Here is a 461,373-nt window from a genome sequence, read left to right as displayed (position 1 = left end):
GTGCGACCTGGCGAGTGGGTGCCATCCGCTGTGGATAACTCTTGGCGTGCCCCTGATCGGGGTTATCCACAGGGCCAACCGGAACTCGACGATCCGCGGGAGAGTCGGCGCATGACGAAGAACCACAGCGAAGCAACCGGCCCGATCGACCCCAACAACACCGCCCGCGCCACGGGTTCGTTCGACGCGCCGGTGGTCACCCTCCGCTCTCCGGCCGAACTGGCCGACGCCTTGCCGTATCTGCTCGGCTTCAAGCCCGAGGAGAGCATCGTGCTCATCGCCATGCACGGCGAGCACGGACGGTTCGGCGGCCGCGTGCGCCTCGGGGTCCCCGAGCGCGCGGAAGACTGGCCGTGTGTGGCGGAACAACTGGCCCAGTGCCTGGTGGTCGGCTGCGAGCGGAGGGGAGCGCGGCCGGACGGCGTCGTGGCCTTCCTCTGTCAGGAGCCGGTCGGCGAGGAGTCCGGCCGGCAGGTGAGGGAGCGCCTGCGCCCCCTGGCCCAGGAGTTGCGCATGGCGTGCGGTCGTCTTGACGTCCCGGTGATCGAGGTCGTGTGCATCTCGGAGGGCAGCCTCTGGACCTTCTGCTGCCCGGACACCCGGTGCTGCCCACCGGAAGGCATGCCCCTGCTCAGGCCCGGCACGTCGGTCCTGGCCGCGGCCGCGACCTATATGGGAATCCCGGCGGGCGTCACGCAGAGCGCTCTGCGGGGGCGGCTCGCGCCCTGGCAGACCGCCGCGTCGGCGGACCAGGAACGCGCACTCGACGCGGCCGCTCTCACCCTCATCCCTCGGATGCTGACGGACATGGACCTGAATGACGCGGGTCCGTGCGACGACAGCAGGGGAGGCGCCGGCACGGCCAGCGGCCGGAGCGCGAAGGAGCAGGGCGCCGACCATCACGGGCTCGTAGCGGCCGAGACGCTCGACCTGGCCCGCCGCATCATGACGCGCCTGGCCGCTGAACCCCCGCTCACGGACGCGCTCGAAGCGGATTGCAGGGACGACGAGTTGATCGCGCACGACGAAGCGGCCGCCCTGATCTTCGGCCTGCAGGACCGCACAACCCGTGACCGTGCGGCGGAGTGGATGGAGGGAGCCGCGGCGCGGCCCGCGCTCCGGCTCTGGAGGAGCCTGTCCCGACGCTGCGTCGGGGCGTACGCGGAACACGCGGCGGCACCCCTGTCCCTCGCCGGCTGGGTCGCCTGGTCCCTGGGCGACGTTGCGGAAGGCCAGGAGGCCCTGGACTTGGCGCTGCGCGCCGACCCCGGGTACGCCTTCGCGCTGCTCCTCAACCAGGCCTGCAACGAGGACCTGGACCCGGAGGCGATCCGCCGTTGCTTGCGCAGGGAGCGGGACAACCGCGAGAGCGATGAGGAGGGAGAGGTGCGCGGGGGAGAAGGAGAGGTAGAGGGCGCAACAGAAGGCCAGAAAGTGACCGCCGGCCAGGGCGACGCCGAGACCGAGGGAGGGGGCGAGGGTCAAGGAGCCTCAGGCTGTGCCGACGAGGCACCAGTCGACACCCCTCCGCGACGCCGCCGCCGACGTCTGCCGCGCCCGACCGGCAGCGGCGACGCACACCGCCCCCGCACGCCCGGCGGCTCCCGGGCGCCCAGCGGCCCAGCCTTCGGAGGCGCACGGGCCGCCGGCGCCTCGGGCACCGGACCGCGGAACCGCCGCCGCACCCTGCGGCGCAACACACGGGACGACCGATGAGCGGCTGGCTCCGATGGCCGGCCGGGTGGGCGGCGCGACTACGACAGGGGTCGGCGAGGTTGACGGGCCTGGTGAGCCTGATGCTTCTGGAGGTCCTGGTGAGGATGGCAGGCCGGGGCCATCCGGTCGGCTGCCCGCCGCGAGGGCGTGACTTGGAGCGGGGTCGGCCCGTTCACCTGTGTGGCGGTACCCGCCTCCGGGCCGCGCCGCCGCACATCCTCCGACTTCCCGTAGCGCAGACAACGCAGAAGAAGCTGCCCCATGTCTCTCCCCGCTCCGTCTTCCGTCTCCGACAGAGAGGGGCCCCGGCGGGCCGTGCAGGCCCGCCCGCCCCTGCCCGGCGGCCCGGCCCGGAATCCGACTCCGGCACCGTCCCGTCCCGTGGAACTCCCGCCCGCGCACACGGTGCTGACCTGCGTCGCGTTGCCCGCCCTTGCGATCTCGACGGATCAGGGGCAGTTGACCGGGCGGGGGCTGGAGGGGTTCTACCGCGCCGGGCGCCGGACCCTGTCGCGGTGTCAGGTGCGGGTGGCGGGACGCGAACCGGTGGCCGTACAGGCCCGCATGCTGTCGGCCGACAGCGCGCGGTTCGTTGCGACGCTGCGACTGCCGGCCGATCGTGGCCCCGACCCGGAGATCATCGTCGAACGGATCCGTCACGCGGACGGCACGGAGCGGATCACCCTGCACAGTGCGGCCGCGCGACCTCTCCGACTCCCCGTCGAGATCTCGCTCGGCACGGACCTGGCCGACGTGGGCGCGGTCGCTTCCGGCCGGGCCGGCCCCGAACTCCCGGCCAGCGTGCACGACTCCGGAATGCGGTGGTCCACCGCCACGACCCACTGTGTGGTGACGGCCGACCCCGCGCCCGACGACGCCATGGCCTCCGCGGGCCTGCTGCGCTGGGAGACGGATCTGCCGGCCGGCGCCTCATGGAGTGTCGAGCTGCGGGTACGGCCCGAGGGAGCCGGACCGGTGCGGGCGGCGGGGCACGGTGGGATGAGATCCGTCGCCGGAGCGCGGGCGGTCGGCGACGACCCACGGGTCCAGCCGCTCCTCGATCGATCCGTGGAGGATCTGCAGGCACTGTTGCTGCGCGACCCCGAACACCCGACCGACATGTACCCGGCCGCGGGGGCACCGTGGCGCTGTGGACTTGCCCCGGCCGAAGCGCTGGCCACGGCCCGTATGGCGCTGCCGCTGGGCACCCGGATCGCCGCGGGGACATTGCGCGCTCTCGCCCGCAGCCAGATCACCGGCCCCGGGCACCGCGCGGGCATGATTCCGGGGCCGTTGCGGGACGCGGGCCCCCACCTGCCCCCGGGTTGCACGGGCACCGAGGCGACGCTGCTCTTTCCGGTGCTCCTGGCGGAGGCCTGGCGCTGGGGAATGCCCGCACAGGAGGTCGAGGAGCTGCTGCCCGCGGCCCAGCGGTGTCTGCGGTGGCTGCAGGCAGCGGTCGACGACGGCGTGTTTCTGTCCGACGTTCTTCCAGTTGGCCGCCCGGGTGCTGGCCAGGCGGGTCACGCTCACCGCGACGGGCAGGGAGCGGCGGGCGGTCCCGGAGCCCGACGAGCCCGTCCCGGAGGGATCGCGCGGGGCGAGGTCCAGGCGCATGCGCACCGGGCCGCACTGCTCGGTGCCGATCTGCTCGACGCGCACGGCGGTGGCGACGCGGCTGGCCTGCGCGAGTGGGCGGCGCGGCTGCGGTCCGCGTTCCGGGAGGAGTTCTGGGTGGAGGACCGGGCCGGTGGCAGACCGGCCGCCGCCCGTCTGCCCGACGGACGGCCCGTGTCGCACCTCACCGGTGGCGCGGCCCACCTCCTGGACACCGGCCTGCTCGGGTCCGGCACGCTCGCCCCCGGTCTGCTCGACAAGGTCAGGACCGAGCAACTCGCCCGGCTGCTCGGCGGCCCCACCATGGACTCCGGCTGGGGGTTGCGCAGCCTGGGTGCGAAGGAGACCGCGTACAACCCGTTCGGACACCGGGGCGGGTCGGTCCGGGTGCAGGAGACGGCGGTCGCGATCACCGGTCTGGTGGCAGCCGGTTATGAGAAGGAGGCGAGCGCGCTGCTGCACGGCATGCTCTCCGCGGCCGAGTCCTTCGACCACCGGCTGCCCGAGATGTTCGCGGGAGAGCAGCGCACCGCGGGTGGGGCCCCGCTGCCGCACCCCGCCGCCTGCCGTCCGGCGGGGGCCGCCGCTGCCGCCGGGATCCACGTCCTTGTGGCGGTCGCCGGGATCCGGCCCGACGCGCCGGCCGGCACGGTCACGCTGCGCCCGGTCCGCGGCGCCCCGTTGGGGGAGCTGGAACTGCACGGCTTGAGTGTCGCGGACGCCCCGTTCTCCGTACGGGTGAGCCGGCTCGGTCTCGCCATGGTCGAGGAGGCGGCCGACGGGCTGCAGTTGGGGGTGTGACTCCGCCGCGCCACCGAGCGGAGGGGCAAGAGGTGCGGACAGCCGGTCCTGGTGACCCGGACCGGGAGGCAATGGGTGAAGGAGGTGTTTATCGTCAGGCAGACGACTATGATCGCGGCATGTCGCCCTACGACCCGTCGGCCTTCCCGCCCTTCGCAGTCACCGTCGACCTGGTCGTGCTGACCGTGCGCCGTCACGCGCTCTGCGCGCTGGCCGTGCGGCGTGGTGAACAGCCGTTCCAGGGTCGTTGGGCACTCCCCGGAGGCTTCGTACGGGCGGACGAGGACCTCTCGGCGGCGGCGGCGCGCGAACTGATCGAGGAGACGGGCCTGTGCGCCCACGACCCCGGCGCCCCGGCGCAGGCCAACGGAGCGCACCTCGAACAGCTCGCCACGTACGGCGACCCCAAGCGTGACCCGCGTATGCGCGTCGTCAGCGTCGCCCACCTCGCCCTGGCCCCAGACCTGCCCGCGCCCCGGCCCGGCGGCGACGCGCACAGCGCGCGCTGGGCGCCCGTCGAAGCCCTGCTCCACCAAGGGGGCTACGGCCGCGAGGACGAGCAGGCGGCACCGCTCGCCTTCGACCACGCCCAGATCCTCGCGGACGGCGTGGAGCGCGCCCGATCCAAGATCGAGTACTCCTCGCTGGCGACCGCCTTCTGCCCGCCGGAGTTCACCGTCGGCGAGCTGCGACGCGTGTACGAGGCGGTCTGGGGAGTCGTCCTCGACCCGCGCAACTTCCACCGCAAGGTCACCGGCACCCCGGGCTTCCTCGTGCCCACCGGGGGGACGACCACCCGTCAGGGCGGCCGCCCCGCGCAGCTCTTCCGAGCGGGCGGCGCGACGCTTCTTAACCCTCCGATGCTGCGCCCCGAAGTCTGACCCTCGAGCTCGCCAGGAACCGCTGAACCCGTAAACGGTCGTCGGCGGGCGGGTCGCCGCGCCCGCACCCTGACCGAAAAGCCGTAAATGTCGCGTTATCTTGCTGCAGTACCCACGGGGCTCGTCCGTCCCCGACCGGTGGACGGGCCCCGGCCGCCGAGCGGTCGCACATCCTGCGAGAGAAGCGATGATCCAGGCCATCGGACTGACCAGCAATCCCCGCGAGGAGCTCCCGCCCGCCGTGGACGACGTGTCCTTCGAGGCGCGCAACGGCCGTGTCACGGCGCTGCTCGGCGCCGACACCACCAGCACGACCACGGCGCTGCGGCTGATGCTCGAACTCGAACAGGGCCGTGGAATCACGTACTTCAGAGGCCGCCCGCTGCATCGCATCACCCATCCGTCGCGCGAGGTGGGCGTGCTCCTGGGGGAGGTCCCGGGGCATCCCGCACGTTCGGTCCGCGGCCATCTGCGCATGCTGTGCGCGGCCACCGGCGTGCCCGTCCAGCGCGCCGACGACGTCCTGGAGGTCGTCGGGCTCGTCAGCCTGCGGGATCAGCGTCTGGGCACCCTGTCGCGCGGCATGGACCGCCGCCTCGGGCTCGCCTGCGCGCTGCTCGCCGACCCGCACACGCTGGTCCTGGACGGACCGGGCGACGGCCTTTCGGCCCGTGAGGCCGCGTGGCTGCACGGGATCCTGCGCGCTCACGCGCACGAGGGCGGCACCGTCCTGTTCAGCACGGATGATCCGAAGGAAGCCGCCAAGGCTGCCGACCGCGTCGTCACGCTGGAAGAGGGACGGCTCGTAGCCGACCAGGGAGCCGCGGACTTCGCCCGTACCAGGCTCCGCCCCCGCGTCGCCGTCCGCAGTCCGCACGCCGCCCGCCTCGGCGCGCTGCTCGCCAAGGAGGCCCGCGCGAGCCGGCGCGCCATCGAGGTGGTGCGCGAGGACGGCAACAGGCTGTCCGTGTACGGAAGCTGCTGTGCCGACGTGGGGGAGACCGCGTACCGCCACGGCATCCTGGTCCATCAACTCGCCGACGAGGTCGGGGACGCGGGCCCGCTGCCGCCATCGGAACCCACGGCAGTCCTGCTCGACCGAGAGAAGCCGGACGAGCCCCGCCCGGCCGCCTCACTTGTCGTTGCCTCTTCCCCGGCTCCCGCTCTGGCCTCGATCATCGAGTCCGGTAATCCCGGCGCGGATGCCCCGGCCGCCTCGACCCCCCAGGCCCCACGCCAGGCCGAGGACTCCCTTCCGCTCGAAGTCGGCTCCACGCACTCCGAAGCGTCCTCCTCCGCCCCGCCGGCCCTGCCGGCCCCGCGAGGCGGGCTCTCCTCCCTGCCGCCGCCCATCACCGTCCGCCCCAGCCGGAGCCCCCTGCGCCCGTTGCGCTACGAGCTGCGCCGCCTCACGGGCGTCGGCACCGGCTACCTCACCCTGGGCCTCGTCCTCGCCGCCTCCGCCGTGCTCTGCGTCTTCCTCGCGCGGGCCGGACACACGCCGCAGCAGCGACTCCTCGCCGCCTGGCCCGAGGAACTCCCCCTGCCGCCCGCGGCACTCGGCGCCGGGCTGCTCGGCGCCCTCGCCTTCGGCGACGAGTTCCGCCACCCCGCACTCGCCACCGACCGGGGCACCGTGCCGCGCCGCCTCGGACTGCTCGGCGCCAAACTGCTCGTCGCCGCCGCCACCGCTCTGTTGCTGAGCACCCTCGCGTTGGTCTCCGATGCCGCGCTGCTCCACCTTGTATACGGAGAAGAGCTCACCAGAGTTCCCGCGGACTGGCTTGCGCAGGGCGCCAGTTGGGCCGCCCTGGTGACGGGGTGCGCCTGGGCCGGCGTGCTGGCCGCGGGCGTTTTCCGGTCCACGGCCGCGGGGCTCGCCGCCGTGCTCGCGGTGCCGATCCTCGTCGTACCACTCGTACAGAAGGCCGTTGAGGGACCGTCTGTGCGATCGGCGGCCGGGCTGCCGGGCCGACTCCGGGACCTCGCCCTGGTGCAGTGGCCGTTCGGTGCCGAGCGATATCTGGCCGTCGGGGTACGCATGATCGCCCAACCTGTGGGCAGTGCACTGATGTTGTCCCTGACCGCCCTGCTCTGCGCGTATCTGCTCACAGCAATGCGCACGCGCGTCCGTTGAGGTCCGTCCGCCGCCTTCCGTCTCCAGGGTGTGCGCAACTCCCCGGTTGACGTCCATTTCTTTCCGATAAGGCGTCAATTGCGGTGGGGTAAGCGATCACCCTTTCGTGTGCTTTTCACCAAAGACCTCAAGGGAGTTGAAGGCAGAGCCGACAACTGATCCGTGAGTACCCTTGCGCACACCATGATGACCACCGCCCGCTCCGCCGACTCCGGTCTCGCCGGCCCGGGTGACCTCGACCGATACCCCTACGCCGACTCCCCCGGCGGCGAGCGCGCCGCCGCGTCCATGTGGGACGGCGCCGACCAGGATTTGGGGCGTGTGGGACGCCGCGCCGCCGGGAACCGCGGCCGCGGGCTGCACGGCCAACTCGTCCAGCAACTGGGGCAGATGATCGTCTCCGGCGACCTCGGCGCCGACCGCCCGCTCGTCCCCGAGGAGATCGGCCAGCGCTTCGAGGTCTCCCGCACCGTCGTCCGCGAGTCGCTGCGCGTGCTCGAGGCCAAGGGCCTGGTCAGTGCCCGGCCCAACGTCGGCACGCGCGTGCGCCCCGTAAGCGACTGGAACCTCCTCGACCCGGACATCATCGAGTGGCGGGCCTTCGGTCCGCAGCGCGACGACCAGCGGCGCGAGCTCGGTGAGCTCCGATGGATGATCGAGCCGCTCGCCGCGCGCCTCGCCGCCGGGCACGGCCGCGAGGAGGTGCAGCAGCGCCTCGCCGACATGGTCGAGATCATGGGGCACGCGCTGGCCCAGGGAGACGTGATCACCTTCTCCCGCGCCGACGCGGAGTTCCACTCGCTGCTCATCCAGGTCGCGGGCAACCGCATGCTGGAGCACCTCTCCGGAATCGTCTCGGCCGCCCTCCAGGTCTCCGGCGGACCGACCACCGGCTGCGACCGCCCCACCGAGGCCTCCCTCGTGCACCACTCGCGCGTCGTCGACGCCCTCGCCGCAGGCGACGGAGCGGGCGCCGAAGCCGCCATGAGGCAGCTGCTCACCGTCCACCCCGAGGTCGAGCGCGTCGTGCCCGCCCCGCGCGAGCACTGACCGCGGCCCCGCCGACGCCGCGACCGTGCACGCGCCCCGCGGCAGCGCCGATCCGTCCGCGTACCTCGATCCGTACGCCGTGGACCGCTTCGCCGCCGCTCCCCGTGTCGCCGGACCCCCACGGGCTCCTCGAGAGCCCGGCGGGGTCCGGCGACACGACCGTGGGGGGTTTCTTCACGGGGCATCGGGGGATCATTCGTGCATGCGTATAGGACGCTTCTGACCGTATCTGCGTGCTTTTGAGCGCTTACGGGGTGTGACTCGGGCCACGTAGATTGGGCGTAACGCTCCAAGGAACAGCGCGATGACCTAAGAGGTGATAGCCGAGGAAGGAATACAGACGTCGTTCGCGACGCTGTGCAGCTCCCAGGCGACGCCCGCGCCGTCGGCACAATCCCCAGCCGCCGGTCGTCGGCTCCGGTCCACAATGGACGGGGCCGGAAGCCGTTTTCCAACGTTCCGAGAGGTTGTTCGTGTCGGCCAGCACATCCCGTACGCTCCCGCCGGAGATCGCCGAATCCGTCTCTGTCATGGCGCTCATCGAGCGGGGAAAGGCTGATGGGCAGATCGCCGGCGATGACGTGCGTCGTGCCTTCGAAGCTGACCAGATTCCGGCCACTCAGTGGAAGAACGTTCTGCGCAGCCTCAACCAGATCCTCGAGGAAGAGGGTGTGACGCTGATGGTCAGTGCCGCGGAGCCCAAGCGCCCCCGCAAGAGCGTCGCAGCGAAGAGTCCGGCCAAGCGCACCGCGACCAGGACGGTCGCGGCCAAGGCCGCCACGGCGAAGCCCACCGCCACCGCCGCCACTGAGGCGCCGACCGCGGACGGCGTCGCCGAGGACGCGCCCGCGAAGAAGGTCGCTGCCAAGAAGACGACGGCCAAGAAGGCCGTCGCCAAGAAGACCACCGCCAAGAAGACGGCGGCCAAGAAGACCACCGCCAAGAAGGACGCCGACGAGCTCCTGGACGAGGAGACCACCGAGGAGGCACCCGCCGCCGCCAAGCCCGGCGAGGGCGAGCCGGCCGAGGAGGGCGCCCAGGGCTTCGTCCTGTCCGACGAGGACGAGGACGACGCGCCGGCCCAGCAGGTCGCCGCCGCCGGTGCCACCGCCGACCCGGTCAAGGACTACCTGAAGCAGATCGGCAAGGTCCCGCTGCTCAACGCCGAGCAGGAGGTCGAGCTCGCCAAGCGCATCGAGGCCGGTCTGTTCGCCGAGGACAAGCTGGCCAACGCCGACAAGCTCGCGCCGAAGCTCAAGCGTGAGCTGGAGATCATCGCCGAGGACGGGCGCCGCGCCAAGAACCACCTCCTGGAGGCCAACCTCCGCCTGGTGGTCTCCCTGGCCAAGCGCTACACCGGCCGCGGCATGCTCTTCCTGGACCTCATCCAGGAGGGCAACCTCGGTCTGATCCGCGCGGTCGAGAAGTTCGACTACACCAAGGGCTACAAGTTCTCCACGTACGCCACCTGGTGGATCCGTCAGGCGATCACCCGCGCCATGGCCGACCAGGCCCGCACCATCCGTATCCCGGTGCACATGGTCGAGGTCATCAACAAGCTCGCGCGCGTGCAGCGCCAGATGCTCCAGGACCTGGGCCGTGAGCCCACCCCGGAGGAGCTGGCCAAGGAACTCGACATGACCCCGGAGAAGGTCATCGAGGTCCAGAAGTACGGCCGTGAGCCGATCTCCCTCCACACCCCTCTGGGTGAGGACGGCGACAGCGAGTTCGGTGACCTCATCGAGGACTCCGAAGCGGTCGTGCCCGCTGACGCGGTCAGCTTCACGCTCCTCCAGGAGCAGCTGCACTCCGTCCTGGACACGCTGTCCGAGCGCGAGGCGGGCGTGGTCTCCATGCGCTTCGGCCTCACGGACGGCCAGCCCAAGACCCTCGACGAGATCGGCAAGGTCTACGGGGTGACGCGTGAGCGCATCCGTCAGATCGAGTCGAAGACGATGTCGAAGCTGCGCCACCCGTCGCGTTCGCAGGTCCTGCGCGACTACCTGGACTAGTCACGGGACCCGGCGCCGACACGCGGCCGGATCGCTCGTACGAAAGGCCCGAAGCCGGCGATACACGGCTTCGGGCCTTTCGCGTGCGCGGGTGCGCGGTGGGCGATACTGAATCACTCTGGGTACTCGATGGCAACCCAGAGTGAGGAGATCGCATGCGTCGTTCCTTCGCCCGAGTGTGGACGGGGGCCCTGGCCCTTGCGGCCGGTGCCGCCGTCCTTCCGTTGGCTTCCCCGCTGCCCGCCGCCGCCGACAGCGTGGTGGTCGGGGGCCACCCGGTGGACGTGTCCGCCAGTCCATGGGTGGTGGCGCTCTCCAGCCGTGCCCGGTTCGGGAATGCCCGCGCGGGACAGTACTGCGGTGGGGTGGTCGTCGGGCGCTCCACGGTCCTGACTGCGGCCCACTGCGTGAGCAAGGACGTACTCGGCGTGTCCATGGGGCAGGTGTCGGACCTGAAGGTCATCGCCGGCCGCGCGGACCTGCGTACGACGGAGGGCTCCGAGACCAAGGTCAGCGACGTCTGGGTCAACCCGGCGTACGACAGCTACACCAACTCCGGCGACGTCGCGGCACTCACCCTGGCCGAGCCGCTGTCCAAGGAGTACACGATCCCCATGGCGGGTGCGGGCGACTCGGCGTACGCACCGGGTACGGACGCCGCCGTGTACGGCTGGGGGGACACCTCGGGTACGGGTGACTACGCCAAGACGCTGCATTCGGCCCGTGTGGGAGTGCTGGCCGACTCGGTGTGCGAGAAGGCCTACCCGGGCAGTGCCGACGGGCGCTACATCGCGCGGACCATGGTCTGTGCCGGTGAGATGCAGGGCGGGCGGGACGCCTGTCAGGGGGACAGCGGCGGGCCGCTCGTCGCCCGGGGCAAGCTCATCGGCCTGGTGTCCTGGGGGAGCGGCTGTGGGCGCGCGGGGAGCCCTGGCGTCTACACACGGGTTTCGGGTGTGACCAAGGAGCTGCGCCACCGCCACTGAGGTCCGTACGTCCGGGCGGGCCGCGCCCGTCGGCCCAGGAGGGCTCCTGAAGGGCCTCAGAGGCCTCTGTGGCGCGAGACGAGAGCGGGCGACCGTCCCTGCCTGTCGGCTGGGACGACCGCCCGTTCACCGGCCTGGTGTGCCGGAGCTGGCTCGTCGTGGGTGCGAGGTGTCAGCGTTCCTCTTCGGTGGCGCTCTCGGGAACGGCGGTCAGGCGCTCCGTCTCGTCCTGTATCTCAGCGGCGATCTTCTTGAGTTCCGGCTCGAACTTGCGGCCGTGGTGGGCGCAGAAGAGCAGTTCACCGCCGCTCAACAGGACGACGCGCAGGTATGCCTGGGCGCCGCAGCGGTCGCAGCGATCAGCGGCCGTCAGGGGGCTCGCGGGGGTCAGAACAGTAGTCACGTCGCCTCTTCTCTAGCTCGACGAGCTGTCGTACCAGGGTCAACATCCAACCAGGCCGAAAACGTTCCCGCTCGTGGCTTTTCCTCGAAGTTTCTTTTTGAGGAGGTTGTCCGTTGCCGGTTGGCGGCGAATGTGCCGTATTGCGTCTCTTACGTGTCTTACGGTTTCGCGCTGTCTGTCAGGTCGGGGTCCGCCCGGCTGGCTTGCCGGGTTGTTCATGAGGACGTGCCCGGAGCCTAAATGGTTCATGCCTCAAAGGGAACGTGACGTGCGCTTCACTCCATCGAGGGATCGAACATGCATACGAGTGTGGACTAGTCTGAGTTGAGACGAGGGTGGCGTTACAACGGCTCTACCAGGCCTCGGTACCCTCTCACCGGTAACCGAAGCCGCGTCCTTACCCCAAAGGACCCCCTTTGAAATTCAGCGAGGAGCGAACCGCGTGACCGCCGATACGTCCGTGCCGTCGACAGCATTGCTGACAGGAGCAGACCGGGACGGTTCCAACTACACCGCGCGGCACCTGCTCGTCCTGGAGGGGCTCGAGGCGGTCCGCAAGCGCCCGGGCATGTACATCGGGTCGACGGACAGCCGCGGCCTGATGCACTGCCTCTGGGAGATCATCGACAACTCCGTCGACGAGGCCCTGGGCGGGTACTGCGACCACATCGAGGTCATCCTCCACGACGACGCGTCCGTGGAGGTCCGGGACAACGGCCGTGGCATCCCGGTCGACGTCGAGCCCAAGACCGGCCTCTCCGGGGTCGAGGTCGTCATGACCAAGCTGCACGCGGGCGGAAAGTTCGGCGGCGGCTCGTACGCGGCCTCCGGCGGTCTGCACGGCGTGGGCGCCTCCGTGGTGAACGCGCTCTCCGCGCGGCTCGACGTCGAGGTGGACCGCGCGGGACACACCCACGCGATCAGCTTCCGCCGCGGCGTTCCCGGCGCCTTCGCCAAGCCGGGGCCCGAGGCTCCCTTCGACTCCTCGGCCACTCTGAGCAAGGTCAAGAAGGTCCCCAAGAGCCGCTCCGGCACGCGCATCCGCTATTGGGCGGACCGCCAGATTTTCCTCAAGGACGCCAAGCTCTCGCTGGAGAACCTGCACCAGCGCGCCCGGCAGACCGCGTTCCTGGTGCCGGGCCTGACGATCGTCGTACGGGACGAGCTCGGTCTCGGCGACGGCGGCACGAAGGGCGAGGAATCCTTCCGCTTCGACGGAGGCATCAGCGAGTTCTGCGAGTACCTGGCGCAGGACAAGGCCGTCTGCGACGTTCTGCGCCTGTCGGGGCAGGGCACTTTCAAGGAGACGGTGCCGGTCCTGGACGACCACGGCCAGATGACGCCCACCGAGGTCACGCGTGAACTCGGCGTGGATGTGGCGCTGCGGTGGGGCACCGGTTACGACACGACGGTCAGGTCGTTCGTGAACATCATCGCCACCCCTAAGGGCGGCACCCATGTGAGCGGTTTCGAGCGCTCGCTGACCAAGACGATGAACGAGGTCATGCGCAGCCAGAAGGTGCTGCGGGTCGCCGAGGACGACATCGTCAAGGACGACGCCCTGGAAGGCCTGACCGCCGTGGTCACGGTCCGCCTCGCCGAGCCGCAGTTCGAGGGGCAGACGAAGGAGGTGCTCGGCACCTCCGCGGCCAACCGCATCGTGGCCAATGTCATCGCCAAGGAGCTCAAGGCGTTCCTGACGTCCACCAAGCGGGACGCGAAGGCGCAGGCCCGCGCGGTCATGGACAAGGCCGTCGCCGCAGCCCGCACCCGTATCGCGGCCCGCCAGCACAAGGACGCGCAGCGCCGCAAGACGGCTCTGGAGTCCTCGTCGCTGCCGGCGAAGCTGGCGGACTGCCGCAGCGACGACGTGGACCGCAGCGAGCTGTTCATCGTGGAGGGCGACTCCGCGCTGGGCACGGCCAAGCTGGCCCGCAACTCCGAGTTCCAGGCGCTGCTGCCGATCCGCGGCAAGATCCTCAACGTTCAGAAGGCGTCCGTGTCGGACATGCTGAAGAACGCCGAGTGCGGGGCCATCATCCAGGTCATAGGAGCGGGCTCGGGCCGGACCTTCGACATCGACGCGGCCCGCTACGGGAAGATCATCCTGCTCGTCGACGCCGACGTCGACGGCGCCCACATCCGGATCCTGTTGCTCACGTTGTTCCAGCGGTACATGCGGCCGATGGTGGAGGCGGGACGCGTGTTCGCCGCGGTCCCGCCGCTGCACCGGATCGAGCTGAGTCAGCCCAAGAAGGGCCAGGACAAGTACATCTACACCTACTCCGATCGTGAGCTGCGCGAGACGCTGCTGGAGCTGCAGCGCAAGAACGTGCGCTACAAGGACTCCATCCAGCGGTACAAGGGTCTGGGCGAGATGGACGCCGACCAGCTGGCCGAGACCACGATGGACCCAAAGTTCCGTACGCTGCGCCGGATCAACATCACCGATCTGGACTCGGCGGAGCAGGTCTTCGATCTGCTGATGGGCAACGACGTCGCCCCGCGCAAGGAGTTCATCACCAGCTCCGCGGCCACGCTGGACCGCTCGCGCATCGACGCCTGACACGGGCCCGAGCGCCTCGGGAGCCGTGCTCGAACATTCAGGAGCCGGGTGCTCCACCCACGGGTGGAGCACCCGGCTCCACCCGTGTTCCACCCCTGCTCCGATCCCATGACCTGGAGATTTCCGTAGCGTCGAAGCCGTCGATCCCTCTCGGATCGGCCTCGTCCCGCTCGTCGTACGGAGGCACACATGTCTGGGCTCACCAACGCGCTGGTGATCTGTGCGGTCGTGGTGCTGGTGGTCGTCCGCCAGTTCAAGGCCCAGCAGATCGGCACGGACCGGCGCTGGTGGCTCATACCGGCGGTGCTGGTCTTCATGGCCGTACGCGAGCCAGACCTGATCGACCCCCACCACCGCACGGCGTCGGTGACCCTGCTCGCCGCCGAACTGCTCGTCGCCCTGGCCATGGGAGCCGGCTGGGCGCGGACCTCCCATGTGTGGAGCGATCAGGACGGCACCGCGTGGTCCAAGGGCACCAGGGCCACCGCCATGGTCTGGGTCGTCGGCATCGCGCTGCGCGCCGGGCTGTACGGGATCGGCTCGTTGCTGCAGGTGCGCCAGGGCAGTGCCACGCTGATGCTGGCCCTCGCGGCCACCCTCCTGGTCCGCAGCGGCCTACTCCTCCTGCGCTCCGGGGCGGTGTCTGGGGTCGGGGCCGGCGTCGGGACCGGGGCCGAGCGGGCGACGTACGGTAGCGCGCACGCGGCGCGTGAGTCGGTGCGGAAGGGAGCCGTGTGAATCGGGACCGCTGGACGAGATGGCCCTCCCGGGAGGCGCTCACCTGGGCAGGCCTGAGCCTTGCCCGGCTCTGGTTCGTCAGGGTTCTGCGGGTCGTGATCCTTGGCAGCCTGCTGTGGAACGCCTTCCACGCGGACCGTGGCTGGCGCCTGATCGACGGAGTGGCGCTGGTCCTTGCCGTCGCCTGGGCGGGGTGGGCCTTCTTCCGCGTCTCCTACGCCCACCGGCTGTGGCCCTCCCTGGCGCTGATGACGCTGCTCATGGGGGCGGCATTCACCGCGCAAATCGCCGACTGGCGCCTGCTGGCCCTGGTGTTGTGGTGCGGGACGGCGGTCTCCGCCCTGGAGCGGCTGCCGCTCATAGCGGCGGGACCCTGCGTGCTGGCAGCGATGACCGGTTACGCCACGTACAACAACGACAGCTGGCTCATCACGGCGCTCACCGGCATCGGCCTGGTGCTCGCCGGGTACACCCTGCGCCTGGACGCGGAGGCACGGGGGAGCGCTCTGCGGCTGCTCACCCAGGAGCGGGCGGCGCGTGCCGCCGAGGCGGAGTCGGCCGCCCTCGCCGAGCGGGCCCGCATCGCCCGCGAGATCCACGACGTGCTCGCGCACAGCCTCTCCGCGCAACTCGTCCACCTGGAGGCGGCCCGGCTGCTGATCGAGAGCGACGCGACGAAGGACCAGATCCTGGACCGGGTGGTGGCCGCCCGCTCCATGGCGAGGGAAGGGCTCGCCGAGACGAGACAGGCGCTGTCCGCGCTGCGCGGGGAGATGACCCCGGTCGAGGACTTTCTGCGCGAGCTGGTCACGACGGACCGCGCGTCGGTCACCGTGACGGGGGACCGCCGCGCCCTGCCCGCCGAGGCGTCCCAGGCGGTGCGGAGGGTGGCGCAGGAGGCTCTGACCAACGTCCGCAAACATGCGCCGGGCGCGAAGATCCAGGTGTGTCTGCGCTACGGGGAGGGTGAAGTACGGCTGGACGTACGGGATTCAGGTGGGCGGTCGCCGGGGGAACTGGCCGCGTCCGGCGCCGGGTACGGTCTGCTCGGGATGCGGGAGCGCGCCGAGCTACTGGGCGGGTCCCTGGAGGCAGGACCGGGTGAGGAGGGCTTCGTGGTGACGCTGAGGGTGCCGGGATGACGGGTGAGGAGGGCGCCGCCGGGGTCGCGGGCGAGAGCCCGGTGGGGTCCGCCGCGGGCGGAGGAAGACCACCCGCGCGGGTGGTCGTGGTCGATGACCAGACCGTGGTGCGTGAGGGGATCGTGATGCTCTTGGGGCTGCTGCCTGGCATCGAGGTCGTGGGTGCGGGTGCCGACGGCGAGGAGGCCGTCCGCCTCGTCGCCGAACTCTCCCCGGACGTGGTCCTGATGGACCTGCGCATGCCCCGCTGCGACGGCGCGGAGGCCACGCGGCGCATCCGCGCCCAGTATCCCGGGACGCAGGTCGTCGTGCTCACCACTTATGCCGACGACGACTCGCTGTTCCCGGCGCTCAAGGCGGGGGCGCGCGGCTATCTGACCAAGGACGCCGGTGGGGACGAGATCGTCCGGGCCGTCGAGGACGTGCTGTCGGGCGACGCGGGGCTCTCCCCGCGGATCCAACGGCGCCTCCTCGAACGACTGTCGGAGCCGGAGGCCACCGCGGCCGCGGAGCCGCCCGACGGGCTCACCGTCCGCGAGACCGAAGTGCTCGTCCTGATCGCCGAGGGGATGTCGAACCACGAGATCGCCCGCTCACTGCACGTCTCCACCGCGACGGTGAAGACCCACATCAACAACCTCTTCGCGAAGGCGGGGCTCAAGGACCGGGCGCAGGCCGTTCGTTACGCCTACCGACACGGGCTCACCAAGCCGGAAGGGAGCCCGCGCACCTGACGTGGACGCACCTGACGTGGGCTGCACCTGACGTGGCTTCACCTGATGGGGTGAAGAGCGCGGGGAGAAGAGTCACGGGTCTCCCCGTTCTGCCCATCCTTGGGCACGCGGCCGAACACGGCTGCGGACTAAGGAGAGTTCGGTGGAGAAGCACGACGGGCCCGATGTGGTGCCGGGCCGGGCCGATGCCGACCGGAGCCGGTCTGGCGACCCGAGGGACCCCTGGTACGACGCGCTCGCCTCCGGCTGGGGAGAACTGGACGGTGCGGGGGCGCCCGCGACCGTGGTGCCGCCCCGCCCCGCGCCCCCGCAGCGGAGCACCGACCCTGCCGACATCTACCTGGCGGTGCAGCGCAGCGACGCCTTCCAGGAGGTGCGCAGCCGGTACCGGCGCTTCGTCGTCCCGGCCGTGGTCGTCTTCTCCGCCTGGTACATCGCGTACGTGGTGGCGGCGACGACGGCGCCGGGGCTGATGGCGCGGCCGGTCACCGGCGCTGTGAACGTGGCGATGCTGGCGGGGCTCGGACAGTTCCTGTCGACGTTCCTGCTGACGTGGGCGTACGCGCGGCATGCGCGGTTGCGGCGGGACAGGGCGGCGCTCGACCTGCGCTGGGCCGTGTTCGAGCAGAAGAGGGAGCAGGAGCGGATTCAGGGGGTGGAGCGCTGATGGGTGATCACCAGAACCTCGCCCTGCTGCTGTTCGGTGTGTTCGTGGCGGTCACGCTGGCGATCACCACCTGGGCGAGCCGCAACCGGCACGGCTCGGCGGAGGAGTTCTACGCGGGCGGCCGGCTCTTCTCTCCCATGGAGAACGGTTTCGCCATCGCCGGTGACTACATGTCGGCCGCATCCTTCCTCGGCATCTCCGGACTCATCGCGCTCTTCGGGTATGACGGGTTGCTCTACTCCGTGGGCTTCCTCGTCGCGTGGCTGGTCGTGCTGTTCCTGGTGGCCGAACTGGTGCGCAACTGCGGCAAGTTCACGCTCGGCGATGTCGTCGCCGCGCGGATGAGGGAGCGGCCGGTACGGATCGCGGCGGGAACTTCCTCGGTGACCGTGTCCGTTCTCTATCTGGTGGCGCAGATGGTGGGGGCGGGCTCACTGGTGGCGCTGCTGCTCGGCGGGACGAGCGGAGCGGCGCAGACCTGGACGGTGATCGGCGTCGGCGCGCTCATGGTGATCTATGTGTCGTTGGGAGGGATGCGGGCCACCACCTGGATCCAGATCGTCAAGGCGGTCCTGCTGATGGGCGGGGCGATCGTGCTGACCGTGCTCGTCCTGGTGCATTTCCACGGGGACTTCAATCAACTGCTGCGCACGGCCGCCGACCGCAGCGGTCACGGCGACCGGTTCCTCGCGCCCGGCCTGCGGTACGGCGGTGACTGGACCGCCCGGCTCGACTTCATCAGCCTGGGGATCGCGCTGGTGCTCGGCACCGCGGGGCTGCCGCACATCCTGTCGCGCTTCTACACGGTGCCGACCGCGCGGGCCGCACGCCGTTCGGTCATCTGGTCCATCGGCCTCATCGGCAGCTTCTATCTGATGACGATCGTGCTCGGCTTCGGGGCGGCCGCTCTCGTCGGCTCGGACGCGGTGCGCGGTTCGAACGCGGCCGGGAACACGGCGGTTCCCTTGCTCGCGCTCGATCTGGGCGGCGGTGCGAATTCCACGGGCGGAACGGTTCTGTTCGCGGTCGTCGCCGCCATCGCCTTCGCCACGATCCTCGCCGTGGTCGCCGGCATCACGCTCGCCTCCTCGGCGTCGGTGGCTCATGACCTGTACGCATCGCTGCGGCGCCGGAACGCCAAGCCGCGCAGCGAGGTGGCGGTGGCCCGTCTCGCCGCGGCAGGGATCGGCGTGGTCGCGATCGGTCTCGGCCTGCTGGCCCGCGACCTCAACGTGGCGTTCCTGGTGGGCCTCGCCTTCGCGGTCGCGGCCTCCGCCAACCTGCCGGTGCTGCTCTACTCCCTGTTCTGGCGGAACTTCACCACGCGGGGCGCGGTCTGGTCGGTGTACGGGGGGCTGTTGCCGGCGGTCGCGCTGGTGATCCTGTCGCCCGTGGTCTCCGGGGGCCCCGACTCGCTCTTCCCCGGCATGGACTTCCAGTACTTCCCCCTGGAGAACCCGGGCCTCGTCTCCATCCCGCTGGGGTTCCTCGCGGGCTGGCTCGGCACGGTGACCTCGCGCGAGGAGGCCGACGAGGTCAAGCACGCGGAGACGGAGGTGCGTTCGCTCACCGGGGCGGGGGCGGCGTAGCGAGCCCTCGTGGCCACGGCACACCGCGGAGGGCTCGGGGCGAGGGTGATCAGATGCTGGTCGCCCACTCGTAGCGGTGCTCGGGGCGGCCCGTGTCGCCGTACTTGAGGCTCAGCCTGACCCGTCCCGTGCGCTCCAGAAGCTTCAGATAGCGCTGTGCCGTCTGCCGGCTCAGTCGGGTGCGGTCCGCCAGCTCCTGGGCCGAGAGCGGCCCCTCAGCGCCCATCAGTGCCCGCCGCACCAGCTCCGCCGTGGTGGGTGAATGTCCCTTGGGCAGGTCGGGGGCCACGGTCGCGGAGAGAGCCCCGAAGATGCGGTCGACCTCGGCTTGTTCGGCCTCGCCTCCGCCGTCCAGGGTGCGGCGCAGTGTCGCGTACGCGTCGAGTTTGGCGCGCAGGCCGGCGTACGAGAACGGCTTGACGAGGTACTGGAGTGCGCCGTGCCGCATCGCCGCCTGCACCGTGGCGACGTCGCGCGCGGCGGTCACCATGATCACGTCGGTCTGGTGGCCCCGCTCGCGCAGGCTGCGTACGACCGACAGCCCCGTCTCGTCGGGCAGGTAGTGATCCAGCAGGACGAGGTCGACGGGAACGTCCTCGATGAGGCGCAGGGTCTCGGCGGCGTTGTGTGCCTTGGCCGTCACCCGGAAGCCGGGGATTTTCGCCACGTAGGCGGCGTTGACGTCCGCGACGCGGGTGTCGTCGTCCACGACCAGGACGTCGATCATCGCGACTCCCTCAAAACCCTGGTCATCGTGGCTCCTTCATGGCGTCGGTCGTCGTGTCGTCCGCTGCGGCGAGTACGGGATCCGTCAGCGCCTCCGGCAGGACGACGGTGAACTCCGCTCCTCCGTCCGGTGTTTCGGCGACCCGCGCGCTGCCGCCCTGCCGTTCGGCGAGCCTGCGGACCAGGGCGAGGCCGATGCCGCGCTTGCGGTGGGCCGGAGGCTCCTTGGTGGTCCAGCCCTCCGTGAAGATCGTCTCGCGCTGCACGACAGGGACGCCGGGACCGGAATCGCGCACCTGGAGGACCACGGTTCGTCCGTCGGAGCGCAGATCGACCTCCACGCGCGCGTGGCGGGTGCCCGCGGCGGCGTCGAGGGCGTTGTCGACGAGGTTGCCGACGATCGTGACGAGTCCGCTCGGGTCGACGAGCCGGTCGGGCAGTGCGGCGTCGTGCGGCACATGGAGGGCGACGCCCCGTTCGGCGGCGACCGTGGCCTTGCCGACGAGCAGGGCCGCCAAGAGCGGGTCGCGCACCTTCTCGGTGATCTGTTCGGCGGTCACCCGGTGGGCGTCGGCCACCTCGCCGACGAACTCCGCCGCCTCCTCGTACATCTCCAGTTCGAGCAGGCCGAGGAGCGTGTGCATGCGGTTGGCGTGTTCGTGGTCCTGGGCGCGCAAGGCGTCGATGAGACCGCGGGTGGAGTCCAGTTCGCGGCCGAGCTGTTCCAGTTCGGTGCGGTCGCGCAGGGTGGCGACGGCGCCTCCGTCGTCGGTCGGCATGCGGTTGGCGACCAGGACCCGCTGTCCGCGGACGGTCAGCAGGTCGGTGCCGGTGACCCGTCCTGCGAGCACGTCGGTCGTACGTCCCGGGCCGAGGGCCGCGTGCAGCGGCTGCCCGATCACCTCCGCGCCGAGTCCCAGGAGGCGCTGGGCCTCGTCGTTGAGCAGTCGGATCCGGTCGCGGCGGTCCAGAGCGACCACCCCCTCGCGGATGCCGTGCAGCATCGCCTCACGCTCGGCGAGCAGCGCGGAGATGTCGGAGAAGGCCAGGTCACGGGTCTGCCGCTGCACCCTGCGGGAGATCAGATACGCGGCGAGCGCGCCGACGGCAAGCGCTCCGCCCGCGTAGGCGAGCAGCCCGGGGATGGAGTGGATCAGGCGGGCCCGCACGCTGTCGTACTCGATGCCTACAGAGACGGCGCCCACGATGTGCCCCTCCCCGTCCCGCAGCGCCACCTTGCCGCGCGCGGAGCGGCCCAGGGTGCCGTTGTCGATCTCCATGACGTCGCGGCCCGCGAGGGCGTCGCTGGGGTCCGTCGAGACGACCTTGCCGATCTGGCCGCGGTCGGTATGGGACCAGCGCACGCCGTCCTTGTTCATGATCACGACGTACTCGGCGCCGCTGGCCCGCCGTATCCGCTCGGCCGTCGTCTGGACGGGGCCCTCGGGCGTCGGCCGGGAGGCCGCCAGCTCATCGGCGATCTCCGGCTGTGCGGCCGTCGTCTGCGCGATGGCGAGCGCGCGCCGCATCGCCTGGTCGTCGAGCTGGTCGCTCAGCGGTGCGAGGAAGAGCCCGGTGGCGAGCACCGCGACACCCGCGGCGACGGCCAGCTGCATCAGCAGCACCTGCGAGAACACGCGCCGCGGCAGGCCGAGGCGGCGACGTCGCACAGGGGAGGTGGGGCTCATGTGTACGAACGGTACGGCGGCCGGTGGGCTACTTCGAAGTCACTGTGGCGGGGATCTCGTCCGTGGACGTCCGCTCAGTCGGTGATCGCCCGCACCGCCGTCACGTCCATCCGCGCGGGCGACGCCAGGGCCGCCCCGCAGCTCTCCGGACGGGGCGGGACCGATGCGCCCTGGACGATGGTGACCCGCCACCGGCGGCCGTCGGTGTGGGCGACGGTCACCTCCCAGTGCGGGGCTGCATCATCCGTACGGATGACGCTCAGGGCTCCCGCGGTGTCCTCGCCGGTCGCGGAGCGCACCGCCAGCTCGGCGGCCTGTCCGGGACGCTCCCAGGCCGAATTGCCCCGGCAGCCCTCGGTGACGACGCGCCCCGCGCGGGCGGCGTCGATGATCTCTTTGACGCCAGCGGCCCGCACCCGGCCGTACGCGTACCCGTGGGGCAGCACGAGCATCGTGGGGGAGAAGCGGTGGCCACCCAGATGAGTGATTTCCCAGACGTCGGTTTCACCCGAGTCGGCGAGCTCGGCGGCGAGGGGCCTGCCGAGCAGGGCGCAGCACCGGTCGCGCTTGCCGTTGGTGCAGACGAGCGCGAGAGGGGCGCCGGTGTGCACGGTGCCGAAGCCGCCGTGATCACCCGCACCGAGCGCCGCGAAGTCGAGGTCGAGCAGCCGGCGCGGATCGCCGGTCACCGCGCCGCGCAGCCAGGTGCGGCCGGGGACGGTGTGGGCCACGTACACCTGCCGGCGGGCGGGTGCGTGAGCGTCCGCGTGGCGCCCGGGGCGGCGGATCAGGGCGACGCGTACGCCGGTTCCCTCGGCGGCCTTCTCCAGGGCGCGGCCGACCTCCGGGTCGAGGTGGCTCGACCGCAACGCCTTGGCGCCCCAGGGGCCCGGCTGTTCCAGCAGGAGCCATGTCCTGGCGGTCGCCGCGGTGCCCACGAGAGGCTCGTCCAGGTCCCGCGATGCGGTGGCGCACGTACTCACACAGGTGAGCCTAACTCGCGCCCCGCATCAGCTCTTTCACCCCTAGGCCGGCAGCGGCTGGGGCGGGCGCAGGCCGACGTACTGGCCGCTGGGGCGCATGCGCAGCGGACGCTCCCCGTACTCCTCCAGGGCATGGGCGATCCACCCCGCCGTGCGCGCCACCGCGAAGATCGTCTCGCCTGCCTCCGCCGGCATCCCTGAGGAGACCGTGAGGACGGCGAGCGCGAGGTCGACGTTGGCGTGCAGGTCGGTGTGGCGGGCGGTGGTGGCCACCACGTCGCGGGCCGCGGCCAGGGCGGGGCCGGCCTTCGGCATCACCTCCAGGAGGGCGAACAGCGCCTGCGCGCGCGGGTCCTCGCCGGGGTAGAGGCGGTGGCCGAGCCCGGGGACGCGGCGGCCCGCGCGGAGCTCGTCGGCCACCACGGGGCCGGCGCTGCCCCGGTCGAGCACGTCGATCAGCATGCGGTGGGCGAGAGCGCTCGCCGCGCCGTGCAGCGGGCCCTCCAGGACGCCGAGTCCGGCCGAGACCGCGGCGTAGGGGTGGGCGCGGGCCGAGGCGGCGACCCGGACGGCGAGCGTCGACGCGGCGAGGTCGTGGTCGACCAGCAGCGCGAGGGCCGTGTCCAGGGCGTGCAGCGCGGCGTCGTCGGGCTTGCGGCCGGTCAGCCGGGCCCACAGGCGCCGGGCCAGGGGGCCATCGTCCCGGCGGCCGGGCAGGACTGGGGGGAGGGCGGCCACGAGGGTGGGGATCAGGGTGCGACCGGTGCCGATGACGGCCTCTTCGGAGAGGTCGAAGCGGAGCGGGTCGGCGGTGGCGGCGGAGATCGCCGCGACGCGCAGCCGGTCGGTGGGGCCGCTGTGCTCGGGCAGCGCGTCGACCGCGCGGCGGGCCGCGGCGGTGGTCTCCTCGGGAGCGGTGAAGCCGATGCCGGGACGCAGGGTGCCCGTCCAGAGCCACTCGGCGACTTCTTCGTAGGAGTGGTTGAGGGCGAGCTCCGTCGCGTCGACGCCGCGGAAGTAGTAGCGGTCCTTGTCGATGAGGGTGATGCGGGTGCGTACGGAGAGTTCGTTGCCGGTGGTGGGCGCGGCCGGTTCGCGCCTGTTCCTGCGGGCCAGCGCCTCCACCTCCTTGGCGTCGAACGTGCTGCCCCGCGCCCCGGGGCCGCGGCGGCTGCTGAGCTGACCGCGGCTCACGTACGCGTACACGGTTTCGGGCTTCACGCCGAGCAGTTCGGCGGCTTCCTTGGTGCTGAGCCGTCGGTCTCCGTGCGTGGCTCCTTGATCCGTCATGGGCGTCACCGTATCCGCATCCCGACATGTGCATCTTCATATTGATCGAATCAATATTGACAGGACTTCAGTCAAGCATGGACAGTCGAATCAAGTCCAGGGAGGAAGTCGAGGAAGAACATGCCGATCAATGGCTCAACCACCGGCACCAGCGGCCCCACCAGCACCGGCACCAGCGGCCCCACCAGCACCACCGGCCCCACCGAGCCCGCAGAGGTCCCACGAGGGCTCGCCGGCGTCGTCGTCACCGAGACCGAAGTCGGAGACGTCCGGGGACGCGAAGGCTTCTACCACTACCGCCAGTACTCGGCGGTCGAGCTCGCGCAGAACCGCAGCTTCGAGGACGTATGGCATCTGATGTTCCACGGCGAGCTGCCGGACACCGACCGGAGCGCCGCCTTTGCCGTACGGACGGCGTCGCTGCGTCATCTGCCCGACGAGGTGCGGGAGGCGCTGCCCGCCATCGCGCGCGCCAGTGTGCTGTCGGGGCCGCTCTCCGGGCTGCGCACCGCGCTCTCGCTCTTCGGGGCGTCGAAGGGCTTCCGGCCGGTGTACGACATCGACGACGAGCGGCGCCGCGCGGACGCCCTCGCCGCGTCCGCCGTGGTGCCGACGTTGCTCACCGCGTTGTACCGGCTCGGTCAGGGCCTCGACCCCGTCGAGCCACGCGACGACCTGTCGTACGCCGCCAACTACCTCTACATGCTCACCGGTTCGGAACCGGATGCCGCGCGGGTCCGGGCGATCGAGCACTACCTGATCTCAACCATTGACCACGGGTTCAACGCGTCAACGTTCACCGCGCGGGTCATCACGTCGACCGGTGCGGACGTGGCGGCCTGTCTGGTGGGTGCGGTCGGGGCGCTGTCGGGGCCGCTGCATGGTGGTGCGCCGAGCCGCGCGCTCGACACCCTTGACGCGATTGGCACGCCCGACCGCATCGACGGCTGGATCCGCGAACGGGTCCTCGCCGGGGACCGCATCATGGGCTTCGGGCACCCCGTCTACCGCACGGAGGACCCGCGTTCGCGCATGCTGCGAGGCATCGCCCTGGAGTTCGGCGGGGGCCTGGTGGAGTTCGCGGTCGAGGTCGAACGGCACGTCGAGGCGATCCTGGCGGAGCTGAAACCGGGCCGTGAGCTGCACACGAACGTGGAGTTCTACGCCGGCGTCGTCATGGAGCTGTGCGGGCTGCCCCGCGAGATGTTCACGCCGACGTTCGCGTCCGCGCGGGTGGTGGGCTGGAGCGCGAACATCCTGGAACAGGCCAGGGACTCGAAGATCATCCGCCCGGCGGCGCGGTATGTGGGGGAGGCCCCGCCGGTTCCGGTGCCGCCGCTCGTGCGGCGGGGCGATGCGGTGGCCTAGGCCGGCGCGAGAACACTGATCCTCTGGTGCGTCTCCCGAATAGTCTCGGCCCTGACATCAGTACAAGCCGCGCCCTACGGACGGGGATCTCGTGCCCGCTTACGTCATCGTCAACGTCGATGTGCTCGACGAGGAGGCCGGCTTGGCCTACGCCCCCGTGGCGCGGGAGTCCATCCTCAGCCACGGCGGCCGTTACCTGGCCGCGGGCCCGACCCCCGAGCCCGTCGAAGGCACCTGGGACTCCTCTCGGTTCATGGTCATCGAGTTTCCCCACATGGACCGAATCCGGGAGTGGTACGACTCCCCGGAGTACCGGCGCGCCCGGGCGATACGTGAGGGCAAGGTTCGTGTGGGGATGCTGTTCGTCGAGGGCGCGTTGCCCGAGGGCTTCTCGCTCCCGGCCTAGATCCCTTGCGGTGGCTCCTGGACGGTGTCGCGGAGCCGGATGACGATCGCCGCAACGGCCAGGGTGACGTTGCCGCGTGCTGGTGGGCCCGGCAGGACGTGGAGTCGACGTTCACCACCCATTCCCGCCCCCTGGACCGGCGTCGTCTCAAGCGGCCGGAGGGGGCGTGCGACGGCGTTCCTCCTCCAGGGCCGCCTCGAACACGCGGAACACCCGCCCTTCGGCGCTTTCCGGCGGGAGGTCGCTCTTCACGGCCCGCGCGGCGTCCCAGTAGCGGCGGAACGCGGCTCCGGCCAGCATGCTCCGTGCGTGCACGAGCAGCTCGGCGTCCGAGTAGCCGCCCCAGGTGTGCATGAGCACGAAGTGTTGGAACGTCAGGTTGGAGAAGAGGTTCTGGCGTTTGGTGACCTCGGCCTCCCCGCGGTAGTCGTTCCATACGTCGGCCAGGGCGGGGTCCTCCATGGCCATCTGGGTCAGCTGGATGTGCAGCGTGCGCAGGTCCGCCTCCGCTGCCCGGTGCAGAGCCGTGCGTGAGGCGGCCAGTTCGGCGCGCTGGAGCGACAGCTCCTGGCGCTGAAGACGCAACTCCCGCTGCTGAATCAGCAGAGTGACGATCAGAAGGAGCAGCGCCAGTCCGGAGAAGGCGGCACTCACCCCGCCGAAGTAGTCACGGAGCGCGCTGCGCTCCTGTGCCGTGCGACGGCTGTCGTTGGCCGCTTCCACCCCGCGTATGAGCCAGCCGCTGATGACGACAGAGGCTGCTCCGGTCGCGGCGATCCCCGCGGTGATCGCCGCCGCCCACGCGGCGACGGACAGTGCTGAACGTGCTGCATCACGACGCGACATGGCACCCCCGGCAACCGCGGCTTGCGGCTCATGAGTCCGTATCCGGACCGGGGAGGCTAGCGCGGTCGGACCGCGGTGTCGCTGTTGCCGCAAGGCATTGGCCGAGGAGAGACGCGGCATTCCGAGCCGAGCCGAACCGAGCCGAGGCGGGTGCCGGCACCGGCACCGGCACGTGTGCGGGCCCGGCTCGGCCGGCGCTGGGAAGACCGGGAGACCGAGAGACCGGGAGGCCGGGGCCGGCGGCCGCCTCAGTTCTCCGGGATGTCCGCCCGCGCGCGGATCAGGGTCTCGCGGGTGATGACGACAATGCGTTCGTAGTCTGCTCGTGCGGCATCGGCGGGCAGTTCGCTGTCCAGGGTGTCGGTCCTGTCGGTCCCGATCACTGCGAAGTTGCCGTCGGTGAGTTCGAAGATGTCGGGGCAGGTCTGCCCCGTCTGGCTGCCCCGCTCGCGCGGAGACACACCGATGCGGCGCACGATCTTCAATGCGATCCCGGTCCTTGGGGTCAGTAGAGGCGAAAACGGGGCCAGCGTACCGGGCGATGTCGGTGAGGTTGGCTTGAACTAATCCAACTGGCCCTACTCGGTGGGAGGTTCGCCGACCACCCACCACTCGTCCGTCTCGGCGCTGTCCAGCTCCTGGACCAGTCGGTCCATCACCCGCCCCACCTTGGCCTCATCGGACGAGCGGTCCAGGCTCGCGCGATGGTGCCGGGTCGCGTCCCAGTACTGCCGGAAGATTTGGTTTTGGCACATCACCCGAAGGTGTCCATGGAGCTCCTGCAGGGTCATGGCGCCGATGCGGTGGGCGTGCAACGCGTTGATGTAGAGCGCGTTGGCGAAGAGGAACTGCCGCTGCCGCTCGGGCGGTACGTCCTCTTCGTAGGTGTTCAGGACCGCCGCGAGCGAGGCGTCCCCCATCGCCTTGCACAGGAGGTCGAAGTGGAGCCGATGCTGTTCGGTGAGCGCGGCGTTCCGGCGCTGGACGGCCAGGGCCGCACGTTCGCGCTCGGCCTCCCGGCGCTCGCGTTCCGTGGTGCCCGTGGTGAGTGGCGTGTCCGTGGTGCCTGCGATGCCCGCGGTCCCTGCGGTGTCCGTGGTACCCGTGGTGTGAGCCGAGTGACGCCGGTCGATGGACCGGAGCAGCAGATACGTTCCTGTCGCGAATGAGAGCCCCGCCATGGCGGCCGGACCCACCCCCCGTATCGACATTTTCTGTGTGGTCATGTCAACCCCCGAATCGGCGACCGTCCGCCGGTCGTCGGATGTGGGTCGACAGGGAGCGGACCGGCGAGCGGTGGGCGGTGCGCTTGCCGTCTCCCAGGGTGCCGAGCGGCTCTGATCGGCGGGGAGGCGGAGAGGAGGCGCACGGAAGGAAGCAGAGGTCGCACTTACCGGCGCCGTGCCTAACGTGTGCCCCGCGAGCGCCGCTAACAATCGTTCACTTCGCGGCCCGACCACGCCCACCTATCCTGGAGCGGTCTTCATTCGTCGTACGGATCCCACCGAGGTCCGTACCAGCGTCGGCACGAGAGGTCCGCGTGAACAAGCAGCAGATCCCGGTCGTCGTCCTCACCGGGTTTCTGGGCTCCGGCAAGACGACCTTGCTCAACCATCTGCTGCACCGCAGCGGCGGCACCCGTATCGGTGCGATCGTCAACGACTTCGGGTCGATCGAGATCGACGCGATGTCCGTCGCGGGACAGCTCGGCGACTCGACCGTCTCGCTCGGCAACGGATGCCTGTGCTGCGCCGTGGACGCGAGCGAGCTCGACACATACCTGGAGCGGCTTGCCGCGCCCTCCGCCCGTATCGACGTCATCGTCATCGAGGCCAGCGGGCTCGCCGAGCCGCAGGAACTCGTGAAGATGGTGCTCGCCAGCGAGAACCCGCACATCGTGTACGGGGGACTCGTCGAGGTCGTCGACGCCGCCGAGTTCGACGCCACCAGGGAGCGCCATCCCGAGGTCGACCGGCACCTGGGCATCGCCGACCTCGTCGTCGTCAACAAGGCCGACCGGGTGGCCGAGCAGGAGCGTGAGCGCATCCTCGACGTGGTGCGCGGGCTCGCGGGGCGCGCGGCCGTCGTCGCCGCCTCCTACGGACGCGTCGACGTGGAACTGTTCTTCGACCGGGCGCCGGTGGGGGAGCGGATCGGGCAGCTCTCCTTCGACGACCTGCACGACAGTGCCGGCACCGGTGCCGGGCACCACAACGACGGGCACCACAACGACGGGCACCACAACCACCTGCACTCCGCCTACGAAAGCCTCTCCTTCACCTCTGACGTGCCGCTCGGGCCGCGCCCTCTGATGGCCCTGCTCGACAGCAGGCCCGAAGGGCTGTACCGCATCAAGGGGTACGTCGACTTCGGCCCGGCCGACCCGAGGAACCGGTACGAGGTACATGCCGTGGGGCGGTTCCTGCGCTTCTACCCGCAGCCGTGGGCCCCGGGAGAGGCGCGGCTGACCCAGCTCGTGCTCATCGGGTCGGGCATCGACGTGTCGGCGCTGGAGAAGGAGCTTGGGGCCTGTCGCGACGACGCCCCACACGCCGACGAGCACGGCATGTGGGGCGTCCTGCGGTACGTCCAGGAGGCGCGGGACGAGGAGCCCCGCGAGCCGGACGAGGAGCCTCGCGAGCCGGACGAGGACGCCGGCTCCGAAGACTGACCCCGACTACACCGGCCCCGCCACCGCCGCCACCGGCTTGCCGAGTGATACGCCCGAGCCGTCGCGGCGCGGGTCGATCTCCGGCAGCTCCGCCGGGGAGCCGTTGCGCTGGGCCGCGTGTGGTGGCGTCGGGCCCGCCCAGGCGAAGCTCAGGCAGTCCTCGCCCTTCAGGAAGCGCTGTACGCGTACACCGCCCGTCGCGCGCCCCTTGCGGGGGTACTGGTCGAACGGGGTGACCTTGGCCGTCGTCTGCACGGAGTCGTCCAGCGTGCCGCGCGAGCCCGCGACCGTGAAGACGACCGCGTCGACCGCCGGGTCCACCGCCGAGAAGGAGATGACCTTCGCGCCGTCGGAGAGCTTGATGCCCGTCATGCCGCCCGCGGGACGGCCCTGGGGGCGCACCTGCGAGGCCTGATAGCGCAGCAGCTGGGCGTCGTCCGTGACGAAGACCAGGTCCTCCTCGCCGGTGCGCAGCTCGGCCGCGCCGACGATCCGGTCACCGTCCCTGAGGGTGATGACCTCCAACTCCTCCTTGTGGGAGGGGTAGTCGGGCACCACGCGCTTGACGACGCCCAGCGCCGTGCCGAGCGCCAGGCCCGGCGAGGACTCGTCGAGCGTCATCAGGCAGATCAGCTTCTCGTCCTTCTCCAGGCTGAGCAGCTCCGAGACGGGCGCTCCTCCGGAGAGGTTGGGTGCCGACGCCGTCTCCGGGAGCTGGGGAAGGTCCACTACGGAGAGGCGCAACAGCCGCCCCTCGGAGGTGACCGCGCCCACCTCGCCGCGCGCCGTCGCCGGCACCGCCGAGACGATCACGTCGTGCTTGACCCGCTTGCTGTCGCCGTCGGCGAAGGGCTCGCCGTTGGCCGTACGCGCGAGGAGGCCCGTCGACGACAGGAGCACCCGGCACGGGTCGTCCGCGACCTGCAGCGAGACCGTGGCGGCCGGGGAGCCCGAGGACTCCAGGAGCACCGTGCGCCGGTCGGTGCCGAACTTCTTGGCGACCGCGGCCAGTTCCGACGAGACCAGCTTGCGCAGCTCCGCGTCCGACTCCAGGATGCCGGTCAGCTCGTCGATCTCGCCGTTGAGCTTGTCGCGCTCGGACTCCAGCTCGATGCGGTCGAACTTGGTGAGGCGGCGCAGCGGGGTGTCCAGGATGTACTGCGTCTGGATGTCGCTCAGCGAGAAGCGCTCCATCAGGCGCTCCTTGGCCTGCGCGGAGTTGTCGCTGGAGCGGATGAGGCGGATGACCTCGTCGATGTCCAGGAGCGCGACGAGGAGGCCCTCGACCAGGTGCAGGCGGTCGCGCTTCTTGCCGCGGCGGAACTCGCTGCGGCGGCGCACCACGGTGAACCGGTGGTCGAGATAGACCTCGAGGAGCTCCTTGAGGCCGAGCGTGAGGGGCTGGCCGTCGACCAGCGCCACGTTGTTGATGCCGAAGGACTCCTCCATCGGCGTGAGCTTGTAGAGCTGCTCCAGGACGGCCTCGGGGACGAAGCCGTTCTTGATCTCGATGACCAGGCGCAGGCCGTGGGCGCGGTCGGTGAGGTCCTTGACGTCGGCGATGCCCTGCAGCTTCTTCGAGCCGACCAGGTCCTTGATCTTGGAGATGACCTTCTCGGGGCCCACGGAGAAGGGCAGTTCGGTGACGACCAGGCCCTTGCGGCGCGCTGTCACGTTCTCCACGGAGACCGTCGCGCGGGTCTTGAAGGTGCCGCGACCCGATTCGTACGCGTCCTTGATGCCGTTCAGGCCGACGATGCGGCCGCCGGTGGGCAGGTCCGGGCCCGGCACGTACTTCATCAGCGTCTCGAGGTCGGCCCCCGGGTGCTTGATGAGGTGGCGGGCGGCGGCGATGACCTCGCCTAGGTTGTGCGGCGGCATGTTCGTCGCCATGCCGACGGCGATGCCCGACGCGCCGTTGACCAGGAGGTTCGGGTAGGCCGCCGGGAGGGCGGAGGGCTCCATCTCCTGGCCGTCGTAGTTCGGCTCGAAGTCGACGGTGTTCTCGTCGATCGACTCCGTCATCAAAGAGGTGGCGTCGGCCATCTTGCACTCGGTGTACCGCATGGCGGCCGGCGGGTCGTCATTGCCGAGCGAGCCGAAGTTGCCGTGGCCGTCCACCAGGGGCAGGCGCATCGAGAAGGGCTGGGCCATGCGCACCAGGGCGTCGTAGATCGACGCGTCGCCGTGCGGGTGCAACTTACCCATGACCTCGCCGACGACACGGGCGCACTTCACGTAGCCGCGGTCGGGGCGCAGGCCCATCTCGTTCATCTGGTAGACGATGCGGCGGTGCACCGGCTTCATGCCGTCCCGGGCGTCCGGAAGGGCTCGGGAGTAGATGACCGAATACGCGTACTCGAGGAAGGAGCCCTGCATCTCGTCGACGACGTCGATGTCGAGGATCTTCTCCTCGTACGAGTCGTCGGGCGGCGGGGTCTTCGTGCTGCGGCGGGCCATCGCTGCTGCGGCTCCTTCACCAACAAGTGCGGGTTCTGACGCCGACCATTGTGGACTGTCCCACTGACAACGCAGACCACGACCCGTGCACCGGAGCCGTCACACGCGACTACGCCGTGGGCGGAGCGGGAACTTCGTCAGGTGCTGACACGCTTGCATACAGTGGCAGGACTGGCAGCAATGGTTCTGATCCAGCGATGATCCAGCGATCGAAGGGACGTACATGCCCATGGGTCACACGGCCACGGCCGAGGCCGGCTCCGGCGGCCTGACAGCGACCGAGCACCGGCTGGCCAACGGCCTGCGCGTGGTGCTCTCCGAGGACCACCTGACCCCGGTCGCCGCGGTCTGCCTCTGGTACGACGTCGGCTCACGCCACGAGGTCAAGGGGCTTACCGGCCTCGCCCACCTCTTCGAGCACCTCATGTTCCAGGGCTCGAAGCAGGTGCACGGCAACGGCCACTTCGAGCTGGTCCAAGGAGCGGGCGGCTCGCTCAACGGCACGACGAGCTTCGAGCGCACCAACTATTTCGAGACCATGCCCGCGCACCAGTTGGAGCTGGCCCTGTGGCTGGAGGCCGACCGGATGGGCTCGCTGCTCACCGCGCTCGACGAACAGTCCATGGAGAACCAGCGCGACGTCGTCAAGAACGAGCGCCGCCAGCGCTACGACAACGTCCCGTACGGCACCGCCTTCGAACGGCTGACGGCCATGTCGTACCCCGAGGGCCACCCGTACCACCACACGCCGATCGGCTCCATGGCCGACCTGGACGCGGCCACCCTGGAGGACGCCCGTGCGTTCTTCCGTACGTTCTACGCGCCGAACAACGCCGTCCTGTCGGTCGTCGGCGACATCGACCCGGAGCAGACGCTCGCCTGGGTCGAGAAGTACTTCGGGTCGATCCCGGGCCACGACGGCAAGCAGCCGCCGCGCGACGGCTCTCTGCCGGAGCGCATCGGCGAGGAGCTGCGCGAGGTCGTCGAGGAGGAGGTGCCGGCCCGTGCCCTGATGGCCGCCTACCGCCTCCCGGAGGACGGCACGCGCGCGTGCGACGCGGCCGACATCGCCCTCACCGTCCTCGGCAGCGGCGAGTCCTCCCGGCTCTACAACCGCCTGGTGCGCCGTGACCGTACGGCGGTCGCCGCCGGGTTCGGCCTGCTGCGGCTCGCAGGCGCGCCGTCGCTCGGCTGGCTGGACGTGAAGACGTCCGGCGACGTCGAGGTGCCCGTCATCGAGGCCGCCGTCGACGAGGAGCTCGCCCGCTTCGCCGCGGAGGGCCCCACCGCGGAGGAGATGGAGCGCGCCCAGGCACAGTTGGAGCGCGAGTGGCTCGACCGGCTCGGCACGGTCGCGGGCCGCGCCGACGAACTCTGCCGGTACGCGGTCCTGTTCGGCGACCCGCAGCTCGCCCTCACCGCCGTGCAGCGCGTCCTCGACGTCACCGCGGAGGAGGTCCAGGAGGTCGCCAAGGCCCGCCTGCGCCCGGACAACCGCGCGGTGCTCGTGTACGAGCCGACGGCCCCGGCCGACGCCGACGCGGACGACGAGGAAGAAGAGGAGGCGGCGAAGTGACCGAGGCCGCGACCATGCAGTTCCACCCCCAGCCCCAGGCGGGCACGGCCAAGCCCTGGGCCTTCCCCGCCCCCCAGCGCGGCACCCTGCCCAACGGCCTCACCGTCCTGCGCTGTCACCGCCCCGGCCAGCAGGTCGTCGCCGTCGAGATCCACCTCGAAGCGCCCCTGGACGCCGAGCCCGAGGGCCTCGACGGCGTCGCCACGATCATGGCGAGGGCCTTCAACGAGGGCACCGACAAGCACTCCGCCGAGGAGTTCGCCGCCGAGCTCGACCGCTGCGGCGCGACCCTCGACGCGCACGCCGACCACCCGGGGGTCCGCGTCTCCCTGGAGGTTCCGGTCTCCCGGCTCCCCAAGGCGCTCGGCCTGCTCGCCGACGCGCTGCGGGCCCCGGCCTTCGCCGACAGCGAGATCGAACGGCTCGTACGCAACCGCCTGGACGAGATCCCGCACGAGGCCGCCAACCCCGCGCGGCGCGCCGCCAAGGAACTCTCCCGGCAGCTCTTCCCGCCGACCGCGCGCATGTCGCGGCCGCGCCAGGGCACCGAGGAGACGGTCACCGCCATCGACTCGGCGGCGGTGCGGGCCTTCTACGAGAAGCACGTCCGGCCCGCCACGGCCACCCTCGTGGTGGTCGGCGACCTGACCGGCACCGACCTCGACGCCGTCCTCGCGGACACCGTCGGCGCCTGGACCGGCTCCGCGGGCGAGCCGCGCCCGGTGCCGCCGGTGACCGCCGACGACCGCGGCCGCGTCGTCATCGTGGACCGCCCCGGAGCGGTCCAGACGCAGCTGCTGATCGGCCGCATCGGCCCCGACCGGCACGACCGCGTCTGGCCCGCCCAGGTGCTCGGCACGTACTGCCTGGGCGGCACCCTCACCTCGCGCCTGGACCGCGTCCTGCGCGAGGAGAAGGGATACACCTACGGCGTCAGGGCGTTCGGCCAGGTGCTGCGTTCGGCGCCGGACGGCACGGGCGCCGCGATGCTCGCCATCAGCGGCTCCGTGGACACCCCGAACACCGGCCCGGCGCTCGACGACCTCTGGAAGGTGCTGCGCACCCTCGCGGCCGACGGGCTCACCGACGCCGAGCGTGACGTCGCCGTGCAGAACCTGGTGGGCGTCGCCCCGCTCAAGTACGAGATGGCGGCCTCCGTCGCGGCCACCCTCGCCGACCAGGTCGAGCAGAACCTGCCGGACGACTTCCAGGCGCAGCTGTACCGGCAGCTGGCGGCCACCGGCACCGTGGAGGCCACCGCTGCCGTCGTGAACGCCTTCCCGGAGGACCGTCTGGTGACGGTCCTCGTCGGGGACGCCGCGCAGATCGAGGAGCCCGTCAGGGCCCTCGGGATCGGTGACGTGAGTGTGGTCACCGGCTGAGTGACCGTCAGGCCGGACATATGAGGACCCTGGTGACCGCTTCGGGCGCCAGGGTCCTCATATGTCCGAATTCATATGGAGGTTGCCCGTCTGCCCTGTGGCGTGCGCTACAAAAGTCGAGTTCTGTTTGTCGATTGAAAGTGCGCCCGTTTAGCGTCGGTCCGGCTGTTCGTCGCGCAGTACGCCGCATCCGCGGCACCGGACAGTCATCGCCGAGTCCCCGTACGGCGCGAGCCAGGGGAGCCGGGGACCCACATGTCCCCTGGGGTGAATCGGGCACCTTGCCGCGAGGCGAGGAACCTGTAGGAGACCTTCCTGCTCCGAACCCGTCAGCTAACCCGGTAGGCGAGAGGGAAGGAAAGGATCAGCCGCTTCATGGCGTTCACCCGTGCCACCGGGAAGCACCGTCGTCCGAGCCGCCTCACGCGTACCACCGCGAACGTCGCGGGCGTCGCAGCGCTCACCACCACCGGTGTCATCGGAGGCCTCGCCGGTCCGGCGCTCGCCGCCGCCGATGACGCGGCCCTCGAGCACACCGGCTTCACCCAGGCCATCTCCGTCGGCGACTCGCTCGCCGAGAACATCGACGCGCAGGCGGCCGCCCAGCGCCAGGCCGCCGACGACGCCGCTGCCGCCCAGAAGGCCGAAGAGGCCGCCAAGAAGAAGGCCGCCGAGGAGAAGCGCAAGGCCGAGGCCGAGGCCAAGGCGAAGGCCGCGAAGGAGCGCGAGGCCAAGGAGCGCGCCGCCCGCGCGGCCGAGCGCAAGCGCCTGAACAGCTACGTCGCCCCGATCTCCGGCTCGTACGTCTCCACGGGCTACCAGACCGGCGGCGCCATGTGGTCCTCCGGCAGCCACACCGGCATCGACTTCCACGCCGCGTCCGGCACCTCGGTCCACGCGGTCGGCGCCGGCACCGTCGTCGAGGCCGGCTGGGGCGGCGCCTACGGCAACAACGTGGTCATCAAGATGAACGACGGCACGTACACCCAGTACGGCCACATGTCCTCCCTCGGTGTCTCCGTCGGCCAGACGGTCACCCCGGGCCAGCAGATAGGCATCTCCGGCGCCACCGGAAACGCCAGCGGCCCGCACCTGCACTTCGAGGCCCGCACCGGCCCGGACTACGGCTCGGACATCGACCCCATCGCGTACCTGCGCGGACACGGCGTCAACGTCTGACGGACGCGGATTCCACAGCACCGCTTCGAAAGCCCCGGCTCCTGATGAGCCGGGGCTTTCGCGTTGCCGCGGCGGCGCCTCGTCCCGCAGTGGCCAAAAGATATCCATGAATTCCCGGACGCCATCGGAAATCGCGGCACTCTGCAATAGAGTCACCGGACGAGCGTCGGCCGACGGCGGGGCGCGGGGAATTCAATGGAGGTCCGGTCAGTGGGCGGAGGTCCGGTCACGCGCATTCCTGCGCATTCGGTCAGCACGGCCATCCGGGACGACATCGTCGCCGGAGTCCACGCGCGGGGCGGCCGGCTCACCGAGGAGCTCCTCGCGCGCCGCTACGGCGTCTCGCGCGTCCCCGTACGCGAGGCGCTGCGCACCCTGGAGGCCGAGGGTTTCGTCGTCACGCGCAGGCACGCGGGCGCGTGCGTCGCGGAACCGACGGAGCAGGAGGCCGCGGACCTCCTGGAGATGCGGTCGCTGCTCGAACCGCTCGCCGCGGCACGCGCCGCACAGCGCCGTGACGACGCGCACCTGAAGGTTCTGCGCGGTCTCGTCCGGCTGGGCCAGGAACGCGCCAGAGGCGGCCTGGGGGAGGACCTGCGGGCGCTGGGCGGCTGGTTCCACGAGACGCTCGCCCAGGCGTCCGCGAGCCCCGGCCTCGGCACGCTGCTCACCCAGCTCCGCCACAAGGTCGCCTGGATGTACGTGGTGGAGTCCCCGGCGGCGCCGGCCGAGACGTGGTCCGAACACGCCGCGATCCTCGACGCGGTGGCCCGCAAGGACGCGGGACGGGCCAGGACGCTCGCCGCCGCGCACGCCGAGCGGACGGCGGCCGCCCAACGGCTGCGTCCCGCACGGCGGGCGGGGCGCGGCGGTGTGAGGGACCCGCAACATGCCGTCAACACGGTGAGCCTCCGGAATTAACGGAGGAGCCGTATAAAAGGGAGACCCTCGCAAAAGAGGGGACTGAGTGAAAAGGCGGGAATTCCGGTATCTGTCTTTTTGGCGTCAGTCCTGAAGTGCGTCGAACGTCAGGCCTGGAAAACGTCGAAGGGGTCACCCGGAATATTCCGGGTGACCCCTTCGACGTTTTCCAGGAACGCGTCCTAGACCGTCTCCGGAAGCTCCTCGAGCCCCTCCGCGACGAGCTTCGCCAGCCGGTCGAGGGCGGCGTCGGCACCCTCGGCGTCGGAGGCGAGCACGATCTCCTCGCCGCCCTGGGCGCCCAGGCCGAGCACCGCGAGCATCGACGCGGCGTTGACCGGGTTGCCGTCGGCCTTGGCGATCGTCACGGGAACGCCGGCGGCCGTGGCCGCGCGGACGAAGATGGAGGCGGGTCGGGCGTGAAGGCCCTCGGCCCAGCCGACGTTGACGCGGCGCTCAGCCATGTGTTGCTGCCCTTCCAGGTGTCTCACACTTGTCTAGACCAGTGTCTCATGCCGTCACGGGTGCTCCGTCGGACATACGTCCTGGTCCCGGTGGCCGTTCGACCCGTCCCAGCCTGCCCCGGCCCGAGCGGCCGCGCGACCCGTACCCTGGCCCCATGCAGACCGCGTCGGATCGGCAGGATCGGCACGACTACCCCGCCCACTGGGAAGCCGATGTGGTGCTGCGCGACGGAGGGACCGCCCGGATCAGGCCCATCACGGCCGAGGACGCGGACCGTCTCGTCAGCTTCTACGAACAGGTGTCGGACGAGTCGAAGTACTACCGCTTCTTCGCGCCCTATCCGCGGCTGTCCGCCAAAGATGTGCATCGTTTCACCCACCACGACCAGGTCGACCGGGTGGGGCTCGCGGTCACGGTGGGCGGCGAGTTCATCGCGACCGTGCGCTACGACCGCATCGACGAGCGCGGCATGGCCGCCAGTGCGCCCGCCGACGAGGCCGAGGTCGCCTTCCTCGTGCAGGACGCCCACCAGGGCCGCGGCGTGGCCTCCGCGCTCCTGGAGCACATCGCTGCCGTCGCCAGGGAGCGCGGCATCCGCCGCTTCGCCGCCGAGGTGCTGCCGGCCAACACAAAGATGATCAAGGTCTTCACGGACGCCGGCTACCAGCAGAAGCGCAGCTTCGAGGACGGCGTCGTCCGTCTCGAGTTCGACCTGGAGCCCACCGACCGCTCGCTCGCCGTGCAGCGCGCCCGTGAACAGCGTGCGGAGGGCCGCTCCGTGCAGCGCCTCCTGACGCCCGGCTCGGTGGCGGTGATCGGCGTGGGGCGGGCCGCGGGCGGCGTGGGCCGCAGCGTGCTGCGCAACCTCAGGGACTCCGGCTTCACCGGGCGGCTTTCCGCGGTGAACAGCGCGTACGACGAGGAGACCGACGGCCCGGACATCGACGGGGTGACGGCGTACCGCTCCGTCGCGGCCATCGAGGAGCCCGTCGACCTCGCGGTGATCGCCGTCCCCGCCGACCGGGTGCCCCAGGTCGTCGCCGAGTGCGGCGAGCGGGGCGTACAGGGCCTCGTGGTGCTCTCCGCCGGGTACGGCGAGAGCGGCCCCGAAGGACGCGAGCGACAGCGCGAACTGGTCCGCCAGGCCCGGTCCTACGGGATGCGGATCATCGGCCCGAACGCCTTCGGGGTCATCAACACCGCCCCGCGGGCGCGGCTCAACGCCTCGCTGGCCCCGCAGTCGCCCACGCGCGGGCGGATCGGCCTGTTCACCCAGTCCGGCGCGATCGGCATCGCCCTGCTGTCCGGACTGCACCGGCGGGGCGCGGGGCTCTCCACCTTCGTCGGGTCCGGCAACCGCGCGGACGTGTCCGGCAACGACCTCCTCCAGTACTGGTACGAGGATCCGGACACCGACGTCACGCTGATGTACCTGGAGACCATCGGCAACCCGCGCAAGTTCACCCGGCTCGCGCGGCGTTCGGCGACCACCAAGCCGCTCGTCGTGGTCCAGGGCGCCCGGCACAGCGGCATCGCGCCCACCGGCCACGCCGTGCAGGCCACCCGGCTGCCGCACGCCACGGTCTCGGCGCTGCTGCGCCAGGCCGGCGTCATCCGCGTCGACACCGTCACCGAGATGGTCGACGCGGGGCTGCTGCTCGCGGGCCAGCCGCTGCCGTCCGGGCCCCGGGTCGGCATCCTCGGCAACTCCGAGTCGCTCGGCCTGCTCACGTACGACGCGTGCATCGCCGACGGACTGCGGCCGCTGCCGCCCCGCGACCTCACGACCGGCGCCGTCCCGGCCGACTTCCGCGCGGCGCTCGCCGAGGCGCTCTCGGACGACGGCTGCGACGCGGTCATCGTCAACGCGATCCCCTGGGTGGGCGAGGACGGGGCGACCACCGACCCCGAGACGCTGGCCACGGAGTTGCGGGCGGCCGCCGCGGGGTGCCCCGCCAAGCCCGTCGCCGTGGTCCACGTGGAGCTCGGCGGCCTCGCGGAGGCGCTGGCGGCCGCCACCAGTACCCGGCCGGACGCGCCCGCCCCCGTACCCGCAAAGCCCTCGGCCGGCCCCGCGGCAGCCCCCGCCGCCCAGCCCGCGGAACCCACGCAGCCCGCCGAGCCCGCCGAACCCACCGACCAGTACCGCATTCCCGCCTACCCCGCCGCCGAGCGCGCCGTGCGGGCCCTCTCCGAAGCGGTCAAGTACGCGCAGTGGCGGCGCGAGGCCGATGAGCCGGGGCGGGTGCACGAGTACGACGACATCGACGAGAGCGGGGCCGCGGGACGCATCGAGGAGCTGCTCGCCAAGGACGGCGATCCGCGAGGCGCCACCCTCGCCCCGGACGACGCCCACGAGCTGCTCGCGCGGTACGGCATCCACGTACGGCAGGCGCTGCCCGCGCCCGATCCGGACGCGGCGGTGGCGGCCGCGCGGGCGATCGGCTATCCCGTCGCCCTGAAGACCACCGCCCCGCACCTGCGGCACCGCGCGGACCTCGGCGGGGTCCGCCTCGACCTGACCGGTGAGGAACAACTGCGCCGGGCGTACCAGGAGTTGACGGACCTCTTCGGAGGGCCCGCCGAGCTGCGCCCCGTGGTGCAGGGGATGGTCCCGCGCGGCGTGGACACCGTGGTCCGCGCGGTGATCGATCCGGCGGCCGGCGCGGTGCTCTCCTTCGGCCTCGCGGGCGCCGCCTCGGAGCTGCTGGGCGACACCGCGCACCGCCTCGTCCCGGTCACCGACCGCGAGGCGAACTCCCTGGTCCGATCCATCCGGACCGCGCCGCTCCTGTTCGGCTGGCGCGGCTCCGCGCCCGTCGACACCCCGGCCCTCGAAGAGCTGCTGCAGCGGGTCTCCCGGCTCGTCGACGACCACCCGGAGGTGGTCGGGGTCTCCCTGGAGCCCGTGGTCGTCGCCCAGCGCGGCCTCTCCGTGCTCGGCGCCTCCGTACGGCTCGCGCCGCCGCCCGCCCGCGACGACCTCGGCCCGCGCACCCTTCCGGGGTACTGAGCCGCCCTTTCCGGGTACCGGAGCGTCCGGCTCCCGGCCGAGGCGGCCACGGGGCACCGTGCGCCCCGCACCGGGCCGTAGGATGGACGGCATGGCAAAGACCGGTACGACGACCCAGGGGCTGCGCGCGGCGATCGAGCGCAGCGGCTACTACCCGGCCCTCGTGGCCGAGGCGGTGGAGGCCGCGATCGGCGGCGAGGCCATCGGGTCCTACCTGGTCCACCAGGAGACGACGTTCGACGCCAACGAAGTGCGCCGGCATGTCACCGTCCTCGTCCTGACCGGCACGCGCTTCATCGTCAGCCACACCGACGAGCAGGCGGCGGACAGCACCTCCCCGACGCCGTACGCGACCACCTCCACCGAGTCGGTCAAGATCGGCCGCATCTCCTCGGTCGTGGTCAGCCGCGTCGTCGCCAACCCGGAGAAGTACGTGCCGGGGACGCCACCGCGCGAGGTCGTCCTGACCATCGGCTGGGGCGCGGTGTCCCGCATCGACCTGGAGCCCGCGGCCTGCGGCGACCCCAACTGCGAAGCGGACCACGGCTACACGGGCAGCTCGACCGCCGACGACCTCAGCCTCCGCGTCAGCGAGGCGGGCGACGGCCCCGACACCGTGCGGCAGACCCTCGCCTTCGCCCAGGCGCTGTCCGAGGCGACCGCGGACGCCGCCCGCTGATGTCCCTTCCTGCCTGGGACGACGTGCAACCCCTCGCCCTCGACACCGCCCCGGTGCCCGCGTACGGCGCGGGCTCGCTGGCCGACCTGCTGCCCACCCTCGTCGCCCACCAGGGCGTCGACGGCTTCGCACCCGTCATCCCCGAGCTCGCCCCGGCCGACCGGAACTGCGTCTTCCTGATCGACGGCCTCGGCTGGGAGCAGCTCAAGGCGCACCCGGACGAGGCGCCCTTCCTGAGCTCGCTCCTGCAGAGCTCGCTGGGCGGCACCGGCCGGCCCCTGACCGCGGGCTTCCCCGCCACCACGGCGACCTCGCTGGCCTCGGTCGGCACGGGACTGCCGCCCGGCGCGCACGGCCTGCCCGGCTACACCGTCCGCGACCCCGGCACCGGGGCGCTGATGAACCAGCTCCGCTGGAACCCGTGGACGGACCCGCACGCCTGGCAGCCCTACCCCACGGTCTTCCAGCGGGCCCACGACGCCGGCGTGCACACCGCGCAGGTATCCTCCCCGACCTTCGAGCACACACCGCTCACCAAGGTCGCGCTGAGCGGCGGCACCTTCCGCGGCCGGCTCTCCGGGGAGGACCGCATGGACCTCGCCGCGCGGCAACTGGCCGCCGGGGACCGGTCGTTGGTCTACACGTACTACGCGGAAGTGGACGGCAAGGGACACCGCTTCGGCGTCGACTCCGACGCCTGGCGCGGTCAGCTCATGTACGTCGACCGGCTGGCCCAGCGCCTCGCCGAGCAACTGCCGCCGCGCAGCGCCCTGTACGTCACTGCGGACCACGGCATGATCGACATCCCGTTCGACGAGCGGTCCCGCATCGACTTCGACGAGGACTGGGAGCTGCGCGCCGGTGTCGCCCTCCTCGGCGGCGAGGGCCGTGCCCGGCACGTCTACGCGGTGCCGGGTGCCGAGAACGACGTCCTGACGGTCTGGCGCGAGGTGCTCGGCGAGCAGTTCTGGGTGGCCTCCCGCGACGAGGCCATCGAGGCGGGCTGGTTCGGTCCACACATTGATCAACGTGTGTACGGGCGTCTCGGCGACATCATCGCGGCCGCCCACGACGACGCCGCGATCATCGCCACGGAGCGCGAGCCCAACGAGTCGGCCCTGGTCGGCATGCATGGCTCCATGACCCCCGTCGAGCAGCTCGTCCCGCTGCTCGAAGTACGCTCCTGAGCGTCCCCCTCCCTTGCCCCGCACTCCCTTGAAAGGTCCGCGACTTCGCATGTCCGAGCTGGTGTTCTTCTCCGGGACGATGGACTGCGGAAAGTCGACCTTGGCCCTGCAGATCGTCCACAACCGGTCCGCTCGTGGACTCCAGGGCCTGATCTTCGCCCGGGACGACCGCGCGGGGGAGGGCAAGCTGTCGTCGCGTCTCGGCCTGGTGACGGACGCGGTGGAGGCGCGGCCCGGCCTCGATCTGTACGGCCGTGTGGTGAGGGAGCTGTCGCAGGGCGGCCGGGTCGACTACGTGATCGTGGACGAGGCGCAGTTCCTGGCCGCGGAGCAGATCGACCAGCTGGCGCGCGTCGTGGACGACCTCGACCTCGACGTGTTCGCCTTCGGCATCACCACGGACTTCCGCACCAAGCTGTTCCCCGGCGCCCAGCGCCTGATCGAACTGGCCGACCGACTTGAGACGTTGCAGGTCGAGGCGATGTGCTGGTGCGGGGCGCGGGCCACGCACAACGCCCGTACGGTGGGCGGGCAGATGGTGGTCGAGGGCGAGCAGGTCGTCGTCGGGGACGTCGACCGGTCGGCCGAGGAAGTCGGCTACGAGGTGCTGTGCCGACGCCACCACCGCAACCGGATGACGAGCGCGACGGCCCACGCGGCGGCGCTCTCCCCGGACGTCCTGCCCGTCGCCTCCGCCTGACGACGGCACGCCGGACGCGTACACCTGCATGTACGTGTACATGTGTACAGCTGCGCGTACACATGTACATCGCGGTACACATGTACTCGCGGTACACATGCGCACGCGTCCGGTCGGCAACCAACGCCCCAGGCGGTCAGTCCGCGTCGGTGGTGTGCACGACGGAGAACACCGCGCCCTCCGGGTCCGCCACCGTCGCCGTCCTGCCGTGGTCACCGTCGCTCGGCGGCTCGACGACGTGGCCGCCGAGCTCCACCACCCGCTCGACCGCCTCGTCCACGTCGGCGACCTCGAAGTGCGTCATCCAGTGCGGGCCCCGGTCACGCGGCAGTGCCTGGCCCAGGCCGTGCACAGAGGCCACCGGGCGGCCCGCCACGCACATCGTCGCGTGGTCGGCGCCGGAGCCGGCCGAGACGACGGCCTCGTCCGTGCCGAACACGGACTGGTAGAACTTGAGCACGCCCGCGGTCTCCCGGGTCAGCAGCTCGTTCCAGACCGGCGTGCCCGGCCTGCCGAACACCGCGGTGCCCAGGTGGGCCACGGCCTGCCAGACGCCGAAGACGGCCCCCGCCGGGTCGGAGGCGATGGCCAGCCGCCCGGCGTCCTCGCCCGCGTCGAGCGGACCGACCCCGACCGTGCCGCCGCAGTGCCGCACCGCGTCGGCCGTGGCGTCCGCGTCGTCCGACGCCAGGTACGTCGTCCAGGCGATCGGCAGATGACGGTCGGCCGGCAGCCGGCCGATGCCCGCCACCTCACGGCCGTCGAGAAACGCCCGCACATACGGGCCGAGCTGCTCCGGGCCCGGCCGGAACTCCCAGCCGAAGAGCGCTCCGTAGAACTCCTGAGTCGCGGTCAGGTCGTGCGTCATCAGGCTCACCCAGCAGGGCGTGCCCGGCCTGCGCCGACCGGTCCCCGCGCCCTCGCGCCGCGCCTTCCCCAAGGACTGCGACCAGTCCTCACCAGGGGGGACCCCATTCGCCCGCGCCTCGGTCATCGTCACCCTCTCCTCGGCCGTCGTGACGGCCGGTCAGCTACCACTCTCGACTGCGCACACGACCGCCGCACGGTCGCCGCGCGTGCTCGCGCCCGTGCAGATGCTCGCACCGCCTTCCACACCTTGCGTCCCGGCCGCGCCGCGCTGTCCGGCTTCCCGCGGAAGATGCCCGATTTCCGGTTGCTCATCCGTGACCGCGCGAGGACCGGGAGATGTTCATCGGGCGTACAGGGTGTGCATGGTTCCGTACGCCCCGTGTTCGGTGTGGTCCGGGCGGCAGGGTAGCCGGACCTTGGCGACACGACCACCCCGTACGCAAGGATGGGCCCATGAATCCCATCATCTCCGCATCCCAACTCGCGGGCGAGCTGGCAGGCCAGAACCCGCCGGTCCTTCTCGACGTCCGCTGGCAGCACCAGGGCTCCCAGCGCTCCGGCTACGAGGAGGGGCACATTCCGTCGGCCGTCTTCATTGATCTGGACGCCGACCTGGCGGGTGCCGCGGGCGCGGCAGGCCGGCACCCCCTGCCCGACCTGGGCCGGTTCGGCGCCGTGCTGCGCGCGGCGGGGGTCTCGGCTGACCGGGACGTCGTCGTGTACGACGGTGGCCAGAACTGGGCGGCGGCGCGGCTGTGGTGGATGCTGCGTTGGACGGGGCACACGTCCGTGCGCGTCCTGGACGGCGGCCTCGCCCTGTGGACCGGCCCCCTGGAGCAGGGGCCCGGCGAGGCCCCCGCCGAGGGCACCTTCGAGCCGGAGCCGAACAGCACCGACCTGCTGGACGCGGACTCGGCGGCGGCCCTGGCCCGTTCCGGTCTGCTCCTGGACGCCCGCGCGGGCGAGCGCTACCGCGGCGAGGTCGAGCCGATCGACAGCGTCGCCGGGCACATCCCGGGTGCGGTGTCGGCGCCGACCACGGAGAACGTCGCGGAGGACGGCCGTTTCAAGCCCGCCGCCGAACTCGCCGACCGCTTCAAGGCGCTGGGCGCGTCCGGCACGTCGGAGATCGGCGTCTACTGCGGCTCCGGAGTCTCGGGCGCCCACGAGGTGCTGGCGCTCGCGGTGGCCGGAATCCCGGCCTCGCTCTACGTCGGCTCCTGGTCGGAGTGGTCGGCCGACTCCTCGCGTCCCGTGGCGACGGGCCCGGACCCGCGGTAGCGCCTACGGTGCGCAGACGCGCAGGCGCGCACATCGCAGAGGGGCCCCACTGGTGCGGTGGGGCCCCTCTGGGTAGCGGGCCACTCTGGCCGGCTGCTCGGCTGCTCGGTTACTCCTGCTTCTTGCGGCGCGTGCCGAAGACGATCTCGTCCCAACTGGGCACCGCCGCACGGCGTCCCGGCCGCACGCCGTCGGCCTCGGCCTGACGGTCCGTGGAGCCGACGAGGCGGTCACGGTGGCTGGCCACCGAGCGGGGCATCAGCACGTCCGCGTAGGCCGCACCGGCGCCCGCCGAGGCCGCGGGCGGCTCCTCGGCGTCCGGCTCCTGCTCGTCGGGCTCCTCCTGGGCGGCCGGCGGCAGTTCCGTGGTGGTGGCGGCCGTCGGGCGCTCGGGCACGATCATGTCGCCGCGGAAGCTCGGCACCGCCTCCAGGAGGCTCGTCAGCGAGTCGCGCTCCTGCTCGGCGACCGCGGAGCCCGCGCCGGTGGCGCCCTCCTCCGGCGGATCGGCCGGCGGGGCGGGGATGCTCGGGCGCTCCAACTGGCGTTCGAGGGCGCGGTCGAGCGGCCGGTCCACCGGGCGGTCCCGGGGCAGCCGGGCGATGCGCGGCACGAACGGGAAGCTGGGCTCGGGCGCGGAGATGTCGTCCGTCTCGCCGATCAGCGAACGGGCCTCGTCGTCCACGGCCTGGACGAGCCGCCGGGGCGGGTCGTACGTCCAGCTCGCAGAGTGCGGCTCGGTCGCGACACGGTAGACGAGCAGGACCTCCCAGGTGCCGTCGTCGCGGCGCCAGGAGTCCCACTGGACGGTGTCCTTGTCGACGCCCCGCATCATCAGACGCTCCTGCACGGCCTCGCCGAGCTGGGGTCCGGTGTTCTCGCCGGGGCGGCGGACGGGGGTCTTTCTGGCGCGCTCGGCCATGAAGGCGCGCTCCGCGAGGACGGGTCCTTCGAAGCGGCGGACGCGATCGACGGGGATGCCGGCGAACTGGGCCACTTCTTCCGCGCTGGCGCCGGCACGTATCCGTGCCTGGATGTCGCGCGGGCGGAGGTGGCTCTCCACCTCGATCTCGATCTGTCCGAGTCGGGGCCGGTCGCCGCGGACGGCCGCACGCAGCCGCTCGTCGATCGGAAGCGTGTACTCCGTGCTGTCCGCAGCCTTCAGCACCAGCCGTGTGCCGTCGTTGCTGACGGCCACGACACGCAGTTCGGGCATGGGGACCTCCCGGGTGGTGCCTGCCGACGTCACGTGCGTCGCTGCTTCCGCTAGTCGAGTGTGGCCTGCCCGGGTGCAGCCTGCCACAACCTTGCCGAGTTGCCCGGCGTGTCGGGCATGGGCCCTGGATCGCCGTTATGGCACGGTTACCTTTTTCGCAACGCTAAGTGACGAGGTTCGTCACCCTGTGCAGCGAGCCCCCCACCCGGCGGTCCTGGAAGGCCCCGGGCACCCTGGCGGGAGACCGGACCCAGGGCTCGCAACAGTACTCCATTCGGGCCATGTGGGTGGACCGCCGCGCCGCCGAACTTCTCGTACCGGACGGGAGTTGGCCCCCGCCTCCGCTGTGCCGCGCCCGCGCGCGGGTGGCGCACTTCACTGAATGTCCCGAACCGGAACTAAACACTTCGCCCATACGTCCCTGTCTCGTGTGGTCAGTTGAGAAAGGTCGAGAAAGGCAGGCAAGGGTCGGAGATGCGTGAAAAGCCGGATTCCGGCAAGGAGTCGAAGGACCAGCCGAAGGGGCCGAAGGGGCCGGAGGAGCCGGGCGAGAAGCGGCGCCTGGATCTGAGTCTGCCGCAGGTGGCGGGGAGCGCCATCGCCGCGGTCGTGGCGGCGAAGCTCGCCTCGAACCTCGGTGTCTACGGGACGATCCTCGGCGCCGGTGTCGTGAGCGCCATCGCGACCTGTGGCGGCACCGTCTTCCAGCACTTCTTCAAGCGTACGGGCGAGCAGATACGTGACGTCACGGTGCAGGCCAAGCCGAGGGCGCGGCAGGTCCCGGTGCCCGCGGCGCCGCCGGTGCCCGAGACGTTCAGGTCTCCCGCGTACACGGGAGCCATGCGGGCCACCGGGCCGGTGACCACGAGCTGGGGGAGGCCGCAGCAGCCCGCGGAGGCAGCGGCCGAGACCGACGCGGAGGCGACCACCCTGCTGCCGACCGCCGAGGGCGCGGACCCCACCACGGTGCTGCCCGCCGCGGGTACGGACCCCACTACGGTGCCGCCCGCCCCCGGGGACGACGACGCGACGACGATGTTGCCCTCCGTGGCACCCGGCGCGGACACCGAGCGGACCCAGCTGCTCGGAGCGGTGGACGCCACCCGGGCGGTGCCGCGCGACGACGCCACCCGCGTGCTGCGCACCACGGGTCCGGGCGCCACAGGTCCGGGCGCCATGGACCCGGCCCCGACGACCGCCTTCGCGCCGCCGCCGCTCCCGCCGGAGGAGTTCACGGCCGGCACCACACACCGCTCGCAGGTCCGCAGCTGGAAGCGGCCGTTGATCGCCGCGGCCGTCGTCTTCGGCGTCTCGATGGCGGGGATCACCACGTACGAGGTGGTCTCCGGGACGAACCTCAGCGGCGGCGAGGGCACCTCGATCGGCAACGGCTTCTCGGGGCACAACTCCTCGCCGAGGAAGCCGTCCACGCCGTCCGACGACGAACCCGCCGGTGAACCCTCGGGCAACGGCACCCCGAGCACGGGCGACGGTTCCCAGAAGGGCGACGGCAACGCCACGCAGGACCCGGACGGGACCGGTCAGACCCCGGGGAGCGGTAACGGCAACGGCACCGGCTCCCAGGACGACCCGGACAAGGGCACGGGCTCGGACACCGACAAGGACAACGGCTCCGACTCCGGGGACGACGGTTCCAAGACGGACCCGACCCCGACCCCCACGCCCACCCCGCCGACCCCGACGCCCACGCCGTCCCACGGCGGCGGGTCGGGCGCCGGTGACGACGCCAAGGACGGCGGAACGCCCACTCCGTAGTGGACGTCGACACGTCGACTCCGTAGCGGACGCCCGTATCCCGGAGTCCGGTCAGGCGCCCAGGACCCGCCGCAGGTAGTCGTTGCCGAACAGGCGGTCCGGGTCGAGTCGGTCGCGCAGGGCCGTGAACTCGCCGAAGCGGGGGTATGCCTTGGCGAAGTACTCCGCGTCGCGCGTGTGCACCTTGCCCCAGTGCGGCCGCCCCTCGTGCGCGGTGAAGATCCGCTCGGCGGCCGCGAAGTACGCCTGGTAGGGCGTGCCGCGGTACATGTGGACGGCGATGTACGCGCTCTCCCGGCCCGAGGCCGTGGAGAGCGCGATGTCGTCCGCGGGGGCGGTGCGCACCTCCACCGGGAAGCTGACGCGCAGCGGGGAGCGGTCCACCATGGCCTTCAGCTCCCGCAGCGTCTCCACGAGGGCCGCGCGGGGCACCGCGTACTCCATCTCCATGAACCGCACGCGCCGCGGGCTGGTGAAGACCTTGTAGGGGATGTCCGTGTACGTCCGCGCGGAGAGCGCCTTGCTGGAGATCTTCGCGATCCCGGGGATGGCCGCGGGGACGGCGCGGCCGAGGGAATTGACCACCTGGAAGAGGCCGTTGGAGAGCAATTCGTCCTCTACGAAGGCGCTGATCCTGCCGGGCTGCGCCGCGGGACCCGGGCTGCGGTTGTTGCGCTTGGTGTTGCAGTTGCCGGTGTGCGGGAACCAGTAGAACTCGAAGTGCTCGTTCTCGGTGACGAGCGCGTCGAAGTCCTCGGTCACCCGGTCGAAGGTCATCGGCTCCTCACGGGCGGTGAGGAAGAAGACCGGCTCCACGGCGAAGGTGATCGCGGTGATGACGCCGAGCGCGCCGAGCCCTATGCGGGCGGCGGCGAAGACGTCGGGGTTCTCGTCGGCGGAGCAGTTCAGGACCGTGCCGTCCGCGGTGACCAGCTCAAGGCCCGTGATCTGGGCGGCGATCGAGGCGGAGTCGCGGCCCGTGCCGTGCGTGCCGGTGCTGACGGCGCCGGAGACGGTCTGCTCCATGATGTCGCCCATGTTGGTGAGCGACAGGCCCTCGCGGGCGAGCGCCGTGTTCAGGCGCTTCAGCGGGGTGCCGGCCTCCACGGTGACGGTGCCCGCGGCGCGGTCGACGGCGCGGATGCCGGTGAGCAGGTCGGGACGTATCAGGACGCCGTCGGTCACGGCGGTGGCGGTGAAGGAGTGACCCGCGCCGACGGGTTTCACCTTAAGGCCGTCCTCCTTGGCCCGGCGCACCGCCGCGACCAGTTCGCCGACCGAGGCGGGGGTGGCCTCGCGGACCGGCCGCGCGGTCACGTTCCCCGCCCAGTTACGCCACGTCGCTGTGCTCTTCCCGCTGCCCGTGCCCGTACTCATGGGTCCCTCCCCGTCGCGGAACCGGCCGCTTCAGCCGGCGATATCCCAGGAAGCCGACCGCGACCGCGACGGCTCCGGATATCCCCGGTACCGCGTACCCGGCGTCCGAACCGGCGGCGTCGATGACCCAGCCGGCCGCTGAGGAGCCGAGCGCGACGCCGACCGCGAGTCCGGTGCTCACCCAGGTCATGCCCTCGGTCAGTTTCGCGCGTGGTACGTGCTGCTCGACGAGGGCCATCGTCGTGATCATCGTCGGTGCGATGGAGAGGCCCGCCACGAACAGCGCCACGGCCAGCAACGGAAGGTTCCCGACCAGTTGAAGCGGGATCATACTCACGGCCATCGCACAGACGCCCAGCAGCCACCGGGGGGCCGGCGCCCCCTTGAAGTGCAGCAGCCCGAAGGCGGCACCGGCCAGGCAGGAGCCGAGCGCGTACACGGCGAGGACCAGGCTGGCCGCGGACTTGTGGCTCTGGTCCTCCGCGTACGCCACGGTGACCACGTCGATCGAACCGAAGATCGCGCCGGTCGCGGCGAAGGTGGCGACGAGGACCTGTAGCCCCACCGACCGCAGCGCCGACTCCTTGGTGTGGTGTTCGTGCGGATGCGGCACTGGTTCGGTGGCCCGCTGGGAGGTCAGCCAGAAGACGCCGACGGCGAGGAAGACGCCGGCCAGCAGCGGTCCGGCCTCGGGGAACCACACCGTGGAGAGCCCGATGGAGATGATCGGCCCGAAGATGAAGCAGGCCTCGTCGATCACCGACTCGAAGGAGTACGCGGTGTGCAGTTGCGGGGTGCCGCGGTAGAGCGCCGCCCAGCGCGCCCGGATCATCGAGCCCACGCTCGGCACGCAGCCGACCAGGGCGGCGAAGACGAAGAGCGTCCAGTCGGGCGCCTCGAACTTGGCGCAGAGCAGCAGCCCGGCGACGGCGGCCAGGGAGACCAGCGTCGCGGGCCGCAGCACCCGGCGCTGGCCGTGCCGGTCCACGAGCCGGGAGATCTGCGGGCCGATCGCGGCGGCCGACAGCGCGACCGTCGCCGACAGGGCGCCCGCGAGGCCGTAGCGCCCGGTGAGCTGCGACACCATGGTCACGATGCCGATGCCCATCATCGACAGCGGCATACGGCCGAGGAAACCGGCCCCGGCGAAGGCTTTGGTGCCGGGGGCGGCGAAGATGGCGCGGTAGGGGCTGGGCACGGGGGACTCCGCTGGGGCTCCGGGCGGCTTCCGTGGGCGGAGGCTCCGGGTAAGGCGTAAAGATGGCTGATACAGCTTACGGCCGCGGGGTGGCCCGGCGCACCGGGTTTTCCGATCGGCGGAGGCCGTTTTCCGCCTGTCGGTGGCGGGTGGCAGGATCGGATGCATGTCCGACGCGCTGGATTCGACTCCCTATGACGCCCTGCTGTTGCTCTCGTTCGGTGGCCCGGAGGGCCCGGACGACGTCGTCCCGTTCCTGGAGAACGTGACGCGCGGGCGCGGCATCCCCACGGAGCGGCTGAAGGAGGTGGGGCAGCACTACTTCCTGTTCGGCGGGGTCAGCCCGATCAACGACCAGAACCGTGCGCTGCTCGACGCCCTGCGCAAGGACTTCGCGGAGCACGGCCTGGACCTGCCGGTCTACTGGGGCAACCGCAACTGGGCGCCCTATCTGACCGACACCCTGCGCGAGATGGTCGCCGACGGCCGCCGCCGCATCCTGACCCTCGCCACCAGCGCGTACGCCTCGTACTCGGGCTGCCGCCAGTACCGCGAGAACCTCGCGGAGTCCCTCGCCGTCCTGGCGTCCGAGGGCCTGGAGCTGCCGAAGGTCGACAAGCTGCGGCACTACTTCAACCACCCGGGCTTCGTCCGCCCCATGATCGACGGCGTCCTGAAGTCCCTCGCCGAACTCCCCGAGGACGTACGGGAGGGGGCGCACCTGGCCTTCACCACGCACTCCATCCCGACCGCCGCGGCGGACACCTCCGGCCCGGTGGAGGAGCACGGCGACGGCGGCGCGTACGTCAGGGAGCACCTGGACGTGGCCCGGCTGATCGCCGAAGCCGTCCGCGAGGAGACCGGCGTCGCGCACCCCTGGCAGCTCGTCTACCAGTCGCGCAGCGGCGCCCCGCACATCCCGTGGCTGGAGCCGGACATCTGCGACCACCTGGAGGAGCGGCACGCGGCCGGCGTCCCCGCCGTGGTCATGGTCCCCATCGGCTTCGTCTCGGACCACATGGAGGTCCTGTACGACCTCGACACCGAGGCCGAGGCCAAGGCGGCGGAGCTGGGGCTTTTGGTGCGCCGCTCGCCGACCGTCGGCGCCGACCCGCGCTTCGCCTCGGCCATCAGGGAACTGGTCCTGGAGCGGGCCGCCGCGGAGAGCGGCGCGGCCGTCACCCCGTGCGCCCTGGGCTCCCTCGGCGCCAGCCACGACCTGTGCCCGGTGGGCTGCTGTCCCGCCCGCGCCCCCAAGCCCGCGGCCGCGGGTGCCGACAGCCCGTACGCGTAAGGAACCCCGAGGTAACGCTGTGACCGACGTGACCGCCCTCAAGGCAGAACTCCTCCGCGTCGCCCTGGAGGCCGCCCACCGCGCCGGCGCCTTCCTGCGCGACGGCCGCCCCGACGACCTCGGCGTGGCCGCCACCAAGTCCAGCGCCGTGGACGTCGTCACCGAGATGGACATCGCCTCCGAGAAACTGATCACCGGCTTCCTCGCCGAGCACAGGCCGGACGACGGAGTGCTCGGCGAGGAGGGCGCGAGCTTCGAGGGCAGCAGCGGGATCCAGTGGGTCGTCGACCCCATCGACGGCACCGTCAACTACCTGTACGGGCGTCCCGACTGGTCCGTGTCCATCGCCGCCCGCAAGGACGGCGAGACCCTCGTCGGGGTCGTGCACGCCCCGATGCGCGGGGAGACGTGCCGCGCGGTGCTCGGCGAGGGCACCTTCCTCAACGACGCGCCCGTCCGCGTGCGCCCCGCGCCCTCCCTCGACCAGGCGCTGGTCGGCACCGGCTTCGGGTACATCACCGAGCGCCGCGTCCGGCAGGCCGAGGTCGCCCGGCAGCTGATCCCGCGGGTGCGGGACATCCGGCGCGCCGGCTCCGCCGCGATCGACCTGTGCGACGTGGCGGCCGGGCGGCTCGACGCGTACTACGAGCGCGGCCTCAACCCCTGGGACTACGCGGCCGGTGAGCTCGTCGCCCGGGAGGCGGGCGCGCTGACCGGTGGCCGCCCCGGAGAGGCCCTCTCGGGCGAGCTGGCCGTCGCGGCCCCGCCCGCCCTCTTCGAGACGCTCCAGGGCCTCCTGGAGGACCTCGGCGCCTGGCACGACTGACCCACACAGGATCCCCGCACACACGAGCGGAGGCTCCCCGCACACACGAAAGGGCCCCGACACCTCGTCCCACAGGTGTCGGGGCCCTTCCGCGTGTGTAGCGGGACGTCGGTCAGGCCTGCAGAGCGCCCACCTCGACGCCGTGCTCGGCCGCCAGGCGGTGGAGATCTTCCAGCTCCGCCAGCTCGACCTCGGCAAGGAAGTCGTCGCCCGTCTCACGGGCCTTCGTGAGGTCGGACTCCGTGGCCTCTATGCGCTGCAGCAGTCCTGCGGTGAATGCGTCCATGGTTGCGCCCCCTCGGCTGGGTCGTGGGTCGTCGGCACGGGGGTGTGCCTCAAAGAAGGGGCGATCACGTCTCAAGCCGCTCTGCGGAAAGCAGTTTGGGCGTGCCACATACAAAGCGTGATCGCGGGTGTAAAGCCGTCCTCCCCTCGCTCCCTTCCGCAGAAACCTCAACCGCCGGAGAAAATCCGGCATTCCCCGCTCCGGACGCGATGACAGGCCGTCTTACAGCCGGTTTATGGCCGAAAGGGGCAGGATGGAGCCCTACCCCCGAGAGACCGACAGACAGACATGCCCGCAAGGGGCACAGAGGAAGGACAGCGACGTGCGCGTACTCGTCGTCGAGGACGAGCAGCTGCTCGCCGATGCGGTGGCCACCGGACTGCGCCGGGAGGCCATGGCCGTCGACGTCGTGTACGACGGAGCGGCCGCCCTGGAGCGCATCGGCGTCAACGACTACGACGTCGTGGTGCTCGACCGGGACCTCCCGCTCGTCCACGGCGACGACGTCTGTCGCAAGATCGTCGAGCTCGGCATGCCGACCCGCGTCCTGATGCTCACCGCGTCGGGCGACGTCAGCGACCGCGTCGAGGGCCTGGAGATCGGCGCCGACGACTACCTCCCCAAGCCCTTCGCCTTCAGCGAGCTCACGGCACGCGTGCGTGCCCTCGGGCGGCGCACCAGCGTGCCGCTGCCGCCCGTCCTGGAGCGCGCCGGGATCAAGCTCGACCCCAACCGCCGCGAGGTCTTCCGCGAGGGCAAGGAGATCCAGCTGGCCCCCAAGGAGTTCGCCGTCCTCGAAGTGCTGCTGCGCAGCGAGGGCGCCGTGGTCTCCGCGGAGCAGCTCCTGGAGAAGGCCTGGGACGAGAACACCGACCCGTTCACCAACGTCGTCCGGGTGACCGTCATGACGCTGCGCCGCAAGCTCGGCGAGCCCGCCGTCATCGTGACGGTGCCGGGCTCCGGCTACCGGATCTGACCCCCGGTGGCCGCGACCCCGGCGCCACCAGGAGCGCCTCCGAAGCCCACGTGGGACCCGCGGAAGGTCGAACCGCCCTTCCCGTGGCTGCGCCCCACCATCCGTATACGGCTCACCCTGCTCTACGGCGGGATGTTCCTGATCGCGGGCATCCTGCTGCTCTCGATCATCTATCTGCTCGCCGCCCAGGCGCTGAACGTGGGCAGTGAGCTGCCCTTCACCGTCACCGGCAACAGCCAGGTGAGCAGCAGCACCTGCGCGAGCTTCCACGGGCTGCCCGAGCGTCCCTCCGAGGTACAGCTCAACGACGCCCTGAACGAGTGCGTCAACCAGGTGCGCCAGCACGCCCTGGACAACCTGCTCAGCCGCTCGCTGCTCGCCCTGCTCGGCCTCGCCGTGATCGCCTTCGCCTTCGGGTACGCGATGGCGGGCCGCGTGCTCTCGCCGCTCGGCCGCATCACGCGCACCGCGCGGCGGGTGGCCGGCACGGACCTGTCCCGCCGCATCGAGCTGGACGGGCCCGACGACGAGCTGAAGGAGCTCTCGGACACCTTCGACGAGATGCTGGACCGCCTGGAGCGGGCCTTCACCGCCCAGCAGCGGTTCGTGGGCAACGCCTCGCACGAGCTGCGCACGCCCCTGGCGATCAACCGCACGCTTCTGGAGGTGTCGCTCTCCGACCCGGGGGCGCCGCCCGAGCTCCATCAGCTCGGCAAGACCCTGCTCGCCACCAACGAGCGCAGTGAGCAGCTCGTGGAGGGCCTGCTGCTGCTCGCCCGCAGCGACAACCAGATCGTGGAGCGCAAACCGGTCGACCTCGCCGAGGTCGCCGACCGCGCGGTCGACCAGGTGCGCGCCGAGGCCGACGCGAAGGGCGTGGAGATCCGCGGGGAGCGCGCTCCGGCCGTCGTGCAGGGCAACGGCGTCCTCCTGGAGCGGATCGCCCTGAACCTCGTCCAGAACGCCGTGCGGTACAACGTGCCGGACGCGGGATGGGTCGAGGTCACCACGGAGGCCCAGCACGGCCAGGCGGTCCTGGTGGTGTCGAACACGGGCCCGGTGGTGCCCGCGTACGAGATCGACAACCTCTTCGAGCCGTTCCGGCGGCTGCGGACCGAGCGGACGGGCAGCGACAAGGGCGTCGGTCTCGGCCTGTCGATCGCCCGGTCGGTGGCGCGCGCCCACGGGGGCCGTATCATCGCGGAGCCGCGCGAGGGGGGAGGGCTCGTGATGCGAGTCACCCTTCCTCTCTGAGATGCTGCCGCGGACGCGCCGCGATGTTCGCTTTACGCGGAATTTTCGGACCTGTTCCCGGAGATTTCATGTGTGATCGATCACAGGGGCGAATTTTCGGCCATCTACTCTCCGTGATCGTGAAAGTCGTCGGAAAGCCGGGAAAATCCGGGTTTTCAGGGGTCTTGATCACGGGAAGTACACGGGGTGGCGCCTGTGAAGTGCGACATTCGGACCGTGTACGGTCCCGATCGCCATCCAAACCGATCACCTCTTCAGGGGTGCGGTTGGGTGTCGATTGAGTAACAGACCTTGATGTGAGGCAAAATCTCCGCCTCAGGTCGGGCACAAGTCCGGCCTCTCACGCGTTACGAGCGCTTGAGACACCGCAGACACCCAGAGGGGGAGAGCGACATGGCAACGGACTACGACACCCCACGTAAGACCGACGATGACGTCAACGAGGACAGCATCGAGGAACTCAAGGCACGGCGGAACGACAAGTCGACCTCGGCTGTCGACGTCGACGAGTTCGAGGCCGCCGAAGGCCTCGAGCTGCCCGGCGCCGACCTTTCCAACGAGGAGCTCGCGGTCCGCGTGCTCCCGAAGCAGCAGGACGAGTTCACCTGCATGAGCTGCTTCCTGGTGCACCACCGCAGTCAGCTGGCCCGCGAGAAGAACGGCCAGCCGATCTGCCGCGACTGCGACTGAGGCGGGGTCGGCCGTGACTGGCTCGACCCCGTCAAGGAAGCGCCGCTTCCGTAAGCGCGGAGCGGACATGGCCGGCGTCCCGGACGCCGGTGTGCGTGATGACGAGCGGGGCTCTTCCGAGCCCGGAGCAGCCTCGCTCGAGCCGGCGGACGCCCCTGTGGCGCTGCCGGACGAGGCGGCGGCCGGCAGGGCGCCCAGGACCACCCGGAAGGCGGGCGAGGCCACTGAGGCCGGGTCCAGGGGCCGCGTTGCCGCCGTCACGAGCGGAGTGATGCACGGCGTGCGCAAGGGCGGGCGCGGTGCCAAGGCCGGCATCGGTTATCTCGCCGACCGGCTCATCGAGAACGCCCCGCGGATCCCGGTCCGCGATCTGGCGACCCTCCGCAAGCAGTTCCCGGGCCTCGGCCCCGAGCAGCTCGCGGACAAACTCGTCGCGGGCGCCGCCAACGCCACGTCCACCGTGGGCGCGGGTGTGGGGGCCGCCGCGATGCTGCCGGTGCCGCCCGCGATGCCCGCCGAACTCGCGGCGGAGATCACCGGCGTCGCCGCCATAGAGCTGAAACTCATCGCCGAGCTGCACGAGGTCTACGGCCGACGGCCCGAAGGCAACCTCAAGCAGCGCAGCACGGCCTATCTGAACTCCTGGTCGGAGGAGCGTGGCGTCGAAGTCACCAAACCGGCCACCTTCAACACCGCGCTCGGCGGCCAGATGAAGCGCGAGCTGCGCCAGCAGATCATGAAGCGGATGGTCCGGAACCTGCCGAGCCTGATGCCCTTCATGGTGGGCGCCGCGGTCGGAGCGGTCATGAACCGCCGTGACACCAGGAAGCTGGCCGAGCGGATCCGCCGTGACCTGCGCAAGACCCAGGTGCCGTGGGACGCGCTGCCGGAGCTGCCGCCCCTGGAAAAGCCCGACGACCCGCTGCGGATGGGGGAGAGCCCCCGGGAGCTGGGGCGCTGACCGCGTCCGGCCTTGCGCCCTAGGCGCTCTCGCGCACCGACTTCAGCGCCGCCGCCAGCTCTTCCGGGTGGCGTGTGGAGACGTACACGTACGGGGTGGGGTCCTCCGGGTCCGTGATGTCCACGCGCAGCGCCGTGGGGATGTAGGCGCGCAGCAGCATGTAGGCGCGCGGGTCCGCCTTGTACGTGCGCCAGGCGCGCGTCTCCTCGCCCGTCAGGACCTCCGCGTCCCCCAGGGCCGACACCGGGATCTTCGCGTCCCCCGCGACCAGCGAGCCCGCCACCACCCGGATCCGCACCGCGCCGTACGCGCTGGTGACGACCGCTGCCACGGCCGTGCCGCCGACCAGGCCGCCGAGCAGCGGCAGCGTGCCGAACGGCAGCAGGATCAGGGCCATCGCGACGCCCACCAGGACCGAGGTGAACCACCACGAACGGGGCGCGGTCAGGCGTTCTTCATAAGGCTGCATGCGACCAAGCTTGGCACGGTGCGGTCGCCGCGCTGACGCGGAGGTAAGGTCTGCGCCTGTGAGTGGTACATCTGCAGCTCTGAAGCCCCCGGCCGACGCGACAGCGCCCGTCCGCCACCCCGACGCGCCCGCTCCCGGCGAGCTGATCGGCGCCCACTACGAACACTGTTTCGGCTGTGGCGAGGGCCAGGCACACGGACTGCACCTGGCCACGCGGGCCGGCGAGGGCGTGGCCGTCACCGCCGAGTTCACCGTGCGCGAGGCCCACCAGGGCGCGCCGGGCCTCGCCCACGGCGGCGTCCTCGCCACCGCGCTCGACGAGACGCTGGGCTCGCTGAACTGGCTGCTGCGGGTGATCGCCGTGACCGGCCGCCTGGAGACCGACTTCGTGCGGCCGGTGCCGCTCGGCACCGTGCTGTTCCTGGAGGCCGAGGTCACCGCCGTCGCCGGCCGGAAGATCTACTCGACCGCCACCGGCCGGCTCGGCGGCCCCGAGGGTCCCGTCGCGGTCCGCGCCGACGCCCTCTTCATCGAGGTGAAGGTCGACCACTTCATCGACAACGGCCGCCCGGAAGAGATCCAGGCCGCCATGAACAACCCGGACCAGGTCCGGCGCGCCCGCGCTTTCGAGGTGAACCCGTGACGTACCCGCACGAGCTGAACGTACTGATCAGGCGCGTCGACCCCGACGTACCGCTGCCGGCGTACGCGCAGCCCGGCGACGCGGGCGCCGATCTGCGGACGACCGAATCCCGCGAACTGGCGCCGGGTGAACGAGCGGTGCTGCCGACCGGGGTGTCCATCGCGCTCCCCGAGGGGTACGCGGCCTTCGTGCACCCCCGTTCGGGGCTCGCCGCCCGCTGCGGTGTCGCTCTGGTGAATGCCCCGGGGACGGTGGATGCCGGGTACCGTGGAGAGATCAAGGTGATCGTGGTGAATCTCGACCCGCGCGAGGCAGTGCGGTTCGAGCGCTTCGACCGGATTGCCCAACTGGTCGTCCAGCAGGTCGAGAAGGTTCGCTTCCAGGAGGTGGCGGAGCTTCCCGCATCGGCGCGGGCCGAGGGGGGCTTCGGGTCCACCGGTGGCCATGCTGCCGTGGGCGTCGGCTCGGGCGTGAGCCCGGTCGAACAAACGGGTGGGAATCGATACGCATCGGTCGTATCCGACCGGGAAGGACAGTGACGTGTTCGGACGTCGCAAGAAGGACAGCGCCGCCGAGGATGCGGCGGGCGCGGACGAGCAGGTCGTCGACGGCGTGGACAGCGATGACTCCGCTGACGCCGGCGCCGCGCGCTCGCGCGTGAGGCTCGAGCCCGAGCCCCGTCCCGACGGCCCCTGGGACCTCGCGGAGGTCCGTGAGCCCGGCGAGGGCCGGGTGGACCTCGGCGGGCTCTTCGTGCCGGGCGTCGAGGGCATGGAGCTGCGGGTGGAGGTCGCGGGCGACGCGATCGTCGCGGCCACCGTCGTGCTCCAGGACAGCGCCATCCAGCTGCAGGGCTTCGCCGCCCCCAAGAAGGAGGGCATCTGGGGCGAGGTCCGCGAGGAGATCGCCTCGGGCATCACCCAGCAGGGCGGTGTCATCGACGAGGTCGAGGGCCCCCTCGGCTGGGAGCTGCGCGCCCAGGTTCCGGTGCAGCTGCCCGACGGCACGGGTGGCGTGCAGGTCGTGCGCTTCATCGGCGTGGACGGCCCGCGCTGGTTCCTGCGCGGTGTGATCTCCGGCCAGGGCGCGGTGCAGCCGCAGGCCGCGGGTCTGCTCGAGCAGATCTTCCGGGACACGGTCGTGGTGCGCGGCGAGGGCCCGATGGCACCCCGCGACCCGATCGTCCTGAAGCTGCCGGACGACGCCCAGATGGTCGCCGAGAACGTGCAGCAGGAGCAGCAGGAGGGCTCGCGCTTCTCCGGTGGCATGGGGCAGCTGCAGCGCGGCCCCGAGATCACCGAGGTGCGCTGACCGCTCCTCGAACTCCCTTGTGGCCCGCGGCGGTTCCGGTTCATCCGGTGCCGCCGCGGGCCACATGTGTGTACGCCCGTGCGGTGTGCGGGTTCTCCGACGCCATGTCTTGACGGACGTCAGGTCCGTACCTATGGTCACGGGCCAACGCGCGTGTTCATAAAGGCGCTTGACGTTCACATACGAGAACCCGAGCTCTCTCATACGAGAACGGATGGTCCCCCCATGCCGTACGCCCCCGCCCCCGCACGCCTCCGCCGCCGCAGAGCCCGCCGCACCGCGGGCGCCGCCACCGTCGCCGCGGTCACCGCACTGATCGCCGGGTTCGTCGCCTGGCCCGGCGCCGACCGGGCCGAGGCGGCGCCCTCGGCTTTCGTCCACCCCGGAGTCACCGTCTCCCGCGGCCAGTTGGACTTCGCCCGCGAGAAGGTCGACGCGGGCGCCCAGCCCTGGAAGTCCGCCTACGACCAGATGATGGGCAGCAAGTACGCCTCCCTCTCGCGCACCCCCAAGCCCCGCGCGGTGGTGGAGTGCGGCTCGTACTCCGACCCCAACTACGGCTGCACGGACGAGCGCGAGGACGCGATAGCCGCGTACACCACCGCCCTCGCCTGGTACATCACGCGCGACGAGCGGTACGCGAAGAAGTCCATCGAGCTGATGGACGCCTGGTCGGCCACCCTCAAGGACCACACCAACAGCAACGCGCCGCTCCAGACCGGCTGGGCTGGCTCCAGCTGGCCGCGCGCCGCCGAGATCATCAAGTACACGTACACGGGGAACTGGGCCAACTCGGGCCGCTTCGGCACCATGTTGCGCACCGTCTACCTCCCCGAGGTCATCAACGGCTCCAACTCCAACGGGAACTGGGAGCTCTCGATGATGGAGGCCGCCGTCGGCATCTCCGTCTTCCTGGAGGACAAGGCGTCGTACGACAAGGCGATGGCGACGTTCCGCACGCGCACGGCCGCGTACGTCTACCTCGCCTCCGACGGCGCGCTGCCCAGGACCGTGCCCGGTCAGCACCTCGACACCCGCGACAAGATCGTCAAGTACTGGCAGGGCCAGGGCACGTTCACCACCGGCCTCACCCAGGAGACCTGCCGCGACTTCACCCACACCGGGTACGGCCTCTCCGCGATCTCCCACGTGGCCGAGACCAGCCGCATCCAGGGCCAGGACCTCTACGGCACGGACGTCGGCGAGCGGCTGCGCCAGGGGCTCGGCTTCCAGGCCAGGTACGAGCTGGGGGAGGCGCCCCCGGCCTCACTCTGCAAGGGCACCGTCCACCGCGGCCTCGGGCCCGTCACCGAGGTCGGCTACAACGCCCTCGCCGGCCGCCTCGGCCAGCCCATGACCAACACCCAAAAGCTCACGGAACAGAATCGTCCGGCGGGCTCCAACAACCTCTTCGTCGCCTGGGAGACCCTGACGCACGCCGCCAATCCGCGCTGACCCCGCCGCGTACCGCCGACCCTGATGCGGGCACCCCCGCCCGCATCAGGGTTGTGTCAAGGACCGCACCCCCGTGCCCCCTCGCCCGTAATGCCGGAATTGTTGGCCGTAAGGTCGACGCTGCGTACACAGCAGTTTCGGGAAGACAATGAGGCCATGGCACGCGGCAAGCTACGGATCTACCTCGGTGCGGCACCGGGCGTCGGCAAGACGTACGCCATGCTCTCCGAGGCGCACCGCCGTACCGAACGCGGCACCGACTGCGTCGTCGCCTTCGTGGAGCACCACGGCAGGCCGCGCACCGAGGTGATGCTGACCGGCCTCGAACAGGTGACCCGCAGGGACCTGGAGTACCGCGGCACGGTCTTCACCGAGATGGACGTCGACGAGGTCCTGCGGCGCGCCCCCGCCGTCGCCCTGGTCGACGAGCTCGCCCACACCAACGTCCCCGGCTCGCGCAACGCCAAGCGCTGGCAGGACGTCGAGGAGCTCCTCGCGGCCGGCATCGACGTCGTCTCGACGGTCAACATCCAGCACCTGGAGTCCCTCGGCGACGTCGTCGAGTCGATCACCGGCGTGCGCCAGCGCGAGACCGTCCCCGACGAGGTGGTGCGCCGGGCCGACCAGATCGAGCTGGTCGACATGTCGCCCGAGGCGCTGCGCCGCCGCATGGCGCACGGCAACGTCTACCAGTCCGACCGCATCGACGCCTCCCTGTCCAACTACTTCCGGCCCGGCAACCTCACGGCGCTGCGCGAGCTCGCGCTGCTCTGGGTCGCCGACCGCGTCGACGAGTACCTCCAGCAGTACCGGGGCGAGCACAACATCCGCTCCACCTGGCAGGCCCGCGAGCGCATCGTCGTCGGCCTGACCGGCGGACCCGAGGGCCGCACCCTGATCAGACGCGCCTCCCGGATGGCCGCCAAGGGCTCCGGCAGTGAGATCCTCGCCGTCTACATCGCCCGCAGCGACGGCCTGACCGGCGCGTCCCCCAAGGAACTCGCCGTCCAGCGCACCCTGGTCGAGGACCTCGGCGGCACCTTCCACCACGTCATCGGCGACGACATACCGGCCGCGCTCCTGGACTTCGCGCGCGGCGTCAACGCCACCCAGATCGTCCTCGGCTCCTCACGCCGCAAGACCTGGCAGTACGTCTTCGGGCCCGGCGTCGGCGCGACCGTCGCCCGCGACTCGGGGCCCGACCTGGACGTGCACATCGTCACGCACGGCGAGGTCGCCAAGGGGCGCGGGCTGCCGGTCGCCCGCGGGGCCCGGCTCGGCCGCTCCCGGGTCAGCTGGGGCTGGCTGGTCGGCGTCGCGGGACCGGCCCTGCTGACCGTGCTGCTCACCCACGTCGACGCCGACCTCGGCCTCGCCAACGACATGCTGCTGTTCCTGACGCTGACGGTCGCCGCGGCGCTGGTGGGCGGGCTGCTCCCGGCGCTCGCGTCCGCGGCGTTCGGTTCGCTGCTGCTCAACTACTACTTCACGCCACCGCTGCACCTGTGGACGGTCTCCGACAACAACAACATCGTGGCGATCGCCGTCTTCGTGGGCGTCGCCGTGTCGGTGGCGTCCGTGGTGGACCTCGCCGCCCGGCGCACCGCCCAGGCCGCCCGGCTGCGGGCGGAGGCGGAGATACTGTCCTTCCTCGCCGGCAGCGTGCTGCGCGGCGAGACCAGCCTGGAGGCCCTCCTGGAGCGGGTCCGGGAGACCTTCGCCATGGACTCCGTCGCCCTCCTGGAGCGCGCGGGCGACAACGACCCCTGGACCTGCGCCGGCAGCGCGGGCGACGGCCGCCCGCTGACCCGCCCCGAGGAGGCCGACGTCGACATGCCGGTCGGCGACCACATGGCGCTCGCTCTCTCCGGCCGCGTCCTGCCCGCGGAGGACCGCCGCGTCCTCGCCGCCTTCGCCGCGCAGGCCGCCGTCGTCCTGGACCGTCAGCGCCTGCAGTCCGAGGCCGACCAGGCCCGCACCCTCGCCGAGGGCAACCGCATCCGCACCGCCCTGCTCGCCGCCGTCAGCCACGACCTGCGCACCCCCCTCGCGGGCATCAAGGCGGCCGTGTCCTCGCTGCGCTCCGACGACGTGGAGTGGTCCGAGGAGGACGAGGCCGAGCTCCTGGAGGGCATCGAGGCGGGCGCCGACCGCCTGGAGCACCTCGTCGGCAACCTCCTTGACATGTCCCGCCTGCAGACCGGCACCGTCACCCCGCTGATCCGCGAGGTCGACCTCGACGAGGTCGTCCCCATGGCGCTCGGCGGCGTCCCCGACGGCAGCGCGGACCTCGACATCCCCGAGACGCTGCCGATGGTCGCCGTCGACAAGGGCCTCCTGGAGCGGGCGGTCGCCAACGTCGTCGAGAACGCCGTGAAGTACGCCCCCGACGGCGCCCCCGTCAAGGTCTCCGCCAGCGCCCTGGGCGAGCGCGTCGAGATACGCGTGGTGGACCGCGGGCCCGGTGTCCCCGACAGCGCCAAGGACCGCATCTTCGCCCCCTTCCAGCGCTACGGTGACGCTCCGCGCGGTGCCGGGGTGGGCCTCGGCCTCGCCGTCGCCCGCGGCTTCGCCGAGGCCATGGGCGGCACTCTCGCCGCCGAGGACACCCCCGGCGGCGGCCTGACCATGGTCCTCACCCTGCGGGCCGCGACCGGGCGGCCGACGGCCCGTCCCGAGCTCTCGGCCCAGGTCACCTCGTGACCCCGACGGGATGCTCGTGACCCCGAAGGGATGCAGGTGACCCCGAACAGATGCCAGAAAGGCAGGTACGCATGACCCGGGTGCTCGTGGTCGACGACGAGCCGCAGATCGTACGCGCCCTCGTGATCAACCTGAAGGCGCGCAAGTACGAGGTGGACTCGGCCCCCGACGGCGCCACCGCGCTGCAGGTCGCCGCCGCCCGCCACCCCGACGTGATCGTGCTCGACCTCGGTCTGCCCGACATGGACGGGGTGGAGGTCATCAGGGGGCTGCGCGGCTGGACGCGCGTGCCGATCCTGGTCCTGTCCGCCCGGCACAGCTCGGACGAGAAGGTCGAGGCGCTGGACGCGGGCGCCGACGACTACGTGACCAAGCCCTTCGGCATGGACGAGCTCCTCGCCCGGCTGCGCGCCGCCGTGCGCAGGGCGGAGCCCACCGGGCCCGGTGAGGGCGACGTGCTGGTCGACACCGGGGACTTCTCCGTCGACCTCGCCGCGAAGAAAGTCAACCGCGCGGGCCGCGACGTACGCCTCACGCCCACGGAGTGGCACCTCCTGGAGGTCCTGGTGCGCAACACCGGCCGCCTGGTCAGCCAGAAGCAGCTGCTCCAGGAGGTCTGGGGGCCCTCGTACGGCACGGAGACGAACTACCTGCGCGTCTACATGGCGCAGCTGCGCCGCAAGCTGGAGACGGACCCGGCGCACCCGCGCCACTTCATCACGGAGCCCGGCATGGGATACCGGTTCGAGAAGTGACGGGCTGAGAAGTGGCGGGCTGCGAGGTGACGGGCTGAGAAGTGACCGGATTAATTGCTTCAGCGGGGGTCGCAGCGGGTACTGAGCGGACATAAGCACAGATGAGCGCACCGCTTACCGCAGTGTCGGCGCCCCCCGGTACGCTTCTTGTATGAGTGCTGTTCCTGGTTCCGAAAAGCCGGCGGGCCGTTTCCGGCGCATGCTCGACCGGCTCTCCTCCTCCCAGGAGGACCTGGAGTCGGAGGAGCTGCGCGAGGACGCCGAGACGGCCGGGTGCGTCCGTATCGGCGACTGCCAGGACCGCCAGATCGTCACGGTTACTGGTACCTTGCGCACGGTCACTCTGCGGCCACGCGCCGGGGTCCCCGCCCTGGAGGCCGAGCTTTTCGACGGCTCGGCGGCGTTGGACGTGGTGTGGCTGGGCAGGCGCTCCATCGTGGGGATAGAACCGGGGCGCAAGCTGATCGCGTCGGGCCGGATCTCGATGAGCCGGGGCCGCCGGGTGCTCTTCAACCCCAAGTACGAACTCAGACCCCTCGGACGGGAGTAGCCGGTGACGTCCCTCGACAAGCCGACGGACCACGGGAAGACGGATCAGGACGCCGATTCCCGGGCCGTGACCGAGGCAGCGCTCTTCGAAGCCTTCGGCGGCGTGCGGGGCATGGTGGAGACGGTCGTTCCCGGCCTGCTCTTCGTGACCATCTTCACGATCAACAAGGACCTGCACATGTCGGCCATCGCGGCCCTCGCGGTGTCCCTGGTGCTCGTGGTGGTCCGCCTGGTCATGAGGGACACCGTCAAGCACGCCTTCAGCGGTGTCTTCGGCGTCGTCTTCGGTGTGGTCTTCGCGATGATGACCGGCAACGCCAAGGACTTCTACCTGCCGGGCATGCTCTACACCCTGGGCCTCGCCCTCGCGTACATGATCACGACCCTTGCGGGCGCCCCGCTGATCGGCCTGATCCTCGGCCCGGTCTTCAAGGAGAACCTCTCCTGGCGCACCCGCAACCCCGGCCGCAAGAAGGCCTACGCGAAGGCCAGCTGGGCCTGGGGCCTGATCCTGCTCGCCAAGTGCGCGATCCTCTTCCCGCTGTACTGGTGGGGGGACACCACGCAGTTCGGCTGGGTCCTGGTCGCCCTGAAGATCCCGCCGTTCCTGCTCGCCGTCTACCTCACCTGGGTCTTCCTGGCGAAGGCCCCGCCGCCCATCGACGTGTTCGCGGAGATGGAGGCCGAGGAGGAGGCCCAGAAGGCCCGCGAGGCGGAGCGGGAGCGGGAGCGCCGCGAGGTCTAGGTCCGGCTCACCGGACCGGTTCCGTCCGCCAGGTGACCGGCAGTTCGCGGACCCCGTAGATGTTCATGTCGGTCCTGAGCCGCACCTGGCCGGCGGGGACGGCCAGCTCCAGGTCCGGGAAGCGGCGCAGCAGACTCCGCAGACCGACGCGCATCTCGACGCGGGCCAGTTGCTGGCCGAGGCACTGGTGGACACCGTGACCGAAGGCGAGGTGGCCGCGGGCGGTGCGGTGGATGTCCAGGGCGTCGGGAGCGTCGAAGCGCTTGGGGTCACGGTCGGCGACCAGCAGTGAGACGACGACGGTCGATCCCTTCTTGATGATCTTTCCGCCGAGCTCGATGTCCTCCGTGGCGTAGCGGTAGAAGATGTCGGCCACGGAGAGGTGGCGCAGGAGCTCCTCGACCGCGCCGGGCAGCAGGCCGGGGTCCGCGCGCAGGTCGGCCAGTTGGTCGGGGTGTTCCAGGAGCGCGAAGGTGCCGAGGGCCAGCATGTTGGCGGTGGTCTCGTGGCCGGCGAGGAGCAGCAGGAAGGCCATGCCTGTCAGTTCCTCGACGCCGAGGTCGTCGTGGCGGGCCAGGTCGGACAGCAGGTCGTCGCCGGGGTCGGCGCGCTTCGCGGTGACCAGCTCGGCCAGGTAGGCCATCATCGCCCCGTACGCGGCCATCTTCGTGTCCAGCTCCACCTCCCGCTCCATGAACGTGGCGGAGTGGGCCCGGAAGCTCTCCCGGTCCTGTGCGGGGACGCCGAGCAGTTCGCAGATCACCAGGGACGGCACCGGCAGCGCGAACTCCTTGACCAGGTCGACGGGCGGGGCCAGCCGCGCCATCTCGTCCAGCCGCCGCTCGGCGATGCCGACGACGCTCTGCTCCAGCTGCTGCATGCGCCGGACGGTGAAGGCGCCGGTGAGTCTGCGGCGCAGCCGGGTGTGGTCCGGCGGGTCCATGGCGATGAACACGCCGGGAAGCTGCGGCGAGGGCTCGGTCACGGCGGGCATGCCGGGTATTCCGTACGGGACGTGGAGCGGGCCGATGTCCTGGCGGGAGCTGAACCGGTGGTCGGCCAGGAGCCGGCGTACGGCGTCGTGGCCGGTGACGAGCCAGCCCTCGTGACCGTCGGGGAACAGCAGGGGGCTGACCGGGCGGGCCTCGCGCAGCCGGGTGATCGCGCGGGGCGGGGCGAAGGGGCCCGCGTCGCGCTCCATGGGCAGACCGCGCGGCACGGGGACCGGATCACTCATCGGGCTTCCTTTCGGGGCGGGGCCGCCGGCGGTGGCTGCGGCGGTGGTGCGGCTCCGGTGTCCGCCCGGGACTGCGCGTCGCGGTGGGGCGACCGGTGTCGCACGGCAGGCTAGTGCCATGCCATCGCCCGGTGGGCCCCCTCGGACATACGCGGAGGGGGCGCCCGAAGTCTCCGGGCGCCCCCTCCGTACGTACCGCCGAAAAGCCTCAGCCCACCGCGTCCTCGCGGCGTACCGACAGCAGGTCCTCCAGCTGTTCCTCGCGGGCCTGGGCCGCGACGAAGAGGAGTTCGTCGCCCGCCTCCAGGGAGTCGTCCGCGGTCGGCGCGAGGACGCGGGTGCCGCGGATGATCGTGACCAGCGAGGTGTCCTCGGGCCACTGGACGTCGCCGACCTGCGTGCCCGCGAGCGCCGACTCGGGCGGCAGCGTCAGCTCGACGAGGTTCGCGTCGCCGTGGCTGAAGCGGAGCAGGCGCACGAGGTCGCCGACGCTCACCGCCTCCTCGACGAGCGCGGACATCAGACGCGGCGTGGAGACCGCGACGTCGACGCCCCAGGACTCGTTGAAGAGCCACTCGTTCTTGGGGTTGTTGACGCGGGCGACGACGCGCGGGACGCCGTACTCGGTCTTCGCGAGCAGCGAGACGACGAGGTTGACCTTGTCGTCGCCGGTGGCCGCGATGACCACGTTGCAGCGCTGCAGCGCCGCCTCGTCCAGGGACGTGATCTCGCAGGCGTCGGCGAGCAGCCACTCGGCCTGCGGCACGCGCTCGACGGAGATGGCCGTCGGCGCCTTGTCGATGAGCAGGACCTCGTGGCCGTTCTCCAGGAGCTCACCGGCGATGGAGCGCCCCACGGCGCCGGCTCCGGCAATGGCGACCCTCATCAGTGACCGCCTTCCTCGGGGCCTTCGGCGAACGCCGCTTCGACCTTGTCGACCTGGTCGGTGCGCATCATGACGTGCACCAGATCGCCCTCCTGCAGGACCGTCTGCGAGGTCGGCAGGACCGCCTCGCCCAGCCGGGTGAGGAAGGCCACGCGTACGCCGGTCTCCTCCTGGAGCTGGCTGATCTTGTGCCCGATCCAGGCCGACGACGCGTGCACCTCGGCGAGCTGCACGCCGCCGGTGGGGTCGCGCCACAGCGGCTCCGCGCCGGACGGCAGCAGCCGGCGCAGCATCTGGTCGGCGGTCCAGCGGACCGTGGCGACCGTCGGGATGCCCAGGCGCTGGTAGACCTCGGCGCGGCGCGGGTCGTAGATGCGGGCCGCGACGTTCTCGATGCCGAACATCTCGCGGGCCACCCGGGCCGCGATGATGTTGGAGTTGTCGCCGCTGGAGACGGCGGCGAAGGCGCCCGCCTCCTCGATGCCGGCCTCGCGCAGGGTGTCCTGGTCGAAGCCGACGCCGGTCACCCGGCGGCCGCCGAACCCGGAGCCGAGCCGGCGGAAGGCCGTGGGGTCCTGGTCGACGACGGCGACCGTGTGCCCCTGTTGTTCGAGATTCTGGGCGAGCGCGGACCCGACTCTGCCGCAGCCCATGATGACGATGTGCACCTGTTTCTTACCCCGCACTCCTGGTCATCCCGCTGACCTGCGAAAACATCGGGCTCACTCTTCTCTCTCAGTCTGCTGGCACGAACGGGGCAACAGCGTGCGGCGTTGCCAAGAGACGAGCTTAAGCCGCAACCCCTCCCGCGCACTCACCCACGGTGGGCGCGGGGGACGCGGAGGGGTACGCGGGGGCACGGGGGTGCTCGGTCCGGGTGCTCGGTCCGGGGGCTCAGTCCACGCTGCGGAGCAGACCCTCGACCTTCTCCAGGCGGTGGCCGAGCTCGACGAGCTGCAGACGGTTCGCCTCCTGCTCGGACCTGGCCCGCTCGACGGCCTCGCGGTAGCCGTTCATGGCGTCTGCGTACTGCCGGTCGCGTTCCTTGTTGCGCTGCGTCTGGAAGTACGCGACCGAGACGACCGCGCCGGCGAGTATCAGGAAAAAGGCAACCGGGATGATCACGTCGCCCACTAGGACGTCCCCCTCGATGAGTGCTGCTCGTCCGCTCCCGGCGGCTGCTGCCGCAGGGCGGCGACGATCGTATCCACGTTCAACCGGACGTCGAACGGCGCCAGTTCGAAGTACTTGAGCGCCTTGCCGTCGTCGGACAGCTCCAGGCGGCCGACGACGAGGCCGGCCTTCTCCATGCGTTCGAGATGCATGTAGAGCAGCGGGCGGGACACCCCGAGCCGCCGGGCCAGCTCGCTGACGTACAGCTGGCCGCCGGAGAGCTCGTTGATGATCCGGATGCGCTGCGCGTGACCCACCGCAGCGAGAAAAGCGAGCAGCTCCTCGCTGTCCATGGCCCGCCTTCGCGCTGGTCCCGAAACCTGTCAGCCAAGGCTTACGCATGGCGGGATCCGCTGTCAATCCGCTCTTGCCGGATGCGAATGACAGTTGACGGCTCATTCCTTCACCTGTCAGTCTCCGCTTACACATGAAGCATGGAGGGGGAACGAAATGAGAGAGCGATCGGTGACGGTCCGCGTGGCCCGCTGGAGCGCGCTGCATCCGGGGCTGGCGGTCATCGGCTGGCTGGTCTTCGTGGTGCTGTGCCTCGGCGCGGGGACGGCCGCCGGCATGAACAGCGCCACCTCGAAGGACTTCCGCGTCGGCGAGGCGGGCCGCGCCGAGGCCCTGGCGACGGACGGCGGTCTACCGCTGCGGTCCACCGAACACGTCCTGATCCGGGCCGCGAAGGGACCGCTGGACAAGAGGGCCACCGCGGCCGCCGTGCGGGACGTCACCGACCGGATGGAGGCCCTGCCCGAGGTGGCGTCGGTGGCGCCCCCGGCGCGCTCCGCCGACGGCCGCGTCCTGCGCGTCCAGGTGGAGCTGCACGGCTCCGAGCAGGACGACCAGAAGAACGTCCCGCCGCTCCAGGCCGTGACCGAGAAGGTCAAGAAGGCCCACCCGGACCTGGTCATCGAGGAGACCGGCGACGCCTCCGTGAGCAAGGGCGTCGACGACCAGCGCGACAAGGACCTTCAGTTCTCCGAGGCGATCACGCTGCCCGTCACGCTGATCACCCTCGCCGTCGTCTTCGGCTCGGTCGTCATGGTCGGCGTACCGGTGCTGCTCGCCGTCACCTCGATCATGGCGACGATGGGCCTGGCGATGCTCGCCTCGCACCTGCTGCCCGACACCGGCGTCGGGATGAGCATGATCCTTCTCATCGGCATGGCCGTCGGCGTCGACTACACGCTCTTCTACCTCAAGCGCGAACGCGAGGAGCGGACCAGGGCCGGCGGCCGCCTCACCTCCGCGGCGGTGGTCGAGGCGGCCGCCGCGACGGCCGGCCGCGCCATCGTCGTCTCCGGCCTCGCCGTGATCGTCTCCACCACCGCGCTCTTCCTGGCCCGTGACGTCATCTTCGACTCGCTCGCCACCGGCACCATCCTGGTCGTCGCCGTCGCCATGGTCAGCTCGGTGACCGTGCTGCCCGCCCTGCTGGTCGTCCTCGGCCGCCGTGCCGAGCGCCGCGCGGCCAAGCGCCAGGCCCAGGGCAAGCCGGTCCGGACGCGCGGGATGCGGGGGAGGAGCGAGACGCACGGCGAGCGTGAGTCGGGCCGCGTCTGGTCCGCCCTGCTCGCCCCGGCCCGCAAGCACCCCGCGCTCACCCTGTGCATCGCCGTCCTCGCCATGCTGGGCCTCGCGGTGCCCGCCCTCGACATGCACCTCAAGAACCCGGCGCGGGACAGCTTCTCGCGCGACATCGACGCCATGAAGGGGTACGACCGGCTGCTCGACTCCTTCCCGGAGCTGCGCGTACGGCACTTCGTGGTGGTCCGCGCCGACGCCGCGCACGCCGGTGACGTCCGCAAGGCCCTGACCGACCTCGACCGCGCCGCGCAGGACGACCCGCTCTTCGCGCGCGGCTCCGACGCCCCGCTCCTGCGCTCCGCCGCGGACCACCGGACGACCCTGCTCGAACTGAACGCCGCCGACCCCACGTACTCGAGAAACGCCGAAGTCTCACTCGAACATCTCCGGAAGGACCTGCTGCCCCGGACCGTCGGCCAGGTGCCCGGCGCAGAGACGGCCGTCACCGGTGAGGTCGCGCGCGGCGTCGACTACGTCGGACACCAGAACGACAAGCTCCCGCTGGTCCTCGGCTTCCTGCTCCTGATGACCTTCGCCATGACGGTCCTCGCGTTCCGCTCCGTCGTCCTCGGAATCCTCGGCGCCCTGCTCAACCTGCTCTCCGTGGGATCCGCGCTCGGCCTGCTCGTCCTCGTCTTCCAGGGCGACTGGGCCGAGGGACTGCTCGCCTTCGACTCCCTGGACGGCATCTCCTCGCGCGTCCCGCTCTTCCTCTTCGTGATCCTCTTCGGGCTCTCGATGGACTACCAGGTCTTCGTGGTCAGCCGGATCCGTGAGGCGGCCCTGAACGGCGTGCCGACGCGGCAGGCGGTCCTGGACGGCATCGCGTCCTCCGCCAAGGTCGTGACCAGCGCGGCGATCGTCATGGTCACCGTCTTCGCGAGCTTCGTGATGCTGCACATCCTGGAGATGAAGCAGATGGGCTTCGTGCTCGCGGCGGCCGTCCTGCTCGACGCCTTCGTGATCCGCGTCATGATCCTGCCCGCGGCGCTGCTCCTGCTCGGCCGCGCCACGTGGTGGCCGTCCCGTGCCTTTCGCGGGCCGGTAAACCCGGCAATAGGAGGAGCGCAGGATCGCACAGGACCGATAACCGGTGAAGTTGGGGGTGGTGGGTGGGCGCGCCCCCAATCGAACGCTTACGATCCTCTGCGTGTCCAAACTGACCGACGTGCCCAAACGGATCCTCATCGGGCGCGCACTGCGCAGTGACCGGCTGGGAGAAACGCTCCTGCCGAAGCGCATCGCACTCCCCGTCTTCGCGTCCGACCCACTCTCCTCCGTGGCGTACGCGCCGGGAGAGGTCCTTCTCGTCCTCTCCATCGCGGGTGTGTCGGCCTACCACTTCAGCCCCTGGATCGCCGTCGCGGTCGTCGTGCTGATGTTCACGGTCGTGGCGTCCTACCGACAGAACGTGCACGCCTACCCGAGCGGTGGTGGCGACTACGAGGTCGCCACCACCAACCTCGGCCCCAAGGCCGGCCTCACCGTCGCCAGCGCCCTGCTCGTCGACTACGTCCTGACCGTGGCCGTGTCGATCTCCTCGGGCATCGAGAACCTCGGCTCCGCGGTCCCCTTCGTGGTCGAGCACAAGGTCCTGTGCGCGGTGGCCGTCATCGTCCTCCTCACGCTGATGAACCTGCGCGGCGTGAAGGAGTCCGGCAAGCTCTTCGCCATCCCGACGTACGTCTTCGTGGCGGGCGTCTTCATCATGATCGCGTGGGGCGCCTTCCGCGGCCTGGTCCTCGACGACTCGATGCGGGCGCCCACCGCCGACTACGAGATCAAGCCCGAGCACCAGGGCCTGGCCGGTTTCGCCCTGGTCTTCCTGCTGCTGCGGGCCTTCTCCTCCGGCTGTGCGGCGCTCACCGGCGTCGAGGCGATCAGCAACGGCGTCCCGGCCTTCCGCAAGCCGAAGTCCAAGAACGCCGCGACGACGCTGGCGCTCATGGGCGGCCTGGCCGTCACCATGTTCTGCGGCATCATCGTCCTCGCCATGGTGACCAAGGTCCGGATGGCGGAGATCCCCGGCAAGGACCTGTTCCACAACGGCGTCCCGGTCGGCTCGGACTACGTGCAGAACCCGGTGATCTCGCAGGTCGCCGAGGCGGTCTTCGGCCACGGCAGCTTCCCGTTCATGATCCTCGCCGCGGCGACCGCGCTGGTCCTCTTCCTCGCGGCCAACACCGCGTACAACGGCTTCCCGCTGCTCGGCTCGATCCTGGCCCAGGACCGCTACCTGCCGCGCCAGCTGCACACCCGCGGCGACCGCCTCGCGTTCTCCAACGGCATCGTGCTGCTCGCGGGCGCGGCCGCGCTCCTCGTCGTCATCTACGGCGCGGACTCCACCCGCCTCATCCAGCTCTACATCGTCGGCGTCTTCGTCTCCTTCACGCTCAGCCAGATCGGCATGGTCCGGCACTGGAACCGCCACCTGGCCAAGGAGAAGGACGCGAACAAGCGCCGCCGCATGATCCGCTCCCGCGCGATCAACACGTTCGGCGCCTTCTTCACCGGCCTGGTCCTGGTCGTCGTCCTGCTCACGAAGTTCACCCACGGCGCCTGGGTCGCGCTGCTCGGCATGTGCATCTTCTACGCGACGATGACGGCCATCCGGCGCCACTACGACCGCGTCGCCGAGGAGATCGCCGCCCCCGACGCCCCCGGCGACGAGAGCGTGCGGCCCTCCCGCGTCCACTCGATCGTCCTGGTCTCCAAGATCCACCGCCCGACGCTGCGCGCCCTGTCGTACGCGAAGCTGATGCGCTCGCACGACCTGGAGGCGCTCAGCATCAACGTCGACCCGGCGGAGACCAAGGCCCTCAAGGAGGAGTGGGAGCGCCGCGGCATCACGGTCCCGCTGAAGGTCCTCGACTCGCCGTACCGCGAGATCACCCGCCCGATCATCGAGTACGTCAAGAACCTGCGCAGGGAGAGCCCGCGCGACGTGGTCAGCGTGATCATCCCCGAGTACGTGGTGGGCCACTGGTACGAGCACCTGCTCCACAACCAGAGCGCGCTGCGCCTCAAGGGCCGCCTGCTGTTCACGCCGGGCGTGATGGTGACGTCGGTCCCGTATCAGCTGGACTCCTCCGAGGCCGCGAAGAAGCGGGCCCGCAGGCGCTCGGAGTGGAACGCGCCGGGCGCGGTGCGCAGGGGCCCGGTGGAGCGGACGAAGCGACCGAAGGAACAGGGCAAGAAGGAGCCGAGCAAGAAGTAGCCGAGCAAGAAGTAGCCGAGCAAGAAGGGCCAGGGGTATCTGCCCCGTCCTGTCCGGTTCCGTGGCGAGCGGCCGGACGACACCCACGTAGACTGGTGGGCTGTTGTCCGGCCGTTCCCCTTTTACGTTGTGGAGTCACCCCGCCATGCAGGCAGAACCGAAGAACGAGCAGGCGGGGAACTCGCTGGTCGGCCAGGAGTACGAGGTCGAGATCGGCCCCGTCGCGCACGGCGGCCACTGCATCGCCCGTACGGCGGAGGGCCAGGTCCTCTTCGTACGCCACACGCTGCCCGGCGAGAAGGTCATCGCACGCGTGACCGAGGGCGAGGAGGGCGCGCGCTTCCTCCGGGCCGACGCGGTGACGATCCTCGACCCCTCCAAGGACCGCGTCGAGGCCCCCTGCCCGTACGCGGGACCCGGCCGCTGCGGCGGCTGCGACTGGCAGCACGCGAAGCCGGGCGCGCAGCGCCGCCTCAAGGGCGAGGTCATCGCCGAGCAGCTCCAGCGGCTGGCCGGGCTGACCCCCGAGGAGGCGGGCTGGGACGGCACGGTCATGCCGGCCGAGGGCGACAAGCTGCCGGCGGGCGAGGTCCCGTCGTGGCGCACGCGCGTGCAGTACGCCGTGGACGCGGACGGCAACGCCGGCCTGCGCCGCCACCGCTCGCACGAGGTCGAGCCGATCGAGCACTGCATGATCGCGGCCGAGGGCGTCTCCGAGCTGGGCATCGAGGAGCGCGACTGGTCGGGCATGGCGTCGGTCGAGGCGATCGCGGCGACGGGTTCGCAGGACCGCCAGGTGATCCTCGCCCCGAAGCCGGGCGCACGCCTGCCGATCGTGGAGCTGGACAAGCCGGTGTCGGTCATGCGGGTGGAGGAGAAGGACGGCGGCATCCACCGCGTGCACGGCCGCGCGTTCGTGCGTGAGCGCGCCGACGGCCGCACGTACCGGGTGGGCAGCGGCGGCTTCTGGCAGGTCCACCCGAAGGCGGCGGAGACGCTGATGCTCGCCGTCATGCAGGGCCTCACCCCGCGCAAGGGCGACACGGCCCTCGACCTCTACTGCGGCGTCGGCCTCTTCGCGGGCGCGCTGGCGGACCGCGTCGGCGAGAAGGGCGCGGTGCTGGGCATCGAGTCCGGCAAGCGGGCGGTGGAGGACGCGCGCCACAACCTGGCGTCCTTCGACCGCGTCCGCATCGAGCAGGGCAAGGTCGAGGCGGTTCTCCCGCGCACGGGCATCACGGAGGCCGACCTGATCGTCCTGGACCCGCCGAGGGCGGGCGCGGGCAAGGCGACGGTCCGCCACCTGGCGAGCCTGGGCGCGCGACGCATCGCTTACGTGGCGTGCGACCCGGCGGCGCTGGCGCGGGACATCGGGTACTTCCGGGAGGGCGGGTACCGGGTGCGGACGCTTCGGGCGTTTGATTTGTTTCCTATGACGCATCATGTGGAGTGTGTGGCGATTCTGGAGCCAGCAGCGAAGGGCGTCTGACCTGCGCTTTTCTGGTTTTTGTGAACCTGCTCGACATTCTTGCGAAGCTGGGACGGGTACACCGTGTGGAAGTGCGTTGAGCTCCCTCGATGACTCAAAACAGCGGCGGTGGTGCGATGCCCCGGGGCCGGTAGGTGTGATTGGGGACCGTCGGGCGGACCCCTTGGCTGTATGGCGGTGGGTGCCGTGAAGCGGTGCTGGGGCACTGACCGCACTGTTAGCTTCTCTGCCCAATCGCCTCTCGGTTGTGCCGTTTCGTGGCGCTGGGTGGTGTCCGATGCCTGTGGCGTTTGGGCCGCAGGGGCAGGTGCGTGGTAGACGTGACGCTCGTGGCGATCAATTCATTGCCCCTCCACCGGATGCCCGCTGTCCGACGTGGGTATCGCCACCCGAGGCCAGAGCGAGGCAGTCAGCGGCTTCCTCCATGATGCACGCCGTGCCGGCGGGGTCATCGGAGAGCAGTGCGACCGCCCGTTCGTAGCAGCTCAGGGCCTCTGCGCAGCGGCCTTGGGCGCACAGGCATCGGGCGTTCCAGAGGGGGACCGTCCACAGGGGCACCGTGCCTCTGTCGGCTGCGGTTGCAGTTGCGGTTGCGGTTGCGGCATTCTCGGCCAGCTCCAGCTGCTCCTCGGCTTGCGCGAAGTCCTCCTGCGCGATGAACAGACGGGCGAGCGCGATGTGCAACTCGACGATGAGCAAGCCGATGTTTCCGCTCACGCTCAGCTGATCGCGCAGCAACCTCCGCAGCTCGTCCTCGGTGCCGCTGGACTCCGCCAGCTCCAACTGAAGGTCACGCCGGGTTTGGATGAGGTCGGCGAGGCTCGCGGGGTCTACCGGAGAGTCGCTCCCGGCCGGCATGTAGAGACCGAGGAGACGGCTGATCAACGCGATGGCCGGGCGTTCACCTTCCCCGTGCAGCAGCAGGCGCACCACATGGAGTGCGTCGCGATCCTTGAGCCTGTCCCGAAGGACGCCTGAGCTGCGATCCCTCGGTCCAGCAGTCCCCGCTGTAGCTTCGCGCCAGCCTGCGCGGTTGCCAGGTCGTCGAGGGCAGGCGGCAGTTCGTCCTGCACAGCTCTTCACAATGTGCTTTCACGTTCTTACATTCAGTAAGAGTCTGACGTTGGGGAGCGTCCTCGGCGCATTCGAAGGCGTAGCGCGGCCGTGAGGCCCTGCGGTAGTGCCGTCGGCCGTTCTTGCTGACTGGGGGACGGCATGACGGCGAAGCCAGGTAAACGTGAGTCCTACGAACAAGCCGTGCGGTCGGCCGTCTCGGCCTTCGGAGCTGAAGCCACTCCGAAACTGCGAGGCGATGGTTGGCCGGAGGATCAGCTTCGGGGCCCGCTGGAGACTCTGATCCGAGCGGTCGGGGCACGTCTGGGACTTGACCTCACGCTGACTGGTGAGGTCCCGCTCGTCGAGCTGCGCGCCAGGCCCGACTACGCCGTTTCGGTCGACGGTGCGTCGGTTGGATACATCGAGCTGAAGCGTCCGGGGCGTGGAGCCGACCCCTCGCATTTCACAGGGGACAGCGCGGTGCAATGGGAGAAACTCCAGCTCCTGCCCAACGTTCTGTACTGCGACGGCGACGAGTTCGGGCTCTATCGCAGCGGCCGACGCATTGGGGAACTCGCTCAGACGAAGGGGTCTGTTCTCTCGTCAGGGTCCCGTCTCGCACCCGCCGATGGGGCCCTGGCGCGAGTGCTGAACGACTTTCTCACCTGGCAGCCCGAGTCGCCGCGTACTACCAAACAGCTGGTTCGATCCGTCGCACGCCTGTGCCGCCTGCTGTGCGACGAGGTGGCCGAGGCAATGGTTCTGGAGAAAACAGGCAGGCGTCGGCGCCTATTCACGGAGATCGCGGAGGAATGGCGACGGCTGCTCTTTCCTGAGACCAGCGACGAAGAGTTTGTGGAACAATTTGGGCAGACGGTGGTGTTCGCCCTGCTCCTTGCACGGGTCGAAGGCATCGCTTTCGAAGGCGAATCGGTGCATGCGATCGCCGCCAAGCTCGGCAAGCGGCACTCATTGATGGGCAAAGCTCTCGACGTTCTCACCGAGGAAGCTGCCTCAACAGGCCTGTCCACCACTCTCGACACGTTGTTGCGGGTGGTCGGGGCTGTCGATTGGAGCAGGCTCGATGACGGCACTGGCGACTCGTACCTCCTTCTGTACGAGGACTTCCTACAGATCTATGACCGTGACCTACGGATGCGCACCGGTTCCTACTACACCCCGCACGGTGTCGTCGAAGCCATGGTCCGTCTGACCGAAGCGATCCTGAACAGGTCTTTCGGGATCGAGGCAGGGTTCGCATCGCCCGAAGTGGTCGTGGTGGATCCTGCCATGGGCACCGGCACGTTCCTGTTGTCCGTCCTGAAACGGGCGGCTGCCACGATCACGGAAGACGAGGGGCCCGGCGCGCTCGGTCCCAGGCTAAGGCAGATGGTCGGACAGCGAATCATCGGTTTTGAGCGGCAGATCGGCCCGTACGCCGTAGCGGACCTTCGTATGCACGCGCTGTTGAAGGACTACGGATCCGCTGCGCCCAAGCAGGGCCTTCGACTTCTGGTGGCGGACACCCTCGACAATCCCCGGGCTGAGTTCAACTGGATCCCGCACACGTACCGTCCGCTCGCGGAGTCCCGCCGGCAGGCCAATAACGTCAAGCGCGACGAGCGCGTCATGGTGGTCATCGGTAACCCGCCTCATGACGCTGTCTCCCGAGGAGCGGGAAAATGGATCGAGGCAGGAGATCCGGACGTCGGTGAGGCGCCCCCACTCGATGCCTTTCGCTTGCCGGGCAATGGAACCTACGAGTCGAAGATGTCCAACCTGCATGTCTTCTTCTGGCGTTGGGGGACGTGGAAAGTCTTCGATGCACATGAAGATGCGCCGTTCGGAGTGGTCGCCTACATCACTCCCAAAGCGTGGTTGAAGAGCCGTGCGTTCGCCGGTATGCGCAGCTACCTACGCAACTCGGCCGACGAGGGATGGATCATTGATCTGTCTCCTGAAGGCCAGCGATCCGAAGTTGCGAGACGTCTCTTCCCGGATGTCGCCCAGGAGTTGTGTATAGCGGTGTTCGTTCGTCGTCGTGACGCCCTTCGGGGAGCTTGCCCTGGCGAGCAGCCGGGCGCAGCGATCGTGCACCACCTCAAGGTGCATGGCCGCCGGGGCGAGAAGACCCAACGGCTGCTCAATCTGACGCTGGACGATCCTGACTGGCAGGACTGTATTGCCGGCCCGGCGGATCCGTTTCTGCCGCAAGGCAGTGATCTGTGGACGAGCGCGCCGGGGCTGGGGGACTTGATGCCCTGGTCGTCGCGCGGTGTGACGCCTGGCCGAGTCTGGGTCTACGCACCGGACGAGGCGACGCTCCGCACCAGGTGGCGCATCTTTCTGGGTGCCGACGAGTCGGGTCGAAAGGATCTGTTTGGCGAGGCCCGAGACCGCACCGTTGACAGCCGTGTCACGCCGCTTGCCGGAATGACGGGGTATGACACGACCCCGCTGCGGCGGGAACAGCGGCCTCAGCCAGAGGCCGTACAGGTCGGATACCGGTCCTTCGACCGGCAGTTGATCATGCCGGACCACAGGTTGATGGTGGTTGCTCGTCCGGACCTCTGGCGCGTGCGGGGCGACAGTCAGGTGTTCACCGTAGAACAGAACGCACATCAGATCGTCAACGGACCGGCCCTCACCTTCAGTGCGCTGATCCCGGACATGGACTACTTCAACGGACGCAGCGGGTGCGTCCGACCTCTGTACCGCGACATGCGGGGTGACACTCCGAACGTCGCCCCTGGCCTGCTCGAACTGCTCGCGCGGAGGCTCGGAGGACGTGTCAGTGCGGAGGACTTGCTGGCGTACGTCGCCGGCGTGGTGTCTCATCCGGCCTATACCGAGCGGTTCCGCGCAGACCTCGAAGATCCAGGCGTCCGCGTCCCTCTGACCAGTGACGCCCAGTTGTGGTGCCGCGGCGTCGGCATCGGCCGCCGAGTGCTCTGGCTGCACACCTATGGTGATCGCTTCGCAGACCCCGTGGAGGGGCGCTCGCGTGAAAAGTTACGTCTCTCGACGCACCGCCCGCGTTGCGTCGTGGAAATACCCGACACCAAGGACCAGATGCCTCAGGTTCTCCGCTACGAGCCGGAGGACCAGAGACTGTGGATTGGCGAAGGGTGCATCGCCCCGGTTCCGCCGACCACCCGTGCGTATCAGGTCTCCGGGATGAACGTGCTGGACAAGTGGTTCGGTTACCGCCGACGCGAACCCGCGGGGAAGCGTCGGCTGGAGCTCGACCGTGTGGTGGCCCAGCGGTGGTCTCCGGAATGGACCACGGAGTTGCTCACTCTGCTCAACATTCTCGGGCTGCTGGTGCAAGGAGAGCCGGCGCAGCGTGCGCTTCTGGAGGATGTCTGCTCCGGGCCTCTTATCTCCGTTCAGGAGCTGACAGAACTGGGGGTTCTTCCTGTGCCGCCGTATGCGCGCAGACTTTCCAGGTCTTCAGGAGAGGATGACGGACTCTTCGGGAGCTGAGTCAAGGCGCCCAACTCTGATACTCGCCGCCCTGTAACCGGTTCAACGCGCTTCGTTTCCAGGGCTGTTCGGAACGAGAGGTCGGCTACCAGCCGCGGATCTTGCGCCCGTACTCGCTGTCAGGCGGCTGACCACGGCTGGGTCGCGGTGGTCGAAGGACGTCGATGTTCTCCCCCATGCGCCCGGCACGGACCGATTTGGAGATCGCTACGACGCCGCACCGGGAGGCGATCGTGCTCAGGAGCAGGTAGGGGAAGAGGTAGTTCCTGCCTTCGGCGAAGCCGTCCCAGCACCGGATCTGGACGCCGTATTCGCGCATGACCTACTGGTCAGTGGTGCGCTGGTGGAACGGGTGGGTCTCGATCAGCTCGTCCATGCTGTCGTGCTCGATCTGCCGCTTCGCAGCCTTCTCCGGACAGGTGGACATGCCCTGCTTGCCGACCCGTTCCTGGATCGCCTGCTGCGCCCTGGCGCTGGACGGCTTGGGGGTCATCGGGTACGTGACCACGGGTACGGCGAACCGGAAGGAGCGCGAGCCTTCGCTTGCACGCGCATACATCGGATTGGTACATACGCTAGTCTCGGTACATGTCCATGAAGCGAACCAACGTCTACGCCGATCCCGAGGACCTCGCCATCATCAAGGAGGCTGCCAAGCGACGGGGCATCAGTGAGGCCGAGATCATCAGGCAAGGCATCCACCTCGCGGCCATGGCCAATCGCGTCTGGGACGAGCCCCTCTTCTCCCGCACTTTCGAGGGATCCGGTCGCACTCCCAGTAAGCGCGGGGTGCGTGACACCGTAGCCGACGCTGTACGCCGTGAGACCGGGACCGGAACCGCTGCGTGATCATCGTCATCGCGGACACGTCCGGCCTCCTCGCGGCACTCGACTCCACCCACCCCGAGCACCAGGCGTCCAATGAAGCGATCATGGCCGCCGGTCTACTGGTGATGTCGCCTCTGCTGCTTGCGGAGATCGATCACGTGGCCACCCGGGAGCTCGGGCGCGAAGCTGCGCTCAGCGCGGTCGACGACATCCGAAACTGGATGCGGCGCGGCCGTGTCGCTGTCCCTGAGATCACGGAAGACCATTTGGGGGTTGCTCAGTCCGTGCGTGCCCGCTACCGCGACCTCGACCTGGATCTGGCGGACGCCGTGAACGTGGCCCTCGCCGTCGACTACGACACTGACGCTGTGCTCACTCTCGACCGCCGTGACTTCCGCGCGGTGCGCCCGCTGGGTCGCTACAAGGCGTTCCGAGTTCTTCCCGATGATCTTCCTCTCTGAAGCCGGTAACGCCTGTCGAGGGTTTCGCCTTTGCCGGTCGTGACGCTGGTTTGACGCTCTGGGCGCCTGCGTGACGAACGACGGCCCGGGAGGCTGGCTTTGACCTGGGATTTTCCGGGACCCGTCCAGGCCGACACCTTTCCGATGACACATCATGTGGAGTGCGTGGCCATCCTTGAGCCTGCCGAAAAGGGCGCCTGACCTGCGGCTTTGTCGATGTGCAATATGTGCGGTGCGGTCGTTACGGTTCGTGCTGGTCGAGCGGGGTGGGGCGCGCGTTCTCGCGGGCTGGCTTTGCGGGAACTTGAAGGGAAGGCGGCCGACCCCGCCTGTCGCATTTCGGCGGGCCCGGTCGTTGGCGGAGCGGGCGCTCAATGGTTCGGTCCGTAAGAGCTCCAGTGCATGAGGAAGGGGCTCAGCGGGTCGAGGCCCTCGGCGGGGGCCCCTGCCCGCCTGGTGGCGGAGAGCTGCACAGGGTCGAGGGTGTGGACCCTCGACTCGGCCGCCGCCCCTTCTCGCGTGGTTCGCCCCTGGCGGGCAAGCGCCGGTCGGTGACGCCGCCTCCGCGTAATCGCACTGTGGAGGCCAGGGCCGGGTGTGATGGCGTGCGTCGGCGGGGGAAGCTGCAGGGCCGGCTACGCGTCGGCGCTCAACATGTCCATCAGTCCACCGGTCTCTGGTCGCCCCTATGACCCCCTGCTGGGGGCCGCCATCAGCCGCCGCTGCCGGATGGCGAATACCTCGCTGTCGAGACCGCGAAAATCTGTGTTGGCCGGAGTAGACATTCGGTGGCGGTGTGGTTATGGTTTCTGCTGTAGCCGAGATCGAGCGAGGCCCGGCAGAGACGAACTGCCGGGCAGCAGTACCCGTAAGTGCAGTTGCAGGACGGTGCGGTGGCGGAGTTTCGGAGCCAGGGTTGTTGCAGGACGGCGACGGGGCTGGTGACCGGACCGGGTGGCCCGCAGTGATCAGGGGCCGCCAGGCAGTACCGCAGTGGCAGTACAGGTAGATGCAGTACGCAGTAACAGCAGTACGCAGTTTGAGGTAAGTGATTCCACCCAGAGGGAAAGAACGGAGGAATCGAGCATCATCAGGATCGCCGCGCGTTCCGCGGCGGTGTGAACAGAGAATGCCGGCGCAAGATCAGGGCCGGCGGATGGTGTAGCTGTTCCTTCGGGGCCCGGGTGTCAGTGGTACGGCACCCGGGCCCCTCCATGCGTGCCACAGACAGTGCGGTGACAGTCGGCGGCTTTTCCTCACCGTCTTCTCACCGTCTCCTCGCCGTCTCCTCGCCGTCTCGTGAACGAATGGGTGGGAGAGTCGAAGGGGGCGAATCAGCGCTCTGCCAGCTGAACTGCCCCGGCAGGGGCGGAGGTGGCGACGAGTTTTCGCTCAAGGGTCGGCATCTTGACCTTGGGCTTCTTGTTCGGCAGCGAGAGTCGGAAGACCTTGCGCCACGCGGAGAACACCTGCTTGGGCAGCGGGCCCGTGACGTAATCCAGCTCGTACTTCTCGAACAAGGCGCGCACTTTCACCGCGACCTCGGCGTACCGGTTGCTCGGCAGGTCCGGGAACAGGTGGTGCTCGATCTGGTGTGACAGGTTGCCGGTCATGAAGTGCATGGCTTTGCTGCCGCTGATGTTCGCCGAACCCATCATCTGGCGCAGGTACCACTGGCCGCGCGTCTCGCCGTCGATCGACCGGCGCTCGAAGACCTGTACGCCCTCGGGGAAGTGGCCGCACATGATCACCGAGTGGGACCAGAGGTTGCGGACCAGGTTCGCGGTGAACGTGGCGGCGAGCGTGCTGAGGGACGACGGGCCCGACAGCAGGGGGTGGACAACGTAGTCCTTGAGCACCTGCTTGCGGATCTTGCGGCCGACGGCTTTGGCCCGCGCGCGGAACTCCGGGTCCTTGCGGCGGTGCTTGTCCAGGTTGTCGCCGAGCTCCAGGTCGTAGGCGGCGATGCCGTACTCGAAGAAGCAGGCGTTGAGGAAGTTCCACAGCGGCTGGCCGAGGTGGAGCGGGTGCCACTTCTGGTCCTCGTCGACGCGCATGATGCCGTAACCGAGGTCGTTGTCCTTGCCGATCACGTTGGTGTACGTGTGGTGCAGCTCGTTGTGCGAGTGCTTCCACTGCTCGGCCGGCGAGACGTGATCCCAGTCCCAGGTGGTGGAGTGGATCTTCGGATCCCGCATCCAGTCCCACTGGCCGTGCAGGACGTTGTGGCCGATCTCCATGTTCTCCAGGATCTTCGCCACGGACAGACCGGCGGTGCCGATCAGCCACGCGGGCCGGAAGGCCGAGAACAGCAGCACGCCCCTGCTGGCCAGTTCGAGCTTGCGCTGGGCGGAGATGACCTTGCGGATGTAGGCGGCGTCCTTCTCGCCGCGGACGGCGATCACCCCGTCGCGGATCGCGTCCAGCTCTCGGCCAAGCTCCTCGATCTGCTCCCCGCTCAGGTGGGCGGTGGGGTCAATGGCGGTCAAGGTTCTCCTACCGTTCGATGTCGCACGGGCCCGCCGCGGCGGACACGCAGGTCTGGATGAGGACGCCCGGCTCTGCCTCGGTGATCTCGCCGGTGCGCAGGTCGCGGACGGCTCCCGCCTTGAGCGGTGTGACGCAGCCGTAGCAGATGCCCATGCGGCACCCGGACGGCATGAGCACACCGGCCTCCTCGCCGACGTCCAGCAATGGCGTGGCGCCGTCCGCGTCGACGGTCTTGCCCGTGGTGCGGAACGTGACCTCGCCGCCGCCGTCCCCGGAGACGACGATGCTGGGGCGGAAGCGTTCGGTGTGCAGGCGCTCTTGGACGCCGTGCTCGATCCAGTGCGCCTCGGCGGCGTCGAGCAGGCCCGCGGGCCCGCAAGCCCAGGTCTCCCGCTCGGCCCAGTCGGGCACGAGCTCGTCGAGGCGGGCGATGTCGAGCATGCCGTGCGTGTCGGTGTGCAGCTCGGTGAGGCGCAGCTTCTTCTCCGCGACCAGGTCGTGCAGATCGTCGCGGAAGATCACGTCTTGTGGCCGCGGTGCGGAGTGCACCATGACGACGTCGTCGAACTCGGTGTCGCGCAGCATGCCCATCACCGGCGTGATGCCGCTGCCGGCCGTCAGATAGAGCACCTTGGCGGGTCTGGCCTCCGGCAGCACGAAGTCACCGGTCGCCTGGTCGAGCTGGATCAGCGTGCCCGGTTTCGCCCTGCGGACCAGGTGGTTGCTGACCTTGCCGTCCGGGATCGCCTTCACGGTGATCGTGACGCGGCCGTCCCGGCGGTCCGTCGGAGAGGTGAGCGAGTAGGCGCGCCACAGGCGCACCCCGTCGACGTCGACCCCGATCCGCATGTACTGACCGGCCGTGTGGCCGCGCCATCCCCGCCCCGGTCTGATCACGAGGGTCGCGGCGTCACCCGTCTCGGGGTGCACGGCCTCGATGCGCCCGCGCAGGTCAGCGCCCGCACGCAGCGGACTGACCAGGTCGAGGTAGTCCGACGGCAACAGCGGTGTCGTGACCGTCTCCAGCAGTTTCCACGCCCTGCCGCGGAGGGCCGCACTCCTCATGACTCCACCTTGATGCGCCTCAGGGCGTAAAGTCCTGTCTCCAGAACGTGAATCTGGGCTGCCGAATTGTTCGCAGGGAACAAAGTATGAACCATGCCATCCGGAGAGCCAGCGAACTGACCCTCGACGAGTCGACGGTCAGCGCACTGCGGGCCGCGCTGAAGGACACCGCCGACGAGATCGTCCAGGCGATCATCGACGAGGTTCCTTCCTACGCCAACGCCCTCTCGGGCCGCATGGGCGGCATCATCCGGCGCGCCGTACGCACCGCCCTGGGGCACTATCTGGACCTCGCGAGCGGCAACGCCACAGGCGGCGACGCCGGTGACGCGGCGTACGAGCTGGGCCGCGGCGAGGTCCGCGAGGGCCGTTCGATGGACGCCCTGCTCAGCGCCTACCGCGTCGGCGCCCGCGTGGCCTGGCGATGCCTGGCCACGGGTGCCGTACCCGCAGGGTTGCCCGCCGCCGAGGTCGCCAAGTTCGCCGAGCTGACCTTCGCCTACATCGACGAGCTCTCCGCCGCGAGTGCCGCGGGCCACGCCGACGAACTGGCCGCCCAGGGCCGGGCCCACGAGCGTCACCTGGAACACCTGGCCCGCGACCTCCTCGCCGACGCGAGCCCGGACGTGCTGCGGGCCTCTGTGCAGCGGGCCGGGTGGCAGCCTCCGGTGTCGCTGACCGCGGTGCTGCTGCCCGCCGGCCAGGCCCGGCCCGCGTACCGCACGCTCAATCCCAACACTCTCGTCCTCGACGATCTGCCGGACGCCTGGGGCGTGCTGCTGGTCCCCGATGCCGACCGGGCACATCTCCTGAGACAGCTGAACCACCGCGCCGCCGTGGTCGGCCCGACCCGGCCGTGGACTCGTGCGTCCGCCTCGTACGCACGAGCCGTACGTGCGCGCTCCCTCTCCCGCGACATCCGCGATACGGAGGACCACCTGCCCGAGCTGGTACTGAGCGCCGACGCGGACGCGTTCGCCGACCTGCGTGCCCGAGCGCTCGCGCCCCTGCGGGCCCTGCCTGCCGCGACCGCGCGGCGACTGGAGGAGACGTTGCGGGCGTGGCTGCTGCACCAAGGGAGGCGGGACGAAGTGGCAACGGCATTGTTCGTCCATCCCCAGACCGTCCGGTACCGGATGTCACAGCTGCGAGAACTGTTTCCGGACCTCGCATCGCCGCACCGCGTCCTTGAGTTGACGCTTGCGCTCGGTCTCCAGGTCGGCTGACGCACGCCCCAACGTCCACCCGGACCGCCATATCCGAGCGCCCGGTGTGCCGGCGCCTCCACCTGGACATTCGTCGTGGCCGGCCCGGCTCCCGCCTCGGATACCGTGTTCCTCTACGGGGTGCCATTACGGATGTGACGCCCCCCACCGGAGGTAGTCAGCGTATGAGTTCAAAGCGCAGCAAGAATCCAGCCCTGCCCGTACTTGACGACGCATACCGGCTTGAGTCGGTCAAGAACGCCGAAGAGTCCACCCGTGACGTGACCGCGCGGCTGGCCACCACCGAGCTGCGCCGCGCCTCCCACCCGGGCCGGGTCACCTGGGAGCCCATCGATCAGGCCGAGCCCGTACCGGTCCCGCCGAGTGTGGTCGACGGTGACGGGGACCTGTGGCTGCGGGACCGGGGCACCGGCACCTGGACCATGCCCGAGTTCAACCCGAAGGAGTTCCCGGCCCGCTGCGGCGAGGTCCTGACGTGGAACCAGCTTGCCTGCGAGTTCGGCCCGCTCACCGCACTGGCCGACGACCGCCGCATCGGCGGCCGACGCTGACCGCGCAGCCTTCTGGGATGACCGCGCCCTGCGGCACCCGTCACGGGTAGGCGGGAGCTCCAGCTCACCGCCGGTTCCCCTGGGCCTGGCGCCGCTCAGACGTCGTCGCCCGAGGCGTTTGCGTGGCGCGGTGGCGGAGGTGGAGGGGGAGGGCGTACCAGCAGACGGCGAACCACAGCATCACGCCGGCGGCCAGGGCCTCGGCCAGGGGGCCGGGGACGACTATGCGCAGTATCAGCAGGAGGGTGCAGCCGATCGTCAGGGCGAGGAGGACCATGCCGAGCGTCATCAGGCGCCCTGCGGTCTCCACCACTTCGTCCTTCATGCGCTGTCCGGACAGGCAGCGGTGGATGGAGACGGGGGCGATCAGTGCTCCCGTGGCCGACGCGCCGAGTACCACCGTGATGACGTAGACCACCCGGTCGAATGTGCCCAGCTCCCGGAACATGGGGGTGAACGCCACGCTCAGCAGGAAGCCGAAGAGGATCTGCACGCCGGTCTGGGCGACCCGCGTCTCCTGCAGGATCTCGTGCCAGCGGCGGTTGACCCTCTCCCGTGAGGTCTCCGGCGCCTCGGCAGGTCTCTCCTCAGGGTCACGGGCGGGGCTCTCCTCCTTCTCCGTCGACTCGACCTCCGTCGACTCGGCCCGTCGCTCGGTCATGGTCATGGCATCCTCCCCGGTTGGTGGGAACCAAATGCCCCACCCGGGGCCTTCCATGCAGGTCGACGCCGCGGGCGTACCTCTACATCTGGGCTCTGTACACCGTGTTGGTGGCGTCCCCGCCCTGCAAGGGGTTGGGGAAGTCGACGACGTGGCTCCCCGTCTTCGGGAAGACCTCGGCCAGGACGGCCTGGAACTCCTCGTCGGGCGGGTCGTTCGACCACAGGGCGAAGACGCCGTCCGGGTGGAGCCATCGGGCGAGCGCCCGCAGCCCGTCGGGGCGGTAGAGGGCCGCGTGCGCCGGGTGCAGTACGTGGCGGGGGGAGTGGTCCACGTCGAGCAGGACCGCGTGGAAGCGGCGGCCCGGTTCGTGCGGGTCCAGTCCGCCGCCGTCACCGGCCAGCGCGAAGAAGTCCCCTTGGACCAGGCGGCATCGGGAGTCCGACGTCAACTCGGTCCCGAGGGGCACGTATCCGCGTTCGTGCCATTCGATCACCTCGGCCAGCGTCTCGATCACCGTCAGGGAGCGCACCCGTGGGTCGGCCAGCGCGGCCTGCGCCGTGTATCCGAGGCCCAGGCCGCCCACGACGACATCGAGGCCGGTGTCCGGAAGAGGCGCGAGGCCGAGGCGGGCGAGTGCGATCTCGCCCGCCGTGAAGAGGCTGGACATCAGGAACTCGTCCCCGAGCTTCACCTCGTACACATCCGCGCCGGAGCCCGGGTCCCGGCGCCGCCGCAGGCTGATGTCCCCCATCGGGGTGGGGCGCCAGTCGATCTCTTCGAAACGCGTGCTCATGTGTCGTCTCTTCTGCGGCTGTGCCGTCTCTTGTGCGGTGGGAGGTGTGCGGGTGATGGTCGGGTGGGTCAGACCGCCGGTGCCAGCAGGTCCGCGGGGATGCCTCCCTTGTCCGGCGCGTAGAAGTTCTTGATCTCGGCTTCCCAGGCGTCCACCCTGATCCGGTCGGCGTCATCGGGCCCGAGGGCCTCGAAGAGGGCCTGGATGTTGGGCAGTTCGAACCCGACCCCCCTCAGCATGCCGGTGAAGACCGGCCGGGTCACCGTACCGGTGCCGTCCAGGTCTCCGAAGCGGGCGAAGCCGGCCGCGAACTCGTCGATCGCCCCGCTGAAACGCTCGGGCGACAGCACGCACGCCTGGTACTCGTCGTACGTGATCCGGCCGTCACGATTGGTGTCGAGTTCGCCGGCCAGCGTCTTCCAGTAGCGCGTGAACGCCGCTCGCATGGCCCGTTCGCTCTCCTCGTCGGCGCCGGGTGCGGCCGCGGCGACCCGGTCGCTCATCAGCTCGAAGTCGTCCGATTCCAGAACTCCGTTGCCGTCGGCGTCAAACAGGGTGAAGACGAGTCGAACGCGGTTGACCGCTTCGCTGCGCATGGGCTCCTACCTTTCGTTCAGGCCGGTTGACGGATGGCCGTGTCCGCGGTGGGCGGGTGGCACGGCCGTCGCGTTGTCACTATGCGGGCACCGGAACGCCGTGTCCCGGGGCGATCTGACCGGTCAACAGAAAGAGTGAAAGCGGCGCCGCTCCGGCATGAACCGTCGCCCTGCTAGGGAATGAACCGCGCCCCACTAGGGCGTGAACCGCCGCCGCTCCGGCATGAACCGCCCGCGATCCGACGCAGTACGTGGACCGGCGTGCACGGCGCACCGGGGAGATCGCCGGCGCCTCGTTCGGTTCGCGTGCGCCCTACCCGTGGTCGCGGGGCGCACTCGATGATGAGCGCACCGCACGGATCCCGAGTGACTCCGCACCCCCTGCCCACCCCTGCCCCTGCCCACCCCTGCCCCTGCCCACCCCTGCCCCCTGGGCACCCGTGGTACCCCGGCGCCCCGTCAGGCTGATCTGCGAAGAAGGAGCCCACATTGCTGCTGCTCATCTCCCCGGACGGCGTCGAGGAAGCCCTCGACTGCGCGAAGGCGGCGGAACACCTCGACATCGTGGACGTCAAGAAGCCCGACGAGGGCTCGCTCGGCGCCAACTTCCCGTGGGTCATCAGAGAGATCCGTGACGCGGTCCCGGCCGACAGACCGGTCTCCGCCACCGTGGGCGACGTGCCGTACAAGCCCGGCACCGTGGCCCAGGCGGCCCTCGGCGCGGTGGTCTCCGGAGCCACCTACATCAAGGTCGGCCTGTACGGATGCACCACACCCGACCAGGCCGTCGACGTCATGCGCGGAGTCGTCCGGGCGGTCAAGGACCACCGGCCCGACGCCCTCGTCGTCGCCTCGGGGTACGCCGACGCCCACCGGATCGGCTGCGTCAACCCGCTCGCACTGCCCGACATCGCCGCGCGCTCCGGCTCCGACGCGGCCATGCTCGACACCGCGGTCAAGGACGGGACGCGGCTGTTCGACCACGTTCCGCCGGAGGTCTGCGGGGAGTTCGTGCTCCGGGCCCACCGGGCCGGTCTGCTCGCCGCCCTCGCGGGCAGCGTGCGGGTGGAGGACCTCGGAGTGCTCACTCGTATCGGCACGGACATCGTGGGCGTACGCGGGGCGGTCTGCGAGGGCGGCGACCGCAACGCCGGAAGGATCAAACCGCAGTTGATCGCCGCCTTCCGTGCGGAGATGGACCGGCATGCGCGGGACCACCGCACGGCGGCCGTGACCGCCGCGGGGTGAGTGCCGGTACGTCGTGAGTTACGGCCCGCCCTGCGCGCCGCCACCGCCACACGCCTGAGTCCCCGCGCCACCCGTGACCTTCGATGCCCGCAGGAGGCGTGACGATGAGGTTCGGCGCGGCGGTACTGCGTTCGTACGACGGGCCGTTCGCCGTCGAGGAGGTGCACCTGGACACGGGGCCGGCCGACGGCGAGATCCTGGTCGAGATGGCGGGCTGCGGGATGTGCCGGACCGACCTCGCGGTCCGGCGTTCTGCGGGCCGCTCACCGTTGCCCGCGGTGCTCGGCCACGAAGGGGCCGGAGTCGTGGTGGAGACGGGCGGACCGCGCACCGGCCTGAGCGAAGGCGACCATGTCGTCCTGAGCTTCGATTCCTGCGGACACTGCCGCAGCTGCCTGGCCGCCGCCCCCGCCTACTGCGACTCCTTCGCCTCGCTCAACCTCTTCGGCGGGCGCGAGGACGAGGGGAACGCCGCGCGGTTCACCGACGCGGCCGGGGAGAAGCTGGCCCCCCGGTGGTTCGGTCAGTCCTCGTTCGCCGAGTACGCGGTGGCCCCGGCCCGCAACGCCGTACGGGTCGATCCCGCGCTGCCCCTCGAACTGCTCGGGCCGCTCGGCTGCGGGTTCCTCACCGGCGCCGGCGCGGTCCTCAACTCCTTCGGCGCCGGGCCCGGCGAGACCCTCGCGGTCTTCGGCGCGGGAGCGGTGGGCTTGGCGGCGGTGATGGCGGCCACCGCCTCCGGAGCGGTCACCGTGGCCGTCGACCGGCACCCCGAACGGCTGGCCCTCGCCGAGCGCTTCGGAGCGACCGCGGTGAGCGCCACGACATCCGACCTGCCCGCCCGCATCCGGCGACTGACCGACGGCGGCGCGTCCTACGCGCTGGACACCACCGCCTCCCCTCGGTTGATCAACGACGCGCTCCTGTCGCTGCGTCCGACCGGGCGCCTCGGCCTGGTGGCCCGGCTGCACAGCGCGCTGCCGCTCGAACCGGGGGCGCTGGACCGGGGCAGGAGCATCTCGCACATCTGTGAGGGGGACGCCGTGCCGGGAGTGCTGGTCCCGCGGCTGATCGGGCTGTGGCAGGCCGGGCGGTTCCCCTTCGACGAGCTGATCCGCACCTATCCGCTCACCGACATCAACGAGGCCGAACGGGACTGCGAGGCCGGCCGCGTGGTCAAACCCGTCGTGGTGCCGGAGCGCGGGAGCCGGTGAGGGAGGACTTCGAGGCCTCGCTCCCTTTCGTTCGTACGTACTTCTCGCTCTACGGGGACCGCATCCGCCAACGGAGGAAACGTGGCCGGCACAACGCATCACCCCACTCACCCCACTCACCCCACTCACCCCACTCACCCCTCTCGTACGGACGGCGTGGAAGGAGGTGTGGGCGCGACCGCTCTGCTGGTCGCCGCGGCGCGGGCGATCGAGACCCACCGCCCCGACCCCCTGGCACGGGACGTCTACGCGGAGCACTTCGTGCTCGCCACACCGGCGTCCGCCGGCTGGCCGGTCCGGATGCAGCAGGTCGCGGACGGTGACGCGAACCCCCTGTGGGGGAGGTTCGCGCGGTACTTCGGGCTGCGGACGAGGGTCCTCGACGACTTCTTGCTCCGGGCGGTGCACACGGAAGGCATCCGCCAAGTGGTGCTGCTGGGCGCCGGGTTGGACTCGCGGGCCTTCCGCCTCGACTGGCCCTCCGAGTGCGTGATCTTCGAGATCGACCGGGAAGGAGTGCTGAAGTTCAAGCAAGAGGTGCTCGACGGGCTGTCGGCCGCTCCGAGGGCGGCGCGCGTACCCGTCCCTGTCGACCTGCGCGCCGACTGGGTCGCGGCGCTGGCCGACGCCGGCTTCGACCCGGCCGCGCCGAGCGCGTGGCTCGCGGAGGGGCTGCTGTTCTACCTGCCACCCGCCGCGGAGACGTACCTCGTCGACAGGGTCGACCAACTGAGCGCGACAGGCAGCGCCTTGGCCTACGAGGTCAAGCTCGAGAAGGACCTGCTCGCCTACCGCGACAGCCCGCTCTACACCGCGACGACGCGGCAGATCGGCATCGACCTGCTCGACCTGTTCGACACCGGACCGCGCCCCGACTCCGCCGGCGACCTCGCGGGCAAGGGCTGGTCCACGACGGTCCGTACCCCCTTCGACTTCACCCGCCGGCACGGACGCGGCCCGCTGCCCGAGCCGAACGACGCGCTGGCGGGCAACCGTTGGGTGTTCGCCCACAAGCCCCGGCCGTGACAAGCCTCCGCGGGCAACAGGATCACGGTGCCCGTACCGGTAGCGATACGGAAAGCGACCGGGAGACCGTCGTCAGCTGCTGGGCGTCGGCGTTCAGCGTGTCCTTGGCCGGGAGGATGATGCCCACCGCGCGGGACGTGGCGGGCTCGCCGGCCGCTTGGGCGGCGAGGGCGCGGGGGAGGAGCGTCGCCACCGTTTCGGGCGGCGCGCCCTCCCGCAGGCCCACGGCCGTCAGGTGGGGGCTGAGCCGGACGAGGCCGTCGCGGCATTCGATGACGCGCCGGTAGTAGCGGCGGTGCATGCGGCGTACGTGCAGGGCTTCTCGCCAGGGCGCGGCCGGGGTGCCGGCGTACAGCGTGCTCTCGGGAAAGGCGGCGTGCAGCACGCTCCAGAGCGGGCGGAGCTGGCGGTACGCCCTGCGGTGGCGGCGCCAGATCCGCCAGGTGGCGAGGCGGGTCGCGATGCCGGAGTAGCTCAGGCCCACGGCGAAGAGGGGGATCGCTCCGACGACTGGAGTGCGGGTGACGCCGAAGCCGGCCGCCGCCCAACAGGTCCGCGCGCTGACGCGGGCCCTCCTCGGGTGGGTGGGCAGGCGGCCGCTCGACGGCGCGTCCGAGGCCGAAGGGACGACACTGATCCGCCACTCCGCGGAGGTCCGGCAGATGGTCATGGCCCTGACGCTGTGTGAGATACCGGTTGCCTTCCTGGTGTCGTCGATCCTGCCGGTGCCCGCGCGGTTCCCCCACGCGCTGCTCGAAGGGGCGCTGATCCTGCTCGGTTTCAGCGTGCTCGCGGCCATGGCCCGGCATCCGCACGGCGTGTCCGCGTCCCGGGTCGTCCTGAGCACCGGATTCATGGGGGAGATCTCCCTGCCGCGCGAGAAGGTCCGCTCGGCCAGCCGGTCGATGCGCACGATCCCCGGCCGCGGCCTGCGGCCCGTGCCCGACGAGCCCGGGTCCCTGGCCTGCTCGGTCGGCGGCTCCGTCAGCGTCTGCGTCCACCTCGAACCGCAGGTCCTCGTCGACCTCGGGAAGGACGGGACGATGGAGGTCACGTCGGTCTACGTCTCGGCGGACAACCCGGACGCGTTTCCCAGAGCCCTGAAGATCTGAAGCCGTGAACAAGGAGTCGTCTGTGAACCGCGAGAGTGTCTCCACGGGGGCCGAGGGTGACAAGCGGCAGGCCCTGGAGGAGCTACTCGGCTGTTACGCCGAGTCGGTGGGGTACGTACGTGGGTTCAGGCCGCGGTGAAGCCGCCGTCCGCGGCGAGTACGGCGCCCGTGACGAAGGAGGACCGCGGGGAGACCAGGAAGCACAGGACTTCCGCGATCTCGCGGGGCTGCGCCACCCTGCCCACCGGGTGGACGTCCGCGAAGGACGCGAGGTAGGCGCGGCTGTCGGGGCGGAACGTGTCGAGGAAGTCGGTCTCGACCACCCCCGCGGCGACGAGGTTCGCGCGGATGCCGAGGGGGCCGCCCTCCAGTGCGAGGACCTTGGTCAGCTGGGCGAGGGCCCCCTTCGACGCGCTGTAGGCGGCGCCCTCGGGCAGGCCGACGGTGGACGCGTACGAACCGGTGCTGACGATGGCGCCGCCGACGCCGCGCTCCTCCATCGCCCGGAAGGCCTCGCGGGCGAAGAGGAAGGCGCCGCGGGCGTTGACGGCCATCACGCTGTCCCAGTCCTGTGCGGTGGTGCGCGTGACGGGCTTGTTCAGGGTGCGTCCGGCGTTGTTGACCAGGATGTCGAGACCGCCGAAGGCGTCGACCGCGGCGCCCACCGCGCGGGTGGCGGTCTCCTCCGCGGTGACGTCACCGGTCACGGTCACGACACCGGGCAACTCCGCTGCGAGGGCGTCCAGTTCGGGGCGTGTGTCCAGGGCGACGACGTGGGCGCCGCGGGTGTGGAGGAGGGCGGCGGTCTCCTTGCCGATGCCGCGGGCGGCGCCGGTGACGAGAGCCGTTTTTCCGGCGAACTCGGGGGAGGCAGCGGCTTCGGTGGCTTCGTTTGACGGGGTTCGGGGCGTCATGTGGGTGCTCCTTGGTGGGGTCGGGGGTCGGGGGGTTGGGTCGGGTGTCCGGGTCAGTGGTTCCGGCCGTCGGTCGGGCTCGCGCGGCGGATGAGCGTGGCGCCGGTCAGGCCCGCGAGCACCGTGGCGACGATGACGCCCGTACCGAGGGCGTAGCCCGCCAGGGGGTCGCCCCGGTCCGTCCGCTGTCCGGCCTCGACGACGGCGGTGACCAGGGCGAGGACGACCGCGCCGCCGATCTGCATGAAGGTGTTGAGCAGGGCACCCGCCAGCCCCTGGTCCCGGTCGGGCACCCCGGCCACCGCGCTCATGTTCAGGGCGGGGAACGTCGCCGCGGTGCCGATCCCGTTGACGACCATGACGGGCAGGACCACCGTGAGGAACGGGCTGTCGGGGCCGATGCGGAAGAACAGCGCGTAGGACAGCGCGAGGAGCAGCATCCCGGCGGCGATCATCCTGGGCGCGCCGAACCGGGCGGCGAGCCGTCCCGCGAACGGTGCAAGGGCGCCGTTGGCGAGGCCCAGCGGGACGAAGGCGCCGGCGGTCTGCAGCGGCGTCCAGCCCAGCACGTTCTGCAGGTAGAGCGTGGCCAGGAACGCGAACGACGTGTAGGCGCCCCACATGGCGAAGATCGTCAGGTTGGTCGCGGCGGTCGTGCGCCGGGTGAGGAAGGACAGCGGGACCAGGGGCGTGCGGGCGCGGGACTCGGCACGTACGAACAGGACGAGCAGGGCGGCCGCCACGCAGAAGAGGACGAGGGTGCGGGCGGACAGCCAGCCGTGCGCGGGGGCCAGGGTGAGGGCGTAGACGAGGACCACCAGCGCCCCGGTGGCCGTCAGCGCGCCGGGCACGTCGAGCTTCCCGCGGGCGCCGCCCCGGGGGTCCGCCGGGAGCAGGCGCGGTCCCGCGAGCAGGGCCGCCGCGGCGATGGGTACGGGGAGCGCGAAGACCAGCCGCCACGACTGTTCCGTCAGTACGCCGCCGAGGATGAGACCGCCGACGAAGCCGCAGGCGCCGGCGGTGGCGTACCAGCCGAGGGCCCGGCCGCGGCGTGGCCCCTCCGGCCAGTTGGCGGTGATCAGGGAGAGCGCCGCCGGGGCCAGAAAGCCCGCCGCGACGCCTTTCACCAGGCGCGCCGCGATCAGCAGACCCCCGGTCGGGGCGAGCGCACCCAGCACGCTGACCACGCCGAATACGGCGACCGCGGTCAGGAACGCGCGCCGTCGGCCGAACAGGTCGGCGACCCGCCCGCCCAGGAGCAGGAACCCGCCGTAGCCGAGGGCGTACGCGGAGACGATCCACTGCAGGGAGCCCGAGGTCAGGCCGAGGTCGCGCTGGATCGCGGGCAGGGCCACGCCGACGTCGGACAGGTCGATGGCGTCCATGAAATGGGCCGCGCACAGCACGAGGAGGGCCGGGGTGCCGGGGGGCGGGGAGACCTCCGCGGCGGCCCGGGGGCTGTCGGCGGCAGCTCCGGGTCCGTCGACGCCCGTGGCGCCCTCGTCGGCATGTCCGACATCGCGGCCGCCGCTCCGTGCGTCGCCTGCATCGCCCGCGTCGCCTGCATCGCCTGTCATCAACGTGGCCTTCCTCGGTGGGGTTCAGGTGTCGTGCCCGACCGAGTCTGCGCAGGTCAGCGAGGGGGTACCAGGGTGTTCGTTGCCTGGGTGCGGCACACCCAGGCAGGGGGAGCGGGCCACGGCCTAGCCTGGGCGTCATGGACGACAACCACCTCGGGGAGTTCCTCCGCGCGCGCCGCGCCGGCCTGCGGCCGCAGGACGTCGACATGCCGAGTCACGGCGTACGCAGGGTCGCGGGACTGCGCCGCGAGGAGGTCGCCGTCCTGGCCGGCGTGAACGCGGACTACTACACCCGGCTGGAGCAGGGCCGTGAGCGCCGTCCCTCGCCGCAGGTGCTTGGCGCGCTCAGCCGTGCCCTGCGGCTCGACCGGGACGCCCGCGACCACGTGCACCGCCTTGCCGGTGTCTCACCGGACGGCCAGGACTGCCTCCACGCCGGCGAACACGTCAGCCCCGCGCTGCGTCAGCTGATGGACGGCTACCCGCACACCCCGGCGTTCGTGATGAGCCGCACGCTCGACCTGCTGGCCGCCAACGCCCTGGCCGACGCGCTGTACGCCCCCTTCACCCCGGCGGACAACCTGGCCCGCATGACCTTTCTCGACCCGGCCGGACGGCAGTTCTACCGAGACTGGGACCGGGCCGCCGAGGCCGCCGTCGCCAACCTGCGCCAGGCGAGCGGCTTCGACCCCGAACACCCGCGTCTGCGGCACCTGGTGGACATGCTGACCGAGCACAGTGCGGCGTTCCGGCGGCTGTGGGCGCGGCACACGGTGCGGGGGAAGACCCGGGACGCCAAACAACTCCTCCACCCCGACGTGGGACCTCTCTCCCTGACGTACCAGTCCTTCGACGTCAGGGACGCCCCGGGCCAGCAACTCGTCATCTACCACGCCGAACCGACCGGCCCATCGGCCCAGGCCCTGACCCTCTTGGGCTCCCTGCACGCCGTGGGCAGACCGGAACCGTCCCGCTCGGGCGGGCAGTGAGTCACGAGCCGGGGGAGTTGTCATGAGGGCCAACGCGCGCATGTCTCGGTTGCTCTCGGCGGTCCGCGCCGATGCCGAAGAAGCCGATGTCGAAGAAACGGACGCCCCGGAGGCCTTCCGTGCCGTCGCGGCGGAGGGCTGGGTCGTCGGGCGCGACGGAGCTCAGTTTCTGAGTGCGCTCCGTGCCGGGTACGCCGGTGCCGGGCATGGTGACGGGTTCAGGGACGTCGTCCGGTACGAAGCCACGGTCAACGGGCGCGGGATGATGGACCACGACCTTCCGCTCGCGGGCCCCAAACGCGAGGCGCTGCTCGTGCGTCGATGTCTCGGCTACGCGTACGCCGCGCTGCGGACCGTGCCGAGTTCGTGTGCGTGGCCCATGTTCGGCTACGTCTCGTTGTCGCACGGAGGCGTGGACGACGGGGCGCTCACCGCGAACGTGACGTTCTGCAGCCGGCGGGCGGACGTGCTTCCTTACGTGGGCGATGTGGACGCGTACGGAGACGAGGCCTTGCTGGAGATCGCGGCGGTGGACGTCGTCCGTCGGTGAAAGCCCCACCCCGCCGGCCGGTGAGTACGCACGTGCCGCGCCCCCCTCCCCTGTCGTACCCCCCGATCCCCTACCCCCGCCGATCCCCTACCCCCGCCGGTCCCTCCACCGCACCCCCGCCCCGAACCACCGCGCCAGTTCCTGTGCGTTGCGTTCGATCTCTTCGTCGTCCGCTCCCGTCAGGACGTAGGCCGCCAAGTAGTGGGCGGACTTCACTCCGCCCTCGTACGGCGCGCCGATCGTGGCGCGGAGGCGTTCCTCCGCCACGAACGGTGGGGGGTTCTGGGGCAGGGCCGCCAGCGTGGCGCGCTCGGGGTAGAAGACGACCCAGCCCGCGCTCCGGCCGGGGGCGACGCCGTGCGGGCGGGCGGTGCTCAGGGTCCTCGGGGCGACCTGCGCCCGGAACCACTGCTCGTCGAGGCTGAAGCCGGTCGCCGCGTGGATCGCGGGTGAGGTGAGCGCGCCACCCGTCCTGCTGCCGACCTCGCACAGCACGAGGCGGTCGTCGGGCGTGTGGAAGACCTCCAGGTGGAACGTGGTGCACTCGGGGGTGGGGAGGGAGGCCAACACCGTGTGGGCGTAGGTGATCAGACGGTTCGTCAGGGGGTGGTTTGATGCCAGTTGGGCCGAGCCCAGGTACACGCCGTCGTGGAACGACAGGCAGTCGTTGAGGTAGCGCGAGGCGAACGTGGCCACCGGCGCGCCCTCCGCCACCAGCCCGTCCACCACGTACATCCGGCCCTCCACGAACCGCTCCACCTCGGCCTGTTCGGGCAGGCCGTCGGCGAGGAGCCGGGCCAGGTCCGCGGGGCCGCGCAGCACCCGGGTGCCCGTGGAACCGGAGCCGAGGGCCGGCTTCACCACCACGGGGTAGCCGTGGTGGCGGACGAAGCCGAAGAGGTCGAAGGCCACCCGGACCGGGGCGAACTCCGGTACCTCCAGGCCGCTTCGGCGCACCAGGTCCTTCATGTGGACCTTGTCGCGGAACGCGAGCGCGCCGGCGAAGTCCTGGCCCGGCACCCCGAGCAGTTCCCGCAGCCGCGCGGCGCGCAGCAGGTCGCCCTCCATGCGGGCGATCACCGCGCCGATCGGCGTGCGCCCGGCGAGGTCGAGGGCCAGCCGCTCGGCCTCGCCGCCCTCGCGGAAGTCGGCGACGGAGACGGCGTCGGGGATGTGCCGGTACTGCGGGAATTTGGCCGCGGAGACCAGAAGGTACGGCCGTACGCCCGTATCGGCCGCCCACTTGTCGTACGGAGTGTCCGCATAGTCGCTGTCCACGAAAGCCAGAACATTCCGTGCCGCGCCGGAACTCATCGACATCTCCGCGCCCCCTCTCGCCACGCGCACCGGCTGTGCGCGGCCCTCAGGCTAGGGGCGTGAGCGCAGGTCAGGGCCGTCCTGGCGGATACCTCGGCTTTACCTCGGAAAGATTGTTCTGCTCATTGCGCCCGTGTAGGAAGAACGGAGACCGGAAGTATTTGATCTTGCACAGGAAACGGGGGGGAAGTTGAAGAACCAACGAATTCTCGCCGCATCGCCATCGGTTCACGACCACGGGCCGGTGAATTGCCCGCATACCCGCGCGGGCTCGTCCGACCGGGAAATGCACGGGCAGGACGGACCGGGGGCAGGCGCCGTCCTCGCGGTGCCGCTGCCCCGGAACACGCCCGCGGCGACGGGAGCCGCGCCGTGATCGACGTGCTGGTCGTCGACGACGACTTCCATGTGGCCGAGATCAACTCCCGGTACGTCTCCCGCATTCAGGGCTTCCGCGTCATGGGCCGGGCCCACACGGCCGCCGAGGCGCTGCGGGCCGTCGAGCGCGGCAGCGTCGACCTGATGCTGCTCGACCACTACCTCCCCGACGAGGACGGGCTCCAACTGGTGCGCAGGTTAAGGCGGCTCGGCCACGAGACCGACGTCATCATGATCTCGGCGGCGCACGGGGCGGAGCAGGTGAGCTCGGCGCTGCGCAACGGTGTTCTGCAATACCTCGTCAAGCCGTTCACCTTCGCCGCGCTGCGCGCCAAGTTGACCTCGTACGCGCAGATGCGGGACCGGCTCGACCGCTCGGACTCCCTGGGCCAGGGCGAGGTGGACGAGATCTTCGGCACGCTGCACACGCCGGTCCGGACGGAGCTGCCGCCCAAGGGCTACTCGGCGGCGACCACCGAGCACATCCGCGACGTACTGCTGCGGGCCGGCAAGGCGCTGTCCGCGCAGGAGGTGGCCGACCTCACCGGGGTGAGCCGCTCCACCGCGCAGCGCTATCTCAAGCACCTCCAGGAGTGCGGCACCGTCCAACTCGCCCTGAAATACGGGGGAGCGGGGCGACCCGAGCACCACTACGAGACCGCACACGGCGTCTTACGCCCACGCCCCCGCTGACCGTGGCAGCCAAAAGAAGCGGCAGAGAAGCGGTAGTCAAAAGAAGCAGAAGGGGTTTTCCGCAGTAAAGCCACAGTGCCCGCTAAACCGTGTCCGCCCCCGGCTCCTGATCTAGTGTCCGACTCGATCGAAAAGCTCCTCACCTGCAAGGACACCGGAGACCTGCTATGGGCGTGACACGCCGTACGCTCCGCCTCGGAGCCTTTCTCCTGGCCCCCGGCTACCACGTCGCCTCCTGGCGGCACCCGACGGCCCGCGCGAACGGCGGCCTGGACTTCGCCCACTACCGCGAGCTCCTGCACACCGCCGAGCGCGGCAAGTTCGACATGTTCTTCGTCGCCGACGGGGTGGGCATCCGCACCCCGTACCGCGACGCCGACGACCTGAGCCGCTGGGGCCGCTTCCTCCAGTTCGACCCGCTGACGCTGCTGTCCGCCCTCGCCGTGCACACCACGCACATCGGTCTCGCGGCGACCGCGTCGACGACGTACAACGAACCGTTCCACATCGCGCGGAAGTTCGCCTCGATCGACCATCTGAGCTCCGGCCGCTCCGCCTGGAACATCGTCACCTCGGTCACCGACGCCGAGGCGAAGAACTTCAACCGCGACTCCCAGCCCGACCACGCCGCGCGCTACCACCGCGCCCGGGAGTTCATGGAGGTCGTCACCGGCCTGTGGGACAGCTGGGACGACGACGCGTTCGTCTGTGACAAGGAGTCCGGGCGTTACTTCGACCCGGCCGGGCTGCACGTCCTGGACCACAAGGGCGAGCACTTCTCGGTGCGCGGACCGCTCAACGTGGCCCGCCCGCCGCAGGGTTACCCCGTCCTCGTCCAGGCGGGCGCCTCCGCGGACGGCCAGGACTTCGCCGCACGCTGGGCGGAGGTGATCTTCACCGCCGCCCAGACCCTGGACGAGGGGCGGACGTTCTACCGCGGCATCAAGGAACAGGCCGCAGCCTACGGACGCGACCCCGACCAGATGAAGGTCATGCCCGGCCTCTTCCCGGTGATCGGCCGCACCCGCGCCGAGGCCGAGGACAAGTACGCCGTCCTGCAGGAACTCGTCGACCCCGTCGTCGGGTTGGGGCTGCTCACCCAGCTCCTCGGCGACATCGACATCTCCGGCCTCCCGCTGGACGAGCCGCTGCCCGAACTGCCGCCCACCGAGGGCAGCACCAGCCGCCGGCAGCTCGTCTACGACAAGGCGCGCCGCGAGGGCCTGACGGTCAGGGAGCTGTATCAGTCCCTGACCGGGGGCCGCGGCCACCGCATCGTCATCGGCACCCCCGACGACGTCGCCGACCTCATGGAGGAGTGGTTCACCGGCGGGGCCGCCGACGGCTTCAACGTCATGCCGCCCGTACTCCCCGACGGCCTGGACGACTTCGTCGACCTCGTCGTGCCCGAGCTGCAGCGCCGCGGCCTGTTCCGCACCGAGTACGAGAGCACCACCCTGCGCGGAAACCTCGGCATCGACCGGCCCGCCCGGGGTGCCGCGGCCCGCGTCCCGCTGAAGCCGGGCCCGTCCCGAGTCCAGGAGTGAGCACCGCCATGCCGTCGTTCGCCAGAACCCTCAGTGAGATACCGCCCTCCCCGCTGGTGGCCGTCGACCGGCTGCTGCGCTCCTCGGCGGTGGCCGACCCGGTGCCGCTGCAGCAGGGCAGGACGGTCTTCGAGCCGTGCGCGCGGCCGGGCACCTGGGACCGCGCCGAGTTCGGGATCGCCGCCCACGAGCACGCGCCGCCCGCCGGTGTCCCCGCGCTGCGCTCGGCCTTCGCCGATGCGGCGGGCCGGCGCCGCCGCACCCCCGTCGACCCCGGGCAGATCCTGGTCACCAGCGGCGCCACCCACGCCATCGCGGTGACCCTGCACGCCATCCTCGACGCGGGCGACGAGGTCGTCGTCCTCTCCCCGCAGTGGCTGTTCGCGACCGGCCTGGTGTGGGCGGCCGGCGGGATCCCGCGCGAGGTGCCGGTCTTCCTGGAGCTCAGTGCGGACCCGGACTTCGACTTCATCGCCGCGATCGAGCGGGCGGTGGGGCCGCGCACCCGGGCGATCTACTTCAACAACCCCAACAACCCCACGGGCTTCCGCCTCGACGCACGCGCCCTGGCCGCGCTCGCCGACCTCGCCGCCCGGCACGACCTGTGGCTGATCGCCGACAACGCCTACGAGAACTACGACTTCGGCGACGGCGGCTTCCTCGACACGGCGAGTGTCCCCGGCGCCGCCGAGCGCACCTTCTCGGTGCACAGTTGCAGCAAGACGTACGCCATGCCCGGCGCCCGCGTGGGCCACCTCATCTCGCCGCCCGGCGCCGAGGAGGTCCTCACCAAGTGGTCGCTGCACACGCTGTACTCGGTCTCCACCGCCGCGCAGTACACCGCCTTCCGCGCGCTGGCCACCCCCGCCGACGAGCTCGCGCGGCGCCGGGCGGCGGCCGAGCGCGCCTGGCGGCTCGCCGACGCCGCCCTGGAGATCCCGCACACCCGCGTCAGGGGCGGCCTCTACACCTTCCTCGACCTCGGCGGGTACGGCGACGGCGCGGAGTTCGTGCGGCGCTGCGCCGAGGCGGGCGTGGGGCTCGCGCCGGGCCGGGTGTTCGGCGCGCACTGCGACGGCTGGGCCCGGCTCTGCTTCACCGCGGCGCCCGAAGAGGCCGTCACGGACGCCATCGGCCGTATCAACAAGATCTACTGGGAGGGCGGCCGTGACCGTTGACACCACCACCGCGAGGCCCACGGCGGCCGCCGCGCTGACCCCCTACCTGCACCGGTACGACAGCCCGGCCCAGTTGGGCCTCAAGATCAACGCGTACCGGGGTTACGAGGTGGAGGGCCTGGCCGAGGCGCTGCGCGCGCCGGACCTCCTCGACGCCCCCGTCGAATGCGTGATGGTCGGCGACTCGTACTTCATGACCCACCTGGGCCGCACCGGCACCGCCCTGACCGGCGACGCCGAGCAGGAGTGGGGCCTTGCCACCCTCACCGGCCTGGTGGCCGAGGTGCGCGAGACGCTGGACGCCGCATTCCCCGCCGCCCGGCGACCGTTCCTCCTCGCCGACCTGCCGGACGGGACGACGCGCAGCCCCGCCACGGCCCGTGCCGCCGCCGACCGGTTCGTCGCCGCCGGCGCGGACGCCGTCAAGATCGAGGTGGCGGGGGAGGGCGAGTTCGACTGCGTCGAGGCGGTGGCCGCGGCCGGCGTCCCCACCCTGGCGCATCTCGGCTACACCCCGCAGAGCGGCGGCCTGGCCCGGCACGGCGACGCCCTGGACGGCGCGCTCACGCTCTTCGCGCAGGCCCGCAGGGCCCGGGACGCGGGCGGCTGCGGGCTGATCGTCGAGATGGTCAGCGAGGCCGTGAACCAGGCGCTGAGCCGCCCGCACCCCGCGGGCCTCCCGCTGTACTCGGTGTTCAGCGGCCGGGCCCGCTGGGGCGGCCAGAGCCTCAACCTGTGGGACGCCGTCGTGCGCCCCGTCCCCGGCGGCCGTTACTTCCCGCCGACCCCGGTCATCGACGCGGCCGAGGTGCCCGAGCGGTACACCCCGGAGTTGATCGCCCACCGCATGCGCGAACTGCTGCGGCTCAGCGTCGCCGGCTGGTTCCCGCTCTCCCCACGCACCGCCCTGACCCCCCGTGAGACGGCCGAGATCACCGGCATCGACCCCTGGAGTGCCTCATGACCACCGCCGAACCGGTCACCACAGGGCTGGCAGCCGCAGAGCCGGTCACCACGGAGCCGGTGACCGCCGGCTCGGACACGGCCGTCTTCGACGAGCTCGAATCGGCCGTGCGCACCTATTGCCGGCGCTTCCCCGCCGTCTTCACGCGGGCGTCCGGACACCGCATGTGGGACGCCGGGGGCCGCGAGTACATCGACTTCCTGTCCGGCGCGGGCGCGCTCAACTACGGGCACAACCCGGCCGACCTGCGCGCCGCCCTCATCGCCTACCTCCAGGCCGACGGGCCGGTCCACGGCCTCGACCTGCACACCGGCGCCAAGGCCGCGTTCCTGCGCCGCTTCCGCGAGGTGGTGCTCGCGCCGCGCGGGCTCGACCACCGGGTGCAGTTCACTGGGCCGACCGGCACCAACGCCGTCGAGGCGGCGTTCAAGACGGCCCGCAGGGTCACCGGACGCACCGACGTCATCGCCTTCACCGGCGGCTTCCACGGCCTCTCGCTCGGCGCGCTCGCCGCGTCCGCCACCTCGTTCAAGCGCGGGGCGGCCGGCGTGCCGCTCGGCCACGTCACGCGCATGCCGTACGAGGGGTACGCGGGCGAAGGCGTCGACACCATCGACTATCTGACCCGGATGCTCGACGACCCGGGCAGCGGCATCGACCTGCCCGCGGCCTTCGTGGTGGAGACCGTGCAGGGCGAGGGCGGCCTCGCGGCGGCGAGCCCCGTATGGCTGCGCAGGCTCGCCGAGGTGGCGCGCGAGCGGGGCATCCTGCTCATCGTCGACGACATCCAGGCGGGCTGCGGGCGCACCGGCACCTTCTTCAGCTTCGAAGAGGCGGGCATCGTCCCGGACTTGATCTGTCTGTCCAAGTCCATCAGCGGCTTCGGCATGCCGATGGCCCTGGTCCTGGTCCGCCCCGAACTCGACCAGCTGGGCCCCGGCGAGCACAGCGGCACCTTCCGCGGCAACAACCTCGCCTTCGTCACCGCCACCGCCTGCCTGGACCGCTGGGCGGACCCGGAGTTCACCGCGCAGGTGCGGCGCAACGCCGCCGCCCTCGAAGACCGCCTCACCGAACTGGCGCACTCCTTCGCCGAGTTGGGCTGCACCGTCCTCGGCCGCGGGCTGATCCGCGGCCTCGGCTTCACCGACCCGGAGCTCGCGGACCGGGTGTCGCGGGCCGCCTTCACGCGCGGGCTCCTGGTGGAGACGTCCGGCGCCCGCGGCCAGGTCCTCAAGATCATGCCGCCCATCGTGGCGGACGCCGACGAGCTCGCGCCCGGCCTCGCCCTGCTCGCCGACTCCATCGCGGCGGCGGCACGACAGCACGTATCCGAAGGGGACCTGAGTTGAGCATCGCCGAACACGAGCACACCGTCGAGGACGACGTCGAGGGCGACTTCGACGGCGCTCACGGAGACGGCCACGAGGATGGCCACGGGGATGGCCACGCGCACGGCATCGACGAGACCGTGCTGCGCCGGATCGCCGACTCCTGGCCGCGGCGCGCCACGATCCGCACCGACCTGGACCAGATATCCGAGCCCGAGGAGTACGACGAGCGGCTGCCGGACTACCCCGAGCACCTGCTGCCGTTCGCCGACCACCCGCTCTACCTCGCGGCCGCGCCCGAGCAGCGCCAGAAGGTCCTCACCCTGGCCTGGCTCGTCTACAACGAGCGGGTCATCGCGGCCGAGGAGCACGTCGCCAACCCGACCTTCGCCATGATCATGCACGGCGCCTTCCCCGGCGCCGACAGCGTCCAGCTCAAGCGTGCCGTCCAGCAGACGCACGTGGACGAGGTCTGGCACACGTACATGCACATGATCGCGATGCAGCGCACCCGCGAGGTGCGGCAGGTCACCGGCGAGCCCGCCTACCCGCACACCGTCACCTACCGCCGCCTCCTCGAAGCCGACGCGAAGGCGTCGGAGCGCTGGGAGCGCGATCTGCTGAAGCTGGTGTGGACGACCGTCTCGGAGATCAGCGTCAACGCCTATCTGGAGCTGCTCTCCCGCGACAGGAGCGTCCAGCCGCTGCACGCCCTGGTGCCCCGGCTGCACGCCCGCGACGAGTCCGCGCACTCCTCCGTCATGGTCGAGGTCGCCAAGGCGCTCTACGTGCACATGAACACCGAGCAGCGCCGCACCTTCGTCGACTCGCTGCCCACGGCACTGCACGCCTTCGTGGAGCAGGACTTCGCGGTGTGGCCCGGCATCCTGCGGGCCGCCGGGTTCGAGAAGGCCGACGAGATCGTCGAGGACTGCCGGCGCCAGGCCGGCACCGGCCTGCTGGTGCGCGACTTCTCCGGGGTGCGGCGCATCGTGCGCGAGATGGAGCTCGAGGACCAAGTCGACTTCGACTTCGGGACCGAGTGACGTGAAGCTCACCGCGGGCGGGCGCAGGCTCGCCGCCGCAGCCCTCGTCCAGTCGCTCGGCATCGGCCTGTTCATGGCGAGCTCCATGGCGTACTTCACCCGGCAGGTGGACCTGTCGGCGAACCAGGTGGCCTCCGGGCTCGCCATCGCCGGCGTCGTCGCCCTCGGGATCTCGCTGCTCGGCGGGGTCCTCGCCGACCGGTACGGGGCGCGGCGGGTGCTCGCCGCGGTGTATCTGGGGCGGGGCGTGTGCTGTGCGGCGTACGTCTTCGTCACCGGTTTCTGGCAGTTCATGGTGGTGACGCTCTGCGCGGTGGCGTGCGACAGGGCCGGGCCCCCGGTGCTCCAGGCGCTGGTCGCCGTGGCCGTGCCGGAGCGCCGGGAGCGTACCCGGCTGCTCGCGGTGGTCAACGTCGTACGCAACTGCGGGCTCGGCGTCGGCGCGATGGCGGCCGGTGTGGCGCTCGTCGGCGACACGCAGGCCGCCTACCGGGTCACCCTGATCGCCATCGGGCTGGCCTTCCTCGGCGGGGCGGTGCTGGTGCTTCGGGTGGACGAACTGGCCGCGCCTGAGAGCGGTTTGGATGCTGATACGGATACCGATACCGATGCCGATACCGATGCCGATTCCGAACCGCGGGAGACGGCTGAACGTGCCGTCACGGCACGGGTGTTGCCCGACGCGCGCTATCTGACGCTGACCGCGCTCAACTTCCTGCTGTTCTCCTTCGACACGATGCTGCTCGTCGCGATGCCCGTGTGGATCCTGGAGCACACGGACGCGCCACGGGCCACCGTGTCGGTCCTGTTCACGCTGAACACCGTGCTCGTCGTGGTCCTGCAGATCCCGGTCAGCAAGCTGGCCACCGGCCGGCGGCGCACCACCCGGATGCTCACCTGGACGGGCGCCGTGCTCGCGGTGAGCAGCCTGTGCTTCGCCGCGTCCGGCGCGGTCGCGGGCGGGTCCGCGGTGGCATGGCTGGCCGCCGCCGTGGTGACGCTGTCCCTGGCCGAGGTGACCGCCAACTCCGCGGTGTGGGACCTCTCCATCGCCCTGGCACCCGAGGAGCGGCGCGGACGGTACCTTTCCGTGTTCAACCTGAGCGTGGCCGGCCAGCGCGTCCTCGGACCCGTCATGGTCACCGGACTGCTGCTCGGCTCCGGCGCGCTCGGCTGGGTGGTGGCCGCGGCGGTCCTCGTGGCCGCGGGCTTCGCGGCCGAGCGGGTGGCCCGCGCGGCGGGGCGGCGCATCAGTGAGAAGGGGCTCGTCGATGCCTGAACTCTCCGTCCTCCTCTTCGCGTCCGTCGCCGTCTTCCTCGGCGCGCTGGTCCAGGGCAGCCTCGGCGTGGGGCTCGCCCTGGTGTCGGCGCCGGTCGTGCAGATCGCCGCGCCGGACCTCATGCCGGGCTCGCTGCTCCTGGTCGCCGCGGTCCTTGCCGCGCTCGGGGCGGTGCGGGAGATCTCCCACACCGACTGGTACGGCGTCTCCTGGGCGATGGCAGGGCGGATCGTCGGCACGGTGACGGCGTCGTACGTCATCCTCGTCGTCTCGGTGCCGACGCTCGACCTGCTCTCCGCGGGGATCACCCTGGGCGTCGTCTCGCTGCTCGCCTTCGACCCGGCCAGGCTGCCCAGGAACCGGAGCACGCTGATCGCCTCCGGCGCCGTGGCGGGCCTCACCGGCACGACCTCGTCCATCGGCGGGCCGTTCATCGCGCTCGTCTACAGCCAGGAACCCGGGCCGAAGGTCCGCGGCACCCTCAGCGTCTTCTACACGGCGGGCACGCTGCTCTCGCTCGTCTCCCTCACCGCGGTGGGCCGGCTCTCGGGCGACCAACTGTCGTTCGGCGCGATGCTGTTGCCCGCGGTGGTGGCCGGGTTCGCGCTGTCGGGTCCGGTCAGGAAGCGGGTGGACGGTGGCGGCCGGCTGCGCGGCGCGGTGCTCGTCCTCGCCGTCGTCGCCGCGGCCGTCCTCGTCGTCCGGGGCCTGACGGCCCTCGTCGCCGGGTGAGCGCATGGAGCGAGACGAGCTCACGTACCGAGATGACCACACGCACCGAGAAAGGAACGGTTCAATGAGAGTGGGGTTCGCGGGACTGGGATCCATGGGCGGCGGGATGTGCCGCCGCCTCGCGGAGCGCGGGTTCGACGTGGTCGCGTACGACGCCGATCCGGGCGTCGCCGCCGCGGCCGGGGAACACCCGGGCGTGCGCGCGGCGCGGGGCGTCGCGGAGCTGGCCGCGCCGGTGGTGGTCACCATGCTGCCCGACGGCGCGGCGGTCCGGCAGGTGGCCGACGAGCTGCTCCCGCACCTCGACGCCGGCTCGCTGATCGTCGACACGGGCTCCTCGGCGCCCGGGGACACCCTCGCCCTCGGGCGCGCGGCCGCCGCGTACGGCGTGGCCGTGGTGGACGCGCCGGTCTCCGGCTCGCCGGCCGCCGCGCGCGCGGGCGAGCTGACGCTGATGGCCGCGGGCGGAGCCGAGGACGTCGTACGGGCGGAACAGGTGCTCGGCGTGCTCGGCCGGGTCCACCGGGTGGGCCCGGCGGGCGCGGGCCACGCGCTGAAGGCGCTCAACAACCTGCTCTCCGCGGTCAATCTGGCCGCCACCGCCGAAGTCATGCTCGCCGGGCGGGCGTTCGGGCTCGAACCCGCGGCGATGCTGGAGGTGATCAACGCGTCGACCGGGCGCAACCACGCCTCGCAGACCAAGCTGCCCGACCATGTGCTGTCCGGCACCTTCGACTCCGGGTTCGCGCTGCGGCTGATGCTCAAGGACATCCGCATCGGCACCTCGCTGCTCGACTCCGCGGGCGGCCCCGCCGCCTTCGGCCACGCCTGCCAGGAGCTGTGGGAAAAGGCGCACGACGACCTGCCGGCGGGCGCCGACAACGTCGAGGTCGTGCGCTGGCTGGAGAACGCATCGGGACGGGAGCTGCGCGCATGACGCACGAGTACGAGAGCGACAACAACCCCCGGCGCGAGAGCGACGGTCCCGCGCACGAGAGCCACCACGGCGGGTGCGAGGCCGCGCCGCGGATCGCGGTCATCGGGGGACAGGTCGCCGCCCTGAAGAAGGCCCGCGCGGCCGGGTTCGACGTCGTCTGGCTGCACGGGCCGCACGAACTCGACCCCGCAGGCCTCGCGTTGGTGGCCGAGGCCCACCTCACCGACTACCGCGACCCTGCGGCCGTCGCCGACCTCCTCGCCGCCGTGCACCGGCACCGTCCGCTGACCCGGGTCGTCTCGATCATCGAGGACGGCCTGGAGTCGGCGGCGGCCGCGACGACGGCGCTCGGCCTGCCCGGCACCGGCCTCGACACCGTCCGCCTGTTGCAGGACAAGCTGGCCTTCCGGGAACTGCTCGCCGAGCGCGGCATCGAGGGCGTCGCCGCACGCCTCGGCCACGGCGAGGCCGACATCCGCGCCTTCGTCGACACGTACGGGGCCGCGGTGATCAAGCCCCGGTACGGCTCCGGCAGCCTGGGCGTGCGGCTGGTGCCGGGGCCCGAAGCGGTGGCCGAAGTGGCGTCCTGGGCGGCGGAGTTCGGGCTGCACACGTTCGTGATGGAGCAGTATCTGCGCGGCCCGGAGTTCAGCGTGGAGGCGTTCAGCTTCGCGGGCGAGCACGTCGTCGTCGCGTACACCGCCAAGGAGAAGCTCGACTCGTTCGTCGAGGTCGGGCACGTACAGCCGGCCGGACTCGACGCGGCGGACACGGCCCGTGTCGACTCGCTGGTGGGCAGGATGCTGGACGCCGTCGGGGTCACGGACGGCCCCTCGCACACCGAGGTGATCCTCACCGCCGAAGGGCCCCGCCTGGTCGAGTCCCACAACCGGCGCGGCGGCGACCGGATCACCGACCTGGCCCACGAGGTGTACGGCACCGACATCGACGCGCTGGGCTTCCTCTGGTACGCGGGCCGCACCGAGCCTCGCACGCCGGGCCCGGCCAGGGGCGGCGGCGCCATCCGGTTCCTGACCGCCGAGCCGGGCGTCATCGAGTCCGTCACCGGCGCCGACGAGGTGCGCGCCGACCCGCGGGTGGTGGCCCTGCAGCTCTCCGTCGCCCCCGGCGACACGGTGGACCCCATCGCCTGGTCGTACGACCGGTCCGGGCTGCTCATCGTCCGGGGCGACTCGGCCGACGAGGCGCGCGACGCGGCCCGTGAACTGGCCGCCCGGATCACCATCAGGACCCGGCCCGGCACGGCGCCCGGCACGCCCCGGCCCATCACGGCGGTGGCCCCCCGGCCCGAGCGGCTGATCGGCACCACGCCCCCGGCGGCGCACTCGTGACCACGGCGCCGCCCACGGTCGGAGCGGGTGAGCTGCGCGCCGCGCTGCGGGGGCACGCCTCGGGCGTCGCGGTGCTCACCGCGGCCACGCCCGACGGCCCCGCCGGGGTGACGATCACGTCGTTCACCTCGGTGAGCGCCGAACCGGCGCTGGTCTCCTTCGCGCTCGCCGGGACGTCCTCGACGTGGGCCAGGATCAAAGGCTGCCGGCGGTTCGGGATCCAGCTGCTCGGTGCGGGGCAACGGGAGGTGGCGGAGCGGTTCGCGGCGCGCGGCGTCGACCGGTTCGCCCCGCCCACCCGCTGGCACACCGGCCCGCACGGGGTGCCGCTGCTCGACGACTGCGCGGCCTGGCTGGTCGGCGCCCGCCACCGCCAACTTACTTTGGGCGACCATGAGTTGATCGTGTGCGTCGTGGAGCACGTACGGATCGGCGCGCCGGGCGGAGGTCTGGTCCATCTGCACGGAGGCCTGCACGCCGCGCCGGGTTCACCCGCGGTGCCCGGTGGCCGACAGAGCTGACTCCCTGTGCGGGACGGCCGCTTGCCGTGCCGCATTGTTGGTTAGGGTGACGGGCAGAGACCGATTGCCGATGCTCGTGGCCAGGCGGGAGCCGGGAAACTGACGGGACACGACCGAAAGCGGACCGGGCGGCCCGCAAGTGCGCCTGGAGTGACGGCGCCAGCCCCCGCCCTGCCCCCTTCGCTGCGCGGCCCGCTCGGGCTGATCGCGCTCCTCGCCACGCTCGTGGTCGGCGCGATCGGGGCCTTGTACGCGGGGCACGGTGAGCCCGGCCGGGTGGACCGGTGGTTCGTCGACCCGACGGCGGACAGCGTGCGGTCGCCGTGGCGCGGCATCGCCCTGGCCACCGACTTCCTGGGCGAGCCCGCGGGCGCGGCGCTGCTGATCGTGGCGGCCGTCGCAGGCTGCCTGCTCCTGCGGCAGCCGCGCGGGGCGGCGCTCGTCGTGACCTCCGCCGCCCTGGCCGTGGGCGCGGCGACGCTGCTCAAGCACGTGGTGGGGCGCACCATTCACGGCGCGGGCAACCTGTCCTACCCGAGCGGCCACACGGCCTTCTTCACGGCGCTCGCCCTCGCGGCGGCGCTCCTCGCGGCCGGCCGGCTCGGCCTCGGCAGGGGAGCCGGTCTGCTCCTCGTGCTCGCCACGGCGCTGGTGGCGGGCGCCGCGATGGGCTGGGCGCAGGTCGCGCTCGGCGCGCACTACCCGACGGACGTCCTCGGCGGCTGGTGCGTCGCGCTCGCGCTGGTGCCGGTGGCGGCGTGGCTGCTCGACGGGGCGGCCGACCGGATGGCATCCCGGCCGGCGGACTCCCGCGAGGGGGAACTCGCCTGACGTTACGTCAGGCGCAGGTACGGGGATCAGGCGATACGGTCCCGCCGGTCCCGTCGGCCTGCTGGCATGCCCACCGGCCCCGCCTGCCCCGGCCCCCTAGCCCCGGCGGGCCGGAACCCGCGCTCAGGTCGCGTACCGCCTCACCCCACCCGTCGGAACGCCAGCCGCGCCGGGCGGCTCCCAGTCAAGGGGTGGGGTCGCCCGGGGGCCAGTGCCTCCGGCCAGGTTGCGTACCGCCTCACCCCACCCGTCGGAACACCGGCCGCACCGGGCGGCCCGTCAGCCATGGGGTGGGGTCGCCCGCGTCCAGTGCCTTTCGGTAGGCCGCGCACGCCTGTGCCACCGTCTCCACCGTGTGGTCGATGTCCGCCTCGGTCAGGGCGCTGCTCACCACGAACGACGGGGCCAGTACCCCGCCTTCCAGGAGTCGGCGCAGGAACAGGGTGCGGTACTCCTGTGACGGGTGGCCCTCCGCGTCCAGCGTGGCGAAGACCAGGTTGCTCGCCCGGCCCCGGACCACCACGTGGTCCGCGACGCCCATCCCCGCCGCCGCCTCGCGGACCCCCGCGGCCAGGCGGTCGCCGAGCGCGTGCAGGTGCGCGGTGACGCCCTCCTCGACGTAGACGGCCTGCACGGCCATCGCCGCCGCCAGCGAGTGCGTCTCCGCCCCGTGCGTCGTGGAGAGCAGGAACACCCGCTCGCCGGAGTGCCGGAAACCGCCCCGCTCCATCAGCTCCCTGCGCCCGGCCAGTGCGGAGACGGCGCAGCCGTTGCCCAGCGCCTTGCCGAAGGTCGAGAGGTCCGGCACCACGCCGTACAGCCCCTGGGCGCCCGCCTCCGACCAGCGGAAGCCGGTGATCATCTCGTCGAAGATCAGCACGCAACCGTGCCGGTCGGCGAGTTCGCGCAGGCCCGCGAGGTAGCCCGGAGGAGGCTCGGTGTGGGTGGCGGGCTCCAGGATCAGGCAGGCCACCTCGTCCCGGTACCGGGTGAGCAGCTCCTCCGTGGCGGCCAGATCCCCGTACGGGAACGTCACGGTGAGCTCGTCCGTCGCCGCCGGGACGCCCGCGGACATCGGCGTCGTCCCGATGAACCAGTCGTCGACGGAGAAGAACGGGTGATCGCTGCAGAGGGCCACCCGGGCCCGCCCGGTGACGGCGCGGGCCAGCCGTACCGCGGCGGTGGTGGCGTCGGAGCCGTTCTTCGCGAACTTCACCATCTCGGCCGTCGGCACGGTGGCCAGGAACCGCTCGGCGGCCTCGACCTCCACGACGGAGGGCCGCACGAAGTTGCTGCCCCGGTCGAGCTCCCGCCGCACCGCCTCGACGACCCGCGGGTGGGCGTGGCCGAGGCTGACCGAGCGAAGTCCCGACCCGTACTCGATGTAGCGGTTGCCGTCGACGTCCCACACGTGGGCGCCGCGGCCGTGGCTGATGACCGGCGCGAGGTGCTCGGGATACTGGTCGTCGCCCTTGGCGTAGGTGTGCGCGCCGCCGGGGACCAGCGCGTGCAGCCGCTCGTTCAGCGCCCGCGACTTCGGGAGCCGCAACTCCCCGGCGCCCGCGGTGTTCTCGGTGTCCACGTCACCCCTCCCGCTGCTTCAGGACCTCGGCGAGGCTCGGCGCCGTCCGGTCCCGCGGGGACACCGACGTCACCGGCAGCGGCCACGGAATGGCGAGCTCCGGGTCGTCGAACGCGATCGTCACGTCCTCGCTCGGGTCGTGCGGCCGGTCGATCCGGTACGAGGTGTCCGCGGTGTCCGTCAGGACCTGGAAACCGTGCGCGCACCCCGCCGGGATGTACACCGTCGTCTGCGTCTCGCCGGACAGGTCGAAGAAGGCCCGGCCCAGATAGGTCGGCGAGTCCTTCCGCAAGTCCACGGCGACGTCGAAGATCCGCCCGTACGAGCACCGCACCAGCTTGGCCTCACCGGCACCGGAGCGCAGGTGCAGGCCGCGCAGCACGCCCCGGACCGAACGGGACACGCTGTCCTGGACGAAGGCGTCCGGGTCGAGCCCCACCGAGCGGATCACGTCGGCGTCGAACGTCCGGCAGAAGAAGCCGCGTTCGTCGGCGTGCCGCTCCGGCTCGAACTGGTACGCGCCGGCGATCGCCGGGACTTCGGTCACTTTCATGGTGCCTCCTGCCGGGGGCGGGACCCGGCGTGTTCGGTCTTCGACTTCGACGTGGTCTTCGACTTCGGCGTGGTCTTCGTCTTCGTGGGGAACAGGACGGCGGTCAACTCCGCCCACTGGTCGGCCAGTTGCGCGGTGGCGGTCCGGTTGCGCTCGGCGAGGGTCCGGCGCAGCCCGGCCGCCCGCTTCTCCAGTTCGCGGAACTGCTCCAACAGCCGGCCGGCGTCGACCTCGCGGGCCGGGTGGCAGTACGCGCCGAGGCCCATCCGGTCCATCAGCGCGTCGCTCTTCGCCGCGTAGCTGAGGGCGAGCGTCGGGGTGCCGGACTTCAGGGCGCAGACCAGGTTGTGGTACCGGGTCGCCACCACGGCGTCGGCCGCCGCCGTCTCCCGCATCAGATCGGCGAGCGAGGCCGCGTCGGCGGCGGTGACCAGCGGCGAGGCGACCGCGTCGAGGATCGCGGTCACCACCGCCCCGTCGACGTCGTCGCCGGTGAGCAGCCGGACCGGCCTGCCCTCCTCGGCCAGCGCGCGGACGAACGCGGTGACCCCGTCGATATAGCGCCGGTGGATCTCCTCGGCCCGGTCGCGGTCGGCGTCGCTGCCGTGGAAGGCCATCACGCCGACACAGACCGAGCCGGGAGCGTCCGGTGCGTCCGGTGCGTCCGACGCCGCGTTCGCCGCCGCCGTCGGCAGGGCGAACGCGAGGTCCGGGTAGACACGGTCGCGCCCGGTGTCCACGCCCATCGCCCGCATCGCGTCACGGGACAGGTCGTCACGGTACGAGCGGTACGCCGCGAGCCGCGCCGACCAGCGGACCAGGGCGCGGGTCGACCGGTTGCGGATCGTGTCCGCGCCGACGCCGACCAGCGCGACCCGGGTGCCGACCAGCCGGCCGCTCGCGCAGAGCAGGAACAGCGCGTACGGGAAGCCCCAGGGCCGCAGCGGCAGCGTGGCCTCCAGGACGCCCATGCCCGGCACGATCACCACGTCGTGGCGGCGCACCCACGCGGCGGTGCGGAACGCGTCGACGAGCTTGCCGAGCCCCTTGCCCGCGACGGCGCCCGCGCGCGAGGCGGTCCGGTACTCGCCGCGGTACCAGTGCAGCCGCGTCGCGCGGATCCCGTACCGTGCGGTGACCGCGTCGGGTCCGCCGCACAGCGCGTCCACGACGGCCTCCGGGTGCGCGGTGCGCAGATGGCCGAGCACGGCTTCGAGCGACCCGTCGTTGCCGAGGTTGCCGGAGCCGAGAAGGCCGAACACCCCGATGCGCACCGGGGGTTGGCCGGTCGACGTCATGCCTGGCGCCCCTCACGGCCTGCGCGCCCCTCGCGTCCTGCGACGAGGTCGTCCACGGAGACGGTGTGCGCGCCCGGGTCGACGGGGGCGCGGTCCTCCACCCGCTCGCCGGCGCCGGGGCGGGCCCGGCTCGCCAGCCACGCGGCCACGTGGCGGTGGCAGGCGCGCCGGTCCGCGGCGGACAGCGGCGCCCGCTGGATCGCCGAGGTGAACCCCAGGACGTACTCGGCGAGCAGCCGGGGCGCCGGGTGCAGCCGGCCCGCACGGCGCGGGTCCAGGTTGACGCACCTGGAGCGCAGCGAGGGGTTCGCGCGCTCGGCGCGGGTGGGGTGGTCGCGGCGGAAGTACAGCAGCTCCGGCACCTGGTGGAAGGGCCCGTGCAGGGTGATCTCGGCGACGAACGTGCGGTCCGCGTGGTGGTAGCTGTCGTGCGGCTTCACCCGGCGCAGCACGTCGGCCCGCATCACCCCGTAGAAGTCGTCGCCGCCCGGCTCGAAGAGCAGACTGCGAAAGCGCTCCGGGGCGCGCGGCGAGTCGGTGGCGAGCCCGTAGGCGTAGGGGACCTTCACCGTGCCGTCGCCGTCGATGACCGCCTGGCCGCTGTGCGCGAGGATCACCTCCGGGCGCTCGTCCAGCGCCTCCACGCACCGCTTCAGCAGGTCGCGCGCGTACAGGTCGTCGTGCGAGGCCCACTTGAACAGCTCGCCGCGGCACTGCGTGAACACGTAGTTGTGGTTGGGCGCGGCGCCGATGTTCCGCGGCAGCCGGAGGTAGCGGATGCGCGGGTCCTTCGCGGCGTACTCGCGGCAGATGTCCTGGGTGCCGTCGGTCGAGGCGTTGTCCGAGATGACCAGCTCGAAGTCCTCGTAGGTCTGGCCGAGCAGGGCGTCGAGCGCCTCGGCGAGGTACTCCTCGCCGTCGTACACGGGCAGGCCGATGCTCAGCCGGGGATGCGCGGTCATGACGTCCTCACTTCGGTAATGGAGTTCTGGTGGTGCTCGCGCAGCGCGGCGCGCAGCTGCAGCCACCACACGGCGGAGCCGCAGACGGTGGCGGCGGCGACGCCCCAGGCCGAGCCGACCGTGCCGGCCGCGACCGCACCGCCGAGCCCGCCGGCGACGTAGCAGGTGGAGGCGAACAGCTGGCTGCGCAGACTGCGCCGGGCCAGGCCGAGCGCGCGCAGGCCGGCCGCGGCGCCGGTGCCGAGTCCTGCGCCCGCGACCCCGAGCGTGGCCGGCACGATGAGCTCGGAGGCGGCGCCCCAGACGTCGCCGAGGGTGAGCTCGCCGAGCCGGTCCGGCATCAGGAGCAGCGCCGCGCCCCAGAGCAGCGCGGCCACCGCCTGCGCGCCGCCCAGCAGGAGACAGAAGGTGCCGAGGCGGTGCGGGGCCCTGCGCAGCACCCGCGCCGCCTCCGCCACGGTGACCAGCGACAGGCCCATCAGCACGGCCATGAACGGGCCGAGCAGGAGTTCGGCGCCGCGGACCACGCCCACCGCGCTGACGCCGACGATCGCGCCGAGGCCGTACGCCCGCAGCTGGGCCGCGCCGCTGGTGCTGACGTTCTCGACCAGGTACCGCAGGCCGAGGTCGTGGTGGTCGTGGAGCCACGCCCGCGCCCCGGTGAGCCGGGGCCGGATGCCGGACTGCAGACACCCGTACACCGCGGCGACGGCGGCCGACGCGCCCCAGGCGAGGACGAACGCGGCCACGCCGCCGACCCGGGCGGCGACCACCAGGGCGGGGACGAGCGCGATGCCCCACACCAGGTCGTTGACGAAGGCCTTGCGCCCGGCGCCCGCCGCGAAGAACGAGTACCGCCAGGCGTCCTGCATCAGCAGCCCCGGCAGTACGACGCCGAGGCCGGCGAACGCGGGCCCCACGCGGCCGCCGACCGCCAGGCCGACCACCAGGCACACCGCGCCGACGGCGGCGCCGACGCCGAGCGCGGTGCCCGACGAGCGGGCCACCGCGGTGCGCCAGGCGGCTTCCGGCACACCGCTGAAGCGCACCACGAGCGGGTCGGTGGCGAGCCCGCGGGAGACGCTGAGCACCACGCCGTAGGTCACCCAGGCGAGACTGAACACGCCGAACGCGGCAAGCCCGAGCGAGCGGGCCACGTAGATCCCCACCACGAAGTTGGAGATGCTGGAGGCCGCCTGGTCGGCGAGGCCCCAGGAGAGCCGGCCGAACATGGCCCGCTTGGCGGTCCGTCCGGTGCTCTGCGGCGGGGCCTGCGGCGTCGTCGTGTGCTCTCCCTCGGTGGCCATCGGCGTCATGCCTTGATCAGTCCGGCGCCGTGCAGGGCGTCGGCCGCCGCGGCGACGGTGTCGAAGGTGAGCCCCGACCGCGCGGCGACGTCCAGCAGGCTGTGCCCGCCGTCGGAGAGGCTGAGCACCCAGAGCATCGCCATCTGCGCCTCCTTGGCGTCGCTGCGGCCACCGAGGGACTCGTACAACCCCCGCCGCCCCAGCTGCGGTTCGCCGTAGGGGCTGAGGTTGACGTAGCGCCGGTTGCGGTCGAGGACGCCGAACGCCGTACGGCAGACGTCGAGCGTGTCCGCCATCGCCTCCGCGGAGACGAAGTCGGGGTTGTCCGCCGACGTGTGGTACTCCGGATAGCTCGCGTACGGCGTCCGGCTGAGCGAGCCCACCCCGAGGTCGAACCCGGGCGAGCAGAACTGCCGCTCGTCGTATCCGTACGGGGTGAACTCCTTGACCTGGTGCGGGCGTTCGGACGCGGCGAGCACATGCCGCAGCACCCGGTCGATCTCCGCGTCGCCGCGCCTGCTCTGCTTGTACGTCAGTTGGCCCGCGTCACCGGCGCAGGCGAGCACGAGCCCGTGCTTGACCCGGTCGATCCGCTCCGCGTTGCGGGCCAGCCAGGTGATGGCGCCGATGGTGCCCGGCGCGAAGATGAACCGGTAGGTGTAGTACGGCGAGGTCCCGGCCAGTGACCGGGCCAGATACGTCGCCACCGCGATGCCGGCCAGATTGTCGTTGGCCAGCGACGGGTGGCAGACGTGGCAGGAGACGATCACCTCGTCCGGCACCTGTCCGGGGATGACGTGCTCGGCGTAGGTCAGATGACCGTCGGCGAGCGTGGAGTCGACGCGCACCTCGTAGTCGCCGTCCGGCAGGGCGTCCAGGGTCTCCTGGGCCAGACAGAACCCCCACTGCGGCTGGTAGTAACTCGTGCGGTACGGCACCCAGTTCGGGTGGTCCGGCAGCGTGTGCAGATGGCTGCGGAGCTCGGCGAGCGGCATCGTCGCCGACACCGGCACGCTGTAGCCGAGCACGTGCAGGCTGGACGCGGCGAAGTCGACGACCCGGCGGCCGGAGGCGTCGGCGACGTACGCGTCCCGGATGTTCCACTCCTGCGGCACCGTCCAGTCGAGGACCTGCGTCCCGGTCGGCACCTCGTGCATGTCCAGCGGAAGATACTCGTCGACGATGCGCAGGGTGGCGCGCACACCGTCGCCGGTGATGCTCCGGCAGAGCGGGTACAGCCGCTCCACCAGTGCGTGCATCTCCTCGCCGACCGCCGTCACGGGCGCCGCCGCAGGGTGTCGTCGACGGTGCCCGCTCCGGAGGCCGCGCGCAGCACGGCGAGACGCGTGAAGCGCTGCTCGAAGTCCTCCTGGGTCAGGCCGTGTTCGCGGTAGGCGTCGGCGAGTTCGAGGGCGCCCTGCCGCACCGTCCACGTGCAGTCGAAGCCGGGCACCGCGGCGCGGAACCGGGAGAAGTCCACCCGGTAGGAGCGCGGATCGGCGCCGTTCTCGCCGGTGATCACCACCTTCGAGCCGGGCACCGACGCGGCGACCTGCTCCGCGATCTCCGCGACCGTGACGTTGTTGGTCTCGCTGCCGATGTTGAACGCCCGGTCGTGCACCGCATCCCGGGGCGCGCCCAGCGCGGCGGTGAAGGCCCGCGCGATGTCGGCGGCGTGCACCAGCGGCCGCCACGGCGTGCCGTCGGAGAGCACAAGCACCTCGCCGGTGAGCAGCGCGTGGCCCACCAGGTTGTTCAGGACGATGTCGGCGCGCAGCCGGGGCGAGAAGCCGAAGGCGGTGGCGTTGCGCATGTACACCGGGCTGAAGTCGTCGTCGGCCAGCGCGTGCAGGTCGTCCTCCACCCGCACCTTGGACTCCGCGTACGGGGTCACCGGGCGCAGCGGGGCGTCCTCGCCGACCAGCTCACCGCCGCCCGCGGCGCCGTAGACCGAGCAGGTGGACGCGTACAGGAAGCGCCGCACCCCGGCCTCGCGGGCCAGCCGGGCCAGCCGCACGGACGCGTGGTGGTTGATGTCGTAGGTGAGCTCGGGCGCCAGCGAACCCAGCGGGTCGTTGGAGAGCGCGGCCAGATGGATCACCGCATCGAACCCGGCCACGTGGTCGGCCGTGACGTCCCGCAGGTCCACCCGGTGCCCCGTCGGGTCGGCGGGCCGCGGGCCGAGGACGCAGTCGGCGAACAGGCCGGAGTCGAGGCCGGTGACCTCGTGCCCCGCGGCCGCGAGGACCGGGGCCATCACGGTGCCCAGGTAGCCCTGATGTCCGGTCAGCAGTACGCGCAAGGTTCAGTCCCCCTGATGGGCGGTGCCCAGATCGAGCGTGAGTTTGGTGACGGCGAACGCCTCGGCGTACCGCGCGTGGCATTCGATGCCGCGGATCCGCGCGAGGCCGAGGAAGGCCTCCCGGTCGTACCAGGGCCGGTGCCGCTGCGAGGGGTAGTGCTCCTGAAGGAGCCGCACCTTCCGCTCGGCGGTCTCCGGCGAGAGCGGCTGGTACGCGGCCATCCGGCCGAGATCGCCGTCCCACTTGACGATCTCGTAGCCGAGTACGAGGTGGTCGCGGAAGGCGGTGGGCACGAGCTGGGCGAGGCCCCGGTGGTCCTGGTGCGCGTCGTCGGTGCGCGGGGCGAGGACGAGGTCGGGGTCGCTCTGCGCGCGCAGCTCCTCGACCGCGGCCTTGGCCTCCTCCCAGTGCGTGGGGAGCCGGCCGTCCGGCAGCTTGAGGACGGTAAGCCGCAGGTCGGCGCCGGGGCAGAACGCGGCGAGCGCGGCCCGCTCCTCCTGCTCCCGCTCGCCGCCCCCGCCGGAGAGCACCAGCGCGTCGACGCGGACGCCCGGCCGGGCCAGGCACAGCGTGAGCAGCGTGCCGCCGGCGCCGATGGCGATGTCGTCGCAGTGCGCGCCCACCGCGACGATCCGTTCGAGGCGCCCGGCCCCGAGCCGGATCACGCGCGCACCCCGGCGTCCGTCGGTACGCCGTCGCGCTCCCACACGGCCCACGGGCGCTCGCCGCGGGTGTACGCGGCATCCAGCGCGGCCCGCTCCTTGACCGTGTCGGTCGGCTTCCAGAAACCGCGGTGCTGGTGCGCCACCAGGCGGCCCTGCTTGGCGAGTTGGCCGCATCCGTCGGCGACCAGGTCGCCGTTCTCCGGTATGTGGTCGAAGACCTCCTGGCGGAGCACGAAGTAGCCGCCGTTCTCCCACAGCGGCAGTTCACTGACCGCCGTGATGCCGCCCACCAGGTTGTCCTCGCCCAGCTCCACGCAGTGGAAGGACGACTGCGGCGGCACCACCATCATCGAGGCGCCCGCGTCCCGCCGGGCGAACCGGTCGATCATCTCCGGCAGCGGGGCGTCGGTCAGCACGTCCGCGTAGTTGGCGAGGAACATCTCGTCGCCGTCCAGGTGGTGGCGGACCCGCCGCAGCCGCTCGCCGATCGGCGACTCGATGCCGGTCTGCGCGAACGTGATCGTCCAGTCGGCTATGTCGGTGGACAGCAGCTCGGTCCTGCCGCCGCGCAGCACGAAGTCGTTGGACGTCGTCTCCTCGTAGTTGAGGAAGAAGTTCTTGATGTGGTGCGCCCCGTACCCCAGGCACAGGATGAACTCCTTGTGCCCGAAGTGCGCGTAGTAGCGCATGACGTGCCAGATCAGCGGCCGCGGGCCGACCATCGCCATCGGCTTGGGCATGTCGTCGGCGGCCCCGTCGCGCATCCGCATCCCGTAACCGCCGCAGAACAGAACGACCTTCATGCTGTGGCCTCTTTCGAAGACGTGGCGTCGACGACGCTCAGTTCCGGGACGGGGAAGACCAGGCGGCCGCCCCACTCGTGCACGTAGGACAGCTGCTCGACCAGCTCGGCCCGCAGGTTCCAGGGCAGGATCAGGACGTAGTCGGGCCGGTCGGCGGCGATCCGCTCGGGCGGCAGGATCGGGATGCGGGTGCCCGGGGTGAACCGGCCGTGCTTGTACGGGTTGCGGTCGACCGTGTACGCGAGCAGGTCGGGCCGGATGCCGCAGTGGTTGAGCAGGGTGTTGCCCTTGCCGGGGGCGCCGTAGCCGACGACCGTCTCGCCGCGCTCGGCCGCCTCGATGAGGAATTTCAGCAGGTCCCTGCGGACCTTGGCGACCCGGGCGGAGAACTCGGTGTACCCGGAGAGGTCCTGGAGCCCGGCGGCCTTCTCCCGGTCCAGGACCTCGGCCACCTGCCGTGACGGCTCGCCCGCGACCTCGGCGGGGCGGGCCCACAGCCGGATGGAGCCGCCGTGCGTGGGCAGCAACTCGACGTCCACGAGGGCGAGTCCACCGCTCGCGAGCGCCCGCGCCGCCGAGGCGACCGTGTAGTACTGGAAGTGCTCGTGGTAGATCGTGTCGTACTGGTTCTCCTCGATCAGGGTCAGCAGGTGCTGCACCTCGATGGAGACCCAGCCGTCGTCGGCGACCAGGGCGCGCAGCCCCTCGGTGAACCCGACCACGTCCGGGATGTGCGCGTACACGTTGTTGGCCACGACCAGGTCGGCCGGACCGTGCTCGGCGCGGACGGCCGCGCCCGTCTCGGGGCTCAGGAACTCCGTGACCGTGGGCACGCCCGCCTCCCTGGCCGCCGCACCGACGTTCACCGACGGCTCGACGCCCAGGCAGCGGATCCCCCGGTCCACCACGTGCTTGAGCAGATACCCGTCGTTGCTCGCGACCTCGACCACGAAGGCGTCGGCGCCGAGCCCCACCCGCTCCACGGCGCCGGCGACGAAGGTGCGCGCGTGCTCCACCCACGACGTCGAGAAGGAGGAGAAGTACGCGTACTCCTTGAACGTCTCCTCCGGCGTGATCAGCGGCGGGATCTGCGCGAGCCAGCACTCCGTGCAGACCCGCAGGTGCAGCGGGTACGCGGGCTCCGGCTCGTCCAGCCGGTCCGCGGCGAGAAAGCTCTCGCACGGCGGGGTCGCCCCCAGGTCGACGACGCTCTCCAGCGCCGCCGAGCCGCAGAGTCGGCATCGTGTCATCTAACTGCCCCCATCCCTGCCCGTACGGGTGTCCCCGCCACGAGCCCGTGTTTCCGTTCCCCCTGCCGGCGACGGACCGTTCCCGTCTCCGGCCCGCACCGCGATCGCGGCGCGATACCCCTCCACCAGGCGGTCCAGGCCGACGGCGGGGCTGAACCCCTGCTCGTACCGGCCGCGGGCCGCCCGGCCCATCTCCCGGTTGCGGTCCCGATCGACCGCGATCCGGCGTATGCGGGACGCGAGCGACGCGGCGTCGCCCGGCCGGTGCAGCAGCCCGGTCACCCCGTCCTCGACGAGCTCGACGAAGGCGCCGTGACCTGCGGCGACGGCCGGCACGCCGGCCGCCATCGCCTCCACGACGACCAGGCCGAAGGCCTCCAGCCAGGTCGAGGGGGCGACCACGGCGACCGAGCGTGCGAGCGCCTTGCGGCACTCCGCGGTGTCGTACAGGCCGACGTAGCGCACGTCGTCCCGGCCCGCCGCCCACGCCGTCACCTCCGGCTCCAGCGGGCCCGTCCCGGCGATCACCAGCGGGACGCCCACGCCGCCGTCCGCCGCGAGCTCGTCCCACGCGGCCATGAGCAGCCGCACGCCCTTGGCCTCCGCGAGGCGGCCGAGGTAGAGCAGGTGCTCGCCGTCGCCCGCCCGGCGCTCCTCCGGCTCCGGCACGAAGTTGTGCTTCACGGCGAGGCGTTCGGCGGGCATGCCGGCCGCCACCAGGACCTCGCGCTGCGCCGCCGAGATGCAGAAGAACCGCTCCACGCCGGTCCACCACCGGCGCCGGTTGACCGACAGGCTGACCGCCAACGGCACGGTCGCGAGGCGGGAGTTCCGGTAGCAGCCGTGCCGGACGGCGGGCAGCGGCGAGGCGCCGACGCACTCGGTGCAGGGCTTGCCGTCGCGTTGCAGGGTGCCCGGCGGGCAGATCTGCGTGTAGTTGTGCAGCGTGGCCACGGCGGGCACGCCCGCGTCGGCGCAGGCGGCGATGACCGCGGGCGAGAGCAGCGGGAAGACGTTGTGGACGTGCACGACGTCCGGGCGCTCGGCGCGCAGCCGGGCGGCGAGCTCCGAGCGGACCGCCGGGTTCCAGGGCACGAGCAGCGGCACCGCGACCTTGCCCGGCAGGGACCGGGCGGCGATGGTGTCGCTGCGCCGCTCGAACAGCTCGACATGGTGGCCGGCCGCGCGCAGCAGCTCGATCTCCTGGTCGACGACCTTGTTCTCGCCGCTCGGCTGCGCCGAGGCGTAACGGTTGTGCACCACGAGGATGCGCACGGTCAGATCACCTCCGAACCGCGCGCCCAGCGCGGGACACGTCGTCGGGGGGCCGCGGGCGCCGGGAGCGGCGGGGCCGCGGCGGGCGCCGCCAACAGCGAGGCAGCCACGGCCAGATGGAGCAGATACGGCGAGGCGTCGCCGAGACCGGCCTCGGTGTACGAGGCGATGGCGCAGTAGCTGATCAGGAAGATGGCGCAGGCCCGCTGCAGCGACGGCGGCCGCAGCAGCGCGACGCCGCCGAGCACGAGGATGATCGCCGCCACGATGGCCGTGCCGGTCAGGCCCTGCTCCTGGTAGACGGCCAGCCAGCTGTTGTCGATCGGCAGGCCGCCGAACGACTTGTCGCCGAGGCCCATCCCGAACAGCTGCTCCGAGGTCGACCGGGGGGCCGCGAGGAGGGCGTCCCAGACCTTGGCGCGGCCGGTGAGGTTGGCGAAGTTCTCCTCGGTCTGGCCGCGCAGGAACCACGCCTGCAGCGCGGAGCTGAACGCCACCGCGGCCACCGTGGCGGTCAGCACCGCCCAGGTGAAGAACCGGCGGGCGGCGGAGCTGGTCAGCAGCAGCGAGCAGATCGCGAGGGCGAGCCCGGTGAACAGGCCGAGCGTGGCCGTCCGGGTGTGGGTCAGCGCGAGCAGCACGAAGGACGGCACGATGACCAGCGCCGCGCTGGTCCGGTCGGTCCTGCGGCCCAGGAGCAGCAGCACGGTGAGCCCGATGATGACCGCGGCGTACTGCCCGATCTGCGGCGGCGTGAGCGGCCACAGCGCGCCGACGAGACGCCCGCCGTAGAGGTCGGGCAGGGCGGCGCCCGGCGAGACGACCAGTCCGGCGGCGACCGACCCGAGGACCACGAAGTACATCCGGATGTGGTGTCTGACGAAGCCGAGGCCCCCGTCCCACCAGCGGCTGAGCAGCCACAGGGTGGCGACGAAGAGCGCCAGCCTGCCGCAGCGGAACAGCGCGCCGAAGCCGGAGTCCGGGTTGACGCTGGAGATCAGGCTCGGCACGAGCAGCAGGGTGAGCAGGAAGACGTACGCGCCGGGGCGGATGCGCAGCGTGAGGTTGACCGCCAGCGCCAGCGCGAACGCGAGCACCAGCGCGCCCATGGTGGCCATCTGGATGAGGGAGCGGGGCAGCGGCACGATGGTCTTCGCCCCGGCGGAGCCGAGCGTGTTGAGGACAAGGAGTCCCCAGGCGACGGCGACCGTCCGCGATGTGTGGTCGGCGGGCATCTCAGTCACCCGCCCGGGTACGGAGGGTGCTGCGGTCGTCCTGCCGGTACGGGGCGGCCTGCCACTGCCCGAAGTCGAGGACCCGGCTCGGGTCGTGGGCCACGAACCTCCACGGCCCGACGTAGGTGTTGTGGCGCCAGCGGTTGTGCTGCTTGCCGGTGATCGACTCGGCCACCCGCTCGCCCATGTAGGGCGACCAGTCCGGATAGGTGCCGTAGTTGGCGAGGACCGCCATCCGGTCGCACTTCGTCGTGCACTCCACGACCGCCTTGTCCAGGACGAAGCGGTTGTCGTGGATGTCGACCCGCTGGGTCTTCCAGCGGCAGTCCGCGTAGAGCGGCTCCTTGGTGATGCCCGGCCGCTTGCACCGCTTGGTGTCCTTGACCAGCAGCGTGCAGTCGCCGGACGAGGTGTTGGCCGGGCTGTTGCAGAACCGGTCGGCGTTCTCCCACAGAGTGATCCCGGACCAGTTGTCCTCCAGCGTGTTCCGGTCGATCTCGATCTCGTCCGTACGCGCCTTCACGCGCGGCTCGCCGCCCGACTCCGAGATGTAGACGGTCGCGAGCGGGAAGGAGTCGCCCCGGTCGGCGTACCGGCGCCCCTCGACCCAGTTGTTCCGCCGGATCGTGTTCTTGCGGATGACCGCGTTGTAGCTGGTCTCGTAGATCAGCGCCGCCCCGTCGTTCTTCTCCAGGACGTTGCCCTCGATGCGGAAGTCGTTGTTGTTGGTGTCCGCCCACAGGCCGGTGCCGCGGTTGTCGTGCACCCAGTTGCCGCGCACGTCGGCGCCGTCGACCGCCCAGAACTTGACGCCTCCGGTGCAGCCGCAGCCCTTGCGTTTGCGCTCCCAGTCGCCGGTGTTGTTGCCGACGATCTCGTTGCCCTCGACGACCAGGCCGCTGATCCGTCCCTTGGCCTTGTACGCGTTCATGCCGTACTGGCCGTTCTCGCGCAGGCAGTTGGCGCGAACGCGCTGGCGGGCGCCTGCCATCAGACCGGCTCCGGTGTTGTGCTGGATGGTCGCGTGTTCGATCACCCAGCCGTCGGCCGAGTCGTGGTTGACCACGCCCTCGTCGGGCGGCGCCACGAAACGCTGCACGGTCAGATGGCCGATGGTGACGTCGCGGGCGGTGCCGCCGAACGCGTACTGGTTGCGCTTGCCGCCGTCGAGCACCGCGCCCGGCGCGCCCAGATAGCGGTTCCCCTTCTTCGGGATGACCTGGGCGAACCGGTCGGACGCGAGGCGGTGTTTGCCGGGACCCAGCCAGAACGTGGTGTGCGGCGGGCTCTTCTTGGTCTTGGCGACCAGGTCGCCCACCTTGGCGGGGTCGACCTTCACCGCGCCCGCCGGTGCCTTCGCGGGACCGGACGCGGGCTTGGCGCACACCCGGGCCACGGGGGTGGCGGGCGCGGCGGCGGTCGGCTCGGCCCGCGGCGCGGGCGCGTCGTCACAGCCGGCCGCCGTCAGCAGGACCACCACCAGCGGTGCCGCCGACCACACCCCGAACCGCCTCTTGATCACCACGTCGACTCCCTAACCCCGGAACGTGAGGACGGTGGTGAACTCCTGCACGCCGTCGACCAAACCGGCCTCCGTGGAGGCGGTGCCGATCAGCGTGGTGGCGGGCTCCTTGCGTCCGAAGCCGGGGGAGTACCAGCCGAGCGGCGGCTCGCTCTCGCCGCGGTGCGCCCGCCAGGAGAGCTCGGCGGGCAGGTCGAGCACCGCGGAGCGGTCCTCGCCGTCCCGGCTCCAGGTCAGCACGGCCCGGCTGTCCACCAGGTCCACGGCGACGGCCGGGCCGAGGTGGAAGGCGAGGCGCACGGTCCGGCGCGGGCCGCGCACCTCGTCGGTCACCTTCAACTCCCGGCGCTCTTCCGTGAGTTCGACCTTACGGCGGTGTGTGGCGTCCTGGTAGCCGTCGTGCTCGGCACACCAGCGGGCGCTCACCCCGTCCGACGCCGCGCCGGTCTCCGCGATCAGGACGCGGCTGCGGGCGTGCCGGGTCCACAGGAACGGGCCGCCGGACACGGACTGGTCGGCGTCGTCCAGTTGCAGCGTGTTGTGGCCGAGCGTCGAGCGGAAGTACTGCCGCCACTCGGGCTGCCCGTGGTAGCAGAACGTCCCCGGGTCGGCGAGCACGTCGACCCCGTCGTGCCGGACCTCCACGGAGAGCGCGTCGGCGTGGGCGTGCGCGGCGATGGACAGGAACCCGTGCGGGCCGCCGTCGCAGCGGCACCAGATCTCCTCCGGGCCGCGCAGGATCGTCAGGCCCGCGTCGGCGAAGTGGGCCGGCCTGCTCTCCGGCCGGGCCACGGCGTGCGCGGTCCCCGGCTTCCCGTACGGCCGCAGGAGCGCGGCGAGCAGCGGCGTGCGCACATCGGTGCCGGTGACCGTCGGCCACCAGTCGAGCCGCCCGAACACGGCGTCCCCGGTGGCGAGGAGCGAGCCCCAGCGGTCGGTGCCCGCGCCGTCCACGACCAGACCGTGACCGTCGTCCGCGTCCCCCTGGCGCGGCGGCCGCAGCCGGTTGTCGACGACGGCCGCGAGCGCGTCGGTCATCCGCAGCAGCACCGCCCGGACCGTCGCAGGGACCGGCACGCCGGCCGCGTCCGCCTCGGCGACCGCGGCGAGCCCCAGTTCGAGCACCAGGCCGTGGTACTCGGTGGCCAGCTCCCGGTTGAGGCCGGAGGGATACGTGTTGCCGCGCAGGTGCCGCTCCAGCGAGCGCAGCGCGTCGTCCCGCCAGCGCGCGGACGCGGGGAACCACCCGAAGGCGCAGGCCGCGGCGAACTGCCCGGCGGCTTCGGCGATGACGTGGTTGTTCGCCGAGGAACCCCGGCTGGGAAAGGCGGCCAGCCAGCGCTGGTGGTGCCAGATCTGGTGCAGCGCCGCCGGGTTGTCCTCGAACAGGCCCCGCGCGCCGGACCACCCGTCGAGCAGCCGGCGCACCCACACCCAGGAGAGCAGCCGGATGCCCAGCTCGATGCCGCTGATCCAGTGCACCCCGCGCAGCGGCGGATTGGCCGCCCACCAGGACCGCAGGTGATCGGCCACGCGCTCGGCGTACCGCTCGTCGCCGGTGACCGCGTAGGCCGCGGCGAGCACGGTCAGGTACTGGTGCCGGGACAGCTCCCAGATCTGCTTGACGTCCCCGGCCACCTCCTCGTCCCGGTACGGCACGTCGAAGGCGTACTCCCACGGGGCGCTGAGCCCGGTCTTCGGGTCGGACCACCAGTCCGGGTCGGCCAGGTCGTCGCGGTCCACGCCGAAGAACGTGACGTGCCCGGCCATCAGCCGGTCCGCCTCGGCGACCAGACGCTTCGCGGCGTCCGGCGGTATCGCGGCGATCGCCTCGGCGGGCAGCGCCGCGGTGAAGCGGGCGCCGGACACGGGCGGACCGTACGGCAGCTCCGAGCGCCACCGCCGTCTGCGCACCGCGTCGACCGCCCGGCCGCCGACCTCCCGCGGCTCCATCCGGGACAGCCGCCGCAGGTACCAGCCCGCGCTCAGCGTCATCGCTCTCCCGCCAGCGTCACCGGCGCGCCACCGGCCAGGCCGGTCCGCACGGCGAGGGTGGCCGCCGTGGTGGCGACCAGCGACTCCAGCGGCACCGGCATGGGTCCGCCGGAGCGCACGGCCCGTACGAACGCGGCCAGTTCGGCGGACTGGCCCTTGTCCCTGGCCTTGGGCAGCCGTGAACTGACCCACTTCTTGGGGCCGTGGACCGAGGCGCGGACGAAGTCGTCGAGGCGCAGGGCGCGGCCGTCCGCGACCAGGTCGAGGGTCTCCTTGGGGAAGCTCGACGGGCCGGTGGTGACGTAGCTGATGGTGGCCGTCGAACCGTCGGGGTAGCGCAGGACGACCTGGAGGTCCTCGTGGCCCGAGGTGGCGACCGCGTACACCGAGACCGGGTCGGCCCCGAGCAGCCAGCTCGCCGTGTCGATGAAGTGCCCGCCCTCCCCGGCGAACCGCGAGCCCTCGGTGCCCTGTTGGAGGTACCAGCTGCCGTGCTGCAGCCGGCCCGCGTTGACCAGATAGCGCAGGTGGGCCGGGCCGCTGCGGGCGCCGAACCGCTGCTTGGCCTCGCGAAGCAGCGGCGAGAAGCGGCGGTTGAAGCCCACCTGCAGCCGGTCGTTGCCGGACTCCTCCACCGTCGCGACCACGCCCGCCAGCTCGTCCTCACTGAGCGCCAGCGGCTTCTCCACGAACACGGCCTTGCCGGACAGGAGCGCCTTGCGGGTCAGTTCGGCGTGCGAGCTGTGCCGGGTGACCACGAACACCGCGTCGACGGACTTGTCGCCGAGGACCGCGTCGAGATCGGTGGTCGCCTCGGTGAAGCCGAACTTGCGCTGCGCGTTGGCCGCGGAGAGCGCGGTCGTGGTGACGACGGTGGACAGCTCGACGCCCTCGCGCCCCTGGAGGTGCGGGAGCAGCATCGACGTCGCGTAGTTCCCGGCGCCGACGAACGCGAGGCGTACGGGTGTGTTGGACGCCCGGACCGGGGTGGGCGCACCGCCGGAGCTCCGCTTCACGGCGGGCACGGTCACCGAGGGTGCCGCCTCGCCCGATTCCGTCAACTCGGCGGAGCCCGCGACGGGTTCGGGGTAGCGGAACAGCACCGCCACCGCCTTCAGGTCGCCGTCCTTCAGGCGCTGGTACGTCTCGACGGCGTCGGCGAAGTCGGCCGTGTGGGAGACCAGGGGCTCCACGTCGACGCGGCCCCGGGCGACGAGGTCGAGGAAGCACGCCAGGTTGCGGCGCTCGGTCCAGCGCACATAGCCGATCGGGTAGTCGCGCCCCTCCAGTTCGTACGCCGGGTCGTAGCGCCCGGGGCCGTAACTGCGGGAGAACCGTACGTCGAGCTCCTTCTCGTAGTACGCGTTCCACGGCAGGTCGAGCCGGCACTTGCCGATGTCGACCACCCGGCCGCGGTCCCGGCAGAGCCGGGCGGCCAGCTCGACCGGCTGGTTGCTGCCGCCGCCGGCGGCCAGATACACCTGGTCCACACCGTGGCCGTCGGTGAGTTCGGCGACGGCGTTCTCCACCGCTGAGGACTCGGGGTCGCCGCACGCCGCGGCGCCGAGCCGCTCCGCGAGCTCGCAGCGCACCGGGTCGGGGTCGACGCCCACCACGCGGGCCCCGGAGGCGGTCAGGAGCTGCACCACCAGCTGGCCGATCAGGCCGAGGCCGATGACCAGCGCCACGTCGCCGAGCTGGGGCTCGCCGCGGCGGACGCCCTGCATCGCGATCGAGCCGACGGTGCCGAAGGCCGCGTGCCGGGCCGCGAGGCCGTCCGGAACCGGGGCGTAGAGGTTCTGCGGCACCCAGTTCACCTCGGCGTGCAGCGCGTGCTCGTTGCCCGCGCAGGCCACCAGGTCACCGACGGACACGTCGTCGATCCCGGCGCCGACCTGCTCGACCACCCCGCACAGCGAGTAGCCGAGCGGCGTGTACGAGTCCAGCTTGCCCATCACCTTGCGGTAGGTGGCGGGCACCCCGTTGGTGGCCACGCTCTGCATGACCTTGGCCACCTGGTCGGGGCGTGAGCGGGCCTTGCCGACCATCGACATGCCGGCCTCGGAGACCTTCATGAGCTCGGTCCCGGTGGAGATCAGCGAGAAGGCGCTGCGGACCAGCACACCGCCCGCCTTGCACCCGGGAACCGGCACGTCGAGGACCGCCAGCTCGCCGCTCTTGTAGTTCTGAACAACCTGCTTCACCCGTACTCCTCTGAATTCCTAAGCCGTTTGCCGAGTGCTCCGGTCGGACCCAGAGGTCGCGCCGCGATACCAGTACTCGAGGGTCAGCACATGCCACAGATGTTTGGAGAAGTCCCGCTGTCCGGCGGCGTCCTCGGCGACCATGCGCGCCAGCGCGTCGCGGCGCAGGATCCCCGAGGTGACAAGGACCCCGTCGTTCACCACCTCGCGCACCAGCGGCGCCAGGTCCCGGCTCATCCAGGCCCGCAGCGGGGCGCTGAACAGGCCCTTGGGCCGGTACACGATCTCCCGGGGCAGGACGGAGGTGGCCGCCTCCTTGAGGACGGCCTTGCCCTGCCGTCCGACGATCTTGCGGCTGCCCGGCACCGCGAACGCGGCCTTGACCACCTCGACGTCCACGTACGGCACCCGCACCTCGGTCGACGCGGCCATGCTGGAGCGGTCCGTGTAGGCGAGGTTCAGACCCGGCAGGAACATCCGGGCGTCGCCCAGGCACATCCGGTTCACGAAGTCGTCGAGGTCGTTGTCCTCGTAGACGTCCGCGTGCTCGGTCAGCACGTCGTCCACCGTCCCCGCCAGGTCCGGGTCGACCAGGGCGAGCAGCTCCTCCTGGTCGTACATGGTGTAGCTGCGCCGGAACGCGGTCTCCTCCGGCAGTTCGGCGAAGGAGAGGAACCGCTTGGCGAACCGCACCGACCGGTACCCCCGCCGGGCCGTGGCGACCGGCAGCCGGTCCACGGCCCCCGACACCGCGCGCCGCAGCGGCCGCGGGACGCGCTGGTAGCGCAGCGCCAGCGTGTTGGCCAGGTGCTTGCGGTACCCGGCGAACAGCTCGTCGGCGCCCATCCCGGAGAGCATCACCTTGACGCCGGCCTCCCGGGCCGCCGAGCAGATCAGATAGGTGTTGATCGCGGCGGGGTCGCCGATCGGCTCGTCGAGGTGGTACGTCATCTCCGGCAGCAGGTCCAGGACGTTCGGCGCGATCTCGATCTCGTGCAGGTCGACGCCGTAGCGCGCGGCCACCTGCCGGGCGTAGCGCAGGTCGTCCGGCATCGCCTCGAACTTGGCGTCCTCGGCGCGGAATCCGATCGTGTACGCGGAGATGCCGGGCTGGTGGCGGGCGGCCAGGGCGGTCAGATAGCTGGAGTCGAGACCGCCGGAGAGGAACGTCGCCACGGGCACGTCGGAGAGCATGTGCTGCCGTGTCGACTCCGCGACGACGCCGGCGATGTCCGGCGACTCGCCCGCCCTGGCCCGCTCCTGGCCCTCGGCGGCGACGTCCTTGAGGTTCCAGAACCGCCCCCGGTCGACCCGGCCGTCGGCCCTGCACCGCAGCCAGCTCCCCGGCGGCAGCTTCTCCGCCTCGCGGTACGCGCAGCGCGAGTCCGGCACCCAGTAGTACAGCAGCGACGCCACCAGCGCCCCGGGATCCACGTCGAGGGAACCGCCGGTCACGGCGGCGAGCGCCTTGAGCTCGGAGGCGAACACCAGGCCGGGGCCGCGGCGGAGCAGGAACAGCGGCTTGATGCCGAGCTGGTCGCGGGCGAGCACCAGCTCGCCGGTGCGCTCGTCGAAGACCCCGAACGCGAACATGCCGCGCAGCCGGGGCAGACAGTCCGTGCCCCAGCGCCGCCACGCCTCCAGGACCACCTCGGTGTCGGAGGTGCCGCGAAAGCGCACCCCGGCGGCGGCCAACTCGGCCCGCAGTTCGGGGGCGTTGTACAGCTCGCCGTTGTACGTGAGGGCGAGGCCGTCGGAGATCATCGGCTGGGCGCCGGTCTCGGACAGGTCGATGATGGCGAGCCGGCGGTGGCCGAGCTGGACGTCGCCGTCACCGACGGGACGGCTGTAGCGGCCCGCGCCGTCCGGGCCGCGATGGGCGAGGGTTTCGGTCAGCCGGTCGGTCACGGCCTTTCCGTCCGGCCACCGGTACGTGCCTGCGATGCCACACATGTGCTACCTCGCCTCCTTGTCACTGTCGGGAACGCGTACCGCTCTCGATGAACGCTCGGTGCGCGCCCGGCCCCGCACGCTCTCCCGGGCCAGCCGCTCGCCGTGGCCGCGCAGCGCGATGTGCAGCCCGTCCCAGAGCGTGCCGTCGGTCCGGTCGCGCGGGTCGGGGTCGACGAGGACCACGCCGAGCACCGGGATGTTCTGGTCCGCGAGCTGCCGCGCCACGGTGTGCAGCCAGCCCGCGCTGCCGTGTCCCGCGCGCACCACGAGCACGGTCTGGCCGCCGAGGTACTGCAGGTCGGTCCAGGCGGTGCCGGGCGCGACCGAGCCGACGCCGATCCTGCGCACCTGGCGCGGCAGGGCGGCGGCCTGCTCGCCGCTGACCACGTCCGGGTCACCGGGCCCGCGGCGGGCCTCGGCGAGGTGCGGGCCCGGCAGACCGTCGACGAGGGCCACCGGGCCGTCCGCCGCCAGGGCCGCGGCGACGTTCCGGGCGAGCACGCTCGTGCTGCGCGCGCATCCCAGTTCGAGCAGCGACACGGGTTCCGACGCGCCGCGCACGGTGCGGGCCAGCGTCGTGGTGACCCGCTCGTGGGCCGCCCGGGTCCTGCGCAGCCGCCACGGCCAGGAGAAGCGCCGGGGCTGACCGCCCAGTTCCGCGATGACGGAGGCACCGAGGTTCGCCGCGATCTCCCGGCGCAGCACCGGGCGGTCCGCCACCACCGAGCCGACCGCGGCCACCGCGAGCCCGAGGAAGAGCCCGAGGAAGAAACCGATCCCGGCGTTGGTGACGGCCGACTTCGCCAGGGAGTGGTGCACGGCGCGCGGGGCGTCCACGATCTGGGTGCCCGCGACGAGCTTGGGCGTGCCGATGCGCGCCTCCTCGGCCCGCTGGTCGAAGTCGGCGATGCGCGAGTTCAGTTCGGCGCGGCGGGCGTAGAGCGACTCGATGCTCGCCGAGCCCTGCGGGTCGCTCTCCGGCGAGCGGGTCCCGATCGAGTCGTTGATCTGCCCGAGCTCCTTGCGCATCCGGTCGCGCTGCGCGATCAGCGCCTTGGCCTCGGCCTTGGCGCTCTCCCGCATCCGCCGTACGTGGTCGGCGACGAACGCGTCGGCCAGCGCCTTCACCCGGGCCACCGCGTCCGCGTCGCTCGCACCCGTCACGTCGATCTGCAGCAGGTTGTTGGTGACGCCGGTTCCTCGGTAGTCCGCCATGAAGTCCTCGGGCTTCTCGGTGGACTTGAGGGCCTTCAGGGCCTGGCCGGCGATCCGGGTGGTGCCGAGCAGCTCGACGTCGGTGCGGATCAGCGTGCCGGTGTCGTTGGGCTGGTCGTCCTGGTGGGTGACGAGCACCTTCGTCACCGCGGCGGGCGGCGGCGGGCGCAGTACGGCGAGCGCGGCACCGGCGAGGAGCCCGAGCAGCGCCAGGGCGCACCAGAAGCGGCGGCGTCTGCGCACGGCGACCACCAGCGCGTGCAGGTCGAAGAGGGGAGAGGACCCCGGCTCCGATGTCCCGTCCGTCGTCACACCGCACCTCCTCGCGCGTCGTCCCCCACGGCGACCGCCCGCGCGTGAGGTGGCCGAGGGGCCTCGGCGGCCCGCTCCGAGCGGGCGGCCCGGACCGGGTCGGCGACGACGACGCCCACGACCTCGTGTCTGCCGTCCGCGCACGCCTCGGCGACGCCGGCGAGCTCTCCCGCGCTCCAGCAGCCCGCGCTGAGCACGACCAGGGCGCCGGACTCGGCGCCGCGGTCCGGCACCAGCGGCCGGGTCACCGAGACCTCCACCACGCGCAGCAGCGGATCGTTCCCGGCCTCGGCGGCGAGCTGCCCGGCGGCCCGCAGGGCGATCTCGTCACCCTCCGGTACGACGGCCAGAATCCGTCGGGGGGAGGGGAGTTGGTTGCGCAGGCGGGCGCACACCCGCCGGTACCGGGTCTGTCGTCCCGCCGCGCCTGCGGACGGCCGGGGGGCCGGCAGGTCCCACCGGGCGTCGGCGCCGAGGAGCCGGCGCAGCCAGCGCGGGCCGCGGCCCCGCGAGCGGGGCAGGCCGCGCCGGCCGGGCACGTCGACGGTGCCGATCAGCGTCGAGCCGAGCGCCGCGGTGATCTCCGCCTCGGTGCGCAGACCGCGGTTGCTCCGGGCGGTGGCGAGGTGGCCGATGACGGCGAACAGGAAGAACAACACCGCGCCGGCGACCGTGAGTTGCGTCCGCGTCGGCGGCGCCTCGCCGCTGGGCCGGGCGGCGGGGCCCATGACGACCATGTTGGCCTTGTTGGTCGCCGGGTCCGCGTCGTCCAGCTTCTTCATGGCCTGCTGCAGCGCGGTGCGCAGCTTCTCCAGCTCGGTGCGGGCCTGCACGCCCTCCACGGTCCGCCCCGGGTCGGCCGAGTCGGCCAGGTCGGAGATGCGGCGGTTGGTCGTCGCCACCCGCTCGCGCAGCGCCTCGGGCCCCTCCTCGTCGTCGGCGTTGGTGCCGTCGCCGGCGATCCGCGCGGCGAAGGTGACGAACTCCTGCGCCACCTGGTCGGAGAGGCGCTGGGCGCGCCCCGGCGTCTCGGCCGTACCGGAGATCTTGATGATGTTCCCGTCGGCCGCCTTGGCGCTCACCTGGTCGCCCAGGTCACCGGCGCCGACCCCGTCCCATTCGAGCGCGACGGCCGCACGGTCGACCACCGCCGAACTGGACGCGATCTCCGCCTGGGTCAGCAGCTCGCGCTCCTCCCACTGACCGGCCAGCAGGACCGAGGTCGACGTCGTGTAGGTCGGCGGGAACAGCAGTGAGGCGCCGTAGCCGACCAGGGCGCCCAGAACGGCGGCGACGGCGAGGAGCCGCCAGCGCCGCCGGAAGATCCGCCCGATGGTGACCAGGCGTATGACGTCCTCACTCAACTGCGCTGCCTCTTCCCTGTACGGACTCGGGGGGCCGCCGACACCGGGGCGCGGCCCCGGACGGCGGCGGCGTAGGCGTCGAGCAGCGCGCGCTGGGAGTTCCGCCAGGAGAGCTGTCCGCCGATCCGCTCCTGGCCGAGCTTGCCCATCTCGGCCCGCTGCTCCGGGTCGTCCATGAGCAGCGCGACGAGCCGGGCGAACTCCGCCTCGTCGTTGGCGGGCGCGTAGAGCGCCGCCTCACCCGCGGAGACCCGCGCCTCCCGCAGGTCGAAGGAGACGATCGGGCGGCCCATCACCATGTACTCGAGGACCTTGTTCATGGTCGACACGTCGTTGAGCGGGTTGCGCGGGTCGGGGGAGAGGCACACGTCCGCCGTGGACAGATAGCGCGCCAGGTCCGCGTCCGGGATGCGCCCGGTGAACTGCACCTGCTCCGACAGGCCGAGCCGCTTCGACAGCTCCACCATCGCGTCGAAGGCGTCACCGGCGCCGACGAACACCGCGTGCCAGTCGGTCCGCCCGAGGTCGTCGCGCAGTTTGGCCAGCGCCCGCAGGGCGTAGTCGACACCGTCCTGCGGGCCCATCACACCGAGATAGCACAGCAGATGGGGCTTGCCCCGTTTCAACTCCGGTTCGGCGGGCACCGGGTGGAAGCGGTCGGTGTCGGGCGCGCTGCGCACCACGAAGACATCCTCCGGGCGCTGCCCGCCGCGGCGCACCGCGACGTCCCGGTAGCTCTCGTTGGTGGCGAGCACGACGTCGGCGGCCCGGTACGTCATCCGTTCCAGCGCGCACACGCCCCGGTAGAGCAGGTCCTTGCCCCGGTCGAACCGGGAGAGGTACAGCTCGGGCACCAGGTCGTGCTGGTCGAAGACGAACCGCGCGCCGCGCCGCTTCAGCCACAGCGCGGGCAGGAACAGCAGGTCGGGCGGGTTGCAGGCGTGGACGACGTCGACCGGTCCGACCGCGCGGGCCAGCCGGGCCGTGTGCCACAGCGCCGTGCCGTACTCGCGGAGATAGCCGGCCGGGCCTCCGGTGGCCGCGCGCAACGGGTAGCGGTGGATGCGCACCCCGTCGATCAGGGCGCGCGCCTCCGTGTCCCGCTTGGTCCCCCGGGGGCAGATGACGTGCACCTCCCACCCGGCGTCGCGCAGCGTGGTGCACTCCTGCCACACCCTCCGGTCGAAGGGCACGGACAGGTTCTCCACCAGGACCAGCGCGCGCCGGCCCGCACCGGCCGTCGCTTCGTGGGCCGTCGCCTCGTCGGACGCCGTGTCGTCGGACGTCGTGTCACCAAGCAAGGCCCATGTACCCCGGTTCGTTCCGGCGCGCATCGGCGTCGGGAAGGTGGATGAGGTCGACGATCACCGGCGCGGCGCCGTGCGGCAGCGCGGCAAGGACGGCCGGGTCGCTGCTGCCGACGAGGCACACCTCGGCGTGGTCGAGCACCTCGTCGACGGAGTCGGCGAGCAGCTGCGCGAGGTGCGGAAGGCGGGTCTCGATGTACTCGCGGTTGGCGCCCATGAGCCGGGAGAGGCTCACGTTGGCGTCGTAGATCCGCAGGTCGTACCCCTTGCCGAAGAGCCGCTCCGCCAGCTCGACGAGCGGGCTCTCGCGGAGGTCGTCGGTGCCCGGCTTGAAGGAGAGCCCGAACAGGCCGACCCGCCGCTTGCCGGTGCGCTCGACGAGGTCCACCGCGCGCTGCAGGTGGTCGGCGTTGGAGGCGAGGACGTGGGACAGGATCGGCACCGAGACGTCCGCGCGCTGCGCCGCGTACACCAGGCTGCGCAGGTCCTTGGGCAGGCAGGAGCCGCCGAAGGCGAAGCCGGGCCGCAGATAGGCGGGGCTGATGTTCAGCTTGCGGTCGGCGAGGAACACGTCCATCACCTGGTGCGAGTCCACCCCGAGCGCCTGGCACACCGAGCCCAGCTCGTTGGCGAAGCCGATCTTGAGGCCGTGGAACGCGTTGTCGGCGTACTTGATCGCCTCGGCCGCCGGGACGGGCACCCGGAACACCTCGCCGGGCAGGCCGTCGTAGAGCGCGGCGACCACGTCGCCGCTGGCCGGGTCGAGTTCGCCGATGACGGTCTTCGGCGGGTCGAAGAAGTCCCGCACGCTGGTGCCCTCGCGCAGGAACTCCGGGTTGACCGCGACCCCGAAGTCCGTCCCCGCGGTGCCGCCGGCGTGCTTCTCCAGGATCGGCACCAGCAGGTTCAGGCAGGTGCCGGGGAGCATGGTGCTGCGGAAGACGACGGTGTGCCGGCCGCCCTCCTTTCCCCGCTCGGCCAGCGCGGCGCCGATCTGCTCGGTGACCCGCTCCAAGTAGGTGGTGCACAGGCTGCCGTTGGGCTCCGACGGGGTGCCCACACAGATCAGCGACACGTCGCTGTTGAGGACCGCGTCGCGGACGTCACGGGTGGCGCGCAGCGCCCCGGACTCCACGACGCCGGCGACGAGTTCGCCGATCCGCTCCTCGACCACCGGCGCCTTGCCGGCGTTGACCAGGTCGACCTTGGCCTGGTTGACGTCGACCCCGATGACCTCGTGGCCCTGCCCCGCCAGGCACGCGGCCGACACGCAGCCCACGTATCCGAGCCCTAAGACGCTGACTCTCATGACGCTCTCCTCCCCCCCAGGCAGGCCCTGGCGGCCTGCGCTTCCTGCGCCGACGAAGCGGCGCCCCCCGGATATCGATGGCCTCCCGGACACCGGTGACCCCCCGTACATCAGTAGGCCCCCATCAGTAGGCCCCCTGTCCCTTGAGCACCGCGCGCAGCGTCTTCCACAAGATCACCGAGTCGAGCGCGAGCGACCAGTCCTCCACGTACCGCAGGTCGAGCCGGACCGCCTCCTCCCACGGCAGGTCGCTGCGTCCGCTGATCTGCCACAGGCCGGTGAGGCCGGGCTTGACGAGCAGCCGCCGGCGGATGTCCGGGCCGTACGCGGCGGACTCCTCCGGCAGCGGCGGCCGCGGGCCGACGAGCGACATCGACCCGGTGAGTACGTTGAGCAGCTGCGGCAGCTCGTCGATCGAGTACCGGCGCAGCACCGTCCCCACCCGCGTCACCCGCGGGTCCCTGCGGAGCTTGAACAGCAGCCCGGCGCCTTCGTTGTGATCGGCCAGCGCGGCACGCGCCGTGTGGGCGCCGGTGACCATGGTGCGGAACTTGAAGATGGTGAACTCGCAGCCGTCCTTGCCCACTCGGCGCTGGCGGTAGAGCGCACCGCCGCGGCTGTCCGCCATGACGAGCAGCGCGACGACCACCATGAGCGGCGCGAAGAGCAGCAGCAGGACCGCGGCGCCCAGCCGGTCGACGATTCCCTTCACCATCCGGCGCCCACCGGTGAAGGTGGGCATGCTGACCCGAAGCAGCGGGATCCCGAGCACCGCGTCGACGTGCAGCCGCGGCCCCGCCACCTCCATCAGGACGGGGGCGACGACCATTTCGGCGTCGCTGCCCTCCAGGTTCCAGGCGAGGCGCTGCAGCCGGTCCGGCGACCAGTGCGGATCCGGGGTGACCGCGACCACCCGGTAGCCGTCGCCGCGCACATGGCCCGCGACGTCCGCCAGCCGCCCGACGACCGGCACACCGTCCACATGGTCGGCGTCGAGCCCGTGGTCCTCCGGCATGCACACCGCCTCGACGCGCCAGCCCAGGTGCGGGAACTTGCGGGTCCGCATGATCAGGTCCCGTACGGTGGCCGGGCTCCCGGCGGCGAGCACCGGGCGCAGACACCGCCCCTCTTTGCGCTGCTTGTGCAGCCAGAGGCGGAGCAGATACCGCTCGGTCATGGTGACGAGCGCGATCGCCGGCAGGGCGACGAATATCCAGAGCTTGATGTTGCGGGAGGCGAGCGCTATCCCGCCGAGCGACAGCACGACCGCCGCCGTGAACAGCGAGCGTCCGAGCCTGCGGAACTCCTCCGCGCCCTGGCCGAGCACGGCCGGAGCCCACGCCTTGCTCACCGCGAGCGCCACAAGGACCAGCAGTTCGGTGCCGAAGGCGAGAATCCTCCACTTCTCGTGCCAGTTTGCGGCGTCCCTGACTCCGAAGAACCCGCCGATCGATGCCACGACGAAGGCGGTGGCGACCGTATCGCTGGTGATCACGATGCGGCGGTACCGCTGCTCCCACTCCATGGCGGGCCGGCTGATGACCCCGTTCGTCAGACGCCCCCGCGCCGACGGAAACGGGTTGACTAATTCCCCCTGCTGCACAGGACCCCCCAGGTCTGCAGTGGTTCGTGTTCAACTCGCACTGGTGCCCCGGAAGGCACCCCAGCCTCCCGCTCCGCGCTGTTCTTCCCCCCGCGGAAGGCTCAGCCTTCCGCGCATCACGTGCCGGCCCCTGCCGCGTTGGTGGATGTGGTGCACGCAGGCGGCAGCGGACGCGTGGTCCTTTTGCCGGCCTTGGGTGCACACGGGAACCCGTCTCAACCCCGGGTGCTCCCCACACCCGAGGACCCCTCTCGGGCTCCAGGAACCGGTTCGCTTCAGTTCTGAACCGCTGAAGCACGGTCAATCTAGACCATCGAGCCCGCTATGGAGAGGGGATGTGTGGAATTTGTGCCCAAGCTTGCCGACCGGCCGCTGGAAAGGCTTATTCGCGTCGCTTGGCGACAAATGGAGGGCCCCGCAACGGAGTTGAAACCGGCGGGGCCCTCGGGGTTGTGACGGGTGGGACGGGGTCAGTCCCGTGTCGCGTACGAGAGGAAGCGGAGCCATGCATCGGGCGCGACGGCGAGCCGCGGACTGCGCGGCAGCTTCGAGTCCCGCACGTGCACCGCCCCGTCGGGCGTCGTGGCCGCTCCGGACAGCGCCACCTCGACACAGCTGTCACCCTGCGAGCCGCTGTAACTGCTCTTGAACCAGGCCAGTTCGGACGTGCTCATAGCGCTCCTCGCATCCGCTTCAGCAGGCCCAGGGAGTCCTCGGGGATCAGGGCCTGTGTGCGCATCTTGGCATAGCGCTGGTGGAGGCGGCTGATCTCTTTCGGGTCGTGGATCAGCCGGCCGTTCTCCTGCCCCTCCGAGTACCCGAACCACCGGTGGTCCGGCGTCTCCGCCAGCTGGAGCGGACCGTCGAGCCCCGCGTGCTTCGGCTGGCGCAGCGGCATCAGCTGGAACTCCACGTTCCAGTGCCGGTCGATCACGCCGAGCAGATGGTCGTAGAGCTCTCGCGTCACGTCGTCGCCGCCCGTGCGCCGTTCGAGCACCGCCTGCTCCACGATGAAGCTGAACGACGTCGGCGGCCTGCGGTTGGTGGCCAGCAGGTCCTGGCGCGCGAGCCGCGCGCCGATGCGCTCGCTCAACTGCTCCTCGTCCGGCAGCGGCGGCACGCTGAACGACACCGCCCGCGCATACGACTCCGTCTGCAACAGGCCCGGCACCACCCGGCATTCGTACGTGTACAGACTCATCGCGTCCGCCTCGAACTGCGCCCACCGACGGAACCAGCTCGCGAGACCCGGCTGCCGCGACAGATGCCGCGCCGCGCCCCGCAGCGCCCCGAACCCGTCGAGGACCTCCTCGGCCCGCTCCACGAAGTCCGGCTGGGGGAAGCGGCGGCCCTGCTCGATCTTGGCGACCGTCTGCACCGAGTACGGGACCCGTTCGGCGAACTCCTCCTGGGTCAGGCGCGCCCGCTTGCGGAACGCCTTCAAGACCTCGCCGAACGTCCTGAGGCTGTCCGACACCTCCGGCTCGCTCCCGCCGGACGAACCACCCGTACCGCCCTTGCCGTCCGTACCGTCCGCCATGCGAGGACACCTCCCGTACGCCCGCCCCGCGACCCACTTCCAACTCGGCCATGGTTACGTTCCGTTGCGGGGCTGTCCACCCTCCGTACTCGTACTCCGTCCCGGAGTACCAGTCGCCGACCTGGTGGCTACGTCGCCTCCGCGGCCCGGCGCAGGGCCGCGATGAGGGTCCGGTTGCCGGTCCCCTTCAGCACGTACTCGCGGGCGCCCGCGAGCGTCATCTGCTCCACCGAGGTCTTGTCGTCGTAGGCGGAGAACACCACGACGCGGCTGGCCGGCGAGCACTTCGCGATGCCCCGCGCGACGGAGGGGCCGCCGCCGGGGAAGCGGACGTCCAGGACGACGAGGTCCGGCCGGTGCAGCGCCGCGAGCCGCAGCGCCTCCTCGCCCTCGCGCGCCAGGCCCACGACCTCCATGTCGGGCTGGGCCCGCACGACTTCGTCCAGTGTCTCCAGGAGCAGTGCGTTGTCGTCGCACAGGAGTACCGAGAAGGGTGAACGGGGGGAGCCGTTCTCGGCCGCAGCGGTCACGGTTCGTCGCTCTTCGGTTCCGGTCCGGGAGCCGGTGCCTCGGCGGGAAGCGGGTTCGGCACCCAGAACTCGACGGTCGTCCCCGTACCGGGGCGGCTGTGCATGGACCACCATCCTCCTGCCGTCTCGGCCCGCTCCCGCATCTCGATCACCCCGAAGTGGTCGCGGGCACCGACCTGCGACACCGGGGTGCCGGTTCCGTCGTCCACGACCCGCGTCACGATGCCTTCGTCGGCCGACGCGACCCGCACGTCGACCCGGTTGGCGCGCGCGTGCTTGTGCACGTTCAGCAATGCTTCCTGGACGATACGGAAAATGGTGATGGCTGTCTCGGGGGTCGGCTCACGCTCCAGTTCGTGGGACAGCGAGTAGGCCATCCCCCAGGAGGATCCCACCATGTCCTCAAGGTGGCTGGCGAGCCCCTCGACCAGGCCGTGCCGGTCGATGCCGGGCGGGTGCAGCCGGAAGGTCAGACTGCGCAGGCGGCCGATCGCCTCGCGCACCGACGTGTCGAGCCGCTGGAGTTCGGCCGCGTACTCCTCCGGCACCCGGTCCGCGAGGAGTTCGAGCCGCATCCCGACGGCGACCATCGCCTGGATCGAGTCGTCGTGGACGTCCCAGGCGATGCGGCGCCGCTCCGTCTCCTGTGCCTGGACCAGGTGGTCGAAGAGCCGCCGGCGCTCACTGAGGGCGTGCTGCGCGGCCCGCCGCTCGGACATGTCGCGGGTGACCTTGCCGAACCCCTGCAGCACGCCTTGGTCGTTCCAGAGGGCGGTGATGACGACGTTCGCCCAGAACCGGGAGCCGTCCTTGCGGACGCGCCACCCCTCGTCCTCGAGGCGGCCGTCGGCCACGGCGGTCTCCAGCTCCCACTGCGGCTTGCCCGAGGCCTGGTCCTCCGGCGGGTAGAAGACGGAGAAGTGCTGTCCGACGATGTCCTCGGCGCGATACCCCTTGATCCGCTCGGCGCCGGCGTTCCAGCTGATGATGTAGCCCTGCGGGTCGAGCATGAAGATGCCGTAGTCGAGGACGCCCTGGACCAGCAGCGTGAAGGCGGCGTCCGACATCGGGGCCGCCCGCCTCTGTACCCCGTGCTGCTGTTCGCCCTCGTCGCGCGTCACGTGAGGAGCCCTTCGCGGCGCGCGATCGTCACGGCCTCCAGCTGGGAACGCGCGCCCAGCTTCTCCAGCACCCGCTGGACGTGATTGCGCCCGGTGTTGAGGGCGACGCCGAGCTGGGCGCTGATCTCCGCGGTGGTGCGTCCTTCTCCCAGCAACTGCAGGGCCTCCCGCTCGCGCCGGGTCAGATTGGCACCGACGTCCGGTGTCCGGCCGCTCAGGCGCTCCAGCACGTCGCCGAGGAGACCGGGGCTGAACACCACCTCGCCGGCCGCCACCCGGCGTACGGCGTCCTCCAGTTCGTGCAGTCCGCGGGCCTTGAGGATCAGTCCGGCGCCGCCCGTCTCCGCCACGCGCGCGGCCACCGATCCGTTGCCCTCGCCGGTCAGGATCAGCACCCGGACATCCGGTATCAGGGCCAGCAGATCCGCGATGGCGGTGACCCCGTCGCCGTCCGGCAGGCGGCGGTCCATCAGGACGACGTCGGGAGCGCACTGCCGCGCCGTGTCCAGGGCCCCTGCCACCGACGGCGCACGTCCCACGACCCGCAGATCGGGTGACCGCTCCAGGGCGAGGCGGATCGCCTCGGCCACCATGTCGTGGTCCTCCACCAAGAGGACTCTGACCGGGGGGCGCTGGGCGGACGGGGCAGGCATGGAGACATCCTCGCAGGTGGCGGACCGCACGATCATGCCAGAAGGTCCCGGAGCGGCGACTCGGCGGCCGCTGCGGGGGCCCTCTCACCGAGGAACAGGGACTCGGCCCCGATCAGCGCGAGCAGCCGCGACAACTGCTCGCCGATCCCTTCGACGCGGAGGTCCACACCCGCCCAGAGCACCGAATTCCGGGCCACAAGGAGGGAGTTCAGGCCGGCGCAGTCGCAGAAGGAGACGCCGGTCAGATCGAGGTCCAGGCTGGTCGGGCGTTTCACCAGACAGGCCGCGACGGCGTCGCGGACGTAGGGGGCGGCGTCCAGGTCGAGTTCGCCGACGAGCGTCACCCGGGCGGCGCCCGCGTGGACGTCCGCCCGCGACGTGAACGGATGAACGGTCACAGTGTCCCGCACCTCTCCGTGCTCACGCGCGGCATGTGCCGACGCTGGTGGGCCTTGGGAACGCTTCCTGGGGGAGGGAAGGCCCGTGTGGTCGGCCACGACATCGCTACCTCATAGTGCGAGGGCATCAGTTGAGCTCTAGTGAATCTGCACTAGTCGTGGAAGTCAACACGCGCCTACGGAGGTTGCCGCCCGGCTCCGGTCCGTCAGCGTGCGCGGCGGATACGGATGGGGCCGCGGGCCTGCGTGGCGTCGACGGTCTTGCCGCCCTGAGTGATCTCCACCTCGCCGGCGTCGACCAGGCGCCAAGCGGCTCGGCGGGCGGGTTCCATGAGCGCGCGCCAGCCGTCGTCGTCGCCGGTGTGGACGGCGCGGGCGGCGTCGGAGGGGCAGATCGAGGAGCTCGGGTCACGGCGTGCCAGGAGGTCCAGGATGGCGCGCTCCAGGCGGCGGTCGGTGGGGGTGAGGTCGTCGTTCTCCGTCACGCGGTCAGTGTCGCACCGGTGGCCGGTGGCCGCGCGGTGGGCGGGGCGCCCGGCGCGGTCCCGCGCGCGGGGTGATCGGATGCCGCCTGACCTGCGAGTTGACCCGCCTCTCCGGCCAGTGGCTTGACCTTGACACGATGTTAAGGTCTCCCCTTGGCGCAGGAGGTGGTCCCGATCAACGACTTGAACCAGGTGACCCCGCAACACGCCCGTGTGATCAACGCCTTGAATGCCGACGACTCGTCCGTGCGGCTGCAGGCGGCCATGACGGTGGGCTCGCGCCCCGACCCCGTGTTCCTGGAGGCGCTCGTCGAGCGGTGCGGGGTCGAGCCGGACTTCTTCGTACGGGACATGCTGACGTGGGCGCTGACCCGTCTCCCGGCGGAGAGCGCGCTGCCCCGGATCCGCCGGGAACTCGACGCGGAACACCCGCAGGCCCGCGGCCAGGCGCTGCACTCGCTCTCGAAGATCGGCGACGCCAGGGCGTGGTCCTGGATCACCGGCGACCTGCTGAGCGACCCCGACGACGAGGTGGCTCGGACGGCGTGGCGCGTGGCGGTCGCCCTGGCGCCGCAGGACGAGGGGGAGAGGCACGGCCTGGCCGAGGCCCTGGCCCGGCAACTGGCCCGCGGCGACCACGAGGTACGCCGCAGCCTGAGCCGCGCGCTGGTCGACCTGGGAGACGCGGCCCACCCCGTACTGGACAGATCCACGAAGTCCCCCGACCCGAAGGTGGCCACCCACGCCCACGCGACGCAGCTGCTCCTGCGCGACCCGGAGACGGATTTCGACGCAGCGGTGGAGGAGGCGAAGCGCCAGGTCGCGCTGGGTCCGGGGGCCGGGGATTGTTGATCGGGGAGGTGGCGCGGCGGTCCGGGGTGAGTGCTCGGATGCTCCGGCACTACGACGCGCTCGGTCTTGTACGGCCCACGGGCCGTACCGTCGGCGGCTACCGCGAGTACTCCGCCGCGGACATCCGCAGGATCTTCCACGTGGAGAGCCTGCGGTCCCTCGGGCTCTCGCTCAAGCAGATCGGGCGCGCGCTCAAGGACCCGGACTTCACGCCGTCCGCACTGGTCGGCGACCTCATCGAGTGGGCCGAGGACCGCCTGGCGCGGGAGCGGGAACTGCTCGCGAGGCTCCGCGCGATCGACGCGTCCGCGCCCGCGGGCTGGCAGGACGTCCTGCGCGTGGTGGAGCTGATGCGGGAGCTCGACTCGGGCGGCGCCGCACGCCGGCAGCAGGCGGTCCTGGCCCAGCCGGCGGACGTGCCGGTCCCCGCCGAGGTGCTGGCCGGCGCGGTCCTCGCCGAGGCCGACCCGTACGTGGCGGGCGCGCTGCGCTGGGCGCTCGCCCGTGCGGGGGACGACGGGGTGGCGGCACTGGCCGCCGGCGCGCACGACCCGGACGTCGACGTCCGGCGGCGCGCGATGCTGGCGCTCGCCGGGATGCCCGGGGCCCCGGGCGCCACCGCCGTGCTCGCGGCGGCGCTCGGCGACGCCGACACGACGGTGCGCCGGCAGGCCGCGCTGGCCCTGGGCCGGCACGGCACCGCCGCGACCGCACCGGCCGCCGTACCGGTCCTCGTCGACATGGTGGTCGAGGGCGCGAACGACGTGGACGCGGCGGAGGTGCTCGGCGCGCTGTCCGGCGACCCGGAGTGCGCGCACCGGATCACGACCGCCCTCGCCGAGGAGCTTGCCGCGCCGGCCGCGGACTCCGCGACCCGGATCCGCCTCACCCAGGCGCTGGTGGAGATCGGGGGAGCGGCGGCGCGCGAGACCCTGCGGGGCCTGACCGGCGACCCCGACCCGGCCGTGGCCCTGGTCGCCACGGCCCTGCTCGGAGTCCTCCCGGACGACACCCCGCCACAGGGTCCGCGGGGCTGACGGCTCACGCCTCGACCGGCACCAGTTCCCAGGGGTTCGGTCCTGTGCCGTCGCACCACGCCTGAAGGTCCGCGCCGTTCACGCAGACTATGCCGCACTGCTCCGCGTACTCCAGGGCGGGCGCGGTGAAGTCGCTCGTCGTCACGAGCGCCGCGACGTCCGCCTCGTGGACGGTGAAGCACGTGCCTCCGAAGCGCTGCAGATCCTGGGAGCCGACCTTGTGGTCCGCCCCGTACCGCTTGCACTGGATGACGACCCTGCGGCCGTCCGGGGCCACCGCCACGACGTCGGCGCCCAAGTCACAGGCCCCGCCCACGACTTCGGTGTCCCGGCAGGCGTCACGGGCGCACAGGTCGGCTATGGCCTGCTCGAAGGCGTCGGGGTCGAGGGCGGCGTAGTCGACCGGCGCGTCGAGCACGACGGTCGTCGCGGCCTCCGCCCCGTCGTCCGGTACGAGCGTCTCGGAGGCCGGCTCGGACACCGTGTACGTCGTCTCGGCCACGTAGGTGTCGGCCATGTCCGTCCGGTCCACGTACGTCTGGTCCACGTACGTCTCGTCCCGCGGACCCCACCCGCCGGCCCCGCGCAGGTCGGCCACCCCGGCGACGGCGGGTGCCGGCCCCGCGGGCGCGGTGGCGTCGAGGCTCGCCGAGGCCCGCTCGGCCGCCTCCTCCAGGACCTCGGCCGCGCGCCGCGCATACCGCGCCGCGGAGAACCGGCGCCACCGGGACCGTCCCAGATAGGCGGCCGCGAGTCCCACGACGACGAGCGAGCCGACCCACAGCGGACGGGTCTGCGCCATCTGCGCGGCGGTCCTGACCAGGAACACCGTGCCGCACAGGGCGACGGCGACGAGGACGAAGAACAGGGCGGTCGTACGGAGATCGAAGCGCCGCTCACGATCCTTGCGGCGCACCGGGCGCGAGGGCACGGTCATTCCCTCCCTCATGGTGGACGACAACCAAGATCACGCATCCCCGGGTGCCCAAGATCGGCAACGCTAAAAGGGATGGTCAGGAGGGGGGAACGAGCGAGGGCCGGCGCGACAGGTGTCGACGCCGGCCCTCACGGGTCCGAAATGCGGTGTCACCGGAACGAGGTGCTCCGGAAACGACGTGTCACTCGCCCACGACGCCCGAGGACGCGACGACGACCTTCGCCTTCGTGGCACCGGAGCGCGAGCCCAGGGACTCGATCTTCTTCACCAGGTCCTCGCCCTCGACGACCTCGCCGAAGACGACGTGCTTGCCGTCGAGCCACGGGGTGACGACGGTGGTGACGAAGAACTGCGAGCCGTTGCTGTTCGGGCCCGCGTTCGCCATCGACAGCAGGAACGGCTTGTCGTGCTTGAGCTTGAAGTTCTCGTCGGCGAACTTCTCGCCGTAGATGCTCTTGCCGCCCGTGCCGTCGCCGCGGGTGAAGTCGCCGCCCTGGAGCATGAAGTCCGGGATGACGCGGTGGAAGCCGGAGCCCTCGTACCCGAAGCCGTGCTCGCCGGTGGCGAGCTCACGGAAGTTCTGCGCCGTCTTGGGGACGACGTCGTCGTACAGCTTGAAGACGATCCGGCCTGCGGCCTCGCCATCGATGGTGATGTTGAAGAATACGTTTGTAGCCATGAGGGGATCCTGTCATGACCCCGGGGCGCGGCGCGCCGCGGACATGCTTTACGGCGCGCGGACCCGCCCCGGGGCGGGTGGTCGGAACGCGGTGCTCAGTGGTCGGAGTAGCTGAAGTCGCCCATGGTCCAGGCGCTGACGTCGTCGATCGCGACGCGGTACATCCCGCCGGTCTCCGGGATCCCCACCGTGCCCTGGAGGATCCTGGCGACGTGGAAGTGCAGGTGGGTGGGCGGATCGCTCTTCGTGGGGGTGTCGAACACGGCGGAGAACTCGCCCAGGCGGACCGAGTCCGTCAACACCTCGGACACCCGCTGCCTCCACACCACCTCGGGAGCCAGCCGGCCGGTGATCACGGCGCCACCGGCGACCACGGTCAGGGACATCTGGTTGCTCTGCCCGGACTCCACCAGGGCGGCGACGTCAACGAGCAGTTCGTCAGGCTTCGACATGAGTCAGATTCTATGCAGCGGTCGGCCGGGTGGACACGGAGCCGGCTGGAGCTAGAGACGGATGAGCCGCTGGATGGTCTCCCGGTACTGGCGCAGGGCGAGCCGGGCCTCGGCGGACTCCGTCGCGAGGTCCTGCTCCTGCCAGCCGGCGCGCAGGGCGCGCCGCCGTTCCGCGATGGCCTCCACCAGCTTGGCGGACGCCTCGTCCAGCAGGGCGTCCGCCTCCTCCAGCGCCTCGCGCGGGGTGTCCGCGAAGGTGTTGACCGAGTGGCCGAGGCGCCGCGTGATGCGGTCCCGCTCGTCCGGCGGGAGCAGCGGCTCCGGGCCGGCGGCGGGGCGCTCCGCACGGGCGCCGGGCTGGTCGGCGGGCTGCTGGGCGCGTGTCTGGTCGTACATCAGGTGCCGTATCCGTTCCGCAGGTTGGTGTGACCGGTGGTGCTCGGTGTCCGGTGCACGTGCGCCGGGCCTGTCAGTCAACGTCCGGCCACGGTCCGTGTCAACGCGGTTGCGGGGCGGCGGCGCCTTCTGCGGCGGCCGCCGCCCCGGGGGTCGGGGTGCTGGGGGCCGGTGTCCTCAGCGCCGGCGTCCGCGGCCCCGGGCGGACCAGCCCGAACCGAGTCCCGCGGAGTGCAGGGCGAGGAGCGCGAGGCCGACGAGCATGAGGCTCGTCGGGCTGAAGACGGCCTCCGTCGACGTCTCGGTGGCGTGGATGAGGAAGGCGACGACGAAGAGCACGGCTGCCGCGATTGCAAGCATGGGTCTTCTCCTGCCGGGGGACGGCGGACCATGGATGGTCCCGGTGGACGCACTGCTGACTGCCGTGTTCCCCGGCATGCGGTGATCAGACAGAAGTCGCGGCGGTTCAGCCGCGGAGCTCCGGGGGGAACCCCGTCCAGCGCAGCTCCTTCGGCAGGTGGCGCATGTCGTTGAAGAAGACCACCGTGGCGGTGCGGCCGGGGGTGTACCGCAGCAGGGTCAGCGCCGCGTTGCCGTGGTTCAGGCCCAGCCAGCGGGCGGGCGGGGCGTCGAGCGCGGCCCGGACCAGCCAGCCGATCAGGAAGTTGTGGGTGACGAGGAGTTCGTGCCGGGGCTCGGTTCCCGCGACGGGGCCGGTGAACCGGGCGACGGCCTCGCGGGCCAGGGCAGGCCCGCCCGCGCGCTCCGCCTCGGGGAACTCGGCGAGACGCGCCAGGGTGGTGTCCGCCGTCTCCGGCGGCAGTTCGTCCCGCGCGGGCAGGTACGGGAGGTAGTCGCCGGCCGGCTCCGAGCGGTGCAGGGGGACGCCGGCCAAGCGCTCGCCGATCAGCTGGGCGGTCTGCGCGGCCCGGGGGAGCGGGCCGTGGTGGATCGCCGCGAGCGGTATCTCCCTGAGCCGTTCGCCGAGCAGCACCGCCTGGCGCAGGCCCGCCTCGGTCAGCCCGCTCTCGTCGGGCGTGGCCTCGGCGTGGCGGGCGACGTAGAGGTGGCGGGTGGCGGTCGGGGTGGCGGGTGTGGCGGGGGGTGGGGTCATGGGGTGCGGTCCCTTTCGATCTTCGGTGGCGGCAGGCGGGGGGACGCGTCGGGCTCGCGGTCCGGTTCCTGGGGTTCCGGCGCGCGGTTCCGGCGGTTCCGGCGGGCCGGTCCCGATCACGACCCCGTACGTTGGACGGCGGGAGCGCCACAGACGAGGAGCGTGAGATGACCGCCGCCGAACCGAAGTCCGCCGCCACGGGTGAGCTCAACAGCACGTCGCGACCCGCCGCCCTGCGCGGCCTCGACGCCATCCGGGACGACCTCGCCGACCTCTACCGCGATCTGCACGCCCACCCGGAGCTCTCCTTCGAGGAACACCGCACCGCCGCCGAGGTCGCCCGCCGCGCCGCCTCGTACGGCTACGAGGTCACCACCGGCGTCGGCCGCACCGGCGTGGTCGCCGTCCTGGCGAACGACGGCACGAAACCGGCCGCCGGCCCCATCGTCCTGCTCCGCGCCGACATGGACGCGCTGCCGGTCGCCGAGCGCACCGGGCTGCCGTACGCCTCCCGCACCGACGGCGTCATGCACGCCTGCGGTCACGACATGCACGTCACCTGTCTGCTGGGCGCCCTGAAGCTGCTGGCCGACGCCCGCGGCGACTGGTCCGGCCGGATCGTCGCGGTCTTCCAGCCCGCCGAGGAGGCCGGGCAGGGCGCGCAGGAGATGGTCGACGACCGTTTCTACGAGCGGTTCGGCACGCCCGACGTCGTGCTCGGCCAGCACGTCGCGCCGCTGCCCGCCGGCATGATCGGCGCGCACCCGGGCGCGGCCTTCGCGGCGACCGACGCGCTGCGGGTGCGGCTGTTCGGCAAGGGCGGACACGGCTCGCGCCCGGAGACGACCATCGACCCCGTCGTGCTCGCCGCGTCGACCGTGATGCGGCTGCAGACGGTGGTGTCCCGGGAGATCGCGGGCGGGGAGACGGCCGTGGTCACCGTCGGCTCGGTGCGGGCGGGCACGAAGCACAACATCATTCCCGACGAGGCCGAGCTCCAGCTCAACATCCGCACCTACACGCCCGAGGTCCGCACCCGCGTCCTCGCCGCCGTCGAGCGCATCATCAGGGGCGAGGCCGCCACGGCCGGGGCGGAGAAGGAGCCGGAGATCACGGAGATCGACACCTTCCCCGTCGTCATCAACGACGCGGACGCCGTCGACCGGACGATGGCCGCGATCAGCGCGGTCCTCGGCACGGAGCGGGTCGTCGACCCGGGACAGGTCACCGGCAGCGAGGACGTCGGGATCTTCGCCACCGCCGCGCAGGGCCACGTCCCGCTCTGCTACTGGCTGTTCGGCGGCGCCGACGCGGACGAGGTGATTGCCGCGCAGCGCGCGGGCACCTTCGAGCGGGACATCCCCTCGAACCACTCGCCGTCCTTCGCGCCGCTGGTCGAGCCGACGCTCACCACCGGTGTCACCGCGCTGACGACGGCCGCGCTGGCCTGGCTGGACGGCGGCCGGCCGGCGCGGTGAGGGCCGGCCGCCGTGGCGGGCGAGGGGCTCAGCCCTCGTCCTCCAGGTTGCCCTCGGTCTCCAGGTAGGCCTGGCGCAGCGCTTCGAGCACCGCCGGGTCCGGCTTCGCCCACATGCCGCGCGACTCCGCCTCCAAGAGGCGCTCCGCGATGCCGTGCAGCGCCCAGGGGTTGTTCTCCTGGAGGAACTGACGGTTCGTCGGGTCGAGGACGTACGTCTCGGTGAGCTTGTCGTACATCCAGTCGGCGACGACGCCCGTCGTGGCGTCGTACCCGAACAAGTAGTCCACGGTCGCGGCGAGTTCGAAGGCACCCTTGTAACCGTGGCGGCGCATCGCCTCGATCCACTTGGGGTTGACGACGCGGGCCCGGAAGACCCGCGAGGTCTCCTCGACGAGGGTGCGGGTCTTGACCGTCTCGGGGCGCGTGGAGTCGCCGATGTACGCCTCCGGGGCGGTGCCCCGCAGCGCGCGCACGGTCGCCACCATGCCGCCGTGGTACTGGAAGTAGTCGTCCGAGTCCGCGATGTCGTGCTCGCGGGTGTCGGTGTTCTTCGCGGCCACCGCGATGCGCTTGTACGCGGTCTCCATCTCGGCGCGCGCCGGGCGCCCTTCGAGCCCGCGGCCGTACGCGTAACCGCCCCACACCGTGTACACCTCGGCGAGGTCGGCGTCGGTGCGCCAGTCGCGGGAGTCGATGAGCTGCAGCAGGCCCGCGCCGTACGTGCCGGGGCGGGAGCCGAAGATGCGGGTGGTGGCCCGGCGTTCGTCGCCGTGCTCGGCGAGGTCGGCCTGGGCGTGGGCGCGGACGTGGTTGCGGTCGGCGGGCTCGTCCAGGGCGGCGGCGAGCCGTACCGCGTCGTCGAGCAGGCCGATGGTGTGCGGGAACGCGTCGCGGAAGAACCCCGAGATGCGCAGCGTCACGTCGATGCGCGGGCGGCCCAACTCCTCGTACGGGATGGCCTCCAGGCCGGTGACGCGGCGCGACGCGTCGTCCCAGACGGGGCGGACGCCGAGCAGCGCCATGGCCTCCGCGACGTCGTCGCCCGCGGTGCGCATCGCGCTCGTGCCCCACAGCGACAGGCCGACGGAGGTGGGGTACGCGCCGTTGTCGGACTTGTACCGCTCCAGCAGGGAGTCGGCCAGCGCCTGGCCGGTCTCCCACGCGAGGCGGGACGGGACGGCCTTGGGGTCGACCGAGTAGAAGTTGCGGCCGGTCGGCAGGACGTTGACCAGGCCGCGCAGCGGGGAGCCCGAGGGGCCCGCGGGGACGAAGCCGCCGTTCAGGGCGTGCACCGCGTGGTCGAGCTCGGCGGTCGTGCCTGCGAGGCGCGGGACGACCTCGCGGGCCGCGAACTCCAGGACGGCGGCGACCTGTTCACCCTGGTCGGTGGGGAGCGCGGCGAGGTCCCAGTCCGCGTCGTCCATCGCCTGGACCAGCGCGCGGGCCTTCTCCTCGGCCTCGTCGGCGCCGGTGCGGGTCGCCGCGGACTCGTCGAGACCGAGGGCCTCGCGCAGACCCGGCAGTGCGGTGGTGCCGCCCCAGACCTGGCGGGCCCGCAGGATCGCGAGGACGAGGTTGACGCGGTCGGCGCCGGCCGGGGCCGCGCCCAGCACGTGCAGACCGTCGCGGATCTGCATGTCCTTGATCTCGCAGAGCCAGCCGTCGACGTGCAGCAGGAAGTCGTCGAAGCCGTCGTCGTCCGGACGGTCCTCCAGACCCAGGTCGTGGTCGAGCTTGGCGGCCTGGATGAGCGTCCAGATCTGCGCGCGGATCGCGGGCAGCTTCGCCGGGTCCATGGAGCTGATCTGGGCGTACTCGTCGAGGAGTTGCTCCAGGCGCGCGATGTCGCCGTAGGAGTCGGCGCGCGCCATCGGCGGCACCAGGTGGTCGATGAGCGTGGCGTGCACGCGGCGCTTGGCCTGTGTGCCCTCGCCCGGGTCGTTGACCAGGAACGGGTAGATCAGCGGCAGGTCGCCGAGTGCGGCGTCCGGGCCGCAGGCGGCGGAGAGGCCCGCGTTCTTGCCGGGCAGCCACTCCAGGTTGCCGTGCTTGCCGAGGTGGATCATCGCGTCGGCGCCGAAGCCGCCGTCGGAGTCGGCGGCCGCGATCCAGCGGTACGCCGCCAGGTAGTGGTGCGACGGCGGCAGATCCGGGTCGTGGTAGATCGCGATCGGGTTCTCGCCGAAGCCGCGCGGCGGCTGGATGAGGATGAGCAGGTTGCCGCGGCGCAGGGCGGCGAGCACGATGTCGCCCTCCGGGTCGCCGCCGTCGCCCACCCGGGACCTGTCCAGGAACATCTCGCCGGGCGGCGGCCCCCAGTGGCCCTCGACGGACTCGCGCAGCTCCGCGGGGAGCGTCGCGTACCACCGCTTGTAGTCGGCGGCCGGGATGCGCACCGGGTTGGCGGCGAGCTGCTCCTCGGTCAGCCACTCCTGGTCGTGGCCGCCCGCGTCGATCAGGGCGCGGATCAGCTCGTCGCCGTCGCCGGAGACCAGGCCGGGGATGTCGGCCTCGGGCCCGAAGTCGTACCCCTCGGCGCGCAGCCTGCGCAGCAGCGCCACGGCGGAGGCGGGGGTGTCGAGGCCGACCGCGTTGCCGATGCGGGAGTGCTTGGTCGGGTAGGCGGAGAGGACCAGCGCGAGGCGCTTGTCGGCGGCCGGGATGTGCTTGAGGCGGGCGTGCCGCACGGCGATGCCGGCGACGCGGGCCGCGCGCTCGGCGTCGGCCACGTACGCGGGGAGCCCGTCCTCGTCGATCTCCTTGAAGGAGAAGGGCACCGTGATGAGGCGGCCGTCGAACTCCGGCACCGCGATCTGGCTCGCGGCGTCGAGCGGCGAGACGCCCTCGTCGTTCTCCTCCCAGGCGGAGCGCGACCCGGTCAGGCAGAGCGCCTGGAGGATCGGCACGTCCAGGCCGGACAGGGCGCCCGCGTCCCACGACTCGTCGTCGCCGCCCGCGGAGGCCTCGGCGGGCCTGGTGCCGCCGGCCGCGAGGACGGTGGTCACGATGGTGTCGGCGGCGCGCAGCGCGTCGATCAGCTCGGGCTCGGGGGCGCGCAGCGAGGCCACGTACAGCGGCAGCGGGCGGGCCCCGGCGTCCTCGATCGCGCCGCACAGGGCGTCCACGAAGGCGGTGTTGCCGCTCATGTGGTGGGCGCGGTAGTAGAGCACCGCGACGGTCGGGCCCTCGACGTCCGCGCGGGCCGTGCGCTCCAGCGGGCCCCAGGACGGGGCGGGCGCGGGCGGCTCGAAGCCGTGGCCGGTGAGCAGCACGGTGTCGCAGAGGAAGCGGGCCAGCTGCTCCAGGTTGGCGGGGCCGCCGTGCGCCAGGTAGGCGTGCGCCTCGGCGGCGATGCCGACCGGCACGGTGGAGGACGCCATCAGCTGGGCGTCGGGTGCCTGTTCGCCGGTGAGCACGACGACCGGGAGGCCGGTGGCGATGAGCTGGTCGAGGCCGTCCTGCCAGGCGCGGACACCGCCGAGGAGGCGTACGACGACGAGGTCGACGCCGTCGAGCAGGGCGGGCAGCCCGTCGAGGTCCAGGCGCGAGGGGTTGGCGAACCGGTAGTCGACCGGGCCTCCCGCCGCGCGGGCGCTGAGCAGGTCGGTGTCGGAGGTCGACAACAGCAGAAGCATGCGGGCGCAGGCCTTCCTCGGGGTGTCCGCGCCCCGGGTGGTCGTATGGACGGCGGGAGTTCCTGGCTCACCCCACGGGTGGGGCTCACAGTGGCGGGACCGCGCCGGATTCGCACCGGGCTTCCTCCCTCGGGTCCTGGTGGACCCACGCCGTCGCTGGCGTCGACGGGCTCGGCGCCCGCCGCCTGCATAGTAAGTCCTGCCCGCCGCGAGCGGGGCGGCCACCTGCCGGGACGGCCCGTCTCGGGAGGCGACCGGCCGGATCGGCGTGGGTATGCTCGCCGCCATGCCGCCCACCCGAGCACCCTCCCCAGACCAGGGCGAATACCCCATACGTGACCGGGGTGACGCCTGCCCCGGAGCGCTCCGCCTGCACCTCGCCGACGACGGCCGCCTGGCCCGACTCCGGCTGCCCGGCGGCCTCTTGACGGGCCATCAGGTCGAGGTGCTCGCCGACGTGGCGGAGCGCCTGGCGGACGGCAACCTCAGCATCACCTCGCGGGGCAACATCGAGCTGCGCGGGCTCGGCGAGGCCTGCGGCGGCGAACTCTCCCGCCTGCTCACCGGGGCGGGCCTGCTGCCCTCGGAACGGCACGAGCGCGTCCGGAACGTGGTGGCGTCCCCGCTGGCCACGACGGACGGACTCGGCCACGCCGACGTGCAGTTGTGGGCCCGTGAGCTGGACGGACTCCTCTGCGGGGCGGAGTGGGCGACGCAGCTCTCCGGCCGCTTCCTGTTCGTCTTGGACGACGGCCGCGGGGACGTGGCCGGGCTGGGCGGCGATGTGACCTTGATCGCAGAATCGGGGGGTACGGCGGTCGTACGGGTCGCGGGGCGCGCCGTCCGCATCGCCGCGACCGACGCACCGCGCGCGGCCCTCGCCGCCGCCGGCGCCTTCCTGGACGAGGCCCGCGAGGCGGGCAACGGCGCGTGGCGGGTACGGGAGCTGCCGGCGGGGCGGGACGTGGATGTGGCGGGGGCGTTGAAGGGGGCGGGGGTTGCGGTGGCCGCTGCGGCGGGGGCGGGGGTCGGCTTGCCGGACGCGTTGGTCGCCACCGGGAAGGCGCCCGCCGGCCCGTCGGACGTGCCGGTCGCCGCTGGTGAGGCACCGGCCGGTTTCCCGGACGTGCCGGTCGCCGGCGCTGAGGCGCCCGTCGGCCTCCCGGACGTACCCGTCACCGGTCCGCCCGTACCCGTACCCGTCGCCATCCCGGACGTACCCGTCACCGGTCCGCCATCACCCGGCGTCCACGGGCGGGCCGTCCTCGTCGGTGCGCCGCTCGGGCGGGTGAGCGTCGACGCGTGGCGGGCGCTGTTGCCGTTGCCCGGCGACGAGCTGCGGGTCACGCCCTGGCGCGGCTTCGTGCTGCCCGGCTTCGCCGACGACGTCGCCGCCCGGGAACGGCTTGCCGCGCTCCGCGGCGCCGGATACCTCACCACCCCCGACGCGCCCTGGCTCGGCGTCGGCGCCTGCACCGGCCGCCCCGGCTGCGCCAAGTCCCGCGCTGACGTCCGCGCGGACGCCGTGCCGGGCCCCGGCGGCCTTCCCGTCCACTGGTCCGGCTGCGAACGGCGCTGCGGCCACCCGCACGGGGCGTGGGTCGACGTACTCGCCACCGGCGAAGGGCGGTACGAGGTCACGGTGCACGCCCCCGGCGAGGAACCCGCACGGGTCACGGGCACAACCCTGACCGAGACGGTCACCACCGCACGTACCACCACGAAAACCACGGCCACGAGATGAGCGAGAGCACAGTGTTCGACTACGAGAAGGACGGCGCGGCGATCTACCGCGAGTCCTTTGCCACCATCCGCGCGGAGGCGGACCTCAAGGGTCTGCCCGCCGACGTCAGCCAGGTCGCGGTCCGGATGATCCACGCCTGCGGGATGGTCGACCTCGTGCGCGACCTCTCGTACAGCCCGCGCGTGATCGCCGACGCCCGCAAGGCGCTGCGCGACGGCGCGCCGATCCTGTGCGACGCGAACATGGTCGCGAGCGGCGTCACGCGCAAGCGGCTGCCCGCCGGCAACGACGTGATCTGCACCCTCGCCGACCCGTCCGTGCCGGATCTCGCGGCGCGCCTCGGCACCACCCGCAGCGCCGCCGCCCTCGAACTCTGGCGCGACCGCCTCGAAGGGGCGGTCGTGGCCATCGGCAACGCGCCCACCGCCCTCTTCCGCCTCCTGGAGATGATCGAGGAGGGCGCGCCCCGCCCGGCCGCCGTCCTCGGCATCCCGGTCGGCTTCGTCGGCGCGGCCGAGTCCAAGGACGCGCTCGCGGCCCACCACGCGGGCCTGGAGTACCTGGTCGTACGGGGACGTCGCGGCGGCAGCGCGATGGCCGCGGCGGCGATCAACGCGATTGCGAGCGAGACGGAATGAGCGGCGTGCCCACCGAACAGGCCCCGCGGGGCCGCCTCTACGGGGTCGGGCTCGGCCCCGGCGACCCGTCCCTGATGACGTTGCGCGCCGCCGAGGTGATCGCGGCGGCCGACGTCGTGGCGTACCACTCGGCGCGGCACGGCCGTTCCATCGCCCGCTCGATCGCGGCCGCGCACCTGCGCGCCGACCACATCGAGGAGGCGCTGGTCTACCCCGTCACCACGGAGCGGACCGACCATCCCGGCGGCTACCGGGGCGCGCTCGACGCGTTCTACGAGGAGGCCGCGGCCCGCCTCGCCGCCCACCTCGACGCGGGCCGCACGGTCGCCGTCCTCGCCGAGGGCGACCCGCTCTTCTACGGCTCCTACCAGCACATGCACAAGCGCCTCGCGCACCGCTACCCGACCGAGGTGATCCCCGGCGTCACCTCGGTGAGCGCGGCGGCGGCCCGGCTCGGCGAGCCGCTGGTGGAGGCCGAGGAGGTGCTCACGGTCCTGCCCGGCACGCTCCCGGAGGAGGAGCTCGCGGCGCGTCTCGCGGCGACGGACTCGGCGGTCGTCATGAAGCTGGGCCGCACGTTCGGCAAGGTGCGGGGCGCGCTGGAGAGCGCGGGCCGCCTCGACGAGGCGCGCTATGTCGAGCGGGCCACCATGGCGGGCGAACGCACCGGCCGGCTGGCCGACGTGGACCCGGAGTCGGTGCCGTACTTCTCCGTGGCGGTGCTGCCGAGCCGGGTGGCGCCGCTGACGGGCGGCCCCGCGCCGGAGCCGGCCGCCGGGTCGGCGCGCGGCGAGGTCGTGGTGGTCGGCACCGGCCCCGCGGGTCCGCTGTGGCTGACCCCCGAGTCGCGCGGCGCGCTCGCCGCCGCGGACGACGTGGTCGGCTACACCACGTACGTCGACCGGGTGCCGCACCGTCCCGGCCAGCGCCGGCACGGCTCCGACAACCGGGTCGAGTCCGAACGCGCGGAGTACGCACTGGAGTTGGCGCGCCGCGGTCGACGGGTGGCCGTCGTCTCGGGCGGCGACCCCGGCGTCTTCGCGATGGCCACGGCGGTCCTGGAGGTCGCCTCGCAGGACGCCTACGAGGACGTCCCCGTACGGGTGCTCCCCGGGGTGACCGCCGCCAACGCGGCCGCCGCCCGCGCGGGCGCCCCGCTCGGCCACGACTACGCCACGCTCTCCCTCTCCGACCGCCTCAAGCCCTGGGAGGTCATCGCGGAACGCCTGGCCGCGGCGGCCGCGGCGGACCTGGTCCTCGCCCTCTACAACCCCGGCTCGCGCAGCCGCACCTGGCAGGTGGGCAAGGCCCGCGAACTGCTCCTGGAACACCGCACCCCCGACACCCCGGTGGTACTGGGCCGGGACGTGGGCGGCCCCGAGGAGAGCGTCCGGATCGTTCGCCTGGGCGACCTGGACCCGGCGGACGTGGACATGCGCACACTCCTGATCGTCGGCTCCTCCCAGACCCGGTGGGTCAGGCGGCGCGGGGGCAAGGAGCAGATCGTGTGGACACCGCGGCGGTATCCCGAGGGCTAGCCCCCTGGTGTGTCGCCTGCGGGCGCGCCGTGGCCGATCGCGCAGTTCCCCGCGCCCCTGAAAGCACGGGTCCGCGCCCCTTAAGGGGCGCGGGGAACTGCGCGCCCAGCCCCCACCCAGGGTCAGCCGCACACGTCCCGCACCGGGTGACGGGCGCCCGTCGTGTGGCACCCGCCCGGGCCCACCTAGGGGCGCGGGGAACTGCGCGACAAGCCCCCACCCAGGGTCAGGCGCACACGTCCCGCGCCGGGTGACGGGCGCCCGCCGTGGGGCGTCCGCCCGGGACCACCTCAGGGGCGCGGGGAACTGCGCATTCAGCCCCCCCAGGGTCAGCCGCACACGTCCCGCACCGGGTGACGGGCGCCCATCGTGGGGCACCGGCCCAGGCCCACCTCAGGGGCGCGAGGAACTGCGCAATCAGCCCCCACCCAGGGGCAGGCGCACACGTCCCGCACCGGGTGACGGGCGCCCATCGTGGGGCACCGGCCCAGGCCCACCTCAGGGGCGCGAGGAACTGCGCAATCAGCCCCCACCCAGGGGCAGGCGCACACGTCCCGCACCGGGTGACGGGCGCCCGCCGTGGGGCGTCCGCCCGGGACCACCTCAGGGGCGCGGGGAACTGCGCATTCAGCCCCCCCAGGGTCAGCCGCACACGTCCCGCACCGGGTGACGGCCGCCCGTCGTGGGGCACCGGCCCAGGCCCACCTCAGGGGCGCGGGGAACTGCGCGACCAGCCACGAGCGACCCGCTCCTCACCACGCAGGCTCACCCACGCAAGCGCCTCCTCCGGCGTGGCGACGGCGGTGACCCCCTCCGGCCCGGGGGGACGCCGGACCACCACGACGGGAACCCCCACCTCCCGCGCAGCAACCAGTTTCGGCGCAGTCGCCCAACCCCCGCTGTCCTTGGTCACCACGACGTCGATGCCATGGGAGCGCAAGATCTCCCGCTCCCCGTCGAGCGTGAACGGGCCCCGGTCGAGGAGAACCTCCATCCGGGCCGGACACGGCGGCTCCGGCGCGTCGACCGAACGTACGAGGAACCACAGACCCGCCAGATCCGCCCCCGAGAACGCCGCGAGCCCCATCCGCCCCGTGGTCAGGAACACCCGCTCCCCGAGCCCGGGAAGCACCCGTGCCGCCTGCTCCAGGGAGTCGACCGGGTGCCAGTCGTCGCCGACACCGGCGACCCACCCGGGCCGGCGCAGGGCGAGCAGGGGAACATGGGCGGTGGCGGCAGCCGTCGCCGCGTTGAACGAGATCGTCCCGGCGAAAGGATGGGTGGCGTCGATGAGCGCGTCCACGTGGTGCTCGCGGAGCCACGCCGCCAGCCCCTGCGCCCCGCCGAAGCCGCCGACGCGGACCTCGCCGGGCGGCAGCCGGGGCGCGGCCACCCGCCCCGCCAGGGAGCTGGTCACCCGCAGCCCCGCCTCGTCCACGAGGAGCTCCGCCAGCCTGCGGGCCTCGGTCGTCCCACCCAGAATCAGTACGTGCACGGAGTTCGGTTTCCTTCATGAGTGAGGCAAGTGCGGCAAGCGAGCCGAGCGCGGCAGGTGAGCCCAAGGGCGGACGCGGCGCCCAACTCAAGCACACCGGTCTGCGGCCCGGCTGGACGACCGGCGCCTGTGCGACCGCCGCCACCACCGCCGCGTACACGGCGCTGCTGACCGGCGACTTCCCCGACCCGGTGACCATCACCCTGCCCAAGGGCCAGACCCCCGCCTTCGCGCTCGCCACCGAGGAGCTGACGCCACCGGGCGCGCACGACGCGCGCGACGCGTACGCCATGGCCGGCGTCGTCAAGGACGCCGGCGACGACCCCGACGTCACCCACGGCGCCCTGCTGCGGGCCACCGTACGGCTGCTGCCCCCCGGCGCCGGCGTCGTCTTCAAGGCGGGCCCGGGCGTGGGCACCGTCACCCGCCCCGGCCTGCCCCTGGACGTGGGCGAGCCCGCGATCAACCCCGTGCCCCGGCGGCTGATGCGCGACCACGTGGCGGCGGTCGCCGCGGCGCACGGCGGCACCGGCGACGTCGAGATCACCGTCTCCGTCGACCACGGCGAGGAGATCGCCCGCTCCACCTGGAACCCGCGCCTCGGCATCCTCGGCGGCCTGTCGATCCTCGGCACGACCGGCATCGTCGTCCCCTACTCCTGCTCGGCGTGGATCGACTCCATCCGGCGGGGCGTGGACGTGGCGCGGGCGGCCGGGCGCACCCATCTGGCCGGGTGCACGGGGTCGACGTCGGAGAAGACCGTCGTCGCCGAGTACGGCCTGCCGGAGGACGCGCTCCTGGACATGGGGGACTTCGCGGGCGCGGTCCTGAAGTACGTGCGCCGGCACCCCGTCGACCGCCTCACCGTCTGCGGCGGCTTCGCCAAGCTGTCGAAGCTCGCGGCGGGCCACCTGGACCTGCACTCGGCCCGCTCCCAGGTCGACAAGGGCTTCCTGGCCGAGCTCGCCCGCAGGGGCGGCGCCGACGCCGGCCTGGCCGCCCAGGTCGCCGAGGCCAACACGGGCCTCGCCGCACTGCAGTTGTGCGCGGCGGCGGGCGTGCCGCTCGGCGACCTGGTCGCCGAGACCGCCCGCGACGAGGCGCTCGCGGTGCTGCGGGGCGCCCCGGTCCAGGTGGACGTCATCTGCATCGACCGGGCGGGCACGGTGGTGGGGCGCAGCGGGGTCCGCGCCCCGTAAGGGGCGCGGGGAGCTGCGCACCCGGCCACGGACGGGGCCGCGGTCTGCGCACGGCCGTGTGGACGAGAGGGCGCGGGTTGCTGTGTAAGGGGCGCGGGGAACTGCGCACCCAGCCCCGGACGAGCCGCGGTCTGCACACGGCCGTTGTGGCTGCGCCCGTAAGAGGCGCGGGGCGCTGTGTAAGGGGCGCGGGGAGCTGCGCACCCAGCCCCGGACGAGCCGCGGCCACGGACGAGCCTGGCCACGGAGTACCGTACCGTCCCCGCAAGCCCGAGCTCAGCACTCGTGGCGGTCCCGCTCCGCCGAGTACAGATGGCTGTCGCGGAACTGCGAGGCCCCCAGCGTCCGCCCCACCATGATGACGGCGGTCCGTACGATGTCCGCCTCCTTGACCTGCCCCGCGATGGACTCCAGCGTGCCCCGCAGGATCACCTCGTCGGGACGGCTCGCGAGGGCGACCACCGCCGCGGGGCAGTCGGCGCCGTAGTGCGGCAGGAGCTCCTCGACCACGCGGTCGACGTAGCCCGCGGCCAGGTGCAGGACGAGCAGCGCGCCGCTGCGGCCGAGCGTGGCCAGGTCCTCGCCCTCCGGCATGGCGGTCGCGCGCTGGGCGATGCGGGTGAGGATGACGGTCTGGCCGACGGTCGGCACCGTCAGCTCCCGCTTCAGCGCGGCCGCCGCCGCGGCGAACGCCGGGACGCCCGGCACCACTTCGTACGGCACCCCCGCCGCGTCGAGCCGCCGCATCTGCTCGGCGACCGCGCTGAACACCGACGGGTCGCCCGAGTGCAGCCGCGCCACGTCGAGCCCCTGCTCGTGCGCGTGCACCAGCTTCTCGGTGATCTGGTCCAGGGTGAGCTGCGCGGTGTCCACGAGCTGTGCGCCGTCCGGGCACTCGGCCAGCAGCTCGCGCGGCACCAGGCTGCCCGCGTACAGGCAGACCTGGCAGGCGGCGATCCGCCGCGCGCCGCGGACCGTGATCAGGTCGGCGGCGCCGGGACCCGCGCCGATGAAGTACACGGTCATCGTTCTTGCTCTCCAGACTTGGTGACGGACCATTGGGTGACCGGCATGGCCTGCCGCCAGCCGGTGAAGCCGCCCACGGGGACGGCCTGCGCGACGGCGAGGCGCACCAACTCGCCGCCGTGGCGCCGGTACCACTCGGTGAGCAGCGCCTCCGACTCCAGCGTGACGGTGTTGGCGACCAGGCGCCCGCCGGGCGCCAGCGCGGCGAACGCGCCGTCGAGGAGGCCGGGCGCGGTGAGGCCGCCGCCGATGAACACGGCGTCCGGCGCGGGGAGTCCGGCGAGCGCGGCGGGCGCGGCGCCGGTGACGACGCGCAGCGCGGGCACGCCGAGCCGTTCGGCGTTGCGGGTGATCCGCTCGGCGCGCACGGGGTTCTTCTCGACGGTGACGGCACGGCACGACGGGTGCGCCCGCAGCCACTCCACGGCGATCGACCCCGAGCCGCCGCCGACGTCCCAGAGCAGCTCGCCGGGTGCGGGCGCGAGGGCGGCGAGCGTGGCGGCACGCACGTACCGCTTGGTGAGCTGGCCGTCGTTCTCGTACGCGGCGTCGGGCAGGCCGGGCACCACGCCGAGCCGCAGCGCGTCGGGGGAGCGGCGGCACTCGACGGCGACGACGTTCAGCGCGTCGCCGGGCGGGTGCGCCCAGGTCTCGGCGACCCCGTCGTACGTCGACTCGCCCTCCCCGCCGAGCTGTTCGAGCACCCGCAGCCCGCTCGGGCCGAAGCCGCGCTCGCGCAGCAGGGCGGCGACCTCGCCGGGCGTGGCCGCGTTCGCGCTGAGCACGAGGAGGCGGCGCCCGTCGTGCAGCGACGCGGCGAGCCGGGCGGCCGGGCGCCCGACGAGCGTGACGACCTCGGTGTCCTCCACCGGCCAGCCGAGACGCGCGCAGGCGAGGGAGACGGAGGACGGGTGCGGGAGCACGCGCAGCGCGGCGGCGCCCAGTTCCTCGGTCAGGGCCCGCCCGATGCCGTAGAACATGGGGTCGCCGCTGGCGAGGACGGCGACGCGGCGCCCCGCGTGGGCGGCGAGCAGGCCGGGCACGGCGGGCCGCAGCGGTGCGGGCCAGGCGACGCGCTCGCCGGCGCAGCGGTCGGCGGGCAGCAGGTCGAGCTGGCGCGGGCCGCCGATCAGGACCTCGGCCGCGCTGAGCGCCGTGCGCGAGGCGGCCGGAAGCCCCTCCCAGCCGTCGGCACCGATCCCGACGACGGTCACGGCCGGGGTGCCTGCGGGGGGTGCGGGGGTCACTGCGGGTACCTGACCTCGGGGTTCGGGAGAAACTGCGCAGCCGCACTCTACTGGTGACCCAGCGGCTACCCTTATTGCGAACTACTTGCAATAAGCCGCGCGGCCGTCCCGCGCGACCCCCCTGGGCAGAAAGGCCACCCCGCGATGGGCTCTCCTGTGGTGCTCGGCATCGAGTCGTCCTGTGACGAGACGGGTGCGGGCCTGGTCCGCGAGGGCCGGCTGCTCGGCCACGCGGTCGCGTCGAGCATGGACGAGCACGCCCGCTTCGGCGGGGTCGTTCCGGAGATCGCCGCCCGCGCCCACCTCCATTCCTTCACCCCGGTGGTCCGCCGGGCGCTCGACGAGGCGGGCCTGCGGATGTCCGACGTCGACGCCGTCGCCGTGACCACGGGACCGGGCCTGTCCGGCGCGCTCCAGGTCGGCCTCGCCGGCGCGAAGAGCCTCGCGTACGGCCTCGGCGTCCCGCTGTACGGCGTGCACCACCTGGCCGGGCACGTCGCCGCCGACACCCTGGAGCACGGCCCGCTGCCCGACCCCTGCATGGTCCTGATCGTGTCCGGCGGCCACACCTCGCTGCTGCTCGTACGCGACCTGGCGCGCGACCCGATCGTCCACCTCGGCGACACCCTCGACGACGCGGCGGGGGAGTGCTTCGACAAGGTGGCGCGGGTCTTCGGCCTGCCCTACCCGGGCGGCCCGGCCGTCGACCGGGCGGCGCGGGACGGGGACCCGGCCGCGGTGTCCTTCCCGCGCCCGCTCACCGGGCCGCGCGACGCCCCGTACGACTTCTCCTTCTCCGGCCTGAAGACGGCCGCCGCCCGCTGGGCCGAGAGCCACGCGGGGCGCGAGCTGCCGGTCGCCGACGGGGCGGCCTCGCTCCAGGAGGCCGTCGCCGACGTGCTGACCCGCAAGGCGGTGGCCGCCTGCCGCGAGCACGGCGTCGGCACTCTGGTCGTCGTCGGTGGCGTCGCGGCCAACTCCCGGGTGCGGGCGCTCGCCGAGGAACGCTGCCGGCAGGCCGGCATCGCCCTGCGGGTCCCGCCGCTGCGGCTGTGCACGGACAACGGCGCGATGATCGCGGCCGTCGGCGACCTGCTGGTGCGCGCGGGCGCGGAGCCCGCGCCGCTGGACGTCTCCATCGACCCGTCGGCGCCGCTGGAGTTCGCCTCGCTCAACCCGGTGGGGGCGTTCGGCGCGCGTGCGGCGGCCGGTGCGGGCCGGGGCGCCGCCGCGTGAGCGAGGGGGCGGGTCTGCGCGTCCGGCACGGGCTGGCCGGCGCCGAACTGCTCGGGTACGCCGAGGGCGTGCGCTCCGTGTACGCCGAGGCGTTCGGGCAGCCGCCCTGGAACGAGGACCCGGCCCAGGCCGACCGCTACCTCGAACGCCTCGCGGACGAGGCCGGGTACACCGGCTTCACGGGAGCGGTCGCGCTGGAGGGCACGGCAGGCCGGGGGCCCGGCCCGCGAGGCCGCGAACCCCGCGTCCTCGGCTTCGCGTCCGCGTGGCCGACCGGATACCCGCTCCCTGACACGCGCTCCTACCCGCTCGTCACCGCCGCCCTCGGCGCCCGGCGTACGGAGGAGTGGCTCGGCGGCGCCCTACAGGTCGACGAGCTCGCCGTCCGGCCGTCCGCGCACGGCCGCGGCGTCGGCCGCGCGCTCCTCGCCGCGGTGACCGGCGGTGCGCCCGAGGGCCGTTGCTGGCTGCTGACCTCACCGCTGGCCGCCGCCGCGGTGCGCTTCTACCGGCGCGCGGGCTGGCACCAGGTCACCCACCCCGGCGAGGGCGGCCCGGGGCCGGTGCTGTTCCTTGGGCCCGGCCATCCGGCCGCGCCACGGGGAGCGGAACGTCTGGACTTGGCCTAGCCAGGCCGAGTTGGCGCCGGTGCGCCTGTCGGCCCCGCCGACCGAAGGTGGCGAACCTCACGGAGCCGACAGCCCCGAAACGCGGCCCCCACCCCCGTCCGGGCCCCGTTTCCGGGCCCGCGCCGACGGCGCCGACCGTGTCGCTGTTGGGCTGAACGGGTGACTTGGCGTAAGAATTGGCCGGTGCAGAGAACAAGTGCGAGCCAGGACGGGGTGGGCAAGTGAGCAGTAGTCAGCGCCACGACGTCACCGATGAACAGTGGGAAGGGCTCGCCCAGGTCGTACCGCTGCGCAGCCGCAACGAATGGCCCTCGTGGCCGGGGCACCGCGCGCTGCCCGACGCGGAGACCGAGACGCGGCGCCGCTTCGTCGTGATGCGGGTGAACGTCTTCGCGGACGCCCGCGAGGTCGCCGAGACCGTGATGGCCCAGATCCCGGTGCTGCTGGACCTGACCGGGGCGGAGACGGAAGTCGCCAAGCGGGTACTGGACTTCAGCAGCGGCGTGGTCCTCGGCCTCGGCTGCGGCATGCACCGGGTCGACAAGAACGTGTTCCTCCTCGCGCCGCCCGGCACCGAGGTGCAGGGCTTGGTGGACGCCGTCGCGCAGTCCTAGGCGCGGCCCTGGGCGGTGCTCCGGGTGCGGCCGGGACCCGGCGGATCATGGGCGGGTGACCCGCACTTGGTCCGCCGGGGCGGCGCGCGCCGGACGCGCCGGGCCGGTCAGGAACCGGACCGGCACAGTTCCCGGTCGATGAGCGCGGTCATGGCCTCCTCGGTGTCCTGGCCGCCGTTGCGGGTGACGTACACCACCGCGGTGCGGTCCCCGTCCGGGGTGGTGCCGGCCCAGGTGACGTAGCCGAGCAGTTCGCCCCGGTGGCCGAAGTAACTCCCGCCGCACGACAGCGGGATCTCGGCGATCCCGAGCCCGTACTCCGCGTTCAGCGCGGGCGCGTCCACGGTGGACTTCATCTCGTCGAGCTGTGCGGGCTCCAGGAGACGGCCGCCGAGCAGGGCGGCGTAGAAACGGTTCAGGTCGTGGGCGGTGCTGACGACCGAACCGGAGCCGACGGCCATGCTCGGATTCAGGACGGTGACATCGGTGCCGACGGTGTCGGTGCCGGTGCTGTCACCGGACCGGCCGTCGTCGAACGTGGCGTACGCGGCCGCGTGCCGCCCCGCGATGAACGGATAGGTGCGCGAGACGCCGGTGTCCCGCAGGCCCAGGGGGCGGATGATCCGCCGCTCCACCTCGTGTTCCCAGCTGTGGCCCGTGACCTTCTCGACGATCATCGCGGCGAGCACGTAGTTGGTGTTGGAGTACGCCCAGCCCGGCACCCCCGGCGCGGGGCGCGACTCCCGCAGCCCCATCTCCACCATCTGCCGGGGCCGGTACGTGCGGAAGCGCTCGGCCCGATAGCCTTCCGCGCTCTTCAGTGCGGGCGGCGGCGGAGGGTCGGTGATGCCGCTGGTGTGCCGCAGCAACTGCCGTACGGTGATCCGCTCGCCGTCCCAGCCGTTGCCCCGGACCACGCCCGGCAGCCACCGCTCCACGGTGTCGTCCAGCGACAGGCGCCCCTCGCCGACGAGACGCAGCACGACCGACGCCGTGAGCGTCTTCGTCGTACTGCCGATACGGAAGCGACCGTTCCGAGGCATCGCCCTCGGGCCACCCGCCTCGGCCGTTCCGGCGCGCGCCGTGTCGTGTCCGCCCGTCGAGGTCACGTCGGCGGCCACGCCGACGGCTCCGGTGCGGTGGATCGCCTCGACCTCCCGTTGCAGGGAATCGTCCGGTCCCGGTCCCGGTCCCGGCTCCGCGTTTGCGGTCGCCGCCGCCCCCGTCGACACGGCGAGCAGGGCACCGACCACCCCGACCAGCCCGGCCGGACGGACCGGCCCCCGTCTATTGCGTGACGCCACCAGCATGATGAGCTCCTCGGCACAGAGAGACGACGTTCGGCGACCACCTCACCAGCCCGACGGGAAACGGCCCATCCGGCTGCCCACAGCAGCGCCGGTGTGCTGGCCCTATGGCGGCTCCGGGGGTTGCCCCCCGAAACCCGCCAACCACCGCAGCCAAAACGGGCGCTAGCCGTTCGCCGACCGCCGCGGGGAACGTTCCGGGGGAATCCCTCGATCGGGGGAAGGTCGGCCGGGCGTAACGGTTCGGCGCGTTCGCCGCCGCTTACCTTCCGGACATGATGGTGCATTCCCGGGTGTCGGTCCCAAGGCCACCGACGGGCCAGGACCGGCCGCAGGTCATCGAACTGCGCCTGTCCGCCTTCGCCGGGCACCGCGCCACGGTGCTCCCGCTCGGCCCGCTGACCCTGCTCACCGGGCCGAGCGGAAGCGGCAAGTCCAGCGCCCTCGGGGCGTACGAGTCGCTGGCGCGGCTCTGCGCCGGGGAGGAGCTCGCCGAGGTCTTCGCCGACCCCGTCGCGTGCGTGCCCGAACGCGCCCGCGCCGACCGGCAGCGACGGCGCGGCTTCCGCATCGGCTGCACGGTCGACGGGCCCGCCGGGGCGATCCGCCTCGACCTCGCCGTCCAGGCCGAGCCCGAACTGCGCGTCGTGGGCGAGCGGCTGACCCGGGACGGCCTCGTCCTCCTGGAGACCGCGCTGCGCGACCCCGGCCGGCGCGTGGTCCAGGCGGCCTGGCACACCGCGGGCTCGGCGCCCGTGACGCGCGCGCCGCTGCCGGACGACCGGCTCGGCACGGCGCTCGTCCCGCTGCGGGTGGCCGGGAAGACCGAGGGGCAGCGGCTGGTGCTCGCGGCGGCGGAGCAGGTCGTGGTCGCGCTGCGCTCGGCGTTCGCCTGCGACCCGCGGCCCAGCCGGATGCGCGCGCCGGTCCCGGCGGGCCTGATCGGCGCGGGCCGGCTGCGGGGCGGCTGCGACAACCTCGCCGAAGTGCTGTGGCGTACGAGGTCGGAGTGCACGGTGCGGCACGGGATGCTCGTCTCGGCGGTACGGACCGGGTGCGCGGGGCCGGTCGCCGACGTGCGGGCCGAGGAGGTGGCGGACGGCGCGGTGCACGCCTTCATCGACCGGGGCGCCGGGGTGCGCACGCCGCTGGGGCGGCTCGGGGACGGCGAGTTGAGGTATCTGGCGCTGGCGCTCGTGCTGCTCACCGGGCCCGGCGTGCTCGCCGTCGACCCGGCGGCCGAGGTGCCGCAGGCCTACCAGACCCTCACGGTCCTCGCCGACGGTTTCGACCGGCGCCTGGACGCCCGACAGGCGCGCGCCCTCGGCGAACTGGCGGCGCGCACCTGCGAGCGCGGGCACATCCGCCTGGTGGGGGTGGTGGGGGACGCGTCCTGGGCCCCGCACGCCACGGGCGCCTCGGTGGTAGACCTGGAGCCGTGACGGAACGACTTGATGTGGCGGTGCTGCAGCGCAGGCTGGCCGAGTTCGCGGCGGCGCGCGACTGGGAGCAGTACCACACCCCGAAGAACCTGGCCGCGGCGCTCAGCGTCGAGGCGTCCGAACTCGTCGAGATCTTCCAGTGGTTGACACCGGAGGAGTCGGCGCGGGTGATGGCGGACCCGGACACGGCGCCCCGGGTGGCGGACGAGGTCGCCGACGTCCTCGCGTATCTGCTGCAGTTCTGCGAGGTCCTCGGCATCGACGTGCTGGCGGCGCTCGCGGCGAAGATCGAACGGAACGAACGCCGCTTCCCGGCGCCCGGGGGGCCCGGGGCGCCCTGAGCCGACCGCACGGAACCGGACGTACGGAATCGGCCGCGTGGCACCGGAGGCCCTGAGCGGCTGCCCGGAACCGGAAGCACGGCACTCGGAACCTCCGATTCCGATCATTTCGTCACTCTCCGGAGTGGATGGCTTGGCCATGCCGGGCTGGTTGTCCACAGATTTCCGGCTACCCCTGGCTTTTCGCCCGGATGAGTATCACTCTGGGTAGTGGACAGGGGAGTTCGGGCAATCGGGCGGCGCGTGCGCGCGGGATGGAGGGGGCCGGCATGGACGCGATGCGGCTCATCGAGGCGAACCGCCGCGCTCTGGCGCGCAGTCAGGAGCCCGCGGACATCGTCGTGGAGGTCTGGCAGTCGCAGGCTCTCGCGCAGGCGATCGGCGTCCGCCTCGCGGTCGCGGGACCACCGGAGTTACGGGGGGAGGCGCTGGGCCTGAGCGAGGTCGGCGGCAGATCCTGCGGGGTGCTCGACGCCCCGCGCCTCGGCACGGAGGAGATACGGGCGGCGCGGCTGACGGAGACCGGTGACGCGCAGCAGGTCCTGCTCGGGCTCGACCGGCTCCTGGGCGAGGTCGGCATCGCGCTCGTGGGCGTGGCCATGGGCGCCGAGGAGGAGGGGGTGTACTGGCAGTGCATGGAGGCGATCGACGCCGCCGACGAGTCGCGGGACCGGGTGTTGGAGATGCTGCGCAGACTAGCGGTGCGGGAGGAGAGCCTGCCCGGGGCGGACTCGAGGGCGGGGCCGTCATGAGGCGGCTTCGCGGTGGCCTCCCGCCGTGGGGCAGGGCCGCGCGGGTTCCCGGCGGATGAGGGTGGCAGGTTTCCGGCGGACGCCGGTGGCAGGTTCCCGAGGGGCGCCGGTGCCGTCAGAGGAGGCCGGGTCCGTCGCCGCCCGGCGGACGGGTGCCGCCGACGATCACCCGGCGGACGGGGTCACTGGAGCGGGCGCGGCTCCCGCCGCGTTGACGGATTTTCACCCGACCGGGGCGGTGCCGGATCGGCGGGACCGGCGGGGTTGACGGGCGTTCGAGCGTGCAGGATGGAGCCATGGATCTTCGAATCTTCACCGAGCCCCAGCAAGGGGCCACCTACGACACCCTGCTCACCGTCGCCAAAGCCACCGAGGACCTCGGTTTCGACGCCTTCTTCCGCTCGGACCACTACCTCCGCATGGGCACGGCCGACGGTCTGCCGGGGCCCACGGATGCCTGGATCACCCTGGCCGGTCTCGCCCGCGAGACGAAGCGGATCAGGCTCGGCACCCTGATGACGGCGGGCACGTTCCGGCTGCCGGGCGTCCTCGCGATCCAAGTGGCGCAGGTCGACCAGATGTCGGGCGGGCGGGTCGAACTGGGCCTGGGGGCAGGCTGGTTCGAGGACGAGCACCGGGCGTACGGCATTCCCTTCCCCAAGGAGAAGTTCGCCCGCCTGGAGGAGCAGCTGGAGATCGTCACCGGGCTGTGGTCGACGGAGATCGGCCGGACCTTCAGCCACGACGGGAAGCATTACCAGCTGACCGATTCCCCGGCGCTGCCCAAGCCCGCCCAGGCGAAGGTGCCGGTCCTGATCGGCGGCCACGGCGCGACCCGCACCCCGCGCCTCGCCGCGCAGTATGCCGACGAGTTCAACATCCCGTTCGCCTCGATCGAGGACAGCGAGCGGCAGTTCGGGCGGGTCCGCGCGGCCGCCGAGCAGGCCGGGCGCCGGGGCGACGACCTGGTGTACTCCAGCGCGCTGGTGGTCTGCGTGGGCAAGGACGACGCGGAGGTGGCCCGCCGTGCCGCGGCCATCGGCCGTGACGTGGACGACCTGAAGGCCAACGGCCTGGCGGGCTCGCCCGCCGAGGTCGTCGACAAGATCGGGCGGTACGAGGCGATCGGCGCGAGCCGCGTCTACCTCCAGTGCCTGGACCTGGCCGACCTGGACCACCTGGAGCTCATCTCCTCGCAGGTGCAGTCGCAGCTGTCCTAACCGCACGGTCGACGGCCGGCCGCCGGCCCGCGTGCGTGGCCGCCGGGCTCACCCCTCCGGTGCCCGGCGGCCACTTCTCCCTCGGCTACTGCCCGGTCGACCGGCCGAAGAACTCCAGCTCGGCGATGGCCACCTGGCGGTCCTTGCCCGTGCCGTAGGCGGAGCGCAGCACGAGCCGGGCGTTGACCGCGTCCCGTACGCGCACGTCGACCCGCTGCACGCCGCCGTCGTTGATCCGGCGGTGCATGGTGTGCACCTTGCCCGAGGAGTCGCTGACCACCAGGTCGAACTCCATGGGCCTGGCCTGCTCGGCGGCCTGGGCGCTGCGCGGCGAAGTGCCGGGCGTGATCAGCAGGTTGAGCAGGTCGGTGGGCTGGCCGAAGTCGGCCTGCACCCACTGGCCCGCCGAGTCGCCCGCGTAGCCGGTGCCCCACCAGGTGTTGGCGTAGCCGTCGAAGGCGAGCTTGGCCGCCTGCTTGGGGGCGGCGTGCGACGCGCTCCAGTCGTTGGGGTGGACCGGGACCCGCTTGGCGAAGTGGTCCTGGATCGCCCGCGCGGCAGGCGGCCCGCCGAAGATACCGCCGACGATCAGGCCCGCGACCACCACGACGCCCACGGCACGGGCGATCCAGCGGGTACGGTCCCGGTGCAGCCGAGGCCGCTGACCGGCGTACGGGCCCTCGGCGGCCGGGGCCATGGAGTCCCTGAGGGGGCTCGCGCAGCTGCGGCAGAAGTGCCGGCGGGGCGCGTTGGGCGTCCGGCAGCTCGGGCACGGCGGGCCGCTCTCCGGCTCGACCGGCACGGCGGCCTGCCGTACGCGGGGCCGGGCCGCCTCGGGCCTGCCGGGCAGCACGCCGCCCGGGGTCTCCGGCGCGACGGGCTCGGCGTCCGGCACCGGCACGAGCAGGGACCGTATCGCCGTGTCGGACGGCGACGGCGAGGAGGGGGCGGGAGACGGCGCGTTCGTGGTGGCGGCCGACGGCGGGGTGGCGGGCGGGTCCTGGGGGCCGCTCGACGGGAGCGGCACGGTGGTGTCCGTGGAGCCCGCCGGACCCGGCGAGCCGTGCCGCACCCGGGGATCGGCGGTCGGGGCAGGACCGTTGCCGCCACTGTTGTGGCTGCCGCCGCCGCCGTGGGGCTGGCCCGCGGGAGGTGTGGGGCGCGGGCCGGGGGCCGCGGCGTCGGGGGCGCTCGTAGGGCCGACCGGTGTGGCCGGGGTGTCCCAGCGCAGGAAGGCGCCGCACGAGTCGCAGAAGGACTGGCCGTGCTGGCGGGCCGGGGTGCCGCACTCGGGGCACGGGGGTGTGGTGGCGGGGGAGTTCGACATTCCGTCCATCTCGGGCTGCTCGGGCATTGCTAGGTCCCTTCGGGGGAAGGTGTGGCGGTCACCTCGGCCGTGAAGGGGAGGTGGGCGGGGCGGGCCGCGGCGACGACGGCGCGCAGGCGGTGCGGGTCGACCGTCGCCGGGTCGTGCACGCGCAGGGCCACGTGCAGTCCGGGGCGCGGGGTGCCGGGGAAGGCGCCCAGCGGCCGCGCGGACCAGGTAGCGCCGCCGCTCTCGGTGATCTCCGGGCGGATGCCGAAGGCGAGTTCGACGGCGGCGGCCAGACCGCGCCGGGTGCCGCGGACGCGGTGCAGGGCGACGGCGGAGGCCACGGCGTGGCGGCGCATCGCCGCGGGCTCCGTGCCGTCGAGCTCCGTACCGACCCAGTCCGTCAGCCAGCCGACGAAGTCCTCGGGCGCGAGGGAGGGCGTGAAGTACGCCTCCAGGCAGTCGAGGACCGTGAAGACCGGCGCGAGCACCACGTCCAGGCCCGAGACGAAGCGCAGTATGAAGTCGTCGTCGGCGAAGACGCCGGGCAGCTGCTCCGCGAGCGGATGGGCCGAACCGAGCGTCGCCAACGACCCGCGGCGCGAGCCCGACGAGGACTGCGCCGGCGAGCCCGGCTTGCGCAGGCCCACCTTCTCGGCGCGCCCCCGGTCGGTGAGCGCGTCCGGGGCGTGCCCCTCGGTACCGGCGGTCATCGTGCCTCGATGACGCGGACGCGGTGGTCGAAGGAGAAGAGCAGCGCGGACGGCGCGAGTTCGATGCGGTCGGTGGCGTCGCCTCGGCGGCCGGTGAGCGGGTCGGCGGGGTGCAGGAGGACCTCGTCGACCAGCTCCACGCCGGGCACCCGCTGCAGCGCGGCGAAGATCTCGCCGGCCCGCAGCGGACGGCCGAACGGCCAGCCCTCGCCGTGCGCCCCGCCGGTCAGCGGGTCGAGGTAGGCGTACAGCGCGTCGAGCGCCTCGGCGCGCACCCGCTCGGCCTGCGCGGCGCGGAAGGAGTGCAGCGTGGCGACGACCGTGACGCCCTGGTAGTAGGGCGGCCCGACCGACAGGCGGGTGCCAAGGGGGCGGCGCTCGTCGAGGAAGTCGGTGACGCGCGAGAGGAGTTCCTGCCCCGGCACCAGCTGCTCGAAGCGGAGCCGGCCGCCCCGGTCCGCCACGGCCTGGGGGACGACGAGGACACGGACCGCGTTCTCGCCGACCTCCGCGGACTCCGCGGCCAGACAGTGGATCCGGGCCGTCTCGGGGGCCGCCCTGCGGGCCAGCTCCTCGTAGTCGCGTGCGGTCACCGCCCGTTCCTGCGCGCGCAGTGCGATGGGCGCGCGGACCTTGGCCTCCTGCACGGTCTCGCCGTCCACACCGCCGCGCGCCGCTTCCCGGTTCTCCACCCGGGCGACGTACGGGATGGAGCTGCGAAGCACCTGGATCGCGCCCCGGGCCACATTGCCCGCGCGGCCGCCACCGGTGCGGTAACGGGTCGCGCGGATCGCCGACCCCTTGGCCGGCACCGCGCCGAACTGCCGCAGCGTGCCGTCCGGTTCGCGCACCGCGGGCCCGAAGGCGATCTCCCCGGTCGTCGCGTCGAGCGTGACGTGCGGGTCGTAGGGGCCGGACGCGGCGAAGTGCTCCACGACCTGCCACGCGTGCCAGCCCGAGTCCTCGCCGTCGGAGACCTCAAGGACCAGCGGCGGCCGGTCGGCGACGACCGGCGCCTGGGCGAGCCGGACGCGCTGTCCCGGCACGCCCGTGGAGTCGCCGAGCATCTCGTCGCGCACCACGTCCGCGTGGGCGACGGCGGTCGTGCCGCCGATGGTGAACGCGGCCGCGGAGCGCACGGTCGGCGACGCGCTGTAGAACGGCTGGCCCTTGACGGCCTCGACGACCCGGCAGCGCACCCAGCCCGCGTCCTGCCGGCCGATGCGGGAGACGATGTGCCCCGCCGGGATGTGCAGGACGACCTCGCCGGGACGGTTGAGGCCACCGGTGGAGTCGGAGTCCACCTCGCACTCGGTCCAGCCCTCCGCGGTCCACGCCTCCCACACCAGCGGCGGCTGGCGCGGGTCGACGCCGACGCCGTCCACCCGGCTGTCCAGCTGCAGGACGGCCGCGCAGTGCGGCACCGCGGCGCTGAGCCCGAAGAGCAGGGTGTCGCCGGGGCGCGGCGAGGTCGCGAAGACCGCCACGTCCCGGCCGCCGAACACGTCCTGCCCGCAGTCCTGCGGGGTGCCGCCCTCCTCCTGGCGCAGCACGGCGTCCAGTTCGCAGGGGACGACGGTCAGGTCGCCCTCCGTCGCGAAGGCCACCGCCTCCTCGGTCTCGGTGCGGCTGGTCGCCACCTCCGTCCCCGCGGGCAGCACCACCGGCTCGGGCTGCGGCGCCGACAGCCAGAAGGTGACGTCGGCGCGGGCCGCGGAGGGCGGGAAGAGGGTGACGCCGAGCAGATCGAGGAAGGCCAAATGGTTCTTCTCCGGCACACGGTTGAGGCGGTAGACGATCTGGTCGGCCATGTGCGCGACCGCCTCGACGAGGGTGACACCCGGGTCGGAGACGTTGTGATCGGTCCACTCCGGGCAGCGCTGCTGGATGTAGCGCTTGGCGTCGTCGACGAACTGCTGGAAGCGCCGGTCGTCGAGGTGAGGGGCGGGCAGGGCCATCGGACTTCAGACTCCGCTCTCTGATTCCGTGGACGGGATCACATAGAAGGGGAAGACGAGACTGCGCGGATTGTTGGTGCCGCGCACGCTGTAGCTCACGTCGATGAACAGGACGGACGGATCGTCCGGCGCCGGGCTGACCTCGACGTCGAGGACGTCGATGCGCGGCTCCCAGCGGTCGAGCGAGGACCGCACCTCGTACCGGATCCGGCCCGCCGTCGCCTCGTTGACCGGCGCGAACACCATGTCGTGGACGGCGCAGCCGAATTCGGGCCGCATCGGCCGCTCGCCCGGCGCGGTGGCGAGCACGAGCCGGATCGACTCCTCGATCTCGCGCTCGCGCCGGGCCAGCGCGATGCCGCCGCCCGCGTCCGTGCGCAGCGGGAACGTCCAGCCCGCGCCGACGAACTGCTCACTCATGTCCGGTGACCCCCTTGAGGCACATGTCGTTCCACTCCCTCAAGTCCGTTAGAACGGGATGCCGTTGCGCAGCACGGCCGGGGCCGTCAGCGCGACCGTGGCCGGCGAGGTGATGGCGGCCGCGGCGCCCGCGTTGACGGCGACGGCGCCGGCCGCGGTGACGGAGACGGCGCCGACCGCGTTGACGGCGACCGCACCGGCCGACTTGAGGCTGACGGCGCCGGTCGCGTTGATGTCGGCGACGCCGCCCGCGGCGACCCCGAACTTGGCGCCGGCCTTGATGTCGACCGCGCCGCCCGCGCTCATCGTCAGCGAACCGCCCGCGGTCAGCGACAGGTTGCCGCCCGCCCGGATGCTGACGTTGCGTGTCCCGGAGATGGACACCGAGCCGTCGCTGCGGATCGTGACGCTGGTGCGTGTCTCGTCCATGTGGACGGTGAGCCTGCCGTTGCCGGTCTGCAGCCGGATCCCGCTCTTCATCCGGGACTTGGCGTCGACGAGCTCCATGGTGTGGCCGCTGCGCGAGGAGATGGAGCGCCAGTTGACCCGGCCGCTCGTCGGGTCGATCGGCTGCAGCCCGTCGGTGTTGGGCGTCGGCTTGTCGCGGCCGTTGTACAGCCCGGCCAGGACGTACGGGTGCTCCAGCGAGCCCCGGTCGAAGGCGACGAGCACCTCGTCGCCCACCTCCGGCAGCATCAGACCGCCACCGCGTACGCCGCCCATCTGGGCGATCCGGCACCAGTCGCTCTCGTAGGTGTCCGAGAGCCACGGGAAGCGCAGCTTGACCCGGTTCATCTTGAGCGGGTCCTTGGCGTTGCTGACCAGCGCCATGGCGACGCCCGGCATCGGCGGCGCGGCGTCCGCGCCGCCGGAGGCGAGGCCGTACAGCGAACGGAACTGCCGCCCCGACACGGTCAGCCAGGTCATGAACTGCCGCCCGGACTCGAAGAGATGGCGCACCCCGGTCGCCGTGTACTTCCCCTCGAAGGGGAACCCGGCGCCCTTCAGCGCCACCGGCTGCCCCGGCCGCAGATCGGGGTTGCCGGTGACCGCGACCTCGATCTCCGCGAAGGACCCCGCCACGTCGTCGGCCAGCGCCTTCGCCGCGTGCGTCACCTGGGCCTGCGTGGTGTACGGCGTGCGGGTCTCCGTCAGCTCGGCCTTGCCGAACGGCGTGGAGAGCTGCCCGGGGGTGATGTCGGCGACGATGTCCTTGCTGGTGACGGCCGGCGACTGGGCGGACAGGGCGCGCTTGGCCCGCATGTCCCAGCCGCGCACCCCGGCCTTGGCGACCTGCCCCGCGGCGGTCACCGCGACCCGGCTGTGCAGCGCGTTGTGCCCGAACTCGAGGACGTACGGGCTCTGCGCGGCCGGCGTGGAGTCGGACGGGGCGCCCGCGGCGGGCTTGAGCTTGCCGAAGCAGAGCTTGCCCTTCTCGTCGAACGACAGATGGGTGTCGTTCTCCTGGGCGAGCCGGGAGAGGAAGTCCCAGTCGGTGATGCCGGGTTGGGTGGCCAGTTCGTAGACCGTCGGCGTCGACTCGATCTTGCCGAGCTTGAGGCTGTTCAGGGAGGCGACGCGGCGCACGATGTCGGAGGCCGTCATGTTCTTGTAGCCCTGCACACGGCGGTTGCGCAGCAGCCGGTGGCCGGGGTCGTAGCCGCGGACGACCAGCGACTTGCCGCCGCCGTCGGCGTCCACCTCCAGGGCGGTCACCTCGCCGGTGAGCATGGGCTTGCCGCGCACGCCGTCGGTGAACGGCGAGAGCACCGCCTTCGCGCCCACCTTGATCTGCGGGAACTTCTCCAGGATGTCCCCGCCGGTGTCGGCGAAGGTCAGCTGGAAGGCGGACGGCACGTTCACGCTGGAGTCCACCCAGCCCTCGACGAGCAGCATGGCGAGCTTGTCGGGCAGGACGGACCCGCCGATCTCGGCGTGCAGGACGCTCGTGTACGTCTTCTCGGTCATGCGGACTCCACGTGCGCGGTGGCGGGGGCGGGGTGCGCCTCGTCGGCGGCGGGCAGCAGCAGTTCGGTGCCGGGTCTCAGCCGCATCGGGTCGTCGATCTCGTTGGCCTCGGCGATCAGCCGCCAGCGGGTCGCGTCGCCGTACTCCTGCCAGGCCAGCGACGCCAGCGAGTCACCGGCGACGGTGCGGTGCACGCGGCGGGCGGAGAGCGCGCCGGACGTCGGGTTCTGCCCCTTGGTGGGCATCGCCACCTCGGTCAGCGACAGCGAGCAGGTGGCGCGGATCGGCTCGCCGGTCGGGTTGAAGAGGGTGTACGTGGCGCTGACGTTGGTCACGTACGCGACGAACTGCACGGTGTTGAACGACCCCCAGGAGAACCGCACCCAGGGCGGCGAGGGCCGCTTGGAGGTGAGGCTCTGCGGCGTCACCTCGCAGCAGGAGAGCAGCAGCTCCACCTGCTTCTGCACCTTCCCCGAGTTCGGGGTGCCCGAGGAGTCGAGGAAGACCTCCAACTGCAGGGTCGCGGGGGCGGCGCCGGTGAACTTGGGCGGCGCGCCGCGCGTGTAGGCGACGGCGTGCTGCGTGCGCCACTCGGCCGAGCGGCCCAGCTGCAGCTGCGTCGGGTTGAACTGGAACTCCACCTCGCCGATCCGCCCGCCCATGGACCCGCCGAGGTCGGTGGGCGGCTGGTGGATGGCGAGCGCGGCACGCACCAGGCTGGCGCCGGCGCGGCCGCCGGTCGGCGCGGCCATCTCAGGCACCTCCCGCGTCGGTGAAGCCGTGGTGCGCGATCTCCAGCGTCTCCGTCGCCACGGCCGGACTGTCCGGACTCAGGCTCGGCCCCTGCCAGCGCACCGGCAGCACCTCGACGAGCCCCCACTGCGCGACGATGGAACCGTCCGCGCGCAGGGCCGCGATCTGCGCGGTGGGCCGCGTGATCCCGGTCGCGATGGACGAGATCCAGGACGCCACGCGCGAGGTGTCCTTGGTCAGCGGCCGGGTGAGCCGGATGGTGGAGAAGGTGACGCGGGTGGGCAGCTGCCAGACGAATCCGTTGTTGCCGCCCTCCTGCCGCTGCTCGACCTCCACCTCGGAGGCCAGGCCCTCGCAGCCGTTGAACAGGCCGAGGTCCTGGCCGTCGATGGTGAGCTTGAAGAAGACGGTCGAGCCTGGGTCCAGGGGCGAGGGCATGGGATGACTTCCTGGGTTCTTGGGCGGTGGCGGTGGCGGTGGCGGTGGATGCGGTCGGGGACGGGGTCGGGGTCGGTGCCGGGTCAGCGGCCGTGGTCGCGGATCCGCCCGATCCGCTCACGGTCGCTGCGGAGCTCCGCGCGGAGCAGCCGCGACAGCGGGGCCAGCAGCCGCCGGGCCAGGTCGTCGAGGTCGGCGGGGGTCGCCTCCGGGGCGGCCACCGAGTCGGCGGGGGCCTGCGCGGCGGGGGCCTGCGCGGCCGGGGCGGAGGTCTTGGCGGCGCTGCTCGGCGCGGTCCCCGATCCGCCGCCGGTACGGGCGACGGTGACGGGCTTCTGCGGCGCGGGCGGGGGCGCGGGCGCCGGGGGTGCGGGGGCGGCTGCCGCGGCGCGTTGGACGGGGGCGGTCGGGGCGGTACGGCGTACGGGTACGGGAGTCGGCGTAGCGGCCTGCGCGCGGCGGGCCGCCGGGCCGGACGGCTGCGCGAGCGGTACGACGACGGGAGCGGCCGACGCGGATGCGGGGGGCGCGGGCTGCTGGAGGGGTACGGGTACGGATACGGGGGCGGGCGTCGGGGTGGCCGCCGAGGGGCGCCGCCCGGCGGGGGCGGGGGCGGTGGCGGACGCGGGCGCCGGTGAGCCCGTCGCCGGGCCGGGGACGGAGAGTCCCCGGGAGGGGGCGAGGGGGCGCGGGTGCGTGGCTCCGGGGGCGGCGGGACGGTAACTGCCGGGGGTGATACGGCGGTTGACCGGGACGACGGGGAGCGGGTGCGGGTGGGGGTGCGGGTGCTGCTGCCTCTGCGGCTCGGGGGCGGGGACCGGGGCGGGTGTGGGGGCCTCGACGGGCTCGGGGGCGGGGGGTGCCACGGGGGTGGGCGTGGGCGTGGGGGTGGGCGTGCCGCCGGGGGCCTTCTGTACGGGGGTGATGGGCGCGCCGATCGGGGTCCGGCGCGGGCGGCCCTGCGGCGCCGGGACGGGCGGGACCGCGGGGGCGAGCGGGTTCATGGCCCGGCTCGCGGGCGGGTTCACCGGCTGGCTCATTGGCTGGCCGAGGCCCGGGCGGGGGGCGCCCGCCGAGGCGGCGCCGTTGTCCTGCGCGCGCCGGACCCGTCGTACGTGAGGCCGTCGCTGTACGGGCTGAACGGGGGAATTCGCCCGTACAGCGACGGAGTCGGGGGCCGCGGGGGCGGGGGGAGTCCCCGGGCCGGCGGGGGAAGCCGACCCGGGGACGTCGGTGGGCCGGCCACCGCTCGTGGCGGCGTCGGGCGCGGCGGTGGTGCTGGGATTGGGCGTGGGCGTGGCGTCGGGTGCGGGGGTGGTACGGGGGGTCGTCCCGACGGGGAAGAGTTTCCGCTGCGGCACGACGGCCGGGACCGCCGACACGAGCGGGGACCGGGCCGTCCGCGCCCGCTGCACCACGGGCACGGTGGGCTCCGCCCCGGTGACGGGCGGCTGAACCTCCGTGCCGGTGAGCGGAGTTGAGGCTCCGGTCAAAGGCGCGGTCGCGGAGGCGTTCGTACGGTTGCCGGGGGCGGCGGACGCCGCGGAGTCGCCGCCAGGTGCGGGGCCGGCCGACGGGGCGTCGGATCGCGACTCTCCGGAACGCCGGGGGGCGGGGCCGGTCGGCGTGCCGGTGGCCGGGGAGGTGGCGGCGCGCTGAACTGCGGGGCCTGCCGGTGCGGCACCTGCGGCCGGGGTGCCGGGCCGCGAGGCGTCGGGCTTCCGAGTCGGGGGGCCCGAGGGGGTGACCCCGGCTGTTGCGGTACTGGGCGCGGGGTCACCGGTGGGCCGAGCCGTGGTGGCGGCGCGTTCGGCTGCGGAACTCAGCGGGGCGGTGCCGGCCGACGGGACGTCGGATCGCGACTCTCCGGTACGCCGGGTGGCGGGGGCGGTGGGTGCGCTGCCGTTGGTCGGAGAGGGGGTGGCGGCGCGCTGAATTGCGGAGCCTGTCGGCGCCGCTTCAGCGGCCGAGGTGTCGGGCTTCCGAGTCGTGGGGCCGGAGGCCGAGCCCGGGGCGTGTCGCACCGTGGGGCCCGAGGGGGCGGTCCCGGCCGCTGCGGTGCCGGGCGCGGGGTCGGCGGGGTCACCGGAGTCACCGGTGGGCCGAGCCGTGGTGGCGGCGCGTTCGGCTGCGGAACTCAGCGGGGCGGTGCCGGCCGACGGGGCGTCGGATCGCGACTCTCCGGTACGCCGGGTGGCGGGGGCGGTGGGTGTGCTGCCGCTGGTCGGAGAGGTGGAGGTGGTGGCGGCGCGTTGAACTGCGGGGCCTGGCGGCGTGGCACCAGCGGTCGAGGCACCGGTCCGTGAGTCGCCGGACGACGAGTTACTGGGGGGTGTGGCGGCGGCCCGCCGACCCGCGGGGCCCGAAGGGGCGGCACCTGCGGCTGAGGCGCCGGGCCGTGAGTCTCCGGACGACGAGTTACTGGGGGGTGTGGCGACGGCCCGCCGACCCGCGGGGCCCGAAGGCGCGGCACCTGCGGCTGAGGTGCCGGGCCGTGAGTCTGTGGAGCGTCGAGCCGTGGAGCCCGACGGGGTGGCGCCGGCCGCGGAGTCGCCGGACGGTACGGCGGCGCGCTGCACCGCGGGGCCTGACGGCGCGGCACCTGCGGTCGAGCCACCGGGCGGTGTGGCGGCGGCGCGCCGAACCGCGGGACCCGAAGGGGCCGAACCAGCGGCCGAGGTGCCGGGCCCCGGAGTCGTGGGGCCGGAGGGCGAACCGGGGGCGTGTCGCACCGTAGGGACCGTCGGGGCGGTCCCGGCCGCTGCGGTGCCGGGCGCGGAGTCGGCGGGGTCTCCGGAGTCACCGGTGGGCCGAGCCGTGGTGGCGGCGCGTTCGGCCGCGGAACTCAGCGGGGCCGTACCCGGCGACGGGGCGCCGGAGGGCGCGTCACCGGCACGCTGTGCCGCCGAGCCGGACGGCGACGCACCGGTCGGCGGAGTCGACGAACCCCCGGCACGTTGCGCCGCGGAGCCCGAAGAAGCCGTGCCGGGAGCGGAAGGTGAACCTCCGGACGGCGAGGCCACGGCACGCTGCACCGCGGGGCCCGACGGCGACGTACCAGACGTACCGGACGTGCCAGTCGAGGCGGACCCTGACGAGGCGGACCCGGACGACGAGGCCGCGGACGGCGACGTACCGGCGGACGGCTTGCCCGCCGGCGCAGGGCGCACCCCGGACGCCGAACGCGACGACGTACGGGAAGGTCCCGCAGCCGTCGACCGGGAGGCCGGCGTCGACGGAGCCGACGGGAAGAACGCGGGTGCAACCCCCGCCTCCGCCCCCGGCTCCTCGGGCCCCGCCCCGTCCGTCCGCCCCCGCACGGGCAACCGCAGCGACGGCAGGTCGAGGTTGCCCGGGTTGCCGGCCACCGGGGTGAGGACGTCACGCAGCAGGCCCCCGGGCGCAGAGGAACGCACCGCGTGGCCCAACTCGCCCCCGAAGGACGGGTTCTGGTGCGTCGCGAGCATCGCGCCGAAGCCCTGCTCGGCGACCGTCCGAGGCGCCGCGAGCACACGCTGGACCGGCGGCATGCCGACCCACCCGTCGCCACGGGAAGCGCCACCAGAACCGGTACCGGCACCGACGATCGCCGAATCCGCGCCCGGAGCCGCCCCCGGACCCGCCGCATCCGGCACCACCGGCACCGCCGACACCGCCGGCCCGTCGCCCCGCGACCCCCGCCGCCACCTGAACAAGCCCATCACTTACCTCGACTCACCGACCGACTGCCCACCTCACCGACCTGTCACTGCCTCGCCTCCGCCTGTTCCACCAACGTGGCGGTCCGGGCCACGTACGCGCGCCGGTCCGCGTGTTCGAGGTCGAGGATGTCGTTCATGCCCCAGTGGAAGTGGTAGGCGAGGTACGCGACTTCCTCCTCGATGCGGTCGGCCGCGTACGTCACGATTCCCCCAGGCGGCTCCCGGCCAGCTCGACCTCGAAGGACTCCGAGCAGTGCGGGCAGGCCACCGCCGCGCGGGTGTGGCCCTCCGCGTTGATCTGCCGGTAGAAGTCCTGCAGGAAGGCCAGGTCGGAGGCGAACATGTTCTCCACCGTGCCGTCGTGGACGGAGCCGAGTGTGCCGAGCCGGGTGATGACCCGGCCGAGCAGCACGACGGACAGATACGCCGGGTTCTCGCGCACCCGCACGTCCCGCAGCGGGACGAGCTCGTCGCGCGCCGTCGCCAGCCGCATCGCGCCGTTGCGGTGCACGGTGCCGGACTCGTCGACGAAACCGCGGGGGAGCTCGAACTCGAACTCCGTGCGCAGCGGTTCGCGGGTGTCCGGCACGGCGCCGGGAACCGCTCCCGCCCCTGCCCCCGGCGCCGCCGGGCCTTCGCGCCGCATTATTCGATGACCAGCTCTTCGAAGACGATGGTGACCTGCTCGGTCAGGGCGGCGGCGTCGCCGGCCTTGACCCCGCTGGTCTCCACCTTGCTGCACCAGGCGTTGCGCAGGTTGTACCGCTTCACCGGGTTGTTCTGGTAGTCCATCATCATGATCGTGGCGTTCTTGCGCGCCGAACCCATGTCGCCCGCGATGGACTTGTTGATCCACTCGCTGAAGACCGGGCTCTGCGTCATGCCGCGGGTGACGGTGCACTCGCCGGCCTTCTTCACGCCGGGCATCTTCTTGACGACGGGCTTGCCGTCCGCCGAGACCTGCTGGTACTCGATGACGTCCTGCTCCATCGAGAGGCCGCTGACCTCCTGCAGGTACTCGACCATGACGCCGTCGATCTGCAGGCCGAAATTGTGGGTGGTGAGGGCGTCACCGGGCTGAAGGGACAAGGAAATTCACTCCTGAAACGGTTCTTGCGGGTGGCTGAAGGGGACGGTTCGTGCGGGCGTGCCTACTCCTCCAGCTCGCCGCCCCCGCCGGAGAACTGCGCGAGCCGGAAGACCACGAACTCGGCGGGCTTGACCGGCGCGATGCCGATCTCGCAGACGACCCGGCCGAGGTCGACCGACTCCGGAGGGTTGGTCTCGTCGTCACACTTCACGTAGAACGCGTCCTCGGGGCGCTGGCCGAACAGGGCGCCCGAGCGCCACTCGTTGACCAGGAACGCGGAGACGTTGCGCCGGATGCGGGCCCACAGCGCGTGGTCGTTCGGCTCGAAGACCACCCACTGGGTGCCGATCAGGATCGACTCCTCGAGGTAGTTGAAGTAGCGGCGCACGTTCAGGTAGCGCCAGGCCGGGTCGGACGCCATGGTGCGCGCGCCCCACACCCGGATGCCGCGCCCGGGGAAGGCACGGATGCAGTTCACGCCGACCGGGTTGAGCAGGTCCTGCTCACCGCGGGTGATCTGCAGGTCCAGGTCCACGGCGCCGCGCACGATCTCGTTGGCCGGGGCCTTGTGCACGCCGCGCTCGGCGTCGTTGCGCGCCCAGACACCGGCCATGTGACCGGACGGCGGCACGACCACCGACTGCCCGGAGGCCGGGTCGAAGGACTTGATCCACGGGTAGTACAGGGCGGCGTAGCGCGAGTCGTAGCCGGCCAGCTCCTGACGCCACTGCCGGACCTGGCGGGCGTTCAGCGCCGGCGGCGGGTCGATGATGGCCATCCGGTCGCCCATCAGCTCGCAGTGCGAGATGAGACCGAGCTGGACCGCCTTGACCTGCTCCTCGTCGATCAGACCCTGCTGGTAGGCGCCCATCAGGTCGGGCACCGCGACCATGTTGACCTCGTCGAGGGCCTCCAGGCCGCCGAAGCCGGTGCGGTCCGCGGAGTCGCCGATGAACTGGGCGGTCTCCACGCGGGACACGGCGCCGTTCGACGCGGGCACGGCCGGGGCCGCGGGGGCCGGCGGCGCGAGGGACACCGTCTGCGCCTCGGGCTTGGCGAGCTGCGCGGAGGCCGTGGCCTCCTCCAGGACGATGGTCTTGGAACGCTGCTTGACCTGGGTGACGACGTAGTTGCGCGCGGTCTTCTTCGCGCTGACGTCGAAGCTCTCGACGACCTTCTCGCCGTCCTTGACGATCAGCTTGAAGCGGTCTGCCGCGCCCTCGCCCTCGCCGTCCTGCACCTCGACGGTGAGCGCGCCGCCGTCGGTGCTGCCCGAGGTGATCGCCGACACCGTGAAGGTGCCGAGCGCGGCGGGCGCGCCGGCGGTGAGCTCCTTGGGGGACCGGTCCTGCGCGGGAGCGGCCTGCTGCTGCGGCTCGTCGCCGTCGGTGCCGCCGACGCGCACGACGTACGCCGCGGAACCGCCGTTGTTGAAGAAGCCGTACACGGAGTGCGCCAGGTAGTACCCGTCCGTGAACTCGCCGAACGCGGCCACGTACTGCGACCAGTTGGTCACCAGCGTCGGCTCGTTGAGCGGTCCCCGCGGCGCGAGACCGACGAAGGCCGCCACGGAGGTGCCGACCCCTTCGATGGGGCGCGAACCGCTGGCGACTTCCTCGATGTAGACGCCGGGGGACAGGTAGTTGGGCATGCTGCTGTGCTCCAAGGTTCGAGGGCGAGCGGGACCGGCGCACAGCCGGCACGGGTTCGTACCGTGTCGACGATGTCCCACGCGCGCACCGGTGCGTAGAGACGGACGGACGTCAACGAGGGCAGATGCCACTGCCCGTTCAGACGCCCGTGAACACCTTCCGGCCAGAATCCGCCCGCCGGAACCTGGATGTGGCGCGGCGGACCGCCGCCCGTTGCCCTTCCGGTCACCGGAGTCGGGCACGGTGCGGGGGCGTGGCGCGGGGTGCGGGCCCGTCGGCGGCCGGATGTGGCCGCTCGGTGGCGCATATGCCCCGCACCGCGTGTCCGTGGCGTCAACACCTGGTCAACATGGCCGTACGGGAACCACACGATGCGGGACGACGTCTGTGGCTGACGTAACGTTTGGTGCGGATGGCCATCCGTGGCCAGTACGAACGGGCACGTCGAAGTGCGTCACGGGGCAAGGAGCGCGGGCTGACGATGCGGGGCGACGCGGAGCACGCGGGCGGCGGTCCTGGCCGCGACGGCAACAGCGGAACCGACCCGGACGACCTGGGCGGATCGCTCTGGTTCCAGGTCCTCGGGCCGGTGCGCGCCTGGCGGGACGGACAGCCCCTCACGCTCGGCCCGCCGCAGCAGCGCGCCACCCTGGCGGCCCTGCTGCTGCGCGACGGACACCCGGTGTCTGCGGCCGAACTGGTCGACGCGCTGTGGGGCGAGGACCCGCCGCTGCGCGCGGTCGGCACGCTGCGCACGTACGTCTCCCGGCTGCGCGCCCTCCTCGAACCGGACCGGCGCGCCCGCAGGCCCGCCCGGCTCCTGGTGTCGTCGGGCGACGGCTACGCCCTGCGGGTGCCGCGCGCCTGTCTCGACGCGTGCGAGCTGGAGGACCGGGTGGCCGCGGCGCGCGCCCTGCGCGCCGCCGACGAACACGCGCAGGCCCACGCCGAGTTGACCGCCGCGCTCGCCCTGTCGGACGGCGCCCCGCTGGCCGGCCTGCCGGGCCCGTACGCACGGCGCCAGCGGGACCGGCTCACCGAACTGTCCGTGGCCGCCCAGGAGGAGTACTTCGGCTGCGCGCTCGAACTGGGCCGGCACGGCGAGACGACCGCGCCGCTCAGCGTCTTCGCGGCCGAGCACCCGCTGCGCGAGCGCGCCCAGGCGCTGCTGATGCTCGCCCTGCACCGGGGCGGCCGGCGCGCCGACGCGCTCGCCGTGTACGAGGCCACGCGCCGCAGGCTCGCCGCCGAGCTGGGCGTCGACCCGGGCAGGGAACTCACCGCCCTGTACGAGGGGTTGCTGAAGGGTGCCCCGCTCCCGGAGGCCGGCGCCCCGCGCCCCGGCCTCCGCGCCGCACCGCACGCCCTGTCGCCGCCCCGCACCGGCGAGCAGCGCGGGCGGATATCCGGGCCGCGCCGGACCGGACGCGGCCCCGACCCCCAGGAGACGTCCGCCTCCTCGCGGGGCGCCGCCTCCCGTACGTACGGGCACCTGGCGGTGGCGCGGCAGGGCGAGGCTCCGACGGGCGGCGACACCCCGACGGGCGGCGCCACCAGTGCCGGCGCCGCTTCCCCGGCCCGCCCGGCCCCGGACCGTACGGCCGCCACCGCCCCGGACCGCCCCCTGGACCTCCCCCTCGACCTCCGCCGCCTCCACCCCCTGCGCACCCCGGCCCCCGCGCCCCTCACCCCCGCCCAACTCCTGCCCGACGTACCCGACTTCACCGGGCGTGAGGCGGAGGCGCGGCTGCTGACGGAGACGTTGCGCGCCGCCGCGTCCGGCAGCGCGATGGCCGTCGCCACCCTCACCGGCCTCGGCGGCGTCGGCAAGACCGCGCTCGCCGTACACGTGGCGCACGCCTTGCGGAGCGAATTCCCCGACGGGCAGTTGTACGTGGATCTGCGCGGCGCGGATCCGGCGCCCGGCGTGGACAGCGGCAGGGCGCTCACCGGGTTCCTGCGCGCCCTCGGTGTACCCGAGAGCGCCGTGCCGGACGGCCTCGACCAGCAGACCGCGCTGTACCGCTCGCTGCTCGCCGGGCGCCGCGTGCTCGTACTCCTCGACAACGCCCGCGACACCGCGCAGGTACGGCCGCTGCTGCCCGGCACACCGGGCTGCGCGGTCCTGGTGACCAGCCGCTCGCGGACCATCACGCTGCCCGGCGCGCGCCTGCTCGACGTCGAGACGATGGACGAGGCGCAGGGGCTCGGCCTGCTCTCCGCCATGGCCGGCGCCGACCGGGTGGCCGCCGAACCGGCCGCCGCCCGCGAACTGGTCGCCACCTGTGGCGGACTGCCGCTGGCCGTCCGGATCGCCGCCGCCCGCCTCGCCGCCAGGCCGGGCCGCTCCGTCGCCGACCTCGCCGCCCGGCTGCGCGACGAGCACCGCAGGCTGGACGAGCTGCGGGTGGACGACCTGAACGTCGAGGCGAGCTTCCGGCTCGGGTACGAGGCGCTGGAACCGGGCCTCGCCCGCGCCTTCCGGATGGTCTCGCTCTGCTACATGCCGTCCTTCTGCCGGGGCGCCGCGGGCGCGCTGCTCGACGTGAGCGACGAGGAGGCGGAGACCGCGGTGGAGCGCCTCGTCGACGCGGGGCTCATGGAACTGCACGGCGAGGACCGCTACCGCTTCCACGACCTCGTACGGCTCTTCGCGCGCCGTCAGTGCGAGCGTCGCGAGAGCGCCCGGGAGCGCGCCGCCGCCCGGCTCCGCTTCCTCGACTACGTGCTGGCCACCGTCATCACCGCGATCCGCCGCACCAAGCCGCACAGTGTGTTGCCACAGCTCCTGCACACCCCGGCCTCCGCCGGCAAACCGCTGCCGGACGAGGCCACCGCGCACGACTGGCTGGTCGTCGCGCACTCCCGGCTGTGCGCCGCCGCGGAGAACGCGCTGCGGCACGTGCCGGACGCGGTGGACGCCGAGGCCGGGGCCCCGGACGCCGGGATCGCAGACGCCGGAATCACAGGCGCCGCGGCGCCGGGCGGGCCGCCCGGTCTGCGTCCCACCGTCGACCTGCTCACCGCGTGGTCCCACCTGGTGGCGGGCACCGCCCGCCACCGCGACCTCGAACCCCTCGCCGAACTCGCCCTGCGGACCGCGCGCGCCCACGGCGACGACCGGTCGGCGGCCCGCGCCCTGCGCCTGCTCGGCGCCCCGCACTACGGCACCGAGACCTACGGCCGCGCCGAGCGCGCGCTGCGCGAGAGCCTGCGCCTCGCCGCGTCCGCCGGCGACCCGCTGGTCGGCGCGGAGGGCAGCCACGAGCTGGGCATCGTCCTGATCAGCATGGGCCGCCACGAGGAGGCGCTCGACCAACTGCGCCTGGCGTACGCGCGGTTCGGCGCGCTCGGCGGCCACGGCGACCGGATCCGCATCCTGTCCCACATGGCGCGGGCGTACATCGGCCTCGGCCGGCGGGCCGAGGCGGACACCGCCGTCGTCGCGGCCGAGCGCCAGGCGCGCGGGTCGGACTCCACGTCCACGCTCGCGCACGTCCTCTACCAGTCGGGCTGCACCCTGCTGCGGGACGGCCGCGCGGGCGCGGCGGCGGAGCGGCTGCGCGAGGCACAGCGGCTGCACGGCAGCGCGCACAACCCGCGCTGGGAGGCGCTGTGCTGGGCCCGCCTCGCCTCCTGCGAACTGGAGCAGGGCAGACCCGTCGAGGCCATGGAGTGCGCGGACACGGCGCTCGCGGTGGAGGCCGAGCTGGGCGACGCGTTCTGCCACGCGCTGGCGATGGCCGCGCGCGGCCGTGCGCTGCTCGCCCTCGGCGACATCGACCGGGCCCGGGCCGCGCTGCGCATCGCCCACCGCGGCATGGACCGCCGCGGTGCCCTGGAGGCCGCCGAGATCGCCGGATTCCTGTCCGGCGGGCCACCCTGCCCCGACGCCCCGAGCCCCGCCCTGTCGGCCCACGGCTGAACCCCGCACGGGCGGGCCCGCGGTGTGCGCGGGGGCCGCGATGTCCCCTTCGTGCGTCCTTGAACCCGCCCCGCACACACCGCCGTTGCGTGGAGTGACGGCGAAGGCCGTACGGGAGGGCAGGACGGGCTGCCCCTGACGTCGCCCTTTCGTACAAGGCGACACCTGGGGGTGCGCTCTACCGTGCCCGTATGACGTGGTGGAACTCCCTTGACCCGGCCGCGGTGACCGTTGATGCCGGTGGCCGCGCGACCGTACGGTTTCGCGTACGCAACACGGGAGACACCGTCGAGGAGTACCGGCTCGCGGTGGTCGGCGCCACGTCGGGATGGGCCCGCGTCGAACCGGACGTGCTGCGGCTCTACCCGGGCAGCGAGGGCACGGCCGAGATCTCGTTCGCGCCGCCCCGCTCACCGGACGCGCCGGCCGGACCCACCCCGTACGGCATCCGCGTCGAGCCCCGGGAGAACCCCGAGGCCCGCGACGTCGTCGAGGGGCAGGTCACCGTCGCGCCCTTCGCGGAGCTGCGGGCCGAACTGCTTCCGCCCACCCTCGTGGGCCGGCTCCGGGGCCGCGCCTCGGTCGCCGTCGACAACCTCGGCAACACCCCGCTGACCGCCACCCTCTCCGTCCGCGACGACGCCGGGCGGCTGATCTGCGAGGCCACCCCGGTGGCCGTCCAGGCGGCCCCCGGCCGCGCCGCGTTCGCACGGCTCACCGTGCGCCCGCAGCGGCTGCTGTGGACGGGCACCGCCCAGCCGCACCCGCTCACCGTCTCCGTGCGCCGCTCCGGCGACGAGCAGGCCCTCGAACTGCCCGGCAGCTTCGACCAGCGGCCGGTCCTGCCCCGGTCGCTGCTGGCGCTCGGCAGCGTCGTCGCGGCGCTCTGCGTCGCGCTCCTCGTGGCCTGGTTCTCGTACGCGCCCGACGTCACCGGATCGGCGCGCGAGAACCAGGCGGGCGCCGCGCCCGCCGCCGTACCGCAGGGCGGCGAGAAGGACGAGCTGATGGACGCCCCGAAGGACGCCAAGGACAAGGGCGGCGACGGCGGCGGCCACGGCGACGGGGGAGCGGGCGGCAGCGGCGACGGCGCGGGCGCGGGTCCCGCCGACGCGGACAAGGCCGGCTTGTCCGACGCCTCGTCCGGCAGGGGCGGTGGCGGTGGCGGCGCGGACACGAAGGCCGGGTCGGCCCGCGGCTCCGGGCCCCGTTCGGGACCGCCCTGGCGGCGCGGCTACAAGGCGGACGTCGTGGTCGAGTACGCCCAGCGCCGCCTCGCCGCCCTCGGCTCGAACAACCCATGCACCCTCGCCGGGCACTACTCGCCCGGCGTGATCGACGCCAACACCGAGGCCAAACTCATCTGTTACCAGAAGGCCGTCGTCCGCAGCGGACGCGACTCAGGGCGCAACACCGCGCAGATCTTCGAGACCGACCCGGAAGGCACGCTCGGCCGGGCCACCCTGACGTCCCTGTGGGCCCAGGGCATCACCCCCGACGATGTCCGTTCCGGCGCCGACGGCTGGGAGGTCGTGCAGTTGCAGGCCGCGTTCTGGTGGGCCTCGCAGGCCGGCATCAGCGACAAGGACCTGAACCGCGACCGGGAGTACGCCGCACACGGCGTCGCCTACTTCAAGAACGGGCGCACGCCCCCCACGACCGCCCGTTACAGCAGCAATACCGCCACCCACATCAAGGAGTACCAGGTGTCCGTCGGCCTTCCGGCGACCGGCACCGCCGACAGCGCCACTTTGCGGGCGCTCGTCGGCGGCAGCGTCAACAACCCCGGCGTGGCGGGGCGGTGAGCGGCATGTGGACCTCACTCGAACCGTCCGCGACCTCCGTGGACCCCGGCTCCACCGCGAGCGTACGGCTGCGCGTGCGCAACACCGGCGACACCGTGGAGGAGTACCGCCTCCAGGTCGTCGGCGCCGCCGCGGGCTGGTCCCGCGTGCAGCCCGACGTGCTGCGCCTGTACCCGGGGGCCGAGGGCACCGCGGAGGTGTCGTTCGCGCCGCCCCGGACCTCGGACGCGATCGCGGGACCCACGCCGTTCGGCGTCCGGGTCATGCCCCGGGAGAATCCGCAGACGGCGGGCGTGGCCGAGGGCCAGGTCACCGTCGGGCCGTTCGCCGAACTCCGCTCGGAGCTGCTGCCGTTGATCGTGCGCGGCCGGCTGAGCGCCAAGGCTTCGGTGGCCGTCGACAACCTCGGCAACCAGCAGCTGACGGCGTCCCTGTCCGGGCGTGAGAACGGCGAGGAGCTCGAGGTCGAGGCGGAGCCGGGCTCCGTCCAGGTGGCCCCGGGCCGCGCCGGCTTCGCGGACCTGCGCATCAAGCCCGGCGCGGTCAGCTGGGTCGGCGGCACCCGCAAGCACCCGTTCACCGTCTCCGTGCTGCGGGCCGGGGTGCCCGAGCCGGTCGAGCTGCGCGGCACCTACGTCCAGCCCTCGGTGATCCCGCGCTGGGTGATGGCGGTGCTCTCGGTCCTCCTCGCGGCGGCCGTCGCCTTCGCCGTGGTGTGGTTCCAGCACAAGCCGACCATGGCCACGGCGGCCAGGGAGAAGCCGGGGCGGCAGGAGGTGCTCCCGCACGACGACGGCATGAAGAAGGCGCCGAGCCCGTCGCCGAGCGAGGAGAAGAAGGAGGAGAAGCCCCCGCCCGCGGACAACGCGAAGGACGACGCGCCCGCGTCCAAGCCGGGCGGCGGCGGGAAGAAGGACGACAAGCCCAAGGGCCCCGAGACGCACACCATCCGCAGCGACGAGGGCAGCGGCTGGTACCTGGAGGTCAAGAAGGGCGAGAAGGCCGACGGCACCTACGTCGGGCAGAACCCCAACCAGAGCGACGAGTTCGGCAAGAACCAGGAGTGGATCCTGCACCACTACCCGGAGTCCGACACCTACGCCCTGGAGTCCGCCAACGCGCCGGGCACCGTCCTGGACCAGAAGGTCAACACCAACATCGCCCAGATCTTCCACGCGCCGCCGGAGAACATCAGGAGCGGCCGGCTGCCGGACAACCAGAAGTGGAAGCTGGAGCGGCGCGACGACGGCCTGACCCGGATCGTCGGCGTCGGCAACGGCGAGTGCCTCGTCGACATGCAGAACGACACGAGCGCCGTCACCTGGAAGTGCGACGACCGCAAGAGCATGGGCTGGACGATCTCCGACTGGCCCGAGTAGACGACGGACACGCGAATGCGGGCGGTGCCGGTACGGCACCGCCCGCATTCGCGTGTCCCCGGCTCACTGCCAGGGCAGGGACGTACCCGGCTCCAGGCGGCCCATCTTGCGGTACTCCCGCCGCGCCCCGGCCAGCACGTCGTCCCCCGAGACCGGGCCGCCGTGCCCCGCCGCCAGATAGGCGGCCGTCACCGCGGCCGACCGGATGGCGCCGCCCGCCAGCTCGAACTCCTTGGCGCACCGCGCGAGTTCGTCCTCGATGTCCGGCGCGCAGGGCGTGTCGGCGAGGCTGGTCCGCCACAGCGCGAGCCGCTGCTCGACGTCCGGGAACGGGAAGTCGACCACCAGGTCGAGCCGGCGCGTGAACGCGTCGTCGATGTTGGCCCGCAGGTTGGTGGTCAGCACCGCGATCCCGTCGAACGCCTCAAGGCGCTGCAGCAGGTACGCGCTCTCCAGGTTGGCGTACCGGTCGTGCGAACTCTTGACCTCCGAGCGCTTGCCGAAGACGGCGTCGGCCTCGTCGAAGAGCAGCACCGCGTCCGTGCGGTCCGCCTCCACGAAGATCCGCTCCAGGTTCTTCTCCGTCTCGCCGACGTACTTGTCGACGACCGCCGACAGGTCCACCACGTAGAGGTCCAGGCCGAGTTCGCCGGCCACCACCTCGGCCGACAGTGTCTTGCCGGTGCCGGAGTCGCCGGCGAACAGCGCGATCACGCCGCGCCCGCGCCCGCCGCCGGTGCGCAGCCGCCACTCGCCGAGCACCTTGTCGCGGTGCCGGGCGCGCAGCGCCAACTCGTGGAGCAGGCCGAGCGGTTCGGCCGGCAGGACCAGGTCGCCGAAGCCGACCTCGGGCCGGATCCGCCGGGCGTGCTTGTCGAGCAGCGGCGCGGACTGCAACCGGGCGTTGCGTTGCAGGTGGGCCGCGGTCGGCGCGGTCCCGTCGAACGCGGCGTGCTCCGCGGCGCCGCGCGCCGCGCGCCGGATCTGCGCACCGCTGAGCCGGTAGGGCGCGACCGCCTCGCCGAGGTCGAAGTCCGGCGCGTACGCGGGGGTGTGCCGGGCGAGTTCGCCCTGCCAGGCCCCGGCCGCGTCGACGCCGTCCTGCGGCGCGTCCAGGGCGAGCAGCCCGGCGTCCGGCGCCCACCCCGGGTCGTACGGCTCACCGCCGAAGAAGACTACCGGCACGTCGCCGGTGGCCAGGGAGCGCACCAGCGGGCCCGCGTCGGCGGGCAGCGGCCCGACGACGAGCGCCGCCCGCCGCAGCCGCGCCTCACGGACGAGCGCGGTGGCGGCGCCCGTCGCGGAGGCGTCGTCCCCGGTACGGGCCGGCGGGCGGTACCGCAGCACGGGCAGCCCGGCCGCCCGCAGCGCCTCGGTCACCGGCCCCGCTGCGGTGCCCTCCCTGCGCTCGCGCAGATGGACCAGGAGCGGCCGTTGGGCGGCGAGTTCCGCGATCCGGGCGGCGAGCGGGTGCGCGGGCGCCGCCGCCTCACCGCCGACCCGCAACTCCACGTTGTGGCCGACCAGTTCGGGGTCGAGGGTGTCGTCGCCGAGCAGCTGCGCGACCACCCGCTCCGGTACGCGCAGGGCGCGCCCCGGCAGCGGCCGGTCCTCGTCCTCGACGACGATGAGGCCCCCGGCGCGCAGCGGCGACCGGGGGTGGAAGCGGGTGCGGGCGAACGGGTCGTGCGGCCCGGTGCCCGCGAGGTCGAGGGCCAGCGCGACGGTGGCCCTGCGCCGCCCGACGTCGTCGTTGAGGTAGCCGTACAGCGGCTCGAAGCGGCGGTCGACGTCGGGCGCGAGGGCGGCCAGGAGGATCTCCCGGTCCAGCGCGCCGAGTCCGAACCGGCGCGCGAGCTCCGCCAGCGGGTCCTGCGCGTCGTCGCCGTCCGCGCCCGCCGGGTCCCGCGCGGGCGAAGGCGGCTCGGGCGGGGGAGCGGTGGCCAGCCGGTGGGCCGTCTCGCGCGTCACGTACAGGCCGCGCAGCGGGTCCGCGGCCGTGGGGTCGTCGGCCCCGCGCCGCTCCACGAGCTCGGCCACCCGGCCGCGCAGCGCGTCCAGGCGCGCAAGGATCGCCTCGGCGGCGCTCACCGCTGCCCCGCCCCGTCGCCCCGCTGGGTGCGCAGCATCCGGGGCTTCGCGTCGCCGGGCACGCCGTCGATGCCGCGGACACCCACGACCGCGCCCTCGGTGACCGGCGGCGCCACGTCGTACGTCGGCGAGACCGGGAACGGCACGGTGATGACCACGTCGAGGGACGGCTTGAGCTCACCGCCGAGCGCCGACCAGATGTCCGCGATGGAGCGGGACTCGGGCGGCGGCACCGCGACGGTCAGCGGCAGGGTGGCGCGCAGTGCGGCGAGCGCGTCGGGCAGGTTCTCCGGCGGCAGCAGCTCGTGCGCGAGCAGGGTGCCGAGGGCCGCGGAGAGGAGCCGGTGCTCGTCCTCGGGGCGGTTGGTCCACGCGGTGAGCAGGTAGGAGAGCCGGAACCAACGCGGCGGCTGGCGCCTGCGCAGCACCGTGCCGTCGGGACCGCGCTCGGCGTAGGCGCCGCGCTCGCGCCGGGCCACGTCCTCCCGGATGTCGTACAGGTACGAGTTGAGCGTCGGGGCGTTGCGGCGCGCGGCCCAGTCGCGGGTCGGGGCCTCGAAGACCACCTCGCCGGTGCCTTCGGGGAGCGCGCCGCGCAGCAGCCCGCGCAGCGCCTCGTCGACTTCGTGGATCACGGCCGGACTCCCCGCGGGGACGGTCCGCGCCCGGGGGCGCGGTGAGGAGGCTGGTTCGGTCGCATCAGATGTATCCCTCCCGCAGCGCGTACGCGACGGCATGCGCGCGGTTCTGCAGCTGCAGGCGCGTCATCAGCGCGTGCAGGACGTTCTTGACGGTGCGTTCGGAGTAGGCGAGCTTCTCCGAGATCTGCTTGGTGTCCAGACCCTCCGCGATCAGCCGCACCACGTCCACCTCGCGGGGCGCCATGCCCAGCGTGGGCACCAGGGTGCCGGCGCCGGACGGCGGGCCGTCGAGCGCCGAGAGCCGCAGGCGGCCCAGCTGGGTCATGAGCCGGTTGATGAGGTCGGGCGGCAGCTCCCCCTCGCCGCGCGCCGCGCTGTGCACGGCGCGCAGCAGCTTCTGCGGGGTCGCCTGGTGCCGCCAGAGGATGGCGCGCACGCCGTACTCGACGACCGAGAGGAGTTCGGGCTCGCGCAGTTCGCTCGCGATCAGGACGACGCGCTGTTCGGTGGAGCGGGCCAGGCGCCGCAGCTCGGCGCCGGCCGTGTCGTCGAGCCGGTCCACGAGCATGACGGCGACCCGGTCGGGGGCGGACGCGGGGGAGCGGGCCGGTTCGGGGGCCGGCGGGCCGTCTCCGGCCCTGTCCACCAGTTCCACGGTGGGTTCGTGCCGGAGATGGCTGATCACTCCGGCCCGGCTGAGGGGGTCGGCGGCGTGCACGGCCACCGATATGCGTGTATCGGACACTGAAATTCCCTGTCTTCCCCCGAATAGCGACAGGACAGGGTGACCCGACCCGATCAATAAACGATTGCCGACGGATCAACGCGGACGTTTACCGACACGTCCCGGTCGCTTTCCGTCAGTCGCGCCGACTCCGCCGCTCTCCCGTACCGTCGCTTCCAGGGCGCGTGCCGACCCCCTCCAGGCGTGTGACCTGGTGGTGCGTGGCGGCGGCCGGCCCGGGGTACCAGGCCCGGGCGGATCGGCGAGCCGACGGAAAGGAGCCTGCCGTGAGCGAGAAGGACCGACTGCGGACCTACCGGGGGAAGCGGCACTTCGACCGCACGAAGGAGCCGAGCGGCGACCGTACGGACGAAGCTGCCGGCGACCGTACGGATGAGCGCGCCGGCAACCGTACGGAAGAGCCCACCGGCGAGCGCGCCGCGCGGGGCGACGAGCCCGTCTTCGTGGTGCAGATCCACGACGCGAGCACCATGCACTTCGACTTCCGGCTCGAGGTCGACGGCGTGCTCAAGTCCTGGTCGGTCCCCAAGGGCCCGTCCACCGACCCGCAGGACAAGCGCCTCGCCATCCCCACCGAGGACCACCCCATGGACTACCGGGACTTCGAGGGAGTGATCCCCGAGGGCGAGTACGGCGGCGGGACCGTCATCGTCTGGGACCGCGGCACCTACACCCCGACCAGCCACGACAAGCAGAAGCGGCCCGTACCGTTCGGTCGGGCTCTGGAGAACGGCCACGCCACCTTCGAGCTGCACGGCGAGAAACTGCGCGGCCCGTACGCGCTCACCCGGTTCCACGGCCGCGAGGAGCAGGACGGTGGCTCCGCCAAGCCCACCTGGCTCCTGGTGCGGGCCGGGTCCGGGGGCGCGAAGAGCGGCGGCACCCCCGACCCGCGGCGGGCCCGCTCCGCGCGCAGCGGCCGCACCCTGCGCCAGGTCGCCGAGGCCCCGGACGCCCCCAGATGGCAGCCGGAGGGCGGTGGGAAGGGGTGACCGGCCTCCTCGACACGCTGGCGGCCGACGAGGCCGGGCGGCTGCGCGAGGCGGCGCCCGGCGTCGAGCTGGCCGCCGCACCGATGCTGGCGCGGCTCAGCGACCGGCGCGACTTCCCGGCGGGCTGGATCTTCGAGCGGAAGCTGGACGGCATCCGCGTGCTCGCCGTCCGCGAGAACGGCCGGGTCACCCTCCGCTCCCGCTCCGGACGACGGCTCGACGCCACGTACCCGGAGATCGTCGACGCCCTCGCCGCCCAGGACTGCGCCGACTTCACCGTCGACGGCGAGATCGTCGCGTACGCGCACGGCCGGACCGACTTCGCGCGGCTCCAGCAGCGCATGGGGCTCACCCGGCGGGCCGACGTCGAGGCGAGCAAGGTCGCCGTCACGTACTACGTCTTCGATTTGCTGCGCCTGGACGGCACGGACGTGCGGCGGCTGCCGCTGCGCACCCGCAAGTCCCTGCTGCGCCGCGCCCTCACCTTCGCGGCCCCGCTGCGGTTCTGCGCGCACCGCAACGAAGGCGGCGCCGAGCTCCTCGCCGACGCCTGCGCGCGCGGCTGGGAGGGGCTGATCGCCAAGCGGGCCGACAGCGCCTACCGGACGCGGCGCTCCGACGACTGGCTCAAGCTGAAGTGCTCCCAGGGCCAGGAGTTCGTGGTCGGCGGCTTCACGGAGCCCGCGGGCAGCCGCGTGGGCATCGGCGCGCTGCTCATCGGCCACCACGAGGGCGGGCGGCTGCGGTACGCGGGCAAGGTCGGCACCGGCTTCGACCGGCGCGCCCTCCTCGACCTGCGCACGCGGCTCGACGCGCTGGAGACCTCCGGTTCGCCGTTCGACGGCCGGGTCGCCGAGCGGAGCGCGCACTGGGTGCGGCCCCGGCTCGTCGCGCAGATCGCCTTCACCGAGTGGACGCGCGACGGGATGCTGCGCCACCCGCGCTACCAGGGGCTGCGCGACGACAAGGACCCGGCGGACATCGTCCGGGAACGCCCGCAGGCCTGACCTCTTCCGCGACGCGGGCACACCCCCCGCCCCCGCTCGCCGCCCACAGGTCCCGGCCCAGCTGAGGACCTTCGCCCCCGAGGTGAGGGCGGAAGGTCCCGGTATGGGGGGTTCCTTCTGCGGAACCACACGGCTGACGCCCGGAACCGGATGAGGGAGAAGGCTGTGCCACGGGACATGAGTGTGGGCAACGAACGGGAGCGGACGGCACGCCGGGAGGAGGCGGTGCCCCACGCGCCGACCGGGGGCCGGGAGGTGGTGCGGCGCCCGCGGGCCCTGCGCAGGACCTTCTGGAAGACCAGGGCGCTGCGCCTGGTCCCGCCCGGCGAGCGCGGGCCCGCCGCCCCCGCGGCCGCGGACGCCCCGCCGCCGGGCGGTGCGGGCCGGGCCCTGGGCGCGCCCTGCTGGCTGAGCCTGGTCACCCGCGACATCCGGGCCGCCGAGGAGTTCTACGGCCGGGTCCTCGGCTGGTGCCACGTGCCGCTGCTCGGCTCGGCGGGCCGGGCCCGCTCGCTGGTCCTGAAGGGTGGGGAGCCGGTGGGGACCATCAGCGAGACCGCCGGCGACCTGGGCGGTTACGCGAGCTGGATGCCGTACTTCCTCGTGCACGACGTGGACACCGCCGTCGCCCGGCTGCGCGAGCGCGGCGCCACCGTGGCGGTCGGGCCGCTGACCACCGGCGCCGGCCGGGTCGCCGTGGTGGCGGGCCCGGAGGACGCGGTGTTCGGCGTCCGCCAGAAGGCCCCCGACCTGCGCTGGAGCGTGGGCCGTGCCCCGACGGCCCGGCTCGAACTGCACACCCGGGACATCTTCGCGGCCGCCCTCTTCTACGGGGGCGTCCTCGGCTGGGCCGGCGACCCGGAGACCAGCTGTGACGTGGAGTACGTGAACGACCGGATAGCGGTGCTCGACGGCCCGCGCAGGGTCGCCGCCCTCCGGGGCGGGACGGCGCCGGGCTCCGGGGGCCGCCACCGCTGGCACACGAGCTTCCGGGTGGCCGACGTCGACGCGGCCGCCGCCGCGGCGCTCGACCGGGGCGGCCGGGTGATCACGCCGCCGTACGGACCGCCCTCCCGGCGGGAGGCCGTCCTGTGCGACCGCGAAGGCATCCCCTTCACGGTCGTCGCGACCTGACGGCGCGGATCACGAACCACGCATCACGACGGACGAGTACGAGTACGAGTACCGGGCGCACAGCGCCACTCAGACTAGGGGTTGGACGATGTTTCTTCGGGCAGTCGGCGTGGACGAGGCCGCTGAGCCGAACGCGGGGACGCGCGCCGAGACCCTCGGCATCCCGCGGAACGAGGTGGTCGCGCCCCGGCGTGCCGAGGCCGTCGAGTTCCTGCGCGGCGAGGCCGTGGAGTTTCCGCGCGGCGAGGCGGTCGGCGCACTGCCGCGGATCGAGGCGGACCAGGTCGCGCCGAAGGACGCCCGGGAGCTGTCGAAGCTCTTCTTCGAGCAGCTGAGGACGCTGGAGGAGGGCTCGCCGGAGCACACGTACACGCGCGACACCCTCATCGAGATGAACCTCTCCCTGGTCCACTACGTGGCGGGCCGCTTCCGCAACCGCGGCAACGGCCAGCTGGAGGACATCGTCCAGGTGGGGACCGTGGGGCTGATCAAGGCGATCGACCGGTTCGACATGGGCCGCGGCTTCGAGTTCGTCTCGTTCGCCGTCCCCTGCATCCTCGGGGAGATCAAGCGGTACTTCCGGGACACCAGCTGGGCCGTGCACGTCCCGCGCAGACTGCAGGAACTCCGCATCGAACTGACCAGAGCGCAGGAGCGGCTCTCCTCCGTGCTCGGCCGTGAGCCCACGGTCAAGGAGCTCGCCGACGACCTGAAGGTGAGCGAGGAGCAGATTTTGGAGGGGATCGTGGCCGCCAACGGCTACGCCGCGGGCTCCCTGGACGCCCCGCACGACACGGGCGACGAGGGCGAGGCGCACCGGAGCGGGCGTTCGCTGGCCGAGGTGATGGGCGACGTGGACCCCGCCATCGAGGTCGTCGAACAGCTCCACGCCCTGGCCCCGCTCCTCGCGGAACTGGACGAGAGGGAGCGCCGCATCATCGAGCTCCGCTTCGGCCAGGAGATGACACAGGCCGACATCGGCCTCGTCCTCGGCATCTCGCAGATGCACGTGTCCCGGCTGCTCGCGCGGACGTTGGCGCGGCTGCGGGCGGGGATGCTGACGCGCGAGTAGCGGAGGGGCCGGGGTGGCCGAGGGGTCGGGTGGCCGGCGGGTTGAGGGGCGCGTCCGCGTGCCGTCAGTCCAGTACGCCGAGTTCGGTGTCGGGGCGGCAGTGCGGGCACGGGTCGACGTTCTCGGCGAGGGCGCGGCGCGCCTGGTCGCGGGGGACGCCGCGCCACCGTTTGCCCGCCATGTGGCAGCCACCGACGTGCACGTACACCGGGGCGCGGCCACCGAGGCCCTGTTCGATCACCCAGTCGGGGACGGGCGGCCTGGCCTGGGCGCCGCGGAGCCGTTCGGCCTCGCGCCGCTCCTCGGCGGCGATCCAGCCGCGCGTGCGCTCCAGGTCGCCGAGCTGCACGCGCTCCAGGAAGCGCAGCAGGTCGAGACGGGTCAGCGGACGCGGTTCGTTCACATGTTCGAGTCTAGACGTCCGGTCGCGCGGCGCGCGGATCGAGGGTCTGTGCGGTCACCGGGCGGACGGTCTGCTCGGGAATCACGTGCAGCGGTCTGCCGACGAAGCGTTCGGCGGTCCTGCGGGCCACCTCGCCGACGATGTTGGCGGCGGGCTGGATCTCCTCGCGCGGCGTGCTGTGCGGCACGGTGGACGGCACATGGGGCTGGGTGGCGAACGCGACGACGGTTGGCAGCGCCGTGGCGGCGAGGGCGGCGACGACGATCAGGAGGGCTCGCAGGCGCGCGGGCACGGGACCGGATCCTTTCGGCTCGGGCGGTGAGGACGGTGAGGGGTGAGGGGGGCGGGAGGCGGGGCGCGCCCGGATGAGTCCCATGCATCCGGGCGGGCCCCGCCTCCCGTTCGAGGGGCGGCGCCGTCAGGCGACGGGCGCCGGCGTGACCGCGCCGGGGTCGGTGCTCGGGACGATCGGGGAGACCGGGGAGACCGGGGCGGGCGCGGGCTTGGTGTCGTCGGGCTTCGGCGTGGGGGCCGGGGCCGGCGCCGGGTCCTGGTCGGGGACCGGGGCCGGGTCCGGGGTGGGCTCCGGGTCGGGGTCCGGCGTCGGCTCGGGGTCCGGGACCGGCGCCGGGGTGGGGTCCTCGACCTGGTCCACCCAGGAGCGGAACTGGCCGTCGGGCGAGAGCACGACGTGCAGGCCGTTGTCCTCGCCGGTGGCGGCGCGGCCGTTCGCGTCGAGGGTGCCCAGCTTGGCGCCCCGGCCGAAGAGGTCGGCCTGGAAGTGGTTGGTCGACAGCTTGTAGACCTTCGCGGTGCCGAGGCCGTCGGCCAGGGTCTGCGTGGAGACCAGGACCCGCTTGGCGGGCTTGGGCTTCGGCTTGGGCTTGGGGGCCGGCTTGGCGCGGTCGACCCAGGAGGTGACCGCGCCGCGCTGGGTGAGCTTGACGTGCAGGCCGTTCAGGTTGGCCGAGGCCGCCTTGCCGGACGCGGTGAGGGTGGCGATCTTGTGGCCCTTGTGGACTACGTCGGCCTGGAACTTGGCGGCGCCGAGCTTGTAGACCTTGGCGGTGTGCCCCTTCGAGGCCAGCTTGACCGTCCTGACGTAGACGCGCTTTGTCTTGTCGGTCTTGCCGTTCTGCTTGGCGTGGGCCACGGCCTCGACCGTGACGCCGGCCGGGGCGTGCTGGGTGGCGGCGAGGGCGCCGGAGGCGGCGCCGAGGGTGATCGCGGAGGCGGCGGTGGCGGTGATGAGGCCGGTACGCAGGGCGCGGGAGGTCATACGCATGGGAAAGAGGGCCCTTCAGGGTCTCGGTTTCTCTGGGGTGCCGCCCCGTTGCGGCGACATCTACGAAGCTACGCACCCTGCATCAAGTCCACCCATAAAGGATGTAACAACCTAAAGGCGCAAAAGCCACAGAACCCTCACAGGGGCCCGAGGCCCGCTGTCCGGCACCCCTCAGCCCCCGGCACCCCTCCGCCCCGGCGGCACCCCGCAAACTCCGTGGCCTTCCCCGCGTCCGACGGCGATACTCAGCCGTGTGTTCTTGACGATCTCGACTACAGGCGATGCGCGGAACCCGGCCACTGACCTGGGATTTCTGCTGCACAAGCACCCGGACAAAGCGCAGGCGTACCGCACGGCGCACGGCGTCGCGCACGTCCTCTACCCCGAGGCGACCGCCGAGCGCTGCACCGCCGCGCTGCTCCTGGAGGTCGACCCCGTCGCGCTCGTGCGGCGCGGCAAGGGGAGAGGCAAGGGGCGCGGCGGTGCGCCCGACGCGGCCCTCGCGCAGTACGTGAACGACCGGCCGTACGCGGCGTCGTCACTGCTCGCCGTGGCGCTGAGCGCGGTGTTCTCCAGCGCGATGCGCGGCGTGTGCGCGGCGCGCCCCGAGCGGGCCGCGCGGCCGCTGCCGCTGCGCGTCGAGGTGCCCGCCCTGCCCGCCCGCGGCGGACCGGACCTGGTGCGCGCGCTCTTCGAGCCGCTGGGCTGGACGGTCGAGGTCACGCCGGTGCCCCTGGACGTGACGTTCCCCGAGTGGGGCGACTCGCGCTACGTCCACCTCGTCCTTCGGGCGGACGACGGGAAGCTGACCCTGGGCGAGGCGCTGCGCCACCTCTACGTTCTGCTGCCGGTCCTCGACGACGCCAAGCACTACTGGGTCTCGCCGGACGAGGTCGACAAGCTGCTGCGGGCCGGCGACGGCTGGCTCGCGGACCACCCCGAGCGGGAGATCATCACCAGCCGCTACCTCGCGCGGCGCCGGTCGCTGACCCGGGAGGCCGCCGAGCGGCTCGAACTGGTGCGGCTCGCCGACGCGGACGACACCGACGTCGAGGAGATCGACAACGCCGTCGACGAGAACGCCGACACCGAGGAGAAGCCGGTGCCGCTCGCCTCGCGGCGCCGCGAGGCGATCCTCGCCGCGCTGACCGCCGCCGGGGCGTCGCGCGTGCTCGATCTGGGCTGCGGGCAGGGCCAGTTGGTGCAGGAGCTGCTCAAGGACGTGCGGTTCACCGAGATCGTCGGGGTCGACGTGTCCGTACGCGCGCTGACCGTCGCCGCGCGACGGCTGAACCTCGACCGCATGGGGGAGCGCAGGGCGCAGCGCGTCACGCTCCTTCAGGGCTCCCTCGCGTACACCGACAAGCGACTCAAGGGGTACGACGCCGCGGTGCTCAGCGAGGTCGTCGAGCACGTGGACGTGGCGCGCCTGCCCGCCCTGGAGTACGCCGTGTTCGGCTCCGCGCGCCCCCGCACCGTCCTCGTGACGACGCCGAACGTGGAGTACAACGTCCGCTGGGAGTCGCTCCCCGCCGGGCACGTGCGCCACGGCGACCACCGCTTCGAGTGGACCCGCGAGGAGTTCGCCTCGTGGGCCCGCGCGGTGGCCGAACGGCACGGCTACGACGTGGAGTTCGCGCCCGTCGGCGACGACGACCCCGAGGTGGGGCCGCCGACCCAGATGGCCGTCTTCACCCGGAGCGAGCGCACCCCGCAGAGCGCCCTGACCGGAACCACGACCGACACACCCAGGACAACCGGCACGACCGGCACGACCAAGACCACCAAGGAGGTGCGGGCCGCATGACCACCGACAACGGCGCCACCCCCGCGTCCGCCCAGACCGCCCGGACCACCCGCACCCTGCCCGTCACCGACCTCTCCCTCGTCGTCCTCGTCGGCGCCACGGGATCCGGCAAGTCGACCTTCGCGCGCCGGCACTTCACGCCCACCGAGGTCATATCCAGCGACTTCTGCCGCGGGCTCGTCGCCGACGACGAGAACGACCAGAGCGCGAGCGGCGACGCCTTCGACGTGCTCCACTACATCGCGGGCAAGCGCCTCGCCGCCGGCCGCCGCACTGTCGTCGACGCGACCAGCGTGCAGAGCGACAGCCGCAAGCAACTGATCGACCTGGCCAGGGCGCACGACGTGCTGCCCATCGCCATCGTGCTCGACGTGCCCGAGGAGGTCTGCGCCGAGCGCAACGCGGCGCGCGCGGACCGGGCAGGCATCCCGCGCCGCGTCATCCAGCGCCACCGGCGCGAACTGCGCCGCTCCCTGCGCCACTTGGAGCGCGAGGGGTTCAGGAAGGTGCACGTCCTGCGGGGCGTCGAGGAGATCGAGGCGGCCACCGTCGTCACCGAGAGGCGCTACAACGACCTGTCGCACCTCACCGGCCCGTTCGACGTCATCGGCGACATCCACGGCTGCGCCGCCGAGCTGGAGACCCTGCTCGGCAAGCTCGGTTACGTCGACGGCGCGCACCCGGAAGGCCGTACCGCCGTCTTCGTCGGCGACCTCGTCGACCGCGGACCCGACACCCCGGGCGTGCTGCGCCGCGTGATGGCGATGGTCGCCGCCGGCACCGCCCTCTGCGTGCCCGGCAACCACGAGAACAAGCTCGGCCGGTATCTGAAGGGCCGCGGCGTTCAGCTCACCCACGGCCTCGCCGAGACCGTCGAGCAGCTGGCGGCCGAGAGCGAGGAATTCCGCGCGCAGGTACGGGAGTTCGTGGACGGCCTCGTCTCGCACTACGTCCTGGACGGCGGCAACCTCGTCGTCTGCCACGCCGGTCTGCCCGAGAAGTACCACGGGCGCACCTCGGGCCGGGTGCGCTCGCACGCGCTGTACGGCGACACCACGGGCGAGACCGACGAGTTCGGGCTGCCCGTGCGCTACCCGTGGGCGGAGGACTACCGGGGCAGCGCCGCGGTCGTCTACGGCCACACCCCGGTGCCCACCGCCACCTGGCTGAACAACACCATCTGCCTGGACACCGGCGCCGTCTTCGGCGGCCGGCTCACCGCGCTGCGCTGGCCGGAGCGCGAACTCGTCGACGTACCCGCCGAGCGGGTCTGGTACGAGCCGGCCAAGCCGCTGCGCACCGAGGCGCCCGGCGGGCACGAGGGGCGCCCCCTCGACCTCACCGACGTGCACGGCCGCCGCACCGTCGAGACCCGGCACATCGGCCGGGTCGCCGTGCGCGAGGAGAACGCGGCCGCGGCCCTGGAGGTCATGAGCCGCTTCGCGGTCGACCCGCGGCTGCTGCCGTACCTGCCCCCGACGATGGCGCCGACCGCCACGTCCCGCCTCGACGGGTACCTGGAGCACCCGGCGGAGGCCTTCGCCGCGTACGCGCAGGACGGCGTCGCCCGCGTCGTGTGCGAGGAGAAGCACATGGGCTCGCGCGCGGTGGTCCTCCTCTGCCGCGACGCCGAGGTGGCCCGGGAGCGCTTCGGCGTGACGGGCGGCCCGACCGGCTCCCTCTGCACCCGCACGGGCCGCCCCTTCTTCGACGACCCCGAGGCCACCGAGGAGATCCTCGGCCGGCTGCGCGAGGCCGTCACCGAGGCGGGCCTGTGGGAGGAGCTGGCGACGGACTGGCTGCTGCTCGATGCCGAGCTGATGCCGTGGTCCCTGAAGGCGTCCGGGCTGCTCCGCACCCAGTACGCCGCCACGAGCGCCGCGGCCGGCGCCGCCCTGCCCGGCGCGATCGCCGCCCTGGAGGCCGCGGCGGCGCGCGGCGTCGACACCGGTGACCTGCTGCGCGGGCAGCGCAGCCGGGCCGCGGACGCCGCCGCGTTCACCGCGGCCTACCGCCGCTACTGCTGGCCGACCGACGGCCTGGAGGGCGTGCGGCTCGCGCCGTTCCAGATCCTGGCCGTCCAGGGCCGCAGCCTCGCCGACCTCCCGCACGACCGCCAACTGGCCCTGCTCGACCGCATGGTGGAGCACGACGGCGGCCAGGGCTCCGACCTGCTGCAGACCACCCGCCGCCTGTACGTGGACACCGGTGACCCGGCGTCCGTGCGGGCGGGTGTCGACTGGTGGCTGGAGATGACCGGGCGCGGCGGCGAGGGCATGGTCGTCAAGCCGGTCGGGGCGCTGGTCAGGAACGGACAGGGGCAGCTCGTCCAGCCCGGCATCAAGTGCCGGGGCCGCGAGTACCTGCGGATCGTCTACGGCCCGGAGTACACCCGGCCGGAGAACCTGGCGCGGCTGCGCGACCGCTCCCTCGGCCACAAGCGCTCGCTCGCCGTCCGCGAGTACGCGCTCGGCCTGGAGGCGCTGGACCGGCTCGCGGACGGCGAGCCGCTGTGGCGCGTGCACGAGGCGGTCTTCGCCGTCCTCGCCCTGGAGTCGGAGCCGGTCGACCCGAGGCTCTGACGCGCCGGGGCATTGCCCGCAATGACGGGCGTCGGCCGTCCGGCCGGGGAAAGATGGGCTCCATGGGATTCCATGTCGACTCCGAGGCCGGGCGGCTGCGCCGCGTCATACTGCACCGCCCCGATCTGGAGCTCAAGCGGCTGACTCCGAGCAACAAGAACGCCCTGCTCTTCGACGACGTCCTGTGGGTGCGCAGGGCCCGTCAGGAGCACGACGGGTTCGCGGACGTGCTGCGCGACCGGGGGGTGGCGGTCCACCTCTTCGGTGACCTGCTGACCGAGACCCTGGACGTGCCCGCGGCCCGCCTGCTCGTCCTGGACCGCGTCTTCGACGAGAAGGAGTACGGCCCGCTCGCCACCGACCACCTGCGGGCCGCGTTCGAGACGATGCCGTCGGTGGAGCTCGCCGAGGCGCTGGTGGGCGGCATGACCAAGCGGGAGTTCCTGGCGGCGCACCCCGAGCCGACGTCGGTGCGCTTCCACTGCATGGACCTGGACGACTTCCTGCTCGGCCCGCTGCCCAACCACCTCTTCACCCGCGACACCTCCGCCTGGATCTACGACGGGGTCTCCATCAACGCGATGCGCTGGCCGGCCAGGCAGCGCGAGACCGTGCACTTCGAGGCGATCTACCGCCACCACCCGCTCTTCAGGGACGAGGACTTCAACGTCTGGTCCCAGGGGCAGGCGGACTACCCCTCGACCATCGAGGGCGGCGACGTGCTGGTGATCGGCAAGGGCGCGGTGCTCATCGGGATGAGCGAGCGCACCACCCCGCAGGCCGTGGAGATGCTCGCGCACAAGCTGTTCGCGGCGGGGTCGGCGCAGACGATCGTGGCCCTCGACATGCCCAAGCGCCGTGCCTTCATGCATCTGGACACGGTCATGACGATGGTCGACGGCGACACCTTCACGCAGTACGCGGGCCTCGGCATGCTCCGCTCGTACACCATCGAACCGGGCGTCGGCGACCGGGAGTTGAAGGTCACCGACCATCCGCCGGAGAACATGCACCGGGCCATCGCCGCCGCGCTCGGCCTCGACGCGATCCGGGTGCTCACGGCCACCCAGGACGTGCACGCGGCCGAGCGGGAGCAGTGGGACGACGGCTGCAACGTCCTCGCGGTCGAGCCCGGCGTCGTCGTCGCGTACGAGCGCAACTCCACGACCAACACCTTCCTGCGCAAGCAGGGCCTGGAGGTGATCGAGATCCTGGGCAGCGAGCTGGGGCGCGGCCGGGGCGGCCCACGGTGCATGAGCTGCCCGGTCCAGCGGGACCCGGTGGCCGGCGCGTAAGCGGGCGCGGACCGCCCCGCACGGGCACGGACCGCCCCGCACGGGGACGGCCTGTATATAAATGTGGAGGGTCGTATATAGTTTCAAGGTCACCTCGCGGGGTGACCCCTGCCCGCACACCTCCTCCGCATCCCTGGAGCGCCTCATGGCCACAGACCTCACCGGCCGCCACTTCCTCAAGGAGCTGGACTTCACCGCCGACGAGTTCCGCGGCCTGGTCGAGCTGGCCGCCGAGCTGAAGGCGGCCAAGAAGGCCGGGGCCGAGACGCCGCGGCTGCGGGGCAGGAACATCGCGCTGATCTTCGAGAAGAGCTCGACGCGGACCCGCTGTGCGTTCGAGGTGGCCGCCGCCGACCAGGGCGCGTCGACGACGTACATCGACCCGTCCGGCTCGCACATCGGCAAGAAGGAGTCCCCCAAGGACACCGCCCGGGTGCTCGGCCGGATGTTCGACGCCATCGAGTTCCGCGGGGACGCGCAGGAGACGGTCGAGACGCTCGCCGCCCACGCGGGCGTGCCCGTCTACAACGGCCTGACCAATGACTGGCACCCCACCCAGATGCTGGCCGACGTGCTCACGATGACCGAGCACACCGCCAAGCCGCTGCACGAGACCGCCTTCGCCTACCTCGGGGACGCCCGCTTCAACATGGGCAACTCCTACCTGGTCACCGGGGCGCTGCTCGGCATGGACGTCCGTATCGTCGCGCCCCGCGCCTACTGGCCCGCCGACGACGTCGTCGCCCGCGCCCGTGCGCTGGCCGAGGCGAGCGGCGCCCGCCTCACCCTCACCGAGGACATCGCCGAGGGCGTCCGGGGCGCCGACTTCGTCGGGACCGACGTCTGGGTGTCGATGGGGGAGCCGCAGGAGGTCTGGGCCGAGCGGATAGCGGCCCTCGCGCCGTACGCGGTGACGATGGACGTGCTGCGCGCCACCGGCAACGCCGACGTGAAGTTCCTGCACTGCCTGCCCGCCTTCCACGACCTGGGCACCCAGGTCTCCCGGGACATCCACGCGAGATTCGGCCTGGACTCCCTGGAGGTCACCGACGAGGTCTTCGAGTCGGCACACTCCGTCGTCTTCGACGAGGCGGAGAACCGGCTGCACACGATCAAGGCGGTCCTGGTCGCCACGCTCGCCTGACCTGCCGCACGCCCGCCCTGCGTACGGCCGCCCTGACCTGCCGTACCCGCTCCACCGGCACAGACTGGTGGGACCGGAGCACCACACCCGGCCCCACCAGAAACGAGAACCACCTCATGAGCCCCTCGCGCACCTCCGGGCTTCGCATCAAGTCCCCCGACCGGCTCGTCGCCGAGTCGGGCGCCGACCTGGAGGGCCATGGCCTCAGGCGCAGCATGGGGCTCTTCCAGCTCGTCTGCTTCGGGGTCGGCGCGATCGTCGGCACCGGCATCTTCGTCGGCCTCTCCGACTCCGTCGCCAAGGCCGGGCCCGCCGTCGCCGTCTCGTATGTCCTCGCGGCCGTGACCTGCGTCTTCACCGCCTTCTCGTTCGCCGAGCTGGGTGGCGCGATCCCGGTCTCCGGCAGCTCGTACTCCTTCGCGTACGCCTCGCTGGGCGAGCGGACCGCCTTCCTCGTCGGCTGGTGTCTGCTCCTGGAGTACGGCGTCTCGGTCTCCGCCGTCGCGGTCGGCTGGAGCCAGTACCTGAACCAGCTGCTGCACAGCCTCACGGGCTGGGAGCTGCCCGCCGCGCTCTCCGCGGGGCCGGGGGAGGGCGGCGCGGTGAACCTGCCCGCCGTCCTCGTCATCCTGCTCGCCGCCGTGCTGCTGGTGCGCGGCATCCGGGAGAGCGCGGGCGCCACGGCGGCCATGGCGGTGCTGAAGATCGCCATCCTGCTGTTCTTCCTGGTCATCGCGTTCACCGCGTTCGAGGACGGCCACCTCACGCCCTTCGCGGGCGCGGGCGCCTCGGGCATCACGGCCGGCGCCTCGCTGGCCTTCTTCTCCTTCATCGGCTTCGACGCGGTCACCACGGCAGGCGAAGAGGTGCGCGACCCGCGGCGCAACATCCCGCTCGCGATCCTGATCTGCATCGGGGTCGTCACGCTGCTCTACGTCGCCGTGGCGCTCGCCGCGATCGGCGCGCTCGGCCCGGACGCGGTCGCCGACAAGCCCGCCGCGCTCTCGCTCATCGTCGACCAGGTGACCGACTCGACCGTCGGCGGCGGCATCATCGCCTTCGGCGCGGTCGTCGCCATCGCCTCCGTGGTGCTCGCGGTGATGTACGGCCAGACCCGCATCCTGATGTCGATGTCCCGCGACGGCCTGATGCCGCGCGTCTTCGAGAAGATCTCGCCGCGGACCGCGACCCCGGCCGCGGGCACCTGGATCGTCGCGGCGGTCGTCGCCGTGCCCGCCGCCTTCTCCTCGCTCGACGTGGTCGTCAACCTCACCACCATCGGCACGCTGGCGATCATGGTGGTGGTCAACGTCGCGGTCATCGTGCTGCGCCGCTCGTGCCCGGAGCTGCGCCGCACCTTCCGGGTGCCGTTCTTCCCGGTCAGCCCGCTCCTCGGGGTGGGCTTCTGCCTGTATCTGATCTGGGGCACCGGGTGGACGACGTGGCTGCAGTTCGCCGTGTTCCTCGTGGTGGGCGCCGTGGTCTACGCGCTCTACGGCCGCGGGCACTCGCGGCTCGGCCGGGGCGAGGGGCCCGTCAGTGCCGGTGCGGGGGCAGCGCGGGGAGCGTGAACCAGACGGCCTTGCCGGACGCGGTGGGGCGGTGGCCGCAGGACGAGCTGAGGGTGCGGATCAGGAGCAGGCCGCGGCCGTGCTCCTGCCAGGGGTCCGGCTCCACGGGGCACGGGTCGGTGAGGTTGCCGGGCGGCAGCGGGTTGGAGTCGTGCACCTCGACCTGACAGCCGGTCGGCAGGAGCTCGATCACCAGCTCTATGGGCTCCTGCCCGCCCGTGTGCTCGACGGCGTTGGCCACCAGCTCCGCGGTGAGCAGCTCCGCGGTGTCGGAGTCGGCGGAGAACTCGATGTCCGTGAGTGCCGTACGGACCAGTGCGCGCGCGACGGGCACGGCTGCCGTGGTGTGCGGCAGCGCGATGCGCCACGAGGCGGGGGAGGAAGGTTCGTACAAGGCGGGTCCGTTCACAGCAGCAGGCGGCGGTCCTGCTTTCAACCGTACGAATCCTAAGCGCCATGTCGACAGGGGCGACGGTCGGGCATGTCCGGGACGTCCGTCCCTGTGGTGCCGGGGGAGACAAGACGTGCATGTCGGGACTTCCGCGACAGGGATGTATCGCGTACTCCTGACGACGGTCACAGAACAGTGATAACTTCGTGGGGCAGTCCAGGCAGTCCACGCCAGCGAACTCCAGCGCCCAGGCCGAGGAGGCCGCACGTCATGAGTCCCTTCACCGGCTCCGCGACCCGCACCCCCGACTGGCGGCATCTGCGCCTGACCGTCGACGCGGGGGTCGCCACGGTCACCCTGGCCCGCCCCGACAAGCTCAACGCGCTCACCTTCGGCGCCTACGCCGACCTGCGCGACCTGCTCGCCGAGCTGTCCCGCGACAAGTCCGTGCGCGCGCTCGTGCTGGGCGGCGAGGGGCGCGGCTTCTGCTCCGGCGGCGACGTCGACGAGATCATCGGCGCCACGCTCGCCATGGACACCGCCCAGCTCCTCGACTTCAACCGGATGACCGGACAGGTCGTACGGGCCGTCCGCGAGTGCCCCTTCCCGGTGATCGCCGCCGTGCACGGGGTGGCGGCGGGCGCCGGCGCGGTGCTCGCCCTCGCCGCCGACTTCCGCGTCGCCGACCCCTCCGCCCGGTTCTCCTTCCTCTTCACCCGGGTGGGCCTCTCCGGCGGCGACATGGGCGCCGCCTACCTGCTGCCGCGCGTCGTCGGGCTCGGCCACGCCACCCGGCTGCTCATGCTCGGCGAGCCCGTGCGCGCCCCCGAGGCCGAACGGATCGGCCTGATCAGCGAGTTGACCGAGGAGGGCAAGGCCGCCGAGGCCGCGCGGACTCTCGCCCGCAGGCTCGCCGACGGACCCGCCCTCGCGTACGCGCAGACCAAGGCGCTGCTCACCGCCGAACTCGACATGCCGCTCGCCGCCTCCGTCGAGCTCGACGCCTCGACCCAGGCGCTGCTCATGAACGGCGCGGACTACGCCGAGTTCCACGCGGCCTTCACGGAGAAGCGCCCGCCGAAGTGGCAGGGACGGTGACGACGATGACCGCCGTGCCGTCCGCCCAGCCGCCCGCCGTACCGTCCGCCCGGCCGCCCGCCCAGCCGTCCGCCGGGGGCGCCGCCGCGGCCCACCGGATCGCCGTCATCGGCGGCGGCCCCGGCGGCCTCTATGCCGCCGCCCTGCTCAAGCGCCTCGACCCGGCCCGCGAGGTCACCGTCTGGGAGCGCAACGCCCCCGACGACACCTTCGGCTTCGGCGTCGTCCTCTCCGACGAGACCCTCGGCGGAATCGAACACGCCGACCCGGCCGTCTACGCCGCCCTCCAGGCCGAGTTCGTGCGCTGGGACGACATCGACATCGTGCACGGCGGCCGGCGCCACACCTCCGGCGGCCACGGCTTCGCCGCCCTCGGCCGGCGCAGGCTCCTGGAGATCCTGCACGAGCGCTGCCGCGGCCTCGGCGTCGAGCTGCGTTTTCGCACCGAGGCGCCGCCCGCCGCCGAGCTCGCCGCGGCGTACGACCTGGTCGTCGCAGCGGACGGCGTGCACAGCCTCACCCGCGAGGCGCACGCCGACGTCTTCGGGCCGAGCCTGACCGCCCACCGCTGCCGCTACATCTGGCTCGCCGCCGACTTCGCCTTCGACGCCTTCCGCTTCGAGATCGCCGAGACCGAGCACGGCGTGATGCAGCTGCACGGCTACCCCTTCTCGGCGGCCGGTGCCGGCGCCTCGACCGTCATCGTCGAGATGCGCGAGGAGGTCTGGGAGGCCGCGGGCTTCGCCGACCTCGACGAGCAGGGCTCCACCGAACGGTGCGCCAAGATCTTCGCGGACGCGCTCGGCGGCCGTCCGCTGCGCTCCAACAAGTCCTCCTGGACCACCTTCCGCACCGTCGTCAACTCCCGCTGGTCGCACGGCAACACGGTCCTGCTCGGCGACGCGGCGCACACCGCGCACTTCTCCATCGGCTCCGGCACCAAGCTCGCCGTCGAGGACGCCCTCGCCCTCGCCGCCTGCCTGGAGGAGCAGCCCGACATCCCGGCCGCGCTGCGGGCGTACGAGGAGGAGCGCCGCCCCGTCGTCGCCTCCACCCAGCGCGCGGCCCGCGCCAGTCTGGAGTGGTTCGAGCGGCTTCCGGACCACCTCGGCCAGCCGCCGCTCCAGTTCGCGTTCAACCTGCTCACCCGCAGCCGCCGCGTCACCCACGACAACCTCCGGCTGCGCGACGCCGGCTTCACCCGCTCCGTGGAGCGCGAGTTCGGCTGCCCGGACGGCACACCCCCGATGTTCACGCCCCTGCGTCTGCGCGGGCTGACGCTGCGCAATCGCGTCGTCGTCTCCCCGATGGACATGTACTCGGCCGTCGACGGCGTCCCCGGCGACTTCCACCTGGTCCACCTGGGCGCACGGGCACTCGGCGGGGCGGGTCTGGTGATGACCGAGATGGTCTGCGTCAGCGAGCGCGGCCGCATCACGCCGGGCTGCGCCGGGCTCTACACCGACGAACAGGCCGACGCCTGGCGCCGCGTCACGGACTTCGCGCACGGCCAGGCGCCCGGCACGGCCATCGGCCTGCAGCTGGGCCACTCGGGCCGCAAGGGCTCCACCAAGCTGATGTGGGAGGGCATCGACGATCCGCTGCCCGACGGCAACTGGCCGCTGGAGGCCGCCTCCCCGCTCCCGTACAAGCCGGGCGGCCAGATTCCGCGCGAGCTCTCCCGCGCCGGACTGACCGCGATCCGCGACCAGTTCGTCGCGTCCGCCCGCCGCGCCGAGCAGGCCGGCTTCGACCTGCTCGAACTGCACTGCGCCCACGGCTACTTGCTCTCCGGCTTCCTCTCCCCGCTCACCAACCGCCGCACGGACGCGTACGGCGGTGACCTGCCCGGAAGGCTGCGCTACCCCCTCGAAGTCTTCGACGCGGTGCGGGAGGTGTGGCCGGCGGACAAGCCCATGACGGTCCGCATCTCCGCCACCGACTGGGCCGACGGCGGCACCACCGCCGAGGACGCCGTCGAGATCGCCCGCGCCTTCGCCGCCCACGGCGCCGACGCCATCGACGTCTCGACGGGCCAGGTGGTCTCCGACGAACGCCCCGCGTACGGCCGCTCGTACCAGACGCCGTACGCCGACCGCATCCGCAACCTGACCGGCATCCCCGTCATCACGGTCGGCGCCGTCTCCTCCTGGGACGACGTCAACTCCCTGCTGCTCGCCGGGCGCGCTGACCTCTGCGCCCTGGCCCGCCCGCACCTGTACGACCCGCACTGGACCCTGCACGCCGCCGCCGAACAGGGCTACACGGGTCCGGGCGCCGCCTGGCCGCAGCAATACCGGGCGGGCAGCAGGCGCCCCCAGACGGGACGCACGGACGCGCCCAAGCCCAGGCTGACGTTGAGTCAAGGGTGAGCCGAGGCTGAGGAGAGGTCAGGCGTCCGGGTGCGCGAACCGGGCCCCGGCCTCCCGCAGCCGCTCGTCCAGCGCCGCGAACACCGCGGCGGAGCGGGCGCCGGGCCAGTCGGCGGGGAGCAGCTCCGCGGGCAGACCCGGGTCGGCGTAGGGGAGTTGGCGCCAGGAGTCGAGCGCGAGGAGGTAGTCGCGGTAGGCCTCCTCCGGGCGCGGGGGCTCGTCCGCACGGGCCTCCCAGGAGCGCAGCACCGGTTCGTGCCGGTCCAGGAACGCCTCGTGCTGCTTGGCCAGGGACGACAGGTCCCACCAGCGCGCGACCGCCTCGGCCGTCGCGGCGAACCCCAGGTGCTCGCCGCGGAACAGGTCGACGTACGCGGCGAGTTGGAGCCGCTCCAGGGTGTGCCGGGTCTCCTCGTAGAGGTGGGCGGGGGCGATCCAGACGCCCGGGGCCGCCGTGCCGAAACCCAGGCCCGAGAGGCGCGAGCGCAGCACGTGCCGCTTGTTGCGCTCCGACTCGGGCACGGAGAAGACGGCGAGGACCCAGCCGCCCCGCTGCCGCGCGGCCTCGGTGCCGTAGATGCGGCGGTCGCCGTCCTCCAGGAGCTGGCGGGCGTCGGGCGAGAGCGCGTACCCCGCCGCGCCCGCCCCGGTGCGCGCGGGCACGAGGAGTCCGCGCCGCTTCAGCCGGGACACCGAAGAGCGGACCGACGGCGCGTCGACGCCGACCGGCGCGAGGAGGCGCACCAGCTCGGCCACCGGGACCGGGCCGGGGGCGGCCCGCCCGTAGGCGCCGTAGAAGGTGACGATCAGGGACCGTGGAGTGTGCTGCTCGGACACGTGATCACTCTACGGCTCCGGCCGGTCCTGCCGCCCGCCGCGCAGCCGGAACCGTTGGAGCTTCCCCGTCGCCGTCCTCGGCAGCGCGTCCAGGAAGACGATCTCGCGGGGGCACTTGTACGGCACGAGTTCCGCCTTGACGAACGCGCGCAGCCGCGCCGCCGTCTCCTCGTCCCGCGCCGCCCCCTCGCGCGGCACCACGAACGCCACCGCCACCTGGCCGCGCAGCGCGTCGGGTCGGCCCACGACCGCCGTCTCCGCGACGTCGGGGTGGCGCAGCAGGGCCTCCTCCACCTCGGCGCCCGCGATGTTGTACCCGGCCGAGATGATCATGTCGTCCGCGCGCGAGACATAGTGGAAGTAGCCGTCGGCGTCGCGGACGTAGGTGTCGCCGGTGACGTTCCAGCCGTGCCGTACGTACTGCTGCTGGCGGTCGTCGGCGAGGTAGCGGCAGCCCACCGGGCCGCGCACGGCGAGGAGCCCGGGTTCGCCGTCCGGCACCGGGGCGCCGGAGTCGTCGACCACGCGCGCCTGCCATCCCGGCACGGCCCGCCCGGTGGTGCCGGGCCGGATCGCGTCGTCGGCCGCGGAGACGAAGATGTGCAGGAGCTCGGTCGCGCCGATGCCGTTGATGACGCGGTGGCCGGTGCGCTCGTGCCAGGCCCGCCAGGTGGCCGCGGGCAAGTTCTCGCCGGCCGAGACGCAGCGGCGCAGCGAGGAGACGTCGTGGCCGTCGAGCTGGTCCAGCATCGTGCGGTAGGCGGTCGGCGCGGTGAAGAGCACGGATATCCGGTGGCGCGCGATGGCGGGCAACAGGAGCTTGGGACCGGCCTGTTCGAGCAGGACCGAGGAGGCGCCGAAGCGCAGCGGGAAGATGACGAGGCCGCCGAGGCCGAAGGTGAAGCCGAGCGGAGGGCTGCCCGCGAACACGTCGTCGGGCACCGGCTTCAGGACGTGCCGCGCGAAGGTGTCGGCGATGGCGAGCACGTCCCGGTGGAAGTGCATGCAGCCCTTGGGGCGGCCGGTCGTGCCGGAGGTGAAGGCGATCAGCGCGACGTCGTCGGCGGCCGTGTCCACCGCCTCGTACCGGTCGGGGCTGCGGGCGGCGCGCACCAGCAGGTCGTCGGGCCCCTCGCCGCCGTACGTGGTGACGCTCAGCCCCGGCACCCCGGCCTTGATCAGGTCGTCCACCACCCGGATGTCGCACAGCGCGTGCCGCACCTCGGCGATCTCGCACATGGTGGCCAGCTCCTGCGCCCGCTGCTGGGCCAGCACGGTGACGGCGACCGCGCCCGCCTTCATCACGGCCAGCCAGCAGGCCGCGAGCCACGGCGTGGTGGCCCCGCGCAGCAGGACGCGCTCGCCGGGGCGCACGTCGAGCTCGTCGCTCAGCACGTGCGCGACCCGGTCCACGTGGCGCCGCAGCTGCCCGTACGTCCACGTCTCGCCGGAGGCGGCGTGGAAGGCGGGGCGTTCGGCGCCGAACCGTCTCAGGGAACGGTCCAGGAGCTCCGCGCCGCAGTTGAGGCGGTCGGGGTAGCGCAGTTCGGGGCGGTCGTGCACCAGCGCGGGCCACTGTTCGCGCGGCGGGAGGTGGTCCCGGGTGAACGTGTCGACGTGGCCGGATGCGGTCATCACTGGGTTGCCGGTGGAGTCCATGGCGGCTCTGCCCCCTTGCCTGCCGGTCGGGCGCTGTGGTGGGCTCGCGGGACGAGCGTATCGTGATGGTGACGACAGTCAACGGTGCGCGATAAAGGAGGGGCCCGGGATGACGGCATTCTCGCTCGATCCGGCACGAACCGCCCGTTGCGCGGAGCTGCGCGCGCTGGCCGCCGAGCGGCTGCGACCGCTGGCGGAGAAGGGCGAGCCGGGCCGCGTGAACCGGCCACTGGTGGCCGAGCTGGGCCAACTGGGCCTGCTGGACGCCCTGTTCGAGGAGCGCGGGGAAGCGGGTGCGGGCGCGGGTGCAGGTTCGGGTGCGGGCGGGGGTGGGTCCGGCGCCCTCGACCTCTGCCTGATGCGCGAGTCCCTCGCGTACGCCTGTACGGAGGCGGAGACCGCCCTCGCCCTGCAGGGGCTGGGCGCCCATCCCGTGCACGCGCACGGCACGCGGGCGCAGCGCGCGCGCTGGCTGCCGCCGGTGCGCGCCGGGCAGGCCGTCGCGGCCTTCGCGCTCTCCGAGCCGGGCGCGGGATCGGACGCGGCGGCGCTCGGCCTCGCGGCGGAGCCGGACGGATCCGACGGGTGGCGCCTCACCGGCGAGAAGTGCTGGATCTCCAACGCCCCCGAGGCCGACTTCTACACCGTCTTCGCCCGTACGGCCCCGGGTGCGGGCGCGCGCGGCGTCACCGCGTTCCTGGTCCCGGCGGACCGGGCAGGTCTCACCGGCACCCCGCTCGACATGCTCTCCCCGCACCCGATCGGCGCCCTCGACTTCGACGCGGTGCGGGTCGGCGGGGACGATGTGCTCGGCGAGGTGGACCGCGGCTTCCGGGTCGCGATGACCACGCTCAACCGGTTCCGGCCGAGCGTCGGCGCCTTCGCGGTCGGCATGGCGCAGTCCGCCCTCGACGCCACGCTGGCCCACACCGCCGAACGGGACGCCTTCGGCGCGAAGTTGAAGGACCTCCAGGCCGTCGCCCACCAGGTCGCCGAGATGGCCACGCGCACCGAGGCGGCCCGCCTGATGGTGTACGCGGCGGCCGCGGCGTACGACCGCGAGGGCCCCCGGGGCGACGGCATCGCCCGGCGCGCCGCCATGGCCAAACTCATCGCCACCGAGACCGCGCAGTACGTCGTCGACGCGGCCGTCCAACTGCACGGCGCCCGCGCCCTGCGCCGCGGCCACCTCCTGGAACACCTCTACCGCGAGGTGCGCGCGCCGCGCATCTACGAGGGCGCGAGCGAGGTCCAACGGACAGTCATCGCCAGGGAGTTGTACGCGCCCCTGGCGCCCACCCCTTCAACCGCCCCGACCCCGACACCCGGCGAGGAGCCCTCCGCATGAGCAGCCTGCACCGCGTCAACCCCGCCGAACTCTCCCCGCCCACCGGCTTCTCGCACGCCGTCACCGCCACCGGCTCGCGCCTTGTCTTCCTCGCCGGGCAGACCGCCCTGGACGGCGAGGGCAAGGTCACCGGGGCGACCCTGCCCGAACAGTTCGAACGCGCCCTGACCAACCTCCTCACCGCCCTGCGCCACGCCGGCGGCACCCCCGCCGACCTGGCCCGCGTCACCGTCTACGCCACGGATGTCGCCGACTACCGCGCCCACGCCGCCGAACTCGGGCGCGTATGGAAGAGGTTGGCGGGCCGCGACTACCCCGCGATGGCGGTGATCGGCGCGGTCCGGCTCTGGGACGAGCAGGCGCTGGTGGAGCTGGACGGCGTCGCCGTACTGGAGTGACGGGGGCGGGTCAAGGCGGAATGACCGGTACCGGGTGAGCTCGGCGGATCGCGGGGTACTGGATCACGACCGCGGCCACCGGGGTCGTGGAGTACGGGACGGAATGACGTTCCGCAGGAGGGGTGACCACGTGCGTGCGAGCAAGGTTACGGGCGTTATCGGCATGGTCGGACTCGGCGCGGCTCTGCTGACGGGCTGCGGCGACAGCGACGACGGAGGCGACTCCAAGCCGTTCGCCAAGGACAGCGCGGACCAGATCGCGGCCAAGGCGGTGGAGGCCACCAAGGGCGCCGAATCGATGCGGCTCAAGGGCGACATGCAGCAGGCCGACGGCAAGTCGGTGAGCCTGGACCTCGCGGTCGACCAGGAGAAGAACTGCGAGGGGACCGTCGACACCGCGGGGACCAAGGCCGAACTGCGCCACACGAACGGGACGTTGTACGTGCGCGGCAACGAGCAGTACTGGAAGAGCGCTCTGCAGAACAAGCCCGGTTCGCAGAAGGTGCTGGACAAGGTGGTCGACAAGTGGGTCAAGATGCCCGCCGACGACGCGCAGACCGCCGGCATGTGCGACAAGCAGGGCCTGGTGGCGTCGATGGACGAGGACAAGTCCACGCGCAAGGGCATGAAGAAGGGCGACACGACGTCCGTCGACGGGAAGGAGGCCATCACGCTGACGAAGAAGGCCTCCGGCGGCGAGACGCACACCCTGTACGTGGCCACGGAGGGCAAGCCGTACATCCTGCGCAGCTCCGTGAAGGGCGGCGACAAGCCGAACGAGGCCACCTTCACCGACTACAACAAGCCCGTGAAGCCCGAGACGCCGGCCAAGGGCGAGACGGTTGACCTCAAGGAACTGGCCGCCTCCGGGCGGTAGTCGGGGCGCAGGGCCCCACGCGGGACAGTGGCGCGGCGCAGGTCCGAGGAGGACCGGCGCCGCGCTCGCGTGCCCGGACGCGAACGCTTCCTTCCGCCTCTCCGGTTCCGCCTCTGCGGCCACCTCCCTTGTTACCAAGTACGGACAGAAACCGGTGAACAATATCCGCACGGGTGCCATCTGACGGGGTGCAGCCAACAGCAGATCCGGCCCGCCGCCTGCGGGGAGCAGGCGCCGGAACCGCATCCCGATCACCCGTGGGGGGATTCCCGTCATGACCACTCGCCGTTCGCGCGGTACCGTCCGTTGCGCCTCGCTGCTCGCCGTCGCGGCCGCCGCGGTGCTCTCGCTGACCGCCTGCCAGACCGGCGGTGACGACGACACAGGACCGGACGGCAAGGCCGGCTCCGTCATCACCCGCTCCATCGGTGACGGCGTCACACCCGACGCCACCCGGGCCGACGTCGACCGCGTGTCCGTCGTGCTCGGCTCCGCCGACGTGATCGACGCCCACACGTGAGTGCCGGCGCCTTCGGGGAACGTCCGACGGGAAGGGAGCAGGTGCGGATGGCGTCGCTCGCGGAGCTGCTGAGCGAGCTCAAGGAGCGGTCCGGGCTCAGTTACGGGGTGCTGGCCAAGCGGCTGCACATGAGCACGTCCACGTTGCACCGGTACTGCAACGGGGACGCGGTGCCCACCGAGTTCGCACCGGTGCAACGGCTCGCCCGGCTCTGCAGGGCAACGCCGGAGGAGATGGTGGAGGTCCACCGGCGGTGGATCCTGGCGGACGCGGACCGCGGACGGAAGCCGGGGCGCGCCGCGTCCGGCGCCTCCACCGCTACCGCCGCCCGTGCACCGGGCAACCACGGTGCCGGGCCCACGAGTTCGGCCACCGCGAACCCCGCACCCCTGCCCGAACACGGCGCGGAGGCCACGCCGACGGCCGAGCCCGGAACACCCTCGGGCCCGGGCCGCGTGACCGCCGCCTTGCCGCTGTCCCTCTCCCGCAGACGGCGCACTTTCGCCCTCGCGGCCGCCGTGGCCGCGGTCGTCGGCATCGGTTCCGCCGCGCTCGTCCTGCACGGCGGCGCCGGCGACGGACAGCGGCGCGACACCGGCCGGACCGCGGTCTCCTCGGACGCGAGCGTCCTGCGTTCACCCGGCGCGGGGCACGGGAAGGGCGACGGCAAGGACGACGCCGGGAAGAAGAAGGGCGCCGCCTCCGCCCCGCCCACCCAGGAGAAGTCCCCGTCGTCCGGTGCCTCGCGGAACTCAGGGACGGGCACCGCGCCCGGCGGAGTGCGGGGCGAGCCGGACCTGGTGACGACGCGCACCAAGCCGTACGTCTACGAGGACCCCTGCGCCAAGGACTTCCTGGTCAACCGCGCCCCCGGCGACATGCCGCAGCCACCCGCCGCCGACCAGGACGCGCCCGGCTGGGTCGGCGACCTCGGCGCGGTCTCGTCCCGCGACCAGTTCGTCGAGGTCACCGTGCAGGGCGTGGGCAGGCAGCCGGTCGTCCTGGAGCGGATGAACGTCCGCGTGCAGAGCACCGGCGCCCCGCTCGCCTGGAACAACTACCAGATGCACACCGGCTGCGGCGGCGACGTGTCCACCAAGTCCTTCGCCGTCGACCTCGACGACTCGGCGCCGCGCGCCGCCCCCGAGCACGGCCAGCGCGACTTCCCGTACAAGATCAGCGAGACCGACCCCGAGGTCTTCTACATCAGCGCCAACGCCGAAGCGCACGACGTCCGTTGGTACCTCGAACTGGAGTGGTCCAGCGGCGAACGGCACGGCGTGACCCGCATCGACGATCAGAGCAAGCCGTTCCGCACCAGCGGCAGCGCGGGACGCCCCACCTACGGCTGGCCGCCCGGCGCCACCCACTGGGAACGCCAGCTCCAGGACGGCTGACGGCGACGCGGCACCGGGGCATCGGCGCCGGGGCGGCCGGTCACTCCTTGTTGTGCTGGTTGTGCTGCAGCAAGCAGTCGTAGCCGAGTTGCATGGTGTCGGAGAGCGCCAGCGCGGTGAGGCCGCCCGTGACGGCCCGGGTGGCGTCCGGCCACAGCAGGCGGGCCCCGGTGAACGTGGTGGTCAGCCAGACGCTCAGGCAGAACGGGCAGGTGACCAGTTCACCCACGGTCGACCTGACGGCGCCGCCGCGCGGGCTCTCGTGCACCTCGGCGGGGCCCGACGCCTCCTCGTACCGGGTGAACGGCGCCCGCAGCGGGCTCGTCACGGACCCCTTGCTGAGCAGCCGGCTCAGCCGGAACACGGCGGCCGCCGTCAGCACGATGTCCCCCGGCCCGCAGCGGGCCGGCAGCTTCACCTTCCGGCGGCCCAGCACGGCGCCCCAGGCGGCCGCGTACGCCCCGAAGGCGACCACGGCCCCGGCGTGCCCGCCGACCTTGTGCTCCCCTCGCGGGTCATAGGCCCGCCCGACCCGGCGGAGGAGGGCCCCCATCCGGTGCGTACGGCCATCTTCCTGAGGTGCGTCATCCGGCTCATCGACCATGCCCCACAAGTAACCGTTTGCCACGAGAGGAAACGAAGGTCCACCTCCATGGGCCCGTATGCCGCACCCTCGGGCGCGGTGCGTCGGCCGTCCCGCTAGGCGTACACCTCTGTCTCCAGGACGATCTGGTCCACCAGCGCCGCTTCCTGGCCCGTGAAGTAGAAGTGGCCGCCGGGGAAGAAATGCTGGCCGACGACGCGGTCGGCGACTTCGTCCCAGGCCGTCAGGGCGTCCGGGGTGACCATCGGATCGTCGAGGCCGCCGAAGAGGGAGAGCGGTGCGCGAAGGCGCCCCCTCTCCCCGAGCCAGGGGTGCCAGTTCTCGACCAGCGTGAAGTCCGCGCGGACCCGCGGCGCCAGGCGTGCCCACAGCTGGTCGTCATCGAGGAGGGCGGGGGGCAGTACTCCCATCCGGCCGAGTACTGAACGCAGTTGCTGGTCCGGCAAGGTGTGGAAGGGAGGCTCCGCGCCGGGGCCGGGGCAGGCGGTGTCCGCCGCGCCGTCGTCTCGGGGGGAGCCGCAGGCGGAGATGCCGACCCAGACGGGAGCCGGAAGGGCTCGCTCGGCCAGTCGCAGTGTCGTCTCGTACGCGATGAGGCCGCCCATGCTGTGGCCGAAGAGGGCGAAAGGGGCGTCCAGGAGGCCGTGCAGGTCGTCGATGAAGCGGTTGGCCAGCGTCGGTGCGCTGTCGCACGGCGCGAGATGGCCGAGTCGGCCGCGGCCGGGAGCCTCGAGGAGGCAGATGTCCCAGTCGGCGGGGAACAGCGTCAGCCAGTTGGTGAAGGCCAGGTGGGAGCCCGCGGCATGGTGCAGCAGGAAGAGCCGCAGCACGGGATCCTCGACGGGGCGGGGGCGGATCACCGACCCCGTCAGGAGCGCTCCCTCACATAGCGGCCGTGATCTTCCGAGGAATGGCCCGACTCCAACTCCCGCCGCAGAGCCGTATGGTCGATCTTCCCGTTGGCGCTGTGCGGGAAGCGCTCCCTGTGCGCGAACCGCCGGGGCACCATGTGCACGGGGACGCGTTCGCGAAGCCAGTGGATGAGCCGGGACGGTGACTGTGCCACGCCCGTGTAGCAGGCGATGAGTTCGGTCCCCCTCGCGCCGGGCGCGGCGAGGACGACCACGCCGGTGATCTCGGGGTGCCCGCGCAACTGGTTCTCGATCTCGCCGGGCTCGATGCGGTAGCCGTGCACCTTCACCTGCTGGTCGAGGCGGCCGAGATGGACCAGGTTCCCGTGCTCGGAGCGGACCCGGTCGCCGGTGCGGTAGTAGTGCGCGGCCGTCACCTCTTCCCCGCTCGCGTGCGGAGCCGTGGCGGGCGGCCTCCCGGAGTGGTGGGACAGGAAGCGGCCCTTGTCGTCCTCGGGATCCAGATACCCGTCGAAGCGCTGAGGTCCCCGGACGCAGAGTTCGCCCTCGACGGCGGGCCGGCCCTCCTCGTCGAGCACGACGTGTTCCAGATGGTCGTGGACCGCTCCGATCGGAACCGTGCCGTTGGACGTCTCCGGCCAGGCCGCCGGGTCGCCGGGCAGCCAGAACGCGGTGCAGGTGACGGTGAGCTCGGTGGGGCCGTAGGCGTTCTCGATGGCCGCGTTCGGCGCCGCATCGTGCCACAAACGGGCCTGGTCGTACGTCAGTTGCTCGCCGAGGAAGACCGCGTGGCGTAGCTCGGTGGCGCACCCCCCGGGCAGGTTGCGCAGCTCCGCCGCCACGGACACCACCGACGGCACCGAGACCCAGTGCGTGATGTTCCGGCCGACGACGTAGTCCACCGGCGTGAGCAGTTCGCTGCGCCGAGGTGCGACCAGCGTCGCTCCGGCGCCCCAGGTCACGAACAGGTCGAAGACCGAGGGGTCGAAGGTGAAGTCGAAGGTGTGCGAGACACGGCAGCCGGGCCCGACGTCGTAACGGTCGATGGTGTGGGCGATGTACGGGGCGAGGTTGCGGTGCCGGATCGGCACGCCCTTGGGGCGCCCGGTGGAGCCGGAGGTGAACAGGATGTACGCGAGGTCGTCCGGACCGGCGCGGTGGGGCGGGACGTCGGGGGCGGTGAGCGCGTCGGTCCTGTCGTCGTCCAGGCGCAGAACGGTGATCCCGGAAAGCCCTTCGACGGCGCCGAGTTGAGGGGCACCCTCGGCGTCGGCCAGGATCGCTTCGGCTCCGGCGAGGGCGACCACCGCGCGGTTGCGGGAGAAGGGGTAGGCCGGATTCAGCGGGACGACGGCAGCGCCGAGGCGGAGCACCGCCAGGTAACCGGCGAACGCGGTCAGCGTGCGGGAGGCGAGCAGGGCCACCCGGCGGGGGCGGCCGCCGTGGGCCCGCACGAGCTCTTCCGCGACGGCGGCCGCGCGACGGTCGAGCTCCCGATACGTCAGGACCCGGCCGGCCACCTCCAGGGCGACGGCGGACGGAGTGCGGCGCACCGAGCGGTCGAACCAGTCGTACAGAGAAAGGTCGGTCATCAGCGGCCTCCTTGCGGCGGTCGGTCGGTGAGGAGCCCGGCGAGTGCGGAGTTCCGGGCGGCGGCGAACTCCAGGCCGCGCCGCAGCCGTTCGGCGGTGGGTGCGACATCGTGGCCTGCTCCGCGGAGCCAGCCGGACCAGCCCTCGGCCTCGAACCGGGTGCCACCGGGGGCGTACCGACGCAGCTGGACGTCCGCCGGTTCGGGCACCTCGCCGGAGCCTTCACGGGGGTACGAGGCCAGGGCCTGCCGCCACTCCGCATCGGAGACGCCGGTCGTCTCCCGGCCCGTCGCACGGCCCACGAGGGCGCAGAGCTGACCGGGAGTGAGGGTGTCCGCGCCGCACAGGTGATAGGCGCGGCCCACCGAGCCGGGCGCGCGCGAGAGCCGGGCGACGGCCCGGGCGACCAGATCGACGGGGGCCATGGCGAGACCGCCGCCGTCACGCGGATGCACACCGGTGGCCAGAGCCTCGGCCAGAAACCGCCACAGCGGGTCCGTCGCATCGCATGCACCGGTGTCCGAGGCGCCCAGCAGGAGCCCGGTGCGGAACACGCGGACGCTCATGCCGTCGCGCTCGGCGCGTTCCAGCAGCCGTTCGGCCACCCATGCGGCCGTGGCCGCCCCGTCCGCATCCGGGCGCAGCGGCTGCTCACGCAGTTCCTGGACCGTGCTCATGGCGCCGAGCGAGGGGCCGCACGCGGACACGGAGGACAGGCAGCTGAACTCTCCGACGCCCCTGGCGCGCATCCACGTCAGCAGGTCGGCGAGCGGCACCACGGACGTGCCGCGCAGCTGGGGGTACGAGCGGCTGTGTGCGGTGGGTTCGGCCCGGTGGACGACATGGCCGATACGGCGATCGTCGTGGTCGGCGAGCAGTTTGCCCAGTGCCGTCGGCTCGCCCAGCAGCAGCGGGACGCGCGAGGGAGCGGGCTCCGGCAGACCGAGCGCCAGTGCGCGAGAGCGAAGCAGGGCCCGTGCCTCCTCCTCGGTCGCTGCGTGCACGACGCAGTGCACGTCCGCGTCGGTGGCCGCGAGCAACTCGTGCAGGACGAAGGTGTCCAAGGTGCCGGTGACGGAGGTCAGCAGGGTGTCCGGTGCGGTGGCGCGCGGTGTGCCGTCACCGCGGCCGAGGCCCAGGGCGAGGTCCGCGTCGATCACGTCGGCCGCGGGCGGCGTCGGCGTGGCCCGCGTGGTCTCCCCGGTCCCGGACCGCAGGCCCCGCACCGTCGTGGCCAGTCGGCGCACGGTGACCTGGCCGCCGCCGACGCGATGCAGGTCAACCGTGACGCCGTACAGCCGTTCGATGTCCGTTTCCAGGCGCAGGGAGGTGAGCGAATCGCCCCCCAGAGCGCCGAACTCGTCGTCCAGACCGATGGCGCCCTCCCCGAACAGCTCGCGCCACAGCTGCAAAAGGCCCTGCTCGATCGGGTCGGCGCTGCCGGGGACAGGGGGCGCGGGTGTGCTGCGGGACGGCTGCGCGGATTCCGGCGGCGAGACGGCTTTCGCTGTCAGGGGAGGCAGCCGGTCCAGCGCCCAGTGGCGGGTGCGGGTGAACGGGTAGACGGGCAGGCGGACGCGCCGGCCACGCCCCCGCGCCAGGACCCCCCAGTCGACGGTGGCGCCGTGCAACCAGGCGGCCGTGACCGCAAGCTCCACCTGGTCGGCCAGCTCCGCCGGGCCCGCGAGCGGGGAGATGACATGCCGGCCGGGCGCGGCGTCGGCGGCGCCGACCACGATGGTGAAGCAGTCGTCGGGGGCGTGCCCGTCCGCCGGCCCTGCCACCGTCTCGCAGAGCCCGGTGAACGCCTCCGTCAGTCGAGCGACGACTGGCCGCGCCGCCTCCTCGTCGCCGTGCACCTGCACGCGGACCCGGCGTACGGGCCGCGGCGTGCCGGGAGCCGGCCGGCGCAGTGCGTCGGGCAGGAGCCCGGGTGCGGCGCTCACCACGCGGCGGTGGCCGAAGGACGTCCTGCCCACCCGGAGCGTATGAGCGGCGTCCGCCGCGAAGGCCGCGCCGTCTTCGTGGGCGAGCGTGTCGGCCAGCAGGGCGGAGAGGGATGCGAGCTCGTCGGGTGTGCGGGCCGAGAGCAGGAGGTGTTCCCGCTCGCGTTCGGGTGCCCGCGGGCGGGTGGGCGCGGGCGGCGGGCCGAGCACGACGGCGGCGTTGGTTCCGCCGAGCCCCATCGAGTTGACGAGCACGTGGCGCTCGCCGTCCGCGATGGCGCCGCCCTCGGCCGAGATGGTGAACGGGCTCTCCGCGAGCACTCCGGGGCTGCGTGGACGTCGGAAGAGGGGGTGCGGCGGCAGCAGGCCGGTACGGGTCACCTGGACGGCCTTGATGAGCCCGGCGATCCCCGCGGCCGGTCCGCAGTGCCCGATGTTGGCCTTCACCGAGCCGAGGCCGCAGTAGTTCACGGGCCCGCCCGCCCCGGAGCCCGCCCCGGAGCGCAGGCCCGTGGTCAGACCGCGGAGTTCTATCTGGTCGCCGAGCGGTGTTCCGGAACCGTGCGCTTCCACGTAGCGCAGCCGTGTGCCGGGGACGTTCGCGACGTCCAGCGCCGTGCCGACCACCCGCGCGACACCGGCGGGGCTCGGGGCGGTGAATCCGGAGCGGGCCGATCCGTCGTTGCCGACCGCGGTGCCGTGCACGACGGCCAGCACCGGATCGCCGTCGGCCAGGGCATCGTCGAGTCGCCGCAGGGCCACCACGCCCACGCCCGAACTGAACGACGTACCCGTGGACATGGCGTCGAACGGGCGGCAGTAGCCGTCCCGGGACTGGAGGCCACCGGGTTGGTACCGGTAGCCGAGCAGCGGCTCGCCGACGCACGCGCCGCCCGCGAGGGCCAGGTCGCACTCGCCGGACAGCAGGCTCAGCGCGCCGTAATGGACGGCTGTCAGCGCGGAGGAGCACGCCGTCTGGACGCCGATGGACGGGCCGCGCAGACCGAGCTTGTACGCGACGCGGGAGGGCAGATAGTCGGCGAGGCCGCCCAGATGAAGGGGGATGTCGTCGACGCTCGCGAGGACGCCGCCCTCGCGGGCGCGGTGGACCTGGAGGGCCGTCATGTAGGTGCTCGGACCACCGCCCGCGAAGACGCCGGTGACCAGCGGTGTCTCCAGGGGCGCGTGCCCCGCTGCTTCCATCGCGCCCCAGCAGGTCTCCAGGAAGATCCGCTGCTGGGGATCGGTCGAGTCGGCCTCGCCGGGCGAGTACCCGAAGAACTCGGCGGCGAAGTCCTCGGCGCCCGTGATCCCGGCGGCCCGTTTCACGTAGTCGGGCGCGGCGATCTCCTCGTCGCTCAGACCGGCGGCACGCAGCCGGTCCACGTCCACGTCGTGGACGGAGACACGGCCCTCGCCGATGTTCCGCCAGAACTCCTCGGCGTTCCGCGCGTCGGGGAAACGGCAGTCGACGCCTACGACGGCTATCGCGGTGGCGTCACTCATGCGGGTACTCCCCGGCGCCGGGGGCCGCGAGCCGTCTGGACCGGTCGAGCAGACGCGTGCGGTCCGTCGTGCGCGGGGAGGGCCCGCTGCTCCCCGGCCCGGATGCGTCGAGCTCACCCGACAGGAAGGCGGCCTGTGCCCGCACGGTGCTGTGCTCGAACAGGTCGGCGGCTTCGATGTCCCGACGGGTGAGCCCGGACAGCCGATCCACGAGGAGGACGAGCAGCAGCGAGTCGCCGCCGACGTCGAAGAAGTTGACGTCGTGCGGGACGGAGGGCACACCGAGGATGTCACACCAGATTGCGGCGATGTCGGCGGTCGGGTCCGATGCCGGCGACTGCATGGGCTGCAGCACGCTTACCTCCAGGTCGGTGGTCAGATCACGGGCGGCGACGGCCAGTTCGGCGAGCAGAGCGTCGACCGTCGAGGGGTCGAAGAGAGCGGTGGCGTACGAGAGGGTCAGCGTCAGGCCCTCCGCCGTGTCGGCCGCGACGAACTCCAGCTCGTACTTGCCTCTCGGCCGCGGCGGCGTCAGATGGCGGGCGGTGATGGAGGCGCCCAGAGCCGGGACGCGAGGCGGGTCCGCCACCGCGTCGACGAACACAGGGGTCACGGGCGGGCGGCTGAGGTCCCGACCGGGATGCAGCTCGGCCGTGAGCGCGTCGAAGGGGGTGTCCGCGTGCCGGTAGGCGGTCATGGCGGAGGCGCGGACCCGCGTCAGGAACTCCCGCCAGGTCGGCTCGTCGGTGAGATCGGCCCGTACGACCAAGGTGTTGACGAACATGCCCACGGCGGCGCCGCTGCCCGCCGCGTCGCGCCCGGCCCACGGGAAGGCGAACAGGAAGTCGCGCTGGCCGCAGCGCCGGGACAGGACAGCGGCGACCAGCGCGGTGAGCGTCATGAACGTCGTGCAGCCGAGCGCACCACCCGTTTCCCGCAGCCGTTCCGACAGTTCGGACGGCAGGAGCAGCTCGCGGCTGTCCGCCGTCACGTCCTGGACCCTGCCGCGGGCACGGTCGTGGGGGAGCACGATGTCGGTCGGGGCCCCGGCGAGAGCGGTCAGCTGCGCCTGCGTACCGCCCGACGGCGCGACGGCCGCCAGCGCCGCCGGATGCACGGGCGGGGGCAGCTCGGGGTCGGTCCCCTCGCACAGGGCCCGGTAGGTGGCGGCGAGTTGGTCCATGACGATGCCCAGGGACCAACCGTCGCTGACGATGTGATGCACCCCGTACACCAGGAGCGTGCGGTCGGCGGACAGGGCGATCACCGCACCTCGCGCGGGCGTGCCCCGGGCCAGGTCGAAAGGGGCCCAGCACAGCTCGGTGACCAGTTCATCGACCTGATCGGCGCTCAGGCCACGGGCGTCGAGCGCGCGGACGGCCGGGGGAGCCGCGTCGGTGCGGCAGAACACCCGCCGCTGCCGGGCGTCGACGTGGAAGCGGGAGCGCAGCGCCGGATGGCGGGCGAGCACCGCGGCGAACGCCGCACACAGCAGCGCCCGGTCGACGGGCCCCGTGAACTCGACCACGCTGGGTGCGAGGTACGCGGAGCGCAGCGGGGACAGCCGGTCGATCAGCCACAGCCGCTGCTGGATCGCGCTCGCCGGATGGAGTGCGTGTTCGTCGACCGGAACCGGCCGGCTGTCGGCGGGGGCGCCGTCCACCGTGCCGAGGCACCGCGCGAGCCCCTCCACGGTGGGGGAGGAGAGGAAGGACCGCAGGGAAATGGGGCGCCCCCACTCCTGCTCGGCCGCCGCCAGCATCCGCACGGCGAGCAGGGAGTGACCGCCCAGGGCGAAGAAGTCCGAGTCGGGGCCGAGATCACCGGCCTTCGGCGCGTCGCCCGCGCGCGCCGACTCGGCGAGCCAGTGAGCCATGAGCTCTGCCGCGCGCCGGTGGGCGGCGGTGCGGGCGGCCGTACGGGGCTTCGCGCGGGCCAGCGGCCTGGCCCGCATGGTGGCCAGCGTCGCGAAATCGACTTTGTCGTTCGCGGTACGGGGCAGGGAGCCGACCTCGTACACCTCGGCGGGCAGCGCGGCGGGCGGCAGCCAGCTGCGCAGGGGGCCGAGCAGGTCCTCCCGGGTGGGCGGTGCGGCGGCTGTCTCCACCAACTCCACATGGGCGACCAGCCGGGCCGGTTCGCCCTCGGCGTGCACGGCCGCCGCGCGGACGGCGGGGTCCGCTTCGAGCAGGTCGCGGACCTCGCCGGGGTTGACCCGGTGGCCCAGGATCTTCACCTGGTCGTCGATCCGCCCCAGATACCGCAGTCGGCCGTCGGGCCGCTGCTGTACGAGGTCACCGGTGCGGTACATCAGCGCGTCGGGGTCCGCGCCGAACAGGTCCGGCAGGAAGGCCGCCGCCGACTGCTCGGGCCGTTTCCAGTACCCGAGGGCGACACCGGCACCCGCCACGTACAGCTCCCCGGGAGTGCCGGGCGGCAGCTCCTCGCCGTGCGGTCCGAGCACATAGACATCCGTGCCGGGCAGCGGCGACCCGATGGACGGGTCCCCCTCAGCGGCCGGATCGACGTGGGCGCACGTGCTGTTGCAGGACGCCTCGGTCAGGCCGTACACGTTGCGCACCTGGACGTCCCAGCGTCGCGCGCACGCGGTGGCGAGCCGGCGCGGCAGTGGTTCACCGCCGACGTACACGACGCGCGGCGTGGTCGGCGCACCCTCGGCGCACGTGTCGCCGTCGAGCATCGCGTGCAAGAGGGTGGGCGTGAGCGAGCCCGCCACGGTGACGCCTTCGGGGCCTCGGAGATATCTGAGCAGGGCGCGCGGGTCGCGGCGTTCGGCGTCGTCGGCGATGACCGCACGGGCCCCGGCCAGCAGCGCCTCCATGACGTTGAACGGGGCCGGGTCGAATCCCGTCCCGGCCGTGACCAACAACCGGTCCTCCGGGCCGAGTCCGCAGTCCTCCGCCCACCACAGTGCGGTGTTCAGCAGGCCACGGTGCGGCACGACCACCCCCTTGGGGAGGCCCGTCGTGCCCGAGGTGTAGATCAGGACCGCGGGATCCTCGCCGTCCGGGGCGACCGGCTCCGCCGGGGCGTGGCCATCGGCTTGGGTGCTCCGGTCGCGAACTCCCTCCAGCCGTACGGGCGTTACGTCGACACCGAGGGTGTCCAGAAGCCGCGCCCCGGCCTCGTCCACCAGCACGACGGACGCCTCCGTCTCCCGCAGGACGAACGCGAGCCGCGCCGCGGGGGTGTCCAGGTCCAGAGGGACGAACGCGGCGCCGGAGCGCAGAGTCCCCACCCATGCGGCGACCAGGGCGCCGCCCCGCGCACACAGCACGGGGACGAAGCGGCCACGGCCCGCGCCGCTCGACCGCAGCCGCTGGGCGACCGCGGCCGACCAGGAGTCCAGCTCCCGCCAGCTCAGCAGCGCCCCGCCCGAGGACACCGCCGTCCCCTCGGGCGGGACTTCGGCGAGCCGGGCCGCGAACGCCTCGACGACACTGCGCCGCCCCGCCGCGAGGTCGCGCCGCTCACCGTGGACAACTCCCGCAGGGGCGGCGCCGGTTGGCCGACGGCTCACAGGGTGGTCACGCAGTGGTGTACCGGGGGAGCGTACGGCTGCTTCGAGCAGGGCTCCGTAGCTCTTGGCCAGGGCCCGTGCCGTGGCGGGGGCGCACCGGTCGACGTCGTACTCGACGGTGCCCGCCACACCGTCCTCGTCGTACTCCAGGACGAACGAGACGTCCCGCTTGGCGGTGCCGGTGGGCAGCATCACCGGCGGCTCCCACCGGGACGGGCCGTCGGGTTCGGCCGACGGCGCGTTCTGGAGGATGAAACCGATGTCCGAGAGCCCGCTGTACACACCCGGGGCCCGCTTGGCCACCTCGGCCGTGAGCCCGTCGAACGGCAGCGCTTGATGGCGGTGGAGGCCGAACGCCTCGGCGCGCGCGGCGCCGCACAGTTCCTCGAAGGTGGCCCGCGGGTCGGGGCGGCAGACGAGCGGCACGGTGTTGGCGAAGAGCCCGACGGTCTCCTCGACGTCCGGTCCCTGCCGGCCGGCGGCGACGGTGCTCACGACGAACTCCGTCCGCCCGGACCACCGTTGGACGACAGCCTGGAACGCGGCGAACAGCACCGTGAACGGAGTGGCCCGCAGCCGGGCCGCCAGCCGTGCCACCTCCGGCACCAGGTCGGCGGCGAGCCGGAACTCGTACTGCTCCCCCCTGCGCGCCCCCTCGCGAACGGGCGGCCGCGGCTGCGCGGGATCGAGCACGACCTCGCCCAGGGCGGGCAGCAACTGCGTGACGCGCGCGTCGAGGTCCGCCCGGGCCTCGGGGGAGGTGAGCGCCGCGGCTTCCCGGGCCGCGAAGGCGGAGTACTGCAGGGGGAGGTCGGGAAGGCGCACCGGCCCGCCCCGCAGTGCCTGTTCGTAGGCGTCCGCGAGATCCCCGTACAGGGAGGGCAACGACCAGCCGTCGACGGCGATGTGATGCAGCGTCAGCAACATGTGGTCCCGCCCGTCGCCGCCTCGCCACACCGTGCACCTCACCGGTGGCGCGGCCGAGAGGTCGAACCCGGCTCGGGCCGGGCGGGCCAGCTCTTCGGGACCGGGCGCCGCGCCTGTGACGACATCGACGGGTACGGGGGCAGGCGGGTGCACGAACTGGACGGGGCGGCCCTCGTGCAGTCCGTAGGTGGAGCGCAGCACCTCATGACGGGTGACGAGCGCTTCGAGTGCGTCGGTCAGGGCCGGTACGTCCACTCGCTCGTGCCATCGGGTCAGCAGAGGGACGTTGTAGGCGGCCGTGCCCGGCGAGATCGTCGCGACGTACCAGAGGCTTTCCTGTGCGCGGGACAGCGGGGCGACGGACGTATGGGGCGGGCGCCGCCCGGCAGGCTGCTCGTGATCGCCCATGTCAGCCGCGTGCGCCCAGGTCGACAGGGCGCAGGGTCAGGAACTCCCGGAGCTCGGCGAGGTACAGCAGTGCCACACCGGACAGGACGGCGGGTCCGGTCATGACGGCGTACTCCAACGCGTGGCTCCACAGCGGGACATGGGGTGCGAAGAGCCCTCCGGCAGCCAGCGTCAGAGCGATGCCGTTACGGACCAGGTGGATGCCCGACACGTCCGCTCCGGAGGATCCGGTGCAGCCGCAGGAGACCGCGCGGCCCGAGCGCATCACGTGCGCGAGATAGCCGGTGAAGCCGATCAGCACGGCGGCGGCGACGAGGAAGCCGGCGCGATCGCTCAGCAGGAGCCCGAGGACGGCCGCCGCCTCCGCCACCACCACCGACCAGGCCACCGCCGACGACCGCAGCGGCAGGCTGACCGTCGACCCGATGTGCTCGGCCAACGCCTCGATGTCGCGCAGCTTGGTGACGGACGAGAAGACGAACATGGCTGCAAGCGAGAGCTTGCAGAAGATGAGCACGAGGTCCATTTCCCCTGCCTGCGGTTTCTGGAGTCGATGACGGTTTCTAGAGTCGATGACAGACGGAACCGAGCACACGGTCGGCCTCGAAGGGGCCCATCTGCCGGGAGTCGAAGCTCAGTCGGGCGTTGTCGCCCAGGAGGAAGAGGTGCCCCGGGGGCACCTCCACCGGCTCTCCGGAAGGCGGCGACCAGATGTCCCCCGGCGTGCCGACGACCCGCTTGATCAGCCAGCGCCGGCGTGCGACGTCGACACCCGGCGCCCCGAGGCCCGCCGCCGGGGACGGCCAGGCCCGGTCCTCGATCGACGGCATCTCGACGACCACTTCGCCGCCCTTGGCCGGAACCCGGCCGCGCCGCACGATGACCCGGTCGCCGGGTTCGTAGGCAGGGCGCATGCTCAGCCCGGTCACGGTGACGACCACGAAGGACCGGCGGAGCCCCCACAGGAGAGCCGCCGTGCCGACGACGGCCGCGGAGACCGAGAGCGCGACCGTGACGGTCGCATCATCGAGATCCTTCAGCATGGTCTGCCCTTTGCCGCTGGTGGAGGGGCCCGGTCGGCCGCCCTCACGCAGTGTGTCCCCGCGCGCGGTCGTCGGCCTTTCGGCGATCTGTCACCGCTCTGCCGCCGGATCCGCCAGAAAGATCCGGGACCGAACGGCGAGATGTCGGCCCACCACAGTCGTCCTCATCGACAGCGGCGAGAGGAGGTGGACCCCTTGCGAGAACAGGGAGCGGAGGGGCCGAAGGGCTCGGGCGGCACGATCGTGACCGTGCGGCGGGCGCTGGCCCTGGTGTTCGGTACGGCGCCGTGGCTGACGGCACTGTACGTGGCGGGGGCTCTGGCCGCCGGAGTCGTCCCGGTCCTCGTGGCCTGGTGCACGAAGGGGTTGCTGGACCGCCTGATCTCCGGGGCCCCGTTCTCCGCCGTCGTCCTGCCCGCGTCCGGAGTGGTGGCGACGGGAGTGCTGATGGGGGTGCTGCCGCACCTGAGCAGTTTCGCCGGTGCCCGGCTCGGCCGGGCCGTCGCGCTGAAGGCACAGACGGATGTCTTCGCGGCGATGGAACGAATGGCCGGCCTGGCCCGCTTCGAGAGTCCTGCCTTCCTCGACCGGCTCCGGCTGGCCAAGCAGGCCGGCAGTGGCGGCGCCGTCCAACTGCTCGAGAGCGCTCTGGGGATGGCGCGGGCGGTCCTGACGATCCTCGGGTTCATGGGCTCGCTCCTTGCGGTGGCCCCGGTCCTCACCCTGTTCGTGCTGCTGTTCGGAGTCCCGGTGCTGGCCGCGGAGCTGTCGATCGCCAGGTCGCGCGTCGGACTGGCCTGGAACCTGAGCCCGAGCGAACGGCGGGAATTCTTCTTCGACCAGTTGTTGTCCAGCGTCGAGGCGGCGAAGGAGATCCGGCTCTTCGGCCTCGGGGGGTACTTCCGTCAGCGCATGCTCGCCGACCGCGGGACGATCAACGCGGCCCGCGACAAGCTGGATGTCAGGACGCTGCGCATACAGGCGGCCCTCGGCCTGGTCGCCGCGGTCGTCTCGGGCGCCGGACTGATCTGGGCGGTCTGGGAGGCGCACCGGGGCAGGGTCTCCGTCGGCGACGTGACGATGCTCGTCGCCGCGGTCGCCGCGATCCAGGGTGCGTTGGCGGAGTTCGCGGTCCGGGCGGCGTCCACGCACGAGGTCATGCTGATGTTCCAGCACCTCCTGTACGTCCTGGAGGCCGACGGTGATCTTCCGATCGCCGCGGAACCGCACGAGGTGGCACCGCTGACGGGGTCCATCGAACTGCGCGACGTGTGGTTCCGGTACGGGGAGGACAAGGACTGGGTGCTGCGCGGCGCCAGTCTCGAGATCGTCGCGGGCCGCGCGACAGCACTGGTCGGACTGAACGGTGCGGGCAAGAGCACGCTCATCAAACTGCTGTGCCGCTTCTACGATCCGACCCGCGGCCAGATCCTCTGGGACGGAGTCGACATCCGCACCATGGACCCGGCGGAGCTCCGCGAGCGCATGGGAGCCGTATTTCAGGACTACATGGAGTACGACCTCACGGCGCAGGAGAACATCGGCCTGGGGGATCTGTCCGCCATGGAGAATTTCCCGAAGGTCCGGCACGCGGCGATCCGCGCCGGAGTGCACGAGAAGCTGGACTCCCTGCCCCGGGGGTACGACACGCTCCTGTCCCGCATGTTCTTCAGCGAGAGCGACAAGGACGACGACGAGACCGGTGTCGTGGTCTCCGGCGGGCAGTGGCAGCGTCTGGCCCTGGCGCGGGCCCTGCTGCGGGACGACCGGGACTTCCTGATTCTCGACGAACCCTCCTCCGGCCTCGACCCCGAGGCCGAGCACGAGATCCATCAGACCTTGGCCATGTACCGCAAGGGACGTACGAGCCTGCTGATCTCGCACCGGCTCGGTGCGGTCCGGGAAGCCGACCACATCGCGGTTCTGGAGAGCGGGCGCATCACCGAGAGCGGCACCCACGACGAACTCATGTCGGCGACCGGTGTCTACGCCCGGCTCTTCACGACACAGGCGGCGAACTACCAAGTCTCGGCTTGAAGTTCGCCCCACCCACAGTCTTGGCCCCGCGAATTCTCCGGAGCCATGGTGAAACACATCAAGAAATCCCGGCGAAGGCCGGGGAGAAGGAGAAAAAATGTCTCAGGTTACCCGCAAGGCGTGGACGAAGCTGATGGACCGCGTTCTGCCGAGCACCACGGCCGCGGCCGGCTGCGCCCCGGGCTGCGACAAGGTCTGGAAGACTTCCGGTGGCCAGGCCTACCAGGTGACGTGCTGCTACCGCCCGAACTGCTCGTACTACTGCTACTGATCGAGCCGAGTCGAAGGGCCGGTCCGTTCCCACGGACCGGCCCTTCGGCCGGTACGCGACCGGTCACGGCCGGCGAGAAAAGGGGCCCGCATCCGGGATGCGGGCCCCTCCTGCCGTCCGGTGGGCATCATGGGACCGGAACGAAGTCCCCGGAGCGCAGCGACGAGTCGCGCTTCAGTATTTGCGCGTGCAGGGTGCGCAGTTCCTGGCCCGGCTCGTCCCCCAGCCTGGCGATCATCTGCCGGCGTATCGCCCGGAAGCAGTCGAGGGCCTCGTTCTGCCGCCCGCTCCGGTACAGCGTGATCATCAGCAGCCCGGCGATCCTCTCGTCCAGCGGGTGGTCCGCCGAGAACCGGTGCAGGACGGGCAGGTGTTCGTCGCAACTGCCGCTGGTCAGGTTCACGTTGACCAGGCTCACGATGGCCGCACGGTACTCGTGTCCGAGTGCGGTGCGCACGGAATCCGCCCAGCTGGAACTGTGCCCGTTCATGGGCGTCCCGCGCCACAGGGACAAGGCCTCGTCGAAGAGCCGCAGGGCCTCGGCCGGTTCACCGGCGCGCGCGTGGTGCTTCGCGCGCTGGACGGTCTCGCGGAAACGGAACAGGTCGATGGCGTCGTCGTCGCAGGACAGCAGATAACCGCCGCGTCGTCTGTTCACCTCGATGGGCGCACCGCCGTCCGCGGCCTCCCGAAGGGCCTTCCTGAGCCGTGCGGCGTGTGTGTACAGCGTCTGCCGGGGGTGCTGGGGCCAGGCGGAATCCCATATGCGGTCGACCATCGTGTCGTCCGACACCAGATCGTTCGGGTTCCATGCCAGGGATGTGAGCAATCGACGGGCCCCTTCGGGTATGTCGACGGGCTCCCCTTTGCTCGTGCGCACTTCCACACAGCCCAGCAATTGAATTCTCATGGTGTGACCCGCCATTTCCATGGGGAGTGGGAACGGCCTCATTGTTGTTCGTGGTGTGCATGGCGGCTGCATGGAACGTGCATGGGCGGCGCCGGCGTAGCACGCACAAGAAAATGCCCACCCCCTCGACAGGAGGGGGCAGGCATACGGAGTCCGGCTGGATGGGGAAAGCGTGGCTCAGGCCGGGGCGGGCTCCGGCGCGGAGGGTGCCGGACGGCGTGGATCGATCGCCATCAGCCGGGACACGCTCTGTGTCGCGTACGAGACCGTCCCGTCCCCGCCGACGACAAGGTAGGTGGGCCAGGACGAGACCTTCAGCCGCGCGACGAGCGGGGAGGTGGCCGAGGCCGGAAGGACCCGGGTGAACCGCAGCAGCTCCGCGGGTACCGAACCGCGGGTCACCTCGTCAGCGATGACCACCGATACGGCTCGCTCGGGCGGAATGGCGTTCCGCCGCAGATACCGCACATACCGCGGAAGCTGTTCCTTGCAGCCGCCGCAGTCCAGCGACATGAACGTCAGCAGCCACGGTTCGCCGCCGCCCGTCGGGGCACGCCACGGGGCGCCGTCGAGGTCCATCAGATCGAGGTCGTCGGGTACGGTCGCGCCCGCCTGCACGTCCGTACCGCGCGGCGCACGGACCTCGGCGCCCGCCAGCACCTGCCGCACCCGGAGCGTGAGCGCCACCGCCACCGCACAGCCGCAGCACGACAGGAGAAGGGCCACCAGGGCGAACGCGATCAAGACACCACCTCGTCGAGCCGGGTGGACAGGGCGAGTTCGGGAAGCGAGCCGACGGACTCGGTGGAGTGGCCGACGGTGCCGTCCGGGGAGACGACCAGGTACGTGGGCCAGATCCGCACACCGAGGCGATCGGCGAGCGACTTCGCCTCGTCGTCGTGCACGATCGTGGCCAGATCGCCAAGGGCGGCCGCATACGGGCCGAGTTCCGCACGGGCGCCGGAGATGACCGAGATCACGCGCTCGCGAGGCAGCCCGCTCTGCTGCAAGTACTGGCGGTACGCAGGCAGTTGGGCCTCGCACCCGCTGCAGGTGACCGATTGGAAGGTGAGGATCCAGGGACCGTCCTGCGCGGTGGGCAGGGTGACGGGCCGCCCTTCGGAGTCCAGCATTTCCCCGACGGCCGGCAGCGGCGTGCCCGTCGGTACGGTCGGGGGCGCTTCGGGTGCGGCGCCCGGCTGGAACATCCCCTCCTCGATGAGGGGATCCAGGGTCTTCTTCACGCGCAGCGCCACGCTCATCGTGAGGGCGACGCTCAGACAGGAGACGACGATCGCTGTCAGGGCGATGGAAACAAGCACGTCGTGCCCCTCTCACCCGTGGATGCGGCGGTGGTCGCCGCGGTTGGGCAGGGCAGGCCGGCTCAGCCGGCCGATCGCGTGTTTGATCATCGAGACTCCCTTTTTCGCTTCCGGGTGGCTCATGGAGCCCGGAACTCATCATGGGGACGGCGCATGTCCCGGACCTTTCCGCGGTATTTCCATGCCTTACGCCCGGGGCGGACCCGCCCTCAGATGCCGTCGCCGGAAGCCGACTTGCGGAAGGTGATCTCGCAGGCGCGCAGGGTCAGTGCCGCCGCACAGGAGAAGACGAGGGTCTTGGCCAGCTCCCTCAGGACGGCGCGCGGCAGGTTGGCGCCGCTGTCCGAGATCACGGCTCGTGCTGCCTCGATGCCGTCGCTCATCGGCATCACGTGACCGATGGCCGCGAGCCAGCCTGGCAGCGCGTCCAGCGAGATGTTGACACCGCAGACGAGCAGCATCAGATAGGACGCGAAGTTCGCCATCAGCATGGCTTCCTTGGACAGCAGCCCCACCGCCCCGATGAGCAGGCCGAACGCGCCGCATGAGGTCGCCGACACCAGCATGACGAGCAACAGCGCAGGAGCCTGCGCCGCCGTGACCTCGACATCCGTGAAGAGCATGCCCACCCCCAGCATCAGCAGGCTCGTCAGAAACCCGATGCCGATGGCGGGGAGGACCCGGCCGACGAACATGATCGTCCGGTTCGCCGGGGTCGCGAGGACCGCGCTCAACGTCCCGTTCAGACGCTCGCCCTGGATCGACATGGCAGGCGCGAACAGGCCCGCGATCGCACAGGACTGCACCGCGTTGCCCACGGCGTAGTACGAGGTGGGGTGCACACCGGCGTAGTGGCCCAGGTGGACGAACCAGAGGAGCTGGACCAGGGGGACCCCGACGACGGTGGGCAGGAAGGCCGAGGGCCGCATCCAGCTGAACAGGGCCAGGTGGGACCGCCAGCCCGCGACGAGGAGGAGCCGTAGATTCATCGCAGCGAGAGCGTTCCTGCGGATCGTGCCAGCCATTCGAACCTCCTCATGAGGAAGTAGGTGAGGACGCCGTACAGCAAGGCGAGGGCCAGGCACAACGCCGCGCCGGGCAGCACGCCGGACGCGCCGGTGGCAGCGCCGGTCAGCGCCTTGACGCCCCAGGTGGGGGCGAGGGCGTAGGAGACGTACCGCAGAGGTTCCGGCAAGGCGGTGACGGGGACCAGGATTCCGCTGAGCATCCAGACCGGGTACTCCAGCAGGTTGGCGAGCGACTGGGCCGCCGGGTACAGGACGAACAGAGAGGCGAGCAGGAAACCGAGCAGCCCCAGCGAGAGGGTGGTCACGGGCAGGGCGATCAGGAATTCGGCCGGCGAGGCGATGTGCGGCTGCATGCCGAAGAACAGCGCGCTGCACAGGAGCGTCGCGACCAGCGAGTAGAGACCGAGGGACGCCGTCGCCAGGGAGAACGGCAGTACGGTGAGGAAGCTCGCCGCCGGGCTCGCCACCAGGAGTTCCAGGACTTGCATGTGCCGGAGCCGGTTGATCGAACTGCCCGAACCGGTGACCGTCGCCGACCACATGCCCATCAGACCCGCGCTGAGCGCGATGACCAACGGACCCTGGCCGCGCGGGGAACCATGGAACATGAAGTGCGCGATCGACGCGAAGATCAACGGCAGCACGATCACCGTGAACAGGTAGATGCGCGAACCGGTCAGCTGCCGCACCTCGAACCACCAGGCGCGCAGCAGCCGGAAGCCGGCTTGGCGCACCGAACCGGCGGTCTCTGCCGCCCTCACCGTGGTCCCTCCCGTCGCCCGACGAGGGAGATGTAGGCGTCCTCCAGGGTCGGCTCCCGCTGTGAGAACTGCAGGATCGACAGGCCGTGCAGCTCGGCCAGAACCGCGTCGACGTGGTCCGAAACCCGCGTGCAGTACACCTCGAGGCCATGGCTGCCGTCCTGTTCGGACACGCTCAGGGACTCCACCGCGGCCAGCCGCCGCAGACGTTCCGTGTGCGTGTCCTGAAGGCCCACCACCCGCAGGGACAACACGCTCTGCTCCTCGGTCTGCTTCTTCAGCGATTCCGGGGTGCCCTCCGCGATCTTCACGCCGTCCTTCAGCACGGCGACCCGGTCGCACAGCTCGTCGGCCTCGAACATGTAATGCGTGGTCAGCAACACCGTGCGACCGGTCCTGACCTGCTCACGCACGAGGTCGCGCAGCTGGCGCGCACCGACCGGATCGATGCCGTTGCTCGGCTCGTCGAGGATCACGACATCCGGATCGTGCAGCAGCCCGCGGGCGATGTGCAGGCGCTGCTTCATGCCGCGGGAGAACGTCTCCACCCGCTTGCGCTCTTTCCCGGCGAGGCCGACCGTGTCGAGGAGTTCGGGGATCCGCCGACGTTGTACGCGGTGGGGTATCCCGTACAGGTCGGCGAAGAGGGCCAGGTTGTCCCGCGCCGACAGACGGGCGTACAACCCCGCGTCGCCGCCCAGGATCACCCCGACGCGGCGGCGTACGCTCTGCGCGCGTGCCACCACGTCCTCGCCCATCACGCGTGCGCTGCCGGACGTCGGCAGCAGCACCGTCATCAGCATCTTGACGGTGCTGGTCTTGCCCGCGCCGTTGGGCCCGAGCAGTCCGAACATCTCCCCGTGCCCGATCCGCAGGGTGAGCCCGTCCACGGCTCTGTGCCGGTCGCGGCCGTAGACGCGGGTGAGTGCTTCCGTCTCGATGGCGTACGGAGCTGCCCGATGGTCTGCCATGGTTCCTCACGGTCTGAGCGTCAGGGGGAGTGTTTCGAATCCGCCGTACAGGGAGTTGGTGCTGACCTCGGCCGGGTTGCCGGTGCCCGTGAGCGCGGCCTTCGGGCAGCGCGCCCTGAACTCCTCCAGGAAGACTCTTGCTTCCAGGTGGGCCAGGCCCGCCCCGAGGCAGAGGTGGCGCCCCGCACCGAAGGCGAGCACCGGCGCCGCGGGGGAGTCCGCGCTGCGCAGCGAGATCAGGAGCAGCTGATGGGCCCGTATCCGCGCACCGAAGAACTCCGTGTCGTGCTTGGCCATGCGCGCCACGAAGTTGATGGGCGGAGACCTGCGCAGGGTGGCCTCGATGAGGAGGGCGTCGTCCTGCGGGGCGTCGGACGTGACCACGGCGTGCATGAGGCTGCCCAGCAGACGCGCGGAGGTCTCAAGACCGCCGAACAGCATCATGGTGTGCGCGGCGACGTCCTCGCGCAGTGACTGTTCGAAGTCGTGTCCCGGACCACGAGCCGGATGCGCCCGCAGTGCGGCTTCGACGAACTCCGCCATCTCCCGCACGGACCGCTGGGCCGCCGTCGCGTGGTCCGGCCGGTACACCGCGCCGACGAACCGGGCGATGTCCACGGACCACCGGCGCAGGTCGTCCGGCGCCGCGTCCTGAAGACCGAGGGCCTGCCCGATCACGGTCGCGGCAACGGGGTGGGCGACGTCCCGCATGGCCTCGACGCTCGACGGGAGGCGGTCGAGCAGGTCACCGACCGCGCTCCTGATGCCGGGTTCCAGCCCTGCGAGCACCGCGCGGGTGAACCGAGGCCGACATGCGCGTCGCTCGGCCGTGTGCTCGGGAGGGTCGTGGTCGACGAACCACCGGCGCAGTATGTCGAGCAGGAAGCCGCACTCCTGCTTCGTCCGCTCACTGACGAACATGCTGAACGAGGGCCCCAGCGTCGCGGAGCCGAAGACATCGTCGATCAGTGCGCGACGGCTCGCCTCGGGGGCGTCGATCAGCCAGTACTCCCCTTCGTCCACCCAGGTCACCGGCTGCCGAGCGGATGTGGACGCCTTGTCCCTCACCGGCGCTCAGCGCTCCCGGGCGGCGGTGACCCGCCGCGTGAAGTCGGACAGGCGCGGGTGGGCGAACACCTCGGCCAGGCCGATGTCGATCCGGAACCGGGAACGAATCTCGCCGACCATCCTGGCGGCCAGGATGGAGTGCCCGCCGATGCCGAAGAAGTCGTCGTCGGGGCCGGGGGAGGTGCCGGTCAACTCCGCCCAGACCCCGGCTATTTCCTGCTCCGCCGCGCCGAGCGGCACGCCTTCCGGCGCCGGGGCGGCCCGCCCTGCCGCCGCCAGTTCCAGGAGCGCCCCGCGGTCGGTCTTGCCGTGCGGTGTCAGGGGGAGCGCGGCGATCCGATGGATCTTGGTCGGCACCAGGTGGCCGGGCAGTTGGGCCCGTGCCGCGGTGCGCACCTCGTCCTCGGTCGCCGTGCCGGTGCAGAAGGCGTACAGGGTGGTGCCGGTGACGTCCTCGACCGGCAGACAGACGGCGTGGGTGACACCCGGCACGCTCAGCAGCGTCTGTTCCGTCTCGGCCGGTTCGACGCGATGGCCGCGGATGCTGACCTGTTCGTCGGAGCGGCCGACGAACTCCAGGTCGCCTTCGTCGTTCCAGCGGCAGATGTCGCCCGTCGCGTACCGGCGCAGTCCGTCGGCGTGGACGCGGAACCGCTCCCGGGTCAGGTCGGCGTCGAGCCAGTAGCCGTCGGCGAGCTGGACGCCCCCGATCAGGAGCTCCCCCTCTTGCCCCGCACCGGTGATCACGGCCCCCTGCTGGTCGACGAGCTGTACGGTCACGCCGGGCAGGGGCCTGCCGATCGAGGGCAGGCGCGCGCCCTTCTGCGTGCGCAGGTCCTCGCTCGCGGTGGTCACGACCGTGGCCTCCGTCGGGCCGTAGTGGTTGTGCACGGCTGCCGGGTAGTCCGCCGGCGGGCGGACACGCAGCCGGTCCCCGCCGGTGAACAGCTTGCGGAGAGGATCGGGCGCCCGTTCCATGGCGAGGAGTTGTTCCGCCAGGGGCGTGCTGAGGAAGCACTGTTCGATCCGGTGCTCCTCCAGGAACCGGTGCACGGCTGCGATGTCCCCGTACAGAGGCGGCCCGTCGGGCAGGCAGAGGGTGGCGCCATGCCCCAGGGCCGCCCAGGTCTCCCACACATAGGCGTCGAAAGCCAGACCCGCGAACGCGGCGACCCGCACTCCGGGCGCTGTCCCATAGGTCCGGCCGTGCCAGGTCAGCAGATGCCCGAGGCCGGTGTGCGGGACGGCCACCCCCTTCGGCTCGCCCTGGGAGCCCGAGGTGAAGAGGACGTAGGCCGTGTCGCCGCTCTCCGGCCGCAGCGGTGCGTGCGCCTGCACGTCGGAGGCGTCCACGGTCCGCACGCCGTCGAAAGCGGCACGCTCCGGGCCCTGCTGGGTGAGGACGACCTCGGTGCCGGACTGCTCCAGGAGCTTTCTGATGCGTTGGTCGGGCAGCGCCGGATCCAACGGCACGAAGAAGCCGCCGGCCCGCCAAATCGCCAGTTGGGCCACGAGACCGGTGATGCCCCGCTCGAAGTGGGTGCCGACCGGGCGGTCCGTCCGGAACTCGCGGGTGTCCTGTATCCGGCCCGCCAGTTGGTGGGACTCCTCCCACAGCTCGCCGTAGGTGAGGGTCCGCGGACCGCACTCGATCGCGGGGCGGTCCGGCTGGGACACGGCTCTCTGCCGCACCAGGTCCAATACGGTGCGCGCGCCGGTGGTTTCCACGGCTCTTCCCTTCAGTCTCTGGTGAACAAGGGCTGGACCACGAGCTCGATCGCGTACTCAACAGGGGCGATCGCCCAGCTCCACGAGCAGTGACCGGTAGTGCTCGGCCACCGTCCTCGCCGTCTCTCGGGTGACGTGTCCGGGCTTGTGCCGGATGTCGATCAGCAGCCGGGCGCCGTCCAACGGCCAGACCTCACAGGACAGTTCGTGCATCGCCGCGTTCGGTGCGACCCGGAGGGGTGAGACCGCGCAGCCCCCGAGACGGAGCGGGGCGGGCGGGGTGTTCTGATACGCGAACATGGTCTGGAACAGCGGATTCCGGCCCGTCTGCGGTGGGCGCACGGCGCGTACGACGTCGGAGAACGAGGCCTCCTGATGGTGGAAGGCCGCCTCCACCGCACGGCGCACCGCGGGCAGCAAGGCGGAAGCCGGCCGGGCCGCGTCCCCGAGCGGCAGGCGCAGGCACAGGACATCGATCAGGCAGGAGAGGGCACGCAGGGAGAGCGGGCCCGGACGCCGGACCACGGGCACCCCGATGCCGAAGTCCCGCTGTCCCGTGCTCCGCGCCACGGCCTCCGCGTAGCAGGCCAGCAGAGCGGCGAAGTCCGTGCTCCCCGCCGCGGCGGCCACCGCGCGGATGCGAGCGGTCACCTCGGGGCCGACCACGAACTCCACTGCTTCGGCCGCCTCGCACCCACCCGGACCCGGCCGGGCCGCGGACAGATCGGGAATGCCGGTCAGGAGCTCTTTCCAGTACGCCGTCTGCGCGCGCCAGTACGCCGTCTGCGCGCCGTCCTCGCCGGGCCGCCCGGCACGCAGACACTCGTCGTGGATCTCCCCGAGGGTGGGGGCCGGGTGCCGGAAGCGGGGGCTCCGGCCGCGCGCCCTCGCCCGGTAGGCACGGGTGATCTCGGACAGGAGCAATGCCTGGGACCAGCCGTCGACGGCCACATGGTGAACGGAGATGCCCAGGAACCCCTCCCGCTCGTTCACGGGCGCGTAGACGCATCTCCAGATCTCCCCGCGGCCGAGGGCGAACGGCCGGAGCAGCGTCTCCTCCACGAGGGACCGGGCATCGTCCGCGGACTGCGGCCCGGCGGTGCCAGCCGGAAATTCGACCCGCAACTCGACTGCACCATCGCCCACTTCGGCCACCGGGTGAGGGGCCAGCCGGTAGACGGTGCGCAGCGACTCATGCCTGCGCTGGACGTCGTTGAGCGCACGTTCCAGGGCCGGGACGTCGAGAGGGCCGCGCACATGCCACAGCAGCGGGCAGACGGTGGACGAGTCGGAGGGATCCAGCTCGTGCTGAAGGACGAACGCGGCCTGCTGCGGGGTCAACGGCACGCCGGTGCCACTGGACAAGGGGGGCGAGGGAGATACGGCCGTGCGTGTCGGCGGCCGCCGGTGCGCGTCACTCAGCAGCCGGGCGAGACCGTTCGGCGTGGGGTCGAGGAGGAACTGCGCCACGGACAGCGGGCGTTCGAGCCCGCTCGACAGCCGCGAGCACAGTCGAATGGCGTCCAAAGACGTGCCGCCGAGGGAGATGAGTGTGGAAGTGGCACGGGCGCCGGAACCGAACAGCGAGCGGAACTCCGCCAACGCGAGTGAGTCCCAACCACCCGACGGAACACCGTCGTTGGGGCTGCACGCCGACGCCTCACCGGCCTCCGCCGCGTGCGGACCGTGCGCCGAGCCGGCCAACAGGGCCCGGAAATCGGCTTTTCCCTGCGGCGTCAGCGGGATGGCGTCGACCAGTTCGACCCGGTCCGGCACGCTGTACGGAGGCAAGGTCCCGGCCAGCAGCGTGCGGACCTCCGCGACCCCCTCGCGCGGTCGCACGGCGGGCGCGGCCGCACAGAACAGGACGACTGAGTCGTACGCCCCGCCGTCGCCCCGAACCGGCACGGCGACAGCGCTGCCGACCCACGGCAGCGACAGGGCGACCTCTTCGACGGCGGCGGGCTCGATCCGGTGGCCGCGCACTTTCACCTGCCGGTCGACCCGTCCCACGTAATGGAGGATCCCGTCGTCGGTGGTGAAGCCCAGGTCGCCCGTCGCGTAGAGGCGTACGTCCTGCCCCTCGACACGCCGGACGGGGAAGTGCGCGGCGCTCTTCTCCGCATCGTCGAGGTACCCGAGGGCGAGCCCCTCCCCGCTGACGCAGATCTCACCCGTCTCACCGGGGCGGCACGGCCGCGCTCCGTCCAGCACATGGACGCGGGTGCCGGGCACGGCCCTGCCGATGGGGACACCGCTGCCGCGCTCGCAGTCCGCGGGGCCCACCCGGTGCGTCGTGACGAACACGCACGACTCGACCGGGCCGTATCCGTTGGTCAGTCGCACCGTCGGGTGGGCGCGCAGGAAGAGGCGCACGTGGTGCGGCGAGAGCCGCTCGCCGCCGGTCAGCACGTGGCGCAGGCCCCCGAAGACGGGCAGGCACTCGTCGATGAAGGCGTTGAACAGCGACGCCGTCAGCCAGAGAGTGTCCACGCCCTGGTCGCGCACCATGCGTGCCAGAGCGGGCGTCGTGAGGTAGTGATCCTCCACCAAGGCGACGGTGCCCCCGGTGGTGAGCGGGCCCCAGATCTCCAGCGACGCGGCGTCCCAGTGCAGCGCCGCGCCGCCGGCCGTCACATGACCGGGGCCGAAGTCGGCGAAGGTGCCGGGCCCGAACAACCGGGTCGTCGCGCGATGCGGTGTCACCACTCCTTTGGGCTCGCCCGTGGTGCCCGAGGTGAAGAAGACCGTCGCGGCGTCGTCCGGACGGCATGCGACGCGGGGCGCGTCGGTCCGGTCCCGGCGTCCGGGTGTCCAGACCGGAACGGGGAGATCGAGCGGGACGTCGGCGACGGCCAGCGGCGCCCGCAGGCGCTCCACCGCCCCGTGCAGCCGCCTTTGCGGCCACCGCGCGTCCAGGGTGGCGTAGGCGGCCCCACAGGTGAGCACGGCGAGTACGGCCGCCACGTAGCGCGGACTCCGCGCCATGACGACGGGGATGTGCTGGCCCGGACGCACACCGTGCTCGCTCAGTGCCGCGGCGTACGCGGCGGTGAGGCCGGCCAGTTCGCGGTACGTGACGCGTTCGTCCCCCTGGACGATGGCCACCGCGTCCGGTCGAACGCGGGCCTGATGCGCCACCGACTCGTGGATCAGGGGACTGTGCGGGTGCCCGGACACCTCAGATGCCGGCTGCGGCATGACGCGGTTCACCTCGTACGTGCAGATGCGCGAGCCCATGACCCGCGTCGAGGGCCGGTGCCGACGGTGGCCGGACGACGGCCGCGCTGCGCCACACGGCGTGCAGCCGGCCGAGAACGGCCCCCGTCTCCAGCCGCGCCAGCCCCGCGCCCAGGCAGTAGTGGGCGCCGTGACCGAAGGCGAGGTGGCGCTTCACCGCCCGGCCGAAGGCCAGATGATCCGGGTCGGCGAACACGTGCGGATCGCGGTCGGCGGTCCCGAGCATGAGCAGCACCAGGTCGCCCCGGCCAATGGTGCGGCCCGGGACCTCGACGTCCGCCAGGGCCAGTCGTGCCACCTGCCCGACCGACGTGTCGAAGCGGAGCAACTCCGTGACCAGGGCGTCCGGTTCGACCTCACCGAGGCGTGACCACGCGTCGGCGTGCAGCAGCGAACGCACCGCCTTGCCGATGAACGTCGACGTGGTCTCGAAGCCGGCGTAGACGAGCAGGGCCGCCGTGTCGGGGACGTCGGCGGCCTCGATGGCTCCGCGGCGGTGCGCCGTGTGCAGCACGTCCAGCCCCGATCCCTCGGGGAAGTCCCCTGCGGAGCCGGCCTCGGCGACCACGGCGGCGATCTCGGCCAGGGCGCGGCGCCCCCGCTCGACCACGTCGGGCCGGTAGTCCGCGACGAGCAGCGCCGCCAGGTCGTCGGCCCAGCCGCTGAGCAGGGGAGCGACACCGGCGGGCAGCCCCAGGAGACGGCAGATGATGCTGCTGGAGAGCGGGACCGCGACGTCGGTCACGATGTCGAGCGTGCTCCTGCCCTCCGGCACGAGTTCCGCCACCCGTTCCATGACGTACGGGCGCAACTCCGCCAGGCGTTGTGCGGAGAACAGCGGCGCGACGAGCCTGCGCATGTCCGCGTGGCCGGGCCCGTCACGGAACATGAACCATCCCCGGACCAGCTCGGCGGCCCGTGCGCCCGAGGCGGAGGACGCCGACCCCGATTCCTCGTGCAACCGGGTCCTGCCGCCCTGCTGCCAGGCCGATGACAGTGCCGGGTGGCCCAGGAGGCGCCGTACCTCGTGATGACCCGTCACGAACCAGACGCCCAGGACGTCGTCGCGGCGCACCGGCTCCTCGTCGCGGAGAAGCAGATAGTCGCGGCACGGGTCGGGGGTGCGGGGGGAGGGTGCGGCCTCTTCCGAGTGTGCCTGGTACGGGCATCCGGATGTCCGGTCGCTGCCGTCACGCATGCCGCAGCACTCCCGCCACGGACCGGACGACCTCGGCCTCCGCCGCCGCCAGGAAGAAGTGGTCCCCGGCTATGCGCACCGATCGGAAGCCACCGGTGGTGTACTGCGCCCACTCCTGGACGGCATCGGCCCCGACACTGTCGTCCAGCGTTCCGGTCAGTGCGAGGACGGGGGCGGAGATCTTCGCCTCGCGGTCGGCCCGATAGGTGTCCAGGATCTTGTAATCCGCCCTGAGCGACGGCAAATAGAGCGCGAGCAGCTCGTCGTTCTCGAGCAGTTCGGCCGGGGTCCCCTGGAGAGCACCGAGATGCCGCTTGAATTCCTCGTCGGAAAGAGTGTGCACCGGCGGGCCCTGCGGCACCTGGTGCGGCGGTAGGCCGGCGGAGACGATGACGGCGGCGGCGGGGGGCGCCCCGCGTGCCTGCAGCGTTTTGGCCAGCTCGAAACCGAGGACGGCGCCGAAGCTGTGGCCGAAGATCGCGTAGCTGTCGGTCCCGCTCTCGGCCCCGCTCTCCTTGACGGCCGTGGCGAGATGGTCCATCAGTTCGTCCAGCTCGGAGATCGGAGGGCGGGTGCACAGGGTGCCCCGGCCGGGCAGCTCCAGCGGAACCAGCTCGATCGAGTCGGGGAGGCGGGCGCTCCAGCCGCTGTACATGCGCGCGGAACTTCCCGCGTAGGGAAGGCAGTAGAGCTTCATGAGGACCCCCGCCGTATCGCTCTTTCGGCAATTCCGGCGATGGTGGGGTTGTCGAAGATGTCCTGCATGGCGAACCGGAAGCCATATCCGACCGTGAGCTGCTGTTGCAGCTCGGCGAGGAGAATTGAGTTCCCACCGGCCTCGAAGAAGTTCTCCGTCCGGTCCGGATCGGTGGTCGCCAAGGTTTCGCACCATGCCCGGGTGGCGATCGCCTCCGCCCGCGTCGGTGAGAGGTCAGGCATGAACGCCCCCTTCCGTCGTGGCGTTTCCGACAGCGAGTATCCGCCACTTGAAGTGGGCCGGAAAGAGAGGGAAAGGCGGAGAGAGACGGCGGACAGGTCACGGGCATTTCCCGGAAATCCGCGGGAAAGAATTCAGAAAGGCCCGTGCGGGAGAGTCGGCGGAGCGAGAGGGTCCGGCAGCAGGAGGGCGTCCGCCACCGGCCGGACGCCGCGCGTTCCCGTCGACGGGGCACCGGAGGTCAGGGCGCGTCGATGGAGGCGATGACTTGGAGGGCGCTCTCATGGACGAGGCGTTCGCCGGACGCCCGGGCGAGACGCCGCGCGTCCTCGGCGGCCTCGCGGGCCTGCTCGAGAGCGCCGAGCGCCTGATGGGAGCGGGCCGTCAACAGACGCAGACGGGCCAGGAGGAACTGCGCCCCCTTGAGCGCGACCGTCTCGGCCTTGGCCGCCTCGCGAAGGGCCGCTTCGGGATCCCGGTTCGCGAGATGCCATTCCCCCGTTCCCCACGACACGGTCGTACGGCCGATGGTCTCCCCGGTCCGCTCCACGATGCGGCGCGCTCGCGCCAGATGAGCCGCCGAGTCCTCCAGGCGTCCGTCGGCCCGGTCCACCGCCGCCAGGCCCACGAGACACGCCGTGCGGCAGTTGTCGTTCTCCACCTGATCGGCGATCTCCAGGGCCCGCGTGAACATCTCCGCTGCCTGTGCGGACCTCCCCGCATCGGCGTGCACCATGGCCAGCGTCTCCAGCGAAATGGCCCGCGCATAGTCCGAGTCGGCGGCCGACGCGGTCTTGAGGGCCTCGCTGAGCACGGACTCGGCCTCGTCGAGCCTGCCGATGCGCTGGCACACCAAGCCGCGGTTGACGAGCACCAAGGCGTGGAAGTGGGGCGTGCCGCAGGCCAACGGAAGGGCCTCGTCGAGCGCTTGACCGGCTTTCTCCGGTTCGCCGAGGACCAGGTAGGCGGAGCCGATGTTGCTCAGCGCGGCGGCCTGGTCCGAGACGCGTCCCACGACCTTGAACAGCGCGACCGCCTGCCGGTAGTAGACCAGGGCCTCGCGAGGTCGCCCGAGCTGCTTCGTCCCGACACCGATGCCCTGCAGTGCCACGGCCTCCCCGTACGGCCACTCCACCTGGCGCGCCAGATGCCGGGCCGCACCGTACTCGGCCAGTGACCCGGGCAGATCTGCCGCGCGCCACCGGGCCGCTCCCAGGGCCAGCCGCATGGACGCACATCCCAACAGATCGTCTTCCCGCTCCGCGGCCTGCACCGCGAGCTCCGCGAGCCGGATCCATTCGGCGAGCGAGCGACGACGTTGCAGCAGATCGTGCAGGGTCGCCACGAGCTGCCACGCGGCACGGGCGGGGCCGTGCTTGGCGGCGTGGCTGATGGCCGCGGCCAAGTCCTCCCACTCCTGATCGAACCACGCGAGTGCGTCGGCCCGGTCGGCGAAGGCGGGCGGGTCGGCGTGGTCCGCGGGGGGCCCCAACGGCGTACGGGCCGTGCGCAGTCCGCACGCTTGAACCGCGTGGAAGCAGCCGTGCAGATAGTGGTCGAGCACCCGGCGGGACGCCGCCCGCGCTTCACCCGGCGGGTCGTCCTCGTGCAGATGGGCCGCCGCGAACTCGTGCACCAGATCGTGCCAGGCGAAGCGCCCGCCGCCGACCTCCCGGACCAGGTGCACCCTGGCCGCCGCCATCAGCGCGTCCTCGGCCTCATCGCGCGTCATGGCGGCCCCGGCGGCGGCGGCCGCGGTCGACCGGCCCGTGCTCGCGACCGCGCCGAGGCGGCGGAAGGCCACCTGGGCGGCCGGCGGCAGCTTCGAGTAGGTGAGGTCGAGGGCCGCCCGGACCGCGAGGTCACTGTCGCCCTCGACCCGCAGCCGCGTCAGCCGGCCACGGTCGCTCAACTCCTTGACGTACTGCGCGATGGAGCCGCCGGGCTGCTCGGCGATGCGGGACGCGGCGATGCACAGTGCGAGCGGCAGCCGCCCCGAGAGTTCGACGAGTTGTCCGGCCGCGGCGGATTCGCAGGCCACCCGCTCCGTGCCGACGACGCGTTCGAGATAGGCGTACGCGTCATCGGGGGAGAGCATCTCGCAGGTGATCCGATGCGCCCCCACACCCGCGGTCAGCCCGCTGAGCCGATCCCGGCTCGTGACGAGGACCAGCGACTCGGAGACACCGGGACACAGCGGGCGCACCTGCTTGGGGGCGGCCGCGTCGTCGAGCACGATCAGCACCCGCCTGTCGGCCAGCAGCGTCCGCAGCAGGGCGGTCTGCCCGTCGGTGGAAACCGGGATCTCGGGAGCCGGACACCCCAGCCCCTGCAACATGATCGGCAGGGCCTCCTCGACCGGCATGGGGCCCGCCCGGTCGAAGCCGCGCAGATCCAGGAAGAGCTGTCCGTCCGGGAAACGGTCGGCGACCCGGTGCGCCCAGGACACGGCAAGGGCGGTCTTGCCCGCGCCGGCGGCGCCGGCCAGCACGATCAGCTTCTCGGAGCGGTCCAAGGCGGCGTCGAGCTGTGCCAACTCGGTGTCGCGGCCGCCGAAGTGGTGGGTGGACAGCGGGAGCTGGCGGGGCACCCTGACCGCTTTGTCGGTCGCCGTCTTCGGAGCCGCCGTCTCGGGCGCCGCCGCGCGGGCCGGAGACGGGAGGCCGGACAGGAGCGAACCGTGCAGCGCCGCTGTCTCGGCCGAGGGCTCGACGGCCAGCTCATCGACAAGCCTGCTGCGCAGCTTTCGGTAGACCTCCAGGCCTTCCGCTGTGCGGCCTTCGCGGTGCAGGGCCCGCATGAGCAGGGCGTGCGGGCGCTCGCGCAACGGATGTTCGCGCGTGAGTTGGGTCAGCTCGGCCACCGCGGTGCCGGCCTGGCCGCACTCGATGGCCGCTTCCCAGCGGGCTTCCACGGAGGTGTCGCGCAGCGCGATCAGACGCTGTTTCTCGGGCACGGTCGGCAGATCCTGCAGAGGAGCACCGCGCCAGAGGGCCAACGCGCTGTCGAAGCGCCGCAGGGCGAGGCTCCAGGCTTCGTGCGCCAGCGCCGATATCCCGGCCGCGGTGTGGGTCTCGAACCCGATGATGTCGAGGTGATGAGGGTCGATGCGGAACACATACCCCGACGGCCGTGTCTCGATGGCCGCACGGGCGTCGGGGCCGAGGGCGCGGCGGACCTCCGTGACGAGCGCACGCAACCGGGCGGCCGACGTGGCGGGCGGGGTCTCGCCCCACAACCTGCGCTCCAGAGTCTCGACGGATACGGGACGGTTCGCATCCAGGAGCAGCGCGGCGGACAGCCCGCGCTGGCGTCCGGTCAACTGCACCGGTCGGTCGCCGACAGCCAATTCGAAGGGCCCCAGCAAACGGGCTCTCACCGAAGCATGATGCATGGGTGAACCGTAACCCCGGGCCCGGACCGGCTACCTGTGCAGGTCAGCCCGGCCTGACACGGGCTCGGCCCGGTGCGGAAAGGGCCGTCCCCGGGGCGGCTCGGACGCCGTGATCGCACCGGCCCCGGAGTCCCGAAGTCTCGGAGTCCCGGAGACGCCGCCGCACCCCATCCCGACCCGCTGAGCGGCAGGTCTGACGGGGGCGGCGGCATGCGCACATCAGATATCCCGGAACGTCTCGATCTGCGCGCCCACCGAGTTCAGGCGCTCCGCCAGGTCCTCGTAGCCGCGGTTGATCACGTACACGTTCCGCAGGACCGAGGTGCCCTCCGCCGCCATCATCGCGAGCAGGACGACCACGGCGGGGCGCAGTGCCGGCGGGCACATCATCTCGGCGGCGCGCCAGCGGGTGGGGCCCTCCACCAGGACCCGGTGCGGGTCGAGGAGTTGGAGGCGGCCGCCGAGGCGGTTGAGGTCCGTGAGGTAGATCGCCCGGTTGTCGTAGACCCAGTCGTGGATCAGCGTCTTGCCCTGCGCCGCCGCCGCGATGGCCGCGAAGAAGGGGACGTTGTCGATGTTCAGGCCGGGGAACGGCATCGGGTGGATCTTGTCGATCGGCGCCTCCAGCTTGGAGGGCCGCACGGTGAGGTCGATCAGGCGCGTACGGCCGTTGTCCGCGGGGTACTCCGCGGTGCGGTCGTGGTCCAGGCCCATCTCCTCCAGGACAGCGAGCTCGATCTCCAGGAACTCGATCGGCACCCGGCGGACCGTCAGCTCGGACTCCGTGACGACCGCGGCGGCCAGCAGGCTCATTGCCTCGACCGGGTCCTCGGAGGGGGAGTAGTCCACGTCGACGTCGATGGTGGGGACGCCGTGCACGGTCAGCGTGGTCGTGCCGATGCCCTCGACCTCGACGCCGAGCGCCTCCAGGAAGAAGCACAGGTCCTGGACCATGTAGTTCGACGAGGCGTTGCGGATGACGGTGGTGCCCGCGCTGCGCGCCGCGGCGAGCAGCGCGTTCTCGGTGACGGTGTCCCCGCGCTCGGTGAGGACGATGGGGCGGTCGGGGCTGACGTCGCGCGACACCTCGGCGTGATACAGCCCCTCGGTCGCCGCGATCTCCAGACCGAACCGGCGCAGCGCGATCATGTGTGGCTCGATCGTACGGGTGCCCAGGTCGCAGCCGCCCGCGTACGGCAGCTTGAAGTGGTCGAGGCGGTGCAGCAGCGGGCCGAGGAACATGATGATGGAGCGGGTGCGGCGCGCGGCCTCCGCGTCGATGGCCTCCATCTCCAGGCGGGCGGGCGGCACGATCTCCAGGTCGACGCCGTCGTTGATCCAACGGGTGCGTACGCCGATGGAGTTGAGGACCTCCAGGAGGCGGTAGACCTCCTCGATGCGGGCGACGCGGCGCAGCACCGTACGGCCCTTGTTGAGGAGGGACGCACAGAGCAGCGCCACGCACGCGTTCTTGCTCGTCTTGACGTCGATGGAGCCGGAGAGCCGGCGGCCGCCGACCACCCGCAGGTGCATCGGCCCGGCATAGCCGAGCGACACGATCTCGCTGTCGAGCGCCTCGCCGATCCGGGCGATCATCTCAAGGCTGATGTTCTGGTTGCCGCGCTCGATGCGGTTCACGGCGCTCTGGCTGGTGGAGAGCGCCTCGGCGAGCTGCGTCTGTGTCCAGCCCCGGTGCTGCCGGGCGTCACGGATGAGCTTGCCGATGCGTACGAGGTAGTCGTCTGCCATGCGTCGCAGGCTATCTCAGATATGAGATGAAGAGCGCGCCAGGGTGGGCCAGATGGGGAGCGGCCGTCCGGTGGGTGTTCCGCGGGCCGTCCCGCGCCCGGCAGTTCGGCCGCACCCCTGCCCGGCCATGGCGCCCGGGGCGGTCAGCCGCACCCGCACGAGGCGTGCCGGCCGCCGTGCACCGACGCGTACGACGTGGGCCGGGGCCCCGCCGCCGCCCGCGTCACCCGGGCGGCGGCCGCGCGTCCTGCCGACGACTGCGCGTCGTGCACCACTGTGCCTCCCACCAGCGTCATGCGCACGTCGACAGAGCTGATATCGGCCACCGGACACCGCGTCACATCGCGGTCGAGGAGCACGAGATCGGCCGCCTTCCCCCTCTCCACGGTGCCCGTGAGGTGGTCGGAACGCAGTTGCCGCGCGGTGCCCAAGGTGTGCATGAGCAGGGCGGACGTCCGGCTGATCCCTTCCTGGGCGCGGTAGAGGTCGCCCTCGCCCTCCATGCCCTCGCGGTCGGTCGCGGTGCGGATCTGGTTCCAGACCTGCAGGGGGTCGACCGGCCAGTCCGAGCCACCCGCGAGCGCCGCGCCCCGCTCGCGCAGACTGCGCGCCGGGTACAGCCATCGGTGGCGTGCCGCGCCGATGTAGGGCCGCAGCGCGTCCATCGTCCAGATGTTGCGGGTGGCCCACTGGAGCTGCATGCAGGCGACGACGCCGAGCGCGGCGAAGCGGGGGAGGTCGGCGGGGTCGACCAGTTGGAGGTGGGCAGTGGTGTTGCGCAGATCGCGGCGGCCGGTCTTGCGCAGGGCGTACGCGTATCCGTCGAGGGAGGTGCGCACGGCGCGGTCGCCGATGGCGTGGGCGTGCATCTGCCAGCCCTCGGCGTTGAAGGCGGCGCTCAGCCGGCCGTAGTCGGCGGACGACACGTACAGGTCGCCGCGGTGGCCGGTCGGCCTGCCGTCCTCGTCCAGGTAGGGCGCAAGGAGCGCGGCGGTCTGGGCGGGATACTCGATGACCCCGTCGAGGAAGACCTTGACCGTGCCGAAGCGCAGTCCGCGTACGTCCTTGAAGTCCGCCCGCAGCTCCTTCGCGTACGCGAGCGCCGCGGCCGGGTCCTTCGTCAGCTCGGTCCCGATGCGCAGGGCGGGCACGATGCGCTGGGGCAGCCGCCCGGACTCGGCGAGCCGCTGATAGACCTTCAGCTCGTCGCGGCCCACCACGGCTTCCATGAAGGTGGTGATGCCGGACGCGGCGGCCTCGGCGAAGATCTTCGCGGCGGCGTCCGCGAGGCGGGTCGCGTCCGGCTCGGGGATGTGCCGGGAGACGAGCGGCTGGGCGTCGTCCTTGAGCACGCCGGTGGGCTCGCCGTCCGCGCCCCTGACGATCGTGCCGCCGACCGGGTCGGGGGTGGCCGCGGTGATCTTCGCGATGTCGAGGGCGCGCTGATTGGCCCAGAGGTTGTGGCCGTCGCCGCCGCGCAGGGCGATGGGACGCCGGGTCGGCAGGGCGTCCAGCAGGGAGTGGTGCGGGGCCGTGCCGCGGGGGAGCAGCCCGACCGGGTTCCAGTCCTCCACCACCAGCCAGCCGTCCGGCTCCTGCTCCGCGGAGTCCGCCAGGAACCCGGTCAGGGTCTTGCGCAGCTCTTCGACGGTCTGCTCGGCGCTCGCGAGGGAGGGCCGCAGGGAGCGGTTCGCGGCGTCCATCGGGTGGGCGTGCCCGTCGTGGACGCCGCTCATGAGGGTGCCGCCCCGGGCGTCGACGACCTCGGTGTCGCGCCCGGCGAAGCGCTTGACCACGGCGTCCGTGCCGACGGCGAGGATCCGCCCGTCGCGGCCCACGGCCACGGCATCGGGCCTTCCGTGGCCCGAAGTGCCGGTGAAGACACGGGCGTTGTGTACGACGAGGGCGGCGGACCTGCGCCGTGTGGACGCCGGGGCGGGTGCGGGTGCGGAGGCCGCGGCGGGCCCCGCGGCGGCGACGAGCCCGACGGCGCCCGCGGCGGTCGCCGCACCGGCCGCCGTGAGCAGGCCGCGCCGGGAGAGCGGGGGGACGGGCGGCTGGGACGGCTGGGACGGCTGGGACGGCTGGGACATGGCCACACTCCAACGCGTAGGGGAAGCGAGTGGAGGGAACCCTCGACGAGTAATCCGTTAACCAGAACCCGCCGCGAGCCACGGATTCCGTACGATGAGCCGCGTGCCAGGGCCGACTCTCGCCGACATAGCCCGCGCCGCGGAGGTTTCGACGGCGACCGTCTCGCACGCCCTCAACGGCACCGGCCGGATCGCCGACGCCACCCGCCGCCGGGTCCGCGACACCGCGACCCGGCTCGGCTACGGCACCCCGGGGCCGCCGCGCTGCCGCACTCTCGGCATCGCCGTCACCACGTTCCCCGCCGCCTGGAACTACACCGAGATCGCCTACTTCTCCCGTGCCGTCACCGCGGCCACCTCGGCGGCCCACGCACGCGGTTACGCGCTCACCACGCTCCCCGCCGACCGCGCCGCCGACGACTCCTGGCACGGTCTCGCCGTCGACGGCATGCTGATCGTGGACAGCCCGCCCGGCGACCCGATGGTCCGCGCCCTGCGCGCCCGCGGCATCCCGCTCGTCTTCGACGGCCTGCCCGGCGACCCGCGCCCCGGCGACCACTGGGTCGACAACGACCACGAGGCGACCACCCGCACGGTCCTCGACCACCTCGCCGCCGCCGGCGCGCGCCGCCCGGCGCTGCAGGCGGGCAACGGCGACGAGCACTACGCCCGCGCGGTGACGGCGGCCTACGTGCGGTGGTGCGCGGAGCGCGGCGCGGCCCCGCTGATCGTGCCCTTCGCCCCCGCCGACGACCGGGGCCACGCCTTCGACCCGCTGCTGACGGGTGCGCACCGCGCCGACGCGGTCTACGCGGCGTACGACCCCGGCGGCCGCCAGCTCCTGGCCGCGGCGGCCCGGCACGGCCTGCGCGTCCCGGACGACTTGCGCCTGGTGTGCGCGAGCGAGGACCTGGCCTACGCGACGACCGACCCCCCGGTGACCACGGTGACCCTCGCCCCGGAACGGGCGGCCCGCGCCGCGGTGGCGACCCTCGTCGACCTGATCGAGGGCACGGGCACGCCGCCCCCGGGGCTGGTGGTCGTACCCGCCGGCCTCGTGGTCCGCGCGTCCTCGGTCCCGTGGGTAACCACGGTGACCCACGCCCCCGGAACGGGCGGCCCGCGTCCTGGCCCCACCGCCCGACGGAAGCGCTGACGCCTCAAGATCATTACATTGCCGGGCGTGTCTGTGCCCGTCACAGCGTCATCCACCCGACGGGTGCCGGGCTCGACGCGCCGCGAGTCGCACTGACACAAATCGTCAACTGATTGATTCTCACGGCTCTGGTCGCTGTCCCGGTCCTGCGTAGGGTTTCAAGAAGACGGCAGTGCGGCATTTGCGCACTCGATCTGCTGCAGCGCCGAGTGTTCAGGCGTACCCACGAGAGAAGGAAACACATCCCTTATGCGCGCCCTTGTGGTCGATCACAGTGGGGCCGGACCCGTCCGGTTCGCCGATGTCGATGAGCCCGTACCGTCCGCCGGTGAGGCGCTGGTGGAGATACGGCACATCGGTCTCAACTTCGGAGAGCTGAATTACGTGGACCAGTGGCCGGCCGGCGCCGTGCACGGTCACGACGCGGCCGGCATCGTGGTGCGCGCCGCATCCGACGGCTCGGGGCCGCCCGAAGGTACGCGCGTCGCGGTGGGAATGGCTCCCCACGCGTGGGCGGAGCGGGTGGCAGTCGGTCCCGCCTCGCTCGGCACCGTCCCAAAGAGCGTGGATCTGGCCGACGCCGCCGCGCTGGGGATCGCCGGCGTCACCCCATTCCGGGTGCTGCGCACGCGTTCCCTGCTGGCGCGCAACGTGCTGATCACCGGCGCCAGCGGGGGCGTGGGGCACTTCGCCGTCCAACTGGCAGCGCTGGCGGGCGCCCGGGTGACGGCACTCGTCGGTTCGCCGGAGCGGACCGCCGGACTCCGCGAACTCGGCGCCGACAAGGTCCTGACCGACCTGGCCGAGACCGGGGACCGGTTCGACCTCGTCCTGGACACGGTCGGCGGACCACTGGTGGCCCAGGCGTGGAGTTCCCTCGCCGAGGGCGGCACCCTCCACCTGGTCGGTTACTCCTCGGGACAGGAGACCACGTTCCCGTCAGGTGCCTTGTTCGGCTTCGGCGAACCCCGCAGCATCGCCACCTACGGCGACATGACACCGACCGGCGGGGAGCTGACGGACCTGCTGGGCCTCATGGCCGCCGGGAGGCTCTCGGCGCCGGTCGGACTTCGAGGCCACTGGCACGAGGTGGGCGACGCCGTCCAGGCGCTGTTCGCGCGGAAGGTGCACGGAAAGGTCATTCTTGACGTGGCCTGACGCTGTGGACCAGGACACATGCGCCGTCGCCCGCCGGGGGCGGCTCGCGGCGGCGGACGAGAATGGACCCATGGATGTACTGGCGGAGGTCTTGCGTGTTTCGGGTGCGCGTGGGGCGCTCGGGGTCATGCTGAAGGCTGGAGGAACCTGGGGCCTGTGGCTGGACTCCTCTCCAGGAGCGGCACTGCACGTGGTGTCCCGCGGCACCATGTGGCTCCACGTCACGGGCGAGAAACCTCTTCAGGTGCAGGCCGGGGACGCCGTCCTGGTGCCGCCGGGCACCGCACACGGGATAGCCGGCGGCGCCGGCGTGACGATGGGCTCCTGCGACCGTGAAGAGGCGGCCCGGGCTTTTGGCGATGGCCGTGCCCTGAGGCTGGGCTCGGCGCCGGTGCAGACGGAAGTGATCATCCTGCACTACGAGCAGGACCCGGAGGTGCGCACACCGGTGCTTACCTCCTTCGCTCGGCCGATGCACGTCACAGCCCGGGAGAACGCGCAGTTCAGAAGGACCGTCGAACTTCTCGCTGCTGAGCTCGCACAGCCGCAGTTCGGCACCACCGCCGCCATCAACAGCATCGTCGACCTTCTGCTCGTCCAGTTCGTACGTGCCTGGCTTGACCGCCATCCGCAGGAGCAGTCCGGCTCATGGCTGGGAGCGATGCGTGATCCGGTCGTGCGCGACGCTCTCGCGTGTGTCCACGCCCAACCGGGACACCCCTGGACCACGGAGACCCTGGCCGCCGCGACGAGCGTCTCCCGGGCGACGCTGTCCAGGCGTTTCCGGTCCGCCCTCGGACAGACGCCGGGCGCGTACGTGACGCAGTGGCGCATCGACCTGGCGTCCGTCCGGCTCCGAGATACCGATGAGCCGGTCGAGTCGATCTCCGGCGCGGTCGGATACGGCTCTCCGCACGCTTTCAGCCGTGCCTTCAGACGTGTCCGAGGCACGGCCCCGGGCGAGTACCGCTCTCGACTTCGCAAGTTGCGCGACCGGCCTCGGACTGGTGGGCTCGCATGTTGAGGTGACGCGTATTGGCTGACCGGGTTCATCGGCTGTCCGGGCTGGCGGCCGGGGAAGAGCCACGGTGAGCTTCTGCTGCCGGCGTAGGGCAGGTGCTGGCACGACTGGATGTATGCCCGCATGAGGTCAGCGACGGGCTCCGGAAGCGGGGACGGCGGATCTCCCAGCCGGACGGCGCCGGTGGCGCCGTCGTCGAGGATGTCGTCAACCGTGAGGCGGACGATGCGGGTGACGGGTTGGGCGTAGAGGAGGACGAGCGCGGCGGCGATCCGGGCCCGCAGGGGCAGGGAGTCGGCGTTGAGGGTCCGCCGGAGAACTGCGAGTCGGCGATGCTGGTGCAGCGGCGCCTGGTCCTGGTTGATGACCTGGTAGTCGTACCCGCCGGCCTCGTGTTCCGCGCGTCCTCGCCCCGGCGGTCGAAGGCGCCCTGAGCGGACGGACACGCCCCGGGGCTCACCCCTCGCGCACAGCCCCGCCGATCACCGAGACCACGACCTTGCGGACCGCCTCGGGTTCCGGGGGTCCGTTCTCGTGCCCGGCGAAGAGCAGGTGTCCGGCGCCGGTCAGGGTGAGGGCGAGGGTGTCGACGTCGGCGTCCGGGGCGAGCCGGCCGAGGTCGCGCTCCGCCGTGAGGTACGCGATGAGGACGGCGGCGGCCTCCGTCAGCAGGGGGATCCCGATCGGCGTGGTGCGGCGCAGCCGCGTCCGCAGCGCGTCCCGCGAGGTGATCAGGCCCAGGACGCCGAGGGCGACGGGCCCGAACAGCTCCGTGAGCGCGTCGGTGAGCCGGCCGGTGACGGAGCCGGTCCCGGCGACGGCGCACAACGTGGCGCCGCGCGCGTCGAGCCGGCCGATGCGGTCGAGCACCAGCTCGGCGAGGAAGGCGTCGAAGTCGGCGAAGTGCCGGTGCAGGACGCCCTTGGCGCAGCCCGCCTCCTCGGTCACCGCGCGACTGGTCAGCGCGTTCGGTCCGGCGCGGAGCAGGACGCGTTCGGCGGCGCCGAACAGCTGCTCGCGCACGTCGCGGAGGGCCACCCCGGTCGGCGCCATACGTTCTCCTCTGCCCTGTAGCCGTCTTGCTCGTCCGACGGTTCGTGTCCGCATGACCTTGCTGATTGTGCCGCCCGCGCTGACCGCGCTGACCGCGCTGACCGCGCTGACCGCGCTGACCGCGCTGACCGCGCCGCCCGCGCCCGACCCGTTGACGAGTGGGCACGTGCCCACTCACAGTGGGCGCATGCCCACTATCCCGGAGAACGAACCCCACCGTCAGCGCGGTATCGCCGAGTCCTTCGGCGTGGACGCCGAACGGTACGACAGGACCCGGCCCCGCTACCCGGACGCCCTGATCCACCGGATCGTCGGCGACGGCTCCCCGCCCGCCGTCCTCGACGTCGGCTGCGGCACGGGCATCGCGGCCCGCCAACTGCGGGCCGCCGGCTGCTCCGTGCTGGGCGTCGAGCCCGACGGGCGGATGGCCGAACTGGCCCGGCGGCTCGGCGTCGAGACCGAGGTGGCGACGGTCGAGGAGTGGGACCCGGCGGGCCGCCGCTTCGACGCGGTGGTCGCGGGCCAGGCCTGGCACTGGGTGGATCCGGTCGCGGGGGCGGCCAAGGCGGCGCGGGTGCTGCGGCCCGGCGGGCGCCTCATGGCGTTCTGGAACGTGCACGAGCCGCCGGCCCCCGTTGCGGACGCGTTCGCCACGGCCTACCGGGAGGCGGCGCCCGACTCACCGCTCGCCGCCCGGGCGACGACGACGGCCACCACGACCGCGACCGCGACAGCAACCACGACCGCGACGGCCACCGAGGACGCGTACCGGCTCATCCTCGGCAAGGCGGCCGACGGAATCCGGCGGGCGGGCGGTTTCACGGAACCGGAGGAGTGGCGCCTGACCTGGGAGTGCACGTACACCCGGGACGCCTGGCTGGATCAGCTCCCGACCCAGGGCGCGCTCACCCGCCTGCCCGCGGAGGCCCAGTCCCACGTGCTGGCCGCGGTGGGCAGGGCCGTCGACGCGATGGGCGGCAGCTTCACGATGCGGTACGTGACGGTGGCGGTGGCGGCGGAGCGTAGGGGCGAGGCCTGACGGGCGGGTCGGCGGACGACCGTCATCGGCCGTCCGTCATCCGCTGTCCGTATCCGTCACCCGCCATCCGTCACCCGTGATACGTCATCCGTCAGGGCGTCGGCGCCGTGAGATACCGCTGGACCGTGGGCCCGAGCCAGTCCACGATCTCCTCGCGGTCGAGCGCCACGCTCGCCGGGAACCGCAGCACGTAGCGCGTCAACGCGAGCCCCAGCACGGTCGAGACGCACAGTGCGGCCCGCGCCCGCGCCTGCTCGGGGTCGTGGCCCAGCCGCTGGGCCAGCGGGATCATCTGGTCGCGCAGCACGCTCTCCATGCGAGCGGCGGCGGCCGGATCGGTGGCGCCGACCCGCATCAGCGCGGTGAGCTCACCGTTCTCCTCCCACAGGGTGAGGAAGTGCCGGACCAGCGTGCGGCCGATCTCCTCGCGCGGTTCGAGGGGCAGGCCCGGCAGCCCAGGATCGATCGCGACGGCCGCCGCGAACAGGCCCGCCTTGTTGCCGTAGTAGCGCATCACCATGGACGGGTCGATCTTCGCGTCGCGCGCGATGGCCCGGATGGTCGCCTTCTCGTAGCCGTCCGCCACGAACCGCTCGCGGGCCGCGTCGAGGATGGTGGCGCGGGTGGCGTCGGAACGCCGTGCGGCCTGCTGGTTCTCCGTGGTGCCGGTCATGCCAACAACGTAGACCAACGGGTGTTGACAGTCCAGGGCGGCGGCTCTACGTTTGCCAACGCCGTTGACCAACAGTGTTGGCAAACGGACGTTGGCGAGATCGTGCTCGCCCAGGTCTCGCCCGCCGAACCGTCAGCTGGAGTTTCACCCGTCATAGGAGAAGAACCATGTCGCTGAAGCACGTCAACACCGTCCTGGCCACCGTCTGCGCCCTGTTCGTCCTCTGCCTGGGGTCGTTGTTCATCCTGGCCCCGGAGGCGTCCACGCAAGGCGTTGGTCTGCCGACCTGGCCCACCGGCAACGGCGGCCGTCGCCCCGTTCGGCGACATGATCAACGTCCTGGCCCACCACGGCCCCCTCGCCACCGCGCTCGGCGTCCACGGCCTGACCTCGGCGCTGATCGCGGCCACCGGCCTGCTGACCCTCCGGGAGACCGGCGCGGCGCACAAGGCCACCGCCCCGGCGCACTCACGGACCGCGGTCATCGGCAGTGGAGCGTGACCTCACGCGGCCCGCACCGGCTCGGCCGGTACCGTCCACCGCTCGCTCACCCACGCGTCCAGGCTCGTCAGGCCGGGGTGGCGCTCGCGCAGCGCGGGCAGGTCGGCTCGGAAGCCCACCGTGTTGAACCAGTCGAACATGGCCCCCATCTCCGCACTGTGCGCCCGCACCTGCTCGACCGGCAGGGCGTCGAAGCGCACCGGCCGACCCGCGGCGCGACCGAAGATCTCGGCCATCTGGGGGCCGGTCACCTCGTCCCCGGCGATCTCGATGGTGCGCCCCAGATAGTCGGCAGGCGCGTCGAAGGCGGCCGCGGCGATGACCCCGATGTCCCCGGGGGCGATCATCTGCAACCGGGTCTCCGGTGCGAGCGCCAGTGCGAGCACCAGTTCTCCCTCGCTCCACTGCGGGCCGAGCCCTTCGAAGTTGGTGATGAAGAACGACGGGCGCAACACCGTGGCCGGCAGCCCGAGCGCCTCGATGTGCCGCTCGACCTCCCCCTTGCTCGCGAAGTGCCGCACTTCACCGGGCCGGTCGGCACCGTCCACGGAGCTGTAGACGAAGTGCGCGACGCCCGCCCGGACCGCCGCGTCCGCGAGGGCCTTGCCCTGCCGCGCCTCGCCGGCGAAGCCGTCGGACCCGGCGAAGGTCTGCACGCTGAACACGCCGTACGCCCCCGCCAGTGCCGCATCCAGCGAGGCCGCGTCGTCGAGATCGCCGCGCACCAGCACGGCCCCGGCCTCCTCCAGCGCCAGTGCCTCCGCCTTGCCGGGATCACGCACCAGCGCATGCACCGCCCAGCCGCGGGACAGCAGAGCGCGGGCGGTGGCGCCGCCCTGCTTGCCGGTCGCGCCGGTGACCACCACGACACGGTTGTCAGCCATCACAGACTCCTCAATGAGCGCAGGTCCCGGGCGACCGCGAAGCGATCGCCCCGATGACCGGAAGCCTGCTTGTTCAACCACGGTTGAGGTCCGGCAGATGTGACCCGCCTCACGGGCCGCATGGTCACCCCCGGGCAGGAGCCCGATCGGCTCCAGGTCATGTTGATCTCGCGCCCGAAAGTGACGTACCCGGCGCGGTGGAAGGCGTTCGCCATCGGCACGTTGCCCAGGTCCGTGGACGCGCGGACGCGCGGGACATCCTGCTCGGCAAGGACGCGGGTGCCCTCGGCGAGCAGGTCGTCGATGTAGCCGTTGCCGCGGTGCGGGGGAAGGACCGCGATGTAGGCGATGATCGCGTTGTGGCCGTTGTGGCCGTTGTGGCCGTTGTGGGCCGGCAGGACGAATCCCACCGGCTCTCCGTCGGGCAGCGTCGCGACCCGCCACCAGTCGCGTGGGCTCGGGTAGCGCGCCAACTCGTCCTCGTAGTGCTTGACGGCCGCCTCCTGGGCGGACATCCGAGTCAGGTCGGCACGGCCATGTGCGTCCAGAGTCCCGTCCATGGCCGAGGCCATCAGCGCCACGAGTTCGTCGCCGCTGCGGACCGGCCGGAACGCAAGGCGCTCGGTGGGCCCGGGAACCGGCGATCCCGGATGCCACTCCAGGCGCAGCCGCTCGGCGAAGAGCCGGGCGCCGGTCCGTTCCAGCACCGTCATGCGGTGCTCGACGGCTGCTCGGTGCCGTGTGTGCTCACGCCAGTCCGGCGGGACGAAACGGCTGTACTCAGGCGCTGCCGGGCCGGCTCCACCAGGCGGCTCTGGCCAGGAGGCGGTCACCGCGCAGGGCGACCCACATCCATTCCGGGCGTCGGCGGCCGAGGGTGAGGTCGTCCGCCAGTTCCTCGTTGAGGACGTAAGGCAGTCGGGAGAAGAGTTCGAGCTCTTCCGGTCCGTTGACCGGACGTAGGGTCAAGTCGTTCTGTTTCACGGTTCTGGCACCCCTTTGTGCGATCCGTGAACGAGTCTGCCCCGGCTCCGCCGGGGCAGGACACAGCGGACGCGCCTCGTCGCCCGCGCGGGTCATGTACTAGAGTTATCTCGACATCGAGATATCTGCCGAGGCGCACCAGAGGCCGCCACTCGGTAAGGGTTACCTAACTAAGCCTTACCTTAGCGGATCGACGAGGAGTCGTGGCGGCAGGATGTGAGCGAACGCGCACAAATATGAAGGAGACTGTCGTGTCGGCGAACAGCTTCGACGCCCGCAGCACGCTGCGCGTGGGCGACGAGTCGTACGAGATCTTCAAGCTGGACAAGGTCGAGGGCTCCGCACGGCTCCCTTATAGCCTGAAGGTCCTCCTTGAGAACCTGCTCCGTACCGAGGACGGCGCGAACATCACCGCCGACCACATCCGCGCGCTCGGCGACTGGGACTCCCAGGCTCAGCCGTCGCAGGAGATCCAGTTCACGCCGGCCCGCGTGATCATGCAGGACTTCACCGGCGTGCCCTGCGTCGTGGACCTCGCCACCATGCGTGAGGCCGTGAAGGAGCTCGGCGGCGACCCGGCGAAGATCAACCCGCTGGCCCCGGCCGAGCTGGTCATCGACCACTCCGTGATCGCCGACAAGTTCGGCACCTCGGACGCCTTCGGCCAGAACGTCGAGCTGGAGTACGGCCGCAACAAGGAGCGCTACCAGTTCCTGCGCTGGGGCCAGACCGCCTTCGACGAGTTCAAGGTCGTCCCCCCGGGCACCGGCATCGTCCACCAGGTCAACATCGAGAAGCTGGCCCGTACGGTCATGGTCCGGGGCGGCCAGGCCTACCCCGACACGCTGGTCGGCACCGACTCGCACACCACGATGGTCAACGGCCTGGGCGTCCTCGGCTGGGGCGTCGGCGGCATCGAGGCCGAGGCCGCGATGCTCGGCCAGCCGGTCTCCATGCTCATCCCGCGCGTGGTCGGCTTCAAGCTGACCGGTGAGCTGCCCGCCGGCACCACCGCCACCGACCTGGTGCTCACCATCACCGAGATGCTGCGCAAGCACGGCGTCGTCGGCAAGTTCGTCGAGTTCTACGGCGAGGGTGTGGCGGCCACGAGCCTCGCCAACCGCGCCACCATCGGCAACATGTCGCCGGAGTTCGGCTCCACCGCCGCGATCTTCCCGATCGACGACGAGACGCTGAAGTACCTGAAGCTGACGGGCCGCGACGCGCAGCAGGTCGCGCTCGTCGAGGCGTACGCCAAGGAGCAGGGCCTCTGGCTGGACCCGGCCGCCGAGCCGGACTTCTCCGAGAAGCTGGAGCTGGACCTCTCGACGGTCGTCCCGTCGATCGCGGGTCCGAAGCGTCCGCAGGACCGCATCGTCCTCGCCAACGCCGCCGAGCAGTTCAAGATCGACGTCCGCAACTACGTGGACAGCGTGGACGAGGCGGGCAAGGAGTCCTTCCCGGCCTCCGACGCCCCGGCGACCACGAACGGCGTCCCGTCCAACCCGGTCCAGGTGACCGCCCCCGACGGTTCGACGTACGAGCTGGACCACGGCGCCGTCACCGTCGCCGCGATCACCTCCTGCACCAACACCTCGAACCCGTACGTGATGGTCGCCGCCGCGCTCGTCGCGAAGAAGGCCGTCGAGAAGGGCCTGACCCGCAAGCCCTGGGTCAAGACCACCCTCGCGCCCGGCTCCAAGGTCGTCACCGACTACTTCGACAAGGCGGGGCTCACCCCCTACCTCGACAAGGTCGGCTTCAACCTCGTCGGCTACGGCTGCACCACCTGCATCGGCAACTCGGGCCCGCTGCCCGAGGAGGTCTCGAAGGCCGTCAACGACCACGACCTGGCCGTCACCTCCGTCCTCTCCGGAAACCGGAACTTCGAGGGCCGCATCAACCCCGACGTCAAGATGAACTACCTGGCGTCCCCGCCGCTGGTCGTCGCGTACGCCCTGGCCGGCTCGATGAAGATCGACATCACCACCGAGGCCCTCGGCGTCGACCAGGACGGCAACCCGGTCCACCTCAAGGACATCTGGCCCTCCGAGGCCGAGGTGAACGACGTCGTCGCCAACTCCATCGGCGAGGACATGTTCAACAAGTCCTACGAGGACGTCTTCGCGGGCGACGCCCAGTGGCAGGCGCTCTCGATCCCCACCGGCAACACCTTCGAGTGGGACACCGAGTCGACGTACGTCCGCAAGCCCCCGTACTTCGAGGGCATGGCGCACGAGCCGTCCCCGGTCGAGGACATCACCGGCGCCCGCGTCCTCGCGAAGCTGGGCGACTCGGTCACCACCGACCACATCTCCCCGGCCGGTGCGATCAAGGCCGACACCCCGGCCGGCAAGTACCTCACGGAGCACGGCGTGCAGCGCCGCGACTTCAACAGCTACGGCTCGCGCCGCGGCAACCACGAGGTCATGATCCGTGGCACGTTCGCCAACATCCGCCTGCGCAACCAGATCGCGCCGGGCACCGAGGGCGGCTTCACGCGTGACTTCACGCAGGAGGACGCGCCGGTCTCGTTCATCTACGACGCCTCGCGCAACTACATCGACCAGGGCATCCCGCTGGTCGTCCTGGCCGGCAAGGAGTACGGCTCCGGCTCGTCCCGCGACTGGGCCGCCAAGGGCACCGCGCTCCTCGGCGTGAAGGCCGTCATCGCCGAGTCGTACGAGCGCATCCACCGCTCGAACCTCATCGGCATGGGCGTGCTTCCGCTCCAGTACCCGGAGGGCCAGACCGCGTCCTCGCTCGGCCTCACCGGTGAGGAGACCTTCTCCTTCTCCGGCGTGACGGAGCTGAACGACGGCTCCACGCCGCGCACGGTCAAGGTCACCACCGACTCCGGTGTGGAGTTCGACGCGGTCGTCCGCATCGACACCCCCGGTGAGGCGGACTACTACCGCAACGGCGGCATCATGCAGTACGTGCTGCGCTCGCTGATCAAGAAGTAGGTCTGCGAGCCGCAAGTACGCCGCCCGGTAAGGCCAGTTGGGCCCGTACTCCCTGCGAAGGGGGTGCGGGCCCTACGCTTTGTGTGCCGGGTACGGGTATGAGTACGAGTACGGCTGCGAGAGGGCGGGGGCTGCGCGTGGACGTGGGAGCGGTGGGGCTCAAGGTCGCGTCCTCGGTCGTGGTGCCGCTGCTCAAACGGCTGGTCCTGCCGCCGCCCAAGGCACCCGGCGCCGAATTCCGCGAACGGCCCGTGCGTATCACGGGGTTGCTGTCCTTCGCCGGGGACCACCCCGCGCTCAGCAAGGACGACATGCACCGGCTCGCGAGCGAACTGGTGCGCCGCGCCGTACGGGCCACGGGCCCCGGCGAGCGGCCCATCGAGGACGACGAGCACGACGCCGTCGGCCAGGCCCTCACCCGTACCCTCTTCGCGCTCGGCGAGCTCGACATGGACGACGTGCAGGTCTTCGTGCTCGGGCCCGAGCGGCTCGCGGAGCGGCTGTCCCGGCAGGCCGGGCCCGACACCCGCAGGCTCCTCACCCGCGACGCCGCGCTCTTCCACGACCAGCTCCTGCAGACGGCCTGCGTGCACCTCGTCCGGTTCTTCACCCAGCGCCCCGGCTTCGCCGCCCGCGCCCAGCTGGAGGAGATGCGCGAACTGCGGGAGCAGAGCGAACAGTTGGAGATCATCCGGCGGCGCGTCTCCGGCGACGACTGGACGACGGCGGACGCCCGCTTCGAGGAGAGCTACGCGCACTACGTCGTCAAACGGCACGGCAGCCTCACCATCTACGGCGTCGACCTGCGCGACCCCGGCGGCCAGGAGTGGTCCCTGGAGAGCGCCTATCTGAGCCCGCGGGCCGTCGCCGCCCCCGCCGCGGCCGCCGAGGAGTCCGACGCCGTGGAGGCGGTACGGGACACGGAGCTGGAGGAGAGCGTCGAGACCGCCCTGGCCGGCCGCGGCCGGGTGCTGCTGCACGGGCTCGCCGGCACCGGCAAGACGACCCTCGTGCAGTGGCTGGCGATCACCACCGCCCGCCAGGAGAAGGTGCCGGGCCATCTGCCGCAGCTCCTCGGCCGCGTCCCCTTCGTCCTGCCGCTGCGCACCCTCGCCCGCGAGGGCACCGAACTCCCGCTGCCCCAGGACTTCCTGCGGTGGATGGGCTGCCCGCTGGTGGGCACCGAGCCGGACGGCTGGGCCGCGCGCGTGCTGCAGAACGGGCGCGGGCTGCTGCTCATCGACGGGCTCGACGAGATCCCCAAGGGCGACCGCACCCGCACCCGCGTCTGGCTGCGCGGGCTCCTCGCCGCCTTCCCCGGCAACCTGTGGCTCGCCACCACCCGCCCCTCCGCGCTCGACCCCGGCTGGCTGGCCCGCGAGGGCTTCCACGAGCTCACCCTGAACGCGCTGCGCCCCGCCGACCTGCGCGTCTTCATCCAGCGCTGGCACACCGCGGCCGGCGCGCGCGAGGGGCTCGGCGACGAGCTGACCGAGGCGCTGCGCGCCGGCCCGGAGCTGAGCAGACTCGCCACCAACCCGCTGATGTGCAGCCTGATCTGCGCCCTGCACCGCGAGCGCCGCGGCTTCCTGCCCCGGGGCCGCGCCGCCCTCTACAAGGCTGCCCTGTCGATGCTGCTCGAACGGCGCGACATGGAACGGGAGTTGTTCGGCCGGGGCGGCCACGCCGAGCTGGACGAGGAGGCCGCCACCGAGCCCCTCAAGCGCCTCGCGTACTGGCTGATCCGCAACGAACGCACCCAGATCGAGCGCGCCGACGCCGTCGACGTGGTGCGCAGGCTCCAGCCCCAGGTCCCCAGCCTGCAACAGCTGGGGGAGCCCGAGGACGCCCTGCAGTACCTCCTGGAACGCTCCGGTCTGCTCCGTGAACCCTCCGTGGGCGCCGTGGACTTCGTCCACCGCACGTTCCAGGATTATCTGGGGGCCAAGGCCGTGCTGGAGGAGCGCGACTTCGGCATCCTGGTGAAGAACGCGCATGTCGACCAGTGGGAAGATGTGGTGCAGATGGCCGTGGCACAGAGCGACCACAACGGACGCGCCGACCTGCTCATGCGACTCAGCGACCGCGGCAACCGCGAGAAGGACCCGACCGTTCAGGCCCGCCTGCGGCTGCTCGCCCTCGCCTCCCTGGAACAGGCCACCCGCCTCGACCCCGCCGTGCGCAGGACCATCGAGACGGAGGCGGCCCGCATGCTGCCGCCGCGCAGCCTGCGCCAGGCCCGGGTGCTCGCCCGCACCGGCCCGCTGCTCCTGCAGATGCTGCCCCACGCCGGCGAGCTGTCGGGCGACGAGGAGCTGGCGACCGTGCACGCGATCTGCCAGATCGGCGGGGACTCCGCCATACCCCGGCTGCGCGAGTTCCTCGACACCCGCCAGTGCGTCGTACGGGCCCAACTCCTCGGCCACTGGGACCGGTTCGACACCCGTGTCTACGCCGAGGAGATCATCGGACCACTGCTCGCCGCCGACCCCACGCAACCCGTCACCGTACGCTCGCGGGCCGAACTCGACGCGCTCGCCGTGCTGCCCGGCTGCGAACGGGTCGGCATCCACGGCGACTTCGACCCGGCCGCCGTGCGCGCCGCCCTCGACCCGACCCGGCTGCGCGAACTGCGCCTGCGCGGCGCCCTCCAGCTGGACGACCTCGGCCCGCTCGCGGACTTCACGCACCTGGAGAGCCTCACCCTGCAGGGCTGCCGCAACGTCAAGGATCCCGCGCCGCTCACCCTCCTGCCCGCCCTGCGCACCCTCGTGCTGGAGGACCTGCCGCAGTTCGAACCGCTGGCCCGGCTCGCCGACTGCCCGCGCCTGACCGAGCTGCACCTGGGCGCGCAGGTGCCCTGGCGCGGCCTCGCCGACCTGCCGCACCCCGAGCGCCTGCGCGTCCTCGCGCTGCCGCCGGGCACCGTGGAGATGGCCGAGATCACCCGCTGCACGGCCCTGGAGGAGCTGCGCCTGCACGACGCCGGTGAGCGCCTGATGCCCGACCACTGGGCGGGCCTGCTCGCCGCGCGCGAGGGCGCGGAGCCGAGGCTGCCCGCGCTGCACACGCTGACCCTCTCGCCCGAGCAGCTGAGCATGCTGCTCTTCTTCGGCCCGAGCACCGGGATCCCGCAGATCAAGTACCTGTACGTGTACGCCAAGCCGGGCGCCCCCGTGTCGCTGCGAAGGATCGCGGGACGGCTGCCCGGCCTCGCGGAGATCCACCTCACCCAGGGCACCGACATCCACCTCCGCTCGCTCAAGGGGCTGACCGGACTGCGGCGGGTCAGGCTCGCGTATCCCGGTGAGGTGCAGGGGGCGTCCGACCTTCCGGACGGGGTGGACCTGGAGATATATCCGCACCCCTGAGCCCCTTGTTCCGCTGGCGGGAGACGGGATGCGCAGGTAAGTTCTGCCGTCCGTAGAGGAGTTGACGCACACAGCCAGCGGCCGGACGCGGCCGATGAATCGCAACGGAAGCGGGACGTCGTCGGATGGGCAGGCCGCAAGCGCCACTGCTGTACGGTCGCGACCCGTTGGTGGGCTCGCTCGTCCCCTCGCTCACCGGCCTCGCCTACGAGGAACGGGCGCGCAGGAAGCGGGCGTTCGCCGACGACCCGCCGGTCGTCCTGCTCACCGGCCAGCACGGCCTCGGCCGCAGCGCCGTCCTCGACGGCCTCGCCCGCGCCTACGACACGAGGCTGCCGCTCGCCCACATCCGCGTCGCGGTGGCCGGGGCGCGCGACCCCGCCGCGCCGCCCGGCGGTGTCCCCGCCGCGCCGGCCGCCGACCTGGTGCAGATCCTGGAGCGTCTGGTGTGCGCGTTCGCACCCGGACTCGGGCACTTCCCCGTCCTGCTGCCCGGCCTGTTCGCCGTCTCCGGCTGGTACGTGGACGACGCCGACGGGCGGGACGCCGTCTGCGGACGACATGCCCGACTCCTCAACTCCTGCGGCCTGTTGACCGGGCCCGAGCGGGATGTGGCGCGGCAGTGGTCGGAGCGGGTCCAGGCCTCCATCGAGGAGGCCGCGGGCGCGGCCGCCGCCGGGATCGAGGTGCAGGACGACGACGGCTCGCAGCCGGTCACCGCGGCGATCCTGCGCGAACTGCAGTCCCTGCGCTCCCTCGACCCGGCCAGGAACTGGTACGGGCAGCGGCACACCGCCCCGGCAGGCGCCACCGCCCGGCCCGACGCCCTCCTGGAGCTCGGCCGCCGCTTCCACCGGGGCGGCGACTACCAACACGCCGTGGAGAACACCCTCATGGCCGCCTTCCTCCACGAAGTGGCCGCCGCCTACGGCCGGGTGCGCCGCTGGAACCGCGAACCCTGGCCGCTGATCCTCCTCGACGACGCGCACACCCCCGCCGGGCGGCGCTTCCTCGAACTCCTCCTGGAACACCGCGCCACCGCGCAGCGCACCGACCGGGACCGGATCACCGTCGTCGCCACCCGCCTCGGCGACCTGCCGCCGGACGAGGCCCCGCACGCGGTCCGCCGCGAACTCGCCGACCTGCTGCCCGTCGTCGGCGGCGCGCACCGCAAGGACGCGGCCCCCCTGTGGGAGCGCGCCGGGCACGACCCGTCCGCCGGGCTGCTCGTCGTGCCGCTCACCCCGCTGGGCCGCGACGACATCCTCTCCCTGCTCGACCGGGCCTCCTCCCGGCTGCTCCACCCCCACCTGGCGACCGCCCTGCACGCGCTGACCGGGGGGCATCCGTCGGCCAGCACCGTGCTGTGCGACGCCGTGGTGCACGCCGCGGGCCAGAACCGCGCCGTCACCCCCAAGGACCTCCTCGACCTGCCCACCGCCGCGGGCCGGCCCGTCACCCACGTACTCCTGGAGGATCTGCTGCCGGACCGGCGCCAGCGCGACCGGCTCGTCGTGCTGTGTCTGGCGCGGGACAACGCGGCCGCCGAGGCGCTCGCCGAGGACCTGCGACTCGACGGGCCCGAGCAGCTGCCCGCGAACGCGGCGGCCCAGTACCTGGTGGAGCGCCAGTGGCAGCAATCCGTTTCCGTGGAAGGGCCGTTGGTGGAGAACCGGCTGCTGCAGACGCTGCTCGTGCACGAGGCGCGCCGCACCTCGCCGCCCGCCGACGACCCGCACAGCTGGTACCAGATCCACCGCTTCCTGCATCTGCACCACGTCCAGCGCGCCGACACCGAGGAGGCGGACGCGCTGCGGCACAGCCTGGCCACCGGCAACGCGGCGCAGGTGGTGGACATGTTGGCGGACGAGTTCGGCGCCGAGGAGGCCGAGCAGAGCGTCGAGCACTGGCTCATCTGCCTGCGCCACTGCGCGACCGCGCCGACCCCGCCGGTGGGCAGCGCCCCGTCGGGCGCCTTCTACGGGGGCGCGGGCGAGGGGTGGAGCGATCAGCGGGTGGAGATCGCCCTCGGCGAGCACGCCTCCCGCTACACCCACCTCGACGAGGCGGGCCGGTGCGTCAACCGGCTCCTGCACGCGCTGTGGTACCTGTCCGAGCCGTACGCCGACCCGGCCATCGACCCGGACGCCGAGACCCTCTGCCAGGCGGTCGGCGACGAGCTGGGGTTCCTGTCCCGGCGCCACCCCGCCTGGTACGCCGCCCTCGGCAGGGCCGCCCGCGACTGGCCCGCCGCCGCCCGCAAGCGCCACGTCCTGCCCGTCCCCGCCAGTGAGGGGTCCTGATGTTCAACCACCCGCCCAAGGAGTGGGGTCCGCTCGAATGGCTGGTGGCCGCGGTGGTGGCGGCCGCGCTGGTCGCGGGCTCGCTGGTCTGGGTCAACTCCCGGCCAGGACCGTGCGGTGACGGTCTGTCAAAGCTCAACGGCGAGTGTGTCGGGGTCGCCGACCACACCTTCGACGCGGACGACGGCATCGCCTCCCTCATGAAGGCCGTGGCGGACGAGAACGCGCGCGTCGAGCAGGACTGGAAGAACCCGAAGGGCAACGGGCACCGCATTCCGTACGTGCGCATCGCGCTGATGATGCCGTTCACGTCGGACGAGTCGAGCGTGATGACCGGGGACATGATCCGGCGGGCGCTCGCGGGTTCGCTGGCGGCGCAGCAGGAGGCGAACCGCGCGAGCGGGCCGCACTACCAGCTCCTTTTCGCGCCCGACGGCCGCGACCTCGGCCAGTGGAAGACCGTCGTCGACCAACTGGAGGGCCTGACGAAGGAGACCGAGGCGCCGCTGGTCGGGGTGACCGGGCTGCCCAGCAGTACGGAGGAGACCCGCGCGATGGTCGCCGAGCTGTCCGCGCGCGGCATCCCCACGGTCGGCCCCGTCCTCACCGCCGCCTCCATGAACTCCCGCTACCTCTTCAAGACCTCGCCCAACAACGAGGAGTTCGCCCGCGCCCTGGCCCGCTACCTCGACCGCTATCCGCAGAAGGGCAAGGGCCTGCTCCTCTGGGACAGCCGTGAGGGCGACGTGTACTCGAAGAACCTCCGCGAGGTGTTCGAGCGGCACTTCGGCAAGAAGTACGACCTTCGGGACCACACCTCCCACTACATCGGCTCGTCCGGGAACGACCAGGGCATACCGCAGCGATTCGCCGACGCGGTGGCGAAGATCTGCCGCGACCGGGTCGACACGGTCTTCTACGCGGGCCGCGACCAGGACCTGCCGGCCTTCGTCAACCGCCTTGCCGACGAGGCGGGTTGTGACCGGAGCCGCAAGCTGCGGATCATGAAGGTGGCCATCGGTCTGGAGCCGACGCTCACCACCGCCGACGCGGAGCGCAGCCTGCGCACCGCCAACGCGACGATCGTCGACGCGGCGGCGTACGACCCCCAGTGGGCGAAGGGCAAGAACGCGCCGCCCCAGGGGTCGGCGGAGTTCCTGGCCCGCTTCCAGAAGATCGCGCGCGCCCACCCGCTGGGCGCGAAGCCCCTGGACGACGGCTACGCGTCCCTGTACCACGACGGTTTCGCGCTCCTCGCGGACGCGGTGGACCGCACGTACAGCGAGGTCAACGAGGGCGGCAAGACGACCCCGGACCCGGCGAAGCTGCCGAGCACGAAGGACATCTACAGCACGCTGACGACGTCGACGGTCAACGGCAGCGAGTGCCTGGGGTGTCTGGCCGGCTCCAGCGGGACGTTCGGCTTCACGGGCCCCGGCGTCAACGACCAGTGGGCGGTGTGCAAACCGGTCCCGGTGATCGAGTTCCCCCCGGTGAACCACCGGGACGACGGCAAGGGGGAGTTGCCGCTGTACCGGACGTACCGGGGGGAGGGGGCGAAGAGCTGCCCGTCGTGAACCGTGCGGGCGGTCGGGGCGCGCGCTACTCGGGGGAGCCGGGGAAGCCCCCGTACGGCACGGTGATGATCTCCATCCCGTGCCCGGCCGGATCCATGAAGTACAGCCCACGGCCGCCGTCGTTGCGGTTGATCTCGCCGGGCTGCTTGCCGTGCGGATCGGCGTAGTACGTGAGCCCGCGCTCGCGGATCCGTGCGAAGGCCGCGTCGAACTCGGGCTCCGAGATCAGGAACGCGTAGTGCTGCGGGGTGATCTTCTCGGCGGGGATGGCGGCGAAGTCCAGGGTGACGCCGTTGCTCAACTGGACCGCGACGAACGGCCCCCACTCAGCGGTGATTTCGAGCCCCAGAACGTCCGAGAGAAACTCGGCGGACTCCCGGTTGTCCCGGGCGTGAATGATGGTGTGGTTCAACTCGACGGACAAGGAATGCCTCCAGAAGGCATCTCCCGACACCTCCATGCCTCACCCGGTCGGTGACCGGCACGCGATGTCGCCGTGGATCATAGAGGGCGGGGCGGGGTGGTGTCGAGGCAGAGCGTTGTCACCGTCACTTCCTGCGCTGCCAGATCATGGCGAAGGCCACGACGACGAGACCGCCCACGATCATGCCGACCGTCCCGGCCAGGTCGTCGGTGATGGCGGCCGCGGTTGCGATCATGTGTTTCTCCCCCTTCCGCTTTCTCCGGGCATCGGAGCGCGCTCCGTCAACGCCGGTCGCGGCGTCGCGTGAAGTACGGGACGCCCCCGGACCACCCGGGTGAGACGTTCCGTGTTCCCCGCGCACGAAGGTCAACACGGCGTAAATGACCCCCAGTTGCCGGAGCGGCGGCACGGGGGAGGCGAGCGGCAGGTCTGGACTTGTCCCACAAGGATCCCTACGCTTCCCCGCGGCACCTGAGAGCGCTCTCACGCACTCGACTCCGTTCCACCACCCCCGCTGGTACGACGAGAGGACCCCCCGGTGAGACGCAAGACCCGCACGAGTCTCGGACTGTCCGCCCTGCTGGTCGCCGCCGCCTGTGTCGGCACCGGCTTCACCCCCGCCGCCGCGAGCCCCGCCCCCGTACCCGGCCCCAAGGCCCAAGCCCCCGCCACCGGCGCCCAGTTGCAGGCCATGCAGCGCGACCTCGGCCTCACCCCCGCCGCCGCGCGTGACCGCCTCGCCGACGAGCGCAAGGCCACCAAGACCGAGCGCGCGGCACGCAAAGTCGCGGGCGCCGCCTACGCCGGGTCCTGGTTCGAGGCCGACCCCGGACGGCTCACCGTCGCCGTGACCCAGCGGACGGCCGCCGCCGCCGTCCGCGCGACCGGTGCCGACGTCCGTGTCGTCCGGCACAGCGCCCGCGCGCTGGACGCGACGAAGAAACGGATCGACAAGATCAAGGCCCCCGCCGACGTGGCCAGTTGGCGCGTCGACCCCCGCAAGAACCGCGTCGTCGTGGACGTCGTCGCGGGCCACCGTTCCGACAACGATGTCAGCACCTTCCTGCGCCGCGCCCGCGCCGCCGGGCCCGTCCAGGTCGACACGGTCGCCGCCCGGCCCAGCACCTTCGCCGCCGGAACCGTCGGTGGCGACCCGTACTACACCGGCAACGTCCGCTGCTCCATCGGCTTCTCCGTGTACGGCGGCTTCGTCACGGCCGGCCACTGCGGCGGCGCGGGCCAGGCGGTGCGCGGCTGGGACAACTCCGCCGTCGGCTCGTTCCAGGGCTCGTCGTTCCCCGGCGACGACTACGCCTGGGTCTCCGTCGGCAACGGCTGGTGGACCGTGCCGGTCGTCCTCGGCTGGGGCACGGTCTCCGACCAACTGGTCCGCGGCTCGGCCGAAGCGCCCGTCGGCGCGTCCATCTGCCGCTCCGGGTCCACCTCGCACTGGCACTGCGGCCAGCTCCTCGCCAAGAACGAGACCGTCAACTACTCCGACGGCAGGACGGTGTACCAGCTGACCAAGACCAGCGTCTGCGCCGAACCGGGCGACTCGGGCGGCTCGTTCATCAGCGGCGACCAGGCGCAGGGCGTCACTTCCGGCGGCTGGGGCGACTGTTCCGGCGGCGGCGAGACGTGGTTCCAGCCGGTGAACGAGATCCTTCAACGGTATGGGCTCACGTTGCACACCGCCTGAGCCGGGCGGGGTGGGGCGCCCGGCGATCGCCGGACGTCCCCCTCGCGTGCGTCAGGCGCGGGCGCCGTCCCGGGGCAGGGACAGGAACGCGGTCCAGGTGGCCGGGGCGACCGTGAAGTGGGGGCCCGCCGGATTCTTGGAGTCGCGGATGTGGATGGCGGCGGGGTGAGCGGCGACCTCTAGGCAGGCGCCGCCCTGTTCACTGCTGTAGCTCGACTTGCGCCAGGCGTACGCGACTTCGAGGCATTCGCCGCCCTCGCTGCCGCTGTAGTTCGACTTGAACCAAGTAAGCGCGATGCCGCTCATTGCTCTCCTAGCAGACGGTCCAACAGGCCCAGAGTGAGCTCTACGTCAAGGGCCTGTGTTCGCAGCATCGCACACTTGCGTTCCAGAATGGACACCTCGTCGGGGTCGGCGATCAGCTGGCTTCCACGTTGCGCTTCCGTGTACCCGAGCCGTTGGTGTTCGGGGGTTTCGATCAGGATGAACGGCCCGGAAAGCCCGGCGTGAGACGTGCGGCCGATCGGCATGACTTGGAGTGTGATGCCCGGCAGCGACGCCGTTTCTCGCAAGCGACCCAGTTGCTCGGCACGGACCTGATCGCCTCCGAGGCGATCCAGCAAGGTCACCTCGGAGATGATGAAACAGATCGTCGGGGGCTCTTTCCGGTGCAGGATGTCCTGGCGCTCCATGCGTGCCGTCACGCGGAGTTCGATCTCGTCCGCGGTAAGCGCCGGAACCTCGTTCTGGAAAACGCCCTGCGCGTAGGCCGGAGTCTGGATCAGTCCCGGCAGCACCTGGTTGTCGTACCAGGAAAGCGAAACTGCCTCACGCTCCAGGTCCATGTACTCCTCCGCCCACCGGGGAACCAGATCCACCTCCGGCATATTGGCGACCGCAGTCTCCAACGTGCCGTGGGTGCACAACAGGTCGTCCAACTGCACCGCCAAATCCATCTTCAGGGACCGCCGCCCCTGCTCGATGGAGGCGATCTGCTCCTCACTCACGACGAACCGCTCCGCCAGCGACCGCTGCGTGTACCCGGCCGCCTCCCGGTGGACGGCGAGCAGCGCCCCCACCATTTTCATCGCCGACGCGTTCCTGCGAGACCGCCGCCTAGGGCTGTTCATACGGTCCAACTCCCCACCCGATGCCGTGGCTTCACACGATGAACCCGTACAGCTCAGCCGTACGGGCTCACGTACTGCTTCATCATGGCCACGGAGCGTGACTCTCGTCACGTGAACGACGAAACTCCACCCCTCACCCCCCACGCCCCGCGTGAACGCTTCTACCGGCGCGAGCGCCGGTCCGTCCCCGTGGCCCGCGCCTTCACGGCCGCCGCCCTCGCGGATTGGGGGATCCGCGGCGAGCGCGCGGACGACATCACCCTCTGTGTCGACGAGTTGGCGACCAACGCCCTGCTGCACGGCGTACCGCCCGGCCGCGGATTCCGGCTGCACCTGCGCCACGCGGGCGGCGCCGTCCGTGTCGAGGTGCACGACAGCGGGGGCGGCCGGCCCGTGCTCGACCTGCGCGAGGACGGTGACGCCGAGTCGGGCCGCGGGCTCCTGCTCGTGGCGGCGCTCGCCGACAAGTGGGGCGTCGGCGAGCGGGACCCCGGCAAGGTGGTGTGGTGCGAGTTCGTCATGCAGAGGCACGCGTCGGACACCTGAACCGGCACCCGCACCCGCACCCATACCCGCACCGCCCCGGCGCGGACACATGAGGGGGCCGTGCGGTGCCGGACGACTCACGGCACCGCACGGCCCCGGTCAGGCGCCCGCGCCAGGCTCAGCTCAGGAGTTCCACCTCCGCCAGCGTCGCCGAGCCGGTCGGCGCGAGTCGGTAGTGCGTGTACGAGCCGGGGTGGGCCACCGTGAACGCACGGGTCTGGTGGTCCCAGGCGAACGACTCACCCGAACGCCGGTCCAGCGTCCGCCACTTCTTGCCGTCGGCGGAGCCCTGGAGCGTCCAGCCGCGCGGCGCCTTCGCCTTGTCGGACGACGACGTCAGCGTGTACTGCACCGCCTTGGTCCTCTTCTCCACCGGCAGGGTCACGGGGGCCCCGGCGTCCGAAGTCGCCTGCGTGGACGACGTGTTGTCGAAGAGGGCACCCCCTGCCTTCAGGGAGTCCTTCCGCGGCGACGGCACCTTGTCGTCCTTCGTGACCGACGTCGGCTGCGTGTTCTTGCCGGAGCCCCACGCCGACGGCTTCGGGCCCATGTCGAACTCCAGGACTCCGCCGCGCGCCACGATCCCGTGCGGCAGCGCGGTCGACTTCCACGCCTTGCCGTTGACCTTGAGCCCCTGCACGTACACGTTCTTCGCGCTGTTCTTCGGCGCCTTGACGACCAGGTCGCGGCCGTTGTCCAGGTGCAGGGTCATCTTCGTGAACTGCGGCGACCCGATGGCGTATTCGCCGCTGCCCATGACCAGGGGGTAGAAGCCGAGCGAGGAGAACAGATACCAGGCCGACTGCTCGCCGTTGTCCTCGTCGCCGTGGTAGCCCTGGCCGATCTCGCTGCCGGTGTAGAGGCGGGAGAGGACCTCGCGGACCTTCTCCTGCGTCTTGGACGGCTGCCCGGCCGCGTCGTACATGTACGCCACGTGGTGGGCGACCTGGTTGGAGTGGCCGTACATGCCCATGCGCACGTCGCGCGCCTCGGTCATCTCGTGGATGACACCGCCGTACGAGCCCGCGAACTCCGCGGAGCCGGTCTCGGGGGTGGCGAAGTACGTGTCGAGCTTGTCGCCGAGCCCCTTCCGCCCGCCGTACAGGTTCGCCAGGCCGCGCGAGTCCTGCGGGGCGGTGAACGCGTAACCCCAGGCGTTGGTCTCCGTGTAGTCGTAGCCCCACACGCGCGGGTCGAACTTGTCCGACTTCACCCGCCAGTCGCCCTTGGCGTCCTTGCCCTGGAAGAAGCCGGGGGAGGTGCCGGCGCCTGCCGCCTTGTCGTCGAAGAGGTTCACGTAGTCACGGGCGCGGTTGAGGAAGTACTCCGACTCCTCCTTGTAGTGCTTCTTGCCCGTCTTCTTGTAGAGGGCGGCGCCCATGCGGGAGATGCCGTAGTCGTTGAGGTAACCCTCAAGGGCCCACGACAGGCCCTCGTGCGTCTCGCTGGGCGTGTAGCCGAGGAACGGCGAGGTCTCCATGCCCTTGCGGCCGACACCCGAACTCGGCGGCACCACCGTGGCGTTCTTCAGCGCGGCGTCGTACGCGTCCTCCGCGTCGAACTTCACGCCCTTGACGTACGCGTCGGCGAACGCGACGTCCGACGACGTGCCCGTCATCAGGTCCGCGTAGCCCGGCGAGGACCAGCGCGAGGTCCAGCCGCCGTCCTTGTACTGCTGCACGAAGCCGTCGACCAGCTCACCCGCCTTCTTCGGGGTGAGCAGGGAGTACGCCGGCCACGTCGTGCGATAGGTGTCCCAGAAGCCGTTGTTGACGTACGGCTTGCCCTCGACGATCTTCGCACCGGTGTGGGTGGGGGTGTCCGGGCCCGTCTGCGGCGAGAAGGGGGAGGCGTACTTGTACGTCGACTTGCCGCCCGCCGAACGCACCTTCTCGAAGCCCGAGTTGGGGTACAGGTAGAGGCGGTAGAGGGAGGAGTACAGGCTCGTGCGCTGCCCCTCGCTCGCGCCCTCGACCTCCACCTTGCCGAGGATGTCGTCCCACGCTTTCTGCGCGCGGTTCTCGACGCGGTCGAAGGAGGTGCCGGACGGGATCTCCTGGGCGAGGTTGGCCTTCGCCTGGTCCAGGCTGATCAGCGAGGTGGCGAGCCGCAGGTTGACCGTGCGGTCCTTCCCCGGCTTGAAGCGGAGGTAACCGGTGACGTCGCCGCCACCGCCGCCCTCCAGCTTGCCGCCCGCGGTGACCGGCGCGTCGAAGACCCCGTACACGAAGAGCCGCGTCGCGCCCGTCGACAGGCCCGACTTGACGTCCGAGAATCCGGAGACGACGCCCTTGTCCTTGTCGAGGGTGAGGCCGCCCTTCTCCGAGACGTTGTCGAATATGACGCTCGCGTCGTCACCGGGATAGGTGAACCTCATCATCGCGGCGTGGTCGGTCGGCGCCATCTCGGCCTTCAGGCCGTTCTCGAAGGTCACGCCGTAGTAGTGCGGGCGCGCCGTCTCCTTGTCGTGCCGGAAGGGCAGCGCCCGCTTGGTCCGGGAGGCGTCCGGGGTGCCCGTGGCGAGCGACGGCATCAGCTGGAACGTCTGCCGGTCGCCCATCCACGGGCTCGGCTCGTGGCTCGCGCTGAACGCCTGCATGGTCGGCAGGTTGTCGTCGTTGTTGCCGCGCGCGTAGTCGTACAACCAGCTGAGCGAGCCCGCGTTGGTCACCGGCGTCCAGAAGTTGAAGCCATGCGGGACCGCGGTGGCCGGGAAGGTGTTGCCGCGCGAGAAGCCGCCGCTGGAGTTGGTGCCGCGCGTCGTGTCGGCGTAGTCGGAGAGGTGCGCCTTCGGCTTCGCCGGTGCCTTCTCCTTCAGGGACACGTCGTCGAGCCAGCCGCGGAACTTGGCCGGGCCCTTGGGCGCGTCGTACGCCACGAGGATCCGGTCGACCGTCTTGCCGCCGGCCACCTGCCCGATCCGCGCCGCCACGTCGTTCCACTGGTTGACGTAGAGCGCCTTGGCCGCGCCCTGCCCCTGCGGGGTCAGCGAGAAGCCGTGCTGGTCGACGGCCTTGAGGTCGCTGAGGTACGTGCCGTCGGTGAAGGCGAGGTCCACGGAGACGTTCGTGGCGGCGTAGTCACGGTCGCCCTCGGCCATGGCGGGGAAGATCCGGTAGCCGAGCTCGGTGTTCCGGTCCACCTTGACGTCGACGTCGAAGACCTTGTTGTACGAGTAACCGCGGCCGTCCGCCTTGTGGCTGCCCGCATAGCGCAGCGCCTGCTTTCCGGTGAACCCGGCGCGGGACTTGGCGGTGGGGGAGCCGCTGGGGCCCCGGTCCACCAGGCTCAGCATGTCCTCGGGGGCCGGGGCGTCCGCGCCGCCCACCGACAGCTGCACGTCTGCCAGTTGCAGGGCGTCGTCCGCGCCGTTGTTCGCGGTGACGTCGAGGCGGTAGTGCGCGTACGCCGTGGCGTTGTCGATGTCGTACTTCTCGGTCTTGTGGCGGCCGTCGAACGTCTCGCCCGTACGCTCGTCGAGGACCTTCCAGTCCTTGCCGTCCGTCGAACCCTTCAGGGTCCAGTCCTTGGGGTCGCGCTCCGCGTGGTCGTTGGCGGAGGTCAGCGCGTACGTCACGACCTTCGCGGGCTCGTCCAGGTCGAACTCGGCCCAGCCGTCCTTGGCGAACGTCAGCCATTTGCTCGTCGCCTCGCCGTCGACGAGGTTCGCCGCGACCTCGCCCGAGCCGCTGTTCTCGCCGCTCGCGCGGACCTCGGTGACGTGGTCGTTGACGCTGCCGGGCAGACCGGAGCTGAACTCGCCGTTCACCCCGGCGGCCTTCTTCTTGCCGTCGGGTCCGGTCTCGACGGTGTTCAGCCAGTCGGGTTGCGCTTCCCCCTTCTCGAAGGAGGACGAGAACTCCCGCTCCGAGCGGGGCGGTTGCTCGGGCCCGGCGACGGCGGCCCCCTGTGCCGCCGCGACGAGCGAGAGCACCAGCGCCCCGACGGCCGCGGCCGAACGGGGGACCGGTCCGAGCGGACGATGGTGTCTGAGACGAGGTCTGCGTGCCGTGTACGGCATCCCCGAGCCCCTCCTTGCGGGTTGGACAACGTTGTCACGATCGCTGCGCAAGGTCTAGTAGGGCGTCAAGTGGTGATGGGTGTCAAGGTTGTTGACGGGTGTCGTGGGTCGTTCGGGCGTGTCCGTGTCGCGGGACCGCCACCCATGCCGCCGCCGGTACCTTGCGGGAAAGTCCATGGAAACCGGCGCGAAAGTCCAGGGGTTGCGGCAACGATCTGCGAGAGGTTCTCACCAGGGATCTTCGCAGGTCTCAACTCGGAAAAGGGGCGGGGCAAAGCTGTATTCGATCTTGCCCAGCCGACCGCGAGTGGACTATACCTGTCGGCGTCCGCGCGGGCCGTCCGGCCGGTCGCGGGCCGGTCCACCGCATCCTGCTGCTTCACCGATGTATCCGCACGACCCCAGCTTCACACCACCGCGGTGCCGGGGAGGGTCCGGTTCACCGCCTGAGTCCTGGAGAAGGCGAGGACTTGAGCATGGGATCCACCAGCGTCAACCGTCGTGATGTCATGAAGCGGGCGGCTGTCGCCGGTCTGCTCGCGGTGCCGGCCGTGGGGGCACTGAGCTCCTGCGCCAGCGGAGGCGGCGACGAGAACAAGGCCGAAAAGGGCGAGAAGACCAAGAAGAACCCGCTCGGCGTCAAGGAGGACGCGGGGCTCACGGTCTACATCTTCAACGGCGGGTACGGCGACAAGTACGCCCAGTTCGTCACGGACATGTACGGCAAGAAGTACCCCAAGTCCGACACGGACCAGAAGCCCACCGAGAAGATCGCCACCCAGGTCCAGCCGAAGATCGTCCGGGGCAAGCCCACGGCGGACGTCGTCAACAACTCCGGCGCCGACCAGATGAACATCGGCAAGCTCGTCCACAACAAGCAGGTCGCCGACTTCAACGAGATGCTCGCGTCGCCCTCCTGGGACGACCCGAAGGTCACCGTGCGCGAGACCCTGGTGCCGGTCGTCGAGCAGATGGGCCGCTTCGGCGGCAAGGAGTGCTACCAGCTCAACATCGCGATGACGGTGTACGGCAACTGGTACTCCCAGAAGCTCCTGGAGGAGGGCCTGGAGGCGGAGTACCCGAAGACCTGGGACGAGATGCTCGCGGTCTGCAGGAAGGCCAAGGCCAAGGGCATCCACGGCTGGAGCTACCCCGGCGGCCACCCCCGCTACATGTTCTTCAGCATGTACGCGATGTTCGCCCAGCGCGGTGGCCGCGACGTCACCACGGCGATGGACTACCTGGAGCCGGACGCCTGGAAGCACGACGCGGTCAAGGACGTCTTCGAGGCCTGGGAGGAGCTGGTCGCCAAGAAGTACGTGCTGACCGGCTTCGACGGCACCGAGGCGCACACCGAGATGCAGACCGCGTGGACGAAGGAGGGCAAGTGCCTCTTCGTGCCCAACGGCTCCTGGGTGGAGAACGAGGCCAAGGACACCACGCCGAAGGACTTCCGGATGGCGGTGGGCGCGACCCCGTCGCTCGACTCGGGCGACAAGATGCCGTTCGGCACGCTCTACGCCCCGGCCGGTGAGCCCTTCATCGTCCCCGCCAAGGCCAAGAACGTGCAGGGCGGCCTGGAGTGGATGCGGATGATGTACAGCAAGGAGGCCGCGGTCAACCTCTTCAAGGAGGTCGGCTCGATGCCCGTCGTCAAGGGCGCCATCGACGGCCTGAAGCTGCCCTCGGGCACGGCCAGCGCCCAGGCGGCGATCAAGGCGGCCGGCGAGAACGTCGTCATCCCGCAGTTCATGGACTGGTACAACGAGCTGTTCCGCGAGGACTTCAACAACATGATCCACAAGTTCATGCAGGGCCAGATCGGCGCCCGGCAGGCGATGGACACCATGCAGAAGGCCTCCGACCGGATCAAGAACGACCCCGACATCACGAAGATCAAGAAGGCCTGACCGGGTCCGTTCGGACCCGGCCTTCCCGATCCTTCCGATCCTCCTGATCCGCCCGACGGTCCGGGGCCCGCACGGCCCCGGACCCGGGCACGCAACCGAGCACCCAGGCATGTGAAAGAGCGGCGGGGCTGAGCAGCGTGAAGACCGACACCCTGGTGGAGAACTCCCCACCTCCGAAGAAGCAGAAGAGCGGCCCGCGGCCCGCACCGGGCGCACCGAGCCTGCCGTTGTTCCTCCTGGCGGTGGTGTTGCCGCCCCGCTTCACCCCCGAGCGGGTGCGCTACGACCGGCGCTACCGCACGCTCGACAAGTACCGCTTCATCGTCGGCTTCCTGGCCGTACCGCTGGCGTTCTACGCGCTGTTCGTCGTCTCGCCCTTCCTCCAGGCGATCTACTACTCGTTCACCGACTGGTCCGGCGGTCCCGTCGCGCACTTCGTCGGGTTCGACAACTACCAGAAGATGTGGAACGACGAACGCTTCTGGGACTCCCTGCAGGTGAGCGCGCTCCTGCTGCTCATCGCCCCCGTGATCACCCTGATCCTCGGCATGTTCTTCGCCTACATGATCACCTCGGGCGGCCGGCACCGCAGGGGACAGGCCATCGCGGGCGTCGCGGGCTCCTCGGTCTACAAGGTCGTCTACTTCTTCCCGCAGGTGCTCTCCGTCGCCATCATCGCCGTGGTGTGGGGCCGCGTCTTCAACACCAACAGCGGCCTGATCAACGGCGGTCTGGACAAGGTCGGCATCCAAGGCCCCGCCTGGCTGGGCGGCGGCGAGACGCTCGGCATCATCTCGCTGCTCACGGTGATCAGCTGGAGCTTCATCGGCTTCTACGTCGTCCTGTTCTCCGCCGCGATGGGCGCGATCCCCAAGGACATCTACGAGGCCGCGCTCCTGGACGGGGCGGGCCGCGCCCGCACCTTCTTCAACGTGACGCTCCCGCTGATCTGGGACACGGTGCGCACCGGCTGGATCTACATGGGCATCCAGGCCCTGGACACCTTCGCGATCTGCCTGGTCATGGTCCCCCCGCACGTACTGAAGGTGACCCCGGTCTTCCTCTACGAGCGGTTCCGGGACGGCCAGTACGGCTACGCCACCTCCATCGGCGTCGTCCTGCTCTTCCTGAGCATGGCGTTCTCCCTGATCGTCATGCGGGTCGGGAACCGCGACCGGATCGAATACTGAGACCGCGGGAGCCACTGCATCATGACCACGACCACCACCACCGCGCCCCGTTCCGAGACCACCGCCGCGCCCCGCCGTGAGAAGGAGGCGGGCGGCGCGACCCTCAACGTCTTCTCGCACGCCTTCCTCGTCCTGTGGGTCATCCTGGCCGCAGGGCCGCTGATCTGGGTCGCGCTCACCGCGTTCCGCCCCTCGGCGGAGATCCTCAGCGACCCGATGGGCTGGCCTGCCTCCTTCCACTGGGAGAACTTCTCCAACGCGTGGAGCAAGGCGAGCATCGGGCAGTACACCCTGAACTCGCTGATCATCCTGGCGGGTTCGCTGACCGGCACGATGCTGCTCGGCTCGATGGCGGCCTACGTCATCGCCCGCTTCACCTTCCCCGGCAACCGCCTCATCTTCATGCTGTTCGCGGGCGGCATGATGTTCCCGGTCATCCTCGCCCTCGTGCCGCTCTTCGCGGTCATGGAGAACTTCGGCCTCCTGGACACCCGGCCGGGCCTGATGATCGCGTACATCGCGTACTCGCTGCCGTTCACCACCTTCTTCCTGACCTCCTTCTTCCGCACGCTGCCGACCGGCGTGCAGGAGGCGGCGATGGTCGACGGGGCGTCGCACACCCGGACGTTCTTCCAGATCATGCTGCCGATGGCCAAGCCAGGCCTGGTCAGCATCGGCATCTTCAACTTCCTCGGCCAGTGGAACCAGTACCTGCTCCCGCTGCTGCTCAACAACGAGGACGAGCAGAGTTACGTGCTGCCGCAGGGGCTCGCCTCGCTCGCCGTCTCGCAGGGCTACCGCGGCGACTGGGGCGCGCTCTTCGCGGGCCTGACCATCGCGATGCTCCCCGTGCTCGTCGTCTACGCGGTCTTCCAGCGACAGGTACAGGCCGGTCTCACCGCGGGGGCCATCAAGTGACGTGGTGAGGCAGGTGATTTCAGGTTGGCCACGAAAGTGGTCTAGGCCTGTCGAGGCGAATCGGGCGGTGAGTAGTGTCGGCGCAACGGGCCGCGGGGGGCGACTGGACGCGCTCAAGTCGACACCGATGTCGAAGGGTTGAACCATCATGAGGAATCGAATAGTCGCCACCGGTGCGGCAACGCTCGCCATGGCGCTGAGCCTTACCGCCTGCGGGGGTGACAGCGACAGCGGGGACGGCAAGACCATCAAGCTCGTCGCCGCCGACTACGGCGACAAGGCCTCCAACGCCTCCAAGGTGTACTGGAACCAGGTCAAGAAGGAATTCGAGAAGGCCAACAAGGGCTACAAGGTCGACGTCCAGGTCATCAACTGGAACGAGATCGACAAGTCCGTCAAGAACATGATCCAGGCGGGCAACGAGCCCGACCTGCTGCAGACCGGCGGTTACGCCGACAAGGTCGCCGACGACCTGCTCTACAAGGCGGACGAGGTGATGTCGCCCGCGACGCGCGAGAACCTCATCCCCACCTTCGCCAAGGCCGGCGAGGTCGACGGCACCCAGTACGGCATCCCGTGGGTCTCCTCCAGCCGCGTGATGTTCTACAACAAGTCCGTCTTCAAGAAGGCCGGCATCAAGAGCCCGCCGAAGACGTGGGACGAACTGGCGGCCGCCGCGAAGAAGATCAAGGACAAGAAGGCCGCCGACACCCCCTACGCGCTGCCGCTCGGCCCCGAGGAGACCCAGGGCGAGTCGATGATGTGGGAGCTCGGCAACGGCGGCGGCTACACCGACGCCGGCGGCAAGTACACGATCGACAGCGCCAAGAACGTCGAGACCTTCGACTGGCTCAAGACCAAGCTGGTCAAGCCCGGCCTGACGTACGCCAACCCCGCCTCCACCGACCGCAAGACGGCCTTCGCCGACTTCGCGGCCGGCAAGGTCGGCATGCTCAACGGCCACCCGAGCCTCATCCAGATGGCCAAGGAGGGCAAGGTCGACTACGGCGTCGCGCCCATCCCCGGCAAGGAAGGGCCGCTGAAGTCCACCCTCGGCGTGGCCGACTGGATGATGGCGTTCAAGGACGGCGGCGCGAAGAAGGAGGGCGTGAAGAAGTTCCTGGACTTCACGTACTCCAAGAAGATGCTGGCGTTCGACGAGATGTACAACCTGATGCCGGTCACCCAGGACGCCCTCAAGACGATGCAGGGCAACGGCAAGCACACGGACCTCGTGCCGTTCTTCCAGGTGCTGCCGAACGCCAAGTTCTACCCGCTGGGTGACACCACCTGGGACGTCGTCTCGGCCGAGATCAAGAAGACCGGCGGCAAGGCCGTATCCGACGACCCCAAGCAGGTCCTCGGCGACCTGCAGAAGAAGGCGGAGTCGGCGGCGGCCGAGGCCAAGTAACGCCCGGCCGGGCCCCCTTCACCCACGCCACCCCGTCCGCAAGGAGTCCTTGTGTCCCTGAAGGCCCCTCCGTCCCCGGCCGATTCCGGCCGGGGACGGGGCGGGCGCGCACCCAGGCCGGTGAGCCGCCGCAGCGGTCTGGCCCGGCTCGGTCCGCTGCCCTGGATAGCGCCCGTCATCCTGCTGATCCTCGCCGTGGTCGTCTGGCCCGTCGTCGAGCTGATCCGCACCTCGTTCCTCAACATCTCCATCGCCGGCAAGGTGCGCGGCAGCGCCGGGACCGACAAGTTCAAGAAGCTCTTCGAGGAGAGCGACTTCGGCTCCGTCCTGCTCTGGACGGTGCTGTGGACGGTCGTCGTCGTCACCGCGACGATGCTGCTCTCGCTGGCCCTGGCCCAGCTCTTCAACCAGAAGTTCCCGGGCCGCCGCATCACCCGCTGGGCGCTCATCGCCCCGTGGGCGGCGTCCGTCCTGATGACCGCCATCGGCTTCAAGTGGATGCTCAACCAGACCGCGGGCGTGCTCAACACCTTCATGCTCGACCTCGGTCTGATCGACAGCTCCAAGGACTGGCTCGGCAAGCCGGAGACCGCCTGGCCGTGGATGATGGCGGTCGCCGTCTTCGTCTCCCTGCCCTTCACCACGTACACGCTCCTGGCCGGCCTGCAGACCATCCCCCAGGACGTCTACGAGGCCTCGCGGATCGACGGGGCCGGCCCCTGGCAGACATACCGCCACATCACGCTCCCGATGCTGCGGCCCGCCTTCCTCGTCGGTGTGGTCATCAACCTCATCAACGTCTTCAACTCCTTCCCGATCATCTGGGCCATGACCCAGGGCGGTCCGGGCTACGACACCTCCACGTCGATGGTGTTCATGTACAAGCTGAAGGAGACCGACATCGGCGAGTCCGCGGCCATGTCGGTCGTCAACTTCCTGATGGTCGTGGTGCTCGTGCTGATCTTCCTGAAGGTCAGCCGGTGGAACGAGGAGGACTGATGGCCACCGCGACGGCGACCCGCCCCGCGCCCCACAAGAACGGCGGCCCCGCGAAGGCCCGGCGCGCCTTCCGGCCCCGCACGCTGGTCGTCACGGCCTGCGCCTGGCTGCTCGCCGCGGTCTTCCTCGCGCCGTACCTGGAGATGGTCGTCACCGCGCTCCGCCCCAAGGAGGAGCTGCGCGACCGCACGTACCTGCCCGGCAAGCTGGAGTGGGCCAACTTCATCGACGTCTGGAAGGAGTCCGAGCTCGGCCAGAACCTGCAGGTGACCCTGCTGGTCGCGGGCGGCGCCACGCTCCTGGTCCTGCTCGTCTCGCTGCCCGCCGCGTACTACACGGCCCGTATGCGCTACCGGGGCCGCAAGCTCTTCCTGCTGCTCGTCCTGGTCACCCAGATGTTCCAGCCCACCGCGCTGCTGGTCGGCCTCTACCGCGAGTTCCACGAGCTGGACATGCTGAACTCGGTCTGGACCCTGATCCTCACCAACGCGGCGTTCAACCTCGCCTTCGCGGTGTGGATCCTGACGGCCTACATCAGCTCCATCCCGCCGGAGCTGGAGGAGGCCGCCATGGTGGACGGCACCAGCCGCTTCGGCGCCATGATCAAGGTGACCCTGCCGCTCGCCCTGCCGGGCGTGGTCACGGCCGTGATCTTCACCTTCATCACCTCGTGGAACGAGTTCGTGATGGGCCTGACCCTCACGACGGAGCCGGAGAAGCAGCCGCTGACGGTCGGCATCAACAACTTCATCGGCAACTACACGGTGCAGTGGAACTACCTCTTCGCCGCGTCGGTCGTCGCCATCGTGCCGGTCATCGTGCTGTTCGCGTTCATCGAGCGGCATGTGGTGTCGGGACTCACGGCGGGCTCGGTGAAATAGCCGGGAGGACGGGCGTGCGGCCCGTCGGAAGGAGTACGGAGGCGGTCGCTCCCGGTACGGGGCGGCCGTTTCCGGTATTCGCTGGGTGGAGGGTCCGGATTTCCCTCAACGACTTGACTACAGCGAGTCCTTCAGCAGAGTTTGGAGTTCATAACTTGTACATGGCCCGGTAGGCGTTTCCGAGGCCGGTGTCGCGGGGGGCCCACGGGCCGCCCGAAAGAGGGCAAAGGGTGAGAGTCAATGGAGACTCCGGGGTCGCAGTCGTCTCTGCACCGGGCCAATCTCGAACGGGTCGTGCGCGCCGTACGGCTCGCCGGGTCGCTCACGCAGGCGGAGATCGCGAGGACGACGGGCCTGTCGGCCGCGACCGTCTCCAACATCGTCCGGGAGCTCAAGGACGCCGGGACGGTCGAGGTCACGCCCACCTCGGCGGGCGGCAGGCGGGCCCGCAGCGTCTCGCTCAGCGGTGACGCGGGCATCGTCATCGGGGTCGACTTCGGCCACACCCATCTGCGTGTGGCGGTCGGCAATCTCGCCCACCAGCTGCTCGCCGAGGAGTCCGAGCCGCTGGACGTCGACGCGTCCGCCGCGCAGGGCTTCGACCGGGCCGAACAGCTGGTCAGCCGCTTGATCGCGGCGACCGGAGTGGACCGTACGAAGATCGCCGGGGTCGGGCTCGGCGTGCCGGGACCCATCGACGTGGAGTCCGGCACGCTGGGCTCCACGTCGATCCTGCCGGGCTGGACCGGCACCAAGCCCGCCGAGGAGCTGCAGGGCCGCCTCGGGGTGCCCGTGCACGTCGACAACGACGCCAACCTCGGCGCGCTCGGCGAGCTGGTCTGGGGCAGCGGCCGCGGCGTCAAGGACCTCGCGTACATCAAGGTCGCCAGCGGCGTCGGCGCCGGGCTCGTGATCAGCGGGCGGATCTACCGGGGGCCCGGCGGCACGGCGGGGGAGATCGGGCACATCACGCTCGACGAGTCGGGCCCGGTGTGCCGCTGCGGCAACCGCGGCTGCCTGGAGACCTTCGCCGCCGCCCGGTACGTGCTGCCGCTGCTGCAGTCCAGCCACGGCACCGATCTGACCATGGAGCGGGTGGTCGGGCTCGCGCGGGACGGCGACCCGGGGTGCCGGCGGGTGATCGCCGACGTGGGCCGGCACATCGGCAGCGGCGTCGCGAACCTCTGCAACCTCCTCAACCCCTCCCGTGTCGTGCTCGGCGGCGATCTCGCGGAGGCCGGCGAGCTCGTGCTCGGGCCCATCCGGGAGTCGGTCGGGCGGTACGCCATCCCCAGTGCGGCGCGCCGACTGTCCGTGCTGCCGGGGGCGCTCGGCGGGCGTGCCGAGGTGCTCGGCGCGCTGGCCCTCGCGCTCAGCGAGATGGGGGATTCCACCCTTTTGGACGGAAGCCTCCCCGCGCAGGCGCCTGCCTTCACTTAGATAACGCATGGCACCGTTGTCATCTCGTTAAGGATTTACTCCTTGACGCTGGTGTGGCGGCCGAGTTGACTTCGAGCCACCTCGGCCGCAACGTCGCGGCCTCGTCAGGGAGGCACCCCAATGAACGCAATGACGCGTCGCGTCGTCATAGGCACCGCAGCGGTTTCGATGGCACTGGCCATGACCGCGTGCGGCAAGGCCGGCGACGACGACGACAAGGGCAGCGGCGGCGACACCAAGACCATCGGTCTGCTGCTCCCCGAGAACAAGACCACGCGCTACGAGACCTTCGACCGCCCCTTCATGGAGGCGAAGATCAAGGAACTCTGCTCGGACTGCAAGGTCAAGTACAACAACGCCGCGCAGGACATCGAGACGCAGAAGAAGCAGTTCGACGCGCTCGTCACCCAGGGCATCAAGGTCATCATCCTGGACGCGGTCGACTACAAGTCGACCAAGTCGTGGGTCAAGCAGGCCGACAAGCAGGGCGTGAAGGTCGTGGCGTACGACCGCCTCGCCGAGGGCCCGCTCGCCGCGTACGTGAGTTACGACAACGAGAAGATCGGCCGGCTGCAGGGCGGGGCCATGGTCAAGGCCCTCGGCCCGAAGGCCAAGGACGCCAACGTCGTCATGCTCAACGGCTCTCCGACCGACCCGAACGCCCCCTTCTTCAAGAAGGGCGCCCACTCGGTGCTCGACAAGAAGGTCAAGAAGATCGCGTACGAGCAGGACATCCCGGACTGGTCGCCGGAAGAGGCGAGCCGCAAGATGTCCTCCGCGATCGACAAGCTCGGCAAGGACGGCATCCAGGGCGTCTACGCCGCCAACGACACCATGGCGGGCGCGGCGATCACCGCACTCAAGGGCCGCGGCATCAAGGTCCCGGTCGGCGGCCAGGACGCCGAACTCGCGGGCGTGCAGCGCCTGTTGGGCGGCACCCAGGACTACACGATCTACAAGCAGATCAAGCCGGAGGCCGAGACCACCGCCGAGATCGCCGTGCGGCTACTGAAGGGCAAGGACATCGACGCCCTCGCCGACCGCAAGGTCGACTCGCTCAGCGGCGACGTCAAGGGCATCCCGGCCAAGCTGTACGACGCGCAGGCGATCACCAAGGACGAGGTCGCCGACACGATCATCAAGGACAAGGTGTACAAGGCCAGCGAGATCTGCACGGCCCAGTACAAGAAGGCCTGTGACGCCGCGGGTATCAAGTAACGCCCGTCTGCGGTAAGCCCGTTCGTACGAAGTGGGGCCCGGTGGCGCGTGAGAGCGCTCCCCGGGCCCGTACGGAAGGGAATCCCGGTACCGGTCCGGTGCCCGCCCCATCAAACCGCCCCGCAAACGGGGGGCGGGCACCGGACTTGCCCGCGGAAGGCTGATTTTTCCCGGGCACTGTCCTTGCTGCACCACCATCCCCGCCGGTCAGGCGGCGAAGGAGCTGATTCACGTGTCCGCTACGCCCGTGCTGGCGTTGCGCGGGGTCTCCAAGCGGTTCGGCGCCGTCCAGGCGCTCACGGACGTAGACCTCGAAATCCACACCGGTGAGGTGGTCGCCCTGGTCGGCGACAACGGCGCCGGCAAGTCCACGCTCGTCAAGACGATCTCGGGCGTCCACCCGATCGACGACGGCACCATCGAGTGGGAGGGCAAGGGGGTCCGCATCGGACGCCCGCACGACGCCCAGAACCTCGGCGTCGCCACCGTCTACCAGGACCTCGCGCTCTGCGACAACCTCGACGTCGTGGCCAACCTCTTCCTCGGCAGCGAGCTGAGGACCGCGTCCGTCCTGGACGAGATCAAGATGGAGAAGCGGGCCAAGGAGCTCCTGGACACCCTCTCCATCCGCATCCCCAGCGTCCGCATCCCGGTCGCGGCGCTCTCCGGCGGTCAGCGCCAGGTCGTTGCCATCGCCCGCGCGCTGGTCGGCGACCCCAAGGTCGTCATCCTCGACGAGCCCACCGCGGCCCTCGGCGTCGAGCAGACCGCCCAGGTCCTCGACCTGGTGGAGCGGCTGCGCGAGCGCGGCCACGGCGTGATCCTGATCAGCCACAACATGGCCGACGTGAAGGCCGTCGCGGACCGGGTCGCGGTACTGCGGCTCGGCCGCAACAACGGCACCTTCACCGTCGCGGACACCACCAACGAAGAGATCATCGCCGCCATCACCGGCGCCACGGACAACGCCGTGACCCGCCGCTCGGCGCGCTCGGCCTCGGTCACGAAGGAGGACGCGAAGTGAGCGACCTCGCCAAGAACCCGAAGCCCGCCGCGGACGCCCCCGCCACGGACGCCTCCGCCCCGGGCACCGGCAGCGGCACCGTGCCGGCCCAGGTGGACAAGTCGGCCGCGCCGGTCCCGGTCGTCGACCCCCGGCTGCTCGTCCGCGAGGAGGGCCTGGCCGGCTACTGGACCGAGTTCAAGCGCAAGATGCGCGGCGGCGAGCTCGGCTCGCTGCCGGTCGTCGTGGGCCTGATCGTCATCGCGATCATCTTCCAGCTGAAGAACGAGCACTTCCTGGACGCGAGCAGCCTCGCGAACATCGCGGTCTTCACCTCCGGCCTCGGCATCATGGCCGTCGGCATCGTCTTCGTCCTGCTGCTCGGCGAGATCGACCTGTCGGTCGGTTCCGTGGCCGGCATGGGCGCGGCGGTCTGGGCCGTGCTGAACGTCACACACGAGATGAACGACTGGCTCTCGGTGCTCATCGCCGTCCTGACCGGCCTGGTCATCGGCGCCCTGCACGGCTTCTTCTTCGCCAAGATCGGCGTGCCGGCCTTCGTCGTCACCCTCGCGGGCTTCCTCGGCTGGAGCGGCGTACAGATCTGGCTGATGGGCGGCGAGGGCAGCATCAACACGCCCGAGGGCAGCGTCGTCGAGAATCTCACCGGGCACTTCTTCGCGGAGAAGGGCGCGGCCTACGGACTCGCGGCCGTCGCGATCGTCGCGTACGCGGCCTCCCTGCTGCTCGACAGCAAGCGCCGCAGGTCCGCCGGGCTGCCGTCCCGGCCGGTCAGCGAGATCGTGCTGCGCACGGTCGTCGTCGCCGTCCTCGCGGGCGGCGCGGCGTACGAGCTGAACGAGCCGGACGGCGCCCGCGGTCTGCCGCTGGCCCTGGTGCTCTTCCTCGCCGTCCTGGTGATCGCGGACTTCGTGGCGCGGCGCACCACCTTCGGCCGCCAGGTCTTCGCGGTCGGCGGCAACGCGGAGGCCGCGCGCCGGGCCGGCATCAACGTCGACCGGGTCCGGATCATCGTCTTCGCCATCTCCGGCATGCTCGCGGCCTTCGGCGGCCTCTTCATCGCCAGCCTCTCGGGCGGCGCCACGAAGAGCCTGGGCGGCGGCAACACGCTGATGATGGTGATCGCCGCGGCGGTCATCGGCGGCACGAGCCTCTTCGGCGGGCGCGGCAAGGTGTGGTCCGCGCTGCTCGGCATGCTGGTCATCCAGTCGATCCAGCAGGGCCTGAACATGCTCGGCATGGCGAGTGAGATCCAGTTCATGATCACGGGTGCGGTTCTGCTCGCCGCGGTGGTCATCGACTCTATTTCGCGGCGGACCCAGAAGTCGGCGGGGCGCGCCTAAGGGTGCCCCTTCGGGGCTTGGGGTGGTTTCCCAGGTCTTGTGCCTGCCGGCCGCCTGTGGCTGAGCGCGCAGTTCCCCGCGCCCCTTACGGGGCGCGGGGTTCCGCCGTTTGTGTGACCCGGAAAACTACTCCCGGACGCCGTTGCCGGTTCCGGAACATTAGACTCGGCAGACCCGGCAACGCTCGAACAGCACATCTCAGCTCTACTGCAAGGAGGCACGGGTGCCGCTGCTGAACCGCATCACGGGACCGCGCGATCTTGACCGGCTCAGTCCCGAGGAGCTGAACCAGCTGGCCGGAGAGATCCGCGGCTTCCTCGTCGACGCAGTCTCCAAGACCGGCGGCCACCTCGGCCCCAATCTCGGCGTGGTCGAGCTCACCATCGCCCTGCACCGCGTCTTCGAGTCCCCGCAGGACAAGGTCCTCTTCGACACCGGCCACCAGAGTTACGTGCACAAGCTGCTCACCGGCCGCCAGGACTTCGAGAAGCTGCGCACCAAGGGCGGTATCTCCGGCTACCCCTCGCGCGCCGAGTCCGACCACGACGTGATCGAGAACAGCCACGCCTCCACCGTCCTCGGCTGGGCCGACGGCCTGGCCAAGGCCAACGAGGTGCGCCGCAGGGACGACCACGTCGTCGCCGTCATCGGTGACGGCGCGCTGACCGGCGGCATGGCCTGGGAGGCGCTGAACAACATCGCGGCCGCCAAGGACCGCCCCCTCGTGATCGTCGTCAACGACAACGAGCGGTCGTACGCGCCGACCATCGGCGGCCTCGCCAACCACCTCGCCACCCTGCGCACCACGGATGGGTACGAGCGTTTCCTGGCCCGCGGCAAGGACCTCTTGGAGCGCACGCCGGTCGTCGGCAGGCCGCTCTACGAGACCCTGCACGGCGCCAAGAAGGGCCTGAAGGACTTCATCGCCCCGCAGGGCATGTTCGAGGACCTCGGCCTGAAGTACGTCGGCCCGATCGACGGCCACGACATCGAGGCCCTGGAGTCCGCCCTGCAGCGCGCCAAGCGTTTCGGCGGCCCGGTCATCGTGCACTGCATCACCGAGAAGGGCCGCGGCTACAAGCCCGCCGAGGAGGACGAGGCCGACCACTTCCACGGCATCGGCCCGATCCACCCCGACACCGGCCTGCCCATCGCCTCCGGCGGCATGGACTGGACGTCCGTCTTCGGCGAGGAGATGGTCAAGCTCGGCCACGAGCGCGAGGACATCGTCGCCATCACGGCCGCCATGCTCCAGCCGGTCGGCCTGGCGAGGTTCGCCAAGGCCTTCCCCGACCGCGTCTACGACGTGGGCATCGCCGAGCAGCACGCCGCCGTCTCCGCGGCCGGCCTCGCCACCGGCGGCCTGCACCCGGTCTTCGCCGTCTACGCGACCTTCCTCAACCGCGCCTTCGACCAGCTCCTGATGGACGTGGCGCTGCACAAGTGCGGCGTCACCTTCGTCCTGGACCGGGCGGGCGTCACCGGTTCGGACGGCGCCTCGCACAACGGCATGTGGGACATGTCGATCCTGCAGTGCGTGCCGACCCTGCGGATCGCCGCGCCGCGCGACGCCGACCAGGTCCGCCTGCAACTGCGCGAGGCCGTCGAGGTCGACGACGCGCCGACCGTGGTGCGCTACTCCAAGGGCGCGGTCGGCCCGGCGGTCAAGGCCGTCGGCAAGGTCGGCTCGATGGACGTGCTGCGCGAGGCGTCCGCCGACAAGCCGGACGTGCTGCTGGTCTCCGTGGGCGCGCTCGCGCCGATGTGCCTGGAGATCGCCGGCCTGCTCGACAAGCAGGGCATCACCACGACCGTCGTCGACCCGCGCTGGGTCAAGCCGGTCGACGAGGCGATGGCCCCGCTCGCCGAGAAGCACCGCGTCGTCGTCACCGTCGAGGACAACTCCCGTGCGGGCGGCGTCGGTTCGGCCATCGCCCAGGCGCTGCGCGACGCCGGCGTCGACGTACCGCTGCGCGACTTCGGCATCCCGCCGCGCTTCCTCGACCACGCGTCCCGCAAGGAGATCATGGCGGAGATCGGCCTGACGGCGCCGGACATCGCCCGGCAGGTCACCGGCCTGGTCGCCAAGCTCGACGGCAAGTACGAGCGGAACACCGCCGCCGCGGTCGACGCGGTGGAGCCCGCCCGCGACTGACGTCAACGCGCACCGCCGATGGGCCGGTTTCAGCACCCTGTACGGGTGGTGGGACCGGCCCATTCGCGTGAATCGGCCCGCGCCGGGGCTTTCGGGGTACTCGGTCTCTCGATCATGTCGGGGACGACAAGCGTGGAGGTACGCCCGTGAGCAACACCCTCTTCAGGACGAAGAGCGTCGAGCGGTCCATCAAGGACACCGAGGAACCGGAGCACGCGCTCAAGAAGTCGCTGTCCGCCCTCGACCTCACGGTCTTCGGCGTCGGCGTCATCATCGGCACCGGAATCTTCGTACTGACCGGAAAAATCGCCAAGGAGACGGCCGGGCCCTCGGTGGCCCTGGCCTTCGTCGTCGCCGGACTCGTGTGCGCCCTCGCGGCGCTCTGCTACGCCGAGTTCGCCTCGACCGTGCCGGTCGCCGGGTCCGCGTACACCTTCTCGTACGCCTCGCTCGGCGAGTTCCCGGCCTGGATCATCGGCTGGGACCTGGTCCTCGAACTCGCGCTCGGCTGCGCGGTGGTGGCGGTCGGCTGGTCCGGCTACCTCCGCTCGCTCCTCGACACCGCGGGCGTGCATCTGCCGCAGGCGCTGAGCGGCACGCACGAGGGGAAGTTCGGCTTCGACCTGCTGGCCGCGGTGCTCGTGCTGATCCTGACCGGCATCCTCGTCGCCGGGATGAAGCTGTCCTCGCGGGTCACCAACATCATCGTCGCCGTCAAGGTCACCGTGGTCGTGCTCGTCATCATCGTGGGCGCCTTCTTCATCACCGGCTCCAACTACGACCCGTTCATCCCGCCGAGCAAGCAGGTCGAGGGCGGCGGCGGCATCACGGCGCCGCTGGTCCAGCTGATCTTCGGGTTCACCCCGGGCGACTTCGGCGTCATGGGCATCTTCACCGCGGCGGCCGTCGTCTTCTTCGCGTTCATCGGCTTCGACATCGTCGCGACCGCCGCCGAGGAGACCCACAACCCGCAGCGCGACGTGCCCCGCGGCATCCTCGGCTCGCTGCTCATCTGTACGGTCCTGTATGTCGCGGTCTCCGTCGTCGTGACCGGCATGCAGAAGTACACCGACCTCTCCACGGACGCGCCGCTCGCGGACGCCTTCAAGGCCGTCGGGCACCCCTTCTGGGCGGGCCTGATCAGCTTCGGCGCCGCCGTCGGCCTCACCTCCGTCTGCATGATCCTGCTGCTCGGCCAGACCCGGGTGTTCTTCGCGATGAGCCGGGACGGGCTGCTGCCGAAGACCTTCTCCAAGGTCCACCCCAAGTTCGGCACGCCGTACCGCTCGACGATCCTGCTCGGGCTGATCGTGGCGGTCGTCGCGGGCTTCACCTCCATCGACGAGCTGGCCGAACTGGTCAACATCGGCACGCTGTTCGCCTTCGTCGTGGTCGCCCTCGGCGTCATCCTGCTCCGCAGGCAGCGCCCCGACCTGCCGCGCGCCTTCCGCACCCCGCTGGTGCCCTTCGTGCCGATCCTCTCGGTGCTCGCGTCGCTGTGGCTGATGCTGAACCTGCCGGCCGAGACCTGGGTGCGGTTCGGCGTCTGGATGGTGCTCGGCGTCGTCATCTACTTCGCGTACGGACGCTCGCACAGTCGTCTGCACGTCCGTGACCGGCAGGCCGGCGACGCACGGTAGTCACCCGCCGTTCGGCAGGTATGACGCCCCGGCCCCGTATGTCCCGATCCGTCGGGGCGTGCGGGGCCGTTAGCGTGCCCGTATGCTCGCCCCGCCCTCCGCGTCACCACGCTCCGTGCCCGGCCTCCGGGTGCCGGGCCCGCGTACGGAGCCCGCCCCCGGAAGGGGTGCACGGGCCGCGTACTGGGCGCGGCTGCTCCCGCTGCTCGCCGCCCTGGCGTGCGCGACGCGGCTGCCCTCCTTCCGGTGGCCGCTGTGGAGCCCGGACGAGGGCTATCTCGCCGTCCAGGCACGGATGTTGGCGGACGGCGGCGAGCTCTACGAGACGGTCGTCGACCGCAAGCCGCCGCTCGTCCCCTGGCTGTACGCGGGCGCGTTCGCGCTCTTCGGCGACGACTCCCTGCTGCCCCTGAAGCTCCTCGCCCTCGCCGCGCAGCTCCTGACGGCGGTGCTCCTGGTCTCACTGGCCCGGCGCCGCTGGGGGGACGGCGCGGGCCGCACGGCGGGCGTGCTGTACCTGCTGATCTCCGTGGGCCTCAACCCGGAGGACGCCCAGGCGGCCACCTTCGAGGTCTTCATGCTGCCGTGCACGGCGGCCGCCATGTGGTGCGCGGACCGCCGCAGATGGGGCGCCGCCGGGGCCGCGGTGGCCTGCGCCTTCCTGGCCAAGCAGACCGGCGGGGCGGTGCTGCTCCCGGTCGGCTGGCTGCTGTGGCGCGGCGGGGCCGCCCGGCGGGACACCGGGCGCCTGGCGTGCGGCCTCGGCCTGCCGGTGCTGGCGGCCGCGCTCCTGACGACACCCACCGGCTTCCTGTTCTGGACGGTGACGGGCTCCGGCGCGTACGCCTCCTTCACCGGCTCCGAACTCCACGTACTGGTACGGGGGTTGATCAACGCGGCGCTGCTCGCGGCGGCCTGCGCGGGAATCCTCCCGCCGGTCGTGCGGGTGCTGCGGATCGCCCGCACGGGTGCGGCGGAGCTGTGGCTCTGGCTCGCCTCGTCGGTGGCCGCGGTCCTGCTCGGCTTCCACTTCTTCGGCCACTACTACCTCCAACTCATGCCGCCGCTGGCCCTGTTGGGAGCGGCCGCGCTGCAGATCCTGCCGCGCGAGCGGACGGTACGAGCCCTTGTCGCCTCCGGGTGCGCGTGCGCCGTCTTCCTCGCCTGGGGGCTGCTCGCGCCCCGCCCCGAACTGGCGCACGCCACCCGCCTGGCGCAGGTGGTCAGGGCCGACACGGGGCCGCGCGACCGGGTGCTGTTCTGGGGCATACACCCGGAGACGTACTGGCTGGCCGACCGTCCCCCAGCGAGCCGCTACCTCACGGCGGGGCTGCTCACGAACTACAGCGGGGGCCGGGACGGGCCGCAGGTGGGCGAGAAGTACGCGGTCGAGGGCGCCTGGCCGGTCTTCCGCCGGGAGATGCGGCGCGACCCGCCTGCGGTCGTGGTCGACGACTCCCGGGGCAAGCCGTTCGCCCCGGACCGGGTGCCGTCACTGCGCCGGATCCTCTCGGTCGGGTACGCGCCGGTGGCGCGGGTGGAGGGGGCGGTGGTGTACGTGCGGGTGGGGCGGTGAGGGCGGCGCCCGGGTGTGTCACCGGGCGCGCTTGTACGTCAGCGTGTTCTCGCCGGCGATGCGCCGCAGCGTGTTCTCACCCACCACGAGCACCGTGGATGCGCCGCCCGGACTGCACGACTGGGGCGGACGGCCCCGGGCCACGGTCGACTCGCCCAACTGGATGCCGTCGAGGACGACGGCTTCGAGCCGGGCCCGGAAGACGCAGTGGTACTCGGGGCCGTCCGCCGTCAGGGTCATCACCGTGTCGCCCACCTCGCCCTGCCGGATCACGAGCGTCCTGGTGTTGCCGGGCTTTCCCGGGACCGCGGTCTTCCAGGTGCCGATGTACCTCTGTGGCAGCGCGCCCGCCGGGGGCGCGGTGTCCACGAAGGCGTCCTCGCGGTAGGCGCTGAAGGCGCCGAAGGCGATGGCGACGACGGCGGCCACCGCGGCCAGGACGAGAGCGCGGCGCTGCCGTGTCCGGGGCGAGGGGCCTCCGGTGGGCGTGAGGAACGGACCGGACGGCGCGCTCCTCTCCACGCGCCCCGCCGTCGCGTTCCGCGCCGGCTCCTTCCCGGCGCTCGCCCCGGGCGGTCGCCGGGTGCGGACCCCGATGGTGGCGGCGGCCGCCCTGCGGGCCAAGGTGAGGTCGTGGCGCGGGGGCAGGGAGCGGGCGCGGTCGGGACGCCGGTCGACGCCGATGGTGGCCGCGGCGGCCCGGCGCAGCAGGGCGGGCCGGCTCATTCGGCACTCCTGCGCTCGGCGGCCGGTGGCCGTGGGCGCGGCAGGGGCCCGGGATCGCGGGCCTGCGGCTCTCCCTGGGGCGGCGGCACCGGCTGCACCGGCTGCACCGGCTGGCCGGCCTGCGCGGCGCCCGCGTCACCGAGGACGACGTCCGCGAGCCGGGAGTTCTTGAGCTGTACGAGGACCAGGGGCGCCGAGGCTCCCGCGGCGAAGGTCGCGAAGCCGCCGCTGATCTGCCCCGAGGCGCCGAGGAGCACCGCCACCCCGGCTCCCAGCGTGATGTGCACGGCGGCGGCGACGCACTCGCCCGCGATGTCGTAGAACGCGCCGAACGCGGGAGGCCCCGCGCCCTCGGGGTGTCCGGAGAGCCGATGCTCCCGGCGCCGGGCGAGCCACTCGGTCATGCAGTCGTAGGCATGCACGATCCCGCGCACCGCTCCGCCGGCCGCGCCGAGCAGAAGCAGGGTCGCAGTGTCCACGTGTCCTCAGCCAACGCAGGTGTGACTTCGACGAGTTGGTGTCACAGGCTACGGACCTCCCCGGCGCCTGAGAAGAGCACCTTCGGGCCAGGTGGGCGGGGGCGGAGGGGGGTGCCGGGGCGGCCCTGCGGGGGCTACGAGCGGCGTTGCCAGCTGCGGGTGACGTCCGTGAGCGCTCCCACGGCCGCTCGGGTGCGGTCGCGGTCCTCGCGGATCCGGGGGCCGAACTCGACGTGCAGGAACGGCACATCGCGGGCCGACGCGGCCCGGCCCTGCACGTTGGAGCGGCCCGCGAGCGGGCAGGACCTGGCCCAGGCGCGGCAGACGTCCCAGCCCCGCCCGCGCAGGGCGTCGGCGAGGGCGCGGCCCTCGGTGACGGCCTCCCGGCCGCGGCCCGTGGAGGCGACGACGTCGTGCCGGGGCGCCGAGTCGTCGGCCATTCCGTGGAGTTGGACGCCGGGCAGGCCGCGCCGGACGAGCTCGTCGCAGACGGCGTGGAACACGGTGTCCCTGCGGTGGGCGACGTCCGCCTCGTCGCCGCGCCCGGCGTCGCGGTGTGCGCCCGCGAGCACGAGCACGCCGCCGGGGGAGCGGCGCATCAGCTCCGCGCCGAGCCGCTCGGTGTTCCGGTCGGCCACCGGGTGCGGGACCTGCACGGACCAGCGGGCCGGGGCGTCGAGGTCGACGTAGACGCGGCCCCAGCCACGCGGTGCCGCGCCGTCCTCGGAGCGGTCGGCGATCTCCGCGTACCGCCGTCCCGCGCTCTTGTCGGTGACCGTGCGCACCGCGAGATCCACGTCCGCCAGCCGGCGTTCGGCCTGCGGGCGCCGGTGGTCGAGGAGCAGCGCGACGCCCTCGGCGACGGTGTTCCGGTCGGTGCGCGAGGGGTGGCGGTACCCGCTGTCCTCGTGGAACCCGTCGGTGTACGCGGTGATCATTCCGGTCAGGCCCTCGGCGGCCTTGTCGTCCTCGCCGGCTCCGCCGCCCCTGCCGGTTCCGCCGCCCGGCGTCGAAGGGGCGTGGCTCGCTTCGGGGCCGGACCCGTCGTCGTCCGGGGAGGAGCCCGCGCCGCACTGCGCGAGGCTGAGGACGGCTGCGGTGACCAGGCCGAGAGCCGCGGCCTTCCGTGCGATCGGTTTCGGCCGGGTGCGGAAGATCTTCATGGTTGTATAAAGATAGCCCTGTGATGACACGTCCCCTTCGCAGGCAACTCGTGACCTGTGCAGCCTCCTCGCTCCTGCTGACCGGCACCGCCTGCGGCCCCTTCGGCGGCGACGACAAGCCCGCAGCCGACGGCCCCTCGTTCACCGTCGCCGCCGCGGGCGACATCCTCATCCACCCCCAGCTGACCGAACAGGCGCGCAAGGACGCCAAGAAGACGGGCAAGGGGGAGAAGGGCCTGGACTTCCGGCCGATGATGGCGGGCGTCAAGCCGGTCATCAGCAAGGCCGACCTGGGCATCTGCCACTTCGAACCGGTGGTCGGCAAGCCCGGGGGACCGTTCCGGAGCTACCCCGACTTCCTCGTGCCGCCGCAGATCGCCACGGCGGTCAAGGACGTCGGCTACGACCAGTGCTCGAGCGTCTCCAACCACACGCTCGACCACGGCCCCGCCGGGGTCACCCGCACCCTGAACACGCTGGACAAGGCGGGCCTGCGGCACACCGGTTCGGCGCGCAGCGCGGCCGAGGCGGCGAAGCCGCTGATCACCGAGGTGAAGGGCGTGAAGGTGGCGCAGATAGCCTTCGCCTTCGGGTTCAACGGCCGCGAGGTCCCCAAGAACAAGCCGTGGATCGCCAACAAGAACGACTTCGACGCGATCGCCGCCGCCGAGAAGAAGGCGCGCGCGGCCGGCGCCGAGGTCGTGATCCTCAGCATCCACTGGGGCCGCGAGAACCAGCCCAACGCCAGCGGCCCGCAGCTGAAGCTGGCCCGCAGGATCGCCCGGGAGACCGGCATCAACCTGGTCATCGGCCACCACGCGCACGTCGTCCAGCCGATGGAGAAGGTCGACGGCACCTGGATCGCGTACGGGCTCGGCAACCAGATCGCCCGGCACGACGTGCCCAACGGACTGACCGAGGAAGGGGTCATCGGCTGGTTCGAGTTCGTCAAGCGCGGCGGTAAGTGGGACGTCGACGCCAAGTACGTCCCCACCTTCGTGGACATCCCGCCGGACCCCGACGAGACCGGCGCCCTGCCGAAGAACGCGGTCGAGGACCACCGGCTCGTCGACGTCGCCACCGCGCTGCGGGACGACAAGAACCTCAGTGAGCAGCAGCGGTCCCGCTACCGCCTCGCCTTCGAGCGCACCCAGGGCACGCTGCTGAACCGGGGCGCGAGCCAGGACGGGCTCGTACCGCTCCAGGGGCTGCCCGACTGAGGGCGACAGGTGGGGGAATCCCGACAGAGGGACCGGGCCAAGCGGAATGATCATGACCGGGTTTTGGCCCAAACACCCTCTTGACGCGATCTAGGTCACATTTGTGGCCGCTCGTACATCCCTCCCGGCGTGACACGGGTCAGACCTCTCCGGAACGCATCACTTTGCGTGTTCGACACCCCGCGTCACTCCAGGAGAGGAGCCCCCCTTGGCCGCTTCGCGTTCGAAGCGGCGGCACAAGGTCCGCCGAAGGACCGACATGTCCCTGCTGGGCGGCATACGGCCGCCCATCGCCGTGCTGTCGGTCCTGCTCCTCGCCCTCGCGGGCATCACCGCTCTGACGCTCGGCAGGGTCGGCCAGGAAGCCGTACCCAAAGCCGTCCAGTCGTCCCAGCAGCACTTCGCCGAGGACGGCGCCATCGCGCTGCGCGCCTCCATCGACGAGTCCGTCACCGACCTGACCCGGACCGCCGAGCTCTTCAGCGCCGGTGACCCGGTGCCCGCAGACGCCGTCCTCGACAAGACCGGCAGCGTCTACCAGAAGTGGATGGGCACGGCGATCGTCGAGATCGCCTCGGGCAAGCTGCTCGCGGCCCGCGGCGAGAACCTCCCGCTGACCGCCGTCGACCGCGGCGAGCTGGCGGGCAAGGACGGTCTCGCCCCGCGCATGGTGCGCCTGGAGAACGGCGAGACCCGCCTGCTCTCCTTCGCCCTGCTCACGTGGAAGGGACAGCCGCAGCAGCTCCTGATCGCGTCGAGCAGCCTGCGCTTCCCCGGCATCAGCCTCGGCAAGTTCCGCTCCATCGCCGTCGTCGACCAGGACGGCGACGTCCTGAGCACCGACGGCATTCCCGAGCCCGAACAGGTCCTCACCGATCTGCAGCGCGACGAGGTCAAGCAGTCCAACAAGCAGCTCAAGTCCTTCGCCGAGGCGGCCGCCAAGAAGACCCGGGGGCATCCCCTGATGTCCAAGGAGCCCGGCTCGGGCGGCTTTCTCGGCATCAGCGGCCACCTCACCGGCGAGCGCTACCTCGGTGAGCGCGCCGTCGCCGGGTACGCGAACATGGCGGGCCCCGAGGCGGGCGAGGCCACCGTGGCCACCCGGCTCGGCCTCACGGTCGTCGCGATGGTCCCGGTCGCCGAGGACCCGACGGCCAAGAGCGACTCCGCCTTCGGGCTGATCGCGGCCGGCGCCCTGCTGCTGATCGGCGGGCTCACCGTCTTCGTGCTCCTGCGGACCGTGCAGCGGCCGCTGATCCAGCTCTTCCTGGAGGGCCGCCGGCTCACCCGCGGCGACGTCGACCGGCCGGTCTCCGTGCCGCGGCACGGCGAGGCCGCCCGCATCGGCACCGCCCTGGAACGGCTGCGCCGCCAGCTCACCGGCGAACCCGCCGCCCCCGAGGACAAGCCCCGGCGCCGCAGGTTCGGCACCCGCACCCTGCTCGCCGTCTGCGCCGTGCTGCTGCTCGCCTGGTCCGCGCCGCTGCTGTTGCTGCTCAACCGGGCGGGCGACACCGTCGTCATACCGCAGCAGATGGTCAACGACCAGCGCGAGCGCACCGACACCCTCACCGACCGGGTCCGCCGCGCCCTCAACGAGGGCCAGGCCGACCTCACCTCGGTCGCCACCCTGATGGGGGACCGCACCGAACCCTCCGACATGGCCAAGGTCCTCGACAGCACCCTGAACCAGCACGGGCGCTACCAGTCCCTGTACGTGCTCGACGCCGACGGCAAGATCCTCGCCGAGGCGGGCCACGACCCCCGCAGCCCCTCGGGCAAGGGGCCCTCGACCAAGCCCATCCGGGTCATCGACGAGGGCGGCAAGGAACCGGTGATCATCGGCACGGCCGAGGTGCCGGGCCGCGAAGGAGCCGCCGTCGTCGGCGAGTTCCGCATCGACTTCCTCAACTCCCTGCTCAAGCGGCCCGGCCTCGGCGAGGTCCGCGTCGTGGACGACAAGCGCAGGGTGATCGGCGCCAACACCGGCTACCGCGAGTTCGAGAGCCTGCCGGGGGGCCGCCTCAACGCCCTCGCCGACGGCACCGGGCAGAAGGTCGGGCTCAGCCCCCGGCCCAGCGGCGTCCTCTACCGCGACGGCGACGACATCCAGATCGCGGCCGCGGCCCCGTTCGTCGGCGGCGGCGCGGCCGGCTCGCTCGGCTGGACGGTGGTCAGCTGGCAGCCCGCCTCCGGGCTCGCCATCCCCGAGTACAGCTACCAGAACCGCACCGTCCTCGCGGGCCTGCTCGGCATCACCGCGGCCGCGGCCTGCCTCGGCTGGCTGCACATCATCGTCGTACGGCCGCTGCGCCACCTCGCCGACCGGGCGGAGGCGCTCGCCGACGGGGACCGCCGCACCGTCCTGTATCCGCAGCACCACGACGAGGTCGGCGCCGTCACCCGCAGCCTCGAACTCATCAGGCAGCAGCTGCCGACGGGCACGCAGCGCAAGCGGGACGGCGTCACGGCCGGCCTCGCCGGAAGGAACTGAACCCCCGTGCTCTTCCTCTACACCGTGCTCGTGGTGTGCTGCGCGATCCTGCTGGCCGCCGGCGTCGTCGAACAGCGGCGGCACTTCGCCGGCCTGGAGCACATCCCCACCCGGGTGCTCGTCAACGGCATCCGCGGCAAGTCCTCCATCACCCGGCTGTGCGCGGGCGCCCTGCGCGGCGGCGGGCTCACCACGGTCGCCAAGACCACCGGCACCGCCGCCCGGTTCATCCACCCGGATGCCACCGAGGAGCCCGTCTACCGCAAGTTCGGCATCGCCAACGTCGTGGAGCAGATCGGCATCGTGCGGCGCGCCGCCGCCTACGACCCGGACGCCCTGGTCATCGAGTGCATGGCGGTCATGCCCGCGCTCCAGGAGATCAACCAGTCCAAGCTGATCCGCTCCACCATCGGCGTGCTCTGCAATGTCCGCGAGGACCACCTCGCCGAGATGGGCCCGACTCTCGACGACGTGGCGCGCTCGCTCTCCCGCTCCATGCCGGAGGGCGGCATCTGCGTCACCGCCGAGAAGGACCGCTACGACATCCTCAAGGAGGAGGCCGACGCGCGGAACTGCGAGCTCATCTACGCCGACCCGGAGACGGTGACCGACGACGAGCTGCGCGGCTTCAGCTGGTTCACCTTCAAGGAGAACGTGGCGATCGCGCTCAAGGTCGCCGAGCTCGTCGGCGTCGGCCGCGAGGTCGCCCTCCAGGGCATGTACGACGCGCCGCCGGACCCCGGTGTCCTCTCCGTCGAGCGGTACGCCACCGAGAACGGCAAGAAGCTCCGCTTCGCCAACGTCTTCGCGGCCAACGACCCCGAGTCGACGCTGATGAACATCAACCAGCTGCTCGACCTCGGCGCCATCCACCGCCCGCTGAACGTCGTCATCAACTGCCGCCCCGACCGCGTCGAGCGCAACGGCCAGATGGGCGAGATCATCCCCGACCTCCGGCCGGAGAAGGTCTTCGTCATCGGCCAGCCGGCCAAGTCCGCCATCGACGCGATCCCCGCCGACTGGCGCTCGCGCGCCGTCGACCTCGGCGGCGACCGGCGCGACCCCGAGGAGTTCATGCGCGAGATCCTGGCGCAGCTCGGCGCCGACTCCTCGCTCGTCGCGATCGGCAACATCCACGGCCAGGGCGAGCTGCTCCTGGAGCACCTCGCCGAGCTGCCGGCCGACGAGAGCGAGGAGCAGGCCCCCGAGGAGCCCGCCCCGTTCTACGAGCCGCATGTCGACCCGTACCAGCACTACCCGGAGGCGTACGAGACGCGGTACGCCCCGGCCCACACCCAGCCGATCCCCGTCGTACCGCAGCAGCACGAGTACCAGCAGTACGAGCAGCAGCACGCGTACCAGCAGTACGAGCACCAGCAGTACGAGCAGTACGAACACCAGCAGCACCAGCACCAGCAGTACGAGCAGCACCACCAGCAGTACGAGCCGTACCAGCCATACGTGTCCCACGAGGGCTACGCGCCACAGGAACCGAGTCCTCAACCTCCCGCGCCCCGCGGCCTGTTCGAGCCGCGCGTACCCCCCGCACCGCCCGCCGCAGACGACACCCCGCAGTGGCACAGCCCAGGAGAGCCCCGTTGATTCCCTCCGTCCTCACTCCTGAGATCGCCGCGGTCGGCATCGCGCTCGGGCTGCTCTTCTCCCTGGTCTGCTACCTGACGACCAACCTCTCGCCCGGCGGCATGATCACACCGGGCTGGCTCGCGCTCACCCTCGTCGAGGACCTGCAGCGCGCCGCCATGGTGGTGGGCGTCACTGTCCTCACGTACGTCTGCACGCTCCTGATGCAGCGTTTCGTGATCCTCTACGGCAAGCGCCTGTTCGCCGCGGTCGTGCTGACCGGCGTGGTGCTCCAGGCCACCGTGATGATCGTGCTCTCGCTCGAGTTCCCGCTGATGTACAGCAACCAGACCCTCGGCTTCATCGTCCCAGGCCTGATCGCCTACCAGCTGGTCCGCCAGCCCAAGGGCCCCACCCTGCTCGCCACGGGCTCGGTGACCCTCATGGCCTACGTCGTCCTCACCGCCGGGATCCTCCTCGGCTTCATGCCGTCCGCCTGATTCGCAGGAGCCATTCATGCCGCCCAAGAAGAAGCGTCCCGTCGTGCACGCGGCGACCGTGCTCGCCCTGCTGGCGGGCAGCGCCTACCTGACCGTGGAACTGCGCAAGGACGAGGAGGCCAAGGCGCCGAAGGTGCAGGCCGTCACCGACACCCCCGGGTTGCACAGCAGCACCGGGCAGAGCGACGGGAAGCAGAAGTGGGAGCGCCTGAAGGGCCCCGACCGCTCCGTGCTGCGCACCGAGAGCGGCAAGGTCCTCGCCACGTTCACCGACGGCGCCCGCACCGCGACCCTGACCGGACCGAGCCGCACCTTCTCCGAGCCCGCCAACACCAAGTCCCGGGTCGTGACCAACGACTGGGTGCGGCTGATGCCGGAGAACTGGCGCGAGGGCGCGGAGAAGGAGAAGTGGTTCAAGGACTGGTACAAGGAGTTCTCCGGCAGCGAGGAGGACGACATCTTCGCGATGGCCTTCCAGTACGTGGAGGGCGCCCCGGTCAAGAAGGACGACGAGGGCATCGCCTACGCCGGCGACGCCAACTTCGGCCCGCTCAACCCCGAGGGCAGCTCGGGCAACGACCTGCGCCTCGAACAGTCCGACTTCTTCGACTACCTCGGCATCCCGTACACGTTCCGCAACGGCACGACCATGCAGCCGGAGAAGGCGCGGGCCCGGTCCATGGACTGCTCCGGCTTCGTCCGCACGGTCTTCGGCTACCGCGCCCGCTACCCCCTGATGGTCAACGACCAGGCGGGCGACGGCCTGCCCCGCACCGCCAACGGCATGGCGCGCGGCAAGGCGGGCACGGACGTCATCGCGCTCAAGGGGATCGGTGCGGCCGACCGCCCCAAGTCCATCGACGTGGTGCAACCCGGCGACCTCGTCTTCTTCAAGCTCGACGCCCGCACCAAGCAGCGCCTGGACCACGTCGGCATCTTCCTCGGCCACGACGCGGACGGCCACAAGATCTTCATCTCGAGCCGCGAGGAGGTCAACGGGCCGACGATCGGCGACAAGGGCGGCACGTCACGCCTGGACGGCAACGGCTACTACGCCTCCACCCTGCGCAGCGCGAAGCGCCTCTGACGAGCCCTCAGGAGCCGGGTGATCCGGGACGTACGGTACGGGGGCCCGCGCACTCGGCGCCCACCTCGCCCACCCTGCGCCGCAGTTCGCGGTCGGCCGTGACCACCACGCACGGCCGGCCGGCCGCCTCGGCCGCCACTTCCACGATGCGGTCGTCGCCGCTGCCGGGCGCGCTCTCCACCCGTACGCCGGGCACCGACTCCACCCCTCGGGCGGCCCCCTCGACGACGAGCACCAGGTCCACGGGGCCCGGGTGCCCGGGCAGTCCGTCCGCGGCGTACGGGACGAGGGAGTCCCGCAGCCGCTCGGCGGCCCCGCGGCGGTCCTTCCACCAACCGTCGGGCACGGATCCGACGACGTTCGCGGCATCGACGACGACGAGAGTTCTCATGCGGCAAACGTAAACTAATAGGCAAAACGCTGTGCGTCCCGACCGTGGACGTGGACGTGACCGTGGAAGGGGAGGCGCCGCACCATGCCGTCGAGGCCCACCAGCACCGGTGCCCCGGACACCGCCCGCTGGCTGCTGCGCGGCCGGGACGGCCGGCTGACCGCCTACGCCCGTGCCGGGGGAGGGCTGCTGCGCTGGACGGAGGAGCGGCCCGGCGGCCCCGCCTTCAGCGGCCCCGACTTCTTCGAGGCGCCCGACCTGACCTACCTCACCCTCGCCCAGGGCAGCGACGGCTACGTGCACTTCCTGGGCCGCAGGGAGCGGCGGGACGCGGCGGGGGAGCCCGTCGTCGAGATCATGCACTCCCTCCAGTACCAGTCGGGCCGGCCGCTCATGGACTGGCGCTCGCTCGGCAACCCGCACACCAAGCGCCTCGACCGCGCCCCCTCGCTCGGCGCCCCCGCCGCCGCGGTGGACGCCGCGGGCACCGTCCACGTCTTCGTGCGGGACGCGATCGGCAGCGTCCGGATGCGCCGCGAGGGCAAGGGCGGCAGATGGGAGGGGTGGAAGGACCTCAAGGTCCGCGACACCCTGGACGGCATGGCCGCGCTCGCCACCTCGACGGGCCGCGTGGAGCTCCTCGCCCCGGCCGGCAAGGCCACCCTGCGCTGGGCCCAGGAGAGCCAGGGCGGCGAGCTGCTGCGCGCCGACGACGTCCCGCTGGCCCCCGCCCCCGGCTCCGGCACCGCCCTGGAGACCGGCCCCGACCGCCTCACGTACTACGCGGCCGACGCCCTCGGCGCCGGCGTCCTCGCCCACCGCCCGGCGCACGGCGGCCCCGCGATACCGCTCGGCGGCGCGCCGGGCCCCGGCCCCACGGCGGCCGTGCGGACCACCGTCGACGGCCACGACTGCACGGTCCTCGCGCACCGCACGGCCGGCGGGCGCCCGGCGCTCGCCGCGTTCCCCACGGAGGACGAGGAGGCGGGCCTGTGGTGGGCCGAGACCGGCGAACCGTGCCTGGGCGCACCGTCGTTGGCGCTCGACGCGCGCGGCCGGGTGGTCATGGCGGCGATCGGACTCGACGGCACGCTGCGCCTCGCCCGCCAGAAGGCGGAGCCGGGCCTCGCGCTGGAGGCGTGGGCCACGGCGTGAACAGACGGCAGTGGGCCGTACGGGACAACTCCCGTACGGCCCACTGCCGTTGCTGCGTGCGGCGAAGCGTTACGCCGGAACGCTCGCCACGCCCGGCGCGAGGAACCGCTTGCCGGTGACGCGCTCGCTGACGCCCTCACGGTCCAGGTACGGCGTGATGCCGCCCAGGTGGAAGGGCCAGCCCGCGCCGGTGATCAGGCAGAGGTCGATGTCCTGCGCCTCGGCGACGACACCCTCGTCGAGCATGAGCCCGATCTCCTGCGCCACCGCGTCGAGCACACGGTCGCGGACCTGCTCCTCGGTCAGGACGGAGTCGCCCTGCTTCAGGAGCGCGGCGACCTCGGGGTCCAGCTCCGGCTTGCCGGAGTCGTACACGTAGAAGCCACGCTTGCCGGCCTTCACGACGGCCGCGAGGTTCGGGGAGACCGTGAAACGCTCCGGGAAGGCGCGGTTCAGGGTCTCGGAGACGTGCAGACCGATGGCCGGACCGACCAGCTCCAGGAGGACCAGCGGCGACATCGGCAGACCGAGCGGCTCGACGGCCTTCTCGGCGACGGCGACCGGGGTGCCCTCGTCGATGACGTTCTGGATCTCGCCCATGAAGCGGGTGAGGATGCGGTTCACGACGAACGCCGGGGCGTCCTTGACCAGCACCGCGGTCTTCTTCAGCTTCTTGGCGACACCGAAGGCCGTGGCCAGCGAGGCGTCGTCGGTCTGCTCGCCGCGCACGATCTCCAGGAGCGGCAGGATCGCGACCGGGTTGAAGAAGTGGAAGCCGACGACCCGCTCGGGGTGCTTCAGCTTCGACGCCATCTCGGAGACCGAGAGCGAGGAGGTGTTCGTGGCGAGGATCGCGTGCGCCGGGGCGACCGCCTCGACCTCGGCGAACACCTGCTGCTTGACGCCGATCTCCTCGAAGACGGCCTCGATGATGAAGTCGGCGTCGGAGAAGCCCTCGGCCTTGTCCAGGACACCGGAGACCAGCGCCTTGAGGCGGTTGGCCTTGTCCTGGTTGACGCGGCCCTTGAGGAGCAGCTTGTCGATCTCCTCGTGGACGTAGCCCACGCCCTTGTCGACGCGCTCCTGGTCGATGTCGGTCAGCACGACCGGCACCTCAAGGCGGCGCAGGAAGAGCAGGGCGAGCTGCGAGGCCATCAGACCGGCGCCGACGACGCCGACCTTGGTGACCGGGCGCGCCAGGTTCTTGTCCGGGGCGCCCGCGGGACGCTTCGCGCGCTTCTGCACGAGGTTGAACGAGTAGATGCCCGCGCGCAGTTCACCACCCATGATGAGGTCGGCGAGCGCGACGTCCTCGGCGTCGAAGCCCTTCTGCAGGTCGCCGTCCTTGGCGGCCGCGATGATCTCCAGGGCGCGGTAGGCGGCCGGAGCGGCGCCGTGCACCTTGGAGTCGGCGATGGCGCGGCCGCGCGCGACGGCGGCCTCCCAGCCCTCGCCGCGGTCGATCTCGGGGCGGACGACCTGGACCGAGCCGTTCAGGACGGAGGCCGTCCAGATCAGCGACTGCTCCAGGAAGTCCGCGCCCTCGAAGAGCGCGTCGGCGATGCCGAGCTCGAAGACCTGCTTGCCCTTGAGCTGACGGTTCTGGTTGAGCGAGTTCTCGATGATGACCGAGACGGCCTTGTCGGCGCCGATCAGGTTCGGCAGCAGCGCGCAGCCGCCCCAGCCCGGGACCAGACCGAGGAAGACCTCGGGCAGCGAGAACGCGGGCAGCGCCTTGGAGACGGTGCGGTAGGAGCAGTGCAGACCGACCTCGACGCCACCGCCCATCGCGGCGCCGTTGTAGTACGCGAAGGTCGGCACGGCCAGGCCGGAGAGGCGCTTGAAGACCTCGTGGCCGCCCTTGCCGATGGCCAGCGCGTCCTCGTGGTGCTTGAGGAGCTCGACGCCCTTGAGGTCGGCGCCGACGGCGAAGATGAACGGCTTGCCGGTGATGCCGACGCCGACGATCGTGCCTTCGGCCGCCTCCTTCTCGACCTGGTCGATGGCGGCGTTCAGGTTCGCCAGCGAGCCGGGCCCGAAGGTGGTCGGCTTGGTGTGGTCGAAGCCGTTGTCCAGGGTGATGAGGGCGAAGCGGCCCGCACCCCGGGGGAGGTCGAGGTGGCGTACGTGCGCCTGCGTGACGACCTCGTCAGGGAACAGCTCGGCCGCACCCTTCAGAAGCTCAGCGGTCGTGGTGCTCACTTGTCGCCTCCGGCGTCCTTGTGGTTCGGGTTCTCCCAGATGACCGTGGCGCCCATGCCGAAGCCGACACACATGGTCGTGAGGCCGTAGCGGACCTCCGGCTGCTCCTCGAACTGCCGCGCCAGCTGCGTCATCAGGCGTACGCCGGACGAGGCGAGCGGGTGGCCGTACGCGATGGCGCCGCCGTACTGGTTGACGCGGGCGTCGTCGTCGGCGATGCCGTAGTGCTCCAGGAAGGCGAGCACCTGCACGGCGAAGGCCTCGTTGATCTCGAAGAGGCCGATGTCGGAGATGGCGAGGCCCGCCTTGGCGAGCGCCTTCTCGGTGGCCGGGATCGGGCCGTAGCCCATGACCTCCGGCTCGACACCCGCGAAGGAGTACGAGACGAGCCGCATCTTGACCGGCAGGCCGTTCTCCCGCGCGAACTCCTCGGAGGCGATGAGGGAGGCGGTGGCGCCGTCGTTGAGACCGGCGGCGTTGCCCGCGGTGACGCGGCCGTGCGTACGGAACGGCGTCTTCAGCCCGGCGAGGCTCTCCAGGGTGGTGCCCGGACGCATCGGCTCGTCGGCGGTGGCGAGGCCCCAGCCGGTCTCACCGGCCTCCTCGTTGGTGCGCCGTACGGAGATCGGCACCAGGTCGGCCTGGATCTTGCCGTCGGCGTACGCCTTGGCGGCCTTCTCCTGCGAGCGCACGGCGTACTCGTCGGCGCGCAGCTTGGTGATGCTCGGGTAGCGGTCGTGCAGGTTCTCGGCGGTCATGCCCATGAACAGGGCGGACTCGTCGACGAGCTTCTCGCTCACGAACCGCGGGTTGGGGTCGACGCCCTCACCCATGGGGTGGCGGCCCATGTGCTCGACGCCGCCGGCCACGGCGATGTCGTACGCACCGAAGGCGACGCTGCCCGCGACCGAGGTCACGGCGGTCAGCGCGCCGGCGCACATGCGGTCGATGGAGTAGCCGGGCACGGACTGCGGCAGCCCGGCCAGGATGCCGGCGGTGCGGCCGATCGTCAGACCCTGGTCGCCGATCTGCGTGGTCGCGGCGATGGCGACCTCGTCGATCTTGGCGGGGTCGAGGTCAGGGTTCCGGCGCAGCAGCTCCCGGATGGCCTTCACGACGAGGTCATCAGCACGGGTCTCGTGGTAGATGCCCTTCGGGCCCGCCTTGCCGAACGGGGTGCGGACGCCGTCCACGAAGACGACGTCCCTGACGGTACGAGGCACGATGGCTCTCCTCCAGGGTGCGGTTGCGCCACACCTGCGGCGCGCTTCCTCAGGTCATGCTACTTGTCGGTAACTATGTGGCCAAGGGCTGCCCCGTGCCGCCTCGGGGAGGCGAAGGTCACACGCGCCCGGGGCGACCGGTTCCACGGCTCCCACTTGGGCCGACAACCGGTGGTTGTCGGCCGTCTCGTCCCGTTGTTGGCCGAGGGGACGGCTCCCGGGATTGCATCGCCGTCATGCGATCCCTGCCCCCCGTCACCGAATTCGCCGCCGCCCAGTGGACGCGTGCCACCGGCGCCGGCGTGGACCCCCACGCGTACCGGCGCGTCACCGACGGCCTGACCTCGGTCGCCGACTGGGGTCCTGCCTTCCTCCGCACCGGTCGGGAGCACCTGCGGCGCGCCCGGGACGCCGGCTCGTCCCGCTCGGCGGGGGAGCACCTGCTGGCCGCCGCCCGGTGGTTCCACCTGGCCACCCTCGCGCCGTACGAGGAGGCGCACCGCGCCGCCGCCGCGGCCGACCAAGCCCTTGGCGAGGCTCTCGCCCTCCTGGAGCCAGGCGCGCGGCGGGTGAGCGGCGAGGGGTTCACCGGCCTGCTGCGGGGGCCCGTCGACGCGCCGGGGACCGTCGTGATCGTCCCGGGCCTCGACTCGGCCAAGGAGGAGTTCCTCGATCTGGCGTCCGCGCTGCTGGCCAGGGGGCTCGCGGTCTTCGCGATGGACGGCCCCGGCCAGGGCGTGCTCGCGGCGGATTCGGTCTTCGAGGCGGAGTACGAGCGGGTCGTGGCCCGTGTCGTCGACGCCCTCGGAGCTCTGGCCGGCCGCGGGGACCTCGTCGTCGGGCTCGTCGGGATGAGTCTGGGCGGCTATTTCGCGGCGCGGGCGGCGGCGCTGGAGCCGAGGGTGGCGGCCCTCGCCACCGTCAGCGGTCCCTCCCGCCTCGACTGGGACGAACTGCCGCAGCCGGTACGGGACATCATGGCCCGCCGCACCGGAGGGACCGACGCCGCCCGCGCGTTCGCGCACCGGGTCGACCTCGCCCCGCTCGCCCCGCGCATCGCGACACCGCTGCTGGTCGTGGACGGCGCACAGGACGTCATCCCGGGCGTGACGAACGGCGAGCCGCTCGCGAGGTCGGCGCCGCACGGCACGTACCTCCGCGTCCCGCACGGCGACCACCTGCTCGGCAACGCGCGCCCCGACTGGCTGCCGCACCTGGCCGACCACGTCACCCAGACCCTGACGGCGGGCAACAACTGATCCGCACACCGAAGCCGATCCGTACGCCGGACGGCCACCCTGCGTCGCGAGGTGGCCGTCGGGTGCGTCCCGGGGTCAGGACAGGGTCGTCACCAGGGCCGTGACCAGGGCCGGCGTCACCAGCGTGATCTGCCACCGGCGGGCGCCGTGCGCGGCCAGGGCCGACGCCACGGACTCCTCGTCCACCCGGGCCGGCGGCTCCCAGCAGACGCGGCGGACCGTGTCCGGAGTGATCAGGTTCTCCTGCGGCATGTTCAGCTGCTCGGCGAGGGCTGAGACCGCGGCCCGCGCGGCGGAGAGCCGCGCCGCGGCGGCCGGGTCGCGTTCCGCCCAGGAGCGGGGCGGCGGCGGTCCCGTGACCGCCTGGCCGGGCTGCGGAAGCTCCACGTCCGGCAGCTCCTTGGCGCGGTCGACGGCGGCCTGCCACTGCTCCAGCTGACGCCGCCCCATGCGGTGCCCGAAGCCGGTGAGCCCGGCGAGCGCGTGCACGTTGGGCGGCAGCGCGAGGGCGGCCTCGACGATCGCCCCGTCGCCGAGCACCTTGCCGGGCGAGACGTCGCGGCGCTGCGCGATCCGGTCGCGGGCGGTCCACAGCTCACGGACGACGGCCATCTGCCGGCGCCTGCGCACCTTGTGCATGCCGGACGTACGGCGCCAGGGGTCCTTGCGGGGCGGCGCGGGCGGCGCGGAGGCGATGGCGTCGAACTCCTCGCGGGCCCACTCGAGCTTCCCCTGCCGGTCGAGCTCCTTCTCCAGGGCGTCGCGCAGGTCGACGAGGAGCTCCACGTCGAGCGCGGCGTACCGCAGCCAGGGCTCGGGGAGCGGCCGGGTCGACCAGTCGACGGCGGAGTGGCCCTTCTCCAGGACGTAGCCGAGGACGCCCTCGACCATCGCGCCGAGACCCACCCGCGGGAACCCGGCGAGCCGGCCCGCGAGCTCCGTGTCGAAGATCCGCGACGGAACCATGCCTATCTCGCGCAGACACGGCAGGTCCTGGGTGGCGGCGTGCAGCACCCACTCGGTGTCGGCGAGGGCGGCGCCGAGGCCGGAGAGGTCGGGGCAGGCGACGGGGTCGACGAGAGCGGTGCCCGCGCCCTCCCGGCGGAGCTGGACGAGATAGGCGCGCTGGCCGTACCGGTAGCCGGACGCGCGCTCGGCGTCGACGGCCACGGGGCCGGTGCCCGCGGCGAAGGCGGCCACCGTCGCGGCGAGGGACTCCTCGTCGGCGATCACCGGCGGAATGCCGTCGCGCGGCTCGAGGAGGGGGATCGGCAACCCTTCGGAAGAGAGGCCGTCGTCGTCCGGAGGGGCGCCTCCGGTGGTGCGCAGTGAGCTGTCTGCTGCGGTCTCTTGGGCGTCGGTCACCTGTCAAGGGTATCTGTGTATGGACAGCGCCCGTCGACGGAACGTTCCGTCGACAGGCGCCTGAGGGGTGTAAATGAGTCAGTGGATGATGCCGGTACGCAGCGCCACCGCCACCATCCCGGCTCTGTCACCCGTGCCGAGCTTGCGCGCGATCCTCGCGAGGTGGCTCTTCACGGTCAGGGCGGACAGGCCCATCGAGACGCCGATGGCCTTGTTGGACTGGCCCTCCGCGACCAGGCGCAGCACCTCGACCTCGCGGCCGGAGAGCTCGCGGTAGCCGCCGGGGTGGCTCGGGGCGCCCGGAGGGCGGCGGTGCATACGGGCGGCGGCCGAACCGATCGGAGCCGCGCCGGGGCGGGTGGGGAGTCCGACGTTCGTACGGGTGCCGGTGACGACGTAGCCCTTGACGCCGCCCGCGAGGGCGTTGCGCACGGCGCCGATGTCGTCGGCGGCGGAGAGGGCGAGGCCGTTCGGCCAGCCCGCGGCACGGGTTTCGGAGAGGAGCGTGAGGCCGGAGCCGTCGGGGAGGTGGACGTCTGCGACGCAGATGTCCCGGGGGTTGCCGATGCGGGGACGAGCCTCCGCGATCGACGAGGCCTCGATGACGTCGCGTACACCGAGCGCCCACAGGTGGCGGGTGACGGTGGAACGGACGCGGGGGTCGGCCACGACGACCATGGCGGTCGGCTTGTTCGGGCGGTAGGCGACCAGGCTTGCGGGCTGCTCGAGGAGAACGGACACCAGGCCTCCTGGGTGGGGGGACGGGAGGGACCGGCTCGGGGATGAAGCCGGGACGAACCGTGCTTTCAAGGTCACAAACCTCTTCGGCACCAATCGCATCCGCCTTTAGGGAATGATCACGATTTGGTGAGAGAGAATTGGGGCAATTCGGACATGCGCTCGATCATCCGAAGATCAAACCGAACACGCCCTCTTACGGGTGACCCCCACGCGGACAAACCCCGCGGCGCCCGGCCGCGGGGGAGAGAGACGAGTGACGGAGGCTCAGGGGGAGAGCGGCCCGCGCCGCTGGGGCAGCGAGACCACCGAGCCGTCGCCGCCCGGGCTCGCCGGCGGCAGCCCCGCGATCTGGCAGAGCAGATCGCACCACGCCGCCAGATGGGCGCCGGTGTCCGGCACCCCGCCGGCCGCCTCCCGCGGCGTCCACGAGGCGCGGATCTCGATCTGCGATGCGGGCGGCCGCTCCGACAGGCCGCCGAAGTAGTGCGAGCCCGCCCGGGTCACCGTGCCGCTCGCCTCACCCGCGGCGAGCCCGCGCGCCTGCAACGCCCCGGTCAGCCACGACCAGCACACCTCCGGCAGCAGCGGATCCGCCGCCATCTCCGGCTCCAGCTCCGCCCGCACCAGCGTGACCAGGCGGAAAGTGCCCTTCCATGCGTCGTGCCCCGCCGGATCGTGCAGCAGCACGAGCCGCCCGTCCGCGAGGTCCTCCTCGTCCTCGACGACCGCCGCCTCCACCGCGTACGCGTACGGCGCGAGCCGTTTCGGCGGCGGGGTCGGATCGATCTCGATCTCCGGCCGAAGCCGTGCCCCCCGCAGCGCCTCGACCGCCGCGCGAAAGGGCGGCGGAGCCGAATCCGCCACCTTCCCCTCCGAACTCTCCATCTCGCCAGCGCCGTCCGACCGTTGTCCCTGAGCCGCAGCCATGCGGGGAAGGTTAAGGGGAACGGCGCCTTCGCGCAGGGAGAGACACCCGTGAGGGCGTTCCCGGTCGACGTGCGAGACTTTCCGCGTGAGTGCCAATGACAGCCGAGGCCCCGCGGGCCGGCAGAACGCAGCGACGTACGACTCCCCCTTCATGAAGGCATGCAGGCGCGAGGCCGTGCCGCACACGCCGGTCTGGTTCATGCGGCAGGCGGGGCGCTCACTTCCCGAGTACCGCAAGGTGCGCGAGGGCACTGCCATGCTGGAGTCCTGCATGCGCCCCGACCTTGTCACCGAGATCACGCTGCAGCCGGTGCGCCGCCACAACGTGGACGCCGCGATCTACTTCAGCGACATCGTCGTCCCGCTCAAGGCGATCGGCGTCGACCTCGACATCAAGCCGGGCGTCGGCCCGGTCGTCGAGAACCCGATCCGTACCCGCGCCGACCTCGCGCAGCTGCGGGACCTCACGCCCGACGACGTCCACTACGTCACCGAGGCGATGGGGATGCTCACCGCCGAGCTCGGCTCGACGCCGCTCATCGGGTTCGCCGGCGCGCCCTTCACCCTGGCGAGCTACCTCGTCGAGGGCGGCCCGAGCCGCAACCACGAGCACACCAAGGCGCTCATGTACGGCGACCCGCAGCTCTGGGCGGACCTGCTCGACCGGCTCGCGGAGATCACCGCCGCCTTCCTGAAGGTGCAGATCGAGGCGGGCGCGAGCGCCGTGCAGCTCTTCGACTCGTGGGTGGGCGCGCTGTCGCCCGCCGACTACCGCCGCTCGGTGATGCCCGCATCGACGAAGGTCTTCGACGCCGTCGCCTCGTACGGCGTGCCCCGCATCCACTTCGGCGTCGGCACGGGCGAGCTGCTCGGCCTCATGGGCGAGGCGGGCGCCGACGTCGTGGGCGCCGACTGGCGGGTGCCGGTGGACGAGGCCGCGCGCCGCGTCGGGCCCGGCAAGGCGATCCAGGGCAACCTCGACCCGGCCGTCCTCTTCTCCACCCGCGAGGCCGTCGAGGCCAGGACCGACGAGGTGCTCGCCGCCGCGAAGGGTCTCGAGGGGCACATCTTCAACCTCGGGCACGGCGTCCTGCCGACGACGGACCCGGAGGCGCTGACCCGCCTCGTGGAGTACGTGCACACGCGCACGGCGGTCTGAACGGCACCCGTCCGAAAGATGTCCGAAAAGGGTCCCTGCCCAGGTGGGCGGGGACCCTTTCCGTACTCCGCTTCCGTACGCGGCTCCCGTACGCGGCTCCCGTACTCCGCGGGACTCCGCTTCCGTGCTCAGCGGTCGGAGCGCACCGCCGCCACCGCCTTGCGCGCCGCCACCAGGACCGGGTCCCACACCGGGGAGAACGGCGGCGCGTACCCCAGGTCGAGCGCCGTCATCTGCTCGACCGTCATCCGCGCCGTGAGCGCGACGGCCGCCACGTCGACGCGCTTGCCCGCCCCCTCGCGGCCGACGATCTGCACACCGAGGAGGCGCCCGGTGCGCCGCTCGGCGAGCATCTTCACCGTCATCAGGGCCGCGCCCGGGTAGTAACCGGCCCGGCTCGTCGACTCGATGGTCACCGTGACGAAGCGCAGCCCCGCGGCCCGCGCGTCCTTCTCGCGCAGTCCGGTGCGGGCGATCTCCAGGTCGCAGACCTTGCTGACGGCCGTGCCGACGACGCCCGGGAAGGTCGCGTAGCCGCCGCCCGCGTTCGAGCCGATGACCTGGCCGTGCTTGTTGGCGTGGGTGCCGAGGGCGATGTGCCGCTCGCGTCCCGACACCAGGTCGAGGACCTCGACGCAGTCCCCGCCCGCCCAGATGTCGTCGTATCCGCGCACCCGCATCGCCAGGTCGGTGAGCAGCCCGCCGTACGCGCCGAGCGGGAGGCCGGCCTCGCGGGCGAGCGTGGTCTCGGGGCGCACGCCGATGCCGAGGACCACCACGTCCGCCGGGTACTCGGCGTCCTCGGTGGCGACCGCGGCGACCCGCCCGTCGTCGCCGGTGAGGATCTTGGTGACCTCGGCGCCGTTCACCATGGTGATGCCCAGGCCCGTCATGGCGTCGTGCACCAGGCACCCCATGTCCGGGTCGAGCGTCGCCATCGGCTCCTTGCCCCGGTTGACGACGGTCACCTCGTAACCCCGCTTGATCAGTGCCTCGGCCATCTCGACGCCGATGTATCCCGCGCCGATCACCACGGCCCGCCGCCCGGAGGTGCCGGCCAGCGTGTCGAGCAGGGCCTGGCCGTCGTCCAGGGTCTGCACGCCGTGCACGCCGGGCGCGTCGATGCCGGGCAGCGGCGGGCGGACGGGGCGCGCGCCGGTCGCGATGACGAGCTTGTCGTACGAGGTCCAGTACTCCTCGCCCGCGTCGAGGTCACGGGCCAGGACGCGGCGGCCCGGCACGTCGAGCCGCACCACTTCCGTGCGCATCCGCAGGTCGATCGCGCGCTCGCGGTGCTGCTCGGGCGAGCGCGCGACGAGATCGTCCCGCTCCGGCACGTCGCCGCCCACCCAGTAGGGGATGCCGCAGGCGGAGTACGAGGTGAAGTGGCCCCGCTCGAACGCCACGATCTCCAGCTCGTCGGGGCCCTTGAGCCTGCGCGCCTGGGACGCGGCGGACATGCCCGCCGCGTCGCCCCCGATGATCACCAGTCGTTCCCGTGTGCTGCTCATACGGACACGCTACGGCGCGGGGGCCGGCGGGGCGGCCCTCAACCCTGGTCGTCCTGACGGCCGGTGGCGGGCCGCGGAGCGGGCGGGGTGAGGGGAGCCGGGGCCGGCGTCGCCCGGCGGGTGACGCGCGGGCGGACCACCCGCAGCCACAGCAGGAACAGCAGCGCGGCGATCGCCGCGAAGGGCAGCACCGCGGCCAGGACGACGCCGATCCACCGCAGCGTCGTGACGAAGGCGTCCCAGCCGCCCGCGAGCGCGTCCGTGAACGACGGGTCGTCGTCATCGGCGGCCGCCTTCGCCGCCGCGTCCTCGGTGAGCGAGAGCGTGATCGTCGCCATGCTCGTGCGGTCCTTCAGGGAGGAGCGCCGGGCGAGCAGCGCGTCCAGGTCGGACTGGCGGGTGCTCAACTCGCCCTCCAGGGCGACCACGTCGCTCAGCTTCGTCGCCTTGTCCATCAGCTCCCGCACCCGGGCCACGCTCGCCCGCTGCGACTTGACGCGGCTCTCCACGTCGACGACCTGGTCCGTGACGTCCTGCGCCTTCGCCTCGCGCTGGATCAGCCTGCCGGTGCCGGAGAGCGCGTCGAGGACCTTCTCGTACGTGTCCTGCGGGACGCGCAGGACGACACGGGAGCGCTCGCGGCCCTCGTCGTCGCGGCTGGTGTCCTCGTCGCCGACGATTCCCCCGGCGTCCTCGGCCGCCGCACGCGCGCGGTCGAGCGCCCGGGGGACGTCCTTGACCCGGACGGTGAGCCGCGCGGTGCGGATGATGTGGGTACCGGCGGGCGCGGCGGTCTTCCGGCCACCGGGACGCTGCCGCGCCTCGGCCCCCTTCCCCCCGCCGGCCGAAACCCCCGCCGCCTTGCTGTCCCTGTCGCCCCCGCCGTCATCACCGTCACCACCCGCGCTGCACCCGGTGACGGCGAGCGCGACCGCCAACAGAAGACCGGAGACCGCCCGGACGGTACGAGGACGGGAACGGGAGCGGGAACGGGACTGGGACTGGGACTGGGACAAGGAGAGGGACCTGCTGGACGAGCGCATCGACGTACCCCCGAGAGACGTGGTGACCGACGCTTCTTTGACGCCGCGCAGCCCCGGAACGGTGGTTGCCGACGGGTCCCGATGCGGTCACGGTCGGGACTCGCCGGTCTGAGAGAGTGGGGTCATGCGCGCAACGGACACACGTACGGGGATGGGCCACGCCGTCGTCATCGGGGGTGGGATCGCCGGGCTTGCCGCCGCGCATCGATGGCTCGCCTCGGGTCCCGGGCGGCGGGTCACCGTGCTGGAGGCCTCCGGGCGGGTCGGCGGCAAGCTGCACGCCGACGAGATCGCCGGTGTCCGCGTCGACCTCGGCGCCGAGTCGATGCTCGCCCGCCGTCCCGAAGCCGTCGCCCTCGCCCGCGAGGTGGGCCTCGCCGACCTGCTGGAGCCGCCCGCTACCGCGACCGCGGCGATCTGGACCCGGGGCGCCCTGCGGCCGATGCCCAAGGGGCACGTCATGGGCGTGCCCGGCGACGCGTCGGCGCTCGCGGGGGTGGTCTCCGAGGAGGGGCTGCGGCGCATCGGGCGGGACGCCGAACTGCCGCCCACCGAGGTCGGCGACGACATCGCCGTCGGTGAGTACGTCGCCGCGCGCCTCGGCAGGGAAGTCGTCGACCGGCTCGTGGAGCCGCTGCTCGGCGGGGTGTACGCCGGGGACGCGTACCGCATCTCCATGCGCTCGGCCGTCCCGCAGCTCTTCGAGGCGGCCCGCAGCCACGCCTCCCTCACCGAGGGCGTCCGCGAGATCCAGGCGCGCGCCGCGCGGAACCAGCAGACCGGGCCCGTCTTCATGGGCATCGACGGCGGCATCGGCCGCCTCCCGCTCGCCGTCGCCGCCTCGCTGCGCGCACGGGGCGCCGAGATCCTCACCGACACGCCGGTCACCGAGGTGCGGCGGAGCGCCGACGGGTGGGTCGTGACCACGCAGAGCGGCCGGTACGAGGCAGACGCCGTCGTCGTCGCGCTGCCCGCGCCCGCCGCAGCGAAGCTCCTGGACACCGAGTCGCCGGGCGCCGCGGCCGAGCTGCGCGCCGTGGAGTACGCCTCCATGGCGCTCACGACCCTCGTCTACCGCCGCGCCGAGACCGACCTCCCCGAAGGCAGCGGTTTCCTCGTGCCGCCCGTCGACGGGCACACCATCAAGGCGTCCACCTTCGCCGGCCGCAAGTGGGGCTGGATCGACCGGCAGGACCCGGAGCTGGTCGTCCTGCGCACCTCCGTAGGACGCCACCGCGAGACGGAGATCCTGGAGCGCGACGACGCCGAACTCGTCGCGCTCTCCCGGCACGACCTGCGCGCGGCCACCGGCCTGACCGCCGAGCCGGTCGCCACCCGCGTCACCCGCTGGAACGACGGCCTGCCGCAGTACCCGGTGGGCCACCACGCGCGCGTGGCCCGCGTCCGCGCCCACGTCGCCGCCCTGCCCGGCCTCGCGGTGTGCGGCGCCGCCTACGACGGCGTGGGCATCCCCGCCTGCATCGCGAGCGCCAACGCCGCCGTCGACCAACTGGGCGGGCACCTCGCCGGTGTGGAGGAGCTCACCCGCAACCCGGTGCAGAGCCTGCACGGCGGCGGAGGAGAATAGCCCCATGAGTGACGACGCCCCCGCCAAGACGCCCAACGCGGGCAAGAAGGCCAAGGACCTCAACGAGGTCATCCGCTACACCCTGTGGTCCGTCTTCAAGCTGCGAGACGTGCTGCCCGATGACGGCACGGTTCGTGCGGGCTACGCCGAAGAGGTCCAGGACCTCTTCGACCGGCTCGCCGCCAAGGACATCACCGTCCGCGGCACCTACGACGTCTCCGGCCTGCGCGCCGACGCCGACGTCATGATCTGGTGGCACGCCGAGACCTCCGACGAGCTGCAGGAGGCCTACAACCTCTTCCGGCGCACGAAGCTCGGCCGCGCCCTGGACCCGGTCTGGTCGAACATGGCGCTGCACCGCCCCGCCGAGTTCAACAAGTCGCACATCCCGGCGTTCCTCGCCGACGAGACGCCGCGCAACTACATCAGCGTCTACCCCTTCGTGCGCTCCTACGACTGGTACCTGCTGCCCGACGAGGACCGCCGCCGCATGCTCAAGGACCACGGCATGATGGCCCGCGGCTACCCCGACGTGCGCGCCAACACGGTCGCCTCGTTCTCGCTCGGCGACTACGAGTGGCTCCTCGCCTTCGAGGCCGACGAGCTGTACCGCATCGTCGACCTCATGCGTCACCTGCGTGCCTCCGAGGCCCGGATGCACGTCCGTGAAGAGGTGCCGTTCTACACCGGCCGCCGCAAGTCCGTGGCGGACCTGGTGGCGGGCCTGGCGTAGGGCTCGACGCTGTAGGGGTCAGCGCTCCCGGGGGAGTTCCGCCGCGCGGATCCCGGACGTCGGCGAGGGCTCCTTGTGCGGTGCGCACGCCGCGCGCCGCCCGGGGAGCTCGCCGTGCAGGAGATACGCGTTCAGGTGCCCGTTGACGCACTGGTTGGGGCCGCCGCCGATGCCGTGCGTGCCGGCGCCCCGCTCGGTGACCAGGACGGACCCTTCAAGGCGGCGGTTCAGCTCCCGCGCCCCCTCGTACGGCGTCGCCGCGTCGCGCTCGGCGGCCAGGATCAGGGTGGGGGGCAGCTCGCCGCCGGCCGCGCGCACGTCCAGGGGCTGCTGCCGGGGCGCCTTCCAGTAGGCGCACGGCAGGTTCATCCAGGCGTTGTCCCAGGTCTCGAAGGGTGCGGTGCGCGCGAGCCGGGTGTTGTCGTGGTCCCAGGTGGCGAAGTCGGTGGGCCAGTCCGCGTCGTTGCACTCCACGGCCGTGTAGACGGCGTTGCCGTTCTCCTCCTCCGCGGCCCCCTTCGGCTCCGGCGCGGCCTGTTCGATCAGCGGCTTGGGGTTGCCCTTGAGGTACGCGGAGAGCGCCGCCGCGCGCATCGGCCAGTAGTCGTCGTAGTACCCGGCCTTGAGGTAGGCGCCCTGCAGCTGACCGGGGCCGACCTTGCCGCCCGCGGGCTTGCGGACCAGCTCGGCGCGGACCTTCTCGTAACTGCGAAGCACCTGCTCGGGCGTGCCGCCCAGGTGGTAGGTCTTGTCGTGCTTGGCCACCCAGGCGCGGAAGTCCGCCCAGCGCCGCTCGAAGGCCGCCGACTGGTCGAGGTTGTTGCCGTACCAGATCTGCCGCGGGTCGGGGTTGACCGCCGAGTCGAAGACCATGCGGCGCACGTGCGAGGGGAAGAGCGTGGCGTAGACCGCCCCGAAGTACGTGCCGTACGAGGCGCCCATGAACGTCAGCTTCCGCTCACCGAGGGCCGCCCGCAGCACATCCAGGTCACGCGCGTTGTTCAGCGTCGTGTAGTGGCGCAGGCCGGGGTTGCGGGCCGCGCAGCCGCGCGCGTACGCCTTCGCCCGCGCGATGCGCTCGCGCTTGTACGCCGCGTCGGGGTGGGTCGGCGACTGCGTGGGCGCCTTGATGTACGACTTCGGGTCCTCGCAGGACAGCGGCGCCGAGCGGCCCACCCCGCGCGGGGCGTAGCCGACCAGGTCGTAGGCGGCGGCGATGTGCTTCCACTCGGGCATCATGCCGACCATCGGGAAGTACGTGCCGGAGGCGCCGGGTCCGCCGGGGTTGTAGACGAGCGAGCCCTGCCGGGTGACCTTCTTGTCCGCCTTGTCCGCCGCCTTGCCGGTGGCCTTGGTGCGGCTGACGGTCAGTTTGATCTGCTCGCCGCCGGGGCGGGCGTAGTCGAGCGGCACGGAGACCGTGCCGCACTTGATGGACGGCGGGAGGCCCTCGGCCTTCGCGCAGGTGCCCCAGTGGATCCCGGCGGCCTCGGCGCGCTGGGCCGCGACGGCGGTGCCGAACGTCTCGGGGGAGGGCGGGGCGCCGCTCGCGCTCCCCGCGGGGGCGGCGACGAGGGCGGTCAGGACCAGGGATCCGGCGGTTCCGTAACGGACGGCTGCTGCTCTCATCGCGCGTGCATACCCCTTTTGTTCGGTTGTGCCTGCGGAAGTGCTCGAACAAAAGGGATGATTCGTGTGGTAATTGACGAAGTAAAGCACCGGCCCCCCGGTGTCGGCTCAATGACCCCGTTGCCCCGCATCCCGGTGCGGCCGCTGCGCGAAGGCCGCCCGCAGTCCGGGGTCGCCGGTGGCGCGGACCCCGCGCACCGCGACGGCGGTGAGCCCCTCGCCGCGCGCGGGCAGCGCGCCGAGGAGCCGCTGGCCCGCCGGGGACGCCCACCGCGTGTACGGGTGGATCTCGACGCGGGCGATGAGCAGACAGCCCGCGCACACCAACAGGGGCAGCGCGAACCAGACCGCGACGGGCACCTGCCCGGCGACGCCGGGACCCTGCCCCGGCAGCAGCACCGCGACGGCGCCGAGGGCGAGCACCGCCACGGCGGCGGCCCGCACCTGGCGCACCGCGGCCGCGACGCCCGTCCCGGTGTCCTCCGGGAACGCGAGCCCGGCCGCGACGAGCCGGTCCGCGAGCGCCCGTACCGGGTCGGCGGCGGCCGCGGCCCGGCGTATCTTCGCTATCCGCGACTGCCCGTCCCGGCCGATCGCGCCGAGCACCGAGCGCTCCATGGCGTCGCGGCCCACCGGGTCGACGACGGTCGCCCATCCGGTGTGGGCGATCAGCAGCCGGCGCGCCCCGGCCATCGCGACGAGCGTCACGTCGGCGACGCGGACCGGGCCGCCGGACAGGAACGCCGTCTCGTAGAGGGTGAGTTCGTGTCCGCGGGCCGCGGCCTTCTCCTGGGTGGCGGCGCGGCTCGCGGCGAGGCAGAGTCGGCCGCAGGACAGCCCGGCGGCGGCCCAGGCGAGGAGGAACAGAGGGACCCAGAACATGGCGGTTTTCTATGCGAAGGCGCCGCATTCCGCCATGGCTTATTCACCATGCGGACACCCGGTGACGGGTAGGTAACGTTCCGCTTGGCGTCGCTCCCGGTCACCGGGTGGCGGGTGCGGGCCGGGAGACGGCAGGGGGCAGCGGGTAGGTGGGCGACGGTGTGACGGGTGCGGCGGGATCGGGGGAGTCGGTAGGGCCGGGCGGCGGCGGTGTCCGGGTCACCGGTCCCGCGGGGCCGGACGTGGCCGCGTCCTTCGCCAGGCCGTCGAAGTCGACGAGGCCGGTGCCCTCCAGGGCCTTGATGTGGTCGAGGACGGTCGTGTTGGCGTCGTCGGCCAGGCCGCGCACGAGCGAGTTGCGGGTGTTCGCGCGCACCAGGGCCACCAGGGAGAAGACCGTGCCGTGGGCGCGCCGCAGGAGGTTGGCGAACTTCTCGTCGTACGTCTCCCCGCGGGCGGCGCTCAACTCGGCCAGCCAGGCGCGCTGTTGGGTGTTCGGCTGACTGGGCAGCTCAAGGCTGAGCCGGGCCGCGACCTCGCGTACCCGTGCGTCCAGGAAGGTGTGCCCCTGTACGAGATGTTCGCCCGCCGTGCGCACGGCGCGGGTGGTGCCGCGCTCCTCGGCCTGCTGCCCGGCGGGCAGCTCCCACAGCCCGGCGAGACGCACCTTGGTGAGGAACTCCCGGTCCTGGGCCGACAGCGGCCCGAAGTCGGTCGGTACGGACTCGGCGTCGAGCCGGTCGAGCGCGGTGCCCGAGCGGTCCTCGTAGGACCAGAGCGGAAAGATCAGCGCGGTCAGGGTCGCGACGAGACCCGCCACGATGAGGCCGGTGCCGTTGATGGTTCGGGATCGCATGACGCCTCCTGGTGCGCCACCGCACGTTAGTGCGCGCCGGGCGGTGCACGGCACGATACGGCGGGGAGTACGTCAACTGCCTTACGCGGCGGCCGGGTTGCCCGGTGCGGAGGGCGCCCGCAGACGGCGGACCCTCGTCTGCACCACCTGGCCCGCGACTCCCGTCACCTCCGCAGCAGGACCCGGCGGGTGGCCCGGCGCAGGCGGGCGGCGGGGCGGTGCGACAGGGGGGCCGGGCCCGAGCGCTCCCGCCACCAGGTCCGCAGCTCTTCGCGGGCGGCCGTGTCCTCGGGCCGGCCGGTGGACAGCAGGTGGGCGGCGAAGTGCAGCGCGTCGTGGCGGTAGCCGGCGGTCATGGGGCGGGAGCGGGCGTAGGCCAGGAAGTGGGTGCGGTACGCGGGGCCGAGGATCCCGGGCAGCTCCGGGGCGACCTTCGCCACGACGTCGGCACGCTTGGCGGCCAGGGCGTGGCTCTGCACCTTCAGCCGCGCGTGGTCGAAGCCCTCGGGCGCCGGGGTGCCCGCGACGAGCGCGGAGAGCAGCGAGGCCTGGGCGAGCGCGGTCCGCTGCCGGGCGGCCGGGGCGGCGGGCGCCACCTCGCGCCGGGCGGCGGGCTCCGGCACGGGCAGCTCGCCCGACACCTTCACGGTGGCCCGGATGGCGTCCAACTCGCTCTCCAGTTCAGCGGGTTCGGGGAAGTTCTCGTCGCGCTCAAGGAGGACGCCCGGCGGGGACACCCGCGACGCCAGGTCGGCGAGGATCGCGAGGACCGGCTCGGGCACCGGGTGCGCGTGGCTGTCGTGCCACACCCCGTCGCGCTCGAAGCCGCCCGCCACATGGACGTACGCGATGGCCTCGACGGGCAGCTCGTCCAGGGCCCTTGCCGGGTCCTCACCGCGGTTGACGTGGTTGGTGTGCAGGTTGGCGACGTCGATGAGCAGCCGTACGCCGGTCCGCTCGACGAGCTCGTACAGGAACTGCCCCTCCGTCATCTCCTCGCCGGGCCAGGCGACCAGCGCCGCGATGTTCTCCACGGCGAGCGGCACGGGCAGCGCGTCCTGGGCGACGCGGACGTTCTCGCAGAGCACGTCGAGCGCGTCGCGGGTGCGCGGCACGGGCAGCAGGTGACCGGCCTCCAGCGGCTGCGTCGCGGTGAGGGCGCCGCCGGCCCGTACGAACGCGATGTGCTCGGTGACCAGCGGCGAGCCCAGGGCCTCGGCGCGCTCGGCGAGCGCCGTCAGCCGCCCCTCGTCGGGGCGGTCCGCGCCGCCGAGCCCCAGCGAGACGCCGTGCGGCACGACGGTCACCCCGCGCTCGCGCAGCCGCAGCAGGGAGTCGGGCAGATGGCCCGGGCAGAGGTTCTCGGCGACGGCCTCGACCCAGTCGATGCCGGGCATCGCCTCCACGGCATCGGCGATCTCGGGCCGCCAGCCGATCCCCGTACCCAGTCGTGCGATCCCCGTACCCAGTCGTGCCGGCCGTCCCAGGTGCCTCTCCTGACGCGTCATGCCGCTCCCCTTCGTCCCGCGGGCCCCCGTACCCCCGGCCCTCCGTCCTCAGGGCATGACCGGGACGGAGGCGGGCGAACCCTCCGGGGAGGACGTTCAGAGCTACATTTGAGGTTCCGGCCGGCCCGTGTTGACCTGGCCGGGCGGCGCGGGCGAGGGGCGGGACGTGGCCGACACGTCGCCGCTGGGCCCGGCGGGCGGCGCCTGCGGGGGCGCGACACCGGACGGCGGGGGAGGTCCGGTGGGGCTGGCGGTCGCGGTCGAGGCGGCGCCGTTCGCGATCCCGTCGAAGTCGACCTCGCCGGTGGCCTCCAGCATCGTGATGTGGTCGAGGACGGTCTGGTTGGAGTCGGTGGCGAGCTGCCGCACGAGCGAGTTGCGGGTGCTGTCGCGGACCAGCGCGATCGCGCCGAAGACCTTGCCGTGCGAGGCGCGCAGCAGATTGGCGAACTTGCGCTGGTACTCCTCGCCGCTCGCCGCGGTCAACTCGTCCAGCCAGCCCTGCTGTTGCTCGGTGGGCTGGTTGGGCAGCTCGACACCGAGCTGCGCCGCGACGCCGCGCACCCGGCGGTCGAGGTCGGTGTGGCCGACGATCAGATGGTCGCCGGCCTCCTTGACCGCCTTGGTCGGCGCCCGCTCGACGGCCTGCTGGCCCGCGGGTATCTCCCACAGCCCGGCGAGCCGCACCTTCACCAGCAGGTCCCGGTCGGCCGCGGAGAGCGGCCCCCACCGGGTGGCGACGGAACCGGCGGCCAGATTGGCCTGCCCGGTCCCGGCCCGGTCGGCGTAGGACCACACGGGGAACGCGATCGCCCCCAGCGTGGCGACGAGTGCCGCGATGATCAGAGCCGTGCCGTTGACGCGCCGCAAGGTGCCTCCCGTGGTGCTCCGGTGTCGCCGGTGATACCGGGGAGTACGGAAGATACGGGCGGGGCGTTCAACCGCGCGAGATGTCGGACGCGAACGGTACGGGGGAGCGGCCCAGGTGGGTCAGCACCTGGTCCAGGGCGCCGGCGTCGGGCGGAGCGGGCAGCGCGGGCGCGAACGCGGCGCCGGGGCCGCGGAGTTCGGGCGTCGCGGGCACCCGGCGGGCCACCGCCAGCGCGGCGGCGACCACCTCGTCGGGGAAGGCGACCGGGACGTCGAGGGTGACGGCCACGTCCCAGGCGTGCACCACGTAGTCGAGGAGGTGGAACCCGACGGCGGTACGTCCGGAGAAGCTGCCGCCGAGCTCCGGCAGCACGAACTGCCGCTCCCTGCCGTCCTGGTCGTACCCGGCTCCGTACTCGGCGAAGGCGGCGACGACGTGCCGCACGGACTCCTCGTAGCGGGCCGACGGGTCGCTGCCCAGGTCGAGTTCGAGCCAGAACGTGCGGTCGTCCCCGGCCCCGCGCGCGGCCGCCGCGAAGCCGTGGTGCTGGGCGGTCATATGGGTCACGAGGCGGCGCAGGGTCCAGCCCGCGCACGGGGTGGGGCGCTCCCAGTCCGCCGCGTCGCGGGCGAAGGAGAGCACGTGCAGGGAGGTCTGGACGGCGGTGCGGTCGAGGGCGACGAGATCGGTCACGGTGTGCCTGCTTTCCGGGTCGGGGTTCCGGGTGGGGCGGGAAGCCGTCGAAGGCATGCAGCAAGCATAAAACTAAACGAACGGTCGTGCTAGCGGGTTTCGGTGCCGGGTGGGCCAGTGCCTCAGGGGGCGGATGCGTCAGTGCCTCAGGGGTGGATGGGCCAGTGCCCCACGGGGGCGGATGGGTCGGCGCCTCAAGGGAGTTGAGGCACTATCCCCGGATCCGTGGCCGCCGCCCGCAGCCGCGCCGTGATGCCCGAGCTCGCCCGCCGGTACGCGTCCGGCGAGCCGTGCAGCACCGAGTGCGCGTTGGCCGTCTCCATCAGGGCGATGAGTTCGAAGGTGAGCTGCCCGATGTCCGTGTCCGCCCGCACCTCACCGGCGTCGCGCGCCTCGCCGACGCAGCGCTCCATCTGCCCGGTCCAGCCGCGGGCGGCGTCGACGACGGCGTCGTGCACGGCCCCTTCGCGCGCGTCGTACTCGGCCATCGCCCCGTAGAAGAAGCAGCCGCCGGGGAAGACCCGGCGCTCCGAGTACTCCAGCCAGTTCGCGCAGAGCCGTGCCACCTGCCCGAGGCCGGGCGGCTCCTCGCGCGCGGGCTCCACCACCGTGTCGAGGAAGATGCGCCCCGCCGCCCTGACGGTGGCCAGCTGCAGCTCCTCCTTCGAGCCGAAGAGCGCGAACACCCCGCTCTTGCTGAGGTTCAGCTCGGCGGCGATGCGTCCCAGCGACAGGGCGTCGAGCCCCTCGACGGAGGCGATGTCGACGGTGCGGCGCAGCACGAGGCGGCGGGTCTGGTTGCCGCGTTCGACCCGCCCGTCCAGCCGCCCGCCGGCCCCCGCGGTGCCGCCGCTCACGACCGCCCCCGGGGCCGGCCCGACGCCACACGTTCGCGTTCCGCTCTCACCCGCATGTCTACCCCTGCTCCTGTGCCCCTGCGCTCCTGGCTCTGCGCCCGGCTCCCGCTGCCGGCCGGGTCCGTCCGTGCCCGCACCTTAGTGCCCTGGGAGCCCTTGATGCCCGGGGTGGCGCCCGGCACCGATGGCGTACGACGGACACCGTGGTCGCCATCCGCGCTGCTCAGCCCGGTCATTCCACTTTGAGCAATGATCCCGTGCCGAAGTTCCCCTTGTCGCAATGACCTGGCGCTCCACAGGATGAGGACCTACCGAAGCCGCACCGAGCCGCGAGGTTTTCATGATCGTCATCACCGCTCCCACCGGGAACATCGGCCGCCAACTGCTGCCCCTGCTCCTGGAGTCCGCCCCCGCCCACGGCGAGCGCCTGCGCGTCGTCGTACGCGATCCGGCCCGCCTTCCCGACGCGCTGCGCGACCGGGTCGAGGTGGTCGTCGGCTCGCACGGCGACGCCGATGTCGTCGACCGGGCCTTCGCCGGCGCGGACGCCGTGTTCTGGCTGGTCCCGCCGGACTCCGCACGGACGCCGGACGAGGGCTTCCGGGGCTTCACGCGTCCCGCCGCGCAGGCGCTCGTCACCCACGGCGTCCCCCATGTGGTCGGCGTCTCCGCGCTCGGCCGCGGCACGCCCGTCGCGGGGCGGGCCGGACTTGTCACGGCCTCGCTCGCCATGGACGACCTCATCGCCGAGACAGGCGTCGCCTACCGCGCGCTGGCCAGCCCGTCGTACTTCGAGAACTTCCTGGAGGACGCCGAGGAGATCCGGGATAAGGGCGTCTTCACGGACGTCGTCGACCCCGACCGCAAGACCCCCCTCGTCGCCGTCGCCGACATCGCGGCCGTCGCCGCCGGGCTGCTCCTGGAACGTACGTGGTCCGGCGTCGACAGCGTCCCGGTCCTCGGACCGCAGGACCTCTCCCCGAACGACCTGGCCCGCATCATGACCGAGCGGCTCGGCAGGCCCGTGCGGTACGAGCGCGGGACGTTCGACGAGCTGTACGCCACCCTCGTCGGTTACGGGCTCGACGAGACGTTCGCGCGGGGCGTCTGCGACATGAAACGGGCCAAGGACGCGGGCCTCGACGCCGGCGTCGCCCGCACGCCGGCCACCGCCACGCCCACCACGTTCGAGCAGTGGTGCGACCGGGTGCTCAGGCCCGCCGTCGAGACCTCGCCCGCGGCCTGACCTTTTCCGCGACCCGACCCGCACCCGTATCCGTAATCCCGTCATTGACACACCTCCCGGAGGCCCGTCCCATGTCCGCACAGGAAACCGCCCTGCCCGTCACCGCGTTCATGCTCGTCAAGACCACGCCCGAATGGCTCGCCATGACCCCGCAGGAACGGGTGGAGGCGTTCACCACGCAGGTCGTCCCCATCGTCAAGGCCGGGACCACCGGCGTCCGGTCGCGCTTCTACGACACCGAGTTCTACTCCACCCGCGTCACCGACGTCTGGGTCTGGGAGGCCGTCGACCACGCCGCCTACCAGCGCCTCGTCGACGCCCTGCGCGAAACCCCGTTCTGGGACCGCTACTTCGAGGTCGTCGACCTCCTGGTCGGCACCGAGAACGGCTACGCCCGTACGTACGGGGTCGAGGCCGTCACCTCGATCAGCACCTGAGCCTCAGCACCTGATCCGCAGCACCTGATCCCTCAGCACCCGATCCCTCAGGGGCCGAGGAGTCCGATGCGGTTCACGCCCTCGACCGCGACGGTCGGGCCGGGGGCGATCTCGGTGAAGCCCGCGTCGCGGACCACCGGGTTGTCGCCGGCGCACACCACGCGCCAGTGGTCGGCGTCGGCGGTCCGCACGGAGAGCGGGAAGCCGGCGTCGCGCCAGGCCGCGCGCTCCTCGTCCGAGAGGTCCCACCAGGCGAGTTGGGCGCCGTGGCCCGCCTGGGCCATCGTCTTGCCCGCCGTCATCTCGACGTGGGGGTTCAGCCAGAGCACGGGGTGCGTCGGGTCGGCGCCGGCCGGCGGCTCCGGGTCGTCGAGTTCGGTGCCGGAGACCTGGAGCCGCGCCAGCTCCTTGGGCCAGCCGTCGAGCGGTACGGGAGGGAAGACGCGGACCTCCGCCGACTTGCCGGTGACCGTGATGCCGGGCAGCGCCTCGGCCTTGCGCCACTCGGCGCCCCTGGCCCGCCGCACCACCTTGCGGATACGGGCGTCCTGCCAGTCCCGCACGGCCTGCGCCCACTCGCCGTCGCCGAGGGAACGCGCGTCGCTCAGCATCACCAGGACGGCGCGGGCCGCGGTCTCCAGGGCGTCCGTGCGGGCCGGCGGAGTGGCGCGCTCGATACGGGCGACGAGGGGCAGCACGAACTGCGGCGCCTCGTCGCGCGAGGTGATCTCGTGCCGGAACGGGCTGTCCTGCGCGGCAGGCCCGTCGGGGGCGCTGGCGGGGGTGCTGTCGGGGGTGGTCGTCTCTTCGCTGCTCACGCGGCAAGTCTGCCAGCCTCCCGGCCGACGGGCCGTGCCCGGCCCCGGCCCGTACGTGGATCGTGTCTGCCCCGGCCTATACGTGGATCGTTACCGCCCCGGCCCGTACGCGAGGATGGCCCGCATGGAACGTGAGCACGCCGTACGGCTCGACAAGGTGGGCCGCCGCTACGGCATGCGCGGCCCCTGGGTGCTGCGCGAGGTCGACCTCGGCATACCGGCGGGCGCCCTGGTGCGCGTCGAGGGCGGCAACGGCACAGGAAAATCAACCCTGTTGAGGCTGCTCGCCGGGATCGACGCGCCCTCCGAGGGGCGGGTGACCGGGCGTCCGCGCACCGCGTTCGTGCCCGAACGGTTCCCCGCCGCACTGCCGTTCACCGCGGTCGGCTACCTCACGCACATGGGGTGCGTCCACGGTCTCGCACGCGGTACGGCCCGGCGCCGGGCGACGGAGTGGCTGGAGCGCTTCGGCGCCGACGGGTACGCGCGGACGCCGCTGTCGGAGCTCTCCAAGGGCAGCAGCCAGAAGGTCGCCGTGGCGCAGGCGCTGCTGGCCGACCCCGAACTCCTCGTCCTCGACGAGGCGTGGACCGGTCTGGACGCGCCCGCCCGCGGCGAGCTCGACCGCGCGGTGGCCGAGCGCACCGCGGCGGGCGGCTCCGTGGTCTTCGTGGACCACGACCCGCTGCGGCTGCGGGGCCTGGCGGAGGCGACATACGCGGTGACGGGCTCGACGCTGAACCGGCGTACGGAACACGTGACTTCGGGGGAGTGGGAGGGGCCCACGGTGCTCATCGAGGTGCAGGGGCCCACGGGGGTGCGCGGGACCGCGCTCCCCGCGCCGGTCGCGGCGGCGGTCGTGGCCGAGGCGGAGGGGGTCGAGGCGGAGGGGGCCGCGCCAGGTCTGCTGCGACTCACCGTGCCCGCGCCCCACTCGGACCGGGTCCTGCGGGAGCTGCTGACGGCACGACCGCCGTGGCATGTGGTGCGGGTGCACGCCGCGGCCGCCGACGCCCATGCCGCGGTGCGGGCGGCCACGGACGAGGAGGTGCGGTGATGCGTGCCGCGCTGCGCTACCAGACCGCCCTGCTGGTGCGGTCCCAGCGATGGCTTCCGCCCGTGATCCTGTACGCCGTGTTCCTCGGCGTCGGCGTACAGGGCGGGCAGCCCATCCTGGACTCGCTCGCGTACGCCGCCGGGGGCCTGCTGCCCGTGGCGGGCTGGCTCGCCCGTATCTGCGTGTCCAACGAGCCGCCGGCAGCGCGCAGTTGCTCCGCCGCGGCCATCGGCCCCGGTCGGGCCCACCTCGCCTCGCTGCTGGCCGCGCTCCTCACCGCCGCCGCGCTCGGGGCCGCGGCGGTGTGTGTCGTGACGGCCATCAGCGACGCGACGAGCACGAACGCACGGGTGCCGGTGGAGCGGCTGCCCGCGGGCGCGGCCGGATTCCTCGCGATGCTGGTCAGCGCGTTGCTCGGCACCGCGCTCGGGGCGCTCGCCTCCTGGCCGCTGCTGCGCTCCGCGGGCCGCGCCGTGCCCGCGCTGCTGCTCGGCGCGCTGTTCCTGCTGGTCACCACGGGTTCCCCGGCCAAGTCGGTCCTGACGGACCTGACCACGGGGTCGCGGGAGGGCGCGGTGCCCGCCCCGCTGGGCGCGCTCGTGGCGGCGCTTGCCCTCACGGCGGCGGCGCTGTGGGGGGCGTGCGCGCTCAGCTCGCGGCGCGGTTGACGGAGCGACGGTCGACGGATCGATTTGTCGACCGGCGCCGGGGTCCCGCTCAGCCCGAACAGGCCGAGCGCTGCGCCTCCTGCCACTCGCACACCGGGCAGAGCGTGACGCCCCGCCGGGACTCCGGGTACTCGGTGGTCGCACGACAGAGCACACACTCGGCGAGGGGCTCGTCCGGCCGGGGCTCCGACGGGGCCGCTGTGCGGTGCTGGTCATCCGTCATGCGGACCAGCCTAGTCGGGCCGGTTCAGGACCCGCCGCCCCGGTTCAGGACCTGTTGGACGCGTCCCGCCCCGCCGAGTCCGCCGCGTCCCCCGCACCCGTCGCCCGGGGCGTCGCCCCCGTCGTCCCCGGCGCCCCGGACGACCGGATCTGCTCCGAGACCCGGACGAACCGGTACCCGCGCTCGCGCAGGCCGGGGACGATCGTGCGCAGGGCCCGCTCCGTCGCGGGCGCCGCGCTGCGCGTGCAGTGCAGGACGACGACCGAACCCGGCCGCACCCCGTCGAGCACCTGCCGGGCGACCGCCGAGGAGTCCGTGGCGAAGGCGTCGCCGCCGACCACGTCCCACTGCACGGCGGTCACGCCGCCGGGCGCCAGCGCCCGCAGCGCCTGCCGGTCGTAACAGCCGCCGGGGAAGCGGAAGTACGGCACGCGGCGCTCGACGCCCGCCGTGCGGAACGCGGCGAAGGCCCGCTCCATGTCGGCGCGCATACGGGCCGAGGGCACGGTCGGCAGTCCGTAGCAGTCGCCGGTGTAGGCGTGGTGGCTGTACGAGTGGTTGGCGACCTCGAAGAGCGGGTCGCGGCCGATGTCCTTGGCCTGCTTCGGGTACTCCTCGGCCCACCGGCCCGTCATGAAGAACGTGGCGGGCACCTTCAGCCGCCGCAACGTGGCGACCAGGGCCGGATTGTCGAACCGCTCACCGGCCGCCGCGCGCGGCCCCTGGTCCGCGGTCATGTCGGCGTCGAAGGTGAGGGCGACGGTACGGCCGTGCTTGCGGGACCCGTTGGTGAACACGGGGGTGATCCCGGCGGGGCCCGGCGCGAGGGTCGGGGGAGCGGACGAGGAGGGGGCGGTCGGCGCGGGGCGGGCGGTGTGGCCCGCGTGACCGGACGTGGCGGTGCCGGCGCCGCAGCCGGCGAGGGCGACGGTCAGGGAGCCGAGGGCGCAGAGCGCGGCGCATCTCCGTACGAGAGTGATCACCCGCGCGACAATATAGGCATTAATACGCCAAATAGGACAACGGGCCCCAGAGGTCGCGAGGTCTCACTCCACCGCCACGCCCGGCCCTCAGAGCCACCCCTCCAGCGAGCCCATGAACGCGTCGAAGTCGTCCCGGTACATGGTGTGCCCGGCGCCCCGGACCGTCCGCACCTCGAACCCGCGCCGCACCAGCTCCTCCTGGAGCGCCGCGTCGACGACGGGGCTGGGGTCCGCGACCTGGACGAGCGAGGGGACGACCGGTGCGGCGGGCGTGTGGTCGGCGGCGTGCGGGCCGGACAGCGACAGCGCGGAGTCCGGGTCCCAGGCGGCCAGCGTGGCGACCTCGACGTCCACGTCGGCCGCCTCCCAGCGCGGGTTGAACTTCGCTATCACCTGCCGCGAGAGCCGCTGGAACGCCACGAACGCCGCGGGGTCGACCGCGCCGTCGGTGCCGAGCGCCCACGCCGGATCGCAGTAGACGGCCCGCGCGGGCGCGAGCCGCTCGGCCGCGAGGGACAGGGCGAGACCGCCGAGTGAGTGCCCGAGCGCGAGGTCGGCGCCGGCCGGCAGCGTGTCGACGAGGTCGTCGGCGAAGAGCCGCGCGCCGTACGTGCCCCGCCCGCTCGCGCCGTGGCCGCGCAGATCGACGGCGATCACGCGGTACCCCCGGTCCGCGAGGGCGGGCCCCACGCGCCGCCAGGTGCGGTGGTCCGACATCATCCCGTGGATCAACAGGGCGATCCGGTCGCCGGTTCCCCACTCGTGGGTGTGCAGCTGCATCGTGGTGCCTCTCTCCTGCGTCCCCTGCGTCCCCCGCGCGCCCGCGGACGGCCGGACGGTCTCCAAGGATCTTGGTATCAGGAGCTCGTGTACCTCCGACGACCGGGTGAACCGGAACGGAACGCCGCCCCCGCCCCTCTTCCCCTACGGCATGGCCGTCCGCTCACCGACGCACTCCGGATATGCCCGGCATAGCCCATCACCTGGCCGTTTATCGGTTGTTGATCGGGGACGGAGATCCTCCGCTCGTCCGTGTCCGGCACGGACGAACGGAAACGACCGGAGGTATGCACATGAAGGTTGTCCGCTCCCTCAAGAAGAAGGTCACCGGAGAGAAGAGCCTCAAGTCCTACGCCTGGTACATCTGGTACTAGGCCGCAGGCAGGACACCGCGCGCATCCCGCGCGGACGCACATTCCGTAGGGACGCAACGCGCCGTCGAGGCCCGCGCCCGGTGTGCCGTGAACCGGCCGCCGGGTGCGGGCCTCCCGCTCCTGGAGACTCCCGATGTCCATATCCGGTACCGCCGGGCTCGCACGGACCACCCTCCTCACGCCCCGGCTCGACGCCCTGCTGCGCGACCACCGCGGCGAGGACCTGTTCCGCCTGGACGCCGACACGGTCGGCGTCGCAGGACCCGCCCTGACCGACCAGATCCTCGCCGCCCGGCCGGCCACCGAGCGCGAACGCCCCACCTTCAAACCGCTGCAGGGGCGTTCCATCCCGCGTACGGAGGCGGCCTCCGTCATGCAGGCCATCGGCCGCGACGTACGGGCGGCGCTGAAGAAGCCGGTGCCGGGCCGCCTCGACCTCTCGGGGCAGTGGCCGCACGTCGGCCACGTCTACCTGCGCGACCTGATCCTCGGCGCCGACCCGTACCGGCTGCGCATCCTCATGGACCGCACCCTGGAGCTCACACCCAAGCTGACCTGGGCGGTCATCGCCACCGGCGCCGCCCTGCCCGGCAGGCTCCGTCCCGGCGCGCCCGCCACCAGCATCGCGGGCCCGACCGCGAACGCCGCGAACTACAGCGAACGCCGCTACGCCATGGGCATGTACCGGCGCGCCGCCGCGCCCGTCTGCTTCACCGTCTCCACGCTCGTCGCCAACGCGTACTGGCTCGGGGCGCCGTTCGACGACGACACGCCGAACGAACACATCCTCTACGAGTCGATGCGGCTGCTCCCGCCGTCCTGGAACCTCCTGCGCAACGCCGGCCCCGAGTACCCCGCCCTCGACGACCGCATCGGCCCGGGCGACGACGTGCTGCTGCTGCCGCTGCTCAGCCACCGCGACCCGGCGCTCTGGGACGACCCGGACGTCTTCCGCCCCGAGCGCTGGGACACGCTCGACCCCGACGACCACCCGGGCTACCTCCCCTTCGGCCACGTCTCCGAGCGCTGCTGGGGGCGGCACATGGTGATGCCGCTGGCCGGCATGCTCCTCGACATCCTGCGCGCCGAGGGCGTGACGGTCGACCCCCGGCAGACCACGGCGAAGGTGCCGCTCGCGGGGCTGCTGGGCGTCGACAAGGTGCGGCTGGTGCGCGGGGGCGGCGGGACCAGGCCTTAGGCCTGCCCGTCCGCCTGGTCCGCGTCGTCCCGGCGGAACAGCGCCGCCCAGAGGAACGGTTCGCCGAAGCGCGGGGAGCCGGGTGGCTCGTCGTGCATGCGGCGGAGCTCGACCTCCGTCAGACCGGCGAAGATGCGGCGCAGCGACTCCGCCGAGTAGGCCAGGCCGCCGTGCAACCCGCCCCGCCGGTAGAAGTCCGCGTCGGAGAGCTCCGAGCCCATGCCCGCCTCGCCCGCCGCGAAGCAGCTGAGGGAGAAGTGGCCGCCGGGGGCCAGGAGTTGGTCGAGCAGGGCGAGATAGCTGACGCGGCGGTGCGGCGGCAGATGGTGGAAGCAGCCCGAGTCGTGGATCAGGTCGTACGGGCCGCTCAGCTCCGCCCCCACGAGTGCGAAGGCGTCACCGTGGTGGAAGCGCACCTCGGCCCCCGCCGCGCGGGCCCGGTCCGCCGCCCAGGCGAGGGCGCCCCGCGACAGGTCGACGGCGTCCACCGCGTAGCCGAGCGAGGCGAGGTGCAGGGCGTTGCGCCCCGGGCCGCAGCCCAGGTCGAGGGCGCGCCCCGGGGTGAGCAGACCTCGCTCCCCGTACGAGACGAGGCTTTCGTCGGGCTTGTCGGCGAAGAACGGCACCGGCTTCGAACGGTCGGCGTAGAAGCCGTCCCACCACGCCGCCCCGTCCGCCGACCACCGGTCGGCCGCCGGCTCGAAGAGCCCGTCCAGGAGCTTCATCACGTCGTCGATCGTGCGTACGCTGCGGTCCATCAAGTCCCCTTTCGCAGAACCTGATGGTAGGCCGCGCACACCCCATAGGCCCAGGTCAGAGCCGCTTTACGCGGGGTCCGCGGGGGCCGCCGAACGGCGTTCCGCGACCGTACGCGCGCCCCGCGCGAGGGCGGTGACCCACGGTCATCCGCCCCGCCCGAAGAACCGCCCGCGGGCCCGCCGAGTCCCGCCACGGGTGTGTTCCGCGCCGCGCCGGCGGGCCTATTTGTGCCAGGGACCCGTCACCGCGAACGTCGTGCCGGGGGTGTAGCAGTTCACGTACATCGTGTCGTGGTCCGGCGAGAAGGTGACGCCCGCGAACTCGCCCCACTCGGGCTTGTCGGGGGTGCCGATGTTCTGCCGGCCGCGGGCCATCGCGTAGACCTCGCCGCCGCGGGTGAGGCCGAACACGTACTGGGCGCCCCCGCCGTCCTCACACACCATCAGACCGCCGCTGGGCGCGAGGCAGATGTTGTCCGGGGACTCGCCGGGCAGCTGGACGTCGGTGCTCGGGCCGAAGAGGACGACGAGGGTGAGGCGGCGCCGGGACGGGTCGTAGCGCCAGATCTGGCCGTAGTGGTCGCCGGCCGAGCCCGCCGCGCTGTGCGCGAAGGACGACACGAAGTAGACGGACGAGCCGCCCCAGTAGCAGCCCTCCAGCTTCTGGGCGTGCGTGATGCCCTTCTTGCCGAAGTCCTGGAAGCGGATGGGGGTTTGGGCGGCGAGCGGGTCCGGCACGTCGACCCACTCGATGCCGTCGAAGGTCGCGCCGGTCTCCTTCACCGAGGAGAGATCCGGCACCCCGGGCACCCGCATCGCCTGCAGTCTGCCGCCCGCGCGCAGCGAACCCCGGCCGCCCTCGGGCTTCTTGGGCAGGAAGCGGTAGAAGAGGCCGAAGGGCTTGTCGAAGGCGTCCTCGGTCTCGTACACGATTCCGCGCTTGGGATCGACGGCGATCGCCTCGTGCTGGAAGCGGCCCATCGCGGTCAGCGGCACCGCGCCGGTGCGGTGCGGGTCGACCGGGTCGACCTCGAAGATGAAGCCGTGGTCCTTGGTGTAGCCGTTCGTGCCGGCCTTGTCCTCGGTCTCCTCGCAGGTGAGCCAGGTGCCCCAAGGGGTGGGCCCGCCCGCGCAGTTGACCGCGGTCCCGGCGATCGCGACGCGCTCGCTCAGGACCCGGTTGTGCCGGTCGAGCGCGAGCGCCGTACAGCCGCCCTTGCCCATCGGGTCGTACGTGAGTCCCTTCACGGTCGGCACCGGAACCCGGCCGTCGGCGCGGTTCTCGTGGTTGCGCACGAGGTTCGTGCCGCCGCTGCGGCCCCGGAAGGCGGCCATGCCGTCGTGGTTGCTGGGGACCTTGCCCTCGCCGGAGCGCAGCTCGTCGCCCTCGCGCGAGAGGACCGTGTAGCGGAAGCCCTTGGGCAGGTCGAGCAGGCCCTTGGGGTCGGGGACGAGGGGGCCGTAGCCGGCCTTCCCGTGCGCGGCCGCGGTGCCCGCGAAGAGTTCCGAGAGTGCGCCGGTGAAGGCGATCCCCGCGCCCAGCGCACCGGAGCGGGCGAGAACCTGACGTCGTGTGGCAGTCATGATGGGCAACCTCCTGCTGGCGGACAGGAATGTGACCGGATGTGTGTACCACGCGCCTGAGGGCACGGGAACCACGCGCGTAGCTTCCGTTTCGCGCGCCGTCCCGTGGCCCGGTCCTGCCGATGCCGCCCGCGGGCCTACTCGCCCACGAGCCCCTTGGCGTCCCGTGCGAGCGCCGTGAGCCGCGATATGGCGCGGAAGTACTTCTTCCGGTATCCGCCGTTCAGCATGTCCTCGCTGAAGAGTCGGTCGAAGGGCACCCCGGAGGCGAGCACCGGTACCTCTCGGTCGTACAGCCGGTCGGCGAGCACCACAAGGCGCAGCGCGGTCGACTGGTCGGGCACCGGTGTCACATCGGTCAGACAGACGGCGTCGAGGTCGTCGGTCAGCGCGCCGTACCGGCTGGGGTGCACCTCGGCGAGGTGGGTCAGCAGGTGCGGGAAGTCGTCGAGCGAGGCGCGGTCGGTGGCGTAGGCCGTCTTGGTGACCTGCTCCTCGGAGTACGGGGCGGGGGCCTCCGGCAGGCCACGGTGGCGGTAGTCCTCGCCGTCGATGCGCAACGCCGTGAAGTGCGCCGAGAGGCCCTGGATCTCCCGCAGGAAGTCGGTGGCCGCGAACCGGCCCTCGCCGAGCTTGCCCGGCAGCGTGTTCGACGTCGCGGCCAGCGCCACGCCCTGCTCGACGAGCTTGCCGAGCAGCGACGACACCAGCACCGTGTCGCCCGGGTCGTCGAGCTCGAACTCGTCGATGCAGAGCAGCCGGTGCTCGCCGAGGGTGCGCACGGTCTGCTGGAAGCCGAGCGCGCCGACCAGGTTCGTGAGCTCGACGAAGGTGCCGAACGCCTTCTGCTCGGGCGCGGCGGGCGTCGCGTGCCACAGGGAGGCCAGGAGGTGGGTCTTGCCCACGCCGTAGCCGCCGTCGAGGTAAATGCCGCGCGGGCCCGCGGGAGCGGCGGCCCTGGAGCGCCCGAACCACCTCTTCCTGCCCGATCCGGAGGCGTGCGCCCCGCCGAGGCCCGCGGCGAAAGCGCTCAGCGCGCGGACCGCCTCGGTCTGGCTGGGCTGACCGGGGTCCGGGATGTAGGTGTCGAAGCGGACCGAGTCGAAGCGCGGCGGCGGCACCATCTCGGCGACCAGGCGGTCGGCGGGGACATGGGGCTCGCGGGCGCACAGGGACAGCGGAGCCACTTCGCCTGTGCGGCGGTGCCCGGGGGCTGAGGTGGAGGACGACACGGTTCCCCAGCTTAAGGGGCATGCGAGACTGCGGATATGCGACGCCTGTTCCCTGTGACCGACCCGACAGCCGACCGGCCGGACATCCGCGCGGAGGACCGGACATCCGACCGGGCCCCCCGGCGGCACGATGAGAGCACCGACCGGGAGCGGGGACTCGACGAGAGTGCCGACCGGGAGTGGGGACTCGACGAGCTCGCCGACGCCTACGCCTACCCCGCGGGGGAGGCGACCTGGCTGCGCGCCAACATGGTCTCCACGCTCGACGGCGCGGCCCACCACGACGGCCGCTCGCACCCGATCTCCGGCGACACCGACATGCGGATCTTCGGCACCCTGCGCAGCCTCGCCGACGCCGTGATCGTCGGCGCCGAGACCGTCCGCAAGGAGGGGTACCGCCCGGCGAAGGCGCGGGCCGCCTTCGAGGCACGCAGGGCGGCGGCCGGACAGTCGCCGGCGCCCGCCATCGTGGTGGTCAGCGCCGGCCTCGACCTGGACTTCTCCCTCCCGCTCTTCACGGCGCCGCTGACGCCCACCCTCCTGGTGACGGGGGCGGCCGCGCCCGCCGAGCGGATCGCGGCGGCCGAGAAGGCGGGCGCCGTCGTGCTGATCGCGGGCGAGGGCGCGACCGTGGAACCGGAGCGGGTCGCGCCGGCGCTGGCCGAGCGGGGGCTGACCCGGCTGCTCACCGAGGGCGGGCCCCGGCTCCTCGGCCAGTTCGTGGCCGCGGGGGCGCTGGACGAGCTCTGTCTGACGGTGTCGCCGATGCTCACCTCGGGGGACGCCCAGCGGATCGCGGGCGGCTCCGCGCTCACGGTGCCGGACCGCTTCGCACTGACGTCCGTGCTGGAAGAGGCCGGGTTCCTCTTCACTCGGTACCGCCGAACCTGACAATCGGCGGAATCAGTCGTTCCGTTTGGCTTCGGCCGGGCACACTAGATCTCGCAGTCCCCGTGCGGTAACGGGGCAGGATGGTTTCCGCAAGGGCCTGAAAGCCGGCCCACGGATGAGAAGGGCGCCTGGCGTGTTCACAAGCGTATTGATGATCGAGAAGGCCCTGACGTCCGCCGACGTTGAATTCGTCACCACTTTGCACGGCGACGAGCCGGTCGCCTTCCACGTGCTGCTCCAGCCCCGGGGCGACCAGGCGGACCGCCTGCTGCGGGCCATCGACGACGTCGCCCTCGGCGAGCTGGACGAGGCGGCGCGCGAGGGCGAGACCCCGGAGGGGCAGGAGGCGACGCACCTCGGCGAGCAGGCACTGGACGTCTCCCTGAGGGCGCTGCGGGCGGCGGGCTGCGCGGCGCAGGGGCGGCTGATCGAGGACCACCCGCTGGACGCGCTCAAGACCCTGGTCGAGGAGGCCGGGGCCGACGAGGTGATCGTCCTGACCGACCCGCACTACGTGGAGGAGTTCTTCCACCGCGACTGGGCCTCGCGGGCCCGGCACAAGGTGGGCGTGCCGGTCCTCAAGCTCTTCTCGCACAGCGCGGCGGACGAGGCGTAGCCGCTTCCGGCGAGGCAATAGGCTGGGGGCTGCTCAGACGTCGTACGCCGTGACAGGCGGCGTACGACGTACCCGTACCGCACCACCAGGGGAGACACGCGCATGGCACCCGGCCTGCCCCATTCCATCGCCGACATGGAACGACCGCACTTCATCGGCATCGGCGGCGCCGGAATGTCGGGCATCGCCAAGATCCTGGCCCAGCGCGGCGCCGAGGTCGCGGGCAGCGACGCCCGCGAGTCCGCCACCGCCGACGCGCTGCGCGCGCTCGGCGTCACGGTCCACATCGGCCACGACGCCGGGCACCTCGCCTCCGACGCCACCTGCGTCGTCGTCTCCTCCGCCATCCGCGCCGACAACCCCGAGCTGGCCCGCGCCACCGAGCTCGGCATCCCGGTCGTGCACCGTTCGGACGCCCTCGCCGCCCTGATGGAGGGCGTGCGCCCGATCGCCGTGGCCGGCACGCACGGCAAGACCACGACGACGTCGATGCTCGCCGTCACCCTCGCCACCCTCGGCCTCGACCCGTCGTACGCGATCGGCGGCGACCTGGACGTGCCCGGCTCGAACGCGCTGCACGGCGCGGGCGACATCTTCGTGGCCGAGGCCGACGAGAGCGACCGCAGCTTCCACAAGTACGCCCCCGAGGTCGCCGTCGTCCTCAACGTGGAGCTCGACCACCACGCCAACTACGCGTCGATGGACGAGATCTACGAGTCCTTCGAGATCTTCGCCGGCAAGGTCGTGCCCGGCGGCACGCTGGTCGTCTCGGCGGACCAGCCGGGCGCCGTCGAGCTGACCAAGCGCATCCGCGACCTCGGAGGGCTCAAGGTCGTCACGTACGGCGAGTCCGAGGACGCCGACCTGCGCATCCACAAGATCACGGCGCGCGGTCTGACCAGCGAGGTCACCGTGCTCCTGGACGGCAAGCTGCTGACCTTCACGGTCTCCGTGCCGGGCCGGCACTACGCGAGCAACGCGGTCGCGGCCCTCGCCGCGGGCATCGCGCTCGGCATCCCCTCGCGGAACCTGGCCGGCGCCCTGAAGTCGTACACCGGCGTCAAGCGCCGCCTGCAGCTCAAGGGCGAGGCCGCGGGGGTCCAGGTCATCGACTCCTACGCGCACCACCCCACCGAGATGACGGCCGACCTGGAGGCGATGCGCTCCGCCGCGGGCGACGCGCGCATCCTGGTCCTCTTCCAGCCGCACCTCTTCTCGCGCACCCAGGAGCTGGGCACGGAGATGGGCCAGGCCCTCGCCCTCGCCGACTCCTCGGTGGTCCTCGACATCTACCCGGCCCGCGAGGACCCGATCCCCGGCATCACCAGCGACCTGATCATCGACGCGGCCCGCGCGGCGGGCGCCGAGGTGACCGCCGCGTCCGACAAGGCGGCGGCCGTGCGGCTGATCGCGGGAATGGCGAAGCCCGGCGATCTCGTTCTCACCATGGGAGCGGGCGACGTCACGGACCTCGGCCCGCAGATCCTGGCCGAGCTGACCGAGCCGGCCAAGTAGCGGAGCTTTCGAAGCGAAGGGGATGTCACCCATGTCGTACGACGTCGAGAAGCCGGACGAGCAGTGGCGGGCGGAGCTGACCCCCTCGGAGTACGCGGTGCTGCGCCAGGCCGGCACGGAGCCCGCCTTCGTGGGCGAGTACACCGACACCAAGACCAAGGGCGTCTACTCCTGCCGCGCGTGCGGCGCGGAGCTGTTCACCTCGGGCGAGAAGTTCGAGTCGCACTGCGGCTGGCCGAGCTTCTTCGACCCCAAGGACACGGACGCGGTCGAGCTGGTGCAGGACAGCTCGCACGGCATGGTGCGCACCGAGGTCCGCTGCGCACGCTGCGGCTCGCACCTCGGCCACGTCTTCGAGGGCGAGGGCTACCCCACGCCGACGGACCAGCGGTACTGCATCAACAGCATCTCGCTGCGGTTGACGGCGGAGGAGGGCTGAGCGGCCGGACCCGGAGGGGGCCCCGGATCCGGGTCCGCTCAGGTGGTCAGAACGTCAGCTTCCAGCTGTTGATGTAGCCCGTGTCCTGGGCGGCCACGTCCTGGACGCGGAGTTTCCAGGCGCCGTTCGCGGTCTCGCTCGACGCGTTGACCGTGTACGTCGCCACGACGTTGTCCGCCGAGTCGTTGCTGCTGGAGTTCTTCAGGCGGTACGCGGTGCCGTCCGGTGCGACCAGGTCGACGACCACGTCGCCCCTCCAGGTGTGCCGGATGTCGACGTCCACCTTGAGGGTGGCGGGGGCGTTGCCGGTGCGGCCGGTCACGTTCACCGTCGAGGTCACCGCGGTGCCGTTGTCCGGGATGGCGACGTCCGCGGTGTTCTCGTAGCTGTCGCCGGGCGGTACGGGCGTGCCGTCCCCGGCGAGGTTCCAGATCGCGTACGCGATGGCGTCGCTGTTGCGGTCGAGAGCCGTGTCGTTGATGTTCGACGAGGTGTCGCAGGACGAGTGGTAGCAGCGGTCGAAGGCCTGACCCGCCGTGCCGCCCCACTTCTGCGCCTGCGCACTGGACTTGCTGCGCTCGGCGCCGCTGAACAGGCCGCCGACCGGGATGCCCGCGCTGTCGAACGGGGCGTGGTCGGAGCGGCCGTCGCCCTCGGTCTCGATCTCCGTGGGGACGTTCAGGCCCGCGTAGTAGTCCTTGAACGTCTTCTCGATCGTGGGGTCGTCGTCGTAGACGAAGTAGCCCGGGTTCGGCGAGGCGATCATGTCGAAGTTCAGATAGCCGCTGATCTTCGAACGGTCCGTGGACGGGAGGTTGTTGACGTAGTACCGGGAGCCGACCATGCCCAGCTCCTCGGCGCCCCACCAGGCGAACCGCAGGTGCTTGTCCGGCTTGAGCTGCGCGCGCGACACGGCGAGCGCGGTCTCCAGGATGCCGGCCGAGCCCGAGCCGTTGTCGTTGATGCCGGGGCCCGCGGAGACGCTGTCGAGGTGCGCGCCCGCCATCAGGACCTGGTTCGCGTCGCCGCCCGGCCAGTCGGCGATCAGGTTGTAGCCGGTGGCGCCGCTGGACGTGAACTGCTGGATACGGGTGGTGAATCCGGCCGCGTCCAGCTTGCCCTTCACATAGTCGAGGGAGGCCTTGTAGCCGGGGCGTCCGTGGGCGCGGTTGCCGCCGTTGGCCGAGGCTATGGACTGCAGCTGGGTGAGGTGCGCCTTGACGTTGGCGAGCGGGATGTCGGGCGCCGCGACGGTGGGTGAGGGGGCGGCGGCCGACGGGGCGGCGGTGGCGAGCAGGCCGCCGATGGCCAGGGTGGCGGCACCGACGGCCGCGCGTCTGTACAGGTTCATGTGGGGCTCCGTATTCCGAACGGCGAGAGGGACGGAACGTGCGAGGCGCCCTGCGACGCGGGTGCCGCGGGGCGCCTTTGGAGCTGGTGCGTTGCCTGATGTTGAGGTCTTGACGATCCACCGTCAAGGGCGGAATCCGGTCACATTGCGGTCAACCGCGTTCGTATAGCGGACAGTTCGCGGCGTACCGGGCTCGCGCCCCGGTCGGTTCGCGGTGTACCGGGCTCGCGCCCCGGTCGGTTCACGGTGGACCGGCTCGCGCCCCGGCCCCCGCCCGCCCGTCCCCTCAGGCCTCCGTCAGGATCTCCGTCAGAAGAAGACCCCGCACCTCAGCAGCACGTTCGCGTACGGCCGCGCCTCGCCGGTGCGGACCACCAGACGGGCCGCCGCCGAACGGCGCTTGACCTCCTCGTGCGCGACGAACTCCAGCGCGGGCAGGCTCTCCCGCAGCAGCCGCGCCGCCTCGGGATTGGCCTCCCGCACCTCGTCCGCCGCCGTGCCGCCCTCCACCACCAGCTCGGCGAGGAGCCCGTCGAGCACCTCCGCGAAGGACGGGACCCCGGCGCGGAACGCCAGGTCCACCACGCGCGGGCCCGCCGGGATCGGCATGCCCGCGTCGCAGACGAGCACCGTGTCCCCGTGCCCCAACTCGGCCAGCGCGCCCGCGAGATGGCGGTTGAGTATCCCCGACTTCTTCACCGGGACGGGACCTCCGGGGCCTCGGGGAGCTCCGAAGCCGTCGGGTAGGAGTCCTGCGCCCCCTTGCGGGTGACCGCCGCCGCCCCCACCCGTACCGCGTACGCCGCCGCCGTCGGCAGATCCTCGCCGAGGCCGAGCCGCCAGCCGAGCGCCGCGGTGAAGGCGTCGCCCGCCCCCGTCGTGTCCACCGCGTCGACCCGCGGGCTCGGCACCCGTACGCACGCGTCGGCCGAGGCCTCGGCGGTGAGCGCGCCCTCGGCGCCCAGCGTGATCACCACCGAGCGCGGGCCGAGCGCGAGCAGGCCGCGCGCCCACTCCTCGGGGGCGTCGCCCGCGTCCTCGCCGAGGATCACCCGCGCCTCGTGCTCGTTGACCACCAGCGGGTCGCAGGCGGCGAGCACCTCGTCGGGCAGCGGGGCCGGCGGGGAGGGGTTCAGGACGAAGCGGGCCCCGGGGCGCAGTGTGCGCACCACCTCGGCGACCGTGTCCAGCGGGATCTCCAGCTGGCTGGAGACCACCCGGGCCGCCGCGAGCAGGCCGCCCGCCGCCCGGATGTCCTCGGGGGTCAGCCGGGCGTTGGCGCCGGGCGACACCACGATGCTGTTGTCGCCCGACGGGTCGACGGTGATCAGCGCGACGCCGGTGGGCGCGCCGCCCTGAAGGACGCCGTCGGTGTCCACGCCGGCCGCGCGCTGTGCGTCCAGGAGGAGCCGTCCGTGGGCGTCGTCGCCGACCCGGGCCAGGAGCGCGGTGCGGGCGCCGAGCCGGGCGGCGGCGACCGCCTGGTTGCCGCCCTTGCCGCCCGGGTGGACGGCCAGGTCGGAGCCGAGGACCGTCTCGCCCGGCGCGGGGCGCCGCTCCACACCCACCACCAGGTCGGCGTTGGCGGAGCCCACGACAAGGAGCTCGTAGTCGTCGTTCATGTCTGCTTGTTCCTGCTTTCGTGCGATGAGGTGCGGTGGTGACGGTACTCGGAACGGCCGTCGGTCGGCGCCCGGGGCACAGACACGCAGGCGGGGTTCGAAGGACAGGCCCTCAGGAGAAGTCCTTGACGTTCTTCGCCGTGACGACCTTCACCGGCACCTTCACCGTCTCCCGTACCTTCTTGCCCTGCGCCGAGCGCACCGCGTTCTGCACCGCGATCTTCCCGAGCTCCTTGGGCTGCTGCGCCACGGACGCGTACAGGGTCCCCGCGTCGACCGCCTTGAGGCCGTCGGGCGTGCCGTCGAAGCCGACCACCGGCACCGACGTGCCCGCCTTGTCGCCGAGCGCCTTGACCGCGCCGAGCGCCATCTCGTCGTTCTCGGCGAAGACGCCGTTCACGCCCTTGTGGGACTGCAGGAGGTTGGTCATGACGTCCAGGCCCTTGGTGCGGTCGAAGTCCGCGGGCTGCCGGGCGACCACGTCGATGCCGGGGTAGGCCTTGATGCCGTCGGCGAAGCCCTGGCCGCGCTCACGGCTCGCGGAGGTGCCTGCCGTGCCCTGGAGGACGATCACCTTGCCCTTGCCGCCGAGCTTCTCGGCGAGCGTCTTCGCCGCCAGCCTGCCGCCCGCGACGTTGTCGGAGGCGACCAGCGTCGCGGTCTTGGCCTTGTTCACGCCGCGGTCCGCGGCGACCACCGGGATGTCCTGCTTGTTGGCGCCGCGCACGGCGGGGCCCGCGGCGTCGGAGTCCACCGGGTTCACGATGATGGACTTCACGCCCTCGCCGGTGAAGTTCTGCAGCTGGTTGGACTGCTGGGACGCGTCGTTCTGCGCGTCGGTGACGGTCAGGTCGATGCCCGACTTCTCCGCCTCGGCCTGCGCGCCCTCCTTCATCTGTACGAAGAAGGGGTTGTTGAGCGTGGACAGCGACATGCCGATCTTCGTCGAGGTCCCGGACGAGCCGGAGTTGAAGAAGGAGACCGCGCCGACGACGGCCGCCACGACCACGGCGGCCACCGCGTACTTCAGGGCCTGCGGCCCCTTGCCCCGCACCCCGCCGGACGCCCCCGAAGAGGCCCCGGGCGTCGCGCCCGCCTTGCGCCGCAGCGTGTCCAGGAGGACGGCGAGCGCGATGACGACACCGATCACGACCTGCTGCCAGAAGGCCGACACGGAGAGGAGGTTGAGGCCGTTGCGCAGAACCGCGAGGATCAGCGCGCCGATCAGCGTGCCGGACGCCTTGCCGACACCGCCCGCCAGGCTCGCGCCGCCGATGACGACCGCGGCGATGGCGTCCAGCTCGTACCCCTGCGCGGCCTGCGGCTGCGCGGAGACCAGACGGGAGGCGAGCACGATGCCGGCGACGGCGGCGAAGAGACCGGAGAGCGCGTAGATCACGAGCTTCTGGCGCTTGACCCGCAGCCCGGACAGGCGCGCGGCCTCTTCGTTGCCGCCGATCGCGTACATGGAGCGGCCGATGAACGTACGCCCGAGGACCACCGCCGTGACCAGGCCCATCGCGACCATCACGAGCACCGGCACGGGCAGCCACCCGCCGACCGTGTCACCGAGGTGCGAGACCGAGTCGGGGAAGGCGATCGGGCTGCCCTGCGAGATCACCAGGGAGAGGCCGCGCGCCACCGACAGCATCGCGAGCGTCGCGATGAACGGCGGCAGCTTCCCGTACGAGACGAGCACGCCGTTGACGAATCCGCAGACCACGCCGGTCGCCACGGCCATGATCACCGCGAGCCACACCGGAAGCCCCTGCGACGTCGCCGTCCAGGCGAGGACGGTGGCCGAGAGCGCGGCCACCGAGCCGACCGACAGGTCGATGCCCGCCGAGACGATCACGAAGGTGACGCCGAACGCCAGGATCGCGGTGACCGCGGCCTGCACGCCGACGTTGAGCAAATTCTGCGTGGTCAGGAAGTCGCCGGACAGCAGCGACATCCCGACGACCAGGACGATCAGGGCGCTCAGCGCGCCGTTGTCGAGCAGCACGCGGCGGAGCGTCGGTGCGCCACCCGCGTCGCGCTTCAGGGTTTCAGTGGCCACGGGTGCCCTCCGCTGTCTTGTCGTTCTCTTGCGGTGTTCCGGTGCCGTCGACGACGGGCGCGCTGCTGACCGCGAGCGCCATCACCGCGTCCTGGCTCGCCTCTTCGGCGGTGAGCTCGCCGGCGATCCGGCCCTGCGCCATCACCAGGACCCGGTCGCTCATGCCGAGCACCTCGGGCAGATCACTGGAGATCATCAGGACCGCGTGCCCGGAGGCCGTCAACTCGTTGATCAGCTGGTAGATCTCGACCTTCGCGCCCACGTCGATGCCGCGGGTCGGCTCGTCGAGGATGAGGACCTTGATGTCGGCGAGCAGCCACTTGCCGATGACGACCTTCTGCTGGTTGCCGCCGGACAGCGTGCGCACGTGCTGGCCGAGCCCGGACATCCGCACCCCGAGCTGCTCGGCGATCCGGGCGGCCGCCCGCTGCTGCCCCTTGAGGTCCACGAGCCCGGCCCGGGTGGCCGAACGCAGCGTCACCAGGCCGAGGTTCTCCCGTACGGAGGCGTCGAGGACGAGCCCCTGCCCCTTGCGGTCCTCGGGGACCAGGCCGACGCCCGCGCCCATCGCCGCGTTCACGTCGTGCCGGGGCAGCCGCTCGCCGTGTACGCGCACGGTGCCCGCGTCGTACGGATCGGCGCCGAAGACGGCGCGCGCCATCTCGGTGCGGCCCGCGCCGACCAGGCCCGCGAGGCCCACGACCTCACCGGCCCGCACCTCGAAGCTGACGTCGTGGAAGGCACCGTCGCGGGTGAGACCGGTGACGGAGAGCAACGGGGGCCCGGTGTCCGGGCGTTCGCGCGGATACTGCTGCTCGATGCTGCGTCCCACCATCAGCCGGACGAGCTCGTCCTCGTCCGTCGACGCGGGCACCTGGGCGACGCTGCGGCCGTCCCGCAGGACGGTGACGCGGTCGCCGAGCGCCGCGATCTCCTCCAGGTGGTGGGTGATGAAGACGATGCCGACGCCGTCCGCGCGCAGCGTGCGCACGATTGCGAAGAGCTTGTCGACCTCCTCGGAGGTCAGGACGGCGGTGGGCTCGTCCATGATGAGGACGCGCGCGTCCAGGCTCAGTGCCTTGGCGATCTCGACCATCTGCAGCCGGGCGATGCCCAGTTCGCGCACCTTCGCCCGCGGCGACACCCGCACGCCGACCCGCTTCAGGAGCCCCTCGGCGTCCGCCTCCATCTTCTTGCGGTCGACGAGACCGAAGCGGCGGGGCTGGCGCCCGAGGAAGATGTTCTCGGCGACGGTGAGGTCGGGGACGAGGTTGAACTCCTGGTAGATCGTGGCGATGCCGAGCCGCTCGGCGTCCTGTGCGCCGTGGATGCGCACCTCGCGCCCCTCGGCGAACACGCGTCCGCTGTCGGGGCGGTAGGCGCCGGAGAGCATCTTGATGAGGGTGCTCTTGCCCGCGCCGTTCTCGCCGAGCAGGACGTGCACCTCGCCGCGGCGCAGCTCGAAGTCGACGGAGTCGAGCGCGACGACGCCGGGGAACGTCTTGCGTATGCCTTCGATGCGCAGCAACTCGTCTCGGCTGCTCACGGATTGCTCCTTCGTACGGAGGTGTCCTCGCCGGCGGGCTCGCCGCAGGAGCGGCGGACCACGAGGCGGGCGGGCAGGGTCACGGACTGGGGGCGTCTGCCCTCGATCAGGTCGGTCAGCGCGTGCACGGCGGCCCGGCCGAGGTCGGCGGTCGGCTGGGCGATCGCGGTGACCGGCGGGTCGGTGTGCACGAACCACGGGATGTCGTCGAAGGCCGCGAGCCCGATGTCGTGCGGGACACGCAGGCCGTGCGCGCGGATCGCGTCGAGGGCGCCGAGTGCCATCAGGTTGTCGGCGGCGAAGACGACGTCGGGCGGCTCGGGCAGGGCGAGGAAGCGTGTCGTGGCGCGGCGCCCGCTGTCGGCCTGGAAGTCGCCCTGCCCGATGTAGGCGTCGGGCAGCGCGATGCCCTGCTCGTACAGCGCGTCGCGGAAGGCCTCGACGCGCTCGCTGCCGGTGGTGGTGGCGGCCGGGCCCGCGATGATGGCGAGCCTGCGGTGGCCGAGTCCGTGCAGATGGGCGACGAGATCGCGGACGGCGCGGCGCCCGTCGGAGCGGACCACGGGGACGTCGACGCCGGGGATCCACCGGTCCACGAAGACCATCGGGGTGCCGCCGCGCACGGCGTCCAGCATCAGCGGCGAGCCGCCGTCGGTGGGGGAGACGAGCAGCCCGTCGATCCGCCGGTCGAGCAGGGTCCGCACGTGGTGGTCCTGCAGCTCGGGCCGCTCGTCGGCGTTGCCGATGATCACGCTGTAGCCGAGCGCGCGGGCGGCCTCCTCGACGGACCGCGCCAGCTCCGTGAAGTACGGGTTGAGCACGTCGCTGATGACGAGCCCGAGGGTGCGGGTCTGGTCGGTGCGCAGGGACCGGGCGACGGCGTTGGGCCGGTAGCCGAGCGCCTCGACGGCGGCGAGGACGCGGCCGCGCGACGCGGGGCTGACGGAGGGATGCCCGTTGAGCACGCGCGACACGGTGGCGACGGACACCCCGGCCTCGGCCGCGACGTCCTTGATCCCCACGGAACTGGGCGCCATCGTCGGTCCACCTCCTCGTGGAATCGATTACACGGAGGATTGGAAACGATTACACGGGGGCGTGGCAAGGGTTCGCGGGGGCGTGAGATCTGATCGTGATGTGGGCCGCCCGCGTCGGAGCGGCAGGGCATCCCGACGGGAGGGCGCCGCTACGCCCCCCGGAAATCCACCGTCAGCCACGGGCTGTCCGGGTCGGTGGTCAGGGCCTGGTGGGCGCGGAGTGCGTCCGTGTACCAGGTGCCGAACTGTTCCTCGTCGAAGTGGAGGCAGCGGCCCAGGATGTAGCCCGCGGAGAACGACTCCCACGAGGTGTACGCGGCACGGGCCGCCTCCGAGGCGCGTTCCAGGGCCTTGAGGAGTTCCGCGCGGGTGGCGTAGCGGGCGCCCACGCCCCAGCGGGCCATCTTCGAGGCGCGGCCGGTGTCCCAGGCCGCGACCGTGTCGACGCGGCCGCCGGGCGGCAGCAGGGCGTCGGCGCGGAAACGGGACTCGTAGCGGATCACCTTGCCGACCAGTGCGCGCACGTGTGCGACGAAGTCGTCCAGTTCGGCGTCCTCGCCGGGGCGGTGCGGGGCGCCGGGGCCGGCGGTCTGTGACACGCGGTGGCGCAGTGTCGCCTCGATCCGCTCGCGCCAGAGCTCCGGGTCGACCCGCGGACCGTACCGCTCGATCAGCGCGGCGCGGACGTTCAGGACGAAGTCCCAGTACCAGGGGCTGACGTCCCGGGTCAGCAGGCGTTCCTGCAGGGCCAGCCAGTCGTCGCGGTCATTGACGCCCCACCACTCCCGCAGCCGGTCGATCTCGTTGTGGTGGCCCGCGCCGTGCCAGTCGAGGGTGTTCCAGGCGTCCCCGTTGGCGAAGCACAGATGCGCGCCGCAGGCCAGACCGTGCAGGACCGGGCTGCCGGGTGCGGGCGCCCCCGTGCGGCGGGTGTCGATGCGGTGGGCGAGGTTGCCGGGGCGGTAATGGCGCGCGTGCAGGTCCGACCAGACCTCCCGCTCGTCGTCGGTCGTCAGATAGAACTGCTGACAGGGCGTGGCCGCGTTCACGACGAGCAGGTCGACGTCGTCCGGGCAGGCCGCGGCGAGCGAGTCCAGCGTGACGTACTCGTAGACGAGTTCGGGGTGCGGGCGGGGCAGGAAGCCCGCCGTGTACACCTGCGCGATCTTCCTGCCGTCCGGCAGGTCGAAGGTGAGCAACTCCGATGCGGCGCCGCCCTGTTCGGACTCCTCGTCCCGCCCGCCCTCCGCGCTCCTCGCGTCGTCGTCGAGCCGCACCGGGCGGTACAGGCCCTCGATGGCCATCGCCCGCAGATACCCGTACACGTCGTCCTCCTGGCACAGCTCGTACAGATGCTGCTCCAGATCGGCGGGCGCCTGCCAGGGACTTCCGTCCTCCGGCGCGGGGACGTCGGGGAAGAACTCGTCGTGGTACTCGTCCGCGTGCTCCGCGAGGTCTGCGGGGTCCATGTGTCCTGCGGGATCTATGTGGCCCGCGGGGCCGGTGTGCTCTGTGTGTTCGTCGTGCATGAGGGTCTCCGCTCGGGCGCCGCGCCGGAATTCGCGATCTTGCACCTTACGCGGGTACCTCGACGTGCAGCGACTTCAGGCCGTTGATGAAGTGCGAGACCAGCCTGCGGGGTGGGGACGCCAGGCGCAGGACCGGCAGGGCACGCGTCAACTCCTCGTGGAACACGCGGAGTTGCAGGCGGGCGAAGTGCGCGCCCAGGCAGACGTGTGGCCCGTCGCCGAACGCCACGTGGGGGTTGGGCGAGCGGGTCAGGTCGAGGCGGTGCGGGTCGGTGAAGACGCGCTCGTCGTGGTGGGCGGAGGCGTGGAAGACGACGACCTTGTCCCCGGCCGCGATGCGCGTCCCCGCGAGCTCGGTGTCCCGGACCGCCGTGCGCCGGAAGCTGAGCACCGGGGGATGCCGGCGCAGCAGCTCCTCCACCGCGGTCGCCATGGGGGCTCCGCCCGTGCGCAGCCGCTCGTACTCGCGCGGGCTTTCGGAGAGCGCGAGCACCCCGCCGGGTGCCGCGCCGCGCACGGTGTCGTTGCCCGCGACGGTGAGCAGGAAGAAGAACATCTCCAGTTCGGCGGCGTCGAGTTCGGGCTCCGTGGCGAGCGTCGTCAGCACGTCGTCGCCGGGGTGCGCGCGCTTGTGCGCCGCCAGCGTCCCCGCGTACTCGAACATGTCGCGCAGCATCGCGGGCGACCGCGGGTTGACCGGCGCGCCGTCGGGGCCGAGCACGGGTGCGGCCGCCTCGTCGGGGTCCTGGTAGCCGATGACGCGCTGCGTCCAGTGCAGCAGCAGGCCGCGGTCGGCGGCCGGGACGCCGAGCAGGTCGGCGAGGTTGAGCAGGGCGTAGTCGTCGGTGACGGTCGCGACGACGTCGAACGTGCCGTCGCCGGCCCCGGCCTGCCGCACGGCCGCGTCGAGCAGCGTGCGGGCCCGCTCGCGCACCGCCGCCTCGAACCGCTCGATCCGCCGTGGCGTGAATGCGCGGCTGACCAGCCTGCGCAGCCTGCCGTGATCGGCGGGACCCGCCCCGGCGGACCGGCCGCCGGCCCCCGCCGCCGCCGGATCCTGGTTGAGCATCATGCGGCGGATGAACGGCAGGTCGTCCGGCGCGGGATCGCGGATCTGGGTGGCGCCCAGGTACGAGGAGTACGTCGCCGGGTCCTTGAGGACGCGTACGACGTCCGCGTGCCGGGTGACCGCCCAGAACCCCGGCCCCGCGGGCCAGCCGAGCACCGCCCGCTCCTCCTGCCACGCCACCGGGTGGTGGTCGCGCAGCACGCGGTAGCGCTCGTACGGGACGCCCTCCGCGTAGAGCCGGGGGTCGAAGACGTTAGGCACGGGCGGGGCGGCGGGGCGGGAGTCGGCCTGGGTTCCGTGCGGAGGTGCGGGTGGGGTGCCGTGCGGAGGTCCGGGTGGAGGCTCCGGTGGTGTGCCGGGTGTGCCGGGTGTGCCGGGTGACCCGGGTGGTGTGCCGTGCACGTTCACGCGCCGCCGCCGCCGCCCCGCGCGCCGCCGGCGTACCCGCCCCCGCCCCGGCCCCCGCCCGCGTCACCGTCCAGGCCGTCGCCGAGGTCGCTCTCGGCGCGCAGGAAGTCCTCCACCGTACGGATCAGTTCCAGCGGCACCTCGTCCGGCGCGTAGTGCCCCGCCCCCGGCAGCTCCGCCAGCTCGCCCTGCGGGAAGGACCGCAGCCAGGTGGCGCGCATCAGGTCGGCCGACAGGGCCGGGTCGAGCGCCCCGGTGACGGCGAGCGCGGCGACGGGCGAACCGTCGATCTCGGTGTGGAAGTCCTCGCACGCCCACGAGTCCAGCCAGGCACGGAACGCCTTCGCGTCGCTGACCGCGAGCGAGCGCCGCACCATCCGGTCCAGCCAGGCGCGCGGGCGCACCCCGCCCGTGGTGAAGTCGATGATGGCGCGCCGGTTCTCCGGAAGGTGCGCGGCCGAGGCGAACAACTCCCACTGCTCGGGAGGCAGTTGGAGCCCCTCGGCCGGGACCGGGGACACCCCGACGAGCCGCCGCACCCGGTGCGGGGCCGCGGCCAGGACGCGCTGCGCCACGCTGCCGCCCATGGAGTGCCCGATGAGCGAGAACCGCTCCCAGCCGAGCCGGTCGGCGAGGTCGAGCACGTCGGCGGCGCCCTCGCTCGTCGTGTACGCGCCGACGGCGCCCTTGGCCTCGCCGTAGCCGCGCAGGTCCACCACCGCGTACTGGAACGCGCCGCCGTCGAGGTCCGCGAGCACCGGCTCGTACGCCGTGCGGTCGGCGAACCAGCCGTGCACCGCGACCACCTTGTGGGGGCCTTCGCCGAGCAGGGTGTGGGGGAGCGGGAAGGAGGTCACTGCGACTCCGATCGCCGGCGGGTCCGGGCGGCCCCGATTGCGGGCGGCCCCGGGTACGGGTGCGGGGCCGTGACCACGGTGTCCCCAACCCCCGTACCGCGCAAGGGTGCCCGCGCCACGCCATGTGTTCGACAGCGGGTACGAAGGGCGTACGCCGGGGCGGGGGGTGAACTTGGCCGACGGCCTGCGGGGTGGCGTCGCGGTTGGTCAGAATGTGGCATGGCCATCCGTCGCCGCAGCTACCGGCTCGACCAGGAGCCGGACACCGGAGCCCCCCGCCTGATCCCCGCGGAACAGGCCGGGCCCGGGCCGCAGCAACCGCACGAGGAGCACGAGGAGCACCAGGAGCACGAGGAGTACGAGGACGCGTTGGACTCCGTCGTCGCGCGGATCGCCGGCGCCGGTACGGAGTTGAGCTACAGCCTGCTCCCGGACGGCGCCCGGCTCCTGTGCGCCGCCCTCCCCGGACAGCGCGTCGAGGCGCTGCACGTGAGCGCCGACACCCCAGGACCCGGCCCCGTCTGGCCCATCGACACCTGGGGCTCCGACGCCTGGGAACCGGACGCAGGCGACACCCTCGGCGCGGGCTTCGTCGAGTCCGAACTGCCGCTCGCCGAGCCCCACTTGGACCACTCGGTGCTCGTGGAGTTCGCCCGGGCGCACGCCGACCGCGTCGCGCCCTTCCTCACCGATGTGCGCCGGCTCTTCGGCGACCCCGCGGGGCGGCAGATCGTCCTGGTCGAGGAGGAGCCGGGGACCGTGGCCCGCTGGATCGCGCTCGCCTGCGCCTCCCTGCCCGAGGCGTACGTGCCCGCGCTGACCTTCACGACCTGGACCGCCGACCCGTACCGCGCCCCGCAGCACATCATCGGCACCGGCCCCGGCGCCGCGTTCGACCGCTCCGACGAGGCGACGACCGCGTATCTGTACCGGGTGTACGACGGCACCGGCGGACCGCAGAGCCCGCCGCCCGACGAACCCGACGCCTGGGCCCGGCTGACCGCCGAGCGGTGGCTCGCCGGCAACCCGCCGCGCCCCGCGCCCGGCGCGGCGACACACCCGGAGGGCCCCTTCGCGCTCCTGCCGCTGGTCGCGGGCGCCGGCCGCAAGGACCCCGGCGACGGCGGCGCGAGCGCCCTCTCCGGCGCCGAACTCGCCGGCCTGAGCGGTGAATCCCTGCACGTCGTGTTCGATGCCCTCGCCCAAACCGTGCACCGGGGCGAGGCCGCCCCGCACACCCTCGACGGCCTCGACCGGCTCTGCCGCGGCCTCGACGGCGACCAGGCCCTGGCGGCAAGGCCCCTCGCCCTCGCCCTGGTGAAGCACCGGCTCGACGCCTCGCGTGGCCACGGCACCCTGCCCGACCTGACCGCCTTCGACGGCCTTCCGCTCGGCCAGGACGCCTGGCGGGAGCTGCGCGAGGAGTACGGCGAGCGCGCCGACGACGCCCTGCGCGCCCGGCTCCGCGGCCCCGTCACCGGCTGGACCGAACCGCTGCGCCTCGCCCTCGCCGTGGGCGCCGACGGCGGGCCCGGCCTCGCCGAGGCCATGGACCGGCTCGCCGGCGCCCTGCTGCACCCCGAGGGACGCGAGTGCGCGCAGGCCGTCCGCGTCCTGACGGAGGTCGACCACACCGCCTTCACCCGCCGGGTGCTCAGGCTGCTCCTCGTCGACTTCACCGTACGCAAACTGGACCGGCTGCGCGCCCTCGCCAGGTCGCCGCAGGGTGAGTGGCTGCGACGCAACATCGAGGACGCGCCGCTCACCGTCCGCCTTGCCGCGGCCGCCGCGTACCTGAGCGACGCGCCCGACCACCTGCGCGGCGCCCAGCTCTTCGACCGGCTCACCGAACTCCTCTCGGGCCCCAAGGTCGAGGACGTCACGACGCTGCGCCTGCTGTGGCACATCGTGTGGCGCAACGACCCGCCGGACCCCGCGGACCAGGCCTGGGTGGCCCGCGCCTGCACGCCCCGCCTGATCATCGACGCGGACCTCGGCCGGCGCATCATGGGCTGGCTCAAGGAACCCGACCGCTGCGACCGCGAACTGGTCGACTTCGCACGGGAGATGCGCGAGGACGGCAAGCTGGGCGCCCACGAGCGCAACACCGCGAGACTCCTCGTGGCCGCCCAGGACCTCCTCGACGGCCGCCTGCCCCTGAGCAAGGCCGGCATCGACCTCCTGGAGGAGCTGGGCCGCAAGGCGCCGCCGCTCGGCCCGGTGCTCCGCAGAGGCATCGAGGAGCGGGTGGGCCGCGCCCTCGCGGGGGCCAACCCGCTCGACATGTGCGAGGCGCACGGACTGCGCATCCTCGTCGCCGCGGGCCCCGAGCTCCTGAACACCTACCGCGCGCACCTCCTCGACCCCGCCCAGGTCGACCGCATGGTGCGCGAACTGCCCGACAAACCCTCCGAGTTGGCCGCGTACTTCTTCCTGTGGCGGCCCCGCCGACGGCACGGCGTCACCCCGCAGTGGCGCACCGTCGCCGATGAACTCCTCACCCACGCCCTCGAACCCGTCCTCGAACGCCTCGACCACCGCCGCCTCGGCCAGGTGGCCACCGTCCTCGAGCGGGAGGGGCAGGGCCTGCAGGAGTGGACGGCATGGCGTCACCAGGTCGCCGGGCGGCAGAGCTGACCGGGCACCACCCGCGGCGCGCCCGTGACAGCGCCCCCGCGCCCCCCACCACCTTCTTCCCACGAAAGGACCAGCGTGAGCGACACCACCCAGACCATCGTCGACAACTTCCCCGGCGGCAGTATGGCCAGCCGCCCCGTGCACTTCATCTGGATGCTCGACTGCTCGGGCTCCATGGGCATGAACGGCAAGATCGGCCAGCTGAACTTCGCCATCCGTGAGGCCATCCCGGAGATGCAGCAGGCCGCCCAGTCCAACCCCGCCGCCTCCCTGCTCGTCCGCGCCATCACCTTCGCCAGCGGTGCGAGCTGGCACGTCAGCGAGCCCACCCCCGTCGACCAGTTCTCCTGGGAGGACGTGCACATCTACGGCGGCACGGACATGGGCGCCGCCTTCAAGCTGGCGGCCGGCGCGCTGCAGACCCCGCCGATGCCGCAGCGCGCCCTGCCGCCCGTGCTCGCGCTCGCCTCCGACGGGCAGCCCACCGACGACTGGCGGGCCGGGCTGCGCGCCATCGACGGCACTCCGTGGGGCAAGCGCGCCGTGCGCGTTGCGGTGGCCATCGGCGACGACGCGGACAAGAGCATGCTCAAGGAGTTCCTCGGCAACCCCGAACTGGAGCCGCTGCAGGCGAAGAACCCGCGCCAGCTCGCCGCCGCCATCCGCTGGATGTCCACCGCGGTCGTCAAGGACGCGTCGACGCCGAAGGTCGACGACGGCGCGAAACCGGCGACCCCGCTCGACGTGCCCTCGATGACCAAGGGCGAAGACGACATCTGGTGACCGGACCGGAGACGACGACCAGACCCGCGGCGGCGCGGACCGCGCCCTGGGCGCTGCTCGACGGCGCGGTCCGCGGGGTGGCGAAGAAGTACAGCCAGGACCGCAGCGCGGCCCGGCTGGTCGCCGGGGGCCGTGCGGTCGTCCTCGCGGTCGCCGACGGACACGGCAGCGCCGCGCACTTCCGCAGCGACCTCGGGGCGAGCTGGGCGGTCGAGGAGTTCACGGCGTGCGCCACGCCCTTCGCGCACGAGGCCGCACGCATCGGTGACGACGCGGCGCTCTGGCCCGCCCTGCGCGAGGAGGCGCGCCGGCTGCCGCAGCAGGTGGGCCACCGCTGGCACGGGGCCGCCCTGCTCCAGGAGGCCAACGCGCCCGCGCACGGCTCCCGTTGGCTGCCCGCCGCGGACCCCACGAAGCCCCGCGAGCGCCCCGACGGCCCGGACCTCGCCGCCTACGGCAGCACCCTCATCGGCGCCGTGCTCACCGAACACATGCTGTTCTGCTGGCAGTTGGGCGACGGAGACATAGTGATCGTCGACGCCGACGGCGTCCCGCACACGCCGCTCTCCACCGGACCCGACATGGGCGACGAGACCGACTCGCTCTGCGAGGCCGAACCCTGGCGCAAGACGCGCTCGCACTGGCAGCCCTTCACCGGCGGCGCGCCCCCGTGCGTGCTGCTCTCCACCGACGGGCTCTCCAAGAGCTTCGCCGACCACCAGGGCTTCCTGGACTTCGCCACCGGCCTCGGCGGCCGCGCCGCCGAACAGGGCGTGGCGGCGGTGCAGGCCCAGCTCCCGGACTGGCTCGGGCGGGCCGCCACGTACTCCGGGGACGACACCACCCTCGTGGGCGCCATAACGGTGCCCGCGCAGCGCAGCGAACCGTAAAGGGCAGAGAGGAACAGAATGGTGAACGGCATGCTCGCCGCCGGAAAGACCCTGGTGGCCGAGTCGGGGGAGAAGCTGAAGGTCGCCGAGCTCTTCGGCTCCGGAGGTCAGGGCGAGGTCTACCGCGTCCAGACCCCGACCGGCGACCGGGCGGTCAAGTGGTACTACCCCCAGCTCGCCGACGGCCGCCAGCGGGAGATCCTCGAAGGCCTCATCGCCAAGGGCTGGGACGACCCCCGCTTCCTGTGGCCCCGCTCCATCGTGATGGATCCCGAGGGCAAACAGCCCGGCTTCGGCTACCTCATGGACGTACGGCCCGCACGCTTCTGCGATCTGCCCGCCCTGTTCCGCCGCGACCCCTCGGTGGCCTCGGCGACGATGCGCACCCTGGTGACCGTGGCCCTGCACACCGTCGAGGCCTACCGCGCCCTGCACTCCCGGGGCATCGCCTACCGGGACATCAACTGGGGCAACATCTTCTTCGACCCGGTCACCGGTGACGTCCTGGTCTGCGACAACGACAACGCGGTCGTGGAGGGCGCGGAGGCCGCCGTCGCGGGCACCATGGACTTCATGGCGCCCGAGCTGGTCCGCGGCGACAAGGGCACCCAGCCCGGCACCCAGAGCGACCTGCACTCCCTGGCCGTGCTGCTCTTCCTGCTCCTGATGAACGACCACCCGTTCAACGGCGCCCTGGCCCTGAAGATCCGCTGCATGGACGAGGCCGCCAAGCGCAAGCTGTACGGCACCGACCCCGTCTTCGTCTACGACCCGGTCGACACCCGCAACCGCCCGGTCCCCGGCGAGCAGCCGACCGTCGAGGCGACCTGGGGCGCGCTGCCGCAGATCCTGCGCGACCTGTTCGTCCGGACGTTCACGGACGGCCTGCGCAGCCCCAAGCTGCGGGTGCGCGAGTCGCAGTGGCGCGAGGCGCTCAGCCAGGTCCTGGACGCCATCACCCAGTGCGGCGCGTGCGGCAAGCAGAACCTGACGCAGCCCGACGGCGCGCCCCCCAACTGCTGGAAGTGCCGCACCACGTTGAAGCTGCCGCCCCGCCTCGAACTGGTCACCGGCACCGGCACGTTCCGCACCCGGCGCGGCATCCGGCTCGCCCCCAGCGCCCGCGTCTACGCCCACCATCTGCGCGAGGACCCCGACCGGCACGACTTCTCCGCCGTGGTCGGCGAGGTCACCGAACACCCGCAGCAGCGCGGCAGGTTCGGCCTGACCAACCGCACCTCGACGGTGTGGACGGCCCGCAAGGACGACGGGACGGTACGCGACGTCGACCCCGGCAAGACGATCGCGCTGCGGTCGGGGCTGCTCATCGAGTTCGGCGGCGGGACGGAGGCCGTGGTCAAGGAGTGACGCCGGCGCGGTGGCGGGCGCCGACGCGCGGCCCGGTCAGGTCCACCAGCGGCGCCAGCGCCGCCACCAGCCGCCCCACCAGGGGGGAGCCGGTGGCAGCGGGGGCGGCGGTGGCGGGGCCGCGGGCAGGACCGCGCGGGCCGGCTCGGTGGGGAACGCCACCGCGTCGGGGCGGGGCAGCGGCGCCACGGTGACGACGCACTCGGCGGCGGACACGGGGAGTTCGACGCCCTGCCCGGCCCGGTGCGCGCTGCGCGGCACGCGCCGCTCGCCGCCGCGCTGCCCGTCGGTCCACGCCGCGTGCACCAGGACGGCGGGCTCCGGCCAGTCGAAGTGCAGCTCGGCGCGGTCGTCGGCGACCCGTCGTACCACCAACTCGTTTATGGTCTCCGGGTGTTCGATGACCAGGGTCGGTCCGGAGACGGCCCGCTCGCCGAGCACGCTCACTGCGGTGACCCGGACCCGCCGCTCGGGCGGCGGCGTCAGCTCCACCCGCGACTCGGCGCCCGCGACGGTCGCCGGGATCCGGTCCACCAGACCCACCACGGCCGAGACGTCGGCGCCCGGTTCGACGGGGCTCGTGGTCCACGGCAGCAGCACCCCGTCGCCGAGCTCGGGCGGCCGCCACGCGATGGTCACCCGCCCGCCGTCCGGGTCCTCACGCACCGTCAGTTCCTCCACCGGCGACGGCCACTGCTCGGCGACGGCGGCCACCGTGACGCCCCGCGACCACACCAGACCACCGTCCGGACCGCGGTAGCCGCAGCGCACTTCGTACGTGTACGTGCCCGGGGCGAGCGGCACATCGAGCACCCCGTCGCGCGCGCAGGGCACCCGCACGAGTGACGCCCCGCCCCAGCCCGTACTGTCCGCCGCCGCCCCCGACCGGGTGACGCGCACCTCGGCCGCCGCCGGATCGGGCCGCCAGGACAGCCGCACCCCGCCGGGCACCACGGTGCGGCGCAGCTCCGTGACGACCGGCGTGAGCAGCACCGGCGCGGTCACCCGCGGCACCCCGGCGACGCGGCCGCGGCGCAGCGGCACGACGGCGTACCGGAGGGGGTGGCCGACGGGCACGTCCGTGTCGACCGTGGTGAGCCCGGCCGCGCCCGCCACCGTCTCGACCACCACCGTCTCGACCGCCGACTCCGGTGCGCCGTCCGGGAAGCGCAGGACCCGGTAGGAGACGCCGGCGACCGGCCGCCCGGGCGCGCACCAGGACAGCCGTACGGCGCGCTCGTCGGCCACCGCCGTCACCTCAGCGCTCGCCGGGGTGAACGGGTCGTCGGCGAGCAGCGCGGCCACCCGCAGCAGGCCCGTACGGGCCGGCGGGTCGTCCGTGGCCAGGCGCACCGCGCCGAGCCAGGCGTCGGCGGCGGCCCGCAGCGCGCCGGTGGCCTCCGCGGTGTCGGCGGCCGCGGCGAGCCGCGCGACCTCGGCGGCCCGGGCACGGACGGCGCCGACGAGCGCGGCGAGGCGGTGGTCGTCGGGGCCGTCGGCGTAGGCGGAGGCGCGCGGGAGCCGTGCCACGACCCGCTCCGCCTCGCGCAGCCGTACGCCCGGCCAGACGTCGTTGAGGGTCTCGGCGGCGTGCCGGGCGGGACCGGTCGCGGGGAACCCGGCGGCGACGGCCGATGCGAGCAGCCCCGCCTCCGCGCGGTGCACGCCGAGCGCGACGGCCTCGGCCTCGCCGGGCCGCTCGCCGCCGTCCCGCAGCAGACAGCAGACCTCCCACAGCACCAGGCGCCGCAGCCCCATGGCATCGTCCCGGATCAGCGTCTCCAGAGTGTCCACGAGGGCGGCGGCGGTGCCCGAGCGCGGGTCGGGCGAGGACAGCCACCGGCCGCGCGCCTGCCGGACGTAGGAGAGGTCGACGCGCTGCCAGATCCCGCCCCGCCCGGGGAACCAGAGCCCGTCGAGCACCCGGAAGCCGTCGTCGGTGTCGGCCCTGGGGAGGGTGCCGAAGACGGTGTCGTGCGCCGGGGCGGGGGTCGGGGCGCGCAGCACGTCGGCGGCGTGCCGGAAGTTCAACTGCCGGATCGCTTCATGGAGTTGGGTGTAGCCGCGCAGACCGGGGCAGCGCGGCAGGCTCGGCAGCGGGGCGCGGGAGCCGCTCGTCCCCGGGTGCTCGCCCGGACGCAGGACCGCCATCGCCTAGCCGCCCGGCGCCGTGTAGAAGTACACGCGCACCACCGCGGTCTCCGCACGCCGGCCGAGGCTGTGGTAGTCGTCCGTGACCGTCTTCTTGGTGAACATCGCCGGGCGCGCCCTGCCGAGCAGGCCGTTGACGCGGTGGGCGTAGACGGTGCCGTTCGAGCTGCCGCCGAAGGTGAGGACGAGTGCCGCCTCGCGCCCCGACCACTTGCGGGTGTCCTTGACGATCTCCTTGACCAAGTCGCCCTTGTCGTCGCCCGACACCTGGAACTCCTCGGGGTGGCGGTCCACGGAGCGGGGGCCCGTGGGCTTATGGCTCGGTGCACCGGTCTTCGAGGGGCTGGGCTTGGGGTGCTCGGGGATCTTCGGGTCGGGGCGGTCGCCCATCGACACCAGGGCGAGCACGAGCAGCAGGTCCGCGAAGAGCCACCCGGCGAGCACGACGACCCCCATCCGCCCGCCGCGCCGGCGCGAGGCGCGGCCTCGGCTCACGCGGCGCCCCCGTCCCTGGGGCCGGGCGGCGGCAGCCGGGTCGTCGGCGCGTCGAGCGGGGTGTCGAGGGCGGGGTCGAGGGGCGGGTCACCGGGCCGGCTCGGACCGGGGAACGAACTCTCCTCGTTCCGGGCGCCGTTGGCGTTATGCGCGCCGGTTCCGGTGTCGGCTCCGTACGTCCCCCCGTTGGCGGCGTGCGCACCTGCGCCCGCCCCGTACGCGCCCGTGTTCGGTGGCCCGAACGTCCCGCCGTTCGTGCTCCCGTACGCCCCGTGGGCGCCACCCGGGTCGTACCCGGTGGTCCGTGCACCCGGTGCCGATGCCGCTGTCGGCGACGCGAGCGCGGGGAGCGCGCCCGCCAGCGTGTCCATGCGGGCGTCGAGCCGGGCCGCGGCGTCCTGCCAGTGGGCGGCGGCCGCGTCCCAGCGCTCCGTGGCCTCGCGCATGCCGTCCACCGCGTCGCCGGTGCGGCCGGTGCTCGTCACCAGAGCCTGGGAGGCCTGTTCGGTCGCCTTCGCCACCGACTCCGACTTGAGTACGAGCGACTGCTGGGCGGCGACGAGGGCCTTCAGCGAGGCCTCGACGGTGTCGCCCGCCGCCTTGACGTGGTCGGCGATCCCGCGGGCCGCCCGCGCGTTGGCCTGGCCCGCCTTGATGGTCTCCTGGGTGCCGTCGCGCAGGGTGGTGTCGATGCGGTTCGCCGCGTCGCCGAGCTTGGGCACCTCGGTCGTGAGGGACTGGGTCGCCTGACGGAGCGCGTCGATGGCCTGGCTCACCGACGCCGTGGCCCCGCTGAGCGCCTTGTGGCTCTGCTCCGCCTTCTGCGTCACCAGCTGCATCGTCTGGGCGGCCTTGGTGAGTTCGGCGGTGAACTGCTGCGGGGATGCGGCGCGGTGCGGGGCGAGCAGCATCTGGGCGCGGGTCAGCACCGACGCGAGCTCCGCCAGGAGCTTCTCCTCCTCCGCCTCCTGGGTCTCCTCGTGGTGTTCGGTGCGCACCCGCACCCGCCCGTGCCACACCGAGAGCGCCACGAGCAGGGCGATGAGGAGCACCGCCATCAGGGCCACGTTCTCGAACCGTCCGAGCGACGACAGATGCCCGCCGAACCCGGTCTGCCACTGCTGCAGGAAGGGGCGGGTCGCCTGGTCGGGGTCCTCCTTCGCGAGCTCACCGTAGGCACGCACGGCCTCGCGGAGCCCGAACCAGGTGATCAGGAGAGGTACGAAGACCAACACCCCGAGCGCCGCCTCCAGGAGCCGGTCGTGCCGCCCCGACGGCCGGCCGCCGACCGCCCGCACGCTCTCGGGACGTACGTACGTCTGGATCAGGTCGATCTCCGCCCACCGGTCGAGCTGGTGGGAGCCGGCCAGGTCCTGGTGGAGCACGGTCAGTTCGGCGGAGCGCGGGGCGAGCGCGGGCAGGGTCGCGAGGCGCCGCAACTCCTTGACGATCAAGGCCTTGTCGAGCAGTTGTGCGGGCGTCAAGCGGTTCCCTCCCTGGCTTGCGGGGTGCCTCACGGCGGCGGTTCGAGGGGCCTCTGTCCGAGGACGTCCCCCCTGCCGCGCCGGTTCCTGCCACCACGGGCAAGACGCCGCAACAGGGCTCCCGCGTCGGCGTGTTCAGGATCCCATGTCAGGCACTTCCGCAGGGCCTCAATCGCCTCATCCCGCTCCCCGCGCCGGTCGAGTTCCACCGCGTGGCGGTAGGTGCGTTCGGCGAGCAGGCCGCGGACGCGCACGTTCGTCGGATCGTGGCCGTAGGCGCAGTTGAGCCAGCGTTCGGCGTCGGCGAAGTGTTCGGGCGCCATGTCGGCCATCGCGGCGGCGCAGTGCACGTCGATCATCGCGTCCAGCATGTCGGCGCCGGCCGGCCGGGTCGCCGCGTCCTGCCAGGCGATGTGCGCGGCCTGAACGGCGTGGTCGTACCGGCCGAGCGCCAACAACGCCTGCGCCCGCGCGAGTTGGCGCCGTGACGCGGGGTCGAGGGCCGGTGCGGGGGCGGGTTCGGGTTCGGGCGGCGGGGTGCCGGACGCCGCGGGTGCCGGCGGGCGGTGCAAGGCGTCGAGCAGTTCCTGGGCCTCGGCGATGATCTCGCGCAGCAGCGTGACCGCCTCGCCCTCGCGCCCCTGCCGGGCGAGCCGTCTGGCGTGGGCCACGCCCCGGTGCGCCGCGCCCCCGTCCGCCGCGCCGTCGTCGTCCGTGAGGTGAGGGGCGGGTGCGGGGCCGGGTCCGGTGGCGGTGTCGGACGCGGTGCCGAAGGCGAGCGCGGCGCCGGGGGTGAGGGTGGTGCCGGGTGGTGTGGTCCGCGGATCGGGGACGCGGCCAGGGCGGCGTCCGCCGCCCCCCTCCCGTACCGCACCGCCCGTGTCCCGTTCCTCCTCCGCGCCCACCAGCGTCGCCGCCAGGGGCGGGGCGTCCGAGAGGGTGTCCTGGGCCGACGAGTCGGGCTCCAGCGGGCCCTCCTCCAGGGCGGCGGGGCCCGAGGACGCCGCGCCGCCCGCAAGCCGCACCGCGTGCCTCAGCGCGCCGAGCGCGAGGACCTCCGGCGGCGCCTGCACGCTTCGTGCGCCGAGCACCGCCACCCGCGAACGCACTTGCTCCATACGGGTGTTGCCGCCCACCAGCAACACCGTGTCGACGTCCATCGGCGTCATCCCCGACTGGTCGAGCAGCGACCGGGCCCGGTCCACCGTGCGCCCCACATGGCGCTCCAGGTACGTGTCCAGATCGGGCCGCGCGATGCGCACCCACAGCGCGGGCCCGGTGCCCAGCTCCAGGTCGAGCCGTGCCGCCGCCGGGCCGTCCGGCGCGCTGAGCGCCTCCCGCACCTCCTGACCGCGCGCCCGCAGCTCCTGCCACACCGCGGCGTCCACCCCGGTGACCGCACTCGCCCCGCGGTGTCTGCGCAGCAGCCGTACCGCCGACGAGAGCGTCTCCGCGTCGAAGGAACGGCCCCCCGACGTCGCCCCGCCCTCGTACCCGAGCGAGCGGAAGTGGCCGCGCACGCTGCGGATCAGACCGAGCTCGAACCCTTCGTACCCCATGCCGTAGACCAGGCACGTGCCGCTGTCCCGCTCCGTCATGTGGCCGATCACCGCGGCCATGGAGTCGTTGACGAGCCGGGCGGGTTCCAGGCCCGCCTCGCGCGCCGCGTCGCGCAGCGCGGCCCGCTGCGCCGAACCGAAGTACGCGGGCACGCTGATCACGGTCTGCGCCACCCGCCCCGGCGCCACCGCCTCCACCCGCTCGCGCACCGACCGCAGCAGCCGCGCCACGATCCGGTCCGCGTCCACCGCCTTGCCCCCGAGATGCACCGGACGGCCGCTGCCCAGGCGGCTCTTGAGGCTCGGGAACGTCACCGGCAGCTCACCGGCGGCGGCCGGCTCACACAGCAGCCACGGCCCGTCGCCCCACTCCGCCGCGAGGCGGTGCGCGGCGCCGTCCTGCGCGGCGTAGAGCGCGCGGACGCCCGTGGCGCCGAAGTCGATGCCGAGGCTGACCGGTGTCGCCCGGGCGCCCGGTCCCGCACCCGGTTCCGCGTCCGGCCCCGGCGCGGGCCGGTCCGTCTGCCGCGGTCGCGTCATCCGCCGGCCGTCTCTTCGGCGAACCGCAGGATGCCCTCGTAGTCCGGCCGGTCGGGCAGGGCGGGCACGGCGCGCTCGGACTGGGCGACCGCCACCAGGTTGACCAGGTTGCGGGCCTGCTGGGCGGTCGTCACGCGGTTGCCCTGCCGGTGGGCCTGCTTGACGAACTCGACCGCCTCGTTGATCTGCCGGACGGTCTCCGGAGGCGCGCCCTCCGAGGCGAGCTCCGCCTGGCGGAACTGGCTGGCCAGACCGCACTGCCGGTACATGTCGTCGAGCAGCAGTTCGGTCAGGCGCTTGTACTCGCCGCTGTCGCCCATCGCCGCCGCCCGCTGCGCCTGCTCGATGTCGCGCCGCACCTTCATCGCCTGCACCGGCTCGATGTAGGGCCCGTACCGTTTCAGGAAGTGGTCGGCCTCCCGCTCGGCGTAGCCCAGCTGCTCGCGCAGCACCGCGCTGTCGAGCTCCTCCACCGGCTCCGGCGGGGGCGTGCGCGGCTTCTCCCGGTTGGGCGTGGCCTCCAGGACCATGTCGGTGCCGCGTACGGAGATCTTCACCGTGATGATGCGGTCCGCCGAGTAGTTGAAGGAGACGTCCACCTGGCGGTTGATCTCGATCTCCTGCGGCAGTTCGAACTCGACCACGCCCTGTTCGTGGTTCTCGCTCGCCACCTTGCTGTCGCCTTCGTACACCGGCACCCGGATGCGCCGGCTGTCCGTGGCGTGGAAGGTGCGCCTGCGTGGCTCGGAGAGCGGGTACGGCGAGCCCGCCTCGATGATCTCGACGAACACGTCGCGCTGGCTGCCCTTGATCGCGGCGATGCCCATCGCCATCGGCGTCGACTCGTACAGACCCGTGTCGCCCTTGGAGCGCCCGTCGGCGAGGCTGCGGCCGCAGGCCGTACAGGAGTCCGCCCCGTACTCGTTGACCTTCGCGCACTCCGCGTCCGAGCACTCCACGCCGCGCAGCGTCTCCGCGAGCACGCCCGCGCCGAAGGCCACGCACTCCATCGGGTTGATGTTCCTGCGCACCTTCGCGGCGCCGAAGAACGCCTCGACCGCCTCGTACACGGGCCGGGTGAGCGTGCCGCCGCCCACCAGCAGCACGTCGGAGATGTCGTCCGTGGACAGCTCGTACCGGGCCAGGGACTCCTGGACCAGCTCCATCGTCCGCGTCACCAGCGGCGCGATCATCGACTGGAACTCGCCGCGGGTCAGCTTCATCTCGACGTCGAGCACGCCGTTCTCGCTGCGGTACGCGGCCGGGATCACGATGTACGTCTCGGGCAGGTCGTTCAGCTCCCGCTTGGCCCGCTCGGCGGCCTTCTTCGCCTGGAACAGGAACGCCTTGTCGCCGGACGGGTCGACGTGGTGCTCCTCGCGCATCCACGCGATGATCCGCTCCACGATGGCCAGGTCGAAGTCGTCGCCGCCCAGCCAGATGTCGCCGGCCGCGCGCAGCACCTGGAACTGGCTGCGGCCCTCCTTGTCCTTGACCGTGTTGAGGATCGAGATGTCGAAGGTGCCGCCGCCCAGGTCGTAGACGAGCACCCGGCTGCGCTCGCCGCCCGGCTTGTGCAGGCCGAAGGCGACCGCGGCGGCCGTCGGCTCGTCGACGATCTTCTTCACCACCAGCCCCGCCTTCTCGGCGGCCTCCCGGGTGGCGGCCCGCTGCGCGTCGCGGAAGTACGCGGGCACGGTGATCACGGCGTGCGTCACCGGCTCGCCGAGCACCCGGGAGGCGTCCCTGACCAGCTTGTCCAGGATCACACTGGAGATCTCCGCCGGGGTACGGGCCCGCCCGCCGAGGAGCACGTACGCGCGCGGGTCCTCGTCGGGGCCCTCCACGATGTCGTAGCTCATCCGGTCGCGCGCCTTGGCCACCGGCGCGTCCGCGAAGTCCCGGCCCATCAGCCGCTTCACGGAGACGATGGTCTCCTTGGGCTGGCGGACCGCCCAGTTCAGCGCGTCCTCACCGACCAGCGGCTGGTCCTTGCCGTCGCGGTGCACGACGCCGACGACGGACGGGGTGAGCCGCTCGCCCTTGCTGTTGGTCAGCACCGCGATGTCCGCGCGGTGCGGATCGTGGGCGGCGACCACGCTGTTGGTGGTGCCGAGGTCGATGCCGATGGCCTTCATTCCCGCTCCGTCCCTTGTTCGGTGCCGCGCTGTTCGGTGCCGCGCTGTTCCGTGCCGACTTGTTCCGTGCCGCCTTGTTCCGTGCCGTCCTCGACGGCGACGACCACCCGGGCGGCGCGCAGCAGATGCCCCCGGTACCGGTATCCGCGCCGCAGGACGTCGAGGACCTCGTCGGCGCGCCCGCCGGGCGGCGCGGGCCGCACCTCGGCGATGTGGTGCGTGGCGGGTTCGGCCCGCTCGCCGACACGGCCGACGCGTTCGAGGCCCTCCTCGGCGAGGTCCCGCTCCAGCTGCCCGGCGATCAGGGCCAGGCTCCCGCGGTACGTCTCCACATCGCTCGCCGCGCCGTCGGCGAGGAGCCGGTCGAACGAGTCGAGGGCGTCGGCACAGCGCAGCAACAGCCGTTCGGTGAGCGTCTGGTGGGCGGCGTCACGGGCGGCGAGCGCGCGGGCGTGCTCGTAGGCGAGCCGGGCCGTCGGGTCAGACATCGAACCGGATCAGGTCGTCCAGGAGCCGCGCCGAGGCCTCCGGGAGCGGGCCCGGCGGCGGGTCCTGCGGGGCGCGTCCGTCCGTGGGCTCGGCCGCCAGCGCCCGGTCGACGTCCGCGAGGGCGCGCGGGAGTTCGGCCGCGAGGTCCACGTCGTACAGGAGCAGGTCGACCAGGATTCTGCGGCGCACGCTGCGCAGCGCGTCCCACGCCTGCTGGGTGGCGGGCGTCATCAGATGCCGGGCGAGCAGCTCGAAGGAGACGTCCTGCATGTCCCGGTGGGTCGTCCAGGGGGTCACGCCCGCCGGGGCGAGCACATCGTAGGGAAGAGGTCCGTCCCCGTCCGCGCAGGGGTCCTTGATCACGCGACGCCGCCTCCTTGTTGGTTCCGGGGTGCCGTGGTGCCGGGCCCGAGCTCGGCGAGCCAGCGGTGGGCCGCGCCGAGCAGGGCCCGTCTGATGCGGTGGTCGGTGGGTTCCGCGCGGGTGGCGCGGATCAGGTGGTGCAGCGCCCACAGGATGTCGCCGCCGAGCAGCGCCCGCTCGGCGCGCCCGGTCAACTCCGCTGCCCAGGCGGGCAGATCGTCGTCGTCGGGCGGTGTCTCCTGGCTGTCGCTGCGGATCAGGTCGCCCATGCCCTCCACCCCGAGGTGCCGGGTGATCAGCTTCTCCAGCTCGTCCAGTGCCTCGCCGAGCGTCTCGCGGTACCGGTGGGTCAGCGCCTGGCCCAGGCCCACGTCGAGGAGGCCGAGCGCCTCGTGGAGCAGCTTCAGCCGGGTCGGCACCTCGCGGGTGCGCTCGTCGAGGGTGAAGACGAGGGCGCGGGCCAGGTTGTCGCGGGCGTGGCTCGACTCCGGGTTGAGGGCGAGGGCGCGGCGCAGGTCGGCCTCGGCGCCGTGCATGTCGGACCACATGCCGTGCTTGGTGCGGGTGTAGCCCCGCCATACGCCGCGCATGGAGAGCAACGCCGAGAGTTTGGCGTTGAGTTGGCTGAAGAGCTCGCGGTCGAGCGGGTGCAGTACCTCGATGACGGACTCGACGAGCGTGACGGCCTCGTCCAGGCAGCCGCCGAGGTGCACGCCGTCCTCGTCGGTGAGCGCCTCGACCCGGCCGAGCACGGTGCGGATCACCGCCTTCTTGGAGCGGGCCTGCATCCCGGCGTTGCGGGACACCTTCACCAGCTCGCCCCACTGTTCCAGGGCCTCGCCGAGCCCGCCGTCGCCGCGTGTCAGCGCGGTCTTGGCCAGCGCGAGGCGGATGTGCACGGCGAGTTCGACGCCGTCCTGGAGCAGCCGGGCGTGGCGCCTGGGCAGCCGTACGTACGCGGGGTTGCGGCGCAGGAAGTCCCGGCAGTGCCCGCACTCCTCGGCGTGGCCCGCCTCCGCGGCCGGCCCCGCGCAGTCGTCCGGCAGTGTGGTCAGGGTGCGGAAGGCGGGCAGCGCGCGCAGCGCGGATTCGAACTTGCGCACCTCGCAGAGGGCGAAGCTCCGGGCCAACTCAGAGAAGGCCCAGCGCAGTTCCCGTACCGCGTACTCACCGGGGTCCTTGCCCTGCTGGGCCGCCGCGTCGAGTTCGGCGGCCAGCGCGGCGAACGGCTCCTGTAGATGGAGCAGCCGCAGATAGCGCGGCCCGCAGGCGAGGGTGGCGCCCGCACCCGGCACGGACGGCAGCCCACCGACGTCCTTCAGCACCCGCGCACCCCCCAGCTCTGACTCAAGCAGCGCCCCCAACTCCTGGTAGGCGGCCGCCTGTTGCGGGCGGTCCTGCTCGGAGTGGCGCTGCTCGTAGGCCGACAGCTGCTCGAAGAGGTGCTGGCTGAGCTCCCAGCGCAGCGAGGCCATGTCGTCGTGCGTCAGATCGCGCCGGTACGCGGCGGCCCGCTCCACCCGCCACCCGTCCCAGTACTCGTCGTCGCTGAGCAGCGTCGCCCAGTACGCGAGCGCCGACTCCCAGGCCCGCACCGCGTGTTCCCACGCCCCGCTCTGCTCCAGCTCCTGCGCCTGCCACAGCCGGGCGGCGGCGAGCCCGTGCACGACGGCCATGTCGCCGGGCGCCTGCTTCAGGCGCCGCTCCCACTCGGCGGCGGCCGTCTCGCGGTCCCGGGCGAGCAGGAGGAGCAGCGGCGCGTCCTGCGGCGAGCGGGCGCACAGGGCGTCCAGGAGGCCGGGCCCTTCGTCCGGCGAGAGGGAGGCGAGGGCCTCGCGCAGGGCGTCGGGGGAGTGCCAGCGGTAGAGCAGCGCGTCGAGCTGGAGGCGCCGGCCCGGCAGCCGCAGCCGCTCCAGCGCGACACGTTCGTGCCACGACATGGTGCCGCGCTCCAACAGGGCGTACGAAGCGTTCTTGACCACGTCCATGGAGGCACCCGGGTCGACCCCCGCGTCCCGCAGGGCGAGGTACGGGAACGCCTGGTCCCGCACGGCGAAGGGATCGGCGACGAGCGGGGCGGCGATGAGACCGTCCGCCCACGGGAGCAGCCCGATGAGCCGCCGCAGCCGGCGACAGCGCACGTCGGCCCGGTCGAGGGCGCCGCCCGCCCGCTCGTACGCGTCGACGGCGGCGCTCCAGCGGCCCGCCGCCTCCAGCAACCTGCCCTCGGCGTACGCCAGATGGGCGTCGGCGTCCCGGTGCCCCGGGCACTGCCGGAACGCGTCGGCGGCGCTCTGCCACTCCTGGTGCGCGTCGGCGAGGCGGCCGCGCGCGTAGGCGGCGACGGCGGGGGCGTCCCGGTGCGGGCCGAGTGCGTCGGCCTCGGCGGCGACCCCGGCCCAGTCGGCGTCGGCCTCGGCGGCACGCACGCGGGCGTAGCGCCCGCGGGCGGCGACGTCGGAGTCCGGGCCGTCCGCCCGCACGTGGTCCCGCTCCAACGCGGCGTAGGCGTCGGCGACGCGCTGCCAGGCCTCGCGCCCCTCGGCGCGCTCCTCCTCGACGCGGGCCCGCACGTAGCGCCGCCGCAGCGGGACGTCGCTCCACGCGTCATCCAGGTGCAGGTAGAGCCCGAGAGCTTCCGGCCATCGCCCACAGGCTTCGTGGGAGCGGGCGAGGGCGTAGCGGTAGAGGGGGAGGGCTTCGGGGTCGGGGGTGGGGTGGGGCGTGGGGGCGAGGTCGGGGTGGGGGCCGGTATCGGGGTGAGGGTGGGGTCGGGGTGCGGGGGTGCCGGGGTCCGTGGGCTTGGGGGTGGTGGGTGTCCGGCCGGGTGCCGGGGCCGGTGGGGTCGATGGGGCCGTCGGGGCTGGTGGGGCCGATGCGACCGACGGGGCCGACGGGGTCGGGGCCGTCGAGTCCGGGGGGCCGTCGGGGAAGGCGCGGGCGTAGATCTCGCAGGCGGCGGCCCAGTCGCCGGTCGCCTCCGCGCGGCGGCCCGCAGCCTTGCGGCGCAGGGCTCCCACCGCGCCCTCGCGGGCCTCGTCCGGCACGCCGGTGAGGAGGCTGAGGACCGCAGGCCAGTCGTCGCGCAGATCGGCGGCCACGCGCGCGCGTGCGTACAGGCGACGGACGCCGACCTCGCCGTCCGCGTAGGCGTCGGGCAGCCGGCCGAACCCGTCGATGACGCCGTTCCACTCGCCCCGCGCGTCCGCGGCCCGCCCCCGCGCGTACAGCACGCGGTCGGGCACGTCGGCGACCTCGGACGGCAGCCCCACGAACAGGGCGAGCGCGTCGTCCCACTGCCCCCGCGCCTGACACAGCCGCCCGCGGGCGTACCGCCACAGGTCCGCGGCGTCCGCGAGCACGCGATCGACCACGCCGACGGCGGCGCGGTCGCCGCCCTGGGCGAGGGGGTGCCCGGCGTACGTGTGCGGTGCGCTCGCGGTGGCCTGAACGTGCTCGCCGTCCCGGACGCTGTAAGCGTCGGCGGGGCCGGTTGCGGCGCCGGAGGCGGGGTTGGCGAGGCAGTCGGTGCGGGGCTCGGTCCCATTACTGGAGGGGCATTCGTCTGCGGGCGCGAGACTGGCGTCGGGCTCGGCCCCGGCACGGGTATCGGTTCCGTGGGCCCCGGGTCCGTTGCTGGGGGTGTCCTCGGCAGGGGCGCGGGGATCAGTTCCGGACGGACGCTCGTCGCTGGCTGCGGGCGCGGCGTCGGGGTCGGCCCCGGACTCAGCGGTGAGGCCCGTCCCCCCGATCCCGACCCCGGCTCCGTTCCTGAACGAGCCCTGGCCGGCGGCCCCGGTGCCGGCCCTGGTCCGGGTGGCGGCCCCGACCCCGGACGACCTGTCCTCACCGCCGGCAGGCTCGGCCCCGGCCTCGGTCCCACGAGCCCCGGCCCGGCTCCCGAACGGGCGCTCGCCGGAGGCCGCACGCCCGCCCCGGGCCCCGCCCCCGGCGGCCACACACTTCCCGAAGGCCTCCGCAGCGGCCCCCCACTCGCCCGCCCCCGCCGCCGACTTCCCTTCCGCGTACCGCCGCAGCGCACGCACCGCGCGGTAGTCCTCGGGGAGCGGGGTCAGATGGGTGAGGGCGGCCGGCCAGTCGGCCGCCTCCGTGGCGGTCAGCGCGGCCTCGTACACGCGCCGCCGCAGCTCGCCGAGGAACGGTTCCGTGTCCCAGTCCCGCGCGGCCGCCGCCGCGAGGTCCGTGAGGGCGTCGGCGAAGCGGCCCGCCTCCGCCGCGCCCCGGCCGCGCGCGTACAGCAGCCGTACGGCACTGTCCTCGAAACCGCCCGCGGCCGCGTACCCGGCCACCGCCGCGTCCCACAGCCCCGCCGCGTCGGCGGCCCGGCCGGCGCAGTACCCGTACCAGTTACGGCAGTCGACCTGGGACCCGACTTCGGCGCCGGGCCCGAACGCGGACCCGGACCCGGACCCGGCCCCGGTTTCGGACTCAGCCGCGCCTCCGGCCTCGGACCCACCCTTGGCTTCGGTCCTGAGCGAGCCCATTCCCCCGGACCCGGACTCGCCCCCAACCCCGGATCCGGACCCGGACTCGGCCCCAACCCCGGATCCGGACCCAGACTCGGCCCCAACCCCGGCCCCAACCCCGGGGCCGGACCCGGCCCTGGGTCCGCCGTCGGCCCCGGACGCACTCTCGCCCCGGTGCCCGGACCCAAGCTTGCCCCCAACCCCAACCCCGACCCCGGGGCCGGACCCGGGCCCTTCCCCGGAACCAACCCCGCCGCTGGCCCCGGATGGGCTCTCGCCCCCGTGTCCGGACGCAAGCTTGCCCCCGACCCCGACCCCGGACCCGGCCCCGCCACCGGACCCGGACTCGCCCCCAACCCCAACCCCGGACCCGCCCCCGCCCCCAGCCAAGACCCCGCACCCACCCCCGACCCCACTCCCACTTCTGCTCCCGCTCCCACCCCCCGCCTCCGCAAACGCATCCCGTGCCGCCGCCCACGCCCCCGACTCCGCGGCCGCCCGGCCCCGCGCGTATGCCGCTCGCTGGGCCGCGCCCTCGACCTCCGCGCACGCGGCGTACGCGGACTGTGCCGTCGGCCAGTCCTCGTTCGCCTCGGCGGTCCTTCCGGCCACGTAGGAGACCCACGCCGTCGCCGTCCGGTGGCCCGGACGCAGGGCCAGGACGGCCGCGTACGACTGGGCCGCCGCCCCCCAGTCGCCCGCCCGCCGCGCCGACTCCGCGGCCTCGCAGGTCCGTGCGACGTGCAGCTCGTCGCGCGCCGCGGCGAGCCGTTCGGCCACGTCCCGCAGCCCGCCGGGCCGCGCGGCGAGCACGTCCTCGTAGCGGTCGATCGCCGTCGCCCAGTCGGCCGCCGCCTCCGCGGCCCGCGCCTCGTCGACGAGCGCGGCGAGCCGCCGCAGCCCGTCGACCTCCGCCTCCAGCGCGCCCGGCAGGGCATCCGGCAACCGGTCGCGCACCACGTCGAGCTGCGCCTCGGCCCCCCGCGCGTCCCGCTCGCCCGCGAGCAGCGCGCACAGCTTGTCCAGCTCGGGCCAGGCCTGCTCGAAGGCCGCCTCGGCCCGCATCCGGCGCCGTTCGTCCGCGTAGACCTGCGTGGGCGCCATCAGGATCCGCTGGACCTGTTCCCAGTGCCCGAGGTCGCGCTGGAAGCGGGCCGCGCCGATCAGGTCGGCCGAACGGACGTGCCCGACATGGCTCTTGAGGGTCCGCAGCGCCTCCGCGCCCTCCCGCAGCGGATCCGCCACCGGACGGCCCCCGACCCCGCCCTCGCTCCCGCCTCCGCCCCCGCCCTCGGCGCCCTGCGCCTCGAAGGCGTCGTCCTGCACCTCGCGGGCCTTGAACAGCCAGCCCTGCCGGCACTCCTCGTGCAGGAACAGCGTGGGGGTCGCCCACTCGACGGCCGTGTGCTGCGGCTGGCAGTAAATGCGCAGCCGCGCCGCGGCCATGGCCTCGTCGACGGTCTTGTTCGCCGCGATGCCCTTGAGCAGCTCGGGGCTGAACGCGCCCGCCGACACGTCGCTGACCCGCCCCCGCATCGCCACCACCGCGGGCACCCCGCCGCCGATCAGGGACTGGGCGAGACCCGAGAAGGGTTCGAGGTACGAACTGTCCGCGCCGGAACAGAGGTTGAGGACCACGAGCCGCAGCCGCCGGGCGTTCAGCAGGGTCGAGCTGAGCAGATCCGCGGGCACCCGGTCGATGCCGCCGTTCTCCGTCTCCAGGGCCACCACGCCCTTGCCGATCTTCTCGTCGTACGTCCCGTGTGCGATCAGCAGGACGGCCGTGGGCAGTTCGGGGTGGGTGGCGAGAGCCCGGTCCAGGCGCGCTCGCGTCGTCCGCTCCAACACCGTGAGATGTACGGCCACTTCGGACAGGTCACGGCGGAGCGTGGCCACCTCCTCGGCGGCCCGCAGCCGTTCTAGCCCGCGGGGCGACGCGCAGGCCACCAGGAGCCGGATCACGCTCGGCTCGTCGCCGGCTTCCGGCAGCCGCTGCTTCCCCACGGGCCCGCCCGTCAGCGAACGGACCAGTGAATAGCCGTGGTTGAGGGCGAACGTCTGCTGCGGATTGTCCGCGGGCGCGCACAGCGACTCCAGCGGCAGATCGCGCAGCTCGGGCGGCAGATCGAAGCGGATCCGCAGCCCGCGGGGCGGACTCATCCGCTGGGCCCGGTCGAACGCGGCGTCGACGCACACACCGACACGCGACCCGACCCCTTCGCGGCCCCCCTCGCCGCTCTGCCCGGCGTCGCCCTCCGCCGCCGGCCGCCCGTCGCCGAACAGCAGCCGGAACACGTCGCGCCCCAGCGCCCGCAGCCGGGGCACGGTGGCGTGCGGCCCGTCCGGCGATCCGTCCGGCGACCCGCTCGACGCCCCGACGGATGGCCCGCCCGACGGCCCTTCGGGGGATCCTTCCCACGGCCCGTACCCGAGTTCTGTCGCGATCAGCCGGTCCCACTGGTCGCGGAAGGCGGCGGGCTCCGAGCCGACCGCGATCACCTCGGCCGCGCGGGCCGGGCCGTTGGCGGTCATCAGATAGCGGGCCGCGCCGACGCGGCGGATCCGGATGCGCAGCTCCTCGTAGGCGAGCACGGCCCTCACTGCTCGCTCTCGTCGGGCTGCCACATGACGTGGTTGAGGTCGGCGACGGCGGCTTCCCGCTGCTCTTCGAGGTCGGGGTCGTCGGGGAAGTGGACGAGCGCGGCGGTGAGTTGGTCGATGGCCTCCCGCAGGAGCGCCGCGGCGCCCGACAGGCTGCCGGAGCTCCAGCGGGCCGCGGCGAGCCCGCGCAGCACGACGCCGAGACTGACCTGCGTCCGCAACAGGTGCGGGTTGAACGCGACGGAGCGGCGCAGATCCTCGGCGGGCTGGTCGAGCAACGCCTCCTCGTCGTTGGCGACCGAGATCCCGCGATCGGCGAGCACGCGCGCCAACTGCCCTTCCAGGCGCGGCCGTTCATTGGCTCCGATAACCGAATGCGTCGCGTCGAGCGTCGACACGGCGAGGCTCAGCAGCCCCTGCCGGTGCGCCGCCCGCGCGGCGCCGAGCGCCATGTCGACGATGGCGGTCTGCGTCTCGCGGTACCGGTCGAGCTCCCTGCTGTGCACCAGCGCGCGACACCAGTACGCGGCCGCGGCCGCGAAGTCAGGGCGTGTGGTGGTCAGTTCACCGATCCCCATGCTGAGCCGCGCCTCCAGGGCGAGTCCCCGCGCGTCCAGGGCGAGTCGGCGATGTTTGTCGGGCAGTCCGGCGTACCCGGGGTTCAGCTCGTCGAAGCGGGCACACCCCGGCTCGCACACGGCCGCGGCCCCGGGCCCGCCGCGCGCGGCTCGACACGCGGAACAGCGCAGCTCGCTGAGGGCGGCGAGGGCGTCGCGGGCCTTGTGCCGGCCCAACAGGAGCTGAGCGAATCCGAGTTCGGAGAAGGCGTACGTGAGGGAGGGGTGCGGGGAGGTGGCGTCCTGCGCGGCGGCGAACGCGCCGAACTCGGTGGTCCGGTCGAGCTGGGCGATGCGGAGGGGCCCACAGACCAGTGGCACGCCCCCGCCCCCCTCGCCCTCCCCTCCACCGGGGGAGGGGAAGCCGCCGACGGCCGCGAGCAGCTTCGCGGCGTCGGCCTCACGCTGGAGCAGCGGGCCGGGCGCGACGCGCATCCCGGCGTCATCGCCGGGCATGCGCCGCTCCAACTCCTCGCGCAGCCCGGCCCGGAGCGCGGACACGAGGTCGCCCCCCACGGCCACGCCGTACCGCCCGCCTGCGCCGTCCAGGACGTGCGTCCAGAACCTGTCGTCGTGGAGCAGGGCGGCCCAGGCGGCGACGCACTGGGCCCAGTCGGGGGAGGGCCCGGCGACCGGCTCCGCGACCGAGGTGGTCGGGGTGGGGGAGGTGTCTGCGGGACAGGGGGTGGGGCCCGGCCCGTCCGTGGCGGCCGGCTCCTCCAGCTCGGCGGGAGCCTCCACGGGCGCCTTGTCGGGGGCCTCCGCGGGGGAGTGGAGAAGGGCGAGGGCGAGTGCGTGGGTGACGCGGTGGTCGGCGGGGTCGTGCCGGACGGCGTCCCCGAGCAACGCGACGGCGGCGGCGCGCCGCTTGCTGCGTACGAGGGCGACGGCGTAGAGAGGGGCGAAGTCCCAGGCCTCCGGGGCGAGGTCGCCCGGAGCCCACCCGCGCGCCGGGGCGCGTCCGCTTGTACGGGGACGGTGGCTCGGAAGTCCGCCACGGCCGACGGGGTCGGCGTCACCGTGCGTACGGTCACCCTCCCGCAGCCCGTGAGCGCCGGCCGGCGCGGGCCCCGGGTTGACCTCCTCATGTCCGGGGAGGCCTTCGGCTCCCGGTGCGTTAGGGACGCCGAGCGTGTCGGCCGCCCCAGGCGTGCCGGCCCCGTCACCAACTTCGCCCGGAGTACGGGACCTTGCGGCATTGTCGGCTGCCCGCACGTCATCGGCTGCCTGCTCCGGGCCGCGTGCGCTCGCCGTAGCGCGTCCCGAGCCGCGGGTCCGCCGGGTGACGTCGACTCCGTAGGTGACGGGGGCGTCGACCTGACCCGAACGGCCGGACCGCTGGGCGGCATCGGTCCCGTGCGCGTCGTGAGCGTCGCCCCGGTCGACGTGGCTCGGCCCGCGCCCGGGCTGTCCCGCGTCATCGTGCCGCTGAGCGGGTTCACCTGGCTGACCGTGGTCCTGCTGGGCGGCGTCGTCACCGCCGTACGCGTCGTGGGCGCTCGCCGTATCCGCGCCCCGCCCGGCACGATCCGAGCCACGGGTCCGTTGCGTGACGTCGACCCCGTAGGCACCGGGGGCGTCGGCCTGACCCGAACGGTCGGACCGCTGAGCGGCGTCGGTCCCGTGCGCGTCGGTTCCGGGCGCGTCGTGGGCGTCGCCCCGGTCGACGTGGCTCGGCCCGCGCCCGGGCTGTCCCGCGTCATCGTGCCGCTGAGCGGGTTCACCTTGCTGACCGTGGTCCTGCTGGGCGGCGTCGTCACCGCCGTACGCATCGTGGGCGCTCGCCGTATCCGCGCCCCGCCCGGCACGATCCGAGCCACGGGCCCGCTGCGTGACGTCGACCCCATAGGCACCGGGGGCGTCGACCTGACCCGAACGGCCGGACCGCTGAGCGGCGTCGGTCCCGTGCGCGTCGGTTCCGGGCGCGTCGGTTCCGTACGCCTCGTCGGATGTCGCCGCGTCGTCGTTGGACCGCACTCCGCCGGGCCGGCCCGCGTAGTCGTTCCGCTGGGTGGAGACACTCTGCGGGCCATCGGCCGAAGCGTGCGCCTCTAGCGGGCCTTGCGCGCCACCGCTGTTTACGGCGCCGCAGTCGCCGGTCCCGCCCTCCACCGCATGGGCGCCGCCCTCCACCGCCCGGGCGCCGCCCTCCACCCGCTCCACGCCGTCGACTCCGGTCCCGGTGGGACCTCCGAACTCCCCAGCCTCACACGGACCCTGCCCGTTCTCAGCCCCGCGAGTCCCTGTCACCCGCTGCGCGCCCTCAGCCTCCAGCGCACCCCCGGCACCCTCCGCGCCCCGAGCCCCACGGACCCCTTGAGCCCCTCCGGCCCCGTAAGTACCGTCGGTGCCCCGCACCCTCTCGCCCCCCGGCGCCCCCTCGGCACCGGATCGCCCTCCTCCGCTCGCGGGCACCTCTCCCGCCCCACCCGATTCACCGGCCCCAACCGAGCCCCCCGCCCCAATGACCTCAACAGGCCCCTCGACCCCAACGCCCCCCTCAACCACCAACGCAGCCTCAATCAACTCACCGGCCCGCTCCCACCCCCCACTGCTGCCCGACCCATCGCTGCCCGCCCCATCCGACGTCACGCTGGACAGCGCGGTGAGGGCCGCCCTTCGGAGTCGTAGGGACACCTCGCGCGGGGAGCGGGTCGACAGGGTGGCCAGGACCCAGCGGGCCTCGTCGTCCAGGGGGCCCGTCAGGGCCGCCGCGCGGAGGTCGTTCAGCGCGGCCTCCGAGTCGCCCGCGCGGGCCCGCACGTACGCGCGCTGTACGCGGCTACGGCGGTGCGGCACCGCGCACGCGAGCGCCGCCGTGAAGTGGCGCTCGGCCGCACCGAAGTCACCGCGGTGCGCGGCCGCGCAGCCCAGCCAGTGCAACGGCCCCGCCGCCGACGGACGCAACCCGCTCGCCCGTGCGAACTCCGCCTCGGCCGCGCCGACATCCCCCCGCGCGAGCAGCACCCGCCCCGCCCCGGTCCGCGCCCGCGCGACCACGCGCGCCCCACCCTCCGAGGCCCCGCCGCCGCCCTCGTCACTCGCGTCACCCTCCGCGGGGTCGACCAACCCCGAGGCCACGCCAAAGTGCTTCTCCGCCGCCACCGTGTCTCCGCGCTCCAGCGCCGACTCCCCGTCGACGCACGCCTGTTCGGCGCGAGTCAGCCCGTCCACCTCACCCGAATCACGCACGTCACCCGAGCCACCCGAGTCACGCACGTCACCCGAGTCACGCACGTCACCCGTATCGCCCGCACGCGCGGTCTGCGCAGTCACAGTCAGCCCCCGTTCCGCGGCAGCCCGTCCGCCGCGTCCTCCGGTCGGCGGCGGTCAGCCGGCGGTCTCGTCAAGGTCCGGACGCCGCCCGCGTGCCGGGGCGCCGGGCCGGGCGCCCGCGTCGGCCCGCGCCTGACGCGGGCCCGCGGAGGCCGCACGGTCCAGGATCCGCACCGCGCGCGGCAGCGCATACGCATCGGTCATCGAGATGGTTCCTTCCGGGGGGCTTGGACGGCAGCCTAGAGCCGTACGTCGTGCGCACGCGGGGAAACCGGGGATTCGGTACGGGCGATCCAGGGAGAGGATCCGGGGCACGCCTACAGGGCACGGATCCGCGGCGCGGTCCCGTACCGCCTGCGGGCCCCACCAGGGGCGTCACGACCTCCGGGGCGCCATACCTCCACGCGCCCCCTGCACTCCCCGTCGCGCCCCCGATTCACGCGATGGTGCGATCATGTGCCCCGCCGCGGATGGCGGGCGGAGCCCCCGGGTAGGGCCGGGCCATGACGAAGCCGTTCGAACTGCCGCACTTCTACATGCCGTACACCGCGCGGCTCAACCCCCACCTGGCGGAGGCCCGCACGCACTCCGCGCGGTGGGCGCGGGACATGGGTATGCTGGAAGGTTCCGGCATCTGGGAACAGCGCGACCTCGACGCGCATGACTACGGCCTGTTGTGCGCGTACACCCACCCGGACTGCGACGGCCCCGCGCTGTCGCTGATCACCGACTGGTACGTGTGGGTCTTCTTCTTCGACGACCACTTCCTGGACATGTACAAACGCACCCAGGACCGCGCGGCCGGCAAGGCCCACCTGGACCGTCTGCCGCTCTTCATGCCGATGGACCTGGCGACCCCCGTGCCCGAGCCGCAGAACCCCGTGGAGGCGGGCCTGGCCGACCTGTGGGCCCGCACCGTGCCCGCGATGTCCCTCGACTGGCGCCGCCGCTTCGCGCGGTCGACGGAGCATCTGCTCAACGAGTCGATGTGGGAGCTGTCCAACATCAACGAAGGGCGGATCGCCAACCCCGTCGAGTACATCGAGATGCGCCGCAAGGTGGGCGGCGCCCCCTGGTCGGCGGGGCTCATCGAGTACGCGACCGCCGAAGTGCCCGCCGCCGTGGCCGAGTCGAGGCCGCTGCGCGTCCTCATGGAGACGTTCGCCGACGGCGTCCACCTCAGGAACGACCTGTTTTCCTACCAGCGCGAGGTCCAGGAGGAGGGCGAGCTCAGCAATGGAGTGCTCGTTCTGGAGACCTTCTTCGACTGCACCACCCAGGAGGCCGCCGAGACCGTCAACGACGTCCTGACGTCACGGCTGCACCAGTTCGAGCACACCGCGGTCACCGAAGTGCCCGCCCTCGCCCTGGAGAAGGGCCTCACGCCGCCCGAGGTCGCCGCCGTCGCCGCGTACACCAGGGGGCTGCAGGACTGGCAGTCCGGCGGCCACGCCTGGCACTTGCGTTCCAGCCGCTACATGAACGAGGGGGCGCTGGACGCGTCGCCGCTGTCCGGTCCTACGGGCATCGGGACGTCCGGCGCGGACGTGGGCGCGCTGCTCGCGTCCGCCGGGGCGGAACGCCTGCGGGCCTTCACACATGTGCCCTTCCAGAAGGTGGGCCCGTCCCGGATCCCCGAGCTCTACATGCCGTTCCCGTTGCGGCTCAACCCCGGCTTGGACGCCGCGCGCGAGCAGCTCGTCGGCTGGACGCACGCCATGGGCATGCTGTCGGAGGGCGTCTGGGACGAGGACAAGCTCGCCGCGAACGACCTCCCGCTGTGCTCCGCGGGTCTCGACCCGGACGGCACCCAGGAGGCCCTCGACCTCAGCTCGCAATGGCTCGCCTGGGGCACCTACGGAGACGACTACTACCCCCTGGTCTTCGGTCTCCGGCGCGATCTCGCCGCGGCGCGGCTCAGCACGGAGCGGCTCGTCGCGTGCATGCCTCTGGAGGGCGAACCGGCCCAGGTGCCCGCGAACGCCATGGAGCGCGGCCTCGTCGACCTCTGGGTGCGCACGACCCGCGCGATGACGGACGAGCAGCGCGAGCCGCTGCGGCACGCCGTACGGATCATGGTGGAGAGCTGGGTGTGGGAGGTCTTCAACCAGCTGTACAACCGCGTCCCCGACCCCGTCGACTACTTGGAGATGCGCCGCGCCACCTTCGGCTCCGACCTCACCCTGAGCCTGTGCCGGATGGGTCACGGCCCCTCCGTGCCGCCGGAGATCTACCGCAGCGGCCCCGTGCGCTCCCTGGAGAACGCGGCGATCGACTACGGGATGCTCGTGAACGACATCTTCTCGTACCAGAAGGAGATCGAGTACGAGGGCGAGATCCACAACGCCATCCTGGTGGTGCAGAACTTCTTCGGCTGCGACTACGCCGGCGGCCTGCGCGTCATCCACGACTTGACCACGCAGCGCATGCAGCAGTTCGAGCACGTCGCCGCGCATGAATTCCCCGCCCTGTACGAGGACTTCGGGCTGTCCCAGGAGGCGCGTACGGCGCTGGACGGTTACGTCGAGGACCTGCGGAACTGGATGGCGGGCATCGTGAACTGGCACCGGGACTGCCGGCGTTACGGCGCGGCGGATCTGGCCCGGCGCGCCCACGGCTTCGTGCCCGACCAGATGCCGAAGATCCCCGCAGGGATCACCCCTTCGGATGGTTTCATCCGGAATGCTGGGTTCGTGGAACTTCGCTGAGGCGCCGGGAGTCATTTGAAGTGAAGGCGGCCACTGACCCGGCCGCGACACGGGGGATGAACACGGGGGTGTTCGATCGTGACCGACATCATTGACCGCATCACGGAACAACTGGCGGCGGAAGAGGCGGCGCGCGACGCGTCCGCGGCCCGGGCGCCCGCGACCAAGGCGCCCGCGGAGGGCGAACTGACGCCGTTCGTCGCGCCGTTGACGGTGCCGCCCGTCCTGCGGCCCGACTCCACGGACGTGCGCGAGGAGACGGAGATCGCGCTGCGGCCGACGTGGGTGCGCCTGCACCCGCAGCTCCCGCCGACCTTGATGTGGGGGTACGACGGCTGTGTGCCGGGACCCACCATCGAGGTGCGGCGCGGGCAGCGGATCCGCGTCGCCTGGACCAACCGCATCCCGCGCGGCGAGTATCCCGTCACGGCCGTCGAGGTCCCGCTCGGCGACCCGCGGCGGGACCCGCCGCCCAGCACCGAGCCCGGCCGCGCGGGCGTCGAGCCCGACAAGGACGTGGCGGACCTGCCCGCCTGGGCGGTGACGCACCTGCACGGCGCGCAGACCGGCGGCGGCAACGACGGCTGGGCGGACAACGCCGTGGGGTACGGCGACGCCCAGCTCTCCGAGTATCCGAACGACCACCAGGCGGTCCAATGGTGGTACCACGACCATGCCATGAACATCACGCGGTGGAACGTGATGGCGGGTCTCTACGGCACCTACCTCGTCCGTGACGACGAGGAGGACGCCCTCCAACTCCCGTGCGGCGAGCGGGAGATCCCGCTGATCATCGCCGACCGCAACCTGGACACCGACGAGGGCGACGACCGGCTGAACGGCCGCCTCCTGCACAAGACCACCATCATCGACCCCAAGAACCCCGAGACGGGCAAGCCGGTCACGCTGCCGTTCACGGGCCCGTACACCACCGTCAACGGCCGCATCTGGCCGTACGCGGACGTGGACGCGGCGTGGTACCGCTTCCGGCTGCTCAACGCGTCGAACGCACGCATCTACGACCTCGTCCTGATCGACGAGGACGACCAGCCCGTGCCCGGCGTCCTCCACCAGATCGGCAGCGACGGCGGACTCCTGCCGCGCCCGGTGCCGGTCGACTTCGAGGGCGCGCTCGCCACCCTCACCGTCGCGCCCGCCGAGCGCATGGACCTGCTCATCGACTTCAGGGGGCTCGCCGGGCGGCGGCTGCGGCTGGTCAACAAGGGGCGGGACCAGGCACCCGGGGTGCCCGACGTGCCGGGGGACGTGCGCTATCCCCAGGTTATGGAGTTCCGGGTGGGCGAGTGCGGCGAGCCGGACGGATTCGAGCTGCCGGAGATCCTCTCGGGTTCGTTCCGCCCGCTCACGCACGACGTCGAGCACGGCCACCGGCTGATCGTGCTGACCCCGCCCGCCACCAAGGGCGGCGGCGGACACCCGGAGATCTGGGAGATGGCTCAGATCGAGGAGCCGGCCGACCTCCAGGTCCCGACCGAGGGGATCATCCAGCTGCGCGGCGCGGACGGCAAGGTCACCACCTACCGCCGGGTCGCCCGTACCTTCAACGACGGACTCGGCATCACCATCGCCGAGGGCAGCCACGAACAGTGGAGCTTCCTGAACCTCGCGGTGAACCCGCCGGTGACCCACCCCATGCACATCCACTTGGCGGACTTCCAGCTCCTCGGCCGCGACACGTACGACGTCTCGGGCTTCGACGTCACGCTCGGCGGCACCCGCGCCCCGGTCGCCCCCGACCCGGGGCGACCGATTCCCCTGGCCCCGAACGAGCGCGGCTGGAAGGACGTCTTCCGGGTCCCCGGCGGGCAGATGCTGCGCGTCATGGGCCGGTTCGACGGGGCGTACGGCCGGTTCATGTACCACTGCCACTTCCTGGAGCACGAGGACATGGGCATGATGCGGCCCTTCGTCGTGATGCCGAAGGAGGCCCTGAAGTTCGACCACGGCGCGGGGCACGGCGGCCACGGCGGTCATGGGGGTTCGGCCGGCTAGGCGGGCACTACCGCGTGCCGTACGGCGGCGCGGGCCAGCGCGCGTATGACCGGGTGCGGCCGCGAGCCGTCGTCGGACAGTTCCGGCTGGAAGAGGGTGGCCAGGAAGAAGGGGTGGCCGGGGAGTTCGGCCATCCGCACCCGGCCGTCCTCGTCCTGACCGGTGAAGCGCAGGCCGTGCGCCCGCAGCGTGTCGAGGTGCGCGCCCGGGCCGTACGAGCAGTGGTAGCGCTCGACGGTCCGGTCGGCGCCGAGCACCGACTCCGCCAGCGAGCCCGGCGTGATCGTCACCGTGCCCTCGTGGCCGATCAGGGAGCAGGCGAGCGGCGCGATGAGCAGATCGTCGGCGTCGGGGTCGTTCTCGGCGTGCGCGACGCCGGTCAGTCCGCACACGTTCCGCGCGTACTCCAGGAGCGTGTGCTGGAAGCCGCCGCAGGTGCCGAGGAAGGGCACGCCGTCCTCGCGCGCCGTGCGGATCGCGGCCAGCGCGCCCGCCTCGCTGCGGTACGGGCTGCCCGGCACCACCCAGACCGCGTCGAAGCCGCGTACGGCGTCCGGTTCTTCGGCGTCCGCGGTCGGGATCCAGTACGCGTCGAGGACGAGGTGGTCCTGGGCGGCGAGGGCGTCCAGGAGGAGGGGGATGCGGGTGTGGGCGGTCACGTTCGGCGAGCGGTCGCCGATCAGGGCGAGGCGGGCGGTGGGGGAGGGTGTTTGTGGTGCTGCCAGAGGGTGGGTCGTCATGCCTGTGATCCTGACCGTGCCCCGAGGTTCACGTCCAACGACGAAAACTTCTCCCTCCATAAGCGTCTCTGATGGGGCCTCCATGAGCATCCCTGTCGGGGCGCGCGACCCTTAAGTCATGGACCCGCACCTCCTGCGCACGTACGTGACGGTGGCCCGCCTCGCCTCGTTCTCCGAGGCCGCCCGCGAGCTCGGCTACACCCAGTCCGCCGTCTCCCAGCACATCGCCGTCCTCGAACAGGACCTCGGCGCCGCCCTGTTGACCCGCCGCCCGGTGACGCCCACGCCGGCGGGCGCCCGCCTCCTGGAGCACGCGGCGCCCCTGCTGCTGTGCCTGGACGCCGCCCGCGCCGAGGTCGTCCGCATGGCGGCCGCCGGCCCCGAGCAGACCCTGACGCTCGCCGCCACGCCGACCGCCCTGACCCGGCACGCGGTCCGGGCCCTGCCCGCGACGGGCGTCACCCTGACCGTGCTGCCCCGCGAGGAGGTCCCCGCCGCCGTCGCGACCGGCGCCGCCGACCTCGGCCTCGTCGACGGCCTCGCCGCGCCCAGCGACCCCCTGCGGCTGCCGGACGTCGCGCCGCTGACCGCGCGCGGCGTCGCCGAGGAACCCGTCTCCGTGCTGCTTCCCGAGCACCATCCGCTGAGCCGCCGGGCCGGTCTGCGCCTCGGCGACCTCGTCGACGCGCGGTGGCTCGACGCGCCGGGCACCGGCCTTCCGCTGCCCCAACTCCGGGCGGCGAACGGCACGTCGGGGTTCCGGCCCGCGCTGCGGTACGACGGCACGGACCTGCGTACCCTCGCCGCGCTGGCCGCCGCGGGGCACGGCCTCGCTCTGCTGCCCCGGTCCGCCGCCGAGGAGGCGCCCGGCACCGTCGCCGTGCCGCTGACCGCGCCTCGCGTGGTCCACCGAACCGAACTGCTGTACGCGGGTGCCCTGCGCGGGCCCGCGGCGGTGCTGGCCGCACAGCTGGACGTCACCCGTTCGTGAGGCGTCGCGGCGGGGTGGCTCAGGGTAGGGCTGTGGCCGGAGGCGAGCCATGGATCAGACCACGTTGCGTCCCAAGCCGATGCCGGGGCGGCGCCCCGGCGGGCCGTCCGACCGGAACCCGAGCCAGGGTCAGGATCACGATCAGGATCAGGGCGTAGCCCCAGACAAACGCTCGGGCAAGCAGTCGGGCCGGGGCCGTCGGCCGCATGCCGCGCGACGGCGCGGTCGACGCCTGCTGACGTTGCTGTCCGGGCTGTTCCTCGCCGCCGTCCTGGTCCTCGCGGGCGTCGGCCTCGGCACGGTGGGCGCCACCGTCATCGGCATGAGCAAGCTGGCCGAGATGCAGAAGGCGGCGGCGGGGCGGGGTCCGGGCGGCCCCAAGGCGCCGGGTGCCCCGAACGCCGACCCGAAAGCCCCGGGAGCGTCCGCCGCCGCCCCCACCCCACCGACGGCCGCCGCGCCCGCCCCGCCGGGCCCCGTGCCCGCGAAGCCCCAGGCCGCCCCCGCGCCGCACGCGGACCCCGCGGCCCCGGCCAGGACCGCCACCCTCGGCGTCGAGGCCGTCGACGTCCCCGGCGGCGCGGGCGCCCTGCTCGTCGGAGTGCACATCCCCGGCCCCGGGTACACCGCGGGCCTGGTCCGCGGCGACACCGTGCTCACCTTCGGCAAGCGGCACCTGGACTCCGCGGCCGAGCTCGCCACCGCGGTCCGCGTCGCCCGCCCCGGCAAGGAGGTCGCCCTGACGGTGCGCCACACGAGCGGCGCCCGCCAGACCCTGACGATCAGACCGGGCATCGTGACGTGACCCCACTCGGCGTGACGGACCACCCCCAGAGCTCCCCGACAACGCGTTCGCGGTCGCACCCCGCCAGGGGCAAGATGCAGGCGTAGCCAACAGGAGGTCCTCATGAGCCCCGCGCCCGCGTCCGCCCCCGTGCCCACCCCCAATCTCGCCCCCGCCCCCTTCACCGCCGACGACTACCGGGCCCGCATGGAGCGGGCCGCCGCCCAGGCCGCGGAGGCGGGGCTCGCCGGGCTCCTCGTGGCCCCGGGGCCCGATCTCGTGTGGCTCACCGGCTATCGGCCCACCGCGGCGACCGAGCGCCTGACGATGCTCGTGCTCGCCGCCGGACAGGACCCCGTCCTCGTCGTGCCCACCCTGGAGGCGCCGGACGCCGAGCATGCCGCGGGTGCGCCCGCGCTCACCCTGCGGGACTGGACCGACGGCAAGGACCCGTACGCCGTGACCGCGCCGCTCCTCGACGCCTCCGGCCGCTTCGGGGTGAGCGACAACGCCTGGGCGATGCATCTGCTCGGCTTCCAGCGCACGCTGCCCGGCACCTCGTACGTGTCCCTCACCGAGGGGCTGCCGATGCTCCGCGCCGTCAAGGACGCCGCCGAGCTGGAGCGCCTCGCCGCGGCGGGGGCCGCGGCCGACGCGACGTACGAGGAGATCCAGAAGGTCCGCTTCGCCGGGCGCAAGGAGACGGACGTCGCCGCCGATCTCGCCGACCTGCTGCGGCAGTTCGGGCACTCCCAGGTCGACTTCACCGTCGTCGGGTCGGGCCCCAACGGTGCCAACCCGCACCACGAGGCGGGCGAGCGGGTCATCGAGCACGGTGACATGGTCGTCCTCGACTTCGGCGGCCTGCTGCACGGCTACGGCTCGGACACCTCCCGTACGGTGCACGTCGGCGAGCCGACGGCGGAGGAGCAGCGCGTGCACGACGTGGTGCGTGAGGCGCAGGCGGCGGGGTGCGCGGCGGTGCGGCCCGGCGCGGCCTGCCAGGACGTCGACCGCGCGGCCCGCGCCGTGATCACGGAGTTCGGCTACGGGGAGCGGTTCATCCACCGCACCGGCCACGGCATCGGCGTCACCACCCACGAACCGCCCTACATGATCGAGGGCGAGGAGCAGCCGCTGGTGCCCGGCATGTGCTTCTCCGTGGAGCCCGGCATCTACCTGCCGGGCCGCTTCGGGGTGCGCATCGAGGACATCGTGACGGTCACCGAGGAGGGCGGGCGGCGGCTGAACACCACCGCCCGCGAGATGGCCGTCGTCGACTGACGCTACGACGCGGCCAGGATCACGCACGACTCCGCGGGCACCCGCACCACGCCGTCCGCCCCGGGTGCGGCGACCGGCTCCCAGGCGGCGAGCACGCGCGCGTGGCGCCCGTCGAGCGGCAGGACGACGGGCGCCGCGCCGAGGTTCACCGCGATCCGCAGGTCCCCGCGCCGGAACGCGAACCAGCGCGCCTCCTCGTCGAACGCGACCCGCACCGACGCCAGATCGGGGTCGGTCAGGTCACCGCGGGTGCGCCGCAGGGCGATCAGCTCGCGGTACCAGGCGAGCAGGCGCGCGTGGTGGCCGCCCAGGGGCTCGGACCAGTCGAGGCAGGAGCGGTCCCGGGTGCCGTGGTCCTGCGGGTCGGGGATGTCCTCCTCGGCCCAGCCGTGCGCCGCGAACTCCCGCCGCCTGCCCCGGCGTACGGCATCGGCGAGCCCGGGGTCGGTGTGGTCGGTGAAGAACTGCCAGGGCGTCGACGCGCCCCACTCCTCGCCCATGAACAGCATCGGCGTGAACGGGCCGGTGAGGGTGAGCGCGGCGGCGCAGGCGAGCAGGCCGGGGGAGAGGCCGGCCGAAAGCCGGTCCCCCTGGGCGCGGTTGCCGATCTGGTCGTGCGTCTGGCTGTACCCGAGGAAGCGGTACGCGGGCGTCCGTGCGCGGTCCACGGGGCGGCCGTGGGCGCGGCCCCGGAACGTCGAGTACGTCCCGTCGTGGAAGAACGCCCGGGTCATCGTCTTGGCGAGCGCGGCCAGCGGGGCGCGCGCGAAATCCTCGTAATACCCCTGCGCCTCACCGGTGAGCGCGGTGTGCAGGGCGTGGTGGAAGTCGTCGTTCCATTGCGCGTGCAGCCCGAGTCCGCCGCTCGCGCGCGGGGTGACCGTGCGCGGGTCCGCGAGGTCGGACTCGGCGATCAGGGCCAGGGGCCTGCCCAGCTCGTCCGCCAACGCGTCGACAGCCGTGGAGAGTTCCTCCAGGAAGTGGCACGCGCGCGTGTCCGCAAGGGCGTGCACCGCGTCGAGCCGCAGACCGTCGAGCCGGTAGTCGCGCAGCCAGGCCAGGGCGCTGCCGAGCAGATACGCCCGTACGTCGTCCGAGCCGGGCGCGTCCAGGTTGACCGCGGCGCCCCAGGGCGTCTGATGGGTCTCCGTGAAGTAGGGGCCGAAGGCGGGCAGGTAATTGCCGGACGGGCCGAGGTGGTTGTGGACCACGTCCAGGACGACGCCGAGGCCGTGCGCGTGCGCCGCGTCGACAAATCGCTTCAACGCCTCGGGTCCGCCGTACGGTTCGTGCACCGCCCACAGCGACACCCCCTCGTACCCCCAGCCGTGCCGCCCCGGGAAGGGGCACAGCGGCATCAGCTCCACATGGGTGACGCCGAGGTCCGCGAGGTGTCCGAGCCGGTCGGCCGCCGCGTCGAGGGTGCCCTCGCGGGTGTACGTGCCCACGTGCAGCTCGTACAGGACGGCGTCCCGCACCCCGCGTCCGGGCCAGGGCGTGCGCCACGCGTACCGGCCGTGGTCGACGACCGCGCTGAGCCCGTCGGGGCCGTCGGGCTGGCGCCGCGAGCGCGGGTCGGGCAGGACAGGACCGCCGTCCACCGAGAAGCCGTACCGCGTGCCGTCCTCGGCCGGTGCCTCGCCCGACCACCATCCCGCGCGGTCGCCGTCGCGCTCCAGGGTGTGCGTCGCGCCCGCACACTCCAGTACGACCCGCTCGGCCTCCGGCGCCCACACTTCGAACCTCACCGACGGTTCCCCTTCGTCCGCTGTCCGCCACATCCGCTGTCCGCACCCGTGCGTCCCATGGTGCGTCAGAAACCGGCTGTGCGTGCGGGAAGCGGCCGATCGGACCCCGCCCCCGCCCTTCTGGACACCCGGGGCGCGATTGCCGGACAATCGCCTGGTGACATCCTCTTTCGAGTTCTCCACGTACCCCGCGAGGGTGACGGACGTCGAGCGGGACCGGGCGTTGGACGCACTCAAGGAGGGCGCGGCCGCGGGCAGGCTCTCCCACGACACGTTCGTGCGGCGCATGGAGCTGGTGCTCGCCGCCCGCAGGCCTGACGAGCTGGCCGTGCTCACCGCGGACCTGCGGACCGAGGGCCGCTGGACGCGCCGGGTGCTCGACGGCGTCGGCGCGGTCTCCGGGTTCACGATGAAGCTGCGCAGGGCCTGGCAGGCCGAGCGGCTCCCGAAGCTGCTGCTGCCCTCGCCCGACGGCCTCTACCCGCTGCGGATAGGCCGCGACCCCGCCAACGGCCTGCGGCTCAGCCACGACACGGTCTCCCGGGTGCACGCCGAGCTGTGCCGGCAGGGCGGCATGTGGGTGCTGCGCGACCTCGGCTCCACCAACGGCACGTCCGTCAACGGCCGCAGGGTGACCGGCGCCGCCCTCGTCCAGGACGGCGACCTGGTGAGCTTCGGCCGGATGTCGTTCCGCCTTGCCACGAGCTGAGTCACCGCCCCGCGCGGTCGTCGTCGCCCGGTACGCGCGCGTGCAGCGCGGCCGCGACCGTCGTCCGGGACTGATGCTCCACCTGGTCCTCCAGGGGCACCCAGCGCGCCCTGAACCGTTCCGCGAACGCCTCGCTCCACTGGGTCACCAGGCGTTCCAGGCGCGGCGCCGCCCGGTCGCCCGCCGCGTCGAGCACCCGCAGCAGCATCGCGGCCGACCGCAGCGGCAGCCGCCTGCCGAAGGCGTCTACGCTGCCGATGTACGCCATCGACGTGCCCGCGGGAGGCAGCCGCCCCCAGTCGTCGGCGAGCCCCGGCACCAGGGCGAGCGCCCAGCACGCCGCCCGCAGCAGCGGCCCCTCGGCGTGCGGCAGCCGCGGCAGCGCGTCGGCGAGGATCTCCTCCACGAGCCGCGCGTCCCGCCGCAGCCGCCGCGCCAGCGCCCGCATCGCCCGGACCGGTGCCGGGTGCGCGGCCGGGTCGTCGACGAGGTCGCTCGCCCACATGGGTACCTCGACGATCGCGGTGCGCCCGCCGTAGCGGTGGGTGCGGTGCCAGGTGGTGAGCCGGGCGTCCTCGGGGAGGCTCGGGTACGCCGCTCGCGCGCCGGGTCCCGGCAGCACGTGGACGCCGGGTCCCGAGACCAGCCAGCCGGCCGCGTCCGACGCCCCCGTCTCCACCGGAATGTGCAACTCCGCCGCCGACTTGGCGAACGGCTCCGCGAGCCCGGGGATGTCCTTGGTCAACTGGACCCAGCTGCCGCCGAGATCGGTGGCGTGCAGGGACACCTGCAGATACGGCCGGAGTTCGTCGATGACGGCGGTCAGCGCGCGCGTCTCGGGCGGCAGCCGGTCGGGCGGCAGCACGGAGGGCGACCACTCGGGCTGCTCGGGCCCGGCGGGGCGGAAGAAGTTCCGGTGGTACTCCAGGAGCGTGCGGGGCGCGGGGGTGCGGTGCAGGCTCGCGCCGTCCGGGTCCGCGCAGAGCAGGAAGTGCCAGGAGGCGGCGGCGCGCAGCCGTGGATCGCGCAGCGTCCACTCGGCGAGGTGCAGCAGCGTGGAGCCGCCGGCCGGCTCGTTGGCGTGCGCCCCCGCGACGACGAGGACCGCCCGCGGCGAGCGCCCCACGGACAGCAGGTGCAACGGCCGCCCCGCGCGGGAGACGCCCACTTCGCGCAGGGTGCTCAGTTCCGGCCGGTGGGCCGCCAACTGGGAGGCGGCACGGACGAGTTCAGGAACGCTGGGATAGTGCCGCACCACCGGTTGGCCCCCCGTCCCGGTCCACCACTGAGGCCATCGCAGTACGCCACGCCCCGGAGAACGTGTCAAGAACACCTCCGTGCGACGGCGTCCCACCCCGCGTCACCCGTACGGGCGTACGCGGACTGCGACGCGGACCTCCCGGTGGTCCGCTGAACACACCCGCGCGGCCGCTCGCCGCGCCGAAGCACAGGTCGGAGCCCGTGGTGCGCAGCCCGTCCGTCCCCTCAGACGGCCCGATACCGGCCGCGGAACCGGCCCCGTCCACGGCCCCGGCGGAGCCTCCCGCGCAGCCCTCGCCCGGTCGGTGCACTCCGGCCGGAGGGGGCGGTTCCGCTCCGGCCACGGCTTCCCGGGCGCCGTGCGAGCCCGCCGCGTCCGCCGGTCGCCGCCGATCCGCACCGCCGCGTCCCGTGTCGCCCGCGCGGGCGCCGAGTCCCGCGCCGCCCGCGGTGGCGCCGAGTCTCGTGTCGCCCGCGGCGGCGTGCGACCCGTACCCCGTGTTCCGCGTATTGCGCGAGCGATACCCCCTGGTGCGCGACGAGCTCCTCGGCGCGTGGCTGGTCAGCCGGTACGAGGACGTGCGTGACGCGCTGGCGCGGCCGTGGCTCGTGGCGCTGCCGCCGGGCCGCACCCTCAGCCACATGGAGGGCGCCACGCATCGCGCGCACCGCGCCCTGCTCGAACCGGGCCTGCACGGCGACGCGCTGGCCGCCCTGGCCGCGGGGGCCGCGCGCACCGCCCATGTGCTCGCCCACCGCATCGCCGCCCGCCGGGAGGCCGACCTCGTCGCCGAGTTCTGCCGGTGGCTGCCTGCCGCCGCCGTGGTCACCGCGCTCGGCCTGCCGCCCGAGGACGCCGCGTACGTCCAGAAGTGGTGCCGGGGTGGCCTCACCCACCTCGCGGGCCACCACGACGAGCTGGACGCCCGCCTGCGGCCCCATCTGGTGCGCCGCCGCGCCCACCCCCGCGACGACCTGCTCTCCGTGCTGTGCGCCGCCGAGGTCGGGGGCCGCCCGCTGTCCGACGGGACCGTGACCGGACTCGTCGGCGCGCTGCTGGGCGGGGGAGGCGACGCCACCGCGCTCGCGCTCGCCTCCTTCCTCGCCAACCTCCTGGCCCACCCGGACCAACTGGCGCTGGTCCGCGAGCGGCCCGAGCTGATCCCCGCGGCCTGGGCGGAGTCCCTGCGCCGCGACCCGCCCGCCCCCGTCGTGCTGCGCCGCGCGGTCCGCCCGGTCGCCGTGGCGGGCACGCCGCTGCCGGCCGGGGCGGTCGTGGCCTGCCTGGTCGGCGCCGCGGGCCGCGACCCCGCGCGGTTCGCGGAACCCGACCGCTACGACGTCCTGCGCACGGACCCTGGCCACCTCGCGACCGGCACCGGGCGCCACGCGTGCCTCGGCGCCGAACTCGCCTGCCACATCGCCGAGTACGGGCTGCGCGCCCTGCTCGACGCCCTGCCCGGGATGGTCCTGGCACCGGGGTTCAGGCCGGCGTCGTGGGGGCTGCTGACCCGCGGCCCGCGGACCCTGCTGGTACGTCCCGGGTGAGTCACATGGGCCTGTCGGTCACGCCCCGGTGGGCCGCTCGTCCTGATCCGCCGGCACCCGTTCCAGGAGCGCCACGGGGGACGAGGCGAAAAGCTCCGCCACGCGCGCGTGCCCCTCGAACTCCCGCTCGGGGGCGAGCAGATCGGACCACCGGCCCGCCGGAAGCGCCAGCTCCGTGTCCCGCCAGCCGCCCGCGTCGGCGAGCCGCAGGGACAGCCGCGTCGCCGCCGCCACGACCTCACCGGACCGCGTGAACGCCACACAGTGCGCGGCGCCGGGACCCTCCGCGGCCAGCGGCTCGTAGGTCGCCGTGCCCCCGAACACCTCGGGGCGCCGCCCGCGCAGCCACAGGGCCGCCGAGGTGAGCGCCAGCTTCTCCGCCGAGAGGTCATGGTGTTCCCCGTGCGGAGTGAGCCGCTCCAAGGCGTCCGGCTCGAAGCGCGCGGGCCCCCGGTTGTCCGGATCGACGAGGGCGCGGTACTCGACCTCCGAGCCCTGGTAGACGTCGGGCACCCCCGGCATCGTCAGCTGCAGGAGCGCCGCCCCCAGGACGTTCGCCCGCACATGCGGGCCGAGCTCCCGCGCGAGGGCCGCCACCGCGTCCTGCGGCGGCCCGCACGGCCCCGCCGCCACGAAGGCGGCCACCGCCTTCTCGTACGCCTCGTCGGGCTCGGTCCAGCTGGTGTGCAGGCCCGCCTCGCGCACGTGCTTCAGGAGCGCGTTCCGCAGCCGCGTCTCGTCGGGGGGCCCGAAGCCGACCGCCGTCTGCCAGGCCGCCCAGGCCAGCTGGGGGTCGGGCGCGCCGGTGCCGCCCACCCGCGCGGTCCGCTCGGTCACCTCGACGAGCAGGTCGGCCCACCGGTCGGGGCACTGGGTCAGGACGGAGATGCCCGCCCGCACGTCGGCGCTGCGCTTGGTGTCGTGGGTCGTCAGGACCGTCCCCGAGTAGGGCCAGTCGCGCTGCACGCGCGCGCAGTACGCGTGGAACTCCTCGACCGGCACCGCGGGGCGCTCGGGCGCGCCGCCCACCTCCGCCGCCGACAGGAGCGGCGCGTGCCGGTAGAACGCGGTGTCCTCGACGGCCTTGGCGCGCAGCGCGGACGCGGTCTGCGCGAACCGCACCCGGAACTCCGCCATGCCCTCCCGCGCGGGCCGGGACCGCGCCGCGCCGAGCCGCCCGAGGGCCAGGTCCCGTACGACGTCGACCGCGCCGGCCTCCTCGGGCACCGAGAAGGCCGCCCTGGCCTCCTCGGCCGCCTCAGGGGTGAGGACCGACTCGGGGGCGTCGCCCCCGGAGACGTACGGCCGGTAGACGGGGAGCCGCACGAGCAGCTCACGGAGCGCGGTGCGCAGCGTCCACGGCGCGTGGTCGCGCAGGGCGGGCTCGGCCGCACAGACCGCGGCGGCCACGCGCGTGAGGCGGTCGACCTCGGCGGCCAGCTCGTGCGTGACGACCTTGTACGCGGCGCGCCGCACCGTGGCGTCCCAGTCGCCGCCGCGGTCCGCCGGGGCCGCCGCGAAGCGCCGGTACTGGCCGAGGAGTTCACCGGCGCCCGCCGGGTCGGCGAAGACGCCGTCGAGGTGGCGCAGCGCGTCGTAGCCGGTGGTGCCCGCCACGGGCCAGGCGGCGGGCAGGTGTTCGCCGTCGGCGAGGATCTTCTCCACCACGGTCCAGCGTCCGCCGGTCGCCTCGTGCAGTCGCCGGAGGTATGCGCCGGGGTCGGCGAGGCCGTCGGGGTGGTCGATCCTGAGGCCCTCGACGACGCCCTCGTCGAGCAGTCGCAGGATCGTGGCGTGGGTGGCCTCGAAGACGTCCGGTTCCTCGACGCGCACGCCGATGAGGTCCGAGATGGTGAAGAAGCGCCGGTAGTTGAGTTCCGTACGGGCGAGCCGCCACCAGGCGGGGCGGTACCACTGCGCGTCGAGGAGCTCGGGGAGCGGCAGCTTCTCGGTGCCGTCCCGCAGGGGGAACTCGTGTTCGTGGTAGCGCAGGGTGGTCCCGTCGACCCGGAAGTGTGCGAGCTCGTCGCCGAGCCTGCCGCCGAGGACGGGCAGCAGGACCCGCCCGTCGCCCGCCTGCCAGTCGATGTCGAACCAGTGTGCGTACGGCGACGCGGGACCCTCGCGCAGCACCTCCCAGAGCGCGCGGTTGTGCCGGGGGACGGCCGCCATGTGGTTCGGCACGATGTCCACGACGAGGCCGAGCCCGGCGCCGCGGGCGGCGCGGGAGAGCGACCGCAGCCCCTCCTCGCCGCCCAGCTCACCGCGCACGCGCGCGTGGTCCACCACGTCGTACCCGTGCGTCGACCCGGGGACCGCCTCCAGCACCGGCGACAGGTGCAGATGCGAGACACCGAGGGAGGCCAGGTAGGGGACGGCCGCCTCGGCGGCGGCGAAGGGGAAGTCCGGCTGCAGCTGGAGGCGGTAGGTGGCGGTGGGCGGCGGCGGGACCGCGACCCCGTGGCGTTCCGGCGTCATACGCGTCATGTGAACGTACGTACCCCCGTCGAGGGCTTTCGTGTCATCGACTCATGCGTGTGCGCGCCACCGCGTCGTTAGCGTCGGACGATGGCTCAGAACACACGGGACGCGTACCGCACGGTGCTTCGCATGACGGGGCCGCTGCTGCCCGTGGTGTCCTTCTTCGGCAGGCTGCCCGTGGCGATGATCCAGTTCGGCAGCGTGCTCCTGGTGACCGAGACGAGCGGATCGCTGGCCACCGGCGGGATCGTCGCCTGCGCGCTGGCGCTCGGCCAGGTGACGCTCGGCCCGTTCGTCGGCCGGCTCGCCGACCGGCGGGGCCAGCGGCCCGTCGTCCTCGCCTTCTCGCTCCTCAACGCCCTGGCGATCACCGCGTACACCCTGGGCGCCGTCGCCGACCTGCCCACGCCCGCCCTCGTCGTCCTGGGCGTCCTCGCGGGCGCGACGATCCCGGGGATCGGCCCGCTGGCCAGGGCCCGTGTCGTCCCGCTGGTCCGCGCCAAGGGCGGCGACGACCGGCTCGCGAGCACCGTCCTCTCCCTGGAGAGCACCATGGACGAGCTGTCCTTCGTGCTCGGGCCCGCCCTGGTGGGCCTCGCGTCGGTGGCGGGCCGTCCGGCGTACGCGTTCGGGCTCGCCGCGCTCCTGGTCGCCTGCTGCGGCACCGCCTTCGCACTCCACCCGACCGGCCGTACGACCGGGGCGGCGACCGACGCTCCGGTGACCGATCCGACGGTGACCGACGCGTCCGTACGCGCGCGGGGCGGACGTCCGCGGCTGCCGCGCTCGGTGTACGTGGTGCGGGTCGGTCTGCTCTTCCTGGGCGTGCTGCTGGGCGCCTGCGGGGCGGGGATCACCGCGCTCACCGAGGAGTTGGGGCAGCCGGGCCAGGCCGGCCTGGTCTACGCGGCGATGGGCGTCATGAGCGCCGTGGTGGGCCTCTCCATGGCCGCGGTGCCCGAGCGGTTCGGGCTGCTCGCGCGGTGGCGGGTGGCGACGGCCGCCGCGACCCTCCTGTCGTTGCCCCTGGTGTGGACCGACAGCCTGATGGGCCTCTACGTAGTGGTCACTCTCTTCGGTGCCATCTACGCCCCGAACCTCATCACGGGCTTCGCGCTGACCGAGCGCGCCGTGCCCACGCGGCGGCTGGCCGAGGGCATGACCTTCGCGGCGAGCGCCTTCGTCGGCGGCCAGGCGGTGACGCTCGCGGTGGCCGGGCGCCTCGCGGAGTCGTACGGCGCGGGGGCGGCCTTCGCCCTTGGCAGCGCGGCCGCGGCGGTGGCGTTCGTGGTGGCCCTGATCGCCCGCCACGAGACACCCCGCCAGGAGCCGGGCGAGGGCGGGACGCCGTACGACGCACCGCCCCCCGCCACGGCCCCCGCTCAGCCGCCCCGCGCCGCCGTCACGCCGGACGCTGCAGCACCGTGAGGCTCCGGTCCGCCAGGGTGAGCCGGTCGCCGGCCCGCACCTTCGGGCCGCCGCCCACCGGCACCCCCTCCTCCAGCGCCGTGTCGACGACGACCTGCCACTGCCGGCCGTGGTTGACCGGCACCACGAACTCCGTGGGCTCCGGCGACGCGTTGAACAGCAGCAGGAACGAGTCGTCGGAGATCCGCTCACCGCGCGGGCTCGGCTCCGAGATGGCGTTGCCGTTCATGAACACGCTGAGCGCCCGCGCCTGCGAGGAGTCCCAGTCGCTCTGCTCCATCTCGGTGCCCTCGGGCGTGAACCACGCGATGTCGGACAGCTCGTCGCGGGTGCCCTGCACCGGACGCCCGTGGAAGAACCGGCGCCTGCGGAAGACCGGATGGTCGCGCCGCAGCATCGCCATGGCCCGGGTGAAGGCGAGCAGTGAGTTCTCGCCGTCCGGCCAGCGCACCCAGGCCAGTTCGTTGTCCTGGCAGTAGGCGTTGTTGTTGCCGCTCTGGGTGCGCGCGAACTCATCCCCGTGGCTGAGCATCGGCACGCCCTGGGAGAGCATCAGGGTGGCGATGAAGTTGCGCATCTGCCGGGCCCGCAGGGCCAGCACGTCCTCGTTCTGTGTCTCACCCTCGGCCCCGCAGTTCCACGACCGGTTGTGGCTCTCGCCGTCCCGGTTGTCCTCGCCGTTGGCCTCGTTGTGCTTCTCGTTGTACGAGACGAGGTCGTGCAGCGTGAACCCGTCGTGGCAGGTGGTGAAGTTGATGGACGCCAGGGGGCGCCGGCCGTCGTCCTGGTAGAGGTCGGACGAGCCGGTGAGCCGGGACGCGAACTCCGCCAGGGTGCGCGGCTCGCCCCGCCACAGATCGCGCACCGTGTCGCGGTACATGCCGTTCCACTCGGTCCACAGCGGCGGGAAGTTGCCCACCTGGTAGCCGCCCTCGCCGACGTCCCAGGGCTCGGCGATCAGCTTCACCTGGCTGACCACCGGGTCCTGCTGCACGAGGTCGAAGAACGACGACAGCCGGTCCACCTCGTGGAACTGCCGCGCCAGCGTCGCCGCGAGATCGAAGCGGAACCCGTCCACATGCATGTCCGTCACCCAGTGCCGCAGCGAATCCATGATCATCTGTAGGACATGCGGCGAGCGCATCAGGAGGGAGTTGCCGGTCCCCGTGGTGTCCATGTAGTAGCGGGGATCGTCCGTCAGACGGTAGTACGAGGCGTTGTCGAGGCCCTTGTAGGAGAGCGTCGGGCCCAGGTGGTTGCCCTCGGCCGTGTGGTTGTAGACGACGTCGAGGATCACCTCGATGTTCGCCTCGTGCAGCGCCTTCACGGCCTGCTTGAACTCCAGGACCTGCTCGCCCCGGTCGCCCCAGGAGGCGTACGCGTTGTGCGGGGCGAAGAAGCCGATGGTGTTGTAGCCCCAGTAGTTGTTGAGGCCCATGTCCACCAGGCGGTGGTCGTTCACGAACTGGTGCACCGGCATCAACTCCAGTGCCGTCACCCCCAGTTCCGAGAGGTGCTCGACGATCGCCGGGTGGCCGAGCGCCGCGTACGAACCACGAAGCTCGTCCGGGAGGTCCGGATGCAGCATGGTCAGGCCCTTCACATGGGCCTCGTAGAGCACCGTCTCGTGGTACGGCGTGCGCGGCGGGCGGTCGTCGCCCCAGTCGAAGTACGGGTTGACCACGACCGACGTCATCATGTGCGGCGCCGAGTCCAGGTCGTTGCGCGAATCGGGCTGGTCGAAGTGGTATCCGTACACCTCCTCCCCCCAGTCGATGCGCCCGCTGACCGCGCGCGCGTACGGATCGAGCAGCAGCTTCGCGGAGTTGCAACGGTGCCCCTGCTCCGGTGCGTAGGGGCCGTGCACCCGGAAGCCGTAGCGCTGTCCCGGCATGATGCCGGGCAGATACGCGTGTCGCACAAACGCGTCGGACTCGCGCAGCTCGATGGCTGTCTCCGAGCCCTCGTCGTGCAGCAGACACAGCTCCACGCGCTCTGCGGCCTCGGAGAAGACCGCGAAATTCGTACCGGCTCCGTCGTACGTGGCACCTAAGGGATACGCCTGCCCAGGCCAGACCTGCATGTATACGACTCTTCCACTCACGCCCCCTCGACTCGGGGCCACTTTGGCCAGAGTCTGCCCGAAAGTGGGGCAACCACCCCGGAGTTGTACCCGTCTAACCGTCCGACCACATACTCGGCATGCCCCGCGGTGGGGCGCCAGGGGAGTAGGGGGAGTAAGTGCGAGAGACAGTCAGACGCCATCTGGGGAAGGTGGTGGCGGGCGCGGCGGTCGTGGCGGCCGCCACCGCCGTGCTGGTGGGCGTCGCTCTGCCGGGATCGGGGTCGGGCGGCTCGGGGGACCGCCAGGCCAACGCCGCGGCGGCACAACAGGACGCCGTGGCCAAGGACGGCGTCGTGGAGGCGGCGCCCGACGAGGGCACCGACGGAGTGGGCAGCGACCCGCTGACCGACGCCGAGATAGCCCGTGCGGAGAAGGCATCGGTTTCGGGCCAGATGCGCTCCAGCGCCCGGGACGTCGAAGGGGACCGCGGCCCGCAGCTGCTGTCCATCAACCTCAGCGAGCCGGAGCCGGCCGACAGCGGCGCCGCGCCGCCGCGCCGGGCCGAGGTCGTCTACTACGACTACAAGAAGGACGCGGTCATCACCAAGACCGTCGACCTGAAGTCCGGCACGGTGGCCGACACCGTCACCACGCGGAACGTACAGCCGCCGCCCAGCCAGGACGAGCTCGCCGAGGGCGCCAGGCTGCTGATCGCCGACCCGCTCGGCAAGGGCCTGAAGAAGGACTTCAAGCACGCCACGGGCAAGGCGCTGACCGGCCCGGGACAGCTGCAGCTGAGCGGCATGGTCTTCCGCAAGGAGACCGTGAAGCGCGTGCCCTCCGACCTCACCCAGTGCGGCGAGCACCGGTGTCTGCAGGTCGTCACCAAGGTCAAGAACGGTCCGTGGATCGATACCCGGGCCCTCGTCGTCGACCTGAGCACCCGCACCGTGGGCCGCCTCGGCTGATCCGGCCGCCCGCGCACGACACCACACACCAGCTTCTCCTCGTACGAGGGAGTTCACTCCGCAATGCACGTCAACAGAGTCTCGCGCGCCCGCAGACGAGCCGTCACGGCCCTCGCGGTCCCCGCGCTCCTCGGCGGCGTCATGGCCGTCGCCCCGTCCGCCTCCGCCACGCCCCAGGCGCCGCCCGCCGCTCCCGCGGCCGCGGCCGACTGCAGTGACGCCTACAAGATCGAGCAGACCGTCGACGGCGGCACGACCTGGCGCATGTGCTGGCACTACAACACGCTCTCCGGGCTGATCCTCGACAAGATCAGCTACCAGCCGAAGGGCGAGCCGAAGCCGATACCCGTGCTGACCAGCGCGCGCCTCGCCCAGGTGCACGTCCCCTACGACGACGGCCAGGCCGAGTACGACGACGTCACCGGCACCGACTTCGGCCAGGCGCTGCAGAACCTCAACCCGGGCGAGTGTCCCGGCGGCACCATCAAGACCGTCAAGGTCCCGCACCGGGGCGACGTGAAGGGCCTGTGCGCCACCACGCGCGCGCGTGGGCACGCGTACCGCCTGAACGACGACCAGAGCACCGGCGGCAACGGCAAGCTCTACACCGGCCAGGGCAAGGACCTCCTCGTCTACACGGTGAACAAGGCCTCCTGGTACGAGTACATCACCGAGTGGCGGTTCTCCTCCGACGGCACCATCACGTCCAACGTCGGCGCGACCGGCAGCCTCTCGCCGTACGACTACGACGGCGGCGACAGCCGCGGCTGGCCCATCGGCAAGGGCGACCAGGCCAAGGCCGAGAGCCACGCCCACAACGTCTTCTGGCGGCTCAACTTCGGCCTGGACGGCTCCCCGAAGGCCAAGGTCGAGCAGTACGACTCCAAGGTCACCCCGCCCACCGGCGACGGCAGCCCCACCACGAAGACCACCCGCACCAAGGTCACCAAGGAGCTCACCGGCGACCACAAGGACATGCGCTGGTGGCGCGTGGTCAGCAACACCGGCAAGAACAAGGACGGCCACCCGCGCTCCTACGAGATCGTGCCCGGCCCCAGCAACAAGCACGCCGGCCGCGAGTTCACCAAGCACGACGTGTACTTCACCCAGTACAAGGCGTGCGAGCAGTACGCCAGCAACAACCCGGGATGCCCGAACGGCACACCCACCAGCGTCGACAAGTGGGTGAACGGCCAGGCGATGGACCACCCCGTCACCTGGGTGCACATCGGCTTCCACCACATCGCGCGGGACGAGGACCAGCAGCCCATGCCGGTCCACTGGCAGGGCTTCTCGCTGGCCGCGCGTGATGTCACGGCCATGAGCCCGCTCACTCCGCAGGACCTCGCCGACCAGAACGGCCAGCCGCCGCTGGGCGGTTGAGAAAACACCCGGCCCATCGGGCTGCACCGCCCGCCGCTCCCGGAGTACCCTTCCTTGATCGTTGACTGGGGGAGAGTCCGGGGGCGGAAGGCGGTGCGCGGGTGAGCTCGGGTGGGCGGGAGCTGCCCCCTGGTGACGACGGTCACGAGGGGAGCTCCGCCGACGTACCTCCCGGAGCGGTGTCTCTGGCGCGGCCGATGGAGATGGGATCTCAGATCGGACCCGAACTGGACTGGGACGCCGACGCCTGGCGTGAGGTCCGTACGCGCGCACAGCGTGCCGGGCGGGCCTACATCTGGCTGAATCTGGTGGAGCAGCGGCTGCGCGCGGTCGTGGCCGCCGTCCTGCGTCCCGTCTACGAGCCGGTGCACGCCGACGACTGGGTGGTCGCCGCCGCGGGCCCGGCCGGGCAGGAGTGGGTCCAGCGGGCCGTCGCCGTGCGTGAGGTGAGCCGCCGCAAGGGCTATCTCCTCGACCCGGCCGACGACAACGTCCTCAGCTTCCTCACGCTGCCGCAGCTGCGCGAGCTGATGGTGCAGCACTGGCCGTGCTTCGAGCCGTACCTGGACGACCGGCGCGACGTGGAGCTGGCCCTGGACGAGCTGGAGGTCACCCGGAACGTCGTCTCCCGCAACCGCGCCCTGTCCCAGGCGGTCCTCGACCAGGCCGAGCGGGCCTCGGCCCGGCTCCTCGACATGCTGGGCTCCGGCACCGACACGCCGTCCGCGCGGCGGCTGCCCGTCGACGCCGTCGAGGACCTGGTCGGCGACCGGTACGCGGACGTGGTGGGCGTCCACCCGGACCGGGTGCGGCTGCTTCGGCAGTTCCCCGCCGAGGACATCTTCGGCGGCGCCCGCCGCCTCGACGCCATCGGCATAGGCCTCAACCTCCTGGTGCAGAACTTCTCCGGGCGCCGTCTGGTCCGGCTCGCCGAGTCCGGGTGCCGGGTGCGGCTCCTTTTCATCAACCCGGCGAGCAGCGCGGTCAAGCGCCGGGAGCGGGAACTGGGTCTCAAGAAGGGCGAGTTGAGCCGCTCCGTGGAGATGAACATCCTGCACATGCGCCGGGTACGGGCGCGCCTTCGCGACCCGGACGCCTTCGAGATCCAGGTCTTCGACGAGACGCCGCGCTTCACCGCCTACCTGGTCGACGGGGACGGCGCGGACGGCATCGCGGTCGTCCAGTCGTATCTGCGCGGGACGCGCGGGATGGAGGCGCCGGTGCTCGTGCTGCGGGGCGGCAGCCGGGTGGTCAAGTCGGGCGATCCGGGCGAGGGCGGCCTTTTCACGACATACCGCGAGGAGTTCGAACTGGCCTGGGCGGACTCGCGTCCCGTCTCCTGACCGGCCCCGCAGGGTCACGGCCGGATTGTCAGTGGCGCGTGGGATCGTGGTGGTCATTGGGGGAAAGCACCACGAAGAAGGGGGCGGGCCATGGGCTGGCACCAGGAGCTGCTGATCGGTTTCGACCTGGAGACCACGGGGACGGACCCGAGCGAGGCGCGCATCGTCAGCGGCGCGGTGATCGAGGTCAAGGCCGGCGAGACGCTCGGCTACCGCACCTGGCTGGCGGATCCGGGCGTCCCGATCCCCGCCGAGGCGGTCGCCGTGCACGGCATCACCGACGAGCGGGCGGCGGCCGAGGGCCGGCCCGCCGAAGAGGTGGCGGACGCGCTCGCGGACGTCCTCACCTCGTACTGGCAGGCGGGCGTCCCGGTCGTGGCGTACAACGCGGTCTTCGACCTGAGCCTGCTCTCCGCGGAGCTGCGCCGGCACGGCCTGCCGTCACTGCGCGCCCGCCTGGGCGGCGCGGACCCCGCCCCGGTGATCGATCCGTACACCATCGACCGCTCGGTGGACCGCTACCGCAGGGGCAAGCGGAACCTGGAGGCGGTCTGCACGGAGTACGGCGTGGCGCTGGAGTCGGCCCATGACGCGGCGTCCGACGCCCAGGCGGCGGCCCGGCTCGCCGGAGCGATAGCCGACCGCCACCCGAAGGTCGCCTCCCTCGGCCCGGCGGAGCTGCACCGCCGTCAGATCGAGTGGTACGCGGCCTGGGCGGCGGACTTCCAGAACTTCCTGCGCAAGAAGGGGAACGCGGAGGCGGTGGTGGACGGGGTGTGGCCGCTCAGGCCCTGATGAGCGCGGGCTCTCGGACGGCGGCGGCAGAAGCGGAAGGCGGCCCTCAGAAGGGGTACCACCGGACCGTCGCGTCACCGTCCCGCAGGGACGCCACCCGGCGCCGGAACTCCGCCAGTGCCTTGGGGTTGGACGGCGCGTGCTGGGCGACCCACGCGCAGCTGGCCGTCTCCCGGGCGCCCCGCAGCACCGCGCACCCCTCCCACTCCCGCACGTCCCACCCGTAGACCGACACGAACCCGTCGTACGCCTCGGGTGCGAGCCCGTAGCGGTCGCGGGAGAGCGCCATGACGACCAGGTCGTGCTCGCGCAGATCGGCGGAGAAGGTCTCCAGGTCGACGAGGACCGGACCGTCCGGGCCGATCAGGACGTTGCGGGGCAGCGCGTCGCCGTGGATGGGGCCCGGCGCGAGGTGCGGGGTCAGCGCAGCCGATGCCGCCGCGAACCCGTCCCTGCGCGTCCGCAGATACTCCGCGTCCGCCGGGTCGACGGCGTCGCCCGCGAGGCGCAGCCACCGCTCCACGCCGCCGAGCAGTTCGCGGCGCGGCAGTGCGAAGGAGGGCGAGTCCAGGGCGTGCACCTGGCGGATCAGGGCGGCGAGATCGCGCGGCTCGGCGGGGCGTACGGCCTCCGGAAGCCGGTGCCAGAGCGTCACCGGGTGGCCGTCGACCAGCCGGGCCTCGGGCTCGGCGGCCCGTACGGCGGGGACGCCGGCCTTCTCCAGCCAGTCGGCGACGGCCAGTTCGCGCCGTGCCCGGGCGAGGAGTTCGGGGGCGGCGCGGCCGACCTTGACGACGAGGTCGTCGAGGGCGAACACCGCGTTCTCGCCGAGGGCCAACAACCGCGCCCCGCTCGCCGGAACCGTCAGCTCCGCCGCGTCGAGCACGTCCCGCGCCCGTGCCTCATCCATCCCGTGCCTCCCGCACCTGGTGCCCTGTTCGGCCGACAGTCTCCCATTCGCACAGGCCAACCGGCGTGCGCGGGCGCCCGGCTGCTTGACGTATCAGGAGCGCATCAGCACGATGACGGAGGCCGCCCGGGCGGCCGAACCCAGCCGTGCCGCCCGAAGGAGCCGATTCACGTGACAGTGGCGACCGCGACGAAGCGGTCAGCGAGAGGCGCGCCGGGACGCGGAGCCGCGGACCACGGCGCGTGGTTCCTCGTGCTGCCCGCGCTGATCCCGATCCTCGTCCTCAGCGTCGGACCGCTGCTCTACGGCATCGCGCTGGCCTTCACCGACTCCCAGTCCGGCCGCACCCGGCCCACCCAGTGGGTCGGCGCCCTCAACTTCCAGGACCTGCTGCACGACACGCTCTTCTGGGACTCGTTCCGGATCGGGCTGATCTGGGCGTTCGGCGTCACCGTGCCGCAGTTCCTGCTCGCGCTCGGCCTCGCGCTGCTGCTCAACCAGGAGCTGCGTTTCCGCTGGCTGGCGCGGGCGCTGGCGATCATCCCGTGGGCCATGCCCGAGGTCGTCGTCGGCATCATGTGGCGGCTCGTCTACCACCCGGACGCGGGCGTCCTGAACGAGACCCTCGGCAACCTCGGCCTCGGCGACGGCAAGGACTGGCTGACCGGCACGGGCACCGCGCTCCTCGCGGTGATCGTCGTCGGGGTGTGGGCCGGCATGCCGCAGACCACCGTCGCGCTCCTCGCCGGACTGCAGAACACCCCGCGCGAGCTGCACGAGGCCGCCGCGATGGACGGCGCGGGCGCCTGGCGGCGCTTTCGCACCGTCACCTGGCCCGCGATCAGACCGGTCGCGCTCGCCATCACGGCGCTCAACTTTATCTGGAACTTCAACTCCTTCGCCCTGGTCTACGTGCTCACCCAGGGCGGCCCCGGCGGCCGCACCCGCCTTCCCATGCTTTTCGCCTACGAAGAGGCCTTCCGTTACGGCCAGTTCGGCTATGCGGCGGCGATGGGCTGTGTCATGGTCGCGGTGATCTCGGTGATCCTCGCCGTCTACCTCGTGGGCCGCCTGAAGGGAGGTGACGAGGCATGATGCGCACGAAGAAGTCGACGCGCGCCGCGCAGTACCTGGCGCTCGCCTGCTATCTCGTCTTCCTCGCCTTCCCGTTCCTCTGGCTGATCTCCACGGCCTTCAAGCCCGCGCGGGAACTGGGCAGTCTGCACCCGACCTGGATCCCCCATAACCCGACGCTGGAGAACTTCCGGCAGGCCTTCGACGAGCAGCCGCTCCTGCGGGCCGCGGGCAACTCCCTGATCGCCGCCCTCAGCGCCGCCCTGATCGCGGTCGTCATCGCGACCCCCATGGCCTACGTCATCGCCCGGCACCGCAGCCGCGTCGCGAAGGCCGCGACGGGCTGGGTGGTGATCAGCCAGGCGTTCCCGTTCGTCCTCATCATCATTCCGCTCTTCCTGGTCCTGAAGAACCTGCACCTGATCAACTCGCTGGTCGGCCTGATCCTGGTGTACGTGGTGTGGTCGCTGCCGTTCGCGCTGTGGATGCTCGTCGGGTACGTCCGCGCGGTCCCCGCCGAGCTGGAGGAGGCCGCGGCGGTGGACGGCGCGAGCAAGGCGCGCACCTTCGTCTCGGTCGTCGCGCCGCTGCTCGCGCCCGGCATCGTGGCCACCGTGATGTTCTCCTTCATCACCGCGTGGAACGAGTTCTTCTTCGCCCTCGTCCTGCTCAAGACCCCGGAGAAGCAGACCTTGCCGGTCATCCTCAACCGTTTCATCGGCACGGAGGGCGCCGCCGACCTCGGGCCGCTCGCCGCCGCCGCGTTCCTCGCCACCCTCCCCTCGCTGGTCATCTTCGCGATCATCCAGAAGCGGATCACCGGCGGCATGCTGGCCGGGGCGGTGAAGGCCTGATGCGTAAGCGCCCCCGCCTGGTGACCGCCGCGGCCGCGGCCCTCGTCCTGCTGCTCGCCGGCTGCAGCGGCGACTCCGGCGACGACGACGGAAGGATCACCCTTCAGTTCCAGTCGCTGGCCTGGCAGAAGGAGTCCGTCGACGCCAACAAGAAGCTCGTCGCGGAGTGGAACGCCACCCACCCCGACGTCAAGGTCGAGCTCATCCAGGGCAGTTGGGACAGCGTCCACGACCAGCTGCTCACCTCCTTCGAGGGCGGCGAGGCGCCGGACATCATCCACGACGCCTCGGACGACCTCGCCGACTTCGCGTACGGCGGGTATCTCGCGGACATCGGCGACCTGCTGCCGAAGCGGCTGAAGTCCGACATCCCGGAACGGAGCTGGGAGACGGCGACGTTCGACGACGGGATCTACGGCGTGCCGTTCCTCCAGGAGCCGCGTGTCCTGATCGCCAACTCGACGTGGCTGAAGAAGTCGGGGGTGCGCGTTCCGACGCCCGAGAAGCCGTGGAGCTGGCGGGAGTTCCGGACCGTCGCCAAGGAGCTCGGTGACGGCGAGGACGGGAAGTACGGCGTCGCCTGGCCGCTCAAGGAGCCGGTCTCCGCGACGCTCAACCTCTCGATGTCGACCGGCGGCCGGATGTTCCACCGGGGCGCGGACGGCAAGGTCGACGTGCGCTTCGACGCGGCCGACCAGGTCATGCCGCGCACGGTCCACGACCAGGTCAACGTCGACAGGAGCGCGTCGGGCAGCACGCTCGGCATGGGCGGCTCCGACACCCTGCCCGGCTTCTTCGGCGGCAAGTACGCGATGGTCCCGCTCGGCTTCTCGTACCGCCAGCAGATCGTCCAGCAGGCGCCCGAGGGCTTCGACTGGCAGGTGCTCCCGGCGCCGGCCGGCGAGGATGGGCCCACCCAGGGCGTCAGCCCGCAGACCCTGTCCGTAGCCGAGGACAGCCCGCACAAGAAGGAGGCCGTCGAGTTCATCGACTTCTTCCTGCGGCCGAAGAACATGGTGAAACTCGCGCGCGGCGACTGGATGCTGCCGACCGGCAAGGAGGCGCTGAAGGACCCGGCCCTGCGCACCGAGAAGGACGACTGGGCCGTGGGCACTGCCCTCGCCGCGCATCTGCGGCCGGCCCCCGCGCAGACCGTGCGGGGTTACCCGGAGTGGAAGGACAAGGTCGCGACCCCGGCGCTGCAGGAGTACTACAGCGGCGCGATCGACCTCGACGAGCTGCGCGAACGGCTGGTGAAGGACGGCAATCTGGTCCTCGCGAGGTACCAGCGGTAGGACTTTCCGCCCGGATCAGGCCTGCCGGTCGCTCACGCAGGCCCTTCGGGTTCGTGCGTGATCAGATCCCCCGGTTGGCACTCGAGGACGTCGCAGATCTTCGACAGGGTCGAGAAGCGGATGGCCTTGGCCCGCCCGTTCTTGAGCACGGAGAGGTTCACGACGGTGATGCCGACCCGTGCGGACAGTTCGGTCAGGGTCATGCCGCGCTCGGCGAGCAGCCGGTCGAGGTGGATCCGGATCGAGTGGAGCTCCTCATCGGGCATCAGATGGTCCCTTCGAGGTCCTCTCGCATGCGCACGCCCTCGCGCATGACCTTCCCCATGACGACCGCGGCGAGCCCCGCGAGGATGAGCACCATCGACCCGGAGACCTCCGGCCCGGAGCCCACCGTCGGCGCCATGCTCCCGACGAGCCAGGACCGGGACCAGCCGACGACGAGGCCGCACAGCGGCGTGCCCACGGTGACGAACCAGCCGAGCAGGGAGAGCCGGTACGCGACCGCCTCCGTGAACGGCCCCTGTCGCAGCACGGTCTTCAGGAGTACGGAGAAGAGCAGCAGGGCGAGGGCGCCGAACAGCAGCAGGGGTACCGCGTCGCCGACTTCGGCGATCCGCTGGCCTATGGAGGGGTCGTCCTGGCAGAGGCGGGTGGTGCTGCCGGTGGCCGTCACCCCGTGGGCGACGGACAGATGGTCGGCGAGGGGGGCGTTGGCCCAGAAGTCCGTCTTCACGCAGACGGCCCCGTCGTCGAGCAGGTGCGTGACCGCCTTGCCGAGGCCCGCGAGCCCGCAGAGCACCGCCAGGGCAAAGGTGACCGAGGCCAGGGTCCTCGTGAGCCGGGTGTCCATGATGTTCCTCCCCATCGATTTTCGATATGCCCACCGTAGGCGAGCATATCGATATTCGACAAGTCGGCCCGTTCGGGTGCGTGGCGTCAGACCGCCACCGACTCCTCCATCTCCTCTTCCTCGGCCTCCAGTTCGGTGCCGGTGCCGGTGCTGTTGGCTCGCTCCAGGGCGGTGTCACGCCGACGCCGCTCCCACAGTCCCGCGACGCCGACGGTCAGGAGCCCGACGAGCAGCCAGCCGGCCAGCGTCCAGACGTGCGGGGCAAGCCCGTGGCCGCCGAAGTAGAGGTGGCTGCGGATGCCCTCGACGAAGCCCGCGCCGTTCCAGAACGCGTGCAGGGAGCCGAAGAAGCCGTTCTGCAGCTCGGGCCGGAAGAGGCCGCCGGACGTCGTGAAGTTGAGCATCACGAAGAGGACCATCATGGCCAGCGTCGTCCACCGCTTCAGGAAGGTGTGCAGTCCGACGCCGACGAAGAGGATGCCGGCCGCGTACAGCCACGCCATGGCCCACACGCCCCACAGGCCCTGGTGGACCAGGTGGAAGATCGGCCCCGCGAGCGCCGCCCCGATCAGGCTGACGGCGAAGGACACCCCGACGACGAGCCCGGCCCTGGCCCGCATCCGCAGCCCCGCGCCCGCCGCGCCGAGCACCGCCACCGACGCGTAACTGCCGATGCTCACGGCGACGAGCAGGAAGAAGAGGCCCTGCCCCGTGGGGTCGTCGCCGACCGGCGGCGCCACGTCGGTCACCTTCAGCGGCGCGCCCTGTCCGGCTGCGACCGGCGTGAAGATCTTCTGGGCGGCGGTCGCGCTCATGTCGGACCCGGCGGTGGCGACGATCAGCTCGGGCGCCTTCGCGTCCGGCACGAAGGCGCCGGCGATGTCCTGCGCCTTGAGCGCGTCGACGGCCTGGGCGCGGGAGGTGAGGGTGCGCACGTTCAGGGCGTCGCCCGCCTTGTCCTTGACGGTCTGGGCGAGGACCTGGGTCTGCGGACCCGACCCGACGACGGCGATCGGCATGTCGTTCGGCGCGGGCGTGACGAAGGCGCCCATGTAGGCGAGGCCCATGCCGAGGCACATCAGCAGGGGCGTGACCAGGTGGAGCAGGACGTGGCGCAGGGCGGCGCGCGGGCCTGCGGCGGGTTCCGCGGGGGCGGACATGGGGCACTCCGGGGGTTCGGGAGGCGGGCGGCCCGGTCTCCGGGCGACGTCCACCGAGATGGTTGGCATATACAACTCTTTCTTATGTTGTACTGTACAACCATTCCGGAAGAGGGAGAAATCGTGAGCGGTCGAGACGAGCCCCGGCCCGCGGAGCGGGACGACATCGTCGACGTCATCCAGCGGGAGATGACCGCGTTCGCCCGGCGGGCGCGCGCCACCGCCGCCCGGATGCACCCCGAGCTCTCGCTGGTGTCCTTCACGCTGCTCAGCCACCTGGAGGACCAGGGAGGCTGCCGGGCCACGGACCTGGCAGCGCACTACATGCTCGACAAGTCGACGATCAGCCGTCAGGTGGGCGCGCTGGAGAAGGCCGGCCTGGTCGAACGACGGCTGGATCCGGCCGATCACCGGGTGCACGTGCTGCACCTGACCGACCGGGGCGACGAGGTCCTGGCCCAGGTCGGTGACGCCCGTCGCGTCGCGTTCCGTGATCGGCTCGGGGGGTGGAGCGAAGAGGACCTGACGCGCTTCGCCGGATACCTGCTGCGCTACAACGAGGCGGCCGAGGCCGGGGAGGAAGCGGTTTCGGGGGAAAAGTAACCGGGCGCCCGGGGAGGGCAGGGGCCGTGGTCCGGGCGGCTGCCCGAAAGGGCGCCGGGTAACGCTCAGTGACGCGTTTAGGTAACGTCCCGGTCATTCCATAACGCTCAGGTAACGCGGCATCAAGCTGAGAGAGCCATTGACTCGTCCTGAAAGGTTGACCGTTACCCCCGGCCAAAGGTTGCACGGGCCAGATCTTGTTCCTTGGGCAAAGTCCTCCCTAGCGTGAGATGAACTTTCGCCGAACGCCAGGAAGTTGACCCCCATGCGCCGAGACATACCGCCCCTCGCCGAGGTGCGCCGCATCACCGAGAAGAAACGCGACGCGTGGTGGACCGTGTTGCTCGTCGATCCGGTCGCCACGCCGCTCGTGCGGTTCACCGCGATGCGGACGCGGGTCACGCCCAACCAGATCACCTGGGGAGCGTTCCTTCTCGGCCTCGGCTCGGCGGCGTGCTTCGTCCTCGGTGACTGGAAGTGGCTCGCGCTCGGCGCGGTCGTCTACCACTTCAGCTTCATCTTCGACTGCATGGACGGCAAGCTCGCCCGCCTCACCGGGCAGGGCTCCGTCTTCGGCGCGTGGCTGGACTTCGTCTTCGACCGGATCCGCGTCATGGTGTGCGGCGTCGCCCTGATGTGGGGCCAGTACGACCGCACCGGCGACACCCTCTACATCTGGCTCGCGCTCGCCGTCGTCGCCCTCGACACCCTGCGCTACATCAACTCGCTGGAGATCTTCAAGATCCGGCACACCATGCGCAAGCAGATCAAGGCCCGCATGCGGGCCGCGCGCCGCGCGCAGAACCAGGCCGAGCTCGCCTTCATGGAGGACCTGCTGCGGGACAACCCGTCGGCGGACATCGAGCAGGACCTCCAGCGGGCCGCGGGCGAGGCGCCGTACGCGCAGCCGGGCGAGGCCACGTACGGGCAGCCGGACGGCACGGCCTACGGGGAGTCCGGCGAGGTGCTCGAAGGGGCGGCGGTCGAGGGGGAGCTCGCCCCGGCCCCCAAGCCGCAGGTGATCGACCTGCACCAGGAGTTCCGCCGGAAGTTCCCCGCGTATCTGCGGGCGCGTTCCTTCCTGCTGCGCCACCGCATCCGCGCGCACCTGGTGAGCGGCATCGAATTCCAGATGGGCGTTTTCATGATCGGCCCGCTCTTCGACGTGGTGATGCCCGCGACGATCGTCTCCGGCGCGCTCCTTCTGGTCTTCGAACTCGCCATCATCTACAAACTGTTGCTTTCGACCCGGGATTTCACCCGGACCATCGACTCCTTCGAGGCGGAGCAGCAGGTCGTCACCGCGGCCTGAGCGACACATCACGCACCATGGGGCGGGCCGGAATTCTCCGGCCCGCCCCATGGTGCGTGTGGGGCGCAAAACGCTTGCTGTTACCGGGAGTTGAGGGGTTTGTGGGGCAGGATGTCCACTTCCGGTGTGACAGATCCGGTTTGTTATTACGGAACCTTGTTGAACAAGTCACAGCTGTATGAAGGTATTGATCTGCGCCCGTCAATCAGACAGGGTTTCGTCCCAACACCCGGAGATCTTCCGGCCGTCAAGGGGCGTCGCAAGGAACTTGTTGCCGCGGCGAACCTTCGGCGGAACAGCTGAATACCCCCCACATCCCCCCACATGCACCACGAGGAGACCCCTCTTCATGGCAACTCACAAGCGTGCCCGCACGATGAAGCTCACCGCGGCGATAGCCACCGCCGCGACCGCGGTCGGCGTGACCGTCTTCGCCACCTCCTTCGCCGGCGCGGCCACCCCCGCCGAGGGCAAGGTCTTCGGCGCCGACGCCAAGGGCGCAGTCGCCGGCAGCTACATCGTGATGCTCGACGAGAAGGCCGACAAGGACACCAAGTCCGACCTGGCCGAGGAGTACGGCGGCGCCCTCAAGCGCAACTACTCCTCCGCCATCAACGGCTTCTCCGCCAAGGGCCTGAGTGAGACCGAGGCCAGGCGCCTCGCCGCCGACCCGGCCGTCGGCAAGGTCGTCCAGTCGAAGAAGTTCTCCATCGACGCCACCCAGGACAACCCGCCGTCCTGGGGCCTGGACCGCATCGACCAGGCGGACACCGCCGGCGACAAGAAGTACACCTACCCCGACGCCGCAGGCGAGGGCGCCACCGCGTACGTCATCGACACCGGTGTCCGGATCAGCCACAAGGACTTCGGCGGCCGCGCCACCTCCGGCTTCGACGCCATCGACAACGACGACAACGCCGACGACGGCAACGGCCACGGCACGCACGTCGCCGGCACCATCGCCGGTGAGGCGCACGGCGTCGCCAAGAAGGCGAAGATCGTCGCCGTCCGCGTCCTGGACGACCAGGGCTCCGGCACCACCGAGCAGGTCGTCGCGGGCATCGACTGGGTCACCAAGAACCACAAGGGCCCCTCCGTCGCCAACATGAGCCTCGGCGGCGGCGCGGACGAAGCGCTCGACGCGGCCGTCCAGAAGGCCATCGACGCGGGCGTCACCTTCGCGGTGGCCGCGGGCAACGAGTCGACCGACGCCTCGAAGGGCTCCCCGTCCCGCGTGAAGGACGCCATCACGGTCGCCTCCTCCACCAAGGACGACGAGCAGTCGGACTTCTCCAACTACGGCCCCGTCGTGGACATCTACGCCCCCGGCTCGGACATCACGTCCGACTGGAACACCGGCGACGACGCCACCAACACCATCTCCGGCACGTCGATGGCCACCCCGCACGTCGTGGGCGCCGCCGCCGTCTACGTGGCGGGCCACCCGGACGCCAAGCCCGCGGACGTCGCCAAGGCGCTGACCGACGGCGCCACCCCGGACAAGATCTCCAACCCGAGCGAGGGCACGCCCAACAAGCTCCTGAAGGTCGTCGAGTAGTCCTCGCGACCCGCTGAGCCGCGGCCGTCGTGCCCACCCCCACGGGGCACGACGGCCGCTCTATCGTGTCCGCATGGCGATCAAGACATACGCGGCGCTGCTGCGCGGCATCAATGTGGGCGGCCACAAGAAGGTGCCGATGGCCCAGCTGCGCACCCTCCTGGAAGGCCTCGGCCACGGCGGCGTGCAGACGTATCTGCAGAGCGGCAACGCCGTCTTCACCGCGGACCACGGCGACGAGGAGTCGCTGGCCGCCGAGGTGCGGACGGCGATCGAGGAGAGCTTCGGCTTCGCCGTCGACGTGCTGGTGCGCGACGGCGCGTATCTGCGGGCGGTGATGGACGCCTGCCCGTTCCCCGCCGCCGACCTGGCGGCGAAACAGCTGCACGCCACCTACTTCTCCGCCCCCGTCGACCCCGGCCGCTTCGCCTCCCTCGACCAAGAGGCGTACCTGCCCGAGGAGTTCAGACTCGGCGACCGCGTACTCTACCTGTACGCACCCGACGGACTCGGACGCTCCAAACTCGCCGAACAGCTGGCCAGGCCCGGCCTGAACAAGGGCATCGTCGCCACCAGCCGCAACTGGAACACCGTCACCCGGCTCGTGGAGATGACCCGTGACTGACCGCGCGCCCACGGACCCCACCCGCACCCCCGCCGTCGAGGCGGCCGTCGAGGGCGAACTGCGCCTCCTCGACCCCGAGGTGCGGGCCTCGCCCGAGCTCTTCGGGGCGCTCCTGCACCCGGAGTTCACCGAGATCGGCGCCTCCGGCAGGCGATGGGACCGCGCCTCGATCGTCGAGGTCCTCACGGCGGACCCCGTCGGCCGCCCCACCACGACCTCCCGGATGCGGGGCGTCCAACTCGCCGACGACCTGGTCCAGCTGACCTTCGACACGGACGACAACGGCCGCCGCGCGCACCGCAGTTCGCTGTGGCGGCGTACCGAGGACGGCTGGCGGCTCTGGTTCCATCAGGGCACGCTCTTCCACGAGGACTGACGTTCCTGGTCAGCGGGGCCCCGATGTGCGAGGCTCGGACCCGTGCGCTACATCATCATCGGAGCAGGGGCGGTCGGCGGCAGCGTGGGCGGGCGGCTCGCCGAGGCCGGACATGACGTGGTGCTCGTCGCGCGAGGCGCTCACGCGGCGGCACTGCGCGGCGGCGGACTGCGCCTGCACACCCCCGAGGGCATCGGCGTCCACCGCGTCCCCGTCGTCGAACACCCCGAGGAGCTGGGGGAGTTGCGCGCCGACGACGTGCTGTTCCTGGCCGTCAAGACGCAGGACGCGGTGGCGGCCCTGGACGCCTGGGGCGGCCGCCCGGTGGCCGGCGGCGGCACGGCGGCCGAGACGCTCCCGCTGGTCTGCGCGCAGAACGGCGTCGAGAGCGAACGCATCGCCCTGCGCCGTTTCCGGCACGTGTACGGCGTCTGCGTCTGGCTGCCCGCCTCGCACACGGAACCGGGCGCGGTCTCCGCACCCTGCGCCCCCTGGACCGGCATCCTGCACCTGGGCCGCTACCCGGCGGGCACCGACGAGACCGCCGCCCGGATCGCCGCCGACCTGGAGAAGTCCCGGATCCTCGCCCCCGTCGTCCCCGACGTGCTGCGCTGGAAGTACGCGAAGCTCCTGTCCAACCTGGCCAACGCCGTCGAGGCCGCCACCGGACCGATCACCGAAGAATCGGCCAAGGACCTGTACGCGCGGGCCCGCGCCGAGGGCGAGGCCGCCTTCACCGCGGCCGGGATCGCCTGGGCGGACGAGGCGGAACAGCGGGAGGCCCGCGGCGACCGCATCAGCCTCCAGCCCCTCGACGGCTCCCCGCGCGGCGGAGGCTCCTCCTGGCAGAGCCTGGACCGCGGCACGGGCAGCATCGAGGCCGACTACCTCAACGGCGAGATCTCCCTGCTCGGACGGGTGCACGGGGTGCCGACACCGGTGAACGACGCCCTGCGGCGCGTGGCGAACACGCTCGCGCGCGAGCGCAGGGCCGCCGGTTCCATGACGGTGGCGGAACTGGTGCGCGAGGTCGACGGGCTCACTCCCCGGTAGGTGGCGCGGGCAGCCGCGAGGTGAGCTGCAGGGTGATCCGGCCGTTCTCCTCGGTGATCTGGCGGCCCTGTGTGTACCCGAGGCGCTTGAGCACGGAGAGGGAGGGCGCGTTCTCCGAGTCCACGGTCGCGTGCACCTCGGTCAGGCCCAGGGTCTCGTGCCCGTACGAGGTGAGCAGCCGCGCGAGCTCCGTGCCGAGCCCGAGGCCCCAGCTCGCCCGGTTCAGGCCGTAGACGATCTCGTGGCCGTCGAGCCAGGACTCGGGGGAGGGCTTGACCTCGGCGTGCCCGACATAGCGCCCCTCGTGCCGGACCGCCCAGACGGGGAAGCGTTCCTCCGCGTAGATCAGGGTGAATATCCGGCCGAACAGGGCGCGGTCCTCCGCCGCGCTCTGCATGCCGTCGCCGAACCAGCGGCCCACCGTTTCGTCCTGGAAGAGCGCGACGAAGTCCGCCTCGTCGGAGGCGACGTAGGGCGAGAGGACAAGGCGTTCGGACCACAGTTCGGGAGTCATCCGCGTGACGGTAAAGGGGCGGCGCCTCCCGCGGCAAGCGTTTTCACCGTGAGGGTGCCCATCACCGTGAGGGTGCCCATCACCGTGAGGGTGCCCATCACCGTGCCGGCCCCGGGCGGTCCGCCTCACCCCACCGGACGCGGCAGCCCGATGGGGTTGGGGAACGGCAGCAGGTGGGAGTCGAGGATGCGGCGCGCCGCCGGTTCCAGGGCGGCGAGGAGTTCGTCCACCTCGCCCTTGGACAGCGGGCGCAGCAGCCGTTCCGCGAGGCGGTCCGTGTCGTCCTCGATCAACTCCCGCTCGGTGACGCCGCTTTCGGTGACCCGGCCGGACGCGTCGAGGAGCCCGGCGGCGCACATCCGGTCCACGGACGCCGCCCACTCCTCCTCGCTCCAGCCCCGGTCCTGACGGATCGCGGCCGGATCCACCCGGTCGGTGGCGGCGGCCAGGACGAGACTCTCGCGGGCGTCCAGGCCGTGGTCGGCGAGGACCGCCACATGTGCGTCGCCCCTGAACTCCCGAATACAGGTGGCGAGTTGCCACAGCCGCTCCACCGGGTCCGCGCGGCGCGCCAGATCGCGGTTGGCGGCGAACAGCGGGCGGGCGAGCGCGGGCGCGTCCGCGACCATGGCGGTCAGCGGCCCGTTCACCTGGGCGGCCAACGCCTCGACGGAGGGCACCAGTTGGCGCAGGGCGGCGGCCGTCAGCCGGGCGCGCTCCTCCACGACCCGGTCGGGGGAGGCGTACTCCCAGGCCGAGGGCAGGGACCTGGCCACCATGGCCGGGGCGAAGACACCGAGTGCCGCGGCCGCAACTCCCGGGCCCACCCGGCCCATCGGGGCGGTACGGGCGGCGAAGTACCCCATCCAGAAGCCCTTGAGTCCCACCGCCCGGCCGAGACCGCGGCAGCGCTCCTCGAAGTAGACCACCGCGTGCAGGGGTTCGGTCCGCAGCCACAGTGTGCGGGATCGGCTCGGGGTCATGAACCCACAAGCTAGGCCAGTGCGGGAATCCGCGCCAGGGGAGCAACGGGGCAGGTGCCAGGCGCATACGCCTCGTCATAGCGCCGTACGAGGAGCCGGGCCACCTCCGGGGCCGGGCCGAGCACGTCCGCGAGCAGGTCCGCGTCGGCCGCGCCCCGCGCGATGCGGTCCGGCAGGAAGCCCGGGGCGAGGACGTAGGGCGCGACGGCCACCCGCCGCACCCCAGCGGTGGCCCGCAGCGCCCGCACGGCGTCCTCCGTGCGGGGCAGTGAGGCGGAGGCGAACGCAGGCCGCACGGCGCACCAACCGGTGTGCCGCCACTCCCGCGCGATATCAGCGATCACTGCGATCGCCTCCGGGTCGGAGGACCCCGCCGAGGCCAGCACGACCCCGGTCGAGGACTTGTCGGCGGGGTCGAGCCCCGCCTCGTACAGCCGCCGCTCCAGGGCGGACAGGAGCAGCGGCGACGGGCCGAGGACCGCCGCCTGGGTGACGCGGAGCCGGGCCGGCGCCGCCCGCAGCACCGCCGGGATGTCCGACTTGGCGTGGAAGGCGCGGGTCAGCAGCAGCGGCAGCGCCACCACGTCCCGTACCCCCTCGGCGTCGAGCCGCTCCAACACCCCGGAAACAGTGGGGGCGTTGAAGTCCAGGAAACCGGTCTCCACCCGCAGCCCGGGGCGCAGCGCGCGCACCCGGCGCACCAGGGCGCGCACGGTCGCGGCGTGCCGCGGGTCGCGGCTGCCGTGGGCGACGACGAGGAGGACGGGACGGCTCACGGCGGGGCGGTACGGGGTGTGCACGGTGGGTCAGCTCCTCACCAGGAGGCCGCGGCTGCGCAGGACGCGCCGCTCGAGCGGGCTGAAGATGAGCAGATCGATGGCGATGCCGACGATCAGGATGAGGAAGATGGCGAGGAAGACCATCGGCATGGAGCTGGCGTTGCGGCCGTTCTCCAGGAGCTTGCCGAGGCCCACGCCGAGGTCGGGCGAGGACGCGATGATCTCCGCGGCCATCAGCGAGCGCCAGGAGAACGCCCAGCCCTGCTTGAGGCCCGCGAGATAGCCGGGCAGCGCCGCGGGCAGCACGATGTGCCAGGTGTGCCGCATCCCGGTCGCGCCGAGCGTACGGCCCGCGCGCAGGAACAGCGGCGGCACCTGGTCGACGCCCGAGACCAGGCCGTTGGCGATGGACGGCACGGCGCCGAGCAGGATCACCGCGTACATCATCCGGTTGTCCAGGCCCAGCCAGATCACCGCCGGCGGCACCCAGGCCACGGACGGCAGCGACTGCAGACCGGAGAGGATCGGGCCGATCGCGGCCCTGATGAAGCGCACCCGCGCGACGATCAGGCCGAGCGGCGTGCCGATCACCAGGGCGAGCAGGAAGCCGAGCAGGCCGCGCGAGACGGACGTCCAGATGTAGTCGAGGAGCGTGCCCTGCAGCCAGGCCTCGCGGACCTCGTCCCAGACCGCGGACGGCGGCGGCAGCTTGGTCGGGTCGTCCACGATGCCGAAGGAGACCAGCGCCTGCCAGACCAGCAGGATCAGCAGGACGGCGGTGACCGGCGGCAGCACCTTCTGGACCAGGACCTCGCGGACGGGCGGCCGGGTGGGGCCCGCGTGCGTCTCCAGCGCGTCGAGGCCCGCCTCCAGACCGGCGAGGTCCTGGCCGTCCCCGGCCTCCTTGGCCGGTTGTGCCGAGGTGTCAGTGCTGGCCATGGCGGCGGATCTCCCCACGCAGTTGTTCGGTGATCTCGACGGACAGTTCCGCCACGGCGGTGTCCTCGATGCGGCGCGGGTGGTCGATGTCGACCCGCCACTCGTGTGCCACCCGGCCGGGGCGCGACGAGAGGAGCACGACGCGCTGCGCCAGGCGCACGGCCTCGCGGACGTTGTGCGTGACGAACAGGACGGAGACCTCCGTCTCGCGCCAGATCCGGGTCAGCTCGTCGTGCAGCACGTCACGGGTGATCGCGTCGAGCGCCGCGAACGGCTCGTCCATCAGGAGCAGCCGGCTGTCCTGGGCGAGCGCGCGGGCCAGCGCGACGCGCTGGCGCATGCCGCCGGACAGCTCGTGCACGCGCTTGCCGTACGCGCCCTGCAGCCGGACGAGTTCGAGGAGCTCCTCGGCCTTCGGGCGGCGCTCCGGCTTCGGCACGCCGCGCAGCTTGAGGGCCAGTTCGATGTTCTTGCCCGCGGTCAGCCACGGGAAGAGCGCGTGCTCCTGGAACATCAGGGCGGGCCTGCCGTCCGTCGCGATGGCGCCCGCGGACGGCTTGTCGAGCCCGGCGACCAGGTTGAGCAGCGTCGACTTGCCGCACCCCGAGGCGCCCAGGAGGGTGACGAACTCGCCCGGCGCGACGTCGAGCGTGATGTCGTCCAGGACCAGCTGGGGCCCGGCGGGGCCGTTGAAGGACTTCGAGACGTGCTCGATGCGTGCGGCGTGCGCGGCCGTGGTGCGGATGTCCTCCGCGGCCTTGGCGAGGGTGGTTGCCATGGTCGTCACCTCCTGGGAACTCGGCTGGATCCGGGGTTACTTGACGCCGAGGCCGGCGTCGTCGACCGGGGACTTCCCCGCGGCCTTGAGGACCTTGTTCAACGGGCGCAGGTCGTAGATGCCCTTGAGGTCGGGCTTGTCCAGGAGGCCGGCCTTGACCGCGTGGTCCGCCTCCGCGTCGAGGGTGGCGGCCAGCGGGTCGTCGGTGGTCGTGATGGACTTCCACGCCGGGTCGAGCACCTCGGCGGGCAGCGGCTTGCCGGCGTCGGCCTTCAGCCGGGCGTTGGCCGCGGCCTTCGCCTTCGCCGGGTTCTTCGCGATCCACGCGTTGGTCTTCACCGAGCCGCGCAGCACGGCCTCGACGACCTTCGGGTGCTCCTTCAGGAACTCCTGCCGCACGATGATGTTGGTGATCACGAACTTCTTGTCCGGCCACAGGTCGGCCTCGTCCAGCAGCACCTTGCCGCCCTGGGCGACCAGCTTGGACGCGGTCGGCTCCGGGACCCAGGCGCCGTCCAGGGAACCGGACTTGTAGGCGTCCGGGGTGATCTTGTTGTCGGTGCGGAGCACCGACACGTCGCCCTTGCCGCTCTGCGCGTCGACGTCCCAGCCCTTCTCGGCGATCCAGTTCAGAAAGGCCACGTCCTGGGTGTTGCCGAGCTGCGGTGTCGCGATCTTCTTGCCCTTGACGTCGTCCAGGGACTTGATCCTGTCGGGGTTCACCACCAGCTTCACGCCGCCGGAGGCCGAACCGCCGATGATCCGCAGGTTCTTGCCCTGCGACTTGGTGTACCCGTTGATGGCGGGGGAGGGGCCGATCCAGCCGATGTCGATCGAGCCGGCGTTGAGCGCCTCGATCTCCGAGGGGCCCGCGTTGAACTGGGAGTACTTCGCCTCGGTGCCGCCGAGTTCCTTCTGGAACAGGCCTTCCTGGTTGCCGACCAGGGCGGTGGCGTGGGTGAGGTTCGGGAAGTACCCGATCTTCACGCTGTCCAGGCCGTCGATCTTCTTGGCACCGGCCGCGACCTTGGAGCCGTCGTCGGTGTCGTCGGACTCGGAGCCGTAGCCGCAGGCGCCGAGCGCGAGGGCCAGCAGGGGCAGGGCCGCGAGGGCGGCGAGTCGGGTACGTGAAGCAGGCACGGGAGGTGGTCCCCTCGTTGGCCCGGTCGCACGCCGTCAGGTCGTGGCCGGGAGGTCGGCAGGTCTTCGTCTTCGCGGGTGTCGTACGGGCAGGGCGTGGGCGCGCGTGCGGTGTGCGTGCGCGGCCCACGCCGCGGGCGTCACCTCACACATCGCGCCACCCCGCCCTGTCCGCTGCCGAGGGCGCCGCTGCCGATGCGGCCGCCCTCCTTCGCGAACGTCGCGAACATGTCGACGTAACCCATGTCAGAAGTCCCAGCCCTCGTCGTCCGCGGCGGCGGCGCCCGCCTGCGCGGCGTCGTCGGCGGATGCGGCGAACGCCTCGCCCGCCATGCCGGCCGCGAGCGTCGTGCCGTCCACCGGGTCGATCAGCAGGAAGGAGCCGGTGCGGCGCGAGTCGGCGTACGCGTCGAGCGCGAGCGGCTCGGCGGTGCGCACCTTCACGCGGCCGATGTCGTTGGCGACGAGCTGCCCGGGCTCCGGGTGCTGGGAGAGGTCGTCGAGGGTGAGCCGCGAGGGGATCTCCTTGACGATCGCCTTGACCGTACGGGTGGTGTGCTTGAGCAGCACCCGCTGGCCGACGGTGAGGGCGGAGTCCGCGACGTGGCAGACCGTGGCCTCGACGTCCTGCGTGGTCGGCGGGGTGTCGCCGCTCGGCACGATCAGGTCGCCGCGCGAGATGTCGATGTCGTCCGCCAGGAGCAGGGTGACGGACTGCGGCGTCCAGGCCACGTCCACCGGCTTGCCGAGCAGGTCGATCCCGGTGATCTTCGAGTTGCGGCCGGACGGCAGCACCGTCACGGACTCTCCGACGCGGAAGGTCCCGGCCGCGATCTGGCCCGCGTAGCCCCGGTAGTCGGGGTGCTCGGGCGTCTGCGGGCGGATCACGTACTGCACGGGCAGCCGCGCGTGGCAGGAGGCGAGGTCATGGCTGACCGGGACGGTCTCCAGGTGTTCCAGGACGGTGGGGCCGCCGTACCAGTCCATGTTGGAGGAGGCCTCGACCACGTTGTCGCCGGCCAGCGCCGAGATCGGGATGGCGGTGATCTCGGGGACGCCCAGCTCGCCGGCGTAGGCGGTAAACTCCTCGGCGATGGCGGCGAAGACGCTCTCCCGGTAGTCGACGAGGTCCATCTTGTTGACGGCGAGGACGACGTGCGGGACGCGCAGCAGGGCGGCGACCGCGGCGTGCCGGCGGGTCTGCTCGATGACGCCGTTGCGGGCGTCGACGAGGACCACGGCGAGGTCCGCGGTGGAGGCGCCGGTGACCATGTTGCGGGTGTACTGCACGTGGCCGGGGGTGTCGGCGAGGATGAACCGGCGCCGGGGGGTGGCGAAGTAGCGGTACGCCACGTCGATGGTGATGCCCTGCTCCCGCTCGGCGCGCAGGCCGTCGGTGAGCAGCGCGAGGTCGGGGGCCTCCTGGCCGCGGTCCTGCGAGACCCGCTCCACCGCCTCCAGCTGGTCGGTGAGGACCGACTTGGAGTCGTGCAGGAGGCGGCCCACCAGGGTGGACTTGCCGTCGTCGACGGAACCGGCGGTGGCGAACCGCAGCAGGGTGGTGGCCGAGAGCTGCTCGGTGGAGAGCGGCTGGACCGGCTCGGTGGTGCTGTTGCTCATGGTTAGAAGTACCCCTCGCGCTTGCGGTCTTCCATCGCGGCCTCGGACATCTTGTCGTCGGCGCGGGTGGCGCCGCGCTCGGTCAGCCGGGAGGCGGCGATCTCGGTGATGACGGCGTCCAGCGTCGTGGCGTCGGAGTCGACGGCGCCGGTGCAGGACATGTCGCCCACGGTGCGGTAGCGCACCAGGCGCCGCTCGACCGTCTCGCCCTCCTTGGGCCCGCCCCAGTCGCCCGCGGTCAGCCACATGCCCGAGCGCCGGAAGACGTCGCGCTCGTGGGCGAAGTAGATCTGCGGCAGGTCGATGTCCTCGCGGGCGATGTACTGCCACACGTCCAGCTCGGTCCAGTTGGAGAGCGGGAAGACGCGCACGTGCTCGCCGGGGGCGTGCCGGCCGTTGTAGAGCTGCCACAGCTCCGGGCGCTGGCGGCGCGGGTCCCACTGGGAGAACTCGTCGCGCAGCGAGAACACGCGCTCCTTGGCCCTGGCCTTCTCCTCGTCGCGGCGTCCGCCGCCGAAGACGGCGTCGAAGCGCTCGCTCTGGATCTTCTCGGTGAGGGGCACGGTCTGCAGCGGGTTGCGGGTGCCGTCGGGGCGCTCGCGCAGCTTGCCCGCGTCGATGTACTCCTGCACGGAGGCCACGTGCAGGCGCAGTCCGTGTTCGGCGACGACGCGGTCGCGGTAGGCGAGGACCTCGGGGAAGTTGTGCCCGGTGTCCACGTGCAGCAGCGAGAAGGGGATCGCCGCGGGGGCGAAGGCCTTCAGCGCCAGGTGCAGCATGAGGATGGAGTCCTTGCCGCCGGAGAAGAGGATCACCGGCCGCTCGAACTCCCCCGCCACCTCACGGAAGATGTGCACCGCCTCGGACTCCAGGGCGTCCAGGTGGCTGAGCGCGTACGGGCTGTCCGTCTCCTCGGAGACGCCTGCGACGGTCGTCATGCGAGACCCCTCTCGGTGAGCAGCGCGTGGAGAGCTGCCGCTGACTCCTGCACGGTCTGGTCCTGCGACTCGATGCGCAGATCGGGCGACGCGGGCGCCTCGTACGGGTCGTCGACACCGGTCAGACCGGATATCTCGCCCGCCGCCTGCTTGGCGTACAGACCCTTCACATCGCGTACGGAGCACACCTCGACCGGCGTCGCGACGTGCACCTCCAGGTATCCGGTGCCGGCCGCCTGGTGGCGCTTGCGGACCGCCTCACGGCTGTCGGCGAAGGGCGCGATGACCGGTACCAGGGCCAACACGCCGTTGCGGGCGAGGAGTTCGGCGACGAAGCCGATGCGCTGCACATTGGTGTGCCGGTCCTCGCGGCTGAAGCCCAGGCCCGCCGAGAGGAACTCGCGGATCTCGTCGCCGTCGAGCACCTCGACGCGGCGGCCCTCGGCGCGCAGCCGGCCCGCAAGCTCGTACGCGATGGTGGTCTTGCCCGCGCTCGGCAGGCCGGTGAGCCAGACGGTGGCTCCGGTGGTCACGTGGTTCTCCCGGGTTTCTTGCTGCGGTGTCTCGTGCGGCGCGGTCATCCGTGGATCCCGCACTCGGTCTTGGCGTTCCCGGCCCAGCGGCCGGCCCGCGCGTCCTCGCCCTCCAGCAGGCGGCGGGTGCAGGGGGCGCAGCCCACCGAGCCGTAGCCGTCCATCAGGAGCGGGTTGGTGAGCACGCCGTGCTCGGTGACGTAGGCGTCGACGTCGTCCTGCGTCCAGCGTGCGATCGGCGAGATCTTGATCTTGCGGCGCTTCTCGTCCCAGCCGACGACGGGGGTGTTCGCCCGGGTCGGCGACTCGTCGCGGCGCAGCCCGGTGGCCCAGGCGACGTACCCCTTGAGGCCGTCCTCCAGGGGCTGCACCTTGCGCAGGGCGCAGCACAGGTCGGGGTTGCGGTCGTGCAGCCTCGGGCCTTGCTCGGCGTCCTGCTCGGCCACGGTCTGCCGCGGGGTCAGGGTGATGACGTTGACGTCCATCACGGCCTCGACGGCGTCGCGGGTGCCGATGGTCTCGGGGAAGTGGTAGCCGGTGTCGAGGAAGACGACGTCGACGCCGGGCATGGCCCGCGCGGCGAGGTGGGCGACCACCGCGTCCTCCATCGAGGAGGTCACGCAGAACCGCCGGCCGAAGGTGTCGGCCGCCCACTGGAGGATCTCCGGGGCGGAGGCGTCCTCCAGCTCGCGCCCCGCCTGCTCGGCGAGGTCCTTCAACGCCTCGTCGGTGAACCGCTGCCGGTCCTGAGCAGTCGTCATATCTGGTCCCCTCCACCGCTGGTGTGCCGAACGCCCCGGGCGAGCAGCCCGAGGAACTTCAGCTGAAAGGCGCGGTTGCAGGCCGCGCATTCCCAGGCGCCGTGACCGGCCTCGTTCGGGCGCAGGTCCTCGTCGCCGCAGTAGGGGCAGTGGAACGGGGCGGCACGCTCGCTCACTTGAGGGCCTCCTCGGACGCGCGGGCCGTCCAGGTCGCGAACCGCTCGCCGTCCTCGCGCTCGTCCTGGAAGTGCCGCAGGACGCGCTCGATGTAGTCGGGGAGCTCGGTGGCGGTGACCTTGAGGCCGCGGACCTTGCGGCCGAAGCCGGCGTCGAGGCCGAGGGCGCCGCCGAGGTGCACCTGGTAGCCCTCGACCTGGTTGCCCTCGTCGTCGAGCATGAGCTGGCCCTTGAGGCCGATGTCGGCGACCTGGATACGGGCGCAGGCGTTCGGGCAGCCGTTGATGTTGATGGTGATCGGCTCGTCGAACTCCGGGATGCGGCGCTCCAGTTCGTCGATGAGCGAGGCGCCGCGGGCCTTGGTCTCGACGATGGCGAGCTTGCAGAACTCGATGCCGGTGCAGGCCATGGTGCCGCGCCGGAAGGGCGATGCGTCGACCCGCAGGTCGAGCGCCTCCAGGGCGGAGACGAGCGAGTCGACCTGGTCCTGCTCGACGTCGAGCACGATCATCTTCTGCTCGGCGGTGGTGCGCAGCCGGCCCGAGCCGTGCGCGTCTGCGACCTCGGCGATCTTGGTGAGGGTGGCGCCGTCCACGCGTCCGACGCGGGGGGCGAACCCCACGTAGAAGCGGCCGTCCTTCTGCCGGTGGACGCCGAGGTGGTCGCGCCAGGTGCCCGGGGGCTGCTCGGGCGCGGGGCCGTCGACGAGCTCGCGCCGCAGGTACTCGTCCTGAAGGACCTGCCGGAACTTCTCCGGGCCCCAGTCGGCGACGAGGAACTTCAGGCGGGCGCGGTTGCGCAGCCGGCGGTAGCCGTAGTCGCGGAAGATGCCGATCACGCCGCCGAACACGTCCGGCACCTCGTCGAGCGGCACCCAGGCGCCCAGGCGCACGCCCAGCTTGGGGTTGGTGGACAGACCGCCGCCCACCCACAGGTCGAAGCCGGGGCCGTGCTCGGGGTGGTTCACGCCGACGAAGGCGACGTCGTTGATCTCGTGCGCGACGTCCAGCTGCGGCGATCCGGAGATCGCGGTCTTGAACTTGCGCGGCAGGTTGGAGAACTCGGGGTTGCCGATGAAACGGCGCTGTATCTCGTCGATGGCGGGGGAGCCGTCGATGATCTCGTTCTCGGCGACACCGGCGACGGGCGAGCCGAGGATGACGCGGGGGGTGTCACCGCAGGCCTCGGTCGTCGAGAGCCCGACGCCCTCCAGGCGCCGCCAGATCTCGGGGACGTCCTCGATGCGGATCCAGTGGTACTGGATGTTCTGCCGGTCGGTGAGGTCGGCGGTGCCGCGCGCGAACTCCTGCGAGACCTCGCCGATGACGCGCAGCTGCTCGGTGGTCAGCCGGCCGCCGTCGACGCGCACCCGGAGCATGAAGTACTCGTCGTCCAGCTCCTCCGGCTCCAGGACCGCGGTCTTGCCGCCGTCGATGCCGGGCTTGCGCTGGGTGTACAGGCCCCACCAGCGCATCCGTCCGCGCAGGTCGTTGGGGTCGATGGAGTCGAATCCACGCTTCGAATAGATCGTCTCAATACGTGTCCGCACATTGAGACCGTCGTCGTCCTTCTTGAACTGCTCGTTCCCGTTGAGCGGCGTGAAGTGACCAACGGCCCACTGGCCCTCGCCGCGGTGACGGCTCACCTTGCGGCGGGGCGTTGCTGGGGCAGGCTTTTCTGGCGTGGCGGCCATAGTCGTACTTCCTTCGGGGCAGCGGGAATGCGGCTCTGACCTGCGGGGATGGGCACATGCGGAAATGTGCGCGCGGCGCTGCGCAGGGAGGGGAGCAGGAGAGATCAGAGATCAGGGATGCGGCGGTGCTGAGTCGATCAGCGAGCCGGACACATGGCGCTGGACATGCGGCCGAGATCGACGTGACGTCGACTCACCAAGGCTGTTCCAGTGCGATCCATGCCGGAAGCGTGTCATGGGACTTTCGACGCAGTCCAGCATTATCCAACATGCGGACACCCTTGTCCCGTATCGTGGACAAGGGTGTCGTCGGTCACATGCCGCGGGGCACCGCGAGGGGTGTGCGCGAGGGGTGCGCGAGGCGTGCGGGGTCAGTCGCGCGCGGCTCCCGGCCACGGGCCCGGCGCGGGCACGTCCGCCTCCTGCTCCACCGTGGTGTCGAAGAGCGTGAAGCCGCGCCGCAGGTAGTTGTCCATCGCGTGCTCGCCGTCCTTGGAGCAGGTGTGCAGCCAGACCCGCTCGGTCGGCGCGAGCCCCGGCCACCGCTCGGCCAGGTCCCAGGCGCGCGCCACACCCACCGACAGCAGATGGCCGCCGATGCGCCGCCCCCGGAAGGCCGGGAGCAGCCCGAAGTAGACGATCTCCACGACGCCCTCCGCCGCATCCCCCTGCTCGCCGCGCGCCGCCAGCTCCACGTATCCGGCGGGCGTGCCCCTGTCGTACGCGACCCAGGTCTCCACGCCCGGCCGGTCCAGCAGCTTCTGCCACTCGGCGTACGTGAGGGAGAGCCGGTCGGTCCAGCGGATGTCCCCGCCGACGGACGCGTACAGGAACCGGCTGAACTCGGGCGAGGGCACCTCCGCGCGGGCGATCGTGAGGTCGCCGTCGGGCGCGGCGGCCGGCAGCAGATCCCGGGGGGACGTCTGTTCCAGGGACCAAGTGGTGACAGTGATGCTCATGGGGCTCAGCGAACCACGGGCCGGGGCCCGCGCCGCGTCCGGGCCCCGCTCAGGGCTCCGCCCCCTGCCGCGCCGCGCGCACCGCGGGGGCCGTCGAGTGGGGCAGCAGGTCCGCCGACCGCTCCGGCATGATCACGTCGACGTCGACGTCCTCGTGGAAGCGGTAGGGGCGGTGGGCGAGCAGTCCGCCGAGGTAGCGCCGCACGCGGGAGAGTTCCGCGCGGACCGTCACCGTGCGCGCCGGGTCGCCGAACATGTCCTCGGCGAGATCCGAGGCGGTGCGCCCGGCGCGGGAGGTGCAGAGCAGATAGAGCAGCTCGGCGTGGCGCGGGCTCAGGTCGTGGGTCCAGTCCCGGGCGCCGCCGAGCACCGAGAGGGTCCACCGGCGCGGGCTGCTCACGTCCAGGACGAGCCGGGTCGCGGTGACCGGCTGGGGCGCGCCGCCGGGATCGTCGGGACGCAGCAGCCAGCCGCCGGGCAGCGGCTCCACCAGGCAGGGGCCCAGCGAGGGCAGCCAGGTGCGGCCCGCCGCCAGGGTTTTGGGCAGCGCGAGACGGTCGACCGGCGGCATGCCCGTCACCGCGGCCGTCCAGCCGTGCGCGTCGACCGCGCACGCCCGCCCGTCGAGCCGGGCGAGGACCGGGGCCGCCACCGCACGCAGCCGGTCGAGGGCCGTCAGATGCCGGTCCCGCAGCCGCGCCTCGGCGAGCTTGGCCACCGAGTCGACCAGGGCCACCAGGGCGGGGTGGACGGTCTGCAGCGGACCGCTCACGTCGACCACCCCCAGCAGCCTCCCGTCGCGCGGATCGGTCACCGGCGCGCCCGTGCACGTCCACGCGTGGTGGCTCTGCACGAAGTGCTCGGCGGAGAAGACCTGCACGGGGCGGCGCACCACCAGCGACGTGCCGACGCCGTTGGTGCCGACGACGCCCTCCGACCAGTCCGCGCCCAACTCGAACCCGAGCGCGTCCGCCCGGCGCAGCACCGCGGCGCTGCCCTCGCGCCACAGCACCCGCCCGTCGGCGTCGCAGACGACCATGATGTGCTGCGCCGCGTCCGCCACCGAGACCAGGATGTCGCGCAGGTCGGGCAGGACGTCGGCGAGCGGCGATGCCCTGCGCCGCTCCGCCACCTCCTCCTCGCCGAGCGGCCTGGCCCGCACGTCGTGGTCCGGGTCGACCCCGCCGAGTAGCATCCGCCCCCACGAGTCGCCGATCACGGGGCGCGGCAGGAGGTGCGGGCGCCGCCCGGAGAGGGCGGCGTCGCGCACCCCCTTCAGGAGCCGCGCGGCCTGTGCCTGGTCCATGGCGGATATCCGCGCGAGGTCGATCGTCGGCGGGGCGTTCATGGCCACGGGGTCCTTTCCGGCCAGACCGGTGCGGGGGCAGGGGTCCATCGTGGCGGGAATTCGGCGCGGGTGGGAACGGCCTGCCCCGGAGAGGGGCATCGGCATCGCGCCGCCCGCTCCGGCGCCGAAGACGAGGCTCCGAAACCGGTCCCTCACTCGAATGGGCGTACGTTACGGGCTTCGGCCCCGGCAGAACAGGTGGGAAAGCGCGGGCTGGCAGACGATGGCCAGGGGGTCCGGCAAGCCTGCGAGGTGGTCGCTGTGCAGATCAGAGCGGTGATATCGGAGTTCCTCGGAACGTTGCTCCTCGTCTTCTTCGCCGTGGGGTCGGCGGTGCTCGGCGCGGAGTTCATCGGCACGCTCGGCATCGCGCTGGCGTTCGGCTTCGTGCTGCTGGCCCTCGCGTACACCCTCGGCCCGATCTCCGGCTGCCACGTCAATCCGGCGGTGACGCTCGGCATGCTCGTCGCGCGTCGCATCGACGGCCGCACCGCCGTCACGTACTGGATCGCGCAGTTCATCGGCGGCATCGCGGGCGCGGCCCTGCTCTTCCTGCTCGCCAAGCAGGTGCCGGGCCTGAAGACCAGCGGCGCGTTCGGCAGCAACGGCTACGACGACCGCTCCGACGTCGGCATCAACCTGGGCGGCGCCTTCCTCGCGGAAGTGGTCCTGACCTTCCTGCTCGTCTTCGTCGTCCTCGGCGTGACGCACCGGGTGGCGGTGACCGGCTTCGACGGGCTGCCGATCGGCATCGCACTGGCCGTCATCCATCTGGTCGGCATCCCGCTGACCGGCACCTCGGTCAACCCCGCCCGGAGCCTGGGCCCGGCCCTGTTCGCCGGGGGAGCGGCGCTGTCCCAGCTGTGGCTGTTCATCGTGGCCCCCTTGGTGGGCGGCGTCATCGCGGCGCTCGTGCACCACGTGACCCACCCCGTGGGCGAAGAGCGGGTCATCGCCGACAAGGCGTCCGCCGTGTGACCCGGAGCCGCCCGCCCCGCTGACCGCGGCCACCCTTCGGTGGGCGGTGGCGGGGCGGGCGGCTCCGGCGGGGGTCAGGGCAGCTGCGGCACCCGGAACCTGCGCCGGTACTCACCGGGCGTCGTGTTCAGGCGGCGCCGGAACGCCCGTACCAGCGTGTCCACCGTGCCGAAACCGCAGGCGGACGCGATCCGTTCGAGCGTGGCGTCCGAGGCCTCCAGGTCGTGGCGTGCCTTCTCCACGCGCACCGACTCGATGTACGCGTGCGGGGTGACGCCCAGTTCGGTCTTGAACAGACGCGTCAGATGCCGGTCGCTGACATGCGCGTACTCGGCGAGTTCGGTGACGGTCAGCGGCTCGGCGATGCGGCGCAGGATGTGGTGGCGCAGGTCCTCGATGCGCCGTGTCGTGGAGAGCTGGGTCAGCGGCACGCTGAACTGGCTCTGTCCGCCGGGGCGTTTGAGGTACATCACCAGCTGCCGGGCCACCCGCAGCGCGACCGCCTCGCCGAGATCGTCGGCGATCAGCGCCAGGGAGAGGTCGAGGCAGGCGCTGATGCCGGCCCCGGTCCACACGTTGTCCGCACGGATGAAGATCGGGTCGGCGTCGACCTCCACCGCCGGGTGGTCGGCCGCCAGCCGCTGCGCGGTCGACCAGTGCGTGGTCGCCCGCTTGCCGTCCAACAGCCCTGCCGCGGCGAGCAGATGCGCGCCCACGCACACGGAGGTGATCCGGTGCGAACGCGCGGCGAGCGCCTTCACCCATGCGACGAGACCGGGGTCGACGAGCGGGTGTACGCGGCGCTCCTCGTCCACCTCCACGGCGCCGGGCACCAGCAGGGTGTCGATGCTGCGGCGCGCGGCCTCCTCGAAGGTGAGGTCGGGCAGGATGCGTACGCCCGCCCCCGTGGTGACCGGGTCCATGTGCGCGGCGGCGAGCACGACCTCGTAGCCCGCCGCCTCGTCCGTCTCGCGCAGGGCGAGGGAGAACACCTCGGGCGGCCCGGTGACGTCGAGCAGGTCGACGCCCTCGAAGAGCACGATGACGATGAGCCGTCGGGCGGCGGTGTCCGGCACGGAACTCTCCCTGGTCAGCCGGTTTGCGGGCCTGTCTGGGGTCCACCTGGGGCCCGTCTGGTGCTTGTCGTGGGCCCGCCCGGCGCATGTCTGGATCTGCAGATTACATGTCATTGCCGACGCGCCGGCCCGGTCCTAGCGTGGGAGACACAGCGCGGCGGACCACCGCGCACTGCACCTCTCACGGATCTCTCCCACGGACCACCGAAGGCGGTACACCCATGTCCAGAACGACGCTGCGCGAGCTCAACGGCTTCGACCAGGAGCCCGCGAAGCTGGCCGGCTCGACGCTGATCCTGATCGACTTCCAGAACACCTACACCCGGGGCGTCATGGAACTCGACGGCTGGGAGGAGTCCCTGGACGCCGCCGCGCAGCTGCTGGCCCGGGCCCGCGAGGCCGGCACCCGCGTCGTGCACGTCATCAACGACGGCGGCGAGGGCACCCCGTACGACATCCGTGCCGAGATCGGCGCCATCCACCCCAAGGTCGCCCCCCTGGAGGGCGAGCCGGTCGTCGTCAAGCAGGTCCCGAACGCCTTCGTGGGCACCGACCTGGCCGACCACCTCACCGAGGGCCAGGACGTCGTCATCGCGGGCTGGATGACCCACATGTGCGTGGCGTTCACCGCCCAGGGCGCCTTCCTCAACGGCAACCGCCCCACCGTCGTCGCCGACGCCACCGCGACCCGCTCGCTCCCGGTCGCGGGCACCGACATCGACGCCCGCCAGGTGCATGACGGCGCGCTGGCCACCATCGCCGACCTGTACGGGGTCGTGGTGCCCACCCACAAGGAGCTCGTCCGATGAAGACCACGCTGCTCCGTTCGGCCGCCGCCCTGGGCGCCGCCGCTGTCCTCGCCACCACCGTGACCGCCTGCGGCGGAAGCTCCGAGGCCGCCACGCGCACCGACGGCGGCGACCGGCGCCACGAGACGAACCGCCACGAGACGAACCGCCACGAGACGAACCACGCCAAGGACACCACGACGCTGCGCCAGTTGATGAAGCTGGACGAGACGCCCGCGAAGCTGTCCGACGCGACGCTGGTCCTCGTCGACTACCAGAACGTCTACACCGGCGGCACGATGGAACTCACCGGCTGGCGCGAGGCGGTCAAGAACACCAAGACCCTCCTGGAGCGGGCCCGCAAGGCGCACACCCCCGTCATCCACATCGTGGAAAAGGGCTACGACCTCAAGTCGAAGGCCGGCCAGATCATCCCGGCACTCAAGCCGGCCAAGGGGGAGACCGTCGTCGAAAAGGCCGTCCCCAACGGCTTCCACGACACCGACCTCGCCGCCCGGCTCAAGAAGACCGGCCGCAAGAACGTCATCATCTCCGGCTTCATGACCCACATGTGCACCCTCTTCACCACGGAGGGCGCCGTCTACAACGGCTACCAGCCGACCGTGATCGGCGACGCATCGGCCACCCGCCCGCTCCCGGTCAACGGCAACCCCCGCGGCATCCCCGCCCGGCAGGTCCACGAGTCCGCCCTCGCCACGATCCAGGACCGCTTCGGCGTCGTGGTCCCCGAGCAGCGCGACCTCAAGTAGCCGCACCGCACCGCGGGCTGGGGGCGTCCGTTTCCGGTCGACGGGCGCACGGCCGTGAGTCGGTGGGGTGGCGCCGGGGAAGCGATGCGGCATGCGTGAAGACGTCAGCACCTTCGGCCATGAGGCATCGACCCGCCGCTACTACGAGACCGGGGACGTGGATGCCTTCTACGACGCTGTCTGGGGCGGCGAGGACATCCACGTCGGCATCTACGGCGACCGGCGGGAGGCGATCGCGGACGCCTCGCGCCGCACCGTCGAGCATGCCGCGGGCCGCATCGCGGACCTGCTGGGCCCCGAGGCCGTGGTCCTCGACCTGGGCGCCGGGTACGGCGGTTCGTCCCGCTTCTTGGCGGAGCGGTTCGGGTGCCGGGTGGTGGCCCTGGATCTGAGCGAGGACCACAACCGCCGACACCGTGAGGCCAACATCCGGCAGGGGCTCGACCACCTCATCGAGGTGGCGACCGGTTCCCTGAACCGGCTGCCCCACGCGGCGGGGCGCTTCGACGCGGTCTGGTCGCTGGAGGTGCTGTGCCACGTGGCCGACCGTCCCGGTGCGCTGGCGGAGGCGCTTCGGGTGCTCAAGCCGGGTGGCGCCCTGGTGTTCTCCGACATCATGGCCGCCGAGACCACCCCGGCCGAGGCGGTGCGGCCGGCGATCGCCCGGCTGGGCGTCCAGACGCTGGCCACGCCTTCCTTCTATCTGGACCAGCTGGCCCGGCTGGGCGGCACGCAAGCGGACTTCGAGGACCTCACCGCGCACCTGGCCACCCATTACGCCCTCCTGGACCAGGAGGTCCGTGCCCGGTCCGGCGAACTGCGCGAGGTCATCAGCCCCGCCTACCTCGACGACCTGCTCGACAACCTCCCCCGGTGGGCCGACGTCACCCGGCGCGGGCTGTTGCGCTGGGGCCTCTTCCACGCGCGGCGCACCTCCGGCTGACCGGCGCCGGCCCGCTCCGAAGTTGCAACCTCTTGCAACTCTGGCCAAGGGCCGGGCGCTGTCCGAGGGTGGACTGCACACCGCCCGTGCGGTGTTCTCGCTCCTCAGGGGGCCCGAGAGGCGGGGGTGGTGCCGTGTCGGCGCAGCACCACCTCCGTCCCGGCGGACGGGCGCCGGACTAGACCGACACTGCGGTTCGCGTCACCACGGCGGCCAGATCCAGGCTGTGCGGCAGCGTGCCGAACGCCGCGCCCCAGTCCCCGCCGAGCCGCGAGGCGCAGAACGCGTCGGCCACCTCCGGCGGCGCGTAGCGCACCAGAAGGGAACCCTGGAGCACCAGCGCCATCCGCTCCACCAGCCGCCGCGCCCGCCCCTCGATGCCGTCCAGATCGGCCAGTTCGGTCAGCAGGTTCTTGATCGCGCCGTCCAGGCGGTGGTCGGCCCCGCGGGCCCGGCCGACCTCCTGAAGGAACGCGTTGAGCGCCTGCGGCTCGCGCTGCAGCGCCCGCAGCACGTCGAGGGCCTGGACGTTGCCCGAGCCCTCCCAGATGGAGTTGAGCGGCGCCTCGCGCAGCAGCCGCGGCATGCCGGACTCCTCCACGTAACCGTTGCCGCCCAGGCACTCCAGGGCCTCGCCGACCATCGGCGTACAGCGCTTGGTCACCCAGTACTTCGCGGCCGGCACCGCGAGCCGCAGGAACGCCCGCTCCTGCTCGCTCCCGTCGTCGTACGCCGCCGCGAGCCGCAGCGCCAGCGTCGTGGCCGCCTCGGACTCCAGGGCCAGATCGGCCAGTACGTTGCGCATCAGCGGCTTGTCGATCAGCTTGCCGCCGAACGCCTCCCGGTACGTGGCGTGGTGCACCGCCTGCACCACGGCCTGCCGCATCAGCGCGGCGGACCCGATCACACAGTCGAGCCGGGTCGCCGCCACCATCTCGATGATGGTGCGCACCCCGCGCCCCTCGTCGCCCACCCGGCGGGCCCACGTCCCGTCGAACTCGACCTCGCTCGACGCGTTGGACTTGTTGCCCAGCTTGTCCTTGAGGCGCTGGATGGCGAAGGCGTTGCGCGTGCCGTCCTCCAGGACCCGCGGCACCAGGAAACAGGTCAGCCCCTGCTCGGCCTGGGCGAGCACCAGGAACCCGTCCGACATGGGGGCCGAGCAGAACCACTTGTGGCCGGTGAGCGTGTACGTCCCGTCCTCCGCGAGCGCCTGCGCGCGCGTCGTGTTGGCCCGCACGTCGCTGCCGCCCTGCTTCTCCGTCATCCCCATCCCGAAGAGGACGCCGGCCTTCTGCGACGCCGGGCGCAGCCCCTCGTCGTAGACCATCGAGGTGAGCCGCGGCTCCCACTCGGCGGCGAGTTCCGGGTCGGCGCGCAGCGCGGGCACCGCGGCGTGCGTCATCGAGACCGGGCAGCCGTGCCCCCCTTCGGCCTGCGTCCACACCAGGAAGCCCGCGGCCCGCCGCAGATGTCCGCCGGGCCGCGACCAGGCCGCGGTCAGCCCGCCGGATACGGCCTTGCCGAGCAGCCGGTGCCACGCCGGGTGGAAGTCGACCTCGTCGATCCGGTTCCCGTAGCGGTCATGGGTGAGCAGAACGGGCGGATGCGCGTTGGCCTGTTCGCCCCACCTCTGGGCCTGCGCCGAGCCCGCCGAGCGGCCGAGCAAGGAGAGCTCGTCGGATGCGGAATCGAGGAGCGCCGGATCCAGGTGCCGCTCGACGCCCTCCACGAGGGCGCGGTCGGACGCGAATACGTCATATCCCACCAGGGGCGGAGCCTGGTTGGTCACTGTGTGGGTGCTGGCTGCCATGCCGCTACGGTAAGGAGGTGCACCAGGCAAAAGAAACACCCGGGCGGCCGTCGGGCCGTTGGAAACGGGCCCGCGCTCTCTACCGGAACGTCTCCAAGCGCAGGACCGCCTGGCTGCTGCTCAAGGACACCGTCAACTCGTGCGTCGAGTACCGCATCCTGGGGCTCGCGGCCGAGGCGGCGTTCTTCACGCTGCTCTCCGTGCCGCCGCTGCTGCTCAGCCTGATCGGGCTGCTCGCCTACGTGGACCGGTGGACGGGCGCGGACACCATCGCCAGCGTCCAGAACAACATCCTGGAGGCGTCCCGCACGGTCCTCTCCGACAAGGGCGTCAGCCAGATCGCGGAGCCGATACTGGACGACGTGCTGCGGGTCGGCCGGCCCGACGTCATCTCCATCGGCTTCGTCTTCGCCCTGTGGTCCGGCTCGCGCGCGGTGAACGTCTTCATCGACACCATCACCGTGATGTACGGCCTGGACGGCGTGCGCGGCATCGTCAAGACCCGGATGCTCGCCTTCGGCCTGTTCGTCGTGGCGCTGCTGATCGGCTCGGTCGCGCTGCCGCTGATGGTGGCGGGCCCGGACGCGGTGGTGAACCTGCTGCCGGGCTCCACGACGGTCGTCCAGATCCTCTACTGGCCGGTCGTCGTGATCCTCTCCGTGGTCTTTCTGACCACGCTGTACCACGTGTCCGTGCCGGTGCGTTCGCCGTGGGTGGAGGACATGCCGGGCGCGCTGATCGCCCTCGCCATGTGGGTGCTCGGCAGCTTCCTGCTCCGCATCTACCTCACCAGCACCGTGGAGGGGCCCACCATCTACGGCTCGCTCGCGGCCCCGGTCGCCGTGCTGCTGTGGATCGGTGTGTCGGCGTTCGCGGTCCTGGTGGGCGCGGCCGTCAACGCGGCGATCGACCGGGTCTGGCCGTCCGTCGCCACGGCGGCGGCCCGTGCCGCCAACGACCGCATAAGGGAGGCGCAGGCCGCGGAGGTGGTGGCCCGCGCGGCCGCCGCCCGCGAGGCGCTCGCGGACCTCGACGATCCCGACGACCCCGAGATGCCCTCCGAGTTCCCCGAGCGCTGGTCGCGCTTCCTGCCGCCGGACGACGTGTCGTCCCGGCTGCGGACCCCCGCGAAGCCCACGAAGCAGGCCAAACACGCGAAGCGAAACGGGACGGGGCGCGGCGGAAACGGCGGAAGCAGCGGAAACAGCCCCTCCGGCGAGTGAGCAGCGGGGTCCGGGGCAGAGCCCCGAGACCTCGCCCCGGGGGGCCGGCGCTTACCTCTTCCAGGTGCCGGCCGCGGCCTCCTCCCTGACGAAGTCGGCAAAGTCCCTGGGGTCCCGGCCCAGTACGTCCCGTACCCCCTCGGAGAGCTCACCGTTGCGGCCGTCGAGGTTCGTCTCGAAGAGGTCGACCAGGAACTCCACCTCCTGGGCCGGTATCCCGAATTCCGGGAGCGCCGCCCCGTAGTCGCGGGCCGACACCGGCACGTACGCGATCTCCCGCCCCGCGGCCGCCGCGACCTCCGCCACCGCCTGCCCGAACGTCAGCAGCCGGGGACCGGTGAGGTCGAGGGTCCGGCCGGCGAACCGGTCGCCGCCGGTCAGCGCCGCCACCACCACGTCCGCGACGTCCCGCGCGTCGATGAACGGTTCGAGGACCTCACCCGCGGGGAACACCAGCTCCCCGTCGCGCATCCCGTCCACGAGCGGCCCCTCGCTGAGGTTCTGCGCGAACCACGCGGCCCGCACGACCGTCCACCGCGCACCCGCCTCCCGTACCGCCTGCTCCGTCGCGTGCGCCTGGGGTTCGCCGCGCGCCGAGAGCAGCGTGAGCCGCCGCACGCCGAGCTCGACCGCGAGCCGGGCGAACGCGCCGACCGTTCCGGCCGCGCCCGGCGCGCCGACGTCCGGCAGATACGCGAGGTGCGCCGCGTCGGCGCCCCGCAGGGCCCCCGCCCAGGTCGACCGGTCCGCCCAGTCGAACCGCACCGCGCCCGACCGCGAGGCCGCCCGCACCGCGAGCCCCGCAGCCTCCGCGGACTCCACCACCCTGCGCCCGACCCGCCCGGTCGCGCCCGTCACCAGAACCGTCATGCCCGCCGCGTTCGCCGTGTTCGTCGTCATGGCTTCAGTGAAGCGGCCCGCGGGTCACCGGACCATCGCCGAGAGACTCACCGCCATACGCGTGCGTCTACGCTGCCGCCATGGACGTACTGGCAGGCCTCCTGGAGGGACCCCGCGCGCGCGGCGCGTTCATGATCCGTGCCCTGTTCGACCCGCCCTGGTCCGTCCGGATCGCCGACGAGGCACCCCTGTCGGTCATGGTCATGGTCCGCGGCACCGCCTGGATCGTCCCCGAGAACGGGGCGCCCGCCCAGCGGATCCGCCCCGGCGACCTCGCCATCGCGCGCGGCCCCGACCACTACACCTGCGCCGACGAGCCCACCACGGCGCCGTTCGCCGAGATCAGGCCGGGCGAGCAGTGCGTGCCGCTGGACGGCGCGCCGGTCGCCCGCTACCGCGACCTCGGCCTGCGCTCCTGGGGCGAGTCCTCCGCCGGCTCGGTGGAGATGCTGATCGGCACCTACCAGATGCGGGGCGAGATCACCGGACGCCTCCTCGACGCGCTGCCCCCGCTGCTCGTCCTGCCCGGCGACGTGTGGGAGTGCCCGCTGACGCCGATGGTCGCGGCGGAGATGGACAGGGACGAGCCCGGTCAGGCCGTCGTCCTCGACCGGCTCCTCGACCTCCTCCTGATCGCCGCGCTGCGCGCCTGGTTCTCCCGCCCGGAGGCCGCCGCGCCCGCCTGGTACCGGGCGATGGGCGACCCGGTCGTCGGCCGCGCGCTGCGGCTGCTCCAGGACGAGCCGGCCCACCCGTGGACCATCGCGGACCTCGCCGCCCGGGCGGGCGTCTCGCGGGCCGCGCTGGCCCGGCGGTTCGCGGAGCTGGTGGGGGAGCCCCCGATGACGTACCTGACCAACTGGCGGCTCGCGCTCGCCGCGGACCTGCTGCGCGACAGCGAGCTGACCATCGGCTCGATAGCGCGCCGGGTCGGCTACGGCAGCGCGTTCGCGCTGTCCGGTGCCTTCAAGCGGGTGTACGGGGTCAGCCCGCAGGACCACCGCACGCGCGCGGCGTAGCCTTTTCCCATGGCGGCCCACGAGAGCCCGGAGGCGCCCGGGACCGGCGGGAGCGGCGGGAGCGGCGGCTACCGGGAGCGGCCCGCCCGGCTGCCCGGCGCGGTCGTGTGGACCCGCGAGGCCACCGGCGCCCCCGACGAGGCCCGGCCGGTGCTGCCCGACGGGTGCATGGACCTGCTGTGGACCCCGGGCCGGCTCTTCGTCGCGGGCCCGGACACCCGCGCGTACCTGCCGGACACCGCAGGATCGGGCACCGCAGCCTACGTCGGCGTCCGCTTCTACCCCGGCACCGCGCCCGCCCTGCTCGGCGTGCCCGCGCACGAACTGCGCGACCGGCGCGTGGAGTTGGCCGACCTGTGGACCGCGCCGCTGGCCCGCCGGCTCGCCGGCCGGGTGGACGGCGCCCGTGATCCGATGGCCGCCCTGGAGGAGCTCGCGCTGGAGCGGGCCGCCGACGCCGACCCGCCGGACCCGCTCATCGCCGAGGTCGTCGGCGCGCTGCGCGCGGGCCGCCCGGTCGCCCGGACCGCGGCGGACGTCGGTGTCAACGCCCGTATGCTGCACCGCCGTTCACTCCAGGCCTTCGGGTACGGGGCCAAGACGCTGGCCCGCGTCCTGCGGCTGCAGCGGGCGCTCGCGCTGGCCCGCGACGGGCTGCCGTACGCGCGGACCGCGGCCGTCGCGGGCTACGCCGACCAGGCCCATCTCGCCCGGGACGTCAAGGAGTTCACCGGGCTCCCGCTGGGCGCGCTACTGGGTGGGGGGTGACCCCAGCGGAGCGAAGAGGTCGACGCCGTTGCCGTCCGGGTCGAGCACGACGGCGTACCGCTGGCCCCAGGGCGCGTCGAACGCCTTGAGCTCACTCGTGTACCCGGCGCCCGTCAGGTCCTCGTACACGGCGTCGACGCCGGCGGCCGAGTCGCAGTGGAACGCGAGCCCGATCCGGCCCTCGCCCGAGGGCGCCCGCCAGCCCGGGTGGAAGGACCGGACGGTCTCCTCGGTGTCGAAGGCGATGCGCAGCCCGCCGGGGAGCTCGGCCTCCACGTGCGGCGCGCTCTCGGAGCCCTCGGGGAACTCCAGGCCGAGCCTGCGGTAGAAGGCGAGCGAGGCGGCCAGGTCGGAGACGACGAGGCCGATCAGGTCGAAGCGGGGCGTGGGTGATGTCGGTGTGCTGTTCATGTCCGGCAGCGTAGGCAGCGGCCCCGCGCCCGGTCTTGAAGGAAACGGACACCGGCCCCGTCGACGCGTGTGGGTGACGGCCTACGGCAGTCGGTTGACGGACGTCTAGGTTCCGCTCGGCCTCGACCAGCGGGAACGCGAAACGGTGGCCGAGGGCCGCTGTCCCGACTGTCACGCCCCCTGATACCCCGCTACGTTGGAAGGCATGGACTATCCCGGCGACAACCGGCTCGCGGCGGCCGTGGTGGCGCACCGCGGGCGCGTGCTGCTCGTGCGGCGCAGCGAGACGGAGCGGTTCCTGCCTGGTGTGTGGGGCGTACCGTGCGGCAAGCTGGAGCCGGACGAGAGTTCCCGGGACGGCGTCCTCAGAGAGCTCAAGGAAGAGACCGGACTGCTCGGCCGGGTGCTGCGCAAGGTCGGCGAGTCCTCCTTCGTCAGCACCTACCGAGGGCACGAGGTGAAGAACTGGCAGGACAACTTCCTCGTCCGCCCCCTCACCTTCGACGTGACGCTGCCGCTGCCCGACCAACGGCACCGCTGGCTCGCCCCCGCCGAGCTCGGCGAGGTCGAGATCGACGACTACAACCGCGAGATCGTCCGGCAGGCCTTCGGCTGAGCGCCGACTGTTGAGCGCTGAGCGCTGACGCGGGGCCGCTTACCGTTGACCGTCGGGCCGGTGCCGTCAGCCGAGCAGTTCGGCCAGCGCCGACAGCTCCGCCAGATAGTCCCGCACTTCCAGGGGCTTCTTCGCCACCGCCCGCCCGGCCAGATCCGTATCCGTGCGGGCCGCCTCCGTGCCGGGCCCGGCGAACACGTCCGTGTACCGCCGCCGCCCCGCCCCCGTCTCCAGGAACAGCGTGACGGTCGTGCCGGGCGACGCGCACCAGGCGCGGTGCAGGACGTGCGGCGGCAGCGCGTACCCGCTCCCCGCCGCGTACCGCGCGGTCTGGGTCAGCCGCAGCCGGGCCGCGCCCGCGGGCTCCAGGAGCCAGTCTGCCTCCTCGCCCGCGAGGGACTCCCGGTACCAGGACGCGTCCAGCCCGTCCGCCGCGGCGGGGTCCACGGGCTCGTACAGCTCCATGCCGAGCGCGCCGCGCACCACGCACGAGGCCAGCGGCGAGCGGTGGTTGTGGATGTCCTCCTGCGTGCCGCGGCCGGGGTGCCACACGTGGGCGCGGAGCATGTGCCGCGGTCCGCCGTCGATCAGCAGCAGCTTGTCGAAGCCGAGCACGTGCCGGTACGAGAGGAGCGCGCACCCCGAGGGGTCTCCCGCGCCCGTCGCCAGTTCGCGGATGAGCGGCAACAGGAGCCCCGGCGTGGCCATTTCGTTGACGGCCGTGCGGGCGGCCCGCACCAGCGCGTCCCCGGCGGGCCCGTCCAGCCGCTCCGCGAGGAGCCGCCTGGCGTCGTGGACGTGCCGACCAGCCAATGCACTCTCCCCCTCGTCCGCGCCCGCCGCAGCGCCGGGGGCTCACCCGCCCGGCTGATACATCCATACGGCATGTGCCCGCAGCGCCGAAAGGCCTTGATAGGTCATCCACAGCGGGTAGGCGAGATCGACCCCGTCCCACGTCCAGATCCCGTTCTCCTGCTGCCGCCAGACCGAGGCGGCGGCGCCCGCCAGCGTCTCCTGCCAGACGGCCTCGCGCTCCTCGTCGGCGGCGACCGCCGGGGCGTCGGGGGTGAGCAGCGCCCGTACCACCCAGGCGGCCGCGAAGTGCCGTACGGACAGCACCTCGTGGCGCGACGCGTCGACCGGGTGCGGGCGGCGCACCGTCTCGTGGCCGCTCTCCAGGTCCTCGCAGCCGTCGTGCGCGGGGCCAGGGCAGGAGAGCAGCCAGCGGATGCCCTCCTCGCGGGTGGCGCGGGCGTTGGCATCCTCGCCGAGCACCCGTGCCGCGCGGTCGAGGGCGACCACGGCCTGCGCGGTGTGCACCGCCGACGGGGGCACCGCCCTGCCGCGCGGCGGCGTCAGCCGGGAGCCCCAGCAGCGTCGGTGGCCGCGCGCCGGATCGGTGACGGCGCCGTCGACGAGCGCGTCGCGCAGCAGCGGCAGCGCGGGGGATTCGGGCGCGGCCCGCAGCAGGCCGCGCAGCACGGTGGTGACCACATGGGTCAACTCCGTTCCTGCGGGCTCCAGTTCTCGGCTGAAGCGTTCGGTGCAGCGTTCCGCCTCGGCGGCGAGCAGACGCGGATCGGCGCCCGCCCGCGCGAGCGCGCCGAGCACAAGGCCGGTCACCTCGGGACGCCCCACCGCGCCCTGCGAGCGGGCCGCCCAGCCGCCCTCGGGCAGCCGCAGCCGCCAGAGCGTCTCCACCAGTTCGGAGGCGCGCAACCGGCCGCCGGGCATGCCGAGTTCGAGGACCGTGTGCAGCCCGTACGCGGTGCCCGTCGGGGTGGGCCGCACCGGCTCCGGCTGCTCGTCGAGGGCGTGCGGCCAGCCGACGAGACGGCCCCGCAGCGGGTCGTCGAAGACGGTCAGGCGGTCGACGAGGGTGGCGTACGTGGCGGCGGAGAGCCCCGGCAGCGGCCCCGGCGACGGGGCCGCAGCACCCGGCGTCGTGGCGCGTCCCCGCGGGCGCCGGGGCGAGGGCACGCCGTCCAGGTCGCCGCCCCCGTTGTCCGCCCCGCCGCCCGCCGCCGATCTGGCCCGCAGCAGCGCGCCGGCCAGCCACGCGGAGACGCCCGTACCGAGGCCGCTGACCACGGCGAGCGAGTAGCGGGCCGTGTCGCCGAAGAGCCCGTCGGGGAGCAGGCCCACCAGGGCCTGGAACACGGCGTAGCCCACGGCGACGGGCCCGAACCGGCCGAGCCACGCCACCATCCGCCCGGCCGGTGGTCCGGGCGGCGGCGCGGGCGGCCCGGGGGGCCCGGCGGGGTCTGTGCTTCCGCGCAGGGGTGCTGTAGGCATGCACTTCACTTACCCATATGACAGGTGTGACGAAAGGGAGTGAGCACCGTGCCCGGTTCGGAACCGAGAGCGGATCTCACCGGCTGGACCAGGTCCCCGTTCACCGGGGCGGGTCCCACGCATGATGTCCATGAGAAGGGGACAGGCCCCGGCGTGGTCCGGTTCCCGAAATCCCCGGGGTGCACCCGGGAGTGCGGGGTCTCGGCGAACACCTGCTGAAGGAGGGGTGCACGGTGCCGATCCCGTCGCCCTTCGGCGAGCCGCGCCGCCCGCTCTCCCCACCGTGGGTGCTGGGTGTATGTGCTGCACCGGCCGCTTCGCGCCGGCCGCCGCCCCGCGCGTGAGCGGGTCGTGACGTTCCTGCGGGAGCGGCTCGTCACCCTCGCGGGCTGACCCGGGTCGCCTCACCCGGCGGCGGGGGAGAAGACGCAGGCGAACGACGTCGTGCCGGTGGCGCGCAGCTCGTACGGGGGCAGGACGCCGGGGCCGCACGAACCGGAACCGATGCCGTGCCGGGCCGCGTCGAGGTTGACCCAGACGGTGTCGCCGGCCGGCAAATCGGTGCGGTGCCGGGCCGCGTCGAGCTGTTCGGTCGTCCAGCGCCGCGCGGTGAAGGCCGGGTGGTCGTCGCTGGCGACGCGCACGCCGCCGACCTCGGCCCATCGGACGTCCGCCCGCGCCCCGTTCTCCTGCGGGCGCACGTACGGGGTCTGCAGGGCCGCGATGTCCGATTCCCAGACGCCGATCCGGGAGGCGGCCGCGGTGTCGGGGTAGGCCTCGCCGGGCCCGCCGCCGAACCACCGCACCCGGTCGCCCGCGCCCGGCAGCCCGAAGCGGATCCCGATGCGGGGCAGCGGCACCGGCCAGTCGCCCTCCGGCGTCACGGTCATCCGCAGCAGCAGCTCGATGCCGTTCGACGCCCACAAGTACTCCGTGCGCAGCGCCAGGTCGCTCGCCGCCGGCGCGACCCGGGTACGGACGGTGAGCCCCTCGGCGCTCGTCTCCACGGCGTCGACGCGGTGCAGCAACCGGTCGAGGCCGAGGGCGCGCCAGCGGGTGGCGAGGGTCGGCTCGGGGCGCCAGGGCATGCCGTTGTCGTTGTCGGTGGGCGCCCGCCACACGTCGAGCCGCAGCTCCCGGACCTCGCGGCCGTGAAAGCTCCGGAGGGCGCCGGTGCGCGCGTCGAACGTCGCGGCGCCGAGGGCGACCCGCCGCCCGTCGGTGTCGCGCACCGGCACGGCGCCGCCGGGCATCGGCAGCATCATGCCGCGTTCGACGGGCAGTTGGGCCCACGCCACCTCGTGCCCCCGCGCCGCCCACGCCGTGTCCTCGGCGAGCACGGCCCGCACCGTCCACTGGGTCTCCGCGTCCGGGTCCCGACGGGGCGGTGGCGGCAGCTTCACCTCCGTACGCTCGCCGGGTCCGACCGGCCCCATCGCGAGGACGCCGTCCGCGACGGTCGTGCCGTCCTCCGCGAACGACCAGGTGAAGGCGAGCTGGGAGAGGTCGGCGAAGTCGTAAAGATTGGTGATCCCGACCGTTCCGTCCGGCCCGTCCCCGTCGATCCGGACCGGTTCGATCACCTTCTTGTACTCGACGAGTCCGGGGGACGGCGTCCGGTCGGGGAAGAGCAGGCCGTCGCAGACGAAGTTCCCGTCGTGCGGCCGCTCACCGAAGTCGCCGCCGTACGCGATGCCGTACGCGGGGTGCGCGATGCCGTGGTCGATCCACTCCCAGACGAAGCCGCCCTGGAGCCGGCCGTACGTCTCGAAGAGCCGCTGGTACTCGCTGAGGCCGCCCGGCCCGTTGCCCATGGCGTGCGCGTACTCGCAGAGGATGAAGGGGAGTTGGGCGCGCTCCGGCGGCCCTTCGTCCTCGCCGCGGCCGATGCGTTCGACCTCGGCGTGGTCGGCGTACATGCGCGAGTAGACGTCGGTGTCCTTGCACGAACGGTCGCCCTCGTAGTGGAGCAGGCGGCTGTCGTCGCGGGCGCGGATCCACTCGGCCATGGCGCTCAGGCCGCTTCCCGTCCCGCACTCGTTGCCGAGCGACCAGAGGACGACCGAGGCGTGGTTCTTGTCGCGCTCGACCATCCGGGCCGCGCGGTCCAGGAGGGCGGGCGTCCAGCGGTCGTCGTCGACGGGGTTGCCGCGCCAGCCGACCGCGGTGAACCCGTGCGTCTCCAGGTCGCACTCGTCGATCACCCACAGGCCGAGCTCGTCGCAGAGGTCGAGGAAGGCGGGGTGCGGCGGGTAGTGGCTGGTGCGGACGGCGTTGACGTGGTGACGCTTCATCAGCAGCACGTCGGCGCGCATGGTTTCGGGGTCCAGGGTGCGCCCCGTCTCCGGGTGGAACTCGTGGCGGTTGACGCCCCGGAAGAGGATGGGGCGGCCGTTCACCGTGATGCGGCCGTCCCGCAGGGCGACCGTGCGGAAGCCGACGCGCAGCGGGATCCGCTCGCCGGGGGTGGCCAGCGTCGCGTCGTACAGGCGCGGCGTCTCCGCCGTCCACGGCTCCACGGGCAGGGTGACCGGTTCGCCGGTCGACACCTCGACGCCCAACTCCGGTACGGTGACGCGCCCTTGGACGTCGGAGTCGACGCGCAGCGTGCCCCTCCCCGTGCGGTGGTCGTACGCGGCGTGCACGAAGAAGTCGCGGGCGCAGCCCTCGGGCCGGTGCAGCAGCGTCACGTCGCGGAAGATGCCCGGCAGCCACCACTGGTCCTGGTCCTCCAGGTACGAGCCCGCGGACCACTGGTGGACGCGGACCGCGAGGACGTTGCGCCCGGACCGCAGCAGCGCGCCGACGGCGAACTCGTGCGGCAGCCGGGAGCCCTTGAAGTCGCCGAGCTCCGTGCCGTTGAGCCAGACGCGGGCGCAGGACTCGACGCCGTCGAAGCGCAGCACGGCCTCGCCGTCGCGCGGCCAGTCGGCGGGCAGGTCGAAGGTGCGCAGATGGTCGCCGGTGGGGTTCTCGGTGGGTACGCGGGGCGGGTCGACCGGGAACGGGTAGAGCTGGTTGGTGTAGTGGGGCGCGCCGTGGCCCTGCAGCACCCAGTGGCCGGGGACCGCGATCTCGCCCCAGCCGTCGCGGGCGCCGTCGTCGTACCCGTCGGCGGCGAAGGTCTCGTCCTCGGTGTCGGCGGCGGGGGAGAGGCGGAAGCGCCAGCGGCCGCCCAGGCAGAGCGTGGCGGCGTCCGACGCCGCGTACCACGCGCGCGGCGGAAGGCTGCCGGTGCCGGGGGACACGTCCTCGTGGTGGGGAAGCTCCATGGGTTCCATCAGACAGGTCGGGGACTCGGGCGCGCCATCGTCGCGGGCGGGGAGTCGTTGGATTCTTCGGGGCCGGCTTGGACGGGTGTGCGGATGCCGCGGGCGGTGCTGCGGATTTCGTACGATCGCGTAGCCGTTACGGTGGATTCAGTTGAACGATGGAGTCCACCACGCGGAATCGGTAACTTGTCGTGGTGTGAACGAACGACATGAACAACAGCCGACCTCACTTGACCCGGCCGGTGACGGCACCCCCGCACTCCCCGCCACCCTCCCCGTCACCGACCGCACCCGCCACCGCCGCCTGCGCGAGCAGGGCAGTCTGGCGCGCGCCGACCTGGAGGCGATCCTCGACGCGGGCTTCGTCTGCCACCTCGGCGTCGTCGTCGACGGCCACCCGATGGTCGTGCCCACGGTCTACGGCCGCGACGACGCCTGGCTCTTCCTGCACGGCTCCGTCGCGAGCCGCAGTCTGGCGGCCGACCCCGAGGCGTCCGTCTGCGTCACCGTCACCCACGTCGACGGGCTGATACTCGCCCGCTCCGTGTTCGAGCACGGCGTCGCGTACCGCAGCGTGATGATCCACGGGGTGCCGCGCCCGGTGACCGACCCCGAGGAGAAGCTGCGCGGCCTGCGCCTGCTCACCGAGCACGCGGCGCCCGGCCAGTGGGACTACGCGCGCCGCCCGAGCCGCAAGGAGCTCGCCGCGACCACCCTGCTCGCCCTCTCCCTCGCGGAGGCCTCGGTCAAGGTGGCTGAGGGGCCGCCGGAGGACGGCGACGGCCCGGACGCCGGACTCGGTGTCTGGGCCGGGAACCTGCCGCTCACCGCCACCTGGGGCGCGCCGGTGCCGGACCCGCTGCTGCCCGCCGGGATCGCGGCGCCGCCGCACATCGCGGGGCGGAGAGGGACACGGCAGGGGTGCGAAGACCGGCTCTGAGGGGTCCCGTGCCCGGCCCGCGCGGGCTCACGGCAGTCGGGGCGCCTCGCAGCCGTGGGTCCGCGCCGAGTGCCGCGCGAACTGAGCGAGCGCGGCCCGCTCGTACGCCCGGTCGGCCGCGGACGGCTTCGTGCGGCGCTCCTCGTACGTACGGGACCTGTCCCGGTTCCACGCCGCGTCGTCCCGCACCGTGAACAGCGCCGGGCCGCTCCCGTCCCGGCAGACCGCGCTCGCCCACCGGCCCCCGTCCTCAAGGCGTCCGGCCGGCGCCTCGCCGGGACCCGGCTTCTCGCTGTACCGGCCGTAGCGCTGTGCGTAGGCGCGGCGTTCCGTCTCCGCGTACGGGCCGTAGGACGCCACGAGGTGGTAGCCGCGCACCCCGAACGGCGTACCGGGGCCCGGCAGTTCGGGCCGCTCGCCCGCCACGACGCACACCTCCACGGGAGCGGCCGCGCTTCGGCTCTCCCACGCCCGGGAGATCTGCCGCGCCCGGCCGGGCACCCCCCGGCAGGTCCCGGACGCGTCGGCGAGCGGCACGCTCTCGTCGACGTTCACCGGCAGCGCCACGGAGCGCGGGGATGCGCCCAACTCGGCGTCGCAGCCCCACTTCTGGGCCGCCTTCGCGGCGGTCGCGGTGGCGACCCGCGCGAAGGCGGTGCGGCGCTCCGGGTCGTCCAGCGTGACGTCGTCGTCCTTCGCGGCGACGGTGACGAGCAGCCCGCCGCGGCCGTGGGCGCAGTCGAGGAGCGTCACCGCGGTCGCCGCGCCGGCGCCGGTACCGGTGGCGGGCCGGTCCGTGAGGCTCTCGCCGGTCGTGAACAGGCCCCGCCAGCCGCCGCCGAGCCCCACGGGCGGCAGCTCGGGCGACAGCCGGGGGTACAACGGGTCCTCGGCGGGGCCGACTTCCTCGCGCCGGTCGTCCCCGGTGACGTCACCGTCGCGCCGCGGCACGCTCTGCACGGTGACCTCGACCTCGGCCTCGTTCGTGCCGCCGCCCGCCACGCGCACGCCGTCCCCGGTGACGTCGCAGGTGACCGTCCGGACGCGGGCGCTCTCTCCGTCCCGCTGCGCCGCCCGCAGGTCGAGGCGGCCGGGACCGGACGCGTACGGCCCGTCCCCGAGCACGTCCCGCATCTCGCGCGAGGGCAGCACGCCGTCGCAGGCCTCGTCGAGCACCTGTTGCGCGGCGCGGCGTTCGCGCGGGCCGCCCCACCAGTAGTAGCCACCCGCGACCAGGGCCAGGGCCACGAGCGCCCCGAGGGACGACAGGGCCACGCGTCCCCCTCTCGTCCGCCAGCTCAGTCCCGCTCGCGCCACTGGGCCACCTCTCCCACGATCTTCGTCCGGCCGCAGTGCGAGCGCCGGGGCCACCCGTCGGGCGCCGCCAGATAGCGGTCGAGCACCGCGCGCGCCCGGCCCGAGAGGCGCTTCTGGTCCTTCGGTTCCAGCACGACGCGGCCCTTCTCCAGGCCTCGGTCGAAGTCGAGCGCGGGGGTCACCGTCACGCGGTGGTACGTCGGCCCCGCCACGCACTCCGACCTGGCCCATAGGGTGAGCTGCGGGTCGTCGCCCGACTCCTCGACCGTCACCGGCTTCCCGTACGAGTCCGGCGCCCCGGGATCGGGCACCGCCCCGTCCTGCGCGTACGCCTCGTACGCGCCGCCCGCGAGGACACCCGACCAGCTCTCCGCGGCCGCCGCCAGCACCGTGAGGTGGCCGGGGGAGCCCGTGGTGTCGTCCCACTGTCCGCCGCAGGCGCCGGAGCGCCGGTTGTACACCGTCTCGTTCCCGGTCAACCGCCACCTGCCCGGCGTCAGCCGCAGCGCCTTCGGCGAGAGCCAGGCGCAGAGCCTCGGCGTCTTCGCGGGGGCGCGGCCGGGCTCGGTGCGCAGCGGCTCGCCGCCACAACCCTGCTTGCGCGTCACCCAGTTGGTCACCTTCGCCGCCGTACGTGCCGCGGCGAGCCGGTCCGCCTTCGGCACGTCGTACGCGTCGCCGTCGGTCGGCAGCTGCACGGACACGAGCAGGTCCCGAACCGCCCCGCCACGCCCGTGCAGCCCCTTCGGGCAGTCGACGAGCAGGGAGGCCGACACCTTGCCGTCGTCCCACCGCCCCGCGGAGCCGACACCGCCCACCGCACCCGGCGGAAGGGGCAGGCCGAAGTCGCCGGACAGGGGGCCGGGGTCGGTACGGCCGCGCACCGGCTCGGCCCGCACCCGGGCCCGTACGCCCGAGGCCGAACCGTCACCCTCCCAGGCCAGCGTGCAGTCCAGCAGCGCACGGCTCTCCCCGCCGGGCCGCAGCATCGTCCCGAACGCGTCGAGGACGGCCCGCTCGTCGTCCGGCACGGACGCGTACAGCTCCTCCCGGAGCAGCCCCGCGCAGCCCCGCGCCACCAGGGTCCGGTTGGCGTCGAGCCGGTCCTCGCGCTCCTCGGCCCGCGACACGGCGACCCAGGTCACCGACGCCGCCGCCAGCAGGGTCAGCACCAGTGCGGCCGCCGCCCAGGTGCGCTTTCGCGGCCGGCGCGGCGCGCCCGTTACGGGCATGGCGCTCCCCTTCCCCCGTGCACGGCACCATGATCGGAGTGGACGGTATCAATCCGCCCGGACGCGACCGGGGCCCGGGACCCTTGTCGGCGGTGGGGGCGTCTGCTTGACTCCGCTCGCCGAACGCCCGCGGAACGCCACGTACGTCGCCGTTGGAGGCCGCCATGGAGATCACCCGCAGACGCCTGCTGTCCACCCTGTCGGCCACCGGTCTCCTCGCGGTCGTCCCGGTCGTCCCGCTCTTCACGGCGGATCCCGCGGGCCGGGCGGGCGCCGCCGCCTTCGCCGCCGCGTCCGCCGAGGGCCGCGCCCGGCTGCTCGCCAACACCGTGGCCGTCTTCGCCGGAACCACCGAGTCCAACTCCCGCCCGGAGGCGGCCGCCAAGGTCGCCGCCGTGGAGAAGACCGCGCGGGCAGGACTGAAGGCGATGGACGACGCGCGCGAGGGCGAGCTCTTCGCCGGCCTGGTCCTCGGCACCGACGAGACCAACCTGAACACCGCCTACCGCCGCCTGTACGAGATCGCCCTCGCCACCCGCACCCCGGGCACCGCCCCGGACCTGTACGGCGCCACGGCCGTGCAGCGCCGCGTCGTCGACGGCCTGGTGTGGCTGCACGAGCGGTACTACGGCGACCAGGCGAAGGGCTACTACGGCAACTGGTTCCACTGGGAGATCGGCATCTCCCAGCACATCAGCAAGACCCTCGTCCTGCTCGCCGAGGAGACCGCCGCCCACCGCCCCGGGCTCATCGCCACCTACGTCGCCTCGATGGACGCCTACCTGCGCAACGGCACCGGCGGCGACGTGAACCTCGACTCGCGCTTCCACACCGGCGCCAACCTCGCCGACATCACCACCAACCGCATCCTGCAGGGCGCCCTCCTGGGCGAGCCGGGTGAGGCCCGCATCCGCAAGGCCCTCACCGACCAGCTGACGGTCTTCGCCACCATCGACCCCTACCACCTCGACCACCAGGTGACGGACGGGCATTACGCGGACGGCTCGTTCATCCAGCACGCCTCCGTCGCCTACACCGGCTCGTACGGCAAGGGGCTGCTCACCCGCGTCGTACAGACCCTCAAGATCCTCGACGGCACGGGCTTCGCACACGGCGAGCAGCTCGTGCCCACGGTGTCCGGCTGGGTGAAGAACGGATTCGCCCCGCTGATCTTCGAGGGCTGGATGATGGAGATCGTCAAGGGCCGTGCGGTGTCGCGCACCGACTCCGGGTACGCCGACGTGGCGGTGGTCGTCGAGGCCGTCGTCGACCTCTCCTCGCTCGCGACGGGCACCGAGGCCGCCGCCCTGAAGAGCTACGTCAAACACGTCAGGGCCACCTCGCGCGCGCCCCTGGACCCGGTGCGCTTCGTCTCGCCGGTCAGCGTCGTGCGCTACGCCGACATCGTGGGGGACGCGGCGGTGCCGCCCGCCGACCTCAACCCCGCCGCGCGCAGCGTCGCCTTCAACGCCATGGACCGCACCGTGCACCGCAGGCCGGGCTACGCCTTCGCCCTCGCGCGCAGCTCCGCGCGGATCAGCAAGTACGAGTACATGAGCGGCGAGAACCTGATGCCCTGGTTCCAGGGCGACGGGGCGCACTACCTCTACCTCGCGGGACAGGACCAGACGCACGCGTACGGCGTCGACTACTTCACCACCGTCTCGCCGTACGGCCTCGCGGGCGTCACCGCACCGGTCGAACAGCGGCGCACCGTACCGGAGTTGTACGGCAAGCCCTACTACGACAACCCCGACCACCCGCTGCACTTCACCTCGTCGTCCGAGTCGCAGAACACCTACGTCTACTTCCCGTGCGGCACCGCCCGGTACTCCGGCGGCGCCGTCCTCGGCGCGTACGGCGCGGCAGGCATGGTGCAGTCCGGCGATGTCGCGTACCGCGACCGGCGGCTGCTGCCCGACGACTTCGTGACCTACCGCAACGCGACGGCGACGAAGTCGTGGTTCCTGCTCGACGACGAGATCGTGGTGCTCGCCGCCGACGTCGGCGACCCGGCGGGCCGGGCCGTCACCACCACCGTCGACGCCCGCACCGCCGACCCGGACGACCACATCACCCTCACCGGCGTACGCCGCGACGGCCGCCCCTGGACCGGCCCCGGCACCGCCGCCCTGCGCTGGCTGCGCTACGCCAACGCCACCCGGGGCACCGCCGTCGGCTACCTGTTCCTGGACGCGCCGCCGGTGCGGGTCACCCTGGACGAGGTCACCCGCAGCCGCCGGGTCGTGCGCACCGCCAACCCCGATACGGCGGTGACCCGTTCGGTCCTCGGCGTCACCCTCGACGGGGCCGCGGGCGCCCGCCCCGCCCGGCTCGCGTACGCGCTGCTGCCGAACGCCGACGACGCCCGCCTTCGCGCCCACCGCCACGGGCCGCTCACGGTCCTCGCCAACTCGGCCCACGTGCAGGCCATCGCCCATGCCGGACTCGGCCTGACGGCCGCCAACACCTTCACACGGGGCCGGCACGAAGTCGCGGGCCTGCGCGTGCACGGCCCCGCATCGGTCATCGTCCGCCGCGGCCGGTCGGGCGCGCCGCTCTCGCTCGCGGTGTCCGACCCGACGATGGACCGGGACACCGTGACGGTGCTGCTCCGGGGCCGCCCGCTGCGGAAGGTCACCGCGGATCCGGGGGTCCGGGTGGACCGGGCGCCGGGCGGCACGCGCGTCGAGGTCGACACGCACCACGCGTACGGCAGGAGCTTCACGGCCACGCTGGACCACTGAAACTCCTGCCTGTGTACGTCGGCTGACGGACGATCAGCCTACGTGGCCCTCCTCGACGCTGATGGCCTGCACCGGGCACGCCCGCACGGCTTCCCGTACCAGGGGTTCGCCGCCGCCGTCCCGGCGGCCGGGCAGCACCTCGCTGAAGCCGTCGTCGTCCTGGGTGAAGACGCTCGGCGCGGTGAGCGCGCACATGCCGGCGCCCACGCACCGGTCCTTCTCGACATGGATCATCGTGTTCGCCACGGTCGACTCCTCCGGACTGCCGCTCGAATGTTTCCCGTGTTCCCCAACGCCTACCAGGTGACGGGGAGTTCGAGCATGCCCTGGATCGTGTCGCCCGGCTTGAACGGGATCTCCTGCGCGGGGACGGCGAGCCGCAGCCCCGGCAGCCGTTCGAAGAGCGTGCCGAGCGCGATCTCCATCTCGGCGCGCGCGAGGTTCTGGCCCAGGCACTGGTGGATGCCGAAGCCGAAGGCCACGTGGTGCCGGTTCGGACGGTGCCAGTCCAGCTCCTCGGGGGTCTCGTAGGTGGCGTCGTCGCGGTTGATGAGGGAGGTGGAGAAGACGACGCCGTCGTCGGCGCGGATGGTGCTCCCGGCGAACTCGATGTCCTCCGTGGCCACCCGCAGCAGACCGTCCGCGATGGACAGGAAGCGCAGCAACTCCTCGACGGCGGCGGGCATCAGGGGTGGCTCCGCCCGCATCCCCGTACGCAGTTCGGCCAGCCGCTCGGGGTGCTGGAGCAGGGCGAACGTCCCCAGCGAGATCATGTTCGCGGTGGTCTCGTGCCCGGCGATCAGCAGGATCGAGGCCAGCCGGACCAGCTCCTCCCGGTCGACGGCGCCGGAGGCGAGCTGCTGCTGGATGAGCTCGTCGAGGAGCCCGTCACCGGGGTTCCGGCGCTTGCGGTCGATCAACGCGTAGAAGTACGCGTCCAGTTCGTCGCGCGCCTGCCGGCTGTCCTCGGAGGTGGGGCCGCGCAGCAGACGGCGTGACTGCTCCTCGAAGAACTCGTGGTCGGCGTAGGGCACGCCGAGCAGGGCGCAGATCACCATGGACGGGACGGGCAGCGCGAAGGCGCCGACCAGCTCGGCGGGCGGACCCTGTTCGATCATCGCGTCCAGGAGCCCGTCGACCGTCTGCTGGATGCGCGGGCGCATGGCAGCGATGCGTTTGACGGAGAAGCTGGGGATCAGCATCCGGCGCTGGGTGTTGTGTTCCGGGTCGTCGACGCCGAGCAGCGCGATACGGCGGTCGTTGAGCCCGGCGAAGCGTTCGGTGGGCGCGGGGAACGCCTCGTGCCGGCGGTCCGAGGAGAGGCGCGGGTCGATGAGCAGCTCGCGCGCCTCCTTCTGCCCCGTGACCACCCACACGGAGCGGCCGTCGAAGAGGCTGACGCGGGAGAGCGGCCGGGTCTCGCGCAGAGGGGCGTAGGCGGTCGGCGGGTGGTAGGGACAGGTGCGGTCCTGGGGGAAGGCGACGGTGTCCGTCGCTTCCGTCGCTTCCATTGACTCCGTCATGGATCTACCTCGCAAGCGCAGTTCTTCGCTTATCTCCCTTCCCATTGGATGCCTGAGGCATCTATTTCGTCCACCGCAAGACCGGCCAGATCACCGCGCCCCGACATCTGTCCGGAATCGCCCCCTCCGCGCAACCTGCCTGCGTCTATGGCTCTGGGGGGTGGATGCGGGGCGGGTGCGGGCCGGGTGCGGGCCGGGTCCCGGAGGTGGGGCCGCTGTTCGAGGCCCCCGCCGGGGGCCGCGCCGAGCCGGCCGGGTGGGGGTGCCGGCCCCTTACGGGGGTCGGTTTACGGGCACGGTTTCCGGCCTGCGGATGTCGGATTCGGCCGATCGGGTACTCGTGCGGGGCTCCGGGTGGCCGGCGCGGCCCGGGAGGGGCCTCGGAAAAACCGGTGGTGTTCGGGTCGGGGGCGTGGTTAGGGTTTTGGTGTTCCCGGGCGCCGTACGGCGATCCGGGTCGGCCCAGCAGGAGTTGGAGGTGTGACCGATGGCTGTCGTTGCGATGGGCCCTGCCCGCATCCGGAAGTTCATCAAGTCCACCTCCGTGGCCTCCGGCTGACCTGACTTCCTTCCCGCGCCGCTCGTGCGCGGACGCCGGGGCCACCCTGTGAAGGGTCACCCCTTGTCTTTCTCCTCTTTCTCTTCTTCGTCCTCTCCTTCCTCTTCCGTGCATCCCCTCGCCCCGTACGGCTGGGACGCGGGCTGGGAGGCCGAGTTCGCTCCGTACGCCGCGCAGGGCCTGGTCGCCGGACGCGTCGTCCGGGTCGACCGGGGGCAGTGCGACGTCCTCACCGCCGACGGGATGGTGCGCGCCGACACCGAGTTCGTCACGCCGCGCGACCCGCTGAAGGTCGTCTGCACCGGCGACTGGGTCGCCGTGGACCCGGCGGGCGGCGATCCGCGGTACGTGCAGGCGTACTTGGCGCGGCGTACGTCCTTCGTGCGCTCCACCTCGTCCAAGCGGTCCGAGGGGCAGATCCTCGCCGCCAACGTCGACCACTCGATCATCGCCGTCTCGCTCGCCGCGGAGCTCGACCTCGCCCGCATCGAGCGGTTCCTCGCGCTCGGCTGGGAGTCGGGCGGGCAGCCCGTGGTCGTACTCACCAAGGCCGACCTCGTGCCGGACGCCGTCACCCTCGGCCATCTCGTCGAGGACGTGGAGAACGCGGCGCCCGGTGTCCAGGTGCTGCCGGTCAGCGCCACGTCCGGGGACGGCGTCGACGTCCTCGCCGCCGTCGTCTCCGGCGGTACGTCGGTGCTGCTCGGGCAGTCCGGCGCCGGCAAGTCCACGCTGGCCAACGCGCTCGCCGGGGCCGACGTCATGGAGGTCCGGGCCATCCGTGACGTCGACGGCAAGGGCCGGCACACCACGACGACCCGCAACCTCATCCCGCTGCCCGGCGGCGGGGTCCTCATCGACACGCCGGGGCTGCGCGGGGTCGGGCTGTGGGACGCCGAGAGCGGCGTCGGGCAGGTGTTCTCCGAGATCGAGGAGCTGGCGGAGCGGTGCCGGTTCCACGATTGCGCCCACGGGGCGGAGCCGGGTTGTGCGGTGCTCGCCGCCGTCGAGGACGGCACGCTGTCCGAACGCCGCCTCGACAGCTACCGCAAGCTGATCCGCGAGAACCAGCGCATCGTCGCCAAGACGGACGCGCGGGCCCGCGCGGAGATGCGGCGGCAGTGGCGGTTGCGGGGGGCGGAGGGGCGGGCGGCTATTGACCTCAAACGGGGGCGCGTGCGCTGAGCTTGGGCGGTTTTTGGGGTTCTGGGGGGGGCTGGGGGGTGTGGGTGTCTGCGGGTCTGGTGTGGCTGGGCGCGCCGTTCCCCGCGCCCCTTAAGGGCCTGCGGCCCTCGGGGCCCCGCCCCGCCTGGGGCCCGCCCCCCCCCGGAGCCCCGCCCCGCCTGGGGCCCGCCCCCCCGGAGCCCCGCCCCCCGCCTGGGGCGCCCCCCGGGGCCCAGCGTCGTGTCCGAAAGCCGCCAGCCGCAGCCCCGTATCCCGTTCACAATGGTCCATGTGATCGATGAAGAGACCAGGTACGAGGCCGTGCGCAGCAGGGACGCCCGGTTCGACGGGGAGTTCTTCTTCGCCGTCCGGACCACCGGCATCTACTGCCGGCCCAGCTGTCCCGCCGTCACGCCCAAGCGCACGAACGTCCGCTACTACACCACCGCGGCCGCCGCCCAGACCTCCGGGTTCCGGGCCTGCCGGCGGTGCAGGCCGGACGCCGTCCCCGGCTCCGCCGACTGGAACGTGCGCGCCGACGTCGTCGGCCGCGCCATGCGCATGATCGGCGACGGCGTCGTCGACCGCGAGGGCGTGCCCGGCCTCGCCGTACGGCTCGGCTACAGCGCCCGGCAGGTGCAGCGCCAGCTCACCGCCGAGCTCGGCGCGGGCCCGGTCGCCCTGGCCCGCGCCCAGCGCGCGCACACCGCCCGCGTCCTCCTGCAGACCACCGACCTGCCGGTCACCGAGATCGCCTTCGCCGCCGGATTCGCCAGCGTCCGGCAGTTCAACGACACCATCAAGACGGTGTACGCGCTCACGCCCACCGCCCTGCGCGCCGCCGCCCCCCGACGCGGCACCGCCCGCCCCACGCCCGCCGCCGGCATCCCCCTGCGCCTGGCCCACCGGGGCCCCTACCGCGCCGACGCCGTCTTCGACCTGCTCGCCGACGAGGCCGTCACCGGGATCGAGGAGGTCGGCGGCGAGCGCGGCGCCCGCACGTACCGGCGTACGCTCCGGCTGCCGTACGGCACCGGCATCGTGGCCGTCGAAGAGGCGCACCACGATTCCGCGACGGCGCCCGGCGGCGGGTCGAGCACCGAGGCCGTGCACCGGGGCGGCTGGCTCGACGCCCGGCTGCACCTGACCGATCTGCGCGACCTCACCACGGCCGTCCAGCGGCTGCGGCGGCTCTTCGACCTCGACGCCGACCCGTACGCCGTCGACGAGCGGCTCGGCGCCGATCCCCGGCTCGCCCCGCTCGTCGCCGCCCGGCCTGGCCTCCGCTCGCCCGGCGCCGCCGACCCGGACGAGTTCGCGATGCGCGCCCTCGTCGGCCGCGCGGGGGCCGCACGGCTCGTGGCGCGGTACGGCAAGGTGCTCGACGCCGCGTGCGGGACGCTCACCCATCTCTTCCCCGCCCCGGCCGACCTGGCCGCCGAACCCGGCACCCCGGGCGCCCTTGCCGCGGCGCTCGCCGACGGCTCCCTGCGCCTCGATGCGGGCGCGGACCGCGACGACGCGGAGGCGGCGCTCCGCGCCCTGGCCGGCCTGGACGCGCGGACCGTCGCCCTCATCCGCATGCGGGCCCTCGGCGACCCCGACGTGGCCCTGCCCGGCGAGCCGGAGGCGGCCGTCGACGCCTGGCGCCCCTGGCGCTCGTACGCCCTGCGCCACCTGGCCTGGCGGCCGCCCGCCGACAGCTGATCGCCCATGTCCGTGCGGCTGCCGTGCGGCCCGCCCGGATCTAAGAGGTCGTTTCATCCTGTTGTTTCATCCCTGGATGCGGCTTTGGTGTGCTGGTGTCGGGTTGCGCCAGGAGATCGTGTTCTCGCCGGTGAGGCGGCGGGTCATGAGGTCGGTCATGGCGAGGTGGATCATGGCTTCGGAGCGGTGTGGGTGGGTTTCGTAGTCGCGGGCCAGGCGGCGGTGGAGCATGAGCCAGCCGTAGGTGCGCTCGACCGTCCAGCGTTTCGGGATCGGGGTGAAGCCCCGGGCTCCGGGGGTGCGTTGGACGATTTCGAGGTCGATGCCGAGGGTGGCGGCATGCTCGATGAAGTGCTTGCGGTAGCCGCCGTCGACCCAGACCTTGCGCAGGCCAGGGTGGTCGGCGGCGGCCTGCTCCAGGAGGATGCGGCCGGCGGTGGAGTCCTGCACGCTCGCGGCGGTAACCAGCACGGCCAGCAGCAGGCCGAGGGTGTCGGTGAGGATGCTGCGCTTGCGGCCCACGATCTTCTTGCCCGCGTCGATGCCCTGCGTGCGGGC

General features: G+C 72.4%; 385 protein-coding genes, 2 pseudogenes and 2 riboswitches. Of the genes and pseudogenes, 184 read left to right on the top strand and 203 right to left on the bottom strand.

Features of this window, described 5'->3' with window-relative positions; genetic code table 11:
* Window positions 1-111: 111 nt before the first annotated feature.
* From ACFYO9_RS21105 to ACFYO9_RS21075, 7 genes are all read left to right on the top strand, one after another.
* A complete protein-coding gene (locus ACFYO9_RS21105) occupies window positions 112-1,716 on the top strand; it encodes a DUF4192 domain-containing protein (protein ID WP_358777123.1) in 1,605 nt (534 codons plus the stop codon).
* Between the two features lie 381 nt (window positions 1,717-2,097).
* Window positions 2,098-4,134 carry a glycogen debranching N-terminal domain-containing protein gene (locus ACFYO9_RS21100; protein WP_358777124.1) on the top strand — a complete coding sequence of 679 codons (2,037 nt, stop codon included), beginning with the start codon at window positions 2,098-2,100 and terminating at the stop codon, window positions 4,132-4,134.
* Between the two features lie 119 nt (window positions 4,135-4,253).
* Window positions 4,254-5,015, top strand: coding sequence for an NUDIX hydrolase (locus tag ACFYO9_RS21095; RefSeq protein ID WP_355804410.1), 762 nt, complete (start codon window positions 4,254-4,256; stop codon window positions 5,013-5,015).
* Window positions 5,016-5,202: 187 nt separating this feature from the next.
* Window positions 5,203-7,152: an ATP-binding cassette domain-containing protein gene (locus tag ACFYO9_RS21090; RefSeq protein WP_358777125.1), complete on the top strand. Its 1,950-nt coding sequence runs from the start codon at window positions 5,203-5,205 to the stop codon at window positions 7,150-7,152.
* 162 nt (window positions 7,153-7,314) lie between these two features.
* A complete protein-coding gene (locus tag ACFYO9_RS21085) occupies window positions 7,315-8,202 on the top strand; it encodes an FCD domain-containing protein (RefSeq protein WP_355804414.1) in 888 nt (295 codons plus the stop codon).
* 467 nt (window positions 8,203-8,669) lie between these two features.
* Window positions 8,670-10,214 carry an RNA polymerase sigma factor gene (locus ACFYO9_RS21080; protein WP_355804416.1) on the top strand — a complete coding sequence of 515 codons (1,545 nt, stop codon included), beginning with the start codon at window positions 8,670-8,672 and terminating at the stop codon, window positions 10,212-10,214.
* Window positions 10,215-10,369: 155 nt separating this feature from the next.
* Entirely contained in the window at window positions 10,370-11,200 is an 831-nt protein-coding gene (locus tag ACFYO9_RS21075) for a serine protease (RefSeq protein WP_358777126.1), read from the top strand.
* Between the two features lie 172 nt (window positions 11,201-11,372).
* Here the strand turns inward: ACFYO9_RS21075 and ACFYO9_RS21070 are convergent, their stop codons facing one another.
* The gene (locus ACFYO9_RS21070; RefSeq protein ID WP_055544920.1) at window positions 11,373-11,603 is read right to left on the bottom strand and encodes a hypothetical protein; all 231 of its coding nucleotides are present in this window, start codon (window positions 11,601-11,603) and stop codon (window positions 11,373-11,375) included.
* Between the two features lie 442 nt (window positions 11,604-12,045).
* Between ACFYO9_RS21070 and ACFYO9_RS21065 the strand changes: the two genes are divergently transcribed.
* The 6 genes from ACFYO9_RS21065 (at window position 12,046) to ACFYO9_RS21040 (ending at window position 19,039) form a co-directional block, all read left to right on the top strand.
* A complete protein-coding gene (locus tag ACFYO9_RS21065) occupies window positions 12,046-14,169 on the top strand; it encodes a DNA topoisomerase IV subunit B (protein ID WP_358777127.1) in 2,124 nt (707 codons plus the stop codon).
* A gap of 189 nt (window positions 14,170-14,358) precedes the next feature.
* Window positions 14,359-14,907, top strand: coding sequence for a DUF1453 domain-containing protein (locus ACFYO9_RS21060; RefSeq protein ID WP_358777128.1), 549 nt, complete (start codon window positions 14,359-14,361; stop codon window positions 14,905-14,907).
* Window positions 14,904-16,049 (top strand): histidine kinase, encoded by a 1,146-nt coding sequence (locus tag ACFYO9_RS21055; RefSeq protein WP_358777129.1) that lies wholly within the window; start codon window positions 14,904-14,906, stop codon window positions 16,047-16,049. The genes ACFYO9_RS21060 and ACFYO9_RS21055 overlap by 4 nt, the downstream gene beginning before the upstream one ends.
* Entirely contained in the window at window positions 16,046-16,783 is a 738-nt protein-coding gene (locus tag ACFYO9_RS21050; RefSeq protein ID WP_358777130.1) for a response regulator transcription factor, read from the top strand. Before ACFYO9_RS21055 ends, ACFYO9_RS21050 begins: the two co-directional genes overlap by 4 nt.
* Window positions 16,784-16,925: 142 nt before the next feature.
* Window positions 16,926-17,450: a DUF485 domain-containing protein gene (locus ACFYO9_RS21045; protein ID WP_388666479.1), complete on the top strand. Its 525-nt coding sequence runs from the start codon at window positions 16,926-16,928 to the stop codon at window positions 17,448-17,450.
* Window positions 17,447-19,039, top strand: coding sequence for a cation acetate symporter (locus ACFYO9_RS21040; RefSeq protein ID WP_358777143.1), 1,593 nt, complete (start codon window positions 17,447-17,449; stop codon window positions 19,037-19,039). Before ACFYO9_RS21045 ends, ACFYO9_RS21040 begins: the two co-directional genes overlap by 4 nt.
* Window positions 19,040-19,088: 49 nt before the next feature.
* On the opposite strand, the gene ACFYO9_RS21035 is transcribed toward ACFYO9_RS21040, so the two are convergent.
* The 4 genes from ACFYO9_RS21035 to ACFYO9_RS21020 form a co-directional block, all read right to left on the bottom strand.
* A complete protein-coding gene (locus tag ACFYO9_RS21035; RefSeq protein WP_358777131.1) occupies window positions 19,089-19,766 on the bottom strand; it encodes a response regulator in 678 nt (225 codons plus the stop codon).
* Window positions 19,767-19,788: 22 nt separating this feature from the next.
* Window positions 19,789-21,453, bottom strand: coding sequence for a sensor histidine kinase (locus tag ACFYO9_RS21030; protein ID WP_358777132.1), 1,665 nt, complete (start codon window positions 21,451-21,453; stop codon window positions 19,789-19,791).
* 74 nt (window positions 21,454-21,527) lie between these two features.
* On the bottom strand, window positions 21,528-22,436 hold the full coding sequence (locus tag ACFYO9_RS21025; RefSeq protein WP_358777133.1) for a sucrase ferredoxin: 909 nt from the start codon (window positions 22,434-22,436) through the stop codon (window positions 21,528-21,530).
* Between the two features lie 42 nt (window positions 22,437-22,478).
* On the bottom strand, window positions 22,479-23,726 hold the full coding sequence (locus ACFYO9_RS21020) for a citrate synthase family protein (protein ID WP_355804435.1): 1,248 nt from the start codon (window positions 23,724-23,726) through the stop codon (window positions 22,479-22,481).
* 120 nt (window positions 23,727-23,846) lie between these two features.
* Between ACFYO9_RS21020 and ACFYO9_RS21015 the strand changes: the two genes are divergently transcribed.
* Entirely contained in the window at window positions 23,847-25,094 is a 1,248-nt protein-coding gene (locus tag ACFYO9_RS21015; RefSeq protein ID WP_358777134.1) for a citrate synthase/methylcitrate synthase, read from the top strand.
* 91 nt (window positions 25,095-25,185) lie between these two features.
* Entirely contained in the window at window positions 25,186-25,500 is a 315-nt protein-coding gene (locus ACFYO9_RS21010) for a DUF1330 domain-containing protein (RefSeq protein WP_355804439.1), read from the top strand.
* A gap of 147 nt (window positions 25,501-25,647) precedes the next feature.
* Here ACFYO9_RS21010 and ACFYO9_RS21005 read toward each other — a convergent pair whose 3' ends face one another.
* The 3 genes from ACFYO9_RS21005 to ACFYO9_RS20995 form a co-directional block, all read right to left on the bottom strand.
* Entirely contained in the window at window positions 25,648-26,346 is a 699-nt protein-coding gene (locus ACFYO9_RS21005) for a DUF6082 family protein (RefSeq protein WP_358777135.1), read from the bottom strand.
* A 248-nt stretch (window positions 26,347-26,594) separates the two neighbouring features.
* On the bottom strand, window positions 26,595-26,831 hold the full coding sequence (locus ACFYO9_RS21000) for a hypothetical protein (protein WP_355804443.1): 237 nt from the start codon (window positions 26,829-26,831) through the stop codon (window positions 26,595-26,597).
* A gap of 93 nt (window positions 26,832-26,924) precedes the next feature.
* Window positions 26,925-27,572, bottom strand: a complete 648-nt coding sequence (locus ACFYO9_RS20995; protein ID WP_358777136.1) for a DUF6082 family protein — start codon at window positions 27,570-27,572, stop codon at window positions 26,925-26,927.
* A gap of 314 nt (window positions 27,573-27,886) precedes the next feature.
* On the opposite strand from ACFYO9_RS20995, the gene ACFYO9_RS20990 reads away from it, so the two are divergent.
* The gene (locus ACFYO9_RS20990) at window positions 27,887-29,017 is read left to right on the top strand and encodes a CobW family GTP-binding protein (protein WP_358777137.1); all 1,131 of its coding nucleotides are present in this window, start codon (window positions 27,887-27,889) and stop codon (window positions 29,015-29,017) included.
* A gap of 6 nt (window positions 29,018-29,023) precedes the next feature.
* Here ACFYO9_RS20990 and ACFYO9_RS20985 read toward each other — a convergent pair whose 3' ends face one another.
* Complete coding sequence (locus ACFYO9_RS20985; RefSeq protein WP_355804449.1) at window positions 29,024-31,477, bottom strand: DNA topoisomerase IV subunit A; 2,454 nt, start codon at window positions 31,475-31,477, stop codon at window positions 29,024-29,026.
* 223 nt (window positions 31,478-31,700) lie between these two features.
* Between ACFYO9_RS20985 and ACFYO9_RS20980 the strand changes: the two genes are divergently transcribed.
* The 4 genes from ACFYO9_RS20980 to ACFYO9_RS20965 all read left to right on the top strand — a co-directional run bounded on the left by ACFYO9_RS20980 (window position 31,701) and on the right by ACFYO9_RS20965 (window position 36,535).
* Window positions 31,701-33,053 carry a pitrilysin family protein gene (locus tag ACFYO9_RS20980; protein WP_355804453.1) on the top strand — a complete coding sequence of 451 codons (1,353 nt, stop codon included), beginning with the start codon at window positions 31,701-31,703 and terminating at the stop codon, window positions 33,051-33,053.
* Entirely contained in the window at window positions 33,050-34,435 is a 1,386-nt protein-coding gene (locus ACFYO9_RS20975; protein ID WP_355804455.1) for a pitrilysin family protein, read from the top strand. The genes ACFYO9_RS20980 and ACFYO9_RS20975 overlap by 4 nt, the downstream gene beginning before the upstream one ends.
* 200 nt (window positions 34,436-34,635) lie before the next feature.
* Window positions 34,636-34,798: riboswitch (cyclic di-AMP (ydaO/yuaA leader) on the top strand.
* A 12-nt stretch (window positions 34,799-34,810) separates the two neighbouring features.
* The gene (locus ACFYO9_RS20970; RefSeq protein ID WP_355804457.1) at window positions 34,811-35,614 is read left to right on the top strand and encodes a M23 family metallopeptidase; all 804 of its coding nucleotides are present in this window, start codon (window positions 34,811-34,813) and stop codon (window positions 35,612-35,614) included.
* 210 nt (window positions 35,615-35,824) lie between these two features.
* Window positions 35,825-36,535 (top strand): GntR family transcriptional regulator, encoded by a 711-nt coding sequence (locus ACFYO9_RS20965; protein WP_355804459.1) that lies wholly within the window; start codon window positions 35,825-35,827, stop codon window positions 36,533-36,535.
* Window positions 36,536-36,717: 182 nt separating this feature from the next.
* On the opposite strand, the gene ACFYO9_RS20960 is transcribed toward ACFYO9_RS20965, so the two are convergent.
* Window positions 36,718-36,999 carry an HPr family phosphocarrier protein gene (locus ACFYO9_RS20960; protein ID WP_030021209.1) on the bottom strand — a complete coding sequence of 94 codons (282 nt, stop codon included), beginning with the start codon at window positions 36,997-36,999 and terminating at the stop codon, window positions 36,718-36,720.
* A gap of 155 nt (window positions 37,000-37,154) precedes the next feature.
* On the opposite strand from ACFYO9_RS20960, the gene ACFYO9_RS20955 reads away from it, so the two are divergent.
* The 4 genes from ACFYO9_RS20955 to ACFYO9_RS20940 all read left to right on the top strand — a co-directional run bounded on the left by ACFYO9_RS20955 (window position 37,155) and on the right by ACFYO9_RS20940 (window position 42,579).
* Window positions 37,155-40,013 (top strand): GNAT family N-acetyltransferase, encoded by a 2,859-nt coding sequence (locus tag ACFYO9_RS20955; RefSeq protein WP_355804462.1) that lies wholly within the window; start codon window positions 37,155-37,157, stop codon window positions 40,011-40,013.
* Between the two features lie 91 nt (window positions 40,014-40,104).
* On the top strand, window positions 40,105-40,692 hold the full coding sequence (locus tag ACFYO9_RS20950) for a DUF5998 family protein (protein ID WP_355804464.1): 588 nt from the start codon (window positions 40,105-40,107) through the stop codon (window positions 40,690-40,692).
* Entirely contained in the window at window positions 40,692-41,879 is a 1,188-nt protein-coding gene (locus ACFYO9_RS20945) for a nucleotide pyrophosphatase/phosphodiesterase family protein (protein ID WP_355804466.1), read from the top strand. Before ACFYO9_RS20950 ends, ACFYO9_RS20945 begins: the two co-directional genes overlap by 1 nt.
* A 49-nt stretch (window positions 41,880-41,928) precedes the next feature.
* Window positions 41,929-42,579, top strand: a complete 651-nt coding sequence (locus ACFYO9_RS20940) for a thymidine kinase (protein ID WP_355804468.1) — start codon at window positions 41,929-41,931, stop codon at window positions 42,577-42,579.
* A 136-nt stretch (window positions 42,580-42,715) separates the two neighbouring features.
* Here the strand turns inward: ACFYO9_RS20940 and ACFYO9_RS20935 are convergent, their stop codons facing one another.
* Complete coding sequence (locus tag ACFYO9_RS20935; RefSeq protein ID WP_355804470.1) at window positions 42,716-43,447, bottom strand: VOC family protein; 732 nt, start codon at window positions 43,445-43,447, stop codon at window positions 42,716-42,718.
* 455 nt (window positions 43,448-43,902) lie between these two features.
* Between ACFYO9_RS20935 and ACFYO9_RS20930 the strand changes: the two genes are divergently transcribed.
* Window positions 43,903-44,730, top strand: a complete 828-nt coding sequence (locus tag ACFYO9_RS20930) for a sulfurtransferase (RefSeq protein WP_358777788.1) — start codon at window positions 43,903-43,905, stop codon at window positions 44,728-44,730.
* 109 nt (window positions 44,731-44,839) lie between these two features.
* On the opposite strand, the gene sepH is transcribed toward ACFYO9_RS20930, so the two are convergent.
* Entirely contained in the window at window positions 44,840-45,946 is a 1,107-nt protein-coding gene (sepH, locus tag ACFYO9_RS20925; RefSeq protein WP_358777787.1) for a septation protein SepH, read from the bottom strand.
* 474 nt (window positions 45,947-46,420) lie between these two features.
* Between sepH and ACFYO9_RS20920 the strand changes: the two genes are divergently transcribed.
* Window positions 46,421-47,722, top strand: coding sequence for a hypothetical protein (locus ACFYO9_RS20920; protein WP_358777786.1), 1,302 nt, complete (start codon window positions 46,421-46,423; stop codon window positions 47,720-47,722).
* A 51-nt stretch (window positions 47,723-47,773) separates the two neighbouring features.
* On the opposite strand, the gene ACFYO9_RS20915 is transcribed toward ACFYO9_RS20920, so the two are convergent.
* On the bottom strand, window positions 47,774-49,099 hold the full coding sequence (locus tag ACFYO9_RS20915) for a D-arabinono-1,4-lactone oxidase (RefSeq protein WP_358777785.1): 1,326 nt from the start codon (window positions 49,097-49,099) through the stop codon (window positions 47,774-47,776).
* Complete coding sequence (locus ACFYO9_RS20910) at window positions 49,053-50,297, bottom strand: MFS transporter (RefSeq protein ID WP_358777784.1); 1,245 nt, start codon at window positions 50,295-50,297, stop codon at window positions 49,053-49,055. Before ACFYO9_RS20910 ends, ACFYO9_RS20915 begins: the two co-directional genes overlap by 47 nt.
* A 166-nt stretch (window positions 50,298-50,463) precedes the next feature.
* Here ACFYO9_RS20910 and ACFYO9_RS20905 point away from each other — a divergent pair, with 166 nt between their 5' ends.
* Window positions 50,464-51,591 carry a ferrochelatase gene (locus ACFYO9_RS20905; protein ID WP_358777783.1) on the top strand — a complete coding sequence of 376 codons (1,128 nt, stop codon included), beginning with the start codon at window positions 50,464-50,466 and terminating at the stop codon, window positions 51,589-51,591.
* Between the two features lie 19 nt (window positions 51,592-51,610).
* Complete coding sequence (locus tag ACFYO9_RS20900) at window positions 51,611-52,417, top strand: inositol monophosphatase family protein (RefSeq protein ID WP_358777782.1); 807 nt, start codon at window positions 51,611-51,613, stop codon at window positions 52,415-52,417.
* A gap of 112 nt (window positions 52,418-52,529) precedes the next feature.
* On the opposite strand, the gene ACFYO9_RS20895 is transcribed toward ACFYO9_RS20900, so the two are convergent.
* A complete protein-coding gene (locus ACFYO9_RS20895) occupies window positions 52,530-52,703 on the bottom strand; it encodes a hypothetical protein (protein ID WP_355804484.1) in 174 nt (57 codons plus the stop codon).
* A gap of 322 nt (window positions 52,704-53,025) precedes the next feature.
* Here ACFYO9_RS20895 and ACFYO9_RS20890 point away from each other — a divergent pair, with 322 nt between their 5' ends.
* The 4 genes from ACFYO9_RS20890 (at window position 53,026) to ACFYO9_RS20875 (ending at window position 56,584) form a co-directional block, all read left to right on the top strand.
* Window positions 53,026-53,679, top strand: a complete 654-nt coding sequence (locus ACFYO9_RS20890) for a response regulator transcription factor (protein ID WP_055563081.1) — start codon at window positions 53,026-53,028, stop codon at window positions 53,677-53,679.
* Between the two features lie 6 nt (window positions 53,680-53,685).
* Complete coding sequence (locus tag ACFYO9_RS20885) at window positions 53,686-54,933, top strand: HAMP domain-containing sensor histidine kinase (protein ID WP_355804486.1); 1,248 nt, start codon at window positions 53,686-53,688, stop codon at window positions 54,931-54,933.
* Between the two features lie 393 nt (window positions 54,934-55,326).
* Complete coding sequence (locus ACFYO9_RS20880; protein WP_055544889.1) at window positions 55,327-55,623, top strand: DUF4193 domain-containing protein; 297 nt, start codon at window positions 55,327-55,329, stop codon at window positions 55,621-55,623.
* Window positions 55,624-55,636: 13 nt separating this feature from the next.
* Window positions 55,637-56,584: a hypothetical protein gene (locus ACFYO9_RS20875; protein ID WP_358777781.1), complete on the top strand. Its 948-nt coding sequence runs from the start codon at window positions 55,637-55,639 to the stop codon at window positions 56,582-56,584.
* A 19-nt stretch (window positions 56,585-56,603) separates the two neighbouring features.
* Here the strand turns inward: ACFYO9_RS20875 and ACFYO9_RS20870 are convergent, their stop codons facing one another.
* Window positions 56,604-57,053: a DUF3093 domain-containing protein gene (locus tag ACFYO9_RS20870; RefSeq protein ID WP_358705912.1), complete on the bottom strand. Its 450-nt coding sequence runs from the start codon at window positions 57,051-57,053 to the stop codon at window positions 56,604-56,606.
* Between the two features lie 58 nt (window positions 57,054-57,111).
* On the opposite strand from ACFYO9_RS20870, the gene ACFYO9_RS20865 reads away from it, so the two are divergent.
* The 8 genes from ACFYO9_RS20865 (at window position 57,112) to ACFYO9_RS20830 (ending at window position 65,214) form a co-directional block, all read left to right on the top strand.
* Window positions 57,112-57,696 carry a PaaI family thioesterase gene (locus ACFYO9_RS20865; RefSeq protein WP_358705914.1) on the top strand — a complete coding sequence of 195 codons (585 nt, stop codon included), beginning with the start codon at window positions 57,112-57,114 and terminating at the stop codon, window positions 57,694-57,696.
* Entirely contained in the window at window positions 57,693-58,235 is a 543-nt protein-coding gene (gene dut / locus ACFYO9_RS20860) for a dUTP diphosphatase (RefSeq protein ID WP_355804495.1), read from the top strand. The genes ACFYO9_RS20865 and dut overlap by 4 nt, the downstream gene beginning before the upstream one ends.
* A gap of 1 nt (window position 58,236) precedes the next feature.
* A complete protein-coding gene (locus ACFYO9_RS20855) occupies window positions 58,237-59,007 on the top strand; it encodes a DUF3710 domain-containing protein (RefSeq protein ID WP_355804497.1) in 771 nt (256 codons plus the stop codon).
* Window positions 59,008-59,232: 225 nt separating this feature from the next.
* Window positions 59,233-60,462, top strand: a complete 1,230-nt coding sequence (locus tag ACFYO9_RS20850; RefSeq protein ID WP_358777780.1) for an alginate lyase family protein — start codon at window positions 59,233-59,235, stop codon at window positions 60,460-60,462.
* Window positions 60,463-60,618: 156 nt separating this feature from the next.
* Entirely contained in the window at window positions 60,619-63,165 is a 2,547-nt protein-coding gene (locus ACFYO9_RS20845) for a sensor histidine kinase KdpD (protein ID WP_358777779.1), read from the top strand.
* Between the two features lie 71 nt (window positions 63,166-63,236).
* Entirely contained in the window at window positions 63,237-63,920 is a 684-nt protein-coding gene (locus ACFYO9_RS20840; protein WP_355806220.1) for a response regulator, read from the top strand.
* Window positions 63,921-64,071: 151 nt separating this feature from the next.
* Window positions 64,072-64,470 carry an OB-fold nucleic acid binding domain-containing protein gene (locus ACFYO9_RS20835; protein WP_355804503.1) on the top strand — a complete coding sequence of 133 codons (399 nt, stop codon included), beginning with the start codon at window positions 64,072-64,074 and terminating at the stop codon, window positions 64,468-64,470.
* A 3-nt stretch (window positions 64,471-64,473) separates the two neighbouring features.
* Window positions 64,474-65,214: a DUF3159 domain-containing protein gene (locus ACFYO9_RS20830; RefSeq protein ID WP_355804505.1), complete on the top strand. Its 741-nt coding sequence runs from the start codon at window positions 64,474-64,476 to the stop codon at window positions 65,212-65,214.
* A 7-nt stretch (window positions 65,215-65,221) separates the two neighbouring features.
* On the opposite strand, the gene ACFYO9_RS20825 is transcribed toward ACFYO9_RS20830, so the two are convergent.
* From ACFYO9_RS20825 to ACFYO9_RS20805, 5 genes are all read right to left on the bottom strand, one after another.
* Window positions 65,222-66,451 (bottom strand): cytochrome P450, encoded by a 1,230-nt coding sequence (locus tag ACFYO9_RS20825; protein ID WP_358777778.1) that lies wholly within the window; start codon window positions 66,449-66,451, stop codon window positions 65,222-65,224.
* 208 nt (window positions 66,452-66,659) lie between these two features.
* Entirely contained in the window at window positions 66,660-67,337 is a 678-nt protein-coding gene (locus tag ACFYO9_RS20820) for a TrkA family potassium uptake protein (protein WP_062770899.1), read from the bottom strand.
* The gene (locus tag ACFYO9_RS20815) at window positions 67,337-68,005 is read right to left on the bottom strand and encodes a TrkA family potassium uptake protein (RefSeq protein ID WP_055565843.1); all 669 of its coding nucleotides are present in this window, start codon (window positions 68,003-68,005) and stop codon (window positions 67,337-67,339) included. Before ACFYO9_RS20815 ends, ACFYO9_RS20820 begins: the two co-directional genes overlap by 1 nt.
* Before the next feature lie 226 nt (window positions 68,006-68,231).
* Window positions 68,232-68,462: a hypothetical protein gene (locus tag ACFYO9_RS20810; protein ID WP_355804510.1), complete on the bottom strand. Its 231-nt coding sequence runs from the start codon at window positions 68,460-68,462 to the stop codon at window positions 68,232-68,234.
* An 8-nt stretch (window positions 68,463-68,470) separates the two neighbouring features.
* Window positions 68,471-68,803, bottom strand: a complete 333-nt coding sequence (locus tag ACFYO9_RS20805; RefSeq protein WP_355804512.1) for a winged helix-turn-helix domain-containing protein — start codon at window positions 68,801-68,803, stop codon at window positions 68,471-68,473.
* A gap of 157 nt (window positions 68,804-68,960) precedes the next feature.
* Between ACFYO9_RS20805 and ACFYO9_RS20800 the strand changes: the two genes are divergently transcribed.
* The 3 genes from ACFYO9_RS20800 to ACFYO9_RS20790 all read left to right on the top strand — a co-directional run bounded on the left by ACFYO9_RS20800 (window position 68,961) and on the right by ACFYO9_RS20790 (window position 74,809).
* Window positions 68,961-71,312 carry an MMPL family transporter gene (locus ACFYO9_RS20800; RefSeq protein WP_358777777.1) on the top strand — a complete coding sequence of 784 codons (2,352 nt, stop codon included), beginning with the start codon at window positions 68,961-68,963 and terminating at the stop codon, window positions 71,310-71,312.
* Window positions 71,254-73,320 (top strand): APC family permease, encoded by a 2,067-nt coding sequence (locus ACFYO9_RS20795; RefSeq protein ID WP_355804515.1) that lies wholly within the window; start codon window positions 71,254-71,256, stop codon window positions 73,318-73,320. Before ACFYO9_RS20800 ends, ACFYO9_RS20795 begins: the two co-directional genes overlap by 59 nt.
* A 145-nt stretch (window positions 73,321-73,465) precedes the next feature.
* Window positions 73,466-74,809 carry a class I SAM-dependent RNA methyltransferase gene (locus ACFYO9_RS20790; protein ID WP_355804517.1) on the top strand — a complete coding sequence of 448 codons (1,344 nt, stop codon included), beginning with the start codon at window positions 73,466-73,468 and terminating at the stop codon, window positions 74,807-74,809.
* A gap of 336 nt (window positions 74,810-75,145) precedes the next feature.
* Here the strand turns inward: ACFYO9_RS20790 and ACFYO9_RS20785 are convergent, their stop codons facing one another.
* The gene (locus ACFYO9_RS20785) at window positions 75,146-75,742 is read right to left on the bottom strand and encodes a hypothetical protein (protein WP_358777776.1); all 597 of its coding nucleotides are present in this window, start codon (window positions 75,740-75,742) and stop codon (window positions 75,146-75,148) included.
* A gap of 282 nt (window positions 75,743-76,024) precedes the next feature.
* Here ACFYO9_RS20785 and ACFYO9_RS20780 point away from each other — a divergent pair, with 282 nt between their 5' ends.
* A complete protein-coding gene (locus tag ACFYO9_RS20780; protein WP_358777775.1) occupies window positions 76,025-79,351 on the top strand; it encodes a type ISP restriction/modification enzyme in 3,327 nt (1,108 codons plus the stop codon).
* Between the two features lie 85 nt (window positions 79,352-79,436).
* Here ACFYO9_RS20780 and ACFYO9_RS20775 read toward each other — a convergent pair whose 3' ends face one another.
* A complete protein-coding gene (locus ACFYO9_RS20775; protein ID WP_358777774.1) occupies window positions 79,437-79,670 on the bottom strand; it encodes a hypothetical protein in 234 nt (77 codons plus the stop codon).
* 3 nt (window positions 79,671-79,673) lie between these two features.
* Window positions 79,674-79,910, bottom strand: coding sequence for a hypothetical protein (locus tag ACFYO9_RS20770; protein ID WP_358777793.1), 237 nt, complete (start codon window positions 79,908-79,910; stop codon window positions 79,674-79,676).
* A gap of 29 nt (window positions 79,911-79,939) precedes the next feature.
* Between ACFYO9_RS20770 and ACFYO9_RS20765 the strand changes: the two genes are divergently transcribed.
* Together ACFYO9_RS20765 and ACFYO9_RS20760 are read left to right on the top strand one after the other, a co-directional pair.
* Window positions 79,940-80,200: a CopG family transcriptional regulator gene (locus tag ACFYO9_RS20765; RefSeq protein ID WP_355804522.1), complete on the top strand. Its 261-nt coding sequence runs from the start codon at window positions 79,940-79,942 to the stop codon at window positions 80,198-80,200.
* Window positions 80,197-80,640: a PIN domain-containing protein gene (locus tag ACFYO9_RS20760; RefSeq protein WP_358777773.1), complete on the top strand. Its 444-nt coding sequence runs from the start codon at window positions 80,197-80,199 to the stop codon at window positions 80,638-80,640. Before ACFYO9_RS20765 ends, ACFYO9_RS20760 begins: the two co-directional genes overlap by 4 nt.
* A 1,334-nt stretch (window positions 80,641-81,974) precedes the next feature.
* Here the strand turns inward: ACFYO9_RS20760 and ACFYO9_RS20755 are convergent.
* Both ACFYO9_RS20755 and ACFYO9_RS20750 read right to left on the bottom strand, forming a co-directional pair.
* Complete coding sequence (locus ACFYO9_RS20755) at window positions 81,975-83,129, bottom strand: acyl-CoA desaturase (protein ID WP_358777772.1); 1,155 nt, start codon at window positions 83,127-83,129, stop codon at window positions 81,975-81,977.
* Window positions 83,130-83,136: 7 nt separating this feature from the next.
* Window positions 83,137-84,195, bottom strand: coding sequence for a ferredoxin reductase (locus ACFYO9_RS20750; RefSeq protein WP_358777771.1), 1,059 nt, complete (start codon window positions 84,193-84,195; stop codon window positions 83,137-83,139).
* A gap of 86 nt (window positions 84,196-84,281) precedes the next feature.
* Between ACFYO9_RS20750 and ACFYO9_RS20745 the strand changes: the two genes are divergently transcribed.
* Together ACFYO9_RS20745 and ACFYO9_RS20740 are read left to right on the top strand one after the other, a co-directional pair.
* Complete coding sequence (locus ACFYO9_RS20745; RefSeq protein WP_358777770.1) at window positions 84,282-85,421, top strand: helix-turn-helix domain-containing protein; 1,140 nt, start codon at window positions 84,282-84,284, stop codon at window positions 85,419-85,421.
* 164 nt (window positions 85,422-85,585) lie between these two features.
* On the top strand, window positions 85,586-85,972 hold the full coding sequence (locus tag ACFYO9_RS20740) for a hypothetical protein (RefSeq protein WP_358777769.1): 387 nt from the start codon (window positions 85,586-85,588) through the stop codon (window positions 85,970-85,972).
* A 64-nt stretch (window positions 85,973-86,036) separates the two neighbouring features.
* Here ACFYO9_RS20740 and ACFYO9_RS20735 read toward each other — a convergent pair whose 3' ends face one another.
* From ACFYO9_RS20735 to ACFYO9_RS20725, 3 genes are all read right to left on the bottom strand, one after another.
* On the bottom strand, window positions 86,037-86,639 hold the full coding sequence (locus tag ACFYO9_RS20735; protein WP_358777768.1) for a DUF6328 family protein: 603 nt from the start codon (window positions 86,637-86,639) through the stop codon (window positions 86,037-86,039).
* A gap of 76 nt (window positions 86,640-86,715) precedes the next feature.
* Window positions 86,716-87,429: a spermidine synthase gene (locus tag ACFYO9_RS20730; RefSeq protein WP_358777767.1), complete on the bottom strand. Its 714-nt coding sequence runs from the start codon at window positions 87,427-87,429 to the stop codon at window positions 86,716-86,718.
* Window positions 87,430-87,497: 68 nt separating this feature from the next.
* Window positions 87,498-88,025, bottom strand: coding sequence for an EF-hand domain-containing protein (locus tag ACFYO9_RS20725; RefSeq protein ID WP_358777766.1), 528 nt, complete (start codon window positions 88,023-88,025; stop codon window positions 87,498-87,500).
* Between the two features lie 489 nt (window positions 88,026-88,514).
* On the opposite strand from ACFYO9_RS20725, the gene ACFYO9_RS20720 reads away from it, so the two are divergent.
* From ACFYO9_RS20720 to ACFYO9_RS20710, 3 genes are all read left to right on the top strand, one after another.
* On the top strand, window positions 88,515-89,273 hold the full coding sequence (locus ACFYO9_RS20720) for a (5-formylfuran-3-yl)methyl phosphate synthase (RefSeq protein ID WP_358777765.1): 759 nt from the start codon (window positions 88,515-88,517) through the stop codon (window positions 89,271-89,273).
* Window positions 89,274-89,377: 104 nt separating this feature from the next.
* The gene (locus ACFYO9_RS20715) at window positions 89,378-90,487 is read left to right on the top strand and encodes an NAD(P)-dependent alcohol dehydrogenase (RefSeq protein WP_358777791.1); all 1,110 of its coding nucleotides are present in this window, start codon (window positions 89,378-89,380) and stop codon (window positions 90,485-90,487) included.
* 168 nt (window positions 90,488-90,655) lie between these two features.
* A complete protein-coding gene (locus ACFYO9_RS20710) occupies window positions 90,656-91,513 on the top strand; it encodes a class I SAM-dependent methyltransferase (RefSeq protein ID WP_358777764.1) in 858 nt (285 codons plus the stop codon).
* A gap of 22 nt (window positions 91,514-91,535) precedes the next feature.
* Here ACFYO9_RS20710 and ACFYO9_RS20705 read toward each other — a convergent pair whose 3' ends face one another.
* On the bottom strand, window positions 91,536-92,012 hold the full coding sequence (locus tag ACFYO9_RS20705; RefSeq protein ID WP_358777790.1) for an MAB_1171c family putative transporter: 477 nt from the start codon (window positions 92,010-92,012) through the stop codon (window positions 91,536-91,538).
* A 22-nt stretch (window positions 92,013-92,034) separates the two neighbouring features.
* Between ACFYO9_RS20705 and ACFYO9_RS20700 the strand changes: the two genes are divergently transcribed.
* A complete protein-coding gene (locus tag ACFYO9_RS20700; RefSeq protein WP_358777792.1) occupies window positions 92,035-92,625 on the top strand; it encodes a hypothetical protein in 591 nt (196 codons plus the stop codon).
* A gap of 125 nt (window positions 92,626-92,750) precedes the next feature.
* On the opposite strand, the gene ACFYO9_RS20695 is transcribed toward ACFYO9_RS20700, so the two are convergent.
* Together ACFYO9_RS20695 and ACFYO9_RS20690 are read right to left on the bottom strand one after the other, a co-directional pair.
* Window positions 92,751-93,539: an SDR family oxidoreductase gene (locus tag ACFYO9_RS20695; protein ID WP_358777763.1), complete on the bottom strand. Its 789-nt coding sequence runs from the start codon at window positions 93,537-93,539 to the stop codon at window positions 92,751-92,753.
* Between the two features lie 53 nt (window positions 93,540-93,592).
* Window positions 93,593-95,116 carry an MFS transporter gene (locus tag ACFYO9_RS20690; protein WP_358777762.1) on the bottom strand — a complete coding sequence of 508 codons (1,524 nt, stop codon included), beginning with the start codon at window positions 95,114-95,116 and terminating at the stop codon, window positions 93,593-93,595.
* Between the two features lie 140 nt (window positions 95,117-95,256).
* Here ACFYO9_RS20690 and ACFYO9_RS20685 point away from each other — a divergent pair, with 140 nt between their 5' ends.
* Window positions 95,257-96,108 (top strand): helix-turn-helix transcriptional regulator, encoded by an 852-nt coding sequence (locus tag ACFYO9_RS20685; RefSeq protein ID WP_358777761.1) that lies wholly within the window; start codon window positions 95,257-95,259, stop codon window positions 96,106-96,108.
* A gap of 22 nt (window positions 96,109-96,130) precedes the next feature.
* On the top strand, window positions 96,131-96,658 hold the full coding sequence (locus ACFYO9_RS20680; protein ID WP_358777760.1) for a hypothetical protein: 528 nt from the start codon (window positions 96,131-96,133) through the stop codon (window positions 96,656-96,658).
* A gap of 87 nt (window positions 96,659-96,745) precedes the next feature.
* Here the strand turns inward: ACFYO9_RS20680 and ACFYO9_RS20675 are convergent, their stop codons facing one another.
* A complete protein-coding gene (locus ACFYO9_RS20675) occupies window positions 96,746-97,936 on the bottom strand; it encodes an ATP-grasp domain-containing protein (RefSeq protein ID WP_358777759.1) in 1,191 nt (396 codons plus the stop codon).
* A 411-nt stretch (window positions 97,937-98,347) separates the two neighbouring features.
* Between ACFYO9_RS20675 and ACFYO9_RS20670 the strand changes: the two genes are divergently transcribed.
* From ACFYO9_RS20670 to ACFYO9_RS20615, 12 genes are all read left to right on the top strand, one after another.
* The gene (locus ACFYO9_RS20670; protein WP_358777758.1) at window positions 98,348-99,046 is read left to right on the top strand and encodes a response regulator; all 699 of its coding nucleotides are present in this window, start codon (window positions 98,348-98,350) and stop codon (window positions 99,044-99,046) included.
* 167 nt (window positions 99,047-99,213) lie between these two features.
* Entirely contained in the window at window positions 99,214-100,593 is a 1,380-nt protein-coding gene (locus tag ACFYO9_RS20665; protein WP_358777757.1) for an LLM class flavin-dependent oxidoreductase, read from the top strand.
* Window positions 100,594-100,601: 8 nt separating this feature from the next.
* Window positions 100,602-101,771, top strand: a complete 1,170-nt coding sequence (locus ACFYO9_RS20660) for a pyridoxal phosphate-dependent aminotransferase (RefSeq protein WP_358777756.1) — start codon at window positions 100,602-100,604, stop codon at window positions 101,769-101,771.
* Window positions 101,761-102,735, top strand: a complete 975-nt coding sequence (locus tag ACFYO9_RS20655) for a 3-methyl-2-oxobutanoate hydroxymethyltransferase (protein ID WP_358705953.1) — start codon at window positions 101,761-101,763, stop codon at window positions 102,733-102,735. Before ACFYO9_RS20660 ends, ACFYO9_RS20655 begins: the two co-directional genes overlap by 11 nt.
* Window positions 102,732-104,087 carry a diaminobutyrate--2-oxoglutarate transaminase gene (ectB, locus tag ACFYO9_RS20650; protein WP_358777755.1) on the top strand — a complete coding sequence of 452 codons (1,356 nt, stop codon included), beginning with the start codon at window positions 102,732-102,734 and terminating at the stop codon, window positions 104,085-104,087. The genes ACFYO9_RS20655 and ectB overlap by 4 nt, the downstream gene beginning before the upstream one ends.
* The gene (locus tag ACFYO9_RS20645) at window positions 104,084-105,112 is read left to right on the top strand and encodes a diiron oxygenase (protein WP_358777754.1); all 1,029 of its coding nucleotides are present in this window, start codon (window positions 104,084-104,086) and stop codon (window positions 105,110-105,112) included. Before ectB ends, ACFYO9_RS20645 begins: the two co-directional genes overlap by 4 nt.
* A 1-nt stretch (window position 105,113) precedes the next feature.
* On the top strand, window positions 105,114-106,391 hold the full coding sequence (locus tag ACFYO9_RS20640) for an MFS transporter (RefSeq protein ID WP_358777753.1): 1,278 nt from the start codon (window positions 105,114-105,116) through the stop codon (window positions 106,389-106,391).
* Complete coding sequence (locus ACFYO9_RS20635; RefSeq protein ID WP_355804564.1) at window positions 106,384-107,124, top strand: TSUP family transporter; 741 nt, start codon at window positions 106,384-106,386, stop codon at window positions 107,122-107,124. Before ACFYO9_RS20640 ends, ACFYO9_RS20635 begins: the two co-directional genes overlap by 8 nt.
* Before the next feature lie 64 nt (window positions 107,125-107,188).
* Window positions 107,189-108,061, top strand: coding sequence for an NAD(P)-dependent oxidoreductase (locus ACFYO9_RS20630; protein WP_358777752.1), 873 nt, complete (start codon window positions 107,189-107,191; stop codon window positions 108,059-108,061).
* A complete protein-coding gene (locus ACFYO9_RS20625; RefSeq protein ID WP_358777751.1) occupies window positions 108,058-109,413 on the top strand; it encodes an ATP-grasp domain-containing protein in 1,356 nt (451 codons plus the stop codon). Before ACFYO9_RS20630 ends, ACFYO9_RS20625 begins: the two co-directional genes overlap by 4 nt.
* Window positions 109,410-109,934, top strand: a complete 525-nt coding sequence (locus tag ACFYO9_RS20620) for a flavin reductase family protein (RefSeq protein WP_358777750.1) — start codon at window positions 109,410-109,412, stop codon at window positions 109,932-109,934. Before ACFYO9_RS20625 ends, ACFYO9_RS20620 begins: the two co-directional genes overlap by 4 nt.
* A gap of 150 nt (window positions 109,935-110,084) precedes the next feature.
* On the top strand, window positions 110,085-110,765 hold the full coding sequence (locus ACFYO9_RS20615) for a phosphatase PAP2 family protein (RefSeq protein WP_358777749.1): 681 nt from the start codon (window positions 110,085-110,087) through the stop codon (window positions 110,763-110,765).
* 238 nt (window positions 110,766-111,003) lie between these two features.
* On the opposite strand, the gene ACFYO9_RS20610 is transcribed toward ACFYO9_RS20615, so the two are convergent.
* From ACFYO9_RS20610 to ACFYO9_RS20475, 28 genes are all read right to left on the bottom strand, one after another.
* The gene (locus tag ACFYO9_RS20610) at window positions 111,004-112,347 is read right to left on the bottom strand and encodes a glutamate-1-semialdehyde 2,1-aminomutase (RefSeq protein ID WP_358777748.1); all 1,344 of its coding nucleotides are present in this window, start codon (window positions 112,345-112,347) and stop codon (window positions 111,004-111,006) included.
* A gap of 1 nt (window position 112,348) precedes the next feature.
* Window positions 112,349-112,900 (bottom strand): dTDP-4-dehydrorhamnose 3,5-epimerase, encoded by a 552-nt coding sequence (rfbC, locus tag ACFYO9_RS20605; RefSeq protein WP_355804579.1) that lies wholly within the window; start codon window positions 112,898-112,900, stop codon window positions 112,349-112,351.
* A complete protein-coding gene (locus tag ACFYO9_RS20600) occupies window positions 112,897-114,198 on the bottom strand; it encodes a polysaccharide pyruvyl transferase family protein (protein WP_358777747.1) in 1,302 nt (433 codons plus the stop codon). The genes rfbC and ACFYO9_RS20600 overlap by 4 nt, the downstream gene beginning before the upstream one ends.
* Window positions 114,195-115,160: a glycosyltransferase family 2 protein gene (locus ACFYO9_RS20595; RefSeq protein WP_358777746.1), complete on the bottom strand. Its 966-nt coding sequence runs from the start codon at window positions 115,158-115,160 to the stop codon at window positions 114,195-114,197. The genes ACFYO9_RS20600 and ACFYO9_RS20595 overlap by 4 nt, the downstream gene beginning before the upstream one ends.
* Complete coding sequence (locus tag ACFYO9_RS20590) at window positions 115,157-116,476, bottom strand: hypothetical protein (RefSeq protein ID WP_388666476.1); 1,320 nt, start codon at window positions 116,474-116,476, stop codon at window positions 115,157-115,159. Before ACFYO9_RS20590 ends, ACFYO9_RS20595 begins: the two co-directional genes overlap by 4 nt.
* Entirely contained in the window at window positions 116,473-117,726 is a 1,254-nt protein-coding gene (locus tag ACFYO9_RS20585; protein WP_355804590.1) for a DUF4910 domain-containing protein, read from the bottom strand. Before ACFYO9_RS20585 ends, ACFYO9_RS20590 begins: the two co-directional genes overlap by 4 nt.
* A 17-nt stretch (window positions 117,727-117,743) precedes the next feature.
* On the bottom strand, window positions 117,744-118,769 hold the full coding sequence (locus ACFYO9_RS20580; protein ID WP_358777744.1) for an SDR family oxidoreductase: 1,026 nt from the start codon (window positions 118,767-118,769) through the stop codon (window positions 117,744-117,746).
* 3 nt (window positions 118,770-118,772) lie between these two features.
* Window positions 118,773-119,435 carry a PIG-L family deacetylase gene (locus tag ACFYO9_RS20575; RefSeq protein WP_358777743.1) on the bottom strand — a complete coding sequence of 221 codons (663 nt, stop codon included), beginning with the start codon at window positions 119,433-119,435 and terminating at the stop codon, window positions 118,773-118,775.
* On the bottom strand, window positions 119,432-120,238 hold the full coding sequence (locus ACFYO9_RS20570; protein ID WP_355804599.1) for a glucose-1-phosphate cytidylyltransferase: 807 nt from the start codon (window positions 120,236-120,238) through the stop codon (window positions 119,432-119,434). Before ACFYO9_RS20570 ends, ACFYO9_RS20575 begins: the two co-directional genes overlap by 4 nt.
* The gene (locus tag ACFYO9_RS20565) at window positions 120,235-121,488 is read right to left on the bottom strand and encodes a class I SAM-dependent methyltransferase (RefSeq protein ID WP_358777742.1); all 1,254 of its coding nucleotides are present in this window, start codon (window positions 121,486-121,488) and stop codon (window positions 120,235-120,237) included. Before ACFYO9_RS20565 ends, ACFYO9_RS20570 begins: the two co-directional genes overlap by 4 nt.
* Window positions 121,489-122,763 (bottom strand): glycosyltransferase, encoded by a 1,275-nt coding sequence (locus tag ACFYO9_RS20560; protein ID WP_358777741.1) that lies wholly within the window; start codon window positions 122,761-122,763, stop codon window positions 121,489-121,491.
* Window positions 122,764-122,765: 2 nt separating this feature from the next.
* Window positions 122,766-123,998, bottom strand: a complete 1,233-nt coding sequence (locus ACFYO9_RS20555) for an O-antigen ligase domain-containing protein (RefSeq protein ID WP_355804607.1) — start codon at window positions 123,996-123,998, stop codon at window positions 122,766-122,768.
* A 1-nt stretch (window position 123,999) separates the two neighbouring features.
* Complete coding sequence (locus ACFYO9_RS20550; protein WP_358777740.1) at window positions 124,000-125,523, bottom strand: right-handed parallel beta-helix repeat-containing protein; 1,524 nt, start codon at window positions 125,521-125,523, stop codon at window positions 124,000-124,002.
* Window positions 125,524-125,532: 9 nt separating this feature from the next.
* Window positions 125,533-127,515, bottom strand: coding sequence for an alginate lyase family protein (locus tag ACFYO9_RS20545; RefSeq protein ID WP_358777739.1), 1,983 nt, complete (start codon window positions 127,513-127,515; stop codon window positions 125,533-125,535).
* Window positions 127,512-129,719 (bottom strand): bi-domain-containing oxidoreductase, encoded by a 2,208-nt coding sequence (locus ACFYO9_RS20540; protein ID WP_358777738.1) that lies wholly within the window; start codon window positions 129,717-129,719, stop codon window positions 127,512-127,514. Before ACFYO9_RS20540 ends, ACFYO9_RS20545 begins: the two co-directional genes overlap by 4 nt.
* An 18-nt stretch (window positions 129,720-129,737) precedes the next feature.
* Window positions 129,738-131,672, bottom strand: coding sequence for an asparagine synthase (glutamine-hydrolyzing) (gene asnB, locus ACFYO9_RS20535; RefSeq protein WP_358777737.1), 1,935 nt, complete (start codon window positions 131,670-131,672; stop codon window positions 129,738-129,740).
* A gap of 3 nt (window positions 131,673-131,675) precedes the next feature.
* Window positions 131,676-133,199: a Wzz/FepE/Etk N-terminal domain-containing protein gene (locus ACFYO9_RS20530; protein WP_358777736.1), complete on the bottom strand. Its 1,524-nt coding sequence runs from the start codon at window positions 133,197-133,199 to the stop codon at window positions 131,676-131,678.
* Window positions 133,196-134,563 (bottom strand): polysaccharide biosynthesis protein, encoded by a 1,368-nt coding sequence (locus ACFYO9_RS20525; protein WP_358777735.1) that lies wholly within the window; start codon window positions 134,561-134,563, stop codon window positions 133,196-133,198. The genes ACFYO9_RS20530 and ACFYO9_RS20525 overlap by 4 nt, the downstream gene beginning before the upstream one ends.
* Window positions 134,560-135,864, bottom strand: a complete 1,305-nt coding sequence (locus ACFYO9_RS20520; RefSeq protein WP_358777734.1) for a glycosyltransferase family 4 protein — start codon at window positions 135,862-135,864, stop codon at window positions 134,560-134,562. The genes ACFYO9_RS20525 and ACFYO9_RS20520 overlap by 4 nt, the downstream gene beginning before the upstream one ends.
* A complete protein-coding gene (locus ACFYO9_RS20515) occupies window positions 135,854-137,179 on the bottom strand; it encodes a nucleotide sugar dehydrogenase (protein ID WP_358777733.1) in 1,326 nt (441 codons plus the stop codon). Before ACFYO9_RS20515 ends, ACFYO9_RS20520 begins: the two co-directional genes overlap by 11 nt.
* 124 nt (window positions 137,180-137,303) lie before the next feature.
* Complete coding sequence (locus tag ACFYO9_RS20510) at window positions 137,304-138,782, bottom strand: sugar transferase (RefSeq protein WP_358705995.1); 1,479 nt, start codon at window positions 138,780-138,782, stop codon at window positions 137,304-137,306.
* Window positions 138,783-139,252: 470 nt separating this feature from the next.
* Window positions 139,253-139,456, bottom strand: coding sequence for a DUF397 domain-containing protein (locus tag ACFYO9_RS20505; RefSeq protein WP_355804636.1), 204 nt, complete (start codon window positions 139,454-139,456; stop codon window positions 139,253-139,255).
* Window positions 139,453-140,322 carry a helix-turn-helix transcriptional regulator gene (locus ACFYO9_RS20500; RefSeq protein ID WP_358777732.1) on the bottom strand — a complete coding sequence of 290 codons (870 nt, stop codon included), beginning with the start codon at window positions 140,320-140,322 and terminating at the stop codon, window positions 139,453-139,455. Before ACFYO9_RS20500 ends, ACFYO9_RS20505 begins: the two co-directional genes overlap by 4 nt.
* 128 nt (window positions 140,323-140,450) lie before the next feature.
* Window positions 140,451-140,852, bottom strand: coding sequence for a response regulator transcription factor (locus ACFYO9_RS20495; protein ID WP_358706000.1), 402 nt, complete (start codon window positions 140,850-140,852; stop codon window positions 140,451-140,453).
* Entirely contained in the window at window positions 140,849-141,973 is a 1,125-nt protein-coding gene (locus ACFYO9_RS20490) for a PAS domain S-box protein (RefSeq protein WP_358777731.1), read from the bottom strand. The genes ACFYO9_RS20495 and ACFYO9_RS20490 overlap by 4 nt, the downstream gene beginning before the upstream one ends.
* Entirely contained in the window at window positions 141,970-142,626 is a 657-nt protein-coding gene (locus ACFYO9_RS20485) for a response regulator transcription factor (RefSeq protein WP_358777730.1), read from the bottom strand. Before ACFYO9_RS20485 ends, ACFYO9_RS20490 begins: the two co-directional genes overlap by 4 nt.
* Before the next feature lie 32 nt (window positions 142,627-142,658).
* Window positions 142,659-143,024 carry an STAS domain-containing protein gene (locus tag ACFYO9_RS20480; protein WP_355804651.1) on the bottom strand — a complete coding sequence of 122 codons (366 nt, stop codon included), beginning with the start codon at window positions 143,022-143,024 and terminating at the stop codon, window positions 142,659-142,661.
* A gap of 206 nt (window positions 143,025-143,230) precedes the next feature.
* The gene (locus tag ACFYO9_RS20475; RefSeq protein ID WP_358777729.1) at window positions 143,231-143,509 is read right to left on the bottom strand and encodes a DUF3253 domain-containing protein; all 279 of its coding nucleotides are present in this window, start codon (window positions 143,507-143,509) and stop codon (window positions 143,231-143,233) included.
* A 153-nt stretch (window positions 143,510-143,662) separates the two neighbouring features.
* On the opposite strand from ACFYO9_RS20475, the gene ACFYO9_RS20470 reads away from it, so the two are divergent.
* Together ACFYO9_RS20470 and ACFYO9_RS20465 are read left to right on the top strand one after the other, a co-directional pair.
* Window positions 143,663-144,361, top strand: coding sequence for a HEAT repeat domain-containing protein (locus ACFYO9_RS20470; protein WP_358777728.1), 699 nt, complete (start codon window positions 143,663-143,665; stop codon window positions 144,359-144,361).
* Window positions 144,355-145,398, top strand: a complete 1,044-nt coding sequence (locus tag ACFYO9_RS20465) for a HEAT repeat domain-containing protein (RefSeq protein ID WP_358777727.1) — start codon at window positions 144,355-144,357, stop codon at window positions 145,396-145,398. Before ACFYO9_RS20470 ends, ACFYO9_RS20465 begins: the two co-directional genes overlap by 7 nt.
* Before the next feature lie 4 nt (window positions 145,399-145,402).
* On the opposite strand, the gene ACFYO9_RS20460 is transcribed toward ACFYO9_RS20465, so the two are convergent.
* From ACFYO9_RS20460 to ACFYO9_RS20435, 6 genes are all read right to left on the bottom strand, one after another.
* Window positions 145,403-146,335, bottom strand: coding sequence for a restriction endonuclease (locus ACFYO9_RS20460; RefSeq protein WP_358777726.1), 933 nt, complete (start codon window positions 146,333-146,335; stop codon window positions 145,403-145,405).
* Window positions 146,336-146,516: 181 nt separating this feature from the next.
* Window positions 146,517-147,014, bottom strand: a complete 498-nt coding sequence (locus tag ACFYO9_RS20455) for a peptidylprolyl isomerase (protein ID WP_358706014.1) — start codon at window positions 147,012-147,014, stop codon at window positions 146,517-146,519.
* A 95-nt stretch (window positions 147,015-147,109) separates the two neighbouring features.
* The gene (locus ACFYO9_RS20450) at window positions 147,110-147,466 is read right to left on the bottom strand and encodes a hypothetical protein (RefSeq protein WP_355804666.1); all 357 of its coding nucleotides are present in this window, start codon (window positions 147,464-147,466) and stop codon (window positions 147,110-147,112) included.
* A gap of 51 nt (window positions 147,467-147,517) precedes the next feature.
* Complete coding sequence (locus ACFYO9_RS20445) at window positions 147,518-147,862, bottom strand: hypothetical protein (RefSeq protein WP_355804669.1); 345 nt, start codon at window positions 147,860-147,862, stop codon at window positions 147,518-147,520.
* A gap of 177 nt (window positions 147,863-148,039) precedes the next feature.
* Complete coding sequence (locus tag ACFYO9_RS20440; RefSeq protein WP_355804672.1) at window positions 148,040-148,222, bottom strand: hypothetical protein; 183 nt, start codon at window positions 148,220-148,222, stop codon at window positions 148,040-148,042.
* Window positions 148,223-148,328: 106 nt separating this feature from the next.
* Window positions 148,329-148,976: a histidine phosphatase family protein gene (locus tag ACFYO9_RS20435; protein ID WP_358777725.1), complete on the bottom strand. Its 648-nt coding sequence runs from the start codon at window positions 148,974-148,976 to the stop codon at window positions 148,329-148,331.
* A gap of 167 nt (window positions 148,977-149,143) precedes the next feature.
* On the opposite strand from ACFYO9_RS20435, the gene ACFYO9_RS20430 reads away from it, so the two are divergent.
* A complete protein-coding gene (locus tag ACFYO9_RS20430; protein ID WP_358777724.1) occupies window positions 149,144-150,454 on the top strand; it encodes an amidohydrolase in 1,311 nt (436 codons plus the stop codon).
* Window positions 150,455-150,482: 28 nt separating this feature from the next.
* On the opposite strand, the gene cobN is transcribed toward ACFYO9_RS20430, so the two are convergent.
* The gene (gene cobN / locus ACFYO9_RS20425) at window positions 150,483-154,091 is read right to left on the bottom strand and encodes a cobaltochelatase subunit CobN (RefSeq protein WP_358777723.1); all 3,609 of its coding nucleotides are present in this window, start codon (window positions 154,089-154,091) and stop codon (window positions 150,483-150,485) included.
* Window positions 154,092-154,126: 35 nt separating this feature from the next.
* Window positions 154,127-154,259, bottom strand: a riboswitch (cobalamin riboswitch).
* 118 nt (window positions 154,260-154,377) lie between these two features.
* Here cobN and ACFYO9_RS20420 point away from each other — a divergent pair.
* From ACFYO9_RS20420 to ACFYO9_RS20410, 3 genes are read left to right on the top strand one after another with little or no spacing between them, the layout of a single operon-like run.
* Entirely contained in the window at window positions 154,378-155,835 is a 1,458-nt protein-coding gene (locus ACFYO9_RS20420) for a cobalamin biosynthesis protein CobG (protein WP_388666473.1), read from the top strand.
* A complete protein-coding gene (locus ACFYO9_RS20415; protein WP_355804687.1) occupies window positions 155,832-156,473 on the top strand; it encodes a precorrin-8X methylmutase in 642 nt (213 codons plus the stop codon). Before ACFYO9_RS20420 ends, ACFYO9_RS20415 begins: the two co-directional genes overlap by 4 nt.
* The gene (locus ACFYO9_RS20410; RefSeq protein WP_358777722.1) at window positions 156,470-158,011 is read left to right on the top strand and encodes a precorrin-2 C(20)-methyltransferase; all 1,542 of its coding nucleotides are present in this window, start codon (window positions 156,470-156,472) and stop codon (window positions 158,009-158,011) included. Before ACFYO9_RS20415 ends, ACFYO9_RS20410 begins: the two co-directional genes overlap by 4 nt.
* Window positions 158,012-158,717: 706 nt before the next feature.
* Here the strand turns inward: ACFYO9_RS20410 and ACFYO9_RS20405 are convergent.
* On the bottom strand, window positions 158,718-159,506 hold the full coding sequence (locus ACFYO9_RS20405) for a cobalt-precorrin-6A reductase (protein ID WP_358779128.1): 789 nt from the start codon (window positions 159,504-159,506) through the stop codon (window positions 158,718-158,720).
* Window positions 159,507-159,523: 17 nt separating this feature from the next.
* Here ACFYO9_RS20405 and ACFYO9_RS20400 point away from each other — a divergent pair, with 17 nt between their 5' ends.
* Window positions 159,524-160,705: a cobalt-precorrin-5B (C(1))-methyltransferase gene (locus ACFYO9_RS20400; RefSeq protein ID WP_358779129.1), complete on the top strand. Its 1,182-nt coding sequence runs from the start codon at window positions 159,524-159,526 to the stop codon at window positions 160,703-160,705.
* Between the two features lie 276 nt (window positions 160,706-160,981).
* Here the strand turns inward: ACFYO9_RS20400 and cobM are convergent, their stop codons facing one another.
* Window positions 160,982-161,731 carry a precorrin-4 C(11)-methyltransferase gene (gene cobM, locus ACFYO9_RS20395; RefSeq protein ID WP_358779130.1) on the bottom strand — a complete coding sequence of 250 codons (750 nt, stop codon included), beginning with the start codon at window positions 161,729-161,731 and terminating at the stop codon, window positions 160,982-160,984.
* Window positions 161,728-162,978: a precorrin-6y C5,15-methyltransferase (decarboxylating) subunit CbiE gene (gene cbiE / locus ACFYO9_RS20390; RefSeq protein ID WP_358779131.1), complete on the bottom strand. Its 1,251-nt coding sequence runs from the start codon at window positions 162,976-162,978 to the stop codon at window positions 161,728-161,730. The genes cobM and cbiE overlap by 4 nt, the downstream gene beginning before the upstream one ends.
* Window positions 162,979-163,122: 144 nt before the next feature.
* Between cbiE and tsaD the strand changes: the two genes are divergently transcribed.
* The 3 genes from tsaD (at window position 163,123) to ACFYO9_RS20375 (ending at window position 165,457) form a co-directional block, all read left to right on the top strand.
* Window positions 163,123-164,214, top strand: a complete 1,092-nt coding sequence (gene tsaD / locus ACFYO9_RS20385) for a tRNA (adenosine(37)-N6)-threonylcarbamoyltransferase complex transferase subunit TsaD (RefSeq protein WP_358779132.1) — start codon at window positions 163,123-163,125, stop codon at window positions 164,212-164,214.
* Entirely contained in the window at window positions 164,211-164,843 is a 633-nt protein-coding gene (locus ACFYO9_RS20380; protein ID WP_358779133.1) for a GNAT family N-acetyltransferase, read from the top strand. The genes tsaD and ACFYO9_RS20380 overlap by 4 nt, the downstream gene beginning before the upstream one ends.
* A 221-nt stretch (window positions 164,844-165,064) precedes the next feature.
* Window positions 165,065-165,457 (top strand): cell division protein SepF, encoded by a 393-nt coding sequence (locus ACFYO9_RS20375; protein WP_355804711.1) that lies wholly within the window; start codon window positions 165,065-165,067, stop codon window positions 165,455-165,457.
* 107 nt (window positions 165,458-165,564) lie between these two features.
* Here the strand turns inward: ACFYO9_RS20375 and ACFYO9_RS20370 are convergent, their stop codons facing one another.
* On the bottom strand, window positions 165,565-166,767 hold the full coding sequence (locus ACFYO9_RS20370) for a serine hydrolase domain-containing protein (RefSeq protein ID WP_358779134.1): 1,203 nt from the start codon (window positions 166,765-166,767) through the stop codon (window positions 165,565-165,567).
* Between the two features lie 272 nt (window positions 166,768-167,039).
* On the opposite strand from ACFYO9_RS20370, the gene ACFYO9_RS20365 reads away from it, so the two are divergent.
* The 4 genes from ACFYO9_RS20365 to ACFYO9_RS20350 all read left to right on the top strand — a co-directional run bounded on the left by ACFYO9_RS20365 (window position 167,040) and on the right by ACFYO9_RS20350 (window position 170,519).
* Entirely contained in the window at window positions 167,040-168,206 is a 1,167-nt protein-coding gene (locus ACFYO9_RS20365) for an ATP-binding protein (RefSeq protein ID WP_358779135.1), read from the top strand.
* A complete protein-coding gene (locus ACFYO9_RS20360) occupies window positions 168,203-168,547 on the top strand; it encodes a nucleotide pyrophosphohydrolase (protein ID WP_355804719.1) in 345 nt (114 codons plus the stop codon). Before ACFYO9_RS20365 ends, ACFYO9_RS20360 begins: the two co-directional genes overlap by 4 nt.
* 269 nt (window positions 168,548-168,816) lie before the next feature.
* Window positions 168,817-169,299, top strand: coding sequence for a DUF6099 family protein (locus ACFYO9_RS20355; RefSeq protein WP_358779136.1), 483 nt, complete (start codon window positions 168,817-168,819; stop codon window positions 169,297-169,299).
* A 296-nt stretch (window positions 169,300-169,595) separates the two neighbouring features.
* Complete coding sequence (locus tag ACFYO9_RS20350; RefSeq protein WP_355804725.1) at window positions 169,596-170,519, top strand: LLM class F420-dependent oxidoreductase; 924 nt, start codon at window positions 169,596-169,598, stop codon at window positions 170,517-170,519.
* A gap of 85 nt (window positions 170,520-170,604) precedes the next feature.
* Here the strand turns inward: ACFYO9_RS20350 and ACFYO9_RS20345 are convergent, their stop codons facing one another.
* From ACFYO9_RS20345 to ACFYO9_RS20290, 12 genes are all read right to left on the bottom strand, one after another.
* Window positions 170,605-171,873 carry an NADase-type glycan-binding domain-containing protein gene (locus ACFYO9_RS20345; protein ID WP_358779137.1) on the bottom strand — a complete coding sequence of 423 codons (1,269 nt, stop codon included), beginning with the start codon at window positions 171,871-171,873 and terminating at the stop codon, window positions 170,605-170,607.
* A 2-nt stretch (window positions 171,874-171,875) separates the two neighbouring features.
* Window positions 171,876-172,544, bottom strand: coding sequence for a phage tail protein (locus ACFYO9_RS20340; RefSeq protein WP_358779138.1), 669 nt, complete (start codon window positions 172,542-172,544; stop codon window positions 171,876-171,878).
* Window positions 172,541-174,502 carry a putative baseplate assembly protein gene (locus tag ACFYO9_RS20335; RefSeq protein WP_355804736.1) on the bottom strand — a complete coding sequence of 654 codons (1,962 nt, stop codon included), beginning with the start codon at window positions 174,500-174,502 and terminating at the stop codon, window positions 172,541-172,543. Before ACFYO9_RS20335 ends, ACFYO9_RS20340 begins: the two co-directional genes overlap by 4 nt.
* Window positions 174,503-174,508: 6 nt before the next feature.
* Window positions 174,509-174,922 carry a GPW/gp25 family protein gene (locus ACFYO9_RS20330; RefSeq protein WP_355804739.1) on the bottom strand — a complete coding sequence of 138 codons (414 nt, stop codon included), beginning with the start codon at window positions 174,920-174,922 and terminating at the stop codon, window positions 174,509-174,511.
* A gap of 48 nt (window positions 174,923-174,970) precedes the next feature.
* Window positions 174,971-176,890: a VgrG-related protein gene (locus tag ACFYO9_RS20325; protein ID WP_355804742.1), complete on the bottom strand. Its 1,920-nt coding sequence runs from the start codon at window positions 176,888-176,890 to the stop codon at window positions 174,971-174,973.
* Window positions 176,887-177,642, bottom strand: a complete 756-nt coding sequence (locus ACFYO9_RS20320) for a LysM peptidoglycan-binding domain-containing protein (RefSeq protein ID WP_358706047.1) — start codon at window positions 177,640-177,642, stop codon at window positions 176,887-176,889. Before ACFYO9_RS20320 ends, ACFYO9_RS20325 begins: the two co-directional genes overlap by 4 nt.
* A gap of 1 nt (window position 177,643) precedes the next feature.
* Window positions 177,644-178,081, bottom strand: coding sequence for a phage tail protein (locus tag ACFYO9_RS20315; RefSeq protein WP_355804748.1), 438 nt, complete (start codon window positions 178,079-178,081; stop codon window positions 177,644-177,646).
* A gap of 83 nt (window positions 178,082-178,164) precedes the next feature.
* Window positions 178,165-179,109 (bottom strand): hypothetical protein, encoded by a 945-nt coding sequence (locus tag ACFYO9_RS20310; protein WP_358779139.1) that lies wholly within the window; start codon window positions 179,107-179,109, stop codon window positions 178,165-178,167.
* Between the two features lie 2,717 nt (window positions 179,110-181,826).
* Complete coding sequence (locus tag ACFYO9_RS20305; protein ID WP_355804756.1) at window positions 181,827-181,985, bottom strand: DUF6760 family protein; 159 nt, start codon at window positions 181,983-181,985, stop codon at window positions 181,827-181,829.
* Window positions 181,982-182,428 carry a hypothetical protein gene (locus ACFYO9_RS20300; RefSeq protein ID WP_355804759.1) on the bottom strand — a complete coding sequence of 149 codons (447 nt, stop codon included), beginning with the start codon at window positions 182,426-182,428 and terminating at the stop codon, window positions 181,982-181,984. The genes ACFYO9_RS20305 and ACFYO9_RS20300 overlap by 4 nt, the downstream gene beginning before the upstream one ends.
* The gene (locus ACFYO9_RS20295; protein WP_125515614.1) at window positions 182,428-182,871 is read right to left on the bottom strand and encodes a phage tail protein; all 444 of its coding nucleotides are present in this window, start codon (window positions 182,869-182,871) and stop codon (window positions 182,428-182,430) included. Before ACFYO9_RS20295 ends, ACFYO9_RS20300 begins: the two co-directional genes overlap by 1 nt.
* Before the next feature lie 62 nt (window positions 182,872-182,933).
* Entirely contained in the window at window positions 182,934-184,523 is a 1,590-nt protein-coding gene (locus tag ACFYO9_RS20290) for a phage tail sheath subtilisin-like domain-containing protein (RefSeq protein ID WP_355804763.1), read from the bottom strand.
* A 482-nt stretch (window positions 184,524-185,005) separates the two neighbouring features.
* Here ACFYO9_RS20290 and ACFYO9_RS20285 point away from each other — a divergent pair, with 482 nt between their 5' ends.
* The 3 genes from ACFYO9_RS20285 to ACFYO9_RS20275 all read left to right on the top strand — a co-directional run bounded on the left by ACFYO9_RS20285 (window position 185,006) and on the right by ACFYO9_RS20275 (window position 191,633).
* A complete protein-coding gene (locus tag ACFYO9_RS20285) occupies window positions 185,006-188,449 on the top strand; it encodes a BTAD domain-containing putative transcriptional regulator (RefSeq protein ID WP_358779140.1) in 3,444 nt (1,147 codons plus the stop codon).
* 191 nt (window positions 188,450-188,640) lie between these two features.
* On the top strand, window positions 188,641-190,254 hold the full coding sequence (locus ACFYO9_RS20280; protein WP_358779141.1) for a peptidoglycan-binding domain-containing protein: 1,614 nt from the start codon (window positions 188,641-188,643) through the stop codon (window positions 190,252-190,254).
* A 5-nt stretch (window positions 190,255-190,259) separates the two neighbouring features.
* Window positions 190,260-191,633, top strand: coding sequence for an RICIN domain-containing protein (locus tag ACFYO9_RS20275; protein ID WP_388666470.1), 1,374 nt, complete (start codon window positions 190,260-190,262; stop codon window positions 191,631-191,633).
* A 63-nt stretch (window positions 191,634-191,696) separates the two neighbouring features.
* On the opposite strand, the gene ACFYO9_RS20270 is transcribed toward ACFYO9_RS20275, so the two are convergent.
* The 3 genes from ACFYO9_RS20270 to ACFYO9_RS20260 all read right to left on the bottom strand — a co-directional run bounded on the left by ACFYO9_RS20270 (window position 191,697) and on the right by ACFYO9_RS20260 (window position 195,110).
* Window positions 191,697-193,724: an ATP-binding protein gene (locus tag ACFYO9_RS20270; RefSeq protein ID WP_358775342.1), complete on the bottom strand. Its 2,028-nt coding sequence runs from the start codon at window positions 193,722-193,724 to the stop codon at window positions 191,697-191,699.
* Entirely contained in the window at window positions 193,721-194,359 is a 639-nt protein-coding gene (locus ACFYO9_RS20265) for a DUF4255 domain-containing protein (RefSeq protein ID WP_355804779.1), read from the bottom strand. The genes ACFYO9_RS20270 and ACFYO9_RS20265 overlap by 4 nt, the downstream gene beginning before the upstream one ends.
* Window positions 194,360-194,423: 64 nt before the next feature.
* Window positions 194,424-195,110: a response regulator transcription factor gene (locus ACFYO9_RS20260; RefSeq protein WP_355804782.1), complete on the bottom strand. Its 687-nt coding sequence runs from the start codon at window positions 195,108-195,110 to the stop codon at window positions 194,424-194,426.
* A 266-nt stretch (window positions 195,111-195,376) separates the two neighbouring features.
* Between ACFYO9_RS20260 and ACFYO9_RS20255 the strand changes: the two genes are divergently transcribed.
* The 4 genes from ACFYO9_RS20255 to ACFYO9_RS20240 all read left to right on the top strand — a co-directional run bounded on the left by ACFYO9_RS20255 (window position 195,377) and on the right by ACFYO9_RS20240 (window position 199,315).
* Window positions 195,377-196,102 (top strand): DNA polymerase ligase N-terminal domain-containing protein, encoded by a 726-nt coding sequence (locus ACFYO9_RS20255; RefSeq protein ID WP_358775340.1) that lies wholly within the window; start codon window positions 195,377-195,379, stop codon window positions 196,100-196,102.
* Entirely contained in the window at window positions 196,099-197,109 is a 1,011-nt protein-coding gene (ligD, locus tag ACFYO9_RS20250) for a non-homologous end-joining DNA ligase (RefSeq protein WP_358775338.1), read from the top strand. The genes ACFYO9_RS20255 and ligD overlap by 4 nt, the downstream gene beginning before the upstream one ends.
* Before the next feature lie 165 nt (window positions 197,110-197,274).
* The gene (locus ACFYO9_RS20245; RefSeq protein WP_358775336.1) at window positions 197,275-198,243 is read left to right on the top strand and encodes a VOC family protein; all 969 of its coding nucleotides are present in this window, start codon (window positions 197,275-197,277) and stop codon (window positions 198,241-198,243) included.
* An 88-nt stretch (window positions 198,244-198,331) separates the two neighbouring features.
* Window positions 198,332-199,315, top strand: coding sequence for a SigB/SigF/SigG family RNA polymerase sigma factor (locus tag ACFYO9_RS20240; protein ID WP_355804794.1), 984 nt, complete (start codon window positions 198,332-198,334; stop codon window positions 199,313-199,315).
* A gap of 64 nt (window positions 199,316-199,379) precedes the next feature.
* Here ACFYO9_RS20240 and ACFYO9_RS20235 read toward each other — a convergent pair whose 3' ends face one another.
* The 3 genes from ACFYO9_RS20235 to ACFYO9_RS20225 all read right to left on the bottom strand — a co-directional run bounded on the left by ACFYO9_RS20235 (window position 199,380) and on the right by ACFYO9_RS20225 (window position 201,003).
* A complete protein-coding gene (locus ACFYO9_RS20235) occupies window positions 199,380-199,718 on the bottom strand; it encodes a DUF6233 domain-containing protein (protein ID WP_355804797.1) in 339 nt (112 codons plus the stop codon).
* Window positions 199,719-199,728: 10 nt separating this feature from the next.
* Window positions 199,729-200,010 carry a hypothetical protein gene (locus tag ACFYO9_RS20230; RefSeq protein WP_355804800.1) on the bottom strand — a complete coding sequence of 94 codons (282 nt, stop codon included), beginning with the start codon at window positions 200,008-200,010 and terminating at the stop codon, window positions 199,729-199,731.
* Between the two features lie 126 nt (window positions 200,011-200,136).
* Entirely contained in the window at window positions 200,137-201,003 is an 867-nt protein-coding gene (locus ACFYO9_RS20225) for a hypothetical protein (protein WP_358775334.1), read from the bottom strand.
* Between the two features lie 253 nt (window positions 201,004-201,256).
* Here ACFYO9_RS20225 and ACFYO9_RS20220 point away from each other — a divergent pair, with 253 nt between their 5' ends.
* From ACFYO9_RS20220 to ACFYO9_RS20200, 5 genes are all read left to right on the top strand, one after another.
* A complete protein-coding gene (locus ACFYO9_RS20220; RefSeq protein WP_358775332.1) occupies window positions 201,257-202,810 on the top strand; it encodes a 3' terminal RNA ribose 2'-O-methyltransferase Hen1 in 1,554 nt (517 codons plus the stop codon).
* Window positions 202,807-205,392 (top strand): polynucleotide kinase-phosphatase, encoded by a 2,586-nt coding sequence (locus tag ACFYO9_RS20215; protein WP_358775330.1) that lies wholly within the window; start codon window positions 202,807-202,809, stop codon window positions 205,390-205,392. The genes ACFYO9_RS20220 and ACFYO9_RS20215 overlap by 4 nt, the downstream gene beginning before the upstream one ends.
* Before the next feature lie 62 nt (window positions 205,393-205,454).
* A complete protein-coding gene (locus ACFYO9_RS20210; protein WP_355804811.1) occupies window positions 205,455-206,687 on the top strand; it encodes an arginine deiminase in 1,233 nt (410 codons plus the stop codon).
* Window positions 206,688-206,832: 145 nt separating this feature from the next.
* The gene (gene argF / locus ACFYO9_RS20205; protein ID WP_358775328.1) at window positions 206,833-207,831 is read left to right on the top strand and encodes an ornithine carbamoyltransferase; all 999 of its coding nucleotides are present in this window, start codon (window positions 206,833-206,835) and stop codon (window positions 207,829-207,831) included.
* A 116-nt stretch (window positions 207,832-207,947) separates the two neighbouring features.
* A complete protein-coding gene (locus tag ACFYO9_RS20200; protein ID WP_358775326.1) occupies window positions 207,948-209,402 on the top strand; it encodes an amino acid permease in 1,455 nt (484 codons plus the stop codon).
* On the opposite strand, the gene ACFYO9_RS20195 is transcribed toward ACFYO9_RS20200, so the two are convergent.
* Window positions 209,368-209,811 (bottom strand): ATP-binding protein, encoded by a 444-nt coding sequence (locus tag ACFYO9_RS20195; protein ID WP_355804820.1) that lies wholly within the window; start codon window positions 209,809-209,811, stop codon window positions 209,368-209,370. The two genes, ACFYO9_RS20200 and ACFYO9_RS20195, sit on opposite strands and share 35 nt — an antisense overlap.
* Before the next feature lie 252 nt (window positions 209,812-210,063).
* Between ACFYO9_RS20195 and ACFYO9_RS20190 the strand changes: the two genes are divergently transcribed.
* Window positions 210,064-210,891 (top strand): enoyl-CoA hydratase family protein, encoded by an 828-nt coding sequence (locus ACFYO9_RS20190; RefSeq protein ID WP_355804823.1) that lies wholly within the window; start codon window positions 210,064-210,066, stop codon window positions 210,889-210,891.
* A 5-nt stretch (window positions 210,892-210,896) separates the two neighbouring features.
* Window positions 210,897-213,263, top strand: coding sequence for a bifunctional salicylyl-CoA 5-hydroxylase/oxidoreductase (locus ACFYO9_RS20185; RefSeq protein ID WP_358775324.1), 2,367 nt, complete (start codon window positions 210,897-210,899; stop codon window positions 213,261-213,263).
* A gap of 18 nt (window positions 213,264-213,281) precedes the next feature.
* Here the strand turns inward: ACFYO9_RS20185 and ACFYO9_RS20180 are convergent, their stop codons facing one another.
* Both ACFYO9_RS20180 and ACFYO9_RS20175 read right to left on the bottom strand, forming a co-directional pair.
* A complete protein-coding gene (locus ACFYO9_RS20180; protein ID WP_355804829.1) occupies window positions 213,282-214,100 on the bottom strand; it encodes a PaaX family transcriptional regulator C-terminal domain-containing protein in 819 nt (272 codons plus the stop codon).
* Window positions 214,101-214,109: 9 nt separating this feature from the next.
* Window positions 214,110-215,759 carry an AMP-binding protein gene (locus ACFYO9_RS20175; protein ID WP_358775322.1) on the bottom strand — a complete coding sequence of 550 codons (1,650 nt, stop codon included), beginning with the start codon at window positions 215,757-215,759 and terminating at the stop codon, window positions 214,110-214,112.
* Window positions 215,760-215,868: 109 nt separating this feature from the next.
* Here ACFYO9_RS20175 and ACFYO9_RS20170 point away from each other — a divergent pair, with 109 nt between their 5' ends.
* The 5 genes from ACFYO9_RS20170 (at window position 215,869) to ACFYO9_RS20150 (ending at window position 220,299) form a co-directional block, all read left to right on the top strand.
* A complete protein-coding gene (locus ACFYO9_RS20170) occupies window positions 215,869-217,107 on the top strand; it encodes an acyl-CoA dehydrogenase family protein (RefSeq protein ID WP_358775320.1) in 1,239 nt (412 codons plus the stop codon).
* On the top strand, window positions 217,104-217,505 hold the full coding sequence (locus ACFYO9_RS20165) for a RidA family protein (protein ID WP_355804838.1): 402 nt from the start codon (window positions 217,104-217,106) through the stop codon (window positions 217,503-217,505). The genes ACFYO9_RS20170 and ACFYO9_RS20165 overlap by 4 nt, the downstream gene beginning before the upstream one ends.
* 130 nt (window positions 217,506-217,635) lie before the next feature.
* Window positions 217,636-218,382: a hypothetical protein gene (locus tag ACFYO9_RS20160; RefSeq protein WP_358775319.1), complete on the top strand. Its 747-nt coding sequence runs from the start codon at window positions 217,636-217,638 to the stop codon at window positions 218,380-218,382.
* Between the two features lie 274 nt (window positions 218,383-218,656).
* Window positions 218,657-218,902, top strand: coding sequence for a hypothetical protein (locus ACFYO9_RS20155; RefSeq protein ID WP_358706088.1), 246 nt, complete (start codon window positions 218,657-218,659; stop codon window positions 218,900-218,902).
* A 47-nt stretch (window positions 218,903-218,949) separates the two neighbouring features.
* A complete protein-coding gene (locus ACFYO9_RS20150; protein WP_358775318.1) occupies window positions 218,950-220,299 on the top strand; it encodes a helix-turn-helix transcriptional regulator in 1,350 nt (449 codons plus the stop codon).
* 40 nt (window positions 220,300-220,339) lie between these two features.
* Here the strand turns inward: ACFYO9_RS20150 and ACFYO9_RS20145 are convergent, their stop codons facing one another.
* The 7 genes from ACFYO9_RS20145 to ACFYO9_RS20115 all read right to left on the bottom strand — a co-directional run bounded on the left by ACFYO9_RS20145 (window position 220,340) and on the right by ACFYO9_RS20115 (window position 232,738).
* Window positions 220,340-220,903, bottom strand: coding sequence for a DUF1360 domain-containing protein (locus ACFYO9_RS20145; protein ID WP_388666467.1), 564 nt, complete (start codon window positions 220,901-220,903; stop codon window positions 220,340-220,342).
* Window positions 220,904-220,998: 95 nt separating this feature from the next.
* Entirely contained in the window at window positions 220,999-221,763 is a 765-nt protein-coding gene (locus tag ACFYO9_RS20140) for an alpha/beta fold hydrolase (RefSeq protein ID WP_358775315.1), read from the bottom strand.
* Between the two features lie 8 nt (window positions 221,764-221,771).
* Window positions 221,772-223,367: an amino acid adenylation domain-containing protein gene (locus ACFYO9_RS20135; RefSeq protein WP_358775313.1), complete on the bottom strand. Its 1,596-nt coding sequence runs from the start codon at window positions 223,365-223,367 to the stop codon at window positions 221,772-221,774.
* The gene (locus tag ACFYO9_RS20130) at window positions 223,367-226,819 is read right to left on the bottom strand and encodes a beta-ketoacyl synthase N-terminal-like domain-containing protein (RefSeq protein ID WP_358775311.1); all 3,453 of its coding nucleotides are present in this window, start codon (window positions 226,817-226,819) and stop codon (window positions 223,367-223,369) included. The genes ACFYO9_RS20135 and ACFYO9_RS20130 overlap by 1 nt, the downstream gene beginning before the upstream one ends.
* The gene (locus ACFYO9_RS20125) at window positions 226,812-231,695 is read right to left on the bottom strand and encodes an amino acid adenylation domain-containing protein (RefSeq protein WP_358775309.1); all 4,884 of its coding nucleotides are present in this window, start codon (window positions 231,693-231,695) and stop codon (window positions 226,812-226,814) included. The genes ACFYO9_RS20130 and ACFYO9_RS20125 overlap by 8 nt, the downstream gene beginning before the upstream one ends.
* Before the next feature lies 1 nt (window position 231,696).
* The gene (locus ACFYO9_RS20120; protein WP_358775308.1) at window positions 231,697-232,221 is read right to left on the bottom strand and encodes a MauE/DoxX family redox-associated membrane protein; all 525 of its coding nucleotides are present in this window, start codon (window positions 232,219-232,221) and stop codon (window positions 231,697-231,699) included.
* A gap of 37 nt (window positions 232,222-232,258) precedes the next feature.
* Window positions 232,259-232,738: a S26 family signal peptidase gene (locus ACFYO9_RS20115; RefSeq protein ID WP_358775306.1), complete on the bottom strand. Its 480-nt coding sequence runs from the start codon at window positions 232,736-232,738 to the stop codon at window positions 232,259-232,261.
* A gap of 186 nt (window positions 232,739-232,924) precedes the next feature.
* Here ACFYO9_RS20115 and ACFYO9_RS20110 point away from each other — a divergent pair, with 186 nt between their 5' ends.
* Window positions 232,925-234,775: an ABC transporter ATP-binding protein gene (locus tag ACFYO9_RS20110; protein WP_388666464.1), complete on the top strand. Its 1,851-nt coding sequence runs from the start codon at window positions 232,925-232,927 to the stop codon at window positions 234,773-234,775.
* A gap of 97 nt (window positions 234,776-234,872) precedes the next feature.
* Entirely contained in the window at window positions 234,873-235,046 is a 174-nt protein-coding gene (locus ACFYO9_RS20105) for a hypothetical protein (protein WP_358775302.1), read from the top strand.
* 127 nt (window positions 235,047-235,173) lie between these two features.
* Here the strand turns inward: ACFYO9_RS20105 and ACFYO9_RS20100 are convergent, their stop codons facing one another.
* From ACFYO9_RS20100 to ACFYO9_RS20030, 15 genes are all read right to left on the bottom strand, one after another.
* Window positions 235,174-235,956: an AfsR/SARP family transcriptional regulator gene (locus ACFYO9_RS20100; RefSeq protein WP_358775300.1), complete on the bottom strand. Its 783-nt coding sequence runs from the start codon at window positions 235,954-235,956 to the stop codon at window positions 235,174-235,176.
* Between the two features lie 177 nt (window positions 235,957-236,133).
* The gene (locus ACFYO9_RS20095; RefSeq protein WP_358775298.1) at window positions 236,134-236,700 is read right to left on the bottom strand and encodes a hypothetical protein; all 567 of its coding nucleotides are present in this window, start codon (window positions 236,698-236,700) and stop codon (window positions 236,134-236,136) included.
* Window positions 236,697-237,278, bottom strand: coding sequence for a redoxin domain-containing protein (locus tag ACFYO9_RS20090; protein ID WP_358775296.1), 582 nt, complete (start codon window positions 237,276-237,278; stop codon window positions 236,697-236,699). Before ACFYO9_RS20090 ends, ACFYO9_RS20095 begins: the two co-directional genes overlap by 4 nt.
* Before the next feature lie 209 nt (window positions 237,279-237,487).
* Entirely contained in the window at window positions 237,488-238,303 is an 816-nt protein-coding gene (locus ACFYO9_RS20085) for an ABC transporter permease (RefSeq protein WP_358775294.1), read from the bottom strand.
* The gene (locus tag ACFYO9_RS20080; protein ID WP_358775292.1) at window positions 238,264-239,067 is read right to left on the bottom strand and encodes an ABC transporter permease; all 804 of its coding nucleotides are present in this window, start codon (window positions 239,065-239,067) and stop codon (window positions 238,264-238,266) included. The genes ACFYO9_RS20085 and ACFYO9_RS20080 overlap by 40 nt, the downstream gene beginning before the upstream one ends.
* A complete protein-coding gene (locus ACFYO9_RS20075; protein ID WP_358775290.1) occupies window positions 239,064-240,038 on the bottom strand; it encodes an ABC transporter ATP-binding protein in 975 nt (324 codons plus the stop codon). Before ACFYO9_RS20075 ends, ACFYO9_RS20080 begins: the two co-directional genes overlap by 4 nt.
* Before the next feature lie 6 nt (window positions 240,039-240,044).
* On the bottom strand, window positions 240,045-241,061 hold the full coding sequence (locus tag ACFYO9_RS20070) for a hypothetical protein (protein WP_358775288.1): 1,017 nt from the start codon (window positions 241,059-241,061) through the stop codon (window positions 240,045-240,047).
* A gap of 51 nt (window positions 241,062-241,112) precedes the next feature.
* Window positions 241,113-242,834: a non-ribosomal peptide synthetase gene (locus ACFYO9_RS20065; protein ID WP_358775287.1), complete on the bottom strand. Its 1,722-nt coding sequence runs from the start codon at window positions 242,832-242,834 to the stop codon at window positions 241,113-241,115.
* A gap of 57 nt (window positions 242,835-242,891) precedes the next feature.
* Window positions 242,892-246,035: an AMP-binding protein gene (locus ACFYO9_RS20060; RefSeq protein ID WP_358775285.1), complete on the bottom strand. Its 3,144-nt coding sequence runs from the start codon at window positions 246,033-246,035 to the stop codon at window positions 242,892-242,894.
* Entirely contained in the window at window positions 246,016-247,272 is a 1,257-nt protein-coding gene (locus tag ACFYO9_RS20055; RefSeq protein ID WP_358775283.1) for a cytochrome P450, read from the bottom strand. Before ACFYO9_RS20055 ends, ACFYO9_RS20060 begins: the two co-directional genes overlap by 20 nt.
* Window positions 247,265-247,969 carry an alpha/beta fold hydrolase gene (locus ACFYO9_RS20050; RefSeq protein WP_355804906.1) on the bottom strand — a complete coding sequence of 235 codons (705 nt, stop codon included), beginning with the start codon at window positions 247,967-247,969 and terminating at the stop codon, window positions 247,265-247,267. Before ACFYO9_RS20050 ends, ACFYO9_RS20055 begins: the two co-directional genes overlap by 8 nt.
* Window positions 247,966-248,211, bottom strand: a complete 246-nt coding sequence (locus ACFYO9_RS20045) for an acyl carrier protein (RefSeq protein ID WP_355804909.1) — start codon at window positions 248,209-248,211, stop codon at window positions 247,966-247,968. Before ACFYO9_RS20045 ends, ACFYO9_RS20050 begins: the two co-directional genes overlap by 4 nt.
* A 239-nt stretch (window positions 248,212-248,450) precedes the next feature.
* Window positions 248,451-251,588 (bottom strand): BTAD domain-containing putative transcriptional regulator, encoded by a 3,138-nt coding sequence (locus ACFYO9_RS20040; RefSeq protein ID WP_358775281.1) that lies wholly within the window; start codon window positions 251,586-251,588, stop codon window positions 248,451-248,453.
* A 234-nt stretch (window positions 251,589-251,822) separates the two neighbouring features.
* The gene (locus ACFYO9_RS20035) at window positions 251,823-253,352 is read right to left on the bottom strand and encodes a UDP-N-acetylglucosamine 1-carboxyvinyltransferase (protein WP_355804936.1); all 1,530 of its coding nucleotides are present in this window, start codon (window positions 253,350-253,352) and stop codon (window positions 251,823-251,825) included.
* A gap of 143 nt (window positions 253,353-253,495) precedes the next feature.
* Window positions 253,496-255,445, bottom strand: a complete 1,950-nt coding sequence (locus ACFYO9_RS20030) for an amidohydrolase (RefSeq protein ID WP_358775279.1) — start codon at window positions 255,443-255,445, stop codon at window positions 253,496-253,498.
* A 94-nt stretch (window positions 255,446-255,539) separates the two neighbouring features.
* On the opposite strand from ACFYO9_RS20030, the gene ACFYO9_RS20025 reads away from it, so the two are divergent.
* From ACFYO9_RS20025 to ACFYO9_RS20010, 4 genes are all read left to right on the top strand, one after another.
* Entirely contained in the window at window positions 255,540-256,601 is a 1,062-nt protein-coding gene (locus tag ACFYO9_RS20025) for a LacI family DNA-binding transcriptional regulator (protein WP_358775278.1), read from the top strand.
* 249 nt (window positions 256,602-256,850) lie between these two features.
* The gene (locus tag ACFYO9_RS20020) at window positions 256,851-257,759 is read left to right on the top strand and encodes a zinc-binding dehydrogenase (protein WP_358775276.1); all 909 of its coding nucleotides are present in this window, start codon (window positions 256,851-256,853) and stop codon (window positions 257,757-257,759) included.
* A 70-nt stretch (window positions 257,760-257,829) separates the two neighbouring features.
* Window positions 257,830-258,783 carry an AraC family transcriptional regulator gene (locus tag ACFYO9_RS20015; RefSeq protein WP_358775274.1) on the top strand — a complete coding sequence of 318 codons (954 nt, stop codon included), beginning with the start codon at window positions 257,830-257,832 and terminating at the stop codon, window positions 258,781-258,783.
* Window positions 258,784-258,875: 92 nt separating this feature from the next.
* Complete coding sequence (locus tag ACFYO9_RS20010) at window positions 258,876-259,214, top strand: hypothetical protein (RefSeq protein ID WP_358775273.1); 339 nt, start codon at window positions 258,876-258,878, stop codon at window positions 259,212-259,214.
* Between the two features lie 22 nt (window positions 259,215-259,236).
* Here ACFYO9_RS20010 and ACFYO9_RS20005 read toward each other — a convergent pair whose 3' ends face one another.
* A complete protein-coding gene (locus ACFYO9_RS20005) occupies window positions 259,237-259,833 on the bottom strand; it encodes a TetR/AcrR family transcriptional regulator (RefSeq protein ID WP_358775271.1) in 597 nt (198 codons plus the stop codon).
* A gap of 187 nt (window positions 259,834-260,020) precedes the next feature.
* Between ACFYO9_RS20005 and ACFYO9_RS20000 the strand changes: the two genes are divergently transcribed.
* A complete protein-coding gene (locus ACFYO9_RS20000) occupies window positions 260,021-260,872 on the top strand; it encodes a class I SAM-dependent methyltransferase (RefSeq protein ID WP_358775360.1) in 852 nt (283 codons plus the stop codon).
* Window positions 260,873-260,963: 91 nt separating this feature from the next.
* Here ACFYO9_RS20000 and ACFYO9_RS19995 read toward each other — a convergent pair whose 3' ends face one another.
* The gene (locus tag ACFYO9_RS19995) at window positions 260,964-261,545 is read right to left on the bottom strand and encodes a TetR family transcriptional regulator (RefSeq protein WP_358775269.1); all 582 of its coding nucleotides are present in this window, start codon (window positions 261,543-261,545) and stop codon (window positions 260,964-260,966) included.
* A gap of 167 nt (window positions 261,546-261,712) precedes the next feature.
* Between ACFYO9_RS19995 and ACFYO9_RS19990 the strand changes: the two are divergent.
* Window positions 261,713-262,046: pseudogene (locus tag ACFYO9_RS19990) on the top strand (DUF4267 domain-containing protein).
* A 2-nt stretch (window positions 262,047-262,048) separates the two neighbouring features.
* On the opposite strand, the gene ACFYO9_RS19985 reads toward ACFYO9_RS19990, so the two are convergent.
* Together ACFYO9_RS19985 and ACFYO9_RS19980 are read right to left on the bottom strand one after the other, a co-directional pair.
* On the bottom strand, window positions 262,049-262,930 hold the full coding sequence (locus tag ACFYO9_RS19985; RefSeq protein WP_358775267.1) for an NmrA/HSCARG family protein: 882 nt from the start codon (window positions 262,928-262,930) through the stop codon (window positions 262,049-262,051).
* A 149-nt stretch (window positions 262,931-263,079) separates the two neighbouring features.
* Window positions 263,080-263,914: pseudogene (locus ACFYO9_RS19980) on the bottom strand (GNAT family N-acetyltransferase); the annotation flags it as partial.
* A 251-nt stretch (window positions 263,915-264,165) separates the two neighbouring features.
* On the opposite strand from ACFYO9_RS19980, the gene acnA reads away from it, so the two are divergent.
* The 4 genes from acnA to ACFYO9_RS19960 all read left to right on the top strand — a co-directional run bounded on the left by acnA (window position 264,166) and on the right by ACFYO9_RS19960 (window position 274,131).
* The gene (gene acnA, locus ACFYO9_RS19975) at window positions 264,166-266,880 is read left to right on the top strand and encodes an aconitate hydratase AcnA (protein WP_355804956.1); all 2,715 of its coding nucleotides are present in this window, start codon (window positions 264,166-264,168) and stop codon (window positions 266,878-266,880) included.
* 98 nt (window positions 266,881-266,978) lie between these two features.
* On the top strand, window positions 266,979-270,251 hold the full coding sequence (locus ACFYO9_RS19970; protein ID WP_358775265.1) for an NACHT domain-containing protein: 3,273 nt from the start codon (window positions 266,979-266,981) through the stop codon (window positions 270,249-270,251).
* Between the two features lie 125 nt (window positions 270,252-270,376).
* On the top strand, window positions 270,377-272,554 hold the full coding sequence (locus ACFYO9_RS19965) for an ATP-binding protein (protein WP_355804962.1): 2,178 nt from the start codon (window positions 270,377-270,379) through the stop codon (window positions 272,552-272,554).
* Window positions 272,554-274,131 (top strand): ABC transporter substrate-binding protein, encoded by a 1,578-nt coding sequence (locus tag ACFYO9_RS19960; protein WP_355804964.1) that lies wholly within the window; start codon window positions 272,554-272,556, stop codon window positions 274,129-274,131. The genes ACFYO9_RS19965 and ACFYO9_RS19960 overlap by 1 nt, the downstream gene beginning before the upstream one ends.
* Window positions 274,132-274,156: 25 nt before the next feature.
* Here the strand turns inward: ACFYO9_RS19960 and ACFYO9_RS19955 are convergent, their stop codons facing one another.
* Entirely contained in the window at window positions 274,157-274,555 is a 399-nt protein-coding gene (locus ACFYO9_RS19955) for a VOC family protein (protein WP_355804967.1), read from the bottom strand.
* Between the two features lie 538 nt (window positions 274,556-275,093).
* On the opposite strand from ACFYO9_RS19955, the gene ACFYO9_RS19950 reads away from it, so the two are divergent.
* Window positions 275,094-276,254 (top strand): S1 family peptidase, encoded by a 1,161-nt coding sequence (locus ACFYO9_RS19950; protein ID WP_355804969.1) that lies wholly within the window; start codon window positions 275,094-275,096, stop codon window positions 276,252-276,254.
* Between the two features lie 51 nt (window positions 276,255-276,305).
* Here the strand turns inward: ACFYO9_RS19950 and ACFYO9_RS19945 are convergent, their stop codons facing one another.
* Window positions 276,306-276,560, bottom strand: coding sequence for a DUF397 domain-containing protein (locus tag ACFYO9_RS19945; RefSeq protein WP_358775262.1), 255 nt, complete (start codon window positions 276,558-276,560; stop codon window positions 276,306-276,308).
* Window positions 276,557-277,342: a helix-turn-helix transcriptional regulator gene (locus tag ACFYO9_RS19940; protein WP_358775260.1), complete on the bottom strand. Its 786-nt coding sequence runs from the start codon at window positions 277,340-277,342 to the stop codon at window positions 276,557-276,559. Before ACFYO9_RS19940 ends, ACFYO9_RS19945 begins: the two co-directional genes overlap by 4 nt.
* Before the next feature lie 126 nt (window positions 277,343-277,468).
* On the opposite strand from ACFYO9_RS19940, the gene ACFYO9_RS19935 reads away from it, so the two are divergent.
* On the top strand, window positions 277,469-277,930 hold the full coding sequence (locus ACFYO9_RS19935; protein ID WP_388666461.1) for an ATP-binding protein: 462 nt from the start codon (window positions 277,469-277,471) through the stop codon (window positions 277,928-277,930).
* A gap of 118 nt (window positions 277,931-278,048) precedes the next feature.
* On the opposite strand, the gene ACFYO9_RS19930 is transcribed toward ACFYO9_RS19935, so the two are convergent.
* Window positions 278,049-281,951: a GH92 family glycosyl hydrolase gene (locus tag ACFYO9_RS19930; RefSeq protein WP_358775256.1), complete on the bottom strand. Its 3,903-nt coding sequence runs from the start codon at window positions 281,949-281,951 to the stop codon at window positions 278,049-278,051.
* A 476-nt stretch (window positions 281,952-282,427) separates the two neighbouring features.
* Here ACFYO9_RS19930 and ngcE point away from each other — a divergent pair, with 476 nt between their 5' ends.
* The 13 genes from ngcE to ACFYO9_RS19865 all read left to right on the top strand — a co-directional run bounded on the left by ngcE (window position 282,428) and on the right by ACFYO9_RS19865 (window position 299,656).
* Entirely contained in the window at window positions 282,428-283,861 is a 1,434-nt protein-coding gene (ngcE, locus tag ACFYO9_RS19925) for an N-acetylglucosamine/diacetylchitobiose ABC transporter substrate-binding protein (RefSeq protein ID WP_358775254.1), read from the top strand.
* 275 nt (window positions 283,862-284,136) lie between these two features.
* Entirely contained in the window at window positions 284,137-285,051 is a 915-nt protein-coding gene (locus ACFYO9_RS19920; protein ID WP_358775358.1) for a sugar ABC transporter permease, read from the top strand.
* A gap of 21 nt (window positions 285,052-285,072) precedes the next feature.
* Window positions 285,073-285,969: a carbohydrate ABC transporter permease gene (locus ACFYO9_RS19915; RefSeq protein WP_358775252.1), complete on the top strand. Its 897-nt coding sequence runs from the start codon at window positions 285,073-285,075 to the stop codon at window positions 285,967-285,969.
* A gap of 148 nt (window positions 285,970-286,117) precedes the next feature.
* Window positions 286,118-287,380 carry an extracellular solute-binding protein gene (locus ACFYO9_RS19910; protein ID WP_358706145.1) on the top strand — a complete coding sequence of 421 codons (1,263 nt, stop codon included), beginning with the start codon at window positions 286,118-286,120 and terminating at the stop codon, window positions 287,378-287,380.
* A 51-nt stretch (window positions 287,381-287,431) separates the two neighbouring features.
* Window positions 287,432-288,379 carry a carbohydrate ABC transporter permease gene (locus ACFYO9_RS19905; protein WP_388666458.1) on the top strand — a complete coding sequence of 316 codons (948 nt, stop codon included), beginning with the start codon at window positions 287,432-287,434 and terminating at the stop codon, window positions 288,377-288,379.
* Entirely contained in the window at window positions 288,379-289,260 is an 882-nt protein-coding gene (locus ACFYO9_RS19900; protein ID WP_358775251.1) for a carbohydrate ABC transporter permease, read from the top strand. The genes ACFYO9_RS19905 and ACFYO9_RS19900 overlap by 1 nt, the downstream gene beginning before the upstream one ends.
* A 240-nt stretch (window positions 289,261-289,500) precedes the next feature.
* Entirely contained in the window at window positions 289,501-290,700 is a 1,200-nt protein-coding gene (locus ACFYO9_RS19895; protein WP_358775249.1) for an ROK family transcriptional regulator, read from the top strand.
* Between the two features lie 120 nt (window positions 290,701-290,820).
* Window positions 290,821-291,918, top strand: coding sequence for a substrate-binding domain-containing protein (locus ACFYO9_RS19890; RefSeq protein ID WP_388666455.1), 1,098 nt, complete (start codon window positions 290,821-290,823; stop codon window positions 291,916-291,918).
* Between the two features lie 223 nt (window positions 291,919-292,141).
* Window positions 292,142-292,942 carry an ATP-binding cassette domain-containing protein gene (locus ACFYO9_RS19885; protein ID WP_355806235.1) on the top strand — a complete coding sequence of 267 codons (801 nt, stop codon included), beginning with the start codon at window positions 292,142-292,144 and terminating at the stop codon, window positions 292,940-292,942.
* Window positions 292,939-294,285, top strand: coding sequence for a sugar ABC transporter permease (locus ACFYO9_RS19880; protein ID WP_388666452.1), 1,347 nt, complete (start codon window positions 292,939-292,941; stop codon window positions 294,283-294,285). Before ACFYO9_RS19885 ends, ACFYO9_RS19880 begins: the two co-directional genes overlap by 4 nt.
* A 223-nt stretch (window positions 294,286-294,508) precedes the next feature.
* Window positions 294,509-296,440 (top strand): 1-deoxy-D-xylulose-5-phosphate synthase, encoded by a 1,932-nt coding sequence (dxs, locus tag ACFYO9_RS19875; RefSeq protein ID WP_358775247.1) that lies wholly within the window; start codon window positions 294,509-294,511, stop codon window positions 296,438-296,440.
* A gap of 146 nt (window positions 296,441-296,586) precedes the next feature.
* The gene (locus ACFYO9_RS19870) at window positions 296,587-298,080 is read left to right on the top strand and encodes an amino acid permease (RefSeq protein ID WP_355805004.1); all 1,494 of its coding nucleotides are present in this window, start codon (window positions 296,587-296,589) and stop codon (window positions 298,078-298,080) included.
* An 82-nt stretch (window positions 298,081-298,162) separates the two neighbouring features.
* A complete protein-coding gene (locus ACFYO9_RS19865; protein ID WP_358775245.1) occupies window positions 298,163-299,656 on the top strand; it encodes a glycosyltransferase family 39 protein in 1,494 nt (497 codons plus the stop codon).
* 18 nt (window positions 299,657-299,674) lie between these two features.
* On the opposite strand, the gene ACFYO9_RS19860 is transcribed toward ACFYO9_RS19865, so the two are convergent.
* The 3 genes from ACFYO9_RS19860 to ACFYO9_RS19850 form a co-directional block, all read right to left on the bottom strand.
* On the bottom strand, window positions 299,675-300,382 hold the full coding sequence (locus ACFYO9_RS19860; RefSeq protein ID WP_358775243.1) for a hypothetical protein: 708 nt from the start codon (window positions 300,380-300,382) through the stop codon (window positions 299,675-299,677).
* Window positions 300,379-300,861: a hypothetical protein gene (locus ACFYO9_RS19855; RefSeq protein ID WP_358775242.1), complete on the bottom strand. Its 483-nt coding sequence runs from the start codon at window positions 300,859-300,861 to the stop codon at window positions 300,379-300,381. The genes ACFYO9_RS19860 and ACFYO9_RS19855 overlap by 4 nt, the downstream gene beginning before the upstream one ends.
* A gap of 134 nt (window positions 300,862-300,995) precedes the next feature.
* Window positions 300,996-302,024: a hypothetical protein gene (locus tag ACFYO9_RS19850; RefSeq protein ID WP_358775240.1), complete on the bottom strand. Its 1,029-nt coding sequence runs from the start codon at window positions 302,022-302,024 to the stop codon at window positions 300,996-300,998.
* Window positions 302,025-302,047: 23 nt separating this feature from the next.
* Here ACFYO9_RS19850 and ACFYO9_RS19845 point away from each other — a divergent pair, with 23 nt between their 5' ends.
* The 5 genes from ACFYO9_RS19845 (at window position 302,048) to ACFYO9_RS19825 (ending at window position 308,906) form a co-directional block, all read left to right on the top strand.
* Window positions 302,048-303,244, top strand: a complete 1,197-nt coding sequence (locus tag ACFYO9_RS19845; RefSeq protein ID WP_388666450.1) for a CapA family protein — start codon at window positions 302,048-302,050, stop codon at window positions 303,242-303,244.
* Between the two features lie 259 nt (window positions 303,245-303,503).
* Window positions 303,504-305,738 (top strand): HAMP domain-containing protein, encoded by a 2,235-nt coding sequence (locus ACFYO9_RS19840; protein WP_388666491.1) that lies wholly within the window; start codon window positions 303,504-303,506, stop codon window positions 305,736-305,738.
* 6 nt (window positions 305,739-305,744) lie between these two features.
* Window positions 305,745-307,340, top strand: a complete 1,596-nt coding sequence (gene pgsB / locus ACFYO9_RS19835; RefSeq protein ID WP_358775235.1) for a poly-gamma-glutamate synthase PgsB — start codon at window positions 305,745-305,747, stop codon at window positions 307,338-307,340.
* Window positions 307,337-307,819, top strand: a complete 483-nt coding sequence (locus ACFYO9_RS19830; RefSeq protein ID WP_055564848.1) for a poly-gamma-glutamate biosynthesis protein PgsC/CapC — start codon at window positions 307,337-307,339, stop codon at window positions 307,817-307,819. The genes pgsB and ACFYO9_RS19830 overlap by 4 nt, the downstream gene beginning before the upstream one ends.
* 16 nt (window positions 307,820-307,835) lie before the next feature.
* Window positions 307,836-308,906, top strand: a complete 1,071-nt coding sequence (locus ACFYO9_RS19825) for an NlpC/P60 family protein (RefSeq protein ID WP_358775233.1) — start codon at window positions 307,836-307,838, stop codon at window positions 308,904-308,906.
* Window positions 308,907-308,913: 7 nt separating this feature from the next.
* On the opposite strand, the gene ACFYO9_RS19820 is transcribed toward ACFYO9_RS19825, so the two are convergent.
* A complete protein-coding gene (locus ACFYO9_RS19820) occupies window positions 308,914-309,297 on the bottom strand; it encodes an NTP pyrophosphohydrolase (RefSeq protein ID WP_358775232.1) in 384 nt (127 codons plus the stop codon).
* Window positions 309,298-309,381: 84 nt separating this feature from the next.
* Between ACFYO9_RS19820 and ACFYO9_RS19815 the strand changes: the two genes are divergently transcribed.
* Window positions 309,382-310,452 carry a hypothetical protein gene (locus ACFYO9_RS19815; protein ID WP_358775230.1) on the top strand — a complete coding sequence of 357 codons (1,071 nt, stop codon included), beginning with the start codon at window positions 309,382-309,384 and terminating at the stop codon, window positions 310,450-310,452.
* Window positions 310,453-310,521: 69 nt separating this feature from the next.
* On the opposite strand, the gene ACFYO9_RS19810 is transcribed toward ACFYO9_RS19815, so the two are convergent.
* On the bottom strand, window positions 310,522-312,654 hold the full coding sequence (locus ACFYO9_RS19810; protein ID WP_355805036.1) for a 3-hydroxyacyl-CoA dehydrogenase NAD-binding domain-containing protein: 2,133 nt from the start codon (window positions 312,652-312,654) through the stop codon (window positions 310,522-310,524).
* Window positions 312,651-313,877: an acetyl-CoA C-acyltransferase gene (locus ACFYO9_RS19805; protein ID WP_358706178.1), complete on the bottom strand. Its 1,227-nt coding sequence runs from the start codon at window positions 313,875-313,877 to the stop codon at window positions 312,651-312,653. Before ACFYO9_RS19805 ends, ACFYO9_RS19810 begins: the two co-directional genes overlap by 4 nt.
* A 236-nt stretch (window positions 313,878-314,113) precedes the next feature.
* Here ACFYO9_RS19805 and ACFYO9_RS19800 point away from each other — a divergent pair, with 236 nt between their 5' ends.
* Window positions 314,114-315,136: an alpha/beta fold hydrolase gene (locus ACFYO9_RS19800; protein ID WP_358775228.1), complete on the top strand. Its 1,023-nt coding sequence runs from the start codon at window positions 314,114-314,116 to the stop codon at window positions 315,134-315,136.
* 75 nt (window positions 315,137-315,211) lie between these two features.
* Here the strand turns inward: ACFYO9_RS19800 and ACFYO9_RS19795 are convergent, their stop codons facing one another.
* From ACFYO9_RS19795 to ACFYO9_RS19785, 3 genes are all read right to left on the bottom strand, one after another.
* The gene (locus ACFYO9_RS19795) at window positions 315,212-316,501 is read right to left on the bottom strand and encodes a ribonuclease D (RefSeq protein WP_355805045.1); all 1,290 of its coding nucleotides are present in this window, start codon (window positions 316,499-316,501) and stop codon (window positions 315,212-315,214) included.
* Window positions 316,502-316,579: 78 nt separating this feature from the next.
* The gene (locus ACFYO9_RS19790) at window positions 316,580-317,242 is read right to left on the bottom strand and encodes a response regulator transcription factor (protein ID WP_030687574.1); all 663 of its coding nucleotides are present in this window, start codon (window positions 317,240-317,242) and stop codon (window positions 316,580-316,582) included.
* 264 nt (window positions 317,243-317,506) lie between these two features.
* A complete protein-coding gene (locus ACFYO9_RS19785) occupies window positions 317,507-318,169 on the bottom strand; it encodes a DUF3000 domain-containing protein (protein WP_355805054.1) in 663 nt (220 codons plus the stop codon).
* Window positions 318,170-318,254: 85 nt separating this feature from the next.
* On the opposite strand from ACFYO9_RS19785, the gene hemE reads away from it, so the two are divergent.
* The gene (gene hemE / locus ACFYO9_RS19780; protein WP_355805057.1) at window positions 318,255-319,328 is read left to right on the top strand and encodes a uroporphyrinogen decarboxylase; all 1,074 of its coding nucleotides are present in this window, start codon (window positions 318,255-318,257) and stop codon (window positions 319,326-319,328) included.
* Between the two features lie 128 nt (window positions 319,329-319,456).
* Here the strand turns inward: hemE and ACFYO9_RS19775 are convergent, their stop codons facing one another.
* Complete coding sequence (locus ACFYO9_RS19775; protein WP_358775226.1) at window positions 319,457-320,839, bottom strand: FAD-dependent oxidoreductase; 1,383 nt, start codon at window positions 320,837-320,839, stop codon at window positions 319,457-319,459.
* Window positions 320,840-320,877: 38 nt separating this feature from the next.
* Window positions 320,878-321,882: a DUF4349 domain-containing protein gene (locus ACFYO9_RS19770; RefSeq protein ID WP_358775224.1), complete on the bottom strand. Its 1,005-nt coding sequence runs from the start codon at window positions 321,880-321,882 to the stop codon at window positions 320,878-320,880.
* Between the two features lie 124 nt (window positions 321,883-322,006).
* Between ACFYO9_RS19770 and hemG the strand changes: the two genes are divergently transcribed.
* Window positions 322,007-323,470, top strand: a complete 1,464-nt coding sequence (gene hemG / locus ACFYO9_RS19765; protein ID WP_358775223.1) for a protoporphyrinogen oxidase — start codon at window positions 322,007-322,009, stop codon at window positions 323,468-323,470.
* 4 nt (window positions 323,471-323,474) lie between these two features.
* Complete coding sequence (gene hemQ, locus ACFYO9_RS19760) at window positions 323,475-324,203, top strand: hydrogen peroxide-dependent heme synthase (RefSeq protein WP_358775221.1); 729 nt, start codon at window positions 323,475-323,477, stop codon at window positions 324,201-324,203.
* Window positions 324,204-324,221: 18 nt separating this feature from the next.
* Here hemQ and ACFYO9_RS19755 read toward each other — a convergent pair whose 3' ends face one another.
* The 7 genes from ACFYO9_RS19755 to ACFYO9_RS19725 all read right to left on the bottom strand — a co-directional run bounded on the left by ACFYO9_RS19755 (window position 324,222) and on the right by ACFYO9_RS19725 (window position 331,499).
* Window positions 324,222-325,832 (bottom strand): alpha/beta hydrolase, encoded by a 1,611-nt coding sequence (locus tag ACFYO9_RS19755; protein WP_358775219.1) that lies wholly within the window; start codon window positions 325,830-325,832, stop codon window positions 324,222-324,224.
* Between the two features lie 108 nt (window positions 325,833-325,940).
* Window positions 325,941-326,714, bottom strand: coding sequence for a TIGR04222 domain-containing membrane protein (locus ACFYO9_RS19750; protein ID WP_358775217.1), 774 nt, complete (start codon window positions 326,712-326,714; stop codon window positions 325,941-325,943).
* Window positions 326,715-326,814: 100 nt separating this feature from the next.
* Window positions 326,815-327,570 carry a DUF4142 domain-containing protein gene (locus ACFYO9_RS19745; RefSeq protein WP_355805076.1) on the bottom strand — a complete coding sequence of 252 codons (756 nt, stop codon included), beginning with the start codon at window positions 327,568-327,570 and terminating at the stop codon, window positions 326,815-326,817.
* Between the two features lie 164 nt (window positions 327,571-327,734).
* Complete coding sequence (locus ACFYO9_RS19740) at window positions 327,735-329,078, bottom strand: DUF692 domain-containing protein (RefSeq protein ID WP_358775215.1); 1,344 nt, start codon at window positions 329,076-329,078, stop codon at window positions 327,735-327,737.
* A 102-nt stretch (window positions 329,079-329,180) separates the two neighbouring features.
* Window positions 329,181-329,948 carry a DUF4142 domain-containing protein gene (locus tag ACFYO9_RS19735; RefSeq protein ID WP_358775213.1) on the bottom strand — a complete coding sequence of 256 codons (768 nt, stop codon included), beginning with the start codon at window positions 329,946-329,948 and terminating at the stop codon, window positions 329,181-329,183.
* 67 nt (window positions 329,949-330,015) lie between these two features.
* A complete protein-coding gene (locus tag ACFYO9_RS19730) occupies window positions 330,016-330,699 on the bottom strand; it encodes a TIGR03086 family metal-binding protein (protein ID WP_358775211.1) in 684 nt (227 codons plus the stop codon).
* Between the two features lie 137 nt (window positions 330,700-330,836).
* Window positions 330,837-331,499: a TetR/AcrR family transcriptional regulator gene (locus ACFYO9_RS19725; protein ID WP_358775209.1), complete on the bottom strand. Its 663-nt coding sequence runs from the start codon at window positions 331,497-331,499 to the stop codon at window positions 330,837-330,839.
* 340 nt (window positions 331,500-331,839) lie between these two features.
* Here ACFYO9_RS19725 and ACFYO9_RS19720 point away from each other — a divergent pair, with 340 nt between their 5' ends.
* Both ACFYO9_RS19720 and ACFYO9_RS19715 read left to right on the top strand, forming a co-directional pair.
* A complete protein-coding gene (locus ACFYO9_RS19720) occupies window positions 331,840-332,745 on the top strand; it encodes an NAD(P)H-binding protein (RefSeq protein WP_358775207.1) in 906 nt (301 codons plus the stop codon).
* A gap of 71 nt (window positions 332,746-332,816) precedes the next feature.
* On the top strand, window positions 332,817-333,182 hold the full coding sequence (locus ACFYO9_RS19715) for a darcynin family protein (protein WP_355805093.1): 366 nt from the start codon (window positions 332,817-332,819) through the stop codon (window positions 333,180-333,182).
* Between the two features lie 47 nt (window positions 333,183-333,229).
* Here the strand turns inward: ACFYO9_RS19715 and ACFYO9_RS19710 are convergent, their stop codons facing one another.
* Window positions 333,230-334,000 carry a peptidyl-tRNA hydrolase gene (locus ACFYO9_RS19710; protein ID WP_358775205.1) on the bottom strand — a complete coding sequence of 257 codons (771 nt, stop codon included), beginning with the start codon at window positions 333,998-334,000 and terminating at the stop codon, window positions 333,230-333,232.
* Window positions 334,001-334,124: 124 nt separating this feature from the next.
* On the opposite strand from ACFYO9_RS19710, the gene ACFYO9_RS19705 reads away from it, so the two are divergent.
* Window positions 334,125-335,057 carry an ATP-binding cassette domain-containing protein gene (locus tag ACFYO9_RS19705; RefSeq protein ID WP_358775203.1) on the top strand — a complete coding sequence of 311 codons (933 nt, stop codon included), beginning with the start codon at window positions 334,125-334,127 and terminating at the stop codon, window positions 335,055-335,057.
* Window positions 335,057-335,725, top strand: coding sequence for an ABC transporter (locus tag ACFYO9_RS19700; protein WP_358775201.1), 669 nt, complete (start codon window positions 335,057-335,059; stop codon window positions 335,723-335,725). The genes ACFYO9_RS19705 and ACFYO9_RS19700 overlap by 1 nt, the downstream gene beginning before the upstream one ends.
* Before the next feature lie 49 nt (window positions 335,726-335,774).
* Here ACFYO9_RS19700 and ACFYO9_RS19695 read toward each other — a convergent pair whose 3' ends face one another.
* From ACFYO9_RS19695 to ACFYO9_RS19685, 3 genes are all read right to left on the bottom strand, one after another.
* On the bottom strand, window positions 335,775-335,948 hold the full coding sequence (locus ACFYO9_RS19695; protein ID WP_355805104.1) for a hypothetical protein: 174 nt from the start codon (window positions 335,946-335,948) through the stop codon (window positions 335,775-335,777).
* A gap of 44 nt (window positions 335,949-335,992) precedes the next feature.
* Window positions 335,993-336,931, bottom strand: coding sequence for a polysaccharide deacetylase family protein (locus ACFYO9_RS19690; protein WP_358775199.1), 939 nt, complete (start codon window positions 336,929-336,931; stop codon window positions 335,993-335,995).
* Between the two features lie 87 nt (window positions 336,932-337,018).
* Window positions 337,019-337,711 (bottom strand): alpha/beta fold hydrolase, encoded by a 693-nt coding sequence (locus tag ACFYO9_RS19685; RefSeq protein ID WP_358775197.1) that lies wholly within the window; start codon window positions 337,709-337,711, stop codon window positions 337,019-337,021.
* 182 nt (window positions 337,712-337,893) lie between these two features.
* Here ACFYO9_RS19685 and ACFYO9_RS19680 point away from each other — a divergent pair, with 182 nt between their 5' ends.
* Complete coding sequence (locus tag ACFYO9_RS19680) at window positions 337,894-338,085, top strand: tryptorubin family RiPP precursor (RefSeq protein WP_358775195.1); 192 nt, start codon at window positions 337,894-337,896, stop codon at window positions 338,083-338,085.
* Window positions 338,086-338,218: 133 nt separating this feature from the next.
* Window positions 338,219-339,283 (top strand): cytochrome P450, encoded by a 1,065-nt coding sequence (locus tag ACFYO9_RS19675; protein ID WP_358775193.1) that lies wholly within the window; start codon window positions 338,219-338,221, stop codon window positions 339,281-339,283.
* On the opposite strand, the gene ACFYO9_RS19670 is transcribed toward ACFYO9_RS19675, so the two are convergent.
* From ACFYO9_RS19670 to zapE, 3 genes are all read right to left on the bottom strand, one after another.
* Window positions 339,280-340,041: a class I SAM-dependent methyltransferase gene (locus ACFYO9_RS19670; protein ID WP_358775191.1), complete on the bottom strand. Its 762-nt coding sequence runs from the start codon at window positions 340,039-340,041 to the stop codon at window positions 339,280-339,282. The genes ACFYO9_RS19675 and ACFYO9_RS19670 overlap by 4 nt on opposite strands.
* 222 nt (window positions 340,042-340,263) lie before the next feature.
* On the bottom strand, window positions 340,264-341,625 hold the full coding sequence (locus tag ACFYO9_RS19665; RefSeq protein ID WP_355805119.1) for a PhoX family protein: 1,362 nt from the start codon (window positions 341,623-341,625) through the stop codon (window positions 340,264-340,266).
* A gap of 137 nt (window positions 341,626-341,762) precedes the next feature.
* The gene (gene zapE / locus ACFYO9_RS19660) at window positions 341,763-342,857 is read right to left on the bottom strand and encodes a cell division protein ZapE (RefSeq protein ID WP_358775190.1); all 1,095 of its coding nucleotides are present in this window, start codon (window positions 342,855-342,857) and stop codon (window positions 341,763-341,765) included.
* Window positions 342,858-342,893: 36 nt separating this feature from the next.
* Here zapE and ACFYO9_RS19655 point away from each other — a divergent pair, with 36 nt between their 5' ends.
* The 4 genes from ACFYO9_RS19655 to msrB all read left to right on the top strand — a co-directional run bounded on the left by ACFYO9_RS19655 (window position 342,894) and on the right by msrB (window position 346,318).
* Complete coding sequence (locus ACFYO9_RS19655; protein ID WP_388666447.1) at window positions 342,894-343,748, top strand: pyrimidine reductase family protein; 855 nt, start codon at window positions 342,894-342,896, stop codon at window positions 343,746-343,748.
* Between the two features lie 133 nt (window positions 343,749-343,881).
* Window positions 343,882-344,364 carry an indole-3-glycerol phosphate synthase gene (locus ACFYO9_RS19650; RefSeq protein WP_358775187.1) on the top strand — a complete coding sequence of 161 codons (483 nt, stop codon included), beginning with the start codon at window positions 343,882-343,884 and terminating at the stop codon, window positions 344,362-344,364.
* Between the two features lie 102 nt (window positions 344,365-344,466).
* Entirely contained in the window at window positions 344,467-345,879 is a 1,413-nt protein-coding gene (gene murC, locus ACFYO9_RS19645; RefSeq protein ID WP_358775185.1) for a UDP-N-acetylmuramate--L-alanine ligase, read from the top strand.
* Window positions 345,880-345,910: 31 nt separating this feature from the next.
* The gene (msrB, locus tag ACFYO9_RS19640) at window positions 345,911-346,318 is read left to right on the top strand and encodes a peptide-methionine (R)-S-oxide reductase MsrB (RefSeq protein WP_355805133.1); all 408 of its coding nucleotides are present in this window, start codon (window positions 345,911-345,913) and stop codon (window positions 346,316-346,318) included.
* A 46-nt stretch (window positions 346,319-346,364) separates the two neighbouring features.
* On the opposite strand, the gene ACFYO9_RS19635 is transcribed toward msrB, so the two are convergent.
* The 9 genes from ACFYO9_RS19635 to ACFYO9_RS19595 all read right to left on the bottom strand — a co-directional run bounded on the left by ACFYO9_RS19635 (window position 346,365) and on the right by ACFYO9_RS19595 (window position 357,796).
* The gene (locus tag ACFYO9_RS19635) at window positions 346,365-347,669 is read right to left on the bottom strand and encodes a M28 family metallopeptidase (protein ID WP_358775183.1); all 1,305 of its coding nucleotides are present in this window, start codon (window positions 347,667-347,669) and stop codon (window positions 346,365-346,367) included.
* 309 nt (window positions 347,670-347,978) lie between these two features.
* Window positions 347,979-348,368, bottom strand: coding sequence for a D-ribose pyranase (gene rbsD / locus ACFYO9_RS19630; RefSeq protein ID WP_355805139.1), 390 nt, complete (start codon window positions 348,366-348,368; stop codon window positions 347,979-347,981).
* The gene (locus tag ACFYO9_RS19625; RefSeq protein ID WP_358775181.1) at window positions 348,365-349,291 is read right to left on the bottom strand and encodes a ribokinase; all 927 of its coding nucleotides are present in this window, start codon (window positions 349,289-349,291) and stop codon (window positions 348,365-348,367) included. The genes rbsD and ACFYO9_RS19625 overlap by 4 nt, the downstream gene beginning before the upstream one ends.
* 112 nt (window positions 349,292-349,403) lie before the next feature.
* On the bottom strand, window positions 349,404-351,350 hold the full coding sequence (locus ACFYO9_RS19620) for a substrate-binding domain-containing protein (protein ID WP_358775179.1): 1,947 nt from the start codon (window positions 351,348-351,350) through the stop codon (window positions 349,404-349,406).
* Window positions 351,340-352,896: a sugar ABC transporter ATP-binding protein gene (locus ACFYO9_RS19615; RefSeq protein WP_358775177.1), complete on the bottom strand. Its 1,557-nt coding sequence runs from the start codon at window positions 352,894-352,896 to the stop codon at window positions 351,340-351,342. The genes ACFYO9_RS19620 and ACFYO9_RS19615 overlap by 11 nt, the downstream gene beginning before the upstream one ends.
* Window positions 352,893-353,933, bottom strand: a complete 1,041-nt coding sequence (locus tag ACFYO9_RS19610) for a LacI family DNA-binding transcriptional regulator (protein WP_355805151.1) — start codon at window positions 353,931-353,933, stop codon at window positions 352,893-352,895. Before ACFYO9_RS19610 ends, ACFYO9_RS19615 begins: the two co-directional genes overlap by 4 nt.
* A 149-nt stretch (window positions 353,934-354,082) precedes the next feature.
* Window positions 354,083-355,462 (bottom strand): DUF1266 domain-containing protein, encoded by a 1,380-nt coding sequence (locus tag ACFYO9_RS19605; RefSeq protein WP_358775176.1) that lies wholly within the window; start codon window positions 355,460-355,462, stop codon window positions 354,083-354,085.
* Window positions 355,463-355,508: 46 nt separating this feature from the next.
* The gene (locus ACFYO9_RS19600; protein WP_358775175.1) at window positions 355,509-356,792 is read right to left on the bottom strand and encodes a cytochrome P450; all 1,284 of its coding nucleotides are present in this window, start codon (window positions 356,790-356,792) and stop codon (window positions 355,509-355,511) included.
* Window positions 356,793-356,935: 143 nt separating this feature from the next.
* The gene (locus ACFYO9_RS19595) at window positions 356,936-357,796 is read right to left on the bottom strand and encodes an alpha/beta hydrolase (RefSeq protein WP_358775173.1); all 861 of its coding nucleotides are present in this window, start codon (window positions 357,794-357,796) and stop codon (window positions 356,936-356,938) included.
* A 219-nt stretch (window positions 357,797-358,015) separates the two neighbouring features.
* Here ACFYO9_RS19595 and ACFYO9_RS19590 point away from each other — a divergent pair, with 219 nt between their 5' ends.
* The 4 genes from ACFYO9_RS19590 (at window position 358,016) to ACFYO9_RS19575 (ending at window position 363,474) form a co-directional block, all read left to right on the top strand.
* Window positions 358,016-360,433 (top strand): GTPase-associated protein 1-related protein, encoded by a 2,418-nt coding sequence (locus tag ACFYO9_RS19590; protein WP_358775171.1) that lies wholly within the window; start codon window positions 358,016-358,018, stop codon window positions 360,431-360,433.
* A 123-nt stretch (window positions 360,434-360,556) separates the two neighbouring features.
* Window positions 360,557-361,216 carry a tellurium resistance protein gene (locus ACFYO9_RS19585; protein WP_355806246.1) on the top strand — a complete coding sequence of 220 codons (660 nt, stop codon included), beginning with the start codon at window positions 360,557-360,559 and terminating at the stop codon, window positions 361,214-361,216.
* Window positions 361,213-362,106, top strand: coding sequence for a protein phosphatase 2C domain-containing protein (locus ACFYO9_RS19580; protein WP_355805165.1), 894 nt, complete (start codon window positions 361,213-361,215; stop codon window positions 362,104-362,106). The genes ACFYO9_RS19585 and ACFYO9_RS19580 overlap by 4 nt, the downstream gene beginning before the upstream one ends.
* A 21-nt stretch (window positions 362,107-362,127) precedes the next feature.
* Complete coding sequence (locus tag ACFYO9_RS19575; protein WP_358775354.1) at window positions 362,128-363,474, top strand: serine/threonine-protein kinase; 1,347 nt, start codon at window positions 362,128-362,130, stop codon at window positions 363,472-363,474.
* A gap of 36 nt (window positions 363,475-363,510) precedes the next feature.
* On the opposite strand, the gene ACFYO9_RS19570 is transcribed toward ACFYO9_RS19575, so the two are convergent.
* Genes ACFYO9_RS19570 through ACFYO9_RS19530 form a run of 9 tightly spaced genes read right to left on the bottom strand, consistent with a single transcriptional unit; the run spans window position 363,511 to window position 381,244 of the window.
* Window positions 363,511-365,625 carry a hypothetical protein gene (locus tag ACFYO9_RS19570; RefSeq protein WP_358775169.1) on the bottom strand — a complete coding sequence of 705 codons (2,115 nt, stop codon included), beginning with the start codon at window positions 365,623-365,625 and terminating at the stop codon, window positions 363,511-363,513.
* A gap of 3 nt (window positions 365,626-365,628) precedes the next feature.
* Window positions 365,629-366,120 (bottom strand): hypothetical protein, encoded by a 492-nt coding sequence (locus ACFYO9_RS19565; protein WP_358706260.1) that lies wholly within the window; start codon window positions 366,118-366,120, stop codon window positions 365,629-365,631.
* Window positions 366,117-367,604, bottom strand: coding sequence for a hypothetical protein (locus tag ACFYO9_RS19560; RefSeq protein WP_358775167.1), 1,488 nt, complete (start codon window positions 367,602-367,604; stop codon window positions 366,117-366,119). Before ACFYO9_RS19560 ends, ACFYO9_RS19565 begins: the two co-directional genes overlap by 4 nt.
* 29 nt (window positions 367,605-367,633) lie before the next feature.
* Complete coding sequence (locus tag ACFYO9_RS19555) at window positions 367,634-369,703, bottom strand: Hsp70 family protein (RefSeq protein ID WP_358775166.1); 2,070 nt, start codon at window positions 369,701-369,703, stop codon at window positions 367,634-367,636.
* Window positions 369,700-371,841, bottom strand: a complete 2,142-nt coding sequence (locus ACFYO9_RS19550; RefSeq protein WP_355805183.1) for an Hsp70 family protein — start codon at window positions 371,839-371,841, stop codon at window positions 369,700-369,702. The genes ACFYO9_RS19555 and ACFYO9_RS19550 overlap by 4 nt, the downstream gene beginning before the upstream one ends.
* Complete coding sequence (locus ACFYO9_RS19545; protein WP_358775164.1) at window positions 371,838-372,329, bottom strand: nucleotide exchange factor GrpE; 492 nt, start codon at window positions 372,327-372,329, stop codon at window positions 371,838-371,840. Before ACFYO9_RS19545 ends, ACFYO9_RS19550 begins: the two co-directional genes overlap by 4 nt.
* On the bottom strand, window positions 372,322-372,693 hold the full coding sequence (locus ACFYO9_RS19540) for a hypothetical protein (protein WP_358775163.1): 372 nt from the start codon (window positions 372,691-372,693) through the stop codon (window positions 372,322-372,324). The genes ACFYO9_RS19545 and ACFYO9_RS19540 overlap by 8 nt, the downstream gene beginning before the upstream one ends.
* The gene (locus ACFYO9_RS19535) at window positions 372,690-379,805 is read right to left on the bottom strand and encodes a CHAT domain-containing protein (RefSeq protein ID WP_358775161.1); all 7,116 of its coding nucleotides are present in this window, start codon (window positions 379,803-379,805) and stop codon (window positions 372,690-372,692) included. The genes ACFYO9_RS19540 and ACFYO9_RS19535 overlap by 4 nt, the downstream gene beginning before the upstream one ends.
* Entirely contained in the window at window positions 379,778-381,244 is a 1,467-nt protein-coding gene (locus ACFYO9_RS19530; RefSeq protein ID WP_358775159.1) for a hypothetical protein, read from the bottom strand. The genes ACFYO9_RS19535 and ACFYO9_RS19530 overlap by 28 nt, the downstream gene beginning before the upstream one ends.
* Window positions 381,245-381,763: 519 nt before the next feature.
* Here ACFYO9_RS19530 and ACFYO9_RS19525 point away from each other — a divergent pair.
* A complete protein-coding gene (locus tag ACFYO9_RS19525; RefSeq protein WP_358775158.1) occupies window positions 381,764-382,453 on the top strand; it encodes a hypothetical protein in 690 nt (229 codons plus the stop codon).
* Window positions 382,454-383,728: 1,275 nt separating this feature from the next.
* Here ACFYO9_RS19525 and ACFYO9_RS19520 read toward each other — a convergent pair.
* Window positions 383,729-383,878 carry a hypothetical protein gene (locus ACFYO9_RS19520; protein ID WP_358775156.1) on the bottom strand — a complete coding sequence of 50 codons (150 nt, stop codon included), beginning with the start codon at window positions 383,876-383,878 and terminating at the stop codon, window positions 383,729-383,731.
* 299 nt (window positions 383,879-384,177) lie between these two features.
* On the opposite strand from ACFYO9_RS19520, the gene cyc2 reads away from it, so the two are divergent.
* The gene (gene cyc2, locus ACFYO9_RS19515) at window positions 384,178-386,382 is read left to right on the top strand and encodes a germacradienol/geosmin synthase Cyc2 (RefSeq protein WP_358775154.1); all 2,205 of its coding nucleotides are present in this window, start codon (window positions 384,178-384,180) and stop codon (window positions 386,380-386,382) included.
* Window positions 386,383-386,460: 78 nt separating this feature from the next.
* Complete coding sequence (gene phsA, locus ACFYO9_RS19510) at window positions 386,461-388,395, top strand: O-aminophenol oxidase PhsA (protein ID WP_388666444.1); 1,935 nt, start codon at window positions 386,461-386,463, stop codon at window positions 388,393-388,395.
* Here the strand turns inward: phsA and ACFYO9_RS19505 are convergent.
* A complete protein-coding gene (locus ACFYO9_RS19505; protein WP_358775152.1) occupies window positions 388,392-389,135 on the bottom strand; it encodes a hypothetical protein in 744 nt (247 codons plus the stop codon). The genes phsA and ACFYO9_RS19505 overlap by 4 nt on opposite strands.
* Window positions 389,136-389,253: 118 nt before the next feature.
* Between ACFYO9_RS19505 and ACFYO9_RS19500 the strand changes: the two genes are divergently transcribed.
* The 3 genes from ACFYO9_RS19500 to ACFYO9_RS19490 all read left to right on the top strand — a co-directional run bounded on the left by ACFYO9_RS19500 (window position 389,254) and on the right by ACFYO9_RS19490 (window position 392,194).
* On the top strand, window positions 389,254-390,126 hold the full coding sequence (locus ACFYO9_RS19500; protein ID WP_358775151.1) for a LysR family transcriptional regulator: 873 nt from the start codon (window positions 389,254-389,256) through the stop codon (window positions 390,124-390,126).
* A gap of 49 nt (window positions 390,127-390,175) precedes the next feature.
* The gene (locus tag ACFYO9_RS19495) at window positions 390,176-390,931 is read left to right on the top strand and encodes a PDZ domain-containing protein (protein WP_358775149.1); all 756 of its coding nucleotides are present in this window, start codon (window positions 390,176-390,178) and stop codon (window positions 390,929-390,931) included.
* Between the two features lie 102 nt (window positions 390,932-391,033).
* On the top strand, window positions 391,034-392,194 hold the full coding sequence (locus tag ACFYO9_RS19490) for an aminopeptidase P family protein (RefSeq protein ID WP_358775148.1): 1,161 nt from the start codon (window positions 391,034-391,036) through the stop codon (window positions 392,192-392,194).
* Window positions 392,195-392,196: 2 nt separating this feature from the next.
* Here ACFYO9_RS19490 and treZ read toward each other — a convergent pair whose 3' ends face one another.
* Window positions 392,197-393,942 (bottom strand): malto-oligosyltrehalose trehalohydrolase, encoded by a 1,746-nt coding sequence (treZ, locus tag ACFYO9_RS19485; RefSeq protein WP_358775146.1) that lies wholly within the window; start codon window positions 393,940-393,942, stop codon window positions 392,197-392,199.
* Between the two features lie 157 nt (window positions 393,943-394,099).
* Between treZ and ACFYO9_RS19480 the strand changes: the two genes are divergently transcribed.
* Window positions 394,100-394,651 carry a DUF1707 and FHA domain-containing protein gene (locus ACFYO9_RS19480; protein ID WP_355805218.1) on the top strand — a complete coding sequence of 184 codons (552 nt, stop codon included), beginning with the start codon at window positions 394,100-394,102 and terminating at the stop codon, window positions 394,649-394,651.
* 1 nt (window position 394,652) lies between these two features.
* Here ACFYO9_RS19480 and ACFYO9_RS19475 read toward each other — a convergent pair whose 3' ends face one another.
* On the bottom strand, window positions 394,653-395,909 hold the full coding sequence (locus ACFYO9_RS19475) for a M14 family zinc carboxypeptidase (protein WP_355805221.1): 1,257 nt from the start codon (window positions 395,907-395,909) through the stop codon (window positions 394,653-394,655).
* A gap of 500 nt (window positions 395,910-396,409) precedes the next feature.
* Here ACFYO9_RS19475 and ACFYO9_RS19470 point away from each other — a divergent pair, with 500 nt between their 5' ends.
* Window positions 396,410-397,459 (top strand): cytochrome P450, encoded by a 1,050-nt coding sequence (locus tag ACFYO9_RS19470; protein WP_388666440.1) that lies wholly within the window; start codon window positions 396,410-396,412, stop codon window positions 397,457-397,459.
* Window positions 397,460-397,477: 18 nt separating this feature from the next.
* Here ACFYO9_RS19470 and treY read toward each other — a convergent pair whose 3' ends face one another.
* On the bottom strand, window positions 397,478-399,937 hold the full coding sequence (treY, locus tag ACFYO9_RS19465; RefSeq protein ID WP_358775350.1) for a malto-oligosyltrehalose synthase: 2,460 nt from the start codon (window positions 399,935-399,937) through the stop codon (window positions 397,478-397,480).
* Between the two features lie 90 nt (window positions 399,938-400,027).
* Here treY and ACFYO9_RS19460 point away from each other — a divergent pair, with 90 nt between their 5' ends.
* Window positions 400,028-401,368: an MFS transporter gene (locus tag ACFYO9_RS19460; RefSeq protein ID WP_358775142.1), complete on the top strand. Its 1,341-nt coding sequence runs from the start codon at window positions 400,028-400,030 to the stop codon at window positions 401,366-401,368.
* Here ACFYO9_RS19460 and glgX read toward each other — a convergent pair.
* Window positions 401,343-403,451, bottom strand: coding sequence for a glycogen debranching protein GlgX (gene glgX, locus ACFYO9_RS19455; protein ID WP_358775140.1), 2,109 nt, complete (start codon window positions 403,449-403,451; stop codon window positions 401,343-401,345). The two genes, ACFYO9_RS19460 and glgX, sit on opposite strands and share 26 nt — an antisense overlap.
* 158 nt (window positions 403,452-403,609) lie before the next feature.
* Between glgX and ACFYO9_RS19450 the strand changes: the two genes are divergently transcribed.
* The 4 genes from ACFYO9_RS19450 (at window position 403,610) to ACFYO9_RS19435 (ending at window position 407,922) form a co-directional block, all read left to right on the top strand.
* On the top strand, window positions 403,610-404,401 hold the full coding sequence (locus tag ACFYO9_RS19450) for a Tat pathway signal sequence domain protein (RefSeq protein WP_358775138.1): 792 nt from the start codon (window positions 403,610-403,612) through the stop codon (window positions 404,399-404,401).
* 63 nt (window positions 404,402-404,464) lie between these two features.
* Window positions 404,465-405,784 (top strand): copper amine oxidase, encoded by a 1,320-nt coding sequence (locus tag ACFYO9_RS19445; RefSeq protein ID WP_355805233.1) that lies wholly within the window; start codon window positions 404,465-404,467, stop codon window positions 405,782-405,784.
* Window positions 405,785-405,885: 101 nt separating this feature from the next.
* Complete coding sequence (locus tag ACFYO9_RS19440; protein ID WP_358706296.1) at window positions 405,886-407,127, top strand: SAV2148 family HEPN domain-containing protein; 1,242 nt, start codon at window positions 405,886-405,888, stop codon at window positions 407,125-407,127.
* A gap of 90 nt (window positions 407,128-407,217) precedes the next feature.
* Window positions 407,218-407,922, top strand: coding sequence for a 3'-5' exonuclease (locus ACFYO9_RS19435; RefSeq protein WP_358775136.1), 705 nt, complete (start codon window positions 407,218-407,220; stop codon window positions 407,920-407,922).
* A 46-nt stretch (window positions 407,923-407,968) separates the two neighbouring features.
* Here the strand turns inward: ACFYO9_RS19435 and ACFYO9_RS19430 are convergent, their stop codons facing one another.
* Complete coding sequence (locus ACFYO9_RS19430) at window positions 407,969-408,832, bottom strand: aminoglycoside phosphotransferase family protein (protein ID WP_358775134.1); 864 nt, start codon at window positions 408,830-408,832, stop codon at window positions 407,969-407,971.
* Between the two features lie 171 nt (window positions 408,833-409,003).
* On the opposite strand from ACFYO9_RS19430, the gene ACFYO9_RS19425 reads away from it, so the two are divergent.
* The 3 genes from ACFYO9_RS19425 to ACFYO9_RS19415 are packed head-to-tail and all read left to right on the top strand — an operon-like array spanning window position 409,004 to window position 412,055.
* The gene (locus ACFYO9_RS19425) at window positions 409,004-409,927 is read left to right on the top strand and encodes a sugar ABC transporter permease (protein ID WP_355805244.1); all 924 of its coding nucleotides are present in this window, start codon (window positions 409,004-409,006) and stop codon (window positions 409,925-409,927) included.
* Window positions 409,924-410,760 carry a carbohydrate ABC transporter permease gene (locus ACFYO9_RS19420; RefSeq protein ID WP_388666437.1) on the top strand — a complete coding sequence of 279 codons (837 nt, stop codon included), beginning with the start codon at window positions 409,924-409,926 and terminating at the stop codon, window positions 410,758-410,760. The genes ACFYO9_RS19425 and ACFYO9_RS19420 overlap by 4 nt, the downstream gene beginning before the upstream one ends.
* Window positions 410,760-412,055, top strand: a complete 1,296-nt coding sequence (locus tag ACFYO9_RS19415) for a sugar ABC transporter substrate-binding protein (RefSeq protein WP_358775132.1) — start codon at window positions 410,760-410,762, stop codon at window positions 412,053-412,055. The genes ACFYO9_RS19420 and ACFYO9_RS19415 overlap by 1 nt, the downstream gene beginning before the upstream one ends.
* A 32-nt stretch (window positions 412,056-412,087) precedes the next feature.
* Here ACFYO9_RS19415 and ACFYO9_RS19410 read toward each other — a convergent pair whose 3' ends face one another.
* From ACFYO9_RS19410 to ACFYO9_RS19400, 3 genes are all read right to left on the bottom strand, one after another.
* Entirely contained in the window at window positions 412,088-412,321 is a 234-nt protein-coding gene (locus ACFYO9_RS19410; protein WP_358775130.1) for a helix-turn-helix transcriptional regulator, read from the bottom strand.
* Window positions 412,321-412,920, bottom strand: a complete 600-nt coding sequence (locus ACFYO9_RS19405) for a DUF2975 domain-containing protein (protein WP_358775128.1) — start codon at window positions 412,918-412,920, stop codon at window positions 412,321-412,323. The genes ACFYO9_RS19410 and ACFYO9_RS19405 overlap by 1 nt, the downstream gene beginning before the upstream one ends.
* Window positions 412,921-412,991: 71 nt before the next feature.
* A complete protein-coding gene (locus ACFYO9_RS19400) occupies window positions 412,992-414,065 on the bottom strand; it encodes a hypothetical protein (protein ID WP_358775126.1) in 1,074 nt (357 codons plus the stop codon).
* Between the two features lie 189 nt (window positions 414,066-414,254).
* Between ACFYO9_RS19400 and ACFYO9_RS19395 the strand changes: the two genes are divergently transcribed.
* From ACFYO9_RS19395 to ACFYO9_RS19370, 6 genes are all read left to right on the top strand, one after another.
* Window positions 414,255-414,668 (top strand): MarR family winged helix-turn-helix transcriptional regulator, encoded by a 414-nt coding sequence (locus ACFYO9_RS19395; protein ID WP_355806257.1) that lies wholly within the window; start codon window positions 414,255-414,257, stop codon window positions 414,666-414,668.
* Window positions 414,669-414,933: 265 nt separating this feature from the next.
* Entirely contained in the window at window positions 414,934-415,980 is a 1,047-nt protein-coding gene (locus ACFYO9_RS19390) for a CDP-alcohol phosphatidyltransferase family protein (protein WP_355805258.1), read from the top strand.
* Window positions 415,981-416,329: 349 nt separating this feature from the next.
* Window positions 416,330-417,538, top strand: coding sequence for a S8 family serine peptidase (locus tag ACFYO9_RS19385; RefSeq protein WP_358775124.1), 1,209 nt, complete (start codon window positions 416,330-416,332; stop codon window positions 417,536-417,538).
* 73 nt (window positions 417,539-417,611) lie between these two features.
* Window positions 417,612-418,163, top strand: coding sequence for a DUF1697 domain-containing protein (locus ACFYO9_RS19380; RefSeq protein WP_358775122.1), 552 nt, complete (start codon window positions 417,612-417,614; stop codon window positions 418,161-418,163).
* On the top strand, window positions 418,156-418,539 hold the full coding sequence (locus tag ACFYO9_RS19375; protein ID WP_355805266.1) for a nuclear transport factor 2 family protein: 384 nt from the start codon (window positions 418,156-418,158) through the stop codon (window positions 418,537-418,539). The genes ACFYO9_RS19380 and ACFYO9_RS19375 overlap by 8 nt, the downstream gene beginning before the upstream one ends.
* A gap of 42 nt (window positions 418,540-418,581) precedes the next feature.
* Window positions 418,582-419,592: a 2-dehydropantoate 2-reductase N-terminal domain-containing protein gene (locus tag ACFYO9_RS19370; protein ID WP_358775120.1), complete on the top strand. Its 1,011-nt coding sequence runs from the start codon at window positions 418,582-418,584 to the stop codon at window positions 419,590-419,592.
* Here the strand turns inward: ACFYO9_RS19370 and ACFYO9_RS19365 are convergent.
* The 15 genes from ACFYO9_RS19365 to ACFYO9_RS19295 all read right to left on the bottom strand — a co-directional run bounded on the left by ACFYO9_RS19365 (window position 419,579) and on the right by ACFYO9_RS19295 (window position 432,754).
* Window positions 419,579-420,106 (bottom strand): GNAT family N-acetyltransferase, encoded by a 528-nt coding sequence (locus tag ACFYO9_RS19365; protein WP_358775118.1) that lies wholly within the window; start codon window positions 420,104-420,106, stop codon window positions 419,579-419,581. The two genes, ACFYO9_RS19370 and ACFYO9_RS19365, sit on opposite strands and share 14 nt — an antisense overlap.
* 125 nt (window positions 420,107-420,231) lie before the next feature.
* Complete coding sequence (locus ACFYO9_RS19360; RefSeq protein WP_358775117.1) at window positions 420,232-421,089, bottom strand: hypothetical protein; 858 nt, start codon at window positions 421,087-421,089, stop codon at window positions 420,232-420,234.
* Between the two features lie 11 nt (window positions 421,090-421,100).
* Window positions 421,101-421,865, bottom strand: coding sequence for a sirohydrochlorin chelatase (locus ACFYO9_RS19355; protein WP_358775115.1), 765 nt, complete (start codon window positions 421,863-421,865; stop codon window positions 421,101-421,103).
* Between the two features lie 30 nt (window positions 421,866-421,895).
* Window positions 421,896-422,807 (bottom strand): ABC transporter permease, encoded by a 912-nt coding sequence (locus ACFYO9_RS19350; protein ID WP_358706319.1) that lies wholly within the window; start codon window positions 422,805-422,807, stop codon window positions 421,896-421,898.
* Window positions 422,794-423,585: an ABC transporter ATP-binding protein gene (locus ACFYO9_RS19345; RefSeq protein WP_355805283.1), complete on the bottom strand. Its 792-nt coding sequence runs from the start codon at window positions 423,583-423,585 to the stop codon at window positions 422,794-422,796. The genes ACFYO9_RS19350 and ACFYO9_RS19345 overlap by 14 nt, the downstream gene beginning before the upstream one ends.
* Window positions 423,586-423,621: 36 nt before the next feature.
* Window positions 423,622-424,725 (bottom strand): ABC transporter substrate-binding protein, encoded by a 1,104-nt coding sequence (locus tag ACFYO9_RS19340; RefSeq protein WP_355805286.1) that lies wholly within the window; start codon window positions 424,723-424,725, stop codon window positions 423,622-423,624.
* Between the two features lie 246 nt (window positions 424,726-424,971).
* Complete coding sequence (locus ACFYO9_RS19335) at window positions 424,972-426,345, bottom strand: GTP-binding protein (protein ID WP_355805289.1); 1,374 nt, start codon at window positions 426,343-426,345, stop codon at window positions 424,972-424,974.
* A 2-nt stretch (window positions 426,346-426,347) separates the two neighbouring features.
* Window positions 426,348-427,283, bottom strand: coding sequence for a sulfate adenylyltransferase subunit CysD (cysD, locus tag ACFYO9_RS19330; protein ID WP_355805292.1), 936 nt, complete (start codon window positions 427,281-427,283; stop codon window positions 426,348-426,350).
* On the bottom strand, window positions 427,280-427,864 hold the full coding sequence (gene cysC / locus ACFYO9_RS19325) for an adenylyl-sulfate kinase (protein ID WP_355805295.1): 585 nt from the start codon (window positions 427,862-427,864) through the stop codon (window positions 427,280-427,282). The genes cysD and cysC overlap by 4 nt, the downstream gene beginning before the upstream one ends.
* Complete coding sequence (locus ACFYO9_RS19320) at window positions 427,861-428,577, bottom strand: phosphoadenylyl-sulfate reductase (RefSeq protein WP_358775112.1); 717 nt, start codon at window positions 428,575-428,577, stop codon at window positions 427,861-427,863. The genes cysC and ACFYO9_RS19320 overlap by 4 nt, the downstream gene beginning before the upstream one ends.
* Window positions 428,574-428,753 carry a hypothetical protein gene (locus ACFYO9_RS19315; RefSeq protein WP_355805301.1) on the bottom strand — a complete coding sequence of 60 codons (180 nt, stop codon included), beginning with the start codon at window positions 428,751-428,753 and terminating at the stop codon, window positions 428,574-428,576. Before ACFYO9_RS19315 ends, ACFYO9_RS19320 begins: the two co-directional genes overlap by 4 nt.
* Window positions 428,750-430,447 (bottom strand): nitrite/sulfite reductase, encoded by a 1,698-nt coding sequence (locus ACFYO9_RS19310; protein ID WP_358775110.1) that lies wholly within the window; start codon window positions 430,445-430,447, stop codon window positions 428,750-428,752. The genes ACFYO9_RS19315 and ACFYO9_RS19310 overlap by 4 nt, the downstream gene beginning before the upstream one ends.
* 137 nt (window positions 430,448-430,584) lie before the next feature.
* A complete protein-coding gene (locus ACFYO9_RS19305; protein ID WP_355806261.1) occupies window positions 430,585-430,668 on the bottom strand; it encodes a putative leader peptide in 84 nt (27 codons plus the stop codon).
* Window positions 430,669-430,818: 150 nt separating this feature from the next.
* Window positions 430,819-431,406 carry a GNAT family N-acetyltransferase gene (locus tag ACFYO9_RS19300; RefSeq protein WP_355805307.1) on the bottom strand — a complete coding sequence of 196 codons (588 nt, stop codon included), beginning with the start codon at window positions 431,404-431,406 and terminating at the stop codon, window positions 430,819-430,821.
* 49 nt (window positions 431,407-431,455) lie between these two features.
* Complete coding sequence (locus ACFYO9_RS19295) at window positions 431,456-432,754, bottom strand: GAF domain-containing protein (protein ID WP_355805311.1); 1,299 nt, start codon at window positions 432,752-432,754, stop codon at window positions 431,456-431,458.
* Between the two features lie 261 nt (window positions 432,755-433,015).
* On the opposite strand from ACFYO9_RS19295, the gene ACFYO9_RS19290 reads away from it, so the two are divergent.
* Window positions 433,016-433,732 carry an MIP family channel protein gene (locus ACFYO9_RS19290; RefSeq protein ID WP_358775107.1) on the top strand — a complete coding sequence of 239 codons (717 nt, stop codon included), beginning with the start codon at window positions 433,016-433,018 and terminating at the stop codon, window positions 433,730-433,732.
* Window positions 433,733-433,806: 74 nt separating this feature from the next.
* Here ACFYO9_RS19290 and ACFYO9_RS19285 read toward each other — a convergent pair whose 3' ends face one another.
* Window positions 433,807-434,808: a helix-turn-helix domain-containing protein gene (locus ACFYO9_RS19285; protein ID WP_355805317.1), complete on the bottom strand. Its 1,002-nt coding sequence runs from the start codon at window positions 434,806-434,808 to the stop codon at window positions 433,807-433,809.
* A 221-nt stretch (window positions 434,809-435,029) separates the two neighbouring features.
* Between ACFYO9_RS19285 and ACFYO9_RS19280 the strand changes: the two genes are divergently transcribed.
* The 3 genes from ACFYO9_RS19280 (at window position 435,030) to ACFYO9_RS19270 (ending at window position 437,309) form a co-directional block, all read left to right on the top strand.
* Window positions 435,030-435,617: an isochorismatase family protein gene (locus ACFYO9_RS19280; RefSeq protein ID WP_358775105.1), complete on the top strand. Its 588-nt coding sequence runs from the start codon at window positions 435,030-435,032 to the stop codon at window positions 435,615-435,617.
* Entirely contained in the window at window positions 435,614-436,366 is a 753-nt protein-coding gene (locus ACFYO9_RS19275) for an isochorismatase family protein (RefSeq protein WP_358775104.1), read from the top strand. The genes ACFYO9_RS19280 and ACFYO9_RS19275 overlap by 4 nt, the downstream gene beginning before the upstream one ends.
* Window positions 436,367-436,457: 91 nt before the next feature.
* Window positions 436,458-437,309 (top strand): methyltransferase domain-containing protein, encoded by an 852-nt coding sequence (locus tag ACFYO9_RS19270; RefSeq protein ID WP_358775102.1) that lies wholly within the window; start codon window positions 436,458-436,460, stop codon window positions 437,307-437,309.
* A gap of 178 nt (window positions 437,310-437,487) precedes the next feature.
* On the opposite strand, the gene ACFYO9_RS19265 is transcribed toward ACFYO9_RS19270, so the two are convergent.
* A complete protein-coding gene (locus tag ACFYO9_RS19265) occupies window positions 437,488-439,122 on the bottom strand; it encodes an acyl-CoA dehydrogenase family protein (RefSeq protein ID WP_355805328.1) in 1,635 nt (544 codons plus the stop codon).
* A gap of 17 nt (window positions 439,123-439,139) precedes the next feature.
* Here ACFYO9_RS19265 and ACFYO9_RS19260 point away from each other — a divergent pair, with 17 nt between their 5' ends.
* The gene (locus tag ACFYO9_RS19260; RefSeq protein ID WP_355805331.1) at window positions 439,140-440,345 is read left to right on the top strand and encodes a YihY/virulence factor BrkB family protein; all 1,206 of its coding nucleotides are present in this window, start codon (window positions 439,140-439,142) and stop codon (window positions 440,343-440,345) included.
* Between the two features lie 51 nt (window positions 440,346-440,396).
* Here ACFYO9_RS19260 and ACFYO9_RS19255 read toward each other — a convergent pair whose 3' ends face one another.
* Window positions 440,397-441,245 (bottom strand): NAD(P)H-binding protein, encoded by an 849-nt coding sequence (locus ACFYO9_RS19255; RefSeq protein ID WP_358775099.1) that lies wholly within the window; start codon window positions 441,243-441,245, stop codon window positions 440,397-440,399.
* 80 nt (window positions 441,246-441,325) lie between these two features.
* Between ACFYO9_RS19255 and ACFYO9_RS19250 the strand changes: the two genes are divergently transcribed.
* Window positions 441,326-442,264, top strand: coding sequence for an AraC family transcriptional regulator (locus ACFYO9_RS19250; RefSeq protein WP_355805336.1), 939 nt, complete (start codon window positions 441,326-441,328; stop codon window positions 442,262-442,264).
* A 9-nt stretch (window positions 442,265-442,273) separates the two neighbouring features.
* The gene (locus ACFYO9_RS19245; protein ID WP_355805339.1) at window positions 442,274-443,032 is read left to right on the top strand and encodes a helix-turn-helix domain-containing protein; all 759 of its coding nucleotides are present in this window, start codon (window positions 442,274-442,276) and stop codon (window positions 443,030-443,032) included.
* Here ACFYO9_RS19245 and ACFYO9_RS19240 read toward each other — a convergent pair.
* Window positions 443,015-443,443 carry a VOC family protein gene (locus ACFYO9_RS19240; protein WP_355805342.1) on the bottom strand — a complete coding sequence of 143 codons (429 nt, stop codon included), beginning with the start codon at window positions 443,441-443,443 and terminating at the stop codon, window positions 443,015-443,017. The two genes, ACFYO9_RS19245 and ACFYO9_RS19240, sit on opposite strands and share 18 nt — an antisense overlap.
* A gap of 205 nt (window positions 443,444-443,648) precedes the next feature.
* Between ACFYO9_RS19240 and ACFYO9_RS19235 the strand changes: the two genes are divergently transcribed.
* Window positions 443,649-444,059 carry an NUDIX hydrolase gene (locus ACFYO9_RS19235; RefSeq protein WP_355805345.1) on the top strand — a complete coding sequence of 137 codons (411 nt, stop codon included), beginning with the start codon at window positions 443,649-443,651 and terminating at the stop codon, window positions 444,057-444,059.
* A gap of 66 nt (window positions 444,060-444,125) precedes the next feature.
* Here the strand turns inward: ACFYO9_RS19235 and ACFYO9_RS19230 are convergent, their stop codons facing one another.
* The 3 genes from ACFYO9_RS19230 to ACFYO9_RS19220 form a co-directional block, all read right to left on the bottom strand.
* Window positions 444,126-444,872 carry a hypothetical protein gene (locus tag ACFYO9_RS19230; RefSeq protein WP_355805348.1) on the bottom strand — a complete coding sequence of 249 codons (747 nt, stop codon included), beginning with the start codon at window positions 444,870-444,872 and terminating at the stop codon, window positions 444,126-444,128.
* A 42-nt stretch (window positions 444,873-444,914) separates the two neighbouring features.
* Window positions 444,915-446,354: a hypothetical protein gene (locus ACFYO9_RS19225; RefSeq protein WP_355805351.1), complete on the bottom strand. Its 1,440-nt coding sequence runs from the start codon at window positions 446,352-446,354 to the stop codon at window positions 444,915-444,917.
* 404 nt (window positions 446,355-446,758) lie between these two features.
* Window positions 446,759-449,626, bottom strand: a complete 2,868-nt coding sequence (locus ACFYO9_RS19220; RefSeq protein WP_358775095.1) for a glycoside hydrolase family 2 TIM barrel-domain containing protein — start codon at window positions 449,624-449,626, stop codon at window positions 446,759-446,761.
* Window positions 449,627-449,930: 304 nt separating this feature from the next.
* Between ACFYO9_RS19220 and ACFYO9_RS19215 the strand changes: the two genes are divergently transcribed.
* Window positions 449,931-450,566, top strand: a complete 636-nt coding sequence (locus tag ACFYO9_RS19215) for a pyridoxamine 5'-phosphate oxidase family protein (RefSeq protein WP_358775346.1) — start codon at window positions 449,931-449,933, stop codon at window positions 450,564-450,566.
* A 27-nt stretch (window positions 450,567-450,593) separates the two neighbouring features.
* On the opposite strand, the gene ACFYO9_RS19210 is transcribed toward ACFYO9_RS19215, so the two are convergent.
* Entirely contained in the window at window positions 450,594-451,841 is a 1,248-nt protein-coding gene (locus ACFYO9_RS19210) for a hypothetical protein (protein ID WP_358775093.1), read from the bottom strand.
* 23 nt (window positions 451,842-451,864) lie between these two features.
* A complete protein-coding gene (locus ACFYO9_RS19205) occupies window positions 451,865-453,115 on the bottom strand; it encodes a hypothetical protein (protein ID WP_358775091.1) in 1,251 nt (416 codons plus the stop codon).
* 164 nt (window positions 453,116-453,279) lie between these two features.
* On the opposite strand from ACFYO9_RS19205, the gene ACFYO9_RS19200 reads away from it, so the two are divergent.
* Window positions 453,280-455,862: a polysaccharide lyase family 8 super-sandwich domain-containing protein gene (locus tag ACFYO9_RS19200; RefSeq protein WP_358775089.1), complete on the top strand. Its 2,583-nt coding sequence runs from the start codon at window positions 453,280-453,282 to the stop codon at window positions 455,860-455,862.
* A 33-nt stretch (window positions 455,863-455,895) separates the two neighbouring features.
* Here ACFYO9_RS19200 and ACFYO9_RS19195 read toward each other — a convergent pair whose 3' ends face one another.
* Together ACFYO9_RS19195 and ACFYO9_RS19190 are read right to left on the bottom strand one after the other, a co-directional pair.
* Window positions 455,896-456,096 (bottom strand): ferredoxin, encoded by a 201-nt coding sequence (locus ACFYO9_RS19195; RefSeq protein WP_358775344.1) that lies wholly within the window; start codon window positions 456,094-456,096, stop codon window positions 455,896-455,898.
* Window positions 456,097-456,158: 62 nt separating this feature from the next.
* Window positions 456,159-457,385, bottom strand: coding sequence for a cytochrome P450 (locus ACFYO9_RS19190; protein WP_355805365.1), 1,227 nt, complete (start codon window positions 457,383-457,385; stop codon window positions 456,159-456,161).
* A gap of 622 nt (window positions 457,386-458,007) precedes the next feature.
* Here ACFYO9_RS19190 and rsgA point away from each other — a divergent pair.
* A complete protein-coding gene (gene rsgA, locus ACFYO9_RS19185; RefSeq protein ID WP_358775086.1) occupies window positions 458,008-459,129 on the top strand; it encodes a ribosome small subunit-dependent GTPase A in 1,122 nt (373 codons plus the stop codon).
* A 261-nt stretch (window positions 459,130-459,390) separates the two neighbouring features.
* Window positions 459,391-460,815, top strand: a complete 1,425-nt coding sequence (locus tag ACFYO9_RS19180; protein WP_358775084.1) for an AlkA N-terminal domain-containing protein — start codon at window positions 459,391-459,393, stop codon at window positions 460,813-460,815.
* A 66-nt stretch (window positions 460,816-460,881) separates the two neighbouring features.
* On the opposite strand, the gene ACFYO9_RS19175 is transcribed toward ACFYO9_RS19180, so the two are convergent.
* Window positions 460,882-461,373: transposase (locus ACFYO9_RS19175; protein ID WP_388666434.1), on the bottom strand; the 492-nt coding region annotated here is incomplete at its 5' end.

Origin of the sequence: Streptomyces sp. NPDC005863, assembly GCF_042871345.1 — a bacterium.
GTDB lineage: Bacteria > Actinomycetota > Actinomycetes > Streptomycetales > Streptomycetaceae > Streptomyces.
Note: the sequence above shows the minus strand (reverse complement) of the source record. Positions and strands in the feature narration are given on the sequence as shown.

Excerpts from the sequence above, each read along its gene's own strand:
- ACFYO9_RS20190 (WP_355804823.1), top strand. The coding sequence starts at position 210,064 with ATGAGTCCCTTCACCGGCTCCGCGACCCGCACCCCCGACTGGCGGCAT.
- ACFYO9_RS20835 (WP_355804503.1), top strand. The coding sequence starts at position 64,072 with ATGAGTGCTGTTCCTGGTTCCGAAAAGCCGGCGGGCCGTTTCCGGCGC.
- ACFYO9_RS20485 (WP_358777730.1), bottom strand. The coding sequence starts at position 142,626 with ATGCCTGCCCCGTCCGCCCAGCGCCCCCCGGTCAGAGTCCTCTTGGTG.
- ACFYO9_RS20365 (WP_358779135.1), top strand. The coding sequence starts at position 167,040 with ATGATGGTGCATTCCCGGGTGTCGGTCCCAAGGCCACCGACGGGCCAG.
- ACFYO9_RS19670 (WP_358775191.1), bottom strand. The coding sequence starts at position 340,041 with ATGGACCGCAGCGTACGCACGATCGACGACGTGATGAAGCTCCTGGAC.
- ACFYO9_RS19825 (WP_358775233.1), top strand. The coding sequence starts at position 307,836 with ATGCCGCCCAAGAAGAAGCGTCCCGTCGTGCACGCGGCGACCGTGCTC.
- ACFYO9_RS19195 (WP_358775344.1), bottom strand. The coding sequence starts at position 456,096 with ATGATCCATGTCGAGAAGGACCGGTGCGTGGGCGCCGGCATGTGCGCG.
- ACFYO9_RS20960 (WP_030021209.1), bottom strand. The coding sequence starts at position 36,999 with ATGGCTGAGCGCCGCGTCAACGTCGGCTGGGCCGAGGGCCTTCACGCC.
- ACFYO9_RS19275 (WP_358775104.1), top strand. The coding sequence starts at position 435,614 with ATGAAGACCACGCTGCTCCGTTCGGCCGCCGCCCTGGGCGCCGCCGCT.
- ACFYO9_RS20335 (WP_355804736.1), bottom strand. The coding sequence starts at position 174,502 with ATGGCCCTGCCCGCCCCTCACCTCGACGACCGGCGCTTCCAGCAGTTC.
- ACFYO9_RS20455 (WP_358706014.1), bottom strand. The coding sequence starts at position 147,014 with ATGGCTACAAACGTATTCTTCAACATCACCATCGATGGCGAGGCCGCA.
- ACFYO9_RS19545 (WP_358775164.1), bottom strand. The coding sequence starts at position 372,329 with ATGTCTGACCCGACGGCCCGGCTCGCCTACGAGCACGCCCGCGCGCTC.
- ACFYO9_RS20595 (WP_358777746.1), bottom strand. The coding sequence starts at position 115,160 with ATGACCGCGCATCCCCGGCTGAGCATCGGCCTGCCCGTGTACGACGGC.
- ACFYO9_RS20350 (WP_355804725.1), top strand. The coding sequence starts at position 169,596 with ATGGATCTTCGAATCTTCACCGAGCCCCAGCAAGGGGCCACCTACGAC.
- cysD (WP_355805292.1), bottom strand. The coding sequence starts at position 427,283 with ATGACGACCGTCGCAGGCGTCTCCGAGGAGACGGACAGCCCGTACGCG.
- ACFYO9_RS20570 (WP_355804599.1), bottom strand. The coding sequence starts at position 120,238 with ATGAAGGTCGTTCTGTTCTGCGGCGGTTACGGGATGCGGATGCGCGAC.
- ACFYO9_RS19585 (WP_355806246.1), top strand. The coding sequence starts at position 360,557 with ATGGCCAGCCGCCCCGTGCACTTCATCTGGATGCTCGACTGCTCGGGC.
- ACFYO9_RS20120 (WP_358775308.1), bottom strand. The coding sequence starts at position 232,221 with ATGGACCTCGTGCTCATCTTCTGCAAGCTCTCGCTTGCAGCCATGTTC.
- ACFYO9_RS19740 (WP_358775215.1), bottom strand. The coding sequence starts at position 329,078 with ATGACGCGTCAGGAGAGGCACCTGGGACGGCCGGCACGACTGGGTACG.
- ACFYO9_RS19775 (WP_358775226.1), bottom strand. The coding sequence starts at position 320,839 with ATGAGCAGCACACGGGAACGACTGGTGATCATCGGGGGCGACGCGGCG.
- ACFYO9_RS19550 (WP_355805183.1), bottom strand. The coding sequence starts at position 371,841 with ATGAAGGCCATCGGCATCGACCTCGGCACCACCAACAGCGTGGTCGCC.
- ACFYO9_RS19295 (WP_355805311.1), bottom strand. The coding sequence starts at position 432,754 with ATGAACGCCCCGCCGACGATCGACCTCGCGCGGATATCCGCCATGGAC.
- ACFYO9_RS19970 (WP_358775265.1), top strand. The coding sequence starts at position 266,979 with ATGAGTACGAGTACGGCTGCGAGAGGGCGGGGGCTGCGCGTGGACGTG.
- ACFYO9_RS20585 (WP_355804590.1), bottom strand. The coding sequence starts at position 117,726 with ATGCACGCACTGGTGGAGCGGCTGTACCCGCTCTGCCGGAGCATCACC.
- ACFYO9_RS20980 (WP_355804453.1), top strand. The coding sequence starts at position 31,701 with ATGCCCATGGGTCACACGGCCACGGCCGAGGCCGGCTCCGGCGGCCTG.
- ACFYO9_RS20660 (WP_358777756.1), top strand. The coding sequence starts at position 100,602 with ATGCCGTCGTTCGCCAGAACCCTCAGTGAGATACCGCCCTCCCCGCTG.
- cysC (WP_355805295.1), bottom strand. The coding sequence starts at position 427,864 with ATGACCGCGCCGCACGAGACACCGCAGCAAGAAACCCGGGAGAACCAC.
- ACFYO9_RS20020 (WP_358775276.1), top strand. The coding sequence starts at position 256,851 with ATGCGCGCCCTTGTGGTCGATCACAGTGGGGCCGGACCCGTCCGGTTC.
- ACFYO9_RS21030 (WP_358777132.1), bottom strand. The coding sequence starts at position 21,453 with ATGAGCCCCACCTCCCCTGTGCGACGTCGCCGCCTCGGCCTGCCGCGG.
- ACFYO9_RS19890 (WP_388666455.1), top strand. The coding sequence starts at position 290,821 with ATGAACGCAATGACGCGTCGCGTCGTCATAGGCACCGCAGCGGTTTCG.
- ACFYO9_RS20280 (WP_358779141.1), top strand. The coding sequence starts at position 188,641 with ATGACGTGGTGGAACTCCCTTGACCCGGCCGCGGTGACCGTTGATGCC.
- ACFYO9_RS19360 (WP_358775117.1), bottom strand. The coding sequence starts at position 421,089 with ATGACCCCGAGCCGATCCCGCACACTGTGGCTGCGGACCGAACCCCTG.
- ACFYO9_RS19840 (WP_388666491.1), top strand. The coding sequence starts at position 303,504 with ATGTCCCTGCTGGGCGGCATACGGCCGCCCATCGCCGTGCTGTCGGTC.
- ACFYO9_RS20420 (WP_388666473.1), top strand. The coding sequence starts at position 154,378 with ATGCCGCCCACCCGAGCACCCTCCCCAGACCAGGGCGAATACCCCATA.
- ACFYO9_RS20130 (WP_358775311.1), bottom strand. The coding sequence starts at position 226,819 with ATGAGTGACGCCACCGCGATAGCCGTCGTAGGCGTCGACTGCCGTTTC.
- ACFYO9_RS20150 (WP_358775318.1), top strand. The coding sequence starts at position 218,950 with ATGGCGTCGCTCGCGGAGCTGCTGAGCGAGCTCAAGGAGCGGTCCGGG.
- ACFYO9_RS20940 (WP_355804468.1), top strand. The coding sequence starts at position 41,929 with ATGTCCGAGCTGGTGTTCTTCTCCGGGACGATGGACTGCGGAAAGTCG.
- ACFYO9_RS19250 (WP_355805336.1), top strand. The coding sequence starts at position 441,326 with ATGGACGTACTGGCAGGCCTCCTGGAGGGACCCCGCGCGCGCGGCGCG.
- ACFYO9_RS20895 (WP_355804484.1), bottom strand. The coding sequence starts at position 52,703 with ATGGACGCATTCACCGCAGGACTGCTGCAGCGCATAGAGGCCACGGAG.
- ACFYO9_RS19935 (WP_388666461.1), top strand. The coding sequence starts at position 277,469 with ATGGCCACGGAGCGTGACTCTCGTCACGTGAACGACGAAACTCCACCC.
- ACFYO9_RS19750 (WP_358775217.1), bottom strand. The coding sequence starts at position 326,714 with ATGTTCTGGGTCCCTCTGTTCCTCCTCGCCTGGGCCGCCGCCGGGCTG.
- ACFYO9_RS20745 (WP_358777770.1), top strand. The coding sequence starts at position 84,282 with ATGAACCATGCCATCCGGAGAGCCAGCGAACTGACCCTCGACGAGTCG.
- ACFYO9_RS19850 (WP_358775240.1), bottom strand. The coding sequence starts at position 302,024 with ATGAAGATCTTCCGCACCCGGCCGAAACCGATCGCACGGAAGGCCGCG.
- ACFYO9_RS19815 (WP_358775230.1), top strand. The coding sequence starts at position 309,382 with ATGCCGTCGAGGCCCACCAGCACCGGTGCCCCGGACACCGCCCGCTGG.
- hemQ (WP_358775221.1), top strand. The coding sequence starts at position 323,475 with ATGAGTGACGACGCCCCCGCCAAGACGCCCAACGCGGGCAAGAAGGCC.
- ACFYO9_RS20730 (WP_358777767.1), bottom strand. The coding sequence starts at position 87,429 with ATGAGCACGCGTTTCGAAGAGATCGACTGGCGCCCCACCCCGATGGGG.
- ACFYO9_RS20515 (WP_358777733.1), bottom strand. The coding sequence starts at position 137,179 with ATGAGAGTCAGCGTCTTAGGGCTCGGATACGTGGGCTGCGTGTCGGCC.
- ACFYO9_RS20045 (WP_355804909.1), bottom strand. The coding sequence starts at position 248,211 with ATGCCTGACCTCTCACCGACGCGGGCGGAGGCGATCGCCACCCGGGCA.
- ACFYO9_RS20275 (WP_388666470.1), top strand. The coding sequence starts at position 190,260 with ATGTGGACCTCACTCGAACCGTCCGCGACCTCCGTGGACCCCGGCTCC.
- ACFYO9_RS19365 (WP_358775118.1), bottom strand. The coding sequence starts at position 420,106 with ATGACTCCCGAACTGTGGTCCGAACGCCTTGTCCTCTCGCCCTACGTC.
- treY (WP_358775350.1), bottom strand. The coding sequence starts at position 399,937 with ATGACGCCGGAACGCCACGGGGTCGCGGTCCCGCCGCCGCCCACCGCC.
- ACFYO9_RS20820 (WP_062770899.1), bottom strand. The coding sequence starts at position 67,337 with ATGAGGGTCGCCATTGCCGGAGCCGGCGCCGTGGGGCGCTCCATCGCC.
- ACFYO9_RS21050 (WP_358777130.1), top strand. The coding sequence starts at position 16,046 with ATGACGGGTGAGGAGGGCGCCGCCGGGGTCGCGGGCGAGAGCCCGGTG.
- tsaD (WP_358779132.1), top strand. The coding sequence starts at position 163,123 with ATGGGCTCTCCTGTGGTGCTCGGCATCGAGTCGTCCTGTGACGAGACG.
- ACFYO9_RS19410 (WP_358775130.1), bottom strand. The coding sequence starts at position 412,321 with ATGCCCGATGAGGAGCTCCACTCGATCCGGATCCACCTCGACCGGCTG.
- ACFYO9_RS20740 (WP_358777769.1), top strand. The coding sequence starts at position 85,586 with ATGAGTTCAAAGCGCAGCAAGAATCCAGCCCTGCCCGTACTTGACGAC.
- ACFYO9_RS19435 (WP_358775136.1), top strand. The coding sequence starts at position 407,218 with ATGGGCTGGCACCAGGAGCTGCTGATCGGTTTCGACCTGGAGACCACG.
- ACFYO9_RS20315 (WP_355804748.1), bottom strand. The coding sequence starts at position 178,081 with ATGCCCTCGCCCCTGGACCCAGGCTCGACCGTCTTCTTCAAGCTCACC.
- ACFYO9_RS19900 (WP_358775251.1), top strand. The coding sequence starts at position 288,379 with ATGGCCACCGCGACGGCGACCCGCCCCGCGCCCCACAAGAACGGCGGC.
- ACFYO9_RS19960 (WP_355804964.1), top strand. The coding sequence starts at position 272,554 with ATGTTCAACCACCCGCCCAAGGAGTGGGGTCCGCTCGAATGGCTGGTG.
- ACFYO9_RS20400 (WP_358779129.1), top strand. The coding sequence starts at position 159,524 with ATGAGTGAGGCAAGTGCGGCAAGCGAGCCGAGCGCGGCAGGTGAGCCC.
- ACFYO9_RS20325 (WP_355804742.1), bottom strand. The coding sequence starts at position 176,890 with ATGACCGAGAAGACGTACACGAGCGTCCTGCACGCCGAGATCGGCGGG.
- ACFYO9_RS19280 (WP_358775105.1), top strand. The coding sequence starts at position 435,030 with ATGTCCAGAACGACGCTGCGCGAGCTCAACGGCTTCGACCAGGAGCCC.
- ACFYO9_RS20950 (WP_355804464.1), top strand. The coding sequence starts at position 40,105 with ATGGCAAAGACCGGTACGACGACCCAGGGGCTGCGCGCGGCGATCGAG.
- ACFYO9_RS20905 (WP_358777783.1), top strand. The coding sequence starts at position 50,464 with ATGTCCGACGCGCTGGATTCGACTCCCTATGACGCCCTGCTGTTGCTC.
- ACFYO9_RS20015 (WP_358775274.1), top strand. The coding sequence starts at position 257,830 with ATGGATGTACTGGCGGAGGTCTTGCGTGTTTCGGGTGCGCGTGGGGCG.
- ACFYO9_RS19430 (WP_358775134.1), bottom strand. The coding sequence starts at position 408,832 with ATGGATGAGGCACGGGCGCGGGACGTGCTCGACGCGGCGGAGCTGACG.
- ACFYO9_RS19240 (WP_355805342.1), bottom strand. The coding sequence starts at position 443,443 with ATGAACAGCACACCGACATCACCCACGCCCCGCTTCGACCTGATCGGC.
- ACFYO9_RS19220 (WP_358775095.1), bottom strand. The coding sequence starts at position 449,626 with ATGGAGCTTCCCCACCACGAGGACGTGTCCCCCGGCACCGGCAGCCTT.
- ACFYO9_RS19190 (WP_355805365.1), bottom strand. The coding sequence starts at position 457,385 with ATGACGGAGTCAATGGAAGCGACGGAAGCGACGGACACCGTCGCCTTC.
- ACFYO9_RS19705 (WP_358775203.1), top strand. The coding sequence starts at position 334,125 with ATGGAACGTGAGCACGCCGTACGGCTCGACAAGGTGGGCCGCCGCTAC.
- ACFYO9_RS19865 (WP_358775245.1), top strand. The coding sequence starts at position 298,163 with ATGCTCGCCCCGCCCTCCGCGTCACCACGCTCCGTGCCCGGCCTCCGG.
- ACFYO9_RS20055 (WP_358775283.1), bottom strand. The coding sequence starts at position 247,272 with ATGCGTGACGGCAGCGACCGGACATCCGGATGCCCGTACCAGGCACAC.
- ACFYO9_RS19590 (WP_358775171.1), top strand. The coding sequence starts at position 358,016 with ATGGCCATCCGTCGCCGCAGCTACCGGCTCGACCAGGAGCCGGACACC.
- argF (WP_358775328.1), top strand. The coding sequence starts at position 206,833 with ATGGCCACAGACCTCACCGGCCGCCACTTCCTCAAGGAGCTGGACTTC.
- ACFYO9_RS19685 (WP_358775197.1), bottom strand. The coding sequence starts at position 337,711 with ATGCAGCTGCACACCCACGAGTGGGGAACCGGCGACCGGATCGCCCTG.
- ACFYO9_RS20715 (WP_358777791.1), top strand. The coding sequence starts at position 89,378 with ATGAGGTTCGGCGCGGCGGTACTGCGTTCGTACGACGGGCCGTTCGCC.
- ACFYO9_RS19770 (WP_358775224.1), bottom strand. The coding sequence starts at position 321,882 with ATGCGCTCGTCCAGCAGGTCCCTCTCCTTGTCCCAGTCCCAGTCCCAG.
- ACFYO9_RS19930 (WP_358775256.1), bottom strand. The coding sequence starts at position 281,951 with ATGCCGTACACGGCACGCAGACCTCGTCTCAGACACCATCGTCCGCTC.
- ACFYO9_RS20290 (WP_355804763.1), bottom strand. The coding sequence starts at position 184,523 with ATGCCCAACTACCTGTCCCCCGGCGTCTACATCGAGGAAGTCGCCAGC.
- ACFYO9_RS19635 (WP_358775183.1), bottom strand. The coding sequence starts at position 347,669 with ATGAACCTGTACAGACGCGCGGCCGTCGGTGCCGCCACCCTGGCCATC.
- ACFYO9_RS20945 (WP_355804466.1), top strand. The coding sequence starts at position 40,692 with ATGTCCCTTCCTGCCTGGGACGACGTGCAACCCCTCGCCCTCGACACC.
- ACFYO9_RS20845 (WP_358777779.1), top strand. The coding sequence starts at position 60,619 with ATGGCACGCGGCAAGCTACGGATCTACCTCGGTGCGGCACCGGGCGTC.
- asnB (WP_358777737.1), bottom strand. The coding sequence starts at position 131,672 with ATGTGTGGCATCGCAGGCACGTACCGGTGGCCGGACGGAAAGGCCGTG.
- ACFYO9_RS20555 (WP_355804607.1), bottom strand. The coding sequence starts at position 123,998 with ATGCCCGCCGACCACACATCGCGGACGGTCGCCGTCGCCTGGGGACTC.
- ACFYO9_RS19460 (WP_358775142.1), top strand. The coding sequence starts at position 400,028 with ATGGCTCAGAACACACGGGACGCGTACCGCACGGTGCTTCGCATGACG.
- ACFYO9_RS20630 (WP_358777752.1), top strand. The coding sequence starts at position 107,189 with ATGAGAGTGGGGTTCGCGGGACTGGGATCCATGGGCGGCGGGATGTGC.
- ACFYO9_RS20770 (WP_358777793.1), bottom strand. The coding sequence starts at position 79,910 with ATGTATGCGCGTGCAAGCGAAGGCTCGCGCTCCTTCCGGTTCGCCGTA.
- ACFYO9_RS19235 (WP_355805345.1), top strand. The coding sequence starts at position 443,649 with ATGGACTATCCCGGCGACAACCGGCTCGCGGCGGCCGTGGTGGCGCAC.
- ACFYO9_RS20050 (WP_355804906.1), bottom strand. The coding sequence starts at position 247,969 with ATGAAGCTCTACTGCCTTCCCTACGCGGGAAGTTCCGCGCGCATGTAC.
- ACFYO9_RS20500 (WP_358777732.1), bottom strand. The coding sequence starts at position 140,322 with ATGGCGGACGGTACGGACGGCAAGGGCGGTACGGGTGGTTCGTCCGGC.
- ACFYO9_RS19800 (WP_358775228.1), top strand. The coding sequence starts at position 314,114 with ATGCGATCCCTGCCCCCCGTCACCGAATTCGCCGCCGCCCAGTGGACG.
- ACFYO9_RS20685 (WP_358777761.1), top strand. The coding sequence starts at position 95,257 with ATGGACGACAACCACCTCGGGGAGTTCCTCCGCGCGCGCCGCGCCGGC.
- ngcE (WP_358775254.1), top strand. The coding sequence starts at position 282,428 with ATGGGATCCACCAGCGTCAACCGTCGTGATGTCATGAAGCGGGCGGCT.
- ACFYO9_RS19845 (WP_388666450.1), top strand. The coding sequence starts at position 302,048 with ATGACACGTCCCCTTCGCAGGCAACTCGTGACCTGTGCAGCCTCCTCG.
- ACFYO9_RS19350 (WP_358706319.1), bottom strand. The coding sequence starts at position 422,807 with ATGGCCAGCACTGACACCTCGGCACAACCGGCCAAGGAGGCCGGGGAC.
- ACFYO9_RS20870 (WP_358705912.1), bottom strand. The coding sequence starts at position 57,053 with ATGCAGCCTTATGAAGAACGCCTGACCGCGCCCCGTTCGTGGTGGTTC.
- ACFYO9_RS19300 (WP_355805307.1), bottom strand. The coding sequence starts at position 431,406 with ATGAGCATCACTGTCACCACTTGGTCCCTGGAACAGACGTCCCCCCGG.
- ACFYO9_RS20635 (WP_355804564.1), top strand. The coding sequence starts at position 106,384 with ATGCCTGAACTCTCCGTCCTCCTCTTCGCGTCCGTCGCCGTCTTCCTC.
- ACFYO9_RS19265 (WP_355805328.1), bottom strand. The coding sequence starts at position 439,122 with ATGGCAGCCAGCACCCACACAGTGACCAACCAGGCTCCGCCCCTGGTG.
- ACFYO9_RS20985 (WP_355804449.1), bottom strand. The coding sequence starts at position 31,477 with ATGGCCCGCCGCAGCACGAAGACCCCGCCGCCCGACGACTCGTACGAG.
- ACFYO9_RS19610 (WP_355805151.1), bottom strand. The coding sequence starts at position 353,933 with ATGGCGCCCAGTTCCGTGGGGATCAAGGACGTCGCGGCCGAGGCCGGG.
- ACFYO9_RS19495 (WP_358775149.1), top strand. The coding sequence starts at position 390,176 with ATGGATCAGACCACGTTGCGTCCCAAGCCGATGCCGGGGCGGCGCCCC.
- ACFYO9_RS20725 (WP_358777766.1), bottom strand. The coding sequence starts at position 88,025 with ATGCGCAGCGAAGCGGTCAACCGCGTTCGACTCGTCTTCACCCTGTTT.
- ACFYO9_RS19445 (WP_355805233.1), top strand. The coding sequence starts at position 404,465 with ATGCACGTCAACAGAGTCTCGCGCGCCCGCAGACGAGCCGTCACGGCC.
- ACFYO9_RS20320 (WP_358706047.1), bottom strand. The coding sequence starts at position 177,642 with ATGGCCGCGCCGACCGGCGGCCGCGCCGGCGCCAGCCTGGTGCGTGCC.
- ACFYO9_RS20115 (WP_358775306.1), bottom strand. The coding sequence starts at position 232,738 with ATGCTGAAGGATCTCGATGATGCGACCGTCACGGTCGCGCTCTCGGTC.
- ACFYO9_RS19915 (WP_358775252.1), top strand. The coding sequence starts at position 285,073 with ATGACCACGACCACCACCACCGCGCCCCGTTCCGAGACCACCGCCGCG.
- ACFYO9_RS20995 (WP_358777136.1), bottom strand. The coding sequence starts at position 27,572 with ATGACCACACAGAAAATGTCGATACGGGGGGTGGGTCCGGCCGCCATG.
- ectB (WP_358777755.1), top strand. The coding sequence starts at position 102,732 with ATGACCACCGCCGAACCGGTCACCACAGGGCTGGCAGCCGCAGAGCCG.
- ACFYO9_RS19665 (WP_355805119.1), bottom strand. The coding sequence starts at position 341,625 with ATGACTGCCACACGACGTCAGGTTCTCGCCCGCTCCGGTGCGCTGGGC.
- murC (WP_358775185.1), top strand. The coding sequence starts at position 344,467 with ATGGCACCCGGCCTGCCCCATTCCATCGCCGACATGGAACGACCGCAC.
- ACFYO9_RS20505 (WP_355804636.1), bottom strand. The coding sequence starts at position 139,456 with ATGAGCACGTCCGAACTGGCCTGGTTCAAGAGCAGTTACAGCGGCTCG.
- ACFYO9_RS19860 (WP_358775243.1), bottom strand. The coding sequence starts at position 300,382 with ATGAGCCGGCCCGCCCTGCTGCGCCGGGCCGCCGCGGCCACCATCGGC.
- ACFYO9_RS21015 (WP_358777134.1), top strand. The coding sequence starts at position 23,847 with ATGCCGATCAATGGCTCAACCACCGGCACCAGCGGCCCCACCAGCACC.
- ACFYO9_RS19940 (WP_358775260.1), bottom strand. The coding sequence starts at position 277,342 with ATGAAAATGGTGGGGGCGCTGCTCGCCGTCCACCGGGAGGCGGCCGGG.
- ACFYO9_RS20970 (WP_355804457.1), top strand. The coding sequence starts at position 34,811 with ATGGCGTTCACCCGTGCCACCGGGAAGCACCGTCGTCCGAGCCGCCTC.
- ACFYO9_RS19245 (WP_355805339.1), top strand. The coding sequence starts at position 442,274 with ATGGCGGCCCACGAGAGCCCGGAGGCGCCCGGGACCGGCGGGAGCGGC.
- ACFYO9_RS20430 (WP_358777724.1), top strand. The coding sequence starts at position 149,144 with ATGACCGCCGCCGAACCGAAGTCCGCCGCCACGGGTGAGCTCAACAGC.
- ACFYO9_RS20200 (WP_358775326.1), top strand. The coding sequence starts at position 207,948 with ATGAGCCCCTCGCGCACCTCCGGGCTTCGCATCAAGTCCCCCGACCGG.
- ACFYO9_RS19395 (WP_355806257.1), top strand. The coding sequence starts at position 414,255 with ATGACCGCGTTCGCCCGGCGGGCGCGCGCCACCGCCGCCCGGATGCAC.
- ACFYO9_RS20800 (WP_358777777.1), top strand. The coding sequence starts at position 68,961 with ATGAGAGAGCGATCGGTGACGGTCCGCGTGGCCCGCTGGAGCGCGCTG.
- ACFYO9_RS20850 (WP_358777780.1), top strand. The coding sequence starts at position 59,233 with ATGCCGTACGCCCCCGCCCCCGCACGCCTCCGCCGCCGCAGAGCCCGC.
- ACFYO9_RS19205 (WP_358775091.1), bottom strand. The coding sequence starts at position 453,115 with ATGCCCGTAACGGGCGCGCCGCGCCGGCCGCGAAAGCGCACCTGGGCG.
- ACFYO9_RS19345 (WP_355805283.1), bottom strand. The coding sequence starts at position 423,585 with ATGGCAACCACCCTCGCCAAGGCCGCGGAGGACATCCGCACCACGGCC.
- ACFYO9_RS20680 (WP_358777760.1), top strand. The coding sequence starts at position 96,131 with ATGAGGGCCAACGCGCGCATGTCTCGGTTGCTCTCGGCGGTCCGCGCC.
- cobN (WP_358777723.1), bottom strand. The coding sequence starts at position 154,091 with ATGCTTCTGCTGTTGTCGACCTCCGACACCGACCTGCTCAGCGCCCGC.
- ACFYO9_RS19895 (WP_358775249.1), top strand. The coding sequence starts at position 289,501 with ATGGAGACTCCGGGGTCGCAGTCGTCTCTGCACCGGGCCAATCTCGAA.
- ACFYO9_RS20735 (WP_358777768.1), bottom strand. The coding sequence starts at position 86,639 with ATGACCATGACCGAGCGACGGGCCGAGTCGACGGAGGTCGAGTCGACG.
- sepH (WP_358777787.1), bottom strand. The coding sequence starts at position 45,946 with ATGCCCGAACTGCGTGTCGTGGCCGTCAGCAACGACGGCACACGGCTG.
- cobM (WP_358779130.1), bottom strand. The coding sequence starts at position 161,731 with ATGACCGTGTACTTCATCGGCGCGGGTCCCGGCGCCGCCGACCTGATC.
- ACFYO9_RS20440 (WP_355804672.1), bottom strand. The coding sequence starts at position 148,222 with ATGCTTGCAATCGCGGCAGCCGTGCTCTTCGTCGTCGCCTTCCTCATC.
- ACFYO9_RS19335 (WP_355805289.1), bottom strand. The coding sequence starts at position 426,345 with ATGAGCAACAGCACCACCGAGCCGGTCCAGCCGCTCTCCACCGAGCAG.
- ACFYO9_RS20920 (WP_358777786.1), top strand. The coding sequence starts at position 46,421 with ATGCGTGAAAAGCCGGATTCCGGCAAGGAGTCGAAGGACCAGCCGAAG.
- ACFYO9_RS20030 (WP_358775279.1), bottom strand. The coding sequence starts at position 255,445 with ATGTCCCAGCCGTCCCAGCCGTCCCAGCCGTCCCAGCCGCCCGTCCCC.
- ACFYO9_RS20930 (WP_358777788.1), top strand. The coding sequence starts at position 43,903 with ATGAATCCCATCATCTCCGCATCCCAACTCGCGGGCGAGCTGGCAGGC.
- ACFYO9_RS19555 (WP_358775166.1), bottom strand. The coding sequence starts at position 369,703 with ATGACGCGACCGCGGCAGACGGACCGGCCCGCGCCGGGGCCGGACGCG.
- ACFYO9_RS19390 (WP_355805258.1), top strand. The coding sequence starts at position 414,934 with ATGCGCCGAGACATACCGCCCCTCGCCGAGGTGCGCCGCATCACCGAG.
- ACFYO9_RS19520 (WP_358775156.1), bottom strand. The coding sequence starts at position 383,878 with ATGACCGATGCGTATGCGCTGCCGCGCGCGGTGCGGATCCTGGACCGT.
- ACFYO9_RS20340 (WP_358779138.1), bottom strand. The coding sequence starts at position 172,544 with ATGACCGCCGGTACCGAGGGGCACGCCCCGGACGCGCTCACCGACCGG.
- rfbC (WP_355804579.1), bottom strand. The coding sequence starts at position 112,900 with ATGAAAGTGACCGAAGTCCCGGCGATCGCCGGCGCGTACCAGTTCGAG.
- hemG (WP_358775223.1), top strand. The coding sequence starts at position 322,007 with ATGCGCGCAACGGACACACGTACGGGGATGGGCCACGCCGTCGTCATC.
- ACFYO9_RS19225 (WP_355805351.1), bottom strand. The coding sequence starts at position 446,354 with ATGCCTACAGCACCCCTGCGCGGAAGCACAGACCCCGCCGGGCCCCCC.
- ACFYO9_RS19500 (WP_358775151.1), top strand. The coding sequence starts at position 389,254 with ATGGACCCGCACCTCCTGCGCACGTACGTGACGGTGGCCCGCCTCGCC.
- ACFYO9_RS19700 (WP_358775201.1), top strand. The coding sequence starts at position 335,057 with ATGCGTGCCGCGCTGCGCTACCAGACCGCCCTGCTGGTGCGGTCCCAG.
- ACFYO9_RS20300 (WP_355804759.1), bottom strand. The coding sequence starts at position 182,428 with ATGCGGCGCGAAGGCCCGGCGGCGCCGGGGGCAGGGGCGGGAGCGGTT.
- msrB (WP_355805133.1), top strand. The coding sequence starts at position 345,911 with ATGTCGTACGACGTCGAGAAGCCGGACGAGCAGTGGCGGGCGGAGCTG.
- ACFYO9_RS19420 (WP_388666437.1), top strand. The coding sequence starts at position 409,924 with ATGATGCGCACGAAGAAGTCGACGCGCGCCGCGCAGTACCTGGCGCTC.
- ACFYO9_RS20565 (WP_358777742.1), bottom strand. The coding sequence starts at position 121,488 with ATGACACGATGCCGACTCTGCGGCTCGGCGGCGCTGGAGAGCGTCGTC.
- ACFYO9_RS20450 (WP_355804666.1), bottom strand. The coding sequence starts at position 147,466 with ATGTCGAAGCCTGACGAACTGCTCGTTGACGTCGCCGCCCTGGTGGAG.
- ACFYO9_RS20165 (WP_355804838.1), top strand. The coding sequence starts at position 217,104 with ATGAGCAGCCTGCACCGCGTCAACCCCGCCGAACTCTCCCCGCCCACC.
- ACFYO9_RS19380 (WP_358775122.1), top strand. The coding sequence starts at position 417,612 with ATGGCGATCAAGACATACGCGGCGCTGCTGCGCGGCATCAATGTGGGC.
- ACFYO9_RS20690 (WP_358777762.1), bottom strand. The coding sequence starts at position 95,116 with ATGACAGGCGATGCAGGCGACGCGGGCGATGCAGGCGACGCACGGAGC.
- glgX (WP_358775140.1), bottom strand. The coding sequence starts at position 403,451 with ATGCAGGTCTGGCCTGGGCAGGCGTATCCCTTAGGTGCCACGTACGAC.
- ACFYO9_RS20355 (WP_358779136.1), top strand. The coding sequence starts at position 168,817 with ATGGACGCGATGCGGCTCATCGAGGCGAACCGCCGCGCTCTGGCGCGC.
- ACFYO9_RS20225 (WP_358775334.1), bottom strand. The coding sequence starts at position 201,003 with ATGCGTATGACCTCCCGCGCCCTGCGTACCGGCCTCATCACCGCCACC.
- ACFYO9_RS20175 (WP_358775322.1), bottom strand. The coding sequence starts at position 215,759 with ATGGACTCCACCGGCAACCCAGTGATGACCGCATCCGGCCACGTCGAC.
- ACFYO9_RS19680 (WP_358775195.1), top strand. The coding sequence starts at position 337,894 with ATGCCCGGCATAGCCCATCACCTGGCCGTTTATCGGTTGTTGATCGGG.
- ACFYO9_RS20025 (WP_358775278.1), top strand. The coding sequence starts at position 255,540 with ATGAGCCGCGTGCCAGGGCCGACTCTCGCCGACATAGCCCGCGCCGCG.
- ACFYO9_RS21035 (WP_358777131.1), bottom strand. The coding sequence starts at position 19,766 with ATGATCGACGTCCTGGTCGTGGACGACGACACCCGCGTCGCGGACGTC.
- ACFYO9_RS19505 (WP_358775152.1), bottom strand. The coding sequence starts at position 389,135 with ATGACGACCCACCCTCTGGCAGCACCACAAACACCCTCCCCCACCGCC.
- ACFYO9_RS19730 (WP_358775211.1), bottom strand. The coding sequence starts at position 330,699 with ATGCCTTCGACGGCTTCCCGCCCCACCCGGAACCCCGACCCGGAAAGC.
- ACFYO9_RS20840 (WP_355806220.1), top strand. The coding sequence starts at position 63,237 with ATGACCCGGGTGCTCGTGGTCGACGACGAGCCGCAGATCGTACGCGCC.
- ACFYO9_RS20345 (WP_358779137.1), bottom strand. The coding sequence starts at position 171,873 with ATGCCCGAGCAGCCCGAGATGGACGGAATGTCGAACTCCCCCGCCACC.
- ACFYO9_RS21095 (WP_355804410.1), top strand. The coding sequence starts at position 4,254 with ATGTCGCCCTACGACCCGTCGGCCTTCCCGCCCTTCGCAGTCACCGTC.
- ACFYO9_RS20100 (WP_358775300.1), bottom strand. The coding sequence starts at position 235,956 with ATGAGAATTCAATTGCTGGGCTGTGTGGAAGTGCGCACGAGCAAAGGG.
- ACFYO9_RS19415 (WP_358775132.1), top strand. The coding sequence starts at position 410,760 with ATGCGTAAGCGCCCCCGCCTGGTGACCGCCGCGGCCGCGGCCCTCGTC.
- ACFYO9_RS20105 (WP_358775302.1), top strand. The coding sequence starts at position 234,873 with ATGTCTCAGGTTACCCGCAAGGCGTGGACGAAGCTGATGGACCGCGTT.
- ACFYO9_RS20750 (WP_358777771.1), bottom strand. The coding sequence starts at position 84,195 with ATGAGGAGTGCGGCCCTCCGCGGCAGGGCGTGGAAACTGCTGGAGACG.
- ACFYO9_RS19400 (WP_358775126.1), bottom strand. The coding sequence starts at position 414,065 with ATGTCCGCCCCCGCGGAACCCGCCGCAGGCCCGCGCGCCGCCCTGCGC.
- ACFYO9_RS20145 (WP_388666467.1), bottom strand. The coding sequence starts at position 220,903 with ATGGTCGATGAGCCGGATGACGCACCTCAGGAAGATGGCCGTACGCAC.
- ACFYO9_RS20125 (WP_358775309.1), bottom strand. The coding sequence starts at position 231,695 with ATGGGCGATCACGAGCAGCCTGCCGGGCGGCGCCCGCCCCATACGTCC.
- ACFYO9_RS20805 (WP_355804512.1), bottom strand. The coding sequence starts at position 68,803 with ATGGACAGCGAGGAGCTGCTCGCTTTTCTCGCTGCGGTGGGTCACGCG.
- ACFYO9_RS20285 (WP_358779140.1), top strand. The coding sequence starts at position 185,006 with ATGCGGGGCGACGCGGAGCACGCGGGCGGCGGTCCTGGCCGCGACGGC.
- ACFYO9_RS19675 (WP_358775193.1), top strand. The coding sequence starts at position 338,219 with ATGTCCATATCCGGTACCGCCGGGCTCGCACGGACCACCCTCCTCACG.
- ACFYO9_RS20210 (WP_355804811.1), top strand. The coding sequence starts at position 205,455 with ATGGGATTCCATGTCGACTCCGAGGCCGGGCGGCTGCGCCGCGTCATA.
- ACFYO9_RS20590 (WP_388666476.1), bottom strand. The coding sequence starts at position 116,476 with ATGACGCCGATGGCCACCGAGGGAGAGCACACGACGACGCCGCAGGCC.
- ACFYO9_RS20370 (WP_358779134.1), bottom strand. The coding sequence starts at position 166,767 with ATGCTGGTGGCGTCACGCAATAGACGGGGGCCGGTCCGTCCGGCCGGG.
- ACFYO9_RS19785 (WP_355805054.1), bottom strand. The coding sequence starts at position 318,169 with ATGGCTGCGGCTCAGGGACAACGGTCGGACGGCGCTGGCGAGATGGAG.
- ACFYO9_RS21105 (WP_358777123.1), top strand. The coding sequence starts at position 112 with ATGACGAAGAACCACAGCGAAGCAACCGGCCCGATCGACCCCAACAAC.
- ACFYO9_RS20600 (WP_358777747.1), bottom strand. The coding sequence starts at position 114,198 with ATGACGTCGACCGGCCAACCCCCGGTGCGCATCGGGGTGTTCGGCCTT.
- ACFYO9_RS20085 (WP_358775294.1), bottom strand. The coding sequence starts at position 238,303 with ATGGCTGGCACGATCCGCAGGAACGCTCTCGCTGCGATGAATCTACGG.
- ACFYO9_RS21005 (WP_358777135.1), bottom strand. The coding sequence starts at position 26,346 with ATGTCGCGTCGTGATGCAGCACGTTCAGCACTGTCCGTCGCCGCGTGG.
- ACFYO9_RS19320 (WP_358775112.1), bottom strand. The coding sequence starts at position 428,577 with ATGACGACTGCTCAGGACCGGCAGCGGTTCACCGACGAGGCGTTGAAG.
- ACFYO9_RS19180 (WP_358775084.1), top strand. The coding sequence starts at position 459,391 with ATGGTCCATGTGATCGATGAAGAGACCAGGTACGAGGCCGTGCGCAGC.
- ACFYO9_RS19270 (WP_358775102.1), top strand. The coding sequence starts at position 436,458 with ATGCGTGAAGACGTCAGCACCTTCGGCCATGAGGCATCGACCCGCCGC.
- ACFYO9_RS20445 (WP_355804669.1), bottom strand. The coding sequence starts at position 147,862 with ATGTACGACCAGACACGCGCCCAGCAGCCCGCCGACCAGCCCGGCGCC.
- ACFYO9_RS19910 (WP_358706145.1), top strand. The coding sequence starts at position 286,118 with ATGAGGAATCGAATAGTCGCCACCGGTGCGGCAACGCTCGCCATGGCG.
- ACFYO9_RS21020 (WP_355804435.1), bottom strand. The coding sequence starts at position 23,726 with ATGACGGATCAAGGAGCCACGCACGGAGACCGACGGCTCAGCACCAAG.
- ACFYO9_RS20215 (WP_358775330.1), top strand. The coding sequence starts at position 202,807 with ATGACCACCGACAACGGCGCCACCCCCGCGTCCGCCCAGACCGCCCGG.
- ACFYO9_RS19570 (WP_358775169.1), bottom strand. The coding sequence starts at position 365,625 with ATGGCGGTCCTGCGTCCGGGCGAGCACCCGGGGACGAGCGGCTCCCGC.
- ACFYO9_RS20435 (WP_358777725.1), bottom strand. The coding sequence starts at position 148,976 with ATGACCCCACCCCCCGCCACACCCGCCACCCCGACCGCCACCCGCCAC.
- ACFYO9_RS19305 (WP_355806261.1), bottom strand. The coding sequence starts at position 430,668 with ATGGATCGCACTGGAACAGCCTTGGTGAGTCGACGTCACGTCGATCTC.
- ACFYO9_RS19945 (WP_358775262.1), bottom strand. The coding sequence starts at position 276,560 with ATGAGCGGCATCGCGCTTACTTGGTTCAAGTCGAACTACAGCGGCAGC.
- ACFYO9_RS20000 (WP_358775360.1), top strand. The coding sequence starts at position 260,021 with ATGCCCACTATCCCGGAGAACGAACCCCACCGTCAGCGCGGTATCGCC.
- ACFYO9_RS19255 (WP_358775099.1), bottom strand. The coding sequence starts at position 441,245 with ATGACGACGAACACGGCGAACGCGGCGGGCATGACGGTTCTGGTGACG.
- ACFYO9_RS19755 (WP_358775219.1), bottom strand. The coding sequence starts at position 325,832 with ATGAGAGCAGCAGCCGTCCGTTACGGAACCGCCGGATCCCTGGTCCTG.
- ACFYO9_RS20075 (WP_358775290.1), bottom strand. The coding sequence starts at position 240,038 with ATGGCAGACCATCGGGCAGCTCCGTACGCCATCGAGACGGAAGCACTC.
- ACFYO9_RS19820 (WP_358775232.1), bottom strand. The coding sequence starts at position 309,297 with ATGAGAACTCTCGTCGTCGTCGATGCCGCGAACGTCGTCGGATCCGTG.
- ACFYO9_RS19715 (WP_355805093.1), top strand. The coding sequence starts at position 332,817 with ATGTCCGCACAGGAAACCGCCCTGCCCGTCACCGCGTTCATGCTCGTC.
- ACFYO9_RS19200 (WP_358775089.1), top strand. The coding sequence starts at position 453,280 with ATGGAGATCACCCGCAGACGCCTGCTGTCCACCCTGTCGGCCACCGGT.
- ACFYO9_RS20185 (WP_358775324.1), top strand. The coding sequence starts at position 210,897 with ATGACCGCCGTGCCGTCCGCCCAGCCGCCCGCCGTACCGTCCGCCCGG.
- ACFYO9_RS20155 (WP_358706088.1), top strand. The coding sequence starts at position 218,657 with ATGACCACTCGCCGTTCGCGCGGTACCGTCCGTTGCGCCTCGCTGCTC.
- ACFYO9_RS19655 (WP_388666447.1), top strand. The coding sequence starts at position 342,894 with ATGCGACGCCTGTTCCCTGTGACCGACCCGACAGCCGACCGGCCGGAC.
- ACFYO9_RS20005 (WP_358775271.1), bottom strand. The coding sequence starts at position 259,833 with ATGGCGCCGACCGGGGTGGCCCTCCGCGACGTGCGCGAGCAGCTGTTC.
- ACFYO9_RS20240 (WP_355804794.1), top strand. The coding sequence starts at position 198,332 with ATGTTTCTTCGGGCAGTCGGCGTGGACGAGGCCGCTGAGCCGAACGCG.
- ACFYO9_RS20060 (WP_358775285.1), bottom strand. The coding sequence starts at position 246,035 with ATGCCGCAGCCGGCATCTGAGGTGTCCGGGCACCCGCACAGTCCCCTG.
- ACFYO9_RS20775 (WP_358777774.1), bottom strand. The coding sequence starts at position 79,670 with ATGCGCGAATACGGCGTCCAGATCCGGTGCTGGGACGGCTTCGCCGAA.
- ACFYO9_RS19625 (WP_358775181.1), bottom strand. The coding sequence starts at position 349,291 with ATGAACGACGACTACGAGCTCCTTGTCGTGGGCTCCGCCAACGCCGAC.
- ACFYO9_RS20415 (WP_355804687.1), top strand. The coding sequence starts at position 155,832 with ATGAGCGAGAGCACAGTGTTCGACTACGAGAAGGACGGCGCGGCGATC.
- ACFYO9_RS19310 (WP_358775110.1), bottom strand. The coding sequence starts at position 430,447 with ATGGCCGCCACGCCAGAAAAGCCTGCCCCAGCAACGCCCCGCCGCAAG.
- ACFYO9_RS20765 (WP_355804522.1), top strand. The coding sequence starts at position 79,940 with ATGTCCATGAAGCGAACCAACGTCTACGCCGATCCCGAGGACCTCGCC.
- ACFYO9_RS20035 (WP_355804936.1), bottom strand. The coding sequence starts at position 253,352 with ATGGCAGACGACTACCTCGTACGCATCGGCAAGCTCATCCGTGACGCC.
- ACFYO9_RS20780 (WP_358777775.1), top strand. The coding sequence starts at position 76,025 with ATGACGGCGAAGCCAGGTAAACGTGAGTCCTACGAACAAGCCGTGCGG.
- cyc2 (WP_358775154.1), top strand. The coding sequence starts at position 384,178 with ATGACGAAGCCGTTCGAACTGCCGCACTTCTACATGCCGTACACCGCG.
- ACFYO9_RS19490 (WP_358775148.1), top strand. The coding sequence starts at position 391,034 with ATGAGCCCCGCGCCCGCGTCCGCCCCCGTGCCCACCCCCAATCTCGCC.
- ACFYO9_RS20825 (WP_358777778.1), bottom strand. The coding sequence starts at position 66,451 with ATGAGTGATCCGGTCCCCGTGCCGCGCGGTCTGCCCATGGAGCGCGAC.
- ACFYO9_RS20955 (WP_355804462.1), top strand. The coding sequence starts at position 37,155 with ATGCAGACCGCGTCGGATCGGCAGGATCGGCACGACTACCCCGCCCAC.
- ACFYO9_RS19695 (WP_355805104.1), bottom strand. The coding sequence starts at position 335,948 with ATGACGGATGACCAGCACCGCACAGCGGCCCCGTCGGAGCCCCGGCCG.
- ACFYO9_RS20170 (WP_358775320.1), top strand. The coding sequence starts at position 215,869 with ATGACGGCATTCTCGCTCGATCCGGCACGAACCGCCCGTTGCGCGGAG.
- ACFYO9_RS19965 (WP_355804962.1), top strand. The coding sequence starts at position 270,377 with ATGGGCAGGCCGCAAGCGCCACTGCTGTACGGTCGCGACCCGTTGGTG.
- ACFYO9_RS20915 (WP_358777785.1), bottom strand. The coding sequence starts at position 49,099 with ATGAGTACGGGCACGGGCAGCGGGAAGAGCACAGCGACGTGGCGTAAC.
- ACFYO9_RS20695 (WP_358777763.1), bottom strand. The coding sequence starts at position 93,539 with ATGACGCCCCGAACCCCGTCAAACGAAGCCACCGAAGCCGCTGCCTCC.
- ACFYO9_RS19745 (WP_355805076.1), bottom strand. The coding sequence starts at position 327,570 with ATGCGATCCCGAACCATCAACGGCACCGGCCTCATCGTGGCGGGTCTC.
- ACFYO9_RS21090 (WP_358777125.1), top strand. The coding sequence starts at position 5,203 with ATGATCCAGGCCATCGGACTGACCAGCAATCCCCGCGAGGAGCTCCCG.
- ACFYO9_RS19995 (WP_358775269.1), bottom strand. The coding sequence starts at position 261,545 with ATGACCGGCACCACGGAGAACCAGCAGGCCGCACGGCGTTCCGACGCC.
- ACFYO9_RS20330 (WP_355804739.1), bottom strand. The coding sequence starts at position 174,922 with ATGAGTGAGCAGTTCGTCGGCGCGGGCTGGACGTTCCCGCTGCGCACG.
- ACFYO9_RS19405 (WP_358775128.1), bottom strand. The coding sequence starts at position 412,920 with ATGGGGAGGAACATCATGGACACCCGGCTCACGAGGACCCTGGCCTCG.
- ACFYO9_RS20410 (WP_358777722.1), top strand. The coding sequence starts at position 156,470 with ATGAGCGGCGTGCCCACCGAACAGGCCCCGCGGGGCCGCCTCTACGGG.
- ACFYO9_RS20460 (WP_358777726.1), bottom strand. The coding sequence starts at position 146,335 with ATGACCGTGCCCTCGCGCCCGGTGCGCCGCAAGGATCGTGAGCGGCGC.
- ACFYO9_RS20880 (WP_055544889.1), top strand. The coding sequence starts at position 55,327 with ATGGCAACGGACTACGACACCCCACGTAAGACCGACGATGACGTCAAC.
- ACFYO9_RS20135 (WP_358775313.1), bottom strand. The coding sequence starts at position 223,367 with ATGACCGACCTTTCTCTGTACGACTGGTTCGACCGCTCGGTGCGCCGC.
- ACFYO9_RS20545 (WP_358777739.1), bottom strand. The coding sequence starts at position 127,515 with ATGACGCTGAGCGCGGGCTGGTACCTGCGGCGGCTGTCCCGGATGGAG.
- ACFYO9_RS20935 (WP_355804470.1), bottom strand. The coding sequence starts at position 43,447 with ATGACGCACGACCTGACCGCGACTCAGGAGTTCTACGGAGCGCTCTTC.
- ACFYO9_RS19985 (WP_358775267.1), bottom strand. The coding sequence starts at position 262,930 with ATGGCTGACAACCGTGTCGTGGTGGTCACCGGCGCGACCGGCAAGCAG.
- ACFYO9_RS20790 (WP_355804517.1), top strand. The coding sequence starts at position 73,466 with ATGCAGGCAGAACCGAAGAACGAGCAGGCGGGGAACTCGCTGGTCGGC.
- ACFYO9_RS19720 (WP_358775207.1), top strand. The coding sequence starts at position 331,840 with ATGATCGTCATCACCGCTCCCACCGGGAACATCGGCCGCCAACTGCTG.
- ACFYO9_RS19605 (WP_358775176.1), bottom strand. The coding sequence starts at position 355,462 with ATGCACGACGAACACACAGAGCACACCGGCCCCGCGGGCCACATAGAT.
- ACFYO9_RS21075 (WP_358777126.1), top strand. The coding sequence starts at position 10,370 with ATGCGTCGTTCCTTCGCCCGAGTGTGGACGGGGGCCCTGGCCCTTGCG.
- ACFYO9_RS20625 (WP_358777751.1), top strand. The coding sequence starts at position 108,058 with ATGACGCACGAGTACGAGAGCGACAACAACCCCCGGCGCGAGAGCGAC.
- ACFYO9_RS20665 (WP_358777757.1), top strand. The coding sequence starts at position 99,214 with ATGGGCGTGACACGCCGTACGCTCCGCCTCGGAGCCTTTCTCCTGGCC.
- ACFYO9_RS21060 (WP_358777128.1), top strand. The coding sequence starts at position 14,359 with ATGTCTGGGCTCACCAACGCGCTGGTGATCTGTGCGGTCGTGGTGCTG.
- ACFYO9_RS19385 (WP_358775124.1), top strand. The coding sequence starts at position 416,330 with ATGGCAACTCACAAGCGTGCCCGCACGATGAAGCTCACCGCGGCGATA.